Source organism: Sphingomonas sp. PSPC2-2 (assembly GCF_049897725.1).
In the GTDB taxonomy this organism is placed as follows: domain Bacteria; phylum Pseudomonadota; class Alphaproteobacteria; order Sphingomonadales; family Sphingomonadaceae; genus Sphingomonas.
Map to the genome: position 1 here is coordinate 1 of NZ_JAFCWU010000003.1, position 402,510 is coordinate 402,510.

Consider the following 402,510-nt stretch of genomic DNA (forward strand, 5'->3'; position numbering starts at 1 on the left):
AGCGCACCGCCCACAGGATCACATCACCCTGGAAATGGCGCCACTTGAAATCCGTCATCGTTCCGTCCGTCCAATCTCCGCCAAGCATGCTCAAGCTTCACGATTTTTGCAACAGAGCCCGGCAAACCGCGCGCTCGTCCTGGCGATGCTGCTGCTGGTCTATACCTTCAATTTTCTCGACCGGCAGATTTTGAGCATCCTGGCGCAGCCGGTGAAGGCGTCATTGGCGCTGACCGATACACAGCTCGGTATGCTCGGGGGCCTCGCTTTTGCCGCGCTCTATTCGACGCTGGCGATCCCGCTCGCCTTGCTGGCGGATCGCACCAGCCGTTCCTGGGTGATTGCGCTGTCGCTCGGCGTGTGGAGCGTGTTCACCGCATTGTGCGGCACCGCGCAGAGCTTCGGGCAGATGTTCGCCTTTCGCCTCGGCGTCGGCGTCGGCGAAGCGGGCGGGGTGGCACCCTCTTACGCGCTGATCGGCGATTATTATCCGGCCAACACGCGGGCGCGGGCGCTGTCGATCTATTCGCTTGGCATCCCGGTCGGCGCGGCGGCGGGGGCGTCGCTCGGCGGCTATATCGCGCAGACGGTCGAATGGCGCAGCGCGTTCCTGGCGGTTGGGGTGGCGGGGCTGCTGCTTGCGCCTGCGTTTAAATGGATCGTGCGCGATCGCCCGCGCGCGGTGGCACCGGTGGATCAAGTGCCGATCACCCATGTCTTCGGTATCCTCGCCGCCAAGCCGAGCTTCTGGCTGCTCGCCTTCGGGGCGGCGGCAGGGTCGATGTGCGGTTATGGCGTGGCTTTCTGGCTGCCGAGCATGATCATGCGCAATTACGGTCTGGGCTTGAGCCAGACCGGGCAGTTCTTCGGCGCGTTGCTGCTCAGCGGTGGCGTTGCGGGTATTTTGCTGGGGGGATGGTTGGGCGACCGGCTCGGGGCGCGCGGGCGGCGCTGGTACGCGCTGTTTCCGGCGATCTGCTATGTGGTGGGGACGCCGTTGTTTATCGCCGGGGTATTGGCCGGATCGTGGCAGGCCGCGTTCGCCTTGTTCCTGCTGCCACAGGCGCTGGTCTATGTCTGGCTCGGGCCGGTGCTGACCGCCGTCCAGCATCTCGTCCCCGCCCATATGCGCGCGACCGCCTCGGCCAGTTTCCTGCTCATCAACAATCTGATCGGGCTTGGGCTGGGCTCCTGGGCAATCGGCTCGCTGTCGGACCATTTGGCACCAGCCTATGGCACCGACGCCCTGCGCTATGCGATTGCGACGGGCCTGTGCCTGTATCTGGTCGCGGGCGCGCTAATGGCGCTCGCCAGCCGGTTTCTAACGCGCGATTGGGTGGAGTGAGGGCAGGGGCTGGAAAGCAGCGTTTGATGCCGCCCTGCCTGTTTAAGAAGTGGTGTCCCGTAGAGGACAAGGTTGGGCAATCAGATTATCGGAAAACCTCGGTCAAATGAAAGTATCATGCTAAAAATTATGCCGGAATTTTTCGGTCGGTATTTCTCCCCCGATTGGCTCTCAATCCCGCGCCTCTCGTATTGAATCAAGCTCAGCCAGCCGCACCGGATCGTCGGCTGCCAGTTCTTCCTCTAGATAATAGGAATATGGGATATCCCGCACCATTTGTTGCGTCGCTTCACTAAACTCCGGTGCGATGATCGCAAAGGCGTCGACCAGTTCGCGCAGGAATGTCTTATCTAGCGCCTTAAGATCAGCGCCCAGCAACTCCATCATCTGGATAGCCTCGTCGGGATCGAGAATATCGTCTTCCGTGAGGTCAAGAAAAAGCGAAAAATGAGCAATAATTCGTGCGATCTGAATTGCAATCATGGTTTCACGATCCTGATTTTTATGTTCGTAACATTCAACTTTTTTAGTAATTTTATAGCCGCAAGGCGCTCGTGTTCATTAGGAACTTCCCAAACGCCGATGAGGCGATGCTGCGACAAAACTTCGGACTGGCGCAAGACTTGCGCTCGTGCTCGCGGCTGATCCCGAATGGCCCATTTTCTATCAACCACATATTCGCCATGCACCCCGTCGAATTTGACCGGCCGCCTCGATCCATTGGGAAGGGTCCGGGTTAAGGTCGGCGCTTGGCCGGACCGAGCACCGGTCGCTTGGTCATTGTAAAGTTTCCAAGGCTTGTCGGAGGTAAGGTTCTCTTTAACCCAACCGATTTGCGGCGGATCATAGGAAATGCGCGGCGTTACAGCGCGCATACGGCGCAAGGCGGACACCTTCGACAGCGTCGCTCCGGGTGCTGCCGCCAGCGCGACATTGCCAACGATCGATCCGGTGGCACGGCCAAGGTCGCGCGAAGACGCATGTGCAATCGTATTGACCGCGCGAGCGATATGAATCCGCGCGGGCGTGTTTTCGGCTACCAGGACCGAATCGATCGTTTCGGCAATACCGATAGCTGTATTGCTAACCGTGGTGATAGGGTTTGTCGTGAAAAGGGAATATGCCCCGGCGGCCGTCTCTTTCCCGACATGATACAGGCCTTCGCCAACCCCGCTGACGAATTCGACGGCAGAGTTCCGCTGAGCGCCAGGTTGCGTATGCTGTGGCTTAGGTGGGGCCGCCGTTGAGCCAAGGCGGCCGGAAGGCGAAGGTCCCACTTTCGGCCCTGCTCCGTTAATCGGCTTCTTCGGCTTGCTACGGTTGCCTATCGGTGCTCGATGGTCACCGGCCCGTCTGATCGGGCTGGTCCTGTCGCGACCATAGTTCTGCCCCGAGCCCGCAAAGGTGAACCGCCCATCCGCCGGATCGTGCCAGGGATTAAATTTGAGTTCGATGCCGTCCGCGAAGGCTACGCGCGGCAATCTGCCGGTTCGCAGCCAGATCGAAAATGCGCGTCGTCGCTGGCTCTCGGATATCAGGATCATGCCGCCCTCGCTGCTTTATGCGGCGAGAACATTTGAGCAACATTTTCCTACACGTCAACCGGAAATTCCACCGGTCAACGCCGACACAGCCCCGCCTTACTCCTCTAATGGGATGCGATTCTAAGAATGTGGTGCGGCCGAGAAGACTCGAACTTCCACGGGCTTTCGCCCACAACGACCTCAACGTTGCGCGTCTACCAGTTCCGCCACGGCCGCACGTAACATCACCGGGCACGCCCGGCAGCTGGTAGGCGAGCGCCCCTAGCAAAGCATCGCGGCGGGCGCAATGCCTATCGCAATCGGGATGATGCGCGTAGCAGGCGCGGATGCCGGTTGCCCCACTCCCAAGTCGCTCCGACCGATGCGTTGCGGAGACGCGGCGTATTCTCACGCTGGCGTGGCCGGTGATGCTGACCAGCCTCAACTGGACGATTTTGAGCGTCACCGACATCGTGGTGGTCGGCCTGACCGGCACCGACCAGGTCGCCGCTTTGGGCGCGAGTCGCGCGCTGACCTTCGTGACGATCGTCGCCGGGCTGGCGTGGTTGTCGGGCACGTTGGTGTTCACCGCGCGTGCCGATGGCGCGGGTGACCTGCCGCGCACGGGGGCGACGCTGCGCGAAGGGCTGGTGCTGGCGCTGGTGCTGGGCGCGCTTGGTGCGCTCGGCTTCGGGCTGTTTGCCGAAGCGATGCTGGGCGGCATTGGCGTCGCGCCCGCTTTGGTGGGCCCGGCGGCGCGCGTGGTGCGGGTGATGGCGCTGTCCTATCCGTTTCAGTTGACGATCATCGCGGCGAGCTTCTTTCTGGAAGCGATATCGCGCCCGCGGCGGGTGATGGTGGTCAACCTTGCGGTTCTGCCGCTCAACGCGGTGCTGGCCTGGGCGTGGTCGGGCGGCCATCTCGGCTTGCCCGCTTTGGGTGCCGTCGGCGCGGCTGCGGCAACGGCGAGCGCGTCGCTGATCGGCGCGGGGGGCATGCTGGCGGCGGTGTGGACGACAGACAATGCGCGGGCGCGCGGCGTGCGCGATCTTTCGCGGCGGGCATGGGTGGCTGCGGTGCCCGGTGCGGTGCGGCTGGCGCGCTTCGGGATCGTGCCCGCGATCGCCTCGGGCTTGGAGCTGGCGGGCTTTTCGATTCTGATCGCGCTGTCGACCGATTTCGGACCGGTGACCGCGCACGCTTTCCAGATCGTCTTCTCGGTCCACAACGTCACCTTCGGGGTCGCGTTGGGGCTTGGATCGGCGGCGGGGGTGCGCGTGGGCAATGCCGTGGGCGAGGGCACGCCCGCGCTGGCGGTACCCCGCACCGTGATCGCTGCTGGGCTGGCGGCGCTGTTCACGGGCTTGCTGGCGATCGTGATCGTGGTGGCGCGCTGGCCGATCGTCGCAGCGTTCCCGGCGGCCGCTGGCGTCCACGCGGTGGCGCTGGCGATGCTGCCGATTTGGGCACCGTTCATTCTGTTCGACGGCGTGCAGGTGGTGTTCGTCTATGCGCTGCGGTCGCTGGGCGACCAGATTGCGGCGGGGGTGAACAGCATCATGGCGTTCTTCGTGGTGACCGGCGGGGCGGGGTGGCTGTTCGTGCACGCGGGGGGCGGGCCGCTTGGGCTGGTCTATGCCTCCGGGCTAGGGATGGTTGCCGCCGCACTCCTGCATGGCGGCCGCTTCGCCTGGCTTAGTGCGCGGCTTCGCCGGAAAAACTGAGCACCAGCTCCTGCGCGTTGACGGGCACGTTGACTTGTGCGGAGTTGAACTGGACTTGCCCCTTGGGCGGCAGCGTGGTCGCCTCGGGTCGGATGATCCAGCTGAACACGATCCGCTTCTGCGCATCGCGCAAGTCGGCGCGGATGTCGGGGATGGGCTGGCGTGTGTCGGTGGGGTTGAGCACGATGCCGCTGACCGCGAAAATCTCGTTGCCGTTAAAGGTATGCTGGTCGACCGGCTTGCTGACGATTTTCAGCGGCGTGCCGGTCGCCGGGCGAAACAACTGGCCCGCCAGCCCGGGAAGGTCGGCATAGAAAACCAGCGCCGCTGCCGCGAGCATGGCGATGCCAGCCGCGAGCGCCGCCACGGTCCAGCGCCGCGCCGGGTTGCGGCGTGGGCGAAACGGCGGTTCGTGCGCGAACGCATCGTAGTCTTCATAGGGCGAAGCCGCCGCGCCGGTTGCAGGCGAGCTTGCAGGCAGAGGCTCGGGCGGGGTCTCGACGTCCGCCTGAACCCGGGGCGCGACGGGCGGCGGCGCGATCGGTGCCGCTTCGGCCCGCGCAACCAGATCGAGCATGGGCGCGCCCGCCTGGAACCAACTGTGCTTGCAGCTTGCGCAGCGCACGGTCCGCCCGTCGGCCCCGATAGCGGAATCGGGAACGAGGTAACGCGTGTGGCACTCGGTGCATTCGAGGATCATGATACGGCTTTGGCCCCGTTACCGCCCTGTGGCAACGTATCCCCCGAATCTAAGCCCAGGCAGCCGGGCTAGGCAAGCCTTTCGCAAGTCGATCATGCTGCCCGCGCTTGTGGCGGCGCGCCGGATCGTGCGATGCAGATGCAGGGCATTGATTATAGAGCGAGCAGCACGCGCCACATGGCGAATATCGTCCAGTTTGAAAATGTGGGGCTACGCTACGGCACCGGCCAGGAGACGCTGTCCGACGTCAGCTTCACGCTGTCGACCGGGGCATTTTATTTCCTGACCGGCGCATCGGGCGCGGGCAAGACGTCGTTGTTGAAGCTGCTCTATCTGGCGCAGCGCCCGACGCGCGGCAGCATCCGGCTGTTCGGCGAAGACGCGGTGACCTTGCCGCGATCGCGCTTGCCTGGCTTCCGGCGGCGGATCGGCGTGGTGTTCCAGGATTTCCGGCTCGTCCCGCATCTCTCGGCCTTTGACAATATCGCCTTGCCGCTGCGCGTATCGGGCGTGCCCGAAAGCGATGTCGAGGCACCCGTGCGCGAGATGCTCGCCTGGGTCGGCCTCAGCGACCGCGTCGACGCGAAGCCGCCAACGTTGTCGGGCGGCGAGCAGCAGCGCGTGGCGATTGCGCGCGCGGTGATCGGCCGACCCGAAATCCTCGTTGCCGACGAACCGACCGGCAACGTCGATCCGGACATGGCGGAACGATTGTTGCACCTGTTCGACTCGCTCAATCGGCTCGGTACGACGGTCGTGGTGGCAACCCACGATTTCCACCTGCTCGGGCGCATCCAGAAGGCACACATGATGCGGCTGGACCACGGGCGTTTGCTCGACCCGACGGGTTCGTTGCGCTTTCCCCCGCCCAACGGCACCGGCGGTAGCGAATGAGCGTGCGAATGATTGCATCGGCGGCCGACCGCCGCTTGCTTGACGAGAGTCGGGGCACGCGGGCCATGATGTGGATCATGGCGATCATGCTGTTCCTGACGGTGCTTGCCGCCGCGCTTGGGCTGGGCACGCTGGGAGCGGCGGCGTTGCTCGACCGGCAATTGGCCGGCCGGTTGACGGTGCAGATTGTCGAGCCCGTGGAGAGCAAGCGGCTCGACCAGGCAGCGCGCGCGCTCGCCGTGCTGCACGCGGATCCGGTGGTAACGCGCGCGGTCGCGGTCGATCGCGCCAAGCTGACGACCTTGCTGCGCCCGTGGCTGGGGGCCGACGGTGCCGATCCCGATTTGCCGATCCCGGCGATGATCGACGTCGATCTCGGCGCGGCCAGCGATGCCGCGGTGGCACGCGTGCGCGAAGCCGTGCTGAGCGTCGCGCCCTCCGCACGGATCGACCGGCATGAAAGCTGGATGTCGCCGGTGCGCAGTTTCATGGGGCTCGTCACGCTGCTGGCGGCGGGGCTGGTCTTGCTGATGGCGACGGCCACGGCGGCGGTCGTGGTTCTGGCGGCACGCGCCGGGCTGGAAACGCACCGGGCGACGATCGAGGTCTTGCACATGCTGGGGTCGACCGATGTTCAGGTCGCGCGGCTGTTCCAGCGCCGGATCGCGCTCGATACGTTGATCGGCGGCGTGCTCGGCACGGTCGTCGCGGGCGGCGTGGTGATGCTGATTGGCTGGCAATTGACGACGCTTGGCTCGGATTTGCTGGGAGGCCTGGCACTTGGCACGCGCGATTGGGTGCTGCTCGGGGCATTGCCGCTGGTGTTCGCGCTGCTGGCAACGCTCGCGGCACGGCAAGCGGTGCTCGGTGCGCTCGGACGCTATTTGTGATCGCGCGGGTCCTGGGCTTGCTCGTGCTGCTCTGGTTGCTTGGGTTTGCGGTTTTCCTGGCGACGATGCCGGCACCGCTTGTCGGCCCGCGTACCGATGCAATTGTGGTGCTGACGGGGTCTGCCGGGCGGATCGATCGCGGTCTCACGCTGCTGCAGGGGCATATGGCCAAGCGCATGCTGATCAGCGGCGTCGCGCCGGAAGTGCGCCCGGCCGAACTGGCGCATGAATATCGCGTCAGCCCGGCGCTGTTCGCGTGCTGCGTCGATTTGGGCCATGAAGCAGTGGATACCCGCTCCAACGCCGACGAGACGGCGGACTGGGTGCGCAGCCACGGCTACAAGACGGTGCGGCTGGTGACCTCGGATTGGCATCTGGCGCGGGCGCGGCTCGAACTGGTCAATGCGCTCGATGGGGACGCGACCGTGTTCGGGGATGGCGTGCCGAGCAGCCCGCGCTACGCCGTGCTGATCGGCGAATATAATAAGCTCATTCTGCGCAAGGCTGCCTTGCTGATCGGGGCCGTCACGTGAACGCTTTGCGAAACTGGCTGTTCATGCTGGTGTTTTACGGGGGGTCGGTGCCGATTGTGCTGACCTCACCAATTTCGGCGCTGTTCGGCTGGCGCGCGATGGTGGTGCATACGCATTTCTGGACCCGCTTCCATGGCTGGGCGACGCGCACGATCCTCGGTATCCATCAAAACATTGAAGGCGCGCGTTTCGGGGATACGACGGGGCCCGGCCATATCGGCGGGGTGCCCGTGCTCTATGCCGCCAAGCACCAGGCGATGTATGAAACACTCGAGCTGGGGCGAATGCTGCGCAACCCGGCGATCGTGATGAAGCAGGAGTTGACCGATATCCCGGTATGGGGCTGGGCGGCGCGGCGCTACGGGGTGATCGTGGTCGATCGCGAGGCGTCGGCGGGCGCACTGCGGCGCATGTTACGCGAGGCGCGCGCGGCGCTTGCCGAGCAGCGCTCGATCCTGATTTTCCCCGAAGGAACGCGCGTGGCACCGGGCGAACAGCCGCCGCTGCGCGCCGGGTTCGCCGGGCTGTACCAGATGCTCAAGATCCCGGTGGTGCCGGTGGCGATCAACAGTGGACAGATATGGCCCAAACACGGCCCGAAAGTGCCGGGAGTGGTGACCTTCCGGTTCGGCGAGCCCATTCCCCCCGGCTTGCCGCGCGCCGAGATCGAGCGGCGCGTCCATGCGGCGATCAACGCCTTGGACACGCCGCAGGCCTAGCAACGCCGACGTCTTAGTCGTGCGCGCGCCCGAAATCCGGGGCCGGATCGTCCTGCCCCTGTTCGATGATGCCGCGTCGCACCGCGCGGGTCTTGGTGAACAGGTCGAACAATTCGTCGCCCTTGCCCCAGCGGATCGCGCGTTGCAGCGCGGTCAAATCTTCCGAGAAGCGCTGTAGCATGTCGAGCACCGCCTCGCGATTGGCGAGGAACACGTCGCGCCACATCGTCGGATCGGACGCGGCGATGCGCGTGAAATCGCGAAAGCCGCCAGCCGAATATTTGATGACTTCAGATTGGGTAACTTCCTCCATGTCGGATGCCGTGCCGACGATGGTATAGGCGATCAAATGGGGCAAATGGCTGGTGATGGCGAGCACGCGGTCGTGATGGTCGGGGGCCATCGTCTCGATTTCCGCGCCCAATCTGCGCCAGAATTCGGCAACGCGTTCAACGGCGAGCGGATCGGCATTCTCGGGCGGGGTGAGGATGCACCAGCGTTTGTGGAACAGCGTCGCGAAGCCCGCTTCGGGCCCGCTGCGCTCGGTCCCCGCGACGGGGTGGGCGGGAATGATCGTGGCACCGGGCAGCGCCTCGGTCAGCGCGCGCAGCACTTCGGCCTTGCAGCTGCCGACATCGCTGACCACGGCTTCGGCAGGCAGATCGGCCGCGAACTCGGCGGCGGCTGCTCCCATCGCGCCGACGGGCACGCACAGGATGACAAGGTCCGCGTCGATCACCGCAGCGCCGCTGCTATCGGCGACATCGTCGAACAGCTTGAGCTGGTCTGCGACGAGACGAACGTCCGCGTCGGCATCGTAACCGGTCAGCCGGACCGTCGGCATCGCGGCGCGCGCGGCGCGGGCGATCGACGAGCCGATCAGACCGATACCGATGATAGTGACACGAGCAAAGGGCAGCATGACGTCGCGCATGGCGGATGCTCATTCCATTGGCAAGCTGGCGTTGTCCGTCCGGCCTGCTAGGAGGCCGCGTGGGGAGATAGGAATGCGGGGAAGTGAAACGGTCTGGCGCGCTTTGGCGATGGCACGACGGGCCAATCTTACCGACACACAGCAGTCGGCACCGATCCCGGGGGGACCAGGCGAGACGCGACGTGCGGTATTGGCTGCACTCGCGGCGGCGGGGGCGGCAACCGCTTTGCCTTCCCCTGGCCATGCGGGGACGGCGAGCGCGGGCCCCGTAGCGATTATCGGCGGCGGCATCGCCGGGTTGACTGCTTTGTGGCACCTCACCCGCGCCGGGATCGACGCGCGCCTGTATGAAGCGCGCGCGCGGCTGGGCGGGCGGGTCTATACCGCACGCGAGCCGGGCAAGCCGACATTCGAGGCAGGCGCGCAGCTGGTCAATACCGACCATGCCGATATGCATGCGCTCGCCCGAGAATTCGGTTTGGCGCTGATCGACCGCAAGGGCACGCCGCACCGCACGATGATCCTCGCCGATGGCCAGGAGGTGCCACAGAGCAAGCTCGCTGCCGCGTTGCGCGGTATCGCCGGGCAAATCGACGCCGATTCGGTGCGGATGGACCAGGATTATGCGCGGGTCGGGCCCGAGCTCGATGCGCTGAGCTTTACCGACTATCTCGACCGGCATGCCGATTTGATGCCCGAACCGTGGGTCCGTCGCCTGATCGAGGCGACGGCGCGCACCGAATATGGGGTGGAACCGGGAGAGGCATCCGCAATCGAACTCGTGTTCAACCTGCCGACGGTCAAGGGGCGGCGGATCGACGTTCTTGGACGCAGCGACGAACGCTATCTTATTTCCGGCGGCAGCGGCGCGTTGATCGACGCCATGGCGGCGCGGTTGTCGGCCCGCATCCAGCTCAATCGCCGCGTCACGCGGATTGATCCGTTCGGGGCCGGGGTCCGCGTGGTATTTGCCGACGGAAAAACCGTCGATGCCGCCAACGTGATCGTCACGACCCCCGCGTCGATCACGCGCAACATCGATTTTCAGGTTCCCCTGCCGCCGCTGTGGACGCGTTTCATTACCGAGGTCGGATTGGGCATGAACATGAAGGTTCAGGCGGGGATGACCGCGCGTCCATGGGATGCGGTGGTCGGGCGCGGCGGCGACATCTGGCAAACCAACGCGCGGGCCGGAGTGGCGAGCGGCTGGGATGGCAGCGTGCGCGGCGGCGGTGCGTCGGGCGACATGTGGACATGGTTCCTGGGCGGCGCGCAGGTGGCGGCGGCCGACCGGCCGGAGCCCTTATCGCTGACTGCCAAATATGCCGTCCAGGTGGAGCCCGGCGTGCCGGGCATGCTGGCTGCCACCGGGCCGTTCGTGCGTCGCACCAACTGGCATCGCGATCCGATGGCGATGGGCGCTTATGTCAATTTCCGGCCGGGCCAATTGACGCGCTTCGGGCGGCTGATCTGGACCGAGGTAAGCGGGGTCGTAAAGGCTCCGGTTTCGGCCGGCCCTGTCTTGTTCGCGGGCGAACATCTTTCCGACGCCTATCCCGGCTATATGAATGGCAGCGCGCAGACCGGACGGCTTGCCGCCTCGACGATCATCGCCAGCCGGGCGCATGCGCGACGCTTGAGTTGATCGCCGCATGATCCTAACCAGCGCGGAATGACTGAGGACGCGCGTTTCGGGCTTGCCCGCCATGTAAGGTTGCCCGGACCGCTGCGGCTGGATGGCGGCGCGCTGCTGTCGCCGGTCGAAATCGGCTATGAAACCTACGGCACGCTCAATGCCGATCGCAGCAATGCCGTGCTGATTTGCCATGCGCTGACGGGCGACCAGCATGTCGCCTCGCCGCATCCGGTGACGGGCAAGCCCGGCTGGTGGGCGCGCATGGTTGGCCCGGGCAAGCCGGTCGATCCGCCGCGGCATTTCATCATCTGTACCAATGTGATCGGCAGTTGCATGGGGTCGTCCGGCCCGGCGGCGATCAATCCGGCGACGGGTCGGCACTGGGGTATGGCCTTCCCGGTCATCACCATTCGCGACATGGTGCGCGCGCAGGCGCTGTTGCTGGATCATTTGGGCATCGCCACACTGGCCGCGGTGATCGGCGGATCGATGGGCGGCATGCAGGCATTGAGCTGGCCCGCCACTTTTCCCGATCGCGTCCGCGCTGCGGTGGTGATCGCCTCCACCGCGCGACACAGTGCGCAGAATATCGCCTTTCACGAAGTCGGCCGACAAGCGATCATGGCCGATGTAAAGTGGCGCGGCGGCGAATATTATGAAACCGGCGATCCGCCGGCGGCTGGCCTGGCGGTGGCGCGGATGGCGGCGCACATCACCTATTTATCGGAAGCCGGGCTGACCGAAAAATTCGGACGCCGCCTGCAGCAGCGGCCCGACCGGCCCGATGGCGCGATCAGCTTCGGGTTCGACGCCGACTTCCAGATCGAAAGCTATTTGCGGCATCAGGGCATCAGCTTCGTCGATCGCTTCGATGCGAATTCCTATCTCTACATCACGCGCGCGACCGACTATTTCGATCTCGCGGCGGAGCATGGCGGGCATTTGGCCAACGCCTTTCGCGCCACCAAGGCGCGCTTCTGTCTGGTCAGTTTCGATACCGACTGGCTCTATCCGACCCCGGCCTCGCGTGCGATCGTACACGCGCTCAACGCGGCGGGTGCGCCGGTCAGCTTCGTGGAGTTGTCGAGCCCTTACGGCCATGACGCTTTTCTGCTCGACGCGCCGGAGATGAATCGCGTGGTGGACGGTTTTCTGAGGGCGGGCGCATGATCACGCTGTCCGACGACAAAGCGCGGCTTGATGTCGCGCGCGTGCATGGCTGGTTGGCATCGAGTTACTGGTCGCCGGGCATAGCGCGCGATCTGGTCGAACGCGCGATCGCGGGGTCGCATTGCCTGGGCGCTTATCGGGATGGCGTGCAGGTGGGCTATGCCCGCGCGATCACCGACCGGGCGACCTTTGCCTGGATCGCCGACGTCTGGGTCGATTCGGCGGTACGCGGCCAGGGTTTGGGGCGGCGGATGGTGCAATGGTACGTTGATCACCCGGATTATGCAGGGATCCGGCGGATCGCCCTGGTCACGCGGGATGCGCATGGCGTGTACGCGGCGCTCGGCTTTCACGCGCCGATCCGACCGGAAAACTATATGGAACGGCTCGATCCGGTCTTTGCGGCGAGCCTGCGGTCATGACATTGCGCCCCGATCTCGCGATCATTGCCGACCATGTCGCACCCGGCAGCCGCGTTCTCGATGTCGGCTGCGGTGATGGCGCGCTGATGGCGGCGTTGCGCGACGCCAAGGGTGTCGATGCGCGCGGACTGGAGCTGGATTCGGCGAATGTGGCGGCGGCCGTGTCGCGGGGGCTGTCGGTAATCCAGGGCGATGCCGATATCGATCTGGCGGATTATCCCGATGCGAGCTTCGATTACGCAATCCTAAGCCAGACTTTGCAGACCGCGCGCCGCCCGGACGTGGTGCTCGATCATTTGCTTCGCGTTGGGCGACAAGCCTTCGTCTCCTTCCCGAATTTTGCGCATTGGCGCGTGCGGATGTCGCTATTGTGGGGCGGGCGGATGCCGGTAACGCGGCTGTTGCCCGAACAATGGTTCGATACCCCCAACATCCATCACGTGACGATCGAAGACTTTCGCGCCTTTGTGAAGGCGCGCGGGATTGAGGTGCAGGGCGCGTGGTTCCTGTCCGGCGATCAACAGACCGGGTCGGTGCAGGCCAATTTGTTGGCGGAACATGCGGTGTTCCAATTGGGCGGCCTTGTCCGAAAGGATTGAGCGAGATCAAGGAACCATCACCCCCGATACCGGGTTAGATAGTCCCAGGTCCCTATCCGAATGAAAAACGCCATGCCCGCCACTGCCCTCATTGTCGAAGACGAGATTTTCGTCGCGCTCGACCTCGAACGTATTCTGGTTGATGCCGGTTATGCGGTGAAGGCGATTGCAGCCGATCGCGACGGGGCGATCGATGCCGCGCGCGATTGCAGCTTCGCGCTGGTGGATATCAATCTCCGCGATGGTCCGACCGGCCCTGAACTCGCGCGCACGCTGGCGCGGGATTATGGGGTCAAGGTCGTTTTCGTCACCGCCAATCCCGGACAGATCGCGCATCCCAGCGGGGCGCTTGGCTATGTCCGCAAGCCGTTCAGCGAAGCGGCCATCCTGGCGGCGGCGGCCATTGCCAGCGCGTCGGCGGAGGTTGACGCCAGCGCCACCACCAGCGCGGACTTCGTCCCGCTCACCAATTAAGGCTTAGTCGCGGCGCAGGGCCGGGTTGGGAATGGCGATGGCCACGCGGAGCCCGTCCGGCTCCCACCGTTGCTCTACGGTCCCGCCCAATTGACGAACCACACTCAGTTCGATCAATTGCGAGCCGAACCCGGTCTTGGTCGGAACGTTGACGACCGGGCCGTCGCGCTCCTGCCATTCCAGCACTGCGCGTTCGCCATCGCGGCGGGTTGCGATCTCGACGACACCCGCGTCGCTCGACAATGCGCCATATTTCACGGCGTTGGTGGCAAGCTCGTGGAACAGCAAGGCCAGCGGCGTCGCCGAGCGATCGTCGATTTCGAAATCCACGCCCTGCACATAAATGCGGGGGGCGGCTTCGGGTTGATAGGGCAGGAACAGTTCGCTCAGCAGGCCATGCAGGCTGTTTTGCGAGACGGACGGGCGCGATTGCGCACTGTGCGGCCGCACGAAATCGTGCGCGCGGCCGAGCGCGGTCACCCGCTCGCGTAAATCGCTGGCGATCGGGCCGAAGCCGGGATTGCTGCGCGCGGACAAATTGATCAAACCCGAAATTACCGCGAAGATGTTCTTGATGCGGTGGCTCAGCTCGTGCGCGACGATTTCGCGCTGCTCGCTTGCTTCCTTCTGTTCGTGAATATCGGTGCAGGTGCCGAACCAGCGTACGATCGTGCCGTTATCGTCATACATGGGCAGCGCGCGACCGAGCGTCCAGCGATATTGGCCGTCGGCCCGGCGCAGGCGATATTCGATCTGATACGGCGCGCCGGTTGCCAGCGAGTGTTGCCATATCGTCCAGGCCCGTTCCTGATCCTCCGGGTGAAACATGCCGTTCCACTCCGCGCCATCGGTCGAGCCAACTGGCATCCCGGTAAATTCATACCAGCGCGCATTGTAATAATCATGGAAACCGTCGGCTCGAGTCGACCAGACCATCTGCGGCATGGTGTCGGCAAGCACGCGAAAGCGCCCTTCGCTATCGTCGAGCTTGGCACGCGATTGCGCTGCGCTGCGATTGTCGCTGAGCCGCGCCAGAACGTCGGCGGCCAGCACACGCAACCCCTGGCGCTGAAGCTCGGTCAGGCCGGGGCGCGGCACCGTATCGATCACGCACAGCGCGCCCAGCGGCAGGCCGTCCTCGCGAACCAACGGCATCCCGGCATAAAAGCGGATGCCAAGCGCACCCGTCACCAGCGGGTTATCGGCGAAGCGCGGATCGATCGTCGCGTCCGGCACTTCGAGAATATCGTCCAGCACCATCGCATGCGCGCAAAACGAGGTTTCCCGAGGAGTCTCGGTCGGCTCCACTCCCGTACGCGCCAGGAAGGTCTGGCGATGCTCTTCGACGATACTGACCAAGGCAACCGGCGCATCGCACAAAGCCGCCGCGAAATCCGTGATTCGCGTAAGCGCCGCATCGTCGCGTAGCGCCTCCACGCCATATTCGGCGATGGCAGCAGTGCGCAATCGCTCGTCGATCCGCCAGCCCGAGCGGTTGGACATGGCGGGAGAGGAGAAATCGGTCATTGCTTGGCCCAACGCGGCAGAGCGCGTTCGGTTCAGAACGGAACGTCGTCGTCCAGATCGTCGGCAAAGCCGCCACGTGCTGCGCCGCCACCGGCGGGGGCCCCGCCGCCGCGCGATCCACCGCGATTGCCGCCGCCATAGCCGCCCGAACCGCCGCCGAAATCGTCATTGCCGCCGAAATCGTCGCGCGGGGCCCCACCGCCGCCGCCACCTGAACCGGGCGCACCGTCTAGCATCGTCAGTACGCCGTTAAAGCCCTGCAGCACGATTTCGGTCGAATATTTGTCGTTGCCGCTGGCATCCTGCCATTTGCGGGTTTTCAGCGCGCCTTCGATATAGACCTTCGAGCCCTTGCGCAGATAGCGCTCCGCCACGCCGCCAAGTGCTTCGTTGAAGATCGCGACCGAATGCCATTCGGTCTGTTCCTTGCGCTCGCCGGTATTCTTGTCCTTCCACGTCTCCGACGTGGCGATGCGCAGGTTCACGACCTTGCCGCCATTCTGGAAGGTGCGGCTTTCCGGGTCACGCCCGAGATTGCCGACGATGATTACCTTGTTGACGCTGCCGCCCGCCATAGTCTTTTCCTGCGCTGTCCGGGGCTAAAGCCCGAGTCCGATGGCGGCCCAATAGACCGCTCCTGCAGCGATGTAGGCGAGCGCGAACAAATAGCCAACCATGAAGGCAGGCCACTTCCAGCCATTGGTCTCCCGCCGTGTGACGGCAATTGTCGAGATGCATTGCGGCGCGAACACGAACCACATCAGGAAAGCGAGCGCGGTCGGCAAGCTCCAGCGCGCGTGCAGCGTCTGCGCCATCTTGGCTTCGTCTTTGTCGCCTGCGGTATCAATGGCATAGACGGTGCCGAGCGCCGCGACCGCGACTTCGCGCGCGGCCATTGCCGGGATCAGCGCCAGCACGATGTCGCGGTTGAAGCCGATCGGGCGAAAAGCGGGTTCGATGGTGTTGGCAATGCGCCCGGCGACCGAATAATTCACCGCCGAGACCGGGCTGCCCTCGGGCGGCTTGGGGAAGCTCAGCAGCGCCCACAATACGATGGTGGTGAAGGCGATGGTGGTGCCCGCGCGCTTGAGGAAAATCTCGGCGCGGCTCCACAACCCGAGCGCGAGATCGCGCGCGCGGGGCAGCTGATATTTCGGCATTTCCATCATGAAGCCCGAAGAGGCCCCCTTGGTTACCGTGCGGCGCAGGACAAAGGCGACAACGAACGCCCCGACCACGCCCATGATGTAGAGGCCGAGCATCACCAGCCCCTGCAAGCCGACAAAGGGCAAGACCCTGGTGTTGGGGATGAGCGCGCCGATCACCAGCGTGTAGACCGGCAGGCGCGCCGAACAGGTCATCAGCGGCGCGACCAGGATGGTGGTCAGCCGGTCCTTCTCGTCCTCGATCGTGCGCGTCGACATGATGCCGGGCACGGCGCAGGCGAAGCTCGACAGCAGCGGGATGAACGCGCGGCCCGACAAGCCGACGCTCGCCATCACCCGGTCCATCAGGAAAGCGGCGCGGACCATATAGCCGCTGGCTTCCAGCACCAGGATGAAGAAGAACATGATCAGGATTTGCGGCAGGAACTTCACCACCGCGCCGACGCCGGCGATGATGCCGTCGGTAATGAGCGAGCGCAGCACCGAATCGGGCATCACGTCCTTGACCTGCGCGCTCAGCCAGTCGAACCCGCCGGCAATCGCGTCGGCCGGATCGGCACCTGCGTAAAACACCGCCTGGAACATCACGAACAGGATCGCGAACAGCAGTATCAGCCCAAATACGGGGTGCAAGGCGACCGAATCGAGCGCGTGCGTCCAGCGGCGCACCGGGGCCTCCGCAACCGTCGCCGCCATCGCGATCTTGCGCGCGCGCCGTTGCAGCGTGACAATGTCCTCGCCGATCGTGCCGTCGCTCGGGCGCAGCCGGATCGCGGCCCCCTCGTCAATGACTCCGCCGAGCTTGGCCTTCAGCTCGTCCAGGCCGCGCCGCCGCACCGCCACCGTGGCGATGACGGGCACGCCGAGCTCCGCCGACAGCCGCGCCGGATCCAGCGTCAGCCCGTCGCGTTCGGCGAGATCGAACATGTTGAGCGCGACCACCACCGGTAGCCCGAGCGCGATCAATTGCAGCGTGAAGCGCAAATGGTTGTCGAGGTTGGAGGCATCGACCACCACCACCAGCGCATCGGGCAAACGCTCGCCGACTTGCGTGCCGGTCACGAAGTCACGCGTCACGCGCTCGTCGGGGCTGGACGGTTCGAGGCTATAGGCACCCGGCAGATCGACCAGATCGACGATGCGGCCATCGGGCAGCGCCAATTTGCCCGAATGGCGTTCAACCGTCACGCCCGGATAATTACCGACCTTCTGCCGTGCACCGGTGAGGGCATTGAACAGCGCGCTCTTGCCGGCATTGGGATTGCCGACCAGCGCCACCAAGGGCGCGGCACCGGGGACGGGGGGCATGTTAGCGCGTGACGGGCGAAACGAGGACGGCACCCGCGACCGCGCGGCGCAGCGCGACGGTCATCCGCCCGATCCGGCACGCGATCGGCCCCTTGCCGAGGCTGGCGCGGTGCAGCACCTCGACGCCGACGCCTTCATCAAAACCCAGTTCGCGCAAGCGCCGCGCCTCCGGGGTCGACAAATGCGCCCAGTCGATCGCGGACACCGTCGCGCGTTGCCGCTGCGGCAGCGACTCGAGGCTGAGCAATGGAAGAGACGACGCAGTCTTCACCGGGTTGGACATATCCATGATGCGACTGATTATCAATGACGGGAGCGCAACGCCAGCTTTAAATGCGAATCACTCTCAAACGGCGGGGTAGCGCAACCGTCCGATGAAGCGCGACAGGCTCGGGCGCAGTTCGGCGCGGCCCACCACTTTTGCCTTGGCCTTTTCGAACTGCATGATCCCCGCGATGCGCCGCGCGAGAAAGGCGCGGGTGTCGGTATAGCCGTCGCTCTCATCGTTCAGAAAGATCGTGACCGTGGAGCCATACACCGCCGCCAGCAGCGCGCGCTTGGTATAGTGGTTATAGTCGGTCGCGGTATCACCCGCGGCGCGCCACATCACGTCGGCGGCATGCCAGCCGAGCTTCACTCCGCGCGTGACGTTCTGCGGCAGCGCGAGAAGCGCGAGCGCGCGCCGCAGGGCCTCGCGATCGGGCGCGGTTTCGGCGAGGCGCGCCTCGACCAGCGCGGTGATCTTGTCGCGAATTTTCATCGTCGCCAGCCGCTCGGCGGGTACGCGATGCAGCATGGCGTGGTCGATATGGCCGAACCACGCCTCCACCATATCGACCGCGCCGCCGGGAAAGGCGAGCCGCGCGACATCGCGATCGACCCCTGCACTGTCCGCCGCGAGATCGCGCGCGCTATCGCCCCAGCCGTCAAACCCGGCATTGGCGGCGATCAGCGGCGCGAGCGCGGCGCGGATTTCATCGAGCGTTGCATCGGCCAGCGGCGTGGGGGCGATCGAGTCTGTCATGGGGGGGTATCTAGGCGCGCGCGGGGCGGCTGACCAGCACCAGCGCGATGGCAACCAGCAGCGCGCCGACCCAGTCGGCCCAGCCGAGTTGTTCATGATAGACGACCCAGCCGATCGTCGTGCCAACCATCGGCTGGACCAGCAGGGCGAGCCCGATCGTCAATGGCGGCAAGCGGCCAAGTCCGTAGATCATCAATCCCTGGCCGACGATCTGGCTCACCAACGCAAGACCGATCAAGGGTGCCCAATGCGTCGGCAGCAGCTTTTCACCGAGCAGCAGGGCGAAGCACAGCAGGGGCACGATGCTCGCCACCGTCGACAGCGCCAGCGCCGGGAGGGGTGCTAGCACCGCGCGCACGCGGGCCATGAGGATGAAATAGACGGTGTAGAGCAGCCCCGCCAGCACGCACAAAAGATCCCCCGCGAGATGTCGCGGATCGAGCTGGTACGACCGGCCCATCAGCAACCCCGCGCCAATCGCGGCGAGCGCCAGGGCACACCCCTGCAGTCGCGTCGGCCACGCCCGTGCGATGAGAAAGCCGTAGATCGGGAACATCAGCGTCGCCGAATTGCCGAGCAAGGTTGCATTGGCGAGCGTGGTGCGCAGGATCCCCAGGTGCCAGCTCGCCAGATCGGCGGCAAAGCTGATGCCGCCGAGCGCGATCATCCACCACAGTCTGCGCGACAGAACGGGTGCTACACCAGCTACGGGTCGCCATCCCCGCGCCGAGGCCGCCGCGACGAGCATCGGCGCGGCGAGGGTGATCCGCCAGAAGGCGGATGCGACCGGACCGGTATCGGACACGCGCACGAACCAGGGCCCGAAGGCCAGGGCCGCGTTGGCGACAATTACCGCCAGCAGCGCCACCGTGCTGGCTGGAATTGCAGGCGTAACAGTTATTCTTTTGTATAGGGTGTCGTGCATGCCGCGCTGTAGCGCCCTATTTATGGTGCGTCACAGCAAAAGGACTTGTCCGCAATGCCCAGCCTCTTCGACCCGATCCAACTCGGTACGATCCATGCGCCCAATCGCATCCTCATGGCACCGCTCACGCGCGGACGCGCCACGCGCGACGCCGTGCCCACCGAGATCATGGCCGAATATTATACGCAGCGCGCGAGCGCCGGGTTGATCATCACCGAAGCGACAGGGATCAGCCGCGAAGGGTTGGGCTGGCCGTTTGCCCCGGGGATCTGGACCGACGAACAGGTCGAACATTGGAAACCGGTGGTGGATTCGGTTCATGCGGCGGGCGGGCATATTGTCGTCCAGCTTTGGCATATGGGTCGCCAGGTGCATTCCTCGGTAACGGGCGTGCAGCCGGTCTCCTCCTCCGCCACCCGCACCGACGGGCAGGCGCATACCTTTGAGGGCAAGAAGGATTTCGAGATTGCCCGGCCGCTCGAACTCTCCGAGATCCCGCGCTTGCTCGCCGATTATGAACACGCCGCCCGCAACGCGATCCGCGCCGGCTTCGATGGCGTGCAGATTCATGGCGCGAATGGCTATCTGATCGACCAGTTCCTGCGCGACAACGCCAATTTCCGCGACGATATCTATGGCGGCTCGATCGAGAATCGCATCCGCCTGATGCGCGAAGTGACCGAGCGCGTCGTATCGGTTGCCGGTGCGGGCCGCACCTCGATCCGCCTGTCGCCCAATGGCGATTCACAAGGGGTGGATGACAGCAACCCTCGCGCGCTGTTCACCGCCGCCGCCAAGGCGCTCGACGAAATCGGCATTGCCTTTCTCGAATTGCGGGAGCCGGGCCCCGACGGCACCTATGGCCGCACCGACGTCCCCAAGCTCAGCCCGGCGATCCGCGAGGTCTTCACCAAGCCGTTGGTGGTGAATTCGGATTACACGACGCTGGAGCAAGCCCAGGACGTCCTGGACTCGGGCGTTGCCGATGCCGTCGCCTTCGGGCGCACCTTCCTTGCCAATCCCGATCTCCCCGAACGGCTGCGCACGGGGGCACCGCTCAACCCGTCCAACCCCAAGACGTGGTTCAGCCAGGGCGCGGAAGGCTATATCGACTATCCGGCGCTGGAAACGGCACCGGCCTGAAGCCGGTGGCCCCTCCCGGAAACGGGAGGGGTCAGGCCAGCGGCACGAAGCGCAAGGGCAAGCCGTCTTTCGGCCGCGGAATCGGCCAGGCTTGCCATTGTGCCCCCGCGTCTGCGTCGAGTTCGATCCGATACCGGCTGAGCAATTGCGCGAGCAGGATACGAATCTGCATCGTCGCGAAATGCAGCCCCAGGCACATATGCGCGCCGCCGCCAAACGGCACCCACGCATATTTGTGGCGGGCGCGCACCGCCTCGGGCGTGAATCGCAACGGGTCGAAGCGCTGCGGGTCTGGCCACAGCTCTGGCATGGTGTGGGTATAGGCCACGCTGACGCTGACCGTGGTGCCGGCCGGAATATGATAGCCGCCGAAGTCGAACGGCTTGATCGCGCGGCGCGGCAGCGAGGGCACGGGCGGGATCAGCCGCAGCGCTTCCTTGAAAGCCATGTCGGTCAATTCGAGCCGGTCGAGCTGGCTATAGGGCAGCGCGCCTTCCGCATTCATGCCGAGTTCGGCAATCTCGGCGCGGAGTTTCTCCTGCCACTCCGGGTTGCGCCCGAGCAGCATGATCAGGCTGGTCGCCGAGGAAGTGATGGTGTCGTGCGCCGCCATCATCAGGAAGTTCATGTGATCGGCAATCGCATCGGCTGGCAGCGGCTGGCCGTCATCGCCGGTCGCGCGGCAGAATTGCGAGAAGAAGTCCTGGCCCTGGCCAGCCCGCCGCGCCGGAATCTCGCGTTCGAACAGCTCGATCAGATAGGCGCGCGCGCGCACGCCCTTGCGCATTTGCGATCCCGGCAGCGGAATGCGGATCGGCGTGATCGACGCCTGCACTTCATCGACAAAGGCCTGGTTGATGCGCGTCGCCTCGGGGCCGAGCGGCATGCCGAGAAAGCTCTCCGCCGCCAGATCGAGCGTCAGTTCCTTGATCGCGTCATAGAAGCGAATGGGTTTGTTGCCCCAGGTCGCCACAGCGCGCGAAATGCCCGCATTGAGCGTTTCGGCATAATGCCGCATCGGCTCGGGCTTGAACGCCACCGCCATCACCTTGCGGTCGGCGCGGTGCTTTTCGAAATCCATCAGCATCAGCCCGCGCGGGAACAGCAGGTTGAGCAGCGGCCCCCAACCCTGTTCGGACGAAAACACGCGGTCGCGGTCGAACAGCACCAGTTCGTTGGCGTCGGGGCCGATCAAGCTGACCGTCGGGCCGCCAAAGGCATTGTTGCGGAACACCGGGCCATACGTGTCGATCATCCGCTTGCCGAAAGCGACGGGGTCGCGGAGCATGCGGAAGGTATTGCCGATGAACGGCAGACCGTCCTCGCCCGGAATGGCATGGATCGCGGATTGCTTCTGGCGGGGCAGCCAATGCGGGTTCGCCCGATAGGTGTGCGCATAGGCCATCGATCGCTCTCCCACTTATTGACACCAGTATAAGTAAGATCGCGGCGGATGGAAGCCTCAGGCGGCGGTGGTCTCGCCCAGCGAATCGAGGCAGCGCGCCACCCACGGCAAACCCACCGTGGCGATCGCACTGCTCAGCGCCACGCCGATGATGAGAAAGGGCAGCATCCATTCGATATTGATGATGGCGAGGAGCAGTAGGGTGGCCAGGGCAACGATGCCGAACAGCAGTACCCTGCCGACCCGCTGTTCGCCCTGCGGTGAAAGCGCGATCACGCGCGGGCCCTTTTGATCCCAGCTTGGCCCCGTGGTCAGCAAGCGGCGGCCGCTTGCGTCGCGCACCGGCACGGCGACCGCGACCAGCATCGCTGGGATACGCGCATCGGTCGCGCTGCGGCTCGGTCGCGCAACCGTGGCGGGCGGGGCGGGGGTCGTTTTGTCCGCCCAGGTATCGATGGTGATCAGCCGCCCGTCGCGCTCGAAAATTTTGTAGCGAGGCGGGGGCGGCTGCACCCGTGTTTCAGCCGAAGCGGCTCTTCAGCGCCAGCATCGCCAGCGCAGCCTTGGCCGCGGCACCGCCCTTGTCGAGCTGCGCGCGGTCGGCGCGGACGATCGCCTGCGCTTCATCCTCGGTGGTGAGAATACCATTTCCGATCGGCAGGCCGTCCATCGACAGCGCCATCAATCCCCGCGCGCTCTCGCCCGCGACGATCTCGAAGTGATAGGTCTCGCCGCGAATCACCACGCCCAGCGCGACGAACGCATCATAGGCTCCGCTATCCGCCGCCAGCGCAACGGCGGCGGGAATTTCCAGCGCGCCCGGCACGGTGATCGTCTCGTGCTTGTGGCCAGCCTCCTCGATCGCGGCGCGCGCGCCGTCGAGCAGCATGTCGTTGAGATGGTCGTAGAAGCGGGCTTCGACGATGAGAATCTTTGCCACGATCAATCCTTGGGAATGCCAGAATGCGAAATTGCGCCGCCTTGATAGCGCGGCTCGTCGCTAATGTCGCGGACTGCCCAGCTGGGCGAGGGCAGCGCCCTCAACCCCACATCGTCGGGCCATTCGATCTCGGCAAGTTCCAGCGGTGCCAACGCACCAAGGAATTGATCGATTCCGAACGTGATTCCCTGGTCGACGATCTCATAGCGCCGCTTGGCGAGGGCGGCGGCAGGCAGCGCCTCCAGCAGCGCGTACTCGTCCTCGGTCAAATAGGTGGTCACGATCGGTCGCGCGAGCGGATCGTCGCACTCGTATTTCTTGGTGAGCTTCAGCGCCTGCTCACCGCTGGCGCTTGCCGTCATTCGCCGCAAACGCATCCGCGTGTTGGCGATATAGCGGTCCTCAATCAGCACATAGGGCAGCGCCGACAGGTCGGGTCGTATTGCGGGATCGACCAGCCAGCGCCGCTCACGTTCGATATGCGCATATTTGGGATCGCGTGCCTCGTCGATCCCGGTGCGCATTATTCGCCTCCAGTGCCGGGAATCGCGCGCTCATCGACAATCGACAAGCCATAACCTTCGAGGCCGACCAGCGCATGGTGGGTGTTGGTCAGCAACACCATTTCTTCAACGCCCAGCTCCGCCAGAATCTGCGCGCCGACGCCGTAATCGCGCAGCTCCTCGACCTCGGGCGCGCCTGCGCCCTTGCCTTCGCCGCGCAGCTTGATGAAGCGCGTGACCGAATCCTTCATCGGGCGGTTGATCACGACGATGACGCCGGCACCTTCCTCCGCGATCAATTCCATCGAGCGCGAGAGCAGGCCCGAGCGTTCGGATTGCTCGCCGAACATGTCGACGAAATAGGAAGCGGTGTGCATCCGCACCAGCGTCGGCTTGGCCGGGTCGATCTTGCCCTTGACCAAGGCGATCGTTTCGTCGCCGGTCGCCTTGTTGTGGAAGGTCATCGCCTTCCACTGGCCGCCCCATTTCGACTCGAACGCCATTTCGGCGCGCTTCTCGACCAGATGATCGTGGCGGCGGCGATAGGCGATCAAGTCGCGGATCGTGCCGATCTTGAGATTGTGGAATTGCGCGAAGGTGACGAGGTCGTCGAGGCGGCTCATCGTGCCATCCTCGTTCATGATCTCGCAGATCACGCCCGACGGGTTGAGCCCGGCCAGCCGCGAGACGTCGACCGCCGCCTCGGTGTGCCCTGCGCGGACCAACACGCCGCCATCGCGCGCGACCAGCGGGAAGACGTGGCCCGGCGTGACGATCTCGTCCTTGCCCTTGGACGAATCGATCGCGACCGAGATGGTGCGGGCGCGGTCGGCGGCGGAAATGCCGGTGGTCACCCCATCGCGCGCCTCGATTGAAGTCGTGAAGGCGGTTTCATGCCGCGTGCCATTGTGGCGGCTCATCAGGTCGAGGCCGAGCTCGTCGACGCGTCTCCTGGTCATGGCAAGGCAGATCAGTCCGCGGCCATATTTGGCCATGAAGTTGATCTTTTCAGGCGTCGCCATCTGTGCCGGAATGACGAGGTCGCCCTCATTCTCGCGGTCTTCGTCATCGACCAGGATGAACATGCGGCCATTGCGGGCCTCGTCGATCAATTCCTCAGGGGTCGACAGGAACCCATGGCGCAGGCGCGCGACTTCAGGCTGTGGCACGATAATGCTCCATGCGTTTCAGATAGCGGGCGAGGACGTCAATCTCGATATTGACGGCGGCACCGGGGTGAAGGTCGCCCAGCGTGGTCATCGCCTGGGTGTGCGGAATGATGTTGAGCGAGAAATGCGAGGTGTCGCCATGGTCGGCGACGGCATTGACCGTCAGCGACACGCCATCGACCGTGATCGAACCCTTTTTCGCGACGAAGGGGGCCAGGTCGGCGGGCACCGCGATATCGATCCTGCGCGAATCGCCGTCGTCGCTGACGCTCACCACACTGCCGATGCCATCGACATGGCCGGTCACGATATGCCCGCCCAGTTCCTCGCCGAGCTTCAGCGCGCGTTCGAGGTTGAGGCGGCGTCCGGTGGTCCATTGTTCGGACGGCGTGCGCGAGACGGTTTCGCCGGAGACGTCGGCGGCGAACCAGCCGGATTCGCCCGCGCCCGATTTGTCGACGACGGTCAGGCACACGCCCGAACAGGCGATCGACGCGCCAAGATCGACGCCTGCCATATCATAGTCCGTCCGCACGAAGATGCGCCGGTCGCCGCGCGCCTCGACCCGGTCGATCGTGCCGATATCGGTGATGATGCCGGTGAACATCGCGCTATCCTCTTTCGCCCGGTGCAGGCTCCCTGACGCGCTCGTAAACCTCGAGCCGGTCGCTGCCAAGGCTCCGCGACTCGATCGGTCGCCAGCGGCCATGCGCGTCGGCAAGATCGGTGAGGCCAATGTCGGGCAGCGTGCGCCCACCGCCGATCAGGATCGGCGCACGATAAAGCAACAGCCGGTCGACCAGATCGCTGGCTAGGAACGCGGCGGCGGTCGCCGGGCCGCCCTCGACCAGGACGTGATCGACCGCTTCGAGTGTCGAGATGTCAGCGGGCGCGGCGATGCGCGTCCAGCCATCGGTTTCGGTGCGCGACAGCAAAATTCGCTGCGGGCTGCGCGATTCAAGTCCCGCGAGCCGGACGTCGAGCTTCGGAGCGTCCGCTTCGAAGGTCCCGCGTCCAACCAAAATCGCTTCGTGGCGCGCGCGTTCCAGGTGCGCGTGCGCGCGCGCTTGCGGCCCGGTGATCCAGACGCTTTGCCCCGACGCCAGCGCCATCGCCCCGTCGAGCGACACGGCGAGTTTCAGCGTCACGTGTGGGCGTCCGAGCAGGCGGCGGGCAAGAAATCCCGCCATCGCCCGGCGGGCTTCGTCGGCGCGCACACCGACCTCCGCCGTGATACCGGCGTCGCGCAGGCGCGCAATACCCGCGCCGTTGGTGCGCACATCGGGGTCCTCCATCGCGACCACCACCCGTGCCACGCCGGCCAGTTGCAGCAGATCGCTGCACGCGGGGCCGCGCGGCGAGACGTGGGCGCAGGGTTCCAGCGTGACATAGACCGTCGCCCCGCGCGCCTGCTCCCCAGCCTCAGCCAGCGCCATCGCCTCGGCATGGGGGCGGCCGCCGGGCTGGGTCCAGCCGCGCCCGACGACGCGGCCCTCGGACACGATCACGCAGCCGACATTGGGGTTGGGGGCGGTGCGCCCGCGCTCGCCAAGCGCCAGCGCGGCACCCATCCAGCGATGGTCGTCGATCATGCTCAGAGCCCGTAAGCCTTGAGGCCGTCATTCACTTTCTTGAACTGCGCGCGCCGCTCGGCCTGCAGCCGCTTCAGCTCGTTTTCGCGCTTGGTCTGTTCGATGCCATCGATTTTCTGCTGCGCGACGATTTCGGCATCGGTGCGGTTGGCGGGCCATTGCTGCACATAGATGATGTCGCGGTGATAGGGCTTGGGCGGGATCCGCGATTCATAAATAACGCCGACCACCATCACATAGGTCAGCGCCAGCGCGACGCCCATGAAGCCGAGCTGATGCCGCTGCCGCGTGACGATGTAATAGCGCAAATCGCGCCAGGCACGCAGCGGAGAGAAATAGCGCAGGAAGTTCATGGAAAGGGAGATAGGCGCGGCGGGGCACCGATGCCACCCCCGCCGCACCTCATCACGGCCCGCTATTCGCCATCGAGCTCGAAACGCACCGCCATGGTGCGCCACGCCTCGACCGGCGCGCCGTCGCGCGTGCCCGGCGTGAAGCGCCATTTGGTCAGCGCCTGCTTGCGCGTCGCTTCGAAAAAGGCGGTGCTGGCGGCGCTGATCTGCTGCACCTCCTTCACGCGCCCGTCCGTGCCGATCAGCACGCGCACGACGACTCGGCCCGATCGGCCTGCAAGGCGTTCGTCGCTCGGGTAAGCGGGTTGGAAGAGGTTGGCATAACGCGAATCGAGTTGGGGGCCGACGATCGTCGGCACATGCGGCGGTGGGGCGGTGCCGATCTCGCCAGCCCCGGTGCCCACGGCGACTTCGGTCTTGGGCGGAAGGTCGATTGTGAACGTGGGGATGCCGGTGGCCGTCGCGGTTTGCTGTTTGGAACTATCGACGGTTTCCGGGGGTGGGTTGGTCGGGATTGGGTCCTTCAGATGCGGCGCAGGCTGGGTCTTTTCCGGCGGTGGCGGATCGGTCGGGATCGGGATGTTGATGGTCGTCAGCGGCGGATCGACCAGACGGGTGACGAGATTGGGTGCGGTCAGCGAAAGCCCGAATAAAAGCACCCCGCTCGCGCCGAGCGCGAAACCGACGCCCCCGGGGCTGAGGCCTTGGCGGCTGGAATAACGATCTGCGTACATCGTTTCTCTCCCACTATGGCGTCCGATCGCACGCCGGACAGGAAGAGAATGTTACATCATAACATTTCTGACGCAAGAGACATTATATCAGATCGTGGAAAGCCGCGCTGCCGCACGATCGCGACCGATCAACGGCAGCAGCGCCTTCATGTCGGGGCCGTGATCGCGCCCGGTCAGCGCGCGGCGCAGCGGCAGGAACAGCGCCTTGCCGCTGCGCCCGGTCTCGGCCTTCAACGCGGCGGTCAGTGCGTGCCACGGATCGGCGTCCCACGGCATCGTGGCGACATGGCGCGCGGCGGCGGCGAGGAAATCGGCATCGGCGGGATCGCGCACCGCGTCGATCCGCCCTTCGATCACCTTCCACCAATCCGCGGCCTCGGCAACGGTCGAGAGGTTTGGCCGCACCGCTTCCCATTCCGCCGCACCCACCCCTGCGGGCAGCCGCTCCGCCACGCTGGCGAAATCGAGCTGGTGGACGATCTTGGCATTGAGTGCGGCCAGTTCGGCCTCGTCGAAGCGGGCGGGCGCGCGGCCGAATTTGGCGAAATCGAAGGTTTCGACCAGCGCGGCGGTGTCGACCAAAGGCTCGACCGGCAAGCTCGTCCCGATCCGCGCCAGCAGCGCGCGGACGGCGGCGGGCTCGATCCCGACCTCGCGGAAATGCTCGACGCCAAGCGAGCCAAGCCGCTTCGACAATTTGCCTTCGGAGCCGACCAGCAACGCTTCATGCGCGAAAGCCGGCGCGGCGACACCCATCGCCTCGAACATCTGCAATTGCAGCGCGGTGTTGGAGACATGGTCTTCACCGCGCACGACATGGGTGATGCCCATTTCGGCATCGTCGATCGCCGAGGGGAGCATATACAGCCACGATCCATCGGCGCGGCGGATCACCGGGTCGCTCATCGTTGCCGCATCGAATTTCTGGGGACCGCGAATCAAATCGTCCCAGAGGATCGGCGTGTCATGGTCGAGCTTGAAGCGCCAATGCGGAGCGATGCCATCGGCTTCCAGTCTGGCGCGGTCGGCGTCCGACAAAGCCAGCGCCGCGCGGTCATAGATGGGTGGCAGGCCGCGCCCGGCGGCGATCTTGCGCTTGAGGTCGAGTTCTTGGGCGGTTTCATAGGCCGGATAGACCCGGCCCGCCGCGCGCAACGCGGCAAAGCGCGCTTCATACAGCGCGAACCGCGCCGACTGGCGTTCCTCGCCCTGCGGGGTGAGGCCGAGCCAGCCGAGATCGGCGCGGATCGCGTCGACAAAGCGTTCCTCGCTGCGTTCGGCGTCGGTATCGTCGATGCGCAGCCAGAATTCCCCGCCTTGCGCTTGCGCCCACAGCCAATTGTGGAGCGCGGTACGGATATTGCCGACATGCAACATGCCGGTGGGCGAAGGGGCGAAACGGGTGCGAATGGTCATGGATTTGCTCTAGGCAGCGCTCGTTCCTGCGGCAATGCCCCTTTACCGCGCGCAAAGCCCGCGCCTAAAGGACGCTCAGCCAACAGTGCGCGCAGCCAGACGCGGGGCATGGGGACCAAAAGGAGTTTCGAACGCCATGAAATTGATGACCGGCAATTCGAACTTGCCCCTCGCGCGCGATATTGCGTCCTATCTCGAACTGCCGTTGACCGACGCGTTGGTCCGCCGCTTCGCCGATGAGGAAATTTTCGTGGAAATCCGCGAGAATGTGCGCGGCGAGGACGTGTTCGTGCTGCAATCGACTGGCTATCCCGCGAATGACAATCTGATGGAGCTGCTGATTTGCATCGACGCGCTGAAACGCGCCTCGGCCAAGCGCATCACCGCCGTCATCCCCTATTTCGGCTATGCCCGCCAAGATCGTAAGCCTGGGCCGCGCACGCCGATTTCGGCCAAGCTCGTCGCCAATCTCATCACCGTTGCCGGGGCCGACCGCGTGCTCTCGGTCGATTTGCACGCCGGGCAGATCCAGGGCTTTTTCGATATCCCGACCGACAATCTGTTCGCGGCCCCAGTGATGTCGGCCGACATTCTGACGCGCTATGGCAAGCGCAATTTGATGGTGGTTTCGCCCGACGTGGGCGGCGTGGTGCGCGCGCGGGCGCTGGCCAAGCGACTCGACAATGCGCCGCTCGCCATCGTCGACAAGCGGCGTGAGCGCGCGGGCGAATCCGAAGTGATGAACATCATCGGTGAGGTCGAAGGCCGCTTCTGCATCCTGATCGACGATATCGTCGATTCGGGCGGCACGCTGTGCAACGCCGCCGCCGCGCTCAAGCAAGCGGGTGCCGAGGGCGTCGCTGCCTATATCACGCACGGCGTGCTGTCGGGTGGCGCGGTGGCGCGCGTCGAAAGCTCGGCGCTCGAGGAACTCGTCATCACAGATTCGCTCGGCAGCCATGACATTGTCGCCGCCGCCAAGAAGATCCGCCATCTGACGATCGCCCCGCTGCTCGCCGAGGCGATCCGCCGCATTGCCGATGAAAGTTCGGTGTCGTCGCTGTTTGACTGAGGGCGCGGGCGCTCAGGCCAGCGCGTCCCAGATCAGCTTCACTCCGACCAGCACCATCAGCGCATAGATGGCGGTGTAGAAGCGCGCGGGCGACACGCGCCGCACCAGCCAGACTCCGGCAAAGGTCGAGGCAATCGCAACCGGCAGCAGCACCGCCGCGACGCCCAAAGTGTCGCGGTTGAACTGGCCCAGCGCCCAATAGGCCGGCACCTTGATCCAATTGACCGCAGCGAAGAAGATCGCGGTGGTGCCGACCAGCACGTCGCGTGGCAGGCGGCGCGGGAGCACATAGATTTGGAAGGGCGGTTGTCCGGCATGGGCAACCTGGCTGGTAAAGCCCGAGGCAATGCCCAGCAGCGTGCCCACCCAGCCCGGTGCCTGGGCCGCGACCGCCACTGCGCCGCGACGATCCGCCCACAGCCGGTATAGACCGAACACCACCGAGATCGCCCCGACCAGCGCAAGCACCGCCGTGGTCGGAACCTGCGCGGCAAACAGATAGCCGAGCGCAATCCCGATTGCGGCACCCGGTAGCATCCAGCCCAACACGGTCGCATCCCAATCGCGCCGGAACGCCCATACGCCGACCACGTCCTGCACGATCAGGATCGGTAGCAGGATCGCGGCCGCGCGCACCGGGGATGTCGCCATCGACAGCAGCGGCAGCGACAGCGCGCCAAGCCCGACAAAGCCACCCTTGGACAGGCCGAGCAGCAAGACCGCCGGAATCGCCAGCGCGTAGAAGAAAGCGCTCTCGTTCAACGGGAAACGGGCGTTGCCTGCTGTGCTGCCGCCCGCACGCCGACATGGCCGCGGCGTTTGAGTTCGGCCTTCAGCGCCTCAGGGCTTGGCGCGACCAGAAAGCCGAAGCTGACATTGCCACCCTTGGTTTCCACCACATGGTGCAGCCGGTGCGCCTGGATGATGCGCTTCATATAGGCCGATTTGGGCAGATAGCGGTGGTTGAAGCGTTTGTGCACGATCACATCGTGAAAGCCGAGATAGATCGCCCCGTACCCGGCAATCCCCGCGCCGACCCAGATCGCCCACTCGCCCCAGCCCCATTGCACGCCGCCGAGCAACAGCGTGATCGAGGGCGCTGCGAAGATCACGAAATACAGGTCGTTCAATTCCCAATTGCCGGTGCGCGGGCGGTGGTGGCTTTTATGCAGGAACCAGCCCGGCCCATGCATCAGCCAGCGGTGCGCGCCGTAAGCGAACCCCTCCATTCCGGCGACGGTGGCGACGAACAGCAGCAGGCCGATGATCCAGGACATGGAGGTGATATAGCGAGCCGCACGGCCAATGGCGAGCGATGCGCGTGCCTACGGGGTGGATTCGCACGGGCGGCTGTGCTTAAGGCCACTCTATCCCCGATCTTCGAAAGGCACGCAGCCCATGAACATCCATGAATATCAGGCCAAGGAAGTCCTCGCGAAATTCGGCGTGCCGGTGCCCGCGGGTTTCGCTGCGCTGACCGTCGAAGAGGCCGTCGCCGCCGCCGCCAAGCTTCCTGGGCCGCTCTACGTCGTCAAGGCGCAGATCCACGCCGGAGGCCGCGGCAAGGGCAAGTTCAAGGAACTCGGGCCTGATGCCAAGGGCGGCGTCCGCCTCGCCAAGACGCTCGACGACGTCCGCGCAGCGGCGACGGACATGCTCGGCAACACGCTCGTCACGGTGCAGACCGGCGAGCATGGCAAGCAGGTCAACCGCCTCTACATCACCGACGGTGTCGACATCGCCAAGGAATTCTACCTGGCGCTGCTCGTCAACCGCGCAACTGGCCGCGTGTCGATGGTCGCCTCGACCGAAGGCGGCATGGACATCGAAACCGTCGCGCATGAGACGCCTGAGAAGATCCACGCGATCGACATCGATTGCGCGACCGGCTTCCAGCCGCATCATGGCCGCGCCGTTGCCGCCGCGCTCGAACTGAAGGGCGATCTCGCCAAGCAGGCCGCCAGCGTCGCGTCCAAGCTGTACGACGCGTTCCTTGGCACCGATGCAGAGCAGATCGAAATCAACCCGCTCGCCGTCACCGAGGACAACAAGCTCGTCGTGCTCGACGCCAAGGTCGGCTTCGACGGCAATGCGATGTTCCGTCACAAGGATCTGCTCGAACTGCGCGACGAGACCGAGGAAGATCCGGCCGAGCTCGAAGCGTCCAAGTACGACCTGGCCTATATCAAGCTCGACGGCGACATTGGCTGCATGGTCAATGGTGCGGGTCTCGCCATGGCGACGATGGACATCATCAAGCTCAACGGCATGTTCCCGGCCAACTTCCTCGACGTTGGCGGCGGTGCCAATAAGGAGAAGGTGACGGCCGCGTTCAAGATCATCCTTAGCGATCCGAACGTGAAGGGCATCCTGGTCAACATCTTCGGCGGCATCATGCGCTGCGACATCATTGCCGAGGGCATTGTCGCGGCCGCCAAGGAAGTGAACCTGTCGGTGCCGCTGGTCGTTCGTCTCGAAGGCACCAACGTCCAGTTGGGCAAGGACATCCTGGCCAATTCCGGCCTGGCGATCGTCCCTGCCAACGATCTGGGCGATGCCGCCAAGAAGATCGTGGCAGAGGTCAAGGCCGCTGCCTGAACCGGACTAACCCGTCCTAAGCGTGCTAAAGGAAGGGCCCGGACGGAAACGCCGGGCCCTTTCGCGTTAAGGGCGGGTTCGAGTCGCATGCGATGCCGCTACGGCACAGCCGAATGGCGTACCGGACTTGCGAAAAGCGCGTGAAACCGCCATTTGGACAGCCGATGCTGCCGAGCAAGAAACTGCCTTGGAAGGAATGCCGATGAGAGTGCTGGTCCCGGTCAAGCGCGTGCTTGACTATAATGTGAAGCCCCGCGTGAAGGCGGACGGGACGGGGGTCGACCTCGCCAACGTCAAGATGAGCATGAACCCGTTCGACGAAATCGCCGTCGAAGAGGCGATCCGCCTGAAGGAAAAAGCGGGCGTCACCGAGATCGTCGTCGTGTCGATCGGCGAGCAGAAAGCGCAGGAAACGCTGCGTACCGCGCTCGCCATGGGTGCCGACCGCGCGATCCTGATCGTATCCGAAGACAAGGTCGAGCCGCTGGGCGTCGCCAAATTGCTCGCCAAGATCGTCGAGGAGGAAAAGCCTGACCTCGTCATTCTCGGCAAGCAGGCGATTGACGATGACAACAACCAGACCGGCCAGATGCTGGCAGGGCTGCTCGGTCGCGGCCAGGCGACCTTCGCCTCCAAGGTCGAACTGTCGCCCGGCACTGTCGTGGTGACGCGCGAAGTCGACGGTGGTGCGGAGACCGAATCGCTGCCGCTGCCCGCGATCATCACGGTCGACCTGCGCCTCAACGAGCCGCGTTATGCCTCGCTGCCCAACATCATGAAGGCCAAGTCCAAACCGCTCGCGCAGAAGACCCCGGCTGATTACGGCGTCGATGTGTCACCGCGCCTGACCACGCTGAAAGTGGTCGAGCCGCCCAAGCGCTCGGCGGGTATCAAGGTCGCCGATGTCGATGAACTGGTGGCCAAGCTCAAGGCAATGGGAGTCGCGAAGTGAAGACGCTCGTTTGGGTCGAACATGATGGCGCATCCGTGAAGGACGCCACCCTCTCCACCGTCACCGCCGCTGCCAAGCTGGGTGAAGTGCATCTGCTCGTCGCTGGTCAAGGCGTCGGCGCGGTGGCCGAGGCCGCCGCGAAGATCGCGGGCGTCGGCAAGGTGCATGTCGCGGACGACGCGGCCTATGCCCATGCGTTGGCTGAAAACGTCGCGCCGCTGGTCGCCAAGCTGATGGAAACGCATGACGCGTTCCTCGTGCCCGCGACCACCAACGGCAAGAACATCGCGCCGCGCGTCGCCGCCTTGCTCGACGTGATGCAGATTTCGGACATCCTCTCGGTCGAGAGCGAGGATACTTTCACGCGTCCGATCTATGCCGGCAACGCCATCGCCACGGTGCAGACCAAGGATGCCAAGAAGGTGATCTCGGTGCGCGGCACCGCCTTTGAGAAGGCTGCGACCGAAGGCGGCACGGGCACGATCGAAGCGGTTGCCTCGACCGGCGATGCGGGTGTTTCGACCTATGTAGGTTCGGAAATCGCCAAGTCGGAGCGGCCCGAGCTGACCTCGGCCAAGATCATCGTCTCCGGCGGGCGTGCGCTCGGGTCGAGCGAGCAGTTCCACGCCGTGATCGATCCGCTCGCCGACAAGCTCGGCGCGGGCGTCGGTGCCAGCCGCGCTGCGGTCGATGCGGGCTATGCGCCCAACGACTATCAGGTCGGCCAGACCGGCAAGATCGTCGCCCCCGAAGTCTATGTCGCGGTCGGCATTTCGGGCGCGATCCAGCATCTGGCGGGGATGAAGGACAGCAAGACCATCATCGCCATCAACAAGGACGAAGACGCGCCGATCTTCCAGGTCGCCGATCTCGGCCTCGTCGGCGATCTGTTCAAGATCGTGCCGGAGCTGACCGAAAAGCTCTGATTGACCGGCATCGTTACAAGGGACGGGCGCTCCAGACGGGGCGCCCGTTTTCGTTTGGAGGGATCAGGCAGCCTTCGCGCGCGGCGCGATATAGCGCAGCACAATATAGCCGGCGATCGCCGACAGGAGCGATCCGCCGAGCACGCCGATCTTGACCGAATCCTGCAGCTGCGCGTCGCCCGGAAAAGCGAGGCCGCCGATGAACAGGCTCATCGTGAAGCCGATCCCGGCGAGCAGGCCGACGCCATAAAGCTGCAGCCAGCGCATCCCCTTGGGGCGCTTGGCAATCCCCAAGCATTCGGCCAGCGCGACGCCACCGACGATCCCGGCCTGCTTGCCCAGGAACAGGCCGCCGGCAATGCCCAGCACCAGCGGATCGCCCAGCGTTGCCGCCGACACGCCCAGAAGCGATACGCCCGCATTGGCAAAGGCGAACAACGGCACGATGCCGAACGCGACCCACGGCGACAGAGCATGTTCAAGCCGGTGGAGCGGCGAATGTGCGGCATCGGGCGCGCCAGGCGAGGTGGCGACCGGTATCAGCGCGGCGGCAATCACGCCCGCAACGGTTGCGTGGACGCCCGATAGCAGCACTAGCCACCATAGACCAACAAAGCCGAGCAGATAGGGCCACAAGGCCACCACCCCGCGCCGGTTGAGCGTGAACAGGATCAGCACCGTCCCCGCCGCGCCCGCCAGCGCGATCCAGTCGATGCCATGGCTATAGACCAAGGCGATGATCGCCACCGCGCCGCAATCATCGACGATCGCGACGGTGGTGAGAAACAGCTTTAGCGCGGGGCTGACGCGCTTGCCGAGCAGCGCCAGCACGCCGATCGCAAAGGCGATGTCGGTCGCCGCCGGGATGGCCCAGCCCGGATGCAGCGCCGGCGCGCCGCCGGTGATGGCGAGATACACCAGCGCCGGCATCGCCATCCCCGCGCCCGCCGCGATGATCGGCAAGCGCCGTCGCGCGGGGCTCGCCAATTGCCCGTCGACCAGTTCGCGTTTGATCTCGAGGCCAACCAGCAGGAAGAACACTGCCATCAAGCCGTCGTTGATCCACAGATGCACCGTCATCGGCCCGATGGCAGCGGCCAATACCGGCCCCGTCTTATGGTGCAGAAACGCGAAATAGGCGGGGGCGAGCTCCGAATTGGCGAAGATCAGCGCGAACGCGGCCGCCGCCATCAGCACCATACCGCCCGCCGCTTCCTGCGCGAGGAAGGTGCGCAGTGCCGAACGGATGTTTCGGGCTACGCGGCGCGACGTGGTGGGGTTGGCCATGCCCCTAGCCTAGCGGTACGGGCCCCGGTGCGAAACCGAAACCGGAGCCGTTCGGGGTTTTACCCCGCCGCGCGGGCAAAGGTGCCGGCGTCGGCGACTTGCGCGTCGCTGGGGGTGACGCCGGTATAGAGCACGAACTGGTCGAGGGCTTGCAAGGTCGCGATCTCGGTGCCGGTGATGATCCGTTTGCCCGCCGCTTGCGCGGCGCGCAGCAGCCGTGTTTCCGGCGGATATTGCACCACGTCGATGACGACCCGGCTTGCCACGATCATCGTTTCGGGAAAGGCGAGCGCATCGGCGTCGCCGCCCGCCATGCCGATCGGCGTGACGTTGATCAGCAAGGGCGCGCCCGCCGGGTCGAGATCGGCCCGCCAGCGAAAACCGTAGCGCGTTGCCAGTGCCTGTCCCTGCTCGGCGTTGCGCGCGACGATCGTGCCGTTGCGAAACCCGCTATTGCAGAGTGCCGCGGTCACCGCCTTGGCCATGCCGCCCGATCCGCGCAGCAGAAATGGCGTTGCGGGGTCGATGTCGGCAATCAGCCGCGCCACCGCCGCATAATCGGTATTGTGCCCGGTCAGCGCGCCCTCATCGTTGACGATGGTATTGACGCTGTCGATCGCGGCGGCGGAGGGGGCGATGCCGTCGAGCAGCGGGATCACCGCTTCCTTGAACGGCATCGAAATCGCGCAACCGCGAATGTCGAGCGCGCGAATGCCGCGCACCGCGCCCTCCAGGTCGCGCGTCGAAAACGCCTTGTAGACGAAATCGAGCCCGAGCAGCTCATAGAGCCGGTTGTGGAAGCGCGTCCCGAAATTGCCCGGGCGTGCCGATAGCGACATGCACAGCCGCGTCTCACGCCCGATCAGCGGTTTGGTGGGCATGGGGTGCGTCCTCGTTAGTCTGCCAGCGCTTCGGCGATCAGTGTACGGGTGTTGTCGATGCCGTACAGCGCGATGAAGCTGCCCATGCGCGGGCCTTGCGTGGAGCCGAGCAGCGTTTCGTACAGCGCCCCGAACCAGGCGCGCAGCGGATCGAACCCGCCTTCATTGCCGATCGCATAGACGATGTTCTGCAAATCGACCGCCGAGCTGTCGGCAGGCGCGTTGGCCAGCTCGCGGTCGAGCCGTTCGAGCGCGGCGACTTCGATGCCCTCGGGCTTGCGGCGCTGGAGCGTCGGCGCGACGTAATCGCGGTTATAGGCGAGTGCATGACCGATCAGCGCATCGAGTTCGGGCGTAACGGCACCTTCGATGTAATTGCTGAGATAGCCGTGGACTTGCTCCGCGGTCGCGCCTGCGCCCAGCACGCCGACCAGATTGAGCAGCAAGCCGAAGGTGACCGGCGGATTCGTGTCCGGCACCGCGGCATTGTGAATGTGGTGCACCGGATTGCCGAGTTTCTGCTCGACCGGCTGCGCCGCATAGCTTCCGCGGAACTGGAAATACTCGTCCACCGCGCGCGGAATGACGCCGATGTGCAACTGCTTGGCCTTTTTCGGCTCGCGATAGGCGAAGAAGGACAAGCTTTCCTGCGTGCCGTAATCGAGCCATTGCTCCAGCGTCAGGCCATTGCCCTTGGACTTGGAGATCTTCTCGCCCTTTTCGTCGAGGAACATCTCGTAGATCAACCCCTCGGGCGGGCGACCGCCGAGCACGCGCGCGATCTTGCCCGACTGCACGCCGCTGTCGATCAGGTCCTTGCCGTACATCTCATAATCGACGCCAAGCGCGACCCAGCGCATTGCCCAATCGACCTTCCATTGCAGCTTGGCCTGCCCGCCGAGCACCGATTGGACGAGCACTTCCCCATCGCTGTCGGTGAAGCGGATCGTGCCCTGCTCGACATTGACGACCTCGACCGGGACTTGCAGCACGATCCCCGTCTTTGGGCTGATCGGCAGGATCGGCGAATAAGTAGCGGCGCGTTCCTTGCGCAGCGTCGGCAGCATCACGCCCATGATCGCGGCATAGTTGCGCAGCACGCCCTTCAGCGCATCGTCGAACACGCCGGCTTCATATTGCGAGGCCGACGAGATGAATTCGTACTCGAAGCCGAAGCGATCGAGAAAATCGCGCAGCATGGCGTTGTTGTGGGCAGCGAAGCTCTCGAACTTCTCGAACGGATCGGGAATGCGGCTGAGCGGCTTGCCGAGATGCGTCGCAAGCATCGCCTGGTTGGGCACATTGTCGGGCACTTTCCGCAACCCGTCCATATCGTCGCTAAACTCGATCAACCGCGTCGGCGCATCGGACAGCGTCTGGAACGCATGGCGCACCATCGTCGTGCGCAGCACTTCGTTGAAGGTGCCGATATGCGGCAGGCCCGACGGACCATAGCCGGTCTCGAAGATGATCGGCGCACCACCCGGTTTGCCCTCGGGATAGCGCTTGAGCAGCTTGCGCGCCTCTTCATACGGCCAGGCTTTGGAATCGAGGGCGGCGGTGCGGAAATCGGTGGTCATGCGAAGCGTCTAGCGCGGTGGGGGCGGTTCGTCACGTAGGGGGCTGGGGGCGCCGATCATGCGATGCCTTCGTGAAGCTCCTGCGCCTCGGCTTCGATCAGGGCGCCATGAGAGTATTGGCTCTCGCGCGTCGCTACTCGGCCAGTTTGCCCGTCCGCGCATCGACCGCACGACCGCGTTGGTACGAGAGCAAGCCAGGGATCGGCGCGAGTCGGTTGATGCTGACCGCCCCTGGCTCATAATATTCCCCAACCACATCGAACTGCGCCAGTTCGAGGGGAAGACTCTTGAGCGACGCCGGAACCGCGGTGGTTGCATCAGCGGGCACAAGCGCTTCGCCCAAAACAAAGCCATATTGGAACATCGAAGCGCCGAGATTGTCCTCCAAATGCGGCAGGGGTGAAGCCTTGTGGACCTTGTCGGTATAGATTGCTCCGACGTGGGTAATGACGCCGGGGCGAGCTGCGAACATGACGGTGCCCAGGCAATTGCAGGTGATCAGGCCTTGCTGGAGCGTGATGCCATAGAGGATATAGGTGCCGGGAGGAACCTCCAGCAGCACGGTGCGCATCTCGCCATCCTCAAGAAATTCGCCGTTCTTGACGACGAAGCTGTTCGCCTTACCGCTAAAATTGAACTCGAATTCATCGATGTTGGGTACTGGATTTCCTTTAGCCTTTTTGACCAACCCCGGCAGCGCCGCAGCATAGGCTGCTTTCTTGGCAGCGAGATATGCGCTTGATTCCTCGGCGGTCGGGATACGCAACATAACTGGCTGGATGGCTAACATTCCTGATTTGGCCTTGCTCACAGTCATGAGCAAATAGGCAGCGTCAGGACGCAGCCCCGTCGGCGTGGTCCGCAGTTGTACCACCCCGGCATTATCTCGGGCCGAAGCATTGCCGGGCAATGCCAGTATCACAAGAATCGCAAGCACGCTCAAGAGCAGCCGGGTCATTCCGTCACCGCCGCATCCTGTGGCTTCGGACCTGAAGCGATCTTGGCCTGCATCAGCCGCACCTGCTGCTCATCGCCCTCGTTCAGCGCCTTCCACACCGTTTCGGATATCGGATAGCGTTCATAGCCCCTTGTCCCCATGCAACGGCGCATTTTGTTGCTACGCATCCCCCGTTCCAGCTTGGGTAGGATGATATCTCCGATGATGTCGCCGACCAGGCCATAGATCGGCACCGGCTTGATCGCTTTACGACGATGGCTCTCATCCCATGGAATGAAGCCGGGCACCTTGACGAGGCCTGCGCCCGTCAGGTGCGCACGGCATTCGGCGAAATCCTGATAGGCCTCTGAGAATCTTACGGTAGGGTTGTGGAAATAATAGAATTTATAACCTTCGGCGCGGACTTTGGGATCGGTCGAAGGCGAGATATCGGGCACGTTGATCGTCGCCGGATCGGGTAGGCCTCGTATAGTTGTCCCGTTCTGCGCAACGGCCGCAACCGGCAGCAGTAAAGTCGTCAGTATCCATCGTGACATTCGTGCCATGCGAACAGCCTATGATGCCTTGCTGATCGTCGCAAGGACCACGCTCGACATCGCGATACAAAGCTTACGATGAAAGCGGTCTTTTGCCATTCTGAGCAAAGATAGGCCCGTTCCAGATCGACCGCCCGTTTTGACTGCATCGCCCTGGGCAAACGTTCAAACAGCGGCCCAAGCCGCTGTCCACATCCCCAATCCGTGCCAAAGTCGACCCGCTCTTTCAAACCGTCGATCCCGCGCGTGTCGCAAAGCCGCTTTGCAAGACCCAATGTGGCTCCGTCCCGCAGCGGCGGCGTGTGCGACATACATTTCGCCTAACCTTAGCCTAACCTTCCGCACCCCATCCCACCCATCCAGAGCGTACCTACGCCCCCCAAATCCTGACGTGCCACGCCCCGCACATCACCCTTGATGGTGCGACTCTGTGTGACTTTACGCCACGCCCTCCACCCCGCGCCCGTTGCCATTCCGTTCCAACCCGCTATCTCCAACCCATGCTCCCATATCCCGCCCTCCACGCCAGCCACAGCGGCATCTGGATTGCGGATGAAGGCGGCACACGGCCGATCGGGCGGGGGGAGGCGATCCGGATTGCCGCCGATACGCCGGTGATCCTGCTCAATGCCGCCTTGGTCGGGCAGCGGCTGGGCTATGCCGATCTGTCGGGGCTCGATCTGCTCGAACTGTTCGCCTTTCTGTGTCCGGCGCGCTTCATGGTGCCGACGCCGCGCGGGGTCGCGCGCGTTACGGGGCTGACGCCGCCCGCCGCCGATGCCGAAGTCGCCACCTTCCTGCGCGCAGCCGCCGGGGCGTTGCTCGGCATGATCGAGGGCGAGTGGCCCGAACGCGAGGGCGCGTGGACCGCGGCGCAGTCGCTGTTTCGTCTCCGCTGGACCTGGGCACCGGTGCTGACGCAGCGTTTGAAAAAGCCCGAGACGGCCGAGCGCTGGCTGTTCACCAAGCTCGGCGAATGGTCGGAGGGCGCGCCGCGCGCGCAGCCGCGCACCGTCACGCTGGAGGCGGACGAAACGCAGGCCCGGCTCGCCCGCTTGACTGGCAGCACCGCCGAGCAGCGTCCCGGCCAGCGTGCTTACGCACAGGCGGCGCGCGAGGCGTTTGGGCCGCGCATGGCGGCGGGGATGCCCAATATGGTGCTCGCCGAAGCCGGCACCGGCATCGGCAAGACGCTTGGCTATCTCGCGCCGGCTTCGCTCTGGGCGGAGAAGGCCGATGGCGCGGTGTGGGTATCGACCTTCACCAAGGCGCTGCAACGGCAATTGGGGCATGAAAGCGCGCGGCTGTTTCCCGATGCGGTAACCCGCCGGGCGAAGGTGGTGACGCGCAAGGGCCGCGAGAATTACCTGTGCCTGTTGAACCTGGAGGATGCGCTGCAAGGCGGTTTCGCCGGGCGCGCCGCGATCCTGGCGCAGCTGGTCGCGCGCTGGGCAGCGTATAGCGCCGATGGCGATATGGTCGGCGGCGATCTGCCTGGCTGGCTGCCGACGCTGTTTCGTCGCAACGGCGCGACCGCGCTCACCGACCGGCGCGGCGAGTGCGTTTATGCGGGGTGCCCGCATTACCGCAAATGCTTCATCGAAAAGGCGGCGCGCGCGAGTGCCGATGCCGATCTGGTCATCGCCAACCATGCACTGGTGATGGTCAACGCCGCGCGCGGGCGCGAATCGACCACGCGCCCGACACGCTATGTGTTCGACGAGGGGCATCATCTGTTCGATGCCGCCGACGCGATGTTCTCGACCGCGCTCACCGGTGCCGAGACGATCGAGCTCAGGCGTTGGGTGCTCGGCCCCGAATCGGGCGGGCGCGGGCGGCGGCGCGGGTTGGCGGCACGGCTGTCCGACGTCGCGAGCTATGACGAGGGCGGCGCGCGCGCGATCGCCGATGCGGTGAACGCGGCGCAGGCGCTGGCGAGCGATGGCTGGCTGCAGCGTCTGGGCGAGGGCGCGCCGTTCGGCCCGATCGAGGCGCTGCTCGCGGCGGTGCGCGGCCTCACCTATGCGCGCGCCGAATCGGGGCGCGATCCGGGCGGTGATGCGGGCTATGGCTTGGAGACCGAACTGGCCGAACCCGATCCCGGCTTGATCGAGGCGGCAGGTCCGGCGGCGGAAGCGCTGGATGCGTTGGTGCGCCCGCTGGTGGCGCTCGGGCGGCGACTCGAGGCGGTGCTCGACGAAGCGCCCGACTGGATGGATGGCCCGGCGCGCGCGCGCATCGAAGGCGCGGTGGCCTCACTCGGCTGGCGTGCCGAGACGGTGGCGGCGTGGCTGTCGCTGCTCGCGCGGATCGGTGGCCCCGCCTCGCCCGATTTCGTCGACTGGATGGCGGTCGATCGGGTCGAGGGGCGCGATTATGATGTCGGCCTGCACCGCCATTGGCTCGATCCGACGCGGCCCTTTGCCGAGACCGTGCTGAAACCCGCGCATGGCGTGCTGGTGACCTCGGCGACCTTGCGCGGCGGCGGCGATTGGGACGTGGCGGAGGCGCGCACCGGGGCGACACATCTGCTGCGCGGCGCAAGCCGGTTCGAGGCGGCGTCGCCGTTCGATTATGCGGCGCAGGCCGAGGTGCTGATCGTCACCGATGTGAAGCGCGGCGACATGGGCGCGCTCGCCAATGCCTATGCGCGGCTCGGCGTGGCGAGCGGCGGCGGGATGTTGGGCCTGTTCACCGCGATCCGGCGGTTGCGCGGCGTCCATGCTCGCATTGCCGATCGGCTCGCGCGCGAGGGGTTGCCGCTCTACGCCCAGCATGTCGACCCGATCGACACCGGCACATTGGTCGATATTTTTCGCGATGCTCCGGCGGCCTCCTTGCTCGGCACAGACGCGCTGCGCGACGGAGTCGATGTGCCGGGCCGCTCGCTGCGGATGGTGGTGATGGAGGGCGTGCCCTGGCCCAAGCCGACCGTGCTGCACGCCGCGCGGCGTCTGGCAGGGGGCGGTAGCGGCTATGACGATCGCATCGTGCGGGCAAGGCTGGCGCAGGCATTTGGGCGCTTGATTCGCCGCGCCGACGATCACGGCGTGTTCGTTCTGCTGTCTGCCGCGATGCCATCGCGGTTGCTGACGGCGTTCCCGCCGGGCGTCCGCATCACGCGCGTGACGCTGGATGAAGCGGTGGCGCGTGCAGCGGCGCTTCCCTCTGCCGCGCAAACGGGGCATGAGGCGCGCGAAACCGCCTGACGGAGACTCGCATGACCGCCGGCACCAAGACGCTGACGTTGCTCCGCCACGCCAAATCGGGGTGGGACGATCCTGCGCTCCGCGATTATGACCGCGCCCTCAACGCGCGCGGCAAACGCGCCGCCGCGCTGATCGGCGGCTATTTGCGCAGTGGTGGCGCGGTGTTCGATCACATCATCGCCTCGCCCGCGCTCCGTGTGGTAGAGACGTTGGCGCAGGTCGAAACGGGCTATGGCCGCACGCTTGCGCCCGAGTGGGATCGGCGCATCTACCTCGCTTCGGCGGTTACGCTGCTGGATATCGTCCACGAATTTTCCGAGGATAGCGCGCGGGTCCTGCTGGTGGGCCACAATCCCGGGCTGGAGGATCTGGCGATGCTGCTGGTTCCGAACTCGGACGAGCCCGCGCGCGTCGCGCTTGAGGCCAAATATCCGACCGCGACTATCGCCGAACTCGCGTTCGAAGGGGGCTGGGCCGATCTGGCGGCGGGGAGCGCGCGGCTGGTGCGCTTCGTTCGTCCGCGCGATCTCGATCCAGCATTGGGCCCTGAAGAGGATTAATCCTTCGCCAGCAGGCTCTTCAAACCGGCCAACGCCCCTGCGGGCTTGGCCTCTTCCTCGCTGATCACCCCTGCTTCGCGCAGCGCCGCCGCTGCATTGGGGCCGCGCGGGAACGGGTCGAGTGCCAGTGCCATCGTCTCCGCCGCCGCTTCGCCGAGATCGATCGCCGCCCCGTCATAGGGCATCGTGTCGAGCGCATCGAGATCGAGTTCGATTTCCTCCTCGGCGGCGGCTTCCTGCTCGGTGACGAAGCGCAAGGCGACGTCTTCGCTGACGGTGACGGGCAACGGCTCCTCGGTCACCGAGCACGCCTGCACCACCGACGCGCGCACTTCGCCGCGTGCCACCACGCCCGCCGCATCGCGCTGCACGCGGAAGGTCGCCTCCAGCCGATCGACCGCGAGCAGGCCAAACCGTTCCGCCAGTGCTGCCCGTTCGGTCGCATCGGCGGTGATCGAGACGCTGCGGGCCCCCTCGCCGATCGTGTCGATTCGCTCCAGTCGCGAAAATTCTGGGGTGGTCATGGCAAGTCTCCAGCGATCATCGCGGGGGCAGGGGTGGCGGCGAGCGCGTCGCGAAAGGCGATCAGCGCGGCTTGCGTATGTGCCAGCGCGGGCGGGGTGGGGTCGACGCCGCGATAGAGATTGCGCTGCAGCGCCGCAGTGAGATCGCCCATCGCCAGCCCATCGCGATATGCGCCCAGCCGCCCGCCAAGCATGCTCATCATCTTGCCGATATGCTTGCCGACCCCGATGTCGCCAATGCCGCTTTCGCGCAATTGTCCGTCCATGTCGGTGACGAAACGCTCGGTCAGGCGCGCGCTGACGGAGGCCGATTCGGCGTCTCCTTCCAGTCGCAACAGCACCAGCGCCAGCACCGCCGCCACCATATCGAAACGCCCGTCGAGCGTATCGGGCACGCCGCCCGCCTCATACCAATGCGGCGCGCGCGCGCGTTCGATCACGCCATTGTACAGCCGCAACGCGACCGTATCGCGCTCCCCGCCCAGCAATCTGGTAAGCCAGCCCAAAACCTTGTTCCCCATGCGCCCTTGTTTGGCCGCGTTTCCCGGCATATTGAGGCTCCCTGTCCGCGATGCAATGCGTCCCGGACCTTTGCGTGCCTGTGGAGAGTGTCGATGAGCCCCAAGTCCGTCCGCCTGATGACGGCCGCTGCCCTCGCCACCAGTGTGTTCGGGGCCAGCGCCTGCGTTCCGCTGAAGGGGCATCAGGGCTATGTCATCGATTCGGATCTGGTGAATTCGGTCCAGGCGGGCACGGATACCCGCCAGTCTGTGCTGGCGGTGCTCGGCAAGCCGACCTTCACCAGTGAATTCAACCAGGGCGACTGGTATTACATTTCGCGCGACGTGCGCAATTTTGCCTATAATAATCCGCATGTCCGCGATCAGGTGACGCTGCGCATCAGCTTCGATTCGCGCGGCGTCGTGTCGGCGGTGCGGCGCTCGGGGGCCGAGCAGGTCGCGTCGATCAGCCCCTCGGGCAAGACCACGCCGACCTTGGGCAAGAAGCGCAGCTTCTTCGACGAACTGTTCGGCAATATCGGCACGGTCGGCGCGATTGGTGGCGGCCAGGGCGGCAACAACAACACCGGTGGCGGCCGCGATACGCCGTAACGGGGCGAAACGCCCTTTCGGCAATCCTGACAAAATCCTGTCATCTGTGTTCGCAAACCGTTCAGGGCGCGCTTGCCAAAATCCCTTGCATGGCTTGACCTCTTGATCCGGTCGGCCAGACATGGAGGATATGATGCGCAAATTCATTGCCACCGCGCTGCTCGCTGCAACTCTCGTCCCGGTTGCCGCCAGTGCTCAATCGAACGAAGACCTGCGCCGGGACCGGCAAGACATCCGGCGCGACCAGCGCGATCTCCGCGACGCCCGCCACGATTATCGGGAAGACGTACGCGATCGGGAGCGCGCGTGGGGCCGCGATGACTGGCGCGGCTGGCGTGATCGCAACCCCAATTGGTATGCGCGCGGCCACTGGGAAGCGCCGTTCCGTTACACCGCGTTCCGCCCCGGCCTGCGCATCGGCGCGCCTTATTATGGCCCGCGCTACATCATCGCCGATCCATGGCGCTATCATCTGCGTCGTCCGGCTTATGGCCAGCAGTGGATCCGGCACTATGACGACGTGATCCTGGTCGATACGCGGCGCGGCTATGTCATCGACGTGATCCGCGGCTTCTATCGCTAAACCATATCGCACCGGCCGCGCCCTCGGCGCGGCCGGTGTTTCAGCGAATCGTGAACATCACTTGATCGACCACGCGCCCGCCGACATCGGTGAGGCGCAAGCGGTGCGTGCCCGGCCCGGCGATGATTTCGGGTTGCGAATCCGCCGCTCCAATGTCGGTCTTGTCGAGCCACAAACGGTGCGCCGTCACCGCGCCCGAAACATCCACCGCGAGGCGTTGCCGGTCGTGCGGGATGTCCGGGTCGATCGCATAGACGCTGCCCGACACCGGATTGGTGATACGCGGCCGGCGCGATTCGTCGGGCGCGAAGGCGATGTGGCTTTGCCCGGTGCCGGCCAGAAAATATTCGGTGCGCGGTTGTTCGATCGCGCGCGCAAAGGTGATCGCGCGCGCTTCCACGCCCGCCGGGCGCGGCGGCGGCGTGCCGCGTTCCTCGGCATTGAGCGACAGCATGATGTCGCGCCACACCGGTGCCGCGCCGCTGACGCCCGACACCGCACGCATCGAATCGCCCTCGAGATTACCGACCCACACGGCAACCGTGTATTTCTGCGTGAAGCCGATGCACCAATTGTCGCGCAACGCCTTGCTCGTCCCCGTCTTCACCGCCGCCCAGAAGGGCAAATGCAGCGCCGAATCGAGCCCGAAAGTGACCGCGCGGGCATTGGCGTCGGCCATCATGTCGGCGACGATCCATGCGGCTTGCGGGGTGGTAATCGCGCGCGGGGCGGTGTGCGGTGCATCGAGCGTCAGCCGCAGCGGTGACCAGCGCCCGCCTTGCGCGAGGCTACGGTAAGCATCAGCCTGTTCGAGCAGGGTGACTTCAGCCGATCCCAAGGCAAGCGAATAGCCGTAATACTCGCCATCCTCGACCAGCCCGCGATAGCCCGTATCCCATAGTCGGTCGCGAAACGGATCGACCCCGACGAGCAGCAAGGTGCGCACGGCAGGCACGTTGAGCGACCCCGCCAGCGCCGAACGCGCCGACACCGGCCCCTTAAAGCCGCGATCGTAATTCTGGGGCACGTACAGGCCAGACGCCGTATCGAGCTGCACCGGCGAATCGTCGAGGATCGAGGCCGGGGTCAGATAGCCCTTCTCGATTGCCTGGGCATAAAGGAACGGCTTCAGCGTCGATCCCGCCTGGCGATAGCTGTTCGCGCCGTCGACGGCGGGCGCGGTCGACGCCCCACCAATGCCGCCGACATACGCCAGCACGTCGCCGCTGGCATTGTCGACCACCACCACCGCGCCATCGCGGGCGCGCGCGCCGCCAAGGCCCTGCAACTGCCGCTTCAAGGCGACGATGGCGAGCGTCTGGATGCGGCGATCGAGCGTGGTGGTCACCTTGAGCCCGGGCTTGGTCAGCAACCGGTCCGACAGATGCGGGGCAAGGCCGGGATCAAGCGCGAGGCTGCGCGCCGGGCCGAGCATCGAGGCGGCTTCCCCGGCAAAACGCCCGCAGTCCTGCTCGTGCGATACGGCGCAGGCGCGCCGCGCGACGGTTCCGGCGTCGGCCTGCGGATCGGGCAGCAGCGCCGCCAGTAGCAGTGCGTCATCGCGGGCGAGCGCGTCGGGGGTCTTGCCGAACAGCCCGAGCGCGGCCGCGCCAATGCCCTGCGCTTCGCCGCGAAACCCGGCCAGGTTGAGATAGGCTTCGAGGATCTGATCCTTCGACCAGCGTGATTCGAGCGCCCAGGCGGCGCGCATCTGGCGGATCTTGTCCCAGAAATGGCGCTGGCCGGGGGCGGCAAGGTCGGGCGCGAGGAAACCGGCGACCTGCATCGACAGCGTACTCGCCCCGCGCGCCCGTTCGCCCTTGGCCTTGTCGCGCGCGACCCCGGCGAGCGCGAGCCAGTCGACGCCGCCGTGTGAGAAGAAGCGGCGGTCCTCGACACCGACGATCGTCGTGCGCGCCACCGGGGCGATGTGGTCGAGCGGGGTCCAGGCGAGGCGGCGCGCCTTGAAATCGACCCGCGCGCTGTCGATCAGCACGCCGTTTCGGTCATAGAGCCACGCTTCGGATGGATGCCATGCGGCGCGGACCTGGGCGTAACCGGGGAGCGGCGGGGGCATGGTCGCATAATCAAGCGCGATGAAGGCGACGAGCGCGAGCGTTAGCCCGGCGACGCTCGCCCCCGCCCGAGTCTGGAGCGCAGCCCAAAGCTTTTCACCACCCCGGCGAACGCCGGGGCCCAGTTGCGACAGTTTCTGCAAGAGAGCGCCACGCTCGATCATTCAACGGCCCGATACTGGGCCCCGGCGTTCGCCGGGGTGGATTCAACAAAGATTATCGCTGCACGACCGTCATCGTATCGATCGGCAGTTGCGCGCGGATCGCGGGCGAATACATCGCCTCGACCCGGCTCGGCGGCAGGTTGAAGCGCCCCGCCCCGTTCAGCCGCAGCATGTACGACGCGCTGAACGCCCCGCGTGGCACCCAGCCATAATAGGCCCGCCAGGTATCGCTCCGCCGTTCGACATAGGCGGGCACGACGCCGACCTGAATGTCCCACAGCTTGCCATCGGCATCGCGCGCCTCGAACTTGGTGCCAGGCCCGGCCTGCGCCTGTCCGGCGAGGATTTGCGATTGCCCGCCCAGATCGCCGATGATCGTCGCGCCCGCCGGGATCGGATCGTTGATCACCACCCAGTTACGCTCGGCGCTGGCCTTGACCGTGATCGTCACCTTGACCACGTCGCCCCGCGTCAGCACCCCCTTGGTGCGCGCTTGTATCACCTCGACACGGCGCTGCATCTCATAGCCGGCGAACAGCGGCTTGGTCAGTGGCACCGCTGCCGACACCGAGACGGTGGCCCACGGCCCGGCTCCACCCGATTGCGCGAGTTTCAGCGGGGTCTGGGTCGTCGGCAGCGCAAAGCTTGCGGTGCGCGCGGTGGCGGCGAGCGGCCAGCTCTTGCTGATCGTCTGCGTGCCCAACCCCAGCGTCGTCGTGCCGATGATCGCGCTGGCGGGATAGAGCGCGCCGAACTTGCGCGCCGCGATCGTGCCCCAGGCATTGGCGGTAGTGGTGTCCCATCGCCCGTGCGACTGGCGCAGCGCAACGCCGACCATCATCTTGGCGGCTTCGTCCTGCCAGCCCGGGCGACCGAGCGTGGCGATCACGGTCTTGATCGACGCTTCGTCGCCCGACGACATCAGCCACCATGGCTGGTTGCTGCTGTCCGAGAGATCAAGCCGCGTGCCTTCATAGACCAGCCGCGTGCGCAGGACCGCCTCTGCCGCACTCTTCAAAGCGGGCCCGTTGGCGAGGCCCTGGAGATGGTCGAGCGACACCAGATAATCGGCAAGCAACGCAGTCGGCATTTCCTTTGGTGTCATGCTCAATTGGCCGAGCATGGCAGGCGTCGCGGCACCGGCACGGGCGAGCGCGTTGAAGGCATAGACGCGCTGCCAGCGCACATCGCCATAATCCTCATGCCGCAAGCGCCCGTCGAGCACGGCCTTCAGCCCTTCGATCATCTTCCCGCGCGGGCCTGCCGGGATCGGCAATCCCGCGTCGGACGTCATCGCCAGCACATAAGCGGTCAGCGCTTCCGAGCCGGTCAGGCTGCCCGATGGCCAATAGCGCAGCAGGCCGTCATCTGCCTGATAGGCGGGAAGATCGCCCGCCAGGGATTGCCACAGGCCGGCATCGCCGAGCGCAACGGCGCGCGAAAGGCGCTGTTCGAAGCAATCATAAGGATAGCGCGCCATGAACTCGCGCACCCCGGCGAGCGGCGGTGCCAGCGTATCGTCGAGCCGGATATCGACCGTGCCGCGCCCCGCGATCGCGCCCGCAGGCGGCTGGATCGGGATGGTGGTGTCCGCGCCAACGCGCGCCAGCGTGCCCGCCCAGACTTCGACCGGATAGAGCGGCACCACCGCCTGATCGGTGGTGATCTGATCGACCGCTTTGCCGTTCGACGCCTTGGCGCTGACATGCCAGCGCAAGCGATCGATATTGGCCGGTGCGGTCAGATTCCACGCAACCGGCACCGCGCCGCCCGCCGGGATCGTCACCGTCAGCGGTTTGCCCTGCGCGATGGCCGGGGTGAGGTCGACCGTTGCCGTCACCGTCATCGGCTTGTCCGATCCGTTGCGCAGCGTGAAGCTCGACGCATAGAAATCGCCGGTGCGCACGACCGGGGGAATGCCGGCATAGATCGACAGATCCTGCGCGGTGCGCACGCTCGTCATGCCCGTGCCGTAAAGTTGCGCGCCATCGGTGGCGATCGCGACCAGTTTGAACGACGACAGCGCGTCGCTCAGCGTCACCGGAATGCGGGCATGGCCGTTCTCGTCGAGCGCGACGCGGCCCTTCCACAGGATCACCGGCTGGAAATTCTCGCGATTGAGCCCGGAGGAATCGCCGCCGCCGCCGCCACCGGCCTCGACCGCTTTCTTGCCATAATGGCGTTTGCCGACGACTTGGGTCTGTGCGGTCGAGGTCAGCACCGACAGCGGGCGCTCGCCCATCAGCGCGGTCAGCACGTCCCAGCTATCATTGGGGGCGAGTTGCAGCAGCGCCTCATCGACCGCCGCAAAGGCAACGTCGGCGGTGCGCGCAGGCTTGCCGTCGGGCGTCTTCACCGCGACATCGACTTGCGCCACGTCGCGCACGGCGTAGCGCGCGCGATCGGCCTTGACCGCGACGTGCAGTTGATGCGCTTCCCAGCCGACCTTCACCTTGGCGATGCCGAGGCGATAGCTCGGCTTGGCGAGATCGACGAGTGCGGTCGGCTCCTGTCCCTCGGGCGGGCTGCTCGCCAGCCCGACCGACTGGGCGATGCCGTGCAGCCACGTCCAGAATCCGCTTTCGGTACGGCCGCGCACGACCATGACCGAGACGAACACGTCGGGCGCGTAACTGCCCGGCATCTTCACTTCGACCACCGGATCGGTGCCGCTGAGTTCGGTGACGAAGCTCGACAGCACGCCTTCGCGCTCGACCGTGACCAGCGCCGTCGCCTTGCGGAAGGGCATGCGCACCTGGAAGCGCGCGATGTCGCCTGCTTTATAAGCCTGCTGTTCGGGCACGACGTCCATGCGGTCGCCATTGTCGCCGCCAAACCACCAATCGTCATTGCCCGCCAGCCACACGCTTTGCGTCGCGCGCGCTTCATTGCCGTTCGCGTCCTTGGTCGTCGCCACGGCATAGACTTCGCCCGAAATGCCCGGCGCAATCTTGCATGTCGCCAGCCCCTGCGCATCGGTCGTCGCGGTGCAGCTTTGCGAGAGCTTGGTCGTCTTCATGCGGTTGTCATAGGCATAGAAGCCGCCGATCAGTCGCCGCCGGGCCGTCAGGATCTGGCGGCTGTAGAGCGCGACCGAAATCGCCTGGTTGGCGATCGGCTTGCCATTCGTGTCGAGCGCGACGAAGCGCAGGCGCAAATCGTCCTGCTTCATCAGCCAGCCATCGGTCTTCACGCCCAGTTGCACGGCGCTCGGGAAGATCGGGATGCGCTTGGATGCGGTCAGCATTTCGCCATTGGCGTCCTGATAATCCATTTCGACCAGCATGTCGGTGACGCCGTCCAGCGTTTGCGGCACGGCGACGGTCTGCTTGCCGGTGCCATCACCGCCGAGCGTTGTGGGCAGGGTCTGCGTTGGCGGGAGCGCGGTCTGCTCCTCCTCGCCATCGCCGTTGAGCGGCTTGGTGCCCTCGGCGATCGCCTTGCCGCCGAAGCTGTAGCTTTCATAGCCGTCGGGCTTGGTGTCATGCGCGAAATAGCCGATGCGCATGTCGACCGGCAGGTTCGACGCGCCGCCACCCGACAGATAGCCGACGAATAGATCGAGCAGCAGGTTGGCGGGGCGGATCGCGGCGTCCTTGGGGCCGGTGACGCTCGCGCGCATCGTCGGCAATTTATATTCGTCGACCTTGAAGGATTGCGTGGTTTCGATGCGGCGACCGTCGACGATTACGGACAGGTCGTAATCGCCCATTGGCGCGCCGGCGGGGGCGGTCCACTCATTCTCGCCAATGCCATTGGCGTCGATCGTCAGCGGCAAATCGAACTGCGTGTCGGACCCGCGATGCTGCAGCCGCAGCGTACCGGACACCGCCGGGGCCATGCCGAAGCCATCGGCAATCGAGGTGCGCAGGATGTGCTTCATATGGATCGTCTCGCCCTGGCGGACGAGCATCCGGTCGAACACGGTGTGCAGCATTTCGCCGCGCGCCTGATAGCCATAAGGCAAATCGAAATCATATGGGCGGATGCCTTCGCCCCATGCCGTCAGCGTGAAGCTGAAATCGTCGGCGGCGCGCGCGGACACCATCAGCGGATGGCTGCTGGTGCCTTCGCAACTGCCCCAGGTCTCGGGCTCGGGCAGGCCCGGCGGGGCATAGACGCCGCCGCTCTTGTCGGTCACGCCGCGCGCGAGCACTTGGCCGGTGCAGCTGTCGCTCACGCGCACCTCGGCCCCGGCGACGGGCTTGCCGGTGTCGAGCGCGGTCACCCAGGCGAGGCTCTTGGCGCGGCCCCATTTGAAGTGGACGCTCATATTGGTGACGAGCGCCGCAGCGGCGACATAGCGCGGTGCCTTGCGCCCGAGCAACGCCTGGCCGAGCACGGGGCTGGCCAGTTCGACGACATAGAAACCGGGCTTGCCGCCACCGAGCGGCATGCCGACGACTTCGAAATCCTTGCCCTTGCCGGGCAGGCCGATCTTCAGCGACGCGCCTTGCTTGCCGAGGATCGAGGTCGCGCCGGTGTCGTTGATGCGGACCTTGTCCTTGCCGCGCGTTTCCTCATGGCTGGCCGTATCATCGGCATGGCCGACGGTGCGCAGCCATTCGGCGATCTTGCCATCCGACCCATCGATGCGCAGCGCTTGCCCGGCGATGCTGAGGTTGGTGCCCTGAAGCGCTGGTTCGACATTGCGCACCGTCACCGGCAGCACGCCGCCTTGCTTCGATTCCAAGATGCCGAAGGACGCGGCAAACTTCACCAGCGGCGGGGCTGCATCGAAGCGCACGTCGAGCGGGAAGCGCTCGGCATTGGAAAGCGCGCGCCCGCTCTCGTCCTTCACGCCCGCTGGCAGCAGCAGCTTGGCGGTTTGCGATTCGGGCAGCGGGCTCTTGAACCCGACCGACGAGACGGTCGCCTTGCTCTTGGCGTCGCCGTGCCCGGAATCTTCGGAGGAATCATCGAACAGCGTCGGGGTCAGCAGCTTGCCGTCGGCGGTCTGGATGCGGATTTGCTTGGCGAGATCGGTCGCGACGGGCGCGGAGAAGCGCACCCACGCTTTCTCGACCGGATTGCATCCGGCCTGCGCATTGACGCGGCCGCATTCGAAGCGGGCGGTAAAGGGCTTGCGCACGGTGTAATCGAAGCGCTGGTCGGCCCCTGCGGTCTTGCCGCTGGCCCCTGCGATGTTGGCACCCCATACCAACGCCATGTCGGTGCCCGGCGGCAGGGGACGGCGGCACTTCAGTGCGGTCACCCCGGCATAAGCCTTGGCGCGATCGGCAGCGGCGGGGATCGCGGCGGGGAGCCCGGCGCTTTCCAGGAAGTTCCGCACGTTCCAATTGTCGGTGCCCATTTCGCCCAGCAACTTGCCGGGCAAATCGGGTGCGAGCACTTCGACCGGAATCTTCTCGCCAATGCCCTTGACCGCGCAATAGGCGTTGGCAGCGACAGAGGCCGGGGTGGCGGGCAGGTTGGCGGCGACCAGGAAGACCTGATCCTCCTCAATCTCGCTGTCATATTGGCTGGGCAGCACCGCGCGCGCGACCGGGCCGCCGGCGTCGACCGAAAATTCCTGTTGCCCGGTCACGGCATAGCCCGACACGCTTTTCAGGCCCGAGCGCAGCTTGAACTTGCAGACGGTGCCGCCGGGCAGGCCGTTTGCGAAATCATAGACGAAGGTCTGCGGATCGACCCACCGCCCCTGCCCGCTGACCGCGCAGGTGACGTCGAAGGGCGAGGCCGCGCGCGGATCGCCGAGCGGTACGATCGGCTGGCTGAAGCGTGCGGTGAAACGTTCGATCGCGCCGTCGCCAATGCCGGGGGTGGCCAGGATGACTTGCGGGCTGGAGTCGCCAGAAGCTGCAAATGGAGCAAGCGCCAAAGCGAGCAGTGCGACTCGGAACGCGAGCTTCATCGAATCCTCCCAAAGGCTTTACCGCACGATATAAAGCGACGAGCCGTGCTAGTACAGCGACGAATGGTGACGGTGTGATGACAGCTTGCTACGCGGCCATCGCTGCTAGACACTCCGTGTAGATCGACTCGGGGGGCCGGTCGAGGGGAGGAACGCTCTTGGGGGGAGAGTGGATCATCGCCGCGCTGGACGCGGTCGCGCGCGAAACGATGCTGTTCGCCGCGCTTGGCTTTCTCGTCGGTGGCCTCGATGATGTCGCGGTTGATATTGCCTGGATCGGGACGCGGCTGTGGCGGCGACCGGACGGGTTGCCCGCCACGCTGGAGGGCTACACCCGGCGCGCGCCCCGTCGGATCGCGGTGTTCGTCGCCGCCTGGGACGAAGCAGGCGTGATCGGCGCGATGTTGCGGACCTGCCTCGCCCGGTTCGACCATCCCGACTACCGCATCTATGTCGGCACCTATCCCAATGATCTTCCGACCATCGCCGCCGTGGCCGAGGTCGCGGCGGACGATGAGCGGATCCGCTTGGTGATCGGTCCGAACGATGGCCCGACGACCAAGGCCGATTGCCTGAACGCGCTCTGGGCGGCGCTGCTGCGCGATGAGCAAAACGAGCAGATTCGCGTGGCGGCGGTCGAGCTGCACGATGCCGAGGACATGGTGCATCCGGGCGAACTGCGCGTGATCGACGGCCTGATCGGGCGCTACGCCGCCGTGCAATTGCCGGTCTTGCCGTTGGTGGACGGCAAAGCGCGGCTCGTATCGGGGCATTATGCCGACGAGTTTGCGGAGGCGCACGGCAAGAATCTCGTGGTACGCCAGGCGCTTGGCGCGGGGTTGCCGCTGGCCGGGGTGGCGTGCGCGATCGAGCGCGGAATGCTGGAGCGGATCGCGGCCGCGCGCGGTGGCATGCCGTTCGACGCCGACAGCCTGACCGAGGATTATGAACTCGGCCTGCACATTGCCGGGTTGGGCGGTCGCGGTGCGTTCGCGCGGGTCCGCGAAAGACCGGGCGGGCCCTTGGTCGCGGTGCGCGCCTATTTCCCGGGGACGCTGCAAACCGCCGTTCGGCAGAAATCGCGCTGGATGACGGGTATCGCGCTGGCGGGGTGGGACCGGATGGGGTGGGCGCGCCCGCTCGATCTGCACGAACATTGGATGCGCATGCGCGACCGCCGCGCGCCGATTTCGGTGCTGGTGCTGGCGATCGCCTATGTCGCGTTGGTGGCCTGGGGTGCGTCTCGATTGGGCCATGCGCTATTGGACGGCGGGGGGCTGCCGCTGTCCGATCCGATGGTGGGGCTGTTGCAGGTCAATGCGGTCTTGCTGTTGTGGCGGCTCGGCTCGCGGGCAGCCTTTACCGGTGCGGCCTATGGCTGGCGCGAGGCGGCATGGTCGCTGCCGCGCGCCTTTGTCGGCAATCTCATCGCGTTGCTCGCCGCGCGGCGTGCGATGGTCGCCTATGTCGCGTCGCTCCGCGGCACGGCGCTGCGGTGGGACAAGACCCAGCACACCTTCCCGGATGTGGCGCAGGTCGATCAGTGACGGCCGGGCGGGGACGCCCTTTGCGGTTCCTCGCCGTGTTTCTGGTTGCGTGGATCGGGGTCCGGGTCGCTTTGCTGTGGCCGCAGATCGATTCTGCGGCGGATGTGCTTCGCGCCGTCGTGCCGGTGCCGGTCGCGGTGATCCCGCCGGAATCGCCTGTCGTCGCGTCCGAACACACGGCGAAGGGAGACGTGCGGCGCTGGTACCGTGCCGCTGCGGCCAAACCGCGTGGGAGGCTGACCCTGCGCAAGCCCGATCCGACCCGGATCGCGCTCGCGCTGCTGGGTCTCGTCCGCTATGGCGATGCGCAACCGGTGTCGCAGGAGTCCCCGTTATTGCCGGGGCTGCCCCATCGCCAGAGCCAGCCCCTGGTGCCACGTCCGCTCTCGCGCTGGTCGGCAAGCGCGTGGCTGCTGGCGCGCGGTGGTTCCGGGCTCGCACCGGGCGGGCTTGGCGGGCAGCTTGGCGGATCGCAGGCGGGGGTGCGGGTCGCTTATGCCATCGATCGCAAACATCGCGTCGCGCTGGTCGGGCGCGTGTCCTCTCCGCTTGGGCCAGGCCTGCGCGAGGCCGCGCTCGGCGTCGAATGGCAACCGACTCGCCTGCCGCTGCGGCTGGTCGCCGAACAGCGTTTCGCGATTGCGGGCGGGCGCGGCGGACCGGCGCTGGGGGTTGTCGGCGGCCTTGATCCAACGCCATTGCCGCTCGGATTTCGGCTAGAAGGCTATGGCCAGGCCGGCGTTATTCGCCGCACCGCGACCGAGGCTTATGTCGATGGCGCGCTGCGCGTCGCGCATCCGGTGACCGAGATCGGCCGCGTCCGGGTCGATTTCGGCGCAGGGCTGTGGGGTGCGGCGCAGCGCGGCGCGGCACGGTTCGATCTTGGGCCTTCGCTTGCCGTCGCTATCCCGATCGGGGCGCGTTCGGTGCGGCTCGGGCTCGACTGGCGGCAACGCGTCGCCGGGGCCGCGCGCCCTGGATCGGGGCTGGCGGTGACGCTCGGCAGCGATTTCTGAAACGGCGTGCTTTGCGCGGGAAGCGCGAGCGGCTAACGCTGTCGGGCAATGGACATCTACCTGCCCATCGCCAATCTTTCGGTCAACGCGCTCGTCATCGTGTTGCTGGGTGGCGGTGTCGGCCTGTTGTCGGGCATGTTCGGCGTCGGCGGCGGCTTCCTCACCACGCCGTTGCTGATCGTCTACGGCATTCCGCCAACCGTCGCCGCCGCCTCCGCGGCGAGTCAGGTGACCGGGGCCAGCGTTTCGGGCGTGTTCGCGCACGTCCGACGCAAGGGCGTCGACTTCAAGATGGGCGGGGTGCTGGTCGCGGGCGGGCTGGTCGGGTCGGTGTTCGGCGGCTGGGTGTTCCGCTTGCTGCAGGCGAGTGGACAGATCGATACCGTAATCGCGATCGTCTATGTCGTGCTGCTCGGTTCGATCGGCAGCATGATGGCGAAGGAGGCGCTGGGCGCGATTCGCGCGACACGCCTCGGGCTGGCTCCCAAGGCGCGCAAGCGGCGGCATCACCCGCTGGTCGCATCGCTTCCGCTGCGGACGCGCTTCTATCGCTCGGGGCTCTATATCTCGCCGCTTGCGCCGCTGCTGCTCGGCTTCGGCGTCGGCATCCTGACGATCCTGCTTGGTGTGGGTGGCGGGTTCATTCTGGTGCCGGCGATGCTGTATCTGCTCGGCATGACGACGCAGGTGGTGGTCGGCACGTCGCTGTTCCAGACGCTGTTCGTCACCGCGATGGCGACGATGGTGCACGCGACGACGACCAAGGCGGTCGATATCGTTTTGGCGGCGCTGCTGTTGCTCGGCTCGGTCGCCGGGGCGCAAGTGGGCGTGCGCTTCGCCGCGAAAGTGAAGCCTGAATATCTGCGCCTGGCGCTGGCGGTGATCGTGCTGCTCGTCGCCGGGCGGATTGCCCTGGGGCTCGGGTGGCGTCCCGATGAACTCTACTCGGTCGAATTGTCGTGAGACGCGGCTGGATCGCGGTCCTGCTTGCACCGCTGTTGATGGCGCAGGCCAAACCGGTGCTGGTGCCCGACGTGTCGCAACGCGACATCGAGATCCAATACAGCTTTACCGGTGCCAATCTGCTGCTGTTCGGGGCGATCCTCTATCCCGGCGGACGCTTGCCCGATGACGACAAGCCGACCGACATCGTGGTGGTGGTGAAAGGACCGGTGCAATCGATCCTGGTGCGCGAAAAGCAAAAACTGGGCGGGCTGATCTGGGTCAACGCCAGTCGCCTGCGCTATCGCTCCGCCCCGAGTTTTTATGCGATCGCATCGTCCAAGCCGATCGCGCAGATGCTCGATGCGCGCACCCGCGCAATTTACGAATTGGGGTTGTCGAGCCTGCAACTATCGCCCGCCTCCAGCGCGCCGACGCAGGAACAGGATCGCTTTGCGCGCGGGCTGGTCGAACTGAAGGCGCGCAATGGCCTGTATGTCGAAGCTCCCGGCGCGGTCGAGATCACCCAGGGCGTGCTTTATCGTGCACGCGTCACGATCCCGGCGCGGGTGCCCGTGGGGCGTTTCACGGCGGAAACCTTCCTGATCCGCGATGGCCGCGTGCTGGCGGTGGCGACGCGGGAAATCGACATTCGCAAGTCGGGCTTCGAACGGTTCGTCGCGCGCTCGGCGGATCGGCAATCGGTGCTGTACGGGCTGGTTGCCGTGGCGTTGTCGGTGCTGTTCGGCTGGGGCGCGGGGGTAATCGCGCGACGGTTCTGAGGGCGGGTTGCCACCTCTCTCCCGTCCGCTTCGCTTGAGGACGTTACGAAAACAAGGGTTTGGAGGGCAGGCGCGGGGCTTTCCCGTCCATCAGCTGCTCCGCAACCACTGCCCAGTTGGCTATGCCCCAATCGAGTGGGTCTTGTTCCTTCAGAATTTCATCGTGGGAAAGGTTGTCCTCGATGAAGACATCCTGGAGCGGCACGGGCGTCCGGGTCCGGGCACAATAAAACACCCGCACCTTGGCGCGCGATGCACGGCGACCGTTCAGCAGGGTAACCGCGAGGCGATCGGACGGCAGCCGTATGAGCAATCCCGCCGGATAAACTCCAATCACTTTCATAAAGGAAAGCAGAAGCTCTGGATCGAAATGGCCGACCCAACGGTGCATTTTGGTGATGGCCTGCTGCGACGTCCAAGCGCTTTTATAGACTCGGTTGGATGTCAGGGCGTCGTAAACGTCGCAGATGGCGGCCATCCGCGCCACGCGGCTGATCGCCTCCCCCTTCAACCGAAACGGATAGCCCGTGCCATCGACCCGCTCGTGATGATGGCGGCAGACGTCCAATACCACTGCGGGCGTCGTCGGGTCCTGGCGGAGCAGGTGATAGCCTCGCTCTGGGTGGGTGCGCACTACGGCAAACTCTTCGTCGGTCAGGGATTCGGGTTTCCGAAGAACGGCATCGGGGATGAAGATTTTCCCGATGTCGTGGAGAAGACCGGCGAGCCCGAGCTCGAAAACCTCTTGCTCGGTCATGCCCAGACTGCGCCCGAAACTGGCCAGGAGTGCGCTAACCGAAAGAGAGTGTACGTAGGTATATACATCGCGTGACTTGAGGCGCGTAATGGCGATCAGCGCGCGAGGGTTGCGTTCAATCGACGATATTATGTCGACAACCGTCGCTGAAAATGCGGAAATATTTACAATATCTCCGCCGTGGACTGCGTCGAAGAGAGATTTTATTTCGTCGGTCGCGGCCCGGACCATTTCGGTCGCGCGCTCCGTCTCTTCGGCGAAACTGTTGGCCTGCTGTTGTGCCAATGGCGACCTTGGCGGCGATCCCCGGTCGGGACGCGTCGGAACGGTTGCGGTGGCCCGCCCGGAACTCGCGGCTTTCAAGGGCACGCCGCGTCGCTCGTCGATCACGACCGATGGAACGGCGCTTTTGCGGATACGTTCGACATCGCTGGCATTTTTGACGAGGAAGCGTGTGAGCCAGAAGGGATTTTCCAGCCACGACTCATCGAAGGCATGAATGAACATGCCGATTTTAATCTGATCGGGGGTTATTCGTCTGAGCATTACTCTCCGTCGGCATAATTGGTGCGGGCGAATCGGTTAAAATTGCGTTCCCCCCGCAGACGCCACGCGAGCACAAATGCCGATGGCCCGTCGGGCGCTGCGCCTGTCCTCATCCAATCTTTACCGGTTGCCTTGCATGAATTCCCCGACGCAAGCAGGGGCTGCCGCGAATGACCGAGATGCCGGGCGGAAACGCCTTTGTCCAAACCGTGCCGTTCGCAGCGGTACCGTGCATTGGCATGGTGTTCGATATTGCCGGATCGAGCAGCATGGTGATGCTGGATCCCGTCGCGCTCGAAGGGACGATGGGGCATAGCGACGCCGTTATCGCCGCCGCCGGTTCGGTCGGCAGCCAAATCAAGGTGCGCGTCGGCGGCGCGTGGCTGATCGCCAATGTCCGCTCGTTGAAACTGGTCGACGGGCATGAGGATCGTATTGCCGCGCAGGTCGATTTCCTGGGCGAGGGCGATGAGGAAAAGCTGACAGGGAAGCTGTATAATTTCCGCCGCGGCGTCACGCGCTATCCGACGCCGGGGTATCCGGTCTATCCGGTTTCCACCGCCGATCTGACGCAGATCTATGCCGCCGACGAGCGCGCGAATATCGAGATCGGCACCGTGTATCCGACGCCCGACATCCGCGCGGCGCTGTATGTCGATGCCCTGCTCGGCAAACATTTCGCGCTGCTGGGCTCGACCGGCACGGGCAAGTCGACGGCGGCCGCGCTGATCCTTCACCGCATCTGCGAGCTGGCACCGCAGGGGCATATCGTGATGGTCGATCCGCACGGCGAATATGCCGCGGCCTTCAAAGGCAATGGCGCGATCTACGACGTGTCCAACCTGCAAATGCCCTATTGGCTGATGAATTTCGAGGAACATTGCGAGGTGTTCGTCACCGCATCGGGGGCGGAACGGCAAATCGATGCCGACATCCTCGCCAAATGCCTGCTCGGCGCGCGCGCGAAGGGGCGGCTGGGGCAGGAAATCAGCAAGCTGACGGTCGATGCCCCGGTTCCCTATCTGCTGAGCGACCTGTCCAACCTGATTCAGCTCGAAATGGGCAAGCTCGATCGGGCGGGCGACACCGCGCCCTATTTGCGGCTGAAGACCAAGATCGACGAGATCAAGGCCGATCCGCGTTATGGCTTCATGTTTTCGGGCATGTTGGTCGCCGATACGATGGGCGCGTTCCTGGAGCGGATCTTTCGCTTGCCCGGCGACGGCAAGCCGATTTCGATCATCGATGTGTCGGGCGTGCCGAGCGAGATTACCTCGGTGGTGGTGGCGGTGCTGGCGCGGATGGTGTTCGACTTTGCGATCTGGTCGCGCGGCGAGGCGCAGCGACCGATCCTGCTCGTCTGCGAAGAGGCGCATCGCTACATCCCGAGCGGGCAACATGCCGATTTTTCGAGCGTCGGACGCATCCTCAGCCGCATCGCCAAGGAAGGCCGCAAATATGGCGTGGCGCTGGGGTTGATTACCCAGCGGCCATCGGATCTGGCGGAGGGGGTGCTGTCGCAATGCGGCACGATCATCGCGATGCGGCTCAACAACGATCGCGACCAGGCCTTTGTCCGTGCAGCGATGCCCGAGGGTGCGCGCGGATTTCTCGATTCGATCCCCGCCTTGCGCAATCGCGAGGCGATCGTCTGCGGCGAGGGCGTGGCGATCCCGATCCGCGTCGCCTTCGATACGCTGGCCGAAGACAAGCGCCCCGCATCGGACGACCCCGTTTTCTCGCGGCTGTGGCGGGAAACCGGCGGAGAGGGCGAGATTATTGCGCGGACGCTCAAACGCTGGCGCGCGCAGGGGCGGTAACGCGGGCGTTACGCCCCCGGGCGTACCGCCAACAGGCTCGCCACTTTCGCCTTGAACTGGCGCAATTGTTCGCCCGACAGGGTGGCAATGCTGGAGAAGGAGAAGCCGCGCGGGTTGACCGCGACGCCGTTGCGGATGACTTCCCAATGGAGATGCGGGCCGGTCGACAGCCCGCTCGAGCCGCTATAGCCAATCACCTGGCCGCGCGCGACATGCTGCCCGGACCGCGTCGCGAACCGGCTGAGATGGCCGTAGCACGTGACGATGTTGCCGCCATGCGCCATCTTGATGAAATTGCCATAGCCGCCGCTGCGCCCGGCATAGACGATGGTGCCGTCGGCGGGGGCGTGGATCGGTGTGCCCCACGGCGTGCCGATATCGATGCCCTTGTGCATCCGCGTGAAGCCGAGCAGCGGGTGGAAACGCATTCCGAAGCTGGATGTCACCCGCGCCATCGACACCGGCATGGTGAACATGCCTTGCCGCTCGGCCTGGCCCGAGGCTTCATACCAGGTGCCGTCGGTCCATTTGACCAATTGCGTCTTCTTGTCGCCATGATCGAGCCCGGCGAAGAGCAGATTGCCGAGCTGCTGCTCGCCGGTTGCGGCGCGCTGGCGCTCGATCACCAAATCATAGGTGTCGCCCGAGGAAACCCGCCCGATCGCGAATTTGGTGGCGATCGCCTTGATATAGGTTTCGACCAGCTTCACCGGCACACCGGCGGCGCGCGCCGAACGGTACAGGCTGCCCCCGACCGGCCCCTGAATGCGCAGCGGCGTATTGTCGATCGCAATCGCCTGGCGGGTGAGCGTCAGGCCGCTGCCGACACGCTTCAACGTCAGTTCGAGATCGAAGCGCGCACGTACCGACAGCGCTTCGAGCGGACGTGCGACGGTCTTGTTGGGGCGCCGACCCAGCGTCATCGGGATTTGCGTGCCGGGCTTCAGATCGCCGAGCGGCACGGCGGACGAAATCAGCGCGGTGGCATCCTGCGCATCGCGTTCGGAAAGGCCGGCGCGCTGCAGCATGTCGCCAAAGCCGCCGCCGCGTCCGACGGTGACGGTGCGATCCTCGATCGGGCGTTCGGGTGCTTCGGCCAGCGGGACGACGAGGTCGTTCGCCGCCATATGTCGCCCGCTGTCGCCACCCCAGGCGATCGGCGCGATCGCTTGCGCGCGCGCTTCGTCGCGGTCGGTGCCGGAAAGCGGGCTGGGCATGGTGCCGAGCAACGGTCGACCGATCGGCGGAGCGATCGCAATCGCGCTAGCGCACAGGGCGGCGCAGGTCGCCGCGCCGCGCCACCAGTCGAGCGAACCGATTCGCGATCCGAGATCGGGCACCCAGTCGATCTGGAGCGCGGCGGCGCGCAGTCGATCGACCAGCCCCAGTTCGGGTTGTGGGACGATCGCGCGACCGAATGCCATCGTCGCCGTGCCGCCCGCCTGTTCCAGGCCATGATCGCTTCGCAAGAACAAGGCTGAGGGTGCCCCCGAAAATTCCAACTGCCGCCAGTACCCGCCCCGCAGCATCCGGCGTAGGACTTTGCCGGGCAAAGCCTAAAGTCAAATTAACCGAGCCGTTGAAATGGGCAGGGCGCGGCGAAGCGTTTGGTCTATGCGGCGAAGGGATGGACTTACGGAAAAGTGCGTAATTCGATATGGTTAAGGGAATAAACCTAGATTACCATAATTCTTGCGGTCAGCGGTTGCGCGCGGCTCCGTGGCACGCGATGTTGCAGGGGTCATGCAACGAAACGAAGACCGCGCCGCTGCGGCGGTGCCCGTTACGGCAGTGTTGGGCCCGACCAACACCGGCAAGACCCATCTCGCGGTCGAGCGGATGTGTGGCCATTCGAGCGGCATGATCGGCTTTCCGCTGCGGCTGCTGGCGCGCGAAGTCTATGACCGCGTCGTCAAGCTGAAGGGCGAGAATCGCGTCGCGCTGATCACCGGCGAAGAGAAGATCGTGCCCAAGGACGCGCGCTGGTTCCTGTGCACCGCCGAATCGATGCCGCTCGACAAGGATCTCGCCTTCGTCGCGCTCGACGAGGCGCAACTGGGCGCGGACCCAGAGCGCGGCCATGTCTTCACCGACCGCATTTTACGCGCACGGGGTCGGGAGGAGACGATGCTGCTCGGCTCCGAAGCGCTGCGGCCGATGCTCAAGGCGCTGGTGCCGAAGGTCGAGATCATCAATCGTCCGCGCTTTTCGACGTTGACCTATGCCGGGGCCAAGAAAATCAGCCGCTTGCCCAAACGCTCGGCGATCGTCGCGTTCAGCGCCGAGGAAGTCTATGCCGTGGCCGAGATGCTGCGGCGCTTACGCGGCGGTGCGGCGGTGGTGATGGGCGCGCTTAGCCCGCGCACGCGCAATGCGCAGGTCGCGATGTTCCAGGCGGGCGAAGTCGATTATCTGGTCGCCACCGATGCGATCGGCATGGGGCTCAACATGGACGTGGCGCATGTCGCCTTTGCCAGCCTCAACAAATTCGACGGTCATCGCCAACGCCGCCTGCGCATCGCTGAAATGGCGCAAATCGCCGGGCGCGCCGGGCGGTATCAGCGCGACGGCACCTTCGGCGCGCTGGTCGAGGAAGGGCCGGGGGCGTTCGCGCCGGAAGAGGTGCTGGCGATCGAGGAACATCGCTTCCCGCCGCTCGAACAGCTCTATTGGCGGCAAGGCGAGCCCGATTATTCGAGCGTCGATGCGCTGATCGAAAGCCTGGAACAGCGCCCGCAGCATCCGGCCTTGTGGGCGGCCCCGCAATCGGTCGATCTCGCGGTGCTCAAGCGCATGGCCGAGGAGCCGGGCGTGCGCGCCCGCGCGCGGCATCCGGCGATGGTCGCGCGGTTATGGGCGGCGTGCGGCGTACCCGATTTCCGCAAATTGGGGGTCGATCCGCATACCCGCTTCGTCGCGCGGTTGTGGGGCTATCTCAGCGAAGGCAAGGGCCATGTCCCGCACGAATGGTTCGCCGCCGAAATCGCGCGGCTCGACCATGTCGCGGGCGATGTCGAGACGCTGGCCGGGCGAATCGCGGCGGCACGCAGCTGGTCTTACATCGCCAACCGGGCCGATTGGCTGGCCGACCCGGCGCATTGGTCGGCACGGGCGAGCGCGGTCGAGGAACGCCTGTCCGATGCGCTGCACGCCAGTCTCACGCAGCGCTTCGTCGACAAGCGCACCACTTTGCTGATGCGCCAGATCGGCACCGATCCGCGCGCGCTGCCGGTGACGATCGGGCCTGAGGGCGAAGTGCTGGTCGAGGATCATGCGATCGGGCGGCTCGACGGCTTTCGCTTCACCGTCGCCGCCGATGCGCGCGCCGCCGACAAGCGCCTGCTGCTCGCCGCCGCCGAGCGCCGCCTCGGGGACGAGCGCACGCGGCGGGGGCTGGCGCTGGCCGATGCGACCGATGCCGATCTGATGGTGGTGATGGACGCAGGCGCGGTGCCGACGCTGCTGTGGCGCGCTTTGCCGGTGGCGACGCTCGGCCCCGGTGCATCGCTGATGCGCCCGCGCGTGGTCCTTGACCGAGCGCTCGAATGTCTGACGGTCGAGCTGCGCGGGCGTATCGCGACGCGGCTCGGCGATTGGTTGTCGGGGCAGCTTCGGCGCGCGCTGCCGGGGCTGGCGCTGCTCGATTCGGTGCAGCGCGATCCTGCCGCCAGCCCCGCCTCTCGCGCGGTTGCAGCGGCGCTGGTCGCGGGTGGCGGGATGGTGGCGCGCGCCGATATCGCGGTGTCGCTCGATGGTCTGGACGGTGTCGCGCGCAAGGCCTTTCGCGGGGCCGGGGTGACGATCGGCGCGCTCGACGTGTTCGATGCGCGTGTGCTGAAGCCCGCCCCGGCGCGCTGGCGGCGCGTGTTGCGTGCGGCGCGCGCCGGTGCCGCAGTGGAAGCGGGGCCGCGCGACGGCGCGAGCGTGCTGGAGCGCGGGGCCCCTGGCGCAACGCTCGATCACGGCTATCGCCCGGTCGCAGCACAGGCGGTGCGGATCGATCTGGTCGAGCGGATCGCGCGCGCCGCGCATGACGCGCGCGGGGCGTCGGGTCGCAAGCCGTTCGCGCTTGATTCCGCGCTCGCTTTGTCGATGGGGCTGACACGCCCGACGCTTGAGCGGCTGATGGCCGGGTTCGGGTTCCGCCCGGCCCCGGGGTCCGATACGGCGGCCTTGTGGACCTGGCGCGGTCTGCCGACGGTGCGCGCCACGCCGCCGCCGCGCGACACCGCCATGGCCGGGGCGTTTGCCGCTTTGGCGGATCTGGCGGTGTAACCGCTTGGCGGCGACGCAGGGCATGATGCGGATCGACCGCTTCTTGTGGTTCGCGCGGATCGCCAAGACGCGCGGCCTGGCACAGGCGATGGCGGCAAGCGGGCATGTTCGGCTCGATGGCCGCGCGATCGACAAGCCCGCCGCGCCGGTGCGCATTGGCTGTGTCATTGCGTTCGTCACCCCTGGCGGACGCGTTCGCGCGTTGCGCGTCGAGGCGCTGCCGCTGCGCCGTGGTCCGGCGGACGAAGCCCGCGCTTGCTATGTCGACCTGCTCGAAAATGCGCCTTCCATGCGCGCAGGCGTTGACGGCGGAAGCGCTCGGGCATAGCAGCAACCGGTTCGTTGCTCCGGGAGTGTTTCAATGACCTACGTCGTCACCGATGCCTGCATCAAGTGCAAGTACATGGATTGCGTCGAGGTGTGCCCGGTCGATTGCTTCTATGAGGGCGAGAACATGCTCGTCATCAACCCCAGCGAATGTATCGATTGCGGCGTGTGCGAGCCCGAATGCCCGGCCGAAGCGATCCTGCCCGACACCGAAAAGGACGTCGAGACCTGGCTGGAGCTGAACGCGACCTTCTCCGCGCAATGGCCCAACGTCACGCGCAAGGCCGACCAGACCCCCGCCGATGCCGATGAGCATAAGGGCGAGGCGGACAAGTACGACAAATATTTCTCGGCCGAGCCCGGCGCGGGCGACTGATCCGTCCCAAAATGGGTAGCAGGATAGGCAACCCGCCACGCCTTTGAGCGTTAACGCCGCGCATGGAGCGACGTTTGGCTGGTAATTTTATTACGACTCTGTTAAAAGGATCGTACGGAAGCGCCGTCGCGCGCAAATCCGGCACGGAGACGTATACACTCAAAACCCTGCATGCGCCTCTTCAGCCTTGCTGCTGCGGACGCGCTGCCCCGGGAATCCCGGTCCACAGAAAGGTCTTACGGAATGGCTGCCAAGGCGCTGTCCTTCGACGTCGGCGATTATGTCGTTTACCCCAAGCACGGCGTTGGCCGTGTGATCGAACTGCAACGGCAGGAAATCGCCGGGATGCAACTCGAACTCTATGTCCTGCGCTTCGAAAAGGAACGCATGACGCTGCGCGTTCCCACCAATAAGGCCGAAAGCGTTGGCATGCGCAAGCTGTCCAGCGACAAGACGTTGCGTGAAGCGCTCGAAACCTTGACCGGCAAGCCCCGCGTCAAGCGCACGATGTGGTCGCGTCGCGCCCAGGAATATGAGGCCAAGATCAATTCGGGCGACCTCGTGTCGATTGCCGAAGTGGTCCGCGATCTGTTCCGCGCCGACGACCAGCCCGAGCAAAGCTATTCGGAGCGGCAGATCTTCGAAGGCGCGACCAGCCGTCTCGCCCGCGAACTCGCCGCGATGGAGCAGGTCGACGAGCCGACCGCACAGGAAAAGATCCTCGAAATCCTGCGCAAGGCCGCCGCGATCCACAATAAGGACAAGGCCCCGGCCTGATCCGCCCCGGCCTGATTCGCATTGGCGACGGAATCTCGAAAAAGGGCGGCTGGCGACAGCCGCCCTTTTTTGTTGCGCGCGCGATCCAGGGGTGTATTGTTACGGCAACACACAGGAGACCCTTATGCGCGCCATCCTCTTGCTCCCCGCTTTGCTGTTGACCGCTGCCCCATTGGCGGCCTGCTCGGTTGATGGAGACGATGGCGGCCCCGGCGCTTCCGCTGCGGGCACCGGTACCGCACGGACCTTCGCGATCACCGGTTTCACGGGGGTCGCGCTGCGCGGATCGGATGATGTCGATGTGCGCGTCGGCCCGGCTTTCTCGGTCCGCGCCGAGGGCCCGAGCGCCGAACTCGACAAGCTCAAGATCGAGCGCGTCGGGGACATGCTCCGGGTCGGGCGCAAGCCCAATAGCGGCTTCAGTTGGGGTGGCCAGCATCGGAGCGTCAAGGTGTTCGTGACGATGCCGCGCATCGCCGCCGCACAAATCGCGGGATCGGGCAATCTGGCGATCGATCGCGTAACGGGGGGCGATTTCGACGGCGACAGCGCAGGCTCGGGCAATCTCAGCATCGCGTTGCTGACAGTGCCGCACGCCAAACTGTCGATCGCCGGGTCGGGCGATATCGCCGCGAAAGGCGCGGTCGATCGCTTGACCGTCGATGTCGCCGGATCGGGCAATGTCACGGCGAACGGCCTGAAGGCGCGGGGTGCGACCGTGTCGGTGGCGGGATCGGGCAATGTCCGGGCCGAGGTCGTCGGCAGCGCGGCGGTGTCGATCGTGGGGTCGGGCGATGTCGATCTTGGCCGTGGCGCCAAATGCGCTACCACCAAGATTGGCTCGGGCGAGGTGCATTGCGGCGGCTGATCGGGCTTGCATGGCGCGGCCCGAGCGGGGATGCTCGGCGGCGATGAACCGTCTCGCGCTTGCCTTGCCGCTGCTTGCCGTCGCCGCCCCGCTTGAGGCGGCGGACCGCACGGCCTTTGTCACCCAATTCGATCGGGTCCGTGTGCACGGCCCGTTCGAGGTGCATTTGGCGACGCGCGCCGGGCCGGGCGCACGGATCACGGGCGCGCCCGACGCGGTCGATGTCCATGTCGAGGCGGGCACGCTGATCGTCCGCGCCGCGCCCCGGAGCGCGGCGGGTGGCGGCGCGGTCGTCTATCTGCGCACCACCGATTTGCGCGGCGCGACCATGATCGGGGGCGGCAAGCTCGACATCACCGGCCCGCTGCGCGCGCAACGCGTCGATGTGCAATTGACGGGCGGTGGCACGATCGTCGCGCCGGCGATCGAAGCCGAACAGGTCAATGTAACGCTGATCGGTGCGGGCACGCTGACGCTGGGTGGACGCGGCGGGCAAGTGCGGATCATCTCCAGTGGCGCAGGCACGATCGATGCGACCGCGCTGCACGCCGACCAGATTGTCATCCGCAACGGCGGGGCGGGTCCGATCACGGCCAGCGCGCGCTATTTCGCCGATGTCATGACCACGGGGCTGGGCGCGGTGACGGTGCTCGGCAGCCCCAAATGCAAGACCAAGGCGGTGGGCGGCGCGATTACCTGTGGCGGCGCGGCGGTGGGCCAATAGCAGGGCGGGCCTCTCAAGCCGCTACAGCAACCCCAAAGCCGACAATTTCCCCAGCAACGCCGCCGGAATGGCATCGCCCGCCACCGCGCCCTCGCCGAGATCGGCGGGGGCGTCGGTGGCTTCAAGATAGCGCCAGCCCTGATGCGCGCGCTTGGGGCGGCCTTCGGTCAGCACCAGTTCGGGGTCGATATGGATCGCCACGCGCCCGCCCTCGGCTTCGCCGAAGCGCAGGATCGGGGAGCGCGCCACCAGCGTGTGCTTGATGATCCAGAACAGCGAGCCGCCCGCTTCGGCACCCGGCCCGGCGATTTCCTCATGCCGTTTGGGCAAATAGCGCGTGGTGAGGAACACCGGCCCTTCGGCCCCGCGCTGGCGCAGGCGTTCGGCGAGATGGTCGAGGCTGGTCGCGCCGAACGCGACCTTGGTCAAATGCAACGGCATCTGCGCCAAATGGGGCGGCGTGCGCTAACCGCCAAGCCCGAACAGCGTGGCGAGCCCGAGGAACGAGAAAAACCCCATCACATCGGTCATCATCGTCACGAACACCGCCGACGACACCGCCGGATCGATGTCGAGCCGGTCGAGCGTCACCGGGATCAGGACGCCCGACAGCCCCGCGATCAGATTGTTGATGACCATCGCCATCGCAATCACGATCGCCAGATTGGCGTTGCCGAAGATCAGCAGGGTGCCGATCCCGATCAGCGCGCCCAGCATCGCGCCATTGGCGGCGGCGATGCGGAATTCGCGGTAGATCATACGCCCGGTGTTGGAGCTGGTCAGCTGGTTGGTCGCGATCGCGCGCACCATCACCGCCAGCGTCTGCGTGCCGGCATTGCCGCCCATGCCCGACACGATCGGCATCAGCACCGCGAGCAAGGCGAAGCGCCCGATCTCGCCCTGGAACAGCCCCACCACCGATGCCGCCAGCATCGCCGTGCCGAGATTGACCACCAGCCAGGTGATGCGCGTGCGCACGGTCAAATGGATCGGTTCGTTAATGTCGCCGTCGCCCGCGCCCGACAGGCGCAGAATGTCCTCGCCGGCTTCTTCGGAAATGATGTGGACCACGTCGTCGACGGTGATCATCCCGACCAGCCGCCCGGCGGGATCGACCACGGCGGCCGAAATCAGCGCATATTTCTGGAAGCGGAGCGCCACCTCTTCCTGGTCCATGTCGACCGGGATCAGCGTCTGTTCGCGCTGCATCACATCGCTGATGGCGATGCCGTGCGGGGTGCGCAGGATCCACGACAAGGCCACGGTGCCGACGGGCTTGTGCGCCGGGTCAACCACGAAGATTTCCCAGAAATCGGTGGTCAACTCCTCATGCCCGCGCAGATAGTCGAGCACGTCGCCGACCGACCAATGCTCGGGCACCGCGATCAGCTCGCGCTGCATCAAGCGACCGGCCGATTCCTCGGGGTAGCGCAGCGCCTCCTCGATCGCGGCGCGATCGTCGGGGTCGAGCGCGCGGAGCACCTCGCGCTGGTCGGCGGGCTCCATGTCCTCGATGATCGCGACCGCGTCGTCGGTGTCGAGTTCGGAGGCGATGTCGGCGACCTGGGTGGCGGACAGCGCGTCGATCAAATCCTCGCGGACATAATCGTTCATCTCGGCGAACACGTCGCCGTCGAGCAGATTTTCGAGCGCGGTGGCGAGCGCGGCGCGCAGTTCGTGCGGGGTCAGCTCGAACAGATCGGCGATGTCGGCGGGGTGGAGCGGCTCGACCAGCGCGCGCGCACCCTCGGCATCGCCATCCTCGACCGCATCGAGCGGACGAATTCGGGCTTGAGCCGGTCGTCCTCGTCGAGCTGCGCGGTATCGACGTCGGTTTCGGGTAGGTCGGTCTCGCTCATGTCAGACCTCCTCAGCCACGCGACCATGGCGGTGTAGCCTTGCCCCGCCGCAAAGCCAAGCGAACGCGACCCCCGCCTCTGGGGCGGTTGCGCATTTGCCAGCCGTGCCCGGCATCGCTACGGCGGACCATTACGGATAATAGCAGGAGAGCCTCCGTGGCCGAACTTCCCGAAACCCTTACCCTGACGCTCGACACCGGAAATGGCGAAGGCGGCGATGTCGTGATCAAGTTGCGCGGCGATCTCGCCCCCAACCATGTCGCGCGGATTGCCGAGCTGGCTAATGACGGCTTTTACGACGGCGTCGTGTTCCACCGCGTCATCCCCGGCTTCATGGCGCAGGGTGGCGATCCCACCGGCACCGGCATGCACGGGTCGGACAAGCCCAATCTCGCCGCCGAATTCTCGAAGGAGCCGCATGTCCGCGGTGTCGCGTCGATGGCGCGCGCGCAGAGCCCGAACTCGGCCAACAGCCAGTTCTTCATCTGCTTCGACGATGCGCGTTTCCTCGACGGCCAATATACCGTGTGGGGCGAAGTGACCTCGGGCATGGAATATGTCGACGCGCTCCCCAAGGGCGAGCCGCCGCGCGAGCCCGGCAAGATCGTGAAGGCGCGCGCCGAGTAACGATCTCCCTCTCCCCGCTTGCGGGGAGAGGGTGGCCGAGCGCGGCGAGGTCGGGAGAGGGGCAGTATCAGGGGCTGTCGCCCATGATGGCCTCTCTCCCCGACCCTCTCCCCCAGTGGGGAGAGGGAAATTTACACGCTCGGATCGGCGATGGTGTCGATCAGCCAGTCGTGAAACAGTTTGACCGGCCGCTGCGTCAGCGCGCGCGGTCGGCAGGCGAACCAATAGCTGTACGGGCTTTCCACCGGAATATCGAACAGCCGCACCAGCCGGTCGTCATGCGCATCCTCGAAATGGCTGGCGTGCATGAAGGCGATGCCAAGCCCTTGCGCAGCCGCCTCCAGCATCAACGCTCCCGAATCGAAATGGTCGATCGCGAGTGGTTCCAGGTCGGTCAGTCCCGCTGCCGCGCGCCAGGCGCTGAACGTATCGGGCATGTCGCGATGGACCAGCGCGGTCAGGCCAGCAAGCTGTTCCGGGCGGACGATCGGGTCCGCGCCTTCGCGCAGCTGCTTCGCGCCGATGACATAGACCTGATTGCGATCCAGCCGCCGCGCATAAAGCGTCGGGTCGATCTCGCGCGCAAGCGCGATCACCGCGTCCAGTCCTTCGCCCAGTCGTGCAAGGCCGTGCTGCGCGGTATCGACGTCAAGATGCAGTTCGGGGTGCTTGGCGCGCAGCTCGGGCAAGCGCGGAAACAGCCGTTGCGACGCGTAAAGCGGCAAGATGCCAAGCCGCAGGCGCAGCACATCGGTATTGCTGGTCATGATTTCGACCGCGTCCGACAATTGGTCGAGCGCCGGCGCGATCTGCTGCAGCAGGCGGTCGCCGTCGGCGTTCAGCACCACCGCCTGATGGCGTCGTTCGAACAGCGGGCGTCCGATGAAGCGCTCCAGCGCCTGGATGCGGCGGCTGAGCGCGGGCGGCGACAAAGCGAGTTCCTGCGATGCAGCCTTGATCGACCCCGTCCGTGCGACCTGCACGAACGCCTCGATTGCGGTCAATGGCGGCAATCTCCGCATGATGGAATGGCCTCTTCCCTTATGGTTGCGCTATCTTGTGCAGCGCACCAAAATACCGTTCGCTCGAAAGCTATCATTTCTCGACTGCAAAAGAAAAGCACCGATTGCAGAAAGCGCAATCGCAATCGGTTCTTTCGCACTTGCAACATGGAACGCCGCACGGCACATAGGGGGTGCCTTTCAGGCATCCTCTCCTAAAACTTTCAAGGCCGATCCTTCACAGGGTCGGCCCTTTTTTTGTTTTATCAACGCCTTCCGTAACGACTTCGCCCGCGCTCTCGCATTTGTGGAACCACGTTCCTATCTCGCGCGCTCAACACCTGGCCGACTGCCCTGCGCAGCGACGGGTTTAAGCGAGGAACAGATCTATGGCGGACGTCGAGACGCCGATTCGGAAATTGCAGGTCGCTAACGCCCGTCCCGAGGATAGCGGGCGCGGGCTCGCCCACGTGCCCCGCGCGCTGCTGGCCGCGCTCGGTCTTGGCGAGGGCGATGTTATCGAGATCGTTGGCAAATCCTCCACCCCCGCGCGCGCGGTCGCGCCTTATGCCGAGGACGAAGGGCTTGAGATCATCCGCATCGATGGGCTTCAGCGCGCCAATGCGGGAGTCGGGTCGGGCGATTTCGTCGAAATCCGCCGTGTCGAATCGAAGGCGGCGACGCGGGTGGTGTTTGCCCCGGCGCAGCAGAATCTGCGTTTGCAGGGCTCGTCCAACGCGTTGAAGCGCACCTTCCTGGGCCGCCCGCTGACGCAGGGCGACGTCGTCGCAACCGCAGGGCAGCAGCGCGTCGACAACATGCCCCCCGGTGTGCAGAATATGCTGCGCGCGCCGGCTTATGCGCTCCAGGAAATCCGCCTCGCGGTGATCTCCACCGTGCCCAAGGGCGTGGTGCATGTGGACGAAAATACTGAAATTGAACTTCGCCCCGAATATGAGGAGCCGAAGGAAGCGCGCCGCGCCGACGTTACCTATGACGATATTGGCGGCATGGGCCCGACGATCGATCAGTTGCGCGAAATGGTCGAATTGCCGCTGCGCTACCCCGAATTGTTCCAGCGTCTTGGCGTCGATCCGCCCAAGGGCGTGTTGCTGCACGGGCCGCCCGGCACCGGCAAGACGCGGCTTGCGCGCGCCGTTGCCAACGAATCCGCCGCCGAGTTTTTCCTGATCAACGGGCCCGAGATCATGGGCTCCGCGTACGGCGAATCCGAGGGCAAGTTGCGTCAGGTGTTCGAGGAAGCGGCCAAGGCGGCACCCTCGATCGTGTTCATCGACGAGATCGATTCGATCGCGCCCAAGCGCGGGCAAGTGTCGGGTGAGGCCGAGAAGCGGCTGGTCGCGCAATTGCTGACGCTGATGGACGGGCTGGAAGCGCGCGCCAATGTCGTGGTGATCGCGGCGACCAATCGCCCCGAAGCGATCGATGAGGCGCTTCGGCGTCCGGGTCGGTTCGACCGGGAAATCGTCGTCGGCGTGCCGGATGAGCGCGGTCGTCGCGAGATTCTCGGCATCCACACACGTGGTATGCCGCTTGGCGACAAGGTCGATCTGGATGAGCTGGCGCGCACCACCTATGGCTTTGTCGGGGCCGATCTTGCCGCACTCGCGCGCGAGGCGGCGATCGAGGCGGTGCGCAAGCTGATGCCGCGGCTCAACCTGTCGGAGGGCACGATCCCGCCCGAGATCCTCGACACGCTCGCCGTGACCCGCGAGGATTTCGTCGATGCGCTGAAGCGCGTGCAGCCCTCGGCGATGCGCGAAGTGATGGTCGAGGCACCGCGCGTCCGCTGGGACGATGTCGGTGGTCTCGATTCAGCGCAGATGCGCTTGAAGGAAGGTGTCGAACTCCCGCTGAAGGACCCCGATGCGTTCCGGCGGCTGGGCATTCGCCCGGCCAAGGGCTTCCTGCTTTACGGTCCGCCCGGCACCGGCAAGACCTTGTTGGCCAAAGCGGTCGCGCGCGAGGCGCAGGCGAACTTCATCGCCACGCGCTCGTCCGATCTGCTCAGCAAATGGTATGGCGAGAGCGAACAGCAAATCGCCAAATTGTTCGCGCGCGCGCGGCAGGTGGCACCGTGCGTGATCTTCATCGATGAGCTTGATTCGCTGGTGCCTGCGCGCGGCGGCGGGCTGGGTGAGCCGCAAGTGACCGAACGCGTCGTCAACACCATCCTCGCCGAGATGGATGGGCTGGAGGAATTGCAGTCGGTCGTGGTGATCGGCGCGACCAACCGGCCCAATCTGATCGACCCGGCCTTGCTTCGGCCGGGCCGCTTCGACGAACTGATCTATGTCGGCGTGCCCAGCCTCGACGGGCGCGCGCGCATCCTGGCGATCCAGACCGCCAAGATGCCGATCGCCGAGGACGTCAATCTCGACGAACTCGCGCGACGGACCGATCGCTTCACCGGAGCCGATCTCGAGGATCTCGTGCGGCGCGCCGGGCTCACGGCTTTGCGCGAATCGCTGGCCGTCACGCAGGTGACGATGGCGCATTTCGAGATTGCGCTGGGCGAATCGCGCGCCTCGGTCACGCCCGAGCTCGAACGTGAGTATGAATCGATGAGCACGCGGCTGAAGCAGGATGCGGCGTCGCTGCAGCCAATCGGCTTCGTCTCACCGGGGCAATTGCGCCCCCGCGAGGGAGATCGCTGACGGTTCGCGCAAGGTGAAGCGGGCATAGAGGAACAGCAGCAGCATTGCGGCACCCGCTGTCAGATAGGGCAGCGGGTGCCATGCTTCATACAGCCCCACCCCGATCGACGGCCCCAGCACGAACGCCGCACCGTTGATCGAGGTGACCTTCCCCGCAACCGCCCCTTGCGCGTTATGCCCGACCGCGAGCGACGCCCCTGCCGTAAACGCCGGGCGCGTAAAGCCGAAGCCGACGCTGGCGAGCGCATAGGCGCAGGCGATGCTGTAGAGCGACGTCGCCAGCCCGGTCAGCACGCAGCCGAGCGTCGCGATCAGCAGCCCTGTCAGCATCATCGCGCGCGGTCGCAGATCGAGATTGGGGATGATCCCCCATTGCACCAGCAGCGCCGCGCCCGCGCCCATCATGAGCACGATACCGGTCGGTTGCAGCGCGAGCGCCGGGGCGAGATGCAAGCGGTCGATCACGAGGAAACCGATCGCCTGCCCCGTCATCGCCTGGCCGTGGCCCATGATCAGCCCCGCGATCATCCAGCCCCGAATGCGCGGGTCGGCATAGCCCACTTGCTCGCTATGCGGCTCGGTCGCCGCCATGATGCTCGCACCCGAACTTTGCCCGCCGATCGAAGGATAGGCATTGGCCGCACCATGCGTCCCCGCCTGCGGGATCAGGTCGTTGGGCAGCATCTGCCGCACCGCGATCCACACGCTGAGCCCGAACAGCGCGAACAGGAAGGCCGGGCCCGCCAGCCCGATCTCGACCCCGCCGAGCGACCCGAGGATCAGGTAGGGGGCAATGGCGGGGCCAAGGATGGTCCCAAGGCCAAAGGCCGATCCCAACAGCGTGAGCGCCTTGGTGCGTTGCGCGCGCGAGGTATTGCCCGCGACCAACGCCTGGACTGCGGGCGGTGCCGCTGCGCCGAAGGTGCCGTAGATCAGCCGCCCGACGATGAAGCACAGGAACGCCGCCGTGCCGCCGATCCAGCCATTGATCCCGGCGGTGAGAAACACGCCGCATACGCTCAGCGACACGGCAAAACCACCGACGCCGAGCAGGATCATCGCGCGCCGTCCGTGCCGGTCCGACCGCTTCGCCCAGAACGGCGCCGCCAGCACCCACAGCAGTGCCGATACCGAAAATGCCGCCGCCACCGCGCTGTCGGGCACGCGCAGCGACCGGCCAAGCGCGGGCAGCACCGATTGCAGCGCGGTGTTGCCCGCCGCGATCGTCAGCATGACGGTGAACAGCAACGCGAAATCGCGATCGATCCGCGCTTGCCGCTTCACCGCTCGCGCCCGAAATTGAGCCGCTTGGTGACGTTATAGTCGAGCACGGTCATCACGAAAAAGGCAGCGGCCTGCTTGGTGCGAGTCCACCAGCCGGTGGTGGCGCGATAATGTTCGGCGGTGATCCGCTCGGATTCACCCACCTCGTTATCGACATAGGCGCGGACATGCGCGGCAAAGGCCGGGTCATCGATCCGCAGCATCATTTCCAGGTTCAGGAACAGGCTGCGAATATCGTAATTGGCCGAGCCGATATAGACGACGTCGTCGATCAGGAAGAGCTTGGTGTGCAGCTTGGTCGGCTGATATTCGTAGATCTGCACGCGCTTGCGCAGCAGCCCGGCATAAGTGAAGCGCGACGCCCAAATCGCGGCACCGTGATCGTTTTTGGACGCCAGCACGATCCGCACCCGGCCGCGCAGCCCGGCCGCGTCGAGCCGCCGCAGCATCCCCGGACTCGGCGCGAAATAGGCGGAGATCAGATCGACGCGCTGGGCGGCTTCGAGATCGCGCTTCACCGCGCGCGCCCAGGGAGACAGCCTGCGGGTCGGGCCGCCGAACAGCCAGCGCACGCTGCCATCTGGCTCGCTCCACGTCTTCAGCGCACGGCGCAGTGCGCGCAACGGAGGCTTGGGCCGCTTGGCCCAGCGCGCCAGCGCATCGAAATAACCGGTGATGCGCTGCGCGGCGGGCCCTTCGACCAGCAAACCGAGGTCGCGCCATGCCTGCTCGGCGGGTGTCCCGAAATAGCTGTCCTCGACGTTAAAGCCGCCGATAATGGCGCGCGCTTGATCGGATTCGCCATCGGCCAGCGCCAATTTCTGGTGATTGCGCAATAGATAGCGCCTGCCCCAGCGCGGCACGAAGCGACAGACCTCGACGCCGGCTTCGCGTAGCGGTTCGAAAAAGTGATGGCTCTCGGCGACTTCGCTGCCCAGGCCGTCGACCACCAGCGATACCTTCACCCCGCGCGCCGCCGCCCGGATCATCGCGCCGCGCACCTTGGCCCCGGCCGCGTCATCGACATAGATGTAGTAGAGGATGCGCAGCGTGTGTTTGGCACCGTCGATCAGCGCGATCAGCGTGTCGAGGCGTCGCGGACCCGTATCGAGCATGGTCAGGCGGTTGCCAGCGACCGTGAAGGTCGGTTGTTCGCGCGGGCTCTCCATCCGCCTGCTCTGGCGGGGCCGCTGGCGGGATGCAACCCGCTTTCCTTGACTCCCGCGCACTTCCAGCCTAAATCGCCGCCTTTCCGACTATCGTCGTACAAGCAAGGAAGCCGTTCATGGCGCGCGTCACTGTCGAAGATTGCGTCGACAAGATTCCCAACCGCTTCGATCTCGTCCTGTTCGCCGCCCAGCGCGCGCGGCAGATTTCGGGTGGTGCTGAATTGCTGCTAGATCGCGATCGCGACAAGAACCCGGTCGTCGCGCTGCGCGAGATCGCCGAGGAGCTGGTGCAGCCCGCGCATCTGCAGGAATCGGTCGTCTCCGGTCTGCAGCGCGTCCAGATGGACGATGACGATGTTGCCGATGCGGTCGGTTCGCTGGCGGCTTCAGCCGAAGCGCTGCGCCTCACCGCAGCGGCTCCCCCGCGCAACCAGAATCTCGGCGCGGACTACGAAGGCTGAGTATGACGCCCGCGCCTGACGCTTTGCGTTAGACGCGGGTCACCCAAGTGGCGGACGGCGGTAGCGCGGGGCGTGTTCCCGCGTTTGCCGTCCGACGGCGTGGTTTGCCACACCGTATTTACGTCTCCCAGATCACGCCTCGTCTGGTTCCGTCGCGGCCTTGGCGCGACCCTTGAAACCCTGCGCCACCACATACCATTCGCTCGACGCCTTGCGGCTGGCGGCGGGCTTGGCGTGTTTCACCGTCGCGAAATTGCGCTTCATCTCCGCCACCAGGGCGGTGTCAGCACCACCTGCGAAGACCTTGCCGACAAAGGCACCGCCGGGCTCCAGCACGTCAATGGCAAAGGCCAAAGCCGCCTCGACCAAGCCCATCGTGCGCAAGGCATCGGTCTGGGGATGGCCGACGGTATTGGCCGCCATGTCCGACAGCACAAGGTCGGGCGCGCCATCGAGCGCCGCCATCAGTCGCTCGGGCGCGACATCGGCCATGAAATCGAGCTGAAATATCGTGACGCCGTCGATCGGGTCGACCGGGAGCAAATCGATCCCGACGATCGCCGCCTTGGGCACCAGCCGTCGCACCACTTGCGACCAGCCACCCGGCGCGATGCCAAGATCGACCACGCGGCGCTTGCCCTTCAGGAAGGCGAAGCGTTCGTCCAGCTCGCTCAATTTATAGGCCGCGCGGCTGCGAAAGCCGTCGGCCTTGGCGCGCTTCACATACGGGTCGTTCAATTGCCGCTCGAGCCAGCGCGTCGATTGCGCGGTGCGCTTGCGTGCCGTCTTCACGCGGACCCTCAGGCCGCCACCATCCCGGCTCATGCACCATTTCCCATCAAGCGTCGAAGAATGCCCTCGCGAATGCCGCGATCGGCGATGCCGAGCCGTTCGGCCGGCCACAAGTCCAGAATGGTTTCCAGAATGGCGCAACCAGCGACGACCAGATCGGCGCGTTCCGACCCGATACAGGGCAATTGCGCGCGCTGGCGCAAGTCCATTTCCGCAAGCTCGGTACTGATGCGCCGCATGGCGCTGGCGGGGACGATCAAACCGTCCACTTGCGCCCGGTCGTAATGCGACAGGCCGAGATGCACGCTTGCCAGCGTGGTGACGGTTCCCGATGTGCCGAGCAGGCGCGGCACCGCGATGCCGCGTGGCAGCCGCGCCGCAAAGGGGGCCATGCTTTCGGTAACCAGCGCGCGCATGCGGGCATAAGCGGCCGCGCGGCCCTCCGGCCCGTCGCCATGGCCGGCGCTTTCGGTCAACGAGACCACGCCCCATGGCGCGCTGTGCCAGTCCAGCACCTTCGGGTCGGGGCCGCGGGTGTCGACCAGAACCAGTTCGGTCGATCCGCCGCCAATGTCGAAAATGAGCGCAGGGTCTTCGCCCGGCTCGATCAGCGCATGGCACCCGAGCACCGCGAGCCGCGCCTCCTCCTCGGCGGTGATAACGTCGAGCAAAATCCCGGTTTCGGCATAAGCGCGAGCGATGAACTCGGCTCCGTTGCTGGCGCGGCGACAGGCCTCGGTGGCCACCGCGCGCGACAGGGTGACGTTGCGGCGTTTCAATTTGTCCGCGCAGATTTTCAGCGCGGCGATGGTGCGTTCGATCGCAGCGTCGCTCAAGCGTCCCGAACTTGCCAGGCCTTCGCCCAGCCGCACGATCCGCGAAAAAGCGTCGATTACGGCAAATCCATCGCCTTGTGGTCGCGCGATCAGCAGGCGGCAATTGTTGGTGCCAAGGTCAAGTGCGGCGAAGTGGCGTGGATCTCGCCCGCGTGTAACGAGTGCGGTGCCGCCTCTTGGTTTGCCGTTGGTCGGCGCCGAACGGGCAGGCTTTACCTGCCGGTACGGCATATCGGGCGATCGATCCCCCATGCCGTGTGACTCGCTTATTCTGTTCTGCCGTCGCGGCGCGCGGGTCGCGCGCCGTTCGGTGCTTGGGCGCGATCCTAGCGGATGGTCGGTCGACCGGCAAGCGACCCCGCTGCGCCTCTGCCATCGGTTGACATGCGCGGCGCTCGCCCGTAGAGCGCGACCCCGGCGTTGCCCCGTCGTCTAATGGTAAGACTGCGGTTTCTGATACCGCCTATTGAGGTTCGAATCCTCACGGGGCATCCAGCCATCTCCTTCCTTTTCCGACCCACTGGCGCGCAACGATCTCGCGCGCGCTGGGTTGATGGGGGGTACGCCCGCACGTTGCATGGCCGGGTTATGGGAGGTCGGGTGAACGGAAGCGTATCGGCAGCAGGAGGTGACCGTCTCGCCCGGTGGCTGCGCTGGCGCTATGTTCTGGGCGCGCTCGGCTTGGCGTTGGGGGCAGTTTTGCTTGGGCTGTGGCTGGCGCGCAAACCGCTCGCCGAGCATTTCATTGCCGATACGCTTCGCGCTCGCGGGGTTCCCGCGCGCTACCAGATCGAGAAAATTGGCCTGCGCACACAGCGCCTGACCAATGTCGTCCTCGGTGATCCGGCCAATCCCGATTTGCGCGCCGACTGGCTGGAAGTGGATACCAGCCTGGGGTTTTCGGGGGTCGGCGTTACGGCGGTCCGTATCGGTCATCTCGCCATGCGCGGGCGACTGGCCGACGGAAAGGTCTCGTTCGGTGCCATCGACCGACTGCAGCCCCAAGCCGCGGGTACGGCATTCGCGCTGCCGCGCATCAGAGTCGACATTGCCGACGCGCGCATCGCGCTGACGACGCCTTATGGTGCGCTCGCATTGGCGACGACGGGATCCGGGGCGCTGGACGATGGCTTTTCGGGGAGGTTGCGCGCGACCTCGGCGCGGCTCGCGGTTGGCGGGTGTCGGCTGGACGACGTTTCCGCCGATGTGGCGATACAGGTGCTGGCAGCACGGCCAAGCGTCAGCGGCCCCGTCCGCGCCGCACGCGCTGACTGTGCGGGCGTGCAAGCGACGGGAGCAGCCGTCGACCTAGACGTGGTGCTGAACCGGCAGCTCGACCGATGGAAGGGAAAGGCACAGCTTGGTATCGCGGCTGTCGCGCGGAGCGGTGTGGGCGCGCGCACGATCATGGGGCCAGTGTCCTTCGCTGGATCGGGGAAGGATCTGTCGGGTGCTGTCGACCTGCATTCGGGCCCTTTCGCCGCCAGCGGCGTTGCCGGACGCCAGGCCGCGCTGACCGGAGCCTATCGGTACGCGAATGGTGGTTTCACGTTCGATGGCGACGCGCGGGCGGTGGCAGCGCAACTCTCTCCCGCCCGGTTGACGCAGCTCGATTCGTGGCAAAGCGCGAGCGCGGGAACGCCGCTCGGGCCGATGGCCACGCAGGTGGTGATGGCGACACGGTCGGCGGCGCGTTCCGTCAGTGTTGATGCCCGCATAACCGCCACGATCGGCGGTGCCCAGGGGCGGGTACGGATGTCGCGACTGGCGCTCGCGACTGCGTCGGGCGTGAACCTTCGTGCCTCGGGCGCTGCTGACATCACCTATGGCGGGGCCCGCAGCGGATGGCGGATCGCGGGTGCCGCCGAGATGGCAGGCGGCGGCTTGCCGGAGGCACGGGTTCGGGTCATGCAGGATGCTGCGGGCAGCCCGTTGATCGGTCAAGCGATCATCAAACCCTATGCCGTCGGGACATCGCAGCTTGTGTTGGCCCCTGTCGCCTTCACCGCGCGCAACGATGGCGCGACCCAGGTCACGACCAGGATCGATGTGTCGGGGCCGCTTGGCGACGGTCGGGTCGAATCGCTGCGCTTGCCGATCGTGGCGACGTGGGACGGGGGCTCCCGCTTGACCGTCAATGCCACATGTGCCCCGCTCGGGTTCGCGCGACTACGCCTTTCGGGCATCGATTTGCGGCGGTCTTCGATGACGCTGTGCCCCCGCGATGGCGGACTGGCGCGCCTGGAGCGCGGCGTGTTGCGCGGCGGAGGCGGGATCGGGCCGATCCGACTGGCTGGGACACTGGGCGCGTCGCCGCTGGAACTGGTGATGCGGCAGGCGCAGTGGAGTTTGGAAGACCGTCGCTTCGTGCTGGCGGGGCTTGGTGTGCGGGTCGGGACGGCAGAGCGGATCACCCGGCTCGATGTGGCGCGATTGGCCGGGGCGTTTGCCGCCAGTCGCCCGCAGGGCAGCTTTGACGGAGCAGCGGGACAAATCGGCAGCGTCCCGCTGCTCCTGTCGGCCGCCAATGGCAATTGGCGCTTTGCCGAGGGCAAGCTGTCGCTGGCGGGTGGACTCGCGGTGGCGGACAGTGCCGCCAGTCCGCGGTTCCACCCTATGGCGGTGCGCGGCGCGGCCGTGACGCTGGCCGACAACCACATTGTCGCCACTGGCACGCTGTTCGAACCGAAGCAGGGCGTGAAAGTGGCCGATGTCACCATCGCGCACGATCTCGGCACAGGAACGGGCCGCGCCGATCTGATCGTCCCGGGCATCACCTTCGACGAGCATTTCCAGCCCGATCACCTCACCCCGCTGACCTTTGGCGTCATCGCCAATGTCGTGGGTGCGACCAGCGGAGAGGGGCATATTCGCTGGACACCGCAAGCCGTGACGAGCGACGGCGTGTTCCGCACCGGGGGCATCAATCTGGCCGCCGCTTTTGGCCCGGCGAGCGGCATTGCCGGGGAAATCCGCTTTACCGATCTGCTCAATCTCGAGAGCGCGCCTGGGCAGGTCGCGACGATCAAAAGCCTCAACCCGGGCGTTGCGGTCAATGACGGCGTGGTTCGCTATCAGTTGCTGCCGGGCGCGCGGGTGCGGGTCGAGCAGGGCGTATGGCCCTTTGCCGGCGGTCGCCTGTCGCTCGAACCGACCCTCCTCGATTTCGACGAGGCGCAGGAACGCCATTTGACCTTCCGCGTGACGGGCGTGCAGGCCGACCAGTTTCTCCAGCAATTCGACTTCAAGAATTTGAACGCGACGGGCATTTTCGACGGCGCGCTGCCGATGGTGTTCGATGCGCGCGGCGGGCGGATCGAAAACGGCAATCTGGTGGTGCACCCCGGCGGCGGCACGATCGCCTATGTCGGCGAAGTGACGCAGAAAGACCTCGGCTTTTGGGGGAATTTCGCGTTCCAGTCGCTGAAATCGCTGCGCTATCGCAATCTCGACATCGTCATGAACGGTCCGCTGGCGGGCGAGGTGATCACGCAAGTGCGTTTCGCCGGGATTGCGCAAGGCGCGGGCGCCAAGCGCAATTTCCTGTTCGACCGGCTGCAGAAGCTGCCGATCGTGTTCAACCTCAGGATTTCCGCACCGTTCCGCCAGCTCGCCGATTCGGTGCAGAATTTCTATGATCCCAAGCGGCTGGTCGAACGCAATTTGCCGACCCTGCTGGAAGAACAAAATAAACGCGCGGTGCCGCCGACGCCCGCCACCCCCATTCAGCCCTCCGACAGCAGGACCGTGCCATGACCGAAACAGCATTGACGATGATGAAGGACCGGCCGAGCAACAGTGTAATGAAGAGACTGACGATCCTGGGCCTGTGCGCGCTCTGTCTTGCCCAGACGGCATGCGTTAATGTGACCGCGCCCGACAAACCGATCGTCATCAATCTCAACATCAGCGTGACGCAGGAAGTGGTCTATCGTCTTGATGGCCAGGCCAAGAATTTGATTCAGTCGCAACCGGGGATTTTCTGATGAACAGGCTCAAGATATCGATCGCGACGCTCCTGCTGGTCGGCGGTGCGTCTGCGGCCGTTGCCCAGCGTGATCCGGCCTATCAGGCGGCGCGCGCGGCGGGCGAAGTGGGCGAGCAGCCCGATGGCTATCTCGGCGTGGTCGGCAGCGCGAGCCCGGCGGTGCGCGCGCTGGTCAACAACATCAACATCCAGCGCAAGGCGGCGTATACCCAGCAAAGCGCGGCGTCGGGTGCCACGGTCGAGCAGTTCGCCTTTACCAGCGGGTGCAATTTGATCCTGAAGACCGCGCCAGGCGAGAAATATAAAGGCCCCGACGGCGTTTGGAAAACGCGCACCGCCGCCCCGCCGGAACGCGATTCGCGCTGTATATGAGCGGCGCGCGTTATTTGGCCTCGGCGAGCGCGGCCTTGGCGGTGGCGCTCGTCCAGTCCATGCCGCCGGTGCTGCGCCAAACTTCGTGACCGGTCGAATCGAACAGGATGCTCATCGGCAGGCTGGCATTATAGGTGATGCTGAAGCCGACATCCTTGTCGAGATAGGGCTTCAGCCGTGCGAAGCTGTGCTTGGCGAAGAAACCGGCGACGGTCGGGCGGTCCTTGTCCTGGCTGATCGTGGCGACGGTGATGGTTGCTGCCGCTGCATCGAGCGTCGGCATTTCCTTGACGCACGGGCCGCACCAGGTCGCCCAGAGATTGACCAGCACTGGCTTGCCCTTGAACGCCGCCAGCGTCATCGGCTTGCCATCGGGGTCTTCGAACGTGACCGCGGGGGCGGCTTCGCCCTTGTGGCTGCGGTCGATCGCGTGCGTCTCAGCCGGTTCTGCGGTGGCCTGCGCGGAATTGGCGGTGGGCGCGAGCGCGTCTTGCCCGTTGGACGAGACTTGCTTATCGCACCCGCCAAGCACTCCGAGTAGCAGGACCGGGACCATCACCGAGCGTAAAGACATATCGGGCGCATCCAATGCGATGTGGGGCGGTCGTTTTGCCGAAGGGCCGACCGCAGTGATGCGGGCGATAAATGCCTCGATCCCGTTCGACAAGCGTTTGTGGCGACAGGACATCGCCGGGTCCAAGGCGCATGTCGCGATGTTGGGCGCGACCGGCATCGTTTCGGCGGAGGATGCTGCCGCGATCTCGGCGGGCCTCGACACCGTTGCCGCGCATTATGCCGAGCATGGCGTGGCCGAGGACATGGTGCTCGAAGACATCCATATGCAAAGCGAGTCGCGCCTGGCCGAGGCGATCGGCCCGGTTGCCGGACGGCTGCACACCGCGCGCTCGCGCAACGACCAGGTCGCGACCGATTTCAAACTGTGGGTGCGCGATGCGATCGATGAGGTCGATGCTGCCCTTGGCGCGTTTCAGGACGCCTTGCTCGCGCGTGCGGAGCAGCATGCCGACAGCGTGATGCCGGGCTTCACGCATCTTCAGAGCGCGCAGCCGGTGACGCTCGGCCATCATCTGATGGCCTATTATGAAATGATCGCACGCGACCGCAGCCGCTTTGCCGATGCGCGGGCGCGGATGAACCTGTCGCCGCTCGGTTCGGCTGCGCTGGCGGGCACCGGCTTCCCGATCGACCGGGAAATGACGGCGGCGGCGCTCGGCTTCGACGGGCCGACGCGCAATTCGCTCGATGGCGTGTCCGACCGCGATTTCGCGATCGATTATCTGACCTCGGCGACGCAATGTTCGCTGCATCTGTCGCGGCTTGCCGAGGAATTCGTGCTGTGGGCGTCGCAGCCGTTCGGCTTCGTCGCTCTATCGGATCAATGGTCGACCGGCAGCTCGATCATGCCGCAGAAGCGCAACCCCGATGCGGCCGAACTGGTGCGCGGCCATGCCGGGCGCATCCTCGGCTGCATGACCGCGCTGATGGTGACGATGAAGGGCCTGCCGCTGGCCTATTCCAAGGACATGCAGGACGATAAGCCGCCGGTGTTTGAGGCGCATGATTTGCTAGGGCTGTCGATCGCGGCGATGACGGGCATGGTCGAAAGCGCGACCTTCCGGACCGATCGGATGCGCGGGCTTGCCGAAGCCGGTTTCGCCACCGCGACCGATCTCGCCGACTGGCTGGTGCGCGAAGCAGGCGTGCCGTTCCGCGAGGCGCATCACATCACCGGCCAGGCAGTGGCGCGCGCGGAAGCGCTGGGGGTGAAGCTCGACGCGGTGCCGCTGGCCGATTTGCAAGCCATTGATGCGCGGATCGACGATCGCGTCTATGGCGTGTTGTCGGTCGATGCGTCGGTTGCCAGCCGCACGAGCTTTGGCGGCACCGCGCCGTCGCGCGTGCGGGCGGCGATTGCGGCGGCACGCGAAGGGAAACGGTCATGACACTCACGCGGGTGCCGGGTTTGATGGTCCTCGGGTCGATCGCGCTGCTCGCGGGTTGTGGTTCGGCGACCACCTTGAAACCGCCCAAGGGCCAACCATTGCCGGTCGCGCCTTATGGGGCGACCGCCACGCCGACGCCTGCCGATTTGATAAAACCGAGCGACCAGGCCCGCCCCGAGCGCAGTGACGAAGTGCTCAAGAACTCGCAGCAGCGGCGCGGCGACGATTTCGATTTGCCGCCCCCCAACTGATTTAGGCTGTTTTTATGGATCATTTTTCGCTCGTCGATGGGGCGATGCACTGCGAAGGCGTGCCGTTGTCGGTGATTGCCGAGGCGGTCGGCACCCCGGTTTATGTTTATTCGACCGCGACGCTGAAGCGCCACGCCCGCGTGTTCCGCGAAGGGCTGGCCGGGGCGGGGGATGTCCACCTCGCTTATGCGATCAAGGCCAATCCCAATCTCGCGGTGCTGCGCGTGATGGCGGATGCGGGCTATGGTGCTGACGTCGTGTCGGGTGGCGAGCTCGCGCGCGCGCTGGCGGCGGGGATTCCGGCCAGCGACGTAGTGTTTTCGGGCGTCGGCAAGACCGTCACTGAATTGACCACCGCGCTGGAGGCTGGGCTCGGCCAGTTCAACCTCGAGCTGGAAGAAGAAGGCGTCGTGCTGGCCGGGCTGGCGGCGGCGCGCGGGCTGGTCGCCAATGCGACGCTGCGCGTGAATCCCGATGTCGATGCCGGCACCCACGCCAAGATTTCGACCGGCAAGCGCGAGAACAAGTTCGGCGTGCCGATCGACCAGGCTCCGGCGATTTTCGGGCGATTGGCGGGCTTGCCCGGCCTCGCGCTGCGCGGCGTCGCGATCCACATTGGTAGTCAGTTGAGCGATCTTGCGCCGCTGGAAGCGGCCTATCGGCGCGTCGGGGAACTGGTCACCGAATTGCGCGGGCTTGGTTTCCCGATCGAACGCGTTGATCTCGGCGGTGGGCTGGGCGTGCCGTATCGCGAAGGCGATGTCTTGCCGAGCCCCGCCGAATACGGTGCGATGGTTGCCCGCGCGACTAAGGATTGGGGCGTGCGGCTGATGTTCGAACCCGGCCGCGTGATTGCGGGCAATGCCGGTGTGCTGCTGACCAAGGTGATCTGGGTCAAACCCGGCGCGATCAATCCCTATGTCATCGTCGACGCCGCGATGAACGATCTCGCCCGCCCGGCGATGTATGACGCCTGGCATGATTTCAGGGCGGTCCATCCGACCGGCGAACGCATGGTCGCGAACATTGCCGGGCCGGTGTGCGAAAGCGGCGACACCTTCGCGATGGGCCGGGACATCGATGCCGTGAAGAGCGGCGACCTCGCCATCTTCCGCACAGCCGGAGCTTATGGCGCGACGATGGCATCGACCTATAACAGCCGCGCATTGGTGCCCGAAGTGCTGGTCGATGGCGACCGGTTTGCGGTGGTTGCCGACCGTATCCTGCCCGAGACGATCCTCGCCGCCGAACGCATTCCGGAATGGCTCACGCCGGGTGACTGACGACGCTCGTCTGCACAGTCTGCCGCTTTTCGTGCGGCTGGCCGGGCGGCCGGTGATTCTTGTTGGAACCGGCGAAGCCGCTGACGCCAAGCGCCGCCTGCTGGAACGCGGCGGGGCCGAAATCGTCGGCGAAGCGGCGGCGGCGGCGTTGGCCATCGTTGCGCTGGAGGAACCTGCACAGGCGCAAGCGGTTATCGCGCGGCTGAAGGCCCGAGGCGTGCTGGTCAACGCGGTCGATCGGCCGGATGATTGCGACTTCACGCTGCCCGCGATCATCGATCGCAACCCCGTGATCGTCGCGATTGGCACCGGCGGGGCCTCGGCTGGACTGGCGGCGGCGGTGCGGCAACGGCTGGAGACGCTGCTGCCGCAAACGCTCGGGCCCCTCGCGACCGCGCTGTTCCGCTGGCGGGCCGCGATCCGGCTCGCTTTCCCGTCGCTGGAGGCGCGGCGGCGCGCGCTGGGCGCGGCCTTTGCGCAAGGCGGAGCGCTCGATCCATTGGCGGCGGGGCCGGAGGCGGTCGAGCCATGGCTGCTGTCGCCGATCGCGCAGCGCGACCAATTCGTCCATATCCGTCTGGTCTCCGACGATCCCGACGATCTCACGCTTGCCCAGGCGCGCGCGCTCGCTTTGGCCGACCGGATTTATGCGGCGGCATCCGCTCCCTCTGCCGTTCTGGACCGCGCGCGTGCGGATGCGGTGCGGATCCTCTGCGCAGGTCCGCCCGTTACGCGCGAGCCGGGGCTTTCGGTTTGGCTGGAGAAACTATGAGCGGTTTTGCCTATTGCGTTGCCGACGGCAAGGCGGCGCGGATCGACATCGGCCAGGCCATCGCGGCGACCGGCGACCTGGTCTGGGTGCATCTCACCTCGAACAACGAAGATGCGCAGGCGTGGCTGACCGACACCGCCAAAGCCCCCGATTATATCGTCGATGCGCTGACCACGTCCGAATCGCGCCCGCGTTGCGATGCGGTGGGCGATGGCGCGTTTCTCAATCTGCGCGGGCGCTCGAACGAAGCGATGACCACCTCGGATCCGCTCGCGTCGCTGCGGATCTGGGCGGTCGCGGGGCGGGTGATTTCGGTCACCCGGCGTGCGGTGACCGCGATCGACGATGTCGTGAAGCTGATCGAGGGCGGTCATATCCGCGACCCAGGCGACCTGATCGCCGAATTCGCGGTGGCGATTACCGAAGAGCTCGATCCCGAAGTGGCCGATCTCGGCGACCGTCTCGATGATTGCGAAGCCGATCTCGATGCGGACAAAGTGTTCGAACTGCGTCGCGGTGTGACCAAGGTGCGCGTTGCGGCGATCGGCTATCGGCGCTTCCTGCAGCCGCAGCGCGCCGCGCTGGAAAAGCTTGCTGCCCTGCCGTGCGATTGGCTGCATGATGATGACCGGCTGCATCTCGGTTCCGCGGCCGACCGCGCGGCGCGTATGGCCGAGGAACTGGAAGCGATCCGCGAACGCTCGGCACTGATGCATGAATCTCTGACCGATCTGCGCGCCGAGCAGATCGATTCCCGCGCGCTGCTGATCTCGATCGTGGCGCTGATCTTCCTCCCGCTGACCTTCCTGACCGGGTTGTACGGCATGAATGTCGAGGGGTTGCCTTACGCCAAGGAGCCGTGGGCGTTCGACGCGATCGGCGGGATTTGCATTGCGATCACGATCGGGATCATCGGGTATTTCAGCGCGAAACGCTGGTTCGGCTGAGCCATTGGATGCGGTCGTTCAGGGCCTTGACCGACGCAGCCAGGCGCTTGCGCTCGGCCTGCGTCGCGGCGAGCGTGGCCCTGGTTTCGCCCAGTTCGACCGCACGCGTCGCGACGCGGGCATCGAGCGCTGCATTGGCGCGCTTGAGCTCGGTGATTCGTCGGGCGCGAGCAAGCACGCGGGCAATCCGTGCGGCAAGGACATCGAAGTCGAGAGGCTTGGCGACATGGTCGTCGGCACCGGCTGCGAGTCCGTCGATCGCGGCGGCGGGGTCGCGGTGACCGGTCATCATGATAACCGGCAAGTCCGCCGTATCGGCATTGCTGCGGATCTCGTGCAGAACCTGAAGGCCGGACATGCCCGGCATCACCATGTCGAGCAGGACCAGATCGAACCCGCGCGCCGCAATCAGGTCGAGCCCTTCTGATCCGTTGTCGCTGAGCGCGGTGCGATAGTCGAGCTGACCGAGCCGCTGGCCGAGCACGCTGAGGCTGGTGCGGCTATCGTCGATCGCCAGGATCGTGCCGGTCGCGGGCGGTGTTGCGCACGGTGTCGAAGCAGGGGACTCGATCGGCGGGGTAGCGTCGGTGCGCGATTGCGGCGGCGTTATCCGGGTGCCATTCCGTTGCGACAGGGGGCTGGTCATGCGGCGCGCACGGTACGCCAGGCCTGGCCGATCTCGTCGAGCGTCGCTGCGACCTCGCGAAACGGAGCCGGATCGCTGCCGATGCTTGCATTGACCACGGTTTGCCGCGCTCCGGCATAGAGGTTGGCCAAAGCGGGGGCGACGGTGCCACCGGCGTCGAAATCGAGCCCCGCCTCCAGCGCGAACAGGATCGCGGTGGCACGCGTCACCTTTTCGCTCTTCATCGCATAATTGCCGTTCTCCGCAGCCCACGCGGCCCCGCGCAAGGCGCGGATCGCCTCGTCATACAATAACTGGACAAGCGCTGGCCCATCGGCCTCGGCAGTCTGTCCGGCGAGTTCGATCTGACGATACGTCGCCTCCGGGTTGCGGCCGAAGGCGGTTGCGTAGGCGGTGCTCACCCGGTTTTGTTCCACTGCGCGATTTGGTTCGTCAGCGCGGTTTGCGATGCCTTGTATTTGGCCACCAGCGCGTCGGACGCGGCATATTGCTTGGTCAGGCGTTCCTGATAGGCCGTGGTGTCGGTGGCGACCTTGGCTTCGGCGTCGGTCACCTTGGTCTTGGCAGCGGTATAAAGCGCGGTGCTGCCGACCAGACCGATATGTTCGACATTGCCGTTGATGGTCACTTTCTGGTCGACTGCTGCGGTCGAGATCGCATCCAGCGCCGCGGCGATGCCGCCGCCGGTTGCGCCCGTGCCATTGGCAAACAGCGCTTCCACCGCATCCGGGGTATTGGTCAGCGCAGCGTTCAGCTTGGTCGAATCGACGCTCAGCGTGCCGTCGCGATTGGTCGACACGCCGATCGAGGCAAGGTTGATTGGGTCGCCTGCCGCCGCGCCCGTCGTCAGCGTGGTCAGCGGCAATGCGCGCAGCGCGCGCGCCAGGCTGGTCGCATTATTGTCGTTGCGCAGCGCACCCGAGGTGGAATCGGTCTCGGTCTTGAGCACCGCCTGCAGCTGATTGTAGGTATCGACGAAATCCGTCACTGCCTGCGATAGTGCCGCAGTCGGTTTGGTGTTGCCCAAGGTCACCGGCTTGCCGACCGCAGTGCCGGTAAGTTCGAGCTTCACCCCCTCAACCAGATCGGACACTGTGTTGCTCGAGCGTTCGATGCTGACGCCGTCGAGTTTCAGCTGGGCATTACCAGCCGCGCTGCCGATCGTGGTCGCGCTCTCGCCGACGCCGACGTTGAGTGCGGACAGTGCCGGCGTGTCGCTGGAGAGGGTGAACGCCTGATTGGTGCCGGTCGCGCCTTTCAGCGTCAAGCGCGCAGTGCCATTGGCGTCGGTGACGATGCTCGCGGTCACCCCGGCAGACGCGGCGTTGATTGCCGATGCAATTCCCGAAAGCGTCTGGTGCGCACTGTCGATGGCGATGGTCACCGGTTTGGCGGTTCCCGCAGTAAAGCCCGTCAACGCGCCGCTGTCGACGGTCGCTGTGCCGAGGGTCAACGTCAGATTGCCGGTGCCGACGGTGGCATCCCGGCTGGAGAAGGACGTTGCGCTGGTGGCCACCTGGGCGGTGGCGAGGCGAGTCACTTCGACCGAGGCGGCGAGACCCGACAATTTCGCACCCGGAAGCGCAGTCGCGGTGAGCACGCTGGTGTTCGAACTCGTAGGCTGTGTCACCAAGGTGCCGCCCGTCACCAGCGTCTTGAGCCCAGCGGCAAAGCTGGTGATGCCGCTTTGCACTTTGGCGACCGAAGAGATCTGTGCGGTTAGCGCATCTTCCTGCTTGGTCAGCGACGCGTTCTTGGCAGCGAACTGCGCTTGCACGAGGGAGGCGACCAACGATGCCGTGTCGACGCCGGACCCGGCCCCGAGCGAAGTGAGGATCGACTGGGTTGCGGTGGTGGTCACCATGGCTGTGGTCTTGCTCCCAAACTCATGTGTAAGAACGACGGGCGGGCGGTCATGTTTAGGATTCCTTCACGCCATTTTCGTCGAAGCGCGCGCTCGGCGGCACCAGCACCGGCGGCGGCGTACCGCCCGCCGCGGTGTTGAGCCCGAACACGAAGGCAAGGATCGTCGCCAGCGCGACATACAGGTCGTCGCGCACCTCTTGCCCTTCGCGGCTGGTGTAATAGACGGCGCGCGCCAGCGAGGGATATTCGAGCACGGGCACTTGCGCTTCCGCCCCCAATTCGCGGATCGCGAGCGCGATCACGCCGCGCCCTTTGGCAACGACGACGGGCACCTGGTCGGACTCGCGATTATAGCGCAGCGCGACCGCAAAATGCGTCGGGTTTGTCAGGATGACATGCGCTTCGCTCACCGCCGCGCGCATGTTGCGCTTGGCCATCTCGCGTTGACGCTGACGCATAGCGCCCTTGGCCTCGGGCGAGCCTTCGGTTTCCTTATGCTCGTCGCGGATCGCCTGTTTCGACATGCGCAATTTGCGCAGCAGCTGGATCAATTGCAGCGGCACGTCGATGCCCGCGATGATCACGAGCCCGCCCGCCATCGCGAACAAAATCCCCATGAAGGTGCCGCCGAGCGCAGCGACGGCCGTGCCGATATTGGTCGAGGCAAGGCCGATCGTCATGTGCGACGCCTGTTGCAGCATATACCAGCCAATGCTGCCGAGCAGCGCCACCTTGAGCAGCGACTTGCCGAGCTCGATCCACCCTTGCGGTCCGAAGATGCGCTGCAGGCCTGAGGCGGGGTTGATCCGCGACGCCTTGGGTGCGAGCAATTTGCCATTGAAACCAAGGTGGCCAAGCCCGGCCTGGCCAAGGATCGCCGCCGCCAGCGTTACCGCCAGCAGTGAGCCAATTGCCGGTGCCAGCTTCCAGCCGCTTTGCAGGAGCGGGCGGAAAGGGGAGAAATCCTCGATATCGCGCTGGTCGAACGAAAAACTCGACGTCATGATCTCCTTGCACGCACCGACCAGCGAAGGCCCCATCATCGCCAGCCAGCCGCACCCGGCGAGGATCACCAGCGCGGTTGCAAACTCGCGCGATTTGAGGATGTCGCCCTGTTCCGCCGCATCGCGTTTGCGCTTGGCGGTTGGGGCTTCTGTCTTTTCACCATATTCGTCTGCCATCAGCCGAGCACCAGGCTTTGCGTGGCGGCGAGACCTTCGTTGATGATGACGAGCAGATAATCCCCCATCGCGGGAAAGCCCAAGGCGAGCGCAACCACGCCGACCGCGAGGCTGGCGGGCAAGCCGACCGCGAACAGGTTGAGCGACGGGGCAGAGCGCGAGATCATGCCGACGACGAGATTGAGGCACAGCAGCAGGAAGCCGACCGGCAGCGCCAGCAGCAATCCCGCAAGGAAGGTGTAGCCGCCGAAAAACGCGATATTCTCAAGCTGCGCTGGTTTAAGCCAGGCGGCCCCCGGCGGCAGTGCGTCATAGCTCTTCACGATCATCTCGACGAGGATGAGGTGGCCGTTGACGCTGAGGAACAGCAGGGTCAGCATCATCGAGAAAAACTGGCCGAGCGCCGGGGTCGAGCGGCCGTTCTGCGGATCGATCGCGGACGCGAAGCCGATGCCCATCGAGGTGCCAATCACTTCGCTCGCGATCATCGGCGCGGCGAATGCGATTTGCAGGATGAAGCCCATGGCAAAGCCGACCAGCGCTTCCGCTGCGACCGCCAGGAAGGTGGTGAGCGAAAAGATCTGTGCGGGCGGCACCACCGGATGCACCGATAGCACCAGCACGCCGATCGCGCCCGACAGCGTCACGCGCACCGTGACCGGAATTGCGATGGCGCTGAATACGGGGGCTGCGATGAACGCCGCGCCGACGCGCACCATCACGAAGATCAGCGCCCATAGTTGCGGCTCGATCGACAGGCCGAAGCCGAGCGGGCCGTTCATCTTCCCCTCCCGCTTGCGGGAGGGGTTAGGGGAGGGGCGTGGCGCGAGCAGTGCGCGCGATAAAGAAACTGCCCTCCCCCAGCCCCTCCCGCAAGCGGGAGGGAGGAAGAAAGGGCCTGGCCCGCGTTCATCGCACCAGATCCGGGATCCGCTCGAAAATGCCGATCGTGAAATCGGTGAGCAGCCCCAGGATCAAGCTGCCGAACACCAGGATCGAGACACCCACCACGATCAGTTTGGGTACGAACGACAGCGTCTGTTCGTTGATCGAGGTCGCCGCCTGGATCATGCCGGTGATGAGCCCGGCGAGCAGCGCCGGGATCAGGATCGGCGCGGAGGCGAGCGCCAGCACCCACATCGTCTGGTTGGCGACGGTCAGGAAATAGTCCGCGTCCATCAGAAACGCTCCTTTCCGTTCGCCCTGAGCCGGTCGAAGGGCAGCGCGCCACGGCGACTTCGGCAGGTGCTGCGCGCGGGCTTCGACAAGCTCAGCCCGAACGGTCGTGTGCTGCGCATCGCTTCAACTCACGAACGAATTGGCAAGACTACCCATCGTCAGCGCCCAGCCATCGACCAGCACGAACAGCAGCAGCTTGAACGGCATCGAGATGATCGTGGGCGACAGCATCATCATGCCGAGCGACATCAGCACCGTCGCCACCACCAGATCGATCACGATGAAGGGCAGGAATACCAGGAACCCGATCTGGAACGCGGTCTTCAGCTCGCTGGTGACGAAGGCGGGCAGCAGCACCGAAAAGGGAATGTCATTGGCCTGTTTGTACGGCCCGCTCTTGGCGATGCCGGCAAACATGGTGATGTCCTTCTTGCGGGTCTGCTTGGTCATGAAGGTGTGCAGCGGGATCGCGGCGGCCTTGATCATGTCGGTCGCGCCGATCTTGCTTTCGGCATAAGGCTGGATCGCGGTCGCGTTGATCTGGGTGATCGTCGGGGCCATCACGAAGAAGGACAGGAAGAGGGACAGGCCGATCAGCACCTGGTTGGGCGGCGTCTGTTGCAAGCCCATCGCCTGCCGCACGATCGCCAGCACGATGATGATGCGCGTGAAGCTGGTCATCATCAGCAGGATGCCCGGGAGGATCGTCAGCAGCCCCATCACGATCAGGATCTGCAAGCTCAGCGCCATCGGCGCATTGCCGCCGCCAAGATCCTTCAGCGCGCGATCGGCGGCGTCGCCGGCCCCTGGGGTCGGCACCGCGATCGGGGCGGCCTGGGCGAAGGCAGGGTGCGCGACCAGGATCGCGAAAACCACGCCGAGCAGCATCAGCGCCAGCTTGCCCCAAGGCAGCACGCGCGCCACCGATGGCTTGATCAGCGCCGGGCCCGAGCCTTTGCGAATGACCTTGACGCTCACCGTGCGTCCCCACCGCGATCGACCAACGCGACGCCGGTGCGGCTGACCGAGACGAGCAGCTTGCGCCCCTCGAAATCGATCACCGCCAGCCGGACGCTGGGCGAGATCATCATGGTCTCGGTGACCTTGAGCAGCCGATTGGCAGGCTGACCCGGCAGCCGCGATTCGAGCCGACGCCAGGCATAGAGGCACCCGATCATCAGGCCGCACACCAGCGGCAGTAGCACGACGAGCTTGAGGATATAGGACCACATCATGGCGATCAGGCCCGCTTCTCGGGGCTGACCAATTCGGTCATACGCACGCCGAAGCTGTCGCCGACCATCACCACTTCGCCGCGCCCGATCAGCGTGCCGTTGACCAGCACGTCGAGCAGTTCATTGGCTTGGCGGTCGAGCTCGATCACGCTGCTTTCGCCAAGCGCGAGCAATTCGCGCAACGTGAGCGAAGTCGAACCGATTTCGACTGTCAGCTTGACATCGACGTCCTGCAGCAGCCGGAAATTGGCGGCCAGGCTGGCATCGACGGGGAATCCGCCACTCAAGTCGGTCATTGCAATTCACCCCCGAAAGCACGGTCTAGGTCGTAGGAAATATGCGTGAGCTTGATCGCGGCCTTGCCGTTAGACGTACCGACAGTCCCCGCGCCGAGCCGATCGCGGCCGACCATCACCGGCACGTCGCCACCGACCGAAATCGGGATCACGTCGCCCGCCTTCAGTTCCATCAATAGGCTCAGCGACACCATCGGTTCCGCCAGTACGGATCGGATCGGGAAGCGCACGTCCATCACCGCACGGGTGAGGCCGTTGCGCCACGCCGGGTCAGGCTCGGCGGTCTTGCCATGCACCTTGCCGGTCAAGGACGGGCCGTGTGGCTTCAACGCGGTGACGGGATAGAGCAGGTCGAGGAACACGGGCTTGGCGGTCCCGGAGGCGATGCCGAAGCGCGTGATGACGACGGCGTCATCGGCGTCGAGATCGGTAATCAGCGCCGGATTCGCCTCGACCCGGCCGGGGGTGAACTCGATGCGGGCGAGCGGCTCCCATGCCGCGCGCATCGGCTCGGCCAGCATCCGGCCGAGCTGGGCGATCATCGCCTCGGCGGCGGGGGTGAATTCGGCGGGCAAGGTGGCCGGAGCCGCTCCGGTGCCGCCAAAAAACAGATCGAGCAATTCCATCACGAAACGCCCGTCGAGCACCGCCAGCGCTTGGCCGGCAGCGGGTGTCCCAGCCGCCGTCATCGCCATTGGCAGCCATGCGGTCAGGCCGTCGGGGCGTTCGACCCGGTAATCGGCCAGGCGTTGGACGACCAGCGGTTCGGCCCAGGTGCGGCATTCGCGGCGCAGCAACGGCTCGAACACCGCGCGCACGCCGCGCGCGAGCCGCGCGGACAAATGCTGCACCGTGTGCAGGTCGCCGAACGGATTGAGGTTGGCCGTCCCCAGCGTGGCATGGTCTGCCGTCCGCCGGGGCCGCTCCCGCCTGTCGCTCGCGCTGTGAAGGCCTTCGTTAACCATGCCTCACTGAACAACGAAATTGGTAAAGTAAACGTTACCGACGCCTCCAAAGCCTTCTTTTTCCTTGAGCGTATCGTTGATCGCTTTGGCGATGCGACGCTGCAAAACCTTCTTGCCGTCGCTGGTGAACACCTGCTCCTCGGTGGTGTCGCCGAGCGCCATCAGGATTGCCGATCGCACCGCGATTTCGTTGGTCTTGATGTTCTCGATCACCGAATCGTCATAAGGCGTGGAGACGGCGACCCCGACCTGCACGAAATGGACGCTGTCCTGCAGGTTGGAGGTAAACTCCTTGTCCATGGCGTAATAATTCGAGGCATATTTGTCGCCGCCGACCCCGATCGGTGGCTTGGTGCCGCCTTTGGCTCCCTCGGCACCCTCACCGGTGCCGACGCGCTTCTGCTCGGCCTTGGGGACCAGCCGTGGGCCGGTTGGCTCGGGTGCGGCCTTGCTGCCGCCAAGCAGCCCGGCATGCATGGCGAACACCGCGCCGCCGACGCTGCCGCCGACGAGCACAAGCCCGCCGACGATGAGCAGCAGGATCTTCATCATGCCGCCCTTCTTCTTGGGCGCTTCCTTGGGGGCGTCACTCATGGGTACTGTCCTTCATCTTCAAGCGAGGCGGTGGTCGACGGGATCGTCAGTGGCTTCGGAGCGCGCGCGGGGCGGCGTTCGCGAAGGTTGCGGGGTTGGGCGCGGCTGCGGGGCGGCACCGTTGCCGCCGCCCGCGCTATCGGTGGTCACGCTGGTATCGCCGATGCGAACGCCGCGCGCGGAGGCCAGTTCGGTCAAGCGCGGCTGCGCCTCGGCGATCAGCGCGCGGGTGGCTTCATGCTGGGCGGTGAAGCGAACATGGACGCGGTCGCCATCCTGGCGCACCGCGACGTCAACGCTTCCCAGTGCGTCGGGGGTAAGCTTTATGCGCGTGTCATGCGCATTGGCATCGTCGCGGAGCGTTTCGATGCGATCGATCATGTGCTGCAAGCCCTGATCCTGCCTCAGGTCGAGGGGCGTGGCGTCGGTTTTGCCGGTTGCCGACACGCTTGCCGGACCCCGCAAATCGACCGTCGATGCCGGGCTGAGGGCGACTGAGAGTGTGGCAGTGTCGCCCTCATTGCGGGCTGCGGGCTTGTCGCGCCAGGACGTCGCCGCCGCGATTGCCGCCGCGAAGACTTGACCGGCGGGTTGCGGCGTCGTGCTGACGGTGATGGCTGGCACTGCGGCGTCGCGCCGGGCGACCCGGATCGGCGGATCCGAACGATCAACCCGCGGGGGTGATTGCGGCACCGCTGGCGGCGTGATCGCGCTCGACGCGGCAACGATCGGGAGGGGTGCCGCAGGTGCGGAAACAGCGGCAGGCACCAAGGGCCCTGCGTCGCCCGGCAGCGGCGTTGCCACGGGTGCGGTTGCCGTTGAAACGATGGGGAGCGGTTGGGCTGTGGTTATGAGCTCGGGCCGAGACGGCTCAGGCTGGCGGATCGCGTCGACGCGATCGGAATTTGGCAGTGTGATCGAAACGGGCGGGGTGTCGACCCTTGCTGGCGCGTTTGACGGTGCCGCAGCGACGAGCTCGCTCCCGGCGGCGGGGATGGTCTGAACGATCGCGGCCGAATGGACGGCAGGTGGCGATACCGTATGGCCGACTATGGTGGCATCCGCGTCTGCGGCGTTTGCGATATCTGAGGTGACGGGCGCTTGGGCCCCCGTCGATGGCAGCGTCGACGGGCGGGTGGGCGTTGCCAGCGACGATATTGCGGTCGTGACAATTGGCGAGGGTGCGGACCTGAGGCTCGTCACCGATATCGCGCGCTGAGCCGCGGCGGGCGAGGCCACGGTTGCCACGCTCTGCAGACCTGAATCGAGTTCAGCGTCGTTACCGGTCGCCGGTGCAAACGCGATAGCGGGCGCGACCAGCGGCGACCCCGGATTTGGGACAAGCGCTATCGTCGCATCGTTTGCGTCGACGCGAACGGCCTGGGGCAAGCTGTTGTCTGCGTGCGCTGGCTGCGCGCGCGCCGTCGCCGGGCGTGCCCGCGATGTCGCCGTCGCGTCGCGCGCTTCCAGAAAAGCGCTCAGGGTTTGGACGCGTGCTCCGGTCGCCCGAGGCGGGGCGGAAAGGGATATCGATGGTTTTGCGGCTCCGGCCGTGGAAGTCCCGGTGTCCGGCGACAATGGCTGCGGCTTCTCGGCCAAGACGGTCGGTGCGGGTGTCGCGTCCCTTACGACCACCACCGGGACGATTGGCTCGATCGATGCGGCGAGGGGCGCAAGCGGAGCCGCCCCGCTTTGTGAGGGCACCGGCAGGGGGCTATTGTCCTGCGACAGTGCCTGCGGCTTCTCGGCCAAGACGGTCGGCGCGGGCGTCGCGTCCGCTACGACCACGGCCGGGACGACTGGCTCGATCGATGCGGCGAGAGGCGCAAGCGGAGCCGCCCCGCTTTGTACGGCGGCAGGCCGCTTGTGGCTCGACCGGTCGATCGCGGGAAGCGGTGCCGCCGTTGCTGAGGCGGTCACGTTTGCGGAGGCCACTGCTGCTGCGGAAGCGCCGGTCAGCAGGCCTTGCCCTTTGTCCCGCCAGCGCGTCGTCGACGGAGGGAGCGGATCTTTGGCGGTGGCCGTCGGGCGATGCGATGCGCCATCGTTTACGATGGCGACAAGCGTGGTGTTTGGCGCAACCGCGGGCACCCGCGAAGCGGGCGCGCCGCTATCTGTCCCACCCTGCGCCGCCACAAGCACGACGGCTGGCATAGGTGCGGCGATCTTCGCGGAAGCGACTGGTACCGTCGTAGACGGCCCGGCGGCAAGGGACGTTCCTTCAGCATCGATCACAGCGGATTCGAGCCGGCTGCCATCGTACGTCGTTTGCAACGCCGCGTTTTGCGCGGACATGGCCTTCGGGACTGCGGCTGGGAGTCGAGCGGGCAGAGCGGCTTTGATCTGGACGGCCGATGCGGCTCCCGAAACCGTCGGATCGGTTCGTGAAGGAGCCCAATTCCGAACGGCGCTCGGCCTGTCGGTTTCGGACGCGCCGACCGTGGCCAGGAGGGGCTGGGGCAATCCTTTGCCGTCTACGGCAGCCGCTTGCCGCGTCAGGATCGTCGAGGTGCTTCCGGGCACCGTAGTCGTGGCATCGCGTGCCTCGAGGATCGCGCCGAGCGCTTTCTCGAAACCACCGGGCGTGGAGCCCCCGTGGCCGGGGGCTTGTCCGTGGCCTGGGGCAAGTGCGGATGGCGCAGACGATAGGGGCAACGGATCGATCATGCAGGCTCCAACGGGAATCGATCGCAACTCCCGATCGACGTTGTCAGAGCTTCAGCAAGGATCGTGCCGAATTTTTCGCGTTGGCGGCGCTGCCTCCATGGCGCGGATCGCCTTGACCACGGCCTCGGCTTCGGCGCGGGCGATCAATTTTTCGATCGCGCTTTGGTCTCGGCGCGCCTCACGCGTCGCTTCGCTGGCGCGCGCGGCGGTTGCCTGGGCCGCACGCAAGCGCCCTTCGGCAGCTTCGGCCGATTGGTGGAGGCGCTCGCGAAAATGCGCTGCAGCGACCAGCGAAAAGCCAGCCACCGGGGCCGCTGCAGGCGTAGGGGAGACGTTCGCGGTTAGCTGCGCAATGCGGGACCTGAGCATTTGTTCGCTGGCGGCACGATCGTGCGCGCGTGCCTCCTCGGCCTGGACCAGGCCAAGCTGGAGCGTCCGCACCCGCAGAATGCGGTCGAGCTTGGAGGGCTTAGCCATCGCCGAACACGCCGATCAGCTCGGCGGCGGCGTCGGGCAGCGAGACCATCTCGTCGGGGTCCTGCTTGATATATTCGAGCACCGCCGGATGGCAGGCGATGGCGGCGTCGATCGCCGGATCGGCACCCGAGCGATACGCCCCCATCAGCACCAGATCGCGATTTTCCTCATAGGTGGCGAGGTGGCGGCGCAGCACGCGCGCGGCCATCTGGTGCGGCTTGTCGACAATGTCGTTCATCACGCGGCTGACCGAGGGACCGATGTCGATCGCCGGATAAACGCCGCGTTCGGCCAGCGCACGGTTGAGCACGATATGCCCATCGAGGATCGAGCGCGCGCTGTCGACGACGGGATCGTTGCCGTCATCGCCATCGGCGAGCACGGTATAGATGGCGGTGATCGATCCGCCCGATGCGACGTCGGTCCCCGCGCGTTCGATCAGATTGGGCAGCATTGCGATTGCGGAGGGCGGATAGCCGCGCGCGCTGGCCGGTTCGCCCAGCGCGAGGCCGATTTCACGCCCGGCATGCGCGACGCGGGTGAGCGAATCCATGATGAGCAGCACCTTCTTGCCCTCGGCACGAAAGGCTTCGGCAATGGCATGGGTGCGCAAGGCACCGCGAATGCGCAGCACCGGCGAATGGTTGGCGGGCACGGCGATCACAACGGCGCGTTTGCGCGCTTCGCCCGCGACTTTGGTTTCGAGGAAATCGGCGACTTCGCGGCTGCGTTCGCCGATCAGGCCAATGACGATGACATCGGCCTGCGCCGCGCGCACGATCATGCCGAGCAGTACCGATTTGCCGACGCCCGACCCGGCCATGATGCCGATACGTTGCCCCTGGCCAACCGTCAGCAACCCGTTAATCGCGCGCACGCCGACATCGAGCGGGTGCAGCACGCGGCCCCGGTCGAGCGGCGATTGCAATTTGCCCGCAAGCGGCCAGCGCGCCGCGCCGCGGATCGGCCCCAGCCCGTCGATCGGCTTGCCTGCGCCATCGACCACGCGGCCGAGCAACGCGGCACCGACCTCGGCCTCGCCCGGAGGTCCGAGCGGGCGTACCGGCGCTTGCGGGAGCAAGGCCGCCGGGCCGCCGAGGTTCATCAACAGCGTGCGGCCATTGCGGAAGCCAATCACTTCGGCTTCGACACCAGATTGCCGGTCGCCGACCTGGCACACCGTGCCGACCGGCAGCGTCAGGCCGACCGCCTCCATCAGCAGCCCGTCAAACGATGCCAGCCGCCCGGACACCTTGGGTCGCGGCGCGAAATCGGGCAGGCCGAGCGCGTCGAGATAGTCGCCGGTGAAGCGGTTCAGCATGGCCCTGTCCCACGCCCTTTACCGTCACCCCGGACTCGTTCCGGGGTCCACGGTGCGACAGGCGAAGATCGTCGTTGTGGAGAGGTGGACCCCGGAACAGGTCCGGGGTGACGGTGGGGGCGAAGGTTCATGCCCCCGGCACCGCAACATGATCGATCGCTTGCGCCAATTGTTCGAGCCACAAGTCCGGCCCGTCCTCGACGATGGTCGATGCGCTTTCGAGCACGAACGACCCACGCGCCACGCTCGCATCGCCGACCGCGAAGATTTGGTGGGGCAGCTTGCCTTCGAGCAAAGCGACATCGTCGGGGTGAACGCGCAGCATCGCCGATTCGGTGGCATCGGTGAGCAGGTCGGCTGCGGCCTCGATCCGCTGGGCCAGCCGTTCGGACGAAATGCCGACATCGCCGACCAGCCGCGTGACCAGGAACAGCACCGTTTCGCGCAAGCGCCGCGCAACCGCTTCGCGGTCGATCCGGTCGTTCGATTGCAGCGCCTGGGTGAGCGATTCGAGCAGGGCGCGGTCGCGTTCCGCCAGTGCCGTCATTTCCGCACGCGCGGCGTCGCCGCCTTCGACATAGCCGATCGCATATCCCGCTTCATGCGCGACCGCGACCGGGTCGACAAAGGGCTGTGTCGGCGGGGCCGGGTTGGCATCGAACGGGTCCCAGCCGGCGGTCGGATTGGTGCCGGGGGCGGCGGGCGAGAAATGCCGCGGGCGCTCGCCCTCGCTGTCGTGGGGCGAGAAAGAGACCGGGCCGCGCTCGGCCCGCTCGCGCAAATCGGCGGCAGCGAAGCCTGCAACACGCGGCGCGAAGGCGGCCTGCAGCGCTTCGGCCACGCCCCGGCTGCGCGCGGAAAATCCGGCGGTGAATTCAGACATAATCGTCTTCACCCGCGCCCATCTGGATGGTGCCGTCCTTGGCGAGGTTGCGTGCGATCTGGATGATCACCTTCTGCGCGTCGAGCACTTCGCTGAGCTTCATCGGTCCGCGTGCTTCCATCTCGTCGCGAATGCCGTCGGCGGCGCGGCTCGACATGCAACCCAGGAAGCGCCCGCGAATGCTTTCGTCTACGCCCTTGAGCGCGCGCGTCAGAATGTCGCTGTCGATATTGCGGATGAGCGTACCCAGATTCTTGTCGTCGAGTTCGAGCAGATTTTCGAACACGAACATCGCTTCCTCGATCGCCTTGGCGACGTCGCGGTCGATCTTGAACAATTTCGGCATGACACGCAGCTCGGTTGCCTTGCGCCCGCTCGACAGGATCTTGGCGGCATCGCGCGTTCCGCCCAGCGTCACCCCGGCCGATGCCTGTGCGGCACCGGCGCGGTTGGCGAGCATCGTGCGCAGCGTTTCGACCGCTTCGGGCGTGATCGGCCCCAGCCGCGCAAGCCGGTGCAAGATGTCAGGCTGTGCCGCATCGGGCATCAGTTCGAGCACTTGTGCGCCAACGCTGGGTTCCAGATTGGCGATCAGCACGGCGGCGATCTGCGGATGTTCCTTCTCGATCATCGCGGCGATTTCGCTGGCGTCGAGCCAGTCGAGCAAATCGAGCTGGCAAGCATCTTCAGCGGGGACGATCCGTGCGAGCACGCTATCGGCCTTTTCCTGCCCCAATGCGCGCGTCATCACCGCTTCGATCCGCGGACGCGGGTCGAAGCCGATCGCGGTGCGCTCGCGCGCCTTGCCGACGAAATCGTCGAGCGCATATTCGACCTCGACCTCGCTGACATCAGCGACCGCAAACATCGCCTTGCCAAGCTGCCGCACTTCTTCGGGGTCGAGCTTTTGCAGGATCGCGGCGGCTTCTTCCTCGCCGACCAGCATCATCAACACGGCGGCACGTTCGACGCCGGTAAAGGTGCGCATGGGAGCGTTCATGACTTGATCATGTCCCGAACAGCGAGCGCGGCGCGCGCCGGATTGTCGCGGGTGAAGCCGCGCACCATGCCGATGCGATCGTCATAGTTGCGGGCACTTTCCAGCGCGTCGATGCTGACGGGCTGGTCGGTTGGCGGCGGCGGAGCTTGTCCGCCACCCTGCGCTTCACTCAGCAGATCGCGACCCAGCGCCGGGCGATCCTGCGGCGCGACCGGTTCGGGGTCCCTCTTCATCAAGCTCTTGGCGAGCGGGCGGACGCCGAGGAACAACACCAGCAATGCGATCACCAGTGCCGTTGCGTTGCGCGCGACCACCGGCAGCCAGCCTGCTTCATACCAGGGCTGCTTGTCGTCCAGCGCGGTCCCGCCAGCGAATTTGCGGCTGATCACGGTGACGCGGTCGCCCCGGCTGGGGTTGAAGCCCACCGCCGTCTGGACGAGCTGGGTGACTTGCTGGATCTCCATGGTGCCGCGCGGCTTGCCGGTTTCGGGGTCGCGCAGCAGCACCGCGACCGACAGCCGCGTGATCGTGCCGGGCGCGGTGCGGCTGACCGACACTTCCTTGCCGAGATCATAAGCGCGCGAATATTGGTCGCTCGCCTTCATCGCATCGCTGACCGCTCCGGCAGCGGCCGCCACCACCGGTGCAGCGGCACCGGGGGTTGAGACACCCGAGCCTGCGGGCGGTGCCGGGGTTGGTGTTGCGGCGGGTTGCGGGGCGGACAGGGTCGATGCGGGCGGCGGCGTGTTGGACAGCGCGCCCGGAATGCCGCCGGGGGCTTGCGCGTCCTTGCCGTTGCCGGTCCACTGGCCCTGTTCGACGCGGAGCGCGCCTTGTTTGTCATAGCTTTCGCGCGTCGCCTGGGTTTCGTTCAAGTCGACATCGGCCTGAATTTCGGCGGTGAAATTGCCGGCGCCGATCAGCGGGGTGAGCAATTGCACGACCTGGGCGCGGTACTTTTCTTCGACACGCCGCTGGAAGGCGATGCGTTCGTCGCTGGCTATGCCGAGCTGGCTTTGGTTGGCACCCTTGGTGAGCAATCCGCCCATCTGGTCGACGATGGTGACGCCTTCGGGCTTCATGCCTGGCACCGAGGAGGCGACGAGGTTGACGATCGAGGACACTTGCGCGTCGCCGAGCGAACGGCCCGGTTGCAGTTTCACGATCACCGAGGCGGACGGCGCGGCATTGTCGCGCACGAACACCGATTGTTCGGGCGTGGCGAGGTGGACGCGGGCTTCGGCAACGGCGTCAATCTCCTGGATCGACCGTGCGAGTTCGGTCTCGCGTGCCTGGCGCAGGCGTTCGCCTTCGACGGCGCGCGACACGCCCATCGGAAGATTGTCGAGGATCTGATATCCGCCAGGCGCGGCCTTGGGCAGGCCTTGCCCTGCAAGCAGAATGCGCGCGCGCGAATAATCGTCCTCCGCGACCGTCAGCGCGCCGGTGCCGGGGTCGATCCGCGACGTGATGTTGGCCTGTTGCAACGCCGCCGTCACCGACGCCTTGTCGCTATCGGCAAGGCCGGAGAACAGCGTCTTTTGCGTCGGCGTGGCGAGCATCATCCAGGCGAGCGCGGCGGCGGCGATCAAGCCTACGAGCAGGACCATCGGCAAGCTGCGCCGGACCGCCGGCTGCGCGAGCAGACCCTGGATCTGCTGCAAGGGGTTGGCGAAGCGTTCGGGCACCAGGGCGGCGACACCGGACTGCGGGGCGGGGGTGAGGGCGTTGCTCATCTATCTTAGACCGGCATGCTCATAATGTCCTTGTATGCGGACAACAGTTTGTTGCGGACTTGCAGCGTTGCTTCGAAACCGACCGAGGCTTGCTGACGCGCCATCATCACCTTGGCGATGTCGATCGTCTCACCGCGTTCATAGGCTTCGGACAGTTTGCCGGCCTCAACCTGGCCCTGGTTCACGCTCTTCAGCGCGTCTTCCATGGTCGCGGCGAAGCTCGCGGGCTTCGATGCAGCCGCCGGGGCGGCTCCCGATGTGGCTCCAGCCCGCGCCAGCGCCTGGTTGCGTTCGAGGATCTGCGCGCGCAGCGCCATCACCCGGTCGACGCCCATCGCGCCGCCACCGCCAATGCCGTCGATGCTCATGCCCAGGCCGTCCGGTTGGTGGCGGGCACGATGTCATCGCCCTGTTCGCGCGCTTTGGCGAGGCGGTAGCGCAGCGTACGCTCCGAGATGCCAAGCCGCTTGGCGGTTTCGGTGCGGCTGCCGTTGCACGCCGCGAGCGTTTCGCGGATCGCCTGGAATTCGTGCATCTGGACGATGTTGCCGAGCGTCGCGGGCTGCCCCGGCTGGTCGTTGGCGGCGCGGGCGGCGGGGCGATCGAACACAATGTGTTCGGCCGAAATCGTGTCGCCACCGGCGAACAGCAACGCGCGCTGCACGACGTTTTCCAGCTCGCGGACATTGCCCGGCCAATCGTGGCGCGTCAGCAACTGGATCGCGGACTGGTCGGGCCACGGGATCGTCGTGCGATTGCCGGCGTGGCGCAGGATCAGCGTTGCGGCGAGTGCCGGCACATCCTGCGGGCGATCGGCCAGCGGCTTGGTGGTGAGCGGGAAGACCGAGAGGCGGTAATAAAGATCGGCGCGGAAACGCCCAGCCGCGACTTCATCCTGCAGATCGCGATTGGCGCAAGCGATGACGCGCACGTCGATCGCCTGCGGCGTGGTTGCGCCGATCGGGACGATCTCGCGCTCCTGCAGCGCGCGCAGCAGCTTGGCCTGCAGTTGCAGCGGCAGTTCGGCGATTTCGTCGAGCAGCAGCGTGCCGCCATTGGCCGCGCGGAAAAAACCTTCCCCGCCCGACGACGCGCCCGTAAACGCGCCCTTCTGGTGGCCGAACAGCAATGCCTCCAGCATCGTCTCGGGCAGGGCAGCGCAGTTGATCGCGACGAACGGCCCGTTGGCGCGCGCCGATTTCAAGTGGATCGAGCGCGCCAGTACTTCCTTGCCGGTGCCGGTCGGGCCGTTGATGAGAACGGTGATGTCGGCCGCAGCAACGCGATCGGCAAGCGTGTGGAGCGCCAGGCTCTCGGGATCGGCTGCGGTTGGCATTTCAGGTTCGGCGAGCAGCGCGCGGACGAAGCCCGCGCCCACCGCCGCATCGGCACCCGAAAAGGCGATGCGAGCGGGCTGGCCGTCACGCGAGGGTACAATGTAGCGCCCTTCCGTGCCGATCACGACGGTGCGCGCCGCGGCGGGCGGAGTCTCGCCCTCGGCCACGAGATAGAGGTCCGCGTTGCGTAGCTTGCCGTCTTCGAAGCTGCCGATTGCGAAGCCTTGCGTACGCAAGGTCGAAACCAGCGCATAATGCTGGCGGAGTATCGCGGCGGATGGGACGATGGATCGCATGAAATTCCCCCTGGTCGAGCGGAGGAATGCCCTACCCGTGGTAAACGACCCGTTAAGGACGTTGCAAAGCGGCAATATTTTTCCGGCGGCAACCGGTCGTCGCCGCAACATTGTGTGCAGGGGTGTCGGTGGGGATAAAATAGCGTGGTTTGCAAAAGTGCTTAATCACGGGCGCGGTCGGTCGTTACCTGTGATGGCGGCTCGGCTCTCCGATAGGGGGCGGCGGGATTGCCGAACCACGATGGAGACACATCATGACTGTTATCGGAACCAACGTCGCCGCGCTGCGCGCGACCAATGCGTCGAACACCGCCAGCGCTGCGCTGGCAACCAGCATCGAGCGTCTGTCGACCGGCAAGCGCATCAACTCGGCCAAGGACGACGCGGCCGGCCTCGCCATCGCCTCCTCGCTGACCTCGCAGATCAAGGGCCAGAACCAGGCGATCCGCAACGCCAATGACGGCATCGCGCTGTCGCAGACGGCGGACGGCGCGCTCGGCGAAGTCACCAACATCCTGCAGCGTGTTCGTGAGCTTGCCGTTCAGTCGGCATCGGGCACCTATGCAGCGGGCGATCGTACCAACCTGCAGGCGGAAGTCACGCAGCTGACCGGTCAGCTGAGCGACATTCAGAGCAAGACCAATTTCAACGGCGTGTCGCTGCTCGGCACCACGGCCGCGACCGTGAAGATCCAGACGGGTTCGTCGGCAACCGACACGGTTTCGCTCGCTGTTGGCGGACTGGATCTGTCCGGCGTGACGGGTTCGGACATTTCGACCGCAGCCGGTGCAACCACCGCGCTTGGCGCGCTCGATACCGCGCTCGCGGCTGTCAACACGACGCGGGCAACGCTGGGTGCGGGCCAGAGCCGCCTGAGCTCGGTGGTCAACAACCTGACGACCAACGTCGCCAACCTGACCGACGCCCGCAGCCGCATCGAGGACGTCGACTTCTCGACCGAGACGACCAGCCTCGCCAAGGCGCAGATCCTCAGCCAGGCCTCGACCGCGCTGCTCGCTCAGGCGAACCAGTCGCAGCAGGGCGTGCTGAAGCTGCTCGGCTAAGACGGACCGGCCCTGGCACCCGACCCCCTATACAGGTGTCGGGGCCGACCGGGATCTCTCGCGTGTGCGAGACGGTCCAACGAAAACCCCGGCGGTCCGTGAGGGTCGCCGGGGTTTTTCCTTTCAGGGTGTCGGGAAAAAACCTGTAGCGGGAAGGCGCGCGACACTGCGCCGTCCCCGGACAGTTTCAGGAGCCCGCAGCGATTGGCGCGACAGGAACCCCCTGTCGTACACCCGGTGGACGGCGCGAAGCAGATCGTGCGCATCGCTGAAAAAGCCACCGGCGGCGGCCAGAAAGGGCTGTCGCTGGAACGGTCGGCGCTCGAGCAGCGCGACGGTGCGATAGGACGGCACCGTTTTCTCGCCCGCGACATGGCAGCAGCGGCACCAGTGTTGCGCAAGCCGGGCGGGTCGAGCGTGAGGGCGTGCATCGCCTTATGGAACGGCTGCCCGGTCACCACTTCGATGACCGCGTCGACGATAATCCAGCTCTCGAGAACATAGTCGAATTTCGCATCCGGCTCGAAATAAAGGTCACCGCTGGCGAACCGCTTTACAGCCTCCGCAGTCGGAACGTCCCGCGTGCGCAGCGTCGGATCTATTGCCGCCGCCGGAAGGAACATTTTCGGCAAGCCGCTGCTGTTGGACAACAATCGGCGTAACGTCAGCCGCGCCCCTGTATCCGCGCGATAGTAAGGGAGCCATCGTGCAATCGGTGCGTCGAGGTAGAGCAGGCGACGGGTGTTGACGTGCCGCCGGGCATCTTGCTGACGTTGGTCGAGAAGGCGCTCGTCCACGGCCGTTAGGCGACCGGTGACGCCTTTGTCCTGACGATCCTCCGTACAGACCGACGCCTTCGCGTCCTCGATATGGTGACCCCGCCGAGCCGGGAATCGGGAGGCGGCGCGATCGGATCGGGTACCGGCCTTGCCTATATCCGCGCCCGCATCAGCGAAGCGTTCGGTGGCAGGACGACAGTGACGACCGGACCGATGGGTGGGAGCAGGTGGCGCACCACGATCGTGATGGCGGCTTCGCCATGAAACTGTTGCTGGTCGAGGACGAGGCCGCCGCCGCGCGGCGGTTGACGCGGTTCGTAACCGCGCATTTTGATGGGCGCGTCGATATCGTTCATGTCATCGACCCGCCTCGGCCGTCGAGCGGCTGCGGAGCAATGATTGGGATGACGATACGGGTCGCGTGTCGGCTTCTCGCTTGGCGTGGTCAGCGCCTTTGTGTTGGCGAAGCTGGTCTTGCGCCGCCGCAATTGCGTGACCAACCGGATGCTTGCCGCAATCATCCGGGATATCGGCGCAACGTCTGCCGAATGCTTCCAGGGCGCGCGGCCGCGCCCGCAGCATTGACCGGGTGGGCGATCGTGCCCTTGCCACCGCCGAGCGAGATCGTCGTGACGTTGCTGATGCGAACGCCCGCCGTGCCGGGCACTTCGATCGCACTGGCCAGTACGATCGACGGATCCGCCGTGAAGTTCGCATAGACACCCATTCCAACGGCTTCGTGGCGGCGGACATGATCCGCAACCTTGTACGCCGCCCAGCCGCGGTTGGAATCCCCGCGCCACGCACTCTGGCTCGGCGGATCGTAGGGCAGCTCGTTCTGGTAGAAGAAGGTCCGCCCGTTCTCGCCGTTCCACACGGTCTGCCAGCCCTGGAAATGTTCGACGAACAGGCCGTAGCAGGTCACCTCATCGCCGTTGACGACGAGGCCATGATCACCCCGGCTTTCGGTCCAGCCGGTGTGGACCTGGCCGCTATCGCTGTCACCATGATCGGCGCGCCAGATCCACAGGTGATCGCAGATGACGTGCCCGCTATTGATCTCGAGACACGTCCCGACATTGCCGACTGCCGCCCCGCCGACGCGGAAAAACACATCTGCCAGCAGCGTGGGATTGGCCCGATGATCGCGATTTGCGCCCTTCGGCCCCACTTCCATGAGAACCGGCGATAGTTGCGGCCCGGCGTCGATCAGCAGGCCGGCAACGGACACGCCGGGCACGTCGGCGATCAGCATCGCCGCATTGCCCGCTTCGCTCAGCAGCGTTGCCAGCCCCAGCCCCAGCACGACGGTGTCGGCCCGGGGCACGCGGATCGGCTCGCGTAGCCGGTATACCCCCGGCGTGAGCAACAGGTGGCCGCCGCCGGCGAGCGCGCGGTTGATCGCCTCGATCGGCGTTGTCGGATCCGCGATCAGGAAGTCCCCCAGCGGTACGCTGCGGCCCGCCGGTCGGCCTCGCCACGAAACCCCCGTCGCGTCCCGACGAAGCGCCGGAACGAACACCGCCCAGCCGCCATCCGGCCGTACATGGAGAAACGGCTTCTCGCGAAGAACGGGCACGCTCGGCAGAGTGGTATAAGGCGGCTCGGGAAAGCTGCTTGGCGGGGCTCCGGTGACCCCCATGAACATCATGTTCCAATTGGCTCCCTGCCAGCCGCCAAGCTGCGAGCTGCGGGTAAACCATTGTTGCTGCGTGCCCGAGCGGACAACGCCCTCGACATGGCAATCGGCCATGAAACCGCCGCTCGACCAGCCGCCATCGTCAAGCGCGAGATCGCCAGCGAGATGCATGCGCCGATAGGGTGCGGCCTGCGACACGGCCCAACGATCGGCGCGATCCGGCGGCCGGACCGCCATATTCTCGACCGACCGCCAGAAATTCACCAGCGCCATGCCCTTTGCCCAATCGGCTTCGGCATGAACATGGCCGCTGACGATCACGTCGTCGGGATGGAGGCCCAGGCCTGCAACCTGGGTGAAGAAACCGACATTGAGGTCGAGGTTATGCGTGCCAGGCTTGAGCAGGATGGCGTAGCGGCGATCGGTGAAATGCGCGCGTTCCTGCTCCGCAAACCAGGTGTCGATCTGGCGTTGCGCACCTGGCATTCCTGGGTCGACGATCAGGACATGTTGGCCGAGGTCCGGTTCGTGCAAGCTCCGTCGGCCCTGTGCCGCCACCGAATGCGCGCCGATCGCGGCCATGCCCGCCAGAACCGCGCGGCGTGTCGTTCCTCTCGTCAACCCGTTGTCCCTTTCAATGCAGGATCTTACCGTCGCCGCTACCTAAGCGATCCCCGTCGCCATTGGCCATCCCTGTCGATCCTGTCGCCTCCGCGATGTTTCGGGTGGTTTCCAGCACCATCGCGTTCTAAGCCATCATCGGAGCGGACCGAAGGGAAGCGATCCGAGAGGGATGGGGTAGCGCGTTGACGGTCGTCATGATCCTGCTCGCGCAGGCGGTCAGCCTGGCTGCGACCAACTATTCGGTGGACGTGCCGATGCGCCCGCCCGCGCGGCGACCTGCCTTTGCCGACGGGTTCACCCGCACGATCGACCAGCGCCGCTGGCGCTTCGATACCGAGCGCAACCGGCAGGGCTGGGCCAATCACGAAAAGCAATATTACGCCGCCGACCGCCGCGAAAATGCCCGGATCGAGCATGGCACGCTGGTGATCGAGGCACGGCGTGAGGCGCTGCGCTCCAAAGCCGATTGGGGTGGGCAGGACTATAGCGCAGCCAAGCTCGTCAGCCGCGCGGCGTTCGGCTACGGTTTTTACGAGATCCGCGCCAAGCTGCCCTGTGGCCGCGGCACCTGGCCGGCGATTTGGTTATTGCCCCAAAGCGGCACCTGGCCCGACATGGGCGAGATCGACGTAATGGAAATGGTCGGCTGGCAGCCGCTGGTGGTGCATGCCACGCTCCACTCCGCCGCCTTCAATCACACACTCGGGACGCAGCGCGGTGCCGAGACGCGCCTCGCGAGCGCATGTACCGCTTATCATCGCTACCAGCTCGACTGGCAGCCGCACGCGATCACCATCGGTGTGGATGGTCATGGGTATATGCGCGTCGTGGACGATCAGCCCGGTGGACATGCGGCGTGGCCGTTTACCGTGCCGTACCATTTGATCCTCAATCTGGCCGTGGGCGGGGATTGGGGTGGAGCGAAGGGGATCGACGATGCCGCGCTACCGCAGCGCATGTCGGTCGATTACGTGCGCTACTGGCCCGCGCGATGACGGCACCTTCGTTGAGCGTGCACCGCGTCGGGCGCGAGGCGCAGCCGGTGGTGGTGATCGACGATTTTACGGCTGATCCTGACGCGTTGCGCGCGGTTGCGCTTGCATCGACCTTCGGCCCCGCCGTGGAGCATTATCCGGGGATCCGCGCAGCTCTCCCCAAGGCATATCTCCCCGCGCAACTGGCGGTCCTGGCCGATGTGCTGGGGCCGCTATTGGGCCGCTCGGGCGCAGTCGAGGTGGTCGATGCCAGCTTTTCGATCGTGACGACCCCACCCGAGAAGCTCGATGTCCGTCAACGCGTTCCACACTGCGATGCCTTTCGGGCGGACCGTATTGCGCTGGTCCATTATCTTGCGCCCGAAGGCGGCGACGGCACCGCCTTCTTTCGCCATCGATCGACGGGATTCGAGACGATCGACGAGGAGCGCGCGCCGATCTTCTTCGGTCAGCTCGACGCGGAGTTCCGCTATGGCGGGGTGCCGCCTGCGCGCTATGTGGCGGGCGACACGCCGCTGTTCGAACGCACTATGGCGGTGGAGGCGCGTTACAACCGCGCGCTCGTTTACCCAAGCTACCTCCTCCACAGCGGCGCGATCGGCCCGGAGGCGGTGCTGTCGAGCGACCCCGCACTGGGGCGGCTGACGGTCACCGCCTTCCTGTCCGTCGGTTAGGGCTTCATCGTCGCCGCCGTCACCGTGGCGGTCGAGACCAGCGCGCGATCGCGGGCATCGTGCGCCAGCGCGACGCGGTAACGACCACCCGTGACGCGCCAGCCGGGCAAAGTCGGGTCATAATCCGCCAGGATACGCGGTTCGGCCACCAGCGTGACGCGGGCCGACTCGCCCGGCTTCAGCGTGACGCGTCGGAATGCGGCAAGCCGCATCGGTGCCGACGCTCCATCCCTGCTCACATACATTTGCGGCACGTCCGCCCCGGCAACGCGCCCGGTATTCACCACCTCGAAGCTGATGCTGAGCTTCGCGCCGCCCTTCACCACCGGGTTGCGGTACGCGAAACTGGTGTAGCTGAGCCCGTGGCCGAACGGGAATAACGGCGTGGCGCGGGTCTTTTCATACCAGCGATAACCGACGTCGGCCCCTTCGGAATATTCGATCGGGAAGCTTGCCAATTGATGGTCGCTGGCATGACCCGGATCGGCGGCGGCCTGCGCCTCGGCGGCGGTCAGCCGATCGAGGCCGACCGGTGCGGGGCGCGGGGCCTGCGCCGCGCGCGCGGGGAAGGTGATCGGCAAGCGGCCCGACGGATTGACGCGCCCGGTCAGGATATTGGCGATCGCGGGACCGCCGCGCTGACCGGGATACCAGGCTTGCACGACCGCGGGCACGGCCGACAGCCACGGCATCAGCACCGGGCCGCCGGTCTCCATCACCGCGATCGTCTTGGGCTGCGCGGCAGCAACCGCAGCGATCAGCGCGTCCTGTTGATCGGGTAGCGACAGATCGGCCACGTCCTGTGCTTCGGTTGTCCACTGTGTCGCGAATATGATCGCCACGTCCGCAGTTCTGGCGGCGGCAGCGGCGGCGGCCGGGTCGCGGCCATCGATCCAGCTTACCTGCGCCTGCGGCATGGCGGCGCGGATCGCGAGCAGCGGCGATGACGCGTGCCAGGTAACGCGGGCGAAGGAGGATGCAGCGCCGCTCGTCAGCGGGATTTCGACCGGCGCCCCGCCGACCGAGCGGACCTGGCTCGACCCGCCGCCCGACAGCACGCCGACATCGGCGCGACCACCGATCAACACGACGCGTTTCGCGGTGCGCGTGAGCGGCAGGAGGCCCCCCTCGTTTTTGAGCAGCACGATCCCGGCTTCGGCCGCGCGCTGCGCGACCTCGGCATGGGCGTCATAGGGAATCGGCTGCGCGACTGTGGCGGGTGCGTCATAGGCACCGGTTTCGATCAACCCGGTCAGATAGCGCGTTACCATATCGTCGAGCCGCGCCATCGGCACGCGACCGGCGGCGATATCGGCCTTCAGCGCATCGGCGAAGTAGATGGCGTGATCGAGTTCCTGCCCCGATTCCTGATCGAGCCCGGCATTCGCGGCCTTGGCGGTCGAATGCACCGCACCCCAGTCGCTCATCACCCAGCCGCGATACCCCCAATCGCGTTTCAGCACGTCGGTGAGCAAATGCGCATTCTCGCACGCCCAGTCGCCATTGACCTTGTTGTAGGCGCACATCACCGAGCCGGGCTTGCCCGTCTCGATTGCGATCTGAAAAGCGAGCAGGTCGCTCATGCGAAGCGCGGCCTCGCCAATCTGCGCGTCGACGACGGCGCGGCCGGTTTCCTGCGCATTGAGCGCGTAATGCTTGATCGTCGAGACGATCTTGTTCGACTGCACACCCGCAATATGCGCGCCTGCCATCGTCCCGGCGAGCAGCGGATCCTCGCCGAGATATTCGAAGTTGCGCCCGTTCCACGGGTCGCGCGTCAAGTTGACGCCCCCGGCGAGTAATACAGTGAAGCGCTTGGCACGCGCCTCGGCACCGATCATCGCGCCGCCCGCGCGTGCGATTGCGGGGTCGAAGGTCGCGGCGGTAGCAAGGCTGGAGGGAAGCGCGGTCGCGACGTCGCCCTTGCGCTGCTCGACCTGATTGGCGACGCCGAGCGAGGCGTCGCTCTCGCGAATCAAGGGAACGCCCAAATGCGGGATTCCGTCGATATGGCCGGCCGAGGGAATCAGTTCGTTTGGCGTCTTGCCCTTCGCCATTGGCGGGAAAAGGCCGTGGACGAGCGCGATTTTTTCATCGAGTGTCATTTTGGCAACGATCGCCGCCGCCCGCGCGCGGGCATCCTGCTTTGTGGCCGGCGCGCTCGCCTGGCGCGCTACAACGGGGGCTTGCGCCCCGATGCCGGAGAGCAGCGTTGCGCCCAGCAGCCAGCCATGAATCGTCTTTGCCATTTCGAAATCCTCCCAGATTTGTCTCGCGCGCGCTTTCGGTGCCGGGGCTTCCCCGGTCGGGCCGTGCCGCCGTTCCAATCCCTAGACAGCATATCCCGAGAACGTTCACAAGAACCCGTTTTCAACGCGCTGGCGACTTGACAATCGGCGCGTCGCGGAACAAGTGAACGTTCTCAAACAAGAAGGCGCAGGGGTAATGCGTCGCTATCAGGGAGGATGACGATGGGGGGCTTCAGCACCCGTTTGGCTACGCGACTGGCACTCGGCGGATCGATACTCGCGCTGGCGAGCTATCCGATGATCGCCGCAGCGCAGGACACGGCATCGACGATCCAGGACCAGCCGACCAACACCACCGCGCTCCCGGCACAGGGAACGGGGGCGTCGGATGCGGCGGACGCGGGCGGCGACATCGTCGTCACCGGCATCCGCGCCAGCCTTCGCAATTCGATCAATCTCAAGCGTGACGCGCAGGGCATCGTCGATGCGATCTCGGCCGAAGATATCGGCAAGTTTCCCGATACCAACCTCGCCGAATCGCTGCAGCGTATCACTGGCGTGTCGATCGACCGTTCGAACGGCGAAGGGCAGTTCGTCACGGTTCGCGGCTTCGGTCCCGAATATAACCTGGTGACGCTGAATGGTCGTCAGCTCGCGACCTCGACGATCGGCGACGGCAACAGCGCACCGGTGTCGCGTTCGTTCGATTTCGCCAACCTCGCCTCGGAAGGCGTTGCGGCGCTTGAAGTCTATAAGTCCGGGCGTGCCAGCGTGCCGTCGGGCGGCATTGGCTCCACCATCAACATCCGGACGCCGCGGCCGTTCGACAAGCCCGGCCTGCGCGGTTCGCTGTCGGCGCGCGGCGTGATCGACACGTCGCAAAATGGCGGCAAGGACGTGACCCCCGAAGTGTCGGGCATTTTCTCCGACACGTTCGCCGACGATCGCATCGGCGTGCTGATTCTGGGTTCGTTCCAGGAGCGGCATTTCAGCGCCAACCAAGCCAATGTCGGCTTCCGCGACGGCTATCTCGGCGCGGAAAACAACTGGGGTTCGCTCGCGCAGAAGGGCGATCCGCGCTACGCCAACATCACCAACCGGCCGGGCGCGACCGATGTCTATCAGGTGCCGCAGAATGCTGGCTATGATGTGGTCAATGGCAAGCGCCAGCGCATCAACGGGCAGGCGGTGCTGCAGTTCAAGCCGACCGATACGCTGACCGCGACGTTCGACTACACCTATTCGCGCAACACGGTCGACATTCGCGATAACAGTGTCGGCATCTGGTACAATCACAACGACACGTCGAGTGCGTGGACCAATGGTCCGGTCGCGGGACCTCTCTTCTACACCGAGCGCTTCCAGGCGGCGGAGACCAAGGATCTTGCCTATTCGGCGTCGCAGACCTCGGCGCGCAGCGAAAACAAGGCAATTGGCGGCAATCTGACGTGGAAGGGGCCGGGTGGTGTCACCATGGTACTCGACGTCAGCCACTCGACCGCAGAATCGAAGCCGAACAGTCCGTATGGCAACAGCAATTCGGTCGGTACGGCCATCTTCGGTATTCAGAGCCAGACGGTCAATTTCGAGAACAAGCTGCCGGTTATCTCGTTCAGCACGTATCCCGGCATCGATCCGCTCAACGCCGCGAACATTGTCCCGACCGGCAATGCGTTCCGCAATTCCTATTTCCGCGACGAGATCAACCAGGTCCAGTTGAAGGGCCATTACGACCATCACGATGGCTTCCTCGACAGCCTCGACTGGGGCGTGCAGTACACCGACAACAAGGTGCGGTCGGCCTATAGCGTGCTGCAGAACGATACCTGGGGCGGGACCGGCGGCGACAGTGCGGCGCAGCGTGCCGCAGCCGCGGCGCTTCTCCCCGACAGTCTGTTCAATCTGGTCAGCATTCCCGATAAATTCTCGGGAATCAGCGGTGCGAACAACGTCAACATCGTCAAGTCCTTCTACTCGTTCGACTTGGCGAGCGTCGTCAACCTGCTCGATCAGGCCTATAAGATCTGCGGCGGGAGCGGCCAGTGCCTGATCCCGTACACCACCGACTCGCGCGTCCGCGAAAAGACGATTGCGCCGTATTTCCAGGTCAACGGTAAGTTCAACGTGTTCTCGGTGCCGGGTCATATCATTGGCGGTCTGCGCTACGAGACGACCGACGTCAGCGCCTCGGCGCTGGTGCCGACCCCGTCGGGCGCACGGCAGAATTCGCAGAACGAATTCAATATCCTGTTCAACGGGAGCGGCTTCACGTCGTTCAAGGGCAGCTATCAGAACTGGCTGCCATCGGTCGACTTCGACATCGAACCGACCAACACCGTCAAACTGCGCGCATCGTACAGCCATACAATCACACGTGCGGATTATGGCAGCCTGCAAGGCGGCCGACGGCTCGACACGCTGTTCCGCGTCGGTGGCGGCACGGGTTCGGTGGGCAACCCAAATCTCATTCCCTATAAATCGAAGAATATCGATCTGTCAGCGGAGTGGTATTACAATAGAGAGAGCTACATCTCGGTTGGGTTTTTCCACAAAAATGTGGCGAATTACATCAGCAGCACCGTGGTCAACCAGACGATCCCCGGGATCACCTCGCCAACGACGACCTTCAACGGTGTAACGCAGAACGGCCCGCGTTATCAGGCGGCGCTCAATGCGTTGGGGGCAAATGCGACCTTCGGCCAGATCCGCGATTATATCGCGGCCAATTATCCGGGTGGTGTGGTCAACGGCACGATCGTGGCGCAGCCCAACGATCCGCTGGTGAATTTCGTTATTCAGACGCCGTATAACAGCGATCAGAAGGCCAATATCGACGGATTCGAGTTCGCGATCCAGCACGCGTTCTGGAACACCGGGTTCGGCACGATCCTCAACTACACGATCGTCAGAGGCAACCACAATTACGATAACACGCTGCCGGCCAGTGTGTCGCAATTTGCGGTGACGGGCTTGTCCGACAGCGCCAACGCGGTGCTGTTCTATGACAAGAACGGCCTGCAGGCGCGCGCTGCCTATAACTGGCGCAAGGGGTATCTGTCGGGCGCGGGCGTCAACCCGTACTATATCGACACCTATGGCCAGCTCGACGTCAGCGCGAGCTATGCGATCACGAAGAACATCTCGGTCTTCTTCGAGGGGATCAACGTGAACAGCGAGAATCGCAGCGGGCATCTGCGCTCGGACCGCAACATCGCGTTCGTGACGAAGCAGGGGCCGCGCTATTCGGGCGGTGCGCGGATCACCTTCTAGCAATGCGGGCGACGCCACCCTCGCGACGCGAGGGTGGCGTTCTTCGGGTCCGCAGGGCATAACCGGGGTCGAACGGGGCCTGAATACGGACCACACAACAGGACGGGCCAATTGCATACGGCCATTTCTAGAGTCGTTATCGTCGGCGGCGGCACCGCGGGCTGGCTTGCCGCTTGCCGTATTGCCGCAGCGGCAAGCCCGATCGCAGAGCATCCCATCACAGTCACGCTCGTCGAATCTCCCGACGTTCCGACGATCGGGGTGGGCGAGGGGACGTGGCCGACACTGCGCGCGACGCTGGAGCGGATCGGCATTGGCGAGGCCGAATTCCTGCTCGCCTGCGATGCGTCGTTCAAACACGGATCGCGTTTCCGGGGCTGGGCGAGCGGTGCGCCCGACGACGTCTATTTTCACCCCTTCACGCCGCCCGCCGAGGCGGATGCGCGCGCACTCGTCGCCGCATGGCAGACCGAGGCCGCGGGCGAGCCGTTCGCCGATGTCGTCACACCGCAACCGCGCGTGGCGCAGCAGCATCTGGCACCCCGCCAGCGGACGATGCCCGATTTCGCAGGCGCGCTGAACTATGGCTACCATCTCGATGCGGGCAAGCTCGCGGCGCTGCTGATGCGGCACGCGACCGAGCGGCTCGGTGTCCGGCACCTGCGCGACCATGTGACCCGGGTCGAGCGGGCCGAGCAGGGCGACGTAGTCGCGGTGTACACGCGCGCGCAGGGCGCGATCGAAGGCGATCTGTTCCTCGATTGCACCGGCCACGCCGCGCTGCTGATGGGGGATGTCCCGTTCATCGACCGTGGCGACGTGCTGTTCAACGACCGGGCGCTGGCGGTACAGGTGCCGGTCGCCGCCGACAGCCCGATCAAGGCACAGACCGATGCGACCGCGCATGCTGCGGGATGGATCTGGGACATCGGCCTGCCGACCCGACGCGGCGTCGGCTGCGTCTATTCGTCGGCGCACATGAGCGACGACGCGGCATTGGCGACGCTGGCGGCGTATCTCGGCACCGATGCGCCGATCACGCCGCGTCGGCTGACCTTCCGGTCGGGGCACCGCGCACACTTCTGGGTCGGCAACTGCCTCGCGATCGGTTTGTCGGCGGGGTTTCTCGAGCCGCTGGAAGCATCGGCGATCGTGACGGTCGAGCTGTCGCTCGACGCGCTGCTTGACGACTGGCCGACGCCAGCGACGATGCCGCTGGTGGCCGCGCGCTTCAACACGCTGTTCCGCTATCGCTGGGACCGGATCGTCGAATTCCTGAAACTGCATTATGTGCTGAGCCGACGCGACGGACGCTATTGGCGCGATCACCGCGACCCGGCATCGATCCCGCCGCGGCTCGCAGAATTGCTGGCGCTGTGGCAGCATCGACCGCCACTGCGCGCCGACCTGCCGATGGTCGATGAGCTGTTCCCTGCTGCCAGCTATCAATATATCCTCTACGGCATGGGCGCGCGCGTGCCGGAGCCCGGCCCGCTCCAAATGGGCAAGCCACCATCGCTGGCACCGATCGCGCAGCGTGCGCGGAGCATGGTCGCCACGCTGCCCCCGATCCGCGCCTATCTCGATGCCTGCCGGGCGGCGTATCAACCAAACGTTATGGAGCAGATTTCCTGATGGCCAACCACGTCCTGCTCAACAGCGAGGATCACCGCACGCTGCGCATTACGTCCGCGCACGGTGCGGACCTTGGCGACGCGGTGATGTCGTCCCTTGTCGTGCCGAGCGAGTTTCGCCGCGTGCAGAACGACTATCCGATCCTGTTCCGCCTTACCCCCCAGCGCGACCGGTTTCAGGCGCTGGCGATGTTCGGGTTCGAGCCCGGCGAGAATCTGTTCCTCGACGGGGGGCAATGGGATGCACGGTATCGTCCGCTCGCACTGCAGATCCAGCCTTTCCTGATCGGCCACCCGGCGACGCCAGGCGGCGACAAGCAGATCCACCTCGACCTTGACAATCCGCGCGTCGCGACCGGCGGCGAGGGCGTGCGGGTGTTCGACGACCTTGGCCGTCCGACGCCGTATCTCGAAACAATCGCCGAACAGCTCGGTGAGCTCGATGCGGGCTGGCAGGCGAGCGAAGGATTCTTCGCCGCGCTGACGCGCCACGAACTGATCGAGCCGCTGACGCTCGAGATCACGCTCGACGATGGCACGACCAACCGGCTGGTCGGCTATCACGGCATCGCCGAGGAGCGCTTGCAGCAGCTCGACGCCGCCACGCTTGGCGAGCTGCACGCCGAAGGGCACTTGATGCCCGTGTTCATGGCGCTCGCCTCGCTCGCCAACGTCGCCGAACTGATCGATCGCAAGAGCCGACGGAACGCGGCGCGTGGCTGAAGCCGAGTCCGGCATTTTCAAGGATCTGGCGGAAGTGGCCGAGGTCCGGATCGCCGATGCGGTCGAGCTCGACGCGCGGTTGCGGTCCGCCGACGCGCCGTTCGTCGTGCGCGGGTTGGTCCGGGATTGGCCGCTGGTCGCTGCGGGCCGCCGCTCGTCGCGCGATGCGCGGGCCTATTTGCTGCAGCACCACCGCGACACGGCGTTCACGGTTACGGTGGGCGAGCAGGGCGGCGACGGCCGGCTGTTCTACGACGCCGCCATGGCGATGAACTTCCGCACGCTGCGCGCGAAGCTACCCGATATTTTCCAGCGGATGGATTCGGTCGAAGGGCAAGCGGGAGCCCCGCCGGTCTATCTCGGCTCGATCGACATGCACCAGTTCTTCACCGGCTTGCATGAGGCCAATCATGTCGATCTGGCCGATCGAACGTGTCTGGCGAGCATCTGGATCGGGTCGAAGACGCGGATCGCCGCGCATAACGATTTGCCCCACAATCTCGCCTGCGTTGCTGTGGGGCGGCGGCGCTTCACGCTGTTTCCGCGCGAACAGTTCCGCAACCTCCATCTGGGGCCGATCGACAACACACCGGCTGGTCGTGCAATCAGCATGGTCGATTTCCACGCGCCGGACCTGCAGCGGCATCCGCGCTTTCCCGAAGCGCTGGCGCACGCCCAGGTGGCCGAGCTCGACGCCGGTGACGCGCTGTATATTCCGGCGATGTGGTGGCATCATGTCGAGGGGCTCGCCGATTTCAACGTGCTGGTGAACTATTGGTGGCGCGAAACGCCGCGCTGGCTGGGCTCGCCGCAGGATGCGCTGAACCACGCCTTGCTCGCGATCCGCGATTTGCCCGCCGATCAAAAACAGCATTGGCGCGACCTGTTCGATTATTATGTCTTCAACAATGGCGATGACGTGACCGCGCATATCCCCGAGCACGGCCGCAGCGTGCTCGCCCCGCTCACCCCCGAAAGCGCCGATCGCATCCGCGCTTTCCTGCTCAGGAACCTCAGCCAATGATGTCCAGCCCACGCCGCATCGTTATTGCCGGGGGCGGCACAGCGGGCTGGATGGCGGCGGCCGCGATCGCGCGGACGATGGGCCGCACCGCCGAGGTGACGCTGGTGGAATCCGACGCGATCGGGACGATCGGAGTGGGGGAATCGACGATCCCGCCGCTCGTCACCTACAACCGGCTGCTCGGCATCGGCGAGGCCGATTTCATGCGCGCGACACAGGCGACCTTCAAGCTCGGCATCCTGTTCGATGGCTGGAAGGACGGTAGCGATCGCTATTTCCACTCGTTCGGGATTACCGGGCAGGACCATTGGTCGGCGGGCTTCCAGCATTTCTGGCTGAACGGTCGCGAGCGCGGTCACGACGCGGCGTATGACGCCTATTGCCTAGAGCTCGTCGCGGCGCTGGAGGGCAAGTTCGCGCATCTTCCCGACGAGCGGATGAATTATGCCTATCAGCTCGATTCGTCGCTCTACGCGCAATTCTTGCGGCGAATGGCGGAAGCCGACGGCACGCGCCGGATCGAAGGCCGCATCGCGCACGTCGCGCTCGATGGCGAGAGCGGAGACGTTGCGGGGCTCCACCTCGAATCCGGCGCGGTGGTCGAGGGCGACCTGTTCCTCGACTGTACCGGCTTTCGCGCGCTGCTGATCGAACAGGCGTTACATGCCGGGTATGACGACTGGACCCATTGGCTGCCGTGCGATTCCGCCATCGCGGTGCAGACCGAAAACGTCCGCCCGCCCGTGCCCTATACGCGCGCGATGGCGCATGATGCCGGGTGGCAGTGGCGTATCCCGTTGCAGCATCGCACCGGCAACGGCATCGTTTATTGCAGCCGCTATCTGGAGCGCGACGCCGCGCTCGAGCGGCTGCTCGGCAATATCGAGGGGACGGTGCTGACCGAGCCGAACCACATCCGCTTCGTCACAGGGGCGAGGCGGCGGCAATGGCATCGCAATGTCGTCGCGATCGGGCTGTCGGGCGGGTTCATGGAACCGCTCGAATCGACCAGCATCCATCTCATCCAGCGCGCGATCCTGCGGCTGATCCGGATGATGCCGGCGGGCGCGATCTCGCCGCGCGACATCGCCGAGTTCAACGACCAGCAATTTGCCGACATGGAGCAGATCCGCGACTTTCTGATCCTCCACTATAAGGCGACCAACCGGCGCGATTCGGCGTTCTGGCGGCAATGTGCGGGGATGGCGATTCCTGACAGTCTGGCGCAAAAGATTGCCTTGTTCCGCGAGACCGGTCGCGTGTTCCGCCGCAACGAGGAGTTGTTCGCCGAAAATAGCTGGGTGCAGGTGATGATGGGGCAGGGCATCGAGCCCGCCGCCTATCACCCGATCGCGGCCAAGCTGCGCGATGAGGAGCTGGCGAAGTTCCTGGCGACGCTGCGCGACAATGTCGTGCGTACCGTCGCCGGGTTGCCGGCGCATGCCGACTATGTCGCGCAATATTGCGGCGGCTGAAGACAATGGCGCGCAGGCGGCAGGCCGTCACGATCAAGCATGTCGCGGCGGATACGGGCGTGTCGTTGCAAACCGTCAGCCGTGTGATCAACAAGGAGCCGGGCGTCCGGCCCGAGACCGCTGCACGCGTGCAGGAGGCGATCGATCGGCTGGGCTATGTGCCGTCGATCGCGGCGCAGCGGATGGGCGGCTCGCGCTCCTATCTGATCGTCGCGCTCAACGATCGCGAACGCACGATCGCCGACTGGCGTGCGCGGCAGGGCACCGACTGGGTCGACCAGATGCTGCTCGGCGGGATGCTGACCTGCGCGACCTATGGCTATCGCATGATCGTCGAGCTGGTCGACACGCATAGCGACCATATCGAGCGCGAGCTGATGGCCGCGATCGCGGCGCTCCAGCCCGATGGCGTTATCCTGACGCCGCCGCATTCGGAGAACCCGCTGATCGCGGACTTGCTGGAGGCCCAGCGGATCAGTTTCGCGCGGATCGGCTCGCGGCGGGCAGGCGCGGGCTTTGCGCTGACGATGGACGATGAGCGCGCGGCGCGGATCGCGACCGAGCATCTCATCGCGCTCGGGCATACACGGATCGGCTTCATCGCGGGGCCTCCCGATTATGAGCTCAGCGCGTGGCGCACCGATGGCTGGCGTGCAGCAATGGCGGCGGCAGGGCTGGCGGACGATTTGCTGACGCGCGGCGATTTTGGATACGCGTCGGGGCGGGAGGCCGCGATCGCTTTGCTCGATGCGGCCGACCCGGCGACCGCGATCATCGCCAGCAACGATCAGATGGCGCTCGCGACGCTTGAGACGTGCCGGGAGCGCAGGATCGCGGTACCCCGCGACCTGTCGCTGATCAGCTTCGACAACACCCCGATCGTCCGCTTCACGCATCCGCCGCTGACCGCAGTGGACCAGCCGATCGCCGATCTGGCGGCCCGCGCGGTCGAGCTCATCATTGCCGAACTCGCAGGGCGTGATTCACCGGGGCAGCCGATCATTGTCCCGGCGAAGCTAGAGCTGCGCCAATCGACCGCACGACGCCGATAACCCTTTGCAATCCCCTGGCTGTGGCGATGCCGATGTCCTAAGCAGGCGTCACATGACCGCGCATTCCGACCGCTTCTTCGCTGTCCGCAAGGCGAAGCGATCGCCCGCACTGATTCCGGTGCTTGGTGCGCTTGGATACGCCGGATGCGTCGTTGCGTATCTGCCGTTGTTAACTTTGCTGTTGCCACTGCGGATCGAGTTGATTGCCGGGGAAGCGCGGTTCGGTGTGCTCGCGACGGCGATGATCGCAGGTGCCGCGATGGCCAGCATTGCGGGTATCCTATTCGGATGGCTTAGCGACCGTTCGCTCGAGCGCGGCACGGGACGGCGATACTGGATCGCCGCAGGCCTTGTCGCGACGATCGCGTCGTACGCGGGCATTGCCAGCGCACGGACGCCCGCGATGCTCGTCCTATCGGTGATGGCGTTTCAGGTCGCGCTCAACATCGCCCTGGCCCCGCTTATGGCGCTGCTCGCTGAGGAAAGCCCGGATCGACAGAATGGCCTGATGAGCGGCCTGCTCGCCGGGGCTCAGCCGCTTGGTGCGGCGATCGGGCCGCTATTGGTGAAATGGGGGCCCCCGACGTTGGGCCTGCGCCTAGCCGTGATCTCGGTCGTTGTCGTCATTTCCCTCGGGCCATTGCTGGCGACATCGCCCAAGCCGACGTTGCCGGTGGCGGATCGCACGGTTGCGGTATCGTCACCCGACCTCGTCATTGCGTGGATATCGCGCCTGATCGTCCAGATTCCCGGTAACGTGGTGTCCGCATATTTCCTGTTCTTCATGGAGCGGTTCGCGACACCCGCCGCACGCGGCGGTGTGTCGGCACAGGTGGGGGCGTTGATCTTTTTGGCGAACATCGTGCCATTGCCCTTCGCCGTTATGTTGGGCCGTTGGTCAGACAGGTTGGAGCGGCGCAAGCCGTTTATGATGATTGCCGTTATTCTCGATGCGGCCGGTCTCGTCATGATGGCCTGCGCGACCAACTGGACTTCGGCCGCGATAGGCCTTTGCATTTATTCGATCGGCTGGACTGTCTTCCTCACCTTGCAAATCGGTTTCGTCATGCAATTGCTTCCCAACCCGCGTCGGCGTGGGCGCGATCTCGGGCTGATCAATTTGGCGAATACCGCACCCGTGCTCATTGGCCCGGCATTGGCGTGGTGGCTCGCGACACCCCAGAATTTCAGCACGCTGTTTTTGACCCTGGCTATTCTGTCATTTGTTGGTGGGGCGACCATGCTTGGAGTAACCGGGCGGAAATAGTCCGTTTCGCGGGATGCCGCGCGTTTCCGGACCGGCGGCATGTTTTGCTTTTGCCAGCGGGGCCGGAGCGGCACCCGCAGTCGGTGTTTATCGACGAAGCCGGGGCGAAAGGCCTGCCGTACGAGCGCGATCGGCATCCTCTTTACTCTCCTCATTGCAGTCTTTCGCACTGTCGCAAGCGGGTCGGGGGAGGTCGCCCGCGCGTCGTCGGCTAACCGGCGCGGGGACGGATTTCGCTATACTCATCCTCATCCGTAACCAATCCTTGCGCCGTTCTGCATTTTGAAGCATAGCACAGGACAGTTCTGGAATATCACATTGGCGAATTGATGTTTGATTGTCGATCTCCGCGGGACGCCGGCGATAAGGTCGTGGGTTTGGGGTTCGGGTGCGCCGCGCTCGGCAATCTGTATGCGCCGATCAGCGACCAAGACGCGCGAGCGGCGATCGACGCGGCGCGCAGCGCCGGGATCGCGTTTTTCGACACCGCGCCCTTTTACGGTTTCGGTCTGAGCGAACGGCGCCTGGGCGACGCGCTCCGCGGGGACAGCGGCCTGGTCGTGTCCAGCAAGGTCGGCCGTCTGCTGGTTCCGGATGAAGCGCAAACGGTCGAGCAGTCGCGCGACGGTTTCCTTTCGCCGCTGCCGTTTCGCGTCGCCTATGACTATAGCTATGATGGCATCCTGAGGTCGCATGAAGCGAGCTTGCAGCGCCTCGGTCTTGCCCGGATCAATATCCTGCTGGTCCATGACATTGGCCGCGCGAACCATGGCGACGACAATGCACGCTATTGGCAGCAACTCACGCACGGCGGGGGTTTTCGCGCGCTGGAGGAACTGCGCGCGAGCAAGGCGATCGACGGCTTCGGGCTGGGCGTCAACGAGACTGCGATCTGCCTGCAGGCGATGCGCGAGACGCGGCTCGATATGGTATTGCTTGCGGGGCGCTACACGTTGCTCGAACAGGATGCGCTCAATGCGTTCCTGCCGACGTGCGTCGCGCAGAACGTCTCGGTGGTGATCGGCGGCCCCTATAATAGCGGTATCCTCGCCACGGGAACGCGGAGCGGTGCGCCGATGCATTACGACTATGCCATCGCGCCACCCGCAATCGTCGAGCGAGTCCGCCGGATCGAGCGGATCGCCGATGCGCATGCGGTCCCGCTCGCCGCGGCGGCCTTGCGCTTTCCGATCGCGCATCCTGCGGTGGCGCGCGTGCTACCGGGACTGGCCAGTGCCGCGCAGGTCGAGCGCACGCTGGAGGTCTACAACACTAAGATCCCCGACGATTTCTGGCGCGATTTGCGGCAGGCGGGCCTTATCCGCGCAGATGCACCGGTGCCATCGCCAGCCATGGCGGGGACGGAGCTGTGACCGCACGCCATCGTGTTCGCGTCACCCGCCGTTTGCCCGAGGCAGTCGAGGCGCGGCTCGCGGTGCAGTATGACGTCGTATTAAACCAACCGGACATCGCGCTGAGCGCGACCGAATTGCGCGGCGCGATGCGCGAATTCGACGCAATTTTGCCGACGATCACCGACCGGATCGATGCCGATGTGTTGGCGACCTCGGGCCGCCGCGCCGCGTTGATCGCCAATTATGGTGCTGGCGTCGACCATATCGATCTTGCCGCTGCGCGCGCGGCCGGGATCGCGGTGAGCAACACGCCCGGCGCGCTGACCGAAGCCACGGCTGAACTGGCGATCCTGTTGATGCTGATGGCCGCGCGGCGCGCCGGTGAAGGTGAACGCGAGCTGCGCGCGGGGGAATGGACCGGCTGGCGGCCGACGCATCTCGTCGGCCAGTCGCTCGATGGCTGTACGCTCGGGCTGATCGGCTTTGGCCGGATCGCGCAAGGCACCGCGGCGCGTGCTCGCGGGCTCGGCATGCGCATCCTCTATTTCTCGCGCAGCCCCGCCGCGACCGAGATCGAGGCGGCGCTGGGGGCGAGCCGAGTCGATACCGCCGAAGCATTGATGGCGGAGGCGGACGTCGTATCGCTCCACATCCCGGGCGGCCGGGCGACTCATCATTTTGTCGATGCGGTCTTACTGGCCAAGGCGAAGCCGGGCGCGATCCTCGTCAACACCGCGCGTGGCTCGGTGGTCGACGAGGCGGCTTTGGTGGCGGCTCTGGCGGAAGGGCGGATCGCGGCGGCCGGGCTCGACGTCTATGAGAACGAGCCGACTGTCAGCGCGGCGCTGCTGGCCAGCCCGCGCACCGTGCTGTTGCCGCACCTCGGCAGCGCAACGAAGGGCGCGCGCGAAGCGATGGGAATGCAGGCGGTCGACAATCTCGACGCCTTTTTTGCGGGCCGTGCCCTGCCCGACCGTGTCGCCTGAGGCGATCCTCGCCGACGCGATCGAACGCGCGCTTGTGCATCCGCGCCGGGTCCCGCTCGTGCTCGGCCTGTGTGGGGCTCAAGGGAGTGGGAAGTCGACCGTCGCCGCGGCGCTCGCCGCGCGCTTTCCGCATTCGGTGGTGCTGTCGCTCGACGATCTTTATCATATGCGGCGCGAGCGCGCACGGCTCGCTGCGGCGGTCCACCCGCTATTCGCAACGCGCGGCGTTCCGGGAACGCACGATATCGCGCTTGGGCTGGATACGTTTGCAGCGCTCGACGCGCGACAGGCGGCACCGCTACCGCGCTTTGACAAGGCGAGTGACGATCGTGTCGAGGCAGCGCTTTGGACGAGTGCACCCGTGCCCGCGCAATTGGTGATCTTCGAAGGCTGGTGCGTCGGTGCCCGGCCGCAGGACGCGGTGGCGCTGCTGGATCCGGTCAACGTGCTGGAGCGCGAGCGCGACCCGCATGGGGTGTGGCGGCGCTACGCCAATGCCGCGCTTGCGGGCGCGTATCAGCGGCTGTTCGCGCGGATCGACATGCTTGCACTGTTGCGCGCGCCGAGCTGGGGGCGGGTGCTGGACTGGCGGCTGGAGCAGGAACGGGCGCTGCGCCAGTCGGGTGCGCGCGGCGACGGGGTGATGGCCGACGCCGAGGTGCGGGTGTTCGTCAGCCATTACGAACGGCTGACGCGGCACGTCCTCGACACCATGCCTGCCTATGCCGATCTGGTGTTGCAGCTCGACGACGACCGAAACTGCGTCGCCGTACATCGGCGCTGACGGTTGCACCCAACTGACGCTACTCTACCCGATCCGGAGGATATCGATGCGCCACGTGCTTCTGCTCGATCTGCAGGATGATGCCGAGCTGATCGCTGCATACCGCCACTGGCACCGTCCCGGACGGCCGCCCGCCGCCGTGACGCGCGCGATCCGGGCGGGCGGTGTGGCCGCACTCGACATCTGGCATGTCGGGGACCGGCTGGTGATGGTGATGGAGACCACGCCCGATTTCGACCCCGTCGCCAACGCCGCGCGCGAGGCGGCCGATCCCGCGGTCGGGGCGTGGGATGTGTTGATGGACCGCTTCCAGCGCCGCTTGCCGTTTGCGGCGGATGGGGAAAAATGGGTCGCGGCGGAGCGTATTTACAGCCTGGACGAGCAGCCGTAGCGGCGCGCTATTGCATCCCCAGGAGGCGCTGCAGCGCGAGCTGAAAATGCGTCACCAGCGCGGCCTCGGCGGCGTCCGCATCGCGCGCGACACACGCGGTCAGAATGTCGAGATGCTCTCGCAGGGTGCGGATCGCCAGCGGGCGGGTGGTCAGCCAATCGAGCCGTACCAGCGTCACGTAATTCTTAAGGCGGCGCGCAGTCACTTCGATCAACTGGTTGCGCAGCGCCGATATCAACGCGCCGTGCAATTGCTCTTCGAGACGGTCGAGCATGGCTTCATCGTCCGGCTCCCAAGAGCCCTCCTCCAGCCGGGCGAGCAGCGCGCTATGACCGTCGACCATCGCCTGGATTTCGCCGGCATCGCCGCTTTCCGCCAGCGCACGGGCACCCGCACGCTCGATCAACGAGCGAAACTGATATGTCGACCGGGAGAGCTCGAGGTCGGAGCGGATGAAACGGATACACGACCGGGCGTGAATCGTGACCAGTCCTTCGGTTTCCAGTCGGCGCAGCGCGTCGCGCAGTGGCTGCATCGTCATGCCGAACAGCCGCACCAGATCGGCCTGCGACAATTCCGCACCGAGCGGGATCGTGCGGTCGAACAGCCCCTTCAAGATTGCGTCATACGCTTTGTCTGACAGGCTGGGTTCGTTATCGCCCAACAGGTCGAGCTCGATCGCCTTGGCTGGCTCGGTTTTCGATTTTCCGGCTACGGCCCGCATCCGATTCAGTTTCCACAAAATTGGCCGGTCCGCCAATGCGGCGGCACGCTCATCTCCCCCACCGTAAGCGCGCCCTGGCGAAAACGCTAGCAGGAGTGCCGCGCCAGCCTCGCGAGCACGGGAGCCATCATCAGCAATGAAATTCTAATTACCGTGTTTGACATATCTAAAAGGCCTGATACTGATATCTCAAATCAAAAAACGAAGAGGAGGGGATTATGGGGAAACTGGCACGGTTGTACGGTGGCGTCGCAATCACGGCGACCGCCTTGGCGCTTGCATCGGCAGCACAGGCGCAATCTCAGGCGCAGGGCGGCAGCGGCAGCGCGTCCATGGGGGACACGAATGCGCCACGGCAAAATCTCGGCACGCCTGACGCCGGTCCGGACGGTGTCGCGCAGGATATCGTGGTGACGGGCATCCGCGCGAGCCAGCGGCAATCCATCGACATCAAACGCAACGCGATTAACTCGGTCGACGCGATCGCCAGCGAGGATTTGGGCAAATTACCCGACCAGAATGTCGCCGAATCGCTGCAGCGCGTGCCGGGCATCACGATCGATCGCAATCGCGGCGTCGGCAACGGCGTGACGGTTCGTGGGCTTGGCCCGCAGTTCAATACCGTGACGGTCAACAATCGTGTGATCGCGACCGATGGCGCTGGACGCGAATTCAACTTCGATATCTTGCCATCCGAGCTGATTTCGGGGGCGAACGTCTTCAAGAGCCCGCAGGCCAACATCAATGGCGCGAGCATCGGCGCGACGATCGATATCCATACGCTGCGCCCGCTTGAACAGCGCACCGGCCTCTATGGCGGTGGCTCGCTACGTGCGAACATCGATGAGCTGGGCAGCAAGACCACCCCGTCGGGCGCAGCCTATGTCACCTGGAAAAATCCCTCGGGGACCTTGGGTGTGTCGCTCGTCGGCTCGTATGACGAGCGCAACGAACGGACCGACAACTTCTTCGTGGGTGCAAGTTCCTATCCGCGCAGCTTCGACGACGGCTATTACGGCCAGGTGAGCAGCGGTGCAGGCGGATTGTGCGTCGGAGCGTCGGGTGCCGGTGGCTGCACGCCGCGGATCGACACCAGCAAGGTGGGGCTGTTCCGCAACGTCGACATGTACCACAATTTCATCAACCAGGTGGAATTCTCGAACCGCAAGCGGATCGGGCTGGACGGGACGGTCCAGTTCAAACCAACCAACAATCTGCTCTTCACGCTCGACGGGCTCTACTCCCACGACGACGAACATTATCACAGCTCCGGCATCGCACCCGATTTCAGCGGGGGGACGCTCGTGCGGCAGGTGGTGTCGGGCGGCACCGACACCACGGAGATCGTCGGCGGGCAGAGCCGCACCGTCCATGTCGGTGGCACCGCGACATCGGAGAGCTTTCACGACGGCACGGTCGACGTCGTCGTCGAGGACCGGCCAGCCAAATCGACCACCTATCTGTTCGGCTTCAATGCGAGATGGGACAGCGGCCCGTTCAGCGTCGCGCTCGATCTCGATACCACCAAGGCCAAATATGACAATGCGCAGGCGCTGTTCACAACATCGCGGCTGAAGCATCTCGATTACACATATGACCGCAACACGGGGTCGCCGCTGGCGAGTTTCACGGTCAGCAGCCCGACATATCCGGATGCGGCGACCGACGTGAACCATCGCCTCGCACATTATATGCAGTCGGAGGGCCAGATCCTCGAAGACACGATCAACGAGGCGCATCTCGACGGGGCCTATAATGGTGCCCAGGTTACCGTTTACGGCGGCGTGGGCTATTCGGCCCGCACCAAGACGACCACCGGGTTCACCGAACCCAACGCGTGTGCCTATTGCGGCAGCGACGTGTTGGTGCCGTCGAGCGTGTTCAGCCCGACATCCTACAATTTCTTCGGCGGGGCCGCAGGCGGCAACACCGCAAATTGGGTCGACTATAACGCCCAAAATCTCTTCCAGACGATGATCGGCCTGAACAGCACCGCCGACCCGGCATTGCACAGCGGTAATCTTCTGCCGATCGTTCGGGACCCGGCCGCCAGCTCCTCGGTCAAGGAGAAGGTGGCGCTCGGTTATTTGATGTTCGAGTTCAAGGGCAATCTCGGCACGCTGCCATTCGCGGTCAACACCGGCGTGCGAATCGAAGATACCGACTTCACCTCAAATGGTGCCGGCCAGACCGTGCTGAGCGCAAAACCCAACGGCACGGGCCAGAACGTCATCGTGCTGTCCGGGCTGACCCCGCTCAGCTTCAAGGGGCATTATACCGACATTCTTCCGTCGCTGAACGCGCGGCTCACCATCACGCCGAAGCTGGTCTTCCGGACGGCGGCCTCACGCGTCATCTCGCGGCCGACGCTGACCGATCTTTCGCCGGCGCAGACGATCACCAGCAATCCGGGCAACGAGCGCATCACGCACGGCAACCCCAATTTGCAGCCGTTCCGCGCCTCGCAGGCGGAAGCCGGGCTCGAATGGTATTATGATCGCGATTCACTGCTGTCGGCGACCTTCTTCTACAAATCGATCGACTCGTTCATCACACGCGGGGTCACTCCCCAACAGGTTGATCAGGTAACCTTCATCGTCGATCAGCCGATCAACGGCAAAGGTGCGACGGTAAAGGGGGTCGAAGTCAGTTATCGCACGCTGTTCAAGTTCCTGCCGGGCCTGTTGAGCGGTTTCGGCACCCAACTCAGCTATACCTATACCGACAGCAACGCGAACTATACCAACGCGGCAAAGGCCTCGACCTCCTATTCGTTGGAGGGCTTGTCAAAGAATTCGTACGCCGCAGTGCTCTTTTATGAAAAGGGCCCGGTGCAGGCGCGGGCCTCCTATACCAGGCGCGACGGCTACCTCTTCGCGCCGCAGACGCAGACCGGCATTCCCGAGTTCGTCGACAGTTATGATCAGCTCGATGCAGGGCTGCAATTGTCGGTGACGAAGAATGTCATCCTGACCGCCGATGCCACCAACCTGACGGATTCGAGGGAATTTCACTACGCCAACGTAGTCGCGGATGCGCAGGAATATCGACGGGTCGGGCGGCGCTACACCGCCGGCGTGCGCGTGCGTTTTTAGGCGAGGCACCGGGGCGGTTGCGCTTGCCTCCGCCCCGGTAATAACTCAGACTAATATTTCAACAAGGAAACAAGAAATGTCTTCAGCGCGCATCGTCGAATATCGGCTGACTCGCCTGGCCTTCGCGCGGGACCGGACGATCGGCGATTCGCAGGTGCGGGCGACGACTGCCCAAATCATCGCGGTCGAACTTTTCGACACGGTCGGGAATGTCGGGCTTGGTTTCGCGCAGGCGTTGTTCACCAGCTTGCCGGACGCGGACGAGATCGAACGCGTGTTCGCGACGGAGGCCTGGCCCGGACTGGAAGGGCGGTATCCGGCGGCGCTCGCGCTGGCGGTGCATCGCGTGCGTGGCGGCAATGTGCGGCGGATGGGTTTGCCGTTCGAGGAGTCGCTCCAGCACGCCATCTGGGATCTGTTCGCCAAGCAATCGGGCCTGCCGCTGTGGCGCATGCTCGGGGCGGAGCGCAGCAAGGTCGGCGTCTATGCCAGCGGGCTCGATTATCACTTGTCCGACCACGACTTTACCGAATTGTTCGGCAAGGCGCGCGAGCGGGGCTTCCTCGGCTACAAGATCAAGGTCGGGCATCCCGATCTGGAGCGCGATGTTCACCGGCTCGATTTGCTGCGCGATGTGGTCGGCAGCGACCGACCGGTGATGATCGATGCCAACGAGGCCTGGACGGCACAGGAAACGATCCAGGCGGTCCGGCGCTTCGAGCGCGCCGGGCACCGCATCTACTGGCTCGAGGACCCGATCCCGCGTGAGGATTTCGACGGGCTGAAAATGCTGCGCCAGCTCGGCATCAGCCGGATCAATGCGGGCGAATATCTCGATCTCACCGGCAAGCGCAAACTGGTCGAGGCGCGGGCGTGCGACATGCTCAACGTGCATGGCCAGGTGTCCGACGTGATGCGCGCCGGCTGGCTTGCCAATGAAGCCAATGTCGAGGTCACGCTCGGCAACACCTTCCTGGAGCTTGGCGTCAACATGGCGCTGGCGCTGCCGGGCGTGCGCTGGCTCGAATACAGTTTCCAGAATTTCGATCATCTGGTCGACGAACCCTATGCGATGGCCGACGGTTATATCCATGGCCGCGACGCGCCCGGGCACGGTCTGGTGCTTAGCGCGGCGGCGCGGGCGAATGGCGGCGCGCTGCCCCAGGTGATTGGCGCGGTCGCGTGACCGTGAGCGCTGGGCTCGATGCGGTGCCGCCGGCCGCGCCCGTCGTTGAAGGCCGCAAATGGGGGCTTATCGTCAGCCTCGGCATCGTCCTCTTCGTGTTGCTGGCCCTCTACGCTTCGATTCTCGGTGTGCTGTTGCCCAACCAGATCGAGAATCTCGATCCGGTCGGCAAGCTTGGGACGTTGGGCGTGGTCTATGCCATCACGTCGGTGTTCAGCACGATCACCACGCCGGTGTCGGGCGCGCTCTCCGACCGGACGCGGTCGCGCTTCGGGCGGCGGACGCCCTGGATTGCCATCGGCGGCGTCGTCGGGGGTGCCGCGACGATTCTGATCCCGTTTGGCGGCGGCATCGTTGGCGTCACCGCGCTGTGGCTGGTGGCCACGGTCAGCCTCAATTCGATGCAGCCCGCGATCACGACGATCGTTGCCGACCGCTTCCTGCCCGGTGAGCGCGGGATGGTGTCTGGCGTGGTCGGCGCGGCGATGACCGCCGGGGTTTCGGCAGGCACCATTTTCGGGGGGCTGATGGCAGCCCACCTGTTTGTCGCTTATGCAATCGTCGGTGGCGGTATCATTGCCGCCTGCCTCCTGTTCGTGTTGCTCAATCGCGAGCCGCCGCTGCCCGCCGGATTGGCTGCGCCCGTGCCGTTTCGCCTGACCTCGTTCCTGCGCAGCTTCTGGATCGATCCGCGCGCCCATCCCGATTTCGCCTGGGCGCTGTTCGGCCGTTTCTCGATCTATATGGGCTATCAGGCGATCCTGACCTATCTGCTCTACATCCTCGAGGGCTATATCGGCCTTACGCAGAGCGCCGCCAATCTGACGATCGCGCGGATGTCCTCGATTACCTTCGTCGCGTTGGTCATCTCGGCCTTGCTGTCGGGCTGGCTGTCGGATCGGCTCGGTCGCTTGAAGCCGCTGGTGTTCATCGCGGGCGTGGTGATGGCGCTGGCCGAGATCGCGCCGTTGCTGTCGCCCGACCTGCGCGGGATGTTCCTTTATGCCGGGCTGATCGGGATCGGCTACGGATCGTTTATGTCGGTCGACCTCGCGCTGATGACGCGCGTTCTGCCGCCCGCCGCGCCGGGCGAGGATTCGACCGGCAAGGATCTCGGGATCCTGACGACCGCGATCAATGTCCCGCAAATCCTCAGTCCGGTCATGGCGGCAGCGCTGCTGCACGCGACTGGCAACAATTATCCGCTGCTGTTCGTCGTTTGCGGTGTGTTCGTTGTGTTCGGCGCGTGCCTCGTGCTGCCGATTCGTTCGGTGCGATGATGCCGTTGATCGACGCCCATCAGCATTTCTGGTCGCTCGCCACCCCTGGCACCGCCTGGCCAACCGCCGCCGAAGCCGAGATCCATCGCGACTTCGGCCCGGAGGATCTGGTCAATGCGGCGGCGGGCGTGCAGCTCGACGGCACCGTGCTCGTCCAGTCGCAGCCGACCGACCGGGATACCGACTGGATGCTGGCGCTGGCGGAGCGTACGCCGTTGGTCCGCGCGGTCGTCGGCTGGGTCGATCTGGCTGCCCCCCATGCGGCCGATCGCATCATCGAGATCGCCCGCCAGCCCAAAATGCGCGGCGTGCGGCCGATGCTGCAATCGATCGCCGACACCGACTGGCTGCTGCAGGATGCGCTCACCCCGGCGCTGGAGGCGCTGCAGGCGACGGGCTTGCGCCTCGATGCGCTGGTCCAGCCGCGGCACCTGCCGATGCTCGCGCGCTTCGTCGAGCGCTGGCCCGATCTCCCGATCGTGATCGATCACGCGGCGAAGCCGCACGCGGCGCGCGCGATCCTCGATCCCTGGCGCGACGATATCGCGCGGCTCGGCGGTCTCGGGCTGTATTGCAAGCTGTCGGGCTTGCGCACCGAACAGGCAACGGGCCGGCCAGCCGCCGACCTAATCCCCTATGTCGAACACCTTGTGCACGTTTTCGGCGAGCGGCTGATGTGGGGGAGCGACTGGCCAGTGCTGTTGCTCTCGGGGGATGGCTGGAGCGCGTGGCACGCCGACGCGCTGTCGCTCGCCGGTCGGGCGGGCGCGGACGTCGAGCGCCTGTTCGCGGACGCGGCCATGGAGTTTTACGCTTTGGAGACTGCGAATGCGCAATGACCGGCTTGTCCTCGCCGCGATTCTGACGATCGCCGCCCTTGCTCCGGCGGCGGCGCAGCAGACGTCCCCCTCCGACATCCCGGTCTATGCACCACCCACAGTCAGCAAGGAGCAGACTGCGGGCAACATCCATATCTCGAGCCGCCCCGCGCCAGTGCCGATCGTGCTGTCGGTGTCGCCGCAAGGGTCGGACGAGGGCGATGGCAGCGCGGCCCACCCGTTTGCCACGCTCGCACGCGCACAGGCGGCCGTGCGCGGGCTGAACGCCGATCACGACGTGACCGTGCAACTCGCCGACGGCGTCTACCGGCTGCGCACACCGCTGCGCTTTACCGCCTCCGATGGCGGACAGGATGGCTATACGGTGCGCTGGGAAGCGGCACCCGGCGCGCATCCGGTCCTGTCGGGCGGGACGCCGGTGACGGGCTGGACGCTCGCCGACCCGCAGCGCGGCATCTGGACGGCCGATATTCCTCGCGGGATCGATCCCCGGCAACTTTGGGTCGGTGGCCATATGGCACCGCGTGCCGCGGTCCGCGCGCCGCGCAGCGCCTTTACCTTCGACAAGACGGGGATCACGATCGTCGATCCGGCATGGCGTTCGCTCGCGAATCTCCCCGACCAGAGCCGCATCGAAGTCGAAGCGACCGGCTGGTTCACCGACCGCCACGCGATGGTCGCGCGGATCGATGGCGACCGCATCGCCATGCAGCAGCCGGGATGGCGCAACAACCTCGTCGGCTATGACACGTTCGCGCGCTCGGTATGGGGCGACAATGCCGGGCTGTTCTTTGTCAACGCGCTCGCCTTCCTGCGCGAGGGCGGTCAATGGTATGCCGATCCGGCCGCGGGCAAGCTCTATTACAAGCCTGTCGCGGGCGAAGACATGAAGCGGCTCGAAGTCGTGCTGCCACGCCTCGAATTTCTGATCTCGATCGCCGGCAGCTATGACGAGACGATCAAGGACCTTGAGTTTCGGGGCCTGAGCTTCCGCCATACCAGCTGGCTGCTGCCATCGGGGCCCGAGGGCTATGCCAGCCAGCAGAGCGGATCCTTCCTCGCGGGCGAATGGGGCGGCTATCCCGACGATCCGATCCGCGATTGCTCGTGGGGGTGCTGGCCGTTCGAAGCGATGCGCAACCGCTGGCGTCAGCAGCCGGCGGCGGTGCAGGTCGCCGCAGCGACCCGGATCGTGTTCGATCGCGACGAGTTCACGCAGCTCGGCCAGATCGCGCTCGGCATCGGCAACAATCCCGATGCCAATGACAGCGGCATCGGTCTTGGCACGAGCGCGATCGAGGTGCGCCGCTCGCGCTTCACCGATCTGGCCGGCGGCGCGATCATGGTCGGCGGCGTGCGACCCGATGCGCATCATCCGTCGCGGCCCGAAATGGGCGTGCGCGACATCGTCATCAGCAACAATCTGGTGCGCACCGTGTCGCAACACTATCGCGAGCAGGCGGCGATCCTCGTCACCTATGCCAGTGGCGCGGTGGTCTGGCACAATGACGTGTCCGGCGCGCCGTATGACGGGATCGACATCGGCTGGGGCTGGGGCGCGAACGACCCCGGTGGCAACGCAGCCTATTTCACCCCCAGCCGCGGCTATTACAACCAGCCCGGCAATCTGGTCTACGACACGCCGACGACGCTGCGCGACACCGTCGTGGTCGGCAACCGCGTCCACGATGTGAAGCAATGGTTCCCCGACGGTGGCGCGATCTATCATCTGTCGGCCGACCCCGGCGCGCTGATCGCCGAAAATCACATTTACGACGTCGAGGACGGCATCGCGATGTATCTCGACGAGGGGTCGCGCTACGTCACGCTACGCAACAATGCGATCGGCAATGTCGGCGTGTGGCTCAATCTCAATTCGCAGAACAACCTCGCTCCGCGCCGCACCGCGATGGACAATCTCGCGATCGGCAATTGGCATGATTCCGGGCGGCGCACGGGCGCGTGGACACCGTATTTGAACAACCGCGAGGTCGATACCGTGCTGGTCGCCAAGGGCGCATGGCCGGATGCAGCGAAGGCCGTGATCGCGCACGCCGGGATCGAACCCGAAAAGCCCTGAGCGCCCCTGACTCGATCTGTCCCTGAGCATTACCGAAGGAAGCCGAAACCATGCCCCGTCTCGCCACAAAGCGCGTGCTCGTCACCGGAGCTGCCCAGGGCATTGGGCGCGCGATTGCCGAACTGTTCGTCCGCGAAGGTGCGTCAGTGATTGCGCTTGATCTCAAGGCGGACGCGCTCGCGACGCTTTCGGGCTGCGAGCCGCTCGTCGTCGATTTGCTCGATCCGGCGGCGGTGGCGCGGGCCGGGGCGGGGGCGGGCACGCTCGACGTGCTGATCAATTGCGCGGGCTATGTCGATTCCGGCGATCTGCTGAGCGTTACCGAGCGCGGCCTCGATCTGTCGTTCGATCTCAACGTCCGCGCGACGATCCGCATGACGCAGGCCGTGCTGCCCGCGATGCTGGAGGCCGGGCGCGGCGTCATCGTCAATATCGGCTCGGTCGCGGGGGCGCTGATCGGTGTGCCCAACCGACTCGCTTATTGCGCGTCCAAGGCCGCGGTCGCGGGCCTGACGCGCTCGATCGCGCTCGATTATGTCGGCAAGGGCATTCGCTGTAACGCGATCTGTCCGGGCACGGTGCAGTCCCCTTCGCTCGACGAACGTCTGGAGGCGACCGGCGACGCCGATGCCGCGCGCGCCGCCTTCATCGCGCGGCAGCCGATGGGACGGATCGGCACGGCCGAGGAGATTGCCGCGCTCGCGCTCTATCTCGCCAGCGACGAAAGCGCCTATATCACCGGCAGTGCCATCGCGATCGATGGCGGCTGGACGATGGCCTGAGCGCATGAGCATTATCGCCGCGATCGACGATTTCCGAGAAGCCGCGCGTCGCCGCCTGCCGCGCTTTCTGTTCGATTATGCCGATGGCGGTGCGCAAGGCGAGCACACCATGCGCCGCAATGTCGCCGACCTCGCCGACATTGCGCTGCGTCAGCGCGTCCTGCAGGACGTCGCCGATATCGACCTTTCGACCCAGTGGTTCGGCGAGCGCATGCCCTTGCCGGTCGCGCTCGGGCCGATCGGCATTGGCGGCATGTTCCGCCGCCGCGGCGAAGTCCAGGCGGCGCGGGCGGCAACGCGGCATGGCATCCCGTTCACGCTCTCGACCGTGGCGATCTGTCCGCTGGCGGAACTGCGCGCGGGTGCGCCCGAGGTAAACCTGTGGTTCCAGCTCTACGTCGTGCGCGACCGGGGCTTCATGCGCGACCTGATCGCCGAGGCACGCGCGCAGGGGGCGACGACGCTGGTTTTTACGGTCGACATGCCAACTCCGGGAATCCGTCACCGCGATCTGCATTCGGGCATGTCGGGTCGCGGCGGTCCCGCCCGGCGCGCGCTTCAGGCGATGGGCAAGCCGCTTTGGGCGTGGGACGTGGGGCTGCGTGGACGGCCGCATCAGCTTGGCAATCTCGTGCCGGTGCTGGGCGCGGACAGTGGCATGAACGATTATATCGGCTGGCTCGCCGACAATTTCGATCCGGGTATCCGCTGGAAGGATCTCGACTGGCTGCGCGCCGCCTGGGACGGGCCGATCGTGATCAAGGGCATTCTCGATCCCGAGGATGCGCGCGAGGCCGCGGCGTATGGCGCGCAAGGGCTGGTCGTATCGAATCACGGCGGTCGCCAGCTCGACGGTGTGCTGTCGACCGCGCGCGCACTGCCCGCGATCGCCGATGCGGTCGGCGACCGGATGACGATCCTCGCCGATGGCGGCGTCCGCTCGGGGCTCGATGTCGTGCGCTTGCTTGCGCTCGGCGCGGACGGCGTGTTGCTCGGTCGCGCGTGGCTGTGGGCGCTCGCCGCCCAGGGCGAGGCGGGGGTCGATCGCATGCTGTCGCTGCTGGAAAAGGAGATGCGCGTGACGCTGACCCTGGCCGGCTGCAACCGGGTCGAGGCGCTTGACCGAACCATTCTCGCCGACGATCCGTTCGGCCCTTCCAGAAGGAATGCGTGACATGAAGCTTTGCCGATTTGGTGCGCCGGGTGAAGAGCGGCCGGGGATCGTCGACGTAGCCGGTCGCATCCGCGATCTGTCGGGCGTCGTCGCCGACATCGACGCCAGCGCGCTGTCTGCCAGCGGTCTCGCGCAGCTGCGTGCGGTCGATGTCGAAGCCTTGCCGTTTGCACCGGAAGGCGCACGCTATGGCGTGCCGGTCGCTGGTACGCGGAAGTTCATCGCGATCGGGCTGAACTATGCCGATCACGCCGCCGAATCGAACTTGCCGATCCCTTCCGAGCCGGTCGTGTTCAACAAATGGGTCAACTGCCTGCAGGGGGCCAACGATCCCGTCGTCATCCCGCGCGGGTCGATCAAGACCGACTGGGAAGTTGAGCTCGGCGTCGTCATCGGTTCGCGCGCCTACACTGTTTCGGAAAGCGACGCGCTGACGCATGTCGCTGGCTATTGCGTCGTCAACGATGTGTCGGAGCGCCAATGGCAGCTGGAACGCGGGCCAACCTGGGACAAGGGCAAGGGGTTCCCCACCTTCGGCCCGGTCGGGCCGTGGCTGGTCACCACCGACGAGGTCAGCGATCCGCAGGCGCTCGGGCTGTGGCTGGAGGTGAACGGCAAGCGGGTCCAGCATGGCACCACCGCGACGATGATCTTCTCGGTCGCCGAGATCGTCGCATATTGTTCGCAATTCATGGAGCTCGAACCCGGCGACATCATCACCACCGGCACGCCGCCGGGCGTCGGCCTGGGGCAGAAGCCCGTACCCTGGTACCTCAAGGCTGGCGATAGCATCCGCCTCGGCATCGATGGCCTGGGCGAACAGCGGCAGGATTGCGTTGCGGCCGATCGTTAGACGGCGCAGGTCTACGCACCGAAGTCGATTGAGGTGGCGAAGGGATTTAAGCCCTCGCCCCCAATCTTTGCGCGGAAAAGCCGTCGCGCGAAAAAAGCCGCACACGAACGGACCGCGCATCGCACCCGCAGGTGTCGCCCGAAGGCGAAATCTTATTTCTAACCGCGTGATTTCTCGAAAGAGAAATGGTGCTGCCGGTGAGGATTGAACTCACGACCTCAGCCTTACCAAGGATGCGCTCTACCACTGAGCTACGGCAGCATGTCCGAAGCGCCTTACGGCGCGAGCGGAAGCGGCCTAAGAGCCGCTGGAGCGGACATTGTCAAGGAGCGTGTGGCGAAGTGGCGACGAAAGATGCGGAAAAAGCCGAGCGGCTGGCGGCGGCGCTGCGCGAGAACCTGAAGCGCCGCAAGGGCCGCGCCCGCGCGTTGGACGCGGTTGACACCGTCACCGCCCCCGACGCGCCTAAGCAATAGGCGCGCATTTCGCCGCCAGCCAGGCGCGCTCGTCCGCATCCAGATACGACCCGATCACGTCAACGACTCGCGCGTGATATGCGTCGAGCCAGGCGCGTTCGCGCGGGCTCAGCATCTCGGCGACGATCAGCGAGCGTTCGATCGGGCAGAAAGTCAGCGTCTCGAAGCCGAGCATCGTCACGCCGTGCGCAAAGGGGCGTTCCTCGACCAGCAGCAGATTTTCGATGCGGATGCCGTATTCCCCGGCTTTGTAATAGCCCGGCTCGTTCGACAGGATCATGCCGGCGCGCAGCGGCTCGGCCGCGCCACCGCCGGGATAGGTCGGCGGCGCGATGCGCTGCGGGCCTTCATGCACCGACAGATAGGCACCGACGCCGTGACCGGTGCCATGCGCATAATCGAGCCCGATCTGCCACAAAGGCGCGCGCGCGAACGAATCGAGTTGCCCGCCGGTGGTGCCGACCGGGAAGACCGCAGTGGCGAGCGCGATATGGCCCTGCAGCACGCGCGTGAAGCGGTCGCGCATCTCGTCGGTCGGCGTGCCGATCGGCAGCACGCGCGTCAGGTCGGTCGTGCCATCGGCATATTGGCCGCCCGAATCGACCAGATAGAGCTGGCCCAGTTCGAGCGGTGCGTTCGATTCGGGGGTCGAATGGTAATGCGGGCTCGCGCCATGCGCGCCGGTCGCCGAGATCGTATCGAAGGAGGTGTCGAGCAACACGCCGGTTTCTTCGCGAAAGGCCTGCAAGCGGTCGACGCAGGAGAGTTCGGTGAGGCCGCCTTTGGGCGCTTCCGCCTCGACCCAGCGCAGGAAGCGCGCAACCGCCGCCCCGTCGCGCGCGGAGGCCGAGCGGTGGCCGCCAATCTCGACCGGGTTCTTGATCGCCTTGGCCAGCACCACCGGGTCGCGCAGCGGCAGCACAGTGGCGCCGCCTGCGCTCAGCGAATCGAAAATGGCGGACACGGCGCGCTCGGGGTCGGCGGCGATGCGCTTGCCGGCAAAGGCCTGCAAGGAGCCCGCAAAGGCGTCGCGCGGATGCAGGCGAATCGCATTGCCGAGATGCCGGCGCACCGCATCGGTCACTTTTTCCGGCGCGACGAACAGGTCGGCAGTGCCATCGGCATCGACGATCGCATAGGCCAGAGCGACGGGGGTGTGCGCCACGTCGCTGCCGCGCAGGTTGAGCGTCCAGGCGATCGAATCGAGCGCGGTCAGCACCACCGCATCGGCCTTGGTCTCTGTCAGCCAGTCGGCGATCTGCGCGCGCTTGGCGGCCGAGCCGAGGCCGCTCTGCACGTCATCCTGCACCGTCAGCACGGCAGTCGAGGGGGCAGGGCGGTCGGCCCACACCGCGTCGAGCGGGTTGCGCTCGACCGCGACCAATTCGGCCCCGCGTGCCGCCAGTGCGGCGCGGGCTTGCTCGACCCAGGCGCTGGTGTGCAGCCACGGATCATAGCCGATCCGCCCGCCCGTTGGTGCATGCTCGCCCAGCCAGCGCGCGACATTGCTCGCGGGCACCGCGATATACTGCCAGTCGTCCGCCGAGACTTGTTCGCGCACTTGCAGCGTATAGCGGCCATCGGTTAAGATCGCGGCGCTTTCGGCCAGCACGACCGCGCTGCCGGCCGAGCCCTGGAAGCCGGTCAACCAGGCCAGACGCTGGGCATAAGCCCCGACATATTCGGACATATATTCATCGGTCAGCGGCACGACGAAGCCGTCTAGCTGGTCTTGCGCCAATTGGGCGCGAAGGGCGACGAGACGGGCGGGATAAGCGGACATGGGTGGCTTTCGGGAATGGAAGGTTAGGCTAAGGTTAGGCGAAATGCGCTACGTTTGTCAGGGCAAAAGTCCGCGGCGGCGGTTCCCGGGCAATGCCGACGGCACCATGTCTCCGGTCATCCGCGAAGAATGCCAGATGTCGGCGTAGTAGGACATAGGCGCAGGCCCGACGCTTGGCGCGCGCGTCGTCTATAATGATGTCGCACCGCCTCTTCGCTGGAAAGTCGTCCCTTCATGTCCATTGCCAAGCGCCTTCGCATCGGCTCGGCCTTGATTACGGTTGCCATGTTGCTGGCGATCGTGATCGCCGCTTACGGCATCAACCTCGTGCGGATCGGGGGGCCGATCGGCGAACAGATCCAGGCGCAATCCGATTATGTCGCCGACATTCTGCCGCCGCCCGAATATGTGCTCGAGCCGTTTCTGGAGGCGACCTTGCTCGCCAGCCATCCCGAGGAGGTCGACATGCGCGCGACGCGGCTGGCGGCGCTGCGCAAGGCCTATGATGAGCGCCACGCCTATTGGAACAGTTCGACGCTCGATCCGGCGTTGGTGACCGCCTTGACGCGCGATGCCGATGCGCCTGCCCAGCGCTTCTGGGCAGAGGTCGACCAGATGATCGCCGCCGCACGCGCGCACGACGCGGCGCAGCTCGCCCGCAGCTATGCCAGCGTGTCCGAAGCCTATGCCGCGCATCGCACGCGGATCGACACCGCCGTCACGCTGGCGGGCAAGCAACAGGCCGAGCTCAAGGCGCATTCGGAGACCACGCTGACGATCACCGCGATCGCCTTGCTGGCGCTGGCGGTGACGATCCTCGCGCTGGCGATCGGATCGCGTCTGTACCTGACGCACCGGGTGATGGCCCCGCTCGGGCAATTGGTCGAGGCGACCGATGCGCTGGCCGACGGCGCGGAGCGCAGCGTGCCGCACCTCGATCGCGTCGATGAGCTTGGCCATATGGCGCGCGCGGTCGACACCTTCCGCCGCGCCGCCGACGAGCGTGCGGCGCAAGAGGCGCAGGCCAGTGCCGAGCAGAAGGAGGTCGCCGACGCGCTGGGCCAGGTGTTGCGGACGATGGCGGCGGGCGATTTGCGCGGCGGTGCGGCGCTGCGCTTCCCGGAGAGCTATGCTGCGGTCAATCGCGATCTCAACGATGCGGTCGATACCTTGCGGTCCATGGTGCAGGCGGTGGTGGAGACGACCACCGAGATTGGCGGGGCATCGGATTCGATCGCGCGCGCGACCGGCGATTTGGCGCAGCGCACCGAGAGCAGCGCCGCAGTCATCGAACAGACCTCCGCCGCAGTCGGGCGGATGGACGCGCGGTTGCGCAGCACGGTGCAGGCGGCGCACAAATCCTCCGACGGATCGCAAGCGACGCTGGCGGCGGCGGGCGAAGTGCGCGTGCGTGCCGATGGCGCGATGGAGGCGATGAACCGCGTTTCCAGCAGTGCCGCCGGCATCGACGATGTGATCGAGGGCCTCGACAAGATCGCCTTTCAGACGCGCGTTCTGGCGATGAATGCGGCGGTCGAGGCGGGGCGGGCCGGGGAGGCCGGGCGCGGCTTTGCCGTCGTGGCCGATCTGGTCTCGACGCTGGCGATGCGCGCCGAGGAGGAAGCCAAGCGCGCGCGCACCCAACTGAGCGCAACGCAGCAGGAAGTGGCGGTCGCGGTCGACGCGGTCGGGCTGGTGCATGGCGCGCTCGAAACGATCGTGGCGAGTTGCACCGATGCGGTCGCGCTGACCCAGGCGATCGCCAGCGACAATGCCGCGCAGGCCGAAGCAATCGGCGAAATCACCAGTGCCGTGACGCAACTCGACCGGATCGCGCAACAGAATGCCGGGATGGTGACCGAAACCTCCGCCACGGCGGCGACGCTGGCGCAGGATATCGCCACGCTGGCGGCGCGCGCGGCGGCGTTTCGGTATGACAGCCGTGATGGCGATGCCCCGGTTGCGATCGAGCCGGGGCGTGTGACGGAACCGGCTCCGCGTCGGGCACCGACCGGACGCACGGTCCGGCTGGCACCGTCGCGGACGCTCCAGCGCACCTGACCGCGACACCTCGACTTGACCTGCGGCAAGCGGGTAGGAGAGGGGATGACCGAACCGCTCTCGCCCCCCGTCGCCGCCACGCGCCCGCACAGCTTCACCCTGCATGGGCACACGATCGAGGATCCCTATGCCTGGCTGAGGGACCCGAACTATCCCGAGGTCGATGACGCGGATGTGCTCGCCTATCTCGCGGCCGAAAACGCCTATTTCGAGAGCGTGATGGAACCGCACCGGCCGTTGATCGACCGGCTGTATGAAGAGATGAAGGGCCGCATCAAGGAAGACGATAGCTCGGTTCCGCAAAAGGACGGCGACTGGGTCTATTGGACCGCGTTCGAAACCGGCGGGCAGTATCGCAAATGGTGGCGCAGGCCGGTCGCAGCGGGCGAGGACAAGAGCCAGGACGTTTTGATCCTCGACGAACCGGCTTTGGCCGAGGGCAAGGAATATTTCCGGCTGGGCGCGTTTTCGGTCAGCAATGATGGGCGGCTGCTGGCTTATGCGATCGACGACAATGGCTCGGAACGCTTCGAGGTGCGCGTCAAGGATCTGATCACGGGCGAGCATTTGCCCGATGTCATTCCGGGGATGCTGTCCGAAATCGTGTGGACCGCCGACGACACGGGCTTTCTCTATGGCCTCGCCAACGACCAATGGCGCACCGACAATGCGCGGCTGCACTGGCTGGGCACGCCGATCGCTGACGATATCGAACTGTTCAAGGAAGCCGATGAGGGTTTCCGCGTTGGCGTCAGCGAGACGAGCGACCGCAAGTGGATCGTGCTGTCGAGCGGCGACCATGTGACCAGCGAAATCTATCTGCTGCCCGCGACCGACCCGCTGGCGACGCCGCTCTGCGTATCGCCGCGCCAGGTCGGGCGTGAATATGATGTCGACATGCATGGCGACACGCTGTTCATCCACACCAACGACACCGACCCCAATTTTCGGCTGTGCACCGCGCATATCTCGGCGCCGGGCGAATGGGTCGAGAAGATCGCGCCGTCGCCGCATTTCTACATGACCGGGGTGGATTGCTTCCGCGACTTCTTCATCGTCGACGGGCGCGAGGATGGCTTGGATCAGATCGAGATTCACCGCTATGAGGAGGGCATCGCGCCGCAGCGCATCCGCTTCCCCGAGGCGAGCTATGATGCGGGGCTCGGCAACAATCCCGAATATGCGATGCAGGTGCTGCGCGTCGGTTATGAGTCGATGGTCACGCCGGGCACCGAATATGATTATGACGTGGCGACGGGCGAGCTGACCACGCTCAAGGTGCAGGAAATCCCGAGCGGCTATCAGGCGGCGAAATACCGCACCGAGCGGCTTAAGATCACCGCGCGCGACGGCACGCAGGTGCCGGTGTCGATCGTCTATCCGGCGGACTTCCCGCGCGACGGGTCGCGTCCTTTGTTCCTCTATGCGTATGGCGCTTATGGCTATGCGATTCCGCCGGGCTTTTCGACCGGGCGGCTGTCGCTGCTCGATCGCGGCTTTGCCTATGCCATTGCGCATATTCGCGGCGGCGATGATCTGGGCCAGCAATGGTATCTCGACGGCAAGCTGGAAAAGCGCACCAACACCTTCAACGATTTCGTCGATGTCGCGAAGGGGCTGATCGCGGATGGCTGGACGTCGGCGGGGCGGATCGCAATTGCCGGGCGTTCGGCCGGGGGCGAATTGATGGGCGCGGTGGTCAATTCCGACCCCGAATTGTGGGGCGCGGTGATTGCCGATGTGCCGTTCGTCGACGTGCTCAACACCATGCTCGATGCCGACTTGCCGCTGACGCCGGGCGAATGGCCCGAATGGGGCAATCCGATCGAGGACAAGGCCGCGTTCGAGCTGATCCGCAGCTATTCGCCCTATGACCAGGTGAAGGCGCAGGCCTATCCGCCGCTGTTCATTTCGGGCGGCCTCAACGATCCGCGCGTGACCTATTGGGAGCCGGCCAAATGGGCGGCCAAGCTGCGCGCCACCAAGACCGACGACAATGTGCTGCTGCTCAAGACCAATATGGGCGCTGGGCATGGCGGCAAATCGGGCCGCTTCGAAAGTTTGCGCGAGGGTGCGGAGGAGCATGCCTTCGTGCTGTGGCAGCTCGGCATTGAGGGGTGAGGCGCTATAGCATGTCGTCACCCCGGGCTTGTCCCGGGGTCCACCGTGCCGGATATCCCTTCGCCGCAGGATGCGCATCGCGGTGGACCCCGGGACGAGCCCGGGGTGACGATGGAAGGGCGCGCGGTTGAGCATCGAAGCCCTCATCGCCAAATACGGCCTGCTTGCCTTGTTCGCGGGTGCTGGCATCGAGGGCGAGACGGTGGTGATCGCCGGCGGGTTGCTGGCGCATAAGGGGCTGTTTTCCTTGCCGGGCGCGATGGCGGCGGCGGCGGCGGGGTCGTTCCTGGCCGACCAGATCTTCTTTGCGCTCGGCCGCTATTTCCGCGATCGGCCGTGGGTGAGGCGCGTGCGCCAGCGCGCGCTGTTCGAACGCGCGCTGGGGTTGCTCGAACGCTATCCGATCGGCTTCATCTTCGCCTTTCGCTTTCTGTATGGCTTCCGCACGATCAGCCCGGTGGCGATCGGCACGACCAGGGTGTCGGCGCGGCTGTTCGTGCTGGTGAACGGGGTCTCGGCCATTGTGTGGGGCGTGGTGTTTACCGGCGTCGGCTATCTGTTCGGCCACGGCTTTGAAAAAGCGATCGAGCGCTTGCTGCCCGATCGGCATGCCATTCTGATCTTAGCGGCGGGCGGGGTCGCGCTCGCCGCACTGGTCGGGGGGTGGCATTGGTGGCGCACGCGCACGCGCGCGGACGCATGAGGAGTGATACGTATTTCGGCGCGGCGCGGCTTTTATCAGGGTCGCGCGGAACCTGTTGCCTCGTCCAGGGCTTCAAGGCGTAAACCCACAAAAAGGTCGCAGCGATGCTCGAACATCTTCCCGAATGGCTTGGCGCTTCGCTCAGCGGGGTGCGTGCGGGCGCGGAGCATCTGGTCATCGTCAACCCGGCCCTGGGCAGCGGTTTCGCACCGATTGCGCTCAGCAGCCCTGCCTTTGCCGACTGGACGGAGATGCCGGTGCGCTTCACCGCCGACGGCGCGGGCGTATCGCCGCCGCTCGTATGGGACGCACTGCCGCCGGGCACGCAGAGCCTGGCGCTGATCGTCGAGGATGCCGATTCGCCCACGCCCGCGCCGCTGGTCCACGCAATTGTGTGGGGCCTGCCGGCGGGAATGCACGCGCTGGCAGAAGGAGCGATCGTTGCCGATGCCGCAACTGGCGACACCGGCAAGAATTCCTTCCTCTCGCAAAGCTGGCTCGCGCCCGATCCGCCCAAGGGGCATGGCGAGCATCGCTACGTCTTCCAACTGTTTGCGCTCGATTGCCCGGCCGCCGACTTGGGCGAGGCACCTGGGCGCGGCGCGGTGCTCAACGCGATTGCGGGCCATGTGATCGGTGCGGGGATGCTGACCGGGCTGTACGCGCGGGGTCAGGTGCTCTCCGCAACGCTCGATCCGGGCGTTGCGCCTGCTTGACCGTTAGCGTCCTGTCTTTTCGCCCCGCACCTGCGCGACCATTTGCGTGATTGCGGCGAGAACGACATCGGGGCGGTCTTTCATCACGGCGTGCGAACTGCCGTCGGCGAGCATCGCGCTGCGTCGCGGGTTCGCTGCGACGAAGGCCGCGTGCGCGGCCCGCATCCGGGCTGCCTCGTCCGGCGTCTCCGCCCAGGACCGTTCCGCCACGATGTCGATCACCGGCAAAGCAGGCGGCAGGGCGACCGCGCGCGCACGTCGCGCCGTCTTTGGATAGGCCTCGATGATCGGGATCAGCAGTTCAGCCAGCGCCGGAGCTTGGGCGCGAAGGGCAGCATATTGCGGGCGATAGCGCCCGACGATGGCTTCGGTTTCGGCCGGGTCGAAAAAGGCGGGGATATTGGCATCCACCAGCACCATTCCGGCGACGCGCCGGTCCTGCGCGGCCAGCAGATGGGCGATGAAGCCGCCATAAGAGTGCGCGACCAGGATTACCGGGCCTTGCACCGCGCAGCGATCCAGAGCGCCCCGTAGCGCGCGCACGTCCTTGTCGATCGAATAGGCACCTTGTCGCCGGTCGCTCTGGCCCAGCCCGGCGCGATCATACACGAAGGTCCGTACCCCAAGCGCCTGCGCTTTCGGCACCAAATTGGCCCAGACCCGCGAATCGTCGCCATTGCCCGCTTCGAACACCAGCGTCACCGGCCCGTTGCCGCCGAGATCGACGAAAAGGCGCTGGTGGCCGATCGCGATCTTGGTCGCGGAGCAGTTTGCCTGTGCTGCCGCCGCAAACGTCATGCTCGCGGCCAAAGCCAGCGTAAGCCTCGTTGCCATCCACATTGCGGCACCTCCCTTGTGTAGTATCAATATAATACACAAGGGAGGAAAGCGAGCAACCCTAGCCGCTGTTGCGCAGCGCGGTCGCGATCGCGTTGATCGACAGCAGGATGCCCTCGCCGATCCGCGGATCCTCGTCGCCCGCGCGGCGGCGCTTGATCAGTTCGATCTGGAGCAGGTTGAGCGGCTCGATATAGGGCAGGCGCAGGCGGATCGAGGCGTCGAGCGCGGGGTGCGCCTCCAGCAGGCGCGATTGGCCGGTGACTTGCAGCAGCCCGTCATGCGCTTGCTGCCAGCCGCTTTCGATGCGCGGGAAGATCGCATCGGCAAGCGCGCGATCCTCGACCAGCCCGGCATAGCGCGCGGCAATGCCCATGTCGGACTTCGCGATCACCTGTTCCATATTGGCGAGGCTGGCGGCGAAGAACGGCCAGCCCTGCGCCATTTCGGCGAGCAAACCCTTGTCCTCGAATGCCGACAGCGCATGGCCGACGCCGTACCAGCCCGGCAGCATCACGCGTGCCTGCGCCCAGCTGAACACCCAGGGGATGGCGCGCAGATCCTCGATCCGGTCGGATTTGGTGCGGCTGGCCGGGCGGCTGCCGATCTTGAGGCCGGAGATTTCGGCGAGCGGCGTCATCTGGCGGAAGAAGGTGCGGAAACCGCGATCGTCACCGTTGCTGCCGTACACCAGATCGCGATACGCCGCGAAGGCGGAGGCGGAGAGCGTGTCCATCGCCGCCGAGAAGCGCGCGGTGTCCGCCGCCGACAGCGCGTCTGGCTCCAGGCTGGCGAGCAAGGTGGCCGAGGCCATCGCTTCCAAATTGGTCATAGCGCTGTCGCGGGTGCCATATTTGCCCGCGATCACTTCGCCCTGTTCGGTGATGCGGATGCGGCCCTGCACCGTGCCGGGCGGTTGCGCGCGGATCGCGGCGAAGGACGATCCGCCGCCACGCCCGACCGCGCCGCCGCGGCCGTGGAACAATTGCATGCCGACGCCCGCATTGGCGAACACGCTTTTCAGCGCGGTCGAGGCCTTGGACAGGCTCCAGGTCGAGGTGAGGTAACCCCCGTCCTTGTTGCTGTCCGAATAGCCGATCATCACTTCCTGGAAGCTGCGCGCGGCGGTGATGCCGCGCACCTCGGGCAGCGCGAACCATTCGGTCATGATCGCGGGGGCGGCCTCCAGATCGCCGATCGTCTCGAACAGCGGCACCGCCATGATCGCGGCGCTCGACGGCTCGCCAGAGGCCCCGCCGGGGCGGTACAGGCCGACTTCCTTCAGCAGGATGTTGAGTTCGAGCAGATCCGAGACCGATTGCGCCATCGAGACGATGTGCTGCGCGATGCAGGCCGGGCCATAAGTGGCGTGCGCTTGTGCGGCGGCGCGCAGGATGGCGAGTTCGGACTGCGTTTCGTCCGAATAGGCGGCGAACGGGCTGGCGAGCGGGCGGGCGTTGGACAGTTCGTGGCGCAGCAGCGAGACGCGCTGCGATTCGCCGAGGCTGAGATAATCCCCCTCGACGCCGGCGACCTTGAGCAGTTCGGCGACGACGCGTTCGTGCACCGCGCTGTTCTGGCGCAAATCGAGCGTCGCCAGATGGAAGCCGAAGGTCTCGACCGCACGCACCAGCCGCCCGAGCGCGCCGCCCGAGGACAAGGCTCCGCCCCCCTGATGGTCTTCCTGCCGCAGCGCGCGCGCGATGATCACGAGATCGGCGCGGAAGGCCTGTGGATCGGGGTAACGTTCGCCCTTCAGCGCGCCGGGGCGCGGTGCGGGTTTGCCGGTCAGCGCGAGATGCGTCGCGGCGAGGCGCGCGTAAATGCCCGACAGCGCGCGGCGATAGGGCTCGTCGCTGCGGCTTTCGGCGGTGTCGCCGCTCGCCTCGGCCAGCGCCTGCACGCCGGCATCGGCGGGGGCGAGATCGGTCGAGATCGACAGTTCGGCACCCAGCGCATGAACCGCGTCGAGATAATAGACCAAAACCGCTTCGCTCGCCTTGGCGAGCGCGGTGGTCAGACTGTCGGCGGTGACGAAGGGGTTGCCGTCACGGTCGCCGCCGATCCAGCTGCCCGGCCGCACGAAGCTCGGCACGCGTTCGCCAAGCGCGCGGTCCCAGCGCTGATAGAGCGCGGGGAGGGCGGGGAGGAACACCTCGCGCAAATAGCTGAGCGCGGTCTCGACTTCGTCGGTGACGTACAGCCGCTCGCGCCGCAGCACGCGCGTCTGCCACAGCAAGGCGATCTGGCGCAGGATCGCCTCTTCGACATTGTCGCCATCGGGGGTTTCGGTGGCCCCGCCATCGCGCAGCAGCATCAGCGCGGCGATGCGGTTGCGGTGGTCGATCATCGATTTGCGGCGCACTTCGGTCGGGTGCGCGGTCAGCACGGGGGCGATCAGCGCGTGATCGAGCAGATGCATTACCTGGGCTTTGTCGATGCCCTCGCCCGCCAGCCGTTCGAGTGCTGCGGCAAGGTCGGCCCCGCGTTCGGCGGCGACGCCCTGGCGATCCTCGGCGAGATTGGCGAGCATTGAGAACAGCATGAAGCCGCGCACGAAATCGAGCGTTTCGTCCAGACTCAGCCGGTCGAGCCCGAGATCGCCCTCGGTGCCGCCGCGATGCCGGTCGACCGAGGCAGCGCGGATATGTTCGGTGCGCTCGTACAGCGTCTCGCCGCCATAAGCGCGGATGACATCGCCGAGCAATTTGCCCAGGAAACGGATGTCGGGATTGTTTGCGATGCCGGGGAGGGTTGCCATGGGTCCATGCTGCATTGCGGCAGCGCGGGGGTCAACGTTTCGGTTGCAAAAACCGTAGCGTCCGCAGCCTATGCTTCCAGCTCGACATCCCAATACAGCCAGTCATGCCAGGTATCGTGCAGGAAGTTGGGCGGGTAACGGCGGCCATGTTCCTGCAATTGCCAGCTGGTCGGGCGGATCGCGTCGATGTGCAGCGGCATGCCCGCCTGCTTGGGCGTGCGACCGCCTTTCTTGAGGTTGCATGGCGAGCAAGCGGTGGCGACGTTCTCCCAGGTGGTACGCCCGCCCTGCGCGCGCGGCACGATATGGTCGAAGGTCAGATCGTGACCGGCCCCGCAATATTGGCACATGAACTTGTCGCGCAAGAAGAGGTTGAAGCGCGTGAAGGCGGGAAAGGCCGAGGGTCGCACATAGGATTTCAGCGCGATCACCGAGGGCAGCTTGATCCGCTGCGTCGGGCTGCGCACTTCGCGTTCATATTCGGCGACGATGTCGACGCGGTCGAGGAACACCGCCTTGATCGCGGTCTGCCACGGCCATAGCGAAAGCGGATAATAGCTCAGCGGGGTATAGTCCGCATTGAGCACGAGTGCGGGACAGCCATCCGGATGGCGGATCAGATCGGGATGGTACATACGGACCCCCTTTTACCACTGAGTGGCGCTTCCTGCCGGGCTTCAAGCCCATTAGGATGACGCTGTGATGACACCGCACCCTGTCGTTAACGATTTCAGCACAGCGCGCGACTCGTGGTCAAGAGCGGTGTTGGGGTGATCGTGCGCGACGTCGTTACGCGCTTTGCGCCGAGTCCGACAGGGCGGCTGCATCTGGGGCACGCCTATTCGGCGGTGCTGGCGTACGATCTGGCGCGCGCGGGCGGCGGGCGCTTCCTCCTGCGGATCGAGGATATCGATGGCACGCGCAGCCGCGCCGATCATGTCGCTGCGATCCTGGCCGACCTTCAGTGGCTGGGGCTGGATTGGGACGGGGCGGTGCTGTTCCAGTCGACGCGCGGCGATGCCTATGCCGCGGCGCTGGCGCGCTTGCGGGACATGGGGCTGCTCTATCCCTGTTTCTGCACGCGCGCCGAAATCGCCGCGAGCCAGTCGGCCCCGCATGGTCCCGAAGCGGTCTATCCGGGAACGTGCCGGGGGTTGAGCGCGGCGGAACGCGCGACGCGGATCTCAGGCGGGGTGCCGCATGCCTGGCGGCTGGATATGGCGCGCGCGGTGGCGCTGGCGGCAGGCGAGTGCCTGTGGTGGCGCGATGCGGATGCCGGGCGAGTGCGCGCCGATCCGCTGGCGCAAGGTGATGTCGTGCTGGCGCGCAAGGATGCGCTGGCCAGCTATCATCTCGCGGTGACGGTCGACGATGCGGCGCAAGGCGTAACCCATGTCATGCGCGGGGCCGATCTGTTCGCGGCGACCGACGTGCATCGGTTGCTACAGGCGCTGCTGGGGCTGCCGACGCCACTCTATCACCATCATGCGCTGCTGGTCGGCCCCGACGGGCAGCGGCTGGCCAAGCGCAACGACGCGCCGACGCTCGAAAGCGTGCGGTTGCGCGGCGAAGATGGGCGGGCGCTGGCGGCGCGGTTGCGGGCCGGGGGAGCGGGCATTGGCATTGCCGGGCAAAGCGCCTAGGTTAGGGGCATGAGCACTTTCCTGACAATCCTGCTGGTCGCCGCGATGATCGCGGTGGTCGTCGTGCTGGTTCGCGGACTGGTCATTTTCCTGCTCGGCGCGAGCCAGGATTTGCGCGACGGGGCGAACCCGGGCGAGGCGCGGATCGCATCGTCGGTGCGGTCCAACCAGATGATGCAATATCGCGTGATGTTGCAGGCGGTCGCGATTTTCCTGGTTGTGTTGTTGATGTGGCTCGCGGGCAAGGGCTGAGCTTCGCTTTGGGCGCAGCCCGGCGGTTGGGATAAAATATGGTCAAGCTCAACCGCATCTACACGCGTACCGGCGATGACGGCACGACCGGGTTGGTCGACGGATCGCGCATTGCCAAGGACGCCGCGCGGCTGGCGGCGATGGGCGATGTCGACGAAGCCAATAGCGCGATTGGCGCGGCGATCGCCGCGCTGGCGCAAGAGGGGTTGCCCGCCGCCGAATTGTCGGCATGGCTCGAGCGTATCCAGAACGATTTGTTCGATCTTGGTGCCGATCTCGCGACACCGAAAGCCGAGAGCGACGGCGACGACTTCGCACCGTCTGAAAGGACGCTGCGGGTGGTGACGGCGCAAGTCGAACGGCTTGAGGCGGAGATCGACCGGATGAACGCTGGTCTGGCACCCTTGACCAGTTTCATCCTGCCGGGCGGAACAGCCGGGGCAGCGGCACTCCACATCGCCCGCGCGACGGTGCGTCGCGCCGAGCGTACTGCGGTCGCGGCGACGCGGACGGAGGCTTTCAATCCGCTCGCGCTCGCCTATCTCAACCGTCTGTCGGATTATCTGTTCGTCGCCGCGCGCATAGTGAACCAAATGGCGGGTGGCGACGTTTTGTGGCGACCGGGAGCGACGCGCTAGCACGGCTGGCGTTTCTGAGGGAAGGGGACATGACGATGCAAAGGCGACCAGTCCCCAAACGCCCGGCAAGCCCGCTGGTGGAGCGTTTTCGAGCCGTCCGCGCGCTGTCGGTCGCGTTGGTCGCACCGCTGTCGGATGCCGACGCCACCGTGCAGTCGATGGAAGACGCCTCGCCCGCGAAATGGCATCTGGCGCATACGAGCTGGTTTTTCGAAACGTTCGTGTTGCGCGATTTCGTCGGTGGGTATGCGCTTTATGACGCGCGCTTTCCGTTCCTGTTCAACAGCTATTACGAGGCCGAGGGCAAGCGCCACGCGCGCGCGCGGCGCGGCATGGTGACGCGGCCATCGCTTGAGGAGATCCTGGCCTATCGCGCGCATGTCGATGCGGCGCTGGCAGCGGCGCTGCCCGATCTTCCCAAGGCGGCACAAGACCTGGTGGCACTGGGCTGCCAGCATGAACAGCAGCACCAGGAATTGCTCGTCACCGATATTGTCCATCTGATGGCGCAGAACCCGGTCGAACCCGCCATATGGGCACCCCCACGCAAGGTGCCTGTGGCGATGCCGGGGCCGGTCGGCTGGATCGAGGGCGCACGCGGGATTGTCGAAATCGGGTACGACGGCGAAGGGTTCGCCTTCGATGCCGAGGGGCCGCGCCATGCGGTGTTGCTCGGCGCTCATGCGCTGGCCGATCGCACCGTCACCAATGGCGAATGGGCCGCGTTCGTCGCCGATGGCGGCTATGCCGAACCGCGCCATTGGCTGTCCGATGGCTGGGCATGGGTGCAGCGCGAACGCATTGCCGCGCCGCTCTATTGGGAGCGGGCCGATGGCGGCTGGACGCGCTTCGGGCTTGACGGGCGACGTGCGATCGATCCCGCCGCTCCGGTAACGCATGTCAGCTTCTACGAAGCCGACGCTTATGCCAGCTGGGCGGGCGCGCGCTTGCCGACCGAGGCCGAATGGGAAGCCGCGGCTGCGTCGCATGATCCCGCGGGTGGCAACCAGATGGACATGGCCGGCCCGGTCGAGCCGCGCCCGGCGACGGGTGGGCCTGCTTTCTTCGGGGATGTGTGGGAATGGACCGGCAGCGCGTTCCGGCCCTATCCCGGCTTTCGCGCGGTCGAAGGCGCGGTTGGCGAATATAACGGCAAGTTCATGAGCGGGCAGTGTGTGCTGCGCGGGGGATCGTGCGCGACACCGCGCGGCCATATGCGGGCAAGCTACCGCAATTTCTTTTATCCGCACCAGCGCTGGCAATTCACCGGCGTTCGGCTGGCGAAGGATCTTTGAGATGTTGAAGCCCGAAATCGAGGATGGCCAGGTCACGCTCGCCGATCCGGCGTTTCGCCACGACGTGCTGCGCGGCTTTGCCAGCCGCCCGCGCGCGATTCCGGCGCGCTGGTTCTATGACCGGCGCGGATCGGAATTGTTCGAAGCGATCACCGATCTGCCCGAATATTATCCGACGCGCACCGAAACCGCGATTCTGCGGGCCTGCTGCGCCGAGGTTGCGCGGATCGCGGGCGCTGGGCGCGCTGTCGTCGAGTTCGGATCGGGTTCCTCGACCAAAACGCCGATCCTGCTGCGTGCGGTCGAGCCGTCCGCTTATGTGCCGATCGATATTTCAGGCGATTTCCTGCGCGAATCCTCGGCCGGGCTCGCCTCCGCCTTTCCCGGCTTGCCGGTGTTGCCGGTGGAAGCCGACTTCCTCCATCCGATCGCGCTGCCCGCACAAGTTACGGAGACGCCCAAGCTCGGCTTCTTCCCGGGCTCCACCATCGGCAACATGATCCCGCATTCCAGTGTCGATTTGCTGCGCGCGATGAAGGCGTCGCTGGGCGAGGGCGCGATGCTGGTGATCGGGATGGACCGGATCAAGGATGCGGCCGTGCTGGAGGCGGCCTATGACGATGCGCAGGGCGTGACGGCGGCGTTCAACCTCAATTTGCTCGAACGCATCAACCGCGAACTGGATGGGACGATCCCGCTCGACGCTTTTCGCCACCGCGCGATCTGGAACGACGATCGCGCGCGGATCGAGATGCATCTGGAAGCGATCCGCGACGTCGCCTTCACGATCGAGCGGCGTCCGTTCGACATGGCGGCGGGCGAGACGATCCACACCGAGAACAGCCACAAATACGGCCCGCGCGATGCCCGCATCCTGCTGCGGGCGGGCGGATGGACGCCGGTTGCGGAGTGGACCGATCCGGACGGGCTGTTCGCGGTGATCCTGGCGGAGGCGCAGCCCGCGCGGCACGCACCGTGATAGTGGCAGGCACCAAACCTCTAGTTCTTGCGGGTAAGATCTGACGAGTCGACGCGGAACAATTCGGGTGTCTGGTCAACTTCAGGGGGCTTGTGTGCTACCCGAACCGGAATGGCCTCCTCGGTGAAGCCAATGATCGTACGATCCGTGTCGAGCAATGCGTCGCTGCCGCTGGTCAGCATTCCGCCCAGAGGTCCGGCCACTGCGACTGCGGTGCTCATCCTCTTCAAGTTGGTCGCACCATTTTGTTCGAGATGCCCCGAGATAGCGTAGCTGTGTCCGTTCAGGTCGAGAGAAACCATATCTAGCTTGATGAGCCCAGCCTTGCCGAACATGCCTTTGCCGCTGACAGCGGTGACACGGGCAAAGGCCGGTGTTCCGCGTGGTATAGCAACTGCTCCGTCGAGATTGACGTCGTAGGAGATTTTTAGCGTCACTTTCTGACCGACTGCCAAGGTGGAAGAGTTTAACGAAGTCGTTGTTTGAAGCAGCAACTCCGTCTTGGCCGGCAAAATGGCGTCGATAAATTGCTCGACGGGAAGTGGCTTGTTTTCCGGAGCAACGGGCGTGGCTGGTACCCCAATATTTACCTGTGCTGCGCAGGGAGCCGCAAAAGACACGATGTCTATGGAACATGCCGCAATCAAAATTCGGTAACAGTTAAACCTTGTTCGTGATTTCATGTTCTGCCCCCGCGCCGTCAATCCCCAGCTTAATTACTTTGCCCCAAGGCAACAAGGTCCAGAAGCCGTGGCGGGGGTGTTGGGGGATGCATCACGAGAATGTTTGTGCGTCGGAGGATGACAAATCAAAAAGGGGGATGCAAGGAGCAGAGAGGATTGGAGAGCGGCATGCAGACGGTAGGCGTAATCGGCGCGGGCCAGATGGGCGCGGGCATCGCGCAGGTTTCGGCGCAAGCGGGGTTTCATGTGCTGCTCAGCGACGTGTCGCTGGAACGCGCTGCAGCGGGCAAAGCGGGCATCGCCAAGGCGCTCGACCGGCTGGTGACCAAGGAAAAGATCACGCCGCAAGCCCGCGATGCAGCCCTCGCGCTGATCGAACCGGTGGCGAGCGTCGCCGAGATGGGCCCGGCCTTCCTCGTCATCGAAGCGGCGACCGAGCGCGAGGAAATCAAGCGCGCGATCTTCGCGGAGGTCGGCAAGGTGCTGTCCGACACCGCGATCCTCGCGTCCAACACTTCCTCGATCCCGATCACGCGGCTGGCGCAGGCCGCCCCCGATGCGGGCCGTTTCGTCGGCGTGCATTTCTTCAACCCCGTGCCGGTGATGGGCTTGATCGAGCTGATCCGCGGCCTCGCCACCTCGGACGCGACGGTGCAGGCGGTCGAGGCGTTTGGGCAGAAGCTCGGCAAGGCGATCGTCCACGCCAATGATGCGCCGGGCTTCATCGTAAACCGCATCCTAATGCCGATGCTCAACGAAGCCTGCTTCGCGCTGGGCGAGGGCGTGGCGACGATCCGCGACATCGATCTGGCGTGCCAGCTCGGGCTCAACCACCCGATGGGGCCGCTGACGCTTGCCGACTTTATCGGGCTCGACACGTGCCTGGAAATCACCCGCGTGCTGTTCGAAGGGACGGGCGACCCTAAATTCCGCCCGGCCCCGCTGCTGGTGAAATATGTCGAGGCGGGCTGGTTCGGCCGCAAGACCAAGCGCGGCTTTTACGATTATACCGGCGCGGAGCCGGTGCCGACACGGTAAGGGCGGCTAGTCCGGCCGCCGCATCGCGAAGCGCGCGGCCTCGCCTATCTCGAAATAGTCGGCTGCCCCGCCTCCCCGCAGGATCGGGTGCGCGGCGGCGGTGCGATAGGCACCGTCCGCGATCAGATGCGGCGCGATGTGGATGCCGACGACCTCGCCCAGCACCAGCCAGGTGTCGAGGGTCGTGCCATCTGCCGATGCCAGCCGCAGCGTCTGGGTATGACGGCATTCGAACGCGGCGGGGCTTGCCGCGACCCGTGGCGGCGCGACGATGCGGGAGGGTGCGATCGCCAGACCGGCGAGGTCGAATTCATCTATATCCGCCGCGACCGTCGCCGCGCTCGCATTCATCGCCTCTGCAAGATCGCGCGTGGCGAGGTTCCATACGAACTCGCCCGTGGCGGTGACGTTGGCGACGCTGTCCTTCCAGCCGGTGGAGGTGAAGCCGATGATGGGCGGGCGGTAATTGTACAGGCTGAAGAAGCTATATGGTGCCAGGTTGCGCACGCCCTCGGCGCTGAGCGTGCTGATCCAGCCGATCGGCCGGGGTGCCACGATCGCGTTCAGGGGATCGTGGGCCAGGCCGGGGACGGTCCTGTGGCCGTTGCGTGGTTCGTAGAAATGGTGCTCTGTCATCTTGAAGCAGGCCTTCCGTTCGAAATTCGAATATCGTGCGCGACCGATTTGGCGTAGCTGTAACCACGCCGCCCCTTGGCTCGAATAGGGTTCTGTATGACCGACACAAGCCCGCCGACCTCCGATAGTCCTCCGGCAGCCGCCACGGTGCTGTATCGCCACCGGCTGGTGACGCGCCTGTGGCATTGGCTCAACGTGGTGACGATCTTCATCATGATCGGCAGCGGGCTGACGATCCTCAACGCGCATCCGCATCTTTACTGGGGGCAATATGGCGCGAATCCGGATCATGCGTGGTTCAACCCGCCCCATGCGCCATCGTTTCTCACGATCCCGGCCGGGTACAATCTGGCAATCGCGCGGCGCTGGCATTTGCTGTTCGCGTTGGTGCTGGCGTTCGGTTTGCTGGCGTTCATGGTATCGAGCCTGGTCAACCGGCATTTTCAGAAGGACTTGCGGATTCGGCTGAAAGAGCTCGCTCCGGCGCATTTATGGTTCGATCTGAAGGAACATCTCGCCTTCCGTTTCCACGATCCCAAAAATCCCGGCGCATTCAATATTTTCCAGAAGCTGTCTTATGTGTTGGTGATTTTCGGCCTGATCCCGATGATGATCCTGTCGGGGCTGGTATTGTCGCCGACCATGGTCGCGGCGTGGCCGTGGATGCTGGATGTGCTCGGCGGCCGGGCTTCGGCGCGTTCGGTGCATTTCATCGCGGCGAGCGGACTGGTTTTGTTTATCATTGTCCATCTGGTGCTGGTGATCCTCGCCGGGGCGTGGCCCGAGGTGAAATCGATGGTGACGGGCTGGTGGACGATTCCCGCCGACCAAGATGCGGAGGAAGCGGCATGAGCGCGATCATCACGCGGCGCGCGCTGCTCACCACCGGAGCCTTGGGCGCGGGTGCGCTGCTCAGCGGGTGCGACCAGGTCGCGAACACGCCGTCGCTTCGCAAGATCCTGTTCTCCGGCGAAAAGATGAATTACGGCCTCGCGCGCGCGCTGACCGATCGCAACAGCCTGGCGAAAGAATATCGGCCCGACCAGATGTCGCCAATCTTCCGTGTCAACGGCACCAACAACCCCAATACCGACAGATATAACGCGATGGTCGCGGAGAATTTCGCGCATTGGCGGCTGGAAGTCGGCGGGCTTGTCAACCGCCCGCTTTCCATTTCGCACCAGGCGTTGATGGCGATGCCGGCGCGCACGCAGATCACGCGGCACGATTGTGTCGAGGGATGGAGCGCGATCGGCAAATGGCACGGGCCGATGCTGGGCACGATCCTGAATGCGGCGGATATTCGCAGGGCCGCACGCTATGTCGTGTTTACCTGCGCCGATCTCTATTCGGGCCAAGCCTATTACGAATCGCTCGACCTGATCGACGCTTTCCATCCCCAGACGATTCTGGCGTGGGCGATGAACGACCGGATGCTGAGCGTGGCGCACGGTGCGCCGATCCGGCTGCGGGTTGAACGGCAGCTTGGATATAAGCACGCCAAATATGTGATGCGGATCGACGCGGTCGCCTCGCTCGCCGGGATCGGGCTCGGAAAAGGCGGATATTGGGAAGATCGTGTCGATTACGATTGGTATGCAGGCATTTAACGCGTTAGTGGCCTGTGCATGGCACTGATTGATTTGTTTCTCGCCAAGCGCGTTCAGCGCGGCACGCTCACCGTCCACCACGCCGACGGCAAGACCTTGAACTTCGGGACGCCCGAACCCGGTTTCCCCGACGTGGCGATCCGCTTCACCGATGCCGGGGCTGCCGCTGCGATCGTGCGCGATCCGGGGCTTGGTGCGGGCGAGGCGTATATGAACGGGCGACTGGTGGTCGAGCAGGGCGATGTGCGCGATCTCGTCCGGCTGCTGACGATGAACGATCCGTGGGAGGCCGGACAGAACGGACTTGCCCCTTCGCCGATGCGCCGTGCGATCCAGGCCGTGACGCATCGCATCGGTCGAATCAACATGGCGCGCCGGTCCAAGCGCAACGTTGCGCACCATTATGATCTGTCGGGCCGCCTGTACGATCTCTTCCTCGACGCCGACCGCCAATATAGCTGCGCCTATTTCACCGACCCGTCCAACAGCCTGGAGCAGGCGCAGGACGACAAGAAGGCGCATATCGCCGCCAAGCTGGCGCTGAAGCCCGGCATGACCGTGCTCGACATCGGCTGCGGCTGGGGCGGGATGGCGCTGTACCTGCACCAGATGACCGGTGCCCGGGTGCTGGGGGTGACGCTGTCCGAAGAGCAGTTGAAAGTCGCGCGGGAGCGCGCGGCGGCCGCAGGCGTGTCGGACATGGTCACGTTCGAACTGATCGATTATCGCCATGTGCAGGGCAAATTCGACCGGATCGTGTCGGTCGGCATGTTCGAACATGTCGGCCCCGCACATTACAAGACCTTCTTCCGCCAGTGTCGCGACTTGCTGACCGAGGACGGCGTGATGCTGCTCCACACGATCGGGCGCGCGGGTGGCCCGGGCGTGACCGACAAATGGACGACGCAGTACATTTTCCCCGGCGGCTACAACCCCGCCCTGTCGGAGATCGTTTCCGCCAATGAAAGCCTGCGCTTCATGGTCACCGATGTCGAGGTGCTCCGGCTGCATTATGCCTATACGCTCGATGATTGGTACGATCGTACGGTTGCGGCGCGCGCGCAGATCGTGGCGCTCTATGACGAGCGCTTTTTCCGCATGTGGCAATTCTACCTCGCCGGCGCAGGGGCTGCGTTTCACTTTGGCGGGCTGGTCAATTACCAGGTGCAGTTCGCCAAGAATCGCCACGTCTTGCCGATCACGCGTGATTATATGATCGAGGGCGAGCGGCGTTTGCGGCGGTAACCCGGTTGCACGGCCGCGCCGCCTCGCATAGGGGGCACGCGACTACGAAGGATCCTGCCCGTGACCGATAAGATCAACCGCGTCGTCCTCGCCTATTCGGGCGGCCTCGACACCAGCGTCATCCTCAAATGGCTGCAGCAGACCTACCAATGCGAGGTCGTCACCTTCACCGCCGATCTCGGCCAGGGCGAGGAGCTGGAGCCCGCGCGCAAGAAGGCCGAGCTGGCCGGGGTCAAGCCCGAGCATATCTTCATCGACGATCTGCGCGAAGAGTTCGTCAAGGATTACGTCTTCCCGATGATGCGCGCCAATGCGCTGTATGAGGGGCTATACCTGCTCGGCACCTCGATCGCGCGGCCGCTGATCGCCAAGCGCCAGATCGAGATCGCGCGGATGGTGAATGCCGATGCGGTCAGCCACGGCGCGACCGGCAAGGGCAATGACCAGGTCCGCTTCGAGCTTGGTTATTATGCGCTGGCACCGGACATCAAGGTGATCGCGCCGTGGCGCGAATGGGATCTGACCAGCCGCACCAAGCTGATCGAGTTCGCCGAGCAGCATCAGATTGCGGTAAGCAAGGACAAGCGCGGCGAGGCCCCGTTCTCGACCGACGCCAACATGCTGCACACCTCGTCCGAGGGCAAAGTGCTTGAGGATCCGTGGGATGAAGTCCCCGATTACGTCTATTCGCGCACGGTGAACCCCGAGGACGCGCCCGACGCGCCCGAGACGATCACGATCGATTTCGAGCGTGGCGATGGCGTCGCGGTCAATGGCGTGGGCATGTCGCCGGCGACCTTGCTCGAAACGCTCAACGAAATGGGCCGTCGCCACGGCATCGGGCGGCTCGATCTGGTCGAGAATCGCTTCGTCGGCATGAAGTCGCGCGGCATGTATGAAACGCCGGGCGGCACGATCTATCATCTGGCGCATCGCGGGATCGAGCAGATCACGCTCGACCGGGGTGCCGCGCATTTGAAGGACGAGCTGATGCCGCGTTATGCGGAACTGCTCTATAATGGATTGTGGTTCAGCCCCGAGCGCGAGATGCTGCAGGCGGCGATCGACCATAGCCAGGAGAAGGTCGCGGGCACCGTGCGGCTGAAACTCTACAAGGGCTCGGTGATCGTGACGGGGCGCAAATCGCCCTTCTCGCTCTATTCCGAGAAGGTCGTCACCTTCGAGGACGATCAGGGCGCGTATGACCAGCGCGATGCGGCGGGCTTCATCAAGCTCAATGCGTTGCGGTTGCGGTTGCTCGGACGGCGCGACCGCTAACACGGGTCTACACGCTGTTTTAACGGCCTGCGTCTAAAGCGCGGGCATGGACTTGGTCGAATTTCGTCGGACGCGGTTGGGCGATGCGCTGTGTGCGTTCGCGCTCGCTACGATGTTGTGCGCGGGCTGGGCGTGGCGCGACTGGGCAGCGCTGTCCGCGCTGCAACTGACCGATACCGACGACATGATGCGCCTCCAGCAGATTCGCGACTGGATTGCGGGTCAGGGCTTTGCCGATCTCGCGCAACACCGTCTGGGTTGGGGGGCGGGGCTGGAAATGCACTGGTCGCGCCTTCCCGACCTCCTCCCCGCGACGTTCATCGTGTCGCTGACCCCGGTCGTCGGGCGCCACTGGGCTGAGCTTGTCGCGGTGATCGCATGGCCGACCTTGCTGTTCGCAGGCGCGCTTTGCCTGACGACGCGGATCGCGCGCGTGCTGGGCGGTCAGGCGATCGCGCGGACTGCCGCCGTTGTCGCGGCGGTCGCCTTTCCTGCCACGACGATCTTCGTGCCCGGACGAGTCGACCATCACGGCCTTCAGGTGTTTTTGCTGCTGATCGTCGTGCGCGCGCTGGTCGCGCGTCCGGCGATGGAGCCGGGGCTGGTCGCCGGCCTCGCTGCTGCTGCCAGCGTGGTGATCGGGCTGGAAACCGCGCCGCTGATCGCGGCGGCGGGCGTCGCTATGACCATCGGATGGTTGCGGGCAAGCGCCGGGAGCGACGACCGGATGATGGGCTTCGGGATCGGCCTTGGTGCCGGGTTGCTGGCGGCGTCGATCGTTTTCCGGACCTCCTCCTGGGGCTATCCCGGGTGCGATGGCTTCACGATGGTCACTTGGCGCGCCGCCGTGATCGCGGCCTTTGCGCCGATGGGCATGGCACTGGCGGCCCGCGACATCGCGCGCCCCGCGACCCGAGCCATATTGGGGTCGATCATCGTCATCGTTGTCGGCGTCGGCATGGTGCTGGTCGCGCCGCAATGCTTGTCGCCTTATGGCATGGTGGATCCGATGCTGGCTCGCTTGTGGCTGGCCAAGGTGGGCGAGGCACAGCCGCTGTTTGCGACACCGTTGCCGATCGCCATTGGTTATGCCGGGGTGATGGTGGCGGGCGTGGCAGCGAGCGCTTGGCGGGTGTCGGTCACGCGCGATCCGCGCTGGGCCAGTATGCTGTTGGTGCAGGTCGCGGCCTTGCTGGTAACGTGCTTGCAATTGCGCGGGGCCTATGCCGGGGCAATTTTGGCGGCCCCCGCGCTGGCGGCGGTCATTGCGGCGGCGCGCGCGCGCGGTTCGCTGTCCTTGGCGGGGGCCTGGCTTGCCTCGGCCGGGATGCTGTATCCGATGGCCGCGCAAGCCGTGGCCGCACGGGCGAGCACGGCGCAACCCGGCGCACGTGCCGCCGATGCGGCAGCGGCCTCCGGCGAAAAGGGGCTTCTCGACCTTGCCGCACTGCCGCCCGGGCGGTTGCTGGCTCCGCTCGATCTCGGGGCCTATGCCATCGGCGCGACGCGATTGCAGGTGGTGGGCGCGCCCTATCATCGGAACAATGTCGGGAATCTGGCGGTCTATCGCTTCTTCCTCGGGCAGCCCGATCAGGGCGTAACCGTCGCGAAAACATGGCAATTGCGCTATGTCGCGCTGCGCGCCGACGATTTCGGCGGGGCAGCGGCGGGAACGCTGGCGGAGGCGCTGAAACGGGGAGCGCCGCCGCCTTGGCTGCGGCGCATCCCCACGCGCGAGCGGGCGCTGTTTCTGTATCGCGTTCAAGGCGGCTTGTTTCCGAAGCAACCTGCGCGGTAAGAGCCGCAAATGCAGGGGGATCTCGAAAAGCTGCACTGGTGGCAGACACGCACGTTCGTCGCGCTGATGGCGCTGGTGGCGATCATCCCGTTATTGCGTCCGGAAATCCCGCCCTTGGTCGATTTGCCGGGACATATGGGCCGCTACCGCGTGCAATTGTCGCGCGATGCGTATCCGTGGCTGTCCGACTGGTATAATTTCAACTGGCAGTTGATCGGCAATCTCGGGATCGACATTCTGATCATCCCGCTGGCCAAGCTGTTCGGGCTGGAACTGGCGGTCAAGCTGATCATCATGACGATCCCGGCGCTGACCGTCACTGGCTTCCTGTGGATCGCGCGGGAAGTGCACGGGCGCATTCCGCCGACCGCGCTGTTCGCGCTGCCGCTTGCTTATAGTTACGCTTTCCAGTTCGGCTTCGTGAACTTTGCGCTGTCGATGGCGCTGGCGCTCAACGCCTTTGCCTTGTGGTTGCGGCTGGCGCGGACCGGGCATTTCCGGTTGCGCGCGGCGATCTTTGTGCCGCTGTCGTGCCTGATCTGGGTGTGCCACACCTTTGGCTGGGGCGTGCTCGGCGTGCTCGCCTGTTCGGCGGAGATGGTCCGCCAGCATGATGCGCGCACCGATCGCGGGCCGATGAGCTGGATCAAGGCGTGGGTTCGCGCCGGGCTCGGCTGCATCCCGCTTGCGTTGCCGATCATCCTGATGGTGGTGTGGCGCAGCGGCGAGCATGTCGGCGGGGAGACGGGCGACTGGTTCAACTGGCGCGCCAAAATCGGCTGGCTGACGATGGCGCTGCGCGATCGCTGGATGGCGTTCGATATCGCGTCGATCGCGGTGCTGTATTTGATTCTGTTCCGCGGCTTTCGCGATCCTAATGTCGAATATTCGCGCAATCTTGGGCTGTCCGCGCTGTTCCTGCTGGTGGTGTTCATCGTGTTGCCGCGCATCGTGTTCGGCTCGGCTTATGCCGACATGCGGCTTGCCCCGTTCATGCTCGGCATTGCGATCATCGCAGTGCGCCCCAAAAAGGGCTTGTCGATTCGCGGCAGTGCGACGCTGGCGGCGGCGGGGCTGGCGTTTTTCCTGGTGCGGATCGCGGCGGGAACGGTCAGCTTCTGGATATTCGCCGATGATTATGATCGCGAATTGAAGGCGCTCGATCATCTGCCGGTCGGCGCCCGGTTGGTCACCTTCATCGGCACCGAGTGCGGCAGCCCGTGGACGATGACTCGGCTCGAACATCTGTCGGCGATCGCGCTTGAACGGAAGATGGCCTATACCAACGACCAATGGTCGATGGCGGGCGCGCAATTGCTGACGACGCGCTATCTGCCGGCCGGGCGCTTCTCGCACGACCCCTCGCAGATCGTGACCAGCGTGCAATGCCCGCGCGAATGGTGGCGGCCGATCAGCCGTGCGATGGCGCGCTTCCCGCGCAATGCCTTCGACTATGTCTGGCTGATCCGCCCGCCCGCTTATGATCCCAAGTTCAATGCCGGGCTGGTGCCGATCTGGCGCGACGGGACGAGCGTGCTCTACCGCGTCGACCACGGTGCGCCGGGCATCAAGATCAGCGACGAAGCGCTGCGCCCGCGCATCCGCCCGGTGCCGACGCCGTTCTAACCGCGCTTGAACGGCGTCATCGCGCCGAGGAATTCCTGGTCGGATTCGACCGACTCGCGCTCGCGGACCAGAAAATCGGCGATGGCGCGGCGGAAGCCCAAGTCGGGAATATAATGCGCTGACCATGTTGGCACGGGCACATAGCCGCGCGCGAGCTTGTGTTCGCCTTGCGCCCCCGCCTCGACCGTTTTCAGCCCGCGCGCGATGGCGGCGTCGATCGCTTGATAATAGCACAGCTCGAAATGGAGGAAGGGCACTTCCTCGGTACAGCCCCAATAGCGGCCGTACAGCGTGTCGGTGCCGATCAGGTTGAGCGCGCCCGCAATCGGTCGCCCGTCGCGTTCGGCGAAGATCAGCAGGACCTGGTCGGGCATGGCCTCGCCGAGTAGCGAGAAGAATTGGCGCGTCAGATAAGGCTGGCCCCATTTGCGCGCGCCCGTGTCCTGATAGAACACCCAAAAGGCGTCCCAATCGGCTTCGGTGATGTCGCTGCCGGACACGTGGCGGATCGTCAGCCCTTCGATCGCACCGCTGCGTTCCTTGCGGATCGCCTTGCGCTTGCGGCTGGCGAGCTCGCCCAGGAAATCGTCGAAGGCACCGTAGCCCTGATTCTGCCAGTGGAATTGCGTGCCTTCGCGGATCAGCCAGCCTGCCGCCTCAAAGGCGGGGAGTTGATCGGGACAGACGAAGGTCGCATGCGCGGAGGAAAGGCCATGCTGGTCGGTCACCGCCTCGATCGCCGCGATGAGCGCAGGGGCTTGTGCAGGATCGCGCAGCAACAGCCGCGGTCCCGGCGCTGGGGTGAAGGGCACCGCGACCTGCAGCTTGGGGTAATAGCTGCCACCCGCCCGCTCCCATGCGTCGGCCCAGGCATGGTCGAACACATACTCGCCCTGGCTGTGGCTCTTGGCATAAGCTGGCGCGATCGCGGCGGGTTGGCCATCGGCCCCGTCGACGAGGATCGGAATGGGTTGCCAGCCGGTGCGCGCCCGGGCGCTGCCCGAGCGTTCGAGGATCGACAGGAAGGCATGGCTGACAAACGGATTGTCGCGGCCGGCGCAGGCATCCCATGCCTCCGCCGGGATAGCGCAGACGCCATCGGCGATACGGGCGGTGACGGCGTTGCTCACGCGCTTAAGCTAGGGCTTCACGTCCAGCTTCTCAACCGTTCTGGCGGCGAACGAGCAACACAAGGCCAGCAGCAGGAAGGGCGTGGCGAAGTCGCGGTGGCGTTCGCCGAATTCGAACCAAACGCCAAACAGCACGCATTGCAACCCGCACGCCGCGATCAGCAGAACTAGCGTGAAGGGAATGCGCGCCAGCCGAAGCGCGGCGATGGCGAGCATCGCCAGATGCGCTCCCTGCGCCAGCGGCCATAGCGCCGCCGCGAGCACGCGCGGAAAGGGCGGCCCCATTGCGAGGAGGCGATTGATACCAAATTCGGCAATACCGCAGGCCCGCAGCAACTTGGTCACGGTCAGCCGGAGAAAGGCAGCCGGATGCGCTTCGATCCAGCCGAGCGCGATGGCACCGATCCGTTTGCCATAAGCGAGCTCGGGGATGCCTTTGAGAGTGGCGGGCGGGGGCTCCCAATTGCCGGTGGCGTCGGGGTTGTTGCCGATCCACAGGCTGGCACCGCTGGCGGTGGTCAGCGGTACGAAGGCATGGAAGACGATCCAGTTGCGAACCCACCACGGCAGCAGCACCGCCCCGGCAACGAGCGCGCCGCGCAGCCCCGCCGCGAGCATGGGCCACAGCCCGCTCCGGCGCACCAGCACCAAGCCGAACAGCGCGGCGAGCGGGGCTTCGCCCGGCTGGGTCAAAGCGAGCAGCCCGGCCGGCAGCCCCAGCGCGAGCGCGCCGCGCCAGCCGGGTCGACGGTCGATCCAGGCCAGTGCCAGCGCCAGGATCAGCAGCCCGCACAGCCCCTCCTTTTGTGCGAGCGGTGCCGAAAACAGCACGGACGGCCACATCAGATAAAGCCACGCTGCGCGTCGTCCCGCGACTGCGCGGCCGAGGCGGCGGCCCAATAAGACGATCAACCACGCCGCAGTGCCATCGATCAGTGTTCCGAGCGCCAGCACCGACGGCGTGGTAAATCCGGCAAGCGCGCCCCAGCCCGCCAGAAGGAGCGGATAGAGTGGCGGGAACAGCGCGCGCCAGGCACTGCCGAAATATGGCTCGTGGATGACCAGGCCCTGGCCCGCAAGCAGACCCTTGGCCAAATTGAGGTAGCTATTGGGGTCGCCCGTCGAGGTTCGCCCCACCGCGAACAGCGCGAAAGCGACGCGCACCACGATCAGGACGGTCGCCAATGCCGCGACCGGCAGCGGCGCGGGCGGATCGCGCAACAGGCGAAAGCCGAATCCTGCCAGGGCGATCCAGCCCAAGGCCACCACGATACTGGCGAGCGAAACGCCCCAGCGGCCGTCGAAATCGGGCAGCGCGGTCAACCCATAGAGAAGAAACACGCCGAGCGCGGCCTGCACGCCCCATTTGACGAGATTCTGGATCGGGTTTGGTCCGACGGTCACTGACCGAAGCTGGTCGCGCGGTACAGCAAGGTAATCGCGACTCGGCGATTGCGCGGATCGGTGGGGTTGCCCTTGATGATCGGTTCGCGGTCGGCGACGCCTTCGATGCGATTGAAGCGCGTTTCGCCAATGCCGCCTGCGGCCAGCCGACGCCGCGTTGCCTCGGCGCGCGCGCTCGACAGCATCCAGTTGTTCATCGCCAGCGGGTCGCCATAGCCCAGGCTGTCGGTATGGCCGCGGATCATGATCGGGTTCTCGGTGTCCTTGATCGTTTGGGCGACAAGGCCGATCAGCGCCGAGGCGCGCGGTTCAAGCTGGGTCGTGCCCAGGTCGAACATCGAATAGTCGGCATCGTCGAGCAGATCGATCCGCAAGCCGTCGCGCGTCTGGACGAAGCGGACATGGTTGGACAGCTTGGCGAGATTGGGCGTTGCCGCCATTGCGCGCGCCATCTGGCGCTTCATCGTCTCGAAATTCTTGCGATCCTCGGCGGATAGCGCTGCGCGATCCTTGAGCGTGCCCTTTTGCCCGGTGCCGACCTGTGCGCCGCCGACGGCGTCGGCCGGCACCGTCATCGAGCGCGTGCCGGTCTGCGATGCCTTATGCTGGTAATTGTCCTGGTCGGTGATCGAAGATCCGCCGAACAGGCCCATCGAGCCCGCGCTGTTTTCCTTCAGTTGCACCAGAGTGGGCGAGAAATAGTCGGCGAGCGCCTTGCGCTGCTTTTCGTTGGTTGCACCCAGCAGCCACATCAGCAGGAAGAACGCCATCATCGCGGTGACGAAATCGGCATAAGCGACCTTCCACGCGCCGCCGTGATGGCCGCCATGCCCTTCGATATAGACCTTCTTGTAGATGATCTTGGGCGGCAGGTTGGTGCCGTGCGGCGCGCGCGCGGTGGCCATTAGCGGACACCGGCCAAAGAATTTTCACGCGAAGGCGTGGACCAGACCACGCTTACCGCCCCCGCAGACCGTCGAACACCTCGGCGAAGCCGGGTTGGTTCGAGTGCGCGATGCCCGAGCGGGCGGCTTCGATGACGAGCGGCTGCGGGTGGCCGTGGAGCGAGGCGATGATGATCTGCTTGACGACGTGATAGATCGCGGCGTCGGCCTCGATGACCTGCTTCAGCCGGTTGGCGAGCGGGGCGACGATGCCGTACGCCAGCAGCACGCCCATGAAGGTGCCGACCAGCGCCGACCCGATCATCGCGCCCAGGATCGCGGGCGGCTTGTCGATCGAGCCCATCGTCTTGACCACGCCGAGCACCGCCGCGACGATGCCGAGTGCGGGCAGCGCATCCGCCAGCGTCGCGATGGTCCCTTGCGGGCCTTCGACTTCGTGGTGATGCGTCTTGATCATATTGTCCATCACGTCCTCGACCGCATGGACGTCGAGCGTGCCCGACGACACCACCACCAGCCGCAATGTGTCGGCGATCAGGTTGACCAGCGTGTGGTCGGCGAGCAGGCGCGGATATTCGGCGAAGACGGCGGAGGATTGCGGATCCTCGACATGCGGTTCGAGTGCGATCGGCCCTTCGGTACGCAGCATCTTCATCAGCTTCGACACCAGGAAGATGACGTCGAGATAATCCTGCTTCTTATATTTTGGGCCCTTGAACACCTTCATCAGGCCGCCGCCCAGCGCCTTCAGCTCCTTCATCGAATTGCCGATGATCAGCGCGCCGACCGCAGCACCGCCAATGATCAGCATTTCGTGGGGAATCGCTTCCATCACCGGGCCGAGCGCCCCGCCGGTGATCGCGAAGCCGCCGAAGATCATCACGAGAAGGACGACAAGGCCGATGACGGGAAACATGAGTCGCGGGGTGCCCCTTTTTGGCCCGCCCTACAGAAGGCGTGCGGTATTTCTGAGGGTTAGCGCGGATACGTCGCCAATCGGTTAACCACGCAGGGTATTTTTGTTCGGGCGCGCTGTGCGCGCGGTCATTTCAGATAGTCGAACAGAGAAAGCTGGCCGAGCTTGGTGAAGCTCGCCTGCGTTGCCTGCAGGATCGTCATCGTCTTTTGCAGATCGACGATCGCTGTGGAAATATCGGTATCCTCAAGCGCGGTGCGGTCCACTTCGCGCGCGCCCGCGGCGTCGGTCGCCTGGGACGAGACGATATCGAGGCGGGCGGCGCGCGCACCGACCGAACCCTGCACGTCCGATACCTGGTTGAGCGCCGACTGGATCGCGGTGGCGGCGGTGCCCGATGCGGCAGTGGCGGTTGCCGTGCCACCGGCGTTGAGCGCCGAAATGTAGGTCGACAACACCGCGAAAATATCGGTGGTGCCGCCCTTGCCGTCGGAGATCCCGCCAAACACGCGCTGCGCGCTGTCGGTCGCGCGGACGTCGGTGCCGTCGCCAACGGGAATCGCGGGGACTTCACCGGTTCCGTCGAACGTGACGGTCCCGTCGGCGGCCTGCGTGACCGCGCCCTTGCCCGTCGCCGCCGCGAACAGCGGCTGGCCGCGCGCATCGGTCGTTCCCGCCAAGTTCACCAGATCGTCGCGGATGCTTTGCAGCTCGGTCGCGATCGCCTTGCGATTGGCGTCGTTCAGCGTGCCGTTGGCGGCCTGGGTGGTCAGTTCGGCGGCACGCTGGAGCTGCGAGGTGACGGCGGTGAGCGTCGTGTCGGATTGCTGCAGCAACGATTTTGCGAGGCTGATATTGCTGGCATAAGCGGTGTTGTCGGCATTGGCCTGTTTGATCGCGCTGAGGCGATTATAGGCGACCACGTCCTGCGAGGGCGCGGTGATCTTCTTGCCCGTCGCGATCTGGGTGTTGAGCGTGTCCGCCTGCGCCGACAGCTTGCCGAGCTGCGATGCGCCGGTGGCGTAGAATTGGCTGGTCCCGATTTGCATGGCGGCCTCTAGTGGATATCGAGAATCGACTGCAGCGTGTCGCGCGCGACCTGGATCACCCGGCTCGATGCTTGATAGGCCTGCTGAAAGCGCAGCAGGTCGACTGCTTCGCTGTCGAGATTGACACCCGACACGGCATCGCGCGCGGCGACCGCATTGTCGCGAATGGCACTTTGCGCATCGGCGACTTGCTTGCGATTGGCCAGCGTCGATGCGTTGCTGGAAATCAACGCGGTCGTGTTGGCTTCGAACGCGCCGCTCGTGCGCAGCGTATCGAGATTGGCGAGATTGCTGTTATCGCGCACGCCCTTACCCGCCCCAGCGGCGGCGACACCGCGCGGATCGGTCAGCGACAGCGAAATGTCGGTCGGCGTGGTGCCGACCGAGAACAACGCAGCCCCGCTTTTGCCGTCGAGGTCGTTGCCCTGCGCCTGCACGGCGTTGACGCCATCGGTAAAGGCGGTGGCGATGGTGTTGAGCTTGGTGCGCGCGTCCGCGATGCGGGCCGCGCCATCGATGACACCGGCGAGCGCGCCGCCATTGGGCGTGACGGTCGAAACCGCTTGCTGCGTATGGAGCGCAAAGGACACCGTGCCATCGGTGCCGCGCGCGAACGTGACGTTGGCGGCCTGATTGGCTTCGACGAAGGTCGGCCCACCGGCATTGCCGAGTTTGACCGTTGCGCGCCCGACCGAATCGGTTGTCACCGTGATATCGGAGATGGCGCTGATCTGATCCAGGATGGCATCGCGCTGATCGGCCAATTGGGCGGCACCGTTCGACCCCGGCGTGACGCGGCCGAGCCCCTCATTCACCTTGGCGAGCGACGCGCCCAGCGTGTTGAGCGTGGCAACGGCATTGTCGGCCGTGGCATCCACATCGGCATCGAGATTGTTGAGCGCCTTGCCGGTTGCGGTGAAGCTGTTGGCGACCGAGCTGGCCTGTTCGAGCAGCGCGCTGCGCGGTGTGGTCGAGGTCGGGTCGGCGGCGACGGCCTTGGCGGCATTGAAGAACCCGGTCAGGCGGTCGCCCAATTGGTTGCCGGTGAGCGCGGTTTCGATCCGGTCGAGCCAGGCAATGCCGGTTTCGCTCCGCGCGAGGTCCGCGCTTGCATTGCGCACATCGGCCGCGCGCAGCGAATCCGCCGCGCGCGTGACCCCGGCGACCGAAACGCCCTGCCCGGTGGTCGTCGCATTGTTGGCGGTCAGGCTGTTGGCCGGGGCGATCTCGCGCAAATCGGTCGTGCGCTTGGCATAGCCGGGCGTACTCGCGTTGGAGATGTTCTCGGAGACGGTGGTCAGCGCGGTCTGATACGCGCGCACGCCACTCGCACCGATGCCGAGCAGATCACTCACGGCTGATCACCCGGGGGATCGGCCTGCAATCCCTTTTGCGATTTCGCGAGGAAATCGGTCATCGCCTTGCCGATGCCGAGCGGCGCATGCTCGGCCATGCTCTGCGCGAGTTGCGTGCTTTGCATGTCCTTGAAGGTGTCCATGCCCTTCGATCCGAACAGCGTGTCCTCGGCGAGATGCGTCGAATGCATCGCCTTTACCATCATGTTGGTGAAGACGGCTTCGAACTTCTTGCCTGCGGCTTCCAGATTGGCGCGGCTTTGCAGGCGGCTGGTGTCGACTCCGACGCCAGCCGAAATGGCGGGTGCCGCGACCGGCGTGATGGCAGGAATCTCGCTCACAAGATGATCAGCTCCGCCTTGAGCGCACCGGCTTCCTTCAACGCTTCCAGGATCGCGACCAGATCGGCGGGCGACGCCCCGATCGCATTGACCGCCTTGACCACGTCGGAGAGCTTGGGGCCGGGCTCGATCAGGAACATCGGGTGCTTTTCCTCATCGACCGCAACTGCGGACTTCTGTTCCTTGGTGGTCTGGCCCTGGCTGAACGGGGCGGGCTGGCTCGCCTTTTCGGTTTCGTCGATGCGGACGGTCAGCTTGCCATGGGTGACGGCGGCGCTGCCGACGCGCACGGTGGAGTTGATCACAACCGTGCCGGTGCGCGCATTGACGATCACCTTGGCCGAGGGTTCAGCCGAGACAACGTCGAGATTTTCGATCTCGCTCATCAGCGTCGCCCGCACATCGCCACCGATCGGCGCGCGTACCGATACCGACACAGCATCGACCGCTTGCGCGCTGCCCGCCCCTAACCGCGAATTGATCGCGGCGGCGACATTCTGCGCGGTGGTGAAATCGGCGCGGGTGAGGTTGTAGGTCAGCACCGGCGTGGTTTCGAACCCCGTCTGCACTGTACGCTCGACCGTCGCGCCTTCGGGAATGCGGCCGGCCGAGGGGATGTTGACGACGATTTGCGATCCGTCCTTGCCCTCAGCGCCCAGGCCGCCGACCGCCAGGTTGCCCTGCGCCATCGCATAGATCTGGCCATCGGCACCGAGCAGCGGCGTCAGGATCAGAGCGCCGCCGCGCAGCGACTTGGCCTTGCCCATCGAGGCGACGGTGATGTCGAGCTTCTGGCCCGGCTTGGCGAAGGGGGGCAAATCGGCGGTGATCAGCACTACGGCGGCGTTCTTCAGGCCGGGGTTGACGTTCGAGGGGAGTTGCAGGCCGAAGCGCGAGGCGACCGCCTTCATCGACTGGATGGTATATTCGAGATTGTCGTCGCCCGTGCCGGGCAGCCCCACGACGATGCCATAACCCGTCAGCTGGTTCGACCGGATGCCCTGGAAGCCGCCGAGATCCTTGATCCGGTCGGCATAAGCGGGCGTCGCCACGGTCAGCGCGACGAGCAAGGCGATCAGGAAGCGACGCATCCGGGCAATCCTCAGAAGGGGCTAACGACGGAGAAGAACCGGCTGAGCCAGCCCTGGCGGCTGGCACGTGCGACATCGCCCTTGCCGGTATAGGCGATCTGCGCATCGGCCACGCGCGTGGACAAAACGCGGTTGTCGGCGTCGATGTCGGCGACGCGGATCAGGCCCTTGATCTGCACGAATTCATCGCCGCGATTGAGCGTGACGCGCTTTTGGCCCTGGACCAGCATCGTGCCGTTGGGGAAAACCTGGCTGACGGTGACGCTGACTTCGCCCGACAGCGTGTTCGACTGGTCGGTCGCGCCCTGGCCGGTGAAGCTGCGCGTGCCGCTTGCGCTCGCGTCGGTGCCCTTGAACAGCGACAGGGCACCGGTGGTCGGCGGCGTGATGCCGAGGCCGCCGCTCGAATCGAGTTTGGAACTCGCCGATTTGGAGGCGGCGGTGCGCTCGACCAGCACGATCGTCAGCGGATCGCCGACGCGGCGGGCGCGCGTGCCTTCGTACAATGCGGCATAGCCTTGCGAGACCTGGAAGATCGACCCGGTCGCGGCCGGTGGGGCGGCGGGCGGCGGCGGCGGGAAGGCCGCCGAGAAATCGACCGGCGGCTTCTTCTTGCCGAACAGATTCGCGTTGGCGGCGCTGGGGGCCAGCAGGGCGGCGACGATCAGGCCGATTCGGAGGGCGGATGGTTTCATCGGATTAACCATCAGATATTTTGGTTAACATATTTGAGCATTTCGTCGGTGGCCGAGATCATTTTTGAATTGACCTCATAGGCGCGCTGCGTCTCGATCATGTCGACCAGCTCCTCCACGACGTTGACGTTGGAGCCTTCGAGCTGCCCCTGGCGGATGTTGCCGCGCCCATCCTGCCCGGCCACGCCGAGATTGGCGGCACCACTGGCCGAGGTTTCGACCAGGTAATTGTCGCCCTTGTTGAGCAGCCCCCCCGCATTGGGGAAGCTGGCCACCTGGATCTGGCCGAGCTGGGTCGAGCCGGTCTGCCCCGACACGATCGCCGAGACGGTGCCATCGGTGCCGATGGTGATGCCGCTGGCATTTTCGGGGATGGTGATGCCGGGCTGCACTTGATAGCCCTCGCTGGTGACGAGCAGGCCTTCGGGCGAACGCGAGAAATTGCCGGCGCGGGTGTAGCCGAGCGTGCCGCCGGGCATCTGCACCTGGAAATAGCCGTCGCCGTCGAGCGCGAGATCGAGGCTGCCATTGGTCTGCTGAAACGACCCTTGCGTGTCGATCCGCGCGGTTCCCTGCACCCGCACGCCGGTGCCGAGGTTCAGGCCGGTGGCATATTTGGATTCGGCGGTGCTCGGTGCGCCCGGCGCGGTAACGGTCTGGTACGCCAGCGTCTCGAACGCCGCGCGATCCTTCTTGTACGCGGTCGTGTTGACGTTCGCGAGGTTGTTCGAGATGACGCGCATGCGCATGTCCTGGGCATCGATCCCAGTCCGCGCGATTTGCATGGCTGCACTACCCATGGTCTATTCCCTTCAAGACGGCAGCCGCATCACAGATGCGGCGCTTTCATCCATGTCCTTGGCCGATTTCATCAAATTGGCCTGGACTTCGTAGCTGCGCTGATTCTCGATCATATCGACCAGCGCTTGCGTCATGTTGACGTTGGACCCCTCGAGCGCACCGGTCTCGAGCTTGGCGTCAAGGTCGCTCGGCAGCACGCCGCCACCCTTGACGTGCAGCAAATTGTCGGTGCCCTTCACCGTCTCCGACCCCTTCGGGCTGGCGAGCTTCAGCGTGTCGATCACTTGCGGGTTGCGGGCGTCGCCGCCCAGCGGGACGATCGACAGCTTGCCGTCCTCGGAGATCGAAATGCTCTGCGCGGGCGGGACGGTGATCGGGCCCCCCGACCCGATCACCGGGAACCCGTCGCCGGTCTGCAGCACGCCCGAAGGCGCGACCTGCAAATCGCCGCGGCGGGTATAGGCTTCGCTCCCGTCGGTCGCTTGCACCGCGAGCCAGCTTTCGCCGGTGATCGCAATGTCGAGCGACCGCCCGGTCTGCTGGATCGCGCCGGGCTTGCGATCGGCGTCGACCACTTCGGCCGAGGCCGGGGTGCGGGTGTCGAAATCGGAGCCTTGCAGCGACAGCCGGTCGAACACGACGCGATCGGCGCGAAAGCCGGTCGTGGACGCGTTCGCCATATTGTTGGCGATCGCCGCCTGCGACGCGAGATGCGCCTTGAGGCCCGAGGCCGCCGTATAGACCAGCTTGTCCATGCTATGCTCCGATTAGGCTCCTGTCAGGCGCGCAGGTTGACGATCGTCTGCGTGATCTGGTTGCTGGTATCGAGCGCCTTGGAGTTCGCCTGGAAATTGCGCTGCGCCGCGATCAGGGCGACCAGTTCCTCGGTGATATCGACGTTCGACCCTTCGAGCGTGCCCGAGAGCAGCGAGCCGAACCCGTTTTCCTTCGCCGAGCCAAGCGACGCCTGGCCGGACACACCGCTGGCCGACCAATAGCTGTCGCCATCCTGGCGCAGGCCGGCGGGGTTGGAGAAGTTGGCGAGCGCAACCTTGCCGAGCGCGGTGGTATCGCCATTGGAATAGGTCGCGGTGACCATGCCCTCGGAATTGACGGTAACGCCGGACAGATCGCCGACCGACGAACCGTCGGAGCTGCGCGCATTGACCGAGAAAGCGGTGGAATTCTGGGTCGATCCGGAGAGATCGAACTTCAGCGTTTGCGAAACGCCGCCCGTGGTCGGCGTGAAAGCATCATAGGACACCGGCGTGGTCGGCGCGGTGATCTTGCCGCTTGCGTCGAAGGTGACCGGGGTGCCGGTCGTCGAGCCGCCAACACTGAGTTCCTTGTCGCCGACAAAGCTGTGGACGGTCCACGCGTCGGTGCCGGTGTGGACATAGTAATTGGTCAACGTGCTCGCTTTGCCCGACGAGTCATAGATCGTCGACGTCGTCGAACTGTTGTAGCTGGACGCGTTGGCCGGATCGAAGGTGGTCGTCGGGACCGAGGCGGCCGCGTAGAGGTTGACCTTCAGCGCGACATTGCCGGTCGGTGCCGGGGTTCCGCTCGTTTGCGGCAGGTTGATCGGCACCAGGCCATCGGCACCACTCGCCGTCACGTTACCCTTGGCATCGACGGGATAGCCGAGCAGCGTTGACCCTTGCGCGTCGACGATGTTGTGCGTGGTCGGATCGATCTGGAAGGCACCGTTGCGGGTATAAGCGGTGCTGGTGTTGAGGCCGCTGGTCTTCACCGCGAAGAAGCCGTCGCCGGCGACGGTGAGATCGAGTGCGGCACCCGTGGTCTTGAGGTTGCCTTCGGTGAACTGCTGCTTGTTGGCCTTCACCACCACGCCCGATCCGACGATCTTGGTCGGATCCGTCGAGATGCTCGATGCGATCACGTCGGCGAAATCGGTGCGGCTCTTCTTGAAGCCGTTGGTCGAAACGTTGGCGAGGTTGTGCGAAACGGCCGAGAGTTCGGTCTGGGCCGCCTGCAGGCCGCTGAGCGAGGTGTAGAAAGACATTGCGGTGCTCCTTGGACGATGGGGGTGAGGGGATCAGCCGACCTGGCGGACGGCGGTGATGGGGACTTGCCCGACGCCGGGCACGGTGAGGACAGGGGTGCCTGAGCTGGGCATTGAGACCGCCGCGACGGGGGCCCAGACGAGGTTGCGACTGGTAACGCTGGTGCCGTTCGCGGCAGCGGCGACCGAAACGGTGAACGGGCCGGTGCCGGCGTCGGCACCGCTCTCGGTCTTGCCATCCCAGTCATAGGACACGGTGCCGGCCTTTTGCGCGCCGAGCGACAGCGTCTTGAGCGTCTGGCCATTGGCATCCCGGATCGAGACGGTCACATTGGTCGCGTCGGCATCGAGCTCCGCCGCGCCGGCCAGGCCGCCCGAGGTGCGGCCATAAGCGGTTGATCCTTCGGTCAGCACGGTCTTCCCGACATAGGACAGTGCGTCGCTGGCCGAGGTCGAGCCGAGCTTGTCCTGAATGGCCTTCAGCGTGGTGTTGATGTCGCTGATGCCCGACGTGCTGGTGATCTGCGCGAGCTGGGCGACCATCTGATTGTTATCGACCGGCGCGAAGGGGTCCTGATTCTGCAGCTGCGCGGTCATCAGCTTGAGGAAGTCCGATGTGCCAAGCGACTGCGAGCTCTTGGCCACTGCCGAACTCGTCGTGTTGGCAGTGGTGGAATTTATGCCGAGGCTGCTCAGCGTGGAATCGAAGGTCGAAGCCATGGTTTACCGTCCCATCTTGAGGGTATCGAGGATCAGCGATTTCGCGGTCTGCATGACCTCGACATTGTTTTGGTAGCTGCGCGCGGTCTCCATCATGTCGACCAGCTCGCGCGTTTCATCGACCGCCGATTCCCACACATTGCCGTCTTTGTCGGCGAGCGGATGCGACGGATCGTAGCGCTTGTTTGGGGTTTCGCCGGCCTGGACGATGCTTTCGACATTGACGGTGGCGAGCCCGGTCGCCTTGTCGAACTGGGTGCGGAACACCGGCTTGATCGTGCGATAGGCGGTGTCGGCACTGGTCGCGACGGACCCGGCATTGGCGAGGTTCGACGCGGTCGTGTTCATCCGCACGAGCTGCGCCGACATGGCGCGCCCGGCGACCTGGAAAATGGTGAGCGGCTGATCGGCCATGCTTATTCGCCTTTCAACGCGCGGGTGATTTGCCCGATGCGCCCGTTGAGGAAGGACAATGTCGTCTGATAGGCGACGGCGTTTTCGGCAAAGGCGGTCTGTTCGGTCGACAGTTCGACGGTGTTGCCATCAAGCGACGGCTGCGACGGCACGCGATATTGCAGCGCGCCCTTGATGCTGACGTCGCCACCCGTGTTCGTCGCATTTTCCACAGCCGCAAGCGCGGTGTGGAAATCCACGTCCTGCGCTTTGAAGCCCGGCGTGGAGGCGTTCGCGATGTTCGAGGCGAGCACACCCATGCGCTGCGAGCGCACTTCGAGTGCGGCACCATGAACTCCGAAAAGGCCTTCGTTGGGCATCGCCCGTCTCCTGCGCCGGATTGCGCAACGGGGTATCAGCAAAGGCCGTGCCAAATGGGCTGGAGCGGCAGAAAAGGGCCTGCGGTACGCGTGACCGGCAAGGGCTTGCCGCCCGGCGGCAACGCGGTTGCCGGTTTTGCCTCCGGTGCGGGCGAAGACGGCGTGGATGGTTCGCATCGCTCGGCGTGTCGTCAATCCGGGGCAATCTGGCCCGCGCCTTGCAGTGTCGAGGCGGATGATAGCCTTGCTCGCCCCGTTCCTTGATCCCATCGCCTTCGCGATCGTAGGCGGCGGCACGCTTGCCGCGATGATCCTGCGTACCCCCGCGCGCGATCTGGCGAATGGCGTTGCGGCCATGCGGACCTTGGGGCGGCGGCATTTTGTTGCGGACGGGCTGCTCGACCAGATTGTCGCCTTTGGCCGGATCGCTCGCCGCCACGGCGTCATGGCGCTCGATCGTTCGGTCATCGCCGATACCGATGTCGCCGCCGCGGTCGCGCTGATCGTCGATGGCGGCGCACCGGACGACGTGGCGGATATGCTCCGCCAGCGCCGCCGCGCGCGGAGCGAACGGGCCGTGGCGGCAGCCGAGCTGTGGGCCGGGGCGGCCGATACCGCCCCTGCGATGGGCATGATCGGCACGCTCATCGGCTTGGTCGGCATGTTCGTTAAAATGCGGGATCCCAGTGCGATCGGGGCGGCGATGGCGGTCGCTTTGCTCGCCACGCTCTATGGCGCGCTGCTGGCCAATCTGGTCTTTGCGCCGATTGCGGCACGCTTGCGCCGCCACGCGCGGGATGAGGCGGTGGAGCGTTTGCGGCTCGACGCCCCGTTAATTGCGCTCGCAGCCCGCGAGGCCCCGCGCGCGGTGATGGCGGAGGTGGCATGATGTCGCCCGCCCTTGACGATGATCTTCCCGACCTCACGCCCTCACGACCGATCTGGTTGATGACACTCGCCGATCTCGCGCTGCTGCTGGTCGGATTTTTCGTATTGTTGCAGGCAAGCCAGCAGCTGGACCGTGCAGCGCTCGCGCGCGGGCTGCGCGCTGGCTTTGGCGTGCGGGATGCGGTTGCTCCGTCGTCCGTCCCGACGCCCGAGCCGATGGCGGTGTCGGCGGGGGCGATACGTGGTTTTGCGCCGGGCTCGGCAGTGCTGCCGACGGCCCCTGACGCGTTGATCGGCTGGGCCCGCGAAGCGACCCGCGACCGCCGGGTGCTGTTGCGCGTTGCCGGGGCGGTCGATGGCTCGCCTGCCGATGTTGACCCGGTCACTGGCAGCGGTGCCGTGCTGGCCGCTGACCGCGCGCGGGCGGTGGCAAGCGCGCTGCTGTTGGCGCACGCGGTTCCGGCTAACCGTATCACCATCGTCGCTGCCGCCCGCCCGGGCCAGCGCAGCGTGACCGTTTCCACCGGCTATGCGGGAGGGCGGCAATGATGTGCCGCCCGGCAACCGCGCTTTGCCGCTTTTGCAGAGGATAATGCGATGTTGCGTCATCTCCCCTTGGTGTTGATCGCCGTGGTCAGCCCGGCGGCTGCGGCACCAGCCTTTCAGGATACCGCCACGCTCGACCGCGCGGTTGCCGCCTTTGCCGGCAAGGCGATCGGCGAGGAAGGGGGCGCGCGGACCCCGGTCGACAGCCGCCTGAAGCTGGCGGCCTGCCCGATGGTTTCGATGGCGTGGCGGTCGGAGACGCATGACGCGGTGGTGGTCACGTGCACTGGGCCGCAATGGCGGTTGTTCGTGCCGATCCGCACCCCGGCCGTGGTGCCCAAGGGAGCGGCTCCGCTGGTCATCACGCCATCGGAAGCGACCCCGCTGCGGCCGGTCTATGTTATCAAGCGCGGCGACCCGGTGACGATCAGCGCCGGATCGCCGGGCTTTTCGATCACCCGGGAAGGGATTGCAGCGGGCGATGCGGTCGCCGGAGGGCGCTTTCTGGTCAAGATCGACAGCGCGCGCGCGCCGATCCAGGCGGTCGCGATCGCCAATGGCCGCGCTACACTGCCCGGTTGGACCGAATGAGTCGGCACCGTATCTGCCGATGGATAGAATAATTTCTTAAGGTCCGTCGCGATCGGTCGTTCTTCCATCATGTCAGCGGAAACCGCAAAGGTGCAGGCAATGGTGGAACCGATCGGAGCAAAGGCTGTCACGACCCAAGACCGTCTGGTCGTGCCGGTGGCAGCATCTGCGCAAACCGCAAAAGCGGCAGCGCAGCCGAGCGAGGCGGCGGCCAAGCAATTGGAACTGTCGGCGCTCGCTTTTGACTTTGGAAAGCAGGCCCCGGTCGAAAGCAAGCGGGTCGAACAGGTGCGCCAGGCCGTGCGCGACGGCAGCTATCCGCTCTTTCCCGAAACCATTGCCGATCGGATGCTCGCCCTGAAACTCTATTGGAGCCCGAAGAAATGACCTCTCCCGGTTCCTCGCGGCGGGATGCGCTGATCCGCGTCATCGAATCGCTCCATGCGGAGATTGCGGCGCTCAAGACCAATGACGTGCTCGCGCTTGAGGCGGCAACTCAGGAAAAGCTCGGCGCGATCGAAGCGATTGCGGCGTTCGGCACTGGACCCGCCAGCCCGGAATTGCGCGCGCTTGCCGATGAGGCGCATCGCCTGAACGAGACCTGCCGCATCTATGTCAACCTGATGGCGGCAAATGTTCGCCGCCGCCTGCAAACCTTGACCGGGTCTGCCGGTGTGGCGGTCGGCTCCGCCCCGGGGACGGTGTATCGCCCGGGCATGGGGATTGCGGCTTACGCCTGACCCGAGCGTGGCTTACGTCTAATTAAGGATAACTGGCACGGCTCTTGCTGGTGTTCGTCTGACTATTCGCTCGAATAGCCAGGACGCAGCCGGGGACCGATGCCTTTCAATCCACTCTCCCTTTTGAACGGTGCCGCCAGCGAGGTGAAAAGCCTCGGCGGCGGGGCGATTCGTACGGCGATCGCCAATGCCAGCCAGCGGACCGGGATCGATTTCAACTATCTGCTGGGCCAGGCGAAGCTGGAAAGCGGCCTGCGCGCCGATGCCAAAGCGGGGACGTCGAGCGCGACCGGCCTGTATCAATTCGTCGACCAAAGCTGGCTGCGCGTGGTCAAGGCGCACGGGGCCGAACATGGGCTTGGCTGGGCGGCCGATGCGATCAGCGTCACGTCGACCGGCCGCGCGACGGTTGCCGATCCCGCGACGCGCCGCGCGATCCTGGCGCTGCGCAACGATCCCGCCACGGCGTCGATGATGGCGGCCGAACATGCCAGCGATAACAAGAATGCGCTGGAAAGCGCGACCGGGCGGACGGCGACCGGCACCGATCTTTATATGGCCCACTTCCTGGGCCTTGGCGGCGCACGCTCGTTCCTGACCGCTTTGCAGACCTCCCCCGATAAAAGCGGCGCGTCGATGTTCCCCGCCGCCGCCCATGCCAATCGCAGCGTCTTCTTTGCCGCGAATGGCGAGCCACGCTCGCTTGCCGACATTTACAGCCGCTTCTCGGCCAAGCTCGACCAGAGTGCCGCCGGGGCCAGCGCGCCGGTTGCGGCGGTGTCAGGACTCGCGGCGACGCGGCTCGGGAGCTGGGGGGCGGATGTCATTCCCGGCAATGACGAAAGCTCGACCGCCGATGCGGCCGTGTGGGCGCAGTCGACGCTCGACCGGCTAAGCGGTGCGGCCGGCGGCAATGGCGCGCGCGTCGAAAGCGCCAGTTTGCTGCGTCCGACGCCTGCCAATGCCCGGCTGGCCTACATGATGCTCGCGCAGATGGGAGCGTAAGCGGTGGCGATTGCGTTGAAGTCGGGTGGCCTGAAATCCGGCGGCGTGTTGCCGCTGCTGCGTTCCGCTGCTTTGCCGGTGGCGATCCTGCTGCTGGTCGTGCTGATGGTGGTGCCGATCCCGTCGGCGCTGCTCGACGTTTTCTTCATCATGAACATCACGATCAGCCTTGCGGTGCTGATGGTGTCGCTCAACGCGCAGAAACCGCTCGATTTCTCGGCCTTCCCGACGGTGTTGTTGTTCGCGACGCTGTTCCGCCTCAGCCTCAACGTCGCCTCGACGCGCGTCGTGCTGGTGCATGGGCATGAAGGCGAAAGTGCTGCGGGCCATGTGATCGAAGCGTTCGGCACCTTCCTGATCGGCGGCGATTATGTCGTCGGCCTGTTCGTCTTTGCGATCCTGGTGATCATCAACATGATCGTGGTGACCAAGGGCGCGGGGCGCGTGTCCGAAGTTTCGGCACGCTTCACGCTCGACGCCTTGCCCGGCAAGCAGATGGCGATCGACGCTGATCTCAACGCCGGCCTGATCACCCCGGAAGAAGCCAAAGTGCGCCGCGTCGAAGTGGCGACCGAGGCCGATTTCTACGGCTCGATGGACGGTTCGTCCAAATTCGTGAAGGGCGACGCGGTTGCGGGCCTGCTGATCCTGGCCGCCAACATCATCGGCGGCCTGATCCTGGGGCCAGTCAGCCACGGCATGACGATCTCGGCGGCGGCGCATAATTATGTGCTGCTGGCGATCGGCGACGCGCTGGTCGCGCAGATCCCGTCGCTGATGCTGTCGATCGCGGCGGCGGCGATCGTGACGCGCGTTACCTCGAGCATGGATCTGGCGGGCCAGATCGGCAGCCAGTTCGGATCGGCGCGGACGTGGACGCCGGTTGCGATCATCCTCGCCTTGCTGGGGATGATGCCGGGGATGCCGCACCTCGTTATCCTGCCCGCCGCCGCGCTGGCTGGCTTTGCCGCCTGGAAGATGCGCCAGGCCGCCAACCGCCCGGCCCCTGTGGAAACCGTGCCTGCAGAGCCAGTCGACCATTCCAAGATCGGCTGGGACGAAGTCGCCGACACGATGCAGGTGAATCTCGACATCGGTTATGGCCTGGTGCCGCTGGTCGACGAGCGCCGCGGTGCGCCGCTGATGGGGCGGATCACCGGGGTGCGGCGGCAGCTGTCCAAGGAAATGGGCTTCGTCATCCCGCAGGTGCGGGTGCGCGACGACATCAATCTGTCGCCCTACGCCTATCGCATCATCGTCGGCGGCGTGGTCGTTGGCGAGGACAGCGTTTCGCCCGAGGAAATGCTGGCGCTCGATACCGGGCAGGCGGTTGGCGGCCTGATGGGCAAGCGCGCCAAGGACCCGACCTTCGGGCTAGATGCGGTGTGGATCGCGCCGGGCGATGCCGATGCGGCAACGGGTGCGGGCTATCTCGTGGTCGATCCCGGCACCGTCATGGCGACGCATCTCAACCATCAATTGGGCGTGCATGCCGCCGAACTGCTCGGCCCCGATGAAGTGCAGGCGCTGCTCGACGGCCTCAAGGAGCGCGCCGCCAACCTCGTTGCGTCGCTGTCGCCCAACCCGCTGCCGCTGACCACGCTGACGCAAGTGCTGCGCGGGCTGCTGGCCGAGAATATCCCGCTCAAGGAATTCCGCCGCATCGCCGCCGCGATCGCGGTCGCCGCGCAGAAGACGCTCGACGCCGACGAGATCATCGAGGCGATCCGCCCTGCTCTCGGCGGCTTGATCATCGGCAAACTGTGCGGCGTACGCGAGCCGCTGCGCGTGATGACGCTGGAGGGCGGGCTGGAAGGCCTGCTCGGCCAGGCAATGCGCAGCGATCCGTCGCGCCGCCACACGATCGAGCCCGATCTCGGCCGCCGCATCGTCGACGCGCTGCAACGCGCCGCGCAACCCTTTGTCGATGAGGCCAAGCCGTTCGCGCTCGTCGTCCAGCCCGCAATCCGCGTGGCGATCCGCAAACTCGTCAAAACCTGTCTGCCCGACATTCCGGTGATGAGCTTCTTCGAAGTCCCCGAGGACAAATCGGTCGAAGTCGTCGCCGTAATCGGTGCCCCTGGAGCTCTGCCCGCATGACCGCGCAGCCCGATTTCGCGACCTTCACCGAGGCGATGCCGCTGGTCTATCGCCGGTCCGGCGCGCCTGACCTGTCGCTGCTGGCGAAGAAGCACTTGCCATTGGTGCGGCGGATCGCGTGGCACGTGCATGGCAGCATGTCGTCCGCGATCGAAGTCGAGGATCTGGTGCAGATCGGGCTTGTCGCCTTGGTGGAAGCGGCCAGCGCTTTCGAGGAGCGCGGGCAAGTCACCTTCGAGCAATATCTGGTCACGCGCGTGCGCGGATCGATGATCGACGCGCTGCGCCGCAGTGCCACGATCACGCGCGGCGCGATGCAGCGCAAACGTCTTTATGCCGAGACGGTCGCTGCAATGACCACCGAACTCGGCCACGCGCCCGAGGAAGCGCAGGTCGCCGCCCGGCTGGGGGTGACGCCGGACAAGCTGCGGCTGGACTATGCCAATGCGCAGCCGGTGCGCTTCGAGCCGATCGAGGATGTCTATTCGGACGAGGGGCCGTGGTTCGCCAGCGACGAACCCGACGCCTTCGCACAGCTATCCGAGGGCGAGGAGCGCGACACGCTGATCGCCGCGATCGCCAGTTTGCCCGAGCGCGAAATGCTGGTGGTGCAGCTCTATTATGTCGAGGAAATGAACCTGGAGGAGATCGGCCAGGTGATCGGCGTTGGCGCGGCACGGGTGTGCCAGATCAAGGCCTCGGCGCACGCCAAGCTGAAAAAGGCGATGCTGCGGCGCTGAGCGCTGCGCGTATCCTTTTCACGCGAAGGCGCGAAGAGAAGAAGGTTTGTTCGCGCAGAGGCGCGGAGGACGCAGAGAAGGGGGGAGTGAAGCAGCCTCCTGTGCGTCCAAATTCGCTCCGTATTCGGTCTCCCGATTGACGCCGGGCGCGCGTTCTCCGCGTCCTCCGCGCCTCTGCGCGAACCAATTCTTATCTCTTCGTCGCTGCTTCGCGCCTTCGCGTGAGAAAAAGACTCGCGCTACCCCAGCAGCAACCCCGCCAATGCCGCCGACATCAAATTCGCCAGACTCCCCGCCGCCAGCGCGCGCAGGCCGAGCTTGGCGATCATCGGGCGCTGGTTGGGGGCAAGGCTGCCGGTCGAGGCCATCTGGATCGCGATCGACGAGAAATTGGCGAAGCCGCACAAGGCAAAGGTCACCACGGCGGTGGTGTGCGGCGACAGATCCTTCATCTTGCCGAGATCGATAAAGGCGACGAATTCGTTGAGCACGATCTTCTGCCCGAACAATTGCCCGGCAATGCGGGCTTCGTTCCACGGGATGTCGAGCAGGTACATCACTGGCGCGAAGACATAGCCCAGAATGCCCTGGAAGCTGAGGTCGGGATAGCCGAACCAGCCGCCAATGCCGCCGAGCATCCCGTTGGCCAGCGCGACCAGGCCGACAAACGCCAGCACCATCGCGCCGACCGCGACCGCGATGCGCACGCCGGTCTGCGCGCCGTTGGCCGCCGCCATGATGAGGTTGGCGGCGCGTTCTTCCTCCAGCGCCTGTTCGGCGACGTGGAGCACGGCTTCTTCGGGATCGTCCCCCAATGGCAATTCGCCGACGGGGGTCAGCGAGACATCGGGCATGATGATCTTGGCCATCAACAGCCCGCCCGGTGCCGACATGAACGATGCGGCGAGCAGATAAGGCAGCGCCCCCTGGCCGAGGAAGGTCGCGTAAGCGAGCAGGATCGTGCCGGCCACGCCCGACATGCCGACCGTCATCACCGCGAACAATTGCGGCGGGGTGAGGCTGGCGAGATAGGGGCGGATCACCAGCGGCGATTCGCTCTGGCCGACGAAGATGTTGGCGGCGGCGCACAGCGCCTCGACCTTGGACACGCCGATCACCGTCTCGATCGCACCGCCGACCCAGCGGATGACGAACTGCATGATGCCGAGGTGATAGAGGATCGAGACCAAGGCCGCGAAGAAGATGATCACCGGCAGCGCCGAAAAGACGAACGCGCTGCCGAAGGTGGGGTCGCTGGCAAGGCCGCCGAAAATCGTCATCGTGCCCGCCTTGGCATAGCCGAGCAGCGCCCAGACGCCGCGCGACATGCCCTCAATCACGTGGCGGCCGACGTCGCTGCGCAGCACGATGAACGCGATCGTCACTTGCAGCGCGAACGCCGCCCCGACGACGCGCAGCCGGATCGCGCGCTTGTTGTTCGACAGCAGGAAGGCGAGTCCCAGGATGACGAGGATGCCTATGATGCCGACCGGAAAAGTACCCACATGTCCCCCGCAGTAACGCCCAGGCCGCCGCAATCGGCGCGCACGGCGGCCCACCATACACGTGGGTTTCGTGAGCGATAGGGGTTTGCGGTGGCTCGGCTCGCGTCGCGTGCTTTGACCTGGCGGCGAAACCGGCTAGCGTCGCTGCGATGAACACCCCTGCTCCCACCGCGGTTGGCGGCATTCCGCGCTCGCTTTTCGTTTTCTCGATCCTGTACGGCGGCATGGTCTGCATGGCGGGCGTGCTCGGCGTCAAACAGGTCGCGCTGGGGCCGCTTGCGGTCGAGGCGGGGATCTTCGGCTTCCTGATCCTGGTCGTGCTGTCGAGCGCGGTGGCCGAATTGCACGGGCAAAAGACCGCGACCGCGCTGGTGCGCTTCGGGTTCGTGCCGCTGATCGTGTCGGCGCTGCTGATTCAGCTGGTGCTGGCGCTGCCCAATGATTCGGGCATGTACCCGCCCGCCGTCGCCGCCTTTCCGATTGTCGTCGGACAGGGGCTGCGGATGATGGTTGCGGGATTCATCTCCTATGGCACATCGCAGACGCTCAACGTCTTCATCTTCGACAAGTTGAAGGGACAAGAGGGGCGCGGGCGGCTGGTGTGGTTCCGCGGGATGGTGGCGAGCGTCGTCAGCCAGATCGTCGACACCGTGCTGTTCATCTCGATCTCTTTTTATGGCGAACGCCCGATCGTCGAACTAATGGCGGGCCAGATGCTGACCAAAGTGGTGCTGTCGATCGTGCTGGTGCCGTTCCTGATCACCGGCTTCGTCGCCTTGGGGAAGCGGCTCGACCGCTGAGATTCGTGTCCTGCGCCATGCGCGCTGTTGCGCGGCTGGCGTCGGGAGGGCATGGAGCGCCGCGACTGCCCGACAGGCCCTCCCCCAACCCCTCCCGCGAGCGGGAGGGGAGCAGAAGGTTCCCGCCATGACCGATCATTCCCCCGCCCCCGAATTGCTCGCCAAGGCCGAGACGCTGGTCGAGGCGCTGCCGTATATGCAGCGTTACGCCGGCAAGACCTTTGTCGTGAAATATGGCGGCCATGCGATGGGCGACCCCGAACTCGCGCGCGATTTCGCCGAGGACGTGGTGCTGATGAAGGCGGTCGGCATCAACCCGGTGGTGGTGCATGGCGGTGGCCCGCAGATCGGCGCGATGCTCAAGCGGCTGGGGGTTGAATCGCGCTTCGTCGATGGCTTGCGCGTGACCGATGCCGAGACCGCGCACATTGCCGAAATGGTGCTGGCAGGATCGATCAACAAGGAAATCGTCGGCTGGATCGGCCAGGCGGGCGGGCGCGCGGTCGGCATTTCGGGCAAGGATGCGGGCTTCGTCACCGCTGCCAAGGTCGGACGCGATACGCCCGACACCTTGCAGGGGATCGAACGCCATGTCGATCTGGGCTTTGTCGGCGAGCCGGTCGGGGTTGACCGGCGCATCATCGATACGCTGTCGCAGGCCGGGATCATCCCGGTGGTTGCGCCGATCGCGATCGGGGCCGACGGGCACACCTATAACATCAACGCCGATACGATGGCGGGCGCGATCGCGGCAGCGCTGGGCGCGGAACGCCTGTTCATGCTGACCGATGTGGTGGGCGTGCTCGACAAGAATGGCGAACTGGTGACCGATCTCGACCCCGCGGGCGTCGCGGCACTCCGCGCCGATGGCACGATCAAGGGGGGCATGATCCCCAAGCTCGAAACCTGCGTCCATGCGGTCGAGGGCGGGGTGGACGCCGCCGTCATTCTCGACGGGCGCGTGCCGCATGCGATGCTGCTGGAAATCTTCACCCGGCGCGGGGCGGGCACGCTGGTGCGGCGCTAAGCACCGTTCGTCGCCAGGGGTGGTCGCATCGGCGCGATCGCGCTAGAATAGGCCCACCAACGTCGGAGACGCTTTTTGCATACGATCATCCAACTCTTGCAGGTCCTGATCGACGCGGTGACGCTGATCGTGCTGGTGCAGGTCATCCTGTCGCTGCTGGTGTCGTTCAATGTGATCAACACCTATAACGAGTTCATTCGGGCGATTTATACCGGGCTCAATCGCGGGACCGACCCGCTGTACCGTCCGCTGCGCCGCGTGCTGCCCGATTTCGGGGCGCTCGATCTGGCGCCGTTCGCCGTGCTGCTGATCCTGCGGCTGATCAGCATCGTGCTGGTCAACCTCGATGCGCATCTGCTCCTCGGAGCCCCGCTCTAAACTGCCCGTTCCAAACCGAAAGTTCCTGGCATGACCGCCGCGTTGATTGATGGAAAAGCCTTTGCGGCGGGCTTGCGCGCGCGCATTGCCACGCGGGTCGCGGCGTTCGTGGGCCAGGCCGGGCGCGCGCCGGGGCTGGCGGTGGTGCTGGTCGGGGAAGATCCGGCCTCGGCGGTTTACGTCCGCAATAAGGGCAAGGCGACGCGTGAGGCCGGGATGGTCAGCGTCGAGCATCGCCTGCCTGCGGATGTGCCGCAGGACGCGCTGCTCGATCTGGTCGATGCGCTCAACGCCGATCCCGCGATCGACGGCATCCTCGTGCAATTGCCGCTGCCGGGGCATATTGACGAGCGCACCGTGCTCACCCGGATCGACCCCGACAAGGATGTCGACGGCTTCCACCCGGTCAATGCCGGGCGGCTGGCGACGGGGCTGCCGGGGTTCGTGCCGTGCACGCCCTTTGGCTGCGTGATGCTGCTGAAGGATGTGCTGGGCGATCTCGCCGGGCTCGATGCGGTGGTGATCGGGCGCTCGAACATCGTCGGCAAGCCGATGGCGCAATTGCTGATCGCGGAAAGCTGCACCGTCACGGTCGCGCATTCGCGCACGCGCGATCTGTCGAGCGTGGTCAAGCGCGCCGACATCGTCGTGGCGGCGGTCGGGCGGCCCGAAATGATCAAGGGCGAATGGCTGAAACCCGGCGCGACGGTGATCGATGTCGGCATCAACCGCACCGAGGCCGGGCTCGTCGGCGATGTCGATTTCGCGGGCGCGATGAGCGTGGCGGGCGCGGTGACGCCGGTGCCGGGCGGGGTCGGCCCGATGACGATCGCCTGCCTGCTGCGCAACGCATTGCTCTCGGCCGAGCGGCGCGAAGGCGTGGTCGGCGAGGGGGAGTTGTGATCGCAGCCTTGCTGCTGGCGGCGACCGCTTCCCCAACATCCGTTCGGGCTGAGCCTGTCGAAGCCCCTGCCGCCGCGCGCGCGGAGAGGAGCCCTTCGACAGGCTCAGGGCGAACGGAGCTTGGGTCCGCCCTCGACGCCGAACGCGCCTTTGCCGCCGATGCGCAGACGCTCGGGCAATGGACCGCGTTCCGTAAATGGGCGGCGAGCGATGCGACGATGTTCGTGCCGCAGCCGGTCAATGCGCAAGTGTGGCTGAAGGACCGCACCGACCCGGCCAAGGCGATCGAGTGGTGGCCGACCGCGAGTTATGTGTCGTGCGATGGGTCACTCGCGGTCAACACCGGCGGGTGGAAGCGGCCCGACGGGTCGGTCGGCTATTTCTCCACCGTGTGGCAGCGCCAACCGGATGGCGGCTGGAAGTGGATCGTCGATGGTGGGGATGATTTGAAGGTCGGGCGGCAGCATCCCGGGGAAGCGAAGATCGTAAGTGCTTACTGCGGTAACAAGGGGAGCGTAAGAGTGGTGGCTGGCGTTATGACCATTGCCGGTCCACCGAAGCCCGGCATAAAATCAGCTATGGGTGGATCAAGAGACGATACTGTTACCTGGCTGTGGGTGGTGCGCTCCAACGGCGATCGGAGATTCATGGCGAGCTATTGGGATGGCCGCGCGATGGTTGACGCTCTCGACGACAAGATTGCTGCGCCCAAATGATCGAACTCTACATCTCCTCGCTCATCACCTTTTTCGTGGTGATCGATCCGCCCGGTTGCGCGCCGATCTATGCCGGGCTGACGGCGGGGGCGACGCCGGTGCATGCGCGGGCGATGGCGCTGCGCGCGGTGCTGGTCGCGGCGGGCATTTTGCTGGTGTTCGCGTTGTTCGGCGAAGCCTTGCTGCATGGGCTGGGGATCAGCCTGGCGAGCTTTCGCATCGCGGGCGGGATCATGCTGTTCCTGATCGCGCTGGAAATGGTGTTCGAAAAGCGCACCGAACGCCGCGAGGACCGCGCCGCCAAGGTCGCCGCCGAGCCGCATGAAGACGTCTCGATCTTCCCGATGGCGATGCCGATGATCGCAGGGCCGGGGTCGATCGCCTCGGTCATGCTGCTGATGGGCCGCAATGAGGGGATCGAGCGCTCGCTTGTCGTGCTCGGTGCGCTGGCGACGATCCTGCTGCTGACGCTGGTTTCCCTGCTTGCTGCGGGGCCGATCATGCGCGTGCTGGGGGCCAAGATCGAAGCGGTGATCACGCGGCTGCTCGGCGTGCTGCTGGCGGCCCTCGCCGTGCAGTTCGTGATCGACGGGATCAAGATCAGTCTGGCTTGATCCGCCACAGCCGCAGCGGCGATTTGGCAGGCAACGGCAGCGGCTCGAGCCAATCGAAGGTCTTGCGGTGGGCGAGCTGGTCGTAAAAGCCGCCGGGCGCGCGCACGCGGTAAATCGTCGATTCGGCCATGTTCGGGCAAATCAGCAACATCGTCGCACCGTGGCGCTTGGCGATCGCGCGGAAATTCTCCGGCGTGCCGGAAAAGGCGTGCTGCACGTCCAGGATCGCATCGCCATTGCGGTGATACGGCCCCGCCACCGCATTATGATGCGTGATGGTGATGATGCGCGGCCCCAGATCGACGAAGCTGAAGATCGTCTGCGCCGGATAACGGTTGAGCGGGCTCAGCGCCGTCATCGTCGGGCACGAACCGCTCGCGCGATCGATGATCTGGACGCGCTTGGTTGGCCGGTCGATCGGCAGGAAGCGGAAAGCGAGCCCGGCAAACAGCCCGGAGCCGACCAGCAGGATCACGGCAACCGTCCCGAGCACGCGCACCAGCGGCGAGCGCTGGGCTTGCAGATAGGGGATCAGCAGCCACGCCAGTGCCACTGCGCCGGGCACCGACAGCATCTGCGCGGCCGGCCCTGCGCGCGCTTGCCACAGCAGCAGCAAGGCGGCCCCGGTGACGAACAGCAAGACCGTCGCCCACGCCGCACCCAGCGCGGTGCCGCGCGCGCGCCACGTCGCGATGATCGCGCCGATCACGCCGACCACCGGCATGATCGCGACCGGGAACGCAACGCGGAACGGGTGGACATAGATTGGCCGCGCCTCGCGGATCATGTTGAGCCAGTTCTTCTGCAATTCGGGCGAGGCCTGTTCGGGGCGGCCGAGGCATTGCGGAAAGACCAAAGCGAAGCCGATCACGATCACCGCGCCCGCCGCGATGGCAAGCGCGAGGCGCACCCAGCGATTGGCGGGATTGGACCAGGCCAGTGCGAACAGCAAAGCGCCCGCCATCACCATCACGCTCAGCCATACTGGCGTCAGCGCGTCGCAGCGCAGCGCGGCGTTGCCGTAAGAGGCGAACAGCGCATAGCCGATTCCGCTCCCGGCCCCCAGGCACAGCGCATAGATCGACAAGCGCTGGGCTTCGGCGCGATCCCAGATCCAGCGCAGCGCGAGGATCGCACCAGCGATGGCGGCATAAGGCAGCATCTCCAGCCCGATCGCGAGCGACACCGCGCTCGCCAAGCCGACGATCGCACCGCCGCGTATCCCCTTTGGATCGGACAGGCCCGCCACCGTCAGGCTGAGCATGGCGAGCTGCCAGCCGTGATGATCGATGCGTTCGGGCATGTACATCAAGAGCGTCGCCGAACAGCAGAGCAGCAAGGCGATTGCGAGCGGCCAGGCATAGGGGCTGATCAGGCGCCGGACCGTGGCCCCCAGGCCAAGGATGGCGATGCTCAGCGGCAGCAGCGGGGCAATGCCGCAAGCGAGCATCTCGGCTTCGCGCGCGCCGACGAACGGACGCAGCAGCAGGATCAGCCCGGCGATCGGCAAATCGACGATCCGGCTCCAGTGAATGTCATAGCCGCCGGGCGGGTTCAGCCGATATTGACGCAGATCGTACCAGCCCTGCCCGCCCAACCAGGCGCGCACCTGCATCAGCCGCATATTGTCGTCGGTGTCGCCCAGCTGCAGATAATGGATGCCGACCCAGCGATCGTGGAGGAAATAGACCGCGATACACAGCCAGGCGATCAGGCTCAGACGGATCCAATCCCGATCCACCATGCGCGTCAACGAACCAAGCTTCATCCAAACCGCTTTCCTAGACCGAGATCGCGCTCTACTGCGGCACGCGTAAAGGGCAAGCAAACGTGACGACACTCCTCCAACACGTCGATCGCTGGCGGTCGAACCCGCTGTTCGGCCAAATGGTGCGGTTCGGCATCGCCGGCGGACTGTCGACGGTGCTCTATTCGGCGGTGTACCTGCCGCTGACGCTGTATGTGTTCGAGCGGCAGCATGCGGTCTATGCCGTGCCGTTCGCGTTTGCGGTCGCGGTGACGGCGGGGTTTTTCCTGCACAGCCGCTGGAGCTTCAAAGGGCATGGCACGGGCGCGCGGGGGGCGGCGCAGCAAGTGCAGTTCGTGCTGGTGCAAGCATCGGGGATGGCGCTGAACGCGCTGATCACCTGGATCGGCACCGCCAAGCTCGGCTATCCCGGCTGGGTGCCGCTGCTGCCCGCGATCGTGCTGGCAACGGGGATGACCTTCGTGCTCAACCGCTATCTGGTGTTCAAATAAGATGGGATGCGTCGACCTTGGATAGAATCGTTTACGACCGCATGGCGGCGCATGATTCGACGCATTGGTGGTATCGCGCGCGGCGCGACATCCTGGCCGACTATCTGGCGCGCGAAGGGCATTTGCCGGCCGATGCGCGTATCCTGGAGATTGGCTGCGGCACAGGCCACAATCTGCCGATGCTTGGCGCTTTCGGCACGGTCGAGGCGATCGAGATTGATCCCGCCGCGCGTGCGATTGCCAGTGAGCGGCTGGGCAAGCCGGTTGGTGCTGCCCCCTTGCCCGAGCTGACCGGGGTCGAGCGCGGTGCCTATGATCTGATCGCGGTGCTCGATGTGGTCGAGCATATCGAAGACGATGTCGCGGCGTTGAAGGCGATGGGGGAATGCCTGAAGCCCGGCGGCAAGATTTTGATCGCGGTGCCCGCGCACCAATGGATGTGGAGCGCGCACGATGTCGTCAACCACCATCACCGCCGCTATTCCAAGGCGACGCTGGGCGCGGCGATCGGCAAGGCGGGGCTGAAGCATAATGGCCTGCGCTGGTTCAACTCGCTGCTGTTCCCGCTGGCGGTGGCGTCGCGCGTGGCGGGGCGGATTCGCGGCAAGGACGATAGCGACGATTCGCCGCCGCCCGGGCCGGTGAACGCGCTGTTCGAGGCGGTTTTCCGGCTGGAGCGTCACCTGGTCGGCCGTGTACCGCTGTCGCCGGGCGTGTCGATCGTGACGCTCGCTTCGGTGAAATAAGGGGGGTCACCCCTCCGTTCGTGCCGAGCCTGTCGAAGCACTGCTTTCCGCAAGGTCTGGTTCCTGCGGTGAGCGCTGCCCTTCGACAAGCTCCGGGCGAACGGGCTGGGGCTGGGCTTCGGCGCGATAGCCGAGCGTCGCTCGCCCCTGGATCGGCCCCACCACATCGGCAACCAGATAGAGCGGGCGGCGCTTCGATTCGACATACAGCCGCCCGAGATATTCGCCGATCATGCCCAGCACGAACATCTGGAACGCGCCGAGCAGTACGACGACGAGCATCGTCGAGGTCCAACCCGCGACCGCGCTGCCGCTGAAAAAGCCGACCGCGATATAGAGGAACAGCAGCAACGATGCCGCCGTCAGCGCCAGGCCCAAATGGCTGGCGAAGCGCAACGGCGCGGTCGAAAAGCCGGTGACCGCGTCGAGCGCGAGGCGGATCATCTTGCCGAGTGGATAATTGGTTTCCCCCGCATGGCGCTCGGCGCGGTCATAAGGGAAGGGGATCTGCTTGAAGCCGACCCAGGCGACCATGCCGCGAATGAAGCGGGCCTGTTCGGGCATCGACAGGAAGGCGTCGAGCGCCCGCCTGCTCATCAAGCGGAAATCGCCGGTGTCGAGCGGGATGGCGGTGTCGGTGACGCGGTCGAGCAAGCGGTAGAAAGCGGCGGCGGTGGCTTTCTTGAACAGCGTCTCGCCCTCGCGTTTGCGGCGCACCGCATAAACGACATCGGCCCCCTGCGCGGCCATCGCGGCACGCATGTCGGTCAGCAATTCGGGCGGGTCCTGCAGATCGGCATCGATAATCAGGATCTGCGCGCCCGAACACAGATCGAGCCCGGCGGTGAGCGCGAGCTGGTGTCCGTGGTTGCGCGACAGGTTGACGATCACCAGGCGCGGGTCGTCGGCGGCGAGGCGCTGCATCTCGCCCCAGCTATCGTCGCGCGAGCCATCGTTGATCAGCAGGATTTCGTAATCGTTGCCCACAGCGGCGCGCGCGGCGGCGGTTACGCGCGCATGCAGCACGGCGAGGCATGCCGCTTCGTTATAACAGGGGATGACAACGGACAAAGCGGGGGATGTGGGACGCGACATGCCTGCTGAATAGCGTGTCGTCGCGGTGCCGTCATGGGGAAGTTGTGCGCCGGGGCGAGATCAGACGCGGATGACGCTGTTGACCGCGTCCGCCGCGCGCAGCGCACCGATCACGCGCATCAGATGGTGGACGTCGTGCACTTCGACATCGATCGTATTGGTGTGGAAGCCGGTGTCGCGATTGTCGAGCCGCAAATTGACGATATTGGCCTTTTGCGCGCCGATGATCGTCGCGATCGTGCCGAGTGCGCCAGGTTCGTTCTTGACCTCCACCGAGATGCGGCCAGTCGCGCCTTCGGTCTTGTCACCCCACGACAGATCGACCCAATCGGCGTCGTCGGCGGCGGCGAGGATCGGGCAATCGATCGTGTGCACCTCGATCCCCGCATCGGGACGGCGCAAGCCGACGATGCGGTCGCCGGGTACGGGATGGCAGCATTCGGCGAGATCGAAGGCGACCCCGGCGGTCAGCCCGCGAATCGAGATCGCGCTCGATTGCGGCGGCAAGTCGCGCAACGCGTCGGCACCGGCCGAGCCCGGCATCAGCGCTTCCATTACCGCCGCATCGGGCAAACGACGGCGCGCGATCGCCTCGAGCAAGGCGGCTTCGTCCGCGACCTTCAGCCGCTGCATGGCCATCGCCTGCGCATTGCCGGCGAGCGGGGCAGGCAGGCGCGAGACGAGCTCGTCATACATCTTGCGGCCGAGCGCCTGCGTTTCGACGCGTTCCTTGTGGCGCAAATGCCGCCGGATCGCGGCGCGTGCCTTGCCCGTGATGGCGAAGTTCAGCCAATTGGCCTGCGGCTCCTGCGCCTTGGAACGCAGAATCTGCACCTGGTCGCCATTTTCGATCGTCGTGCGCAGCGGCACGACGCGGCCGTTGATCTTGGCCCCGACCGCCTGGTCGCCCAAATCGGTATGGACGGCATAAGCGAAGTCGATCGGCGATGCGCCCTTGGGCAATTGGTGCAGCTCGCCCTTGGGGGTGAAGGCGAAGATGCGATCCTGGTACATCGCCATCTTGGTATGTTCGAGCAGTTCCTCGGGGCTTTCGGCATTGTCGAGGATTTCGACCAGATCGCGGATCCAGCTCACTTGCGTGTCGGGGCGCACGCGCCCGTTCATCGGGTCCTGCTTGTACGCCCAATGCGCGGCGAGGCCGAGCTCCGCCTCTTCATGCATGTCGTGTGTGCGGATCTGGATTTCGACGCGGGTATTGTCGGCGTGGATAACGCTGGTGTGGAGGGAGCGATAGCCGTTGCGCTTGGGGGTCGAGATATAATCCTTGAAGCGCCCCGGCACCATCGGCCAGCGGCGATGGATGACGCCCAGCGCCGCGTAACACGCCTCCTCGGTCGGCACGATCGCGCGGAACGCCATGATGTCGCTCAATTGTTCGAAGCTGATATGGCGCTCGGCCATCTTCTTCCAGATCGAATAGGGATGCTTTTCGCGACCCGAAATTTCGGCCTCGATCCCGGCGCGCGACAGGAGCAGTTTCAGCCCCGACCCGATCTTGGCGATGCGGTCGCCGCCGCCTTCCTTCAACTGGGCAAGACGCTTGGTGATCGATTCATAGGCTTCGGGTTCGAGCTGCGCGAAGGCGAGCGTCTGCATCTCCTTCATGAACTCGTACATGCCGATCCGCTCGGCGAGCGGGGCGTAGATGTCCATCGTCTCGCGCGCGATGCGTTTGCGCTTGTCGGGATTCTTGATGAAATGCAGCGTACGCATGTTGTGCAGCCGGTCGGCGAGCTTGACCAGCAACACGCGAATGTCGTCGGACATCGCCAGCAGGAATTTGCGCAGATTTTCGGCGGCGCGTTCGTTTTCGGTCTGCGCCTCGATCTTGGACAGTTTGGTTACGCCGTCGACCAGCCGCGCGACCGAGGGGCCGAACAGCCGTGTAATCTCCTCGGGCGTGGCGACGGTATCCTCGATCGTGTCGTGCAGGATCGCGGTCGCAATCGTTTCGTCGTCGAGGTGCAGATCGGTCAGGATGCCGGCCACCTCGATCGGGTGGCTGAAATAGGGGTCGCCATTGGCGCGTTTCTGGCTGCCATGTGCCTGCATTGAGAACACATAGGCGCGGTTCAGCAGCGCCTCATTGGCAGTGGGATCGTAATCGAGGACCCGATCGACGAGTTCATATTGGCGTAGCATCTAGCCCCAAGATGGCGTCTGAGCCTGTTGCTTTGCAACATGTTTAGCCCGAAGGCCAAAAAAACCCCTCCCGCGCGGGCGCGGAAGGGGCAATGCACCTCTCGGGGAGGATGCTTATTTGACGCGGGCGTTGCACTTGGCGAGCGCATCGGCGTCGAACGCCTGACCTGCTGCGGTGAAGGCCGAAAGTTTGCCAGCGCGCTGGGCCACCATTTCACACACGATGACGTCGCGCTGCGGACCCTTGGCGGCGGTGAAGGCAGTGTTGTTCCACTTCCACAGCGTTCCGCTGGTGATGAGCACGGTCTTGGTGGGGGCGGCGACCGGGGTGGCGGCGTAATACGCATTGTCGTCGGCGGCATGGGCGGCCATCGGCGCGAGCAAAGTGGCCGAGGCCAGAACGGCAGCGGCGGCGAGCGTACGAATCATGGCGACGGTCCTCATAAATCAGTTGCTAAGGGCCACCTAAATGCTGCACATGCGAGTTGCAAGTAGAAACGTATATTTCAGTCCCATGACGGGTCAAGATGGGATAAGGTTGACGATTATGGACGAAAAACTGCGCGAACCCTTGCGGGAACTGGTAAAGTGCAGCCTGCCCGCGGCGCTGGAGGCGATGGGGGAACGCTGGAGCTTCATGATCCTGCGTGCTGCGTTTAACGGCTTGCACCATTTCGAGCAGTTCCAGTCCGAACTTGGCATCGCGCGCAACATTCTCGCCAACCGGCTGGGGCGATTGGTCGATCATGGCATCTTGACCCGCACGGCGATGCCCGAGGACCGGCGCAAGATTCAATATGAACTGACCGAGAAGGGCACGGCGTTGCTGCCGACGATGCTGGCGTTGCGGCAGTGGGGCGAGCGCTGGGAAACGGGCTTTCGCGCCAGCCCGGTGCTGGTCGACAAGCGCGACATGCGCCCGATCGCGCCGATCGAGGTGCGCGCCTGGGATGGCCGGGTGCTGACCAAACCCGACTTGCTGTGGGCGCTGCCGGAGGACGTCAATTATGACGAACAGGCGTTGCGCGCCGCCGAATAAGTCGCGGGGGCTGCGACGAAACGCCCTGTAGATTCGCCGATCGATCTTGCGTATCGGTGATGCGTGGCAAGCCTTCACACCTTCGCCAATCCGGCGCGTTTCCTGAAACTGGCGCGTCCGTTGACGCCGCCGCTGTTCTGGGCGGGCGTGCTGTTGATCGCTTACGGCGTGTGGGGCGGGCTGGCGCGGACCCCGCCCGATTATCTGCAGGGCGAGACGGTGCGGATCCTCTACATTCACGTGCCGACGGCGTGGCTCGGCATGGCCGGGTGGAGCGGGATCGCGGTGTCGTCGCTGACCTTTCTGGTATGGCGGCATCCGCTGGCGATGATCGCGGCGCGCGCGATCGCGCTGCCCGGTGCGGCGTTCGCGGCTTTGTGCCTCGCGACGGGATCGATCTGGGGGCGACCCACCTGGGGCACGTGGTGGCAATGGGACGGGCGGCTGACCTCGATGTTGCTGCTGTTCTTCGTCTATCTGGGGTTCATGGCGCTGACCCGCGCCGATGACGATCGCGGCGGCGACGGACGTATTCCGGCGATTTATGGCATTGCCGGATCGGTGTTGTTGCCGATCATCCGCTATTCGGTGGTGTGGTGGAACACGCTGCACCAGGGGCAAAGCATCGGTCTCACTTCCTCCAAGATCGATGCGACGATCCTGTGGCCCTTATGGTTCACGCTCAGCGGCTTCACCTGCTTCTTCGCCGCGATCGTGCTGATGCGGATGCGTACCATTCTCGCGCGGACCAAGGCCGAGGCGCGGATGCGGCGCATGGCGCATGTCGTGGATGTGGCCGTATGAACCCCTGGCCGTTCGTGATGGCCGCTTATGCGCTGACCGGGGTCGTCTCGGTCGGGCTGGCGGCGTGGAGCTTCGTGGCGATGCGCCGGAGCGAGAAACGATGAAGGCCAAGCATCAACGCCTGACGCTGGTGTTGCTCGCGGTCGCGGCGGTCGGCGGGGCGAGCGTGCTGGCGCTGTCCGCGCTGAAGGACCAGGCGGCCTTCTTCTATGCGCCGGGCGATGTGAAGAAGGACGGGCTTCCGCTCGGCCGCGCGGTGCGGCTCGGCGGGATGGTCGCGGATCATTCGATCCAGCGTCTTCCCGACGGCGTGTCGATGCGTTTCGTCGTTACCGACGGCGTCGCCACCGTGCCGGTGGCCTTCAAGGGCATCGCCCCCGACCTGTTCCGCGAGAAATCGGGCGTGGTGGCGGAAGGATCGTTCAACCCCGATGGCAGCTTCACCGCGACCAATTTGCTGGCCAAGCATGATGAGAAATACATGCCGCCGGAGATTGCGGGCAAGATGCACGAGACAAAGACGCTGAAACAATGATCGGCCTGGCACCGCGCGCCTATTTCGCTCCGTCAACCCGGGCTTGTCCCGGGGGCCACCGCGCCGCGTACCGTGTCCGTGCGGTTGGTTGGGCCCCGGGACAAGCCCGGGGTGACGCGCGGGGCGTATTTTGTGGATTGCCAGAGCAATGATCGCCGAAGCTGGCCTTGCCGCTTTGTGGTTCGCCGCAGCGCTCGCGTTGCTGCAATTGGTGCTGGCGGCGCTTGGGGTGTGGCGGACCAGTCGCCTGTCCGTTGCGCAGGGGGCTTCGACAGGCTCAGCCCGAACGGGACAAGAGGGCGACGCCGCGAAACGCCTGCTGACCGATGAGATCATGGCGGCGGTGCGCCCGGTCGCGGTGGTGCAGGGGTTGCTCGCTTTGCTGGCGATGCTGCTGCTGATCACCGTGTTCGCGCGCAGCGACATGTCGGTGCTGCTGGTCGCCGAGAACAGCCATTCGGACAAGCCGATGCTGTACAAGATCGCCGGCGCATGGGGCAATCACGAAGGCTCGATGCTGCTGTGGGTGACGATCCTCGGCATAGCCGGGGCGGCGGTGGCGGTGCTCGAACGCACGCTCGCCAAGCCGACGCTGATCGCAACGCTCGGCGCGCAAGCCGCGATTGCGCTAGGGTTTTACGCCTTCCTGCTATTCTCCTCCAATCCGTTTGCGCGGCTCGATCCGGCACCAGCCGATGGCAATGGCCTCAACCCGCTGCTGCAGGACCCCGGCTTGGCGTTCCATCCGCCAACGCTCTACATTGGCTATGTCGGCATCTCGATCGCTTTCTCCTTCGCGGTCGGCGCGATGATCACGCGCGATGTCGGTCCGGCTTTTGCCCGCGCGATGCGGCCCTGGGTGCTGGGGGCGTGGATCTTCCTGACGCTGGGGATCACCGCAGGTTCCTACTGGGCTTATTATGAGCTGGGCTGGGGCGGCTGGTGGTTCTGGGACCCGGTCGAGAACGCCTCGTTGATGCCGTGGCTGGCGGCGACGGCTTTGCTGCATTCGGTGACGGTGCTGGCGACGCGCGACGGCTTGCGTGCGTGGACGCTGATGCTGGCGGTGGTCGCCTTCTCGATGTCGATGATCGGCACCTTCCTCGTGCGATCGGGCATCCTTACCAGCGTGCATGCCTTTGCGGTCGATCCGACGCGCGGCAGCTTCATCCTCGCCTTGCTCGCGCTGTATATCGGTGGTGCGATGCTGCTGTTTGCGCTGCGCGTCGGCACGGTCAAGCAAGGCAACAGCTTCGATTTCGTCAGCCGTGAAGGCGCGCTGATCGCCAACAATCTGCTGCTGACGGTGATCCTGGGCATTGTGCTGATCGGCACGCTCTACCCGATCGTGGCGGCGGCATTCGGCACACAATTGTCGGTCGGCCCGCCCTTTTTCGACAAGGCCGCCGGGCCGGTCGCTTTGGTGCTGGTGGCGGTGATGGCGGCGGGCCCGCTGTTGCGCTGGCGGCGCGATACGCTGGCGGCGGTGCTCGCGCGAATGACGGTGCCGGTCGCGGCGACGGGCGTGGTGTTGATCCTGCTGGCGACGATCGGGGGCGTGGCCTTGCTGCCGATGCTCGGGCTGGCGTTGGCGGTCGGGCTGGCGGCGGCGAGCTTGGCACCTTTGTGGAAGCGCAACCTGCGCCGCACGCCGCTGTTCACCTATGGCATGGTGGTTTCGCATCTCGGCATCGCGGTGAGCCTGGCCGGGATGGCCTGCGATACGGCGTTCACGCAGGCGACGCTGGTTGCGGCGCGCGTGGGGGAGCCGCAGCATGTCGGGCCGTTCACCGTGACGCTTGATGGGATCAAGCCGGTGATTGGGCCCAACTGGTCGGCGCTGGAGGCGCGGCTCAGCGTGCGGCGGGGCGATGACGGCGCGACCTTCTATCTGCGGCCGCAATCGCGCTTTTTTGCCAATCCGGTGACGGTGACGAGCGAATCCGCGATCGCGACGCGCTGGGACGGGCAGCTCTACACCGTGCTGGGCGAGCCCGACGGCACCGGGCGCTGGCAATTGCGGCTGTGGTGGAAGCCGTTCGTGACGCTGATTTGGCTGGGCGGTGCGCTGATCGCGATCGGGGGGGCGCTGTCGTTGCTCGGGCGGTTGGCGCGTGGGCGACGCGCGGCTTTGCGCGAGGCATATGCATGAAGCGGCTGCTGATCTGGGTGCCGTTCGCGGCGGCGGTCGCGTTGCTCGCAGTGATCGGCTGGGGCCTGTACAAGCCCGCCGACCGCACCATTCATTCGGCGCTGGTCGGGCAGCCTTTGCCCAAATTCGACCTGCCGCCGATCGTGCCCGGCAAGCCGGGGCTGGCGGCGACCGCGTTCGCCAAGGGTAAGCCGCGGCTGCTCAACGTCTTTGCCAGTTGGTGCATCCCGTGCATCGCCGAGGCCCCGCAATTGCTCGCGCTCAAACAGGCCGGGGTCGAGATCGATGCGGTGGCAGTCCGGGACACGCCCGCTGCCATCGCCGATTTCCTGGCCCGCAATGGCGACCCTTATGCCGCGATCGGCGATGACAAGGTCAGTGCGGTGCAGCTCGCGCTGGGTTCTTCGGGCGTGCCCGAGACCTTCGTGATCGGCGGTGACGGGCGGATCGTGCTGCAGCATGTCGGCGACATTCGCGAGGAGGATGTGCCGAGCCTGATCGCGGCCGTAAGGAATGCGCGGTGAGGCGGCTGGCCCTCCTTTTGCTGATCGCGTCCAGCCCGGTTTTTGCCGACAGCAAACAACCGCCCGCGCCGCTCGCCAACGTTCAGCTGAAGGATCCGGCGCAGGAGCGGCAGGCGCAGGCGCTCATGGTCACGCTGCGCTGCGTGGTGTGCCAGGGCCAGTCGATCGCCGACAGCAATGCCGAGATGGCGGGGGACATGCGTTCCCTGGTGCGTACGCGCATCGCGGCGGGGGAAAGCCCGGAAACGATCCGCGCCTGGCTGGTCTCGCGCTATGGCGACTATGTCAGTTACGATCCGCCGCTCAGCGCGCTGACCGCGCCTTTGTGGATCACCCCGCTGGTGCTGCTGGCGCTTGGCGCGTGGCTCGCGCGGGCGAGCTTCAAGAAGCGGCGGCGGGCATGAACTGGGGAATCCTGCTGGTCGTCGGGATTGCGACGGCGGCCCTGTTGTCGGCGCTGGGCGTGTCGCGATCCTTGTGGACGATCGCGGGCGCGGCGCTGATGCTGGGGGCGGCGGGTTTTGCCGCGCAGGGGCCACGCCATGTCCCGGGCAAGCCGGTTGCCGCCGATGTTACACCGATCGCGATCGACCCCGGCATGGTCGCGTTTCGCGACGCGATATTCGCGCTGTCCCCTGCCGACGGCCTGGCATTGGCCAGCGCCGATGCGCGGTTGCGCGATGGCGACGCGCGCGCCGCCATCGATGGGCTGCGCGGCGACATTGCCTTGCGTCCGCGCGATGCGGCGCTGTGGACCGGGCTTGGCTATGCCTTCGCGCTGCATGACCGGGCGGTGTCCCCTGCGGCGAAGTTCGCGTTTCGCCGTGCGGTGCTGCTCGCACCCGAGACACCTGGACCGTTATTCTTCCAGGGCCTCGCTTATGTCGATGTCGGGGATCTGGCGGCGGCGCAGCCGGCCTGGCACTCTGCGCTTGCGGCAACACCGCCGGGTGCGCCGTACCGTGCCGATATCGCCGAGCGGGTGATGGCGCTGGATCGATTCCTGAGAGTGGCGGCGGCGCATTCTACAAAGCCGTGAAACGGAAATCGCGAAAGCGCGCGCTGCCTGTGCCTGCCGCATAAAGCCCCGGGCGCAGCATCAGGAAACCGCCGCGCACATTGTGGTGATAGCCTGACACTTCCATGCCGCGATCGAAGCGTGCCCAGGTGCGTCCGCCATCGCCGCTGGTGTCGAAGGTGACGATGTGGCGATCATTGGTGACGCGCAGCCGCATCCGGTGCCCATGCGGATTGTGCGGGCGGCCGCGCTCCTGGCCATATTGGTGCGTGACGAAGCGCTGCTGATCGAAGCCGAGGCCGCAATAGAGTGTGTCGTCATAGAAGAGCAGCAGCCCGGCGGTGGTGCCGGGATCGATCTCGATATCGCAGTCGAAGCGATAGGCGGTGTCGCCCGCGATTAGCAGCAGGGGCGCCGAATCGACCGGCGCGGTGCCGCTGGCGGTGAGCGTCAGTGTGCCATTGGCGACCGACAGGCGATCGGCCTCGTTGGGCCGCGGGCGGAAGAAGCTCCAGCGCGTGCCGAGCGCTGGGGCCCGGAAATCATCGGACAGGGCCATGCCGTGCGGCATCGCGCTGCCGCCCTTGGGCTTGGCGAGCGGGCGCGACAGATCGCCGCCCATCATTTTGAACCAGCCATCGGCGGTCCAGGCGACGGGATCGAGCAGCGTTTGCCGCCCGAGCGTCCAATAGTCCTTCTCATAGCCGTGATAGAGCGCCCACCAGTCGCCCGCTGGCCCTTCGACCAGCGAGGCGTGGCCGCGCGACCACCAGCGCTCGAATCGGTCGCGCGTGCGCACCAGCGGGTTGGCGGGGCAGTCCTCCCACGGCCCGTGGATCGAGCGTGCGCGGGCGGCGATCACCATATGCCCGGTCGGCGGCCCGGCGGTGCCGCCGACTGCGGTGATGAGGTAGAAATAGCCGCCGTGCCGGACGATCTTGGGGCCTTCGGGCGAGAAGCCCTCGACCACCCAATCGCTCGGATAGTGCCACGGATCATAGACATGCTCGGGTGTGCCGACCGTCGACAGGCCATCGGCGGACAGGCGCACGCGGTCGCCGCCCGACAGGAACAGCCAGCGCGAGCCGTCCTCGCCGACGACATGGCACGGATCGATATGGGCGTGCAGGCCGAGATCGACGGGCTCGCTCCACGGCCCTTCGATGCGATCGGCATGGATCACCCAGATCGAATTGGGCGAGGCCTTGGTCGGGATATAGAGGAAATAGCGCCCGTCATGCTTCGCGAGGCTCACCGCCCAGACCGAGCCGATAGTGCGGTGGAGCGCGGGGCCGATCGGCCGCCAGTTCACCAGATCGCGCGAATGCCACAGGATCAGGCCGGGATAGGAATCGAAGCTGGAGAAGGTCAGGTAATAGTCCTGCCCGTCTTTCAGGATCGCGGGGTCTGGGCGATCGCCCGACAGCACGGGATTGAGGAAGCGCCCGTCGCCGAGATCGGCGATGCGTTGCTGATCCAGCCCGCGCCTGTAATCGGCGGGGGTGTCGGGCGTGGCGGCGGAGGCGGTGGGCAGCAGCAGCGCAGCGCTGCCGCCAGCTGCGGCGAGCGCGTCCCGGCGCGTGAGGCGCATCAAACCCTCCGGGCGCGGCGCGCCAGTTCGTCGCTGCGCATCCGGCCGTGATCGAGCAGCACATGGTGATAGCGCGCCAGCGCTATGCCCGATCGACCGCGTGCGCCGTCTTCGATGGCGAGCGCGAACAGCATTTCGGTGGCGCGCGTCATCGGTTCCTGCGCGACCCGCGCGAGATCGGCGTCGAACGGGGCGAAATAGGCGGGTTCGCCCTGCCACGCGACGATGCGCGCGCGCGCTTCGGCGAGCGAAAGGCCGTGGAGATGGATGGCGAGATCGACCAACGCCCGGCCAATGCGGAACAGTCGCCAGTGGAGATAACCGAGTTCGGCCAGCGGATCGGCGGCGTAGACGCCCGCATCGGCAACACGGCGTTCGATATAGATCGCCCATCCCTCGGCAAAGCCCGGCGCATAATCGAGCCGGAGCGGGTGCGGATCGGCAGCGGCTTCCAGCGGCATCTGCACCATATGGCCGGGGAGCAATTCGTGCGCGACGACGCTCGGCAGGGTGAACGCCGGGCGATCGGCGAGGCGCTGAAGGTCTGGGACGTAGCCGCCCGGCTGGGTGGGCGTGGGCAGCGTGCGATAGCCGAAATGGGCGGCTGCGCGGTCGGCGGCGGTTGGGGGATTCGCGGCGACGTTCAGGCACCAGCGCGGCACCGCGCCGACCACGGCCGGGACACGCGCGCGTAGCTCCACCAGCCACCGGTTCATATCGGCCAAAGCGGCGTCGGGGCTGGCATAAGCCTGACGCGGGTCGCGCCACAAAGCGGAGAAGCGCGCGCCGGTAGTGGCCCCCGCTATCCCCAGCCGCGCGAACAGGGCATCGGCGCGGGCGGCGCAGCAGCGGCGTTCGGCCTCCAGCCGGGTCGCCGCCGCGCGCGGATCGACGTCATTGCCGAGCTTGCGGCGGAGCAAGAGCGTGGCGTGCGCCGGGGTGCGCGGCGGCCCCTTGGCGCGGGGATCGACTGCGAAGCGGCGCACGATCTCGAGGTCGATTGCCAGCCCGGCGCGGGCGGTATCGAGGTCGAGCTGCGCAGACGGGCCAAGGCCGTTCCGGTCATATCCTGCCAGCAGCGACAGCGCTGCTCCCGGATCGTGCGGCAAGGCCGCCGCCGCATCGAGCGCCGCGCGTAAGGGCGCAGGCGGCGTGGCTCGCACGCGCCCGGCCAGCGCCAGCGCCGCGCCACCGGCGAGCAGCGCGCGCCGCGTCGTCATGGCGTGCGATCGGCGATGGCGACGGTGTTGTTCTGCTGGGTGACTTCGGCACCGCCATCAGCCTGTTCGACACGAACCAAGAGCTGTTGCGGGTCGATGCCCGTGGGCACCGTCAGCGTCACCTGCGCGGTTTTGGGGATGAGATCGCCCGGCGCGGCGAGCGGCGGCACGGCGGCGCTGGCGATCCTGCGATCCTGCTGCCACAGCGACACGCGGCCCGCCGTGGTTGGCACTGCGCCTAGGCTGTGGACGGTGACCGTGACGCGCTGGCCCGCAACGCGCACATCGTCGCGGCCAATGCCTAGATCGGGGCGGGTTTCGACCGGCGTGGTGGGTGTCACCAGCGCAAAGTCGAGCACGGTCTCGCCCGGCGCGAAGGTGAGCGGGATCGCGGCGCTGCGCTCCAGCGCGACCGTCGTGCGCTCAGGTGCCGCGCCGCGCTCGGTTGCGATCGACCAGCGTCCGGCGGTGACGTTCCACGCCGTCATCGTCGCGGCTTGCGGGCGGTTGCTGGTGTTATAGGCGATCACCTTGAAGCGGTCGCGCGTCGCGCCGGGCAGCAGAATCGCGACCTGCTCCGCCGCGTCCGGCGTGGCGAAGCGCCAGCTCACCGTATTGCCCGGCCAGGTCTGGTTGCGCTTCAGCGCGATCCCGCCGAGCCGTTCGCGCTGCAGGATGTCGCTTGGCTGTTCGACGCGGTCGCTCCACCAATGGCCGTCGGTGTACATCGCCATATGCTGCATCTTATCGGCGATCGCCTCGCCGTGCAGCGTGGCGAGCACGTCTAGATCGCCCGTTGCCGACCAAGCGGCATAACGGCCGAACGGCTCCTCGCTTTTGGCCGCCCGCGCGCGCAACGCGGTGCCATCGGGCAAGGCGGTGAAGGCGTTTTCGTTGAATTCGGCCAGCCCCGCCGGACTCTTGGCGACCCGCGCCTCGATCGGGCGCAGATATTTGGCATCGCCGGTAAAGCGCCACGCCGCCCAGCTTGCCTGCAGCGGCGTGCTCACCCCGCCGCCATCGCCGACACGCTCGGCATCGCTGCGCCAGTTGATTTCATTGGGGTAGGACCACGCGCCATCGGCCGCCTGTTTGCCATGCGCCATCCAGCCGTCGATCACGCCGGTCACCAGCGCGCGCGCGGGCGTGCTGCCATTATACAGGCCGAGCAGGATCGGCGCGTGCAGCACGGTGAAGCTATAGGGCTTCTGCCATTCCCACGCCCCCTCGCGGTACATCATACGCCCGCCATACCAGTTGCTGGCGAAATGCAGGTGACCCGCCGGGTTCTTCAGGATCACGCCTTGCAACGCCTTGGTCGTTGCCATCAGCCGCTCGATCGAGCGTGGCTCGCCCCAGTTGAGATAGAGCCGCTCGGCATCCGAGTTGAGCCCTTCCTCATAAGCGTGAAGCTCGTCGGTGGCGATGTAGCCGAGGCCGTTCACGCGCATCCCGTTCTTGTACGCGGCATCGGCGAGGGCGCGCAGCGAAGCGTTGATCTTGTCGGGCTCGACCCCCATCAGCGCGAGGCCGGGCCATTGCTGCGTCAAATCGGTATCGTCGGAAATGCCGCCGCCGAAATCGCCATACGGCACCTGGCGATGGTCGATCCACCAATTGACGAACTGGCGCACCAGTTTCAGATCCTCAAGCTGCCGAAACGCCCAGAGCGGCACGCCCGGGGGGGCGGTTGGCTGGGGGACGGCGGGCAGGTTTTCGGGGCGGTAATTGATGTCGGCCCAATATTGGCGCGCGGTCACATTGTCGGGGTCGACGCGCAACAGGTCGGTGATGTCGCCGAACAGGCGCGCGTACAGCGCGGCGCGCTTGGAGGCGGTATGTTCCTCGACCAGAAAGCCCCAATTGTCCTTCACCTGATTGAGCCGGTCGGCGATGTGTTCGGGCAAAGCGGCGGCGCGATCCTTGAACACTAATCGGATCTTCGCACCGTTGAGCGCAGCGGCATCGAAGCCGGGCAGCGCCGAGGCGATGCTGAGATAGAGGCTGTCATTCGAGAGCACGCGGTCGCGCAGATCGAGCCACAGTGTGCGCGGCGTGCCAGCGGGGACGCTGACCGACAGGTCGACCATGTCGCGGCCAGGCCAGATCGGGTCCTTCACGCGGATATTGAGCGGGACCGGCCCGGTGCCGGCGAGCGCGGGCAGATCGATCGCGATGCCGTCGAGCCCGTCATGCAGGTTCTGCCAGCCATAATCGAACGCGCGCGCCAGCGGCTTGTCGGGATAGGCATCGCCAAGGCTGGCCGGGATCAGGATATGGACGATCGGTAGGCCGGGCGTGCGGGCTTGCGCTGGTGCGCCAGCCCCCGCGGCAGCGGCTCCGACAGCGGCCTTGATGCCGGAACTGGGCAAGGCGACGACCATGCTGCGCTCGTCGGGCGCATAACGGCCGGTGATGAAGGATTCGAGGCTGGCGAGCGCGGCGATCCTGGTCGAGGCGGTGGCGTCCACGGTGTAGGAGAGTTTGAACGATCCCGCCGGTTCCGCGCCGGCCTTTACGTCATAGGCCCATAGTTCCTGGATCGGCTGCTCCTTCATCGTGTTGACGAAGCTGAGCGTGCCGCCCTGCCGCTCGGGCACCGCGCTGACGCTGCGGACGGTGCCGTGCGCGCGGGTGGCGAGCGTGGTGGTTTTGCCGCCGTCCGACCATAGCAAGGAGCCATAAGCCGCGCCGCGAATCTCGACGCGGTTGAAGCGTTCGCCGGGTGGTACGGTCAGGTCATAGCGCTTGCCGCCTTCGACATAGACGTTCCAGTCCGGCAGCTCGAAATAATCGTCGCGGCCGGGCAGTCTGGAGCGGTTATAGACGCCGGGCCAGGTCGTCTCGGATATGCCGTCGACGCCCTTCCACATCCACTCCTTCAAATCCTTGGCGTCGGCGAACTCGACCTTGCGCACCGTGGTGACGGGGGCATCGAGCACGGGCGGCGCGCCTGCATCCCAGCCATAACGGTGCAGCCAGGCGGTGCGGCGGGCGGCGGTGTCCGCTAGTGGGGCCGGGGCCGGATCGCGCTTGTCGGCGAGCGCGGCAATGTCGGCGGCGGCCAGCATCCGGTCGTACACGCGAATCTCGTCGAGATCGCTGCCGCGCATGAAATGGTAGCGGCTCTGCACTTGGTGGGGGGAGAGCACGCGCCCGGCGAGGCCGAACTGGTCCAGCCCCGAATCGAGATCGGCGACCTGATCCTTGCACGCGACTTCGCGGCCATCGACAAACAGCCGGACGCCCTTGGTCTCGTCCCAGGCGAAGGCGATGTGCTTCCACGCATCGGCTGCGGGTGTCTGCGGGATCGTCCAGGAGACGCGGATGCGCGACAGGTTCGCGTCGGTGACGAAGGCATCGAAGCCGTGGCCGTTCCAGTCGATCCGCAGGAACGCCATGTCCCAACTGCTGTGATCGGCAAAGCCCGCGCGGAAGATCACGAAGGGCGCGACGCCCAGCGGCTCGCGCGGCCGCCAGAAGAAGCTGAGCGTGCCGCGCTGCGCGCGCATGTTACCGGGTGCCTTCCACGCGACATAGCCGTCATCGGCCCAGCGCGCCGCGCCGCCGATCGCGCCATCGGGCACCACGCTGACGCCGCTGCGGAAATTGGGTACCGGGTCACCCATTGCGGTGTCCGCCGTCAGGCTCGTGTCGGCGGAAACGCGGAACAGCAGGCCGCTCGCATCCTGCGCCGCCGCCGGGGTGGCGACAGCGATGGCCAGCAGGCTCGCCAAGCCGGCCTTACAGCGCATCGACGCGCGCCAGTCGCGGCGAGAGCAGATGGATGACACCGACCGCGATGAGATACACGCTGCCCGCGACCGCGAAGATCAGCGTGTAGCTGCCCGTCGTTTGCAGGATGTAGCCGGTGAATTTGGCCATCCCCATGCCGCCGATCGCGCCGACCATGCCGCCAATGCCGACCACCGATCCCACCGCCTTGCGCGGGAACATATCCGACGGGATGGTGTAGAGATTGGCCGAAAACGCCTGATGCGCCGCCGTCGCCAGCCCGACGATCGCCACCGCCGCCCACAGATTGGCGATATATTGCGCAAAGAAGATCGGCATTACGAGGAAGGCGCAGACCAGCATCGTCGTTTTGCGCGCGGCATTGGCCGACCAGCCGCGCTTCATCAGCCGCGAGGAGGACCAGCCGCCGGCGATGCTGCCAAAGTCCGAGATCAGATAGATCACCACCAAGGGCGGGCCGAAGCTCTTCAAATCGAGATGATAGGCTTTGGACAGGAAATCGGGCGTCCAGAACAGGAACAGCCACCAGATCGGGTCGATCAGGAACTTGCCGAGCGCATAGGCCCAGGTCTCGCGATAGCCGAGCAGCCGCGTCCACGCGATCTTCTGCGCGGGGTCGGCGGGGTCGCTTTCGATATGGGCGAGTTCGGCGGCGCTGAGGCGCGGCTGTTCGCGTGGCCGGCGGTAGATGGCGATCCAGGCGACCAGCCACACCAGGCTCGCGACCCCGGTGACGATGAACGCCATCCGCCACCCGAAGGCGAGCGTGATCGCGGGTACGATCAGTGGGGTCACCACCGCGCCGATATTGGCACCGGCGTTGAACACGCCCGTCGCCAGTGCCCGCTCGCGTGCCGGAAACCATTCGGAGACGGCCTTGATGCCCGCCGGGAAATTGCCCGATTCGCCAAGGCCCAGGACCGCGCGGGCAGCCGCAAACTGCAAGGTCGATCCGGCAAAGCCGCACAAGGTATGGCCAAGCGTCCAGATGATGAAGGCGATCGAATAGCCGACACGCGCCCCGACCCGGTCAACGATCGAGCCGAAGCTGATATAGCCAATCGCATAGGCCGCCTGGAACCAGAAGACGATGTCGGCATAGGCATTCTCGTCCCAGCCGAATTCGCCCGAGATGTTGGGCTTGAGCAGCCCGATCATCTGTCGATCGACATAATTGATCGCGGTGGCGGCAAAGAGCAGGCCGCAAATCACCCAGCGATAGCGTCCGACCGTGCTTGCGTCGGCCGCTATCGTCCCGCTTGCACCCGTTTCGATCGGAAGTTCGGCCGTCGCCATCATCTCTCTCCTGTCGGCGGCCCTGTTTCGAACCTTTGCCGGATCATAATCGCGGTTATTGGGCGGCGATGCTACACGCCACCGTCAGTCGGTTGTCGAAGATGGCCGAAATTTGCGCGCCGATGTGAACTTGGTGGACGCCGCTGACCGCTCCGGACGAAATCCACTGCCCTGCGCTGAGCGCGATGCCACGCTGCGCCATCAGTTCGAACAGGAAGCGCGCGGCTCCGAAGGGGCCATCAAGCATGGCGGCGGCGGTGGCGACCCCGGTCGATGCGCCGTCGATGGTCAACTCGACCGGCCATTGATTGAGGTCGAGGTCGCGCCAGTCGGCAATATCGGGGCCGATCACCAGCCCGTTATTGTTGCCGAAATCGGAAATGGTGACACCGGGGCCATGGTCGTTGATGCCGCCAAAGGGCGAACTGGCGATTTCGATGCCGACACACACCCGGTCGATCAGCGCGGTCGCTTCGGCCAGCGTATAATCGATCTTGGCAGGGTCGGGTGCCGTGCCGATCCGCAGCAGAAATTCCGCCTCTGCCGCCGCGAATCCGCCAGCATAGACGGTCATCGCGCGTGGGGTTTCTCCAGCGTCGAAGGTCTGGTCGGCGAAGATCGGCCCGGCGAGGCGGTCTGCCCCCTCCAGGGGCGGGTTGATCCGCCCGACCTTCCAGCCGGCGATCACGCGGTCGGCAAGCGCAATGGCGGCATCCTGCATCGCATAGGCTTCGGCGAGCGCAGCGGGCATGGTGCCGGGGTAATCGACCAGTGCGGACGCGCTGCGCCGGGCGCTGACAAATTCGGTTGCGACTCGCGCGATATTGTCTTGACGTTTCTTGGCCTGCACGTGGCTTCATCCCCTCATGGATCGCTAGGACGATCTCGACGACTGGGTATGGGAAACCGGTGTCATTGACAAGAGGGATCGCGGATCGGCGCGATCAGCCGGAAAGCGCAGTCGCCCAATCGCCGTCGAACGCAGCCTGCGCGGCGAGCGCGATCGACTGCGCAGCCTCCGAATCTTCGGCCAATGCCCCCGAAAAGCCCAGTCTCGCCGCGATCAGCCGGGCCAACACCGCGCGAGCGTCGCCCGTTGCCGCAAGATCGGCGAGGACGGAGCCCGCCGGGTCCAGGATCGGAACCCCCGCGCGCGCGCGCTGCATCAGAAAGGCGATCCAGCAGCCGAGCGCGGCGAGCACATGGCGCGGCAACCGGCCCTGCGCGCGGTGCGCCGCCAGCGTGTCGCCGAGTCGATAGGGGATCTTCTGGCTGCCATCGGCGGCGATCTGCTCCAGCCGATGGACGATCGCGGGGTTGCGGAAGCGGGCCAGCACCGCCGAACGATAGCCATCGAGATCGAACCCGGCGACGGGCCGCAACGTCGGGATGATGTCGTCGCGGATCATCGCATCGATGAATCCGGCCAGCGTGGCATCGCCCATCGCGTCGGCGACGCTGGTATGGCCGCGCAGCAAACCGGCATAGGCCAGCGTCGAATGCGACCCGTTGAGGATGCGCAGCTTGGCCTGTTCATAGCCCGCAACATTGTCGGTCAACGTCGCTCCGGCGCGGCCCAACGCGGCGCAGACCGGATCGTCGAGATCCTCGATCACCCATTGCGCGAATGCCTCCCGCTGCACGGCGGCGCGGTCTTCGACGCCGAGCACCTCCGCGACATCGGCATAGAGCGCTTCGTCGGCGGCGGGGGTGATCGAATCGACCATCGTGCCGGGCACGCGGACATGCGTGGCAATCCACGTCGCCAGGTCGGGCGCATGCGCCTGGGCAAAACCGATCAGCGCTGCACGCACCTTGGCCCCGTTATTGGCGAGGTTGTCGCACGGCATCACCACGAAGGGCGCAATCCCGGCGGTTTGGCGCGCGGCGAGCCCCGCAATGATCCAGCCGATGACGCTGCGCGGTACAGCAGGCGCGGCCAGATCATGGACGATGTCGGGATGCGAGAGGTCGAGCGTGCCGTCCGCCGTGAGGCAATAGCCCTTCTCGGTCACCGTCGTCGTCACCAGCCGCACTGCAGGGTCGGCGAGCAGGGCAAGCGTCTGTTCTGCGTCGTCGGGGGCCAGAAAGCGGCTGTGAGCACCGATGATGCGATAGGCGGGCGCGATGTCGCGGATGGCGAGCGTGTACAGCCCCTGCTGCTCGGTCAGCGCCGCCACCGTTCCCGCGCTGCGCAGCGACACCGCAGCAATGCCCCAACCCGGCTCGCCGTCGAGCAGCGTATCGATATAGGCCGCCTGGTGCGCGCGGTGGAAGGCTCCGGGGCCGAAATGGACGATCCCGGTGGTCGGCGGTGCGGTGCGGTTGGGGCGGGCCACCTGTGCTGGCACAGTATCGAGCGTGCCATATCCCAAACGCGTCATAAGGTTACGCCCCGCTTCCAGATTGCGATTTCGCGTTCGCCATTACGCTCGGCGGCGGTCGCCGCGCCAGACGCAATCGCGCAGACTTGCGTGGCCAGCGCCTGCGCCACCGTGTCGAAGCCGTGACCGAGAACTTCGCCTGCGTCGAAGTCGATCCAGCCTGGTTTGCGCGTGGCGAGTGCGCTGTTCGAGGCGATCTTGATCGTCGGCACCGGGAAGCCGAGCGGCGTTCCGCGCCCAGTGGTGAACAGAATGGCGGTCGCCCCCGCTGCGGCCAGCGCGGTGCAGGACACGGCATCGTTGCCCGGTGCCTCGAGCAAAGTCAGCCCGGCTCCGCCGACGCGCGCGCCATAGGGGATGACGTGGGATACCGGTGCGCGTCCGGCTTTCTGCACGGCCCCCAGCGATTTTTCCTCCAGTGTGGTGATGCCGCCCGCGACATTGCCGGGCGAGGGATTCTCCGACACCGGCTCGCCATGGTCGAGGAAATAGCGTTTGAAAGCATTGACCATCGTGACGATGCCGTCGAACACGCTTTCGTCGACCGCGCGGTCCATGAGCAGGCGTTCCGCGCCGAACATTTCCGGGATTTCGGTTAGCAACACGCTTCCGCCTGCCGCGACCACGCGCTCGCTGATGCGGCCGACGAGCGGGTTGGCGGTGAGCCCCGACAAGCCATCGGACCCGCCACATTTCACCCCAAGCACCAGCCGGTCGAGCGCGACGGTGCTGCGTTTGCTGCGTGCGAGCGCGACCAGTTCGGCGACCTTGGCCACGCCCTCGTCAATCTCGTCCCCGGCCAATTGCGTGACGAGCGTGCGGATGGCGGAACGCCGTCCCTCCGGGATTTCGCGCAGCAAGGCGTCGATCTGGTTCGATTCGCACCCCAGCCCGACGATCAGCACGCCGCCGGCATTGGGGTGGCACGCGAGCGCAGCCAGGATGCTGCGCGTACCGTCAAGGTCGTCGCCAAGCTGCGAACAGCCAAAGGGATGGGTGAAGGCGTGGACTCCGTCGACGGCACCGTCGGCGCTCTCGTTCACCAATGCGGCATCGGCCTGCGCGGCGATACGGGTCGCGGTGCGCGCGACGCAGCCGACGGTCGGGAGTATCCAGATTTCATTGCGCGTGGCCACGCGCCCGTCGGCGCGGACATAGCCTTGGAAGGTCGCCGCTTCTTGCGCGTCGCTCGTCGGTGCGGGGGGCTTGGGGGTGAAGTGATAGTCGAGCGTCCCGTCGAGCGCGGTCGCCAGATTGTGCGAATGGACGTGCATGCCGGGCGCGATGGCGACGGTGGCCGTGCCGATCGGAAAACCGAATTTCAGCACGGGCGCGCCCGCGGCGATCGGCGCGATCGCCACCTTGTGTCCGCTCGGTATGGCGACAAGCGCGATGACCTCGTGACCGTCGTAAGTGACGGCATCGCCCTCCGACGCAGGTTCGACCAAGGTCGCGACGCTGTCGTCGGGATGCACCAGAAGGGCTTTTGCCACGTCTCGCTCGCTTATTTTGGGTAACCGGTATCAGCCTCTGCCTCAGGCGCGTATCGCTTGGCAAGGGCACCCATGCTCGCCGTAGCGCGCCGTCGGACTAGCCAAGCCGGTCATCCTGGGTTTAAGCCGATGGCATGAAAAGCACCGGACAACCGACGATCAACGATGTTGCGCGGATCGCGGGCGTTTCCAAAAAGACCGTCAGCCGCGTTATAAACCGCTCGCCCTTGCTCAACGACGATACGCGGCGGCGCGTCGAGGATGTGATCGGTGAACTGGGCTATATTCCCAATCCGCAGGCGCGCGCGCTCGCGCTGCGCCGCAATTTCCTGATCGGGCTCGTCCACGACAACCCCAATGCGCAAATGGTGATGAATGTGCAGCAGGGGATTTTGGAGGCGCTGCACGGCACCGAATTCGAACTGGTGGTGCGCCCGGTCGATCGCGGATCGGCGACGATGCTGGTCGATCTGCGGCATTTCCTCGAACGTCAGCGCCTGTTCGGGCTCGTCCTGCTCCCGCCGATCAGCGAGAATGACACGATTGCCAAATTGTGTGCCGAAATCGGGTGTCGCTATGTCCGCATGGGGTCGGCCCCGCTGGACGATAACGATCATATGGTTGCCTCCAACGATTGCGAGGCGGTGCGAGCCGCGACCGAATATCTGATCGAGCAGGGGCATCGCCGGATTGGCCTGATCGCTGGGCCGCATGGTTTCCGCTCGGCGCGCGAGCGACGTCTGGGCTTCGAAGAAGCGCTGAGCAAAGCGGGCATCGCGCTCCCGCGGAGCATGATCGCCGACGGCAATTACACCTTCGAATCCGGGCTGACCGCGGCAGAGCGCCTGCTCGATCTGATGCCGCGTCCAACCGCGATCTTCGCCAGCAACGATGAAATGGCAGCGGGCGTGATGCATGCGGCACGACAGCGCGGTCTCGACATCCCCAAGGATTTGTCGATCGTCGGCTTTGACGATACGCCCGTTGCTGCACACGTCTGGCCGCCGCTGACCACGGTGCGATGGCCGATTGCATCGATGGCGCGCTCGGCGGCGCTGAAGCTCACGGCGGGGTTGGATGGGGAACAGATTGTCGAGGAACCCTCGCTGTTCCTGTCGACCTTGATTCGGCGTGGCTCGGTGGCGGCACCGAGCATATAGATCATCCACTAACGGGGTTGCGACCCAACCTGACACCGGTTACCAGAGCCCGCATAAAACAGTGCGGGGAGGGAGAATGACAATGGCACGGCCGCTCGACCTGAACCCCGATCGCCTGTTTCCCAGCGATCCAACGACGCGGGCCATTGCGCGCACGCTTTACGCGGAAATCGCGGACTTGCCGATCGTCAGCCCGCATGGCCACACCGATGCCGGGTGGTTTGCCGACGACACCGCCTGGACCGACGCGACCGCGTTGCTGCTCGCGCCCGACCATTACATTTTCCGGATGCTGTACAGCCAGGGCGTCGACCTCGACGCGCTCGCCATTCCGCGCCGCAGTGGCGCGCCCGCGACCGATCCGCGCGCCGCATGGCGGTTGTTCGCGCAGAGCCTGCATCTGTTTCGTGGCACGCCCTCGCGGATGTGGCTCGACCATGTCTTTGCCGAGGTGTTCGGGTTCGAGGTGGCGCTCGAGGCAGGTACGGCCGACCTGTATTTCGATACCATCGCCGAGAAGCTGGCCAGTCCGGCTTTCCGCCCGCGCGCGCTGTTCGATCGCTTCAAGATCGACTTTCTGGCGACGACCGAGGGGCCGCAGGACGATCTGGGCGCGCATCACCGCATTCGCGCCTCGGGCTGGGGTGGGCGTGTGGTGACGACCTATCGCCCGGATGGCGTCATCGATGTCGAGCATGAGCAATTCGCAGGCGCAATGGCGCGGTTTGCCCAACTGACCGGCGAGGACGTCCATAGCTGGAAAGGCTATCTCGCCGCGCACCGCAAGCGGCGGGCGGATTTCCGTGCGGCCGGGGCGACCGCGACCGATCATGGCCACCCGACCGCCGCAACCGCCAATCTGTCGCCTGTCGAAGCCGAAGCCTTGTTCGGCAAGATCGTCGGTGGGAGCTGGACCGCTGCCGATGCCGAGCTGTTCCGCGCGCAGATGCTGACCGAAATGGCGGCAATGTCGGTCGACGATGGCATGGTGATGCAAATCCACCCCGGCTCGTTCCGCAACCACAATGCCGGACTGTTCGCGAGCCACGGACGCGACAAGGGGGCCGACATCCCCATGCGCACCGATTATGTCCATGCGTTGAAGCCGCTGCTCGATCGTTTCGGCACCTCGACCGAGCTGTCGATCATTCTCTTCACGCTCGACGAGAGCGTGTACGCGCGCGAACTCGCACCGCTGGCCGGGCATTATCCGTGCCTGAAATTGGGGCCATCCTGGTGGTTCCATGACAGCCCCGAGGGGATGCGCCGCTTCCGCGAGATGACCACCGAGACGGCGGGTTTCTACAACACGGTTGGTTTTAACGATGATACCCGCGCCTTCCTGTCGATCCCGGCGCGGCACGATGTCGCCCGGCGCGTCGATTGCGGATTCCTCGCGCGCCTGGTGGCCGAGCATCGCCTTGAGGATTGGGAAGCCGCCGAACTGGCGCAGGAACTGACCAGCGGCCTCGTCCGCCGCGCTTATCGTATCGATTCCCCAGAAATCGCCGCCAAAGCGGCCTGACCCCGGAGAGCCCCATGTTCGACCGCACCTATTACGCCACGCATCCCGACATGATGGAATGCGTTTCCAATGAGGAATTGCGCGATCGCTATCTGATCCAGGACCTGTTCCGTGCGGGCGAATGCGTGCTCAACTATACCCATGCCGATCGGTTCGTGATCGGCGGCGTGGCCATTGCGGATGCGGCGGTGAAACTGCCCGACCAGACCGAGCCGGCTTCGGCTGCCGGACACCCGTTCCTGGAGCGGCGCGAGTTGGCAGTGGTCAATGTGGGTAGCGCGCAGGGCACGGTCACGGTCGATGGCGAGGTGTTCACGCTCGGCAATAAGGATTGCCTGTACGTGACGATGGGCGCGAAGGACGTGGTGTTTTCCGGCGAAGGCGCGCGTTTCTATCTGGCCTCGTGCCCGGCGCACAAGGCGTTCGCGACGCGCGTGATTTCGGTTGCCGACGCAACCAAGCTGGAGCGCGGCAGCCTCGAGGAATCGAACGAGCGGACGATCTACCAGATGGTCATCCCCGGCATTTGCGACAGCGCGCAATTGGTGATGGGGCTGACGGTGCTGAAGCCGGGCTCGGTGTGGAACACGATGCCGCCGCACATTCATGAACGCCGCAGCGAAATCTATTTCTACTTCGAACTCGACGGGCCGAACGACCGCGTGTTCCATTATATGGGCGAAGGCGAAGCGCTGCGGCACATCGTGATGGCCAATGAAGAAGCGGTGATCTCGCCGCCCTGGTCGGTGCATATGGGGTCGGGCACCAAGGCCTATGCTTTCATCTGGGCGATGGCGGGCGAGAATCAGGATTATACCGATATGAGCGTGCTGGATATTTGCCAGCTGGCGTGAAGCTCCCCTCCCGCGCGCGGGAGGGGCTGGGGGAGGGCAGCGCGCAGGTCCTCTCCATTCCCCCCTAACCCCTCCCGCAAGCGGGAGCGGAGAAGGACCGAGATATGAACAATCCCTTCGATCTCTCCGGCAAGGTCGCCGTCGTCACCGGGGCCAATACCGGCATCGGTCAGGCGATCGCGCTGGCGCTTGCTGCGGCGGGGGCGGACATCGCCTGCGTCGGCCGAACCCCGGCGGACGACACCGTGCAACAGATCCGCGCGCTGGGTCGTCGCGCCGAGATCATCTCGGCCGATCTTTCCACGATCGAGCCTGTGCAAAGGGTTGTGGATGAGGCTGTGGATAAGCTTGGCGGGCTCGACATCCTCATCAACAATGCCGGGATCATCCGCCGCGCCGACGCGGTCGATTTCAGCGAGGAGGATTGGGATGCGGTGATCGACACCAATCTCAAATCGGTGTTCTTCCTGTGCCAGGCGGCCGGGCGGCACATGATCGCGCAAGGGGCTGGCAAGATCGTCAACATCGCGTCGATGCTGACCTTTCAGGGCGGCATTCGCGTGCCGAGCTATACCGCGTCGAAGAGCGGCATTGGCGGGCTGACCAAGCTGCTTGCCAATGAATGGGCGGGCAAGGGCATCAACGTCAACGCGATTGCGCCGGGTTATATCGCGACCAACAATACCGCCGCCTTGCAGGCCGATGAGACCCGCAACCGCGCGATCCTGGAGCGGATACCGGCGGGCAAATGGGGCGATCCGGAGGATCTGGGCGGGGCGGCGGTGTTCCTGTGCAGCCGCGCGGCGGATTATGTGCAAGGGCATATTCTGGCGGTCGATGGCGGTTGGCTGGCGCGATAAGGGAAGAACGGGCCCTCACCCTTCCCACCCGGCGGTGCCGGGCGGGCCCCTTCCCTCTCCCGGTGGGAGAGGGAGGGAGGCGCGAAGCGCCGGAAGGGTGAGGGTGACGTTGAGGGGATTTGCATGAGTACGTTTCTGGCTTTCGGGGAAATCATGCTGCGCCTCTCGCCGCCGGGGCGCGAGTTGCTGTTGCAGACGCCCAAGCTCGACGTGTGGGTTGCCGGGGCCGAGGCCAATGTTGCGGGGGCGCTGGCGCGGCTCGGACACGATGTCGCCTTTGCCAGCGTGGTACCCGACAACGATCTGGGGCGGGCGGCGCTGACCTATTTGCGCGGTGCCGGGGTCGCGACCGCCGGTATCCAGCTCCGCGGGGACCGCATGGGGCTGTATTTCGTGACCTCGGGGGCAGGGCTGCGCGCGACCGAGGTGATTTACGATCGCGCCGGGTCGTCCTTCGCCGAAACGCCGAGCGACGCCTGGGACTGGGACACGCTGCTGCATGGCGTCGATCGGCTGCATCTGTCGGGCATTACCCCGGCACTAGGGCCGGTGCCCGCCGCGAGCGCGATTGCGGCGGCGCAAGCCGCGGCGGCGCGCGGCATTGCGGTGTCGTTCGACGGCAATTGGCGCGGCAAATTGTGGGAGCGCTGGGACAGCGATCCGCGCGGCATCCTCACGCAACTCGTCGCGGAGGCCGATTTGCTGTTCGGCAACCACCGCGACATTGCTCTGCTGCTAGGGCGCGATTTTGGCGGCGAAGGCGAGTCGCGGCGGCGCGAGGCGGTCGAAGCGGCGTTTGCTGCCTTCCCCAAACTCCAGACGATCGCCTCGACTGCGCGGCATGTCGAACATGTCGATCTCCACCGGCTGTCGGCGCGCATCGATACCCGTTCGGGATCGGCGCAGACCGAGGAGGTCGTGCTGGCCGGGATCGTCGACCGGATCGGTGGCGGCGATGCCTTTGCCGCGGGTGTGTTGCATGCGTTGCGGCGCGGTGGCGACAGTGCGGAGGCGGCGCGCACCGGGCTCGCGCTGGCGGCGCTGAAACATTCCCTTCCGGGAGATGCGAGTCTGTTCCGCCAGGCCGATATCGATGCCTATCTCGCGGGCGGGCTGGATGTCCGGCGCTGATCTCACCCGCCGCACACTGATCGGCAACGGCGTGGCGGCAGCGCTGGCCGCTGCCGCCACGCCGTTGCGCGCGGCGCGGGCCCCGCACGTTGCGTGCGCTGCGGGGCGATTTGTTGGCACAAAGGAGCTGAACGGCGTCCGCAGCTATCGCGGCATCCGCTACGGGCGCGCCGAGCGTTTTCGCGCGCCGACACCCTTCGCTTATGGGCCCTCGCCGCATCCGGCCGACACGTTCGGCCCGGTCGCGCCGCAAGCGGGCACCACCTATGGTCCGCAAAGCGAGGATTGCCTGTTCCTCAACATCTGGACGGCGCAGCCGGATCGCGCAGCCAAGCTGCCGGTGATGCTCTATATTCACGGTGGGGCCTATTCCGGCGGCAGCGTAACCGATCCGCTCAATGATGGCGCGGCACTGGCGGCGCGTGGCGATGTCGTGGTGGTGACGGTCAACCACCGGCTCAACGCGCTGGGCTATCTCTATCTCGCGCGGCTCGACTCGCGTTTCCCCGATAGCGGCAATGCCGGGCAGCTCGACCTGATCCTCGCGCTCAAATGGGTGCGTGACAATATCGCGGCGTTCGGCGGTGATCCGGCGCGGGTGATGGTGTTCGGCCAGTCGGGCGGAGGCGCGAAGATCGCGACCATGCTGGGGATGCCCGCCGCGCGCGGGCTGTTCCACCGCGCCGCCACGATGAGCGGGCAGCAAGTGACCGCTTCGGGGCCGCTCAACGCCACTGCGCGGACGCGGGCGTATCTCGCGCGGCTCGGGGTGGACACGCGCGAGCTGTCGCCGCTGCTGGCGATGCCGCAGGACCGCTTCGTCGCCGCACTCGACACGGCCGACCCGATCCTTGGCGGCGGCGTTTATTTCGGGCCGGTGCTCGATATGAAGTGGCTCGCGCGGCATCCGTTCTGGCCCGATGCCAACCCGCAAGGCCTCGATATTCCGCTGATCCTGGGCAATGTCCGAGACGAGACCCGTGGCTTTCTCTCACCCGATTCGGACAAGGTGCGCGGGCTCAACTGGGATAATGTCGCCGCGCGAATCGCACCGGAATTGCGGATCGACATTCTGCCCGAATGGGTGGTCGAACAGTATCGCGCGCACTTCCCGGCATGGTCGCCGACCGAGGTATTTTACGGCGCGACCACCGCTGGGCGGAGTTGGCGCGGACAAGTGATCGAGGCCGAGGCACGCGCAAGCGCCGGGGCTCCGGCCTTTGTCTATCAAGTCGATTTCACGTCGCGCCTCGACCCCCGACGCGGGGCCTTTCACACCATCGACATTCCGCTGGTCTTCGGCACGATCAGCGCGAAGGGCTCGCAAACCGGGACGGGGGCGGATGCGCAGGCGGCGTCGCGGGCGATGCAGGACAGCTTCGTCGCCTTCGCCCAAGCCGGGGACCCCAATCATGCCGGGCTTCCGCAATGGGCCCGCTACGATCTTTCGCGACGCGCGACGATGGTGTTCGATTCAATACCCCATAGCGAGGACGATCCCCGCCGCTGGCAGCGCGAACTGTTCGCCCGCATTCCCTATATTCAGCCGGGTACTTAAGCCAAAAAGCCGATTGACACCGGTTACCAAACGCGACATTTAGGCGTCAGGATGAGTTGCCGAAGAGCGACCATCGGGCAGGAGAGGAGCGATGCGCCGCAATAGTGCACCTTTCCCTTCCTCTGCTCGCCATTCCGCCGCCAATTTGCAGGCGCGGCATGGCTACCGGTGTCAATCGGCGTCGCGGGACAGCGACGCCCAGGGGGGATGAAGAATGCGCAAGATTTCTGCGGCAGCGACGGTGCAGCACGGTGTCTCGGTAGGCGCGCTTGCGCTCGCACTGTTCTTGCCAAGCGTTGCCTTGGCGCAGACCGAGCCGACGCCGTCCGCGCCTCCGGCCAGCGAGGATACGGGGCAGGACATCGTGGTGACCGGCTTCCGCCAGTCGCTCCAGGCGGCGCTCAACGTAAAGAAAAACTCGGTCGCAGCGGTCGATTCGATCGTCGCCGAGGACATCGCCAAATTCCCCGACCAGAACCTTGCCGAATCGCTGCAGCGCATCCCGGGCATTTCGATCCAGCGCGATGGTGGCGAAGGGCGTGCGATCACCGTGCGTGGGCTTGGCGCGCAATTCACCCGCGTCCGCGTGAATGGTATGGAAACCGTCGCGACCTCGACCGACGGTGCCAGCGCCAACCGCGACCGCGCGTTCGACTTCAACGTATTCGCGTCCGAACTGTTCAGCTCGCTGGTGGTCCATAAGACCGCCGAAGCGTCGCTCGACGAAGGGTCGTTGGGCGCGGTCGTCGATCTCAACACGGGCAACCCGCTTGGCGGCAAAAAGGCGGGTTTCTCGGGCGCGCTGTCGGTGCAGGGGTCGTATAACGACCTCGCCAAGACGCTCGGGCCGCGCGTCGCCGGGCTGCTGTCCTGGCGGAACGAGGCGGGCACCTTCGGCGCGTCGGTTTCCGCCGCATATTCGAAGGTCAACACGCTCGAACTCGGCAACAACACGACACGCTGGGCGCAGGCCCAGTTCGACTCGGTTGACGGTACGCCGTGTTATTACAACACCACCGGTTCGGGAGCGGCGCAGGCCTTTACCACGCCTGCGGCCAATAGCGGCGGCGTCTATCGGCAAAGCGCGGCGTGCGACAAGGCAGCGCAGGCCTTCCATCCGCGAATTCCGCGCTACGGTGTGATCAAGCATGATCGCGAACGCCTGGGCATCACTGCCAGCGTGCAGTTCGCGCCGACCGACAAGACCAAGATCTCGATCGATGGCCTCTACTCCAAGTTCAAGGAAACCCGCGAGGAGGAATGGCTGGAGGTGCTGGCGCGCAGCAACGAGCGCTCGATCGACCTCGTCAATCCGGTCTACGATGCGAACAATAACATCGTCTCGGCGACGCTGAACGATGCATATAATCGCAACGAGCATTATCTGCGCAAATCGAGCACCGAATTCTATCAGATCGGCGGCACCTGGGATCAGGACGTAACCGACAAGTTCCGCTTCACTTTGTTGGGCGGGCTGTCGAAATCGGATGCGAATATCCCGGTCGAGACGACCATCCTGCTGGACAACAAAGCGGCGCAGGGCTTCAAATACGACTATACCAACATGTCGAACCCCAGGCTGAGCTATGGCAGCAGCGTGACCGACCCGAGCGCCTACCAGCTTTCCGAAATTCGCGATCGTCCGTCGGAGACCGTCAACAAATTCCGTACCGTGCAATTGCGCACCGAATGGGACGTGGCCGATGGCTTCCAGATCAAGGCGGGGGGCGTCTACCGCAAGTTCACCTTCGACACCGTGGGCTTCACCCGCGATACCGTGGTGTGCGGCAATGGCGGCAAGGATCTGGTGCTCGGCACGCTGACCTGTTCGCCATCCTCGCAATTCGGGTCGGGCGCGGTTTACGGTTTCCCGGTGACGGCGGCGCTGACCGATCTGGTCAATCTGGGTTCGGCCGGGCAGCCGTCCGGCGCGACCTCGCAATATGTCGTTGCCAACATCCCGGCGGCGGCGACCCTGACCAACCTGTATAATCGCGCGCTGGTCGTCGATGCCGGCAATACCCGCAGCGTTTCGGAAAAGGTGACGGGCGGGTATCTGGAATTCGATACCAAGGGCGCGCTCTTCGGGCTGAACTATGCGTTCAATGCCGGGGTGCGGTATGTCCATACCGACCAGAGCTCGACCGGTCTTGTCAGCGGCACCGCCGCCACGGTCCAGCGCTCGTACGACGATTGGCTGCCGGCGCTCAACGTGGCCTTCTATCCGACCGACAAGATCATCGTGCGCGGCGCGGTCGCCAAGGTGATGACGCGGCCGACGCTGGGCAACCTTACGCCGGGCGGTACGGTGGACGGGTTCAACTACAAGATCAGCAACGGCAACCCGTTCCTCGATCCGTTCCGCGCGACGGCGTATGATATCGCGCTGGAATGGTATTTCGCACCCCAGTCGATCGCGTCGATCGCCTTGTTCAAGAAATCGATCGACAGCTTCCCGGTGTCGAACACGCTGACCCAGACCTTCGCCTCGACCGGATTGCCGAAATCGGTCTTGCCGCCCAGCTCGCCGGCCTACATCAATTTCGATCCCAACCAGCTCTACACGGTCAGCACGACGGTGAACGGCACCGGTGCGTCGCTGAAGGGCATCGAGCTGTCGGTGCAGGCACCGTTCAAGTTCCTGCCCGGCTTCCTCAAGAATTTCGGCGGCATTGCGAACGCGACGTTCATCGACAGCAGCGCGACCTACGGCGTGGTTGGGCCATCCAGCCTGGTCTGCGCGACGCAGTTCACCTGCAAGCTCGTTGCGCCGACTGCGGTGCAGCGGACCTCGACGCTGTTCGGCCTGTCGAAGAAAGCGTTCAATGGCACGCTCTATTATGAGGACGCCAAGTTCAGTGCGCGCGGTTCGATCAGCTATCGCGGGCCCTATGTCGACCAGAATAGCGGCACCGGCAACGTGTTCGAAGGCTATGCCGCGACCACCAATTTCGACGCCTCGGTGCGCTATCGCCTGACCAAATGGCTTGAGGTTTCGGTCGAGGGCACCAACCTGACCGACACTTATCGCTATCGCTACACCGATGTCGATGCGAACCGGAATTATGAGAACAACCATTTCGGCCGCACCATTCTGTTCGGCGCGCGTGTGAAGATGTAAGCTTGGAAGACCCTTCCTCCCCGTTCGGGCGTTGCCAAAGCTATGGCGACGCCCGTTCGTTTTTCCAGAGAATGCCCGTGATCGACCGTCGCAGCGCCATCCTCGGGACACTGGCGAGCGGGTGGGCGGCGCGCGGGCTTGCGCAGACGCCGCCGCCACGGGTTGGCGGTGCCGCACCGGCGACGGCGCTGCCCGAACCCGACGAAACGTTGGACCTGTGGCCCAAGGGCGCGCCGGGCGCGCCGCCAACACTCCCGCTGGAGACCGTCGACGAGCGCAGCAAGGATCGCACGCTGAACGACCGTGCGGTGCAGGGCATCAGCCGCCCGCGCCTGGTCGTGTTCCGCCCGGCGACCCCCAATGGCGCGGCGCTACTGGTGACGCCGGGCGGGGGCTATCGCCTGGTGGTGATCGACAAGGAAGGCTATGAGATCGCGCGCTGGCTCGCGGCGCGCGGCTTCACCGTGTTCGTGCTGTTCTATCGGCTGCCGGGGGATGGCTGGGCGGCCGGACCGGACGTGGCGCTGGCCGACGCGCAGCGCGCGCTGCGGCTGATCCGCGCGCGGGCGGCGGACTATGGCATCGTGCCCGAGCGCGTCGGCGCGATGGGCTTTTCGGCGGGCGGGCATGTCTGCGGCGATCTGGCGACGCGCTTTGACACGCCGGTCTATGCGCCGGTCGATGCCGCCGACCGCCTGAGCGCGCGTCCGTGCCTCGCCGCGCCGATCTACGCCGTGCAGGCGATGACGGCGGACCTCGCCCATGCTGGCTCCCGCGCGCTGCTGCTGGGGCCATCGCCGAGCGCGGCGCTGGAACGGGCGCACTCGACCGCCGCCAACGTGTCGCCACGCACGCCGCCCTGCTTCCTGCTCCATGCCGAGGATGATGGGGTGGTGAAGGTGGAGAACACGCTGGCGTTTCGCGCGGCGTGCGTGCGCGCGGGCGTGCCGGTGGAGATGCATCTGTTCGCCCAGGGCGGGCACGGCTTTGGCCTGCGCGGCACGGTGGGCAAGCCGGTGGCGGCGTGGCCGGAGTTGTTCTTGAGCTGGGCGCGGACGCAGGGGTTTGGGTGACGCCTCCTCATAGGAATTTCGCGCGAGGGTTGGGTGGCTCGGCTGCCGCTTCTCAAACCCTTCCCGAGAAACAAGACTTGCCCCGGTGCCGATGGACCTGCCCTGCGCTGGCCGAGCGGTGTCGCTCGGCGAGGCGGGGGGATCATGCGAGATAGGTTCGCACGGCGTTTCTTTGAACTATCCCCTTCCGTTCGTTTCGAGCATCGTCGAGAAACCCGGCACAGCGCATGTGGCTGTTTCTCGACTTCGCTCGAAACGAACGGGTTACGGTAGTGTGATCGCCCTGTTGAGGGTCACCCCATCAAAAGCCCATGCTCGATCTTCGGCAGCACGTGCCGCGCGAACAGATCGGCTTCGGCGGCGTGGGGGTAGCCTGAGAGGATGAACGCTTCGATGCCCATGCCGCGATAAGCGTTGAGCTTGGCGAGCACTTGATCGGGATCGCCGACGATCGCAGCGCCACAGCCCGAGCGGGCGCGGCCGATGCCGGTCCATAGGTTGGCTTCGGCATAGCCGTCATCGCCCGCATTTTCGCGCAGGGCGGCTTGCGCGGCGACGCCAGCCGACTGCGAATCGAGCGATTTGGCGCGGATCGCGGCACCTTCGGCTGCGTCGAGCTTGGAGAGCAGGCGGTCGGCGGCGGTGCGCGCTTCGGCTTCGGTCTCGCGCACCACGACATGCGCGCGGTAGCCGAATTTCAGCGTTCGCCCATAAGCGGCGGCGCGCGCGGTCATGTCGGCGATGATCGCGGCGACGGCCTCCTGCCGGTCGGGCCACATCAGGAACACGTCGGCACCCTTGGCGGCGGCGTCGCGCGCATCGGGCGAGAGGCCGCCGAAATAGAGCAAGGGCACCTTGCCCGAGACGGTACGCAAGCGCGGCGGATCGACCTTCAGCTTCCAGAACTCGCCATCATGGTCGAGCGGCTGGCCGTTGAGCAATGTGCGCAGGATGTGCATCGCCTCGACCGTGCGGGCGTAGCGCGGCGCGGAGCCGAGCGTCTCGCCGGGCATCTCCGACGAGATGATATTCACGCGCAGGCGACCGCACAGCATCTGGTCGATCGTCGCGATCTGGCGGGCGAGTTGCGGTGGCCAGCTTTCGCCGACGCGGACCGCCATCAACAGAGCGAGGCGGCGCAGCATCGGCGCGATCGCGGCGGCAAAGGCGGTGGTGTCGATGCCCAGCGCATAGCCCGAGGGCAGCAGGATATTGTCGAAACCGCCGGTCTCCGCCTGCAGCACGATGTCGCGGCAATGCGCCCAGCTCGATTGCAGTTGCGCATCGGGGACGCCGAGAAACTCGTAATCGTCATCGCACAAAGCGGAAAACCAGCTGATTTCGCAAGGCGGCAGCGCGGTCATGGCAGGCGCTCCCCGCGCGACGCGACCAGCACGTCATACCAGCTCTGGCGGGTGAAGCGGACCTTATAGACCTCGGCGATCTCGGCGATGCGCGCGAGATTCTGCGTGCCGACGATCGGGATCGGGCGCGCGGGGTGCGCCATGATCCAGGCATAGGCCGCCGCGGCGCGCGAGACACCCGCCTCCTGGGCGGCGACATCAAGCGCGACCGCGACCGCTTTCGACCGGTCATCCTCGGGCGCGCCGATCCGGCCGCCGCCGAGCGGCGACCAGGCGAGCACGGCGATATCGCGCTCCATCGCCAGATCGAGCAGGCCGTTTTCGATCGGCCCCAGTTCGAGCGGCGACAGTTCGGGCTGGAGGCTGGCGAGCGGGATCGTCAGGAAGGATTCGAGCGCGCGCGTCTGCGCCAGCGTGAAGTTGGAGACGCCGACCGCGCGGACCTTGCCGGCGCGCACCATGTCCTCGAGGGTGCGCGCGACTTCCTGCGGGTGGGCGAGGATGTCGGGGCGGTGGATCTGGTAGAGATCGACCTGATCGACCCCGAGCCGGGTGAGCGAGGCGTCGAGCGCTTGGCCGAGATACGCGGCGCTTTGGTCATAGGGGAATGGCGGGCGGATGCCGCCCTTGGTCGCCAGCACCATCTGCGCGGCGAGGCCGGGGGCTTCGGCAAGCACTTGCCCCAGCAGCAGTTCGGCATCGCCAAAGCCGTCGGCACCATCGAAGCCGTAAATGTCGGCGGTGTCGAACAGCGTCACCCCGGCGGCGAGCGCCGCCTCGATCCGTGCGCGCGCTTCCGCTACCGTCGCATTGGCGAAACGCCACATGCCCCAGGCGATCGGGCTGACCTGCACTCCGCTCTTGCCGAGGGCGCGCAATTCGGGTGTAAGTATGATTTCAGACATCGTTGTCATATAGAGGCGAAGACCTTAATGGAGCAAGTGCGTTACGGTCTGGTCGGCACCGGCATGATGGGGGTCGAGCATATCACCAACCTGGCGATTACGCCGGGGGCGGTGGTGACCGCGATTGCCGATCCGGTGGCGGAATCGATCGGTTGGGCGACGGCGGCGCTGGGCGATCGTGCGGGCGCGGCGGCGGTGTTCGACTCGGTCGAGGCGCTGGCGGCGAGCGGGCTGTGCGACGCGGTGATCGTGGCGAGCCCCAATTATACGCACCGCCGCGTGCTCGAGCCGTTGTTCGATGCCGGGCTCCACATCCTGTGCGAAAAACCGCTGGCGACGACGCTCGACGATTGCCGCTGGGTGGTGGCGCGCGCCGCGCAGAGCGACCGCGTGTTCTGGACGGCGATGGAATATCGCTACATGCCGCCTGCCGCCGCCTTTATCGAGGAGATCAAAGGTGGCGCGATCGGGCGGTTGCAGATGCTGTCGATCCGCGAGCATCGCTTCCCGTTTCTGGTCAAGGTGGCCGACTGGAACCGCTTCAGCCGCAACACTGGCGGCACGATGGTCGAGAAATGCTGCCATTTCTTCGACCTGATGCGGCTGATCACCGGCAGCGAGGCGGTGCGCGTCTATTGTTCGGGCGCGATGGACGTGAACCATGTCGATGAGCGTTATGGCGGCGAGACGCCCGACATTATCGACAACAGCTATACGACTGTGGATTTCGCGAACGGCGTGCGTGCGTTGCTCGACCTGTCGATGTTTGCCGATGGCGCGGAGAATCAGGAAGAGATTACCGCCGTGGGGGACGCAGCCCGGCTCGACGTGCTGATCCCGGAAGGCGCTTTGGTGCATTCCCCGCGCGTCGGCTTCCGCAACGCCAAGCAGGTGACGCGGCGCGTGATCGAGGTCGACCAGGCCGCGCTGGACGCGGGGAGCCATCACGGTTCGACCTTCTACCAGCATCAGCGCTTCAACGCTGCGGCGCGCGGGGCGGGGCCGGTCGAGGTCACTGCGCGCGATGGCATGATGGCGGTCGCGATCGGCACCGCCGCCGAGATCAGCGCACGCGAACATCGCGTGGTGGAGATGGCCGAACTGGGGTTCTGACGCCAAGCCGAGCTTTACGGCGGACAAGTATGACAGCGATGTCCGATCCGCGAAAAGAATAATACCCATCGCCAAGATGGGATTTCGAAGGAGGGATAGGATGAAAGCACTTTACCTGACGGGTGCGGCTGCGCTCGCGCTGGTGGCGGCCTCGCCGGGTTCCGCACAGACTGCGCCCGCGGCTGCGTCAGCGAACCAGCAAGCAGAGGGCGACCCCGGCGACATCATCGTTACCGCGCAGAAGCGCTCCGAGCGTTTGCAGGACGTGCCCCTCGCGGTCACCGTTATCTCGGGTGATGCGATCGCCGCGCAGGGCAAGACCAGCCTGGAGGGCGCGCAATATCTGGTGCCGTCGCTCAATTTCCTGAAATCGGGCACGACGCTCAACCAGTCGCTGTTCCTGCGCGGGGTCGGCACCTCGACCTTCTCGATCGCGGGCGAGCCGTCGATTTCGACGGTGGTCGATGGCGTGGTGTATAGCCGCGCGGGCGAAGCGTTTGGCGACCTGGTCGATGTCGACCAGATCGAAGTGCTGCGCGGGCCGCAAGGCACGCTGTTTGGCAAGAATGCGAGCGTCGGCGTCATCAACATCATCTCGAAAAAGCCGACCGCCAGCTTTGGCGGCTATGCCGAGGCGGGGTTCTTCACCGACAGCGAATATCGTGCGCGCGCCGCGATCAACGTGCCGATCGGGCAAAATGTGCGCTCGCGGCTGACCGGCTTCTACACCAATTATGACGGCAATATCCGCAACGTGACGACCGGCAAGCTGGTCAACGGCTTCGAACATTATGGCGGGCGGTTGCAGGTCGATGCCGATGTCGGGTCGAACGTGAAGCTCGCCTTCATCGCCGATTATCACCGCAACAATGATGATTGCTGCGGTGAGGTGATCGCAACCGGGCCGATCAACACCGCGACGGGTGCCGTCACCACCAATGCCTCCAGTGCCGCTTTGCCGACGCCGCGTGGCACCGATACCCGCGAACTCGCGCAGAATCTGACGACGCGGACCAAGGAAACCGGCTACGGCTTCTCGCTCCAGGCCGATATTCAGGCGGGGACGCAGACGGTCACTTCCATCACCGCCTATCGCAATTACAAGAATACCGAGATCCGCGACGGCGACTTCCTGCCGGCCGCCTATATCGGCTTCAACCAGCTTCACGATTTCGGGCCACAGACTGGCGACACGTTCAGCCAGGAAATCCGGCTGACCTCGCCGGGGCACCAGTTCCTCACCTATGTGCTGGGCGCATATTATTCGCGTGCGGCGAGCGAGCGCATCTTCACGCGCAACGATCAGGTCTGCACGTCGGCGGTGACGCCCGCGCCGACCGCGCTGACGCCGTGTTCAAGCGCGTCCGCCAACCCCTCGACCTTTCCGACCGGCACCGCCGATTTCGGCTCGGTGTTCAAGAACGTCGCGCTGTTCGGGCAGGGGACGCTCAACATCAGCGAGCGGTTCCGCGTGATCGGTGGCTTGCGCTATACGGTCGACCAGCTCGACGTGTTCCATTCGCGTGCCACCACACTGGCGGGGCCGGGGATCAACGCCAATTTCGATCAGGGCGTGTATAACGAATATATCCGGCTGGTCGCGCTGGGGGTTTCGCCGACGACAGCCGCGTCGCAGGCGGTGAGCGCTTCTAACGGCGTGCCGTTCCGCGCCAAGGCGACCAATGAGAACCTGTCGGGCAAGGCAGGCGTGCAGTACGATATTTCGCATGGCTCGACGGCGTATGCGACCTATGCGCGCGGCTATAAGGGCCCGGCGTTCAACGTGTTCTACAATCTGACCGCGACCGGCACCAATGTGATCGCGCCGGAAACCTCCGATTCCTATGAGATCGGGCTGAAGAACACGCTGCTCGGCGGCAAGCTGACGCTCAACCTCGCCGCATTCTACGCCAAATATAAGAATTTCCAGGCGAACAATCCGGATCTGGTCGCGGGCGTGGTCGTCACGCGCTTCACCAATGCCGGCGACGTGTCGACCCGCGGGGTGGAACTCGATGCCACGCTGCGGCCGGTGCGCGACCTGAGCATCACCGGCGGTGCTGCCTATACCGACGCGCATGTCGACAAGTTCAACGCCCCCGCTGGTTCGGCGACGATTCCGGCGGGCACGCCGCTTGGCTTTGCGCCAAAGTGGAAGGGCAATGTCAGCGTCGATTATCGGCTGCGCACCGGCGGCTTTGCCGATGTGCTGCTGGGGGCGCAGGGATCGTATCAGAGCAGCGAGCTCGGGCTGTTCGCGGCCGATGCGGTGCAGCGGCAGTTGGGGACGATCGGGGCGTACAGCCTGGTCAACCTCGGTGCCGGTCTGGTCAGCAAGAACGATCGCTACAAATTGACCTTCCAGGTGCGCAATCTGTTCGACAAGAGCTTTGCTGCGGCGATCGCCAATGGTGGACCGGGACAGGCCTATCGCTACCAGATCCCGCGCGATGCCGATCGCTACTTCGGCGTGACCGGGCGGGTGAATTTCTGAGCCTTTGATCCTCCCCGTGCGGAGAGGATCACGGTGTCGGCCTGATCACCGGGATCAGGAGGTGTATCGCGAGCAGCGCGACGAGATACGACCCCGCGCAGATTGCCAGCGCGGGGGCGTAACCCCAGCCGTGCGACAGCGCATAGACCTGAAACTGGATCATCCCGATCGAGCACAAATTGCCGCAAAAGGCGGCGATGCCGATGCGGGAGCCAACCGCGCGGGCGGGGGTAATGTCGGTCGTTACGCCGAACACGTTGGTCGAAAAGCCCTGATGCGCGAACAGCACCAAGCCGAGGAGCAACGCCGCGACCCATGGATTGTCGACCGACTGGACGAATATCACTGGCAGCACGAGCAGCGCATAGCCGAGCATCGTCAGCTTGCGCGCGCGGTTGACGCTCCACCCGTGCGCGATCAGCCGTGTCGGCAAATAGCCGCCGGTCAGCGCGCCGCACGCCGCCATCCCGTAAACCAAGGCGATCGGCAGTCCGAGCGTGCCCTGTGGCAGGTCGAACAGCCGGTGGAACAGATCGGGCAGCCACAGCAACATGAAGAACCACACCTGATCCGACAGCACCTTGGCGATGGCGATCGCGGCGGTCTCGCGTGAGCGCAGGATGCTGAGCCACGGCACGGGGGCGGGTGCCACTGCGTCGAGCGCGATGGGCTTGATGCGGATCGCGAACCATATCGCCACCCATACGACACCAAGCCCGCCCGCGACCAGGAATGCCGCCTGCCAGCCATAAGCGACGGCAAGCGCGGGGATGAATAGCGGCGTGACGATCGCGCCGATATTGGGTGCGATGTTGCCGATGCCCAAGGCGATCTGCCGGTCCTTATGGTTGAAATAGGTCGCTGCGGTCTTCACCGCGGCCGGCGTGCCCACCGATTCGGCGATGCCGAGCACGATGCGCGCGGCGAAGAAAGCGGGGACGGTCGCGGCAAAGGCATGCGCCATGCCAGCCAGGCTCCAGACCAGCACGCCGAGCGCGAAGCCCAGGCGCAGGCCGACGCGGTCGAGAAACCAGCCGGTGCCGAGAAAGGCAAAGGCGGTCGCCACCTGGAAAGCGGTGCCGAGATTGGCATAATCCTGGTTGGACCAGCGGAATTGCGCTTCCAGGGTGGGTTTGAGCAGCGCCAGGATCTGGCGGTCGACATAATTGAGCATCACCGCGACGAACACCATCGCGACGATGATCCAGCGTGCTGCGCCGCCGCGTAGTGCCATTGATCCGCTCCCGGCTTTATGGAGACAGCGTTGTCACAGAAGGTGGGGTTCGGCTAGGTCCAAAAGGTGCTGGCACCGGGCTTGTCCCAAGCGCGACCGGGCGGCAAGAGGTGCCGTGCGGTGTGCGGCACGGTGGCCCCCGGGACAAGCCCCGGGTGACGGAAGAGGCGGCAAAGACGATGGCGATTTCCCGGCAAACCCGCCCGCTTCCGATGGCTGCCGACCTGTATGGCGATTTGTACGGTGCCATCGAGACCGCGCCCAAGCATGACTGGCGCGGCTATGCCCCCGGGCTGGTGGTGGTGCTGATGGGTACGCTGGCCGCCGGGTTCCTGTCTGATCATTATGGCGTGCCGCTGACGCTGATGGCGTTGCTGATCGGCCTGTCGCTCAATTTCCTCAGCGCCGATGGGCGACTGACGCCGGGGCTGGCCTTTGCCTCGCGCTCGCTGTTGCGCTGGGGGATCGTGCTGGTCGGAGTGCGGGTGACGGCGGGGCAGATCGTCGCGCTGGGGCCGGTTGCCTTGCTGTGCGTCGTGGGCATCGTCGCGGCGACGATGGCAGCGGGGGTGTTTGCGGCGCGGCGCTTCGGCTTCGATACCGCCTTCGGGTTGCTGGCGGGGGGATCGGTGGCGATTTGCGGCGCGTCGGCGGCGATGGCGCTGGCGACGACCCTGGGCGAAAAACGCACCACTCAGGCGCAACTGACGCTGGTGCTGGTCGGCATTTCGGCGATGAGTGCCTCGGCGATGATGCTGTATCCGCTGGTGGCACATGCCTTCCACATGAGCGACCTGAAGGCAGGGTTCCTGCTGGGCGCGTCGATCCACGATGTCGCACAGGCGTTGGGCGCGGGCTATTCCTATTCGGACGGAGCCGGGGCGATCGCGGCAATCGTCAAGCTGACGCGCGTGGCCTTGCTGGCTCCGGTGCTGGCGGTGGTGGCGATGGGCCTGGCGCGCTGGGGTGGCGGCGGCGAGGGACACGCCAAGGGGCCGGGCGTGCCGTGGTTTGTGATTGGGTTCTTCGTGCTGGCCGGAATCAATTCATTCGGCGTGATCCCGGCGGTGGTCGCGACCGGCGCGGAGCGGGTTGCGGCGGCAATGTTGGCAGCGGCGGTGACGGCGACCGCGATCCGCTCACCTTTGTCGCAATTGTTGGAAGCGGGGCCCAAGCCGTTGCTGGTGATTTTGGCGGCGACCTTGGTGGCGTTCGGCCTGGCGCTGGCGGCGGCGCTACTGTTGATCGGGTGATCGTTTTGCGCTGCCTCCCCTCCTCGGAAGGGAGGAAATGCCGCGCTTATTGTGTTGCCGCGGGCCCGGTCGATTCGCGCACGATCAGCTCATAGCCGACTTCGCGGCGTTCGACCGGTGCATGCGCGGGCGCGAGCAGCAGGTCCGCTGCCTGATACGCCATTTGCCGGGTCGGTTGGCGGATGGTGGTGAGCGGGGGCCAGACGAAGCCTGCCAGCGCGGTGTCGTCAAAGCCCGCGATCGAGAGCTGCCCCGGTACGGACAGGCCATAGCGATGCGCCGTCGTCAGCGCCCCCGCCGCCATGTCGTCGCTCGACGCGAACACGGCGCTTGGCGGTTCGGCGAGCGACAGCAGCGCCGCCGCCGCCGCCGCGCCGGAGGCGAAATCATAGCTGCCCTCGCGGACCAGCACGGGATCGAAGGCAATGCCCTGCTGCCCGAGCGCAGACGCATAGCCCTGCAAGCGCTGGCCGCTGGTGGCATAGCTCGGATGCCCGGCGATGAAGCCGATCCGCCGGTGTCCGAGCGACAGCAGGTGCGCGGTCATCGTCGCGGCGGCGGCAGCGTTGTCGATGAAGGTCGAGGGGGCGAGATCGAGCGCGCTCCCCGGCGAAACCCGCACGAACCGCACCCCGCGCCGTTGGAGCAAGTCGAGCACGTGCGGATAGTCCGATACGGGCGGGGTCAGAATCAGGCCATCGACATGCGTGGCGTCGACCAGATTCTCGATATCGTCGAGCAAGGTGGTGGAATTGCGATCGTACGGCTGGGCGATCATCCGCACCCCGTCCGCCACACAGCGATCCCGGATGCCCGATTGCATTTCGTAGACATAATAAGGGCTGGGATTGTCGCAGATCAGCGCGATCTGGAAACTGCGCCGCCCGGCAAGCGACCGTGCCGCGACATTCGGGCGGAAGTTCAGTTCGGCTACCGCCGCCTCGACCTTGGCGCGCGTTTCCTCGCCGACATAGCGCTCCTTGTTGAGGACGCGCGACACGGTTTTGATCGAAACCCCCGAAACGCGAGATACGTCCTTGATGGTTACGCGCAAAGTCGCCGCTCCCGAAAGCCCCGCTGGTGTGGCGCACGGGTGTGCCGCACCAGCGGGGCATCGGCAACCGTCATGCCATGATATTGCGACCGCGCTGGACCGTGGCGCTGTGGCCGATGCTGGCGGCGGGAGTATGGGCCTTGATGGTATCGACCATGATCCAGTCGTTGCTCGCGCGGTCGGGCGTGAGCGTCATCGCCATATAGCCACGGCGCGAGGTGTCGCACCATTTCAGCTCCTTATTGGCGCGCACCAGCGTGGCGGCAATCACCTTGGGGTCGGTCTTGCTGGCGGCTTCATAGCCCGGGGACGTCACCGAATGACCTGCGAATTCGACCCCGGCAGGCTTGCCGTCCTGCGCCAGGTCATAGGCCCAGGCGTTGTGGCTGTCGCCCGACAGCACGATCAGATTGGCCCCTTGCGCCTGCGCGCCCTTCAGGAAGCGCGCGCGGGCGGCGGGGTAGCCGCCCCAATTGTCGTAATTGAACGGCAGTCCCAGCTTGGCCGCAGCAACGCCCGCCAGAAAATAGTTTTTGGCGCGCGCGGGGGCATCGGGTGCCACCCAGGCGAGCGCATCCTGCGGCATCACGGTTTCGCCCATGATCGTGCCGAAGCCGACCACTTGCCAGCGCTGGCCCTGGCGGACCGATTGCGCGAGCGCGTGGCCGAGCCAGCTTTCCTGCTGCGACCCCATCATGGTGACGGCCGGGTCCGTCCACGCGCCATCGCGGAAGTTTTTCAGCGCGGCGATCGGGTCGTTCGCCTTGAACAGCGGCGCGACGTCAGGCTGCTTGGTACGCGCGAGCAGGCGGGTCTCGGTGCGGAACAGCGTGGCGAGCGTGCCGATCTCATAGGCCTTCCACGGCTCGTCGGACACCGGCATCCATTCGCGATAGGCCTGGATCGAGGCGGCGCGGCGGGCATTCCAGTCGCCTTCGTCGGGCTGGTGATTCTCGGCCCCGCCTTCCCAGCTATCGTTCGCCGATTCGTGATCGTCCCACTGCACGATCATCGGCAATTTGGCGTGCAGCGCCATCAGATCTGGGTCGCTGCGATAGCTGGCGTAGCGGATGCGGTAGTCGGCGAGGTGGAGCAATTCGGTCGCGGGAAGCGGGGTGCGTCCGGTGACCTGATCCTTCAGCGCGGGATAATCGCCGGTGCGATATTCGTAAAAATAGTCGCCGAGATGGATCGTCAGGTCGAGATCGTCGCGCGCCGCCGCATGGGCATAGGCGTTGAAGAAGCCATAGGGCATGTTCGAGCAGGAAAAGGTCGCGGTGCGGAAGCGGTCGACCGGGCCGACGGGCAAGGTCTTGGTCGTGCCGACGGGCGAAAAGCTGCCGTCGGGCGCGACGAACCGGTAGTGATAGGTGCGACCGGGGGCGAGGCCGTCGACGGTGATCTTGGCGGTGAAATCACGCCATACGCCCGTGATTTGCGATCCGCCCGCGACGACCTTGGCGAAGTCTGGTGTTTCGGACAGTTCGACGCGCAGTTCGGCAGTGTCGCCGCTGGCGGGGACGTAGCGCGTCCATAGCAGCATCGAATCGCCGGCGGGCTCACCGCTGGCGACCGAATGGGTGAAGCCGCGCGCATTCGCGACCGAGGGGCTTTGCGCAAAGCCCGGCACCGCGAAAGCGCCGAGCCCGAACGAGCCGGTGAGCAGGAAAGAGCGGCGGTCGATACGAAGCGTCATGGGGCATCTCCAGCTGATCGCGCGTTCCTGCGCCATCGATATGGCGTCTGCGTGACAGTGAGATCTGCCTTGGCTAAGGCCGGGGCATGGACGAGCGAAGGACCGATCCGCTGGTGTTCCCCTGGCGTTATGGCGCGGGCATCTTGATATTCTTCGCGCTCTGCGCGCTGCTCCGCTCGGTCGATCATGACGAAAGCCAATATGTTGCGGCGGCCGTGCTGACCGCACATGGTTTTCTGCCGTTCCGGGATTTTGCCTATCTGCAGACGCCGTTGCAGCCGTTCCTGTTCGCGCCGGTCGCATGGCTGGCGGGGCCCTGGGTGTGGCCCGCGCTGCGGCTGGTCAATGCTACGCTCGGCGCGGTGCTGGTCGGCTGCGTCTGGCGCGCGGCGCGCGAGGCCGGGGCCTCGGCGCGCGCCGCGCTGATCGCGGCGGGGTTGCTCGCGCTGAGCGATATCCTGCTGTTCAGCATCGCCACTGCCCGCAACGACGCCTTGCCTGCCGCCTTGCTTGCTGCTGCGCTGGTGCCGATCGTGCGCACGCAGCGCGGGCGCGGCAGCACGGGACAAGCGGTGCTGATCGGGCTGTTGCTGGCCGCAGCAGCGGCGGCGAAAGTGTCCTACGCGCTGCCTGCGGCGGCTTATGGGGTGTATACGCTCGTCGATCGGCGGCATCGCCCGCTCGCCGTGCTGGCCGGAGCAATGCCAATGGTCGCGTTTGTCGCCTGGACCTGGGCGATCGCCCCCGCCGCCTTCGTGTTCGGTACGCTGCGCTTCCCGGCGCTGGCTCCGGCGGAATATTACACGCCGGGATCGTGGAAGATGTCCTATCTCGCCAAGGCGGTCGATGCGCTGAAGTTTTTCGCGCTCGGCCCGGCCTTGCTGGCGCTGGTGATGGTGCGCCGCCGCTTGGTGCGGCCCGGCGTGATCGAGTGGCTGGTGCTGGCCGGTCTGGTCGCCGCGCTGCTGCCGTTTCCCACCTGGCGGCAATATCTGCTGCCGGTTCTGCCGCCGCTCTTCGTCTTGCTGGCGTTGGTGTGGGACCGGGCACCGCCGGGGCGGGGGCTGCGGATCTTTACCGTGGTGACGATTTTCGCCGGCCTTGCGCCGACGACCGCGGCGGCGGTCCAGGCGCTGGAAGGAGCGTCGATGCCGGTGGCCTTGCGCGAAGGCCGGGCGATCCGCGCCGCGCTCGATACGGCCGGGGTGCGGGGCGGCGTGGCGACGCTGTCACCGCAGTTTCTCGGCGCGACCGGACGCTTGCCCGACCCGCGTTTTGCGGCCGGTCCGTTTTATTATCGCACCCACCGGCTCGCCGACCCGGCGACCGAGCCGCGCTTCCATGTTGTGTCGGCGGATCGCCCCGCCGACCTTGATCGCAACCCGCCGTCCGCCGTGCTGGTCGGTGGCGAGGCTCCATGGACAGCGGGCGACAGCGACACCGACGCCCTGCTCGAACGCTGGGCGATCGCGCGAGGGTATCGGACGGTGCCGATCAACAGTACGCGTTTCCGTGTGTACGTCAGGCGACCTTGAGCAGCGCTCCGTTGCGCTTGGCGTCGACCAACCCCTGATAATAGTCCATCAGTTCCACCGCATGGTCGCGGTCGCTGCGCACCTTGCCCGCCGCTACCAGCACCGCGCGGCGCAGCACGCGCTGGTCGCGTGCGAACAGCCGGTGGATCGCCGCCGCGGCGCTTTGCGCATCGCGCGCGGTGTAGAATTCGGAGGCATGGCGATCGGCAACCTCCGCGCAACCGCCCGTGTCGGGCACGATCAGGGGCAGGCCCCCGGCCATCGCCTCGGACGCGACCAAGCCGAACGGTTCCGCCTCCGATCCGTGGATCAGCGCGTCGCAGCTCGCGACGATGCGGGCGAGGCGTTCGCGGTCATAGACCGGGCGGAACATGCGGATGTGCGGGGATCCGGCGATGCGGGCCTCGATCTGGCGGCTTTCGACCCCGGTGCCGAGCAGGATCAGCCCGACCGGCAAATCCGAACCGGCGCGCTCGACCGCGTCGATCACCAGCCGCCAGCGCTTTTCGGGATGATGGCGGCCAAGCCCGAGCAGCAAATGCCCGCTGGGCGGCAAAGCGCATTGCGCGAGCAACGCGGCACGCAAGCGATCGTCGCGCAGATCGGGCGAGAAATGGCCACGCTCGATCCCCAGCGGCATCGCCGCGTCGATCCGCACGCCGCGCGCCTTAAGCCGCTTTTCCAGCGCCGGGCCGTTGGTGACGACCGCATCGAAATGCTGGAGGAAGCCGCTCATATAGCGGCTGTACCAGGAGAAAGCGCGCTCGATCCGCTCCTGCGGGGCGAGGCCCTCGAACCAGCGCAGCGCATAAGCGGCCATATTGTCATTGTGCATGAAGAAGCTCTTCACCGCACCGCCCTCATATTTGGGCTGCCACTTGCCAATCACCCACGGCAAGCGCCACGGCGAGGAGGTTTCGACGACATCGGGCTGCAATTGGTCGAGCAGCTTCACGATCGGGGCGGATTCCCAGAACAGCCCGTAATTCTGGTCGAGCGGCAAATGACCTGTCTGGATCCAGATGACCTTGCCGCCGCCGGGGCGTTCCTCGACCGCATTTTCGCGACCAGGGGCGAGCACGATCAGTTCATGTCCCAAATCGGACATGATGCCCATCTTGCGATCGATATAGGTGCGCACACCCCCACCGGTCGGCGAGTAGAATTCATTGACGTCGACGATCCGCATGGCGTCTATTCGTCCTTGAGCGGCCCGAACCCCCCGAGCCCGCGCAGATATTGCGCCCGAATCTCGGTGGATACCACCCCCTGCGGCACGACGATCCGCGCCATGGCAAGTTTCGGACGCGACCGGCCGAGCCGGGCGTTGGTCGGGAAGCCCGCGCCATCCTGCCACAGGTTGAACTTGTTCTTGCCGTCGCGATTGTGCGTGAACAGCAAGGCATAGGGGCCAGGCGTCGGCACGCGGATGCACAGCACGATCGGGCCGCTGGCCGGGGTAGGCAGGCGCACGCGACGGAAGAACTTGCCTTCCTTGATCAGGTCGCGATCATCCTTCAGGAAATCGGCGTCGTTGGCGGGAAACAGCTCGAGCTTCAGTTCGCCGGTGCGATCCTTCAACCCGTCGACGGTCACGCGAATCGCGGGGCCGCCCGAGGTGCAGGCCGCGGCGTCGCTACCCAGAATCTGCGCCGCGCTTGCCGTGACGGGCAGAAGTGCTGCGCCGGTGATTGCCGCCGCCATCAAAACCTTGCGCACCATTTTCAACTCTTTCTCACCAAGTCGACCAGCCCGAACATCGCGACGAGCACAACATGGACGAGCAACGGCAGCGCCGCGGTGACCGCGATCAACACCGACAAGGCTGCGTCCTGACCGATCAATAGGGTGGCGAAGGTGGCGAAAAGAAGGTCTTTGTTCGGCACAAGTGGCAGCCGCCCGACGATCAGCCGCGCTGCCGACAGCAGCAGCCACATCCCGAGCGACACACTTGGCAGACCATAATGCCAGGTAAAGGCGATCAGCACCGATCCCGCAATCAACCGCAGACAGTGGATGCCGAAGATCCACCATAAAGTCGCGCGTGGGAGCGAAAAGACGCGTTTCGAGAAGATCAGGAAAGGCAGCGACATGGCGAATACCACGACGACCGACCAGAGTGCATTGTGCAATTGCTGTTCGGTAAGCAGGCCGATGCCCAGCGGCATCGCGATCGCGATCATCGCCAGTGTCACCATATTGCCGGCAATCGCCGACAGGATGCTGACATCCTTCACCGCGCCGAACGGTGCCGCCACCATCGACGACCGTTGCCGCGCCCAGGCGTAGAAATAGGCCTCGCCCGAATAATTGAGCACGTCGTTGGCGATGCGCTTCTTGGTCAAAGCCACGTAACCGGCCGCCGGGATCCCCCACAATTTGCGGAAGATGATGAAGTCGCCCGTCACCGGAGAAAGGTAGAAGAGTCCGAAGAACAGATAGAAAAGCGGGCTGCTCGGTAGCGCCGAGACCAGACTGTCGACGCCCAGCGCATGGAGCTTCAAGCCGAGCCACACGATCATTACGAGCGTGACCGCTGCGCCCAGATAGGAGGGCCAGCGTCGCGCCAGCGGTGCCATCGGCTCAAGGCCGGCGAGATCGGGCGTTCCGGGCATCGGCGGCAGCGAAAGGTGCGCGGATGCGCCCTGCGTCGAAACGCCGATCACTGGTCCAGTCGTATAGTTATCCACGTGGCGCGTTTGTCCGCTTCTTGGCCGGTCAGGGCGGCCCCATTGCCGCGCATTAGCGGCATAAGTGTGGCGCGGCAAACGCCAAGAAAAGAGCGGGAACCGTGGTCCATCCAATATGATGAGGCGTTTTGCGGGGGGCCTGACGGGTTTACCGTGACCAGCGCGCGAAGATGGCGGTCGGCAGCAACAGCCCGCGCGCTTCCTCGCGCACCGCCATCTCTCCCACTTCGACCGTGCCGCCGAGGTCGGCAAGCGCTTGACGCACCACCTCGCCGATCGCCAGCGCCGACATGCGGACGGCATAGACCGTCAGCACCAGGAACTTGCTGTCCTGGTCGAGCAAGCGACGGCAATCCGCGATCAGGCCAGGCAGGCCCTCTTCCAGCCGCCACACTTCGCCATCGGGCCCGCGCCCGAATTTTGGCGGATCGAGGAAGATGCCGTCATAGCGTTTCCCGCGCCGCACTTCGCGCGCGGCGAACTTGGCGGCGTCGTCGACCATCCAGCGGATCGGGCGGTCGGCCATGTCGGACAGGAAGGCATTGGCCTTGCCCGCCTCGACCGACTTTTTGGAGGCATCGACATGCGTCATCGCCGCGCCCTTGGCGGCGAGCGCCAGCGTGCCGACCCCGGTATAGCCGAACAGGTTGAGCACTTGATCCCCCTCGGCGACGCGCCCGCGCATCCACTGCCATTGCGGTGCCATGTCGGGGAAGAAAGCGAGGTGGCGGAAGGGCGTGTTCTGCGCGAGGAACAGCACTTCCTCCCAGCGCACGTGCCAGCCACCGCGCGGCACATCCCGCGACAGATGCCAGCGCCCGCCGCCCTCTTCATCCGACGCACCGATGAAATCGCCATCGGCTTCCCAGCTTTCCGACGCCGGGGCCCACATCGCCTGCGGTTCGGGGCGGATGAAGCGGAACCGGCCATAGCGTTCGAGCTTGCGGCCGTGGCCGGAGTCGATGAGCCCGTAATCGGGCCAGGGTTCGGTGATGAGGGTTATTAGGTCGTTCATTTTGCTCACCCTCACCCTTCCGTCGCTTCGCTCCTCCCTCCCTCTCCCAACGGGAGAGGGAAGGGGCCCGCTCGGCGCAGCCGAGTGGGAAGGGTGAGGGTGAGTTTGAGATCGCTCACCGCGCGCTCGCGCGTTCGGCGATATAGGCGGTGACCGCGTCGAACGTGCCCGGCAGCGAGGCGTAGCGTTCCTCGCGCTCGAGCAGATCGCCAATCCGTGCGGGCAGCGGCGGCCGTTTGCCGGTCGCGCGCTCGACCGCATCTCCAAACTTGGCGGGGTGGGCGGTTGCCAGCGTCACCACCGGCACATCGGCGGGAAGCCCGGCGCGGCGCGCGGCGGCGAGGCCGATCGCGGTGTGCGGATCGATGATCTCCCCGCTCGATTCGCACGCCCAGCGCATTGCCAGCGCCATGTCGTCGAGATCGACACGGTCGCTGCCGAACAGAGCGGCGGCGCCTTCGCGCTGCGCGTTGGTCAGGCGCATTGCCTTGGTCGCTTCGAAGCCGCGCATCTGCTCGGCGAGCGCGGCACCATCGCGGCCGCCGAGATCGAACAGCAGTCGTTCGAAATTGCTCGACACCTGAATGTCCATCGACGGGCTCGGCGTCGGCACGACGGTGCCTTGCGAATAATCGCCGGCGCTGAGCGCACGGTGGAGGATGTCGTTGACGTTGGTGGCGACGATCAATTTGGCGATGGGCAGGCCCATCTTGGCGGCGACGTAACCGGCGAAGACATCGCCGAAATTGCCGGTCGGCACCGAGAAGGCGACGGGGCGCTCGGGCGCGCCCAGACGGACGGCGGCGTAGAAATAATAGACCACTTGCGCCATCAGCCGCGCCCAGTTGATCGAATTGACCGCCGACAGCGCGAACTTGCCCGAGAAAGCGTCGTCGTTGAACATCGCCTTTACCAGCGCCTGCGCATCGTCGAAGCTGGCATCCTCCAGCGCGATATTGTGGATGTTGGGGGCGATGACGGTGGTCATCTGGCGGCGCTGCACTTCGGACACGCGGCCCTTGGGGTGGAGCATGAACACATCGACCCCGGCGCGGCCGGCCAGCGCATCGATCGCCGCCGAGCCGGTATCGCCCGAGGTCGCGCCGATCACGGTGACTTGCTGGCTGCTGCCGGTGAGGAAGCGCTCGAACAATAACCCCAGCAATTGCAGCGCGACGTCCTTGAACGCGAGCGTGGGGCCGTGGAACAGCTCCAGCAGCCAGTTTTGCGGATCGAGCTGGACCAGCGGCACGACGGCGGCATGGGCGAAGCGGCCATAAGCCTGGGTGCAGAGTTGGCGCAGATCGGCTTCGCTGAGCGTGCCCTCGACGAAGGGCAGCATCACCGCGACGGCGGTGTCGACATAAGACAGGCCGCGCAGGGCCGCGATCTGTTCGGTCGAGAAGCGCGGCCAGCTTTCCGGCAGATAGAGGCCGCCGTCTTTGGCCAGGCCCGCGAGCGTGACGTCGCGGAAATCGAGGGTGGGCGCGGAGCCGCGCGTGCTTGTGTAGCGCATGACCCCTGCGGTTAGCGAGGTGGAGCCGCCGGGGCAACCGTCCGCCGCCGCAGCGCCAGCGCATAGATGATCGCAGCGATGGCGGCGAAGACGAACCACTGCACCGCATAAGCGAGGTGATTGTTGGGCACCGCCGACAGATCGGGGGCGGGATTGGGATCGAGCCCGGCGGCGGGAGGATCCGCGACGAGCATCAGCATCTTGGGTGCACCGCCGAGCGCGGAGGCGATCAGCGGCGCGTGGCCGGGGACGTGCGAGATATAGCCGCGCACCGGGCCGCCCTTCCAAATGGGCTTGGCGTGCGGGTCACGGCCAAAGCCGATTTGCACGGTGAAGCCGGGGCCTTCCGCGCCGGTGCGGCATTCGGCGATTTGCCGCCAGCCGGTGCCGCCGCGCGCATTGCGCCCGCCTTCGATGCGGAAGCTGACCGGTTGCAGGCAGAAGGCGCTGGCACGGCGGAACAACAGGCTGCCATCCTCATCGACCGGGATGCGCGGGAAGGCGACAGGCGGCAGCGTGACGTTGCGCGCATACTGCACGAGCTGCGCTTCCTTTTCGGCGCGGCGCTGCAATTGCCAGACGCCGAGCGCGATCATCGCGGCGATGGCGATGCCGACGAGTACGGTCGGCAGGACCGGGATGCGGTTCATGGATTGGGGTCGAGCGGGGTTATGCGCCCCTCGCGCGCGGCGGTGCGATATTCGGAACCGAGCAAGGCTGCCTTGGCGACGCGGAGTGCACCGATCACGGCGGCGATCGTCACTGGCACCCAGAGGATGAGTTGCAGCCAGATCGGCGGGGCAAGCGTCAGCTGGATCGTGATCGCCGCGCCCACTACGATCGCGCCGAGCAGCAGGACGAGCAGCGCGGCAGGTCCGTCCCCGACATTGAAGCGGGTGTAATCGAGCCCGCACACGGCGCAGCGATCGGCAAAAGCGAGCCAGCCCTTGAACAAGCTCGGTGCGCCGCAGCGCGGGCACAGGCCCTTGAACGCAGCGGGCAAGGGGGCCGGTTCGGGCGTCGGCGTTACGGCCTCGGCCCGCACCTCGGTCATCGGACGGCGATCAGCCGGCGTGGATGGGCGCGCCCCAGCCACCCCAGACATAGATGGAGACGAACAGGAACAGCCACACCACGTCGACGAAATGCCAATACCACGCCGCCGCTTCGAAGCCGAAATGCTGCTGCGGAGTGAAATCGCCGCGATAGACGCGGATCTGGCAGACGATCAGGAAGATCGTGCCGATCATCACGTGGAAGCCGTGGAACCCGGTCGCCATGAAGAAGGATGCGCCATAGTTCAGGCCCTTAAAGGGGAAGGGGGCGTCGGCATATTCATAGGCCTGGATCGAGCTGAACAGCAGGCCGAGGATGATCGTGACCCACAGGCCCTTCTTCAGGCCGTCGCGGTCGCCATGGATCAGCGCGTGGTGCGCCCAGGTGATCGTGGTACCGCTGGTGAGCAGGATCAGCGTGTTGAGCAGCGGGAAGCGGAAGGCGTCGATGACTTCCAGACCCTTGGGCGGCCATTGCGCTGCGACATCGGCGGCGACCGAGACGGTCTTGGTCACCGAATCATAGACGATGTGGGCGGGGAACAGCGAAAAGTCGAAGAACGCCCAGAACCAGCCGACGAAGAACATCACTTCGGAGGCGATGAACAGGATCATGCCGTAGCGCAGGTGCAATTGGACGACAGGGGTATGGTCGCCTGCATGCGCCTCGAGGATGACCTGACGCCACCAGCCATACATCACTGCGAGCACGCCCGCGACGCCGGCGAAGAACACCGCGCCGCCCCCGGCCGCCGAATGCATCCACATGATGCCACCCGATGCCATGGCGAGTGCCGCCATCGCCCCGGCCAACGGCCAGATGCTGGGGGGAAGGATGTGGTAATCGTGGTTCTTGGCGCCGGCCATCTGTCCCTCGTCCTCTTTTGTCGTTCGGTTCTAGCTCTTGGCTTTGGTGGAATCCACCGGGTAAAAAGTGTAACTGAGCGTAATCGTCTGCACGTCGTTGGCGTCCGGATCCGCAAGGATCTTCGGGTCGACGAAGAAGATCACCGGCATCCGCGCGGTTTCGCCCGGTTTCAGCGTTTGCTGGGTGAAGCAGAAGCACTGGATCTTGGTGAAATATTTGCCCGCTTGCGCCGGGGTGACGTTGTAGGTCGCGGTGCCCGTGATCGGATGGTCCGATGTGTTGGTCGCGGTGAAGAACGCCATGTCGCGCCCGCCGATATCGACGGTTTCGGATGGATGTTCGGGCGCGAACTTCCACGGCATGTGCGGCGCGACATTGGTGTCGAAATCGATGCGGATCTGCCGGTTGACCGCGCCCGGTGCCACGAGCCCGCGCTGGGTGGTGCCGTTGAGGCCGGTCGCCTGGCAGAACAGGCGGTAGAGCGGGATACTCGCCCAGCCAAGCCCGCTCATGAAGCAAATGCCCGCCACCGCGAACAGCGCCGTGCGCAGTTTGCGGTCGATCGCCATCAGTGCGGCATCCCGGCCTGGATCTTGGCGATGCTGATCGCGAACACCAGCACCACAAAGGCACCGAGGATCAGCGCGAGCGCAGTCGCGCGGCTGCGCTGGCGCTTGCGGACGAGGTCGCTGTGCGGGTCCGGGGTCATGCGATGAGCCGATCGACTGCGAGGGAAATGAAGATCATCAGAATATAGCCGATCGAATAGACGAACAGGAAGCGTTCGGCCTTCATCTCGGCGGGGGTACCCGCGCGCGCGACCACGACCCAGAGCGTGAGGCCGAGGAACACCGCCGAGCCGATCGCGGCGACCGCGCCATAGGCGATCCCGGCCAACCCCAGCGCCCACGGCGACACGGCGGCGGCGGCCATCAGCACCGCGTAGAACAGCATTTGCCAGCGCGTCGTCGCCGCGCTCGCCACCACCGGGAGCATCGGCACGCCGCCCTTGGCGTAATCGTCGCGAATCAGCAGCGCCAGCGCCCAGCTATGCGGCGGGGTCCACAGGAAGATGATCGCGAACATCAGCAGCGGCAGCGTCGAAATGCTGCCGGTGGCGGCGACCCAGCCGATCAGCGGCGGGAAGGCCCCGGCGGCCCCGCCGATGACGATGTTCTGCGGGGTCAGCCGCTTGAGACCGACGGTATAGATCAGCACGTAGAACAGGATCGACACCGCCAGCAGCACAGCGGCGAGCAGGCCGATGGCGAGGCCCATCAGCAGCACCGAGAACACGCCGAGCCCGACGCCGAAATGGAGCGCGGTCTCGCGGTCCATCTTGCCGGCGGGGAGCGGGCGCTTGGCGGTGCGCTTCATCAGCGCATCGATGTCCGATTCATACCATTGGTTGAGCGCGCCCGCCGCGCCCGCCGCCAGCGCGATGCACAGGATGGCGGTGAAGCCGAGCACGAAGGGCAGATGCACCGGCGCGGCCAGCATCCCGCACAGCCCGGTCAGCACGACCGAACGCATCACCCGCGGCTTGGTCAGCGCGAAGAAATCGCGCCAGTCGGCGGGGAGGGTGGTGCTCGGCATGGTGGCAGTGGTCATGGAATTGATCCTCCCCTCCCGCGCGCGGGAGGGGTTGGGGGAGGGCTGTGTCGGGTGGGCGTTCACTGCCCTCCCCTAGCCCCTCCCGCACGCGGGAGGGGAATAAAGAAGTACCCCCCTCCCGCGAGGGGAAGAGGGGTACCCCATAATCAATCGATCCGGGGCAGCGTTTCGAACTGGTGGTAAGGCGGCGGGCTCGACAGCGTCCATTCGAGCGTGGTCGCACCTTCGCCCCACGGGTTGTCACCGGCCTTCTTGCCCGCGAGCAGCGACCAGATCAGGTTGACGAAGAACACGCCCATGCCGACCGCCATCACCGCATAGCCGATGCTGGCGACCCAGTTCCAATGCGCGAGGCCATCGGTGTAATCCGGCACGCGGCGCTGCATGTTCTGCAGGCCGAGGAAGTGCATCGGGAAGAACAGCAGGTTCACGCCGATGAAGAAGATCCAGTAATGCAGCTGGCCGAGGAATTCGTTGTACATCCGGCCCGACATTTTCGGGAACCAGTAATAGAAACCCGAGAAGAGCGAGAAGACCGCACCCAGCGACAGCACATAGTGGAAGTGCGCCACCACATAATAGCTGTCCTGCATGTAATCATCGATGCCGCCATTGGCGAGCACGACGCCGGTAACGCCGCCGACGGTGAACATGAAGATGAAGCCGATCGCCCACAGCATCGGGGTCTTGAAGCTGAGCGAACCACCCCACATCGTCGCGATCCACGAGAAGATCTTGATCCCGGTCGGCACCGCGATCACCATCGTGGCGGCGGTGAAGTACATCTTGGTGTTGACGCTGAGGCCCGTGGTGAACATGTGGTGCGCCCACACGACGAAGCCGACCACGCCGATCGCGACCATGGCATAGGCCATGCCGAGATAGCCGAAGACGGGCTTTTTCGAGAAGGTCGAGATCACCTGGCTGACGATGCCGAAACCCGGCAGGATCATGATGTAGACTTCGGGATGGCCGAAGAACCAGAACAGATGCTGGTACAGGATCGGGTCGCCGCCTTTTGCGGGATCGAAGAAGGCCGTGCCGAAATTGCGGTCGGTCAGCAGCATGGTGATGGCCGCAGCCAGCACCGGCAGCGAGAGCAGCAGCAGGAAGGCGGTGACCAGCACCGACCACACGAACAGCGGCATCTTGTGCAGCGTCATGCCCGGCGCACGCATGTTGAAGATGGTGGTGATGAAGTTGATCGCACCGAGGATCGACGAGGCACCCGCCAGGTGCAGCGCGAGGATCGCCATGTCGGTCGAGGGGCCAGGTTCGCCATAGGTCGAGAGCGGCGCGTAGAGCGTCCAGCCGTTACCGGCGCCGCCGAAGAAGGGCGAGGCGAGCAGCAGCGTGAAGGCGGGGATGAGCAGCCAGAACGAGATGTTGTTCATCCGTGGGAAGGCCATGTCGGGCGCGCCGATCATGATCGGCACGAACCAGTTGCCGAAGCCGCCGATCATCGCGGGCATGACCATGAAGAACACCATGATGATGCCGTGCGCGGTGATCAGCACGTTCCACAGGTGCAGCGAATGATCGAGGCCCTGTTCGCCGCCGGGCAGGAAGCTCGCCCAATAGCCGAGATATTGAATGCCCGGCTGCGCGAGTTCGGCGCGCATCAGGCCCGAAATGCCGCCACCGATGATCCCCGCGACGATCGCGAAGATCAGGTACAGCGTGCCGATGTCCTTGTGGTTGGTCGACATGAACCAGCGCGCGAAGAACGACATTTCATGCGTGTCATGCGCATGGGCATCATCGTGATGCGCCTCGAAGGCGCTCGGGGTGAGGGCGGTGTCGGTCATGGCTTATTGTCCAGCGGTGACGACGGCGGCGGCGGGAGCCGCTGCGCCTGGGGTGGCAATCGAAGCGGTGGTGGCGGCAGCGGGGGGTGCGGCCGGCGCGGGGGCCGCGCCGGGCATGGTGCCGCCCTTGGCCTTGACCCACTGCGCGAACACTGCCGGGCTGACCGCCTCGACCGTGATCGGCATATAGCCATGCCGCGCGCCGCACAGTTCCGAGCAGACGCCGAAATAGACGCCGGGCTTGTTGATGGTGAAGCTGGTTTCGTTCAGGCGCCCTGGCACCGCATCGAGCTTGATCCAGAAGGCGGGGATCGCCCAGCTGTGGATCACGTCATTGGCGGTGGTAATCAAGCGGATCGGCACGCCGACCGGCAGCACGACGCGATTGTCGGTGGCGAGCAGGCGCGGGCCGTCGATCGCGGTACGCGCGCGTTCGCCCTTGCCGACTTCGCCCGCTTCCTTGAGCATGTTCGAGGTGATTTCGAACCCGCCATGGTCGGGATATTGATAGGTCCAATACCATTGGTTGCCGATCGCCTTCAGCGTCACCGCATTCTTGGGCGCGGGCTTGTACTGCGCCTGCAGCAGCCCGATCGACGGCAGAGCGAGGCCTAGCAGGATCAGCACCGGAATACCGGTCCACAACACTTCCAGGATGGTGTTGTGCGAGGTCTTGGACGCAACCGGATTGGCCGCGCGGCGGTAGCGCAGCGCCACCCAGCCGAGCAGCACCAGCACCAGGATACAAATGCCGGTGATGACGGGCATCAGCAGCGTGTTGTGAAACCACAGCGCCTGTTGCCCATTGGGGGTGACCTGCGGCTGGATGGTGATGAGACCATCGACCGGCTGGCCGACCTTGGGGTCGATCGCCATGGCCGGCGCGCCGTCGACCGCGAGCATGGGATCGTGCGACACTGCTGCGGCGGGTGTGGCGGGTGCGGCCGCCACCGGCTTCGCGGCTGGCGCAGCGGGTGCCGCCTGCGCCGCGCCGACGCTCAGCATCGCGAGCCCAGCTGCCAGTACGATCGATTTGATCCCGATCATGTGCATCCCCTGCGTCTACCCCTATCAATCGCCCCGATCGTGCGGGGCCGGACGGGGCAGATATGTGCCCTCTATCTGGTGTCTATACGCAGGGGATGCCGGGGCCTCAAGCCGCGCGGCACCTTTTTTGGCGCAATCGTTGCACCGCCGCCCCCCGGACCCTAATCAGGCGTCCCATTCCGCAGGATCAGAAACGATGACCACCACGATGACCGACGATGATGTTCTGGCCGAATTCCGCGCCGCCGAGGCGTTGCTGGAGGGGCATTTCATCCTTTCGTCCGGCCTGCGCTCGCCGCGCTATTTGCAATGCGCGCGCGTGTTGATGGACCCGGCGCGCGGTAGCCGTCTGGCAACGGCGCTGGCTGCCCGCCTTCCCGTCGAGATTCGCGACAGCATTGCGGCCGTGGTGTCGCCCGCGATGGGCGGTGTGATCGCCGGGCATGAAATGGCGCGCGCGCTGGGGGTGCCTGCGATGTTCCTCGAACGGCCCGAGGGCGTGTTCGAGCTGCGGCGCGGCTTCCGCCTCGCGCCCGGCACCAAGGTGCTGATGATGGAGGATGTCGTGACCACCGGCCTGTCCTCGCGCGAGGCGATCGCGGCGATCGCCCGGGCGGGAGGGGAAACCGTGGCGGCGGCGGCTCTGGTCGATCGTTCGAACGGCACCGCCGAGCTGGGCGTGCCATTCTTCCCGCTGATCCGGCTCGACGTGCCGACCTACGCCGCCGATTCGCTGCCGCCGGAACTGGCGGCGATCCCCGCTATCAAGCCCGGGAGCCGCGCGGCGTGAGCGCCCCGCTCCGCCTCGGCGTCAACATCGATCACGTCGCCACCGTCCGCAATGCGCGTGGGTCGGGCTATCCCGATCCGGTGCGCGCGGCGTTGCTGGCGGCGGAGGCGGGGGCAGACGGCATCACCGCGCATCTGCGCGAGGACCGGCGGCACATTACCGACGACGATATTACGCGCCTTTCAGCCGAATTGACGATCCCGCTCAACCTGGAAATGGCGGCGACCGACGAGATGTTGGCGATCGCCTTGCGGCACCGCCCCCACGCCGCGTGCATCGTGCCCGAAAAGCGCGAGGAGCGGACCACCGAGGGCGGGCTCGATGCGGCGGGGCAGTTCGCCACGTTGGCACCGTTGGTGGCGGCGTTGCGCGAGGCAGGCATCCGCGTCTCTCTGTTCATCGAACCCGATGCGCGGCAGATCGACGCGGCGATTCGCCTGGGCGCGCCGGTGGTGGAGCTGCACACCGGGCGCTATGCCGAGCTCGAGGGCGAAGCGCAGGCGGTCGAACTGCGCCGTTTGTCGGATGCGGCGGCTTTGGCGGCGCGCAACGGGATCGAAGTCCATGCCGGGCATGGCCTGACCTATGCCAATGTCGCGCCGATCGCGGCGATCCCGCAAGTGCGCGAGCTCAATATCGGGCATTTCCTGATCGGCGAGGCGCTGTTCGTCGGGTTGGCGACCAGCGTGCAGCAGATGCGCGCGGCGATGGACGCGGCGCGGTGATCGGCGGCGTACCTTCTCCCCTCCCGCTTGCGGGAGGGGGTGGGGGAGGGCCTGCGCCGACAAGCGTTACGGCGATGCTACACCCCTCCCCTAACCCAGTTTTGGGTCGGCTGTGCCCCCGGCACAGCCTGAGCAGGGCGGGGCGCTGCTCACCCAAAACTCGCACGCGGGAGGGGAATTCGGTATGATCATCGGGCTCGGCTCCGACCTGTGCAATATCGAGCGGATCCAGGCATCGCTTGACCGCTTCGGCGACCGCTTCGAGCAGCGCGTGTTCACCGATGTGGAGCGCACCAAGGCGGCGCGACGTCCGTTCACGAAGGCGGGCACGCTGGCCAAACGCTTTGCCGCGAAGGAAGCCTTTTCCAAGGCGGTCGGCACCGGATTCAAGCGCGGTGTGTTCATGAAGGACATTGGCGTGGTCAACGCGCCCTCGGGCGCGCCGACCTTGCTGCTGACCGGTGGGGCCAAGGCGAGGCTTGACGCGTTGACGCCCGACGGCCACGTCGCGGTGGTACATTTGACGATGACCGACGACCATCCCTGGGCACAGGCGCTGGTCGTCATTGAAGCGCGCGCAGTGGCTGAGCGCCCGAAGGACGAGACATGAAGGACGACTTGGCGCTGAGCACGACCGAAGCCGGGGAGCCCGGCGAAAGCGAGCGCGCCACCGCCTCCGCCGCCAAACCAAGCAAGACCGATTGGGCGTCCGAACTGCGCGGCATCCTGTGGCTGATCCTGGCGGTGCTCGGCTTCCACACCTTCATCGCCAAGCCCTTCTATATCCCGTCGGAATCGATGCTGCCGGGTCTGCTCGTCGGCGATCAGCTGGTGGTGAGCAAATTTCCCTATGGCTGGTCGTTTGTCTCGCCGACCTTCCACGTTTTGCCGTTCCTTCATGGCCGCTTGCTTGGGCAGCTGCCCGAGCGGGGCGATGTCGTGATCGTCACGCCGCCGGGTACCGAGACCGACTATATCAAGCGGCTCATCGCTTTGCCGGGCGACCGCATCGCGGTGCGCGACGGCATCGTCATCCTCAACGGCGTGCCGCTGAAGCGCGGGCCGCTGCATTATGTCGACATTCCCAATTATGGTGGCGCGCCGCTGGTGTCGGAACCCGGCGTGACCTGCGATCCGCTGCAATATCCCGGCGCGCTCCACACCGGGGCGGACGGCAAGAGCTATTGCCGCTTGCCGCTCTACACCGAAACGCTCCCGAACGGGCGGCATTATGAGACGGTCGATCTGGGGCCGTCGCCGGGCGATAACTACCCCGAAACGCTGATCCCGCCGGGGCATGTCTTCCTGATGGGCGACAATCGCGATCGCAGTGCCGACAGCCGCTTCAGCCTGGCCGAACAAGGGCTGGGTGGGCCGGTGCCGTGGGAATATCTCGGCGGTCGCGCCGAGTTCATCACCTTTTCCAAGACCGGGCTGGGGAGCTGGAATCCGTTGACCTGGGGCCAATCCTTCCGGGGCGGGCGTGCCGGCACCTCGCTCCATGCCGAGCGCGATAAATGAGCCAGGGTGCAAAGCCTGAACTGGTCAGCGAACCGGCCCCCAACGAACTGCGCGATCCCTTCGTGCGGCAGGAGCTGAAGCGCGCGACGATCTGGCTCGGGCTTGCGGGGGCGATCGCGCTGGCGGTGCTGCTGGTACAGCCGCTGCTGATCATCTTTGGCGGGCTTGTCTTCGCTTCGATGCTCGACGGCGGGGTGCGGCTGCTGCGCCGCGTGCTGCCGATCGGGCGACCGTGGCGGTTATTGATCGTGGTGGTTTTGACCGTCGCCTTCATCGTCGGGGTGATGTACCTGACGGGTGCGGGCATCACCGAACAGGTCCAGCAATTGCGCAGCACCTTGATGACGCAAGCGACCAAGCTGATGGACTGGGCGTCGCGCATCGGCATCATGCCAGGCAAGGCCGACCTTAATGGCATCGCGCAACAGGCGCTGGGCTCGTTCGGCAAGCTCACCTCCTATCTCGGTATCGCCTTCGGGGCCCTTGCCAGCCTGGTGATGGTGCTGGTGATCGGCCTGTTCATCGCGATGGAGCCGCGGCTGTATGAAAGCGGGCTGCAATGGCTGATCCCGCGCGACCAGCGCGCGCGCTTCGCCGGCACGATCGAGCAGATGGCGACAACGATGCGGCGGCTGTTGGCCGGGCGCTTGTTCGGTATGGCGCTGGAAGGCGTGATGACGGGCATTGCGCTCGCACTGGCGGGCGTGCCGATGGCGCTGGTGCTCGGCATCATCACCGGGATTTTGGCGTTCGTGCCCAATATCGGCGCGATCACCAGCGGCGTGCTGATGGTCGCGGTCGGGTTCAGTGCGGGGATGCACACCGGCTTCTGGGCGATCGCCATCTATGTCTTCATCCAGACGCTCGATGGCTATGTCGTCATCCCGATGGTGGCGCGGCGCACGGTGGATCTGCCGCCCGCGCTGACGCTGTCGATGCAGATTCTGGCGGGGACGCTGTTTGGCGTGTTGGGGCTGACCTTGGCCGATCCGCTGACCGCGATGATCAAGGTCGCGCTGGAGCGCAGCTCGGAGGCGGAAGGCGAGGACGAAGCGGCGGTAAAGGCATGATGCCGGTCCTTTACGATTATTGGCGCTCCTCGGCTTCCTATCGCGTGCGGATCGCGCTTGGCCTGAAACACGTCGCTTATGAACGGGTCGCGGTCGACCTGACGCAGGGTGAGCATCGGTCGGCGGCCTTTCTGGCGCGCAACCCGCAGGGGCTGCTGCCCGCGCTCGACATCGGAACGGTGGTGCTGACGCAGAGCCTAGCGATCATCGACTATCTCGACGCCATCCACAAAGCGCCCCCCATGGTTCCGGCTGACCCGGTCGCACGGGCGGCGGTGCTGGCACAGGCGCTGGTGATCGCCGCCGACCTTCACCCGATCGACAATTTGCGCGTGCTCAACCGGCTGACCAGCCAGTTCGGGGCAGATCAGGCCGCGCGCGAGGCGTGGTACGTGCACTGGATGGTCGAAGGCCTTGCCGCGCTGGAGGCGATGACCGCCGATGTGCCCGGGCCCTTTTTGGGCGGAGATATGCCGAATCTCGCCGATGTGTGCCTGGTGCCGCAGCTTTATAATGCGCGGCGCTTTTCGGTGTCGCTCGACGCTTTCCCGCGACTGCTCGCTGCCGACACCGCAGCCTCAAACGTCGCCGAGATCGCCGCGGCGCATCCCGATCGCGTCAAGCCGCAAGCTTGACCCGGCGATCCAGCACGACGCGGTCGAACAAATCGAGATAGGCGGCAGCGGCATTTTCGCCCGGCTGGGGCACAGGCGTCGGGCGTGCGCGCCCGGGAACCAACCAATCGTCGAGCGCTGCCACCAACGCCACACCATCGCCCGGCGGAACAATGCTGCCGAGCGACGGGTGGGTCACGATTTCGCGCACGGCGACGCTTGAATCGGTGGTCACCACCGGCGTGCCGACGGCGAGCGCTTCCCGCAACACGCCCGGCACCCCCTCGAAATCCGACACTAGCGCCAGCGCCGCCGCGCGCGCCAGAATCGGTGTCGGATCGGCGACATGGCCGGGCAGCAACACGCGGCCCTCCAAGCCAAGTCGAGCAACTTGCGCTTCGAGCGCGGCGCGCTCGCCGCCTTCGCCGATGATCACCAGCGCCAGATCGCGTTGCGCTACCTGACCAAAAGCGTCGATCAGCCGGTCCCAGCGCTTTTGCGGGGCGAGTCGCCCTACTCCGAGGAGAAAGCGCCCGTTGGGCAAGGCGGGGATGCTCGCGCCAAGCACCGGACGCAGCGGCGGATTGGGGATGACGTGCAGCATCTCCGGTCGCGCACCCATTTCGATCCGTGCCTCGTCGGCCATGGCCGGGCTCATTGCGACCAGTTCGTCGACAAAGTGCGGATGCCAGCGCAGCCAGGTGCGATAGGCGGCGGCAAAGGCTGCGCCGTGATCGCGCCGTACCAGGGCATTGGAGATTTTCGCCACGATCGGCGGACAGCGGTGGCCGAGTCGCATCTTGGTCCACGCGGCCAGTGCCGAATAATGGTTGCCCGGGCAAAACAGGATGTCGGGCGCGATTTCCTCGGTCAACGCGGCAATGGCACCCATGCCAAGCATAGAGTGCCGTCCGAGGATGCGTGTTTCTATGCCGGTAGGCAGGTCGCGCGAAAGCGGCCCGGTTACGTCCCCGAGGACCAGCGTTACGCGTCGTCCCACTTCGCTCCAGCTACGGACCAGCCGCAGCAGCGCCTTTTCGACCCCGCCCCCATCAAGGGTCTGGGCGTAGGCGAGGATATGCGATGCGGGGGGGCGCGGGCTTAACATCGTTGGGTTTGTGTAACGTTGCTTTGTCGCAAATGTTTCCCGGCCCGTCGCGCATGACAGTTTTTTCAGAATTTTTTTGGGAAGGGCGCAACCCGGCACCTGGGGCCGCCGACGGCTCGCTTACTCGAGTGCTCCGCGCATCGCCGCACCCGCGACGAAAGGCGCGCCGGCCAGCAGCATCAGGCTGACCGCACCGAGCAGTTTGATCGCGCCGACACCGCCCTCCATCGACCCCGCGCCGAAAATCAACAGCGGTACGGCCAGCGGCAGCATTACCAGCCCCGCGACCGAGCCCGCGCCGCGCAGCCCTGTGACCAGCGCGGCGGTCGCAACCGCCAGCGCGGCGAGCCCCGGCGTGCCGATCAGCAGCCCGAGCTCGACCGCGCCGAGCGTCTGCGCCGACAAGCCGAGCAACCCCGCCGCAACCACCGTGGCGAGCATCAGCGGCGGGCCGAAGCCGATCCAATGCGCGGCGATTTTTGCGGCCGCCACCGTCGGCATCGAAAAGCCGCGCACGCTCAACTGATCGAGCACGCCGCTTTCGGCATCGGGGCCGACCAGCCGTTCGACCGGCATCAGCGCCGCGAGCAACGCCGCCGCCCAGATCACGCCGCCGCCGATCCGCGCCAGCAACGCCGTGTCGGGCCCGACCGCGAAGGGAAACAGGATGGTGACGAGCAGGAAGAAAGCGAGCGCATTGACCACCCCGCCACTGGCCCAGGCGATCCGCACGTCGCGAGTGATGAGTGCGCCGAGCCCGGTCATAGCAGCGAGATCGTCTGTGCGTCGGGCAAGGCGATCGGCAAATGCGTCGCGACCAGCACCGCGCCGCCGCGCCCCCGGTGCGCCGCGATCAAGTGTTCGAGCACCGTCACGCTCGCCACGTCGAGACCGTTGGCGGGTTCGTCGAGTAGCCACACCATCGCACCGCTCGCCACGACGCGGGCGAGCGCGGCGCGGCGGCGCTGGCCGGTGGAGAGCAGCCGCACCGGCACGTCGGCGATATGCGACAGGCCGACCGCATGGAGGGCGTGGGCGACGCGTCCGTACGGGTCGTCTGGGTCGGCATCCAGCGCCGCCCAAAAGCCGAGCGCCTCGCGCAGAGGGCGCGCGGCATCGAGCGCGGCGGCTTCGGCCATCAGCGTGCGCGTTGCCGCTCCCGCAATCTCGCCGTTGGCGGGCCGCAACAGCCCGGCGGCGACGCGGATCAAGCTCGATTTGCCGATGCCGTTGGGGCCGGTGACCAGCGCCGCGCCGCCCGGTGGCACCGCAAAGGACAGGCGTTCGAACAACACGCGCCCGCCGCGCACGCAGGTGACGTCGCGGAAGGCGAGAGCGGCGTTCGTGCCTCGCCCGTCGACAACGGCGGCGGAGCCAAAAGACGGGCCCGGAGGTTGATCGGCCTGCACCATCGGCTATGCCTTACGGCGAAGGCGCACGGTGCGCCAGCAGGAGAGCAAGCGGTGCGCGTTGAACCACTGGGCGATGACGAACGGGCCGAGGCGCTCGACACGCTCGACGAATGGGATTTCGACGAAGCACGCGACGCGATCACCCGCACCTTCACCTTCGCCGATTTCAGCGAGGCGTTCGCCTTTATGACGCGCGTCGCCTTGCTGGCGGAAAAGGCCGATCATCACCCCGAATGGTACAATGTGTGGAACCGCGTCGATGTGCTGTTGACCACGCACGATGCAGGTGGGCTGTCGCACAAGGACGTGGCGCTGGCGGAGGCGATCGACAGTTTAGTGGGCTGAGGCCACGAGGCTGCGGCGCATCATCTTGCGCAGGCGGCCGGGGAGCCAGCGGGCGGCAAAGGCCATGCGGTCGGCGGTCTTGCCGACATAGGTGTGGACCTTGTCGCCGTGCACCGCATCCCACGCGGCTTGCGCCACGGCATCGACCCCGGTCAGTTCGAGTCCGGCATTGGTAACGACCTGTTTGATCGAATAATTGGTGCTGCCCGCTGGCGCTGCCAGCAAAGGCGTGTCGATGAAGCTTGGCACCAGATCGCGTACCTTGACGCCCGCCCCATACCATTCGCCGTCGAGCGCCTCGGTTAACGCGCGCACCCCGAATTTGGTCGCCGAATAAACGGGTAGCCCCGACGTGCCATAGATCGCCGAGGCGGAGGCGGTGTTGAGCAGACAGGAACCCTGCGTGCGCGCGAGATAAGCATAGCCGATCTTGGCACCGTTGAGCACGCCGACTAGATTGATCGCCACGACGCGGTCGAGATCGTCGAACGACATGTCGATGATCGCCCCGCCAGTGCCGATTCCGGCATTGTTGAACAGCACGTCGAGCCGCCCGCCGGTGGTCGCGGTAAACGCATCGAGGCTGGCGACCCAGGCGGCGCGGTCGCGCACGTCCATTTGATAGGTTTCGGCCATGCCGGCCGGCAGCATTGCTGCGGTTTCGCGCAAGCCCGTCGTGTTGACGTCGGCGAGGCCAACGCGCCAGCCGCGCTCGGCAAACAGCCGCGCGGTCGCCTGGCCGATGCCCGAGCCGCCGCCGGTGATGAAGATTGCCTTTTGTTGGGTCATGATCCCTCTCCCCTTTGACGCGAACGGTATCCTCCCCCAGTGTCCGCGTCGATGCCGGATTCTCACAGTACAGGCCCAAGCGTTGCCTTCGACGCGGTGACGAAGCGCTACCGTGGCGGCGCGGTCGCGGTGGACGATGTCTCGCTGGAAATTGCGGGCGGCGCTTTCGTCGCGTTGGTCGGGAGTTCGGGCTCCGGCAAATCGACGCTGCTAAAGATGATCAACCGCTTGATCGTGCCGAGCGCGGGGCTTGTGCGGATCGACGGGACGGATGTTGCCGAGGGTGCGGCACCCGCGCTGCGCCGGCGGATCGGCTATGTCTTCCAGAATATCGGGCTGTTCCCGCATATGACGGTGGGCGAGAATGTCGCGATAGGGCTGCGGCTGGCGGGCGGGCGCGACACTGCCGCGCGCGTGGCGGCATTGCTCGATCTGGTCGATTTGCCGCAGGCTTTCGCCGTGCGGATGCCCGATGCGCTGTCGGGCGGGCAACGGCAGCGCGTCGGCGTGGCGCGCGCGCTTGCGACCGCGCCGGGGCTGTTGTTGCTCGACGAACCGTTCGGCGCGCTCGATCCGGTGACGCGCGACCAACTCGGCACAGCGGTGCGCGCGCTTCACGATCGGTTGGGCCTGACCACGATCATGGTGACGCATGACATGGCCGAGGCGTTGATCCTGGCGGACCGGGTGCTGGTGATGGATGCTGGGCGGATCGTGGCGGACGCCACGCCGCAAGCCTTGCTCGCCGGGCAAGGCGGCGCGGTGGCGGATGCCTTGGTGGCGGTACCGCGTGAACAGGCGCGGCGGTTGCGCGCGCTGGAGGAGGGGGCATGAGCCCGTTCCTCGAGGCGATGACGCGCGTGCCGCCGCTGCTCGCCGCGCATCTGTTGCTGGCGGCGGCGGCATTGGCGCTGGGGCTGGCGATCAGCCTGCCGCTGGCGATCTGGTCGGCGCGGCGGCCGGGTGTTGCGCGGGTCGCGCTGGCCTTTGCGAGTTTGGTGCAGACGATCCCGAGCCTGGCACTGCTCGCGCTCTTCTATCCGCTGTTGCTGTTCGTGTCGGGGCTGGTCGGGGGCGGGATACCGGCCTTGGGCTTCCTGCCTTCGCTGCTGGCGCTGACGCTCTATGCGCTGCTGCCGATCCTGCGCAACGGCGTGACCGGGCTCGCCGGGATCGACCCCGCCGTGATCGAGGCGGCGGACGGCATCGGCATGACGGCGTGGCAGAAGCTGCGGCTGGTCGAGGCCCCGTTGGTGGCACCCGTGCTGATGGCGGGCGTGCGCACGGCTGCCGTGTGGACGATCGGTGCGGCGACGCTATCGACCACGGTCGGCCAGCCGAGCCTGGGCGATCTGATCTTCGCCGGGTTGCAGACGCAGAATTGGGCGTTGGTACTGGCCGGGTGCGTCAGCGCGGCGGGGCTGGCGCTGGCGGTGGATGCGCTGCTCGGTCTGATCGAGCGCGGTATTGCGACCCGCAGGCGCGGGCGGGTTTACGGCGCGGGCGCGGTGCTGCTGCTCGGCGTGCTGGCCGCGCTTGCGCCGCTGGCGGTGCCGCGTTCGCCGACGATCGTGATCGGTGCCAAGAACTTCTCCGAGCAATATATTCTCGCACGCGTGATCGGGCATCGGCTTGAGCAAGCGGGTTACCGTGTCGAATATCGCGAGGGGCTGGGCTCGGCGGTGATTTATGGCGCGCTCAGTTCGGGCCCGATCGACGTCTATGTCGATTATGCGGGGACGCTCTGGACCAATGCGATGCGGCGCAGCGACACGCCCGCGCGGCCCGCGATGGTGGCGGCGATCGGTGCGTGGAGCGCGCAGACGTCGGGCGTGCGGCTGCTCGGGGCCTTGGGGTTCGAAAATGCCTATGCCTTTGCGATGCGCGGCGAAGCGGCGCGGGCTAAGGGGATCGTCTCGCTCGACGATCTGGCGCGCGCGGCGCCGGGGCTGACGCTCGGGTCCGACCTCGAATTTCTGGAGCGGCCCGAATGGGCGGCGGTGCAGCGCGCTTATCCAATCCGCTTTGCCGCCACGCACGCCTACAGCCCGACCTTCATGTACCGCGCGCTGGAGAGCGGTCAGGTCGATGTCATCTCGGCCTTTTCCTCGGACGGGCGGATCGCGGCGGAGCATTTGACCGTGCTCACCGACCCGCGCCGCGCGATTCCGGGCTATGACGCGATTCTGCTGCTGGCACCCAAGCGGGCGAAGGACGCTAGGCTGGTGGCGGCGCTCAAGCCGCTGGTCGGGCGCATCCCGGTCGCTTCGATGCGCGAGGCGAATTATCTGGTCGACCGCGACCGGGGCAAAGTGTCGCCCGAGGATGCGGCGCGCTGGCTGGAGCGTCGGCTGGGGTTGTAGTGAGCGGCGCTCCCCTCCCTGGAAGGAAGGGGGCGGGGGTGGGTCGGCCCGTTGGTCGCGCTGTCGCCCAGCACGGAGAGCCACCCACCCCCAGCCCCTCCCTTCCAGGGAGGGGGGGAAGAATGGCGCGCGTGTTGGCGTTATGCCCGCACCGCCGTCACGAAATAATCGAGCTTGGTGTCGTCGCTCAGTACGAAGCCCTTGGCGACCGAGAAGCCGAGCCCGCGCACATCGACGACGCGCAAGCCCGCCGCCTCGACCAATTCGGTCAGGGCATCCGGCGTCAGGAACTTGTCCCAGTCATGCGTGCCGCGCGGGATTTGCCCGAGCCCTTCGCCAACGGTGATCAGCGCGAGGCGTGACAATGCCGTGCGGTTGGGGGTGGAGAGGATTAGCAGGCCACCCTCCGCCAGCGCACCCGCCAGCCCGGCAATGAAGGCGGCAGGGTCGGTAACGTGCTCGATCACTTCCATGCTGGTGACGAGATCAAAGGTTGCGCCGTCCAGATTCTCGACGCTGCCGGTGCGATAGTCGATCGCGAGGCCCGATTGCGCAGCATGCGCGCTCGCCACCGCAATATTCTCGGCCGCCGCGTCGAGCCCGGTGACGCTCGCTCCCAAGCGCGCCAGCGGTTCGCACAGCAAACCGGCACCGCAGCCGACATCGAGCGCACGCTTGCCCGCAAGCGGGGTGAAGCCCGTCTCGTCGCCATGCCACTGCGCATCGATCCGTTCGCGCAGATAGCGCAGGCGCACCGGGTTCAAGCGGTGCAACATCGCCGAGGAGCCCTTGGGATCCCACCAATCCGCCGCCATCGCGCCGAAATGGGCGGCTTCCGCGGGGTTGATAGTGGTTACAGACGTTACGGTTGCGCTCTTCATGTGCGCTTCCTATCAGGACGCCCCCAATAGCCCAAGCCCCAGCTCAAGGATGTCTGCTGCGCATGGCCCGTATCGTGATGAAATTCGGCGGCACCTCGATGGCCGGGATCGAACGGATCCGCAGCGTTGCCGCGCGCGTCAAACGCGAAGTCGCGGCGGGCAATCAGGTCGCGGTGGTGGTATCGGCGATGGCGGGCGAGACCGATCGGCTGGTCGGCTTCTGCCGCGAGGCGTCGTCGCTTTACGACCCCAAGGAATATGACGTTGTCGTCTCGGCAGGCGAGCAGATCACCAGTGGCTTGCTGGCGATCGCGCTGCAGGCGGCGGGGGTGCCGGCGCGCAGCTGGCTTGGCTGGCAATTGCCGATCGCGACGTCGGATGCGCACGCCTCGGCCCGGATCGAAGGCATCGACATGGCTGCGCTGGAGGCCAGTCTCGCGGCGGGCGAAGTGGCAGTGATCCCCGGTTTCCAAGGCATCGATGCGGATGGCCGCGTCACCACGCTTGGCCGTGGCGGCTCCGATACGTCGGCAGTGGCAATGGCGGCGGCGATGAAGGCGGATCGCTGCGACATCTACACCGATGTCGACGGGGTCTACACCACCGACCCGCGCATCGTCCCGCGCGCGCGCAAATTGAAGAAAGTCACCTACGAAGAGATGCTGGAGCTTGCCAGCGTGGGGGCCAAGGTGCTCCAGACGCGCTCGGTCGGGCTCGCGATGAAGGAAGGCGTGCGCGTGCAAGTGCTGTCGTCCTTCACTGGTGAGGACGCACCGATGGCGGATACATTGCCCGGCACGATGATCGTCGGCGAAGAGGAGATTGAAGACATGGAAAGCCAGCTCATCACCGGCATCGCGCATGACAAGAACGAAGCCAAGATCACGCTGACGGCGGTGCCCGACAAGCCGGGCGCGGTCGCGGCGATCTTCGAACCGCTTGCGGCGGCGAACATCAACGTCGACATGATTATCCAGAATATCGCCCATGCGGCAGGCTCGACCGACGTGACCTTCACCGTGCCGGCGGCCGATCTGGCGCGCTCGATCGAGGCGCTGAACGCCGCGCGCGAAAAGATCGGCTTCGCCTCGCTGGTGCACGATACGCGCGTTGCCAAGATTTCGGTGGTGGGCGTGGGGATGCGCAGCCACGCCGGTGTCGCCAGCACGATGTTCTCGACGCTGGGCGAGCGCGGCATCAACATCCAGGCGATCTCGACCTCCGAAATCAAGGTCTCGGTGCTGATCGAGGAGGATTATACCGAGCTGGCGGTGCGCGTGCTGCACACGGCATACGGGCTCGATGCCGAGGATGCCGCCTGAACGGCGAAAACGGCCCGCTCAGCGGGTGCTGAGCGTGCCATTGCCGGAGGCATCGAAGGTCAGAATATACTGCCCGCCGATCGGCATCGACCAGGCTTCCTCCGCCACCGAGATGACATCACCGATCTCCTGCCCGCCCGCATCTCGGACGAGCTGAAATCCCCCCGCTGCCACCACGGCGGTGCTGACGGGCGAGACTTGCAGCGCATAGGCACAAAAGATGGGATCGGTGCCGAGGCCAAAGCCGACGGTCACTTTGTAGAGCGTGGCATCATAGCTTGGGATATGCCACCCGGCCGAATCATGGGTGAGCGTGACCGCTTTGTTGAGCGGCAGTATGAAGCTGTCGGCATCGCTGGAATAGGGAAACGCCGCCGCATTGGGGCTGATCTCGCCAGCCTTATAAATCGATGCGAACCAGGACACTGGCAGATCGCGGTTGAAGGCGATGTACACGTTGGTGTCGACGGTCTGCAATCCGGCGACGATGCGTTCCCCGCCAAGTTGGGCCAGGTCCGACGGAAAAAAGTAGCCACCAGTGCGATCGCGTAATCCTGCGCAGGTTTGATGGTGACGGTCGTGGTGGGCGGGTATGCGGTGGCTGCATACAGCGTGTCTGCAGCCACCGGGGTGAAGCGCGGGTTTGCCTGTGCGATCTCGTCGGGCGTCGGTGAGAAGGGGGTGGTTTTCACCGGGATGTCACCTTTGCCGAGCCGCACGGACGGTTGCGCCCTTCAGGGCCTGTTGCCGCCAAAGATGGCCTGGGCACCCGCGACCAGGAGGTTTTGGATGGTGGCGGCCGACTGCGCGCCGCTATAGCTGAAGTTCACGGTGGTCGCGCCGTTGACGCTGGTGATCGAGAATTGCACCCCGCTCACCACGAAGTAAGCAAATCCGGCCGTCAACGCTGTCGCCACGGTGATCGTCCCGGTGAGGAACGTGTTCGCGACATAGCCCTCCGCTTCTTCTTCGGCGGAAAGCTTTGCCACGGAGGACGTGTCCCAGTGAACCTGCGTCACGGTATCCTGTTGGATCGTGGCGTCTTCCAGATACGCCATCGCCATCAACTGCGAATGCTCGTCGGATTTCAGGAAGGCGAGATTTTCCAGCAACGCGAACTGGGCTGGCTTGCCCGGCGCGATCTTCCACTTTCCGTTGTTCAGCAATGTTACGGTGCACGCCCCGCCGGAGAAGGAGCCGGGGACCGAGACCTGGGCGGAGTCGTTGCTGACCTGCGTCCAGTCGGCGAGGGTCGAGGATCCGAACGATCCGACGCTGATGTAGAAGCTCAGTTTCGGCGTCAGGGTCCGGCTCTGATTGGGCGAGGGTGACCAGGTCATGCCCATGAAGCCGCTGGCCGTCTGGATGCCGAACGACTGGTTGCTGTACCAGCCCAGCGCCTCGTTATCTTCCTGGTTGAAGGAGTTGGTGACGAGTTTGATGCTGTTCGGGCCGGTTGACGTGCTCGCTGCGTTAAGTTTTGGCCCCTTTTTGGGCGGAGCGTTGGCATAATCGGCGTTCCACACCTGGGCGAGATCGCTGTTTTGCGAGATCGTCGAGGTGACTTGAACGTCGAGGCCGACGGCGTTGTTGCTGGCACCGGCACCGACCGAATATTGCACGGGGATAACGAAGTAATTTGTGCTCGGATCGTTCGAGTCGATCGCGATCGACGCGCTCGAATTGGCGAAGACGTTCGGGTCGCTCGCGATTTCCGCAGGCCGGGTGAGAAAGCACCAGAACGTCTGCGTCGAGGACGACTGATTGACCAGATAGATGGTATATTGGCTAGGCATGATCATCTCCATTGCGAGAAGGATACGCTGCACATCACTAACTTGCGACAAGAGGTATCAGATCAGCCAGTCTAGGCGGTAGATCGCGATCCCGATGAAAGACGATCAATAGATATGATGCGTAGAAGGCGTCGGTGATAGTGTCATCGCAACATCCTATAAGCGACACGGCGGTCATACTATGGATGGATATTATTGCACCGTATTGCTGAACCAATTTGACGGTTTGTAGAGAGGATTGAGCGAGGTCGATCCGATCTGGAGCGAATGGCGCGCGGAAAGAGCGAGCGTCCGCTTCGTCGACGCAAACCGCTTTTCGGGGAATGTCGGAGGGGGCTAGATGGTCTTGACCGTAGCGGCTAGGCACAATGGCATGACCCAAGCGACTTCCATTGTATCTCCGCTTTCCGGCGCGGAGCGTCTTAAGCGCCGCATGGCGCGCGGCACGGCCTTTCTGGGCAGCGAGACCGCGATCATCTGTGGCGCGATGTCGTGGGTGTCCGAGCGGCACCTCGTCTCGGCCATTTCCAATGCGGGCGGGTTCGGCCTGATCGCCTGTGGCGCGATGACGCCGGAATTGCTCGATGCCGAAATCGCCGCGACCAAGGCGATGACCGACAAGCCGTTCGGCGTGAACCTTATCACCATGCACCCGGCGCTGTTCGATCTGATCGAGGTGTGCAGCCGCCACGGCGTCGGCCATGTCGTGCTGGCCGGCGGTTTGCCCCCGGCGGGATCGATCGACGCGATCAAGGCCAAGGGTGCCAAGCTGATCTGTTTCGCCCCGGCGCTCAGCCTCGCCAAGAAACTGATCCGCTCGGGCGTCGATGCGCTGGTCGTCGAGGGTATGGAAGCGGGCGGGCATATCGGCCCGGTGTCGACCAGCGTGCTCGCACAGGAAATCCTGCCCGACGTTGCCGACAAGGTGCCGGTGTTCGTGGCGGGGGGCATCGGGCGCGGCGAGGCGATCGCCGCGTATCTCGACATGGGCGCGGCGGGCGTGCAGCTCGGCACGCGCTTCGCCTGCGCGACCGAGAGCATTGCGCATCCGAACTTCAAGAAGGCCTTTCTGCGCGCATCGGCGCGTGATGCGGTGGCAAGCGTACAGATCGATCCGCGCTTGCCCGTCATCCCGGTGCGCGCGCTGAAGAATGCGGGCGCTGATCTGTTTACCGCCAAGCAGCGCGAAGTCGCGCAGGCGCTGGACGAGGGCACGATCGCGATGGCCGAGGCGCAATTGCAGATCGAGCATTATTGGGCGGGCGCCTTGCGGCGCGCGGTGATCGAGGGCGATGTCGAGCATGGCAGCCTGATGGCGGGCCAGTCGGTCGGCATGGTGACCAAGGAAGAACCCGTCGCCGACATCATCGCCAGCCTGATGGAGGAAGCCGCCGCCGCGCTGGCACAGCGCGCGGCCTGAGCCTCAGCCGAGCTGCGCCAGCCCTCCGCCGAGCATAAACACCGCCAGCGCCGCGCCGCCGCCGAAGATGAAGGCGATCAGCAGCGACAAAATGCCCGCGACCACGCCGCCCTGACGGCGGCGCACGAACGTGCTGCGCTGGCCGGGTTTGCCGAGCTTGAGTTCGACATAGCCCGCCGCCGCGCCGCCAAAGGCGGTCATCACCAGCGTGATCGCGGCCCCCAGCACCGTCTGGGTGGCGATGGCGATCGGCAGCAGCAGCGCAAACGGCGCGGCCATCGCGAAGGCGGCGAGCAGTTTCGCAATGTCGATCTCGTCCTTGCCGACCGGCGCGACCGCCAGCAGATCGGGCGAATCCTCCGCCGAAACCGTCAGCCAGGCAAAGCTGCCGACGAGCTGGCTCGCGATGAACACGCTGCCAAAAGCCAGGGTCGCCGGGAGGGGGAGGGTGTGCCCCTTGCCAAAGGCGACGAACAATAAGGGGGCCATGTAGATCAGCCGCACCACGATCTGGAAGGCGAGCGCCGGGTCGCGCGCGAGCAGCCGCCACTCCTTGGCGAAAATCGTGCGCGTCAGCCCGGCGTGAAACAGGCGTCCGCTGGCGCGGCCGGTCGGCTTGCTGCGCGACAGGCGCATACCGCCATCCTGATAGCCCGACAGGAAAAGCCGCTGCAGCGCCGATCCGGCGGCGACGAACAGCAGCAGCGCACCGCCCAGCAGGATGAAGATGGCGAGCGGATCGCCCAGGGCCGCGCGACCGGGCAAAGCGGAGAGCCCGTGCGATCCAACGCCGTTTGCGCGCAGACGCTCGAACAGCGCGACCAAGGCACCCGCGCGCCGGTCGCTATGCGACACCAATTGCGTGCCGAGGAAGATCGCGCCGCCGAGCACTGCGGCGACGATCTGGCCGACGGTGCGCGCGGCGCGCGGGCCGACCAGCGTAGCGATCGTCAGCGTCAGCGCGAGGCCAAGAGCGGCGGCGGCAAAGGCGAGCGCAGCGAGCAACGCGACCAGCCCGAACAGCTGTGGATGGCCGAGAATCGCAACCGGTACGACCATCGGCAACAGCAACGTCGCGTAGGTCAGCGCAATCGCGCCGGCGATCCCCAGCAATTTGGCCAGCAAGACCGTTCGCTCGGGCACGGGCGCGGTAAACAGCAGCGACAGGTCGCCGCTCTCATAGAGCGTGCGCTGGCTGCCGATCATCGCCTGCGCGGTCATGAAGGTCAGCGCGAGCAGGCTCGCCCCAAGCACGGCGATCAACATCTCGGGCAAGACCGGAATCGGGGTATCCCGCAGCGCCCAGCCGGTCGCACACCCGATCAACAGCCACAGCCCGAGCAGACCATAGCCAATCCAGCGCGACGCACCTTTGCTGGGGCGGGCGCGGAACGTCAGGCGCAATTCGTGCAGCGCCAGCCAGACGAAGCTTCCCGGCCGCGCCCGGCGCATCGCCCAGTTCATGCGGCCACGGGCTCCGCGCTGGTCAGGCGGATGAAGGTGTCTTCCAGCGTCATGCCCTCGGTGCCGGCACGGTCGCGCAGTTCATCGAGCGTGCCCTCGGCGAGCAAGCGCCCGCCGCCGATGATGCCAATGCGATCGGCCATGCGTTCCGCCACTTCGAGGATGTGGGTGGTGACGATCACGGTCTTGCCCGCTTCCACCTGCGCCCGCAGCGCATCCTTGACCGAGCGCGCCATGCTCGCATCGAGCCCGGTCAGCGGTTCGTCGAGGATCAGGAGCTTGGGATCATGGATCAACGCCCCCGCCAGCGCGACCTTCTGCTTCATGCCGCGCGAAAAGCCTTCGCAGCGCGTGTCGCGTTGCTCCCACAAATCGAGCCAGTGGAGCAGCCGATCGGCTTCGCGCGCCGCGAAGCCGGGGTCCATCCGCCACAGCCCGGCGACAAAGGCGAGATATTCGAGCGGCGACAATTTGTCATAGAGCATCGGCTCATCGGGCAGCCAGGCGGTGATCGCCTTGGCCCCGAGCGGATCGCGCCGCGTGTTGATACCGAAAATTTCGATCGACCCGGCGTCGGGCTTGGCGAGCCCGGCGACCATGCGCAGCGTGGTGGTCTTGCCCGCGCCGTTCGGGCCGAGCAGCGCGTAAAGCTGACCCCCGGCAATATCGAGATCGAGCCCGGTGATGACAGGCTTGTCGAAGCTCTTGGCCAGGCCTCGGATGCGCAAGGCGGGCGCGTGCGGGGAATCGATCATGTGTTCTGTTTAAGCGATACACCATGGCCGTCCAGTAGGTACGGCGCGCCTATGCGGGGTTTTCGGATCGCGCGCGTGCCGTTACAGGGCGACGTCATGCCGCACGCCGACCTCGATTTGCCGACGCAAGGCCGTATCGTCGCGGGCGAGCATCGCTTCGCGCTGCGCGTCTATTTCGAGGACACCGATCTTTCGGGGATCGTCTATCACGCCAATTACCTGCGCTATATGGAGCGGGCGCGTTCGGACATGCTGCGCCAGGCCGGCATCGACCAGCGTGCGCATCAGGAAAGCGGCGGCGGGGCGTATGCGGTGACCGCACTCAACATCCGCTATCGCGCGCCCGCGAAACTCGATGATGCGCTGCTCGTTGTGACCAGACTTACAAAAGTTCGCGCTGCATCGGTCGATATTCATCAGCGAGTCATGCGCGGCGGTGAGATACTGACCGAGGCAGACGTGACCGCAGCGCTGGTCGGTGCAGCGGGGCGCGCGGTGCGCCAGCCCAGGGATTGGATTGCCGCTTTCGCCCAAGTGATGGGCGAAGGCGTTACGACATCAGGAGATCAGCTTTCGTGAACGGATTCATGCTCAATACCGATGCGACGACCCTGTCGCCGATCGCGCTGTTCCTTCAGGCGGATTTGGTGGTGAAGACCGTGATGATCGGACTGATGCTGGCGAGCGTCGCGACCTGGGCGGTGATCCTTGGTTTCCTCTTCAAGCTGGGCAGCACGCGTCGCCAGATCACGCGGTTCGAGCGGGATTTCTGGAAGGCCGAGGATATCGATGCGTTCCACCGCGTGGAGAGCGAGAACACATTGCCGATCGCGCGCGTGTTTACGGCGGGGGTCGCGGAATGGCGGCGCTCGACCGCAGGCGGCCATGTCGACCGCGAAGGCACGCGAGAGCGGCTCGCGACGGCGATGGGCTCGGCGGTTGCAAGCGAGATCGATACGCTGTCGGACCGGTTGAATATCCTGGCGACGGTTGGCGCGGTCGCACCGTTCGTTGGCTTGTTCGGCACGGTGTGGGGCATCATGCGCAGCTTCACCGGCATTGCGGCGGCGCAGAACACCTCGCTCGCAGTGGTGGCCCCGGGCATTGCCGAGGCGCTGTTCGCCACAGCGCTCGGCCTGTTTGCGGCCATTCCGGCGGTGATCGCCTACAATCGCTTCAGCCACAGCATCAACCGGATCGAGGCGCGGCTCAATCGCTTTGCCGATGCGTTCCACGCAACCCTCAGCCGTCAGCTCGAAGTCGAGGTTCGGCGGTGAGTAGGATCTCCGGATCATTCTTGATGGCGGGCGGGGTATAAACCGCGATGGCGATGAACCTTCCCTCCCAGCGCGGCCGCGGGCGGCGCGCACCGATGGCCGACATCAACGTCACGCCGATGGTCGACGTGATGTTGGTGTTGCTCATCATCTTCATGGTCACCGCGCCGTTGCTGACGGCCGGCGTGCCGGTGAATTTGCCCGACAGCCGCGCCAAGCCGCTCGACCAGGACCAGAAGCCGGTACAGATTTCGATCGACGCGGCAGGCAAGCTGTTCGTCGACAAGGAAGCGGTCAATGAGGCGCTGCTTCCCGACATTCTGTCGCAGATCGCGGCCAAGGCCGACCCCGCCAAGCCGCCGCAAGTGTTCCTGCGCGCCGATCGCAAGCTCGATTATGGGCGGGTGATGCGCGTAATGGGCGAACTCAACCGCGCCGGGCTCAACCGCGTCGCGCTGGTCACGGTCGGCCAGGACGGCAAATGACGCGGCGTGACGGACTGGGGCTGGGGCTGGCTGTGGTCGGCCATGTCGCGGTGTTCGCGCTGCTCTCGCTTGCCTGGACGAGCGCCCCGCCCCCACCGCCGCAGAATAAGCCGATCGAAGTGTCGCTTGCCGACGATGTCGCGCTCGACCAGCACGCCCCGGCGGCACCCGAGCCGCCCGCACAGTCCGCCGCACCCGAAGCGGGGCCGCCCGAGGAAGCCCCGCCCCCGGCCAAGGTTGAGAAGGTCACGCCCGAACCGGCTCCACCCAAGCCGCAGCCGGAGGCCGCGCCCCCGCCCAAGCCAGCGCCCAAGCCCGTCCCCGCGCCCAAAAAGCCGGTGGCGGAAAAGCCGGACAAGCCGGTCAAGACCAAGACGCCGCCGGTGAAGGCTGCGGCTCCCGCAGCCAAGACCGAGGCCAAGGCGTCGGTGTCCAAGGCGGCCGGTACCAACCCGAAAGCGACCAAGCCGCGCCCGACCGGATCGCTGCTCGACGACGATTTCCGCAAAGGGCTGACCCAGTCCCCGTCGCGTGCCAAGGTGTCGCAAGCCGCCCCCGGCGCGACGATGGATGCCAAGGCGGCCGCAGACATCGGTTCGGCGATCCAGCGGCAAGTGCAACCCTGCGCCAACCGGCAGGTGATTCCCGGGCCGGGCGCGGCGAAGATCGTCGCTTATGTGCGGTTGCAGTTTAATCGCGACGGGTCGCTGGCCGCACGCCCGGCGATCCTGCCGAGGCACAGCGGCGTCGATGACGACAATCGCATCTATGTCGATGCGGTGGACCGTGCCGCGATTGCGACCTTCATGGGCTGCACGCCGCTACGGGGCCTTCCGCTCGAGCTTTATGACGTGCCACGCGGGTGGAAGGTGTTTACCCTGACCTACCACATGCCGGGCTGAGAAGGACGATGATGCTCCACAAGATGATCTTCGCGCTTGCGCTCGCCGGTGTCACCGCTGGGGCAGCCCAGGCGCAGACCGCAGCGGCTCCCTTGCCTGTGCCATTTCCCAGCGGCCCGCAGGCGACCCCGCAGACCGGGACCTCGGCACCCCAGGCACCGGGCCAGCCCGGGAGCTCCAACCCGCAGCAACAAGGGGAATTGGTGGTCGATGTCGTGGGCGGCGTGTCGGCTCCGCTCGGCATCGCCATTCCGGTTATGCCGACGTCCGAGGTGGTGAATACGCCCGCCGGGCGCACCGACCAGCTCGGGCAGCAGCTCGCGCAGATCGTCACCACCGACTTGCGCAACTCGGGCCTGTTCAAGCCGCTCGATTCGGGCGTGAAACCGGTGCTCTTCCCCGAAGTGACCGCGCCGACCTTCGACTATTGGGGTGGGGCGGGGGCGTCGGCGCTGGTACAGGGGTTCATCCGCGCCAATGGCGATGGCACGCTGACGGTCGGCTGCTATCTCTATGACGTGTTTTCGCGCGCGGAGCTGGCGCGGCAGGGCTTTGTCGTGCCGCCGAGCGAATGGCGGCGCGCCGGACACAAATGCGCCGACATGGTCTATTCGAAGCTGACCGGCGAAGGCCCGTATTTCGACAGCCGCGTCGTCTACGTCTCTGAGACGGGCCCCAAGGGCAAGCGGATCAAGCGGCTGGCAATCATGGATCAGGATGGTGGCAACCACCGCTTCCTGACCAACGGCCAGGCGATCGCGCTGACGCCGCGCCTTTCGCCCGACCAGCGCTCGATCGTTTATATGAGCTATGTCGACGATCGCCCGGCCATCTATGTTTATGATCTGGCGAGCGGCCGGCAGCGGCTGCTGGTGCCCAACACCAATTTGACGTTTGCGCCGCGCGTATCGCCCGACGGCAAGTGGGTGCTGTTCTCGATGGCGGTCGGCGGCAATACCGACATCTACCGCGTGCCGCTGAGCGGTGGCACGCCGCAGCGGCTGACCGATTCCCCCGCGATCGACACCGGCGGCACTTATTCGCCCGACGGTTCGCGCATCGTGTTCGAGAGCGATCGTTCGGGCACGCAGCAATTGTACGTGATGAACGCCGACGGATCGCAGCAGCAGCGCATCAGCTTCGGCAGCGGGCGCTATGCGACGCCGGTGTGGAGCCCACGCGGCAATCTGATCGCCTTCACCAAGATTGGCGGGTCGTTCCGCATCGGCATCATGAGCCCGGCCGGCGGCAATGAGCAATTGCTGACCGACGGTGCGCAGGATGAAGGGCCAAGCTGGTCGCCCAATGGCCGCGTGCTGATGTTCTTCCGCTCGAGCGGTGGCGGGAACGGGCGCGCCGATTTGTGGTCGGTCGATCTCACGGGGGTGAACGTTCGCCGCGTTCCGACGGTGCTCGATGGATCCGATCCCGCCTGGGGACCGTTACGCCCCTGACGCAAATTGTGTGTACGCTTGTATCACCACCTTTCCCCTAAGGAGACGCTGACATGGCTAAATTGACGACCTCGCTGCTGATCGGGACCGCATTGTTCACTGCGGCTTGCGCCAAGAAGCCGCCTGCGGTCATTCCGCCTGCGCCCGGCCCGTCGGTCGTCGATCCCAATGCCGGCCAGGGCAGCATCGCGCCAGGTTCGCGCGCCGACTTCGAGCGTTCGGTCACCAGCAACACCGTCAATTTCGCGCTCGACAGCTTCTCGCTGGATGACCGGGCACGTTCGATCCTCGACAGCCAGGCGCAGTGGCTGACGCGTTACCCCAACGTGCCGGTCAGCCTGGAAGGCCATTGCGACGAGCGCGGTACGCGCGAATATAACCTCGCGCTGGGGGATCGTCGTGCGCTCGCCGCCAAGAATTATCTGGCTGCGCGCGGCGTTGCGCCGGGTCGCATCTCGACGATCAGCTACGGCAAGGAACGCCCGATCGCACTGGGTTCGGACGAAGCTGCCTGGGCACAGAACCGCCGCGCGGTTACCATCGTTCTCAATTGAGATCGCCTGCTCCGCCTTGGCGGGGTTGAGACAAAGGGCGGCGTCGGCTTTGCCGGCGTCGCCCTTTTGCTGTCTGTCACCCGTTCGCCTCCGTCCTTTCGCCCTCTTGCGGCGCACCTGACTTCGATATAAATATGATATCATATTTAACGGGAGGAACAGATGGTCGAGTCGGGTACACGCAACACCGCGCTGACGCTGTCGCGCGAGCATGGCGCATCGACGTCGAGCGGCTATGCGATGCTGCTGGTGATGCTGGCGTCGCTGGCGCTGGGAGTTTTCGGTGTGACGTTGCTCAAGCACCAAGCCGATCTGGGCGGGCCGATCGTGGCGGTGGCGAGCATCGTGTTCGTTTTCGTGTCCGGCGGTTTCTATATGCAGCAGCCCAATCAGGCGACGGCGATCACGCTGTTCGGCGCGTATAAGGGCACCGATCGCAATACCGGTCTGCGCTGGCTGTTGCCGTGGCTGGGGCGCAAGAAGGTGTCGCTGCGCGCCAACAACATGATTTCGGAACGGCTGAAGGTGAACGACCTGCGCGGCAACCCGATCGAGATCGCGGCGCAAGTCGTGTGGCGCGTGACCGATACCGCGCAGGCGCTGTTCGATATCGACGATTACAAGGCATTCGTGATCGTCCAGATCGAGGCGGCGGTGCGCACGATCGGCGCGCGCTACCCCTATGACGATTATGAGCATCAGGAAGTGACACTGCGCGGCAATCACGATCAGGTCGGAGCGGAGCTGCGCCAGGAATTGATCGCGCGGTTGGTGACGGCGGGCATCACCGTGGACGAATGCGGCTTCACGCACTTGGCTTATGCCCCGGAAATCGCGGGCGCGATGTTGCGGCGGCAACAGGCGCAAGCGGTGGTCGCGGCGCGCAAGACATTGGTCGAGGGCGCGGTCGGCATGGTCGAGATGGCGCTGGATCTGCTCTCCGCCAAGGGGGTGGTCGAACTGGACGACGAACGCCGCGCGGCGATGGTCTCCAATCTGATGGTCGTGTTGTGCGGCGAGCGCGATACCCAGCCGGTCGTCAACGCCGGTTCGCTCTACCAATAGGACGCGCACCTTGGCGGCTCCCCCCAAAAAGGCGTTTCCCTTGCGTCTCGACCCCGCGCTGTATGCCGCGGTCGAGCGGATGGCGGCGGCCGATTTGCGGAGCGTCAATGCCGAATTCGAATGCCTCTTGCGCGAGGCGCTGGCCAAGCGCGGCGTGAAACTCGCTGCCCCCAATCCGCCCCGGCGCGGGCGCCCACCCAAGGGAGAAGACCGTGAAGACGCGTGATCTGGTCGATCATTATCGGGTCGAAAAGGGCTATTGGTTCGTGCCGCACATGTTTGGCTTCGGCGTCACGCCGGTGACGTGGCAGGGCTGGGTGGCCACGATCGTTTTTGCTGGCCTGTTGAGCGCCGACATCCTGCTCCTGCGGGACCAGATCGGGCAAATCGGCATCGGCGTGGCATTGGTCGGGCTGTTCACGATGATCGCGATCCGCAAGACGCAGGGCGGGCTGGGCTGGCATTGGGGAACGCGCAAATGATCCGCGCCACGCTTCTCGCCGCGGCGGCGCTGATCGCCTCTCCCGCTGTCGCCACGACCCCGGTGCCGACTGACCTCACCGCACCGGGCCCCGAAGGGGCGCTCGCGGGGACGCTGCTCGATCCCGACGCCAAGGCCCCGCTGGTTCTGCTGATCCCGGGGTCGGGGCCGACCGACCGCGACGGCAACAATCCGCTGGGCGTGGCGGGCGGCCCCTATCGCCAGCTCGCCGAGGCGCTCGCCGCCAAGGGCATCGCCACGCTGCGCATCGACAAGCGCGGGCTGTTCGGCAGCAAGGCGGCGCAGGCCGACCCCAATGCCGTAACCACCGCCGATTATGCCGCCGACGTACAGGCGTGGAGCAAGGTCGCACGCGCCCGGACCGGGCGCGCGTGCATCTGGCTGCTCGGCCATAGCGAGGGCGGGTTGGTCGCGTTGCAGGCCGCGCAGAGCCCCGTCGGGATCTGCGGGTTGATCCTGGTGTCGAGCGTCGGCCGCCCGATGGGGGCGGTGCTGCGCGAGCAATTGCGGGCGAACCCGGCCAATGCGCCGCTGCTGCCCGCCGCCGATGCGGCGATTGCGTCGCTGGAGGCGGGCAAACGAATCGACGCGACGCAATTGCCCGTGCCGCTGCAGACGCTGTTTCCTGACCGTTTGCAGGGCTATTGGATCGACTTGCTGTCGCACGATCCCGCACGGCTTGTTGCTGCGGTAAAACTGCCGGTGCTGATTCTGCAGGGCACGCGCGACATACAGGTGAGCGTCGCCGATGCCGAGGCGCTGCATCGCGCCCAGCCCAAGGGCACGCTGACGCTACTGCCCGGCATCAACCACGTGCTGCGGCCAGTGGCGAGCGACGATCGCGCGGCCAACCTTGCCACCTACCGCGATGCGACGCTGCCGATTTCTCCTAGCGTGGCGGACGCGGTCGCGACGTTCGTGGGGCGGTAGCGCGGGTGCGAGCTGCCCCATACCGTTCGGGCTGAGCCTGTCGAAGCCCACCCCCTCCGCGGCACGCGCCGTTGCGTGGGGGAGGGTGCCCTTCGAGAAGCTCAGGGCGAACGGAAGGCGGGGTCGAGTGGTCTCACCCCAACGCTGCGTCGAGCAATTTGGCGAGGCGCAGGCCGCCGCGTTCGACCTCGAGCCGGGCGACGGGCACGAGCTTCTCGATCGTCGCTTCGTCGAGTGTCACGCGGGCCGGGGTCGGCGCGCACGGGTCGGCCATCGCGCTGCCATAGGCTGCGTCATGCGCGACGTGCCAGCTTTCGCGGCTCCAGTCGGTGACATCCCCCGCGGCGACTTTCGCGCGCACGGCGGCCGGATAGCGGTGCACCAGTGACGGGCCGGTGGTGATGGCGCGTTCGGCGAGATAGCCGTCCCAGATGCTGTGCAGGTTGAGCCGCGGCGGGCTGTAACTGCCATAAACCGCCTTCACGTCATTGCCGCCCTTGTCGTCCTTCTCGCCGGCATGAAGTGGCTGGTGGAGATCGCCGACGAAGTGGATCAGGAAAGCGAGTGCCTCGACGCGATCCTTTTCGGGTGCGTGACGGTTCTTGAGCAAGGCGACGTCGCGCGTGATTTGCGCAGAGACGCAATTGCCGTCCTTGCACGGCACCACCAGATCGAACGGGTGGCAGATGTTCACGTCCTGAAAATGCCAAGTATAGGCATAGCCGAAGCGCGATTTGCCGTTCGCATCCTTGAGCGGCTTGACGCAATCGGCCCAGACGCTGGCTTCGGCAATGGTCGCGGCCTTGCACTCGGGCGTACCGAGCAGGTCGAAATGGCGGAGCAGGTCGCGAATCGCGGCACGCGTCTTGGGGCGGACATTGGCTTCGGCGATGCGGGCAACGGTCTGATGGCCATATTCCCAATAGGCCGAAGCGGGCGCGGCGACGGTGGCGGCCAGCAGGGTGGCGAGAACGGCAAAGCCGGGGCGAACGCGACGGATACAGGTCATGGGATGGCTTTAGTCGTGTGGCGGGCATCGCGAAAGGCGTGATCGTCCCTCACCCTTCCGCCGCCTTGCGGCTCCCTCCCTCTCCCGATGGGAGAGGGAATTTCAGTCGTCGCCGAAAATGGCGACGTCGCGCTGGCCGTCGGAGCCGAGGCGCGCGCGGTACATGCCGGGGGTGGTGAAGTGCCACAGCGCCTCACCGTTGGGGCCGGTGACGATCACCCCACCGGTGCCGCCGAGCGCGGCGACCTCTGACAGCACGGCCTGAGCCGCAACCTCGAGCGATTCGCCTGCCAGGCGCGCCCGCGCGCAGATTTCGTGGGCGACGTTGACGCGGATGAAGAACTCGCCCGCGCCAGTGCACGACACCGCGCCCGCGCGGTCATCGGCATAGGTGCCAGCCCCGATCAAAGGCGAATCGCCGATGCGACCCCAATTCTTGCCGGTCACGCCACCGGTCGAGGTTGCCGCTGCAACATGGCCCGCCGCATCGCAGGCGACCGCGCCGACCGTGCCATATTTCATGTCGACGTCGAACGCGCCGCCACCGCCGAGCATCTCATCCAACTGAGCACGGCGTTCGGGCAGGATCAGCCAGTCCTGCGTCGCGGATTCGCAACCCTGTTCCCGCGCGAAGGTTTCGGCACCCGCGCCGCTGAGCAACACGTGCGGGCTGTGCACCATCACCGCGCGGGCGAGCGACACCGGGTGGCGCGCGGTCGTAACGCCCGCCACAGCACCCGCCGCCCGGTCGCGCCCGTCCATGATCGCGGCGTCAAGCTCGGCCACGCCCGCGCGGGTCAGCGCGGCACCGCGCCCGGCGTTGAAATGCGGGTCGTCCTCCAGCACGCGCACCGCCGCTTCGACCGCGTCGAGCGCTGCACCGCCATCCGCGAGGATCGCCGCCCCGGCATTGAGCGCGCGGCCGAGACCCGCGCGCGCGCCCTCGGCTTGCGCAGGGGTGATCGTGTCGCGCGTCATTTGCCCCGCGCCGCCGTGCAGCACCAACGTCCAGCTCATCGCATCCCTTCCTTACGAGCGCGCGGTCGCAGGCCGATCAGCGGCCGCAACCAGCCGATTTCGCGCCCCACCGCATAAAAGATCCAGCAGCCGCCGAGCGTCGCCACCAGCAGGATAGCGAATTCCGCAGCGCGCGGCAGGCCGAAGTGGAGCAGCCAGCCCTCGACCCCGACGATGATCGTCTGGTGGATCAGGTAGAAGGGAAACACCGCTTCGGTCAGCACGCGTCGCCACGGGTGATCGCGATTGAGATAGGAATCGGCGAGGCCGATCAGTGCGACGATCATGCTCCAGCCCTGTAGCGCGCGGGCGCTGGCGAACAGGAGGCCCCACGGCCAGGCCGGGCTGGCGCTGTTCGGCCAGCGCAGCTCGATTGCCGCGACCAGCGCGTAGCAAACCAATGCGGTGACGAGCGCCCACGGCCACCACCGCCGCATCGCTGCAAGCCCGCTCGCGGAGCCAGCAAGCGCGAAGCCGAACAAGAAGCCTGGCAGATATTGCGCGTGCGACACCAGATCGCCGACCAGATCGTTGGTCGGCGCGACGCCGGGGAACAGCCACGCGCTGACCACCACCAGCCACACCGCCGGGATCAACCACACCAGCACGCCGCCAAACATGCGGTCGAACACAGGCTGGAGGCTCCGTTGCCCGACCAATGCGACCGCCAGCGCCAGCAGCATCGTATAGATCCACAGATAGCCGACGAACCACAGATGCTGCCAAGTCGGCAGCGCGATGCCGCTGATGGTGACAAAGCGGAAATAATCATGCCCGAGGAAATAGGGAAAGCCATGCGGATAGCCGTGCTGGGTGACCAGTTCGACCCACGGCTGCACCGGCACGATCACCACCACCCCGAACAGCAAGGGCAGGATCAGCCGCAGCGTACGGTTGGCGACGAAATCCTTGGTGCCATCCCCGCGCACCAGCAACGCGCGGCTGGCATAGCCCGACACCACGAACAGCAGCAGCAGGCGCCAGCTGTTGATCGCCAGCATCGGCACCACCACCCATGGCAGCGGCTGCGCGGTCTTGGCATGGAAGCCCCAGGGGACGAAGACCATGCCGATATGATAGAGGATGAGCAGGCCGAATGCGCCGATGCGCAACCAGTCCAGTCCGTAATGCCGTTCCATCCGGGGGCCTTAGGGTGTTGTCTTTGCGGGCGCAAACTCTAGCGGTTTCGGTTGGCGCAGGACGGCGCTATAGGGGCACCGCAACCCAGAGGAATTTCTCCATGTCCGTTCGCCCGTGGCGCGACATTACCCGCCGCAAGAGCCGCCAGATCATGGTCGGCAACGTCCCCGTCGGCGGCGACGCGCCGGTCACCGTCCAGACGATGACCAACACCCCGACCAGCGATGCCAAGGCGACGATCGACCAGATCCGCCGCTGCGAAGATGCCGGCGTCGACATCATCCGCGTGTCGTGCCCCGATGTGGAGAGCACCGCCGCGCTGAAGCAGATCGTCCGCGCGAGTCGCGTGCCGATCGTCGCCGATATCCATTTCCACTATAAGCGCGCGCTCGAAGCCGCCGATGCGGGCGCTGCGTGCCTGCGCATCAACCCCGGCAACATCGGCTCGGCCGAGCGCGTCAACGAAGTCGTCAACGCTGCCAAGGCCAATGGCTGTGCGATTCGCATCGGCGTGAATGCTGGCAGCCTCGAAAAAGACTTGCTCGAAAAGTACGGCGAGCCGTGCCCCGAGGCGCTGGTCGAATCCGCGCTCGACCATATCAAGCTGCTGCAGGACCGCGACTTTCACGAATTCAAGGTGGCGGTGAAGGCGTCCGACCTGTTCCTGGCGGTGGCGGCGTACCAGCAACTGGCCGAGACGGTCGATTGCCCGCTGCATCTGGGCATTACCGAGGCCGGCGGCTTCGTCGGCGGCACGGTGAAGTCGGCGATCGGGATCGGCTCGCTTTTGTGGTATGGCATTGGCGACACGTTGCGCGTCTCGCTTTCGGCCGAGCCCGAGGAGGAAGTGCGCGTCGGCTTCGAGATCCTGAAGGCGCTCGGCATCCGCAATCGCGGCGTGCGCGTGGTGTCGTGCCCAAGCTGCGCGCGGCAGGGCTTTGACGTGATCCGCACGGTGCAGGCGCTGGAGGAACGGCTCCAGCACATCCGCACCCCGATGTCGCTGAGCGTGCTCGGCTGCGTCGTCAACGGCCCCGGCGAAGCGCGCGAGACCGATATCGGCCTCACTGGCGGCGGCAATGGCAAGCACATGGTGTATCTGTCAGGCGTGACCGACCACACCGTGAACAGCGAGGACATGCTGGAGCATATCGTCAAGCTGGTCGAGGAAAAGGCCGCGGCGATCGAGGCGCATGAGGCGGCAGTCGCGGTGGCGGCGGAATAGGAACGCGCGCCGGGCCTTGCGCGCCCGGGATTCTGGGTATGGGGCAAGCCCCCGTTCCGCCCGCGTTGACGGCTCCTTAGGCACAAGGCTTAGCCCGACCCTAAGGAGCCACGCGCTATCAAGCCGTCATGAAAATCGCGCTTGGCCTTGTCGTTCTTGCAGGCATTGGCATTGGCCTTGCGCTTCCTGCTGCGCGACCTGCCCCGATCGCTGTCGTGGCAGCGACGCCCCCCGCCGAGATGCCCGTCGCGACCCGGATCGCACGCAGTCCCAGCGGGCACTTCCTCGCCGTCGCCAATGTCAATGACGAGCCGGTTCGCTTCCTCGTCGATACCGGTGCCGATACCGTCGCGCTGACGCTGGACGATGCACGACGCGCGCATGTCGCGTTCGATCCCGCCCAATTCACCGTGATCGGGAAAGGCGCTGCGGGCGATGTTCGCGGGCAGGAAGTGCGAATCGCCTCCATCGTGCTGGACGGCAAGCGCGCGAGTGACGTGCGCGCGGTCGTGCTTCAGGACAGCGAGATGTCGCTGCTCGGCCAGAATTACCTGCGGCACATTGGCTCGGTGAAAATAGCCGACGACACCATGACGCTGGAATGAGCGAGCCGGCGCAAGGGTGACGCTGAGGGTGCAGGCCGCTATGCCCAGCGCCATGAAGCCCGTTTCCGCCACGCTCGCCTTTACCGTCGCCGCGATCGGCATCGCCACCTATTCGACGATGGACGTGCTGATGAAGGGGCTGTCGATCGCCAGCGGGGCCTATTCGGCGGTGTTGTGGCGATCGGTGGTGGGTGTGGCGCTGCTCGGCACGGTATTCGTCGTGCGACGGCGGCCGTGGCCGGGGCGGGCGGCGTTGCGGCTGCATGTGCTGCGCGGCGCGACCGCGGGGGTATCGGTGCTGCTGTTCTTCTGGGGCCTCGCGCGGGTGCCGATGGCGCAGGGTGTGGCGCTGACCTTTCTTGCGCCGCTGATCGCCTTGTATTTCGCGGCCGCGCTGCTGGGGGAGACGATCCGGCGCGGGGCGATCCTTGGCTCGGTGGTGGCGAGCGCTGGGGTGCTGGTGATCGCTGCGGGCGAGGTGCAGGCACATGCATCGACCGCACATGTGCTGGGGTCGATCGCCATTTTCGCCGCCTCGATCTTCTATGCTTATAGCCTGATCCTGCTGCGGCAGCAGGCGCAGGTCGCCGATCCGCTGGAGGTCGCCTTGTTCACCAGCATCGTGCTGGGCGCGTTGCTGCTGATCGGCGCACCGTGGTTTTCGGGGCTGCCGACGGTGGCGCAATGGCCGCAGATCGGCGCGGCGGCGGTGCTGGGCTCGGTCTCTGCAATGGCGCTCGCCTGGGCTTACGGTCGGGCCGAGGCGCAGGTGCTGGCACCAGTGGAATATACCGCCTTTCTGTGGTCGGCTTTGCTCGGTTGGTGGGTGTTCGGCGAGACGGTGTCGCTCTACACGACCCTCGGGGCGGCGCTGATCATCGCGGGGTGCGTCGCTGCGGTGCGCGGCCATGCCGCCGCCGCCCCGCAAACCGAGGCTGCCGCATGACCCATATCCGCCCTGCCACCCCTGCCGATGTGCCGCTGATCCTGCATCTGGTGCGCGAACTCGCCGAATTTGAGCGCGAGCCCGACAAGGTGGTGGCGACCGAGCCGTTATTGCAGGACGCGCTGTTCGGGCCGCACCCCGCAGCCGAGGCGGTGATCGCCGAACTCGACGGCAAGCCCGTCGGCATGGCGTTGTTCTTCCACAATTTCTCGACCTGGACTGGCTGGCGTGGGCTGTATCTGGAGGATCTGTATGTCACGCCCGAGGCGCGCGGGGCGGGCGTGGGCAAGGCGTTGCTGAAGCATCTGGCCGCGCTGGCGGTGGCGCGGGGCTGCACGCGCTTCGAATGGTCGGTGCTCGACTGGAACGAGAAGGCGATCGACTTTTATCGCTCGATGGGGGCAGCGCCGATGGAGGAATGGACGGTGTACCGCGTCACCGGCGATGCGCTGGCGACGCTGGCACAACCGGCGTGACGGCGACGCGGGTCCACGGACCCGCGCCGATCGCGCTCAAGCGGTGATCTGAACGATCGCGTCGACTTCCACCGCCGCCCCAAGCGGGAGCGCGGCGACGCCGACGGCGCTGCGGGCGTGTTTGCCGGCTTCGCCGAACAACGCGACCATCAGGTCCGACGCGCCATTGGCGACCTTGGGCTGATCAGTGAAATCGGCGGTCGAATTGACGAACACGCCGAGCTTCACGATCCGTTCGACCCGGTGCAGCCCGCCAAGCGCTGCCTTGATCTGCGCGACAAGCATCAGCGCGCACGCTTGTGCAGCGGCAGCACCGGCTTCGAGATCGACCGAATCGCCCAGCCGCCCGGTGATGACCGCGCCATCCTTGAACGGCAATTGGCCCGAAATGTGGAGCAGCCCGTGCGCATCGACGGTCGGCACATAAGAGGCGACGGGTGCGGCGGCGGCGGGCAAAGCGAGGCCGAGTTCGGAAAGCTTGCGGTCGATACGGTCGGTCATGCGGAGGTCCTTTCGGGGGATGAGGCGGCGGGCAGCCCAGCTGCGAAACGGTCGGCGATCCACGCTTGCGCCGCCTGCCAATCATCGATGCGGACATGCGCGTCGGGCGCGGGCGGGACGTTGGGTGCGAGCGAGGGCTCGGAAATCATGTGCAGGCGGTAAACCTGCGGCGCGTGCTTGGCGACCGAGGCGTGGTGCACCGCGAGATCGTCGACGAACACCGTGACCGGGTTGCCATGTTCGGCGACCAGCCGCGCGACCGGATCGCCCTTGCCGCCCTGGTTGGTCTCGACGCGGTACGCCATGTCATGACCAAGCAATTGCGCGATGCGCGGTTCGCGATTGTGGTCGGCGAGGTTGGTCAGGATGACGACATCGGCGACTTGCGACAGCGCGGCGAGCGCTTCGCGGGCGTGGGGGACGAGCGTCTGGCGGCTCATCTCGGCGGGAAAGAAGCCCTCGAGCAGGCCCCACATCTCCTCGCGCGTCGGCACCGGGCCGCCCGAGATGCGCGTCATGCTGGTGGCGAAATCGCCGCCATTGGCGGTAAAATCGATGTCATGATGTTCGCGCAGCCACACGCCGAAATGCCGCACCATGTGCAGCAGCACTTCGTCGCAATCGCAGATCAGCAGGCCCTTCATGCGGCATTCTCCAGCGCAGCGCGGGCTGCCACAATCGCTTCGGGGCGCTCGCCAATCCCGTCGGCGCAGGCGATCAGATCGGGTTCATACGATTCCAGAAAGCCAAGCACTGCCGACAGCACCGCGGGTTCGCCCGCGCGCGTGCGCAAATCGGCGGGGGTCATGCCCGTCACATCGAGCAGGCGCAGCGCCCGGTCCGGCTCGCCCAGCGTCCACACCAGCGCGCGTAGCGCCAGTTCGGCCGGTTCGGGGTTTGTTTCTCGGGCGCGCATTGCTTAGGGAAATTCCATGGACCAGGACGATTTGGGCGTGGCAAAAAGGGTGCTCGTTGTCGAGGACAACGAACTCAACTTGAAACTTTTCTGCGATCTGCTGCGCGCGCACGAATATGTGACCGAGGGCGTGCGCGACGGGCGCGAAGCCGTGGCGCGCGCGCGCGCGTTCGCGCCCAACCTGATCGTGACCGACATCCAGCTGCCGCATCTGAGCGGCTATGATCTGATTCTGCAGTTCAAGGCCGATGAAGCCCTGCGCGATATCCCGATTATGGCAGTGACGGCCTATGCCGGGCGCGAAGATGAGGAGCGGATCCGCGCAGCGGGTGCCGATGCCTATGTGTCAAAGCCGATTTCGCTGATGCGCTTCGTGGATGCGGTGGCGGCGTTGGTCTAAGTCGTTCCAAACTCCGGGGAGATGAGCATTGACCGATTCGGATATCGCAGCGCCGGCGTATCGCAGAATCGGTGTTCCGTTGATGCTGGGCCTGATCCTGCTACCGATCGTGTTTTACTGGTTCCTATGGCGGCAGGGCTATTCGACGGCGGCCCGTATCGGGGCGGGGGTGTATCTGGTTCTTGGCTTGGCGTTATGGCTGGTGCGCATCATCCAACCGTAATCGATCGACGGTGCACAGCGCAGAAAAGCCGCAAGGTTGCCCTTGCGGCTCAAGCTCGCGACCTCCGCGCAGTGCGGCGCGGGTGTGAAAGACGGGCGGGCTATGCCGCCCGCGCGATCACTTGATCTTGGCTTCCTTGAACTCGACATGCTTGCGCACGACGGGATCATATTTGCTGAAGCTCAGCTTCTCGGTCTTGGTGCGCGGGTTCTTCTTGGTGGTGTAGAAGAAACCAGTGTCCGCCGTGCTGACGAGCTTGATCTTGACCGTGGTCGGCTTTGCCATGACCTGAATTCCTGTGATCTGAAAATGCAAAAGCGGCGAACCGGTCGCCGCTCTTAAGCGTCGCCCGATGAAGGAAGCAGCGCGTGATGTCAAGCACGACGGGACGATTCGGCAGGGCTTAAGCGCGTGTTTACCACCGCGCGCGCAAGATGCACGTCAGAGGGGACGAAATATGGCGGCACCTGACAGCGCAATCGCAATAGCCCAGGCCGAACTCGCCGCGCGAGTCGCGATGGTCGGGATGCGCGCGAGCGCCGCCTCAACCGCCGCGCTGGCGGCGGAGGTCGATTCGATTCGCGCGGCAGCGCAGGCCTATGGCCTGTATCCTGCGGTCGCAGTGACCCATGCCATCGATGCAGCGCTGGCGCGGGGCGAGCGCGGCGCGCTAGTGCTCGGCTGGATCGCGATCCTGCGCGACGCGGTATCGTCCGATCGCCACGATTCCCACGCTTGCGAAACCTTTGCTGCGGCCTGCTCGGTTCGCCTGGCCGGTTGAAGCGGAAGCAATGGACGTTCTGATGGCCGCCATCGTCGCGGCGCTGTTGGCGCAAGTAAGCGATCGCACGCCGTGGGCTGTTGCGGCGCTGGGCGACCGGTATGACGAAAAGGGCGCGGTGATCGCGGGCGTTGCGCTGGCGCTGGCGTTCGGCAATGCGGTGGGGGTCGTGGGCGGGATCCTGGTGGCACCGATGCTGTCGCCCAATGCGCAGGGGCTGTTGCTGGCACTGGCCTTGCTGTCGGGCGGCGTCGCCGGCTTCTGGCCTAGCAAGCCCGCTAAAGCACGCCGCTGGCGGCTGGGGCCGTTTGGGTCGAGCCTTGTGGCTGTGGGCGTGCTCGGCTTTGGCGATCGCACACAGTTCATCACGGCCGCTTTTGCGACGCAGGCCACCACTCCGGCCTTCGCCGGGATCGGCGCGACGATCGGCAGCCTGGCGGTGACTGTGCCCGCGACACTGCTGGGCGAACGGGGCCTGCGCAAACTGCCGACCACTGCGCTGCGCCTGGGCGCGGCGACGGTGTTGACGCTGGCGGGGGCGGTGCAGGCGTTGTCGGCGCTACGGCTCATCTAGCGATCCGATCGCTGAGATCGTAATTTTATCCAAGCCGACCGGGAGCCAATCGGCTATCGCTTCGTTGCAGCACCGAACCAAATATTCTGCCTGCGAATGGAGTAGATCATGGCCGCCGACGCACTCAAGACCCCCACCGATTTGAAGACCAATGCCGTCAAGACGGTGTCGCAGGCGCTTAACGGCATTCTCGCGGATTCGTTCGCGCTCTACCTCAAGACCAAGAATTTTCACTGGCACGTGTCGGGTCCGCATTTTCGCGACTATCACCTGATGCTGGACGAACAGGCCACCCAGATTTTTGCCGCGACCGACGATATTGCCGAGCGCGTACGCAAGATCGGCCAGACCACGCTACGCTCGATCGGCGACATTGCGCGCCACCAGACGATCAAGGACAATGACGCCGATTTCGTCGCGCCCGAAGCGATGCTGAGCGAATTGCGCGACGACAATCTCAAGCTGGTCGAAGCGCTGCGCGAAGCCAAGGACCTGGCCGATGCGGCCAAGGACAATGCGACCAGCGCCGTCATCGACGACTGGACCGATCAGGCCGAGCGCCGCGCCTGGTTCCTGTTCGAGGCTAGCCGCAAGGGCTAACGCCTTAACGCTTCGCCGGACCGACGGTGACGAGCCACAGGTCCGGCGGCGCGTGGACACGTAGCGGCGCGTTGCTGGTGCCGAGGCCACCCGACACCACCACCGTCCGGTTGCCGTCGTGGACGACGCCGCACAGATAGCGCCGCCGCGCCACCGGCACGCTGACGGGGCCAAGCAGCGGGAGTACAATCTGTCCGCAGTGCAGATGCCCCGCGAGTAGCAGCCGGAACGTCCCGGGAAACGGAGTTGGGGCGTCTGGGCTGTGGGTCAACACGACATGTGCTCCGTGCAGTTTCGCCATCGCTGCGATCGTTGTCGGAACGTTCGCATGATCGGTATCAAAATCCCCGAGCCCGCCGATCACGATCGGTCCGCGCTGAGTCGCGGTATTTTGCAAAACGGGAATGCCGATCCGTGCCAGTGCGTTGGTGACGGCTTGCGGATCTGTGTTGTAATCGTGATTGCCAAGCACCGCTACCGTGCCGAGCGGTGCCTTTAACCGCACAAGCGATTCGGCGATGAGCCGAGATCGCACCTTTGCCTGCGGCTTGTCATAGTCCGCGAGAAAGTCGCCGCCGATCAGAACCAGATCGGGCTTCAGCGCGTTGACCTGATCGACGATGCGATCGAGCCGCGCGCGGTCCATGCTGGCATTGCCGAGATGGATGTCGGTCAACAGCGCCAGCGTGATCGGCGGCGCACCCTTTGGCCAATCCGGCAACGTGACGGTTGTGCGGCGGACGATCGGATCGGCGCGGGAGGCGACATAGGCACCAAGCAGCAGAGCGAGCCCGATCAGGACCAGGCCCGCGACGAATCGAAGGATACGCGACATGGCGGGACTGCTAGCCGGACAGGGCGCGATGCGCCATGGTGCTGCGACGATGCGTGCTTTTGCCGATCTCCTGGACGGGCTGATCTACACCCGCTCGCGCAATGCGAAGCTGAAGCTGATCGTCGATTATCTGCGCGCGGTGCCCGATCCCGATCGCGGCTGGGCGATGGCGGCGCTGACCGGGGAACTCGACCTTCCCGGTGTGAAACCGGCGGTGATTCGGGCATTGATCGAGGAACGCGTGGATCCCGTGCTGTTCCGGATGAGCCGCGACTATGTCGGCGATACCGCCGAAACCGTCGCCTTGTTGTGGCCCAAGCCGCTGGTGGTGCCGGATGCGGAGCTACTCGGCATCGCGCAGGCAGTCGATCGGCTGGCGGCATTGTCGCGATCGGATACCCCCGCCGTGCTGGCCGCGATGCTCGACCGGCTCGACGCCGATGAACGCTTTGCCCTGCTCAAGATGGCAACGGGGGCGTTGCGGATCGGGGTTTCCGCGCGGCTCGCCAAAACGGCGCTGGCGCAGGCGTTCGCGCTCGATGTCGAGGCGGTGGAGGAAGTGTGGCACGGGATCGCGCCGCCTTATACCGCGCTGTTCGACTGGGCGGAGGGGCGCGGCGACCAGCCGACCAGCGCCGACGTGCCGGTGTTCCGCCCGTTCATGCTGGCGCATCCGCTGGAGGATTTGCGCGTCGATCTCGCCGATTATGCCGCCGAATGGAAATGGGACGGGATCCGCGTACAATTGGTGCATGTCGCCGGGCAAACGCGGCTGTACAGCCGGACCGGCGACGACATCACCGCCAGCTTCCCCGAAGTGGCGCGCGATTTCGCGACGCCGGGCGTGCTCGACGGCGAATTGATGGTGAAGGGCGACGCCCAAGGGGCGGCAACCGAAGAAGGGGGGGCCGCGAGCTTCAACGCCTTGCAGCAGCGTTTGGGGCGCAAGGTGGTTTCGGCGAAGATGCTGGCCGAAGCCCCGGCGTTCGTGCGGCTCTACGACATTCTTTACGATGGCGAGGAGGATCTGCGGGGCCTTCCGTGGAGCGAGCGCCGCAGGCGACTGGAGGCGTTCGTCCCGCAGCTCGATGCTGGACGGTTCGATCTCAGCACCGTCATTGCCGCTGAACATTTTTCCGCGCTCGAAGGCATACGCGCGGGCGCGCGCGATGCCGCGATCGAGGGGGTGATGCTCAAGCGGCGCGATTCGCCTTATGTCGGCGGGCGCAAGACCGGGCTGTGGTACAAATGGAAGCGCGACCCGCTGACCGCCGATTGCGTGATGCTCTATGCCCAGCGCGGGAGCGGGCGGCGATCGTCTTTCTACAGCGACTACACTTTTGGCTGCTGGACCGAACAGGGCGAGCTGCTGCCGGTGGGAAAGGCCTATTCGGGCATCACCGACGACGAATTGAAGATGCTCGATCAGTTCGTGCGCAACCATACCACGGCGCGCTTCGGCCCGGTGCGCGAGGTGGAAAAGACGCTGGTTCTCGAAATCGCCTTCGATTCGATCCACGCCTCCAAACGCCACAAATCGGGCGTAGCGATGCGCTTCCCTCGTATCGCACGCATCCGCACCGACAAGCCCGCCGCCGAGGCTGATACCGTGGCGGCGCTCAAGCGGATGATCACCTGAGGCGGCGTGACACGGCCGGGGTGCGGCCTTATCATTCCCGCGATGACCGACTTGCGCACTTTATACCCCGAGCTCGAACCCTATGCGACCGGCATGCTCGACGTCGGCGATGGGCATAGCGTCTATTACGAACGCTGCGGCACGCCGGGGGCGACGCCGGCAGTGTTCCTGCATGGCGGGCCGGGTGGCGGCATTTCGCCGAGCCATCGTCGCCTGTTCGATCCGGCGCGCTATGACGTGCTGTTGTTCGACCAGCGCGGGTGTGGGAAATCGACGCCGCATGCCTGTCTAGACGCCAACACGACCTGGCATCTGGTCGCCGATATCGAGCGGTTGCGTGCGTTGGTCGGGGTCGAGCAGTGGGTGGTGTTCGGCGGGTCGTGGGGATCGACGCTGGGGCTGGCTTATGCCGAAACGCATCCCGAACGGGTGCGTGCGCTGATCCTGCGCGGCATTTACACCGTCACCCGCGCCGAGCGGGACTGGTATTATCAGTTCGGCGTGTCCGAGATGTTCCCGGACAAATGGGCGGGCTTCCTCGCGCCGATCCCCGAAGATCAGCGCGGCGACATGGTGCAGGCCTATCGCCGCATCCTGACTGGCGATGATGCGCAAGCGCGGCTCGAAGCGGCCAAGGCATGGACGATCTGGGAAGGCGAGACGATTACTTTGCTACCCGACCCCGCGTTGAGCGAGGCGTTTCAGGACGGGCATTTCGCACTGGCCTTCGCGCGGATCGAAAATCACTTCTTCGCGCATGATGCCTGGCTGAAAGAGGGCCAGCTGCTGCGCAATGCCGGGCGGCTGGCGGGCATTCCGGGCACGATCGTGCACGGTCGCTACGACATGCCGTGCCCGGCGCGGTACGCCTTCGCGTTGCACCAGGCCTGGCCCGAAGCCGAGTTCCATCTGATCGAGGGTGCGGGGCATGCCTATAACGAGCCCGGCATCCTCGACCAGTTGATCCGCGCGACCGATCGCTTCGCGGAGGGCTGAGACTGATGCGCTCGGTTTACAGTTCGTCCGCGACCGCACCGATCCAAATTCGTCACCCCGGGCTTGTCCCGGGGTCCACCGTGCCGGGATATCTGCACCGTGGCACTGTGCATCCCAGTGGACCCCGGCACAGGGCCGGGGTGACGGGCGCAGTGGTCTAACGCACCCAGCTTGCCAGCCAGTCGGCAAGGGCTTGCGGGCTGAGGCTGCGGGCATCGGCGAGGGCGGCGGTACGGCCCGCATTCTTGAGCGAATCGGTTTTGGGGTCGACGATCAGTACGCTCGGCACGCCGCCACCGAAGTGACCGTTCAGGCCATATTTCGCAGCAATGTCGAGATTCTTGTCGAAGCGGCCGACATCGACGGTGACGATTTCATAGTGTTTGGCCAGGAAGCCGCGCAGCTCAGGCAATTCCATCGTGCCCGCGAGGAGACGGCAATCGAGGCACCAATTGCCGCCAAGGTCGATCAGCAGCAATTTGTGCTGCGCCTTGGCGCGTGCGCGGGCGGCGGCGACCTGGGCCTTTGCGTCGGCGGTTTCGTCATAGGGAAGCGGGAGCGGGGTCTTGAGCTGCGTGAAGCTGGTCGCGGCGACCTTTGGGGCAGGGGCGGCGAGGGCCGGGGCAGCAAGAGTCAGGGCGATCGCGGCGAGAACGAGGCGCATAGAGGGTCCTTCTACAGTCCTTCCGGCCAGTGCCGGGGTCGCCCGACTCGTAGGGTGGGGCGTTGAAATCGCACACAAAGAAAAACCCGGCAGGCCTAAAGGCCCACCGGGTTCAATCTTTTCGCCAGTGGCGCGAACGCTTACGCGATCGAGGTCAAATTGACCGCTGCCATCTTGCCGCGACGATCGACTTCGAGTTCGAACTCGAGCCGGTCGCCTTCGTTGAGCGAGGTCATACCACCACGCTCGACCGCCGAGATGTGCACGAACGCGTCGGGCTGCCCGTCGTCGCGCTGAATGAAGCCGAAGCCCTTCATCGCGTTGAAGAACTTGACCGTACCGGTCGCCTTCTCGCCGGTCAGCTGACGCTGCTGCGCACCGCCGGGGGCGGCACCGCGCGGTGCGCCGGGGCCTGCGTCACGGTCGCGCGGCGGGCCGCGGTCGGTGACGGGGAGAGGCTCGCCCTCGATCTTGAGGTCGGTCGCCGAAATGCGGCCGCCGCGATCGACGAGAGTGAAGCCGAGCGGCTGGCCTTCGGCCAGACCCGTCAAGCCGGCCTGCTCGACTGCGGAAATGTGCACGAACACATCTTCGCCGCCATCGTCGCGAACGACGAAGCCAAAGCCCTTCTGGCCATTGAAAAATTTGACGACGCCGGTGCCTTCGCCAACGACCTGCGGGGGCATGCCGCGGCCACCGCCGCCTGCGCCACCGCCGCCGAAGCCGCCACCCCCGCCGCTGCGGAAGCCGCCGCCACCGCCGCCACCGCCGAAGCGATCGCCACCGCCGCCGAACCGGTCACCGCCACCGCCGAAGCGATCGCCGCCACCGAACCGGTCACCGCCGCCGAAACCGCCGTCGAAGCCGCCGCTGTCGCCGAAACCGTCGCGCTTGTCGCGCCCACGCCCGCCACGATCGCCGCGGCGTCCTTTATCGAAACTCATGCCCTGTTCGTCTTCCCGGTTCGTCCGACATCGTTATAGCAACCGTTGCGTCGGACGAAAGACGCAGGGCTTCGTGCACCAAACCAAATGTGCCACCGACTCGTGTTAGCCTAAAATTTAAGGCGCTGCGAACAAATTCGTCGAAAATGCGGCGCGTCCTGTGTTGATCTTGCGCGACCGTGGCAATCCCGGCACAGGATGGTGCCATGTCGATCCTCCATTTGCTCGCCGATCCCGCCGCCTGGGCGGCGCTCGCCACATTGATCGTGATGGAGATTGTGCTCGGCATCGACAATCTCGTCTTCATTTCGCTGCTCTCGAACAAGCTGCCCGAAGGCCAGCGGGTGAAAGTGCGGCGCGTCGGCATCGGGCTGGCCTTGGGGCTGCGGCTGGTGCTGTTGTCGGCGATCGCCTGGATCGCCGGGCTGGTCGAGCCGGTGTTCGATCTCGGGATTGCCGGCGCGGTCGATGCGCACGGCGTTCCTTCCTTCGAAACCGCTTTTTCGGTGCGCGACCTGATCCTGATCGCGGGCGGGCTGTTTCTGCTGTGGAAGGCGACGACCGAAATCCATCACACGATCGACCCCGACGATTCGGGCGAGGTGCTCGACAAGAAGAGTTCGGTGGCAATGTCGTTCGGCGCGGCGATCGTGCAGATCCTGCTGCTCGACATGGTGTTCTCGATCGATTCGATCCTGACCGCGATCGGCATGACCGACGATTTGCCGGTGATGATCGTCGCCGTCATCGTCGCGGTCGGCGTGATGCTGATCGCGGCGACGCCGCTTGCCAATTTCATCGATCGCAACCCGACCGTGGTGATGCTGGCGCTCGGCTTTCTGTTGATGATCGGCGCGGTATTGATCGCAGACGGCTTCGGCGTGCATGTGCCCAAGGGGTATATCTACGCCGCGATGGCGTTTTCGGGGCTGGTCGAAACGCTCAACATCGCCGCGCGCAAGGCCCGCGCGCGCCAGCGGTAGCGGCGGACCCCCATTGAGCGCGCATCGATTCGCCGCTAGGGCCGGGCGATGACAGTGCATCTCCACGAAGAAGACATCCCCGCAAATCTGTTCGTCCCCGGCGTCGACATCGCGGTCGACACCGAGACGATGGGCCTGATCACGCCGCGCGACCGGCTGTGCCTGGTGCAGCTTTCGGATGGCGGGCCGGACGAGCATCTCGTGCGCTTTGCCCCCGACAGCGATTATGCCGCGCCCAATTTGCGCGCGCTGCTGGCCGATCCGGCGCGGGTGAAGCTGTTCCACTTCGCGCGCTTCGATCTGGCGGCGATCAGCCATTATCTCGAAGTGACCGCAGCCCCGGTCTATTGCACCAAGATCGCCTCGCGCCTCGTGCGCACCTATACCGATCGCCACGGGCTGAAGGAACTGGTGCGCGAATTGCTGGGGCAGGACATTTCCAAGGCGCAGCAATCGTCCGATTGGGGCGGCCCGGTGCTGAGCGAAGCGCAAAAGGATTATGCCGCGTCGGACGTGCGCTATCTGCACGCGATGCGCAACGAGCTTGACCTGCGCCTCGCCCGCGAAGGGCGCACCGACCTGGCACAGGCGTGCTTCCAGTTCCTGCCGTGGCGCGCCGAACTCGATCTGGCGGGTTGGCCGGAGGTCGATATTTTCGCGCATGCCTGATTCGGGGGCCATCCGCAGCCAGCGCCTGATCTGGGCGGCACCGGGCAGCAGCCACGATCGCACGATCGGCGTGCTGCGCGTGGTGTTGCCGATTCTGATCGGCGTGCTGGCGGCGTTCGTGGTGGTGCTGCCGCTGTATTCGGGCGGGGATGTCAGCTTCCTGCTCGACAAGAACAAGGTCGAAGTCGCCAAGGAGCGGTTGCGTGTCCAGTCGGCGACCTATCGCGGCAATGACGATAAGGGGCAGCCGTTCGCGCTGGTGGCAGGGTCGGCGATCCAGAAAAGCTCGGCCGAGCCGGTGGTGTGGTTGCAGAAGCTGTCGGCGCAAATCGGGTTGGCCGACGGTCCGGCTGATGTCGTCGGCGATCGCGGGCACTATAATATGGATCGCCAGCAGGTCACGATCGATGGGCCGTTGCAGGTGAAAAGCAGCGGCGGCTATCGGCTCGAGACTCAGAATTCGACCCTCGATCTCAAGTCCAAGACGCTGAAAAGCGGGGGCGCGGTCACGGGAACGGTGCCGCAGGGCACGTTCAGCGGCGACCAGATGAACGCGGATCTCGAAAACCATGTTGTTCGGCTGGACGGCAATGCCCGCTTGCGGATCGTCCCGCGAAAGACGAGATAGCGCACATGCGTCGCACCCTTGCCCTTATCGCCCTGTCGTCCGCCCTCGCGGGCGCAGCCTATGCGCAGACTGCGCATAATTCGACCGCGCCGATCAATTTCTCGGCCGACCATATCGAGCTGCAGGACAAGGCCAATCGCGCGGTGCTGACGGGCAATGTCGTGGTTAAGCAAGCCGAAATGACGCTGAATTCGGCGCGGATGACAGTCGCTTACACCGGCCAGATTGTGGATGGCAGCCCGCAAGTGTCGCGCCTCGACGCCTCGGGCAGCGTCACCGTCACGCGCCCCGACCAGACCGCGCGCAGCAATTTCGCGGTGTATGATCTCAACAAGCGCGTGGTGACGATGCTGGGCGCGGTAACGCTGATCCAGGGCGGCAACACCGTGAATGGCGGTCGGCTGACGATCAACCTCGATACCGGGCGCGCGGTGATCGACGGCAATTCGGTGGGCGGCGGTGCGACCGGAACCAAGAGCAGTGGCGGTCGCGTCAGCGGCACCTTCTCGGTGCCCAAGCGCGACAACTGAGGCGACCGCGCGCACGCTTCGGCTGGCGGCATCTTCCCAGCCGAACGGGTTTCGCCTAGGTTGCGCACGCGACCATGCACGAATCCTGCCAAATACGGCGCGGTAACCTTTCGTTCACTCTAAAGTGCGAGCACGGGACCTGTAATGACCGAGACCCTCACCCTCGAAAACGCCCCGCCGATCGCCGAAGTGCCGGTGCTGGACGGCTTGTCGGTCGTGTCGATCGCCAAATCCTATGACAAGCGCAGCGTTTTGACCGATGTGTCGCTGTCGGTCGGCAAGGGCGAGGTGATCGGTCTGCTCGGCCCGAACGGTGCCGGCAAGACGACGTGCTTCTATTCGGTGATGGGGCTGGTGAAGCCCGATTCGGGCCGTATCATGCTCGACGGACAGGATATTACCGGCCTGCCCATGTATCGCCGCGCGATCCTGGGGCTGGGCTATCTGCCGCAGGAAACTTCGATCTTCCGCGGCATGACGGTCGAGCAAAACATCCTGAGCGTGCTCGAACTCGCGGTGCCCGACAAGGAGCAGCGCATGGCGCGGCTGACCACCTTGCTCGACGAATTCGGGCTGACGCGGCTGCGCGATTCCCCGTCGATGGCGCTATCGGGCGGGGAACGCCGCCGCGCCGAGATCGCGCGCGCGCTTGCTGCCGATCCGTCGATCATGCTGCTCGACGAGCCGTTTGCGGGCATCGATCCGCTGTCGATCGCCGACATTCGCGATTTGATCTGCGAACTCAAGAAACGCGGTATCGGCGTACTCATCACCGATCATAACGTGCGCGAGACGCTCGAAATCGTCGACCGCGCCTATATCATCTATGATGGCCGCGTGCTGTTCACCGGCTCGCCCGAGGAACTGGTGGCGGACGCGAATGTGCGGCGGCTGTATCTGGGTGAGGGCTTCTCGCTTTAGGGTATGCGGACTGCTCTTAATCCGTTCGTGCTGAGCTTGTCGAAGCACTGCTCGCCGCAGATGGGACCTTGCTCGCTGCGCGGGCCCTTCGACAGGCTCAGGGCGAACGGTATTTGGGTGGCCAGCCGATGAGCCTCGCGCCGCGCCTCGACCTGCGCCAGTCGCAATCGCTGGTGATGACGCCGCAATTGCAGCAGGCGATTCGCTTGCTGGCGCTGTCGAACCTCGAGGTTGAGGGCTTCCTCGCCGAGGAGATCGAGCGCAACCCGCTGCTCGAAGCAAGCGCACCCGATGATGACGGCCCTACGCAGGAACGCGAAGCCGATGCGCCGATCCGCGACGAACCCGCCACCGCCGACCAATTGCTGATCAGCGGGGGCGATGCCGGGGAGGCCTCGCTCGACGTCGATTTCACCGCCGAGAGCTTCCACCACGACAGCGCATCGGATTCGATCGGTGATCAGCCGGGCGCGGCGGGCATGGACGGCGCGCTTGGCCTCAACGGGGCCAGCAGCGGCGGCGGGATGGGGGAGGATGGCCCGGATTTCGACAGCTTTGCCGATACCGGCCTGACGCTGCAGGACCATCTGCTCGCCCAAGCGGGGACGGCGGTGGATGGGCCGGACCTGTTCATCGCGGCGCATTTGATCGACCAGATTGACGAATGCGGCTATTTGACCGCCGCGCTGCTCGATGTCGCAACCCGGCTGGGCGTGCCGCTGGTGCGGGTCGAGGCGGTGCTCGGCATCATCCAGACCTTCGATCCGACCGGGGTCGGCGCGCGCGATCTGGCCGAATGCCTGGCGCTGCAAGCCAAGGAGGCTGATCGCTACGATCCGTGCATGGCGCGGCTGATCGACAATCTCGATCTGGTTGCGCGCGGCGATCTCGCGCGGCTCAGGCGGTTGTGCGATGTCGATGACGAGGATCTCGCCGACATGATCCGCGAATTGCGCGGCTATGATCCCAAGCCCGGCTGCCGTTATGGCGGGGAGCCGACCCAGGCGGTGGTGCCCGATCTGTTCGTGGCGAAGCGCAAGGATGGCTGGGGCATCGAGATCAACGCCGCAACGTTGCCGCGCGTTCTGGTCAACCGCAGCTATTACAGCGAATTGTCGACCGCGCGCGGCGACAAAGCGAGCAAGGCGTGGCTGGGCGACATGCTCGCCAGCGCCAATTGGCTGGTGAAAGCGCTCGACCAGCGCCAGCGCACGATCATCAAGGTGGCGACCGAGATCGTGAAGCAGCAGGAGGCGTTCTTCCTGCACGGCGTCGCGCATTTGAAGCCGATGACGCTGCGCCAGGTGGCGGATGCGATCGAGATGCACGAATCGACGGTCAGCCGCGTCACCAGCAACAAATATCTGTCGTGCGCGCGCGGGCTGTATGAGCTGAAATACTTCTTCACCTCGGCGATCCAGTCGTCCGACGGTGGCGATGCGGTGTCGGCGCAGGCGGTGAAATCGGCGATCAAGGCGCTGATCGCGGGCGAGGGCGACAAGATCCTGTCGGACGATACGCTGGTCGAACTGCTCAACGCCAAGGGCTTTGACATTGCGCGGCGCACCGTCGCCAAATATCGCGAGGCGCTGGGCATCGGGTCGTCGGTGCAACGGCGACGCGCGCGGGCGCTGGGCGCGGGGTGATTGGCCTCGGATCGGGGTGCCCGGCAGCATCTTGATCTGCCGACGCTGAGCGGATACTCACGCGCCAGCATCAAGAGTCGGGACGACGCCCGACACCAACCTGCTTCCCAGCAAGGTGGTGCCTCCGTGCAAGCGGGGGGATGTGGCCGGACCGGCAACAAACGGGACTAAGCCACCTGTCGTACTGTTTCCTGGTGCCGAACCGGAAAAAGGACAGCGTGACGATGCCAAAAGCCCAGCAATTTGCCAGCGACAACTATGCCGGCATCTGCCCCGAAGCGTGGCGAGCGATGGAGCTTGCGAATGCGGGGTCGGCCAATGCCTATGGCGATGACGACTGGACGCAACAGGCATCCGATGCCTTTCGCAAACTGTTCGACACGCAATGCGAGGTGTTCTTTGCTTTCAACGGCACGGCGGCGAATTCCTTGGCGCTGGCGTCGCTCTGCCAATCCTATCATAGCGTGATCTGCTCGGCGCAGGCGCATGTCGAGACCGACGAGTGCGGCGCGCCGGAGTTCTTTTCCAACGGTTCCAAACTGTTGGTGGCACCGACGACAAGCGGCAAGCTTGACCCGCACGCGATTCGCAAGCTCGCCACCAGCCGCGCCGATATTCATTTTCCAAAGCCCCGCGTGGTGACCATTACGCAACCCACGGAAACCGGGCAGGTCTACACGATCGAGGAGATCGAGGCGCTGTCGGCGGTGTGCCGCGAACTCGGGTTGAGACTCCATATGGATGGTGCCCGATTTGCGCACGCGTGCGCTACGCTTGATTGTGCCCCGGCCGACATCACCTGGCGTGCCGGCGTGGACGTTTTGTGTTTCGGCGGCACCAAGAACGGCATGGCGGTTGGCGAAGCGGTGTTGTTCTTCGATCCCGCGCTGGCGCAGGATTTCGATTATCGCTGCAAGCAGGCAGGGCAACTTGCCTCCAAAATGCGCTTCCTGTCGGCCCCATGGGTGGGGTTGCTGGAGAGCGGCGCGTGGTTGACCAACGCGCAACATGGCAACGCCTGCGCGAAGGCCCTGGCAGCTGCGGTCGGAGACATGCCCGGCGTTGCGTTGATGTTCCCGGTCGAGGCGAATGCGGTGTTTCTGACCGCACCCGACATCGTGCTCGATCGCCTGCGGGAGCGCGGCTGGCGTTTCTACACCTTCATCGGCGGTGGGGCGCGCTTCATGTTTGCGTGGGACGCCGACCTGGCACGTGTGAACGCGCTGGCCCAGGATCTGCGCGAGATCAGTGGTCTCGTGTCGACCGAGGCCGCAGTGATGTTGGAGGATGCCTGACGCGTGTTGCGGACAAGATCCTGTTCGATCGAGCATTCTTTCAAGAACGCGTAGGATCTTGCCCGTCCTGCCCCTGCTTTTCTGTGCGATGGACCATTTCTGCGCGCTTGGCGTTATGATGGGAAGGATGATCCTTCGCTGCCGAGTACTTCGTGACGACTCCAGAAAAGCTACCTGTGCCTGACACTGTCGAACGCCCGACCGATCGGGCACCGCGGTTGACCGCCGATGCCGAGCGCATCGCGGCGGAGTTGATCGGGCAGGATCTGGGGACCGACCCGTTCGTGGCGGCGGTGCGCGCGACGCGGATGCCGATGATCATCACCAATCCGCGCTTGCCCGACAACCCGGTGGTGTTTGCCAACAACGCCTTTTGCCGGTTGAGCGGATATCCGCGCGACGAAATTCTCGGCCGGAACTGCCGTTTCCTGCAGGGGCCGGAGAGCGACCCCGCAACCGTGCAGCGCATTCGCGAGGCGGTCGAGCGGGTCGAGCCGCTCGAGATCGACATTCTCAACCACCGCAAGGACGGCGAGACCTTCTGGAACCGGCTGCTGATGGCCCCGGTGTTCGATACCGAGGGCGTGCTGGCCTATTTCTTCGCCAGCCAGGTCGATGTGACGATCGAGCGCGAGCGCCTGAAGGGGCTGGAAGACGATAACGCCTCGTTGATGGCGGAATTGACCGATCGGTTGCGGTTGCAGGAAGAACATGAGCGCGAACTCGCCTTCACCCTCAGGGCGGCACGGTTTGGCACATGGAGCCTGGATATTGCCAGCAAGCGCCTGACCGCGTCGGAAACGTGCAAGGAGATTTTCGGCCTGCGCGCCGATCAGCCGTTCACCTACCAGGATCGGCTGCAGGCGATCCATCCCGACGACCGCGGCAGGAGCGTGGCGGAGGTCGAGCGCTGCATCGCAGAGGGAAATGACTACGATATCGTCTACCGCATTTACCGCCCCGATGGCGAATTGCGCTGGCTGGCGTCGCGCGGACAGCCGTTCTTCGATGCGCAGGGCCGCGCGCTGCGCATCGCCGGGGTTTCGACCGACATCACCGACCAGCGCCGCGCCGAGCGGATGCGGTCCGCGCTGGTCGATTTGTCCGACGTTTTTCGCGATACCGAGGACCCCGACGATATCTCCTTTGCGGCGGCGGAGATCATTGCGCGGACGCTCGGGGTCAGCCGCGCCGGTTATGGCGAGGTCGACACGCGGGCCGAAACGATCACGATCGCGCGCGACTGGAATGCGCCGGGGGTGAACACGCTCGCCGGGGTGCTGCAGTTCCGCGACTATGGCAGCTATATCGACGATCTGAAACGCGGCGAAACCGTGATCGTCGAGGATGCCCGCACCGACCCGCGCACCGCCGAAACCGCCGCAGTGCTGGAGGAGATTTCGGCACGCGCCTTTGTCAACATGCCGCTCACCGAACATGGCGGGCTGGTCGCCTTGCTATACCTCAACCACGTCACACGGCGGACGTGGCACGAGGACGAGATCGCCTTCATGCGCGAAGTGGCGGAGCGAACGCGCATCGCGACCGAGCGTCGGCGCGCCGAACAGGAACTGGCGTTGCTTGCCGCCTCGCTCGAACAGCAAGTCGCCGAGCGGACCAGCGCGCTCCAAACTGCCGAGGATGCGTTGCGCCAATCGCAGAAAATGGAGGCGGTCGGGCAACTGACCGGTGGCGTTGCGCATGATTTCAACAATCTGTTGACCGTCATCCAATCGGCGACGGACTTGCTGAAGCGACCGGGACTGAGCGACGAACGGCGGGAACGGTATATCGATGCGATTTCCGACACTGCCGATCGCGCCGCCAAGTTGACGGGGCAATTGCTGGCCTTTGCGAGGCGGCAGGCGTTGAAGCCGGAAGTGATCGATGTCGGGCAAAGCCTGCACGTTATTTCCGACATGTTGCGCACGCTGACGGGCTCGCGCATCGTCATCGCGATCGACGTGCCCGACAAGCCGTGTTTCACCAATGTCGATCCCAGCCAGCTCGATACGGCCTTGGTCAACATGGCGGTCAATGCGCGCGACGCGATGAACGGTGCCGGGAATATCGCCATAGCGGTACGCGCGGTTCCCGCCATTCCGGCGGTTCGCGCGCACCCGGCGGTTGCGGGCCGCTATGTCGCGATATCGATCCGCGACACTGGAATCGGCATCGATCCCGATCAGATCGAGCGCATTTTTGAGCCTTTCTTCACCACCAAGGGGGTTGGGCAAGGCACTGGGCTCGGGCTTAGCCAGGTGTTCGGCTTCGCCAAGCAGTCCGGCGGCGATATCACGGTCGAGAGCAGCCCTGGCCAGGGTGCCACCTTCACCCTCTACTTGCCTCAGGTCGATCCGCCGACGGTACAGGCGACCGAGCCGCCGGTCGAAGGCGTTGCCGATGGGCACGGTGCCTGCGTGCTCGTGGTGGAGGACAATATCGAAGTCGGGACGTTCACCACCCAGTCGCTTGCCGAGCTTGGCTATGTCACGGTGTGGGCAGCCAATGCGCAGGATGCGCTGGCCGAACTCGCGCACGATGCCGCGCGCTTCGACGTGGTTTTTTCGGATGTGGTGATGCCCGGGATGAACGGCGTGGCCTTGGCCAAGACGATCCGGCGCGACTATCCCGATCTGCCCGTGGTGCTGACATCGGGGTATAGCAGCGTGCTGGTCGAAAGCGTGCCCGATGGCTTCGAGCTGCTGCACAAGCCGTATTCCGTCGAGCAACTTTCGCGCGTGTTGCGCAAGACGGTGCGGTGAGCCGGGCTGCAAGCGGCGCTGGCGCAATCGCAGGGGCTAGTCGTCTTCATCCTCAAAGCCCAGCAACGCCAGCGCGCGCGCCTTGATCTGGTGCGTCTGGCACCAATGCACCAGCGCATCCTCGCGGCCATGCGTCACCCACACTTCGCGCGGGGCGATTTCGGTGAGCGTCGCAGTCAGCTCGTCCCAATCGGCATGATCGGACAGGATCAGCGGCAGTTCGACGCCGCGCTGCACCGCGCGCTGGCGCACGCGCATCCAGCCGCTGGCCATCGCGGTGATCGGATCGGGCAGGCGGCGCGACCAGCGATCGGCGAGCGCGCCGGGCGGGGCGAGTACGATATGGCCCATCATTTCGGCCTTGCTCGCGGTGGTGGCGGGGCGCAGTTCGCCCAGCGCCACGCCGTGTTCCTCATACAGTGCGCAGAGCCGTTCGAGCGCGCCGTGGATGTAGATCGGCGCATCATGCCCGCGCGCGCGCAATTCGGCGATGACGCGCTGCGCCTTGCCCAGCGCATAGGCCCCGACCAGCACGCAGCGCGCCGGGTTGGCGTGGAGCGCGCTGGTCAATTTGTCGATCTCGTCGCCGGTGTCGGGATGGCGGAAGACCGGCAGGCCGAAGGTCGCCTCGGTGATGAACACGTCGCATTGGACCGGTTCGAACGGCGCGCAAGTGGGGTCGGCGCGGCGTTTGTAATCGCCCGAAACGACGATGCGCTCGCCACGATATTCGAGCAGGATCTGCGCCGATCCCAGCACATGCCCGGCGGGGACGAAGGTGGCGGTGACTTCGCCGAAACGGTGGCTGTCGCCATATGCGATCGGGTGGCCCGCCTGGGGGCCGTAGCGCGTTTCCATGATCGCGAGCGTTTCCGGCGTCGCCCATACCGCGCCGTGGCCGCCGCGCGCGTGATCGGCATGGCCGTGCGTCACCAGCGCCACCGGCGACGGGCGCGCCGGATCGACCCACAGGTCGGCGGGTTTCACATAGAGGCCGTGCGGGTGCGGTTCGACCCAGTCGCCGAGCTTTGCCATCGTGCCTATATGGGCGGGATGGCCGATGGTTCCCAGTTTGGAGATTGTGTTCCGATCTCCCTCTCCCTTATCTCCCTCTCCCATCGGGAGAGGAGTTTCGGGTCGGTCGTGCCCCCGGCACGACCTGAACAGCGCGGGGCGCTGTTCACCCGAAACTGGGCCCGCGCCGCAGGCGTGGGAAGGGTGAGGGTGACAGGTTTTGCCGTTGCGCGACCTGTCACCCTCACCCTTCCGCCGCTTTGCGGCTCCCTCCCTCTCCCAAGGGGAGAGGGACTGTGGGGCGCGGTTTGACCGCTCCGCTCCCCCCCGCGATCACCGAATGGTTCGCCGCCAAGGGCTGGGCGCCGCGCGCGCATCAGCTGGCGATGCTCGATGTCGCGCGCACGGGCGATCATGGCTTGCTCGTCGCCACCACTGGTGCGGGGAAGACGCTCGCGGGGTTCTTGCCGACACTGGCCGATCTGGTCGAGGCCCCGAGCGAGGGACTGCACACGCTCTATGTCTCGCCGCTAAAGGCGCTGGCGGTGGATGTGCAGCGCAATCTGCTCACCCCGATCGCCGAAATGGGGCTCGACATCCGCGTCGAGACGCGCACTGGCGACACGCCCTCCGACCGCAAGGCGCGACAGCGCATTCGCCCGCCGCAGATCCTGCTGACCACGCCCGAATCGCTCAGCCTGTTGCTCAGCTATCCCGATAGCAGCCTGATGTTCGAAGGGCTGAAGACGATCGTGGTCGATGAGGTCCACGCCTTCGCCACCGGCAAGCGTGGCGATTTGTTGAGCCTGTGCATGGCGCGGCTGCAACGCCTCGCCCCCGGTCTGCGCCGTGTGGCGCTGTCGGCGACGGTGGCCGATCCCGATGCCTATCGCGCCTGGCTCGCGCCCGATGGCGATATCGATGCGGTGCGGTTGGTGCGCGGAGCGGCGGGCGCGCCGCCCAATGTCACGATCCTGCTGCCGCAGGGGCGCGTGCCATGGTCGGGCCATTCGGGGCGCTATGCCGCCGAACAGGTGATCGCCGAGATCGAGACGCACAAGACGACGATCGTGTTCTGCAACACCCGCGCGCTGGCCGAATTGATCTTCCAGGATCTTTGGAAGGTCAACGCGATGAACTTGCCGCTTGGCGTGCATCACGGCTCGCTCAGCCTGGAGGCGCGGCGCAAGGTCGAAGGCGCGATGGCCGATGGGCGGTTGCGCGGGCTGGTGGCGACCTCCTCGCTCGATCTTGGGGTCGATTGGGGCGATGTCGATTGCGTGATCCAGATGGGCGCGCCCAAGGGATCGTCGCGGTTGCTGCAGCGCATCGGGCGCTCCAACCACCGGCTCGATGAACCCTCCGAGGCGATCGTCGTGCCCGGCAATCGCTTCGAATATCTCGAGGCGCGTGCGGCGCTCGACGCAATCGAGGCGGGCGAACTGGATGCCGATGTGTTCCGCATGGGCGCGCTCGACGTGCTGGCGCAGCATGTGATGGCGTGTGCCTGTGCCGCGCCCTTCCGCGAAGAGGCACTGCTCGACGAAGTGCGGTCGGCCCTGCCTTACTCCGCGCTGACGGCGGACACCTTCGCGCAAGTGCTCGGCTTCGTGCGCGATGGCGGCTACGCGCTGAAGGCCTATGACAAGTTCAAGCGGCTGACGCAGGAGCCGGACGGAAGCTGGCGCGTCAGCCATCCGCGTTTCATCGCGCAGCACCGGCTGAACGCCGGGATCATCGTCGAGGCGACGATGCTGAGCGTGCGCTTCGGCAATGGCCGCACATTGGGGCGCGTCGAGGAGGGGTTCGCCGCGACGCTGTCGCCGCGCGATACCTTCTTCTTTGCCGGGCTGAGCCTGGAGGTCGAGCGGATCGATACCGAGGCGGTGGTGGTGCGCGCGACCTCGCGCCCCGCGCGCATCCCAAGCTATGGCGGCGCGCGGATGCCGCTGTCGACCAATCTCGCCGAGCGCGTGCGCGGCTTTCTGGCGAGCCCCACGGGGTGGCACCGCTTCCCCGACGATGTGCGCGAATGGCTGGAGGTGCAGCAGCAGCGATCGGTGCTGCCGCGACCGGGGCAATTGCTGGTCGAGACCTTCCCGCGCGAGGGGCGGCATTATCTGGTCGCGTACAGCTTCGAGGGTTGGAACGCGCATCAGTCGCTAGGCATGCTCATCACGCGGCGGATGGAGACGCAGGGGCTGAAGCCGATCGGCTTCGTCGCCAATGATTATGCGCTGGCGTGTTTCGGGCTTGAGTCCGTAACCGACCCGGCAGCGTTGTTCTCGCGCGATATCCTGGAGGATGAATTCGTCGATTGGGTGCAGCAATCCTCGCTCCTGAAACGCGCGTTTCGCGAGGTCGCGGTGATTGGCGGGCTGGTCGAGCGGCAGATTCCGGGCAAGCGCAAGACCGGCAAGCAAGTCAGTTTCTCGACCGACCTGATCTATGACGTGCTGCGCAAATATGAGCCCGGCCATTTGTTGCTGCAGGCGGCGTGGGCCGATGCGCGCGCGCGGATGACCGATGTCGGGCGCTTGGCCGATCTGCTCGACCGCGCGGCGGACACGATGCTGCATGTGCCATTGGAGCGGATTTCGCCGCTGGCGGTGCCGGTGCTGACGCTGATCGGGCGCGAGCATATCGCGCAGGGGCTGGCCGACGATGCGTTGCTGCTGGAGGCCGAAGTGCTGGCGGCGGAAGCGATGCGGCTCGATTGACCGGGCTTGTTACAGACCCGGCGCGGGCGTAGCTTCGCGGATATGGCCCCGGCGCTCGTCTTGATCGTGCCGTTGGCAACGGCGCTCGCCGCCGCGCCGCTCCAGACCCGCGGGCCACCCCCGCCGTCCGCTGCGACGCAGCAGGAAGAGTCCGAAACGCCCGCCGATGCGCTTGGCTTTACCGATGACGGGCTGCGCATGTCGGTGCCGGTGATGATCGGCCAGAACGGCCCCTATCGCTTCATTGTCGACACCGGTGCCGAACGCACCGTCATCGCACGCGACCTCGCGACTGCACTCGGGCTGGCACCGGGTAAACGGGTTCGTATCAGCGCGATGGCTGGCTCGACCGGGGCGGGTACCTTCGTCTTGCCCGAGATCAGCATCGGTGCGGAGACGTTGGTCGAGGGCGCTCGGCTGCGCGGATCGGGGATCGAGGCACCCGCATTGCTCGCGGGTAATCTGGGCGGGCAGGGGTTGGTCGGCATTGATACGCTGCAAGGCCGCGCAGTGACGATCGATTTCGCCGCGCGTACGATGACGGTGGTGCCGGCGACCAAGCGCACCAAGCGCGAAGTGTTCGGCCCGGGCGACATCGTGGTGCGTGCGCGCAATCGCGCGGGCCAGCTCGTCGTCACCGATGCCAGCTATGAAGGGCATAAGGTGCGCGTGGTGATCGATACCGGCGCAGTCGTCAGCATGGGCAATCTCGCCTTGCGGCGATTGGTCGGGGATGATCTGGCGCAGGCGCAACCGATGACCTTGCTCAGCGTAACCGGCGGCAAGCTCGAGACGCAATTCGGATTGGTGCCGCGTTTCGCGATCGGCGACACCGGCTTTGCCAATTTGCCGGTGGCGTTTTCGGATGCCGCACCCTTTGCCCGGCTTGGGCTGACCGCACGCCCGGCGCTGTTTCTCGGCATGGATGCGCTGCGCCTGTTCGGGCAGGTGCGGATCGATTTCGCCAATCACGAATTGCGCTTCGCCAAACCAAAGCGTGCCGCGACGCGCTAACGGTTGCGTTACGCCCAAGCCGCGTTAGCCTCCTCCCGACATAACCTTGGGGGCTTTACCATGCGCGCGATCAGCACATTTTTGGGGGCGACGATTTTGGGAGTGGCGGGGCTTGCCAGCGCGGCCTTGGCGCAGGACCGCCCCGACCAGAAGGCCTATCTCGGCCTCTACAAGCAACTGGTCGAAACCAACACGACGCTGTCGAGCGGAAGCTGCACGACGGCGGCGGCGCAGATTGGCGCGCGGTTGAAGGCGGCGGGCTATGCCGACCAGGACATTACCTATTTTGCGGTGCCCGATCATCCCAAGGATGGCGGGCTGGTCGCGGTGCTGAAGGGGAGCGATGCCACGGCCAAGCCGATCCTGTTGCTGGCGCATCTCGACGTGGTCGAGGCCAAGCGCGCGGACTGGGTGCGCGATCCGTTCACGCTGATCGACGAGGGCGGCTATTATTACGGGCGCGGCACCGTCGACGACAAGGCGATGGCGGCGGTGTGGGCCGACAGCATGGTCCGCTTCAAGGCCGAAGGCTATCGGCCAAAGCGCACGATCAAGCTCGCTTTGACATGTGGCGAGGAAACCACCTTTGCCTTTAACGGCGCGGAATGGCTGTCCAAGAACAAGCGCGACCTGATCGATGCCGAGTTCGCGCTAAACGAAGGTGGGGGCGGGCGCTACGGCCCCGATGGCAAGCCGCAATTGCTCGCGCTGCAGGTCGGCGAGAAGGCCGCGCAAAACTATACGTTCGAGACGACCAACCCTGGCGGGCACAGCTCGCAACCGGTGCCGGACAATGCCATCTATCAGCTCGCGGACGCGTTGAAGGCGGTGCAGGGCTATGAGTTTCCGGTAAAGTTTACCGAGACGACGCGGGCGTTCTTCGGCATGGCCGCGCTTGGCTCGCCCGCGCCGCTGCGCACGGCGATCACGGCCTTGCTGGCCAATCCGCAAGATACGGCGGCCGACAAGATCGTCAGCAGTGACAAGATGATGCATTCGACGCTGCGCACGACCTGCGTCGCGACCATCGTGAATGCGGGCCATGCCGAAAATGCGTTGCCGCAGCGCGCCACCGCCAATGTGAATTGCCGCATCTTCCCCGGCGAGACAGTGGAGGGCACACTGGCCAAATTGCAGGAACTCGCTGGCCCTGCGGTAAAGGTGACCGCCAACGCGCCGATCCGCCCGACCGCCGTCCCGCCCGCGCTCGATCCCAAGGTCGTCGGTCCGGTCAAGGCGGTCGCGGCGAAGCATTTTCCGGGCCTGCCGCTTCTGCCGCTGATGTCGACGGGCGCAACCGACGGTGTATTTCTCGAGGCGGTCGGCATCCCGGTGTACGGCGTGCCGGGCTTCTTCCTGGATAAGGATGGCAACGGGATGCACGGGTTGAACGAGCGGATGCGCAAGGATTCGCTGTATCAGGGCCGCGACTATCTGTTTGATTTGGTGAAGGCCTTCGCGGGATGATCGCAAGCGGTGGTGGCGGGCCGGTCCCGCCGCCACCGCCGACGGCCATTCGCCGCCGGACCATTTTTCGAATAATTGCTATTGATAATCGATCTCAAAAAGGACATTGCGCGGCCCTCGATAAAAGAGGGATTCGCAGTGAAACAGCATTTCGTATCGGCGCTCCTGCTTGGCACCGTCGTGATCGGCAGCCCGGCTTTGGCGCAAAGCCAGAGCGATCTGGAGGACGGCACGATCGTCGTAAACGGTCAGCGTCCGCGCAACGAAGCGTCCGCAGGCACCAAGAGCGCCGTGCCGATCGCCGAGACGCCACAGTCGATCAGCGTGATCAGCGCGGCGGACATTGCCGACCTCGGGCTGCAGAACCTCAACCAGGCGCTGCGCTTTGTGGCGGGTGCGACGACCGAGCAGCGCGGGTCGAGCGCCGAAGTGTATGACCAGTTCAAGCTGCGCGGCTTCGACGCGCCGCAATTTCTCGATGGACTGAAGTTGATCGACGGTGCGGGCTACCTGTCGCCGCAGATCGACGTCTCACGGCTCGACCGGATCGAGGTGGTGAAAGGGCCGGCATCGGTGCTCTATGGCCAATCGGGTCCGGGCGGCCTGATCGCGATGTCGAGCAAGCTGCCGCTCGACCGTGACTTTTACGGCGCGGTGTCGGGCACTTATGGCACCTATGATTTGTACCGCGCCGATGCCGATGTCGGCGGGCGTGCCGGATCATCGATCCTGTGGCGCGTGAACGGCACCGTCAATGGCGCGCATACGCAGCAGGATTTCGGCAAGCGCGAGCGCGAGGCAATCTCGGGCGCGGTGACGATCGGCGCGGGCCACGCGACCAGCCTGACGCTGCTCGGTGCCTATTCGCATGATCCGTATAACGGCACGTACGGCGTGTTCCCGGCATCGGGCACGTTCCTGGCCAACCCCAATGGCCAGATCCCGACCACGCGCGATTTCGGCGAGCCGGGGAATGTCTTCAAGCGCGAGCAGGTGGCGGGCACCTATATCCTCAACCATGATTTCGGATCGGGGTGGAGCGTCCGCGCGTCGGGGCGCTATCAGCATGCCACCTCCAATCTCGGGATCGTTTACGCCAGTGGATCGCTGACCAACAGCGCGACCAGCACGACGCTATATGACCGCGCATCCTATGCGACGCGCGAACGGAGCGATTCCTGGGTGTTCGACAACCAGCTTCGCGGCAGTTTCTCGACCGGGCCGCTGACGCATGCGGTGCTGCTGGGGGTCGACCATCAGGCCGGTCACGCGCGCGAAGTCTATGCCTTTGGCACCGCCACGCCGCTTGACGGCTATCATCCCATTTACGGCACGATGGCGGTGCCGCTGACGCCCGAGACGGTGCCTGGCGGCACGGTCGGGGTGCTCGCGCCGCGCAAGACGCAAACCGGCCTCTATGCGCAGGACGAGATTTCGACGGGCGGGCTGCGGGTGGTGCTGAGCGGTCGGCAGGATTGGGCGCGGACGACTTCGGGTGCCGCCGCGCCGGAAACGTCGCAGAAATTCACCTATCGCGCGGGCGTCCTGTACACGACCGCGTTCGGGCTTGCGCCTTATGCCAGCTACTCGACCTCGTTCGAGCCGCAGAGCGGAACGGTGCAGAATGCCGATGGCACGCTCCGCCAGGCCAAACCCTCGCTCGGCAAGCAGATCGAACTTGGCGCGAAATACACCGTGCCGGGCAGCAAGATCCTCGTCACGGCGGCGTGGTTCCAGATCGACCAGACCAATTTGCTGACCGCGATCCCCAATTCGTTGTTCGCGCTGCAAAGCGGGAAGGTGCGCTCCACCGGCTTCGAAGTCGAGGCCAATGCACCGCTGCCCTACGGCTTCAACGCCAAGCTGGCGTATAGTCGGCAGAAGGTGCGCACCATCGCCGATGCCGATCCGGCCAATATCGGTAACGGTATTCTCGGCGTCGGGCGCGGCGGGGTTTCCGCCAATCTCGAATGGGCACCGCGTCAGGGAGCCTGGCAAGGCTTCGCCATTGGCGGGGCGGTGCGGCATGTCGACAGCATTTATGCGGGGACCACCGCGCGGGTCAGCACGCCGGGGTTCACGCTGTTCGACGGGCAGATCCGCTACGACCTCGGTCGGCTTGCGCCACGTCTCGAGGGCCTGACCTTGGGCGTGAACGCCGCCAACATCTTCGACAAGAAATATGTAACGACGTGCTATCTCGATTATGCCTGGTGCTGGTATGGCAACCGCCGCACCGTGCAAGGCACGATCGCCTATCGTTGGTGAGGGCGGCAGTGTCGCAACGCCCCACTTTTCCGAAACGAGATGCCGCCCGCGCCTGGCGACGGCGCGGCGATACCGCGCTGCGCGTCGTTGCGGCGATCCCGGGCGGCTATGCCGTCGCGAGTCTGTGGGCGATGGCGCTGGCGCGGGTGCTGCCATTTGGGGCGGCGCAGGCGACCTTCGCCGCCACGATCGTCGCCTTCGCGATTTGCGCGTTCACCGCAATGTGGGCGTTTGCCGCGCGCAGCGGCTGGAGGGCGCTGTGGACGATCGTGCTGGCGGGGATCGTTGCTGCCGGGATCACCGCTGTGTCGATCCACGCGTGGGGCCGGGTATGAAGACGGGGTTCCGCCAGAGCCAGGCGACGCTCCACACATGGTCCGGCTTGCTGGTCGGCTGGGTGTTGTTCGTCGTGTTCCTCACCGGCACCACGGCCTATTGGCGCGAGGCGCTGAACCGTTGGGCGCAACCCGAACTGCCCGCGATTACGGATCCGTTGACGGTCGTGCGGGGTGCGCAAGCCTTTCTCACGCGGCAAGCGCGGGGGGCCGACTCCTGGTTCATCACCGTGCCGACCACGCGCTCGGCGAGCGGGAGCGTCTATTGGGTGCCGGGGGCGGACACGCCGCCCAAGCATGACGGCGGCGAGGCCTCCGCGAGGATCGACGGTGCTGGTCACCCCGTGGTTGCGCGCGCGACGCGCGGCGGGGATTTCTTCTACCGCTTCCATTTCGACCTGTTTTACCTGCCGGTGCTGTGGTCGCGCTGGATCGTCGGCACTTGCGCGATGTTCATGCTGGTCGCGATTTTGACGGGTATCGTCACGCACAAGAAAATCTTCCGCGATTTCTTCACGCTGCGGCGGGGCAAGGGCCAGCGATCGTGGCTGGATGGGCACAATGCCGCAGCCGTGCTCGGCCTGCCATTCCACTTGATGATTACCTATACCGGGCTGGTCACGCTGGCGACGATGCTGATGCCATGGGCGGTGGTCGCCAATTATAGCGATACCGGCACCTTCGGCGAAATCCTGTACCCGCAGGCTCCGGTGGTGGCGCGTACCGGGCGGGCCACGCCGCTGGTCGATCTGGCGCGGGTGGTGCGCGATGGACAAGCCCGGCTGGGCGGGCCCGTCGATGCGATCCTGGTGACCTTTGCCGGGGATGCGGCGGCGCGAGTCACGCTGGCCAAAAGCAGCCAGGCATCACTGTCCAACTTCACCCCCAAGCTCGGCTATGATGGCGTGAGCGGTCGCCTGATCTGGGCGTCGCCGCCGCCTGGTGGCGCGCAGGTCACGGCGGGCGCGATGATTGGGCTGCATGCCGGACGTTTTGCCGATACCGCGATCCGCTGGGTATATTTCCTGTGCGGCCTTGGCGGCACGTTGATGGTGGCGAGCGGGCTGGTGCTGTGGACGGTCAAGCGGCGGGAAAAGCTGCCCGATCCAGCGCGGCCGCATTTCGGTTTCCGCTTGGTTGAGCGGTTGAATGTCGGGTTCATCGCGGGGTTTCCGGCGGCGATGGTGGGCTTTCTCTGGGCCAATCGCCTGTTGCCGCCGCTGCTGCCGCAGCGTGCAGACGCGGAAGTGAATGTCATGTTCGCTTTATGGGGCGTGCTGCTGCTCTACGCCTTTCTGCGCAAACCGACGCGCGCGTGGGTTGACCTGCTGGGGTTGACGGCGGGCTTGCTGCTGGCGCTGCCCGTCTTCGACATGCTGGCGACCGACAGGGGGTTGCCTCGGACGATCGCCAGCGGTGACTGGACGCTGGCTGGGGTCGATCTGACCTTGCTTGCCTTAGGGTGCGCTTTCGGCTGGATGGCGCGCGCCGTCGCGCGGCACCGCGCGCGCCCGCGACGCGTACGATCGCGCGCCGCCGCCACGGTGCTCGCAGGGTGAAGGCTGTGGCGTTCCTGCTCGGGCTCATCGCCTTCATGCTGTTTGCGCTCTCGACCAATCGCCATCACGAGCGCGGCTGGGGCCGACGGTGTTCGCCGCGTGCCGCGACCCGCTTGCGCATCGCCGCGTGGGTCTGCGTCGGGGTCGATTTCGTCATGGCGATCGTGGCGTGGGGCGCTGTGTTCGGGCCGATCGGCTGGGTGGCAAGCTGCATGGTCGGCGCGGCCGCGACCTTTCTGCTGCTCAACCTGCTGCCTGCCGCGCTGCCGCCCCGCACGCCGCCAAGGCCCTAGCCCCTATGCGGCAGGGCGTTCGCCCGCTTCGATCCGGCGTGCGATGGTTTCGAGCACGGGCCACAGATCGGCCACGCTGTCGATGACATAATCCGCGCCGGCCTCATGCAGGTCGGCGGCGGCGGCGGCGATGCGGCGGGCGCGCTCTTCGGGGGCGAGCGCGAGCAAAGCGTCATGGCTGAGGCCAACGCCATTGCCGGAAGCAGCAAGCCCGACCGTCCAGGCTCCGGCTGCCTTGCCCTCGCCAATGCCGACCGTGGCGTCATCGACCTTCACGCACGCTGCGGCGGGCCATACGCCGAGCTCGACCAGGCCCTTCCACAGCATCAGCGGGGAGGGGCGGCCCTCCAGCGTTTCGCCCGAGCAGACCACCACATCGGGCGCATAACCCTGTTCGGCGGCGAGCGGCAGGATGTCGGCCATCATCGGGCGGGTGTAACCGGTGCAGGACGCGATCTTCACGCCGTGCGCGCGCAGCGTCGCGGTGAGCTCGACCGCACCGGGGATCAGTGCCGCGCAGTCCTTGGCCGCGCCGCGCATCATCGGTTCGACCGCATCGTGCAAGGTGGTCACGTCGCTTTCGGCAGGGGATGTCGCGTGCGCCGCCTGCCACGCTTCGGCCACGCGCGGCTTGGCCAGGATCGCGCGGATATGGTCGCGTTTGGCGCGGCCCATATCGGCGCGGGCTTCCTCTTCGGAAATGGCCACACCGGCATCGGCGAAGACGCGCTGCAGCGCGATGACGGGCGCGCAGCAGCCATGATCGATCATCGTGCCCGCCCAATCGAGCACCACGGCCTTGATCGGAAAACTCATGCAACGGCTCCTTGGGGTTGCGCCGCGATCGCCGCGATCGTTTCCTCGGCAAGCGCAAAGGCGGTCGAGGCACCGGTGCCGCTGGTCACCGTCACCACCTGTACGCCGGGCAGCGGGCGCGTGACGCGACTGTGGCTGGCGGCGGAGGCATAGGTCCCGGTCCAGCGTTCGAGCACCGGCGGGACATGCCCGAACACCGCGCGGAATTCGTCGAGGATCAGTGCATCGACCGCGTCCTTGCTGAACGGATCGGGCGTGGTGGCATAATGATGGCTGTCGCCGACGACCAGGCTGCCATCGGCGCTTTGCACCACAATCAGATGGATGCCGTTGGCGAGGTGGTCGGCCTGTTCGGCCTCCAGCCGCTGCCGCAGCGCCGCCGCCTCGGGCAAGGCCGCATAGCCGAGATAGCGCACCATGCCGAGATCGGACATGATCGCCCCGGGCAGGCGGTAGCCCGGGTCGGCGAGGCGCAGCATCTGCAGCTTGCAGCGCGTGATTCCGGCGAGGGAGTCGGGGAAGAGCGTGGCGAGATCGTCGCCGGGGCAGACGATGATCGCGCGCGCGGGGATCGTGCCGACCGAAGTATCGAGCTGCCCGGTCTCGACGCCGTGCACCGCGACGCCGCGCCAGAATTCGACGCCGTGATGCGCGGCGAGCCATGCCGCCAGCTTTGGGATGGCGGTGCGCGATTCGACGCGGATGTCGATCGCGCTGGTCAGCACGCCTTCCAGCGCGGCCGGGTGGATCGGGCCGAGCAGCGCTTGCGCCGCCTCGGCGTCATGCCAGGCGCACCCTTCCGCCATATCGGTCTGCAGGAAGGCCGCGCACACCGCGCGTGCCTCGGGCCGCTGGGCCACCATCGTCAGGCCGTGATGCTCGACCGCGATCCCGGCAGGCCCGGCCACTTCCATCCACACATCGCGCGAGCGGCGCGCGCGCCGCCAGACGGTGCCCTGTTCCTGGCCGGTGACGGTGACGAAGCCAAAATTGCGGATCGAGGCGCCATTGGCCTGTGCATCGCGGTCGATCACCAGCACACGGCGTCCGTCGCGCGCAGCGGCGAGCGCATGGGCGAGGCCGACGATCCCCGCGCCGACGATGGCGACGTCGTAGGAGTCGAGCTCGCTCATGCTGGCACCGCTGCCAGAGTCTCAGCGGCACGCTGTTCCGGGGCGCGGCGGAAGAAATACAGCGCAGCGAACAACGTCAGCACCGTGCCGACCACGCTGGTGACATAGGCCCCGCCCATGAAGAAGCTCAGCCAGTCGAGCGAGCGTTGTCCGAAATTGCGCCACAGTAGCAAGGCCACGCTGCCGAGATAGCCGAACGAGTCGGCGACATAGATCAGAAAACCGGCATTCGCGATGCGACCGCTGGCCGCCACCATCCGGTCGAACAGCACTGCGTTGATCGGGCTATAGGCGATGTAGAGCCCCGAACCCGACAGCACCACCCACACAAAGGGCGAGATCAAATGCGCCTGAAACGCAACCGTCGAGACCCCAAGCAGCGCGAAGCCGCTCGCGATCATGATATGGATGACGAGCAACGCGCGGCGGTTGTCGCGCACCAGAATGACCAGCGCCATGCCGGCAAGCGCGATCAGTGCGACGGGAAGCTCGCTTGCCGAGAAGATTGCAGCCTTCCCGCCATAACCGAGCGCGGCCCAGATCTCGGCGGCGAAATTGTCGCGGAAATCGCGAAAGGCGGTGAGCAGGACATAGGCGATAACGATCGCGATCAGCCCGGGCGCATAGGCTTTGAGGAAGCTCCGGCGCTCGGCCCCGGTCATCGGTGCGCGTTTGACGCGTTCGGCCTCGTCGCGCGCGCTCGGCGGCGGCAGCATGCTCAGCACCCAGACCGACACCAGCAACAGCGGCATGAACAGCAGGCCGGTCGCGGCGGGCATCCAGAAGCGGTCGACATGCTCGCTTTGCATCAGCCAGGTGCCGACCGATTTGACCACGCCCGACGACAGGATGAAGCTCGCGCACAACATCGAGGCGAGCACCTCGGATACGCGCCGACCCTCCATGAAACCAAAGACCAGCCCCCAGATCATGCCAAGCGGCACACCGTTGAGGAACAAGGCCGCGACGTTCCACGGTGCCGGGATGATCGCGAAGGCGACCAGCGCCAGCCAGGACAGGCCGATCAGACCGAGGATGGCAACGGCGCGGTGGCGCGGCGCGATTTCCGACACGACCTTTATGCCGATGAACTTCGACAGCGCATAGCCTGCGACCTGTGCGACGATCAGCGCGATCTTGTAATCGAGCATCCAATGCCAGCCCGGCACCATTTCGAAGGTCGCCGCCGTGAAGGGCTTGCGAAAGGCGTACATCGCGAAATAGGCGCAGAAACCCGCGGTTCCGGCGACCGCCGTGAACACCGCAGGATGGGCCTGCCCCAAAGCGCGTCGAAAACGACTTTCCACCTCTGTACCCCGGCCCGATCCCACTGCGACTGGCCCTAAGCGCGCTGTATGACAGTCTCGCGTCGGCTGCTCGGCTCAGGCCGATCGACCAGCCAGCGCGTCGAGCACCGCCGCCGGGGTAATCGGCAAGTGGCGCACGCGCGCACCCACTGCGGCGAAGATCGCATTGCCGATCGCGGGCGCGACCACCGTCGTCGCGGGTTCGCCAAGGCCAACGGGGACGTGCTCGCTTTCGACAAAGGCAATGTCCAGTTCGGGCACATCGGCCATGCGCAGCGGCTGATAGGTGTCGAGATTGGTATCCTTGACCAGTCCGTTGACGAATTCGGTGCCCTCATGAAGCGCCATGCTCAGGCCCCACAAAGCGGCCCCCTGTGTTTGCGCCAGCGCGCCATCGGGATCGACGATCGTCCCAGCATCGGTGACCAAAGTCAGCTTCTCGACGCGCACCACACCGGTCTTGCGATCGACATGAACGCGCGCGACGCAGGCCACCCAGGTCGGCATGTCGCGCTCCTGCCCGAAGCTGGTGGCGATGCCGAGCGCAGTGTCGGGCGGCAATTTCTCGCCCCAGCCCGCGCGGGCGGCGGCGCGGCGCACCACTTCGGCCTGGCGCAGCGCCCCGCCAATGGCGCTGGGGGCCGACCCGGCATTGCGACCGGCCCCGGTCAGCAATTTCAGGCGGAAGGCGACCGGATCGCTTTTTACCTGCAGCGCCGCTTCATCGATAAAGCTTTCCACCGCCCAGTTGGTCCAGCCCGGCCCGACCGAGCGCAGCCAGCCCGAGCGGATGGTGGTGTTGGCGAGATCGTTGGGAATGGCATGGACGGTCTGGTGGCCGACTTCATACCAATGGTCCGCGCCCGAAATGGCGAACGGGTCATAGGCCCCGCCGCTCTTGGTCTTGGCGAGGAGGGCGGGGGCGTTCATCTGCGTCGGCCAGCCCGCAGCAGCGTGATGCTCCATCGCGATCACCGCATTGTTCTTGTCGAAGCTCATGCGCACGCGCTGGACCGAGGGCGAGCGCACCGAATCGAACAGCGCGTCGTCCTGCCGCGTCAGCACCATCTTGACCGGACGCCCCAGCGCCTTGGCCGCCAGCGCGGCGGGGACGGCATAATCGCCATTGAGCCGCCGCCCGAAGCCACCACCCAGCATATAGGTGCGCAGGATGATCTTGGTTTCGGGCACGCCGAGCGCTTTGGCCAGCGTCGGCAGGATCAGGCTTTGCCACTGGTTGCCGGTATGGATTTCGAAGCGGCCGTCCTTCTCGAAGGCGAGCGCGTTGAGCGGTTCCAACTGGAAATGCAGCACGGTGCTGGTGGTGTAGACGCGCTCGAGCGTGCTGATGGCGTTGCCGGGCTTGGGCCCCGTGTTGACGATGTCGAGCGCGACGCCGCTATCCGCCTTGCCCGCCAGGTCGGCGGCATGGGCTTGCAGGTCCTTTTCGGACGTGGTCGCGCCTGGGCCTGCGGTCCACGTCACCTGGAGCAGATCGGCGGCGCGGATCGCGGCGGGGTAATTTTGCGCGATCACCATCACCCAGCCGGGCACGGTGTCCGACGGGTCTTCGATGACGAGGTAGCGCAAATAGCCGCGCACCGTCTTGGCCTTGCTGTCATCGACCGAAACGACCTTGGAGCCGAAGCGCGTTGGCGGCAGCTTGGGCCGGGCATAGACCATGTTCGGCACCTTGGCATCGATGCCATAGAGTGCGGTGCCGTCGGTCTTGGTGGCGATGTCGAGCGCCGCAACCTGCTTGCCGATCAGGCGACGGTCCTTGACCGGCTTGATCGGCAGCGCCTTCAGTTCGTCGGGGGTGAATTGACGGGCGACGCCGCCGCGCTTGGCGATGTCGCCATAGGAAATCGAGCGACCACCCGCATGGACCGCGCCGCCACGCGCGGTGCAATTGGCGGCACTGGTGCCGAGCAGCTTCGCGCCTGCTTCGATCAGGGCGATGCGACCGGCGGCACCCGCCTGGCTGAACACGGGGAAGGTCTGCCACACCGACCAGCTCCCGCCGGTGACCATCAGGCCCCATTTGGGATCGGTATCGACATGGACGATGCGGACCTTGTCCCAGTCGGCCTCCAGTTCATCGGCGAGAATGCGCGCGAGTGCGGTGCCGACATGCTGGCCCATTTCGGCGCGGATGATGTTGACGGTGACGATCCCGGCGGCGTCGATCCCGAACCAGATTGACGGTTCGAATTGCGGGCCGGTCGGGGCGGCGGGGGTGCCGCCGGGCACGGCGGGATCGATCGCGGCCAGCACTTGCGAAAAGCCGAAGGCGATCCCGGCGGCACCACTGGCGACAAGGAAGCCGCGGCGCGACAGCGGGTTGCGGGCGGCTTCGGCGGTCGAGGCGAGGCGGCTCATGCCTTGGGTCCTTCCGCCAGCGTGCCTGCCGCCTGCCGGATCGCGGCGCGGATGCGGACATAGGTCATGCAGCGGCACAGATTGCCCGTCATCACCGCGTCAATGTCTTCATCGGTGGGTGCCGGGAAATCCTTGAGCATGGCGGCGGCCTGCATGATCTGGCCCGACTGGCAGTAACCGCATTGCGGCACCTGAATCTCACGCCACGCTTGTTGCAGCGGATGCTCGCCCTTCGGGTCGAGCCCTTCGATTGTGGTGATATCGGCACCATCGACTGCGGAGACCGGGGTGATGCACGACCGCGTCGCCCGCCCGCCGACGTGCACCGTGCACGCCCCGCACATGCCGATGCCGCAGCCGAATTTGGTGCCGGTCAGGCCGATCTCGTCGCGGATCACCCACAAGAGCGGGGTGTCGTCCTCGATCGTGGTGGAAACGGGGCGACCGTTGATCGTGAAACTGGTCATCACTCCTGGCCCTTGCCCTGCGCGCGGATCGTCGCGACTTTCTGTTCGAGATCGGGCCATGCCGCCTTGGTCGTCCGCGTCGCGCGCAGATAGGCGGCGATGCGCGCGACATCGGCATTGGTGAACCCGGTGCCAAAGGCCGGCATCACCACGCCCGGCGCACCGTCCTTCGCGTCGATGCCGTAGAGGATGACGCGGATCAAATTGGTCGGATCGTCGAGATGCACGGTGCTGTTGAGCGCCAGATCGGGGCGCAACGGGTTGAGGCCCTTGCCGCCATTATAATGGCACGATGCGCAGGCAGCGGTGAACAGCCGTGTCCCCGCATCATACTGCAAACCGGTGCCGACGCGGTCGGTGGCGAGCGCCTTCTGGATGAGCGCGGCATCCTGACCGGCGCGCGCCGCCGAGCCGTTGAAGCTGGTGAAATAGGTGGCGATTGCTGCCACGTCGGAGCCGGGCAGATGCGCGAGACCGCGCGGCACCGCCGCCATCGGACCCGCCGCCGTGCCATGATACAGGCTGACCCCGGTGCCGAGATAGGCAACCAGTTCGGCCTGGTTCCACGCAATCGGTGCGGGGTTGGTCTTGTCGAGCGGCGGCGCGATCCAGTTGTCGATCGCGGCCCCGGCATAGGCCTTGTCCTTACGCTCGGCACCCAGCGCGCCGCGCGGCGTGTGGCACGCGCCGCAATGGCTGATCCCTTCGGCGAGATAAGCCCCGCGATTCCACGCCGCATCCCTGGTGGCGACGGGCACATAGCGCCCGGGCTTGAAGAACAGCAGTTTCCAACCCGCCTGCAGCATCCGAATGTTGAGCGGGAAGGGTAGGCCATTGGCCTTGTCTTCGGCGTGCACCGTCGGCTGCGTCATCAAATAGGCATAGAGCGCCGAGACGTCGGCATCGGTCAGCTTGGTGAAATGATCGTAGGGGAAAGCGGGGAAGAGATGCGCACCGTCACGCCGCACGCCTTCGTGCATCGCGCGGCGGAAGGCGGCTTCGGACCAGCCGCCAATGCCGGTGTCGACATCGGGGGTAATGTTGGTCGAATAGATCGTGCCAAAGGTGGTTGCCATCGCATAACCGCCCGCCAGCGCGGCACCATCCTTGGCAGTGTGGCACGACGCGCAATAGCCGGCGCTGGCCAGCACTGCCCCCTTGGCAACGAGCGCGGGCGCGAAGGATGCCGCCGCCGGGCGCGCGATCGGGGCAATGGCAGGCCGCCAGGCAAAACCCGCAAAGATCGCCAGGCCAACCAGAAGGGCGAGGACGCCACCGAGGAAAATGCGCTTCAACACGCTGTGCCCGCCGCCATCATATTCACCCTGTGCTTCGCGTGCTTCTGACAGGGCAATCGCGCTTTCCGCGTCCGACGTCCAGAAACAAATCGCTTTTATACCCGTGACAGGAGCGCGCGGCGCTTGCGTCGGGTAAATGTTAGCGCTACCTCCATCGTCATAGCGCGGTTACGCGCATCGGGAGAGGAATGATGGCGTATCGCGTGATGGGGGCAGTGGTGATGTGTGGCGTTGCCACGCTGGCGCTTGCCCAAGATCGGATTCCGGATCGGGCCCCGGATGGCCGGAAATATCTGTCGCAGCCGCTGGTGACATCGATCTACACAGCAGACCCGTCGGCGCATGTCTTTGCGGGCAAGATTTACGTCTACCCAAGCCACGACGTGCCGACCGCAATCCCCGACGATGATCTGGGCAACGAATATGCGATGCACGATTACCGTGTGCTGCGGATGGATCGCATTGGCGGCCCCGTCACGGTGGGCCCGGTCGCGCTCGATGTGAAGCAGGTGCCGTGGGCGTCGCAGCAGATGTGGGCACCCGATGCCGCTTATAAGAACGGCACCTATTATCTGTATTTCCCAGCGCGCGACAAAGCCCGTGACAAGAACGGGCTGGGCACGTTCCGCATCGGTGTGGCCACCTCGAAGAACCCGATGGGCCCGTTCAAGGCCGAGCCCAAGCCGATCGCGGGCAGCTTCTCGATGGATCCGGCGGTGTTCACCGACAGCGATGGCAAAAGTTACATGTATTTCGGCGGCATCTGGGGCGGGCAGCTCCAGCGCTGGAAGAATGGCAGCTTCGATCCCAACGGCAGCGATACCGATTTGCATCAGGACGATCAGCCAGCGTTGACCGGCAAGGTCGTCCGCATGAACGCCGATATGAAGAGCTTCGCCGAGAAGCCGCGCGACGCGGTGATCCTCGACGAAAAGGGCAAACCGATCCTGGGGGGCGATCATGACCGGCGCTTCTTCGAAGCATCGTGGGTGTTCAAGCGCGGTGGCCAATATTATTACACCTACTCGACCGGCGACACGCATTTCCTGAACTATGCGACCGGCACCAATCCTTACGGGCCCTTCACCTATCGCGGGCATTTCCTGCTGCCGGTGCAGGGGTGGACGACGCATCACTCGATCATCCAGACCGGCGGCAAATGGTGGCTGTTCTATGCGGACACGCAGCTCAGCAACAAGAACCACCTGCGCAACGTCAAGGTGACCGAGCTTTCCTTCAACGCCGACGGGACGATCAAGCCGATCGATCCGTTCGTTCGATAAGGCCGCCGATGTTTCTGGGAATCGATATCGGCACGTCCGGGGTCAAGGCCGTGGTGCTCGACACGCACGGCGCGGTCGTCGGGCAGGGCGTCGCCGCGCTGAGCGTCCAGCGGCCTTATCCTTTGTGGTCCGAACAGGACCCGGAAGATTGGTGGAAGGCGACCAGCGCGGCGGTGCTGGCGATCGATCCGCAGGTCCGGCGTGCGGTGCGCGGCATCGGGCTCGCCGGGCAAATGCACGGCGCGACCTTGCTTGGTGCCGACGATCGGCCGTTGCGCCCGGCAATCCTGTGGAATGATGGGCGTTCCTTTGCCGAATGCGCCGCACTCGAAGCGACCACGCCCGAGTTTCGCACGCTCGGCGGCAATATCGTGATGCCGGGCTTTACCGCGCCCAAGCTCGAATGGGTGCGCCGACACGAACCCGAGATTTTCGCACAGGTCGCGACGGTGCTGTTGCCCAAGGATTATGTCCGGCTGCGCATGACTGGCGAGAAGGCATCCGACATGTCGGATTCCGCGGGGACCTTGTGGCTCGACGTTGGGGGGCGGCGCTGGAGTGACACGTTGCTCGCGGCGTGCGGGCTGACGCAAGCGCAGATGCCGCGCCTGGTCGAGGGTACCGATGTCGCCGGGGTGCTCCGGGCGGACATCGCCGAGGCCTGGGGCATTGCCCAGGTTCCCGTCGCGGGCGGTGCGGGCGACAATGCCGGTGGGGCTGCGGGCGTGGGCGTCGTGACCGATGGCAAGGCGTTGCTGTCGCTCGGTACGTCGGGCGTCATCTTCGTCGCCAATGATCAGTTCCGGCCCAACCCCGCGCGCGCGGTCCATGCCTTCTGCCATTGCCTGCCCGAGATGTGGCACCAGATGTCCGTGCACCTCAGCGCCGCCTCGTGCATCGATTGGGTCGCGCGCCTGACCGGGGCGAGCGGTGCCGCCGAAGTGTTCCAGCGCGCCGAAGCGGCGGGCGTGGCGAGCGGGCCTGAGATTTTCCTCCCCTATCTCTCGGGCGAGCGCACCCCGCATAACGACGCGCAAGTGCGTGGTGCCTTTGTCGGGCTCGACAACGATACCGATCCCAACCGGCTCGCGCAGGCGGTGCTGGAAGGCGTGGCGTTCGCGCTCGCCGACGGGCTCGACGTCCTGCGCGAGGCCGGGACCGAGGTCGCCGAACTCGCGGTGATCGGCGGGGGCGCGCGCTCGCGCTATTGGGGCGAGACGCTCGCCGCCGCGATGGAGGTGCCGTTGGTGTATCTCCAGGGTGGCGAAGTCGGCCCCGCGCTCGGGGCCGCGCGGCTGGCGCAGATTGCCGTCGATGGCGGCACCCCGGCCGAGGTGTGCGTCGCCCCGCCGGTGTCGCACCGTATCGCGCCCGACGCTGAACTGACGGCGCGGCTCGCGCCCAAGAAAGCGGTGTTCCGCGCCGCTTATGCCAAGATTTCTCCCCTTACTCACTCCAATTGACCCCCAAGGAGCGCCCGATGGCCACCGATTTCTTCGCCGATATTCCCCAGATCACCTTCAAGGGGCCGGACAGCGACGATGACCTTGCATACCGATTCTATGACAAGGACCGGGTCGTGCTGGGCAAGCGGATGGAAGACCATCTGCGCTTCGCCGCCTGTTTCTGGCACACCTTCTGCTGGCCGGGTTCGGACGTGTTTGGCGGGGGCACCTTCAATCGCCCGTGGCATGCCGGCGCGAACGACGCCGCTGCCGCTGCGCAGAAGCGCGAAGTCGCGTTCGACTTCTTCACCAAGCTCGACATCCCCTTTTATGCCTTCCACGATGTCGACGTGATGGCCGATGCGAGCACGGTCGCCGAGCATCGCCGCAATTTCGCCGAGGCGGTCGATCATCTCGAGCGGCTCCAGGCGGCGTCGGGCCGCAAGCTGTTGTGGGGCACCGCCAATTTGTTCAGCCATCCGCGCTTCGCCGCTGGTGGCGCGACCAACCCCAATCCGGAAGTGTTCGCGTTCGGCGCGATGCAGGTGCGCGATGCGCTCGAAGCCACGCACCGTCTGGGCGGCGCGAACTACGTGCTGTGGGGCGGTCGCGAAGGCTATGAGACGCTGCTCAACACCGATCTCAAGCGTGAACTCGACAATCTCGGCCGCTTCCTGTCGCTCGTCGTCGAGCACAAGCACAAGATCGGCTTCACCGGCACGATCCTGATCGAGCCCAAGCCGTTCGAGCCGACCAAGCACCAATATGATTTCGACACCGCGACGGTGTACGGCTTCCTCAAGCGCTATGGCCTTGAGAATGAAGTGAAGGTCAATATCGAGGCGAACCACGCGACGCTCGCCAGCCACACCTTCGAGCATGAAATTGCGACGGCGGCGGCGCTCGGCATCTTCGGGTCGATCGATGCCAATCGCGGCGATCCGCAGAATGGCTGGGATACCGACCAATTCCCCAATTCGGTCGAGGAACTGACGCTCGCCAATCTCGAAATCCTGCGCGCGGGCGGTTTCACCACCGGCGGCTTCAATTTCGATGCCAAGGTGCGGCGCCAGTCGATGGACGCGATCGACCTGTTCTATGGCCATGTTGGCGCAATCGACGTGGTGGCGAAGGGGCTGCTCAATGCCGCCGCGCTGATCGAAGACGGTCGTCTCGACGCGATCAAGGCCGAACGCTATGCCGGCTGGGAGGGCGATCTTGGCCAGCAGATCGGCACGCTCGATCTGGCCGCCATCGCCGATCTGGCGGTCGAACGGGCGATCGACCCCAAGCCGCGCTCGGGTCGACAGGAGCGGATCGAGAACCTGATCAACCGCTTCATTTAACAGCGGATAGAGTAAGGAGTATATGCGTCCCCTGACGACCGCCCCAGCGCTTGACAGCGCGGGGGCGGTCGTCAAGGTAACGCTATCAAGGATGAGGGTCGCGTGGAGGGGTTAATGGCGAGCGGGAACGACGCGAGCGCGTCGGCGCTACCGGCGGATTGGCAGGACGGCGTGTTCGTCGGTCGTATCGCGACCGATGCCGGGCCGAGCCCGATTTTGGTCGTGCGGGGCGAAGCGTTCGACATGTCCGCGCGCGCGCCGACGGTCGCCGATTTGGTCGAATCGGGGGATTTCAGCGCATCGGGCGGGGTGTCGCTTGGCGCGTTCGGAGGAGATTTGTCGCGGCTGTTGGCCCCGGTCGATCTGCAGTGCGTAAAAGCGTGCGGTGTGACCTTCGCACTTTCGGCGATCGAGCGCGTGATCGAGGAGCGCGCACGGGGGGATTCCTCCGCCGCCGCCGATATCCGGGCGCGGCTGGAATCGCGCGTTGGCGGGTCAATCCGCGCGGTTGTGCCCGGAACGACGGAAGCGGCCGAGCTCAAACAGGCGCTGATCGAGGACGGCCTGTGGTCGCAATATCTGGAGGTCGCGATCGGCCCCGATGCCGAAGTGTTCACCAAGGCCCCGGTGTTGTCGAGCGTCGGGCCCGATGCCGAAATCGGCATCCGGTCGGACTCGACCTGGAACAATCCCGAACCGGAAATCGCGCTGCTGGTCGACAGCCGCGGCAAAGCGGTTGGCGCGACGCTTGGCAATGACGTCAATCTGCGCGATTTCGAAGGGCGCTCGGCGCTGCTGCTGGGCAAGGCCAAGGACAATAATGCGTCGTGCGCGCTTGGGCCGCTGGTGCGGCTGTTCGACGACGGCTTCACCATCGACGATGTGCGCCGCGCCGAAGTGCGGCTGCGGATCGAAGGCGCGGACGGCTACGTGCTGGATGGCACCAGCAGCATGAGCCAGATCAGCCGAGATCCGCTCGATCTGGTGCGCCAGACGCTGAGCGAACACCAATATCCCGACGGTTTTGCGCTGTTCCTCGGCACGCTGTTCGCGCCGGTGCAGGATCGCGACGAGCCGGGCCGGGGCTTCACTCACAAGATTGGCGACCGGGTAACCATCGCAAGCGACCGGCTTGGGCGGCTGACCAATCGCGTGGTCACGTCGCGCGACGCGGCACCGTGGAATTTCGGAATTCGCGCGCTGATCGCAAACCTGGCCGGGCGCGGCCTGCTGGAGACGAGCAAGTGACCGGCACGCGTGCGATTTACCCGAGCCTTGTCGGCAAGCGGGTGCTGGTGACCGGCGGCGCGAGCGGCATTGGCGCAGGCCTGGTCCAGGCCTTTGCCGAGCAGCAGGCGACCGTCGCCTTTATCGATGTCGACCAGGCTGCTGGCGCGGACATTGCCGAGCGTTTTGCCCCCGGTCGCTTCCATTTGTGTGATCTACGCGATCCGGCGGCGTTGGGTGCGGCGATCGCGGCGATTGCCGAGGATCTTGGCGGGATTGACATTCTTATCAACAATGCCGCGAGCGACGATCGGCATAGCGTTGACGAGGTGACCCCCGCATATTGGGACGAGCGGATGGCGACCAATTTGCGCCATCTGTTCTTCGCCGCGCAAGCCGTGGTGCCGGGGATGCGCGCGGCGGGCGGCGGGGTCATCATCAATTTCGGGTCGATCAGCTGGCATTTGGGGCTACCCGATCTCGTGCTGTACCAGACTGCCAAGGCCGCGATCGAGGGCATGACGCGCGGTCTGGCGCGCGATCTCGGGCGCGACGGCATCCGCGTCACCACGATCGTGCCCGGCAACGTCCAGACCCCGCGCCAGCAGCGCTGGTATACACCCGAAGGCGAAGCCGAGATCGTCGCGGCGCAATGCCTGTCGGGGCGGATCCAGCCGGTCGACGTTGCGGCGCTTGCCTTGTTCCTGGCCTCGGACGATGCGCATATGTGCACGGGCCACGATTATTTCGTCGACGCGGGCTGGCGCTGATGGCGAGCGCACCTGTCACGATCGCGCCGCTCGGCGCGACGCTCGGCGAAGGGCCGATGTGGGATGTCGCCACGCAGGCATTGTGGTGTGTCGATATCAAGCGGCATCTCGTGTTTCGGTTCGATCCCGCCACTGCGGCGCTGTCATCCTGGACCGCGCCGGGCGAAGTCGGCTGGGTGCTGCCGCGCGCGGGCGGCGGGATGGTCGTCGGGGTGCAATCGGGCCTGTATGGGTTCGATCCGGCTGAGGGCAGCTTTACGCCGCTGATCGATCCCGAGCCGCATATGCCGGGCAATCGCCTGAACGATGCGACGACCGACGCGGCGGGACGGATCTGGTTCGGCAGCATGGACAATGGCGAGCAAGCGGAGAGCGGTCGGCTGTACCGGCACGATCACCGCGGCTGCGCCGATGCCGGTCTCGCGCCGGTTGCGATTACCAACGGCCCGGCGATCTCGCCCGATGGCACCACGCTTTATCACACCGATACGTTGGGGCGGACGGTGTGGCAGGTGCCGATCCGGGACGACGGCACGCTGGGCGATCCCACGCCGTTCGTCGAGATTGCGGCGGGCGAGGGGCATCCCGATGGATCGACCACCGATGCCGATGGCGGCGTGTGGGTCGCGCTGTTTGGCGGCTGGGGTGTGCGGCATTATGATCCGGCGGGCACGCTGATTGAGACGGTACGCTTCCCTGTCGCCAACATCACCAAGATCGCTTTTGGCGGCGCGGGTCTGCGCACGGCTTATGCCACCACTGCGCGCAAGGGGTTGAGCGCCGCCGAACTGGCGGCGCAGCCCGAGGCGGGCAATCTGTTCGCCTTCGACCCCGGGGTCGAAGGCATGGCGACACATGCGGCAAAAATATAACAATCGATAGGGAGCGGAAGACGGATCATGGCAACGCTGGCGCAACCCGACATGCAACGGGTCAATATAGGTTTTATCGCTTCGATCGTCGTGGTGGCGACGATCGGCGGTTTCATGTTCGGCTATGATTCGGGCGTTATCAACGGCACCCAAAAGGGGCTGGAGGCCGCGTTCGAGCTGGGCAAGCTCGGCATCGGCATCAATGTGGGCGCGATCCTGGTCGGCTCCTCGATCGGTGCGTTCGGCGCGGGGCGCTTGTCGGATGCCTATGGCCGCCGCACGGTGATGATGGGGGCGGCCGTGCTGTTCCTGATCAGCGCGCTGCTCGCGGGCGGTGCCAGCAGCTCGATCCTGTTCATCGTCGCGCGCATCATCGGCGGCCTTGGCGTCGGTGCCGCCAGCGTGATTTCGCCGGTGTACATCTCCGAAGTCACCCCGGCGTCGATCCGCGGGCGCTTGTCGAGTGTGCAGCAAGTGATGATCATCACCGGTCTGACCGGCGCGTTCGTCGCAAACTTCGCGCTGGCCCGCTATGCTGGCGGCTCGACCGCGCAATTCTGGCTCGGCTTTCCGGCATGGCGCTGGATGTTCTGGCTGCAGGCGCTGCCGGCGGCGATCTATTTCCTGGCGCTTCTCACGATCCCGGAAAGCCCGCGCTATCTCGTCGTAAAGGGCCATACCGAGCGCGCGCGCGCGGTGCTGACCAAATTGTTCGGGTCCGACGAGGCCGATCGCAAGGTCGCCGAGATCGCCGCGAGCCTGGCCGCCGACCATCACAAGCCGCGCCTGTCCGACCTGATCGACAAGACCACCGGCAAGATCCGCCCGATTCTGTGGGCGGGCATCGGGCTCGCGGTGTTCCAGCAGCTCGTCGGCATCAATGTCGTCTTCTATTATGGCGCAACCTTGTGGGAAGCGGTCGGCTTCTCCGAGGATTATGCCTTGCAGACCAACATCCTGTCGGGCGTGCTGTCGATTGGCGCGTGTGTCTTCACGATCGCGTTCGTTGACAAGATCGGGCGCAAGCCGCTGCTGCTGATCGGCTCGGCCGGCATGGCGGTAACGCTGGCGACGGTGGCCTATGCCTTCTCGACCGCCGTGACCGCGCCTGATGGCGGAGTGTCGCTGCCCGGTAATAACGGCGTGATCGCGCTGGTCGCGGCCAATCTGTACGTCGTCTTCTTCAACTTCAGCTGGGGCCCGATCATGTGGGTCATGCTGGGCGAAATGTTCCCGAACCAGATCCGCGGGTCGGGGCTGGCGGTGTCGGGCTTTGCACAGTGGATCGCCAATGCGGCGATCTCGGTCAGCTTCCCGGCGCTGGCGGTGTCGCCCGGCTTGGCGGTCACCTATACGGGCTATGCCGTGTTCGCAGGCATCTCGTTCTTCTTCGTCCAGGCGATGGTCAAGGAAACGCGCGGCCGCGAACTGGAAGCGATGGAGGGATAAGAGCCCTCGGATAGCAGGAAAGGCGAGGGCGCTGATTTCGGTCAGCGCCCTTCTTTTTTATTTTGGCGGCGCATCCGATTGGCGCCGGATCAACGCATAGTCCGCCAGCACGTGCGGATGATCGACGCTGCTGTCATTGGCATTGCGCATGCGGATTTCGCGCACCAGCAGCTCGATCGCGGTGCGCGACATTTCGGTCACCGGCTGGCGGATGGTGGTGAGTTCGGGCCAGATCGTCGTCGCCAGCACGGTGTCGTCGAACCCGCACACGGTCAGGTCGCCCGGTACGTCGAGCCCTTTGCGGTGGGCGATTGCCACGGCGGCCGCGGCCATATCGTCGTTCGAGGCAAAGATGGCGGTTGGCGGCTCGTGCAGGCCAAGCAGCCGTTCCGCCGCCTCCAGCCCGGAACGATAGGTAAACAGCCCGGCACCGACACGTTCGGGCAAAAACGCCAGCCCCATATCGGCAAGGGCCGCGCGATACCCGGCCAGCCGCTCGCCACTGGCGGTTTGTTTCGGGTCGCCGGTAATGAAGCCGATCCGCGTGTGCCCCAGTGCCCCCAGATGCCGCGTCATGTCATAGGCGGCGCGACGGTCATCAATGCTGACGGACAAGGCCCAATCGGGCGCGCGTCCGGTTGCCACCGCGACCACCGGGATGCCGTGGCCTTCGAGGGCGGCCAGCACCACGGGCGAATCGCTCAGCGGCGGAGGCAGGGCGATGCCGTCGATCCGCCCCTGTAACAGGCGTTCGATCGTCGCCGCCTCATGGCCATCCTCTTCGCATTTCTCGATCACGAGCTGGACGTTGCTGCGGCTGGCCTGATCGAGCCCGCCGACCAGGAAGTCGCTGAAATAGGTCAGCGAGGGATTGGTATGCAGCAGGCAAATGCGGATCTCCTCGCCGCCCGCCAGCGCCCGCGCTGCGGCGTTCGGCGCATAGCCCAGCGCCGCGATCGCGGATTCGACGCTGGCGCGGGTCGCGGGGCGAACACTGCCCTTGCCATTCACCACCCGCGACACCGTCATCGGCGAGACCCCGGCATGGGCCGCGACATCGGTGATGGTGGGAACATTATGTTGACGACGCGAGCTGCGAATTTCCTTCATGCACGTCCTTTCTATGCCACTTCTATGGCGGAGTGGTGCGCTACGGCAAGCCGGTGTCGCGATGGTGCTTGCCCATGCCCCCCCGCATCGGCCATGTGGCCGCGATGACGTTTCAAGTCGACATGGGCCTCGACGCGGGCGGCGCGCCCGTCCCGATCGATCTCGAAGAATTGCTGGCGACGCGGCTGCTCGTGCAAGGCAATTCGGGCTCGGGAAAATCGCATCTGCTGCGCCGCTTGCTCGAACGCAGTGCAGGGCAGGTGCAGCAGATCATCATCGATCCCGAGGGCGATTTCGTTACGCTCGGCGAACGCTATGGCCATGTCGCCATTGCGGCTGCGGAGTATTCGGTGGCGGAGATCGCCCGCTTTGCCGCGCGCATCCGCGAACATCGCACGTCGGTGGTGCTCGATCTCGAAGGTCTCGAGATGGAAGGGCAGATGCGCTGTGCCGCCGCCTTTCTGTCGGCCTTGTTCGATGCGCCGCGCGACCATTGGTTTCCGGCGCTGGTGGTGGTCGACGAAGCGCAGGTGTTCGCGCCCTCAATGGGGGCGGAAGTGACCGAGGAAGTCCGCCGCGCCTCGCTTGGCGCGATGACCAATTTGATGTGTCGTGGCCGCAAGCGCGGGCTCGCCGGGATCATCGCGACGCAGCGCCTCGCCAAACTCGCCAAGAACGTCGCCGCCGAAGCCTCCAACTTCCTGATGGGGCGCACCTTCCTCGACATCGACATGGCGCGCGCGGCCGATTTGCTGGGGATGGAGCGGCGGCAGGCCGAGCAGATCCGGGATCTTGCGCGCGGTACCTTCCTCGCGCTGGGGCCGGCGGTATCGCGCCGACCCGTGGCGATTCGCATCGGCACGGTCGAAACCGGCTCGCGGGGTGGTGGTCCTGCGCTGATCCCGCTGCCCGATGCGCAGGCGGGCGATATGCGGCAATTCCTGTTTGCGGAAATGGAGGAGCCGGTGCGGCCCGCCCCGCCGCCGCCACGCGCGGTCCCGGCCGAATCTGTGTTCGCGCAGATCGAAACCGTCGTCGCGCCCGATCCCGTTCAGATGCTGCCGCAACGCGACCCCGAGGAGCTTGCCCAGATCGTCACCGACGTGCTGCGCGCGATCGTCGCGGACGCGGATTCGACCGCGCGCCCGGCGGCAGTGTTGTACCAGGATTTTCAGGTACGCTGCCGTATGGTCGGGGTGCATCCTGCGCCGCTTGATCCGTCCGGCTTTTCGCGGCGGCTGGCGGCCGGGCGCGCGGGAATTTTCGAGGGGCTCGACGGTGATTGGGGCGAGGCGCTGGCGCTGGCGCGCGATCTGCCGGACGAAATGCTCGGCTGCTTCCTGTTGGTGGCGAAGGCCGCGCGCGAGGGGCTCCCATGTCCGAGCGATGAGGCGGTGGCGCAAACCTATGGCACCAGTTCGCTCGGCCGGGCGCGGCGCGTGATCGGCTATATCGAGGGCCGCAATCTGCTGGTGACGCGGACCGATCTGTCGGGCAAGCGATCGATGACGATCCCCGCTTTGGGATGGACCACCGCGCCCGCCGACGCCGGATGACAAAGCGTTCAGGTTACGCCGAACTGGTTGCAGTGCGGCACGGCGCACTCTAGGCGCGGCACGATGTCTGCCATGTCCTATCGATCCGAGTCAGGCAAAGGTCGATTCCGCGGCATCGCGCTTGCACTGGTCGTCGAGGCGCTGGTCGCGTTGCTGCTCCTGCAGCTGGGCACGGGCATCTTCCATAAGACCGAGAAGCAGAAGCCGCTCGTCACGTTTGACGTGAAGCCGATCGGGCCGGTGGTTTCCAAACAGGCGCAAAAGACCCAGGTCGCGCACAAGCAGAAGCAGACGACCACTGCCTCGGCCGCACCGCCGCCACCGGTCGCGCCGCCACCTGTGAAAAGTCCGGTGCCCTCAAAGCTGATCCAGTTGAGCTCCGAGGAATTCGCCGCCTCGGACATTGGCAAGATCCCGGCGCATCAGGGTGAGGGCGACGATTCGGGCAGCGGCAAGGACAGCGTGGCCGCCTATGGCCCGGGCCAGGGGCCGGGGGGTGCTGCGCTCTACAATGCCGAATGGTATCGCGAGCCGCGCGATGCCGAGTTGAAGCCTTATCTCCAGGATTACGCCAAATCGGGGTCGGGCTGGGCGCTGATCGCGTGCAAGACCGCGCCGGATTATCGCGTCGAGAATTGTCGGTCGCTTGATGAATCGCCGCCGGGCGGCGGGCTGGCGCGCGCGCTGCGGCTGGCGGCATGGCAGTTCCGGGTTCGCCCGCCGCGGATCGGCGGCAAGCCGATGATCGGCGCGTGGGTGCGGATCCGCTTCGATTTGACGGTCGGCTTTCAAAAGTAGCGCAGGCTTACGCCGTCGGCAGCGTGTCCAGATAGGCGCGGATGTCATCACTGATCGGAAGCGGCTTGCCGGTGGGCAAGTGGACGTTGACGATCACCATGTCGATCACGGTGTGCAACGCGCCCGTCTCCGCATGACATAGCTCGAAGCGCTGCGTCAGGCTCGACCCGCCGACCCGCGCGATGCGGACGAACGCCTCGATCGTATCGCCCCACACGAAGGGCTTCAGATAGTCGATCTCGGTGCGGCGGACATGGAATTCGGTGTGCGTCCACGCGTCGCCGAGCGCGGCACCGATACCGGTCCATTCCCAGAATTCGCTCACCGCAACATCGGCATATTCGAGATAGCGCGAGTTGAAGACCACCTTCTGCCCGTCAATTTCGGCGTAGCGGACCTTGAAACGAGTCGAAAAAGCGAAACCGGGACGCGTCATCAAAACAAGAGCCTTAAACCGACGATGGCAAGCACCGCTGCGAGAATCGGGCGCAAGACGCGGTCGGATATGCGGGATGCGACCAAACTGCCAACGATGATTCCAGGAATAGACCCGAGCAGCAGCGAAAACAGCAACGTCCCATCGACCGACCCGAGCAGCCAGTGGCCAAAGCCCCCGAGCAGCGTCAGCGGCACCGCATGGGCAATATCGGACCCGACCAGCCGGTTGATCGGCAAGGTCGGATAGAGGATCAGCAATGCGGTCATGCCAAGTGCCCCCGCGCCGACCGAGGTAACCGACACCAGCACCCCCAGCACCGCACCGAGCAGCACCGTCAGCCATTTAAGCCGCGCAGTCCCGATCGTGCCGAACAGGCGCGTCAGCGAGCCCACGATGCGCGCCCGGAAGATCGTCGCCACCGCCGACAGCACCAGCGTGACGCCCAGCGCCGCCGAGATCGCATGGCCGGTATCCTGCTTTTCCGATGCGTAATGCAGCACGATGATCGTCAGAATCGTCGCGGGCACGCTGCCGGCGGCGAGTCGCGCCACCACGTGCCAGTCGACCGTCCCGCGCCAGCCATGCACCGTCGTCCCCACGCTCTTGGTGGCGGACGCATAGAGCAGGTCGGTGCCGACGGCGGTCGCCGGATGAAAACCGAAGGCGAGCACCAGCAGCGGCGTCATCAACGATCCCCCGCCGACCCCGGTCAGCCCGACGAGCAGCCCGACGAGTACGCCGGCCAGCGAATACAGCGGGGTGATGATCATCCGGGGCGGCGGTCAGCCGGCCTTTGCGCTGGGAATATTAACCCCCATCGACACCAGATATTTCTTCACGTTGCGCGCCGCCTGGCGGAGCCTTTGTTCGTTTTCGACCATCGCGATGCGCACAAAGCCTTCCCCGTTTTCACCGTATCCCACCCCTGGCGCAACCGCGACCTTGGCGTGAGTCAGTAATTGTTTGGAGAACTCAAGGCTGCCTAGGTGCGCGAGCGCGGGCGGTAGCGGGGCCCAGGCGAACATCGATGCGGGCGGGGCGGGAATGTCCCACCCGGCGCGGCCGAAACTCTCGACCAGCACGTCGCGGCGCTTGTGGTAGAGTTGGCGATTGGTCTCGACGATGTCCTGCGGGCCGTTGAGCGCCGCGCACGCCGCCGCCTGGATCGGCGTGAACGCGCCATAATCGAGATAGGATTTCACCCGGCTCATCGCCGCGATCAACGTCTTGTTGCCGACCGCGAAGCCGATCCGCCAGCCCGCCATCGAATAGGTTTTGCTGAGCGAGGTGAACTCGATTGCGATGTCCTTCGCGCCCGGCACCTGCAGGATCGATGGCGTCGGCTTGCCGTCGAAATAGAGCTCCGAATAAGCGAGGTCGGAGATGATCCAGACCTTATTCTCCTTCGCCCAGGCGACAAGCCGCTCGTAAAAAGCCAGGTCGACCGCTTCGGCGGTGGGGTTGGAGGGATAGTTGACCACCAGGATCGAGGGGCGCGGGACGGTGAAGGCCATCGCGCGTTCCAGCGACTCGAAATAGGCGTCGTCGGGCGTCGTCGGCACTGCGCGGATCGTCGCGCCGGCGATGATGAAGCCGAAGGTGTGGATCGGGTAAGACGGGTTGGGCGCGAGCACGACGTCGCCCGGCGCGGTGATCGCGGTGGCGAGGCTGGCGAGCCCTTCCTTTGACCCCATCGTCACCACGACTTCGGTCTCTGGGTCGACATCGACGCCGAAGCGGCGGCCGTAATAATTGGCCTGCGCGCGGCGCAGCCCCGGAATGCCCTTGGACTGCGAATAGCCATGCGCGTCGGGCTTGCGCACCACTTCGATCAATTTCTCGATGACATGCGGTGGCGGCGGAAGATCGGGGTTGCCCATGCCGAGATCGATGATGTCCTCGCCGGTCGCCCGCGCTTCCGCTCGCATCGCGTTCACTTCGGCGATGACATAGGGCGGCAGGCGCTTGATGCGATAGAATTCGTCGGACATTGCAGGGATTCCGGCTGGAGGGAGTCCTTCCTTACGCCATTATGTGTCGCGCCGTCACCCCGCCGCACACCAATATAACGAAGCGCGCGGGTTTCGCCGCACGCGTGGTGATCCGCGCTTTCGCGCAAGGGCGAGATCGGGGTATGCTCGCCCGCACCAGAAGAGGATGTCATGGCCGAATCCACGAATGCTAGCGCTGCCGCCATGCCCAGCCTCGCCGAGCTGCAGCATTGGACCTGGGTCCTCGGTCGCGCGCAGCAGATGTTGCTGGAACAGGGCCTGTCGACACTCGGCGCGGCGGAATCGGCGTTGCCGCCGATCCCGGGGCTGACCGATCCCGCCACGATGGGCCGCGTGCGCGATTTTTGGGCTGACAGCGTCTCTCTGTGGCAGCGGATGCTCGCCCCCGGCGAGGCCGTGCCCGCTGCGGAAGAATCGGTCGAGCGCACCCGTGACAAGCGCTTCAAGGATCCGCGCTGGCGTGCCGATCCGCTGTTCGACTGGATCCGCCAGAGCTATTTCCTCTTTTCCGACCAGCTTCTCGCCCAGGTCGACGCGCTCCAGGGCGTTGATGACAAGCAGCGCGAACAGATGCGCTTTGCTACGCGCGGTTTTCTGGATGCGATCAGCCCGTCCAACTTCCCCGCGACCAACCCGGAAGTGCTTGAAAAGACGATCGAGACCGGTGGCGAAAATCTGCTCAAGGGCCTGCAGAACATGTTGGCCGATCTCGCCAAGGGGCAGGTGACGCACACCGACCAGACCGCGTTCGAACTCGGCCGCAACCTGGCGACCACGCCGGGCAAGGTGATCCATCGCACCGATCTGTACGAACTGATCCAATATGCGCCGACCACCCCCAACGTGCTGGCGGTGCCGCTGGTGATCTTCCCACCATGGATCAACCGTTTCTACATTCTCGACCTGACCGCGGAGAAAAGCTTCATTCGCTGGGCGGTCGAACAGGGCATCACCGTCTTCATGGTTTCCTGGCGATCGGCCGATGCCAGCATGAAGGACGTGGTTTGGGACGATTATATCGCCGCCCAAATCGATGCGATCGACACGGTGCGGCGCGTGCTGAAGGTGCCTGCGGTCCACACCATCGGCTATTGCGTGGCGGGCACGACGCTCGCCGCGACGCTCGCGGTGCTGGCGGCGCGAGGGGAAGGCGACACGGTCAAGAGCGCGACCTTTTTTACGGCCCAGGTCGATTTCGAGAAAGCCGGGGAATTGCTGTATTTCGTCGCCGACGATCAGCTTGAGTTGCTCAAGACGCTCACCCCGGATGGCTTTCTCGATGGGCGCTACATGGCGGCGGTGTTCAACCAGTTGCGCGGGCGCGACCTGATCTGGAACTATGTCACCAACAATTATCTGCTGGGCAAGGATTATGCCCCGTTCGACCTGCTCCACTGGAATGGCGACACCACCAACCTGCCCGCGCAGTGGCACATGCGCTATCTGACCGACCTGTATCGCGACAATCTGCTGAGCAAGGCCGGGGCGCTCAGCGCGCTGGGCACGCCGATCGATCTCGGGCTGGTGAAGACGCCGAGCTACATCCAGGCCGGGCGCGAGGACCATATCGCACCGGCCGAAAGCGTGTGGGCGCTGATGCGGCTGTTCTCTGGCGAGCGCCGGTTCGTGCTGGCGGGATCCGGGCATATTGCCGGCGTGGTCAATCCGCCGAGCGCGAACAAATATCAATATTGGCTCAATCCCGAGCCGGTCGAGACGCTCGAGGCGTTTGTCGTCGGGGCACAGGAGACCAAGGGGAGCTGGTGGCCCGACTGGGTCGCTTGGCTGCGCGATCAGGATGCGGCGATGGTCCCCGCCAAGGGCGCGCGCCAACCGGGCAAGGGTTCGCTCAAGGCACTCGAGGACGCGCCCGGACGTTACGTAAAGCAGCGTTAAAGATCGAAGGGGAGGGCCGAAACTACGGAGTTTCACTTATGTTGCAGTGCAACATTTCGCTTGCATTTGGCACCAGTGCTGCTATATTGCAGTGCAGCATTGGTGTAGGAGAGATCCGATCATGGCAAGCAAGGGTCCAAAGTCAGACGCGGCACCGAAAGCCCCAAAACCGGCCGCGAAGGTGGCCGGACCATCGGCCGTGGCCGAGGCTGGCGTCGCTCCCGCAAAACCCGCTGCTCCCAAGACACGGACCGCCGCCGCTGCGGTGAAAACCCCACCGGTTCCTGCAGTGCTTCCGGCCCCGGTCCCGGAAGTGCCCGAACCGGTCGTCGTGGCCCCTGCCGTCGACGAGGTCGCACCGGCACCGATTGCAGCAGCACCCCAAGTGCCCGCTCCAGCGGTGTCCGCGCCCGAGCCTGTTCGTATCCCTGACCCGGTTCTTACCGTCGAAGCCCCCAAACCCGTCGCCGCCGCCGCGCCGACCGTTACGCAGAAGGAAATCTTCACCATGGAAAACACCATCAAAGCCGCTACCGACAAGGTCCAGGAACAGGCCAAGGCCCTGTTCGCCGATGTCAACGATCGCACCAAGACCGCCGTTGAAAAGGGCACCAAGCTGGTCGAGGAATTCAACGAATTCTCGAAGGGCAATGTCGAGGCGATCGTCGAATCGTCGAAGATCGCCGCCAAGGGCATCGAAACGTTTGGCCAGGACGCTGCCGAATATAGCCGCAAGCATTTCGAAGGCGCGACCGCCGCGCTGAAGAGCCTGTCGAGCGTCAAGACCCCGTCGGACTTCTTCAAGCTGCAGAGCGATTATGTCCGCAGCGCGTTCGACTCGATCGTCGCCGAAACCTCGAAGAACACCGAGTCGCTGGTGAAGCTCGCCGGTGAGGTCGCGCAGCCGATCTCGAACCGCGTCGCGCTTGCCGCCGAGAAGATCAAGATCAGCGCATAAGCCGATCTTCGTCCGCATCGGACAGGAGAGGGCGGTCCCGGCTGGGGCCGCCCTTTTTGTTTGCCCCCTTGCCCTCACCCCCGGCAATGCCATATTTTAGGCAACAGATGATCGACCGTAGCGCAATCTCGATGGCGGAACGCCGTGATGACGGAACCGGGGACGGGCCGGACGACGGCACTGGCCTGGGCGTCGCAACGCGCACCCGCGCCAAGACCAAGCAGCCGACGCCTTATCGCGTGCTGCTGCTCAATGACGATTACACCCCGATGGAGTTCGTCGTGCTCGTGCTGCAGCGCTTCTTCCGCATGGATATGGAGGCGGCGACCCGGGTGATGCTCCATGTCCACCAGAAGGGCGTCGGGGTGTGCGGCATCTTCAGCTACGAAGTCGCCGAGACCAAGGTCAGCCAGGTCATCGATTTCGCGCGGCAGAACCAGCATCCGCTGCAATGCATGTTGGAAAAGGCCTGATTTAGCCGGACGTTTCTGCGCGCCTCGTCGCAATTCGCCTATCGTGCTTGCGCGGGCGGTGCGAGGCGATAAACGAGATCCATGGATCGTATTCTCATTCGCGGCGGCAATCGCCTGTCGGGCCGTCTTCCCATTTCCGGTGCAAAGAACGCCGCGCTCACGCTGATGCCGTGCGCCTTGCTGACCGAGGAGCCGGTGACGCTGCGCAATCTGCCGCGACTCGCCGATGTCGACAGCTTCGGGCATTTGCTCAACCAGCTTGGCTGCTCGACTCGAATCGAGGGCGCGCGGCCCGAGGATTTCGGTCGCGTGATGACGATCCGCGCCGGTAAGCTCACCGCGACCGAAGCCCCGTATGACATCGTGCGGAAAATGCGCGCTTCGATCCTGGTGCTCGGCCCGCTGATCGGGCGCGCGGGCGAAGCGACGGTGTCGCTGCCCGGCGGCTGCGCGATCGGCAATCGCCCGATCGATCTGCATCTGAAGGCGCTGGAGGCGATCGGCGCTCAGCTTGAGATGGCGGCAGGCTATGTGAAGGCTGTAGCGCCGGGCGGGCGTCTGTCGGGTGGCAAATACACCTTCCCGATCGTGTCGGTCGGGGCGACCGAAAATGTCGTGATGGCGGCGGTGCTGGCCAAGGGCGGCAGCCGGATCGAGAATGCCGCGCGCGAGCCCGAAATCGTCGATCTGTGCAATCTGCTCGTCGCAATGGGGGCCAAGATCTCCGGCATCGGCACCGAGACGCTGGAAATCGAAGGCGTCGACCGGCTCCACGGCGCGACCTATCGCGTGATGCCCGACCGGATCGAGGCGGGCAGCTATGCCTGTGCCGCCGCCATCACGGGCGGATCGGTCGAATTGGTCGGCGTGAAGATGGACGATATGCGTGCCACCACCGCCGCCTTGATCGCGGCCGGGGTGACGCTGGAGGAGCGCGGCGACAATCTGCTGGTTTCCGCGACCAACGGCATCAAGCCGCTGACGCTATCGACCGCGCCGTTTCCCGGCTTCGCGACCGATATGCAGGCGCAGTTCATGGCGATGCTGTGCCTGGCCGACGGTGCTAGCGTACTGACCGAGACGATCTTCGAGAACCGTTACATGCACGTGCCCGAACTGGCGCGGATGGGCGCGGACATCCTCGTGCAGGGCCGCACCGCCGTGGTGCGCGGCGTGCCCAAATTGGTCGGCGCGCCGGTGATGGCGACCGATCTGCGCGCCTCGATGAGCCTGATCATCGCCGGGCTCGTTGCCGAGGGCGAGACGCAGGTCAGCCGCGTCTATCACCTCGATCGCGGTTATGAGCGGCTCGAGGAAAAGCTGAGCGCGGTCGGGGCCGATATCGAGCGCGTCGGCGACGGTTAAGCCGTCCGATCCGGCACGGCGGCGGCATCGGCCTGGATCGCGAGCTCGGGCGCAACCGCTTCCCACGGGAAGATGAACCAGTCCTTGGTCACCGCGCGGTCGATTTCGCGCGCGTGGTAATCGACGCGCTCGCCCGAGCGGATATTGTCGAGCAGCGTCGCGAAGCGCACGCTGCCCGGCACCGCGCCCGCCGCCGCCAGCATCGCCCGCAAGCGCGCGATCGTGCGGCCGGTGTCGTTGATGTCGTCGAGAAACAGGAAACGTTCGCCGCCCCGCGTGCGTGCCGCCAGCCGCGCGATCGGGTCGAGCGCAAAATCCTCGACTTGCGCCGAGAAATCGACGGATAGCATCGGCAGGCCACTCGCGTGGCTGAGAAACACCGCCGGGACCAGCCCGCCGCGCCCGATACCGATCAGGAAGGTCGGCGACCATGCCGCATCTTCGCTCAACCGCGCCGCCAACAGGCGGATATCGGCGACGAAGCGGTCCTGCGGGATCGGGGTGTAGATCGTCATGCCGCCGCCTCCACATAGGCATCCAGCCGCGCCAGATGCTCCGCCACGGCGGCATCGGGCAGGAACGAGCCCAGGAAACTGTTGCGCGCCAGCGTGACGAGATCGGCGCGGCCCAGCCCGCGCGCCGCCGCCACAGCGCGGTAATTGTCGGCGACATAGCCACCGAAATAGGCCGGGTCGTCCGAATTGACCGTCGCGCGCAGCCCCGCGCGCAGCATCCGGTCGATCGGGTGTGCGGCCATATCGTCCACCACGCACAGCTTGAGGTTGGAGAGCGGACACACCGTCAGCGTCATGCCCATGCGCGCGAGCCGCGTGACGAGCAGCGGGTCCTCCAGACTGCGATTGCCATGGTCGAGCCGGTCGACGCCGATCACGTCCAGCGCCTGCAGCACATAGTCGGGCGGCCCCTCCTCCCCGGCATGCGCGACCAGCTTCAAGCCCTTCGCCCGGGCCGCGGCGAAGACGCGCGCGAACTTCTCCGGCGGGTGGCCGAGTTCGGACGAGTCGAGCCCGACCGCCGCAATCCGGTCGAACCAGGGCTCGGCGGCCTCCAACGTGGCAAAGGCATCGGCTTCGTCGAGGTGGCGCAGAAAACTCATGATCAGCAGCACCGTCATGCCGTGCTTCGCCTCCGCGTCGGCAATGGCGGAGAGCAGCCCGGTGATGACCGTGTCGAAGGCAATACCGCGCGCGGTGTGCGTCTGCGGATCGAACATGATTTCGGCGTGGACCACCCCGTCCGCCGCGGCGCGGTCGAAATAGGCAGCGGCGAGATCGTGGAAATCCTGCGCTGTCCGCAGCACGTCCGCCCCGGCATAATAAATGTCCAGAAAATCCTGTAGCCGCGAGAAGTTATAGGCGGCGCGGACATCCTCGACGCTGGCGAAAGGAATGCTGACCTGGTTGCGCTGCGCGAGCGCGAACATCAGTTCGGGCTCAAGGCTGCCCTCGATATGGAGGTGGAGTTCGGCCTTGGGCAGGCCTGCGATGAAGTCGGGCTCGGTCATGGCGACACCATTGCGGCGTTGCTGGCCGTGGGCAAGCGCCGAACCACCGCCCACGGCCCCCGCTTCACCCTTTAAGCGCACTTTCCAGCGTCGCGCGCCACGGCGTGGTCGGTCGGCCGATCAAGGCGCTCAACGCATGGCGATCGTCGAACAGCGCGCCGTTGGCCGCCTTGGTGTCGCTTTCGGCCAGCATCGCCGCAATCGGTGCGGGCAGGCCGACCCCCTCCAGCGCAACGCGATAGTCGGCTTCGGGAAGGTCCTGATAGACCACGGCCTTGCCCGAAAGATCGCTCAGCGCCCCCGCCAGATCGGCCAGCGTAAAGGCATCGTCGCCCGCCAGTTCATAGGTCGCGGGCTTGGCTTCCAGTGCGGTCAGCACGGCCACGGCCGCCGCCGCGTAATCGGCGCGCGCCGCCCCCGAAATGCGGCCCGCGCCGGCGCTCCCCAACACCGCCCCATGCGCGACCGCCATCGGGGCGCTTTGCGCATAGTTTTCAGTGTACCAGCCATTGCGGAGCAGCGCGTGCGGCACGCCGCTGTCGGCCAGGGCCAGTTCGGTCGCACGATGTTCGATCGCGAGGTTGAGCGGGTTGGTGTCGGCATGGAGGAGGCTGGTATAGGCGATGAAGCCGACCCCGGCGGCCTTGGCGGCGGCGATCACGGCCTGATGCTGCGCCACGCGCTGGCCGATCTCGCTCGACGAGATCAGCAGCAGGCGATCGACCCCGGCGAGCGCGCCGACAAGGGTTTCGGCGTGATTATAGTCAAACGCTCGGACAACCACCCCCTGTGCGGCCAAATCGGCCAGCTTGGCAGGGTCACGCACCAGCGCGACGATCGTCTCGGGGGCAACTTTCTCGAGCAGGCCAGCGATAACAAGGCGGCCGAGTTGGCCCGACGCTCCGGTAACAGCAATCATGATAGCACTCCCAAAACCATTGAGACGCACCATCTAGGCGTGTAGCTTATGAAAAATAAGTACGCACAAAAAGGTAAGTGATGAAATGGTAGAGTGGAGCGCCACCCCGCTTTCGGACGCTTTGGAACGCGGCGATGTGCTGAGCCCGGATTGCCCGTCCCGTCTCATCCTCAACCATGTCACCAGCAAATGGGGGGTGCTGACCCTGCTCTCGTTGCGATCAGGCACGCTGCGCTTCAGTGCGCTGCGTCGCAAGGTCAGCGGCGTGAGCGAGCGGATGCTGGCGCAGACGTTGCAGCAATTGGAAGGATGTCGCCTGGTCGATCGGCGGAGCTATGCCGAGGTGCCGCCGCGCGTCGACTATACGCTGACCCCGTTGGGGCGTGAGGCGGCGGACCGAGTCGCCGCGCTGGCGGACTGGATCGAATCGTCGCTGCCGTTGCTGCTGGAGCCAGCACCGGTCGCGGCATGATGGTCAGCCCGGGCGACACTTTGCGCCACCCGGGCCACGCTTGTCAGATCGCCGCGAGGGCCTGGTCGAAATCGGCAATCAGATCATCCGCATCCTCGACCCCGATCGAGATGCGCACGAGATTGTCGGTGATGCCGAGCGCCTGCTTGCGCGCATCGGGCACCGATAGATGCGTCATCGCCGCCGGGTGCGAGGCGAGCGTTTCGGTGCCGCCCAGCGACACCGCCAGTTTGGCGATTTTCAGCGCGTCGAGGAAAGCAAAGGCTTCTTTCTCGCCACCCTTCAGGATCAACGAAAAAGTCGATCCCGCGCCGGTGCAATGGCGCGCATAGATATCCGCCTGGCGCTCCATCCCCGGCGTATCGGCTAGGAAGCCAAGATAGCCGACTCGCTCGACCTTGGGGTGGCTGCGCAGGAAGCCACACACCTTGACCGCATTCTCGCCCGCACGGCTCATCCGCAATTCCAGCGTTTCGAGGCTGCGCATCAGCATCCAGGCGGTGTTGGGGTCACAGATCGTGCCGATCGTGTTGCGCATCAGCCGGATGGTGTTGATATGCTCCTTGGACCCGAGCACACCGCCCGCGACCAGATCGCTATGCCCGCCGGCATATTTGGTCAGCGAATAGACGACGATGTCCGCGCCATGCTCAAGCGGTTTGAGCCAGAGTGGGCCGAGGAAGGTATTGTCGATTGCGATCGGCGGCTTCGCGCCCTTGAAGATCGCGTCGCGGCTCGCCGCCACTGCCTGAATATCGACCAGCGCGTTGGTCGGGTTGGCGGGGCTTTCGAGATAGATCAAAGCGACATTGCCGGTCGCCGCCTTGCTCATCACCGCATCGATCTCTTCCCGCGTCGCGCCCGCCGGGAAATCGAGCCAATGCACGCCGAAGCGACCGAGAATGCGCGCGATCAGCGTCTCGGTCGCGGCATAAAGCGGGCCCGAATGGACGATGGTATCGCCGGGTTTGACCATCGACAGGAACAGCGTCGCGATCGCCGACATGCCGCTGGAGAACACCAATGCGTCCTCGGCCTCTTCCCACACGCCCAGGCGATCCTCGAGGATTTCCTGATTCGGGCCGTTGAACCGCGAATAGACCAGCCCTTCGGAGCCGCCGGGGCGCTTGCCGGTAACACCCTCGAAATGGCGCTTGCCTGCGGCTGCATTGGGGAAAACATAGGTCGAGGTGGCGAAGATCGGCGGTTTGAGCGAGCCTTCCGACAGCATCGGATCATAGCCGTGGCCCATCATCAGCGTGGAGGCCTTCAGCTTGCGATCGCCGATCTTCTCGATCGAGGGCTTGGGCTTGGTGCGCGGCGCGACGCCGGTCAGATCGGCTTCGGTCTGGGGGTCGGTCTGGTCGGTCGGCTTCGCCATGAGGGTGCATCCTGCGTCGAAAAATGATAGGAAGCCTTACCGCGAGATAGTCTCGAATGATACTATTTCGCGGCAGATCCTTGGGGGGACAGGATATGCCGATCGCAATCGTTTCGGTGCCCGTGACCGATGTGGCACGGGCGCGGCGCTTTTATGTGGAAACACTTGGGCTGGTGGTGTTGCGCGACGAGGCGATGGGGCCCGACATGCGCTGGGTTCAGTTGCAGCCCAAGGATGGTGGCGCGACGGTTGCGCTGGTGACGTGGTTCGACGCGATGCCGCCCGGATCGGTGCAGGGGCTGATGTTGGCGGTGGACGATATCGACGCCGAACATGCCCGGCTGGCGGCGGCAGGGGCGACGGTGTCACCGGTCGACGAACAGCCATGGGGACGCTTCACCATGCTGCAGGACCCTGACGGCAATGGCTGGATCGTCGCGCAATTGACCAATCCCGACGAAGTGAAGACCCGGTAAAGGGCTTTTGGTCGCCCGCTTGGCGAGGCGTCAGAGGCCGATGATCGAAATCTGACGCCCATAGCCAGGCTCACCGCGATGCGTCGCGCGGCGGAAGCTGAAGAAGCGCGCTTCATCGGCATAAGTGTCGAGCCCGAGCATCGCGACCCGCGTCACCCCGGCGGTGGCGAGGCGGTGCGCGACATAGGCTTCCAGGTCGAACTGGAAATGGCCCGCGCGGCCTTCGGCGAAGAAGCGTTCATTGGCCGGGTCGTTGGCCTCGAAGCGGCGCGCAAAGGCTTCGTCCACTTCGTAACTGGCGCGCGCGATGCACGGGCCGATCGCGGCGGCGATGCGGTCGCGCTGTGCGCCGAGCGCTTCCATCGCCTGAATGGTGGCATCGGTGACGCCGCCGAGCGCCCCTTTCCATCCCGCGTGCGCCGCTCCGATGACCCCGGCCTGCACATCCGCCAGCAACACCGGCGCGCAATCGGCGGTGACGATGCCGAGCGCGAGGCCGGGGCGATCGGTCACCAGCGCATCGGCATGCGGGCGCGCATCGTCCTCAAAGGGCGTGGTCACGGTGACGCAATCGGACGAATGCACTTGATAGGGTGATAGCAGCCGCGCGCCAGGGCGCACCGCCGCGATTGCCCGCGCGCGATTTTCGGCGACGGCGGCAGCTTCGTCATCCGAGCCGATGCCGACGTTCAGCCCGGCATGGATACCCGTCGATACGCCGCCGACCCGCCCGAGAAAGCCATGCGGGATTCCCGCCAGCATCGGCGCGCGGATCACCTCGACCATTGCGGGCGCGCTCACAGCACCAGCCGCATCAGATTGTCGTCATCGACCGTCGCGCCGACGCGGAACGCGATCCGCCCGATGTCGCGGAAACCGTATTTTTCATAGAAACGATGCGCCCTGTGGTTGTCGACATAGACGCTCAGGATCACCTCGCGCGCGCCGTGGCTGCGCGCATGCTCGAGCGACCACGCCATCAGTTCCTGTGCCACGCCCTGCCCATGCCATCCGCTGAGCACATAGAATTGGTAGAGCTCGATCGCATCGGGACGCCATTCGCCGGGGAAGGTGACGGGCCCCATTTTGACGAAACCGATGATCTGCCCCTCGTCCAGCGCCAGCCGGATCGCGAAATCGGGATCGGAGAGTTGGGCGGGCAAGCCATTGGGGCCGAACGCCTCGTCGAGAAAGGCGCTCAGGTCGGACGCCGGATACAGCATCCCGAAGGTCTCGGTGAACGATTGGCGCGCCATCACGGCGAGCGCGGGGCCATCGATCGTGCGTGCGTCACGGTATTGAATCATGCGAACCCCGCAGGAAGTGGCCAGTCCGGGGAGGAAACCGCCAGAACCTGGAATAAGGTGCCCATTGCCTGGGTCAGGCGCTGGTGATCGGCGGCGATACCCTCGGCGCGGTCGGGCGCGGCGCTGGCGAGCGCTGCCGCGCGAGCGGCGATGCCGAGCGCGCCGAGGAACACGCCTTGCCCGACCGGGCCCGCGACCTGTGCGCCTTCGACCGTCGCCGCAGCGGCGAGCGTGCCGAAATCGACATGCGCGGTAAGGTCCTGCTCGCCGGGCATATCAAAAGGGTTGGCGTAAGCATGGCCGCGCACCGCTTGCAGCGTGTCGCCGATTGCCGGGCCGTGATAGCCATAATCGATTACCAGCAGCGCCCCGCCTTGTGCGACGATACGCTGGGCGAGGCCGCGCAGGATCGCCACGCTGGCGGGAGACGTCTCGATCACCGAGCCGGCTGCGGTGTCGCGCAACGCCTCGGGAATGACTGCATCAGGGACTTGTTTGCCCGCAATCGGCAGGAACAGCGTGTCCTGACAGGCGACCAGCCGCTCGAACCAGCCGTCCGCACCCTTGACGAGTTGCCGGATCGGCAGCGCGTCGAAGAATTCGTTGGCGACGACAATCAGCGGGCGATCGGCGGGCAATGTGTCGATCGCGTCGTGCCAGGTCGCGTGCGGCAAGCGCTCGGCTTGCGCGGCGCGCAGCACCGGGCTGGTTTCGACCAGATGCACCGGCGGCGCAAAACCGGCCTTCGCGGCCGCGCGCAGCGCATCGGTCGAGAGCGTCCCCCGACCGGGGCCGAGTTCGACCCACGCCGCTGGCGGTCGCCCGGCGCGGTCCCACAAATCGGCACCCCACAGGCCGATCAGTTCGCCGAACATCTGGCTGATCTCGGGCGCGGTGGTGAAATCGCCGCCGCTGCCCAGCGGATCGCGCGTCGCATAATAATGCTGGTTGGCCGCCGCCATGAACTGCGCGAGCGAAATCGGCCCGGCCAGCGTGATCGCACGGGCGAGGCGGTCGGCCAGCGGGGCGGTCGTTTCGTCTCCCCTCCCGCTTGCGAGTTCGGGGTCGACAGCGCCCCGCGCTGTCGAGGATGTGCCGGGGGCACATCCGACCCCGAACTGGGCTGGGGGAGGGGCTGCTATAGGTTCTGGGGACACTGCGGCCATTCCCTCCCCTAACCCCTCCCGCAAGCGGGAGGGGGATTTTTTCATGCCACGCTCGCGTCGCCCGCGATCGGTACGACGCGGTGGCGGCGGCCCTTAGCGGTGACGATCAGATAAAGCCCACCGATAATCATCGGCAGCGTCAGCACCTGTCCCATATGGATTGTGTGCGCGAAGAAGCCGCCCCACCAATCGTTGAATTGCGCATCGGGCTCGCGGAAGAACTCGACGGTGAAGCGTGCGAGACCATAGCCAAGCAGGAACAGCCCGACCAATTTGCCCGGCTCATAGCGCGCCTTGGTCTTCCAGAAGGCGAACCACAGCACCGCGAACAAGGCGACGCCCTCCAGCCCGGCTTCGTACAATTGGCTCGGGTGGCGCGCGGGTTCGATCATGCCGCTTTGTACGGTGTCGTTGAACACGATTGCCCACGGCACGTCGGACGGCTTGCCCCACAATTCGCCGTTCACGAAATTGGCGATCCGCCCAAAGAACAGACCGAACGGCACCGCGCAGGCGAGATAATCGTGGACGCGGAGCCAATCGAGCTTTTGCGAGCGCGCAAACAGGATGATGCCGATCGAGGTGCCGATCATCCCGCCGTGGAAGGACATGCCACCATCCCACAGCTTGAACAGGCCCCATTTGGTCAGCAATTGCGGCGCGTAGAACAGCGCATAGCCCAGCCGCCCGCCAAGGATGATGCCGAGCGTGGCGTAGAACACCAGATCGTCGGCATGGCGGCGTGCCATCGGCGCGCCCGGCTGGCGCAGCAGCTTCAGCAAATACCACCAGCCGACCAGAATGCCGGTGATATAGGCGATCGAATACCATTTGATCTGGAAGAAACGCAGGTCGATCGCCACCGGATTGAGGTGGAGATCGGCGAAATGGAGGTGGCCCTGCGCGGCCGAGGCGGCATTGGCGAGCACGGGCAGGGCGGCAGTCAGGATCAAGGCTTTTCCCCGAGGATTTGCGCCTCCATAATGGCGGAAGGCGATAAGACCAAGTGGAGAGCGAGATGCCGAGCAAACTGGACCTGCGAATGGATGCCGCCCTGGCGGGGCTGACCGGGCCCGGGGCACCGTTCGGGCTGGGATCCGTAGCGGCAGGTGGCGTCGATCTGCCGTTTATCACTGGCGTACCGCAGACCTTGCCGCCCTATTTCGCGCATTATTGCGCGACTCACGCCGACCTGCCTTTCCTGGTGGCGGGGCCCGAGCGGCTGACCTTTGCGGAGGTTTATGCGGTCGCGCAGGGCGTCGCAAAGGGCCTGATTGCGCAACACCAAGTTACTCCCGGCGACCGAATCGGCATCGCGATGCGCAATTCGCCGTCGTGGATCGCGCTGTACATGGGCATCGTGATGGCGGGCGGTGTCGCGACGCTGCTGAACGGCTGGTGGCAGTCCGAGGAACTGGCGACCGCGGTGGCCGAGGTCGAGTGCCGCCTGGTCTTTGCCGATCCCCCGCGCGCGAAGCGGCTGGCCGAGATTGACGGGCTCGATGTCGCGGTGGTGACGATCGATGATGTGCAGCCGCTTGGCAGCGCGCTTGCGGCGCTGGCCGGGCCGACCGACGTCGCCCTGCCGACTATCGCGCCCGAAGACCCCGCCACGATCCTGTTTACCTCGGGCTCGACCGGCCAATCGAAGGGCGCGATCAGCAATCACCGTGCGGTGACGCAGGGCGTGTTCAACTATCTCGCGCAAGCGCTGGTCATGCTCGGCATTACGACTGCCGATGGCAATCCGCCGGTCGGCCAGCCCGCAACCTTGCTCAACGTGCCGCTCTTCCACGTCACCGCCGAAGTGCCGGTGTTCCTGCAAAGCTTTGCCATGGGGCGCAAACTCGTGTTGATGCCGAAATGGGATGCCGAAGAGGCGATGCGGCTGATTCAGGCCGAGAAGGTCAGTTATTTCGTCGGCGTGCCGCTGATGAGCTTCGAAATCCTGACTCACCCGAAGCGTGGCGACTATGATCTGTCGTCGGTTACCGATTTCGCCGCAGGCGGGGCACCGCGTCCGGTCGAGCATGTCCGGCGCATCGCCGACGAAATGGGCGGCCCCAAGCCGCTGCTCGGCTACGGCTTGACCGAAACCAACGGCGTGGGCTGCGGGAATTTCCGGGACAATTACCTTGCCAAGCCCAATTCAACCGGGCGCGCTTCGGCACCGTTGGTCGATCTCGCGATCCTTGATGGCGCGGGCAAGCCGGTCGCGCAGGGCGAGCGCGGCGAGGTCGGCATTCGCTCGATCTGCAACTTCACCGAATATTACGGGCGGCCCGACGCCACCGCCGCCGCCTTCACCGCCGATCGTTACTTTCTGACCGGCGATATCGGCTATCTCGACGAGGACGGCTATCTGTTCATCGTCGATCGCAAGAAGGACATTATCATCCGCGGTGGCGAGAATATCTCGTGTCAGGAAGTCGAGGCCGCGATTTACGAACATCCGGCGGTGGCCGAGGCGGCGGTGTTCGGCCTTCCCGACGAGCGCTTTGGCGAAGTGCCGGGCGCGGTGGTGCTGCCACGCGAGGGCGAGACGCTGACGACCGAGGCGCTGTGCGAATTCCTGTTCGCGCATGTTGCCGCGTTCAAGGTGCCGCAGCGCATCTGGATCGTCGACAGCGCCTTGCCGCGCCTGGGCACCGAGAAGATCGACAAGGTATCGATCCGCACCAAATATCGCGCACTGGCGGCGGCGGAGGCTGTGACGGCCTAGCCACACCGAACTGGCGGTGCGGCGCTTGGCGCGATAGAGCAAGGCAATGGCTTCCCCCGCACCCCCGAAGATCGATCGTCGCACGCTGCTGATCGGTGGTGGCGCGGGGATCGGGCTGGTGGTCGCCTGGGGGCTGTGGCCACGGCGCTATTCCGGCAATCTCACCGCCGACAAGGGCGAGAGCGTGTTCGGCGCGTGGCTCAAGATCGGCGACGACGGCCATGTTACCGTCGCCGTGCCGCAGGCCGAGCATGGCCAGGGCGTCTACACCACGCTGCCGCAAATCATCGCCGATGAACTCGGCGCGGACTGGCGGACCGTCGCGGTCGAGGCGGCCCCATTCAACCCGCTCTACGCCAATGCGCTTGGCGCGCGCGAACTGTTCGAGCAGCCGGGCGACGGGCTGATCAAGACGTGGCGCGAGGCCCATGCCGGGCGGATGGGGCTGATGCTGACTGCCGGGTCGACGTCGGTCCGCGCGTTTGAGGACCCCTTGCGCGCGGCGGGGGCGGCGGCACGCGTGCTGTTGTGTAAGGCTGCGGCCAGGCGCTGGAAGGTCGAGTGGCAGGCGTGCACCACCGCCGAAGGTTTCGTCGTCCACGGCAACAACCGGCTGCGCTTCGCCGAGCTGGCGACCGAAGCGGTGGGCGGCACGCTGCCCGATCCGTTGCCGCTGCGCGGGGATGGTGGCGACCGCCTGTCGGGCCAGTCGCTGCCCCGGCTCGATGGCCCGTCCAAGATCGACGGTTCGGCCAATTTCGCAGGCGACGTGCGCTTGCCCGACATGGTCTATGCCAGCATCCGCCAGGGTCCGGTGGGCGACAGCACGTTGATGCGGGTCGATCGCACGGCGGCAGAGCGCGTTCGCGGCGTCCTGCAGGTCGTCACCAACGATCGCTGGGTCGCGGCGATCGCCAATAACTGGTGGGCGGCGAACAAGGCGCTCGATGCGCTTGCCCCCCGGTTCGAGACGAAGAGCCCCGCGGTCAGTAGCGCCAGCATCAACGCGGCGCTGAAGGCCGCGCTCGACGGGCCCGGCGCACGCATCGCGCGGCAGGGTGATCTGTCGGCGGTGTTCAAGGGCGCGCGCGTGGTGACCGCCGATTATCATGTCGGCCTTGCCGCGCACGCCGCGATCGAGACGATGACGGCGACCGCGCAGTATCGGGACGGGCGGCTGGAACTGTGGTTGCCGACCCAGGCACCGGGGTTGGCGCGCAGCGCAGCGGCGGCGGCAATTGGCGTTGGCGAGGATGCGGTGCTGGTGCATCCGATGCTGATCGGCGGATCGTTCGGCGCGAATCTGGAAACGCAGTGCGCGGCGCAGGCGGCGGTGCTGGCGCACAGCCTCAAACGCCCGGTGCAACTGGTGTGGAGCCGGTCGGAGGATTTGCTGCACGATCGCTATCGCCCCCCCGCAATGGCACGGATGGCGGCGCGGCTCGGCGGCAATGGGCAGATTCTCGGTTGGCTCGCCAAGATCGCCGCTCCTGCCACCGGGCAGGAACTGGCGGCGCGCTTACTGGCGCACGATGCGGGGTTCCGCGCAGCGCAAGCGGTTGCGCCGTTCGGCGATGGCTATGCGGTGGCCGGGGCCACACCGTTTTACCGTATTCCGGCCTATGCGATCGACCATCACCCGGCCGATATCGGTGTGCCAACCGGACATTGGCGCTCCGGCGCGCATAGCTACACGACGTTTTTTACCGAGTGTTTTCTGGATGAACTGGCGCATGTTGCGGGGACCGAGCCGCTGTCCTTCCGCATCGGCATGCTGGGCGGGGATGCGCGGCTGGCGCGGTGCTTGTCGACCGCCGCGTCGCTTGGCGGTTGGGAAGGCGGCATTGCGGGAAGCGGGCAGGGCATTGCTTGTCACAGCTTTCGCGGCAGCCATATCGCGGTGCTGGTCGAGGCGCATGTCGGCGAGGGCCAGGCGGTCAGCGTCGATCGCATCGTCGCGGCGGTCGATTGCGGGCGGCAGATCAACCCCGACATCGTCCGCCAGCAAATCGAAGGCGGGCTGCTATTCGGCATGGCGGCGGCGACCGGCAGTGCGACCGGGTTCAAGGCCAATCTGGCCGAAGCGCGCGGCTTTGGCGATCTCGGCCTGCCACGCTTGGCCGACACGCCCGACATTACGGTCGAGCTGATTTCGAGCGAGGCGGAGCCGGGCGGGGTGAGCGAACTCGCCGTGCCCCCGGTTGCGCCCGCAATTGCCAATGCCCTGCAAGCCGCTACGGGCTATCGCTTGCGCCGCCTGCCGCTCACTCCGGGAACCGTTTGATGCCACCGATTCTCCCCGCCGGACATCCGGTCGTGCCCAAGCCGAAGATCGGCGTTCTGCTCACCAATCTCGGCACGCCGGACGGGCCTGATACCAAGTCGGTCAAACGCTATCTCGCCGAATTTCTCTCGGATCGGCGCGTCGTGGAGATTCCGCCGCTGATCTGGCAGCCGATCCTGCGCGGCATCATCCTCAATACCCGTCCGCAAAAATCAGCCGAGGCTTATGCCCAGGTGTGGAGCACCGATGGCTCGCCTTTGGCCGCGATCACCAAGGCGCAGAGTGCGGCGCTGCAAGGGGCGTTCGGCGCGGACGTGCTGGTCGATTGGGCGATGCGCTATGGCACTCCCTCCATCCCGGATCGCCTGCAGGCGATGAAGGGTGCTGGCTGCGAACGGATCCTGGTCGCGCCGCTCTATCCGCAATATTGCGGGGCGACGACTGCGACCGCCAATGACAAGGCCTTTGCCGCTTTGGCCAAGATGCGCTGGCAACCGGCCTTGCGCACCTTGCCGCCTTATTATGACGACCCCGCTTATATCGAGGCGCTGGCGCAATCGCTGACGGCGGGGCTGGCCGCGCTCGATTTCGAGCCGCAGGCGATCGTCGCCAGCTTCCACGGCATGCCGCAGCGCACGCTCGAACTGGGCGATCCCTATCACTGCCATTGCCAGAAGACCGCGCGGTTGCTCGGCGAGCGGCTGGGACGGCCGATGACGGTCACCTTCCAATCGCGCTTCGGGCGCGCCAAGTGGCTCGAACCGGCGACCGACGCGACGCTCGATGCGCTGCCGGCCAAGGGCATTACCAAGGTCGCGATCTTCGCCCCCGGCTTTTCGGCCGACTGCCTTGAAACGCTGGAGGAACTGGCGATTCGGGGACGCGAGAGCTTCGAGGAAAATGGCGGCACCCATTTCGCCTATATCCCCTGCCTCAATGCCGGAGAGATCGGCATCGGAATGCTGCGGGTTTTACTTGCGCGTCAACTTGAAGGGTGGACGCCATCCGCCTAGCGTGGGTTGGGCGATAGATCCTGGGAGGAGAGTTTGATGGCACGCGTCGCGATCGTAACCGGCGGCACTCGCGGGATTGGGGAGGCAATCAGCCTCGCTCTGAAGGATCATGGCATGACGGTCGCAGCGACCTATGCCGGTAATGACGAGCGCGCGCGCGAATTTACCGAGCGCACGGGGATTGCCGCGTTCAAATGGGACGTCGCCGATTACGACGCCTGCCAGGAAGGCACTGCGAAAGTGGTCGAGGCGCTGGGGCCGGTCGATGTGCTGGTCAACAATGCCGGCATCACGCGCGACGGCACGATCATGAAGCTCAGCTACCAGGCATGGAAAGAGGTGATCGACACCAATCTGGGCGGTTGCTTCAACATGGCCAAGGCGGTGTTTCCCGGGATGCGCGACCGCAAATGGGGGCGGATCGTCAATATCGGGTCGATCAACGGCCAGGCCGGCCAATATGGCCAGGTCAACTATGCCGCCGCCAAATCGGGCATTCACGGTTTCACCAAGGCGCTGGCGCAAGAGGGCGCGCGGGCCGGCGTAACGGTCAACGCGATCGCGCCCGGCTATATCGATACCGACATGGTCGCGGCGGTCCCGGCGGATGTGCTGGAGAAGATTGTTGCCAAGATTCCGGTCGGTCGGTTGGGTCAGGCGAGCGAGATCGCGCGCGGCGTTGCCTTCCTGTGTTCGGACGAGGGCGGGTTCGTCACCGGCTCCACGCTCAGCATCAATGGCGGGCAACATATGTATTGATCGCCGGGCGCATCGCGCCCGGACATAAAGGAGGCCGGCCTCTAGGGAAGCCGGCCTCCGCCCCCTGTTACGCAACGCGGGGGTAACTCTGAAAGGAGTCGCGGTCGCGTTAGCGGCAATAGCCCGGCTGACCGTCCTTCTGGATCGCACGACCGGCCAGGGCACCACCGCCTGCACCCAGGACGGTGCCCAGCGTGCGGTCGCCGCCGCCTGCGATCACATTGCCGAGCAAACCGCCCGCAATCGCGCCGATAATGGTGCCGCGGTCGTTATTGCAGCGGTTGCGGGCGCGGCTGTAGTAGCGGCGGTCCTGATAATAGCCGTCGTCGCGATAGCCGCGCCGATCGTCGCGGTAACCGCGATATCCGTCATCGCGATTGTAGCCGTCGCGATAGGCCTGATCGTAAGCATAGCCTTGGCCGCCATCGTAGCGCTGGGCGGCGGCAGGCGTGGCGGCCAGACCGGAAGCGGTCAGGACCATCGCCGTGGCTGCGAGCGTGAGTTTCTTCAACATGGTGCGTCTCCCGGTTGGTGTTTCCGATGATGCGGTTATGGCCGAGTCGGGCTGAGGTAAGCCTGAATGGCTCTGTTAGCCGTCGTTCATCGGCGCAGCGCCCGACGAATCGCGGTTGCGTGTCGCTGCTGGCTCCCGCAGGGGCGGGGGATGCGCATTTTATGGTCGGTTTTGTTTGCCTTGCTGTTCGTGCCGGATTCGACGGTGCCAGGGCGTCGCGTGCGGCTCGGCACCGATCCGCATTTTCGCGCCGTGCCGGTGATGCTTGATCCGGCCCGACCCGATATCACCCGCGTGGGGGATCTGGTGTGGCTGGGCGGTGTGCAGTTGCGCAGCCCAGATCCGCAATTCGGCGGCTTCTCCTCGCTCAGTGTCAAGGGCGACCGCTTCACCTTGCTCAGCGACAGCAGTGACATCGTGCGCTTCACAATGGGCTCGGATTGGAAGGTCCGCGACCCCAGTTTTGCGGAACTGCCCGCAGGTCCCGGAACGGGGTGGTTCAAGCGCGACCGCGACAGCGAATCGATGAGCATCGACCGTAAGACGGGCGCGGTCTGGGTCGGTTTCGAGAGTTACAACGAGTTCTGGCGTTACGATTCGGGGTTCCGTCGAGCGGAAGAGCATGGGGCTCCGCCGGTTATGTCGAAATGGCCCGAAAATGAGGGGCCAGAGGCGATGACGCTGCTTCCGACAGGAGGGATGGTCACGATTGCCGAAACCAAGCCCTGGCCCAAAGCGAGCGGGCGTGGTGGGATCGTTTTCCTCGGCGACCCGGTGCAGCGGCCGCGTTGGGGCTTTCGCTTCACTTATCTGCCGCCGCGCGGCTATGATCCCAGCGACATGACGGTGCTGCCCGACGGGCGCTGGCTGATCCTCAACCGTCGCTTTGCCGGGGCACGCTTTTCCAATGTGCTGACCGTGGTCGATCCAGCGCAGGTCAAACCGGGGGCGACGGTGCGTGGGCGCGACATCGCGACGCTGGCCGCCCCGCTGATCCACGACAATTTCGAGGGAGTCGCGGTGACGCGCGAAGGCGCTGCAACGATCATTTGGCTCGTCTCGGACGATAACCAATTGTCGCTACAGCGCAGCCTGTTGCTGAAGTTCAGGCTCGATCCGGTCGCGCCGAAGCGCAACCGGAACTGAGAGGTTTTACGCGGCAGCCTGCGGTGCGGCGGTCAGCTTCTTGGCGACGTCGCGCTTCAGGCGACGGGCGCGCAGCGACAGCTTGTCGTCGGTCGTCTTGACCAGCCAGTTGTCGAGGCCGCCGACATGCTCCACCGAACGCAGGCCGTGCGCCGAGACACGCAGCTTGACGCTGGTGCCGAGCGCGTCGGAGATCAGCGTGACGTTCTGCAGGTTCGGCAAGAACGTGCGCTTGGTCTTGTTGTTCGCGTGGGAAACGTTGTTACCCACCATCCGGCCCTTGCCGGTCAGTTCGCAGATCCGCGACATCGTAAATTCCTGAATGTCCGTGAGCCCATGAAGAGGCTCGTGAAGGCGGGGCGCATACCGAATGCAGCACGGTCGGTCAACCGTCCGAGGCGATTCGATGTCGCGATGCAACCATAAGGGCTGACGCCGGTTTGGTTACGGTAACGATTCGATGTTGCGAACACGGGAGAAGATCCATGCGCTTTCTTTTAGCTTTAGTCGGCCTTGCCGCGCTTGTCGTCGTTGCGCTTGTCTCGCTCGGAATGCTCAAGATCGATACCAAGGCGGGTTCGTTGCCGACGCTCAGCGTGAACGGCGGCAAGGCTCCGGAGGTCAGCGCCAATATGGCGACCGTCGAACTCGGCACCGAAAACAAGACGATCGAAGTGCCCACAGTCGGCACGACTACCAAGACCATCTCGGTACCGACGCTCAAGGTGAAGAAGCCGGTCAGCGCCGACGGCAATGCCGTTACGACCCAATAACCGGCGACGTTCCGCCACGATTTGCCGATTCGGCAGCAAGTGGGGCATGGCGGCACGATGTTCCCGCTTCCTCTCCCGATGCGTGCCGCGCTAGCGGCCGCTGCCGATGCCGCAGCGGCGGGAGAGGTTCCGGTTGGCGCGGTGGTGGTGCTCGACGGGCGCATCATCGCCACCGCCGCCAACGCACCCCGCGCGCGGCATGATCCGACCGCGCATGCCGAAATGCTGGCGATTCGTGCGGCGGCTGCGGCGATCGGGTCCGATCGATTGAGCGATTGCGATTTGTGGGTGACGCTGGAGCCGTGCGCGATGTGTGCAGGTGCCATCGCCCATGCCCGAATCGCGCGCCTTTATTATGGCGCGAGCGATCCCAAAGGGGGAGCGGTCGAATATGGGCCGCGCCTGTTTTCCCAGCCGACGATTCACCATCGACCTGAAGTGTTTCCGGGAATCGGTGACCGCGAGGCGAGCGCGCTGCTGCGGGATTTTTTCGGCGGCCTTCGCTGATTTTGTCCGCCTTCGCCAAATAACGGCAAGGCGATAGCGCTCGCGCGGTTGTGAAATGGTGCGATTCGCGCAAAGGAGGGGCTGCGCCATGGCACCGCTCCCCCCCTTTCCCTGGATCGACGTCGCGATCATCTTCGCGCTCATCGTGTTGAACGGCGTTTTCGCCATGTCCGAACTGGCGATCGTCTCGGCGCGCAAGGCGCGGCTGGAGGCGATGGCGCGCACTGGCTATCGTGGTGCGCGCACCGCGCTGACGCTGGCGGCGGACCCGGGCAAGATCCTGTCGACCACGCAGATTGGCATTACGCTGATCGGGATCCTGGCGGGTGCCTATTCGGGCGCGAGTCTCGGCGGCCCGGTTGCGGCGCGGTTGCATTTTCTGGGGCTGAGCGCGGAAACGACCGAGAGCGTCGGCTTTGCCATCGTCATCGGCATCACGACCTATGCCTCACTCGTCATCGGCGAACTGGTGCCCAAGCAAATCGCGCTGCGTGCGCCCGAGCCGCTGGCGGCGGCGATGGCGGGCCCGGTGCTGGCGCTGGCCTGGGGCACGGCACCGGTGGTGTGGCTGCTCGATTCGTCATCGGGACTGCTGTTTCGCCTGATGGGGCTGAAGCGCGAGAGCGAGGAGCATGTCACCGCCGAAGAACTGCACCTGATCGTCGCCGAGGCGAGCAAGTCGGGCGTGATCGAGGAGCATGAGCGTTCGATCATCTCGGGCGTGGTGCGGCTGGCGGATCGGCCGGTGCGCGAGGTGATGACGCCGCGCACTGATATCGAATGGATCGACGCGACGCTGGATGACGCCGGGCTGCGCGCCGCGCTGGTCAATGCCTCGCACAGTCGGCTGCCGGTGACCGAGGGCTCGGTCGATACCGTGATCGGCGTGGTGCAGGCGCGCGACATTGCAGTGGCGCTGTTCAAGGGCGAGCCGCTCGATCTGCGGGCGCTGATGCGGCAGGCACCGATCGTGCTCGACCAGATCGACGCGATGGATGCGCTTGACGCGCTGCGCCAGGCAGAAGTGCCGATGGCGCTGATCCACGACGAATATGGCCATTTCGAAGGCATTGTGACCCCGGCCGATTTGCTCGCCGCAATCGCGGGTGAATTCGCGTCGGACGCCGACCCGGATGATGCGCCCTCGGTGGTGACGCGCGACGATGGCTCGCTGCTGGTTGCCGGGCAAATGGCGGTCGACATGCTGGCCGAACGGCTCGGCATCGATTTGCCCGAGGATCGCGATTATGCGACCGTCGCGGGCCTCGCACTCGCGGTGTTCCGCCATTTGCCGGGCGAGGGCGAAAGCTTCATCGAACAGGGCTGGAAGTTCGAAGTGGTCGACCTCGACGGGCGGCGAATCGACAAATTGCTGGTCAGCCGGGCGCGCACTGCGGGCTATCGACCGACCTAGCCACCGGCGGTTCGCACCGCGAACCGAGTGCGGCGGACCTTACCGCCGCAACACGATCCGCCCGACTCGCCGCCCGCCTTCGCCGCGCACCAATTGCACCGATACGTCGATCACGCTTTCGACATAGCGGACGATCTCGCCGCAGCCGAGGCTGGTGCCCGCCTGCATCACCATCAATGCGATCTGGTCGATCGCGGCGGCGGGGCTGTCGGCGTGGACGGTGGTGATCGAACCGGGATGGCCAGAATTGACCGCGCGCAGGAAGCTGAATGCCTCGCTCCCGCGCAATTCGCCCAGGATGATGCGGTCGGGGCGCAGGCGGAGCGAGGCCTTGAGCAAATCCTCCGCCTCGACCTGCGCTTCGCCCTGGCCGCCGCGCACCGCGATCAGGCCGATGCTGTTGGGGTGGGTCATCTCCACTTCGGGCGTGTCCTCGATCAGCACCAGCCGTTCGCGCTCGGGGACCGCTTTCAGCAGGGCGTTGAGGAAGGTGGTCTTGCCGGTGGAGGTGCCACCCGAAATCAGGATATTTTTGCGCGCTCGCACAGCCTGGCGGAGGAAGTCGCCGATTTGGCGCGCCTCCAGCAGCGCCGCCAATGCTGCGTCCTCGGCACTTTCATGCTGAGTATCGCCAATCGCGGTGGCGGCGAAGGCATTGCTCGCCTCGTAATCGGCCAGCGACAGCGCCCGTACCACTTGCCGTCGGATCGCCATGACCAGAGCGCCGCGCGTCGCGGGTGGGGCGACGATTTGCACGCGCGCGCCACCCGGTAGCGTCGCCGACACCAGCGGATGCTCCCGGCTGATGCCCTGATGCGTGATCGCCGCAATCTGGGTCGCGAGCCGCCACAGATTGGACTCGGTCAAATCGGGCGCGGGGTGGCGCGTGCTTTGGCCGTCGAGCGTCTCGACCCAGATCTCGCCGGGCGCATTGATATAGATGTCGGTGACATCGGCGCGCTCCAGCCACGACGCGAGCGGGCGCAGATAGGCGTCGAGATAGGTGCCGGGCGGTGACAGTGCGTTCATTCCGCTGCCCCGCCGACCGCTGTGAAATCGAGATCGCGCGCGACGAACACGCGCACCGGCGTGCCCTGTGCGACCTTGATCGTCGGCGGGATGATCTGTGTCGGCAGCAAGGCAGCGGCCAGCCCGGTTGCCTCCTGGCTCGACCCGATCAGGATTTGCGTGTTCGATCCGCGCGACACCGCTGCCACGGCGGCATTGACCACCGACAGCAGCACCGAATTGGTGAAGCGCTGGAAGAAATGGCGGTTGACGCTGCCCGCCAGCCCGGCGCGGCCCAGCGTGTCTGCGGCGGGCGAACCGATCTGGATCGAGGCACCGTCGGGCCGGATTACCCGCGTCCAGATCACGAACGCGCGCGACTGCCCCTGCGCGACCGCGCTTTTATATTGCCCGACCAGCCGACTGCCGCGCGGGATCAGCACCGTACTGCCGTCAAAGCTGCGCACGTCGCGGCTGACCACCGCGCGCGCGAAACCGGGCAAATCCGAATTGAGCGCGGTTTCCAGCACGGCGGGGATGATCGCACCCTGCGGCACCACCGTTGCCAGATTATGCAATTGCGAGGCGCGTGCGCGTTCGGGTTCGGCGGACGAGACCCGCTCGGCAAATTGTTCGTCGCCATCCAGACGCGAGGCACCGCCGCTTTTGCCGTCGGCGGCTTTGGCGGCATCGGTTGCGCCCGCTTTGCCGGGTTCGGTAGCGGGGGCGGGCGGCGCGACCGACAGATCGACGATCAGCGCGGGCGCTTTCAGCCGCTGCGCCTCGTTCAGTGCCGCCACCGACGGACCGGTAAAGCCGGGCGTGCCAGCGGTCACGGGCGGCAACGGCGTGGCGACAGGCAAGGGGGTGGGTGTGGCGGTTGGCATCGGCACGACGCCGTGTGCCGCCGCCTCGACCGCCGCGATTTCCGCAGGCGGGGCGAGTGGGGCGACCAGATCGGCAGGGCGACCGCCGCGCGTGACGATGCCATCGCTGACCGGTGCCCGCGCGGCGTATAACAAGGTGAAACACAGCAGCCCGAGCGAGATCGCCCCGGCACCAATCAACCAGCCACCCCGCTGTGGCCTGGGGGAGGCGACGGCGGGCCGGGGTGGGCCAGCGGCGCTGGGGGAAAGCGGATCGGTCATGGCTTGGCTCGCTCGGCGGATTTGGCGGCTTTCGCCGTCTTGGCATCGAACGGCGGCGGCGCGTCGGGGCCAGGGTCGGGCTCGCGCCAACCTTCGTTGATCAGCGTGGTCGTCTCGCTGCCGTTGCGCAGCAGGAAACGCGGCGCGATCTGCTCGACGATGGTGTAGCCTTGGCGCACGCCATAATTGACCAGGCTTTCCTCGCCCTTGCCGGTCACGGCGAAAATCGCCGGGGTGGGGGTCTGTTCGGCCCATTTGAAATAGGTGAAATGGCCATCGTCGAACACCAGGGTCGGCAACAGCGACCGTGCGTCGGTATAGCTGTAGCGCGTGTTGCTGCGCACCGGTGGCGGCGGCGCGGTCGGTGCGGCGGCGAGTTCGACCGGGGCGGCGGGATAGACGAAGCGCACGACATAGGTGCGTGCGCCGCCATGCGCGGTTTTGCCGCGGCTGGCGTCGAGATCGAAGATATAGCGGCGCTGGTCGGTCACCACCGACATGTTGGTCAGGATGTTGGCGTCAAGCGGCTTCAGGAACAGGATGTTGGCGCGTTTGTTCGGCACCACTTGCCAGGCAAGCGCATCGCCGATCGAGACGTTTTCGATATGCTCGTCGGGGGCAAACTCGATCATGACCTGAAAGCCGAGCTGCCCGTGCAGCGTCACCAGATGATCGGGATCATAAGCGATGTTACGGATGTGCGGATCGACCCAGGCGGGCCGGTCGGGCGCGGTCGTCGCCGCGACGCACGCCGTCCAGGTCGCGGCCAGCGCGATCAGCCAGGGGACGGTGGTGCGGGTCATCGCGTCGGCACTCCAAGCGCGCTGTCGAACTGGACCGGGCTGGGGGCGGTGTCCTCGGCATCGCGACGATAATGCGTCACCTGAAAGCCAAGCGGATTGACGAAGCGATCCTCCATCCGCATCGGCGCGCCCGAAAAGCGATAGTCGATCACCGCCGTCCAGCTTCGCCGTTCGCCGCCCGCCGCGCCTTGATCGTGGCGGATCGTGTCGAAGCGCACCGTCGCGCTGCCCGTTCGTGGCATGGTGACGCTCTTCACCGTGGTCGAGACGATCGTGGTCGCGGGATAGCGGGTGAGCGGGCTGTCGGGATTGCCCTTCTGGAACAGGTGGCGATAGGCGGCGCGCGTCGGGCCGTCCGACCACAAGGCGGTCTTTTCGTAATTGGCGCGCAGATCGCTTGCGTCGAAGGTCTCGCGGGCGATGACATATTGCACGATCGCGGCTTGCGCGATGGCGCTGTCCTGGGTGAGCGCTCCGGGGGCGAGGCCCTTGATCGTCTCGGCATAACCGCTCTGGCGATCGACCAGGATCGTATAGGGCACCACGGTCTTGAGCGGGGCGAGTGCCGCGAGCGCGACCGCCTCCAGCACCGCGATCAGCGCGGCGACACCCGCCAGCATCAGTGCGCGCCGCCGCGCAGCCTCCGCGCGCGCGATCAGATCGTCGCCCCAATTCTCGGGGCGTTGCTGCAGGATTCGCGCGAAGGCGGGTTGGGGGTTGGGCTGGTGCATGGTCAATCGGGCCTTCTTGAGGCGGTGCCGGAAACGGTGCGGGTGGGAGTGATGCGGCGTGCGCCGTCGCCAAGGCGGGTCTGGTCGCGCGGTGGAGTCCAGGGATCACGGCTGGCGGCGGCGCTCGCCCCGGTGCTGCCGAGGATACGAACACTGGTCTCGCCGCCGTCCGCGCGCACCAGCCGCTCTTCGCGCCGGGCCAGCGCGGCGACGGCGGCACTGGTGCGCGCGGCGGGGGAGGCGAGCGCTTCCGGAGCTGGTGTGGACCGGGCCTGTGCGGGAGATGGCACCTGCGGCGCGGCAGGGGCCTTGCGCTCGGGCAAGCGAAAGCCGCGGAACACGGTGGCCGAGGCAATCAGCAAGCCCGTCGCTACCGCAGCGAACACCAGTACCAGCAGCAGGACGCTATAGGCGGTGTCAGCGTGCACCGCGCCAACCGCGCGCTGCTCGACCATCGCCGCCAGCGACGGTTCGAGTATCTCCAGCATCACCGCCAGCAAAAAGACCGTCATCATCGGGGCAAAGGCAAAGGCGAGCGTCGCGCGCAGCCACCCCTCGAACAGCCCGCGCGTCACGTCGAACAGCAACAGCGCGATGAAGATCGGGCCGATGGCCAGCAACACCCCCAGCACGACCTTGGTGGCGAGCAACAGGCCGAGGCTGAAAAACAGCAGCATGGAGGCGGCCGCCTTGAGCGCCAGCACCTTCACCCCGCCGCCCAGCAGCGGCAACGACTGTAGTGCGGCGATCTGCGGCACGGCGGCGAGCGGACCTGTCGGCTTGGCGGGCACCGGCGGGGCGGGCGCGGCGCTCAAAATATCGAAGGCGCGCTGCAACCGGTCGAAGATGTCGCCGCCGCTTGCGGTCGCCGAATCGAGATGCAGCATGGCGGTCGCGATCTGCGCGGTGCCGTCGAACAGCACGCGCACCACGATCGCCTGATAGGTGTCCCACTGCGTCGCGAAGGACAGGATCGCGGCGAGCTTCACTACCGACAGCGTCACGTCGCCAATACGCAAACCGCCCCGGCCCAGCATCAATTGATAGCCGATCAGCGCGACATACAGCGTCATCAGCGTGGTGAGCACCGCAGCAAAGCTGCCCCCGCTCTGGAACAGCCCATCATAGCCGGTGTGGACCAGCGCACGTACCTGACAATCGGTCACGCGCAGCAGCGCATGGACCAGATGGACATCGGGCGGGGCGGCGGGGCAGGCGTTCGACATGACGGTCAGGCCAGCAGCCGTGGCAGCCACTGCGCCGGATCGTCGCCAACCTCGGCGCGGATCGCATCGAGGCGGCGCACGCTGCTTTCGCGGCCCGACAGGATCGTCAGCAAATCGGGCATGCCGCCCAGATTGAGCCGGGCGATCACACTGTTATTGCCATGCTTTATCAGGAAGCAGCGCGCCGTGTCGGGCAGCGTGCGGATCAAGTCGAATTCATGCGCGGTCAGGCCGAAGCCGTCGCAATAATCGACCGCCTGCGCCTTGGGGTTGACCATGAAGATCTGCGTCGCGGCCTGTTCGATGATCGCGCTGGAAATCTGGCTCGCCAGCGCGTCCGATGCGCTTTGGGTGCAGAAACCGACGATACCGTTGCGCTTGCGGATCGTCTTTTCCCAATCCTTGATGCGCACCACGAACGCGGGATCGTCGAGCGCTTTCCAGCCTTCATCGATCACGATGATGCTCGGCGTGCCGTCCAGCCGCTGTTCGACGCGGTGGAACAGGTACATCATCACCGGCGTGCGCGCAGCGGGATCGTCGAGGATCTGCGTCATGTCGAAGCCGAGCGTCGCTACGTCGAGATCGAGCGCGTCTTCCTCATTGTCGAACAGCCACGCATAATCGCCCTTGCCGCACCACGCCGCCAGCCGCGCGGCGAGATCGAGCGTGGTCGGGCGTCCGCGCCCGCGGAACAGCTCGACGAAATAGCGCAGCCGCCTGAGCGCGCGCGGCTGGCTGAAATTGGCGTCGACTGCATCGGCGATGCGCGCCAGATCCTCCGCGTCGAGCGCGGGGCCAGTGCCCGACACGAGCTTCGCCACCCAATCACACAGAAAGCGCCGGTTGGCAGGGTTGTCCTCCAGCAACAGCGGGTTGAGCCCGGTCGGCTGGCCGGGGCGCAGCAAATCATAGCGCCCGCCAATCGCGCGCAGGAAAATCTCCGCGCCGCGATCCTTGTCGAAATAGACCGTGCGCGGCGACAGCTTCTGCGCCTGGGCGAGCAGGAAGCCCATCACCACGGTCTTGCCCGCGCCCGACGGGCCAATCACGGTGAAATTGCCAAGATCGCCCTTGTGGAAATTGAAATAATAGGGGCCAGCCGATGTCGTTTCCAACACCGTGATGGCAGGCCCCCAATGGTTGCCCTGCGCCGAGCCGGAGGGGAAACAATGGCCGCTGGCAAGGCTGGCGAAATTGCCGCTCGACACCAGGGCGCGCCTGGCGATGAATTTGAAATTGCCGGGGAACTGCGCCCAATAGGCGGCTTCGAGATTGACATCCTCGCGCACCGCGATCACGCCCAACTCGCTAAAGGCGGTCTGCACATCGGCGGCGGCGAAATTGAGCGCGTCGAGCGTGTCGGCCTTGACCATGACGGTCAGGTGATGCTCGCCAAAGCCCGATCGCCCCGCTGCGACATCGTCCTTGGCCGATGCCAGCTCGTAACGCTGGCTCAGCGCCTCATCATCGGCGGCCTTCATCCGGCGCAAAGCAAGGTTCATGCGGTCGAGCGTCGCTTGCCGATCGACAAAGGCGAAGCTCTCGCTCAGCACCATTTCGGCGGGCAAGCGCAGCAAATCATCGAACATGCCGGGCACGGTCTGCGCCGGATAATCCTTGATCGAAACCATCGCGGCGAAGCGACGCGGCGCATCGCCAGTGGCCGCGAGTTCGAGCGCGTCGGCACCGAAGCTGATCCGGCGATCGGGCAGATAATGGCCGAAATCGCCGCCCGGCTCGATCACCCGGCGAAGATCGCCGCCATAGAGCAAGGCGAGAAATTCGAGCGGTTCCGAACAGCGTCCGGCAGGCCCGGCATAGCTGGTGAGCAAGCGCGCGCCATAGGGTTCGAGCGAGGCGAGCAGAATGTCGCGCGCGGCGTTGAGCGCGACCAGATCGCGCATCCGCCGCGCATCGCTCTCCGCGCGCCCACTCCCCCGCAACAGATTTTGCAGCACCCCGATCCGCCCCGGCAGCGGACGCCGCACCAGCGTGATAAACAGGTCGTTGACGTAGAGTTTCCGGCTGGACAGCTTGGTGCGCCACGCGGTGTCGAGCGACTGGCTGAAGGGATCGGCAAAGGTCCCTTCGAACACCGGCTGCACTTCGCGGCGGACGACATGATGATACAGCGCGAAGCGCGCATCGGCGATGCCGCGCAGCATCGTGTCACGCAGGGTTTTGCGGTAATTCAGCTCCTCCGAATCCGCCGTTTCGAACGGGAAGCCGGTCAGCCGGACGACTTGCATCATCCGCCCGTCGCGCAGCTCGATCGTCGCATCGTCGAGTGCGCGGGCATAAGGCAAATACGCGCCCGCCGAGCGTTCACGGGCGAAGCTCGGGGGCTGGTCAACCGGGGAGGTGCGCGCCAGCATCGTTCAGGGACAGTAAGAGTTGCAACGCCAATAGGCGTGGTTGCGCCCGCGCGGGCATTGCGCGAGCTTGGTCATCCACAAATCGAAGAAGCGCGGCTCGCGCAGACACGCGAGATAGCCGCCCAGATGGATGACGAGCGACAGCAGCAGCACCAAAAACGATTTGGTGACGAGAAACGCCTCCATCGTGATGACGGCGTTGAGCACGAAGAAGCTGTAAGTGACGCCCGCGAACATTTGCGGGCGGGTCAGCGCACCGAACACTGGATCGCGGGCGAGCGGCGCGTTCACAGCCCTGGCCCTGTTGCGGCAGATTTGATTCCGGCGACGATCGCGGCGGCCCCGAACACGATGAAGCAGCCGAGGATCACCGTTGCGCCGCGCCGCCAGTCGATGCGGCCGGTGAGCATCCCCAACCCGGTCGCGCCGACCGCGATCACCGCCAGCGAGGTCGCCACCGCGCCGAGCAGCGTGCCCTGCACCCAATCGACCGCAGACACGATCACGCCCGATCCCGACGGGTCGAGCGAGGCGGATTGCGCGTGCGCCATCGTGCTCCACAGCAGGCCAAGGCCTGCCGCGACGGGACGCGCAAGAATAGGAGTGCGCCGAAGCGATATCATCGATCATTCCTCTGCTTGAACTTGGGGGCGACGCCCTCGACCGTGCTGCCGAGCCGCCCGAGCACCGCCCCGACATAAGCGCGCGTTTCACGGTAAGGCGGCACCCCGCGCCAGCGATCGACCGCACCCGGACCGGCATTGTAAGCGGCGAGACTGAGTACGAGATCGCCGCGATAGCGCCGCATCAACCGCGCGAGATACAGCGCGCCGCCCTGATAATTCTGTTCCGAATCATACGGGTTCACCCCCAATGCGCGGGCGGTGGCGGGCATCAACTGCATCTCGCCAATCGCGCCGGCGCGCGACACTACGCCGGCGCGAAAGCGCGATTCCTGCCACGCCACGGCTTCGATCAACGCTGGGCTGACCCCCGTCGCGAGCCCGGCGCGAGTGGCGGCTTGCGCGGTCGAGTTGGTGGAGGCGCGGGGTTCGCGCACCGGGGCCGGCGGCACGATCGCGCGACTGCCCTCGGCGGTGAATTGTGTCGGCCCGGTATAGACGCTGGTCTGGCCGTCGGTGCCGATTTCGATCACTTGCGCCGATACAGGCACGGCGAAGCCGAGCGCGGTCGCTGCCGCAGCTCTTATGCTCCACACGCCGCTTCGCGTCATCGTCTCGCGATCCTTCGCTGCGGGGCGATGGTATCGCCAACCGCGGTTGATAGCGCCCGGAGCCAGCCGTCGCCTTACGGCGCGCGGCGCGACATCGGGGGCCGGGGATAGCCGAAGGTCAGGCTCGAAAATGTCGTTTCGAAATCCGCTTTGGGATTGCCCTTGATCGGCTTTGTCCAGATTACGTTGAGCTGCCAGTTTCCGATGCGCGGCACGCGAAATAAAGCGCGCCCGGCGGCGTCGGTCACATGCGTGGCGAGCGGACGTTCGTCGAAATCGAGGTTGTTCAGCTTGACCGTGCCGCCCGCCAGCGGCTTGCCTTCGTAAAACACGCGCACCGGTAAATCGGCCCCCGGCGGCAAGGTGTAGGGATCGCGCTCCAGCACCAGTTCCAGGCTGAGGCCGATGCGCCGGGTCGCCACGTCGGTGGCGGGCGCGTTGCCCACCTGGATCAACGCCTTGGCGCGACGCGAATACAGCTCGCGTCCGGGGGCATCGGTCATGCCGGTGCGTTGGCGCAGTGCGAGCGCGGGGGTTAATCCCTCCACCTTCAGATAATCGGTAAAGCGGATGCCGGGCAGTTCGCTCGGCGTCGCATTGGTCGCCAGCGCGTACAGATATTCGCCGGATGGTCCGAAATGGAGCGTGGTATCGGTCGTGGCCGACCCCAGCTTCAGCTCGGGGCGCCGGTCGCTGTGGCCGTCGGGGCCATACCGGTCGAACCGGGTGATGCGGTTCGCCTCGATCAGCGATTTCGAACGATAGCTGCCGTGCCCGACCAAAATCGACATGGTGGTGGTGCCGCCGGTCGGAACCCAGAAGGCGTTGGGCTGGATCCAGAAATCATGCGCCAGTGCCAGACCGGGCACCGCCAAAACGGCCACTGCGCCTAAGCGCCACATGGTCCCGCGACGCAGCTTCATCCGGCGCAAAGGCATCGATTTGGCGCGCTGGCCCGTAAGCCTGGCACATTCCCGGGCGACAAGGTTGGATAATGACACGGTCTGGAATTCTCCCAAGCGATGTTGTCTTTACGGAGCAGGGCCGGATTTTGGTGCAGCGCCGGGTAAACAATCCGGTCGCGCCCACACGCCCGTCGCCGCTTGTGCCGCTGGCCTGTGCGGTCACCCTGGCGAGCGTGCTCGCGACGCCCGCCAGCGCGCATACCGGTACGGGTTTGGCGGGCGGGTTCGTTTCCGGGTTGCTCCATCCGCTCAGCGGAATGGATCATTTGCTGGCGATGGTGTCGGTCGGTCTGTGGGGCGCGATCCTGGGGCGACCGTTACTGGTCGCCTTGCCGGTGATCTTCCCCGCGATGATGGCGGGCGGGGCGATCCTTGGGATGGTCGGCGCGCCGGTGCCGCCGGTCGAGCTTGGCATCGCGCTGTCGGTGCTGATGCTGGGCATGGCGATTGCGTTCGGCCTGCGCCCGCCGGTGTGGCTGGCGTGTGTGATGGTGGGCGTGTTCGCGCTGTTTCACGGCTATGCGCATGGCCGCGAACTGCCGTCCGCCGCCGATCCGATCGGCTATAGCGCGGGCTTCGTGCTCAGTACCGGGCTGCTGCATATCGCCGGTATCGCGGTCGGGACCTTGAATGACACGCGGCGCGGCGCGCTGTTCGTCAAAGGTCTGGGCGCGGGCATTGGCGTGACGGGGTTGTATTTCCTGGCCCGCGTGTTGCTGTGATGCGCGACGGTCTGCTTCCATCGGCGATGCTGTGCGTCGCGCTGGCGCTGGCGCTGGGGTTCGTGCCGACCCGCATCTGGGGGATCGCTGTAGCGGCCTTGCTGTTCGGATGTGCCGCCGCCTTGCTGCTGCCGGTCACGCCCGATCACGCCGACGCAATTTTCCTGGGCTGCTGGGTCAGCACGGTGGTGCTGGCGGGCTGCGTCCATCTGCCCCGCGGCATGAACCGCGCCACCGCTGTGGTGCTGGGCCTTAACGCAGGCGTGTGGGCCTGTCTGGTGGCGCGTGTCGGCGGGGGCGCGGCAAACCTGCTGGTCGCGGTCCCGCTTGTGCTGTTGTGCGTTCCGGCGCGCTGGCTGGTGCTGACCGGGCGCGGAATCGCGCTGAAAGTGGCGGCAAGCTGGCTGCTGGCGATCGGGGTGATGGAAATGGTCCTGATGCTGACGCCGACGCCGGGCTACAAGCCCGATCACATGGAGTGAGCCTGGCTTGGCGTCAGGAGGACAGCGCCACTGCCTGATCGAAAAACACCCGCAATTGTTGCACCCCGCGCCGCATTCTCGCTTTGGCGGTGCCGACGGGGACGCAGAGCACCGTAGCCAGTTCCTCATGCGTGTAGCCATAGACCAAGGCGAGCGTCAGAACCTCGCGTTGCTTGTCGCCCAGTTTCGAAAAGCCGCTGAACATGTCGAGCCGCTCGATCACCGGGTCCGCAAGTGAGGCGATGTGGTCGACATGATCGGCAATGTCTTCCAACTGTGTGCGGTTGCGGCGGACATGGTCGATCGCCGCATTGCGCGCGATGCGCGATATCCATGCCATTGCCGGGCCTTTGGCCGGATCGAACTGCTTGGCCTGCGACCAGACGCGGACGAAGGTGTCCTGCGTCACGTCTTCTGCGATCACGGGCTGGCCGACGATCCGTAACGCAATGTTGAACAGGCGGCGGTTGGTTGCTTGATAGAGTGCGCGAAACGCGCGGTGGTCACCCGCGGCAGTGGCGCTGAGCAGTCGCGAAAGAGCGAGGTCGAACCTGTCGATGGCGGCGGTCTGTTCCGCAGTTTGCAGTGCACTCGACATGATACCCCCACCCGTCCCAAGATCGTGTCGGGCTGCCTGAAGGCACCGACATCCCCAATACGGGCGGGCAATCCGAAAGGATGCGGGGCGGGTGAGGCCGGTTAGGGTAACCCCGGGGATTATAGGTCGAACGGGTCGCCGGGCGTGTCTTCGTCAAGCGGGGCCAGCGGGCCACGAATATAGAGCAGCGCACCGTCGCGGCTGGTTAGCGTGCCGTGATCATGCCCGGTAAAGGCAATATGGAGATCGCCCTCGCGTGCGATGTCGCCATCGACCTCGATTTCGCCGGACAGGACCAGGCACTCCTCTACGGAGGCGTGCGAGTGCGGTGGCACCTCGGCACCGGGTTCAAGCTTCAGGTAATAGGACTCCCATCCGGCATTGGCATCGACATAGAGTTGGCGCTTCAGCACCTTCGGGCCGATGCTCAGCCACACAGCCGAGTCCTTGGTAATCGTTAAGCGCGGACGCGCCGCCACCAACGCGGCAATGCGCGCTTCGATTTGTTGCCAGCGGGGATCGCCACCGGAATCGACGGAAGCGGATGTATCCGATCGCCCGCGTTCGGGGCCCGCGTCTTCAGCCATCGTCATATTGAACCGGTACCCTTCACCCACTATTCCAAGGCTCTTACGCAAAATTTCCCAATTGCGATGCGCTACCATAGCCATGTCGCGCGATCCACATTCCGGTACGCCGTAACCCAGGGCCGCGCGGCTTCGGTGTGGCCATGGGCAAAGCATCCATTTGGTCGATCGCTTCGTAAACGCAGCATGATCTCATTCGGTCCCGCGAAGTGACGCGACAAGCATGTGGCGATCGACATTGTCATGGCCTGTGCAGGCGATAACGCGCCGTCGCCTGGCGGCGATCGGCATGTCGCTCTGCGTCATATCGTTCGAGCTGATCCTGGTCCTATGGGGATTTCCCGTTGGCACGTCGGTACTCCGTGCCGGAACCAGCCGCGCGAACGGCACATCGGCGCAGCTCTCGGTTTTCGAGCTCCCGGCAATCGCGACAGCACGCCCGGCAAAACGCACCACAAAGACGACGATACCGGAGCACAAGCCGGTCGAGCCCGCGCCGCATGCGGTGGCGCATATCGCGACCGATCCCGATCTCGCGGCGATGCAGGAACAGGATGAAGCCAGCCTCGCGGCTTTCGAACCGCTATCGGGGCAACACGGTTCGGAAGCGCCCTGTAGCCTGGCGCAGGATCTCGCGAGCGACCTCCAGGCCAACCCGCTTGCGCAGCGCGCGCTGGAGCGCATTCCGATCCAATCGACGTCGGTCGCTGGCGCATTGCTGCTGTGGGACGGTCGCTGGATCGTCGCCGAGGCAGATCCCGGCTCGGCGATGCTGCGGGAGATCGTGCTGCGCGAAGTGCTGGCTGCCAAGCCGGAATGCCTCGCCGCGTTGAACGTCGGCCCGCAGTTTCTGTTTATCAGAAGCGCCAGCAAAACGATCACGATCGTGATCGGCTCCGGCCAATGGCGCTGGGGCGACCTCACGACCAGCTCGTAATTTTTGCCACAATATTTTTAGCGGGGTGATCCGGATTTCGCACGGCTGCGTAACGAAGGTGCGGTCCCAATCGGGGATCGATCCATATCCCCGGAGATAGCAGTGAAAGCACGCACACGTAAACTCGTCGGGCTCATGTTGGCGACCACGGTCCTGGTGACCGATGCCTCCGCCAGCTTTGCCTCCAGCCACCGTGAAGCCCCCGGCATCACCAAGTCGCCGAAGACCGATTCGACCGACTTCTACATGTTCCGCAGCTACGAGCCCGGCCGGGATCAATATGTCACGCTGATCGCCAACTATCAGCCGCTGCAGGATCCGGGCGGCGGCCCCAACTATTTCACGATGGACCCCGATGCGGTTTATGAAATCCACATCGACAATGTCGGCGATGCCAAGGAACATCTGACCTATCAGTTCAAGTTCAGCAACACGCTGCAAAATGGCGGCCTGATGCTCAACATCGGCGGCACCAATGTGGCGACCGCGCTGCGCCAGAGCGGCCCGGTGACCAAGACCACCGACCCGAATACCGCCGAAGTCGAATCCTATACCGTTACGCTGATCACGGGCGATCGCCACACCGGCACCCGCGCTGCGATCACCAACGCCGCGGGTGGCGGGACGACCTTCACCAAGCCGCTCGACAATACCGGCGTGAAGACGTTCCCCGATTATAACAGCTATGCCAAGCAGTTCGTTTACAACGTAAACATTCCCGGTTGCGGCATGCCGGGTCGTGTGTTCGTGGGTCAGCGCGCCGAAGCGTTCGCGGTCAATCTCGGCGGCATCTTCGACATGGTCAACTTCGTGCCGATCGAGGGCGATTCGGCACCGGGCGCGGGCGACAAGGGCGGTTTTCCGCTGGGCATCACCCAGAACCGCGCGAATGACGAACTGGTCGGCAAGAAGAACGTCACCAGCATCGCAATGGAAGTTCCGATCAGCTGCCTGACGCCCCAGGGCAGCAACGGCGTGATCGGCGGATGGCAGACGGCCAGCCTGCCGCAGGCGCGTCTGGTCGATCCCAAGGCAAGCTATGCCGCGCCGACGCTGTCGGGTGGTGCGTACACCCAGGTGTCGCGCCTGGCGATGCCGCTGGTGAACGAGCTTGTCATCGGCCTGCCCGACAAGGACAAGTTCAACGCATCGGACCCCAAGGATGATGCGCAGTTCGGCACCTATGTCACCAATCCGACCTATCCCGAGGTGCTCAACCAGCTCTTCCTCGCGCCGGTAAACCAATTGGCCAAGGCGAACTTCAAGACGCTCGCTCCGACCAACTTCCCGCGTGCCGATCTTGTGGCCACCTTCCTCACCGGCTTCAAGAATTTGAACCAGCTCGGCACCGTCACGGCTTCGGAAATGATGCGCCTGAACACCAATGTTCCGGTCACGCCGCAGGCGAAGCAGGCCAATCTCGGCGTCGCAGCCGGCGATCTGGCCGGCTACCCGAACGGTCGTCGTCCGGGCGATGATACGGTCGATATCACGCTGCGCGTTGCGATGGGCGCGTTGTGCTACCCCGTGCCGATCGGCGCGAACGGTGCTCCGACGGATCTTGGCCTGTGCAAGCCCGGCGATGCCCCGACCGGACAGGTGCCGTATACCGACGGTGCGCCGATCAGCGCCAATGATGTGCAGGGAACCTTCCCCTATCTGAACGCCCCGCTGCCTGGGACGCCGCTCTCCGCGCACCGGGTTGGCCAGTGACCGCCGTCTCCGAAAGGAATGGAAGCATGAGAAAAATCGCGCTCATCCTGTCGGTCTCCGGACTGGCGCTCGGACTGGCCGGTTGTTCTGGGTATAACGCCCCGACGCCGACGCCAACACCCACGCCGACGCCAAGCCCGGCATTCCAGGAGCAATTCGGGACCGGATTCAACAGCGCCTTCCAGGCGTCGCCCAACGCGACCCCGGCGGCGGTTAAGCCCGGCGACATCATCCCGGTCGATCCGGCGGCGACACCACAAACCCTGCCGAAATGAACGGTTGGGTCGGGCCTTTGTGGCCCGGCCCGATTGTCCAAGGCGACGGCCGCTGCGGTTCAACCGCAGCGGCCGTTTTGTTATCTTCGGTTCGGGCCGAGCCTGTCGAAGCCCCATCCCCCTCTGGCAAATCTCATGCGGAGCCGGCCCTTCGACAGGCTCAGGGCGAACGGGGACGCTAAAATCCGTAGCGCAAGCTGACGCGCACCTGGCGCGGTTCGACCGGGTGCAGGTGGTAATCGTCGACGCCGCCGCTCGCTTCGCCCTGCAGGCGCGAGGTGTAAAAGTAGGTGATGTCGGCGTCTTTCGCATCGAACACGTTCAGGACATCGACGCCAAGTTTCAACCGGCCCAGCGTGTAATATCCCCCGAAATTGACGAGCGTGGTCGGCTGCGAGCGGGCGCTGCCGTCTTCGATCAGCGGCGCGCTGCCAAAGTGGCGCAACCGTACCGACCCGGTGATTCCGTGTCCGAAATCGACCGCCGCGCCGCCGGCCAGGACGTTGCCGACCGAATTGGGAATGCGATCCTGCCCGACCGCCACGTCGTGAAAGCGCGCATGGGTGAAGGCCGCCGATCCGTCGAGCGCGAGCCACGATGTCGGCCGCCAGAACAGCGTGGCCTCGGTTCCATAGCGACGGGTCGCGTCATTGGGTTCGGTCGTCCCGTCATCGCCCGAGAAGACCAGTTCAGACCCCAGCGTCAGATAATAGCCGACGATCGATGCGGTGAAGCGCTTATACTCCACGCGCGCGCCCAGCTCGACGCCGCGCGCCTTCACCAAAACCGGCAGGCGGTCGGCGGGCGCGCCGCTCTTCGGGTCTACCGTGATCGCGGCACCGCGCACGTCGTTGGAGTGAAAGCTCTCGCCATAATTGGCATAGAGTTCGAGATGGTCGGTCGCGCGCCACGCAAGCGCAGCCTTTGGCCCGAGGATGGTGTCGGATCCGCTTCCGGAATTGGCGGCCTGCGTTTGTGCGTGCACATCATAGCCGTAAAGGTCGCCGCGCAACCCGAGGACGAGGCGCAGGCGCGGGGTCAGGGCAGCAGTCGCCTCGCCATATAAGGCAGCGCTATATTCCTCCACCCGGTCCTGCCGCACGGTGCCGATCGGCACGCCCTTGACGGTGTGATACAGGCCGATCTTGCCGATATGATCGTAGCGCGTGTCGCCACCGATCACGAACGTCACGGGCAGGCCGGCGATGGTGGTCGGCATGGTGTGGCGGATCGACCCGCCGAAAACGCCGCGCTGGTCGCGCTGTTGAAACTCGTCGCCATTGACCGGATCATCAAGGAAATAGGTGAAGTTGGAGGTCAGGCGGAAGCGGTAATAGAGGCCGAAGAGCGAAACCTCGGTATTGTCGAAATGGCCGTTGCCGGTCAGCCCGATCCGCGTGGTTTCGCCGCCAAGAAAGGGATCGATATTGCCAAAGCGGCTGATCAAGCCGCTGTCGATCGCGCGGAGCGGCACTTGATCGGTGGAGTTCCAGGTCGCGTGATAGGCGGTCAAGCCGAGGCTGAAGCCGTCGCGCGTATATTTGGCAAGCGCATTCACCTTACGCAGCCGTTCCTTCAGCACCCACGGCCCATCGGACACCGTGCCATCGAGCCCGAGCAGCAGATCGCCGCCCGCCACCCCGGTGCTGCCCGCCGCCAACGCCCGATAATAGCCGAAACTCCCGGCGGTGACTTGCGCGATCGGCTGGGCGAGGTGGTCGGCGGTGGTGAATTTGACCGTGCCTGCGGCCGAAAAATCCCCGACATCGGCAAAATAGGGGCCTTTGCGATAGTCGATCCGTTCGACCAGCTCGGGAATGAGGAAATTGAGATCGAGATAGCCCTGGCCATGGCCGTGCGTGCGCATGTTGATCGGCACGCCATCGACGAACCCTGCGAAATCGGTGCCGTGGTCGAGGTTGAAGCCGCGCAGGAAATATTGATTGGCCTTGCCCGTGCCCGAATGCTGGGTCGCGATCACGCCCGGCACATTCTCGACCAACTCGCCAACCCGCGAGAGCGGTTTGTCCGCGAAATCCTTATAGCCGACAACACCCTGCGATCCCGAGGTGGCAATGCCGATCTGGGCGATGGCACGACCGTAGACGATGATGTCGTCGGGGTGCTGGGCGTCGGTCGGCGCCGGAAAATCGGGGGCTTGCGGCATATCTTGCGCGGCGGCGAGGTTCGTGACGACCGATTGCGCGATCAGCAAGGTGGCCGCCCCGCACAGCAGCTCCCGCCATTGTAGCGATCGCCCGGTGCCACGGTCCCGCGCGGCTTGGATCGCGCTTGCGGACGGGGTCTTTTGTGGCACGGGCGTTTCCCTTTTGTATGCAGTTTTTTAAAAAAGTTCACACGTGAAAGGGTACGTTTCGCGCCGTCGATTTGGTTGCCTCCGCTTGCAAAGAAATTCGGGGGAGCTGCGTTGGATAAAAATACCGTGCGGTCTCCCACTGCGATATGTGGGGACAATAGGAGCTCCCCAACGATGCAACGCGTCACCGTTTCGCTAGATCTCAGGATTGCGCCGCTGTTCGATGCGATGCTCAAGGAGCAGGGGTATCAGACGCGCTCGGAGGCAGTTCGCGATCTGGTGCGCGAGGCCGTGGAGACGCATCATCGCAACTCGACGACGGAGGGGGAGTGTGTCGCGAACCTTGCCTATGTCTATAGCCACAGCACGCGCTTGCTCGCGCAACGGTTGCTCGACATCAAGCATCAGCATCATGATCTCATCGTCTCGTCGACGCAGATCATTCTGGATCATACCAGCTTGTTCGAGACGGTTATTTTGAAGGGGCCGACGCTTGCCGTTCGGGCGCTGGCGGATTTGATCCGCGCGGAACGGGGCGTGCGTTTCGGCTCGGTCAATGTGGTGGCGGTCGAACCCAATGGCGATCACCACACCGAAGGCGCGCACCACCACGCCAGCAAAAGCCATTTGTCGCCACTGCACGGCTGAGCGGACCGGCCGCGCGCATAAAATGAGCGGCGCGCCGATGGTCGGCGCGCCGCTCGGCCGTCTTCATCAGAAGGCGTAGCTTACCGTGACCCGGTACGACCGCCCGAAGATCGGGCGCACGTCGGGCAGCGCGGCCCCTGGCCCGGCCAGGAAGCGCGGGTTGCCCTCGGTCAGGCCATGCGAGTTGGTCAGATTGTCGCCTGCTACCTGCAAGGTGTAGCCCTTGATCTTGGCGCGAAGCCCCGCGCTGACCGTCGCATAAGCAGGCAACAACTGGGTGTTGGCGAGATCGCTGTAGCGCTTCCCGATCGCTTCATAGGTGCCATAGAGCGTTAGGTCGCTGTCGTCCGCGATGCGGGTGGTATAGGTCGGCGTCACGCGAACCTGATAAGACGGAATACGTTGCGCATTCTTCCCGTCGATAGCCGGGATGCCTGGCGTGTCGGTCTTCGCATCTTCGAGCACGGCGTTGCCGGTAAAGCCGAGGCCGCTCGTATGATGGTAGGATGCGTCGAGCTCGATGCCCTTGGTCTTCGAACCTGCAATTTGCGGGGGTACGCCAACGTCATTGTACACCGCGCCCACGACCTCGTCATAAAAGCCGGTCAGTGCGGCCTCGAAACCGCCGCCGCGATACTTCACACCGCCTTCATAGGAGCGCACGCTCCAGTTCAGGTCGAGCCGCGGCCCGGTATTGCCGAGCTGTGACCGCACATCGTCGAACGACGGCGAGTGATACCCCTGCGATATCCGGGCATAGACGTCGAGATTGCGCAGCGCACGGTAGTTGACGCCGACGGTCCACGGCGTGGCTTCGCGGTGGATTTTCGCTGCGTTGGGGAGGCCGTTACCGGTGATGGTGAAATCGATATCGGTCCACTGGTGGCGCACCCCTGCGTCGATCCGCAGCGCTTCGGTGATGTTGAACGAATCCGACAGATAGACCGCGTTCACATCGGCGCGGCCGCGATCGGAAATGTCGAAGGCGGACAGGGTTCCATTATTGAGATTGACGAGATCGCCCGACCCGCCAACCTGCGCCCAGCGATTGCCGCCCAGACTCCATGCGTCATCCGAGGTGAAGTGCGAGAAATAATAACCGAGGTTGAGCGTATTGGCACCGCGCTTGAAGTTCAGCACTGCTTCATTCGAAACGTTTTGCAGCTTCTTTTCGACCAACCACGATCCGAATTGCTGGACATAATCGGTCGCGGCAAGCGTTTGCCCGGTATTGAGCGTGCGCACCGTGGTCTGGCCGGGCGTGCCGGCAGTCGCCAGGGCGGTCGCAACCGTTACCGCGCCTGCCCCCGCCGGAACCAGGCCAGCCGTGCGCAGCGTGCCGCTGGTGAAACCAAACCGGTCGGTGACCGACAGGCCGCCGCCGAAATCGTAATCGAGGCTGGCACCGGTTACGACGCCCTTCCAGCCGCGCCCCTGGGCGAGATCGACTCGCTCGGTCGCACCGCTGCCCGCCGCACCGGGCGAAATGATCGTCGCATAGCGGGTATATTGGTTGAGCTGGTTGTAGCGCCCCAGATCGAGACCCGGCACGTTGGCCGCGAACGGCAGGAACCATTCACCGTGATCGTCGGTGTAGCGCGCGAAAATGTTGAATTTGCCGCCCGCGAACTTCTTGGTGATGTTCGCGGTGAATTGCTGGCCCTTTTCGGTGTCGAACCCAGCGCGTCGCACGCTGTCCCCGCGCGAAATATAGCCGCCGACCATGTAATAGAGGTCGTCCGCGACCTTGCCGCTGAGATAGCCGTCGGTTCGCCAGGCGCTATAGTCGGTGATCGACGCGCCGATGCTGCCATGCGTCACTTCGCCGCCTTCACGCAGGCGCAAATTGGTGGTGAGACCGGCCTGGCCGTCCGAATAGAGCGACTGCGGGCCGCCATTGACGCCCTCGATTCCGGCGACGGTCTCGTCGATCCGGACCAACCCCGTCTGGTCCATGAAGGAGAGGCTGCTGACCCCGTAGACCGGGATCCCGTTGAACTGCAGCGTCACGAACGGTGCGTCCCCGGTGCTGGGGATGCCGCGCACGAAGATGTTGGAGGTGCCGACGCCGCCAGAGCTTTCCACCCAGACGCCGGGAATCGATTTGAGCGCGTCGCCCGAACTCTTCGGGGCCTGCAGCTTCAAGTCGTCGGCGGAAAGGGTGGTGATCGAGTAACCGGCCTCGAGCTTGTTGATTCCGCTGCCCGCGGGGCGCCCGGTGACGACAATGTCGGTTTGGTCGGCTGTGTCAGCCGGTGCGCTGACCGCTGGTTGCGCTGTCGGCGAAGGGACGTCCTGGGCGGCAGCGGGGCTGGCCAGTGCGATCGCCAGCGCGACCCCCGAAACGGCGACCAAAGAGCGATTGCGCGAAACTTTCATCTTCCTCTCCCTCACGCCGCATTCCTGCTCGGGAACCGGCTATGACAGGAGGGATACACGTCTATGAATTGCATTTCAATGGTTTGTTACAGTTCGCGGAATGTTGAAAAATATGGCGACAAAACAATCGTATAAGGCGCTAGCGTTGCCGCTCGACCTGCCAGGGCCGGGGTTTGGCGGGGCAAACCCAAACGGCAGCTCGCCCGCTTCGTGAGAAGCACGTGTTGCATCACCTTCCCGTCCATGCGTATTTCATCGCATTCAGGCGGGGTGGGCAGTTTCACCGTCTATCGGGAATCCGTTTCAACGACCGCCTGCCTGCCCGGGAAATGAGGAGCCCTGTCTTGCGTCGACGCGCCATGGATTTGAACATGGGGGACATTGCCCAGCTTGCGAACGTGTCAAAGCCAACGGTGTCGCGCGTTCTCAACAACAGCCCGCTGGTCAATGCGGAAACGCGCGAGCGTGTCCTGCGCGTGGCGCGCGAACATGGCTATGCGATCAATCGCAACGCACAGAAGCTGCGGCAGGCGCGTAACGACACTGTCGCGGTGGTGCTCGATTTCGGATCGCATCGCGCGGGGCGGATTGCCGACCCGTTCATCTTTGAATTGCTGGCAGGCGTTTCGGAGGCATTGTCGGTCCGCAACCAGGACCTGTTATTGTCGCCCCCCAGCCTCACCGACGTGCAAAGCCATCTCGACCTGATCAGTTCGCGCGTGGCGGACGGCTTTATTTTCCTCGGCCAGGGTGTGCGCGAACCGATGCTGCGCGATCTTGCGCGCGCCGGTGCGGCGTTTGTCGTGTGGGGCGGGGTCGATCCCAAGGAACCCTATTGCTCGGTCGGCAGCGACAATCGGCTTGGCGGGCAGCTTGCCGGTGAGCTGTTCGTCAAACGCCAGGCCAAACGCTGGTTGTATGTCGGCAACATCGCCCATTCCGAAATCCGCATGCGCTTCGACGGCCTGCGCGAGGTTGCCGCCAAGCATGGCGATGTCAGCGTCGCGCATCTCGATGTCGAGCAGATGGCTTATGCCTCCACCTATCAAAGCATGGTGGCGTGGCTGCACAAGAATCCGCCGCCCGACGCCGTTTTCGCCTTTTCGGATACCGCCGCGATCGCGATCGTTGCCGCGTTCCGCGAATTCGGACTGGAAGCGCCGACCGACTACGCATTGTGCGGCTACAACAACATTCCACCCGCCGCCGATTTCACGCCCGCGCTGACGACGATCGAGCAGGAAACCCATTTGGCGGGCGCAATTCTGGTCGAAAAGCTGATGCAGATCCTCGAAGGCGGCAGGCCCAAATCGAGCCTGTTGCCGACGCGGCTGATCGTCCGTCAGACCTGAGGCGCGCTCGGGGACAGCCGCAAAACGCGGTCGAGATCGACATCGGCGGTTGCCGCGAAGACCAAATCGGCTTTGGCCAAAATCTCGCGGTCGCCAATCCCGATCGCCACCATGTTGGCGGACTTGATCGCGTCCACGCCGGCCGCCGCGTCCTCAAAGCCGACACACTCGGCCGGCCCCACGCCCAAGCCCGTTGCGCAAGCAAGAAAGATGTCCGGCGCAGGTTTCGAGTGCGCGACTTTTGCCGCATCCGCGATAAAATCGACGGCGCGCGAGAGCCCGGCCCGCTCCAGCACGACCGTGGCATTCCGACTGGCGGAGGCGACCCCTAGCAGCAACCCGCGTTCGCGCGCCTGCGCCAGCAATGCCGCAGCACCGGGCAGCACGTCGGCGTCGCTCATCGTCGTCAGGGCATCGAGGTAGAAGCCGTTCTTGCGGGCGGCGAGGTGCTCTTTCGCGGGCAGGTCCAGCGTGCGGCCCCCAAGCCGCAGGATGTGCTCGAGCGACCCCATGCGATCGACGCCCTTCAGCGCTTCATTATCGTCCGCGTCGAAGGGAATATCGAGTTCATCGGCGATCCGTTTCCACGCGACGAAATGCAGACGCGCGCTGTCGACCAGCACGCCATCCAGATCGAAAAGTGCGGCGCGGAAGGTCATGATACGGTCGCTCGCGCGCTCTGAATTTCCGAGGACGTCGCCACATCGACGCCCGCGATGCGGATCTGCACGGCGTGGTCGCCCCGTACCGATACGCGCGCGGTGGCACCGGAGACCGTCACCTCGACTGGCGCGCCGCGATAGGTGATCGAAAAGCCATATTCGGGCAGGCCGGGGATATCGACCGGATCGAAACAGAGCGTGTCGCCCTCGACTCGCATCCCGGCAAAGCCCATCGCCAGCGTCGTCCAGCTTCCCGCCAGGGCGGCCATATGCAGCCCGTGATCGGTATTGCCGAACAGATCGGACAAATCGGTCAGCGCCGCGACGCGCCAATAATGCGCGGCGCGCGCACCATCACCGGCCCGCGCCGCGGCGGTGGCGAAGGCGCTGGCGGACAACGTCGAATCGTGGGTCGTCGTCGCCTCATAGGTCTCCACCATCCGCTGCCGCATGGTGTCGGTAAAGACGTCTGGCAGCAGCGCCACCGCCAGCACCGCATCGGCCTGCTTCGACACCCGCCGCCGATAAATGGCGAGCGGGTGGAAGTGCAGGAGCAGCGGATATTTCTCCGGCGGGGTGTCGGCGAACGGCCATGGATCGAGGTCAAAATAGCCATCGTCCTGCGCATAGACGTGCCGCGCATCGTCAAACGGCAGGAACATCGCGTCGGCCGCGCGCACCATCCGCGCGGCTTCCGCTGCATCCAGCAGCGACAGCGACAGCCCTTCGCGCGCGGCGAAGCGCAAATGCCGCGCGGCCATCAAGTTGGTATAGAGGTTGTTGTCGACGATCGCTGAATATTCGTCGGGTCCAGTCACGCGGTTGATGACGAAGGCGTCGTCGCGATCGCGGTCATGGTATCCGATCGCCAGCCAGATCCGCGCAGTTTCCACGAGCATCGCCGCCCCGCCTTGGTCGAGAATGGTGCGGTCGCCTGTCGCCGCAAGATAGGTTTCCAGCGCGTAGGCGATGTCGGCGTTGATGTGATATTGCGCAGGCCCGGCGGGGAAATAGGAGGAGCATTCGTGCCCGCCGATCGTCCGCCAAGGATAGAGCGCACCCTCGGTCTGGCCCATAGCGCGGGCATTGTCGCGGGCGGCATCCAGACCCGAAATCCGCCATGCCAGCATCGCCCGGGCAATCGCCGGTTGCGTGAAGGCAAATACCGGCAGCACGTAGAGATCGGCATCCCAGAAGACATGGCCTTCGTAGCCCTCACCGGTCTGTCCCTTGGCCCCGATCGAGGTCTTGCCGTCGCGCCCGACCGCCATCGTCAATTCCGCAAGCGCATAGCGGATCGCCAGTTCGGTTTCGGGCTGGTCCGGAATGCTGACAGTGCTGCTCGACCAGAAGTCGGCGAACCATGCGGTTTGTTCGGCCAGCAACGCGTCATAGCCCCGCGCTTGCGCCGCGGTGAGCGTGGCAAGCAGCGGCTCCAGTACGGGTTCGTCGCGCGCGGCCTGATAGCCCGACACGAAATCGACCTCGACCAGATTGCCGGCGGTACGGCGTCCGATTTCCTGCATCGCGCTCGCCACCACGAAGCCGCTGCGGTGCAGGCGGTCGGTGCGCGCGGCGATACCGGGACCGGCGCGGAGATCGAGCTTGCGCCACGGGCTGTCCGCAAGCGTGGGCGCGATGCGCGGATCGTAAATCGCGTCGCTTTGCGGCTCGGCAGCGACGGGTGCCTCGCTGCCAGGAGGCGGCGTCACCAAGGGGGTCACCACCACGTCTTTACCTGCGGGAAACCGGACGCGGGTGAGGACGAGAGCGGTTTGCGCCATCGCCACGAATTGTTCGATCGTTACGTCGATACCACCGGCCAGCACCGTTTCGGCGCGGACGCAACGCGTGAGATCAAGCGTGACACTGCTCGCCGCCTCGGCGCGCTGGCCCTCGATCAGGATCGCTGGTCGGGTTGCATCCGCCACCGCGAGCCGCAGGTCGGTTTCCCGCGCATAGCCGTGTGCCGCCTCATGATAGGCGATCGGCATGCGTTCATAAACGCCGTTGAGATAGACCCTGGGCGCATCTGCCCCGTCTCCCGGACCGCGCATCCCGATAAAGCCGTTGCCGATCGAAAAGAGCGCGGGAACATGGTGTAGCTGCAGTGTCTGCCCCTCGGCAGCCAGGCACCAGCCATCGCGCGCAAAACGCATGGCAGCAAACGACGCTTCCGGTAATGACCGCCCCACGCAAACTCTCTCCTGACACGGCGCATGCGCGCCCGATTTGCCATTGATATGCATTTCATAATAGGAGGTGGTCAAGACAATAAGCCGGATCGGCGCTCCGGCAGGGGAGGACCATGAACCGAACACGACTGATCGTCGGGCTTGCCCTGACCTATGCGGTTTTTGCCGTGCTGCTCAACAGCGTGGGCACCGTGATCCTGCAATCGATCGAATCCTTCCATATCACCAAGGGCGCGGCGAGTTCGCTCGAGGGATTCAAGGACCTGTCGATCGCGGCGACGAGCTTTCTGCTCGCCGCGCAGCTTCCGCGCTTCGGATTGCGCCGCGCGATGGTCGTCGCGCTCGGGGTCGTAGCGCTTGCATGTCTGGCGATGCCGCTGGCACCGGGTTTCTGGACCACCCGACTGATGTTCCTTGCGGTCGGGGTCGGCTTCGGCGTGGCCAAGGTTTCGGTCTATAGTTTCGTTGGCCTGCTGACCAAGGACAGCACGCAGCACGCTTCCCTGCTCAATGTGATCGAGGGCGTGTTCATGCTCGGGGTGCTGAGCGGATACTGGATCTTCGCGGCCTTCATCAACCCGGTCAATCCGGCGGACCCGCAGTGGCTGAACGTCTATTACGGGCTCGCGGCGGCAAGCGGGGTTGCATTGGTGCTGTTGGCTCTAACCCCTTTTGACGAGGGCGCAGCGATCGAATCGACGGGCACTTCACCCGAGAGTGCGCGCCAGAAATTCGGCGAAATGCTCGCGCTCGCCTGGCGGCCGCTGACGCTGAGCTTTATCGCGGCGATCTTCTGCTATGTGCTGGTCGAGCAAGGCATCGGGTCGTGGCTTCCGACCTTCAATCGGGAATTGCTCGGTCTGTCGGCGCAAATGAGCGTGCAGGCGGCGTCGATCTTCGCGGTGTGCCTGGCGCTTGGGCGGCTGGGGGCTGGCGTCGTCGTACGGCGGACCGGCTGGTTTCCGCTGGTCTGCGGCTGTCTTGCCGGGATGGCGCTGCTGATGCTGGCGGTGCTGCCGCTCGCCGCCGGGCATCATGGCCGTGTAACCGGCTGGGCGGGAGCGCCGATCGCGGCGTATCTTTTGCCGATGATCGGCTTGTTGATGGCGCCGATCTACCCGGCGCTGAATTCGGCGATCCTGTCGTCGATGCGGCCGCAGGAGCAGCCCGCGATGGTTGGCCTGATCGTCGTCTTTTCCGCGCTGGGCGGCACCACCGGGTCGTTCATCGTCGGGCATCTCCTGGCGGCGTTCAGCGGAACGGTTGGGTTTTATGTCCTGCTTGTGCCGATCGTGCTGCTGATTGGTGCGGCAACGATGATCCAGCGACTGGCGACACACCCCAACACCCCTCGGGCAATCAAGGAAGGATAGGGTTGCCTAGCTGCCAATCCCATTAAGCGTCGCCAGCGCGTCGTCCGGCAGGTTCAGCGAGGCGGCAGCCAGGTTTTCGTGCAAGTGCGCGGTCGACGAGGTCCCGGGGATCAGCAGGATGTTGGGCGAGCGCCGCAACAGCCATGCGAGCGCCACCTGCAGGGGCGTCGCGCGGAGGTCGCGGGCGACCGCGTTCAATCGGGACGATTGCAACGGGCTGAAGCCCCCCAGCGGGAAAAACGGTACGAAGGCGATGCTGTCCTCTGACAGCGCGTCGATCAGCGCGTCGTCGCTGCGATGGGCGATATTGTACTGGTTCTGCACACAGACGATCGGCGCGAGCGCTCTCGCCTCCGCAACCTGTGCTGCGGTCACGTTGCTGAGACCAAGGTGACGGATCAAACCTTCCTCACGCATGCCGACAAGGGCTTCGAAGGGGACGCGGATCGAGCCCTCGGCCGGTCCTGCATTGCCACCGCCCAGCATGGAACGGAAATTGACCACCTCAAGCGTGTCCAGCCCCAGATGGCGCAGGTTGTCTTCAACCGCGCGGCGCAGGTCGTCGGGCGAGGCTGCGAGGTTCCAGGAACCATCGTCCCCGCGTACCGCGCCGACCTTCGTGACGAGAACAAGATCCTCGGCATAGGGCGATAGTGCCTCGCGGATGAGCATATTGACGACGTGCGGGCCATAAAAGTCACTGGTGTCGATATGGTTCACGCCTGCGTCCACGGCGTCGCGCAGCACTGCAATCGCGGCGTCGCGGTCTTTCGGCGGCCCGAATACGTGCGGCCCGGCGAGTTGCATGGCACCATATCCCATCCGCCTTACCGCGCGGTCGCCAAGGGTGAAGCTGCCTGCCTGATCAATCGGGTGCATGGGATTGTCTCCTTCCTGCTCAAGCTAGGGCATGGCGACTATGGTGATAATCCGGCATGATCAGCACGGGCTGTGCGGAAAGGCAGACAATGAACCAGAGCCTGACCGACCTGAACGCGTTTCTGGCGGTGGCGCGCGCGCGCGGCTTTCGCGAAGCGTCCCGAACTGCGGGTGTCAGCGCCTCGACGTTGAGCGAGGCCGTGCGTCGGCTGGAGGCGTCGCTCGGGGTCCGGCTGCTCCACCGCACGACGCGCAGCGTCGCTCCAACCGAGGCCGGCGCGCGCCTGCTCGAACGGCTCGCGCCTGCTCTGGGCGAGGTGGAAGCGGCGCTTGGCGCGGTGGGAGACTTGCGCGATGGCCTGACCGGCACGCTCAAGCTGAACGTACCGGTTAGCGCGGCGCGGCTGATCTTGTCGGCAATCCTGCCCGGTTTTCTCCAGGCCCATCCCGGCATAAAGGTCGAGATCATCGCCGAAGACGGTTTTGTGGACATGTTGGCGGCGGGTTGCGACGCGGGCATTCGCTACGACGACAAGCTGGAACAGGACATGATCGCGCTGCCGATCGGGCCGCGAGTGCAACGCTTCGCGACCGCTGCCTCCCCGAAGCATCTGGATCGGTATGGTCGGCCTTCGCACCCGCGCGACTTGCTCCGGCATCCGTGCATTCTCGGTCGCTTCGCCAGTGGTCGGTTGACGTCTCCCTGGGAATTCGAGCGCGACGGCGAGATCGTTCGGATCGAGCCGCGGGCCCGGCTGGTCGTTGGCGTTGGGGGAGCTATAGATCTCGGCGTCGAAGCGGCCATCGCCGGCGTTGGCGTGATCCACCTTTTCGAAGACTGGCTTCGGCCGCCTCTGGCGAGCCATGCGCTCGAGCCGGTGTTGGAGGCGTGGTGGCAGCCTTTTCCCGGTCCTTTTCTCTACCATTCCAGTCGCAAGCTCGTGCCACCGCCGCTCCGGGCGTTTATCGATTACGTCGCCCGCCTGGCCCCGTCCGGTTGAACCGCTTGCCGGCACGTCGCGATCAGCATTTGGCGCAGCCAGCGGTGTGCCGGATCGGCGTCGAGGCGCGGATGCCACATCACGCTGATCGAAAGATCCGGCGTCGTCACCGGCAGCTCGAACGCTACGAGGCCCTCCGTTGCCGCCGCTCCGCCTCGCAGGCACGCGTGCGGCACCAGCGCGATAAGGTCCGAACGGCGGGCGATGTCGAGCGCGTCGAGGAAGCTCGATACGATCGCGACGATGTCGCGCCGCAGCCCAAGTGCGTCGAGTGCGTCGTCCACCGGTCCGCTCGACGCGCCGCGCCGCGATGCGATAACGTGGCGGCACGCTGCGTAGCGGTGTGGCGTGATTGCGCCGTCCAATAGCGCGTGCCCGCGCCGTGCCACACCGACGAAGCGATCGCGAAACAGCAATTGGCTGCGCAGCTCGGGAGCCGAGGCTTCCACTGTGCCGATTTCCACGTCGATCGTGCCGTTGCGCAGCGGCACCGCCGCTTTGTCCGGTTTCGGCGCGAAGCGCAGCCGCACGTGCGGTGCCGCCGTGGTGATCGCTGCGACCAAAGCTGCCGCGAACACCGAGACGAACCCTTCATTGGCGCGAATCGTGAAGGTCCGCACGAGTGTCGCCGGATCGATATGTTCGATCGTCGGCGTAAGCACCGACCGCGCTTCCTGCGCGATCCTGTGGACGCGTTCAGCCAATTGTTCCGCATAGGGCGTCGGGACGAGCGCCCGTCCGGCCTGGACCAGCAACGGGTCGCCGGTCGCAACGCGCAGCCGCGCCAGCGTCCGGCTCATCGCCGAAACGCTTAGGCCGAGCTGCCGGGCGGCGGCGGTGACGCTGCATTCGCTGAGCAGCACATCAAGCGCGGTCAGCAGGTTCAGATCGATTGGCGGCATCCCCATCCCCTAGCCGGATCTGCATGCCAGACATGGCGTCAGACGCAATTGTTCTTTGCATTCTATGCGTCTGGCGCGTGCGCTGCGCATCCTCGACATCGGGCCCGGCAGAGCAACAAAGGAAGACCCTCATGACCATTTCAACCGATCGCGGCACGCTCCTTCTGGTGGGCGCATCCCGAGGCCTCGGCCACGCATTGGCGGCGGAGTTCGTCAAAAAGGGCTGGCACGTTATCGGTACGGTGCGAGAGACGGACCGGACCGATTTGCACGATCTTGCCGAGGCCCATCCGGGCCAGGTTGCGATCGAAGCGCTCGACGTCACCGAACCCTCCCAGATCGCGGCGTTGCACGACCGCCTCGCGGATCGCGCCATCGACCTGCTGTTCGTCAACGCGGGCACCGCCAACCGCAACGCGATGGAGACGATCGCGGAGGTCCCCACCGACGAATTTGTGCACGTCATGCTGACCAACACGCTCGGCGTGATGCGGGCGGTGGAAGGCCTTCAGGATCTTGTGCCGCGCACGGGCCTGATCGGCGTGATGTCGTCGGGCCAGGGCAGCATCGCCAACAATACAAACGGTGGCTTTGAGGTCTATCGCGGCAGCAAGGCCGCGCTCAACCAAGCTATGCGCAGCTTTGCCGCCCGCCATGCCGGCGATCCACGTGCGATGGTGCTGATGGCACCAGGCTGGATCCGCACCGCGCTTGGCGGACCGCACGCGCCCTTCAGCATCGCGGAGACCATGCCGCAACTGGCCGACACTTTGCTCGCCCAAAGGGGTACGCCGGGGCTGCGCTTCATCGACCGCTTTGGCGCGTCGGTGCCGTGGTGATCACGGGATCGATCGGGGATTGGGTGATGCTCGCAATGCGCTCTTCCAGACCATGAGGGCGGGGCGCAACGGCCGCGTTATGGTCTTTGCGCCCGCGTGGGAGTCTCGGCCTCGATCTTCCGCGCCCCGTCATAGCGATGGCGGTTTTCGTCGATCAGTTCGAGATGCTTTCCCGCCCAGGCTCCTAGCGCGCGCAGCGGCTCCGACAGCGAATACCCCAAATCCGTCAGGGCATATTCAACTTGTGGCGGCACGGTCGGATGTACCGTCCGGCTGACCATGCCGTCGCGGTCGAGCGCTTTCAGTGTCCGGGTCAGCATTTGCTGCGAGATCCCGCCGATCGTCCGCTTGATGTCGTTGAAGCGGCGCGGTCGTTCGGCAAGCACCATGACGATCATCACCGTCCATTTGTCGCCGACGAGAGACAGCACGCTGCTCATTCTCCGGCAGTCGGCGTTGATGCCTGGAGTGGCGGGCATATCCATGTGACCAGGTCCTAAAAATATGCGTTCTTGGCGGTTCGCCCTCGGTTCCATACCTGCTCCAGGTCACAAATCCAGACCGGAGACAATCAATGAAGCTTCTTCATCTCGATTCCAGCATCATGGGTGAGGGTTCAGCGAGCCGCGCCATTTCCGCCGCCGTGGTGGCGCGTCTTTTGGAAACCGATCCAACCCTTGAGGTCACCTATCGCGACCTTGCCGCCGAGCCGATCGCGCACATGACTCTCGATGCTTTCCTGGCGCTGGAGAGCGGTGAGGACGTGCAGCAATTTCTCGACGCCGACATCGTGGTGATTGGTGCCGGGTTCTACAATTTCTCGATCCCCAGCCAGTTGAAAGCGTGGGTCGATCGCATCGCCGTGAGGGGCAAGACTTTCGCTTATGGTGAGAACGGCCCGGTCGGCCTGGTCACGGGCAAGCGCGTGATCGTCGCGCTCGCGCGCGGCAACGTCTATGGCGAGGGATCCCCCTATTCGGCATATGAGCATGCCGAAACGCTGCTGCGCTCGATTTTCAGTTTTGTCGGTGTCGATGTCGAAGTCATCGTTGCCGAAGGGCTGGGCCGCGGCGAGGAGGCGCGACGCAGCGCGATCGAGAGTGCCCTCGTTCAAGCCCGCCAGATGTCGCTGTCGTCCGACCCGGTGGTCGCGCTCTGAGGGGATGGCCTCGTGCACGACAGGCAAGCCTGACCCGTGCGCGGGGCCACTTATTGCGCCGACTGGATCTAAATCCGACGGCTCTAGGGGCAGCCAACCCTCGATATCCTGGGGAACGACTGGTTTCGGAAGATCGGGGGGTAGCGAACGGGACGACCGCCACTGGCGACGGGCGTCTGCTCTTGTCACGCTCCGCCGAATACCGATTTGCGCGGCGTCGCGCAGTGCCTTCATGCGGGGATAGTCGCTTCAAACTCGGTCTTGCCGACGCGAGACGAGGCCAGGGCAAGGTCGCCTCCGTGGCCGCGCAGGATCTGGCGCGCAAGCGACAGGCCGATTCCGCTGCCCTCTGCCTTGGTAGTGAAGAACGGCCGAAAAATGTCGCTCTCGTCACGCGCAGATATCCCCGGTCCGTTGTCGACGATGCCGATCAGCGTCCGACCGACACGCGCCTTGAATATCAGGTGGATTTTGGCGTCGGGCGCATTGTCCAGCGCCTCGGCGGCGTTCTGCAGAACCGCCCAGAGCGCGGCGGTGAGCTGGTCCGGGTCGATCAGCAGATGCGCGGGGGCCTCGTGCTTTTCCACCGCCAGTTCGATCGCGGGCCAGCGCGACGTGAAGAGCATGGCGAGATCATTTGCAAAACCGGCAAGCGCGGTGCGCCGCAGGGCGGGGGTGGGCAGGCGTGCCAGCGCGCGGTAACTCTCCCCGAAGCGATGCAGGCTCGCCGCTCGCCGTGCGACCGTTTCGATCGCCTCGCGCAACTCGGGCAGCGGTGGCACGGGATCATCGAGCATCGCCACCGCCGTCGCGGCGAGCGACGCGATCGGAGTTAGCGCGTTGACGATCTCGTGGCTCAGCACTTGGACGAGCTCGCGCAAAGCGGCCGCCTCCGCCGCCTTCAACTCGGTATCGATGTCGATCAGCGCGCCGATTCGCAGCATTCGGCCTGACAGCGCCAGGTCCCCCGTGGTGAGCGCGAAGCTCCTGATCTCCCCGGCGTCGTCCAGGTCGATCTTGGCGGTTCGGCCGGGTCGGGTGTCCGACAGCATCCCCAGGAGAGCGGGTGGAGGTTCGGCTACCAGGTCGTTCGTTCCCAGCAAGCGCCGCGCCGCGCGGTTCACCGCGCGAAGGCGGTCACCATCTAGCGAGACCAAGGGGGCCGGCGAGAGGTCCAGATAGGCGGTGAGGCGCTGGAGTGCTTCAGGGTCGGACTTTACTGGCAACGGAGCCGGTGGTGCGAGGGCGGGCGAGGGCGCGCCCTGCTCAACCGCATTGCGCACCGCGGTCCAGGCTGCGACCACAATCGCGAGCAGCGCGGTCGCGTACAGGCCGTGGGTGGCTGCCAGTGCGATGATCCCACCCGCCAGCGCGAGGACCAGCGCTCGGATCGTGCGACGGATGCCGTCAGAGGCCATAGCGCGCCATCCGCCGATATAAGGCCGCGCGGGTCAGTCCGAGTTCCTCTGCGGCACGGCTCACGTTGAACGCGTAGCGTTTGAGCGCTGCATCGATCATCGCCCGCTCGCTCTGCGCGAGCGATCGTCCCGGCTGTAGCGGCCGTTCGGCGTCGTGCGCAGGCGGCCGCGCGATATCGTCCAGTCCAAGCGCGTCGTCCGTGCCGAGCAGCACTGCGCGTTCCATCAGAAGGCGCAGCTCGCGCACATTGTCGGGCCAGGCAGATTGCGCGATCGCTTTCGCGGCAGCGTCAGCAATCGGTCCGCCAAGCTTGCCATGCCGATGTTGGAACAGGGAACGAAAATGCTGCGCCAGCAGCAGCGCGTCGCCGCCGCGCTCGGCTAGCGGTGGCACGCGGATTTCGATCGTATTGACGCGGTACAACAGGTCTTCGCCGACAGCCGCGCGCAGTTCCGCGCGATCCAGTCGGGTCGTCGCGATGACACGCGCACCGTCGACCTGTTGGGCAAGGTCGCTTTGCAACCTGCGCGGCAAGCGATCGATATGGTCGATCACCAGCGTACCGGCGAGAGCGGCGGCGAGCCGTTCCGCGATCGTCGCGCTGTCGGCGGTCTCCGCGTGGAGCGTAACCAGCGGCCCGTCAGCGCGTCCCGATCCTCGATGGATCAGCCGCGCGATCACGGTCTTGCCGGTGCCGGAGGCCCCGCTGACCAGGACCGGAGCTTCGGTCGGCGCGACACGGGCGATCAGATCGCGCACGCCCGCGATCGCGGCACTTTCGCCGAGCAACAGGCCGTCGTCGATCGGTGGCGCTGTTGCGGCATCCAGCTTCGCACGGCGCAGCGCGACGCCGCGCTGGACCGTCGCAAGCAGACGTTCGTTGTTCCACGGCTTGATGACAAAGTCGGTCGCCCCCTGGCGCATCGCCTGTACCGCGACGGCAATGCCACTGTGACCGGTGACGACGATCACCACGGCGTGGCGGTCGGCCGCAATTAGGCGGTCGAGCATCGCAAAACCCTCTTCGCCGCTGGTGCGCCCGCGCGCGAAGTTGAGGTCGAGCAGAAGGACGTCGGCAGGCCGCTCGGCGAGATACACCCAGGCAGCCGCAGGATCGGCGGCGATCGATACGGTCATTCCCTGGCGTTCAAGCAACAACCGCGCGGCCTTCGCGACGTCGGCATCGTCTTCGACGATCAGGATGGCGGGCGATTCGCTTGACATGGTGTTGCATAGTGTCCGGAAACGGACAGTCCGTACAGATATGGGAAACGCACGGCGCGATTGCTGCCAGAAACGCCGGATTTCCGCGCTTTAGGCCCGTCGCGATGCATCCGTTATGGTGTCGGCATGACGCAGATGACCCAATCTGGCGCAGCGATGGACCGTCGCATCGAGCGCCCCCACGCCAAACGTTGGCGAGTGATTGTGCGGAGTGCGATTGGCGTGGTGGTGGTGATCGCGGCCTTGGTGTTGTGGCTGCTGATGCCCGGCTCCAATACGTTGAGCGTCGATAGCGCAGCGATCCGCACCGGAGCGGTAACGCGCGCGCCGTTTCGCGATTTCGTGCCGTTACGCGCCGAAGTCGCGCCGCTGCGGACGGTGTTCGTCACCGCCATCTCGGGCGGGCAGGTCGCGGAACTGGCGGCCGCCGACGGCGCGATGGTGGCCGCGGGCACCCCGCTCGCGCGCTTGTCCAATCCTTCGCTCGCGCTCGACGTCGCCAGCCGCTCGGCCGAAATCATCGGTCAGCTGAGTGCGATAAATGGCCAGCGACTGACGGTACAGAACACGCGGCAGGACGGCGCGCGCGACCTGGCAGATGCGCGCAACGCGCTGTCCAAGGCGCAGACCCTGCTCGCGCAGAGACAGGTGCTGTTCGACAAGGGCATCATCGCCCGCGCCGCGATCGACCCCGTGCGCGAGGATGTCGCCTATCAACAGGCACGCGTCGCCACGCTCCAGCGCGGCACGAGCGAGGCGGCGGTCACGCTCGCCGCCCAATCCTCGGGCATCGCTGCGACCTCCCAGCAGTTGCGCGAGAGCCTGGCGATGGTACGCGCGAGCCTGTCGGCACTGGTATTACGCGCGCCGGTCGGCGGGCGGCTTACTGCGTTCACGCTGCAGCCGGGACAGATGCTCAAGAGCGGCGATCCCGTTGGACAGATCGATTCAGAAGGCCAGTGGAAGCTGATCGCCGACGTCGATCAATTCTATCTGGGGCGCGTCCACACCGGCCTTGGTGCGGTCGCGGACCTCGACGGTCGAAGCTATCCGATGACCCTGTTAAAGGTGCTGCCCCAGGTGACGGCAGGGCGTTTCCGCGTTGAACTCGCGTTCAGGACGAGCCCGCCGGTCGCGCTTAACCGCGGGCAGACGCTCGACGTTCGGCTCATCCTCGGCGCGGACCGGCCCGCCATCGTCGCGCCTTCGGGGGGCTGGCTCGATGCCGGCGGGACCATGGCTTTCGTGCTCGACGGCGATTCGAAAGCGGTACGGCGCGCGATCGTTACCGGGCGGCGCAACCCCGATCAGGTCGAGGTCATTTCTGGCCTCGCACCAGGCGACCGCATCGTGACCACCGCACTGACCTCCTACGCACCCTTCCAGACCCTTCTTCTCAAATAGGATTTGCCCATGATCCAGCTCCAGGACGTCAGCCGTACCTATGCCTCGGACGAGATCGAGACGACCGCGCTTGGCGGGATCGAACTGGCCGTCGAGGCCGGCGAGTTCGTCGCGATCATGGGGCCATCGGGCTGCGGAAAATCGACCTTGCTCAACATTATCGGCACGATCGATCGCCCGAGCGGCGGTCGCTATCTGTTCGAGGGTACCGACATCGCCCGCGCACCGGAGAGCGCGCTTGCAAAACTGCGGCGGGATCGCCTCGGCTTCGTGTTCCAGAGCTTCAACCTGATCGACGAATTGACGATCGCCGAGAACGTCGCCCTGGGGCTCGCCTATCGCGCAATGCCGACGGGCGAGAAAAAGGACCGCGTCGCTGCGGCGATGGATCGTGTCGGCGTCGCGCATCGCCAGCGGCACCACCCGCATCAACTCTCCGGCGGACAGCAGCAGCGCGCCGCGATCGCCCGCGCCATTGTCGGCGAGCCGCGGCTGATCCTCGCGGACGAGCCGACCGGCAATCTCGACACCGAGAATGGCGCGCAGGTGATGGACATTCTCGGTCAGCTCAACGCAGACGGATCGACGATCGTGATGGTCACCCATTCCCCCGCGCACGCCGATATCGCCAAGCGAACGGTACACATGCTCGACGGTCGCATCCTGTCCTCCGCGCGTCGGGCAGCGTAAGATGCTGGTCTCGCTCTATCGCTCGCTCGCCCACCACCGGTTGTTCGCGGCGCTCAACATTGGCGGACTGGCCCTCGGTATCGCGACCTTCCTGGTCCTTTACCTGTTCGTGCAGTTCGAAAGCGGTTTTGACCGCGTCTTGCCCGAGCAGGACAGACTGTGGGTAATGGAAGAGCGCTATGTCATGCCGGGATATCCGCCTGACCCCAATCCCAACACGATGGGCAGCGAACTCGTTCAGTTACGCGCCGACTATCCGCAACTGGTCGGCACCCGCTTCATGCCGACTGCAGCGACGGTCCGACAGGGCGCGCAAGCGACGTCGGAGGAGCTTGGCGCGGTCGATCCGAATTTCTTTGATCTGATGCAATTTCCGGCAATCGAGGGCGATCCGGCCCGCACCCTTGCCGACCCCAACGGCTTGGTGATCACGCAGCGTGCCGCCCGGAAATATTTCGGTAGCCAGCCGGCGATCGGCCAGACGCTGCAGCTCGCGATCAATGGTGCGGTCTATCCCTATCGGGTCGGCGCGGTGCTGCGCGACATGCCCGACAATGTGACCTTCAAGGACGAGATGTTCGCGCAACTGGTGCGCGCCCGCTTCGGCAACGAATGGTGGGAGCATTGGGGCAGCTCGTCATTGACCACGCTCCTGCGCTTTCCCGATACGGCCAGCGCGCGCGCCTTCGAGGCGCAATTGCCCACCTTCCTTGATCGGCATGCTTATGTCGGCGACAACATCAAGAAGGGCGAGTATTTTCAGTCGCTGCGCCCGCTGACGGCGATGCACCTCTACAGCCCCGGCGATCGCGCGATCGTGACGACGCTGGGCGTGGTCGGCTTGTTGACGCTGGTCATCGCGATCGTGAACTACGTCAATTTGGCGACTGCCCGTGCCGGCCTCCGGGCGCGCGAGGTGGCGATCCGCAAGGTGGTTGGCGGCACGCGGCGCGCGCTGATCGGTCAGTTCCTGTTCGAGGCGCTTGCTACCGTCGCGGTGGCGGCGTTGATCGGCTTTGCGCTGGCCGAGATCGCGCTGCCATTCGTCAATACGCTCGGGGGCACCCAACTCGCGCTCCATTATTTCGGGCGCGACGGGATCGTACTTCCCATGATCGCGCTGGTCCTGGTGATCGCGCTGGTGGCCGGTCTGTACCCCGCCTTCGTCCTGTCGGGTTTCCGTCCCGCTGCGGTGCTGGCCTCGACGCGCGCACCGGGCGGTGGCCGCGCCGGAGCACGGTTGCGTGGCGCGCTGGTCATCGTCCAGTTCGCCATCGCCATCGCCTTTGCGATCGCAACCGGGACGATGCTGGCGCAGACCGCGCACATCCGCGACGCCGACCTCGGCTTCCATCGGGAAGGGCTGTTGCTCATTCGCTCGTTCAACAATAGCGGGCTCGATGCGGCGCAGCGCGGGGACATCTTACGCAGCGCGGCAGCGGTTCCGGGCGTGACGGGCGTAACGGTGGGCAACAATGCGCCGGGGGATCAGGATACGACCAATTTCTCGGGCTACAGTCGGCCAGGTGCGCCCGACCGGAAGATATCGGTGATGGATGTCGGGACGGGGCGCGACTATTTCGCGGTCTACGGTGCCCGGCGCATTGCCGGGCGCCTGTTCGACGCGGCGCATGCCGACGATCGCGCTCTTCTTTCCCCGGCGGAGCGCAAGAAAATCGGCCCCAACCTGGTGATCAACCGCAAGGCGGTGACGGCGCTCGGCTTTTCGTCGCCGACGGCGGCGGTGGGGCAAACGATCAGCGATGGCGATCGATGGTCGACGATCATCGGCGTGGTCGACAATGTCCGCTTCCGCAGTCCGCGTGACCCGGTCGACCCGGTCGCTTATTATTACGACACTGTCGGGGTCATCTCGCCGATCGCAGCGGTGCGGTATAGCGGAGATCCAAAAGCGATGACGGCGGCACTCGAGACGGCGTGGAAGCGCGTCGCGCCCGGGGTTCCGTTCCGCGCCCGCTCGGTCGAGGACAACCTGTTCGCGCGCTACTACAAGGCCGATGCGCAGCGCTCGCGGTTGTTTACAATCGGCGCGGTGCTTGCGATCCTGATCGGGTGCATCGGCCTTTACGGGCTGGCCGCCTTCGATACCGCGCGCCGCGTCAAGGAGATCGGCATCCGCAAGACGCTCGGCGCGTCGACCGCGGAAGTGCTGCGTTTGCTGATCGTTCAGTTCATGCGGCCGGTGCTGCTGGCGAATCTTGTGGCCTGGCCGCTGGCCTTTGTCGCCATGCAGCGCTGGCTCGGCGGGTTTGACGACCGGATTGCGCTGTCGCCGCTGTTCTTCGTTGGCGCGACGCTGATCGCGGTGTTGATCGCGGCCGCGACCGTGTTTGGCCAAGCATGGCGCGTCGCGCGCGCGGAGCCGGCCCGCGCATTGCGCCACGAATAAGGTGCCCGGGCAAAGCAGGGGAACTGCCCGGCGGGGTGCGGCTTGGTCAAGCTGCACCCTCGCGCATCCGAGCCCTCAAAATCCTCCGAATGATCGATACGCGCTCGAACCGCCTTCCGATGCGTTCGGGTCGTCGGGAACGATCGCAATCGATGTTTGACTGATGCGTCAACCGATGCAGTTTCAGCGTCCATGAGAACCCGTTTCGCGATTACGACCAATGGAGCATTCTATTGATGCTGAAGCGTAATTGGACGTGCTCTGCCGACGATGGGTTTTTGCGAACGCGGAATGCGGCTGCCAGCGGTTCGAGGCGAGCTTTTCTTGCCGGGCTCACCGCGACACCGTTTCTGATGCCGCATCCGGCTTTGGCCGTGCGTCGAGCCGAGACAATTCTTTCGCAGATCCCGCTCGACGCTGCGCCCGGGATCGCGGCCGGAGCGGTTCGAAAGGGCCGAATTGTGGCTGCTGGAGGCGCGGGCACCAAGGGCAATGCAGCGTCCGTTCCCGATGCGCAGACGATCTTTGAGATCGGTTCGTTGACGAAGACCTTCACAGCGTCGCTGATCTTTCAACTTCAAGAGGAAGGTCTGCTGCGTATCGACGCGCCAATCGAGACCTATGTGTCGGATATCCCCGCGACCTGGCGGAATATTCGGCTTTCGCAGCTTCTCAGCCACACGTCCGGGTTGCCCGAATATCTCAATGGAGACAATTTCCGCCTGCTTATGCCGCAGGAGCTCAAGCCGAGGCAAATCCTCGCGCTGGTGGCGGACCGGCCCAACAGCTTCGCGCCCGGCGAGCGGCACGAATACAACAATACCGGCTTCATTCTTCTCGGGATGGCGGCCGAAGCGGTCACCAGGGAAAACTATTGGAACCTGCTTCGGCAGCGCTTTTTCGGGCCAGCCGGCATGTCGTCGACGGGCCCTCGCGATCGGATCCCATGCAGGAACCGTTGTGCTTCAGGGCATTTCTGGAGCGAAGGGCGTTACGACGACGATCCTCCGCGCAGCGCGGCCGGATCGACTTGGGCAGCCGGCGGCCTCCTGTCGACCGTAGCCGATATCAATCGCTGGTCCGTTGCCCTGGATCAGGGGCGAATCTTGAGCTCGGGCGTTCGGCGGAAGATGTGGCGTAGCGCCAGCCTGTCGAACGGTCAGCCCGCCGGTTGGGGCTTTGGGTGGGAAGTCGACGAGGTGGATGGAAGGACCATCGTCTCGCACGGCGGGGGAACCGCCGGTTTCTCTTGCTGGTACCGCCGCGACCTTGACGAACCCCTCTCGACAATCGTTCTCACCAATCAAAATGGTAGAGCAGATCCAAAGGTGATGACCGACGCGCTGCTCAAAGCGATCAAGCTCGGCGACCGCTCGTGAGGAGCGCCCCGAAACCGATCAGCGCTTCGTGCTAAAAAAGGTGCATCCACAGGATATCGGCTGGTTGTGTGGTGCCCGGCATCGAGACCCGGTCCGCTGAGACGGCTTCGGCATTCTCGCGCCCCGGTTCCTTCGCCAGCGTTGGCATGCGGGGGACCTGATCGGGCATGACGAAACGGTCCCGGATCACGCCGTTTCGCGCGAATGTCGGCAGATACTCGATGGCCAACCGGTCGGGGTTTGTCCGGCAGGGGCAGCGACCGTACCTTTTCTGCACCAGCCGCCGTCGGATGGCTCAATCTCCCCTTCCATCTCGAGCGGAGCGGGTGACCATTATTTTCGTGTCGGTGCGATCGGAGACCCGCGCGATTCCGTTCAACTCCAGCGCCGTAACGAAGCTGTCGACATCGCCGGCGGCAAACACCCCGACAATATTGGTCGCCGGTGCGGGCCCGTCCACAAAGACGATCTTGCGCGCGGAGTAACGGTTAACCTCGTTCAGCGCTTCCGCCAGCGGCTCGCGAATGAAGGTTAACCGACCCGTCAGCCAGCTCGTCTCGCTCGCCGTATCGACGTGTGTCACGTTCCAGGCATGATCCGATTTCGCGATCAGGCGCGCACCCGCCACCATATTGACGCGCCGACCGGGCCGGACCCATCCATTGGGCTGCTCGACGCGGACTTTGCCTTCGATCAGCGTCACGGTCAGTTTCGCTTGATCATCGAGCTGGACGTCGAATTCGGTTCCAACTGCACGGATCGTCTTGCTGGCTGCTTCGACGAGAAAGGGGTGGACGCGGTCCTTGGCGACTTGAAAGAAGGCATGCCCCCGTATCAGTCGCAAGCGGCGACGGGCACCCATTTCGACCACACGCAGTTCGCTCTCCGCATCGAGCGTCACCACAGAGCCGTCCGTCAAGGTTGCGGTCGTGCGCTGCCCGGTGCCGGTGCGGAACAACTCGCCCTCCGAACCGAACCAGGATCGCACTGGGTCGCCATATTGCAGAAACGTAACCGAGGAGGACACCAGCAGCAGCACCGCCGCGGCAAGCGCCAGCAACGCCTTGAAACGCGCCGGACGATTGTATGCGTGAACATCGTGCTCGCGTATTTCCAGGACTGCCGGGTCGTTGGCGATCGAATCCAGGGCGTCCCATTGCTGTTGCAGCCGCTCAAGCTGGGCGTGAGCACCCGGGTTGGAGCGGAGCCAATCCGCGAACGCTTCCCGTTCTTCCGCCGCCATGTCGCCGGAGCGCTGCGCGCTGAACCAACGCGTCGCCTCGGCACGCAAGCCATCTTCGAGACGTTTAGGCTCGATCGTCACTGTATGTCCTCCATGACGTCGGACAGACGGAGCAAGGCCCGGTGGATCAACTCCTTTACCGAATTTTTGGTTATGCCCATGCGTACGGCAATCGTCTGGTATGTCATGTTCTCGAACCGGTGCATGACAAACGCGGCGCGTACGCGCGGGGACAGGTTCGCAATGGCCTGAATCACCAGGGCATATTGTTCTCTCCCGATCGCAATGCGTTCGGGAGAAATGTCGTCGCGGGGTTCTGCCGTGGTCCCCTCGATCGAGCCGAGCACCGGCCGCATACGGCCGCCATCGGCGCGATAGCGGCTGATGAGGACATTTTGTGCGACCCGGAAAAGATAGCGTTCGGCATGCTCGATCGGCTGGTTTGACTGGGCGGTTTGCATGCGCAGGAAAACATCCTGAACAAGGTCGTCAATATCCGCTGCGTTGACCCGCCGGGCCAGGAAGCGGCGCAAGCCTGGCCCATAGCGATTCATCCATTCCGTCAGGTCATAGGTGTGCTGCGGCCTGTTGTCCGCCGACATGCGATCAGCCTTTCCCGGTCGATCTCCACTCATGCGCCTCGCTCCGCCGGACAATTCGGCATGTCCCAGATGATAGACGGTGCTCTGCTATGGTCGGGGGGATCAGGAGAGGGCTTTTCTCGTCGCGGGACACCGTTTGCTGGAATCTTTCGTTTTTTTCAGGATGATCCCCCCACCAGGCTCATGGTCGCGTCATAGTCGTACGGAAGCGGATTCGGCTCAAGTCGAAACGCAATACAGGAGGGGATGATGACCTTTGGGTCCTTGCGCGTTCGTCGATCTATGTTGTGCGGAATCGCGCTGGCAGGATTGATTGTATCAACCTGTGGAAGTCCGGCCTTTGCCGAGACGCCATATCATATTCGCCCGCAGTCACTTGATCTCGCCTTGCGCGACTTTGGCTTGCAAAGCGGGCTGACGATCATGGCGGATGCCGCGCTGACCAAAGGCAAGGTGAGTCACGGGATCGCTGGTGCCGCAACCCCGGAAGCGGCGTTGAGCGCGATCTTGCGCGGTTCCGGTCTGACCTATCGCCGACAGGGCAAAGTCTTTGTGATCCAGCCGGGGTCGCTTGGGAGCGTTGAGGGAAACGGCCAGGCAGCCACGCCGGTCGCCGTGCCGACTGAGCAAGCGCAGTCCGACGCTATAGGCCAGGATATTATCGTGACTGCACAGAAGCGGCGGGAATCGATCCAGAAGGTCCCCATCGCGGTGTCTGCGTTTAGCGCCAAGGCGCTCGACCAGTATAAGATCGAAGGGGGTGCCGAGCTCGAACGCGCAGTGCCGAACGTCAACTTCTCGAAGAACAATTTTAGCGGCTACAATTTCTCGATCCGCGGGGTCGGCACCAAGGCCGTTTCGGTAAGCACCGATCCTGCCGTCGCGATCAGCTACAACAATACACCGCTACTGCGAAATCGCCTGTTCGAGCAGGAATATTTCGATGTCGAGCGGGTCGAGGTGCTGCGGGGGCCACAGGGCACGCTTTATGGTCGCAATGCCACTGCGGGCGTCGTCAACATGCTCCCGAACAAGCCAAGCAACCGGTTCGAAGGCTCTTTGAAGGGAGAGGTCGGCAATTACGATACGCGCCGCGTAAGCGGCATGCTCAACGTCCCGCTGACCGATACCTTCGCGGTGCGCGTCGCCGGTGCCTACACCAATCGCAGCGGGTTCGATTACAACACGGTAACCGACCGGGCGGTCAATGGTCGTGATCTCTGGTCGCTGCGCGCGACGGCACAGTGGCGACCCGTCGACGATTTCACCGCCAGTCTCGTCTGGGAGCATTTCGACGAAAAGGACGATCGGTCCCGCACCGGCAAGCAATTGTGCCACTACGATCCCGGTCCCAGCACGGTTGGAGGGCTGGCTGTGCCGGAAGTTTCCAACGGGTTTCCCATCCGTGCCCAGCTAAGCCAAGGGTGCGCCAACGGTTCGCTCTATGACGCGGGTGCCTATGGCGTGCCGAACGGACTGAGCCTGCCCTATGTCGCTGCCGCCAGCGGGCTGGTCCAATTGGGCTTCCTGCCGGACTTTTCCGGGCTTGCGACCTTCGCCGATCCGACCCGAGATCCCTATGCCGGGGTCGTGCAATCGCGCAACTTGCGCGAGATTGCGACAAAGTATGATCCGACTTTTCGGGCGCGCAACGATATCTTTCAGCTCAATTTTGAATGGGGCGTGCGCAGCAACCTGAAACTGTATTCGCAGTCGCTGTACACCAAGGATTTTTACCACTCGACCCAGGACTATAACCGGTTCAATTCGGTGCCGATTATCAACGATTCGATCGGCCTCTTCAGTCTCGACACTTTCACGCCGGAGGTAAAGGGGTTCACGCCAGGCGGCGTGTTCAACGATCCACAGCTTGGCGCATCCAATACCTTGGTTGCAGTCGACATGGTCAACTCCCGCAGCGAACAATGGTCGCAGGAATTCCGGTTGCAATCGTCCAACACCGGGCCGTTCAATTTCAGCTTCGGTGCGAACTATCTCCATTTCAAAATCAATGAAGATTATTACGTCTTTTCCAATTTTTTTACAGCGATCGCCCAAGGGTATTTCAACGGACCGGTCAGTACCGACACGCCGCCTCCCGCCTGTCCGGCAGGGGCAACCACAGGCTGCATCTATATCGATCCCAATCCGATCGACCGGATCAATGGCCAGGGGCACAATTATTTCCGGAGCGACAATATCTACAAGGTCGATTCCTACGCGGCCTTTGGCGAGGTTTACTGGCGTGCCACGCCCAATCTCAAGGTCACCGGGGGATTGCGCTATACCGATGATCGTAAGGTTACGACGCCGGTTCCCACACAATTGCTGCTTTCACCGGGTATATCGGGCGGGGGCTACGTCAATTCCGGCTATCCCGCCCAACCCGACATTCACCAATCGTGGCGTCGCTTCACAGGGCGGCTGGCGGTGGACTGGTCGCCTGAACTGGCCTTTACCGATTCCACGCTGGTCTACGGATCTTATTCGCGCGGCTATAAGGCGGGCGGCACGAATCCGCCTGGCATCAATGCCGACCCGCAATATCTCGAATTCTACCCGCAACCGACCACCTACAAACCGGAATATGTCAACGCTTTCGAGGTTGGCTTGAAGAATACGTTCGACCACGGTCGACTGACGCTCAACGGTTCGGCATTTTTCTACGATTACAAAGGGTATCAGATTTCGAAGATCGTCGATCGCACGGCTTTGAACGAAAATTTCAATGCGCAGACATGGGGTGCAGAACTCGAAGCGACGTGGCGACCTGTGCGAAATCTGCAATTCAACGCCAATGTCGGCTATCTCGGTACGCGGCTCGGCAAAGGCTCGTCGTCGATCGACGTCATGAATCGAACGCAGGGCAACCCTGATTGGACGCTGGTGCGCCCGTGGGTGCAATTGACATCAAGCTGCATCGCGCCGACCTCGATCGTCAAGAACATCGTTCAGGATCCGTCGGCTCCCCCTCTTGTGCTGGCCCTGTTGTGCGGCGGGGTTGCGGGACTGAATTTCGGGAGCTTCAAGCCGGGCGATACGCTGGCGGCGAAATATGGCGCTTATGATCTGAAAACCGCGCCCAATAACGGGCAGGGGATTGCAGCGGATGTGAGCGGGCACGAATTGCCCAACGCGCCGCACTGGACGTTAAATCTCGGTGTTCAATATACGTTCGAGAGCGAGGATTGGGCGCTGACGCCGCGCGCCGATTTCTACCGCCAAGATGCAAGCTGGGCGCGGATCTACAACACCGCGATCGACCGGCTACGGGCATGGAATAACACCAATATCTCTCTCACGCTCGACCAGCGCAAATGGGATATGACGTTGCAGGTCTATGTGAAGAACCTGTTCAATTCGACGCCGATCACCGATGCCTTCGTCAATAGCGACGATTCGGGCCTGACAACCAATGTGTTCACGCTCGATCCACGCATAATCGGCGTCAGCATCACCAAACGCTTCTGATCGGCACCCCCTTTGCCGACAGTTTGGCCGCGCAGCGAGACAAGGCTGCGCGGCCAATTTTTTCGGTCGGGATGGTGCCTCATAGAGGTAGCTACAAAATACGTAATTTGCAGAAATTCATCCCCCCGAAACTGATGCACGTGAGCTGCTGCCGGTTTCGTGGACACCAAGATAAGGTGCTTTCGGAACCGGAGGGTGTAGATGCAACGACGGAAGTTCAGCCGAGAGTTCAAGCTCGAGGCGGTGAAGTTGGTCCGAGATCGCGGCGTGGCGGTAGCGCAGGCCGCGCGCGATCTGGA

The 402,510-nt window shown here is 65.4% G+C and carries 385 protein-coding genes, 3 tRNA genes, 1 pseudogene and 1 riboswitch; of the genes and pseudogenes, 207 read left to right on the top strand and 182 right to left on the bottom strand.

Going from position 1 to position 402,510, the window contains the following annotated elements; all coding sequences use genetic code 11:
* Nucleotides 1-145 precede the first annotated feature (145 nt).
* Nucleotides 146-1,345, top strand: coding sequence for a spinster family MFS transporter (locus tag ACP7BY_RS06535; protein ID WP_426288001.1), 1,200 nt, complete (start codon nucleotides 146-148; stop codon nucleotides 1,343-1,345).
* 171 nt (nucleotides 1,346-1,516) lie between these two features.
* On the opposite strand, the gene ACP7BY_RS06540 is transcribed toward ACP7BY_RS06535, so the two are convergent.
* The 3 genes from ACP7BY_RS06540 to ACP7BY_RS06550 all read right to left on the bottom strand — a co-directional run bounded on the left by ACP7BY_RS06540 (nucleotide 1,517) and on the right by ACP7BY_RS06550 (nucleotide 3,105).
* Complete coding sequence (locus tag ACP7BY_RS06540) at nucleotides 1,517-1,828, bottom strand: hypothetical protein (RefSeq protein ID WP_033967584.1); 312 nt, start codon at nucleotides 1,826-1,828, stop codon at nucleotides 1,517-1,519.
* Nucleotides 1,825-2,889, bottom strand: coding sequence for a hypothetical protein (locus ACP7BY_RS06545; protein ID WP_137903148.1), 1,065 nt, complete (start codon nucleotides 2,887-2,889; stop codon nucleotides 1,825-1,827). Before ACP7BY_RS06545 ends, ACP7BY_RS06540 begins: the two co-directional genes overlap by 4 nt.
* 129 nt (nucleotides 2,890-3,018) lie before the next feature.
* Nucleotides 3,019-3,105: transfer RNA gene (locus ACP7BY_RS06550), tRNA-Leu, on the bottom strand.
* A 110-nt stretch (nucleotides 3,106-3,215) separates the two neighbouring features.
* Here ACP7BY_RS06550 and ACP7BY_RS06555 point away from each other — a divergent pair.
* Nucleotides 3,216-4,592 carry an MATE family efflux transporter gene (locus tag ACP7BY_RS06555; RefSeq protein WP_209515865.1) on the top strand — a complete coding sequence of 459 codons (1,377 nt, stop codon included), beginning with the start codon at nucleotides 3,216-3,218 and terminating at the stop codon, nucleotides 4,590-4,592.
* On the opposite strand, the gene ACP7BY_RS06560 is transcribed toward ACP7BY_RS06555, so the two are convergent.
* Nucleotides 4,564-5,292 carry an MJ0042-type zinc finger domain-containing protein gene (locus tag ACP7BY_RS06560; RefSeq protein ID WP_033967544.1) on the bottom strand — a complete coding sequence of 243 codons (729 nt, stop codon included), beginning with the start codon at nucleotides 5,290-5,292 and terminating at the stop codon, nucleotides 4,564-4,566. The two genes, ACP7BY_RS06555 and ACP7BY_RS06560, sit on opposite strands and share 29 nt — an antisense overlap.
* A 177-nt stretch (nucleotides 5,293-5,469) precedes the next feature.
* Between ACP7BY_RS06560 and ftsE the strand changes: the two genes are divergently transcribed.
* The 4 genes from ftsE to ACP7BY_RS06580 are packed head-to-tail and all read left to right on the top strand — an operon-like array spanning nucleotide 5,470 to nucleotide 8,328.
* Nucleotides 5,470-6,186 (top strand): cell division ATP-binding protein FtsE, encoded by a 717-nt coding sequence (gene ftsE / locus ACP7BY_RS06565; protein WP_033967587.1) that lies wholly within the window; start codon nucleotides 5,470-5,472, stop codon nucleotides 6,184-6,186.
* Nucleotides 6,183-7,076, top strand: a complete 894-nt coding sequence (locus ACP7BY_RS06570) for a cell division protein FtsX (RefSeq protein ID WP_033967545.1) — start codon at nucleotides 6,183-6,185, stop codon at nucleotides 7,074-7,076. Before ftsE ends, ACP7BY_RS06570 begins: the two co-directional genes overlap by 4 nt.
* Entirely contained in the window at nucleotides 7,073-7,609 is a 537-nt protein-coding gene (locus ACP7BY_RS06575; RefSeq protein WP_033967547.1) for a YdcF family protein, read from the top strand. The genes ACP7BY_RS06570 and ACP7BY_RS06575 overlap by 4 nt, the downstream gene beginning before the upstream one ends.
* Nucleotides 7,606-8,328, top strand: coding sequence for a lysophospholipid acyltransferase family protein (locus tag ACP7BY_RS06580; protein ID WP_033967549.1), 723 nt, complete (start codon nucleotides 7,606-7,608; stop codon nucleotides 8,326-8,328). The genes ACP7BY_RS06575 and ACP7BY_RS06580 overlap by 4 nt, the downstream gene beginning before the upstream one ends.
* A gap of 13 nt (nucleotides 8,329-8,341) precedes the next feature.
* Here ACP7BY_RS06580 and ACP7BY_RS06585 read toward each other — a convergent pair whose 3' ends face one another.
* Complete coding sequence (locus ACP7BY_RS06585; protein WP_033967589.1) at nucleotides 8,342-9,250, bottom strand: prephenate/arogenate dehydrogenase family protein; 909 nt, start codon at nucleotides 9,248-9,250, stop codon at nucleotides 8,342-8,344.
* A gap of 85 nt (nucleotides 9,251-9,335) precedes the next feature.
* Between ACP7BY_RS06585 and ACP7BY_RS06590 the strand changes: the two genes are divergently transcribed.
* The 5 genes from ACP7BY_RS06590 to ACP7BY_RS06610 all read left to right on the top strand — a co-directional run bounded on the left by ACP7BY_RS06590 (nucleotide 9,336) and on the right by ACP7BY_RS06610 (nucleotide 13,563).
* Nucleotides 9,336-10,907 (top strand): flavin monoamine oxidase family protein, encoded by a 1,572-nt coding sequence (locus tag ACP7BY_RS06590; RefSeq protein ID WP_137902879.1) that lies wholly within the window; start codon nucleotides 9,336-9,338, stop codon nucleotides 10,905-10,907.
* A 27-nt stretch (nucleotides 10,908-10,934) separates the two neighbouring features.
* Nucleotides 10,935-12,068 carry a homoserine O-acetyltransferase MetX gene (metX, locus tag ACP7BY_RS06595; RefSeq protein ID WP_137902880.1) on the top strand — a complete coding sequence of 378 codons (1,134 nt, stop codon included), beginning with the start codon at nucleotides 10,935-10,937 and terminating at the stop codon, nucleotides 12,066-12,068.
* A complete protein-coding gene (locus ACP7BY_RS06600) occupies nucleotides 12,065-12,490 on the top strand; it encodes a GNAT family N-acetyltransferase (RefSeq protein WP_033967550.1) in 426 nt (141 codons plus the stop codon). Before metX ends, ACP7BY_RS06600 begins: the two co-directional genes overlap by 4 nt.
* Entirely contained in the window at nucleotides 12,487-13,089 is a 603-nt protein-coding gene (gene metW, locus ACP7BY_RS06605) for a methionine biosynthesis protein MetW (protein ID WP_137902881.1), read from the top strand. Before ACP7BY_RS06600 ends, metW begins: the two co-directional genes overlap by 4 nt.
* A gap of 72 nt (nucleotides 13,090-13,161) precedes the next feature.
* On the top strand, nucleotides 13,162-13,563 hold the full coding sequence (locus ACP7BY_RS06610) for a response regulator (protein WP_126848615.1): 402 nt from the start codon (nucleotides 13,162-13,164) through the stop codon (nucleotides 13,561-13,563).
* A 3-nt stretch (nucleotides 13,564-13,566) separates the two neighbouring features.
* Here ACP7BY_RS06610 and ACP7BY_RS06615 read toward each other — a convergent pair whose 3' ends face one another.
* The 6 genes from ACP7BY_RS06615 to ACP7BY_RS06640 are packed head-to-tail and all read right to left on the bottom strand — an operon-like array spanning nucleotide 13,567 to nucleotide 19,513.
* Nucleotides 13,567-15,090 carry a PAS domain-containing protein gene (locus ACP7BY_RS06615; RefSeq protein ID WP_249340859.1) on the bottom strand — a complete coding sequence of 508 codons (1,524 nt, stop codon included), beginning with the start codon at nucleotides 15,088-15,090 and terminating at the stop codon, nucleotides 13,567-13,569.
* A gap of 32 nt (nucleotides 15,091-15,122) precedes the next feature.
* Complete coding sequence (ssb, locus tag ACP7BY_RS06620) at nucleotides 15,123-15,665, bottom strand: single-stranded DNA-binding protein (RefSeq protein WP_137902882.1); 543 nt, start codon at nucleotides 15,663-15,665, stop codon at nucleotides 15,123-15,125.
* Nucleotides 15,666-15,689: 24 nt separating this feature from the next.
* Nucleotides 15,690-17,564 carry a ferrous iron transporter B gene (gene feoB, locus ACP7BY_RS06625; RefSeq protein ID WP_171010535.1) on the bottom strand — a complete coding sequence of 625 codons (1,875 nt, stop codon included), beginning with the start codon at nucleotides 17,562-17,564 and terminating at the stop codon, nucleotides 15,690-15,692.
* A gap of 1 nt (nucleotide 17,565) precedes the next feature.
* Nucleotides 17,566-17,853 carry a FeoA family protein gene (locus tag ACP7BY_RS06630; RefSeq protein ID WP_033967554.1) on the bottom strand — a complete coding sequence of 96 codons (288 nt, stop codon included), beginning with the start codon at nucleotides 17,851-17,853 and terminating at the stop codon, nucleotides 17,566-17,568.
* A gap of 57 nt (nucleotides 17,854-17,910) precedes the next feature.
* Nucleotides 17,911-18,588 (bottom strand): COQ9 family protein, encoded by a 678-nt coding sequence (locus ACP7BY_RS06635; RefSeq protein WP_033967556.1) that lies wholly within the window; start codon nucleotides 18,586-18,588, stop codon nucleotides 17,911-17,913.
* Between the two features lie 10 nt (nucleotides 18,589-18,598).
* Nucleotides 18,599-19,513 (bottom strand): DMT family transporter, encoded by a 915-nt coding sequence (locus ACP7BY_RS06640; protein ID WP_126848610.1) that lies wholly within the window; start codon nucleotides 19,511-19,513, stop codon nucleotides 18,599-18,601.
* A 54-nt stretch (nucleotides 19,514-19,567) separates the two neighbouring features.
* Between ACP7BY_RS06640 and ACP7BY_RS06645 the strand changes: the two genes are divergently transcribed.
* Nucleotides 19,568-20,656 (top strand): alkene reductase, encoded by a 1,089-nt coding sequence (locus ACP7BY_RS06645; RefSeq protein ID WP_033967557.1) that lies wholly within the window; start codon nucleotides 19,568-19,570, stop codon nucleotides 20,654-20,656.
* Nucleotides 20,657-20,687: 31 nt separating this feature from the next.
* On the opposite strand, the gene ACP7BY_RS06650 is transcribed toward ACP7BY_RS06645, so the two are convergent.
* The 10 genes from ACP7BY_RS06650 to ACP7BY_RS06695 form a co-directional block, all read right to left on the bottom strand.
* Nucleotides 20,688-22,061, bottom strand: coding sequence for a cytochrome P450 (locus tag ACP7BY_RS06650; RefSeq protein WP_137902883.1), 1,374 nt, complete (start codon nucleotides 22,059-22,061; stop codon nucleotides 20,688-20,690).
* Nucleotides 22,062-22,118: 57 nt separating this feature from the next.
* Entirely contained in the window at nucleotides 22,119-22,574 is a 456-nt protein-coding gene (locus ACP7BY_RS06655; protein ID WP_137902884.1) for a hypothetical protein, read from the bottom strand.
* Nucleotides 22,575-22,581: 7 nt separating this feature from the next.
* The gene (gene ribH / locus ACP7BY_RS06660; RefSeq protein ID WP_033967591.1) at nucleotides 22,582-23,001 is read right to left on the bottom strand and encodes a 6,7-dimethyl-8-ribityllumazine synthase; all 420 of its coding nucleotides are present in this window, start codon (nucleotides 22,999-23,001) and stop codon (nucleotides 22,582-22,584) included.
* 2 nt (nucleotides 23,002-23,003) lie between these two features.
* Nucleotides 23,004-23,525 (bottom strand): hypothetical protein, encoded by a 522-nt coding sequence (locus tag ACP7BY_RS06665; RefSeq protein WP_033967559.1) that lies wholly within the window; start codon nucleotides 23,523-23,525, stop codon nucleotides 23,004-23,006.
* Entirely contained in the window at nucleotides 23,525-24,673 is a 1,149-nt protein-coding gene (gene ribB / locus ACP7BY_RS06670; protein WP_033967561.1) for a 3,4-dihydroxy-2-butanone-4-phosphate synthase, read from the bottom strand. The genes ACP7BY_RS06665 and ribB overlap by 1 nt, the downstream gene beginning before the upstream one ends.
* Nucleotides 24,660-25,280, bottom strand: coding sequence for a riboflavin synthase (locus tag ACP7BY_RS06675; protein ID WP_033967562.1), 621 nt, complete (start codon nucleotides 25,278-25,280; stop codon nucleotides 24,660-24,662). Before ACP7BY_RS06675 ends, ribB begins: the two co-directional genes overlap by 14 nt.
* A gap of 4 nt (nucleotides 25,281-25,284) precedes the next feature.
* Entirely contained in the window at nucleotides 25,285-26,265 is a 981-nt protein-coding gene (gene ribD / locus ACP7BY_RS06680; protein ID WP_171010536.1) for a bifunctional diaminohydroxyphosphoribosylaminopyrimidine deaminase/5-amino-6-(5-phosphoribosylamino)uracil reductase RibD, read from the bottom strand.
* Between the two features lie 2 nt (nucleotides 26,266-26,267).
* Nucleotides 26,268-26,618, bottom strand: a complete 351-nt coding sequence (locus ACP7BY_RS06685) for a hypothetical protein (RefSeq protein WP_033966983.1) — start codon at nucleotides 26,616-26,618, stop codon at nucleotides 26,268-26,270.
* A gap of 62 nt (nucleotides 26,619-26,680) precedes the next feature.
* Nucleotides 26,681-27,352, bottom strand: coding sequence for an energy transducer TonB (locus ACP7BY_RS06690; protein ID WP_033966984.1), 672 nt, complete (start codon nucleotides 27,350-27,352; stop codon nucleotides 26,681-26,683).
* A gap of 87 nt (nucleotides 27,353-27,439) precedes the next feature.
* A complete protein-coding gene (locus ACP7BY_RS06695; protein ID WP_033966986.1) occupies nucleotides 27,440-28,768 on the bottom strand; it encodes a glutamate--tRNA ligase in 1,329 nt (442 codons plus the stop codon).
* Between the two features lie 136 nt (nucleotides 28,769-28,904).
* Between ACP7BY_RS06695 and ACP7BY_RS06700 the strand changes: the two genes are divergently transcribed.
* A complete protein-coding gene (locus ACP7BY_RS06700; protein WP_010405850.1) occupies nucleotides 28,905-29,840 on the top strand; it encodes a ribose-phosphate pyrophosphokinase in 936 nt (311 codons plus the stop codon).
* Between the two features lie 12 nt (nucleotides 29,841-29,852).
* Here ACP7BY_RS06700 and ACP7BY_RS06705 read toward each other — a convergent pair whose 3' ends face one another.
* Nucleotides 29,853-30,602, bottom strand: a complete 750-nt coding sequence (locus ACP7BY_RS06705) for a sulfite exporter TauE/SafE family protein (RefSeq protein WP_033966988.1) — start codon at nucleotides 30,600-30,602, stop codon at nucleotides 29,853-29,855.
* Nucleotides 30,599-31,117, bottom strand: coding sequence for a sterol desaturase family protein (locus tag ACP7BY_RS06710; RefSeq protein ID WP_033966990.1), 519 nt, complete (start codon nucleotides 31,115-31,117; stop codon nucleotides 30,599-30,601). Before ACP7BY_RS06710 ends, ACP7BY_RS06705 begins: the two co-directional genes overlap by 4 nt.
* 121 nt (nucleotides 31,118-31,238) lie before the next feature.
* On the opposite strand from ACP7BY_RS06710, the gene sucC reads away from it, so the two are divergent.
* The 3 genes from sucC to ACP7BY_RS06725 all read left to right on the top strand — a co-directional run bounded on the left by sucC (nucleotide 31,239) and on the right by ACP7BY_RS06725 (nucleotide 34,316).
* Nucleotides 31,239-32,438, top strand: a complete 1,200-nt coding sequence (sucC, locus tag ACP7BY_RS06715; RefSeq protein WP_033966992.1) for an ADP-forming succinate--CoA ligase subunit beta — start codon at nucleotides 31,239-31,241, stop codon at nucleotides 32,436-32,438.
* A 202-nt stretch (nucleotides 32,439-32,640) separates the two neighbouring features.
* Entirely contained in the window at nucleotides 32,641-33,390 is a 750-nt protein-coding gene (locus ACP7BY_RS06720) for an electron transfer flavoprotein subunit beta/FixA family protein (RefSeq protein WP_033967008.1), read from the top strand.
* Nucleotides 33,387-34,316: an electron transfer flavoprotein subunit alpha/FixB family protein gene (locus ACP7BY_RS06725; protein ID WP_033966993.1), complete on the top strand. Its 930-nt coding sequence runs from the start codon at nucleotides 33,387-33,389 to the stop codon at nucleotides 34,314-34,316. Before ACP7BY_RS06720 ends, ACP7BY_RS06725 begins: the two co-directional genes overlap by 4 nt.
* Before the next feature lie 63 nt (nucleotides 34,317-34,379).
* Here ACP7BY_RS06725 and nhaA read toward each other — a convergent pair whose 3' ends face one another.
* The 5 genes from nhaA to ACP7BY_RS06750 form a co-directional block, all read right to left on the bottom strand.
* Nucleotides 34,380-35,603 (bottom strand): Na+/H+ antiporter NhaA, encoded by a 1,224-nt coding sequence (nhaA, locus tag ACP7BY_RS06730; protein WP_137902886.1) that lies wholly within the window; start codon nucleotides 35,601-35,603, stop codon nucleotides 34,380-34,382.
* Nucleotides 35,604-35,662: 59 nt separating this feature from the next.
* Nucleotides 35,663-36,484, bottom strand: coding sequence for a shikimate 5-dehydrogenase (locus tag ACP7BY_RS06735; RefSeq protein ID WP_033966999.1), 822 nt, complete (start codon nucleotides 36,482-36,484; stop codon nucleotides 35,663-35,665).
* 14 nt (nucleotides 36,485-36,498) lie between these two features.
* Nucleotides 36,499-38,064: a lysine--tRNA ligase gene (locus ACP7BY_RS06740; RefSeq protein ID WP_137902887.1), complete on the bottom strand. Its 1,566-nt coding sequence runs from the start codon at nucleotides 38,062-38,064 to the stop codon at nucleotides 36,499-36,501.
* Nucleotides 38,065-38,197: 133 nt separating this feature from the next.
* The gene (locus tag ACP7BY_RS06745; protein ID WP_033967003.1) at nucleotides 38,198-39,022 is read right to left on the bottom strand and encodes a hypothetical protein; all 825 of its coding nucleotides are present in this window, start codon (nucleotides 39,020-39,022) and stop codon (nucleotides 38,198-38,200) included.
* Entirely contained in the window at nucleotides 39,019-39,567 is a 549-nt protein-coding gene (locus ACP7BY_RS06750) for a hypothetical protein (protein ID WP_137902888.1), read from the bottom strand. The genes ACP7BY_RS06745 and ACP7BY_RS06750 overlap by 4 nt, the downstream gene beginning before the upstream one ends.
* A gap of 491 nt (nucleotides 39,568-40,058) precedes the next feature.
* On the opposite strand from ACP7BY_RS06750, the gene ACP7BY_RS06755 reads away from it, so the two are divergent.
* Together ACP7BY_RS06755 and ACP7BY_RS06760 are read left to right on the top strand one after the other, a co-directional pair.
* Entirely contained in the window at nucleotides 40,059-42,767 is a 2,709-nt protein-coding gene (locus ACP7BY_RS06755; protein ID WP_137902889.1) for an ATP-dependent DNA helicase, read from the top strand.
* Between the two features lie 11 nt (nucleotides 42,768-42,778).
* The gene (locus tag ACP7BY_RS06760) at nucleotides 42,779-43,327 is read left to right on the top strand and encodes a SixA phosphatase family protein (RefSeq protein ID WP_033965678.1); all 549 of its coding nucleotides are present in this window, start codon (nucleotides 42,779-42,781) and stop codon (nucleotides 43,325-43,327) included.
* Here the strand turns inward: ACP7BY_RS06760 and ACP7BY_RS06765 are convergent.
* Both ACP7BY_RS06765 and ACP7BY_RS06770 read right to left on the bottom strand, forming a co-directional pair.
* The gene (locus ACP7BY_RS06765; RefSeq protein ID WP_033965680.1) at nucleotides 43,324-43,851 is read right to left on the bottom strand and encodes a YceD family protein; all 528 of its coding nucleotides are present in this window, start codon (nucleotides 43,849-43,851) and stop codon (nucleotides 43,324-43,326) included. The two genes, ACP7BY_RS06760 and ACP7BY_RS06765, sit on opposite strands and share 4 nt — an antisense overlap.
* Complete coding sequence (locus ACP7BY_RS06770; RefSeq protein WP_137902890.1) at nucleotides 43,848-44,372, bottom strand: ubiquinol-cytochrome C chaperone family protein; 525 nt, start codon at nucleotides 44,370-44,372, stop codon at nucleotides 43,848-43,850. Before ACP7BY_RS06770 ends, ACP7BY_RS06765 begins: the two co-directional genes overlap by 4 nt.
* 93 nt (nucleotides 44,373-44,465) lie before the next feature.
* Between ACP7BY_RS06770 and ACP7BY_RS06775 the strand changes: the two genes are divergently transcribed.
* Nucleotides 44,466-44,963 (top strand): outer membrane protein assembly factor BamE, encoded by a 498-nt coding sequence (locus ACP7BY_RS06775; protein WP_033965682.1) that lies wholly within the window; start codon nucleotides 44,466-44,468, stop codon nucleotides 44,961-44,963.
* Nucleotides 44,964-45,096: 133 nt separating this feature from the next.
* The gene (locus tag ACP7BY_RS06780; protein ID WP_033965692.1) at nucleotides 45,097-45,546 is read left to right on the top strand and encodes an RcnB family protein; all 450 of its coding nucleotides are present in this window, start codon (nucleotides 45,097-45,099) and stop codon (nucleotides 45,544-45,546) included.
* A 40-nt stretch (nucleotides 45,547-45,586) separates the two neighbouring features.
* Here the strand turns inward: ACP7BY_RS06780 and pbpC are convergent, their stop codons facing one another.
* Nucleotides 45,587-47,785, bottom strand: a complete 2,199-nt coding sequence (gene pbpC / locus ACP7BY_RS06785) for a penicillin-binding protein 1C (RefSeq protein ID WP_126848572.1) — start codon at nucleotides 47,783-47,785, stop codon at nucleotides 45,587-45,589.
* Between the two features lie 52 nt (nucleotides 47,786-47,837).
* Nucleotides 47,838-53,660: an alpha-2-macroglobulin family protein gene (locus ACP7BY_RS06790; protein ID WP_033965684.1), complete on the bottom strand. Its 5,823-nt coding sequence runs from the start codon at nucleotides 53,658-53,660 to the stop codon at nucleotides 47,838-47,840.
* Nucleotides 53,661-53,818: 158 nt separating this feature from the next.
* Here ACP7BY_RS06790 and ACP7BY_RS06795 point away from each other — a divergent pair, with 158 nt between their 5' ends.
* The 4 genes from ACP7BY_RS06795 to ACP7BY_RS06810 are packed head-to-tail and all read left to right on the top strand — an operon-like array spanning nucleotide 53,819 to nucleotide 57,947.
* Complete coding sequence (locus ACP7BY_RS06795; protein ID WP_137902891.1) at nucleotides 53,819-55,207, top strand: glycosyl transferase family protein; 1,389 nt, start codon at nucleotides 53,819-53,821, stop codon at nucleotides 55,205-55,207.
* A gap of 20 nt (nucleotides 55,208-55,227) precedes the next feature.
* Nucleotides 55,228-56,223, top strand: coding sequence for a hypothetical protein (locus ACP7BY_RS06800; RefSeq protein ID WP_033965685.1), 996 nt, complete (start codon nucleotides 55,228-55,230; stop codon nucleotides 56,221-56,223).
* A gap of 48 nt (nucleotides 56,224-56,271) precedes the next feature.
* On the top strand, nucleotides 56,272-57,186 hold the full coding sequence (locus ACP7BY_RS06805) for a sulfite exporter TauE/SafE family protein (RefSeq protein WP_033965687.1): 915 nt from the start codon (nucleotides 56,272-56,274) through the stop codon (nucleotides 57,184-57,186).
* Between the two features lie 38 nt (nucleotides 57,187-57,224).
* Complete coding sequence (locus tag ACP7BY_RS06810) at nucleotides 57,225-57,947, top strand: TIGR02186 family protein (RefSeq protein WP_405053004.1); 723 nt, start codon at nucleotides 57,225-57,227, stop codon at nucleotides 57,945-57,947.
* Between the two features lie 43 nt (nucleotides 57,948-57,990).
* Here ACP7BY_RS06810 and ACP7BY_RS06815 read toward each other — a convergent pair whose 3' ends face one another.
* Nucleotides 57,991-59,250: an HD-GYP domain-containing protein gene (locus tag ACP7BY_RS06815; protein ID WP_081988761.1), complete on the bottom strand. Its 1,260-nt coding sequence runs from the start codon at nucleotides 59,248-59,250 to the stop codon at nucleotides 57,991-57,993.
* Nucleotides 59,251-59,420: 170 nt separating this feature from the next.
* Between ACP7BY_RS06815 and ACP7BY_RS06820 the strand changes: the two genes are divergently transcribed.
* A complete protein-coding gene (locus ACP7BY_RS06820) occupies nucleotides 59,421-61,070 on the top strand; it encodes an ATP-binding protein (protein WP_033965689.1) in 1,650 nt (549 codons plus the stop codon).
* 8 nt (nucleotides 61,071-61,078) lie between these two features.
* Here the strand turns inward: ACP7BY_RS06820 and ACP7BY_RS06825 are convergent, their stop codons facing one another.
* A complete protein-coding gene (locus ACP7BY_RS06825; protein WP_137902892.1) occupies nucleotides 61,079-62,545 on the bottom strand; it encodes a M23 family metallopeptidase in 1,467 nt (488 codons plus the stop codon).
* 268 nt (nucleotides 62,546-62,813) lie between these two features.
* Here ACP7BY_RS06825 and ACP7BY_RS06830 point away from each other — a divergent pair, with 268 nt between their 5' ends.
* The 6 genes from ACP7BY_RS06830 (at nucleotide 62,814) to ACP7BY_RS06855 (ending at nucleotide 68,417) form a co-directional block, all read left to right on the top strand.
* Nucleotides 62,814-65,345, top strand: a complete 2,532-nt coding sequence (locus ACP7BY_RS06830) for a helicase-related protein (protein ID WP_137902893.1) — start codon at nucleotides 62,814-62,816, stop codon at nucleotides 65,343-65,345.
* 25 nt (nucleotides 65,346-65,370) lie between these two features.
* Nucleotides 65,371-65,673: an RNA-binding S4 domain-containing protein gene (locus tag ACP7BY_RS06835; protein WP_033967383.1), complete on the top strand. Its 303-nt coding sequence runs from the start codon at nucleotides 65,371-65,373 to the stop codon at nucleotides 65,671-65,673.
* A gap of 33 nt (nucleotides 65,674-65,706) precedes the next feature.
* Nucleotides 65,707-66,048, top strand: coding sequence for a ferredoxin FdxA (gene fdxA, locus ACP7BY_RS06840; RefSeq protein WP_033967381.1), 342 nt, complete (start codon nucleotides 65,707-65,709; stop codon nucleotides 66,046-66,048).
* Between the two features lie 243 nt (nucleotides 66,049-66,291).
* Nucleotides 66,292-66,825, top strand: a complete 534-nt coding sequence (locus ACP7BY_RS06845; protein ID WP_010161421.1) for a CarD family transcriptional regulator — start codon at nucleotides 66,292-66,294, stop codon at nucleotides 66,823-66,825.
* Between the two features lie 124 nt (nucleotides 66,826-66,949).
* A complete protein-coding gene (locus tag ACP7BY_RS06850; protein WP_033967380.1) occupies nucleotides 66,950-67,693 on the top strand; it encodes a head GIN domain-containing protein in 744 nt (247 codons plus the stop codon).
* Between the two features lie 43 nt (nucleotides 67,694-67,736).
* A complete protein-coding gene (locus ACP7BY_RS06855; protein ID WP_137902894.1) occupies nucleotides 67,737-68,417 on the top strand; it encodes a GIN domain-containing protein in 681 nt (226 codons plus the stop codon).
* Between the two features lie 21 nt (nucleotides 68,418-68,438).
* Here ACP7BY_RS06855 and ACP7BY_RS06860 read toward each other — a convergent pair whose 3' ends face one another.
* Entirely contained in the window at nucleotides 68,439-68,858 is a 420-nt protein-coding gene (locus tag ACP7BY_RS06860) for a DUF1489 family protein (protein WP_033967242.1), read from the bottom strand.
* 24 nt (nucleotides 68,859-68,882) lie between these two features.
* A pseudogene (gene mgtE, locus ACP7BY_RS06865) lies at nucleotides 68,883-70,276 on the bottom strand (magnesium transporter).
* A gap of 156 nt (nucleotides 70,277-70,432) precedes the next feature.
* Between mgtE and ACP7BY_RS06870 the strand changes: the two are divergent.
* Nucleotides 70,433-70,903, top strand: coding sequence for a peptidylprolyl isomerase (locus tag ACP7BY_RS06870; protein WP_033967243.1), 471 nt, complete (start codon nucleotides 70,433-70,435; stop codon nucleotides 70,901-70,903).
* 131 nt (nucleotides 70,904-71,034) lie between these two features.
* On the opposite strand, the gene ACP7BY_RS06875 is transcribed toward ACP7BY_RS06870, so the two are convergent.
* A complete protein-coding gene (locus ACP7BY_RS06875) occupies nucleotides 71,035-71,925 on the bottom strand; it encodes a LysR substrate-binding domain-containing protein (RefSeq protein WP_033966504.1) in 891 nt (296 codons plus the stop codon).
* Nucleotides 71,926-72,293: 368 nt separating this feature from the next.
* On the opposite strand from ACP7BY_RS06875, the gene ACP7BY_RS06880 reads away from it, so the two are divergent.
* Nucleotides 72,294-74,582, top strand: a complete 2,289-nt coding sequence (locus ACP7BY_RS06880) for a CDC48 family AAA ATPase (RefSeq protein WP_033966505.1) — start codon at nucleotides 72,294-72,296, stop codon at nucleotides 74,580-74,582.
* Here the strand turns inward: ACP7BY_RS06880 and ACP7BY_RS06885 are convergent.
* A complete protein-coding gene (locus tag ACP7BY_RS06885) occupies nucleotides 74,544-75,866 on the bottom strand; it encodes an MFS transporter (RefSeq protein ID WP_033966506.1) in 1,323 nt (440 codons plus the stop codon). The genes ACP7BY_RS06880 and ACP7BY_RS06885 overlap by 39 nt on opposite strands.
* A complete protein-coding gene (locus ACP7BY_RS06890) occupies nucleotides 75,863-77,035 on the bottom strand; it encodes a phospholipase D-like domain-containing protein (protein ID WP_126848546.1) in 1,173 nt (390 codons plus the stop codon). Before ACP7BY_RS06890 ends, ACP7BY_RS06885 begins: the two co-directional genes overlap by 4 nt.
* 116 nt (nucleotides 77,036-77,151) lie before the next feature.
* Here ACP7BY_RS06890 and rpoZ point away from each other — a divergent pair, with 116 nt between their 5' ends.
* Nucleotides 77,152-77,496, top strand: a complete 345-nt coding sequence (gene rpoZ / locus ACP7BY_RS06895) for a DNA-directed RNA polymerase subunit omega (protein ID WP_033964671.1) — start codon at nucleotides 77,152-77,154, stop codon at nucleotides 77,494-77,496.
* Between the two features lie 132 nt (nucleotides 77,497-77,628).
* On the opposite strand, the gene ACP7BY_RS06900 is transcribed toward rpoZ, so the two are convergent.
* Nucleotides 77,629-78,321: an RlmE family RNA methyltransferase gene (locus ACP7BY_RS06900; RefSeq protein ID WP_033964670.1), complete on the bottom strand. Its 693-nt coding sequence runs from the start codon at nucleotides 78,319-78,321 to the stop codon at nucleotides 77,629-77,631.
* Nucleotides 78,318-79,376, bottom strand: a complete 1,059-nt coding sequence (locus ACP7BY_RS06905; protein ID WP_231565051.1) for a Ppx/GppA phosphatase family protein — start codon at nucleotides 79,374-79,376, stop codon at nucleotides 78,318-78,320. The genes ACP7BY_RS06900 and ACP7BY_RS06905 overlap by 4 nt, the downstream gene beginning before the upstream one ends.
* Before the next feature lie 169 nt (nucleotides 79,377-79,545).
* Here ACP7BY_RS06905 and ACP7BY_RS06910 point away from each other — a divergent pair.
* From ACP7BY_RS06910 to ACP7BY_RS06925, 4 genes are all read left to right on the top strand, one after another.
* Nucleotides 79,546-79,619: transfer RNA gene (locus ACP7BY_RS06910), tRNA-Gln, on the top strand.
* 105 nt (nucleotides 79,620-79,724) lie between these two features.
* Nucleotides 79,725-82,880 carry an intermembrane phospholipid transport protein YdbH family protein gene (locus ACP7BY_RS06915; RefSeq protein ID WP_249340860.1) on the top strand — a complete coding sequence of 1,052 codons (3,156 nt, stop codon included), beginning with the start codon at nucleotides 79,725-79,727 and terminating at the stop codon, nucleotides 82,878-82,880.
* Entirely contained in the window at nucleotides 82,877-83,110 is a 234-nt protein-coding gene (locus ACP7BY_RS06920; RefSeq protein WP_052192311.1) for a YnbE family lipoprotein, read from the top strand. The genes ACP7BY_RS06915 and ACP7BY_RS06920 overlap by 4 nt, the downstream gene beginning before the upstream one ends.
* Nucleotides 83,110-83,484 carry a YdbL family protein gene (locus ACP7BY_RS06925; RefSeq protein WP_033964668.1) on the top strand — a complete coding sequence of 125 codons (375 nt, stop codon included), beginning with the start codon at nucleotides 83,110-83,112 and terminating at the stop codon, nucleotides 83,482-83,484. The genes ACP7BY_RS06920 and ACP7BY_RS06925 overlap by 1 nt, the downstream gene beginning before the upstream one ends.
* 10 nt (nucleotides 83,485-83,494) lie before the next feature.
* Here ACP7BY_RS06925 and ACP7BY_RS06930 read toward each other — a convergent pair whose 3' ends face one another.
* Nucleotides 83,495-84,058, bottom strand: coding sequence for a TlpA family protein disulfide reductase (locus ACP7BY_RS06930; RefSeq protein WP_033964675.1), 564 nt, complete (start codon nucleotides 84,056-84,058; stop codon nucleotides 83,495-83,497).
* A gap of 19 nt (nucleotides 84,059-84,077) precedes the next feature.
* On the opposite strand from ACP7BY_RS06930, the gene argH reads away from it, so the two are divergent.
* Genes argH through ACP7BY_RS06955 form a run of 5 tightly spaced genes read left to right on the top strand, consistent with a single transcriptional unit; the run spans nucleotide 84,078 to nucleotide 88,701 of the window.
* On the top strand, nucleotides 84,078-85,448 hold the full coding sequence (argH, locus tag ACP7BY_RS06935; protein WP_081988685.1) for an argininosuccinate lyase: 1,371 nt from the start codon (nucleotides 84,078-84,080) through the stop codon (nucleotides 85,446-85,448).
* Nucleotides 85,445-85,699 (top strand): hypothetical protein, encoded by a 255-nt coding sequence (locus ACP7BY_RS06940; protein WP_033964666.1) that lies wholly within the window; start codon nucleotides 85,445-85,447, stop codon nucleotides 85,697-85,699. Before argH ends, ACP7BY_RS06940 begins: the two co-directional genes overlap by 4 nt.
* Before the next feature lie 14 nt (nucleotides 85,700-85,713).
* Nucleotides 85,714-86,982 carry a diaminopimelate decarboxylase gene (gene lysA / locus ACP7BY_RS06945; protein ID WP_033964665.1) on the top strand — a complete coding sequence of 423 codons (1,269 nt, stop codon included), beginning with the start codon at nucleotides 85,714-85,716 and terminating at the stop codon, nucleotides 86,980-86,982.
* Nucleotides 86,975-87,754 (top strand): NAD(P)-dependent oxidoreductase, encoded by a 780-nt coding sequence (locus ACP7BY_RS06950; protein WP_249340861.1) that lies wholly within the window; start codon nucleotides 86,975-86,977, stop codon nucleotides 87,752-87,754. The genes lysA and ACP7BY_RS06950 overlap by 8 nt, the downstream gene beginning before the upstream one ends.
* Nucleotides 87,751-88,701 carry a zinc transporter ZntB gene (locus ACP7BY_RS06955; RefSeq protein WP_126849255.1) on the top strand — a complete coding sequence of 317 codons (951 nt, stop codon included), beginning with the start codon at nucleotides 87,751-87,753 and terminating at the stop codon, nucleotides 88,699-88,701. The genes ACP7BY_RS06950 and ACP7BY_RS06955 overlap by 4 nt, the downstream gene beginning before the upstream one ends.
* On the opposite strand, the gene ACP7BY_RS06960 is transcribed toward ACP7BY_RS06955, so the two are convergent.
* The 12 genes from ACP7BY_RS06960 to ACP7BY_RS07015 all read right to left on the bottom strand — a co-directional run bounded on the left by ACP7BY_RS06960 (nucleotide 88,676) and on the right by ACP7BY_RS07015 (nucleotide 97,467).
* Complete coding sequence (locus ACP7BY_RS06960; protein WP_231565200.1) at nucleotides 88,676-89,347, bottom strand: response regulator; 672 nt, start codon at nucleotides 89,345-89,347, stop codon at nucleotides 88,676-88,678. The two genes, ACP7BY_RS06955 and ACP7BY_RS06960, sit on opposite strands and share 26 nt — an antisense overlap.
* Nucleotides 89,344-89,748 (bottom strand): flagellar protein FliS, encoded by a 405-nt coding sequence (locus ACP7BY_RS06965; RefSeq protein WP_033965696.1) that lies wholly within the window; start codon nucleotides 89,746-89,748, stop codon nucleotides 89,344-89,346. The genes ACP7BY_RS06960 and ACP7BY_RS06965 overlap by 4 nt, the downstream gene beginning before the upstream one ends.
* Nucleotides 89,745-91,211, bottom strand: coding sequence for a flagellar filament capping protein FliD (gene fliD / locus ACP7BY_RS06970; protein WP_137902896.1), 1,467 nt, complete (start codon nucleotides 91,209-91,211; stop codon nucleotides 89,745-89,747). Before fliD ends, ACP7BY_RS06965 begins: the two co-directional genes overlap by 4 nt.
* A gap of 55 nt (nucleotides 91,212-91,266) precedes the next feature.
* On the bottom strand, nucleotides 91,267-92,394 hold the full coding sequence (locus ACP7BY_RS06975) for an EscU/YscU/HrcU family type III secretion system export apparatus switch protein (protein WP_033965695.1): 1,128 nt from the start codon (nucleotides 92,392-92,394) through the stop codon (nucleotides 91,267-91,269).
* Entirely contained in the window at nucleotides 92,394-93,176 is a 783-nt protein-coding gene (fliR, locus tag ACP7BY_RS06980; protein WP_052192400.1) for a flagellar biosynthetic protein FliR, read from the bottom strand. Before fliR ends, ACP7BY_RS06975 begins: the two co-directional genes overlap by 1 nt.
* Nucleotides 93,177-93,303: 127 nt before the next feature.
* Nucleotides 93,304-93,573, bottom strand: coding sequence for a flagellar biosynthesis protein FliQ (gene fliQ, locus ACP7BY_RS06985; protein ID WP_033963873.1), 270 nt, complete (start codon nucleotides 93,571-93,573; stop codon nucleotides 93,304-93,306).
* A 123-nt stretch (nucleotides 93,574-93,696) separates the two neighbouring features.
* The gene (fliP, locus tag ACP7BY_RS06990) at nucleotides 93,697-94,551 is read right to left on the bottom strand and encodes a flagellar type III secretion system pore protein FliP (RefSeq protein ID WP_033963875.1); all 855 of its coding nucleotides are present in this window, start codon (nucleotides 94,549-94,551) and stop codon (nucleotides 93,697-93,699) included.
* A complete protein-coding gene (locus ACP7BY_RS06995; protein ID WP_010405393.1) occupies nucleotides 94,548-94,808 on the bottom strand; it encodes a flagellar biosynthetic protein FliO in 261 nt (86 codons plus the stop codon). The genes fliP and ACP7BY_RS06995 overlap by 4 nt, the downstream gene beginning before the upstream one ends.
* A 5-nt stretch (nucleotides 94,809-94,813) precedes the next feature.
* Nucleotides 94,814-95,104: a flagellar motor switch protein FliN gene (fliN, locus tag ACP7BY_RS07000; RefSeq protein ID WP_010405391.1), complete on the bottom strand. Its 291-nt coding sequence runs from the start codon at nucleotides 95,102-95,104 to the stop codon at nucleotides 94,814-94,816.
* A complete protein-coding gene (locus tag ACP7BY_RS07005; RefSeq protein ID WP_033963878.1) occupies nucleotides 95,101-96,069 on the bottom strand; it encodes a flagellar motor switch protein FliM in 969 nt (322 codons plus the stop codon). Before ACP7BY_RS07005 ends, fliN begins: the two co-directional genes overlap by 4 nt.
* A 3-nt stretch (nucleotides 96,070-96,072) precedes the next feature.
* A complete protein-coding gene (locus tag ACP7BY_RS07010; RefSeq protein WP_033963881.1) occupies nucleotides 96,073-96,663 on the bottom strand; it encodes a flagellar basal body-associated FliL family protein in 591 nt (196 codons plus the stop codon).
* Between the two features lie 18 nt (nucleotides 96,664-96,681).
* The gene (locus ACP7BY_RS07015; protein ID WP_171010538.1) at nucleotides 96,682-97,467 is read right to left on the bottom strand and encodes a flagellar hook-length control protein FliK; all 786 of its coding nucleotides are present in this window, start codon (nucleotides 97,465-97,467) and stop codon (nucleotides 96,682-96,684) included.
* A 46-nt stretch (nucleotides 97,468-97,513) separates the two neighbouring features.
* Here ACP7BY_RS07015 and ACP7BY_RS07020 point away from each other — a divergent pair, with 46 nt between their 5' ends.
* Both ACP7BY_RS07020 and ACP7BY_RS07025 read left to right on the top strand, forming a co-directional pair.
* Nucleotides 97,514-97,666: a hypothetical protein gene (locus tag ACP7BY_RS07020; protein ID WP_171010539.1), complete on the top strand. Its 153-nt coding sequence runs from the start codon at nucleotides 97,514-97,516 to the stop codon at nucleotides 97,664-97,666.
* Between the two features lie 87 nt (nucleotides 97,667-97,753).
* Nucleotides 97,754-97,882 (top strand): hypothetical protein, encoded by a 129-nt coding sequence (locus ACP7BY_RS07025; protein ID WP_260591661.1) that lies wholly within the window; start codon nucleotides 97,754-97,756, stop codon nucleotides 97,880-97,882.
* A gap of 1,499 nt (nucleotides 97,883-99,381) precedes the next feature.
* On the opposite strand, the gene ACP7BY_RS07030 is transcribed toward ACP7BY_RS07025, so the two are convergent.
* From ACP7BY_RS07030 to ACP7BY_RS07060, 7 genes are all read right to left on the bottom strand, one after another.
* On the bottom strand, nucleotides 99,382-99,807 hold the full coding sequence (locus ACP7BY_RS07030; protein WP_033963888.1) for a hypothetical protein: 426 nt from the start codon (nucleotides 99,805-99,807) through the stop codon (nucleotides 99,382-99,384).
* On the bottom strand, nucleotides 99,800-101,128 hold the full coding sequence (locus ACP7BY_RS07035; RefSeq protein ID WP_010405385.1) for a FliI/YscN family ATPase: 1,329 nt from the start codon (nucleotides 101,126-101,128) through the stop codon (nucleotides 99,800-99,802). Before ACP7BY_RS07035 ends, ACP7BY_RS07030 begins: the two co-directional genes overlap by 8 nt.
* A 127-nt stretch (nucleotides 101,129-101,255) precedes the next feature.
* The gene (locus ACP7BY_RS07040) at nucleotides 101,256-102,011 is read right to left on the bottom strand and encodes a FliH/SctL family protein (RefSeq protein ID WP_052192142.1); all 756 of its coding nucleotides are present in this window, start codon (nucleotides 102,009-102,011) and stop codon (nucleotides 101,256-101,258) included.
* Nucleotides 102,004-103,011 (bottom strand): flagellar motor switch protein FliG, encoded by a 1,008-nt coding sequence (gene fliG / locus ACP7BY_RS07045; protein ID WP_010405381.1) that lies wholly within the window; start codon nucleotides 103,009-103,011, stop codon nucleotides 102,004-102,006. The genes ACP7BY_RS07040 and fliG overlap by 8 nt, the downstream gene beginning before the upstream one ends.
* A complete protein-coding gene (gene fliF / locus ACP7BY_RS07050; protein WP_033963893.1) occupies nucleotides 103,008-104,747 on the bottom strand; it encodes a flagellar basal-body MS-ring/collar protein FliF in 1,740 nt (579 codons plus the stop codon). The genes fliG and fliF overlap by 4 nt, the downstream gene beginning before the upstream one ends.
* A 5-nt stretch (nucleotides 104,748-104,752) precedes the next feature.
* On the bottom strand, nucleotides 104,753-105,115 hold the full coding sequence (gene fliE, locus ACP7BY_RS07055; RefSeq protein ID WP_171010540.1) for a flagellar hook-basal body complex protein FliE: 363 nt from the start codon (nucleotides 105,113-105,115) through the stop codon (nucleotides 104,753-104,755).
* Nucleotides 105,112-106,380, bottom strand: coding sequence for a sigma-54 interaction domain-containing protein (locus ACP7BY_RS07060; protein ID WP_033963895.1), 1,269 nt, complete (start codon nucleotides 106,378-106,380; stop codon nucleotides 105,112-105,114). The genes fliE and ACP7BY_RS07060 overlap by 4 nt, the downstream gene beginning before the upstream one ends.
* 254 nt (nucleotides 106,381-106,634) lie before the next feature.
* On the opposite strand from ACP7BY_RS07060, the gene ACP7BY_RS07065 reads away from it, so the two are divergent.
* Nucleotides 106,635-107,444, top strand: a complete 810-nt coding sequence (locus ACP7BY_RS07065) for a flagellin (RefSeq protein WP_010405376.1) — start codon at nucleotides 106,635-106,637, stop codon at nucleotides 107,442-107,444.
* Here ACP7BY_RS07065 and ACP7BY_RS07070 read toward each other — a convergent pair.
* The 3 genes from ACP7BY_RS07070 to ACP7BY_RS07080 form a co-directional block, all read right to left on the bottom strand.
* Complete coding sequence (locus ACP7BY_RS07070; protein WP_171010541.1) at nucleotides 107,441-108,241, bottom strand: serine hydrolase; 801 nt, start codon at nucleotides 108,239-108,241, stop codon at nucleotides 107,441-107,443. The two genes, ACP7BY_RS07065 and ACP7BY_RS07070, sit on opposite strands and share 4 nt — an antisense overlap.
* 134 nt (nucleotides 108,242-108,375) lie before the next feature.
* Complete coding sequence (locus tag ACP7BY_RS07075) at nucleotides 108,376-108,579, bottom strand: hypothetical protein (RefSeq protein WP_126849243.1); 204 nt, start codon at nucleotides 108,577-108,579, stop codon at nucleotides 108,376-108,378.
* Between the two features lie 161 nt (nucleotides 108,580-108,740).
* On the bottom strand, nucleotides 108,741-110,483 hold the full coding sequence (locus ACP7BY_RS07080; protein ID WP_249340862.1) for an adenylyl cyclase: 1,743 nt from the start codon (nucleotides 110,481-110,483) through the stop codon (nucleotides 108,741-108,743).
* 185 nt (nucleotides 110,484-110,668) lie between these two features.
* Here ACP7BY_RS07080 and ACP7BY_RS07085 point away from each other — a divergent pair, with 185 nt between their 5' ends.
* Both ACP7BY_RS07085 and ACP7BY_RS07090 read left to right on the top strand, forming a co-directional pair.
* Nucleotides 110,669-111,481: a glycoside hydrolase family 16 protein gene (locus ACP7BY_RS07085; protein WP_033963904.1), complete on the top strand. Its 813-nt coding sequence runs from the start codon at nucleotides 110,669-110,671 to the stop codon at nucleotides 111,479-111,481.
* Entirely contained in the window at nucleotides 111,478-112,155 is a 678-nt protein-coding gene (locus ACP7BY_RS07090; RefSeq protein ID WP_231564930.1) for a DUF6445 family protein, read from the top strand. Before ACP7BY_RS07085 ends, ACP7BY_RS07090 begins: the two co-directional genes overlap by 4 nt.
* On the opposite strand, the gene ACP7BY_RS07095 is transcribed toward ACP7BY_RS07090, so the two are convergent.
* Entirely contained in the window at nucleotides 112,152-114,404 is a 2,253-nt protein-coding gene (locus ACP7BY_RS07095; protein WP_137902898.1) for a beta-glucosidase, read from the bottom strand. The genes ACP7BY_RS07090 and ACP7BY_RS07095 overlap by 4 nt on opposite strands.
* A gap of 216 nt (nucleotides 114,405-114,620) precedes the next feature.
* On the opposite strand from ACP7BY_RS07095, the gene ACP7BY_RS07100 reads away from it, so the two are divergent.
* The 11 genes from ACP7BY_RS07100 (at nucleotide 114,621) to ACP7BY_RS07150 (ending at nucleotide 128,365) form a co-directional block, all read left to right on the top strand.
* The gene (locus ACP7BY_RS07100; protein WP_171010542.1) at nucleotides 114,621-117,674 is read left to right on the top strand and encodes a TonB-dependent receptor; all 3,054 of its coding nucleotides are present in this window, start codon (nucleotides 114,621-114,623) and stop codon (nucleotides 117,672-117,674) included.
* Between the two features lie 111 nt (nucleotides 117,675-117,785).
* Nucleotides 117,786-119,309: a tryptophan halogenase family protein gene (locus ACP7BY_RS07105; RefSeq protein WP_033966180.1), complete on the top strand. Its 1,524-nt coding sequence runs from the start codon at nucleotides 117,786-117,788 to the stop codon at nucleotides 119,307-119,309.
* Nucleotides 119,309-120,031 (top strand): SapC family protein, encoded by a 723-nt coding sequence (locus ACP7BY_RS07110; protein ID WP_137902899.1) that lies wholly within the window; start codon nucleotides 119,309-119,311, stop codon nucleotides 120,029-120,031. The genes ACP7BY_RS07105 and ACP7BY_RS07110 overlap by 1 nt, the downstream gene beginning before the upstream one ends.
* Entirely contained in the window at nucleotides 120,024-121,055 is a 1,032-nt protein-coding gene (locus ACP7BY_RS07115) for a cupin-like domain-containing protein (RefSeq protein WP_137902900.1), read from the top strand. The genes ACP7BY_RS07110 and ACP7BY_RS07115 overlap by 8 nt, the downstream gene beginning before the upstream one ends.
* Nucleotides 121,052-122,530, top strand: a complete 1,479-nt coding sequence (locus ACP7BY_RS07120) for a tryptophan halogenase family protein (protein ID WP_033966181.1) — start codon at nucleotides 121,052-121,054, stop codon at nucleotides 122,528-122,530. Before ACP7BY_RS07115 ends, ACP7BY_RS07120 begins: the two co-directional genes overlap by 4 nt.
* Nucleotides 122,531-122,535: 5 nt before the next feature.
* The gene (locus tag ACP7BY_RS07125) at nucleotides 122,536-123,582 is read left to right on the top strand and encodes a LacI family DNA-binding transcriptional regulator (protein WP_033966182.1); all 1,047 of its coding nucleotides are present in this window, start codon (nucleotides 122,536-122,538) and stop codon (nucleotides 123,580-123,582) included.
* Nucleotides 123,583-123,634: 52 nt separating this feature from the next.
* Nucleotides 123,635-124,849 (top strand): MFS transporter, encoded by a 1,215-nt coding sequence (locus ACP7BY_RS07130; protein WP_052192460.1) that lies wholly within the window; start codon nucleotides 123,635-123,637, stop codon nucleotides 124,847-124,849.
* Between the two features lie 371 nt (nucleotides 124,850-125,220).
* Nucleotides 125,221-126,222, top strand: coding sequence for an aldo/keto reductase (locus tag ACP7BY_RS07135; protein ID WP_249340863.1), 1,002 nt, complete (start codon nucleotides 125,221-125,223; stop codon nucleotides 126,220-126,222).
* Entirely contained in the window at nucleotides 126,219-127,190 is a 972-nt protein-coding gene (locus ACP7BY_RS07140) for a 2-hydroxyacid dehydrogenase (protein WP_033966183.1), read from the top strand. The genes ACP7BY_RS07135 and ACP7BY_RS07140 overlap by 4 nt, the downstream gene beginning before the upstream one ends.
* A complete protein-coding gene (locus tag ACP7BY_RS07145) occupies nucleotides 127,180-127,974 on the top strand; it encodes a kinase (RefSeq protein ID WP_033966208.1) in 795 nt (264 codons plus the stop codon). Before ACP7BY_RS07140 ends, ACP7BY_RS07145 begins: the two co-directional genes overlap by 11 nt.
* A 46-nt stretch (nucleotides 127,975-128,020) precedes the next feature.
* Nucleotides 128,021-128,365, top strand: a complete 345-nt coding sequence (locus tag ACP7BY_RS07150; protein WP_126849222.1) for an L-rhamnose mutarotase — start codon at nucleotides 128,021-128,023, stop codon at nucleotides 128,363-128,365.
* A 7-nt stretch (nucleotides 128,366-128,372) separates the two neighbouring features.
* Here the strand turns inward: ACP7BY_RS07150 and ACP7BY_RS07155 are convergent, their stop codons facing one another.
* Nucleotides 128,373-129,089, bottom strand: coding sequence for a GntR family transcriptional regulator (locus ACP7BY_RS07155; RefSeq protein ID WP_033966184.1), 717 nt, complete (start codon nucleotides 129,087-129,089; stop codon nucleotides 128,373-128,375).
* Nucleotides 129,090-129,307: 218 nt separating this feature from the next.
* On the opposite strand from ACP7BY_RS07155, the gene ACP7BY_RS07160 reads away from it, so the two are divergent.
* The 8 genes from ACP7BY_RS07160 (at nucleotide 129,308) to ACP7BY_RS07195 (ending at nucleotide 140,378) form a co-directional block, all read left to right on the top strand.
* Nucleotides 129,308-132,184, top strand: coding sequence for a TonB-dependent receptor (locus ACP7BY_RS07160; RefSeq protein WP_137902902.1), 2,877 nt, complete (start codon nucleotides 129,308-129,310; stop codon nucleotides 132,182-132,184).
* A gap of 76 nt (nucleotides 132,185-132,260) precedes the next feature.
* Nucleotides 132,261-133,370: a mandelate racemase/muconate lactonizing enzyme family protein gene (locus tag ACP7BY_RS07165; protein ID WP_033966185.1), complete on the top strand. Its 1,110-nt coding sequence runs from the start codon at nucleotides 132,261-132,263 to the stop codon at nucleotides 133,368-133,370.
* A complete protein-coding gene (locus ACP7BY_RS07170; RefSeq protein WP_137902903.1) occupies nucleotides 133,367-134,650 on the top strand; it encodes an MFS transporter in 1,284 nt (427 codons plus the stop codon). The genes ACP7BY_RS07165 and ACP7BY_RS07170 overlap by 4 nt, the downstream gene beginning before the upstream one ends.
* A complete protein-coding gene (locus ACP7BY_RS07175; RefSeq protein WP_126849241.1) occupies nucleotides 134,650-135,489 on the top strand; it encodes an amidohydrolase family protein in 840 nt (279 codons plus the stop codon). The genes ACP7BY_RS07170 and ACP7BY_RS07175 overlap by 1 nt, the downstream gene beginning before the upstream one ends.
* The gene (locus tag ACP7BY_RS07180; protein ID WP_137902904.1) at nucleotides 135,479-137,569 is read left to right on the top strand and encodes a right-handed parallel beta-helix repeat-containing protein; all 2,091 of its coding nucleotides are present in this window, start codon (nucleotides 135,479-135,481) and stop codon (nucleotides 137,567-137,569) included. The genes ACP7BY_RS07175 and ACP7BY_RS07180 overlap by 11 nt, the downstream gene beginning before the upstream one ends.
* A gap of 50 nt (nucleotides 137,570-137,619) precedes the next feature.
* Complete coding sequence (locus ACP7BY_RS07185) at nucleotides 137,620-138,351, top strand: SDR family oxidoreductase (protein WP_209515849.1); 732 nt, start codon at nucleotides 137,620-137,622, stop codon at nucleotides 138,349-138,351.
* A 4-nt stretch (nucleotides 138,352-138,355) separates the two neighbouring features.
* Complete coding sequence (gene lldD / locus ACP7BY_RS07190; RefSeq protein WP_033966186.1) at nucleotides 138,356-139,525, top strand: FMN-dependent L-lactate dehydrogenase LldD; 1,170 nt, start codon at nucleotides 138,356-138,358, stop codon at nucleotides 139,523-139,525.
* Nucleotide 139,526: 1 nt separating this feature from the next.
* Nucleotides 139,527-140,378, top strand: coding sequence for a fumarylacetoacetate hydrolase family protein (locus tag ACP7BY_RS07195; RefSeq protein WP_033966187.1), 852 nt, complete (start codon nucleotides 139,527-139,529; stop codon nucleotides 140,376-140,378).
* Nucleotides 140,379-140,564: 186 nt separating this feature from the next.
* On the opposite strand, the gene ACP7BY_RS07200 is transcribed toward ACP7BY_RS07195, so the two are convergent.
* Nucleotides 140,565-140,639 (bottom strand) — tRNA-Thr (locus tag ACP7BY_RS07200).
* 80 nt (nucleotides 140,640-140,719) lie between these two features.
* Here ACP7BY_RS07200 and ACP7BY_RS07205 point away from each other — a divergent pair.
* A complete protein-coding gene (locus ACP7BY_RS07205; RefSeq protein WP_260591516.1) occupies nucleotides 140,720-140,854 on the top strand; it encodes a hypothetical protein in 135 nt (44 codons plus the stop codon).
* Here ACP7BY_RS07205 and ACP7BY_RS07210 read toward each other — a convergent pair.
* Nucleotides 140,844-142,637 (bottom strand): aminopeptidase P family protein, encoded by a 1,794-nt coding sequence (locus ACP7BY_RS07210; protein WP_033966188.1) that lies wholly within the window; start codon nucleotides 142,635-142,637, stop codon nucleotides 140,844-140,846. The two genes, ACP7BY_RS07205 and ACP7BY_RS07210, sit on opposite strands and share 11 nt — an antisense overlap.
* A gap of 234 nt (nucleotides 142,638-142,871) precedes the next feature.
* Between ACP7BY_RS07210 and ACP7BY_RS07215 the strand changes: the two genes are divergently transcribed.
* The 4 genes from ACP7BY_RS07215 to ACP7BY_RS07230 all read left to right on the top strand — a co-directional run bounded on the left by ACP7BY_RS07215 (nucleotide 142,872) and on the right by ACP7BY_RS07230 (nucleotide 148,238).
* Nucleotides 142,872-144,698 carry a methyl-accepting chemotaxis protein gene (locus ACP7BY_RS07215; protein WP_137903164.1) on the top strand — a complete coding sequence of 609 codons (1,827 nt, stop codon included), beginning with the start codon at nucleotides 142,872-142,874 and terminating at the stop codon, nucleotides 144,696-144,698.
* A gap of 45 nt (nucleotides 144,699-144,743) precedes the next feature.
* Entirely contained in the window at nucleotides 144,744-146,819 is a 2,076-nt protein-coding gene (locus tag ACP7BY_RS07220) for a S9 family peptidase (protein ID WP_126846677.1), read from the top strand.
* Nucleotides 146,820-146,946: 127 nt separating this feature from the next.
* Nucleotides 146,947-147,522 carry a DedA family protein gene (locus ACP7BY_RS07225; protein WP_126846678.1) on the top strand — a complete coding sequence of 192 codons (576 nt, stop codon included), beginning with the start codon at nucleotides 146,947-146,949 and terminating at the stop codon, nucleotides 147,520-147,522.
* 104 nt (nucleotides 147,523-147,626) lie between these two features.
* On the top strand, nucleotides 147,627-148,238 hold the full coding sequence (locus ACP7BY_RS07230; protein ID WP_033966189.1) for a YbhB/YbcL family Raf kinase inhibitor-like protein: 612 nt from the start codon (nucleotides 147,627-147,629) through the stop codon (nucleotides 148,236-148,238).
* 3 nt (nucleotides 148,239-148,241) lie between these two features.
* Here the strand turns inward: ACP7BY_RS07230 and ACP7BY_RS07235 are convergent, their stop codons facing one another.
* The 3 genes from ACP7BY_RS07235 to ACP7BY_RS07245 all read right to left on the bottom strand — a co-directional run bounded on the left by ACP7BY_RS07235 (nucleotide 148,242) and on the right by ACP7BY_RS07245 (nucleotide 152,471).
* Nucleotides 148,242-149,078: an alpha/beta fold hydrolase gene (locus ACP7BY_RS07235; RefSeq protein WP_052192461.1), complete on the bottom strand. Its 837-nt coding sequence runs from the start codon at nucleotides 149,076-149,078 to the stop codon at nucleotides 148,242-148,244.
* 58 nt (nucleotides 149,079-149,136) lie between these two features.
* Entirely contained in the window at nucleotides 149,137-151,836 is a 2,700-nt protein-coding gene (gene ppc, locus ACP7BY_RS07240; RefSeq protein ID WP_033966211.1) for a phosphoenolpyruvate carboxylase, read from the bottom strand.
* A 68-nt stretch (nucleotides 151,837-151,904) separates the two neighbouring features.
* Complete coding sequence (locus ACP7BY_RS07245) at nucleotides 151,905-152,471, bottom strand: HNH endonuclease (protein ID WP_033966190.1); 567 nt, start codon at nucleotides 152,469-152,471, stop codon at nucleotides 151,905-151,907.
* A 135-nt stretch (nucleotides 152,472-152,606) separates the two neighbouring features.
* On the opposite strand from ACP7BY_RS07245, the gene gluQRS reads away from it, so the two are divergent.
* From gluQRS to egtD, 5 genes are read left to right on the top strand one after another with little or no spacing between them, the layout of a single operon-like run.
* Complete coding sequence (gene gluQRS / locus ACP7BY_RS07250) at nucleotides 152,607-153,479, top strand: tRNA glutamyl-Q(34) synthetase GluQRS (RefSeq protein WP_137903168.1); 873 nt, start codon at nucleotides 152,607-152,609, stop codon at nucleotides 153,477-153,479.
* Nucleotides 153,480-153,488: 9 nt separating this feature from the next.
* Entirely contained in the window at nucleotides 153,489-153,731 is a 243-nt protein-coding gene (locus ACP7BY_RS07255; RefSeq protein ID WP_033966191.1) for a twin transmembrane helix small protein, read from the top strand.
* Nucleotides 153,732-153,769: 38 nt separating this feature from the next.
* Nucleotides 153,770-154,369, top strand: a complete 600-nt coding sequence (locus ACP7BY_RS07260; protein WP_033966192.1) for a cob(I)yrinic acid a,c-diamide adenosyltransferase — start codon at nucleotides 153,770-153,772, stop codon at nucleotides 154,367-154,369.
* Between the two features lie 35 nt (nucleotides 154,370-154,404).
* Entirely contained in the window at nucleotides 154,405-155,664 is a 1,260-nt protein-coding gene (gene egtB, locus ACP7BY_RS07265; RefSeq protein ID WP_052192462.1) for an ergothioneine biosynthesis protein EgtB, read from the top strand.
* Nucleotide 155,665: 1 nt separating this feature from the next.
* Nucleotides 155,666-156,643: an L-histidine N(alpha)-methyltransferase gene (gene egtD, locus ACP7BY_RS07270; RefSeq protein WP_033966193.1), complete on the top strand. Its 978-nt coding sequence runs from the start codon at nucleotides 155,666-155,668 to the stop codon at nucleotides 156,641-156,643.
* Nucleotides 156,644-156,663: 20 nt separating this feature from the next.
* On the opposite strand, the gene ACP7BY_RS07275 is transcribed toward egtD, so the two are convergent.
* Nucleotides 156,664-157,326, bottom strand: coding sequence for a hypothetical protein (locus tag ACP7BY_RS07275; protein WP_126846690.1), 663 nt, complete (start codon nucleotides 157,324-157,326; stop codon nucleotides 156,664-156,666).
* 168 nt (nucleotides 157,327-157,494) lie between these two features.
* Here ACP7BY_RS07275 and ACP7BY_RS07280 point away from each other — a divergent pair, with 168 nt between their 5' ends.
* Nucleotides 157,495-158,364: a 3-hydroxyacyl-CoA dehydrogenase NAD-binding domain-containing protein gene (locus tag ACP7BY_RS07280; RefSeq protein ID WP_033966195.1), complete on the top strand. Its 870-nt coding sequence runs from the start codon at nucleotides 157,495-157,497 to the stop codon at nucleotides 158,362-158,364.
* Between the two features lie 6 nt (nucleotides 158,365-158,370).
* Here the strand turns inward: ACP7BY_RS07280 and ACP7BY_RS07285 are convergent, their stop codons facing one another.
* Entirely contained in the window at nucleotides 158,371-159,000 is a 630-nt protein-coding gene (locus ACP7BY_RS07285) for a flavin reductase family protein (RefSeq protein WP_033966196.1), read from the bottom strand.
* 96 nt (nucleotides 159,001-159,096) lie between these two features.
* Here ACP7BY_RS07285 and ACP7BY_RS07290 point away from each other — a divergent pair, with 96 nt between their 5' ends.
* The 6 genes from ACP7BY_RS07290 to ACP7BY_RS07315 are packed head-to-tail and all read left to right on the top strand — an operon-like array spanning nucleotide 159,097 to nucleotide 166,557.
* Nucleotides 159,097-159,852, top strand: a complete 756-nt coding sequence (locus tag ACP7BY_RS07290; RefSeq protein WP_126846694.1) for a cytochrome b/b6 domain-containing protein — start codon at nucleotides 159,097-159,099, stop codon at nucleotides 159,850-159,852.
* On the top strand, nucleotides 159,849-160,610 hold the full coding sequence (locus ACP7BY_RS07295; RefSeq protein WP_033966197.1) for a molybdopterin-dependent oxidoreductase: 762 nt from the start codon (nucleotides 159,849-159,851) through the stop codon (nucleotides 160,608-160,610). Before ACP7BY_RS07290 ends, ACP7BY_RS07295 begins: the two co-directional genes overlap by 4 nt.
* An 18-nt stretch (nucleotides 160,611-160,628) precedes the next feature.
* A complete protein-coding gene (locus ACP7BY_RS07300) occupies nucleotides 160,629-161,855 on the top strand; it encodes an SAM-dependent methyltransferase (protein ID WP_033966198.1) in 1,227 nt (408 codons plus the stop codon).
* A gap of 60 nt (nucleotides 161,856-161,915) precedes the next feature.
* Nucleotides 161,916-163,133 (top strand): argininosuccinate synthase, encoded by a 1,218-nt coding sequence (locus ACP7BY_RS07305; RefSeq protein WP_033966199.1) that lies wholly within the window; start codon nucleotides 161,916-161,918, stop codon nucleotides 163,131-163,133.
* Nucleotides 163,134-163,179: 46 nt separating this feature from the next.
* Nucleotides 163,180-164,931 (top strand): hypothetical protein, encoded by a 1,752-nt coding sequence (locus ACP7BY_RS07310; RefSeq protein WP_209515842.1) that lies wholly within the window; start codon nucleotides 163,180-163,182, stop codon nucleotides 164,929-164,931.
* 9 nt (nucleotides 164,932-164,940) lie between these two features.
* Complete coding sequence (locus tag ACP7BY_RS07315; RefSeq protein ID WP_137903163.1) at nucleotides 164,941-166,557, top strand: hypothetical protein; 1,617 nt, start codon at nucleotides 164,941-164,943, stop codon at nucleotides 166,555-166,557.
* On the opposite strand, the gene ACP7BY_RS07320 is transcribed toward ACP7BY_RS07315, so the two are convergent.
* From ACP7BY_RS07320 to flgB, 15 genes are all read right to left on the bottom strand, one after another.
* A complete protein-coding gene (locus tag ACP7BY_RS07320; protein WP_033966202.1) occupies nucleotides 166,554-167,687 on the bottom strand; it encodes a GNAT family N-acetyltransferase in 1,134 nt (377 codons plus the stop codon). The genes ACP7BY_RS07315 and ACP7BY_RS07320 overlap by 4 nt on opposite strands.
* 9 nt (nucleotides 167,688-167,696) lie before the next feature.
* The gene (locus tag ACP7BY_RS07325) at nucleotides 167,697-169,091 is read right to left on the bottom strand and encodes a glycosyltransferase (protein WP_249340894.1); all 1,395 of its coding nucleotides are present in this window, start codon (nucleotides 169,089-169,091) and stop codon (nucleotides 167,697-167,699) included.
* The gene (locus ACP7BY_RS07330) at nucleotides 169,088-169,996 is read right to left on the bottom strand and encodes a flagellar motor protein MotB (protein ID WP_033964841.1); all 909 of its coding nucleotides are present in this window, start codon (nucleotides 169,994-169,996) and stop codon (nucleotides 169,088-169,090) included. Before ACP7BY_RS07330 ends, ACP7BY_RS07325 begins: the two co-directional genes overlap by 4 nt.
* Nucleotides 169,997-170,048: 52 nt before the next feature.
* Nucleotides 170,049-170,912 (bottom strand): flagellar motor stator protein MotA, encoded by an 864-nt coding sequence (motA, locus tag ACP7BY_RS07335; protein ID WP_126846702.1) that lies wholly within the window; start codon nucleotides 170,910-170,912, stop codon nucleotides 170,049-170,051.
* Nucleotides 170,913-171,040: 128 nt separating this feature from the next.
* Entirely contained in the window at nucleotides 171,041-171,961 is a 921-nt protein-coding gene (flgL, locus tag ACP7BY_RS07340; protein WP_137903162.1) for a flagellar hook-associated protein FlgL, read from the bottom strand.
* An 8-nt stretch (nucleotides 171,962-171,969) separates the two neighbouring features.
* Nucleotides 171,970-173,316 carry a flagellar hook-associated protein FlgK gene (gene flgK / locus ACP7BY_RS07345; protein ID WP_033964842.1) on the bottom strand — a complete coding sequence of 449 codons (1,347 nt, stop codon included), beginning with the start codon at nucleotides 173,314-173,316 and terminating at the stop codon, nucleotides 171,970-171,972.
* On the bottom strand, nucleotides 173,313-173,657 hold the full coding sequence (locus tag ACP7BY_RS07350) for a rod-binding protein (RefSeq protein ID WP_033964843.1): 345 nt from the start codon (nucleotides 173,655-173,657) through the stop codon (nucleotides 173,313-173,315). The genes flgK and ACP7BY_RS07350 overlap by 4 nt, the downstream gene beginning before the upstream one ends.
* Nucleotides 173,654-174,748 carry a flagellar basal body P-ring protein FlgI gene (locus tag ACP7BY_RS07355; protein ID WP_137903161.1) on the bottom strand — a complete coding sequence of 365 codons (1,095 nt, stop codon included), beginning with the start codon at nucleotides 174,746-174,748 and terminating at the stop codon, nucleotides 173,654-173,656. Before ACP7BY_RS07355 ends, ACP7BY_RS07350 begins: the two co-directional genes overlap by 4 nt.
* Before the next feature lie 11 nt (nucleotides 174,749-174,759).
* Nucleotides 174,760-175,443 (bottom strand): flagellar basal body L-ring protein FlgH, encoded by a 684-nt coding sequence (locus ACP7BY_RS07360; RefSeq protein WP_033964867.1) that lies wholly within the window; start codon nucleotides 175,441-175,443, stop codon nucleotides 174,760-174,762.
* 11 nt (nucleotides 175,444-175,454) lie between these two features.
* The gene (gene flgG / locus ACP7BY_RS07365) at nucleotides 175,455-176,243 is read right to left on the bottom strand and encodes a flagellar basal-body rod protein FlgG (RefSeq protein ID WP_029622597.1); all 789 of its coding nucleotides are present in this window, start codon (nucleotides 176,241-176,243) and stop codon (nucleotides 175,455-175,457) included.
* A gap of 12 nt (nucleotides 176,244-176,255) precedes the next feature.
* On the bottom strand, nucleotides 176,256-176,999 hold the full coding sequence (gene flgF, locus ACP7BY_RS07370) for a flagellar basal-body rod protein FlgF (RefSeq protein WP_137903160.1): 744 nt from the start codon (nucleotides 176,997-176,999) through the stop codon (nucleotides 176,256-176,258).
* Nucleotides 177,000-177,022: 23 nt separating this feature from the next.
* Nucleotides 177,023-178,270, bottom strand: a complete 1,248-nt coding sequence (locus ACP7BY_RS07375) for a flagellar hook protein FlgE (RefSeq protein ID WP_033964845.1) — start codon at nucleotides 178,268-178,270, stop codon at nucleotides 177,023-177,025.
* 33 nt (nucleotides 178,271-178,303) lie between these two features.
* Complete coding sequence (locus tag ACP7BY_RS07380; RefSeq protein ID WP_137903159.1) at nucleotides 178,304-178,990, bottom strand: flagellar hook assembly protein FlgD; 687 nt, start codon at nucleotides 178,988-178,990, stop codon at nucleotides 178,304-178,306.
* Between the two features lie 3 nt (nucleotides 178,991-178,993).
* Complete coding sequence (flgC, locus tag ACP7BY_RS07385; protein WP_010405294.1) at nucleotides 178,994-179,404, bottom strand: flagellar basal body rod protein FlgC; 411 nt, start codon at nucleotides 179,402-179,404, stop codon at nucleotides 178,994-178,996.
* A gap of 2 nt (nucleotides 179,405-179,406) precedes the next feature.
* Nucleotides 179,407-179,763: a flagellar basal body rod protein FlgB gene (flgB, locus tag ACP7BY_RS07390; RefSeq protein ID WP_010405293.1), complete on the bottom strand. Its 357-nt coding sequence runs from the start codon at nucleotides 179,761-179,763 to the stop codon at nucleotides 179,407-179,409.
* A gap of 235 nt (nucleotides 179,764-179,998) precedes the next feature.
* Here flgB and ACP7BY_RS07395 point away from each other — a divergent pair, with 235 nt between their 5' ends.
* From ACP7BY_RS07395 to ACP7BY_RS07430, 8 genes are all read left to right on the top strand, one after another.
* Complete coding sequence (locus ACP7BY_RS07395) at nucleotides 179,999-180,652, top strand: motility protein A (RefSeq protein ID WP_033964847.1); 654 nt, start codon at nucleotides 179,999-180,001, stop codon at nucleotides 180,650-180,652.
* Nucleotides 180,649-181,200: a flagellar motor protein MotB gene (locus ACP7BY_RS07400; protein ID WP_249340893.1), complete on the top strand. Its 552-nt coding sequence runs from the start codon at nucleotides 180,649-180,651 to the stop codon at nucleotides 181,198-181,200. Before ACP7BY_RS07395 ends, ACP7BY_RS07400 begins: the two co-directional genes overlap by 4 nt.
* A 48-nt stretch (nucleotides 181,201-181,248) precedes the next feature.
* On the top strand, nucleotides 181,249-181,788 hold the full coding sequence (locus ACP7BY_RS07405) for a flagella basal body P-ring formation protein FlgA (RefSeq protein WP_171010591.1): 540 nt from the start codon (nucleotides 181,249-181,251) through the stop codon (nucleotides 181,786-181,788).
* 99 nt (nucleotides 181,789-181,887) lie between these two features.
* Complete coding sequence (locus tag ACP7BY_RS07410) at nucleotides 181,888-182,175, top strand: flagellar biosynthesis anti-sigma factor FlgM (protein WP_010405287.1); 288 nt, start codon at nucleotides 181,888-181,890, stop codon at nucleotides 182,173-182,175.
* Nucleotides 182,172-182,528 carry a flagellar protein FlgN gene (locus ACP7BY_RS07415; RefSeq protein ID WP_010405286.1) on the top strand — a complete coding sequence of 119 codons (357 nt, stop codon included), beginning with the start codon at nucleotides 182,172-182,174 and terminating at the stop codon, nucleotides 182,526-182,528. The genes ACP7BY_RS07410 and ACP7BY_RS07415 overlap by 4 nt, the downstream gene beginning before the upstream one ends.
* Before the next feature lie 99 nt (nucleotides 182,529-182,627).
* Nucleotides 182,628-183,533 (top strand): flagellar biosynthesis protein FlgJ, encoded by a 906-nt coding sequence (locus tag ACP7BY_RS07420; RefSeq protein WP_081988709.1) that lies wholly within the window; start codon nucleotides 182,628-182,630, stop codon nucleotides 183,531-183,533.
* A 48-nt stretch (nucleotides 183,534-183,581) separates the two neighbouring features.
* The gene (gene flhA / locus ACP7BY_RS07425; RefSeq protein WP_137903166.1) at nucleotides 183,582-185,633 is read left to right on the top strand and encodes a flagellar biosynthesis protein FlhA; all 2,052 of its coding nucleotides are present in this window, start codon (nucleotides 183,582-183,584) and stop codon (nucleotides 185,631-185,633) included.
* Nucleotides 185,630-186,373: a sigma-70 family RNA polymerase sigma factor gene (locus ACP7BY_RS07430; protein ID WP_033964848.1), complete on the top strand. Its 744-nt coding sequence runs from the start codon at nucleotides 185,630-185,632 to the stop codon at nucleotides 186,371-186,373. Before flhA ends, ACP7BY_RS07430 begins: the two co-directional genes overlap by 4 nt.
* A 239-nt stretch (nucleotides 186,374-186,612) precedes the next feature.
* Here the strand turns inward: ACP7BY_RS07430 and ACP7BY_RS07435 are convergent, their stop codons facing one another.
* A complete protein-coding gene (locus tag ACP7BY_RS07435) occupies nucleotides 186,613-187,878 on the bottom strand; it encodes a NupC/NupG family nucleoside CNT transporter (RefSeq protein WP_033964849.1) in 1,266 nt (421 codons plus the stop codon).
* Between the two features lie 149 nt (nucleotides 187,879-188,027).
* Here ACP7BY_RS07435 and ACP7BY_RS07440 point away from each other — a divergent pair, with 149 nt between their 5' ends.
* The 6 genes from ACP7BY_RS07440 to ACP7BY_RS07465 all read left to right on the top strand — a co-directional run bounded on the left by ACP7BY_RS07440 (nucleotide 188,028) and on the right by ACP7BY_RS07465 (nucleotide 192,316).
* The gene (locus tag ACP7BY_RS07440) at nucleotides 188,028-188,678 is read left to right on the top strand and encodes a queuosine precursor transporter (protein WP_033964851.1); all 651 of its coding nucleotides are present in this window, start codon (nucleotides 188,028-188,030) and stop codon (nucleotides 188,676-188,678) included.
* Between the two features lie 127 nt (nucleotides 188,679-188,805).
* Nucleotides 188,806-189,705 carry an acetylglutamate kinase gene (argB, locus tag ACP7BY_RS07445; RefSeq protein ID WP_126846731.1) on the top strand — a complete coding sequence of 300 codons (900 nt, stop codon included), beginning with the start codon at nucleotides 188,806-188,808 and terminating at the stop codon, nucleotides 189,703-189,705.
* A 75-nt stretch (nucleotides 189,706-189,780) separates the two neighbouring features.
* The gene (locus ACP7BY_RS07450) at nucleotides 189,781-190,083 is read left to right on the top strand and encodes a YggT family protein (protein WP_033964852.1); all 303 of its coding nucleotides are present in this window, start codon (nucleotides 189,781-189,783) and stop codon (nucleotides 190,081-190,083) included.
* A gap of 30 nt (nucleotides 190,084-190,113) precedes the next feature.
* Nucleotides 190,114-190,986 (top strand): bifunctional methylenetetrahydrofolate dehydrogenase/methenyltetrahydrofolate cyclohydrolase FolD, encoded by an 873-nt coding sequence (folD, locus tag ACP7BY_RS07455; protein ID WP_137903158.1) that lies wholly within the window; start codon nucleotides 190,114-190,116, stop codon nucleotides 190,984-190,986.
* On the top strand, nucleotides 190,983-191,702 hold the full coding sequence (locus tag ACP7BY_RS07460; RefSeq protein WP_033964853.1) for a hypothetical protein: 720 nt from the start codon (nucleotides 190,983-190,985) through the stop codon (nucleotides 191,700-191,702). The genes folD and ACP7BY_RS07460 overlap by 4 nt, the downstream gene beginning before the upstream one ends.
* Complete coding sequence (locus ACP7BY_RS07465; RefSeq protein ID WP_033964854.1) at nucleotides 191,699-192,316, top strand: MarC family protein; 618 nt, start codon at nucleotides 191,699-191,701, stop codon at nucleotides 192,314-192,316. The genes ACP7BY_RS07460 and ACP7BY_RS07465 overlap by 4 nt, the downstream gene beginning before the upstream one ends.
* Here ACP7BY_RS07465 and ACP7BY_RS07470 read toward each other — a convergent pair.
* Nucleotides 192,303-194,084: an AcrB/AcrD/AcrF family protein gene (locus ACP7BY_RS07470; protein WP_137903157.1), complete on the bottom strand. Its 1,782-nt coding sequence runs from the start codon at nucleotides 194,082-194,084 to the stop codon at nucleotides 192,303-192,305. The genes ACP7BY_RS07465 and ACP7BY_RS07470 overlap by 14 nt on opposite strands.
* A gap of 62 nt (nucleotides 194,085-194,146) precedes the next feature.
* On the opposite strand from ACP7BY_RS07470, the gene ACP7BY_RS07475 reads away from it, so the two are divergent.
* Nucleotides 194,147-194,575, top strand: a complete 429-nt coding sequence (locus tag ACP7BY_RS07475) for a GtrA family protein (protein WP_231565078.1) — start codon at nucleotides 194,147-194,149, stop codon at nucleotides 194,573-194,575.
* A 17-nt stretch (nucleotides 194,576-194,592) separates the two neighbouring features.
* The gene (locus ACP7BY_RS07480) at nucleotides 194,593-195,321 is read left to right on the top strand and encodes a class I SAM-dependent methyltransferase (RefSeq protein ID WP_033964856.1); all 729 of its coding nucleotides are present in this window, start codon (nucleotides 194,593-194,595) and stop codon (nucleotides 195,319-195,321) included.
* A gap of 6 nt (nucleotides 195,322-195,327) precedes the next feature.
* Here ACP7BY_RS07480 and ACP7BY_RS07485 read toward each other — a convergent pair whose 3' ends face one another.
* The 3 genes from ACP7BY_RS07485 to ACP7BY_RS07495 all read right to left on the bottom strand — a co-directional run bounded on the left by ACP7BY_RS07485 (nucleotide 195,328) and on the right by ACP7BY_RS07495 (nucleotide 199,008).
* Nucleotides 195,328-196,416, bottom strand: a complete 1,089-nt coding sequence (locus ACP7BY_RS07485) for a glycosyltransferase family 2 protein (RefSeq protein ID WP_033964857.1) — start codon at nucleotides 196,414-196,416, stop codon at nucleotides 195,328-195,330.
* A gap of 60 nt (nucleotides 196,417-196,476) precedes the next feature.
* The gene (locus ACP7BY_RS07490) at nucleotides 196,477-198,579 is read right to left on the bottom strand and encodes a RelA/SpoT family protein (RefSeq protein WP_137903156.1); all 2,103 of its coding nucleotides are present in this window, start codon (nucleotides 198,577-198,579) and stop codon (nucleotides 196,477-196,479) included.
* 114 nt (nucleotides 198,580-198,693) lie between these two features.
* Nucleotides 198,694-199,008 (bottom strand): CC_3452 family protein, encoded by a 315-nt coding sequence (locus ACP7BY_RS07495; protein ID WP_137903155.1) that lies wholly within the window; start codon nucleotides 199,006-199,008, stop codon nucleotides 198,694-198,696.
* Nucleotides 199,009-199,126: 118 nt separating this feature from the next.
* Here ACP7BY_RS07495 and ACP7BY_RS07500 point away from each other — a divergent pair, with 118 nt between their 5' ends.
* The 7 genes from ACP7BY_RS07500 (at nucleotide 199,127) to ACP7BY_RS07530 (ending at nucleotide 204,672) form a co-directional block, all read left to right on the top strand.
* Nucleotides 199,127-199,618 (top strand): winged helix-turn-helix transcriptional regulator, encoded by a 492-nt coding sequence (locus ACP7BY_RS07500; protein WP_010405266.1) that lies wholly within the window; start codon nucleotides 199,127-199,129, stop codon nucleotides 199,616-199,618.
* A 63-nt stretch (nucleotides 199,619-199,681) separates the two neighbouring features.
* A complete protein-coding gene (ccmC, locus tag ACP7BY_RS07505) occupies nucleotides 199,682-200,422 on the top strand; it encodes a heme ABC transporter permease CcmC (protein WP_033964858.1) in 741 nt (246 codons plus the stop codon).
* 100 nt (nucleotides 200,423-200,522) lie between these two features.
* Nucleotides 200,523-200,957, top strand: coding sequence for a cytochrome c maturation protein CcmE (ccmE, locus tag ACP7BY_RS07510; RefSeq protein ID WP_033964859.1), 435 nt, complete (start codon nucleotides 200,523-200,525; stop codon nucleotides 200,955-200,957).
* A gap of 148 nt (nucleotides 200,958-201,105) precedes the next feature.
* A complete protein-coding gene (locus ACP7BY_RS07515; protein WP_033964860.1) occupies nucleotides 201,106-203,109 on the top strand; it encodes a heme lyase CcmF/NrfE family subunit in 2,004 nt (667 codons plus the stop codon).
* On the top strand, nucleotides 203,106-203,633 hold the full coding sequence (locus ACP7BY_RS07520) for a redoxin family protein (RefSeq protein ID WP_033964862.1): 528 nt from the start codon (nucleotides 203,106-203,108) through the stop codon (nucleotides 203,631-203,633). Before ACP7BY_RS07515 ends, ACP7BY_RS07520 begins: the two co-directional genes overlap by 4 nt.
* Complete coding sequence (locus ACP7BY_RS07525; RefSeq protein WP_033964864.1) at nucleotides 203,630-204,037, top strand: cytochrome c-type biogenesis protein; 408 nt, start codon at nucleotides 203,630-203,632, stop codon at nucleotides 204,035-204,037. Before ACP7BY_RS07520 ends, ACP7BY_RS07525 begins: the two co-directional genes overlap by 4 nt.
* Nucleotides 204,034-204,672, top strand: coding sequence for a tetratricopeptide repeat protein (locus tag ACP7BY_RS07530; RefSeq protein WP_033964865.1), 639 nt, complete (start codon nucleotides 204,034-204,036; stop codon nucleotides 204,670-204,672). Before ACP7BY_RS07525 ends, ACP7BY_RS07530 begins: the two co-directional genes overlap by 4 nt.
* Here ACP7BY_RS07530 and ACP7BY_RS07535 read toward each other — a convergent pair.
* The 7 genes from ACP7BY_RS07535 to ACP7BY_RS07565 form a co-directional block, all read right to left on the bottom strand.
* Nucleotides 204,659-206,242: a family 43 glycosylhydrolase gene (locus ACP7BY_RS07535; RefSeq protein ID WP_033964866.1), complete on the bottom strand. Its 1,584-nt coding sequence runs from the start codon at nucleotides 206,240-206,242 to the stop codon at nucleotides 204,659-204,661. The genes ACP7BY_RS07530 and ACP7BY_RS07535 overlap by 14 nt on opposite strands.
* Nucleotides 206,242-207,462, bottom strand: coding sequence for a DUF885 family protein (locus ACP7BY_RS07540; RefSeq protein WP_137903154.1), 1,221 nt, complete (start codon nucleotides 207,460-207,462; stop codon nucleotides 206,242-206,244). The genes ACP7BY_RS07535 and ACP7BY_RS07540 overlap by 1 nt, the downstream gene beginning before the upstream one ends.
* Complete coding sequence (locus tag ACP7BY_RS07545; RefSeq protein WP_209515833.1) at nucleotides 207,459-211,217, bottom strand: LamG-like jellyroll fold domain-containing protein; 3,759 nt, start codon at nucleotides 211,215-211,217, stop codon at nucleotides 207,459-207,461. Before ACP7BY_RS07545 ends, ACP7BY_RS07540 begins: the two co-directional genes overlap by 4 nt.
* Nucleotides 211,207-212,514, bottom strand: a complete 1,308-nt coding sequence (locus ACP7BY_RS07550) for an MFS transporter (protein WP_137902760.1) — start codon at nucleotides 212,512-212,514, stop codon at nucleotides 211,207-211,209. The genes ACP7BY_RS07545 and ACP7BY_RS07550 overlap by 11 nt, the downstream gene beginning before the upstream one ends.
* Before the next feature lie 55 nt (nucleotides 212,515-212,569).
* Nucleotides 212,570-213,364 (bottom strand): 2-keto-4-pentenoate hydratase, encoded by a 795-nt coding sequence (locus tag ACP7BY_RS07555; protein ID WP_033966175.1) that lies wholly within the window; start codon nucleotides 213,362-213,364, stop codon nucleotides 212,570-212,572.
* Nucleotides 213,365-213,458: 94 nt separating this feature from the next.
* A complete protein-coding gene (locus ACP7BY_RS07560; protein ID WP_033966174.1) occupies nucleotides 213,459-214,898 on the bottom strand; it encodes a mannitol dehydrogenase family protein in 1,440 nt (479 codons plus the stop codon).
* On the bottom strand, nucleotides 214,895-216,391 hold the full coding sequence (locus ACP7BY_RS07565) for a UxaA family hydrolase (protein ID WP_137902724.1): 1,497 nt from the start codon (nucleotides 216,389-216,391) through the stop codon (nucleotides 214,895-214,897). Before ACP7BY_RS07565 ends, ACP7BY_RS07560 begins: the two co-directional genes overlap by 4 nt.
* Before the next feature lie 134 nt (nucleotides 216,392-216,525).
* Here ACP7BY_RS07565 and ACP7BY_RS07570 point away from each other — a divergent pair, with 134 nt between their 5' ends.
* The 8 genes from ACP7BY_RS07570 to ACP7BY_RS07605 all read left to right on the top strand — a co-directional run bounded on the left by ACP7BY_RS07570 (nucleotide 216,526) and on the right by ACP7BY_RS07605 (nucleotide 227,673).
* The gene (locus tag ACP7BY_RS07570) at nucleotides 216,526-217,551 is read left to right on the top strand and encodes a LacI family DNA-binding transcriptional regulator (RefSeq protein ID WP_126846763.1); all 1,026 of its coding nucleotides are present in this window, start codon (nucleotides 216,526-216,528) and stop codon (nucleotides 217,549-217,551) included.
* Between the two features lie 82 nt (nucleotides 217,552-217,633).
* Nucleotides 217,634-219,076 (top strand): glucuronate isomerase, encoded by a 1,443-nt coding sequence (gene uxaC / locus ACP7BY_RS07575; protein WP_033966173.1) that lies wholly within the window; start codon nucleotides 217,634-217,636, stop codon nucleotides 219,074-219,076.
* A gap of 14 nt (nucleotides 219,077-219,090) precedes the next feature.
* The gene (gene kduI, locus ACP7BY_RS07580; RefSeq protein ID WP_033966172.1) at nucleotides 219,091-219,930 is read left to right on the top strand and encodes a 5-dehydro-4-deoxy-D-glucuronate isomerase; all 840 of its coding nucleotides are present in this window, start codon (nucleotides 219,091-219,093) and stop codon (nucleotides 219,928-219,930) included.
* A 104-nt stretch (nucleotides 219,931-220,034) separates the two neighbouring features.
* The gene (kduD, locus tag ACP7BY_RS07585; RefSeq protein WP_033966171.1) at nucleotides 220,035-220,790 is read left to right on the top strand and encodes a 2-dehydro-3-deoxy-D-gluconate 5-dehydrogenase KduD; all 756 of its coding nucleotides are present in this window, start codon (nucleotides 220,035-220,037) and stop codon (nucleotides 220,788-220,790) included.
* 123 nt (nucleotides 220,791-220,913) lie between these two features.
* A complete protein-coding gene (locus tag ACP7BY_RS07590) occupies nucleotides 220,914-221,921 on the top strand; it encodes a sugar kinase (protein ID WP_033966170.1) in 1,008 nt (335 codons plus the stop codon).
* Entirely contained in the window at nucleotides 221,908-223,479 is a 1,572-nt protein-coding gene (locus ACP7BY_RS07595) for a carboxylesterase/lipase family protein (protein WP_137902725.1), read from the top strand. Before ACP7BY_RS07590 ends, ACP7BY_RS07595 begins: the two co-directional genes overlap by 14 nt.
* 214 nt (nucleotides 223,480-223,693) lie before the next feature.
* Nucleotides 223,694-226,600 (top strand): TonB-dependent receptor, encoded by a 2,907-nt coding sequence (locus tag ACP7BY_RS07600; protein ID WP_137902726.1) that lies wholly within the window; start codon nucleotides 223,694-223,696, stop codon nucleotides 226,598-226,600.
* 71 nt (nucleotides 226,601-226,671) lie between these two features.
* Complete coding sequence (locus ACP7BY_RS07605) at nucleotides 226,672-227,673, top strand: alpha/beta hydrolase (protein ID WP_171010505.1); 1,002 nt, start codon at nucleotides 226,672-226,674, stop codon at nucleotides 227,671-227,673.
* A gap of 293 nt (nucleotides 227,674-227,966) precedes the next feature.
* Here the strand turns inward: ACP7BY_RS07605 and ACP7BY_RS07610 are convergent, their stop codons facing one another.
* Together ACP7BY_RS07610 and ACP7BY_RS07615 are read right to left on the bottom strand one after the other, a co-directional pair.
* The gene (locus tag ACP7BY_RS07610; RefSeq protein WP_033965264.1) at nucleotides 227,967-229,037 is read right to left on the bottom strand and encodes an LLM class flavin-dependent oxidoreductase; all 1,071 of its coding nucleotides are present in this window, start codon (nucleotides 229,035-229,037) and stop codon (nucleotides 227,967-227,969) included.
* Nucleotides 229,034-229,942 carry an aldo/keto reductase gene (locus ACP7BY_RS07615; protein WP_033965263.1) on the bottom strand — a complete coding sequence of 303 codons (909 nt, stop codon included), beginning with the start codon at nucleotides 229,940-229,942 and terminating at the stop codon, nucleotides 229,034-229,036. The genes ACP7BY_RS07610 and ACP7BY_RS07615 overlap by 4 nt, the downstream gene beginning before the upstream one ends.
* Before the next feature lie 36 nt (nucleotides 229,943-229,978).
* Between ACP7BY_RS07615 and ACP7BY_RS07620 the strand changes: the two genes are divergently transcribed.
* Both ACP7BY_RS07620 and ACP7BY_RS07625 read left to right on the top strand, forming a co-directional pair.
* A complete protein-coding gene (locus tag ACP7BY_RS07620) occupies nucleotides 229,979-231,055 on the top strand; it encodes a Gfo/Idh/MocA family protein (protein ID WP_033965266.1) in 1,077 nt (358 codons plus the stop codon).
* Nucleotides 231,056-231,155: 100 nt separating this feature from the next.
* The gene (locus ACP7BY_RS07625) at nucleotides 231,156-233,549 is read left to right on the top strand and encodes a TonB-dependent receptor (RefSeq protein WP_137902728.1); all 2,394 of its coding nucleotides are present in this window, start codon (nucleotides 231,156-231,158) and stop codon (nucleotides 233,547-233,549) included.
* Between the two features lie 28 nt (nucleotides 233,550-233,577).
* Here ACP7BY_RS07625 and ACP7BY_RS07630 read toward each other — a convergent pair whose 3' ends face one another.
* The gene (locus ACP7BY_RS07630) at nucleotides 233,578-234,783 is read right to left on the bottom strand and encodes an MFS transporter (RefSeq protein WP_126846784.1); all 1,206 of its coding nucleotides are present in this window, start codon (nucleotides 234,781-234,783) and stop codon (nucleotides 233,578-233,580) included.
* 212 nt (nucleotides 234,784-234,995) lie between these two features.
* On the opposite strand from ACP7BY_RS07630, the gene ACP7BY_RS07635 reads away from it, so the two are divergent.
* Nucleotides 234,996-236,036, top strand: a complete 1,041-nt coding sequence (locus tag ACP7BY_RS07635; protein ID WP_126846865.1) for a YeiH family protein — start codon at nucleotides 234,996-234,998, stop codon at nucleotides 236,034-236,036.
* 46 nt (nucleotides 236,037-236,082) lie between these two features.
* Here the strand turns inward: ACP7BY_RS07635 and ACP7BY_RS07640 are convergent, their stop codons facing one another.
* Nucleotides 236,083-237,090 carry a LacI family DNA-binding transcriptional regulator gene (locus ACP7BY_RS07640; RefSeq protein ID WP_033965262.1) on the bottom strand — a complete coding sequence of 336 codons (1,008 nt, stop codon included), beginning with the start codon at nucleotides 237,088-237,090 and terminating at the stop codon, nucleotides 236,083-236,085.
* A 70-nt stretch (nucleotides 237,091-237,160) separates the two neighbouring features.
* Nucleotides 237,161-238,786 carry an alkaline phosphatase D family protein gene (locus tag ACP7BY_RS07645; RefSeq protein ID WP_137902729.1) on the bottom strand — a complete coding sequence of 542 codons (1,626 nt, stop codon included), beginning with the start codon at nucleotides 238,784-238,786 and terminating at the stop codon, nucleotides 237,161-237,163.
* Between the two features lie 86 nt (nucleotides 238,787-238,872).
* On the opposite strand from ACP7BY_RS07645, the gene ACP7BY_RS07650 reads away from it, so the two are divergent.
* Nucleotides 238,873-240,321: a DUF2029 domain-containing protein gene (locus ACP7BY_RS07650; RefSeq protein ID WP_137902730.1), complete on the top strand. Its 1,449-nt coding sequence runs from the start codon at nucleotides 238,873-238,875 to the stop codon at nucleotides 240,319-240,321.
* Here ACP7BY_RS07650 and ACP7BY_RS07655 read toward each other — a convergent pair.
* The 13 genes from ACP7BY_RS07655 to coxB all read right to left on the bottom strand — a co-directional run bounded on the left by ACP7BY_RS07655 (nucleotide 240,308) and on the right by coxB (nucleotide 251,934).
* On the bottom strand, nucleotides 240,308-241,510 hold the full coding sequence (locus ACP7BY_RS07655; RefSeq protein WP_033965921.1) for a glycosyltransferase: 1,203 nt from the start codon (nucleotides 241,508-241,510) through the stop codon (nucleotides 240,308-240,310). The genes ACP7BY_RS07650 and ACP7BY_RS07655 overlap by 14 nt on opposite strands.
* 5 nt (nucleotides 241,511-241,515) lie before the next feature.
* Nucleotides 241,516-242,043, bottom strand: a complete 528-nt coding sequence (locus tag ACP7BY_RS07660; RefSeq protein WP_171010506.1) for a DUF2141 domain-containing protein — start codon at nucleotides 242,041-242,043, stop codon at nucleotides 241,516-241,518.
* A gap of 2 nt (nucleotides 242,044-242,045) precedes the next feature.
* Nucleotides 242,046-243,011 (bottom strand): hypothetical protein, encoded by a 966-nt coding sequence (locus ACP7BY_RS07665; RefSeq protein ID WP_033965924.1) that lies wholly within the window; start codon nucleotides 243,009-243,011, stop codon nucleotides 242,046-242,048.
* Nucleotides 243,012-243,159: 148 nt separating this feature from the next.
* A complete protein-coding gene (locus ACP7BY_RS07670) occupies nucleotides 243,160-244,026 on the bottom strand; it encodes a class I SAM-dependent methyltransferase (RefSeq protein WP_033965925.1) in 867 nt (288 codons plus the stop codon).
* 115 nt (nucleotides 244,027-244,141) lie between these two features.
* Complete coding sequence (thrC, locus tag ACP7BY_RS07675) at nucleotides 244,142-245,542, bottom strand: threonine synthase (protein ID WP_033965926.1); 1,401 nt, start codon at nucleotides 245,540-245,542, stop codon at nucleotides 244,142-244,144.
* Nucleotides 245,543-245,553: 11 nt separating this feature from the next.
* Nucleotides 245,554-246,192, bottom strand: a complete 639-nt coding sequence (locus tag ACP7BY_RS07680; protein ID WP_033965927.1) for an SURF1 family protein — start codon at nucleotides 246,190-246,192, stop codon at nucleotides 245,554-245,556.
* On the bottom strand, nucleotides 246,189-246,596 hold the full coding sequence (locus ACP7BY_RS07685; protein WP_033965929.1) for a DUF983 domain-containing protein: 408 nt from the start codon (nucleotides 246,594-246,596) through the stop codon (nucleotides 246,189-246,191). The genes ACP7BY_RS07680 and ACP7BY_RS07685 overlap by 4 nt, the downstream gene beginning before the upstream one ends.
* 10 nt (nucleotides 246,597-246,606) lie before the next feature.
* The gene (locus tag ACP7BY_RS07690; RefSeq protein WP_033965930.1) at nucleotides 246,607-247,464 is read right to left on the bottom strand and encodes a cytochrome c oxidase subunit 3; all 858 of its coding nucleotides are present in this window, start codon (nucleotides 247,462-247,464) and stop codon (nucleotides 246,607-246,609) included.
* A gap of 30 nt (nucleotides 247,465-247,494) precedes the next feature.
* Entirely contained in the window at nucleotides 247,495-248,034 is a 540-nt protein-coding gene (locus tag ACP7BY_RS07695) for a cytochrome c oxidase assembly protein (protein WP_033965931.1), read from the bottom strand.
* The gene (locus tag ACP7BY_RS07700; RefSeq protein WP_171010507.1) at nucleotides 248,034-248,174 is read right to left on the bottom strand and encodes a hypothetical protein; all 141 of its coding nucleotides are present in this window, start codon (nucleotides 248,172-248,174) and stop codon (nucleotides 248,034-248,036) included. The genes ACP7BY_RS07695 and ACP7BY_RS07700 overlap by 1 nt, the downstream gene beginning before the upstream one ends.
* Nucleotides 248,171-249,076 (bottom strand): heme o synthase, encoded by a 906-nt coding sequence (locus tag ACP7BY_RS07705; protein WP_033965936.1) that lies wholly within the window; start codon nucleotides 249,074-249,076, stop codon nucleotides 248,171-248,173. The genes ACP7BY_RS07700 and ACP7BY_RS07705 overlap by 4 nt, the downstream gene beginning before the upstream one ends.
* A gap of 149 nt (nucleotides 249,077-249,225) precedes the next feature.
* Nucleotides 249,226-250,887, bottom strand: coding sequence for a cytochrome c oxidase subunit I (gene ctaD / locus ACP7BY_RS07710; RefSeq protein ID WP_137902731.1), 1,662 nt, complete (start codon nucleotides 250,885-250,887; stop codon nucleotides 249,226-249,228).
* A gap of 3 nt (nucleotides 250,888-250,890) precedes the next feature.
* Nucleotides 250,891-251,934: a cytochrome c oxidase subunit II gene (gene coxB / locus ACP7BY_RS07715; RefSeq protein ID WP_033966933.1), complete on the bottom strand. Its 1,044-nt coding sequence runs from the start codon at nucleotides 251,932-251,934 to the stop codon at nucleotides 250,891-250,893.
* A 208-nt stretch (nucleotides 251,935-252,142) separates the two neighbouring features.
* Between coxB and pyrE the strand changes: the two genes are divergently transcribed.
* The 6 genes from pyrE to maiA all read left to right on the top strand — a co-directional run bounded on the left by pyrE (nucleotide 252,143) and on the right by maiA (nucleotide 256,675).
* Nucleotides 252,143-252,724, top strand: coding sequence for an orotate phosphoribosyltransferase (gene pyrE / locus ACP7BY_RS07720; protein WP_033966935.1), 582 nt, complete (start codon nucleotides 252,143-252,145; stop codon nucleotides 252,722-252,724).
* On the top strand, nucleotides 252,721-253,449 hold the full coding sequence (locus ACP7BY_RS07725; RefSeq protein ID WP_033966926.1) for a pyridoxine 5'-phosphate synthase: 729 nt from the start codon (nucleotides 252,721-252,723) through the stop codon (nucleotides 253,447-253,449). The genes pyrE and ACP7BY_RS07725 overlap by 4 nt, the downstream gene beginning before the upstream one ends.
* Before the next feature lie 184 nt (nucleotides 253,450-253,633).
* Nucleotides 253,634-254,059 carry a holo-ACP synthase gene (acpS, locus tag ACP7BY_RS07730; protein ID WP_033966927.1) on the top strand — a complete coding sequence of 142 codons (426 nt, stop codon included), beginning with the start codon at nucleotides 253,634-253,636 and terminating at the stop codon, nucleotides 254,057-254,059.
* The gene (gene lepB, locus ACP7BY_RS07735) at nucleotides 254,056-254,970 is read left to right on the top strand and encodes a signal peptidase I (RefSeq protein ID WP_137902732.1); all 915 of its coding nucleotides are present in this window, start codon (nucleotides 254,056-254,058) and stop codon (nucleotides 254,968-254,970) included. The genes acpS and lepB overlap by 4 nt, the downstream gene beginning before the upstream one ends.
* Nucleotides 254,967-256,040 carry an AI-2E family transporter gene (locus tag ACP7BY_RS07740; protein ID WP_033966928.1) on the top strand — a complete coding sequence of 358 codons (1,074 nt, stop codon included), beginning with the start codon at nucleotides 254,967-254,969 and terminating at the stop codon, nucleotides 256,038-256,040. The genes lepB and ACP7BY_RS07740 overlap by 4 nt, the downstream gene beginning before the upstream one ends.
* On the top strand, nucleotides 256,037-256,675 hold the full coding sequence (gene maiA / locus ACP7BY_RS07745) for a maleylacetoacetate isomerase (protein ID WP_033966930.1): 639 nt from the start codon (nucleotides 256,037-256,039) through the stop codon (nucleotides 256,673-256,675). Before ACP7BY_RS07740 ends, maiA begins: the two co-directional genes overlap by 4 nt.
* On the opposite strand, the gene ACP7BY_RS07750 is transcribed toward maiA, so the two are convergent.
* The 3 genes from ACP7BY_RS07750 to ccmA form a co-directional block, all read right to left on the bottom strand.
* Nucleotides 256,659-257,762 (bottom strand): glycosyltransferase, encoded by a 1,104-nt coding sequence (locus ACP7BY_RS07750; protein ID WP_126846815.1) that lies wholly within the window; start codon nucleotides 257,760-257,762, stop codon nucleotides 256,659-256,661. The genes maiA and ACP7BY_RS07750 overlap by 17 nt on opposite strands.
* Nucleotides 257,763-257,882: 120 nt before the next feature.
* Nucleotides 257,883-258,527 (bottom strand): heme exporter protein CcmB, encoded by a 645-nt coding sequence (locus ACP7BY_RS07755; protein ID WP_137902733.1) that lies wholly within the window; start codon nucleotides 258,525-258,527, stop codon nucleotides 257,883-257,885.
* Complete coding sequence (ccmA, locus tag ACP7BY_RS07760; protein WP_081988869.1) at nucleotides 258,524-259,174, bottom strand: heme ABC exporter ATP-binding protein CcmA; 651 nt, start codon at nucleotides 259,172-259,174, stop codon at nucleotides 258,524-258,526. The genes ACP7BY_RS07755 and ccmA overlap by 4 nt, the downstream gene beginning before the upstream one ends.
* Before the next feature lie 51 nt (nucleotides 259,175-259,225).
* Here ccmA and ACP7BY_RS07765 point away from each other — a divergent pair, with 51 nt between their 5' ends.
* A complete protein-coding gene (locus tag ACP7BY_RS07765) occupies nucleotides 259,226-259,519 on the top strand; it encodes a 4a-hydroxytetrahydrobiopterin dehydratase (RefSeq protein ID WP_033967428.1) in 294 nt (97 codons plus the stop codon).
* On the opposite strand, the gene ACP7BY_RS07770 is transcribed toward ACP7BY_RS07765, so the two are convergent.
* On the bottom strand, nucleotides 259,508-260,308 hold the full coding sequence (locus tag ACP7BY_RS07770; protein ID WP_033967427.1) for an SDR family oxidoreductase: 801 nt from the start codon (nucleotides 260,306-260,308) through the stop codon (nucleotides 259,508-259,510). The two genes, ACP7BY_RS07765 and ACP7BY_RS07770, sit on opposite strands and share 12 nt — an antisense overlap.
* A 51-nt stretch (nucleotides 260,309-260,359) precedes the next feature.
* Here ACP7BY_RS07770 and ACP7BY_RS07775 point away from each other — a divergent pair, with 51 nt between their 5' ends.
* Together ACP7BY_RS07775 and ACP7BY_RS07780 are read left to right on the top strand one after the other, a co-directional pair.
* Nucleotides 260,360-261,142, top strand: a complete 783-nt coding sequence (locus tag ACP7BY_RS07775; RefSeq protein ID WP_126846825.1) for an ATP-binding cassette domain-containing protein — start codon at nucleotides 260,360-260,362, stop codon at nucleotides 261,140-261,142.
* The gene (locus ACP7BY_RS07780; protein ID WP_033966015.1) at nucleotides 261,139-262,671 is read left to right on the top strand and encodes an ABC transporter permease/substrate-binding protein; all 1,533 of its coding nucleotides are present in this window, start codon (nucleotides 261,139-261,141) and stop codon (nucleotides 262,669-262,671) included. The genes ACP7BY_RS07775 and ACP7BY_RS07780 overlap by 4 nt, the downstream gene beginning before the upstream one ends.
* A 140-nt stretch (nucleotides 262,672-262,811) precedes the next feature.
* Here the strand turns inward: ACP7BY_RS07780 and ubiG are convergent, their stop codons facing one another.
* Entirely contained in the window at nucleotides 262,812-263,552 is a 741-nt protein-coding gene (gene ubiG / locus ACP7BY_RS07785; RefSeq protein ID WP_033966525.1) for a bifunctional 2-polyprenyl-6-hydroxyphenol methylase/3-demethylubiquinol 3-O-methyltransferase UbiG, read from the bottom strand.
* Nucleotides 263,553-263,614: 62 nt separating this feature from the next.
* Here ubiG and ACP7BY_RS07790 point away from each other — a divergent pair, with 62 nt between their 5' ends.
* The gene (locus ACP7BY_RS07790) at nucleotides 263,615-264,874 is read left to right on the top strand and encodes an aspartate kinase (RefSeq protein WP_033966526.1); all 1,260 of its coding nucleotides are present in this window, start codon (nucleotides 263,615-263,617) and stop codon (nucleotides 264,872-264,874) included.
* Between the two features lie 18 nt (nucleotides 264,875-264,892).
* Here ACP7BY_RS07790 and ACP7BY_RS07795 read toward each other — a convergent pair whose 3' ends face one another.
* Nucleotides 264,893-265,351: a hypothetical protein gene (locus ACP7BY_RS07795; protein ID WP_249340834.1), complete on the bottom strand. Its 459-nt coding sequence runs from the start codon at nucleotides 265,349-265,351 to the stop codon at nucleotides 264,893-264,895.
* Between the two features lie 257 nt (nucleotides 265,352-265,608).
* A complete protein-coding gene (locus ACP7BY_RS07800; protein WP_033966533.1) occupies nucleotides 265,609-266,670 on the bottom strand; it encodes a hypothetical protein in 1,062 nt (353 codons plus the stop codon).
* Between the two features lie 433 nt (nucleotides 266,671-267,103).
* On the opposite strand from ACP7BY_RS07800, the gene ACP7BY_RS07805 reads away from it, so the two are divergent.
* The gene (locus tag ACP7BY_RS07805; RefSeq protein ID WP_137902761.1) at nucleotides 267,104-268,090 is read left to right on the top strand and encodes an NAD(P)H-dependent flavin oxidoreductase; all 987 of its coding nucleotides are present in this window, start codon (nucleotides 267,104-267,106) and stop codon (nucleotides 268,088-268,090) included.
* 3 nt (nucleotides 268,091-268,093) lie between these two features.
* Here ACP7BY_RS07805 and ACP7BY_RS07810 read toward each other — a convergent pair whose 3' ends face one another.
* The gene (locus ACP7BY_RS07810; RefSeq protein WP_033966527.1) at nucleotides 268,094-269,554 is read right to left on the bottom strand and encodes a hypothetical protein; all 1,461 of its coding nucleotides are present in this window, start codon (nucleotides 269,552-269,554) and stop codon (nucleotides 268,094-268,096) included.
* A complete protein-coding gene (locus ACP7BY_RS07815; protein WP_033966528.1) occupies nucleotides 269,551-270,309 on the bottom strand; it encodes an ABC transporter ATP-binding protein in 759 nt (252 codons plus the stop codon). Before ACP7BY_RS07815 ends, ACP7BY_RS07810 begins: the two co-directional genes overlap by 4 nt.
* A 51-nt stretch (nucleotides 270,310-270,360) precedes the next feature.
* On the opposite strand from ACP7BY_RS07815, the gene ybgC reads away from it, so the two are divergent.
* From ybgC to ACP7BY_RS07865, 10 genes are all read left to right on the top strand, one after another.
* Nucleotides 270,361-270,888, top strand: a complete 528-nt coding sequence (gene ybgC, locus ACP7BY_RS07820) for a tol-pal system-associated acyl-CoA thioesterase (RefSeq protein ID WP_405053000.1) — start codon at nucleotides 270,361-270,363, stop codon at nucleotides 270,886-270,888.
* Between the two features lie 8 nt (nucleotides 270,889-270,896).
* Nucleotides 270,897-271,586, top strand: coding sequence for a protein TolQ (gene tolQ / locus ACP7BY_RS07825; RefSeq protein ID WP_052192487.1), 690 nt, complete (start codon nucleotides 270,897-270,899; stop codon nucleotides 271,584-271,586).
* 47 nt (nucleotides 271,587-271,633) lie between these two features.
* Nucleotides 271,634-272,071, top strand: a complete 438-nt coding sequence (tolR, locus tag ACP7BY_RS07830) for a protein TolR (RefSeq protein WP_010405075.1) — start codon at nucleotides 271,634-271,636, stop codon at nucleotides 272,069-272,071.
* Complete coding sequence (locus ACP7BY_RS07835) at nucleotides 272,068-272,973, top strand: cell envelope biogenesis protein TolA (RefSeq protein WP_137902734.1); 906 nt, start codon at nucleotides 272,068-272,070, stop codon at nucleotides 272,971-272,973. The genes tolR and ACP7BY_RS07835 overlap by 4 nt, the downstream gene beginning before the upstream one ends.
* A gap of 8 nt (nucleotides 272,974-272,981) precedes the next feature.
* Nucleotides 272,982-274,427: a Tol-Pal system beta propeller repeat protein TolB gene (tolB, locus tag ACP7BY_RS07840; protein WP_126849381.1), complete on the top strand. Its 1,446-nt coding sequence runs from the start codon at nucleotides 272,982-272,984 to the stop codon at nucleotides 274,425-274,427.
* A gap of 53 nt (nucleotides 274,428-274,480) precedes the next feature.
* Nucleotides 274,481-274,981, top strand: a complete 501-nt coding sequence (gene pal / locus ACP7BY_RS07845) for a peptidoglycan-associated lipoprotein Pal (RefSeq protein ID WP_033963920.1) — start codon at nucleotides 274,481-274,483, stop codon at nucleotides 274,979-274,981.
* Between the two features lie 162 nt (nucleotides 274,982-275,143).
* Nucleotides 275,144-276,046: an SPFH domain-containing protein gene (locus ACP7BY_RS07850; RefSeq protein ID WP_033963919.1), complete on the top strand. Its 903-nt coding sequence runs from the start codon at nucleotides 275,144-275,146 to the stop codon at nucleotides 276,044-276,046.
* Nucleotides 276,047-276,056: 10 nt separating this feature from the next.
* Nucleotides 276,057-276,272: a toxin-antitoxin system HicB family antitoxin gene (locus ACP7BY_RS07855; RefSeq protein WP_137902735.1), complete on the top strand. Its 216-nt coding sequence runs from the start codon at nucleotides 276,057-276,059 to the stop codon at nucleotides 276,270-276,272.
* A complete protein-coding gene (locus ACP7BY_RS07860; RefSeq protein ID WP_137902736.1) occupies nucleotides 276,259-276,528 on the top strand; it encodes a hypothetical protein in 270 nt (89 codons plus the stop codon). The genes ACP7BY_RS07855 and ACP7BY_RS07860 overlap by 14 nt, the downstream gene beginning before the upstream one ends.
* Nucleotides 276,525-277,478, top strand: coding sequence for an alpha/beta hydrolase (locus ACP7BY_RS07865; RefSeq protein ID WP_137902737.1), 954 nt, complete (start codon nucleotides 276,525-276,527; stop codon nucleotides 277,476-277,478). Before ACP7BY_RS07860 ends, ACP7BY_RS07865 begins: the two co-directional genes overlap by 4 nt.
* A gap of 133 nt (nucleotides 277,479-277,611) precedes the next feature.
* Here ACP7BY_RS07865 and ACP7BY_RS07870 read toward each other — a convergent pair whose 3' ends face one another.
* The 3 genes from ACP7BY_RS07870 to ACP7BY_RS07880 all read right to left on the bottom strand — a co-directional run bounded on the left by ACP7BY_RS07870 (nucleotide 277,612) and on the right by ACP7BY_RS07880 (nucleotide 280,643).
* Nucleotides 277,612-278,487: a S1/P1 nuclease gene (locus ACP7BY_RS07870; RefSeq protein WP_033963918.1), complete on the bottom strand. Its 876-nt coding sequence runs from the start codon at nucleotides 278,485-278,487 to the stop codon at nucleotides 277,612-277,614.
* Between the two features lie 102 nt (nucleotides 278,488-278,589).
* Nucleotides 278,590-279,504, bottom strand: a complete 915-nt coding sequence (locus ACP7BY_RS07875) for an isoaspartyl peptidase/L-asparaginase family protein (RefSeq protein WP_137902738.1) — start codon at nucleotides 279,502-279,504, stop codon at nucleotides 278,590-278,592.
* Nucleotides 279,501-280,643, bottom strand: coding sequence for an acyltransferase family protein (locus ACP7BY_RS07880; protein WP_033965475.1), 1,143 nt, complete (start codon nucleotides 280,641-280,643; stop codon nucleotides 279,501-279,503). The genes ACP7BY_RS07875 and ACP7BY_RS07880 overlap by 4 nt, the downstream gene beginning before the upstream one ends.
* Nucleotides 280,644-280,744: 101 nt before the next feature.
* On the opposite strand from ACP7BY_RS07880, the gene ispG reads away from it, so the two are divergent.
* The 4 genes from ispG to ACP7BY_RS07900 all read left to right on the top strand — a co-directional run bounded on the left by ispG (nucleotide 280,745) and on the right by ACP7BY_RS07900 (nucleotide 283,896).
* Nucleotides 280,745-281,869, top strand: a complete 1,125-nt coding sequence (gene ispG / locus ACP7BY_RS07885) for a flavodoxin-dependent (E)-4-hydroxy-3-methylbut-2-enyl-diphosphate synthase (protein ID WP_126849373.1) — start codon at nucleotides 280,745-280,747, stop codon at nucleotides 281,867-281,869.
* A 128-nt stretch (nucleotides 281,870-281,997) separates the two neighbouring features.
* Nucleotides 281,998-282,474 carry a retropepsin-like aspartic protease family protein gene (locus ACP7BY_RS07890; protein WP_033965473.1) on the top strand — a complete coding sequence of 159 codons (477 nt, stop codon included), beginning with the start codon at nucleotides 281,998-282,000 and terminating at the stop codon, nucleotides 282,472-282,474.
* Nucleotides 282,475-282,514: 40 nt separating this feature from the next.
* Nucleotides 282,515-283,420 carry a DMT family transporter gene (locus ACP7BY_RS07895; RefSeq protein ID WP_033965471.1) on the top strand — a complete coding sequence of 302 codons (906 nt, stop codon included), beginning with the start codon at nucleotides 282,515-282,517 and terminating at the stop codon, nucleotides 283,418-283,420.
* Nucleotides 283,417-283,896 carry a GNAT family N-acetyltransferase gene (locus tag ACP7BY_RS07900; protein ID WP_033965470.1) on the top strand — a complete coding sequence of 160 codons (480 nt, stop codon included), beginning with the start codon at nucleotides 283,417-283,419 and terminating at the stop codon, nucleotides 283,894-283,896. Before ACP7BY_RS07895 ends, ACP7BY_RS07900 begins: the two co-directional genes overlap by 4 nt.
* Nucleotides 283,897-283,932: 36 nt before the next feature.
* On the opposite strand, the gene ACP7BY_RS07905 is transcribed toward ACP7BY_RS07900, so the two are convergent.
* The 3 genes from ACP7BY_RS07905 to ACP7BY_RS07915 are packed head-to-tail and all read right to left on the bottom strand — an operon-like array spanning nucleotide 283,933 to nucleotide 285,313.
* The gene (locus tag ACP7BY_RS07905) at nucleotides 283,933-284,397 is read right to left on the bottom strand and encodes a RidA family protein (protein ID WP_033965469.1); all 465 of its coding nucleotides are present in this window, start codon (nucleotides 284,395-284,397) and stop codon (nucleotides 283,933-283,935) included.
* Nucleotides 284,394-285,041: a hypothetical protein gene (locus ACP7BY_RS07910; protein WP_033965468.1), complete on the bottom strand. Its 648-nt coding sequence runs from the start codon at nucleotides 285,039-285,041 to the stop codon at nucleotides 284,394-284,396. The genes ACP7BY_RS07905 and ACP7BY_RS07910 overlap by 4 nt, the downstream gene beginning before the upstream one ends.
* A complete protein-coding gene (locus tag ACP7BY_RS07915; protein WP_033965466.1) occupies nucleotides 285,038-285,313 on the bottom strand; it encodes a DUF3572 domain-containing protein in 276 nt (91 codons plus the stop codon). Before ACP7BY_RS07915 ends, ACP7BY_RS07910 begins: the two co-directional genes overlap by 4 nt.
* Nucleotides 285,314-285,350: 37 nt before the next feature.
* On the opposite strand from ACP7BY_RS07915, the gene ACP7BY_RS07920 reads away from it, so the two are divergent.
* Both ACP7BY_RS07920 and ACP7BY_RS07925 read left to right on the top strand, forming a co-directional pair.
* Complete coding sequence (locus ACP7BY_RS07920) at nucleotides 285,351-285,713, top strand: response regulator (protein ID WP_010405037.1); 363 nt, start codon at nucleotides 285,351-285,353, stop codon at nucleotides 285,711-285,713.
* A 28-nt stretch (nucleotides 285,714-285,741) separates the two neighbouring features.
* A complete protein-coding gene (locus tag ACP7BY_RS07925; protein WP_033965464.1) occupies nucleotides 285,742-285,936 on the top strand; it encodes a hypothetical protein in 195 nt (64 codons plus the stop codon).
* Between the two features lie 117 nt (nucleotides 285,937-286,053).
* Here ACP7BY_RS07925 and rpmG read toward each other — a convergent pair whose 3' ends face one another.
* Nucleotides 286,054-286,221 (bottom strand): 50S ribosomal protein L33, encoded by a 168-nt coding sequence (gene rpmG / locus ACP7BY_RS07930; RefSeq protein WP_010162189.1) that lies wholly within the window; start codon nucleotides 286,219-286,221, stop codon nucleotides 286,054-286,056.
* A 172-nt stretch (nucleotides 286,222-286,393) separates the two neighbouring features.
* On the opposite strand from rpmG, the gene ACP7BY_RS07935 reads away from it, so the two are divergent.
* From ACP7BY_RS07935 to ACP7BY_RS07945, 3 genes are all read left to right on the top strand, one after another.
* Nucleotides 286,394-286,717, top strand: a complete 324-nt coding sequence (locus ACP7BY_RS07935; protein WP_033965462.1) for a hypothetical protein — start codon at nucleotides 286,394-286,396, stop codon at nucleotides 286,715-286,717.
* A 10-nt stretch (nucleotides 286,718-286,727) separates the two neighbouring features.
* Nucleotides 286,728-287,291: a TMEM165/GDT1 family protein gene (locus tag ACP7BY_RS07940; protein ID WP_033965461.1), complete on the top strand. Its 564-nt coding sequence runs from the start codon at nucleotides 286,728-286,730 to the stop codon at nucleotides 287,289-287,291.
* 108 nt (nucleotides 287,292-287,399) lie between these two features.
* Entirely contained in the window at nucleotides 287,400-287,891 is a 492-nt protein-coding gene (locus ACP7BY_RS07945; RefSeq protein WP_033965460.1) for a Dps family protein, read from the top strand.
* 4 nt (nucleotides 287,892-287,895) lie between these two features.
* Here ACP7BY_RS07945 and ACP7BY_RS07950 read toward each other — a convergent pair whose 3' ends face one another.
* Nucleotides 287,896-288,726 carry a metallophosphoesterase gene (locus tag ACP7BY_RS07950; RefSeq protein WP_137902739.1) on the bottom strand — a complete coding sequence of 277 codons (831 nt, stop codon included), beginning with the start codon at nucleotides 288,724-288,726 and terminating at the stop codon, nucleotides 287,896-287,898.
* 49 nt (nucleotides 288,727-288,775) lie between these two features.
* Here ACP7BY_RS07950 and ACP7BY_RS07955 point away from each other — a divergent pair, with 49 nt between their 5' ends.
* Nucleotides 288,776-290,365, top strand: a complete 1,590-nt coding sequence (locus ACP7BY_RS07955; RefSeq protein ID WP_033965477.1) for a cisplatin damage response ATP-dependent DNA ligase — start codon at nucleotides 288,776-288,778, stop codon at nucleotides 290,363-290,365.
* 42 nt (nucleotides 290,366-290,407) lie between these two features.
* Nucleotides 290,408-291,361 (top strand): prolyl aminopeptidase, encoded by a 954-nt coding sequence (pip, locus tag ACP7BY_RS07960; RefSeq protein WP_137902740.1) that lies wholly within the window; start codon nucleotides 290,408-290,410, stop codon nucleotides 291,359-291,361.
* A 157-nt stretch (nucleotides 291,362-291,518) separates the two neighbouring features.
* On the opposite strand, the gene ACP7BY_RS07965 is transcribed toward pip, so the two are convergent.
* Both ACP7BY_RS07965 and ACP7BY_RS07970 read right to left on the bottom strand, forming a co-directional pair.
* The gene (locus tag ACP7BY_RS07965) at nucleotides 291,519-292,025 is read right to left on the bottom strand and encodes a thioredoxin family protein (protein ID WP_137902741.1); all 507 of its coding nucleotides are present in this window, start codon (nucleotides 292,023-292,025) and stop codon (nucleotides 291,519-291,521) included.
* Nucleotides 292,026-292,165: 140 nt separating this feature from the next.
* The gene (locus ACP7BY_RS07970; RefSeq protein ID WP_126845204.1) at nucleotides 292,166-292,969 is read right to left on the bottom strand and encodes a cold-shock protein; all 804 of its coding nucleotides are present in this window, start codon (nucleotides 292,967-292,969) and stop codon (nucleotides 292,166-292,168) included.
* A 206-nt stretch (nucleotides 292,970-293,175) separates the two neighbouring features.
* Between ACP7BY_RS07970 and ACP7BY_RS07975 the strand changes: the two genes are divergently transcribed.
* The 8 genes from ACP7BY_RS07975 (at nucleotide 293,176) to ACP7BY_RS08010 (ending at nucleotide 302,406) form a co-directional block, all read left to right on the top strand.
* Nucleotides 293,176-293,952, top strand: coding sequence for a TerC family protein (locus ACP7BY_RS07975; protein WP_033964734.1), 777 nt, complete (start codon nucleotides 293,176-293,178; stop codon nucleotides 293,950-293,952).
* 48 nt (nucleotides 293,953-294,000) lie between these two features.
* Complete coding sequence (locus tag ACP7BY_RS07980; RefSeq protein ID WP_033964709.1) at nucleotides 294,001-294,621, top strand: ribonuclease D; 621 nt, start codon at nucleotides 294,001-294,003, stop codon at nucleotides 294,619-294,621.
* On the top strand, nucleotides 294,614-295,249 hold the full coding sequence (gene lptC, locus ACP7BY_RS07985; protein ID WP_033964711.1) for an LPS export ABC transporter periplasmic protein LptC: 636 nt from the start codon (nucleotides 294,614-294,616) through the stop codon (nucleotides 295,247-295,249). Before ACP7BY_RS07980 ends, lptC begins: the two co-directional genes overlap by 8 nt.
* 5 nt (nucleotides 295,250-295,254) lie before the next feature.
* A complete protein-coding gene (locus ACP7BY_RS07990; RefSeq protein ID WP_010405000.1) occupies nucleotides 295,255-295,779 on the top strand; it encodes an LptA/OstA family protein in 525 nt (174 codons plus the stop codon).
* 144 nt (nucleotides 295,780-295,923) lie between these two features.
* Entirely contained in the window at nucleotides 295,924-296,700 is a 777-nt protein-coding gene (gene lptB / locus ACP7BY_RS07995; protein ID WP_033964713.1) for an LPS export ABC transporter ATP-binding protein, read from the top strand.
* A gap of 128 nt (nucleotides 296,701-296,828) precedes the next feature.
* Complete coding sequence (gene rpoN / locus ACP7BY_RS08000) at nucleotides 296,829-298,346, top strand: RNA polymerase factor sigma-54 (RefSeq protein ID WP_033964714.1); 1,518 nt, start codon at nucleotides 296,829-296,831, stop codon at nucleotides 298,344-298,346.
* Between the two features lie 62 nt (nucleotides 298,347-298,408).
* Nucleotides 298,409-298,518, top strand: a riboswitch (SAM-I-IV-variant riboswitch).
* A gap of 52 nt (nucleotides 298,519-298,570) precedes the next feature.
* The gene (locus tag ACP7BY_RS08005) at nucleotides 298,571-299,641 is read left to right on the top strand and encodes a threonine aldolase family protein (RefSeq protein WP_033964736.1); all 1,071 of its coding nucleotides are present in this window, start codon (nucleotides 298,571-298,573) and stop codon (nucleotides 299,639-299,641) included.
* A 176-nt stretch (nucleotides 299,642-299,817) separates the two neighbouring features.
* A complete protein-coding gene (locus tag ACP7BY_RS08010; RefSeq protein ID WP_137902742.1) occupies nucleotides 299,818-302,406 on the top strand; it encodes a PAS domain-containing protein in 2,589 nt (862 codons plus the stop codon).
* Nucleotides 302,407-302,442: 36 nt separating this feature from the next.
* Here ACP7BY_RS08010 and ACP7BY_RS08015 read toward each other — a convergent pair whose 3' ends face one another.
* Nucleotides 302,443-303,441, bottom strand: a complete 999-nt coding sequence (locus tag ACP7BY_RS08015) for a ligase-associated DNA damage response exonuclease (protein ID WP_033964716.1) — start codon at nucleotides 303,439-303,441, stop codon at nucleotides 302,443-302,445.
* Between the two features lie 287 nt (nucleotides 303,442-303,728).
* On the opposite strand from ACP7BY_RS08015, the gene ACP7BY_RS08020 reads away from it, so the two are divergent.
* From ACP7BY_RS08020 to ACP7BY_RS08050, 7 genes are all read left to right on the top strand, one after another.
* Nucleotides 303,729-306,140 (top strand): ligase-associated DNA damage response DEXH box helicase, encoded by a 2,412-nt coding sequence (locus ACP7BY_RS08020; RefSeq protein ID WP_171010510.1) that lies wholly within the window; start codon nucleotides 303,729-303,731, stop codon nucleotides 306,138-306,140.
* A gap of 42 nt (nucleotides 306,141-306,182) precedes the next feature.
* Complete coding sequence (locus tag ACP7BY_RS08025) at nucleotides 306,183-307,154, top strand: retropepsin-like aspartic protease (RefSeq protein WP_033964717.1); 972 nt, start codon at nucleotides 306,183-306,185, stop codon at nucleotides 307,152-307,154.
* 60 nt (nucleotides 307,155-307,214) lie between these two features.
* Nucleotides 307,215-308,621 carry a M20/M25/M40 family metallo-hydrolase gene (locus ACP7BY_RS08030; protein ID WP_033964719.1) on the top strand — a complete coding sequence of 469 codons (1,407 nt, stop codon included), beginning with the start codon at nucleotides 307,215-307,217 and terminating at the stop codon, nucleotides 308,619-308,621.
* 138 nt (nucleotides 308,622-308,759) lie between these two features.
* Nucleotides 308,760-310,889, top strand: a complete 2,130-nt coding sequence (locus tag ACP7BY_RS08035) for a TonB-dependent siderophore receptor (RefSeq protein ID WP_033964738.1) — start codon at nucleotides 308,760-308,762, stop codon at nucleotides 310,887-310,889.
* 8 nt (nucleotides 310,890-310,897) lie between these two features.
* A complete protein-coding gene (locus tag ACP7BY_RS08040; RefSeq protein WP_137902743.1) occupies nucleotides 310,898-311,224 on the top strand; it encodes a hypothetical protein in 327 nt (108 codons plus the stop codon).
* Nucleotides 311,221-312,783 carry a PepSY-associated TM helix domain-containing protein gene (locus ACP7BY_RS08045; RefSeq protein WP_033964724.1) on the top strand — a complete coding sequence of 521 codons (1,563 nt, stop codon included), beginning with the start codon at nucleotides 311,221-311,223 and terminating at the stop codon, nucleotides 312,781-312,783. The genes ACP7BY_RS08040 and ACP7BY_RS08045 overlap by 4 nt, the downstream gene beginning before the upstream one ends.
* 5 nt (nucleotides 312,784-312,788) lie before the next feature.
* Nucleotides 312,789-313,076, top strand: a complete 288-nt coding sequence (locus ACP7BY_RS08050; RefSeq protein WP_137902744.1) for a DUF3325 domain-containing protein — start codon at nucleotides 312,789-312,791, stop codon at nucleotides 313,074-313,076.
* A gap of 3 nt (nucleotides 313,077-313,079) precedes the next feature.
* On the opposite strand, the gene phnX is transcribed toward ACP7BY_RS08050, so the two are convergent.
* The 6 genes from phnX to ACP7BY_RS08080 all read right to left on the bottom strand — a co-directional run bounded on the left by phnX (nucleotide 313,080) and on the right by ACP7BY_RS08080 (nucleotide 320,479).
* Nucleotides 313,080-313,892, bottom strand: a complete 813-nt coding sequence (gene phnX, locus ACP7BY_RS08055) for a phosphonoacetaldehyde hydrolase (RefSeq protein WP_033964728.1) — start codon at nucleotides 313,890-313,892, stop codon at nucleotides 313,080-313,082.
* On the bottom strand, nucleotides 313,889-315,025 hold the full coding sequence (locus ACP7BY_RS08060; protein ID WP_033964729.1) for a TIGR03364 family FAD-dependent oxidoreductase: 1,137 nt from the start codon (nucleotides 315,023-315,025) through the stop codon (nucleotides 313,889-313,891). Before ACP7BY_RS08060 ends, phnX begins: the two co-directional genes overlap by 4 nt.
* Nucleotides 315,022-316,332: a DUF5690 family protein gene (locus tag ACP7BY_RS08065; protein WP_033964731.1), complete on the bottom strand. Its 1,311-nt coding sequence runs from the start codon at nucleotides 316,330-316,332 to the stop codon at nucleotides 315,022-315,024. The genes ACP7BY_RS08060 and ACP7BY_RS08065 overlap by 4 nt, the downstream gene beginning before the upstream one ends.
* Nucleotides 316,333-316,407: 75 nt before the next feature.
* Entirely contained in the window at nucleotides 316,408-318,714 is a 2,307-nt protein-coding gene (locus ACP7BY_RS08070; RefSeq protein WP_137902745.1) for a xanthine dehydrogenase family protein molybdopterin-binding subunit, read from the bottom strand.
* A complete protein-coding gene (locus ACP7BY_RS08075) occupies nucleotides 318,711-319,181 on the bottom strand; it encodes a (2Fe-2S)-binding protein (RefSeq protein WP_033965293.1) in 471 nt (156 codons plus the stop codon). The genes ACP7BY_RS08070 and ACP7BY_RS08075 overlap by 4 nt, the downstream gene beginning before the upstream one ends.
* Nucleotides 319,181-320,479, bottom strand: coding sequence for a cytochrome c (locus tag ACP7BY_RS08080; RefSeq protein WP_033965294.1), 1,299 nt, complete (start codon nucleotides 320,477-320,479; stop codon nucleotides 319,181-319,183). The genes ACP7BY_RS08075 and ACP7BY_RS08080 overlap by 1 nt, the downstream gene beginning before the upstream one ends.
* A 191-nt stretch (nucleotides 320,480-320,670) precedes the next feature.
* Here ACP7BY_RS08080 and ACP7BY_RS08085 point away from each other — a divergent pair, with 191 nt between their 5' ends.
* From ACP7BY_RS08085 to ACP7BY_RS08115, 7 genes are all read left to right on the top strand, one after another.
* Nucleotides 320,671-321,762, top strand: coding sequence for a glycoside hydrolase family 43 protein (locus ACP7BY_RS08085; RefSeq protein WP_137902763.1), 1,092 nt, complete (start codon nucleotides 320,671-320,673; stop codon nucleotides 321,760-321,762).
* A gap of 8 nt (nucleotides 321,763-321,770) precedes the next feature.
* Nucleotides 321,771-323,225: a xylulokinase gene (gene xylB / locus ACP7BY_RS08090; RefSeq protein WP_137902746.1), complete on the top strand. Its 1,455-nt coding sequence runs from the start codon at nucleotides 321,771-321,773 to the stop codon at nucleotides 323,223-323,225.
* A gap of 17 nt (nucleotides 323,226-323,242) precedes the next feature.
* Nucleotides 323,243-324,553: a xylose isomerase gene (gene xylA, locus ACP7BY_RS08095; protein WP_033965320.1), complete on the top strand. Its 1,311-nt coding sequence runs from the start codon at nucleotides 323,243-323,245 to the stop codon at nucleotides 324,551-324,553.
* Nucleotides 324,554-324,667: 114 nt separating this feature from the next.
* A complete protein-coding gene (locus tag ACP7BY_RS08100) occupies nucleotides 324,668-325,801 on the top strand; it encodes a fumarylacetoacetate hydrolase family protein (RefSeq protein WP_137902747.1) in 1,134 nt (377 codons plus the stop codon).
* On the top strand, nucleotides 325,798-326,550 hold the full coding sequence (locus ACP7BY_RS08105; RefSeq protein ID WP_137902748.1) for an SDR family NAD(P)-dependent oxidoreductase: 753 nt from the start codon (nucleotides 325,798-325,800) through the stop codon (nucleotides 326,548-326,550). Before ACP7BY_RS08100 ends, ACP7BY_RS08105 begins: the two co-directional genes overlap by 4 nt.
* A complete protein-coding gene (locus ACP7BY_RS08110; RefSeq protein WP_137902749.1) occupies nucleotides 326,550-327,422 on the top strand; it encodes an SMP-30/gluconolactonase/LRE family protein in 873 nt (290 codons plus the stop codon). The genes ACP7BY_RS08105 and ACP7BY_RS08110 overlap by 1 nt, the downstream gene beginning before the upstream one ends.
* Nucleotides 327,423-327,449: 27 nt before the next feature.
* On the top strand, nucleotides 327,450-328,871 hold the full coding sequence (locus ACP7BY_RS08115) for a sugar porter family MFS transporter (RefSeq protein WP_405053002.1): 1,422 nt from the start codon (nucleotides 327,450-327,452) through the stop codon (nucleotides 328,869-328,871).
* Between the two features lie 57 nt (nucleotides 328,872-328,928).
* Here ACP7BY_RS08115 and ACP7BY_RS08120 read toward each other — a convergent pair whose 3' ends face one another.
* A complete protein-coding gene (locus ACP7BY_RS08120; RefSeq protein ID WP_033965296.1) occupies nucleotides 328,929-329,981 on the bottom strand; it encodes a LacI family DNA-binding transcriptional regulator in 1,053 nt (350 codons plus the stop codon).
* Between the two features lie 104 nt (nucleotides 329,982-330,085).
* Between ACP7BY_RS08120 and ACP7BY_RS08125 the strand changes: the two genes are divergently transcribed.
* Together ACP7BY_RS08125 and ACP7BY_RS08130 are read left to right on the top strand one after the other, a co-directional pair.
* The gene (locus tag ACP7BY_RS08125) at nucleotides 330,086-331,537 is read left to right on the top strand and encodes an ATP-binding protein (RefSeq protein ID WP_033965325.1); all 1,452 of its coding nucleotides are present in this window, start codon (nucleotides 330,086-330,088) and stop codon (nucleotides 331,535-331,537) included.
* Nucleotides 331,538-331,609: 72 nt separating this feature from the next.
* On the top strand, nucleotides 331,610-332,335 hold the full coding sequence (locus ACP7BY_RS08130; RefSeq protein ID WP_231565144.1) for a hypothetical protein: 726 nt from the start codon (nucleotides 331,610-331,612) through the stop codon (nucleotides 332,333-332,335).
* A gap of 7 nt (nucleotides 332,336-332,342) precedes the next feature.
* Here the strand turns inward: ACP7BY_RS08130 and ACP7BY_RS08135 are convergent, their stop codons facing one another.
* Genes ACP7BY_RS08135 through ACP7BY_RS08145 form a run of 3 tightly spaced genes read right to left on the bottom strand, consistent with a single transcriptional unit; the run spans nucleotide 332,343 to nucleotide 334,765 of the window.
* On the bottom strand, nucleotides 332,343-332,771 hold the full coding sequence (locus tag ACP7BY_RS08135; RefSeq protein WP_033965298.1) for an acyl-CoA thioesterase: 429 nt from the start codon (nucleotides 332,769-332,771) through the stop codon (nucleotides 332,343-332,345).
* The gene (locus ACP7BY_RS08140; protein ID WP_033965300.1) at nucleotides 332,771-333,544 is read right to left on the bottom strand and encodes a sulfite exporter TauE/SafE family protein; all 774 of its coding nucleotides are present in this window, start codon (nucleotides 333,542-333,544) and stop codon (nucleotides 332,771-332,773) included. The genes ACP7BY_RS08135 and ACP7BY_RS08140 overlap by 1 nt, the downstream gene beginning before the upstream one ends.
* Nucleotides 333,545-333,556: 12 nt before the next feature.
* Nucleotides 333,557-334,765, bottom strand: coding sequence for an LL-diaminopimelate aminotransferase (locus ACP7BY_RS08145; RefSeq protein ID WP_033965302.1), 1,209 nt, complete (start codon nucleotides 334,763-334,765; stop codon nucleotides 333,557-333,559).
* Between the two features lie 171 nt (nucleotides 334,766-334,936).
* Here ACP7BY_RS08145 and ACP7BY_RS08150 point away from each other — a divergent pair, with 171 nt between their 5' ends.
* The 4 genes from ACP7BY_RS08150 (at nucleotide 334,937) to murA (ending at nucleotide 339,478) form a co-directional block, all read left to right on the top strand.
* On the top strand, nucleotides 334,937-336,682 hold the full coding sequence (locus ACP7BY_RS08150; protein WP_033965303.1) for a PHA/PHB synthase family protein: 1,746 nt from the start codon (nucleotides 334,937-334,939) through the stop codon (nucleotides 336,680-336,682).
* A 121-nt stretch (nucleotides 336,683-336,803) separates the two neighbouring features.
* Nucleotides 336,804-337,640, top strand: a complete 837-nt coding sequence (locus ACP7BY_RS08155; RefSeq protein ID WP_033965304.1) for a phasin family protein — start codon at nucleotides 336,804-336,806, stop codon at nucleotides 337,638-337,640.
* A 131-nt stretch (nucleotides 337,641-337,771) separates the two neighbouring features.
* On the top strand, nucleotides 337,772-338,113 hold the full coding sequence (gene clpS / locus ACP7BY_RS08160) for an ATP-dependent Clp protease adapter ClpS (protein WP_029622891.1): 342 nt from the start codon (nucleotides 337,772-337,774) through the stop codon (nucleotides 338,111-338,113).
* A gap of 81 nt (nucleotides 338,114-338,194) precedes the next feature.
* Nucleotides 338,195-339,478, top strand: a complete 1,284-nt coding sequence (gene murA, locus ACP7BY_RS08165; RefSeq protein WP_033965306.1) for a UDP-N-acetylglucosamine 1-carboxyvinyltransferase — start codon at nucleotides 338,195-338,197, stop codon at nucleotides 339,476-339,478.
* Here the strand turns inward: murA and ACP7BY_RS08170 are convergent.
* The 3 genes from ACP7BY_RS08170 to ACP7BY_RS08180 all read right to left on the bottom strand — a co-directional run bounded on the left by ACP7BY_RS08170 (nucleotide 339,475) and on the right by ACP7BY_RS08180 (nucleotide 341,922).
* The gene (locus tag ACP7BY_RS08170) at nucleotides 339,475-339,993 is read right to left on the bottom strand and encodes a phosphoribosyltransferase (RefSeq protein WP_033965308.1); all 519 of its coding nucleotides are present in this window, start codon (nucleotides 339,991-339,993) and stop codon (nucleotides 339,475-339,477) included. The two genes, murA and ACP7BY_RS08170, sit on opposite strands and share 4 nt — an antisense overlap.
* A complete protein-coding gene (locus tag ACP7BY_RS08175) occupies nucleotides 339,990-341,003 on the bottom strand; it encodes an adenosine deaminase (RefSeq protein ID WP_033965312.1) in 1,014 nt (337 codons plus the stop codon). The genes ACP7BY_RS08170 and ACP7BY_RS08175 overlap by 4 nt, the downstream gene beginning before the upstream one ends.
* A 64-nt stretch (nucleotides 341,004-341,067) precedes the next feature.
* Nucleotides 341,068-341,922: an NAD(P)H-binding protein gene (locus tag ACP7BY_RS08180; RefSeq protein ID WP_033965326.1), complete on the bottom strand. Its 855-nt coding sequence runs from the start codon at nucleotides 341,920-341,922 to the stop codon at nucleotides 341,068-341,070.
* An 85-nt stretch (nucleotides 341,923-342,007) separates the two neighbouring features.
* On the opposite strand from ACP7BY_RS08180, the gene ACP7BY_RS08185 reads away from it, so the two are divergent.
* A complete protein-coding gene (locus ACP7BY_RS08185; protein ID WP_033965313.1) occupies nucleotides 342,008-342,394 on the top strand; it encodes a winged helix-turn-helix transcriptional regulator in 387 nt (128 codons plus the stop codon).
* 43 nt (nucleotides 342,395-342,437) lie between these two features.
* On the opposite strand, the gene ACP7BY_RS08190 is transcribed toward ACP7BY_RS08185, so the two are convergent.
* Nucleotides 342,438-343,775 carry a cystathionine gamma-synthase family protein gene (locus ACP7BY_RS08190; protein ID WP_033965314.1) on the bottom strand — a complete coding sequence of 446 codons (1,338 nt, stop codon included), beginning with the start codon at nucleotides 343,773-343,775 and terminating at the stop codon, nucleotides 342,438-342,440.
* 95 nt (nucleotides 343,776-343,870) lie between these two features.
* Between ACP7BY_RS08190 and ACP7BY_RS08195 the strand changes: the two genes are divergently transcribed.
* Nucleotides 343,871-344,251 (top strand): VOC family protein, encoded by a 381-nt coding sequence (locus ACP7BY_RS08195; protein ID WP_033965316.1) that lies wholly within the window; start codon nucleotides 343,871-343,873, stop codon nucleotides 344,249-344,251.
* 30 nt (nucleotides 344,252-344,281) lie between these two features.
* On the opposite strand, the gene pgeF is transcribed toward ACP7BY_RS08195, so the two are convergent.
* The 4 genes from pgeF to lgt form a co-directional block, all read right to left on the bottom strand.
* Nucleotides 344,282-345,037: a peptidoglycan editing factor PgeF gene (gene pgeF, locus ACP7BY_RS08200; protein ID WP_137902764.1), complete on the bottom strand. Its 756-nt coding sequence runs from the start codon at nucleotides 345,035-345,037 to the stop codon at nucleotides 344,282-344,284.
* 11 nt (nucleotides 345,038-345,048) lie between these two features.
* Nucleotides 345,049-345,558, bottom strand: coding sequence for a GNAT family N-acetyltransferase (locus ACP7BY_RS08205; protein ID WP_033965319.1), 510 nt, complete (start codon nucleotides 345,556-345,558; stop codon nucleotides 345,049-345,051).
* A complete protein-coding gene (locus ACP7BY_RS08210) occupies nucleotides 345,555-346,520 on the bottom strand; it encodes a class I SAM-dependent methyltransferase (RefSeq protein WP_249340842.1) in 966 nt (321 codons plus the stop codon). Before ACP7BY_RS08210 ends, ACP7BY_RS08205 begins: the two co-directional genes overlap by 4 nt.
* Nucleotides 346,521-346,765: 245 nt before the next feature.
* On the bottom strand, nucleotides 346,766-347,677 hold the full coding sequence (gene lgt / locus ACP7BY_RS08215; protein ID WP_033966512.1) for a prolipoprotein diacylglyceryl transferase: 912 nt from the start codon (nucleotides 347,675-347,677) through the stop codon (nucleotides 346,766-346,768).
* Between the two features lie 65 nt (nucleotides 347,678-347,742).
* On the opposite strand from lgt, the gene ACP7BY_RS08220 reads away from it, so the two are divergent.
* From ACP7BY_RS08220 to phbB, 4 genes are read left to right on the top strand one after another with little or no spacing between them, the layout of a single operon-like run.
* Complete coding sequence (locus tag ACP7BY_RS08220; protein WP_171010511.1) at nucleotides 347,743-349,446, top strand: class I adenylate-forming enzyme family protein; 1,704 nt, start codon at nucleotides 347,743-347,745, stop codon at nucleotides 349,444-349,446.
* 46 nt (nucleotides 349,447-349,492) lie between these two features.
* Nucleotides 349,493-351,730, top strand: a complete 2,238-nt coding sequence (locus ACP7BY_RS08225) for a xanthine dehydrogenase family protein molybdopterin-binding subunit (protein WP_137902750.1) — start codon at nucleotides 349,493-349,495, stop codon at nucleotides 351,728-351,730.
* On the top strand, nucleotides 351,730-352,743 hold the full coding sequence (hemH, locus tag ACP7BY_RS08230) for a ferrochelatase (RefSeq protein WP_137902751.1): 1,014 nt from the start codon (nucleotides 351,730-351,732) through the stop codon (nucleotides 352,741-352,743). The genes ACP7BY_RS08225 and hemH overlap by 1 nt, the downstream gene beginning before the upstream one ends.
* A gap of 36 nt (nucleotides 352,744-352,779) precedes the next feature.
* The gene (phbB, locus tag ACP7BY_RS08235; protein ID WP_033966513.1) at nucleotides 352,780-353,502 is read left to right on the top strand and encodes an acetoacetyl-CoA reductase; all 723 of its coding nucleotides are present in this window, start codon (nucleotides 352,780-352,782) and stop codon (nucleotides 353,500-353,502) included.
* Nucleotides 353,503-353,611: 109 nt separating this feature from the next.
* Here the strand turns inward: phbB and ACP7BY_RS08240 are convergent, their stop codons facing one another.
* Nucleotides 353,612-353,758 carry a glycine zipper 2TM domain-containing protein gene (locus tag ACP7BY_RS08240; protein WP_405053005.1) on the bottom strand — a complete coding sequence of 49 codons (147 nt, stop codon included), beginning with the start codon at nucleotides 353,756-353,758 and terminating at the stop codon, nucleotides 353,612-353,614.
* On the opposite strand from ACP7BY_RS08240, the gene ACP7BY_RS08245 reads away from it, so the two are divergent.
* Both ACP7BY_RS08245 and ACP7BY_RS08250 read left to right on the top strand, forming a co-directional pair.
* Nucleotides 353,723-354,046, top strand: coding sequence for a hypothetical protein (locus ACP7BY_RS08245; protein ID WP_405053006.1), 324 nt, complete (start codon nucleotides 353,723-353,725; stop codon nucleotides 354,044-354,046). The genes ACP7BY_RS08240 and ACP7BY_RS08245 overlap by 36 nt on opposite strands.
* A 120-nt stretch (nucleotides 354,047-354,166) precedes the next feature.
* On the top strand, nucleotides 354,167-355,162 hold the full coding sequence (locus tag ACP7BY_RS08250; RefSeq protein WP_033966515.1) for an esterase-like activity of phytase family protein: 996 nt from the start codon (nucleotides 354,167-354,169) through the stop codon (nucleotides 355,160-355,162).
* A gap of 6 nt (nucleotides 355,163-355,168) precedes the next feature.
* Here the strand turns inward: ACP7BY_RS08250 and rpmB are convergent, their stop codons facing one another.
* The gene (gene rpmB, locus ACP7BY_RS08255; protein ID WP_010406662.1) at nucleotides 355,169-355,471 is read right to left on the bottom strand and encodes a 50S ribosomal protein L28; all 303 of its coding nucleotides are present in this window, start codon (nucleotides 355,469-355,471) and stop codon (nucleotides 355,169-355,171) included.
* 176 nt (nucleotides 355,472-355,647) lie between these two features.
* Between rpmB and ACP7BY_RS08260 the strand changes: the two genes are divergently transcribed.
* From ACP7BY_RS08260 to ACP7BY_RS08270, 3 genes are all read left to right on the top strand, one after another.
* Nucleotides 355,648-355,935, top strand: coding sequence for a hypothetical protein (locus ACP7BY_RS08260; protein ID WP_033966516.1), 288 nt, complete (start codon nucleotides 355,648-355,650; stop codon nucleotides 355,933-355,935).
* 78 nt (nucleotides 355,936-356,013) lie between these two features.
* Complete coding sequence (locus ACP7BY_RS08265; protein ID WP_033966521.1) at nucleotides 356,014-356,442, top strand: nucleoside deaminase; 429 nt, start codon at nucleotides 356,014-356,016, stop codon at nucleotides 356,440-356,442.
* An 88-nt stretch (nucleotides 356,443-356,530) separates the two neighbouring features.
* Nucleotides 356,531-357,856, top strand: a complete 1,326-nt coding sequence (locus ACP7BY_RS08270; protein ID WP_033966518.1) for a hemolysin family protein — start codon at nucleotides 356,531-356,533, stop codon at nucleotides 357,854-357,856.
* A 39-nt stretch (nucleotides 357,857-357,895) separates the two neighbouring features.
* Here ACP7BY_RS08270 and virB11 read toward each other — a convergent pair whose 3' ends face one another.
* The 10 genes from virB11 to ACP7BY_RS08320 form a co-directional block, all read right to left on the bottom strand.
* A complete protein-coding gene (gene virB11, locus ACP7BY_RS08275) occupies nucleotides 357,896-358,885 on the bottom strand; it encodes a P-type DNA transfer ATPase VirB11 (RefSeq protein ID WP_033966519.1) in 990 nt (329 codons plus the stop codon).
* Entirely contained in the window at nucleotides 358,882-360,012 is a 1,131-nt protein-coding gene (locus tag ACP7BY_RS08280; protein ID WP_081988819.1) for a TrbI/VirB10 family protein, read from the bottom strand. Before ACP7BY_RS08280 ends, virB11 begins: the two co-directional genes overlap by 4 nt.
* Nucleotides 360,009-360,815, bottom strand: a complete 807-nt coding sequence (locus ACP7BY_RS08285) for a TrbG/VirB9 family P-type conjugative transfer protein (RefSeq protein ID WP_052192485.1) — start codon at nucleotides 360,813-360,815, stop codon at nucleotides 360,009-360,011. Before ACP7BY_RS08285 ends, ACP7BY_RS08280 begins: the two co-directional genes overlap by 4 nt.
* Entirely contained in the window at nucleotides 360,812-361,546 is a 735-nt protein-coding gene (locus ACP7BY_RS08290) for a virB8 family protein (protein ID WP_033966520.1), read from the bottom strand. Before ACP7BY_RS08290 ends, ACP7BY_RS08285 begins: the two co-directional genes overlap by 4 nt.
* A 2-nt stretch (nucleotides 361,547-361,548) precedes the next feature.
* A complete protein-coding gene (locus ACP7BY_RS08295; RefSeq protein WP_137902753.1) occupies nucleotides 361,549-362,802 on the bottom strand; it encodes a type IV secretion system protein in 1,254 nt (417 codons plus the stop codon).
* Complete coding sequence (locus ACP7BY_RS08300) at nucleotides 362,778-365,150, bottom strand: VirB4 family type IV secretion/conjugal transfer ATPase (RefSeq protein WP_033964032.1); 2,373 nt, start codon at nucleotides 365,148-365,150, stop codon at nucleotides 362,778-362,780. The genes ACP7BY_RS08295 and ACP7BY_RS08300 overlap by 25 nt, the downstream gene beginning before the upstream one ends.
* A gap of 3 nt (nucleotides 365,151-365,153) precedes the next feature.
* Nucleotides 365,154-365,441 carry a type IV secretion system protein VirB3 gene (locus ACP7BY_RS08305; protein WP_033964033.1) on the bottom strand — a complete coding sequence of 96 codons (288 nt, stop codon included), beginning with the start codon at nucleotides 365,439-365,441 and terminating at the stop codon, nucleotides 365,154-365,156.
* Nucleotides 365,438-365,773 (bottom strand): TrbC/VirB2 family protein, encoded by a 336-nt coding sequence (locus tag ACP7BY_RS08310; RefSeq protein WP_033964034.1) that lies wholly within the window; start codon nucleotides 365,771-365,773, stop codon nucleotides 365,438-365,440. The genes ACP7BY_RS08305 and ACP7BY_RS08310 overlap by 4 nt, the downstream gene beginning before the upstream one ends.
* Nucleotides 365,770-366,384, bottom strand: coding sequence for a lytic transglycosylase domain-containing protein (locus ACP7BY_RS08315; protein ID WP_081988632.1), 615 nt, complete (start codon nucleotides 366,382-366,384; stop codon nucleotides 365,770-365,772). Before ACP7BY_RS08315 ends, ACP7BY_RS08310 begins: the two co-directional genes overlap by 4 nt.
* A gap of 74 nt (nucleotides 366,385-366,458) precedes the next feature.
* Nucleotides 366,459-367,268, bottom strand: a complete 810-nt coding sequence (locus ACP7BY_RS08320) for a DUF4198 domain-containing protein (protein WP_249340835.1) — start codon at nucleotides 367,266-367,268, stop codon at nucleotides 366,459-366,461.
* A 170-nt stretch (nucleotides 367,269-367,438) separates the two neighbouring features.
* On the opposite strand from ACP7BY_RS08320, the gene ACP7BY_RS08325 reads away from it, so the two are divergent.
* Nucleotides 367,439-368,071 carry a HupE/UreJ family protein gene (locus ACP7BY_RS08325; protein ID WP_310065786.1) on the top strand — a complete coding sequence of 211 codons (633 nt, stop codon included), beginning with the start codon at nucleotides 367,439-367,441 and terminating at the stop codon, nucleotides 368,069-368,071.
* Nucleotides 368,071-368,553 carry a hypothetical protein gene (locus ACP7BY_RS08330; protein WP_033964035.1) on the top strand — a complete coding sequence of 161 codons (483 nt, stop codon included), beginning with the start codon at nucleotides 368,071-368,073 and terminating at the stop codon, nucleotides 368,551-368,553. The genes ACP7BY_RS08325 and ACP7BY_RS08330 overlap by 1 nt, the downstream gene beginning before the upstream one ends.
* A gap of 13 nt (nucleotides 368,554-368,566) precedes the next feature.
* On the opposite strand, the gene ACP7BY_RS08335 is transcribed toward ACP7BY_RS08330, so the two are convergent.
* Both ACP7BY_RS08335 and ACP7BY_RS08340 read right to left on the bottom strand, forming a co-directional pair.
* Nucleotides 368,567-369,151 carry an RNA polymerase sigma factor gene (locus ACP7BY_RS08335; protein WP_052192209.1) on the bottom strand — a complete coding sequence of 195 codons (585 nt, stop codon included), beginning with the start codon at nucleotides 369,149-369,151 and terminating at the stop codon, nucleotides 368,567-368,569.
* A 119-nt stretch (nucleotides 369,152-369,270) separates the two neighbouring features.
* Nucleotides 369,271-369,744, bottom strand: coding sequence for a cupin domain-containing protein (locus ACP7BY_RS08340; RefSeq protein ID WP_033964036.1), 474 nt, complete (start codon nucleotides 369,742-369,744; stop codon nucleotides 369,271-369,273).
* 232 nt (nucleotides 369,745-369,976) lie between these two features.
* On the opposite strand from ACP7BY_RS08340, the gene ACP7BY_RS08345 reads away from it, so the two are divergent.
* The 3 genes from ACP7BY_RS08345 to ACP7BY_RS08355 all read left to right on the top strand — a co-directional run bounded on the left by ACP7BY_RS08345 (nucleotide 369,977) and on the right by ACP7BY_RS08355 (nucleotide 372,663).
* Entirely contained in the window at nucleotides 369,977-370,675 is a 699-nt protein-coding gene (locus ACP7BY_RS08345; protein WP_137902755.1) for a hypothetical protein, read from the top strand.
* A 102-nt stretch (nucleotides 370,676-370,777) separates the two neighbouring features.
* Nucleotides 370,778-372,388, top strand: coding sequence for a DUF4331 domain-containing protein (locus tag ACP7BY_RS08350; protein WP_249340838.1), 1,611 nt, complete (start codon nucleotides 370,778-370,780; stop codon nucleotides 372,386-372,388).
* A 26-nt stretch (nucleotides 372,389-372,414) separates the two neighbouring features.
* Nucleotides 372,415-372,663, top strand: coding sequence for a hypothetical protein (locus ACP7BY_RS08355; RefSeq protein WP_126845155.1), 249 nt, complete (start codon nucleotides 372,415-372,417; stop codon nucleotides 372,661-372,663).
* A 178-nt stretch (nucleotides 372,664-372,841) separates the two neighbouring features.
* On the opposite strand, the gene ACP7BY_RS08360 is transcribed toward ACP7BY_RS08355, so the two are convergent.
* Complete coding sequence (locus tag ACP7BY_RS08360) at nucleotides 372,842-374,980, bottom strand: TonB-dependent receptor (RefSeq protein WP_126845154.1); 2,139 nt, start codon at nucleotides 374,978-374,980, stop codon at nucleotides 372,842-372,844.
* A 174-nt stretch (nucleotides 374,981-375,154) separates the two neighbouring features.
* Between ACP7BY_RS08360 and nikR the strand changes: the two genes are divergently transcribed.
* Nucleotides 375,155-375,628: a nickel-responsive transcriptional regulator NikR gene (gene nikR, locus ACP7BY_RS08365; protein ID WP_010406720.1), complete on the top strand. Its 474-nt coding sequence runs from the start codon at nucleotides 375,155-375,157 to the stop codon at nucleotides 375,626-375,628.
* Between the two features lie 66 nt (nucleotides 375,629-375,694).
* On the opposite strand, the gene ACP7BY_RS08370 is transcribed toward nikR, so the two are convergent.
* Entirely contained in the window at nucleotides 375,695-378,007 is a 2,313-nt protein-coding gene (locus ACP7BY_RS08370) for a TonB-dependent receptor (RefSeq protein ID WP_033964046.1), read from the bottom strand.
* A 344-nt stretch (nucleotides 378,008-378,351) separates the two neighbouring features.
* Here ACP7BY_RS08370 and ACP7BY_RS08375 point away from each other — a divergent pair, with 344 nt between their 5' ends.
* Nucleotides 378,352-379,359 (top strand): LacI family DNA-binding transcriptional regulator, encoded by a 1,008-nt coding sequence (locus ACP7BY_RS08375; RefSeq protein ID WP_231564950.1) that lies wholly within the window; start codon nucleotides 378,352-378,354, stop codon nucleotides 379,357-379,359.
* Here the strand turns inward: ACP7BY_RS08375 and pgmB are convergent.
* Together pgmB and ACP7BY_RS08385 are read right to left on the bottom strand one after the other, a co-directional pair.
* On the bottom strand, nucleotides 379,350-380,018 hold the full coding sequence (pgmB, locus tag ACP7BY_RS08380; protein ID WP_137902756.1) for a beta-phosphoglucomutase: 669 nt from the start codon (nucleotides 380,016-380,018) through the stop codon (nucleotides 379,350-379,352). The genes ACP7BY_RS08375 and pgmB overlap by 10 nt on opposite strands.
* A complete protein-coding gene (locus tag ACP7BY_RS08385) occupies nucleotides 380,015-382,180 on the bottom strand; it encodes a glycoside hydrolase family 65 protein (RefSeq protein WP_033964049.1) in 2,166 nt (721 codons plus the stop codon). The genes pgmB and ACP7BY_RS08385 overlap by 4 nt, the downstream gene beginning before the upstream one ends.
* 149 nt (nucleotides 382,181-382,329) lie before the next feature.
* Between ACP7BY_RS08385 and ACP7BY_RS08390 the strand changes: the two genes are divergently transcribed.
* Nucleotides 382,330-383,589, top strand: a complete 1,260-nt coding sequence (locus ACP7BY_RS08390; protein ID WP_033964051.1) for an MFS transporter — start codon at nucleotides 382,330-382,332, stop codon at nucleotides 383,587-383,589.
* Nucleotides 383,590-383,595: 6 nt separating this feature from the next.
* Here ACP7BY_RS08390 and ACP7BY_RS08395 read toward each other — a convergent pair whose 3' ends face one another.
* On the bottom strand, nucleotides 383,596-384,468 hold the full coding sequence (locus tag ACP7BY_RS08395) for an aldo/keto reductase family oxidoreductase (RefSeq protein ID WP_033964052.1): 873 nt from the start codon (nucleotides 384,466-384,468) through the stop codon (nucleotides 383,596-383,598).
* An 89-nt stretch (nucleotides 384,469-384,557) separates the two neighbouring features.
* On the opposite strand from ACP7BY_RS08395, the gene ACP7BY_RS08400 reads away from it, so the two are divergent.
* Nucleotides 384,558-385,469, top strand: coding sequence for a LysR family transcriptional regulator (locus ACP7BY_RS08400; RefSeq protein WP_033964054.1), 912 nt, complete (start codon nucleotides 384,558-384,560; stop codon nucleotides 385,467-385,469).
* Here the strand turns inward: ACP7BY_RS08400 and ACP7BY_RS08405 are convergent.
* Complete coding sequence (locus tag ACP7BY_RS08405) at nucleotides 385,439-386,371, bottom strand: LysR family transcriptional regulator (protein ID WP_033964096.1); 933 nt, start codon at nucleotides 386,369-386,371, stop codon at nucleotides 385,439-385,441. The two genes, ACP7BY_RS08400 and ACP7BY_RS08405, sit on opposite strands and share 31 nt — an antisense overlap.
* 131 nt (nucleotides 386,372-386,502) lie before the next feature.
* On the opposite strand from ACP7BY_RS08405, the gene ACP7BY_RS08410 reads away from it, so the two are divergent.
* Nucleotides 386,503-387,210 carry an SDR family oxidoreductase gene (locus ACP7BY_RS08410; RefSeq protein ID WP_033964056.1) on the top strand — a complete coding sequence of 236 codons (708 nt, stop codon included), beginning with the start codon at nucleotides 386,503-386,505 and terminating at the stop codon, nucleotides 387,208-387,210.
* Nucleotides 387,211-387,287: 77 nt separating this feature from the next.
* Here ACP7BY_RS08410 and ACP7BY_RS08415 read toward each other — a convergent pair whose 3' ends face one another.
* Nucleotides 387,288-387,650: a winged helix-turn-helix transcriptional regulator gene (locus ACP7BY_RS08415; protein ID WP_249340843.1), complete on the bottom strand. Its 363-nt coding sequence runs from the start codon at nucleotides 387,648-387,650 to the stop codon at nucleotides 387,288-387,290.
* A 134-nt stretch (nucleotides 387,651-387,784) separates the two neighbouring features.
* On the opposite strand from ACP7BY_RS08415, the gene ACP7BY_RS08420 reads away from it, so the two are divergent.
* The gene (locus tag ACP7BY_RS08420) at nucleotides 387,785-388,369 is read left to right on the top strand and encodes an FMN-dependent NADH-azoreductase (RefSeq protein WP_126845148.1); all 585 of its coding nucleotides are present in this window, start codon (nucleotides 387,785-387,787) and stop codon (nucleotides 388,367-388,369) included.
* Between the two features lie 230 nt (nucleotides 388,370-388,599).
* On the opposite strand, the gene ACP7BY_RS08425 is transcribed toward ACP7BY_RS08420, so the two are convergent.
* Entirely contained in the window at nucleotides 388,600-389,787 is a 1,188-nt protein-coding gene (locus tag ACP7BY_RS08425; protein ID WP_033964059.1) for a sensor histidine kinase, read from the bottom strand.
* Nucleotides 389,777-391,012 (bottom strand): sigma-54-dependent transcriptional regulator, encoded by a 1,236-nt coding sequence (locus ACP7BY_RS08430; protein ID WP_033964061.1) that lies wholly within the window; start codon nucleotides 391,010-391,012, stop codon nucleotides 389,777-389,779. Before ACP7BY_RS08430 ends, ACP7BY_RS08425 begins: the two co-directional genes overlap by 11 nt.
* A 126-nt stretch (nucleotides 391,013-391,138) precedes the next feature.
* On the opposite strand from ACP7BY_RS08430, the gene ACP7BY_RS08435 reads away from it, so the two are divergent.
* The 4 genes from ACP7BY_RS08435 (at nucleotide 391,139) to ACP7BY_RS08450 (ending at nucleotide 396,895) form a co-directional block, all read left to right on the top strand.
* Nucleotides 391,139-392,416, top strand: a complete 1,278-nt coding sequence (locus tag ACP7BY_RS08435; RefSeq protein WP_231564953.1) for an efflux RND transporter periplasmic adaptor subunit — start codon at nucleotides 391,139-391,141, stop codon at nucleotides 392,414-392,416.
* 9 nt (nucleotides 392,417-392,425) lie between these two features.
* Nucleotides 392,426-393,106 carry an ABC transporter ATP-binding protein gene (locus tag ACP7BY_RS08440; RefSeq protein ID WP_126845147.1) on the top strand — a complete coding sequence of 227 codons (681 nt, stop codon included), beginning with the start codon at nucleotides 392,426-392,428 and terminating at the stop codon, nucleotides 393,104-393,106.
* A gap of 1 nt (nucleotide 393,107) precedes the next feature.
* Nucleotides 393,108-395,516 carry an ABC transporter permease gene (locus ACP7BY_RS08445; RefSeq protein WP_033964062.1) on the top strand — a complete coding sequence of 803 codons (2,409 nt, stop codon included), beginning with the start codon at nucleotides 393,108-393,110 and terminating at the stop codon, nucleotides 395,514-395,516.
* A 236-nt stretch (nucleotides 395,517-395,752) separates the two neighbouring features.
* The gene (locus ACP7BY_RS08450) at nucleotides 395,753-396,895 is read left to right on the top strand and encodes a serine hydrolase domain-containing protein (protein ID WP_081988634.1); all 1,143 of its coding nucleotides are present in this window, start codon (nucleotides 395,753-395,755) and stop codon (nucleotides 396,893-396,895) included.
* Nucleotides 396,896-396,926: 31 nt separating this feature from the next.
* On the opposite strand, the gene ACP7BY_RS08455 is transcribed toward ACP7BY_RS08450, so the two are convergent.
* The 3 genes from ACP7BY_RS08455 to ACP7BY_RS08465 form a co-directional block, all read right to left on the bottom strand.
* Nucleotides 396,927-397,124 (bottom strand): hypothetical protein, encoded by a 198-nt coding sequence (locus ACP7BY_RS08455; protein ID WP_033964064.1) that lies wholly within the window; start codon nucleotides 397,122-397,124, stop codon nucleotides 396,927-396,929.
* Nucleotides 397,125-397,190: 66 nt separating this feature from the next.
* Nucleotides 397,191-398,219, bottom strand: coding sequence for a FecR family protein (locus tag ACP7BY_RS08460; protein ID WP_137902758.1), 1,029 nt, complete (start codon nucleotides 398,217-398,219; stop codon nucleotides 397,191-397,193).
* Complete coding sequence (locus tag ACP7BY_RS08465) at nucleotides 398,216-398,740, bottom strand: RNA polymerase sigma factor (protein WP_033964073.1); 525 nt, start codon at nucleotides 398,738-398,740, stop codon at nucleotides 398,216-398,218. The genes ACP7BY_RS08460 and ACP7BY_RS08465 overlap by 4 nt, the downstream gene beginning before the upstream one ends.
* 387 nt (nucleotides 398,741-399,127) lie before the next feature.
* Between ACP7BY_RS08465 and ACP7BY_RS08470 the strand changes: the two genes are divergently transcribed.
* Nucleotides 399,128-402,211 (top strand): TonB-dependent receptor domain-containing protein, encoded by a 3,084-nt coding sequence (locus tag ACP7BY_RS08470; protein ID WP_249340839.1) that lies wholly within the window; start codon nucleotides 399,128-399,130, stop codon nucleotides 402,209-402,211.
* A gap of 201 nt (nucleotides 402,212-402,412) precedes the next feature.
* On the top strand, nucleotides 402,413-402,510 hold a 98-nt coding region (locus ACP7BY_RS08475), incomplete at its 3' end, for a transposase (protein ID WP_426287999.1).

Coding starts and splice junctions, on each gene's coding strand:
- ACP7BY_RS06535 (WP_426288001.1), top strand. CDS start 146: ATGCTGCTGCTGGTCTATACCTTCAATTTTCTCGACCGGCAGATTTTG.
- ACP7BY_RS06540 (WP_033967584.1), bottom strand. CDS start 1,828: ATGATTGCAATTCAGATCGCACGAATTATTGCTCATTTTTCGCTTTTT.
- ACP7BY_RS06545 (WP_137903148.1), bottom strand. CDS start 2,889: ATGATCCTGATATCCGAGAGCCAGCGACGACGCGCATTTTCGATCTGG.
- ACP7BY_RS06555 (WP_209515865.1), top strand. CDS start 3,216: ATGCCGGTTGCCCCACTCCCAAGTCGCTCCGACCGATGCGTTGCGGAG.
- ACP7BY_RS06560 (WP_033967544.1), bottom strand. CDS start 5,292: ATGATCCTCGAATGCACCGAGTGCCACACGCGTTACCTCGTTCCCGAT.
- ftsE (WP_033967587.1), top strand. CDS start 5,470: ATGGCGAATATCGTCCAGTTTGAAAATGTGGGGCTACGCTACGGCACC.
- ACP7BY_RS06570 (WP_033967545.1), top strand. CDS start 6,183: ATGAGCGTGCGAATGATTGCATCGGCGGCCGACCGCCGCTTGCTTGAC.
- ACP7BY_RS06585 (WP_033967589.1), bottom strand. CDS start 9,250: ATGCTGCCCTTTGCTCGTGTCACTATCATCGGTATCGGTCTGATCGGC.
- ACP7BY_RS06590 (WP_137902879.1), top strand. CDS start 9,336: ATGCGGGGAAGTGAAACGGTCTGGCGCGCTTTGGCGATGGCACGACGG.
- metX (WP_137902880.1), top strand. CDS start 10,935: ATGACTGAGGACGCGCGTTTCGGGCTTGCCCGCCATGTAAGGTTGCCC.
- ACP7BY_RS06600 (WP_033967550.1), top strand. CDS start 12,065: ATGATCACGCTGTCCGACGACAAAGCGCGGCTTGATGTCGCGCGCGTG.
- metW (WP_137902881.1), top strand. CDS start 12,487: ATGACATTGCGCCCCGATCTCGCGATCATTGCCGACCATGTCGCACCC.
- ACP7BY_RS06610 (WP_126848615.1), top strand. CDS start 13,162: ATGCCCGCCACTGCCCTCATTGTCGAAGACGAGATTTTCGTCGCGCTC.
- ACP7BY_RS06615 (WP_249340859.1), bottom strand. CDS start 15,090: ATGACCGATTTCTCCTCTCCCGCCATGTCCAACCGCTCGGGCTGGCGG.
- ssb (WP_137902882.1), bottom strand. CDS start 15,665: ATGGCGGGCGGCAGCGTCAACAAGGTAATCATCGTCGGCAATCTCGGG.
- feoB (WP_171010535.1), bottom strand. CDS start 17,564: ATGCCCCCCGTCCCCGGTGCCGCGCCCTTGGTGGCGCTGGTCGGCAAT.
- ACP7BY_RS06630 (WP_033967554.1), bottom strand. CDS start 17,853: ATGGATATGTCCAACCCGGTGAAGACTGCGTCGTCTCTTCCATTGCTC.
- ACP7BY_RS06635 (WP_033967556.1), bottom strand. CDS start 18,588: ATGACAGACTCGATCGCCCCCACGCCGCTGGCCGATGCAACGCTCGAT.
- ACP7BY_RS06640 (WP_126848610.1), bottom strand. CDS start 19,513: ATGCACGACACCCTATACAAAAGAATAACTGTTACGCCTGCAATTCCA.
- ACP7BY_RS06645 (WP_033967557.1), top strand. CDS start 19,568: ATGCCCAGCCTCTTCGACCCGATCCAACTCGGTACGATCCATGCGCCC.
- ACP7BY_RS06650 (WP_137902883.1), bottom strand. CDS start 22,061: ATGGCCTATGCGCACACCTATCGGGCGAACCCGCATTGGCTGCCCCGC.
- ACP7BY_RS06665 (WP_033967559.1), bottom strand. CDS start 23,525: ATGCGCACCGGGATCGACGAGGCACGCGATCCCAAATATGCGCATATC.
- ACP7BY_RS06675 (WP_033967562.1), bottom strand. CDS start 25,280: ATGTTCACCGGCATCATCACCGATATCGGCACGATCGACCGGGTCGAG.
- ribD (WP_171010536.1), bottom strand. CDS start 26,265: ATGATCGACGACCATCGCTGGATGGGTGCCGCGCTGGCGCTTGGCGAG.
- ACP7BY_RS06685 (WP_033966983.1), bottom strand. CDS start 26,618: ATGAACTTCCTGCGCTATTTCTCTCCGCTGCGTGCCTGGCGCGATTTG.
- ACP7BY_RS06690 (WP_033966984.1), bottom strand. CDS start 27,352: ATGTACGCAGATCGTTATTCCAGCCGCCAAGGCCTCAGCCCCGGGGGC.
- ACP7BY_RS06695 (WP_033966986.1), bottom strand. CDS start 28,768: ATGACCATTCGCACCCGTTTCGCCCCTTCGCCCACCGGCATGTTGCAT.
- ACP7BY_RS06700 (WP_010405850.1), top strand. CDS start 28,905: ATGAAATTGATGACCGGCAATTCGAACTTGCCCCTCGCGCGCGATATT.
- ACP7BY_RS06710 (WP_033966990.1), bottom strand. CDS start 31,117: ATGTCCTGGATCATCGGCCTGCTGCTGTTCGTCGCCACCGTCGCCGGA.
- sucC (WP_033966992.1), top strand. CDS start 31,239: ATGAACATCCATGAATATCAGGCCAAGGAAGTCCTCGCGAAATTCGGC.
- ACP7BY_RS06720 (WP_033967008.1), top strand. CDS start 32,641: ATGAGAGTGCTGGTCCCGGTCAAGCGCGTGCTTGACTATAATGTGAAG.
- nhaA (WP_137902886.1), bottom strand. CDS start 35,603: ATGGCCAACCCCACCACGTCGCGCCGCGTAGCCCGAAACATCCGTTCG.
- ACP7BY_RS06735 (WP_033966999.1), bottom strand. CDS start 36,484: ATGCCCACCAAACCGCTGATCGGGCGTGAGACGCGGCTGTGCATGTCG.
- ACP7BY_RS06740 (WP_137902887.1), bottom strand. CDS start 38,064: ATGACCACCGATTTCCGCACCGCCGCCCTCGATTCCAAAGCCTGGCCG.
- ACP7BY_RS06745 (WP_033967003.1), bottom strand. CDS start 39,022: ATGACCCGGCTGCTCTTGAGCGTGCTTGCGATTCTTGTGATACTGGCA.
- ACP7BY_RS06750 (WP_137902888.1), bottom strand. CDS start 39,567: ATGGCACGAATGTCACGATGGATACTGACGACTTTACTGCTGCCGGTT.
- ACP7BY_RS06755 (WP_137902889.1), top strand. CDS start 40,059: ATGCTCCCATATCCCGCCCTCCACGCCAGCCACAGCGGCATCTGGATT.
- ACP7BY_RS06760 (WP_033965678.1), top strand. CDS start 42,779: ATGACCGCCGGCACCAAGACGCTGACGTTGCTCCGCCACGCCAAATCG.
- ACP7BY_RS06765 (WP_033965680.1), bottom strand. CDS start 43,851: ATGACCACCCCAGAATTTTCGCGACTGGAGCGAATCGACACGATCGGC.
- ACP7BY_RS06770 (WP_137902890.1), bottom strand. CDS start 44,372: ATGGGGAACAAGGTTTTGGGCTGGCTTACCAGATTGCTGGGCGGGGAG.
- ACP7BY_RS06775 (WP_033965682.1), top strand. CDS start 44,466: ATGAGCCCCAAGTCCGTCCGCCTGATGACGGCCGCTGCCCTCGCCACC.
- ACP7BY_RS06780 (WP_033965692.1), top strand. CDS start 45,097: ATGCGCAAATTCATTGCCACCGCGCTGCTCGCTGCAACTCTCGTCCCG.
- pbpC (WP_126848572.1), bottom strand. CDS start 47,785: ATGATCGAGCGTGGCGCTCTCTTGCAGAAACTGTCGCAACTGGGCCCC.
- ACP7BY_RS06790 (WP_033965684.1), bottom strand. CDS start 53,660: ATGAAGCTCGCGTTCCGAGTCGCACTGCTCGCTTTGGCGCTTGCTCCA.
- ACP7BY_RS06805 (WP_033965687.1), top strand. CDS start 56,272: ATGGACATCTACCTGCCCATCGCCAATCTTTCGGTCAACGCGCTCGTC.
- ACP7BY_RS06810 (WP_405053004.1), top strand. CDS start 57,225: ATGGCGCAGGCCAAACCGGTGCTGGTGCCCGACGTGTCGCAACGCGAC.
- ACP7BY_RS06815 (WP_081988761.1), bottom strand. CDS start 59,250: ATGCTCAGACGAATAACCCCCGATCAGATTAAAATCGGCATGTTCATT.
- ACP7BY_RS06820 (WP_033965689.1), top strand. CDS start 59,421: ATGACCGAGATGCCGGGCGGAAACGCCTTTGTCCAAACCGTGCCGTTC.
- ACP7BY_RS06830 (WP_137902893.1), top strand. CDS start 62,814: ATGCAACGAAACGAAGACCGCGCCGCTGCGGCGGTGCCCGTTACGGCA.
- ACP7BY_RS06835 (WP_033967383.1), top strand. CDS start 65,371: ATGCGGATCGACCGCTTCTTGTGGTTCGCGCGGATCGCCAAGACGCGC.
- fdxA (WP_033967381.1), top strand. CDS start 65,707: ATGACCTACGTCGTCACCGATGCCTGCATCAAGTGCAAGTACATGGAT.
- ACP7BY_RS06845 (WP_010161421.1), top strand. CDS start 66,292: ATGGCTGCCAAGGCGCTGTCCTTCGACGTCGGCGATTATGTCGTTTAC.
- ACP7BY_RS06850 (WP_033967380.1), top strand. CDS start 66,950: ATGCGCGCCATCCTCTTGCTCCCCGCTTTGCTGTTGACCGCTGCCCCA.
- ACP7BY_RS06855 (WP_137902894.1), top strand. CDS start 67,737: ATGAACCGTCTCGCGCTTGCCTTGCCGCTGCTTGCCGTCGCCGCCCCG.
- ACP7BY_RS06860 (WP_033967242.1), bottom strand. CDS start 68,858: ATGCCGTTGCATTTGACCAAGGTCGCGTTCGGCGCGACCAGCCTCGAC.
- ACP7BY_RS06875 (WP_033966504.1), bottom strand. CDS start 71,925: ATGCGGAGATTGCCGCCATTGACCGCAATCGAGGCGTTCGTGCAGGTC.
- ACP7BY_RS06880 (WP_033966505.1), top strand. CDS start 72,294: ATGGCGGACGTCGAGACGCCGATTCGGAAATTGCAGGTCGCTAACGCC.
- ACP7BY_RS06890 (WP_126848546.1), bottom strand. CDS start 77,035: ATGGAGAGCCCGCGCGAACAACCGACCTTCACGGTCGCTGGCAACCGC.
- rpoZ (WP_033964671.1), top strand. CDS start 77,152: ATGGCGCGCGTCACTGTCGAAGATTGCGTCGACAAGATTCCCAACCGC.
- ACP7BY_RS06900 (WP_033964670.1), bottom strand. CDS start 78,321: ATGAGCCGGGATGGTGGCGGCCTGAGGGTCCGCGTGAAGACGGCACGC.
- ACP7BY_RS06905 (WP_231565051.1), bottom strand. CDS start 79,376: ATGGGGGATCGATCGCCCGATATGCCGTACCGGCAGGTAAAGCCTGCC.
- ACP7BY_RS06920 (WP_052192311.1), top strand. CDS start 82,877: ATGACCGAAACAGCATTGACGATGATGAAGGACCGGCCGAGCAACAGT.
- ACP7BY_RS06925 (WP_033964668.1), top strand. CDS start 83,110: ATGAACAGGCTCAAGATATCGATCGCGACGCTCCTGCTGGTCGGCGGT.
- ACP7BY_RS06930 (WP_033964675.1), bottom strand. CDS start 84,058: ATGTCTTTACGCTCGGTGATGGTCCCGGTCCTGCTACTCGGAGTGCTT.
- argH (WP_081988685.1), top strand. CDS start 84,078: ATGTGGGGCGGTCGTTTTGCCGAAGGGCCGACCGCAGTGATGCGGGCG.
- ACP7BY_RS06940 (WP_033964666.1), top strand. CDS start 85,445: ATGACACTCACGCGGGTGCCGGGTTTGATGGTCCTCGGGTCGATCGCG.
- lysA (WP_033964665.1), top strand. CDS start 85,714: ATGGATCATTTTTCGCTCGTCGATGGGGCGATGCACTGCGAAGGCGTG.
- ACP7BY_RS06955 (WP_126849255.1), top strand. CDS start 87,751: ATGAGCGGTTTTGCCTATTGCGTTGCCGACGGCAAGGCGGCGCGGATC.
- ACP7BY_RS06960 (WP_231565200.1), bottom strand. CDS start 89,347: ATGACCAGCCCCCTGTCGCAACGGAATGGCACCCGGATAACGCCGCCG.
- fliD (WP_137902896.1), bottom strand. CDS start 91,211: ATGGTGACCACCACCGCAACCCAGTCGATCCTCACTTCGCTCGGGGCC.
- ACP7BY_RS06975 (WP_033965695.1), bottom strand. CDS start 92,394: ATGGCAGACGAATATGGTGAAAAGACAGAAGCCCCAACCGCCAAGCGC.
- fliR (WP_052192400.1), bottom strand. CDS start 93,176: ATGAACGGCCCGCTCGGCTTCGGCCTGTCGATCGAGCCGCAACTATGG.
- fliQ (WP_033963873.1), bottom strand. CDS start 93,573: ATGGACGCGGACTATTTCCTGACCGTCGCCAACCAGACGATGTGGGTG.
- ACP7BY_RS06995 (WP_010405393.1), bottom strand. CDS start 94,808: ATGATGTGGTCCTATATCCTCAAGCTCGTCGTGCTACTGCCGCTGGTG.
- fliN (WP_010405391.1), bottom strand. CDS start 95,104: ATGACCGACTTGAGTGGCGGATTCCCCGTCGATGCCAGCCTGGCCGCC.
- ACP7BY_RS07005 (WP_033963878.1), bottom strand. CDS start 96,069: ATGGTTAACGAAGGCCTTCACAGCGCGAGCGACAGGCGGGAGCGGCCC.
- ACP7BY_RS07010 (WP_033963881.1), bottom strand. CDS start 96,663: ATGAGTGACGCCCCCAAGGAAGCGCCCAAGAAGAAGGGCGGCATGATG.
- ACP7BY_RS07020 (WP_171010539.1), top strand. CDS start 97,514: ATGAGCTCGGGCCGAGACGGCTCAGGCTGGCGGATCGCGTCGACGCGA.
- ACP7BY_RS07030 (WP_033963888.1), bottom strand. CDS start 99,807: ATGGCTAAGCCCTCCAAGCTCGACCGCATTCTGCGGGTGCGGACGCTC.
- ACP7BY_RS07035 (WP_010405385.1), bottom strand. CDS start 101,128: ATGCTGAACCGCTTCACCGGCGACTATCTCGACGCGCTCGGCCTGCCC.
- ACP7BY_RS07040 (WP_052192142.1), bottom strand. CDS start 102,011: ATGTCTGAATTCACCGCCGGATTTTCCGCGCGCAGCCGGGGCGTGGCC.
- fliG (WP_010405381.1), bottom strand. CDS start 103,011: ATGAACGCTCCCATGCGCACCTTTACCGGCGTCGAACGTGCCGCCGTG.
- fliF (WP_033963893.1), bottom strand. CDS start 104,747: ATGAGCAACGCCCTCACCCCCGCCCCGCAGTCCGGTGTCGCCGCCCTG.
- fliE (WP_171010540.1), bottom strand. CDS start 105,115: ATGAGCATCGACGGCATTGGCGGTGGCGGCGCGATGGGCGTCGACCGG.
- ACP7BY_RS07060 (WP_033963895.1), bottom strand. CDS start 106,380: ATGCGATCCATCGTCCCATCCGCCGCGATACTCCGCCAGCATTATGCG.
- ACP7BY_RS07065 (WP_010405376.1), top strand. CDS start 106,635: ATGACTGTTATCGGAACCAACGTCGCCGCGCTGCGCGCGACCAATGCG.
- ACP7BY_RS07075 (WP_126849243.1), bottom strand. CDS start 108,579: ATGAACGATATCGACGCGCCCATCAAAATGCGCGGTTACGAACCGCGT.
- ACP7BY_RS07090 (WP_231564930.1), top strand. CDS start 111,478: ATGACGGCACCTTCGTTGAGCGTGCACCGCGTCGGGCGCGAGGCGCAG.
- ACP7BY_RS07095 (WP_137902898.1), bottom strand. CDS start 114,404: ATGGCAAAGACGATTCATGGCTGGCTGCTGGGCGCAACGCTGCTCTCC.
- ACP7BY_RS07100 (WP_171010542.1), top strand. CDS start 114,621: ATGACGATGGGGGGCTTCAGCACCCGTTTGGCTACGCGACTGGCACTC.
- ACP7BY_RS07110 (WP_137902899.1), top strand. CDS start 119,309: ATGGCCAACCACGTCCTGCTCAACAGCGAGGATCACCGCACGCTGCGC.
- ACP7BY_RS07120 (WP_033966181.1), top strand. CDS start 121,052: ATGATGTCCAGCCCACGCCGCATCGTTATTGCCGGGGGCGGCACAGCG.
- ACP7BY_RS07125 (WP_033966182.1), top strand. CDS start 122,536: ATGGCGCGCAGGCGGCAGGCCGTCACGATCAAGCATGTCGCGGCGGAT.
- ACP7BY_RS07130 (WP_052192460.1), top strand. CDS start 123,635: ATGACCGCGCATTCCGACCGCTTCTTCGCTGTCCGCAAGGCGAAGCGA.
- ACP7BY_RS07150 (WP_126849222.1), top strand. CDS start 128,021: ATGCGCCACGTGCTTCTGCTCGATCTGCAGGATGATGCCGAGCTGATC.
- ACP7BY_RS07155 (WP_033966184.1), bottom strand. CDS start 129,089: ATGCGGGCCGTAGCCGGAAAATCGAAAACCGAGCCAGCCAAGGCGATC.
- ACP7BY_RS07160 (WP_137902902.1), top strand. CDS start 129,308: ATGGGGAAACTGGCACGGTTGTACGGTGGCGTCGCAATCACGGCGACC.
- ACP7BY_RS07165 (WP_033966185.1), top strand. CDS start 132,261: ATGTCTTCAGCGCGCATCGTCGAATATCGGCTGACTCGCCTGGCCTTC.
- ACP7BY_RS07175 (WP_126849241.1), top strand. CDS start 134,650: ATGCCGTTGATCGACGCCCATCAGCATTTCTGGTCGCTCGCCACCCCT.
- ACP7BY_RS07180 (WP_137902904.1), top strand. CDS start 135,479: ATGCGCAATGACCGGCTTGTCCTCGCCGCGATTCTGACGATCGCCGCC.
- ACP7BY_RS07185 (WP_209515849.1), top strand. CDS start 137,620: ATGCCCCGTCTCGCCACAAAGCGCGTGCTCGTCACCGGAGCTGCCCAG.
- lldD (WP_033966186.1), top strand. CDS start 138,356: ATGAGCATTATCGCCGCGATCGACGATTTCCGAGAAGCCGCGCGTCGC.
- ACP7BY_RS07195 (WP_033966187.1), top strand. CDS start 139,527: ATGAAGCTTTGCCGATTTGGTGCGCCGGGTGAAGAGCGGCCGGGGATC.
- ACP7BY_RS07210 (WP_033966188.1), bottom strand. CDS start 142,637: ATGTCCGCTTATCCCGCCCGTCTCGTCGCCCTTCGCGCCCAATTGGCG.
- ACP7BY_RS07215 (WP_137903164.1), top strand. CDS start 142,872: ATGTCCATTGCCAAGCGCCTTCGCATCGGCTCGGCCTTGATTACGGTT.
- ACP7BY_RS07220 (WP_126846677.1), top strand. CDS start 144,744: ATGACCGAACCGCTCTCGCCCCCCGTCGCCGCCACGCGCCCGCACAGC.
- ACP7BY_RS07230 (WP_033966189.1), top strand. CDS start 147,627: ATGCTCGAACATCTTCCCGAATGGCTTGGCGCTTCGCTCAGCGGGGTG.
- ACP7BY_RS07235 (WP_052192461.1), bottom strand. CDS start 149,078: ATGTGGATGGCAACGAGGCTTACGCTGGCTTTGGCCGCGAGCATGACG.
- ppc (WP_033966211.1), bottom strand. CDS start 151,836: ATGGCAACCCTCCCCGGCATCGCAAACAATCCCGACATCCGTTTCCTG.
- ACP7BY_RS07245 (WP_033966190.1), bottom strand. CDS start 152,471: ATGTACCATCCCGATCTGATCCGCCATCCGGATGGCTGTCCCGCACTC.
- ACP7BY_RS07255 (WP_033966191.1), top strand. CDS start 153,489: ATGAGCACTTTCCTGACAATCCTGCTGGTCGCCGCGATGATCGCGGTG.
- ACP7BY_RS07260 (WP_033966192.1), top strand. CDS start 153,770: ATGGTCAAGCTCAACCGCATCTACACGCGTACCGGCGATGACGGCACG.
- egtB (WP_052192462.1), top strand. CDS start 154,405: ATGCAAAGGCGACCAGTCCCCAAACGCCCGGCAAGCCCGCTGGTGGAG.
- egtD (WP_033966193.1), top strand. CDS start 155,666: ATGTTGAAGCCCGAAATCGAGGATGGCCAGGTCACGCTCGCCGATCCG.
- ACP7BY_RS07275 (WP_126846690.1), bottom strand. CDS start 157,326: ATGAAATCACGAACAAGGTTTAACTGTTACCGAATTTTGATTGCGGCA.
- ACP7BY_RS07280 (WP_033966195.1), top strand. CDS start 157,495: ATGCAGACGGTAGGCGTAATCGGCGCGGGCCAGATGGGCGCGGGCATC.
- ACP7BY_RS07285 (WP_033966196.1), bottom strand. CDS start 159,000: ATGACAGAGCACCATTTCTACGAACCACGCAACGGCCACAGGACCGTC.
- ACP7BY_RS07290 (WP_126846694.1), top strand. CDS start 159,097: ATGACCGACACAAGCCCGCCGACCTCCGATAGTCCTCCGGCAGCCGCC.
- ACP7BY_RS07295 (WP_033966197.1), top strand. CDS start 159,849: ATGAGCGCGATCATCACGCGGCGCGCGCTGCTCACCACCGGAGCCTTG.
- ACP7BY_RS07300 (WP_033966198.1), top strand. CDS start 160,629: ATGGCACTGATTGATTTGTTTCTCGCCAAGCGCGTTCAGCGCGGCACG.
- ACP7BY_RS07310 (WP_209515842.1), top strand. CDS start 163,180: ATGGACTTGGTCGAATTTCGTCGGACGCGGTTGGGCGATGCGCTGTGT.
- ACP7BY_RS07315 (WP_137903163.1), top strand. CDS start 164,941: ATGCAGGGGGATCTCGAAAAGCTGCACTGGTGGCAGACACGCACGTTC.
- ACP7BY_RS07330 (WP_033964841.1), bottom strand. CDS start 169,996: ATGGCCACCGCGCGCGCGCCGCACGGCACCAACCTGCCGCCCAAGATC.
- motA (WP_126846702.1), bottom strand. CDS start 170,912: ATGTTTCCCGTCATCGGCCTTGTCGTCCTTCTCGTGATGATCTTCGGC.
- flgL (WP_137903162.1), bottom strand. CDS start 171,961: ATGCAAATCGGGACCAGCCAATTCTACGCCACCGGCGCATCGCAGCTC.
- ACP7BY_RS07355 (WP_137903161.1), bottom strand. CDS start 174,748: ATGCGTCGCTTCCTGATCGCCTTGCTCGTCGCGCTGACCGTGGCGACG.
- ACP7BY_RS07360 (WP_033964867.1), bottom strand. CDS start 175,443: ATGAAACCATCCGCCCTCCGAATCGGCCTGATCGTCGCCGCCCTGCTG.
- flgG (WP_029622597.1), bottom strand. CDS start 176,243: ATGGGTAGTGCAGCCATGCAAATCGCGCGGACTGGGATCGATGCCCAG.
- flgF (WP_137903160.1), bottom strand. CDS start 176,999: ATGGACAAGCTGGTCTATACGGCGGCCTCGGGCCTCAAGGCGCATCTC.
- ACP7BY_RS07375 (WP_033964845.1), bottom strand. CDS start 178,270: ATGTCTTTCTACACCTCGCTCAGCGGCCTGCAGGCGGCCCAGACCGAA.
- ACP7BY_RS07380 (WP_137903159.1), bottom strand. CDS start 178,990: ATGGCTTCGACCTTCGATTCCACGCTGAGCAGCCTCGGCATAAATTCC.
- flgC (WP_010405294.1), bottom strand. CDS start 179,404: ATGGCCGATCAGCCGCTCACCATTTTCCAGGTCGCCGGGCGCGCCATG.
- flgB (WP_010405293.1), bottom strand. CDS start 179,763: ATGCCCAACGAAGGCCTTTTCGGAGTTCATGGTGCCGCACTCGAAGTG.
- ACP7BY_RS07395 (WP_033964847.1), top strand. CDS start 179,999: ATGATAGCCTTGCTCGCCCCGTTCCTTGATCCCATCGCCTTCGCGATC.
- ACP7BY_RS07400 (WP_249340893.1), top strand. CDS start 180,649: ATGATGTCGCCCGCCCTTGACGATGATCTTCCCGACCTCACGCCCTCA.
- ACP7BY_RS07405 (WP_171010591.1), top strand. CDS start 181,249: ATGTTGCGTCATCTCCCCTTGGTGTTGATCGCCGTGGTCAGCCCGGCG.
- ACP7BY_RS07410 (WP_010405287.1), top strand. CDS start 181,888: ATGGTGGAACCGATCGGAGCAAAGGCTGTCACGACCCAAGACCGTCTG.
- ACP7BY_RS07415 (WP_010405286.1), top strand. CDS start 182,172: ATGACCTCTCCCGGTTCCTCGCGGCGGGATGCGCTGATCCGCGTCATC.
- ACP7BY_RS07420 (WP_081988709.1), top strand. CDS start 182,628: ATGCCTTTCAATCCACTCTCCCTTTTGAACGGTGCCGCCAGCGAGGTG.
- ACP7BY_RS07430 (WP_033964848.1), top strand. CDS start 185,630: ATGACCGCGCAGCCCGATTTCGCGACCTTCACCGAGGCGATGCCGCTG.
- ACP7BY_RS07440 (WP_033964851.1), top strand. CDS start 188,028: ATGAACACCCCTGCTCCCACCGCGGTTGGCGGCATTCCGCGCTCGCTT.
- argB (WP_126846731.1), top strand. CDS start 188,806: ATGACCGATCATTCCCCCGCCCCCGAATTGCTCGCCAAGGCCGAGACG.
- folD (WP_137903158.1), top strand. CDS start 190,114: ATGACCGCCGCGTTGATTGATGGAAAAGCCTTTGCGGCGGGCTTGCGC.
- ACP7BY_RS07465 (WP_033964854.1), top strand. CDS start 191,699: ATGATCGAACTCTACATCTCCTCGCTCATCACCTTTTTCGTGGTGATC.
- ACP7BY_RS07470 (WP_137903157.1), bottom strand. CDS start 194,084: ATGAAGCTTGGTTCGTTGACGCGCATGGTGGATCGGGATTGGATCCGT.
- ACP7BY_RS07485 (WP_033964857.1), bottom strand. CDS start 196,416: ATGTCGCGTCCCACATCCCCCGCTTTGTCCGTTGTCATCCCCTGTTAT.
- ACP7BY_RS07490 (WP_137903156.1), bottom strand. CDS start 198,579: ATGCTACGCCAATATGAACTCGTCGATCGGGTCCTCGATTACGATCCC.
- ACP7BY_RS07495 (WP_137903155.1), bottom strand. CDS start 199,008: ATGATTCGTACGCTCGCCGCCGCTGCCGTTCTGGCCTCGGCCACTTTG.
- ACP7BY_RS07500 (WP_010405266.1), top strand. CDS start 199,127: ATGGACGAAAAACTGCGCGAACCCTTGCGGGAACTGGTAAAGTGCAGC.
- ccmE (WP_033964859.1), top strand. CDS start 200,523: ATGAAGGCCAAGCATCAACGCCTGACGCTGGTGTTGCTCGCGGTCGCG.
- ACP7BY_RS07515 (WP_033964860.1), top strand. CDS start 201,106: ATGATCGCCGAAGCTGGCCTTGCCGCTTTGTGGTTCGCCGCAGCGCTC.
- ACP7BY_RS07520 (WP_033964862.1), top strand. CDS start 203,106: ATGAAGCGGCTGCTGATCTGGGTGCCGTTCGCGGCGGCGGTCGCGTTG.
- ACP7BY_RS07530 (WP_033964865.1), top strand. CDS start 204,034: ATGAACTGGGGAATCCTGCTGGTCGTCGGGATTGCGACGGCGGCCCTG.
- ACP7BY_RS07535 (WP_033964866.1), bottom strand. CDS start 206,242: ATGCGCCTCACGCGCCGGGACGCGCTCGCCGCAGCTGGCGGCAGCGCT.
- ACP7BY_RS07540 (WP_137903154.1), bottom strand. CDS start 207,462: ATGACGACGCGGCGCGCGCTGCTCGCCGGTGGCGCGGCGCTGGCGCTG.
- ACP7BY_RS07545 (WP_209515833.1), bottom strand. CDS start 211,217: ATGCGCTGTAAGGCCGGCTTGGCGAGCCTGCTGGCCATCGCTGTCGCC.
- ACP7BY_RS07550 (WP_137902760.1), bottom strand. CDS start 212,514: ATGGCGACGGCCGAACTTCCGATCGAAACGGGTGCAAGCGGGACGATA.
- ACP7BY_RS07560 (WP_033966174.1), bottom strand. CDS start 214,898: ATGACGCGTTTGGGATATGGCACGCTCGATACTGTGCCAGCACAGGTG.
- ACP7BY_RS07570 (WP_126846763.1), top strand. CDS start 216,526: ATGAAAAGCACCGGACAACCGACGATCAACGATGTTGCGCGGATCGCG.
- uxaC (WP_033966173.1), top strand. CDS start 217,634: ATGGCACGGCCGCTCGACCTGAACCCCGATCGCCTGTTTCCCAGCGAT.
- kduI (WP_033966172.1), top strand. CDS start 219,091: ATGTTCGACCGCACCTATTACGCCACGCATCCCGACATGATGGAATGC.
- kduD (WP_033966171.1), top strand. CDS start 220,035: ATGAACAATCCCTTCGATCTCTCCGGCAAGGTCGCCGTCGTCACCGGG.
- ACP7BY_RS07590 (WP_033966170.1), top strand. CDS start 220,914: ATGAGTACGTTTCTGGCTTTCGGGGAAATCATGCTGCGCCTCTCGCCG.
- ACP7BY_RS07595 (WP_137902725.1), top strand. CDS start 221,908: ATGTCCGGCGCTGATCTCACCCGCCGCACACTGATCGGCAACGGCGTG.
- ACP7BY_RS07600 (WP_137902726.1), top strand. CDS start 223,694: ATGCGCAAGATTTCTGCGGCAGCGACGGTGCAGCACGGTGTCTCGGTA.
- ACP7BY_RS07605 (WP_171010505.1), top strand. CDS start 226,672: ATGCCCGTGATCGACCGTCGCAGCGCCATCCTCGGGACACTGGCGAGC.
- ACP7BY_RS07610 (WP_033965264.1), bottom strand. CDS start 229,037: ATGACCGCGCTGCCGCCTTGCGAAATCAGCTGGTTTTCCGCTTTGTGC.
- ACP7BY_RS07615 (WP_033965263.1), bottom strand. CDS start 229,942: ATGTCTGAAATCATACTTACACCCGAATTGCGCGCCCTCGGCAAGAGC.
- ACP7BY_RS07625 (WP_137902728.1), top strand. CDS start 231,156: ATGAAAGCACTTTACCTGACGGGTGCGGCTGCGCTCGCGCTGGTGGCG.
- ACP7BY_RS07630 (WP_126846784.1), bottom strand. CDS start 234,783: ATGGCACTACGCGGCGGCGCAGCACGCTGGATCATCGTCGCGATGGTG.
- ACP7BY_RS07635 (WP_126846865.1), top strand. CDS start 234,996: ATGGCTGCCGACCTGTATGGCGATTTGTACGGTGCCATCGAGACCGCG.
- ACP7BY_RS07645 (WP_137902729.1), bottom strand. CDS start 238,786: ATGACGCTTCGTATCGACCGCCGCTCTTTCCTGCTCACCGGCTCGTTC.
- ACP7BY_RS07650 (WP_137902730.1), top strand. CDS start 238,873: ATGGACGAGCGAAGGACCGATCCGCTGGTGTTCCCCTGGCGTTATGGC.
- ACP7BY_RS07655 (WP_033965921.1), bottom strand. CDS start 241,510: ATGCGGATCGTCGACGTCAATGAATTCTACTCGCCGACCGGTGGGGGT.
- ACP7BY_RS07660 (WP_171010506.1), bottom strand. CDS start 242,043: ATGGTGCGCAAGGTTTTGATGGCGGCGGCAATCACCGGCGCAGCACTT.
- ACP7BY_RS07670 (WP_033965925.1), bottom strand. CDS start 244,026: ATGAACGACCTAATAACCCTCATCACCGAACCCTGGCCCGATTACGGG.
- thrC (WP_033965926.1), bottom strand. CDS start 245,542: ATGCGCTACACAAGCACGCGCGGCTCCGCGCCCACCCTCGATTTCCGC.
- ACP7BY_RS07680 (WP_033965927.1), bottom strand. CDS start 246,192: ATGAACCGCATCCCGGTCCTGCCGACCGTACTCGTCGGCATCGCCATC.
- ACP7BY_RS07685 (WP_033965929.1), bottom strand. CDS start 246,596: ATGACCGAGGTGCGGGCCGAGGCCGTAACGCCGACGCCCGAACCGGCC.
- ACP7BY_RS07690 (WP_033965930.1), bottom strand. CDS start 247,464: ATGGCCGGCGCCAAGAACCACGATTACCACATCCTTCCCCCCAGCATC.
- ACP7BY_RS07695 (WP_033965931.1), bottom strand. CDS start 248,034: ATGGCGATCGACCGCAAACTGCGCACGGCGCTGTTCGCGGTGGCGGGC.
- ACP7BY_RS07700 (WP_171010507.1), bottom strand. CDS start 248,174: ATGACCCCGGACCCGCACAGCGACCTCGTCCGCAAGCGCCAGCGCAGC.
- ACP7BY_RS07705 (WP_033965936.1), bottom strand. CDS start 249,076: ATGACCACTGCCACCATGCCGAGCACCACCCTCCCCGCCGACTGGCGC.
- ctaD (WP_137902731.1), bottom strand. CDS start 250,887: ATGACCGACACCGCCCTCACCCCGAGCGCCTTCGAGGCGCATCACGAT.
- coxB (WP_033966933.1), bottom strand. CDS start 251,934: ATGATCGGGATCAAATCGATCGTACTGGCAGCTGGGCTCGCGATGCTG.
- pyrE (WP_033966935.1), top strand. CDS start 252,143: ATGACCGACGATGATGTTCTGGCCGAATTCCGCGCCGCCGAGGCGTTG.
- acpS (WP_033966927.1), top strand. CDS start 253,634: ATGATCATCGGGCTCGGCTCCGACCTGTGCAATATCGAGCGGATCCAG.
- lepB (WP_137902732.1), top strand. CDS start 254,056: ATGAAGGACGACTTGGCGCTGAGCACGACCGAAGCCGGGGAGCCCGGC.
- ACP7BY_RS07740 (WP_033966928.1), top strand. CDS start 254,967: ATGAGCCAGGGTGCAAAGCCTGAACTGGTCAGCGAACCGGCCCCCAAC.
- maiA (WP_033966930.1), top strand. CDS start 256,037: ATGATGCCGGTCCTTTACGATTATTGGCGCTCCTCGGCTTCCTATCGC.
- ACP7BY_RS07750 (WP_126846815.1), bottom strand. CDS start 257,762: ATGTTAAGCCCGCGCCCCCCCGCATCGCATATCCTCGCCTACGCCCAG.
- ACP7BY_RS07755 (WP_137902733.1), bottom strand. CDS start 258,527: ATGACCGGGCTCGGCGCACTCATCACTCGCGACGTGCGGATCGCCTGG.
- ccmA (WP_081988869.1), bottom strand. CDS start 259,174: ATGGTGCAGGCCGATCAACCTCCGGGCCCGTCTTTTGGCTCCGCCGCC.
- ACP7BY_RS07770 (WP_033967427.1), bottom strand. CDS start 260,308: ATGACCCAACAAAAGGCAATCTTCATCACCGGCGGCGGCTCGGGCATC.
- ACP7BY_RS07775 (WP_126846825.1), top strand. CDS start 260,360: ATGCCGGATTCTCACAGTACAGGCCCAAGCGTTGCCTTCGACGCGGTG.
- ACP7BY_RS07780 (WP_033966015.1), top strand. CDS start 261,139: ATGAGCCCGTTCCTCGAGGCGATGACGCGCGTGCCGCCGCTGCTCGCC.
- ubiG (WP_033966525.1), bottom strand. CDS start 263,552: ATGAAGAGCGCAACCGTAACGTCTGTAACCACTATCAACCCCGCGGAA.
- ACP7BY_RS07790 (WP_033966526.1), top strand. CDS start 263,615: ATGGCCCGTATCGTGATGAAATTCGGCGGCACCTCGATGGCCGGGATC.
- ACP7BY_RS07800 (WP_033966533.1), bottom strand. CDS start 266,670: ATGCCTAGCCAATATACCATCTATCTGGTCAATCAGTCGTCCTCGACG.
- ACP7BY_RS07805 (WP_137902761.1), top strand. CDS start 267,104: ATGGCGCGCGGCACGGCCTTTCTGGGCAGCGAGACCGCGATCATCTGT.
- ACP7BY_RS07810 (WP_033966527.1), bottom strand. CDS start 269,554: ATGAACTGGGCGATGCGCCGGGCGCGGCCGGGAAGCTTCGTCTGGCTG.
- ACP7BY_RS07815 (WP_033966528.1), bottom strand. CDS start 270,309: ATGATCGATTCCCCGCACGCGCCCGCCTTGCGCATCCGAGGCCTGGCC.
- ybgC (WP_405053000.1), top strand. CDS start 270,361: ATGCGGGGTTTTCGGATCGCGCGCGTGCCGTTACAGGGCGACGTCATG.
- tolQ (WP_052192487.1), top strand. CDS start 270,897: ATGCTCAATACCGATGCGACGACCCTGTCGCCGATCGCGCTGTTCCTT.
- tolR (WP_010405075.1), top strand. CDS start 271,634: ATGGCGATGAACCTTCCCTCCCAGCGCGGCCGCGGGCGGCGCGCACCG.
- ACP7BY_RS07835 (WP_137902734.1), top strand. CDS start 272,068: ATGACGCGGCGTGACGGACTGGGGCTGGGGCTGGCTGTGGTCGGCCAT.
- tolB (WP_126849381.1), top strand. CDS start 272,982: ATGATGCTCCACAAGATGATCTTCGCGCTTGCGCTCGCCGGTGTCACC.
- pal (WP_033963920.1), top strand. CDS start 274,481: ATGGCTAAATTGACGACCTCGCTGCTGATCGGGACCGCATTGTTCACT.
- ACP7BY_RS07850 (WP_033963919.1), top strand. CDS start 275,144: ATGGTCGAGTCGGGTACACGCAACACCGCGCTGACGCTGTCGCGCGAG.
- ACP7BY_RS07865 (WP_137902737.1), top strand. CDS start 276,525: ATGATCCGCGCCACGCTTCTCGCCGCGGCGGCGCTGATCGCCTCTCCC.
- ACP7BY_RS07870 (WP_033963918.1), bottom strand. CDS start 278,487: ATGACCTGTATCCGTCGCGTTCGCCCCGGCTTTGCCGTTCTCGCCACC.
- ACP7BY_RS07875 (WP_137902738.1), bottom strand. CDS start 279,504: ATGAGCTGGACGTTGGTGCTGCACGGCGGCGCGGGGCAAATGACGCGC.
- ACP7BY_RS07880 (WP_033965475.1), bottom strand. CDS start 280,643: ATGGAACGGCATTACGGACTGGACTGGTTGCGCATCGGCGCATTCGGC.
- ispG (WP_126849373.1), top strand. CDS start 280,745: ATGTCCGTTCGCCCGTGGCGCGACATTACCCGCCGCAAGAGCCGCCAG.
- ACP7BY_RS07890 (WP_033965473.1), top strand. CDS start 281,998: ATGAAAATCGCGCTTGGCCTTGTCGTTCTTGCAGGCATTGGCATTGGC.
- ACP7BY_RS07895 (WP_033965471.1), top strand. CDS start 282,515: ATGCCCAGCGCCATGAAGCCCGTTTCCGCCACGCTCGCCTTTACCGTC.
- ACP7BY_RS07900 (WP_033965470.1), top strand. CDS start 283,417: ATGACCCATATCCGCCCTGCCACCCCTGCCGATGTGCCGCTGATCCTG.
- ACP7BY_RS07905 (WP_033965469.1), bottom strand. CDS start 284,397: ATGACCGACCGTATCGACCGCAAGCTTTCCGAACTCGGCCTCGCTTTG.
- ACP7BY_RS07910 (WP_033965468.1), bottom strand. CDS start 285,041: ATGAAGGGCCTGCTGATCTGCGATTGCGACGAAGTGCTGCTGCACATG.
- ACP7BY_RS07915 (WP_033965466.1), bottom strand. CDS start 285,313: ATGCGCGCCCGAGAAACAAACCCCGAACCGGCCGAACTGGCGCTACGC.
- rpmG (WP_010162189.1), bottom strand. CDS start 286,221: ATGGCAAAGCCGACCACGGTCAAGATCAAGCTCGTCAGCACGGCGGAC.
- ACP7BY_RS07935 (WP_033965462.1), top strand. CDS start 286,394: ATGGCGGCACCTGACAGCGCAATCGCAATAGCCCAGGCCGAACTCGCC.
- ACP7BY_RS07940 (WP_033965461.1), top strand. CDS start 286,728: ATGGACGTTCTGATGGCCGCCATCGTCGCGGCGCTGTTGGCGCAAGTA.
- ACP7BY_RS07945 (WP_033965460.1), top strand. CDS start 287,400: ATGGCCGCCGACGCACTCAAGACCCCCACCGATTTGAAGACCAATGCC.
- ACP7BY_RS07950 (WP_137902739.1), bottom strand. CDS start 288,726: ATGTCGCGTATCCTTCGATTCGTCGCGGGCCTGGTCCTGATCGGGCTC.
- ACP7BY_RS07955 (WP_033965477.1), top strand. CDS start 288,776: ATGCGTGCTTTTGCCGATCTCCTGGACGGGCTGATCTACACCCGCTCG.
- pip (WP_137902740.1), top strand. CDS start 290,408: ATGACCGACTTGCGCACTTTATACCCCGAGCTCGAACCCTATGCGACC.
- ACP7BY_RS07965 (WP_137902741.1), bottom strand. CDS start 292,025: ATGCGCCTCGTTCTCGCCGCGATCGCCCTGACTCTTGCTGCCCCGGCC.
- ACP7BY_RS07970 (WP_126845204.1), bottom strand. CDS start 292,969: ATGAGTTTCGATAAAGGACGCCGCGGCGATCGTGGCGGGCGTGGGCGC.
- ACP7BY_RS07975 (WP_033964734.1), top strand. CDS start 293,176: ATGTCGATCCTCCATTTGCTCGCCGATCCCGCCGCCTGGGCGGCGCTC.
- ACP7BY_RS07980 (WP_033964709.1), top strand. CDS start 294,001: ATGACAGTGCATCTCCACGAAGAAGACATCCCCGCAAATCTGTTCGTC.
- lptC (WP_033964711.1), top strand. CDS start 294,614: ATGCCTGATTCGGGGGCCATCCGCAGCCAGCGCCTGATCTGGGCGGCA.
- ACP7BY_RS07990 (WP_010405000.1), top strand. CDS start 295,255: ATGCGTCGCACCCTTGCCCTTATCGCCCTGTCGTCCGCCCTCGCGGGC.
- lptB (WP_033964713.1), top strand. CDS start 295,924: ATGACCGAGACCCTCACCCTCGAAAACGCCCCGCCGATCGCCGAAGTG.
- rpoN (WP_033964714.1), top strand. CDS start 296,829: ATGAGCCTCGCGCCGCGCCTCGACCTGCGCCAGTCGCAATCGCTGGTG.
- ACP7BY_RS08005 (WP_033964736.1), top strand. CDS start 298,571: ATGCCAAAAGCCCAGCAATTTGCCAGCGACAACTATGCCGGCATCTGC.
- ACP7BY_RS08015 (WP_033964716.1), bottom strand. CDS start 303,441: ATGGCAAAGCTCGGCGACTGGGTCGAACCGCACCCGCACGGCCTCTAT.
- ACP7BY_RS08025 (WP_033964717.1), top strand. CDS start 306,183: ATGGCCCCGGCGCTCGTCTTGATCGTGCCGTTGGCAACGGCGCTCGCC.
- ACP7BY_RS08030 (WP_033964719.1), top strand. CDS start 307,215: ATGCGCGCGATCAGCACATTTTTGGGGGCGACGATTTTGGGAGTGGCG.
- ACP7BY_RS08045 (WP_033964724.1), top strand. CDS start 311,221: ATGAAGACGGGGTTCCGCCAGAGCCAGGCGACGCTCCACACATGGTCC.
- phnX (WP_033964728.1), bottom strand. CDS start 313,892: ATGAGTTTTCCGATCAAGGCCGTGGTGCTCGATTGGGCGGGCACGATG.
- ACP7BY_RS08060 (WP_033964729.1), bottom strand. CDS start 315,025: ATGAGCGAGCTCGACTCCTACGACGTCGCCATCGTCGGCGCGGGGATC.
- ACP7BY_RS08070 (WP_137902745.1), bottom strand. CDS start 318,714: ATGAGCCGCCTCGCCTCGACCGCCGAAGCCGCCCGCAACCCGCTGTCG.
- ACP7BY_RS08075 (WP_033965293.1), bottom strand. CDS start 319,181: ATGACCAGTTTCACGATCAACGGTCGCCCCGTTTCCACCACGATCGAG.
- ACP7BY_RS08085 (WP_137902763.1), top strand. CDS start 320,671: ATGGCGTATCGCGTGATGGGGGCAGTGGTGATGTGTGGCGTTGCCACG.
- xylB (WP_137902746.1), top strand. CDS start 321,771: ATGTTTCTGGGAATCGATATCGGCACGTCCGGGGTCAAGGCCGTGGTG.
- xylA (WP_033965320.1), top strand. CDS start 323,243: ATGGCCACCGATTTCTTCGCCGATATTCCCCAGATCACCTTCAAGGGG.
- ACP7BY_RS08100 (WP_137902747.1), top strand. CDS start 324,668: ATGGCGAGCGGGAACGACGCGAGCGCGTCGGCGCTACCGGCGGATTGG.
- ACP7BY_RS08110 (WP_137902749.1), top strand. CDS start 326,550: ATGGCGAGCGCACCTGTCACGATCGCGCCGCTCGGCGCGACGCTCGGC.
- ACP7BY_RS08115 (WP_405053002.1), top strand. CDS start 327,450: ATGGCAACGCTGGCGCAACCCGACATGCAACGGGTCAATATAGGTTTT.
- ACP7BY_RS08120 (WP_033965296.1), bottom strand. CDS start 329,981: ATGAAGGAAATTCGCAGCTCGCGTCGTCAACATAATGTTCCCACCATC.
- ACP7BY_RS08125 (WP_033965325.1), top strand. CDS start 330,086: ATGACGTTTCAAGTCGACATGGGCCTCGACGCGGGCGGCGCGCCCGTC.
- ACP7BY_RS08130 (WP_231565144.1), top strand. CDS start 331,610: ATGTCCTATCGATCCGAGTCAGGCAAAGGTCGATTCCGCGGCATCGCG.
- ACP7BY_RS08135 (WP_033965298.1), bottom strand. CDS start 332,771: ATGACGCGTCCCGGTTTCGCTTTTTCGACTCGTTTCAAGGTCCGCTAC.
- ACP7BY_RS08140 (WP_033965300.1), bottom strand. CDS start 333,544: ATGATCATCACCCCGCTGTATTCGCTGGCCGGCGTACTCGTCGGGCTG.
- ACP7BY_RS08145 (WP_033965302.1), bottom strand. CDS start 334,765: ATGTCCGACGAATTCTATCGCATCAAGCGCCTGCCGCCCTATGTCATC.
- ACP7BY_RS08150 (WP_033965303.1), top strand. CDS start 334,937: ATGGCCGAATCCACGAATGCTAGCGCTGCCGCCATGCCCAGCCTCGCC.
- ACP7BY_RS08155 (WP_033965304.1), top strand. CDS start 336,804: ATGGCAAGCAAGGGTCCAAAGTCAGACGCGGCACCGAAAGCCCCAAAA.
- clpS (WP_029622891.1), top strand. CDS start 337,772: ATGGCGGAACGCCGTGATGACGGAACCGGGGACGGGCCGGACGACGGC.
- murA (WP_033965306.1), top strand. CDS start 338,195: ATGGATCGTATTCTCATTCGCGGCGGCAATCGCCTGTCGGGCCGTCTT.
- ACP7BY_RS08170 (WP_033965308.1), bottom strand. CDS start 339,993: ATGACGATCTACACCCCGATCCCGCAGGACCGCTTCGTCGCCGATATC.
- ACP7BY_RS08175 (WP_033965312.1), bottom strand. CDS start 341,003: ATGACCGAGCCCGACTTCATCGCAGGCCTGCCCAAGGCCGAACTCCAC.
- ACP7BY_RS08180 (WP_033965326.1), bottom strand. CDS start 341,922: ATGATTGCTGTTACCGGAGCGTCGGGCCAACTCGGCCGCCTTGTTATC.
- ACP7BY_RS08185 (WP_033965313.1), top strand. CDS start 342,008: ATGGTAGAGTGGAGCGCCACCCCGCTTTCGGACGCTTTGGAACGCGGC.
- ACP7BY_RS08190 (WP_033965314.1), bottom strand. CDS start 343,775: ATGGCGAAGCCGACCGACCAGACCGACCCCCAGACCGAAGCCGATCTG.
- ACP7BY_RS08195 (WP_033965316.1), top strand. CDS start 343,871: ATGCCGATCGCAATCGTTTCGGTGCCCGTGACCGATGTGGCACGGGCG.
- pgeF (WP_137902764.1), bottom strand. CDS start 345,037: ATGGTCGAGGTGATCCGCGCGCCGATGCTGGCGGGAATCCCGCATGGC.
- ACP7BY_RS08205 (WP_033965319.1), bottom strand. CDS start 345,558: ATGATTCAATACCGTGACGCACGCACGATCGATGGCCCCGCGCTCGCC.
- ACP7BY_RS08210 (WP_249340842.1), bottom strand. CDS start 346,520: ATGGCGGCGGCCAACCAGCATTATTATGCGACGCGCGATCCGCTGGGC.
- ACP7BY_RS08220 (WP_171010511.1), top strand. CDS start 347,743: ATGCCGAGCAAACTGGACCTGCGAATGGATGCCGCCCTGGCGGGGCTG.
- ACP7BY_RS08225 (WP_137902750.1), top strand. CDS start 349,493: ATGGCTTCCCCCGCACCCCCGAAGATCGATCGTCGCACGCTGCTGATC.
- hemH (WP_137902751.1), top strand. CDS start 351,730: ATGCCACCGATTCTCCCCGCCGGACATCCGGTCGTGCCCAAGCCGAAG.
- phbB (WP_033966513.1), top strand. CDS start 352,780: ATGGCACGCGTCGCGATCGTAACCGGCGGCACTCGCGGGATTGGGGAG.
- ACP7BY_RS08250 (WP_033966515.1), top strand. CDS start 354,167: ATGCGCATTTTATGGTCGGTTTTGTTTGCCTTGCTGTTCGTGCCGGAT.
- rpmB (WP_010406662.1), bottom strand. CDS start 355,471: ATGTCGCGGATCTGCGAACTGACCGGCAAGGGCCGGATGGTGGGTAAC.
- ACP7BY_RS08260 (WP_033966516.1), top strand. CDS start 355,648: ATGCGCTTTCTTTTAGCTTTAGTCGGCCTTGCCGCGCTTGTCGTCGTT.
- ACP7BY_RS08265 (WP_033966521.1), top strand. CDS start 356,014: ATGCGTGCCGCGCTAGCGGCCGCTGCCGATGCCGCAGCGGCGGGAGAG.
- ACP7BY_RS08270 (WP_033966518.1), top strand. CDS start 356,531: ATGGCACCGCTCCCCCCCTTTCCCTGGATCGACGTCGCGATCATCTTC.
- virB11 (WP_033966519.1), bottom strand. CDS start 358,885: ATGAACGCACTGTCACCGCCCGGCACCTATCTCGACGCCTATCTGCGC.
- ACP7BY_RS08280 (WP_081988819.1), bottom strand. CDS start 360,012: ATGACCGATCCGCTTTCCCCCAGCGCCGCTGGCCCACCCCGGCCCGCC.
- ACP7BY_RS08285 (WP_052192485.1), bottom strand. CDS start 360,815: ATGACCCGCACCACCGTCCCCTGGCTGATCGCGCTGGCCGCGACCTGG.
- ACP7BY_RS08290 (WP_033966520.1), bottom strand. CDS start 361,546: ATGCACCAGCCCAACCCCCAACCCGCCTTCGCGCGAATCCTGCAGCAA.
- ACP7BY_RS08300 (WP_033964032.1), bottom strand. CDS start 365,150: ATGCTGGCGCGCACCTCCCCGGTTGACCAGCCCCCGAGCTTCGCCCGT.
- ACP7BY_RS08310 (WP_033964034.1), bottom strand. CDS start 365,773: ATGATATCGCTTCGGCGCACTCCTATTCTTGCGCGTCCCGTCGCGGCA.
- ACP7BY_RS08315 (WP_081988632.1), bottom strand. CDS start 366,384: ATGACGCGAAGCGGCGTGTGGAGCATAAGAGCTGCGGCAGCGACCGCG.
- ACP7BY_RS08330 (WP_033964035.1), top strand. CDS start 368,071: ATGCGCGACGGTCTGCTTCCATCGGCGATGCTGTGCGTCGCGCTGGCG.
- ACP7BY_RS08335 (WP_052192209.1), bottom strand. CDS start 369,151: ATGTCGAGTGCACTGCAAACTGCGGAACAGACCGCCGCCATCGACAGG.
- ACP7BY_RS08340 (WP_033964036.1), bottom strand. CDS start 369,744: ATGACGATGGCTGAAGACGCGGGCCCCGAACGCGGGCGATCGGATACA.
- ACP7BY_RS08355 (WP_126845155.1), top strand. CDS start 372,415: ATGAGAAAAATCGCGCTCATCCTGTCGGTCTCCGGACTGGCGCTCGGA.
- nikR (WP_010406720.1), top strand. CDS start 375,155: ATGCAACGCGTCACCGTTTCGCTAGATCTCAGGATTGCGCCGCTGTTC.
- ACP7BY_RS08370 (WP_033964046.1), bottom strand. CDS start 378,007: ATGAAAGTTTCGCGCAATCGCTCTTTGGTCGCCGTTTCGGGGGTCGCG.
- pgmB (WP_137902756.1), bottom strand. CDS start 380,018: ATGACCTTCCGCGCCGCACTTTTCGATCTGGATGGCGTGCTGGTCGAC.
- ACP7BY_RS08385 (WP_033964049.1), bottom strand. CDS start 382,180: ATGCGTTTTGCGCGCGATGGCTGGTGCCTGGCTGCCGAGGGGCAGACA.
- ACP7BY_RS08390 (WP_033964051.1), top strand. CDS start 382,330: ATGAACCGAACACGACTGATCGTCGGGCTTGCCCTGACCTATGCGGTT.
- ACP7BY_RS08395 (WP_033964052.1), bottom strand. CDS start 384,468: ATGCACCCGATTGATCAGGCAGGCAGCTTCACCCTTGGCGACCGCGCG.
- ACP7BY_RS08400 (WP_033964054.1), top strand. CDS start 384,558: ATGAACCAGAGCCTGACCGACCTGAACGCGTTTCTGGCGGTGGCGCGC.
- ACP7BY_RS08405 (WP_033964096.1), bottom strand. CDS start 386,371: ATGCCGCCAATCGATCTGAACCTGCTGACCGCGCTTGATGTGCTGCTC.
- ACP7BY_RS08410 (WP_033964056.1), top strand. CDS start 386,503: ATGACCATTTCAACCGATCGCGGCACGCTCCTTCTGGTGGGCGCATCC.
- ACP7BY_RS08415 (WP_249340843.1), bottom strand. CDS start 387,650: ATGAGCAGCGTGCTGTCTCTCGTCGGCGACAAATGGACGGTGATGATC.
- ACP7BY_RS08420 (WP_126845148.1), top strand. CDS start 387,785: ATGAAGCTTCTTCATCTCGATTCCAGCATCATGGGTGAGGGTTCAGCG.
- ACP7BY_RS08425 (WP_033964059.1), bottom strand. CDS start 389,787: ATGGCCTCTGACGGCATCCGTCGCACGATCCGAGCGCTGGTCCTCGCG.
- ACP7BY_RS08430 (WP_033964061.1), bottom strand. CDS start 391,012: ATGTCAAGCGAATCGCCCGCCATCCTGATCGTCGAAGACGATGCCGAC.
- ACP7BY_RS08435 (WP_231564953.1), top strand. CDS start 391,139: ATGACGCAGATGACCCAATCTGGCGCAGCGATGGACCGTCGCATCGAG.
- ACP7BY_RS08440 (WP_126845147.1), top strand. CDS start 392,426: ATGATCCAGCTCCAGGACGTCAGCCGTACCTATGCCTCGGACGAGATC.
- ACP7BY_RS08445 (WP_033964062.1), top strand. CDS start 393,108: ATGCTGGTCTCGCTCTATCGCTCGCTCGCCCACCACCGGTTGTTCGCG.
- ACP7BY_RS08450 (WP_081988634.1), top strand. CDS start 395,753: ATGCTGAAGCGTAATTGGACGTGCTCTGCCGACGATGGGTTTTTGCGA.
- ACP7BY_RS08465 (WP_033964073.1), bottom strand. CDS start 398,740: ATGTCGGCGGACAACAGGCCGCAGCACACCTATGACCTGACGGAATGG.